General features: G+C 43.8%; 367 protein-coding genes, 10 pseudogenes, 2 riboswitches and 1 other annotated feature. Of the genes and pseudogenes, 333 read left to right on the top strand and 44 right to left on the bottom strand.

The annotated features are described in order from the left end of the window. The 3 genes and pseudogenes from AC787_RS34300 to AC787_RS32090 all read left to right on the top strand — a co-directional run. A pseudogene (locus AC787_RS34300) lies at positions 1-373 on the top strand (N-acetylmuramoyl-L-alanine amidase); the annotation flags it as partial. Positions 374-472: 99 nt separating this feature from the next. Continuing rightward, a complete protein-coding gene (locus tag AC787_RS32095; RefSeq protein ID WP_054029028.1) occupies positions 473-1,162 on the top strand; it encodes a DNA-methyltransferase in 690 nt (229 codons plus the stop codon). A gap of 101 nt (positions 1,163-1,263) precedes the next feature. Further along, a complete protein-coding gene (locus AC787_RS32090; RefSeq protein WP_054029027.1) occupies positions 1,264-2,022 on the top strand; it encodes an exosporium glycoprotein BclB-related protein in 759 nt (252 codons plus the stop codon). Between the two features lie 242 nt (positions 2,023-2,264). On the opposite strand, the pseudogene AC787_RS34995 reads toward AC787_RS32090, so the two are convergent. Beyond that, positions 2,265-2,468, bottom strand: a pseudogene (locus AC787_RS34995) (hypothetical protein). Positions 2,469-2,796: 328 nt separating this feature from the next. On the opposite strand from AC787_RS34995, the gene AC787_RS32085 reads away from it, so the two are divergent. The 4 genes from AC787_RS32085 to coaD all read left to right on the top strand — a co-directional run bounded on the left by AC787_RS32085 (position 2,797) and on the right by coaD (position 5,166). Further along, positions 2,797-3,042 carry a hypothetical protein gene (locus AC787_RS32085; RefSeq protein ID WP_054029026.1) on the top strand — a complete coding sequence of 82 codons (246 nt, stop codon included), beginning with the start codon at positions 2,797-2,799 and terminating at the stop codon, positions 3,040-3,042. A 56-nt stretch (positions 3,043-3,098) separates the two neighbouring features. After that, positions 3,099-3,410: a YolD-like family protein gene (locus tag AC787_RS32080; RefSeq protein WP_082361407.1), complete on the top strand. Its 312-nt coding sequence runs from the start codon at positions 3,099-3,101 to the stop codon at positions 3,408-3,410. Between the two features lie 669 nt (positions 3,411-4,079). Further along, positions 4,080-4,676, top strand: coding sequence for a 16S rRNA (guanine(966)-N(2))-methyltransferase RsmD (gene rsmD, locus AC787_RS32075; protein WP_054029025.1), 597 nt, complete (start codon positions 4,080-4,082; stop codon positions 4,674-4,676). Further along, positions 4,663-5,166: a pantetheine-phosphate adenylyltransferase gene (coaD, locus tag AC787_RS32070; protein ID WP_054029024.1), complete on the top strand. Its 504-nt coding sequence runs from the start codon at positions 4,663-4,665 to the stop codon at positions 5,164-5,166. Before rsmD ends, coaD begins: the two co-directional genes overlap by 14 nt. Before the next feature lie 39 nt (positions 5,167-5,205). Here coaD and AC787_RS32065 read toward each other — a convergent pair whose 3' ends face one another. Beyond that, complete coding sequence (locus AC787_RS32065; protein WP_054029023.1) at positions 5,206-6,435, bottom strand: nucleoside recognition domain-containing protein; 1,230 nt, start codon at positions 6,433-6,435, stop codon at positions 5,206-5,208. 208 nt (positions 6,436-6,643) lie between these two features. On the opposite strand from AC787_RS32065, the gene AC787_RS32060 reads away from it, so the two are divergent. Continuing rightward, positions 6,644-7,699, top strand: coding sequence for a S16 family serine protease (locus AC787_RS32060; RefSeq protein ID WP_152970828.1), 1,056 nt, complete (start codon positions 6,644-6,646; stop codon positions 7,697-7,699). Between the two features lie 11 nt (positions 7,700-7,710). Here AC787_RS32060 and AC787_RS32055 read toward each other — a convergent pair whose 3' ends face one another. Then, complete coding sequence (locus AC787_RS32055) at positions 7,711-8,970, bottom strand: nucleotidyltransferase (RefSeq protein WP_054029021.1); 1,260 nt, start codon at positions 8,968-8,970, stop codon at positions 7,711-7,713. Between the two features lie 161 nt (positions 8,971-9,131). On the opposite strand from AC787_RS32055, the gene AC787_RS32050 reads away from it, so the two are divergent. The 18 genes from AC787_RS32050 to trmD all read left to right on the top strand — a co-directional run bounded on the left by AC787_RS32050 (position 9,132) and on the right by trmD (position 25,911). Next, positions 9,132-9,653 carry a YceD family protein gene (locus tag AC787_RS32050; RefSeq protein ID WP_054029020.1) on the top strand — a complete coding sequence of 174 codons (522 nt, stop codon included), beginning with the start codon at positions 9,132-9,134 and terminating at the stop codon, positions 9,651-9,653. A 38-nt stretch (positions 9,654-9,691) separates the two neighbouring features. Continuing rightward, positions 9,692-9,865 (top strand): 50S ribosomal protein L32, encoded by a 174-nt coding sequence (gene rpmF / locus AC787_RS32045; protein ID WP_006036546.1) that lies wholly within the window; start codon positions 9,692-9,694, stop codon positions 9,863-9,865. Positions 9,866-10,141: 276 nt separating this feature from the next. Further along, on the top strand, positions 10,142-10,738 hold the full coding sequence (gene fapR / locus AC787_RS32040) for a transcription factor FapR (RefSeq protein WP_054029019.1): 597 nt from the start codon (positions 10,142-10,144) through the stop codon (positions 10,736-10,738). Further along, a complete protein-coding gene (plsX, locus tag AC787_RS32035) occupies positions 10,722-11,711 on the top strand; it encodes a phosphate acyltransferase PlsX (RefSeq protein ID WP_054029018.1) in 990 nt (329 codons plus the stop codon). Before fapR ends, plsX begins: the two co-directional genes overlap by 17 nt. 9 nt (positions 11,712-11,720) lie before the next feature. Then, the gene (locus AC787_RS32030; protein ID WP_054029017.1) at positions 11,721-12,707 is read left to right on the top strand and encodes a beta-ketoacyl-ACP synthase III; all 987 of its coding nucleotides are present in this window, start codon (positions 11,721-11,723) and stop codon (positions 12,705-12,707) included. Positions 12,708-12,841: 134 nt separating this feature from the next. After that, the gene (gene fabD, locus AC787_RS32025) at positions 12,842-13,780 is read left to right on the top strand and encodes an ACP S-malonyltransferase (RefSeq protein ID WP_054029016.1); all 939 of its coding nucleotides are present in this window, start codon (positions 12,842-12,844) and stop codon (positions 13,778-13,780) included. Between the two features lie 15 nt (positions 13,781-13,795). Then, entirely contained in the window at positions 13,796-14,545 is a 750-nt protein-coding gene (gene fabG / locus AC787_RS32020) for a 3-oxoacyl-[acyl-carrier-protein] reductase (RefSeq protein WP_054029015.1), read from the top strand. A 91-nt stretch (positions 14,546-14,636) separates the two neighbouring features. Continuing rightward, entirely contained in the window at positions 14,637-14,870 is a 234-nt protein-coding gene (locus tag AC787_RS32015) for an acyl carrier protein (protein WP_053375686.1), read from the top strand. A gap of 290 nt (positions 14,871-15,160) precedes the next feature. Continuing rightward, entirely contained in the window at positions 15,161-16,402 is a 1,242-nt protein-coding gene (gene fabF / locus AC787_RS32010) for a beta-ketoacyl-ACP synthase II (protein ID WP_054029014.1), read from the top strand. Continuing rightward, positions 16,392-17,096 carry a ribonuclease III gene (rnc, locus tag AC787_RS32005; RefSeq protein ID WP_054029013.1) on the top strand — a complete coding sequence of 235 codons (705 nt, stop codon included), beginning with the start codon at positions 16,392-16,394 and terminating at the stop codon, positions 17,094-17,096. The genes fabF and rnc overlap by 11 nt, the downstream gene beginning before the upstream one ends. A 210-nt stretch (positions 17,097-17,306) precedes the next feature. Continuing rightward, positions 17,307-20,882: a chromosome segregation protein SMC gene (gene smc / locus AC787_RS32000; RefSeq protein WP_054029012.1), complete on the top strand. Its 3,576-nt coding sequence runs from the start codon at positions 17,307-17,309 to the stop codon at positions 20,880-20,882. Between the two features lie 42 nt (positions 20,883-20,924). Next, complete coding sequence (gene ftsY, locus AC787_RS31995) at positions 20,925-21,932, top strand: signal recognition particle-docking protein FtsY (RefSeq protein ID WP_054029011.1); 1,008 nt, start codon at positions 20,925-20,927, stop codon at positions 21,930-21,932. Positions 21,933-22,096: 164 nt separating this feature from the next. Beyond that, complete coding sequence (gene ylxM / locus AC787_RS31990; RefSeq protein WP_054029010.1) at positions 22,097-22,459, top strand: YlxM family DNA-binding protein; 363 nt, start codon at positions 22,097-22,099, stop codon at positions 22,457-22,459. Positions 22,460-22,485: 26 nt separating this feature from the next. Next, entirely contained in the window at positions 22,486-23,862 is a 1,377-nt protein-coding gene (gene ffh, locus AC787_RS31985) for a signal recognition particle protein (protein WP_054029009.1), read from the top strand. 33 nt (positions 23,863-23,895) lie between these two features. Then, a complete protein-coding gene (gene rpsP, locus AC787_RS31980) occupies positions 23,896-24,168 on the top strand; it encodes a 30S ribosomal protein S16 (RefSeq protein ID WP_053375694.1) in 273 nt (90 codons plus the stop codon). Positions 24,169-24,193: 25 nt separating this feature from the next. Continuing rightward, a complete protein-coding gene (locus AC787_RS31975; RefSeq protein WP_054029008.1) occupies positions 24,194-24,424 on the top strand; it encodes a KH domain-containing protein in 231 nt (76 codons plus the stop codon). Positions 24,425-24,630: 206 nt separating this feature from the next. Further along, positions 24,631-25,155 (top strand): ribosome maturation factor RimM, encoded by a 525-nt coding sequence (gene rimM, locus AC787_RS31970; protein WP_054029007.1) that lies wholly within the window; start codon positions 24,631-24,633, stop codon positions 25,153-25,155. Positions 25,156-25,158: 3 nt separating this feature from the next. Beyond that, positions 25,159-25,911 (top strand): tRNA (guanosine(37)-N1)-methyltransferase TrmD, encoded by a 753-nt coding sequence (gene trmD / locus AC787_RS31965; RefSeq protein ID WP_054029006.1) that lies wholly within the window; start codon positions 25,159-25,161, stop codon positions 25,909-25,911. A 68-nt stretch (positions 25,912-25,979) separates the two neighbouring features. On the opposite strand, the gene AC787_RS31960 is transcribed toward trmD, so the two are convergent. Further along, positions 25,980-27,398 carry a CAP-associated domain-containing protein gene (locus AC787_RS31960; RefSeq protein ID WP_054029005.1) on the bottom strand — a complete coding sequence of 473 codons (1,419 nt, stop codon included), beginning with the start codon at positions 27,396-27,398 and terminating at the stop codon, positions 25,980-25,982. 203 nt (positions 27,399-27,601) lie between these two features. On the opposite strand from AC787_RS31960, the gene rplS reads away from it, so the two are divergent. From rplS to AC787_RS31925, 7 genes are all read left to right on the top strand, one after another. Beyond that, positions 27,602-27,943: a 50S ribosomal protein L19 gene (gene rplS, locus AC787_RS31955; protein WP_053375699.1), complete on the top strand. Its 342-nt coding sequence runs from the start codon at positions 27,602-27,604 to the stop codon at positions 27,941-27,943. A 175-nt stretch (positions 27,944-28,118) separates the two neighbouring features. Continuing rightward, entirely contained in the window at positions 28,119-28,742 is a 624-nt protein-coding gene (gene lepB / locus AC787_RS31950) for a signal peptidase I (RefSeq protein ID WP_054029067.1), read from the top strand. A gap of 9 nt (positions 28,743-28,751) precedes the next feature. Beyond that, a complete protein-coding gene (ylqF, locus tag AC787_RS31945) occupies positions 28,752-29,618 on the top strand; it encodes a ribosome biogenesis GTPase YlqF (protein WP_054029004.1) in 867 nt (288 codons plus the stop codon). Between the two features lie 21 nt (positions 29,619-29,639). After that, a complete protein-coding gene (locus AC787_RS31940; protein WP_054029003.1) occupies positions 29,640-30,254 on the top strand; it encodes a ribonuclease HII in 615 nt (204 codons plus the stop codon). Between the two features lie 249 nt (positions 30,255-30,503). After that, a complete protein-coding gene (locus tag AC787_RS31935) occupies positions 30,504-32,345 on the top strand; it encodes a hypothetical protein (protein ID WP_054029002.1) in 1,842 nt (613 codons plus the stop codon). Beyond that, entirely contained in the window at positions 32,342-32,650 is a 309-nt protein-coding gene (locus tag AC787_RS31930; RefSeq protein WP_054029001.1) for an EscU/YscU/HrcU family type III secretion system export apparatus switch protein, read from the top strand. Before AC787_RS31935 ends, AC787_RS31930 begins: the two co-directional genes overlap by 4 nt. Further along, on the top strand, positions 32,643-33,047 hold the full coding sequence (locus AC787_RS31925; protein ID WP_054029000.1) for a YraN family protein: 405 nt from the start codon (positions 32,643-32,645) through the stop codon (positions 33,045-33,047). The genes AC787_RS31930 and AC787_RS31925 overlap by 8 nt, the downstream gene beginning before the upstream one ends. A 61-nt stretch (positions 33,048-33,108) precedes the next feature. On the opposite strand, the gene AC787_RS31920 is transcribed toward AC787_RS31925, so the two are convergent. Next, complete coding sequence (locus tag AC787_RS31920; RefSeq protein ID WP_054029066.1) at positions 33,109-34,677, bottom strand: YifB family Mg chelatase-like AAA ATPase; 1,569 nt, start codon at positions 34,675-34,677, stop codon at positions 33,109-33,111. Positions 34,678-35,027: 350 nt separating this feature from the next. Here AC787_RS31920 and sucC point away from each other — a divergent pair, with 350 nt between their 5' ends. From sucC to pduL, 97 genes are all read left to right on the top strand, one after another. Continuing rightward, positions 35,028-36,188, top strand: a complete 1,161-nt coding sequence (sucC, locus tag AC787_RS31915; RefSeq protein WP_054028999.1) for an ADP-forming succinate--CoA ligase subunit beta — start codon at positions 35,028-35,030, stop codon at positions 36,186-36,188. Positions 36,189-36,247: 59 nt separating this feature from the next. After that, positions 36,248-37,180 (top strand): succinate--CoA ligase subunit alpha, encoded by a 933-nt coding sequence (gene sucD, locus AC787_RS31910; RefSeq protein WP_053375706.1) that lies wholly within the window; start codon positions 36,248-36,250, stop codon positions 37,178-37,180. A 177-nt stretch (positions 37,181-37,357) separates the two neighbouring features. Further along, positions 37,358-38,491, top strand: coding sequence for a DNA-processing protein DprA (dprA, locus tag AC787_RS31905; protein WP_054028998.1), 1,134 nt, complete (start codon positions 37,358-37,360; stop codon positions 38,489-38,491). A gap of 28 nt (positions 38,492-38,519) precedes the next feature. Beyond that, positions 38,520-40,628, top strand: a complete 2,109-nt coding sequence (gene topA / locus AC787_RS31900; protein WP_054028997.1) for a type I DNA topoisomerase — start codon at positions 38,520-38,522, stop codon at positions 40,626-40,628. 661 nt (positions 40,629-41,289) lie between these two features. Continuing rightward, on the top strand, positions 41,290-42,609 hold the full coding sequence (trmFO, locus tag AC787_RS31895; RefSeq protein ID WP_054028996.1) for an FADH(2)-oxidizing methylenetetrahydrofolate--tRNA-(uracil(54)-C(5))-methyltransferase TrmFO: 1,320 nt from the start codon (positions 41,290-41,292) through the stop codon (positions 42,607-42,609). A 59-nt stretch (positions 42,610-42,668) separates the two neighbouring features. Next, positions 42,669-43,214 carry an ATP-dependent protease subunit HslV gene (gene hslV / locus AC787_RS31890; protein WP_054028995.1) on the top strand — a complete coding sequence of 182 codons (546 nt, stop codon included), beginning with the start codon at positions 42,669-42,671 and terminating at the stop codon, positions 43,212-43,214. Positions 43,215-43,292: 78 nt separating this feature from the next. Further along, positions 43,293-44,693, top strand: a complete 1,401-nt coding sequence (gene hslU, locus AC787_RS31885) for an ATP-dependent protease ATPase subunit HslU (RefSeq protein WP_054028994.1) — start codon at positions 43,293-43,295, stop codon at positions 44,691-44,693. A gap of 27 nt (positions 44,694-44,720) precedes the next feature. Further along, a complete protein-coding gene (gene codY / locus AC787_RS31880; protein ID WP_054028993.1) occupies positions 44,721-45,491 on the top strand; it encodes a GTP-sensing pleiotropic transcriptional regulator CodY in 771 nt (256 codons plus the stop codon). A gap of 216 nt (positions 45,492-45,707) precedes the next feature. Then, positions 45,708-46,121, top strand: coding sequence for a flagellar basal body rod protein FlgB (flgB, locus tag AC787_RS31875; RefSeq protein WP_054028992.1), 414 nt, complete (start codon positions 45,708-45,710; stop codon positions 46,119-46,121). Positions 46,122-46,123: 2 nt separating this feature from the next. Beyond that, entirely contained in the window at positions 46,124-46,573 is a 450-nt protein-coding gene (flgC, locus tag AC787_RS31870) for a flagellar basal body rod protein FlgC (protein WP_054028991.1), read from the top strand. 35 nt (positions 46,574-46,608) lie between these two features. Continuing rightward, positions 46,609-46,917, top strand: coding sequence for a flagellar hook-basal body complex protein FliE (gene fliE, locus AC787_RS31865; RefSeq protein WP_321166200.1), 309 nt, complete (start codon positions 46,609-46,611; stop codon positions 46,915-46,917). A gap of 42 nt (positions 46,918-46,959) precedes the next feature. Further along, a complete protein-coding gene (fliF, locus tag AC787_RS31860; protein WP_054028989.1) occupies positions 46,960-48,531 on the top strand; it encodes a flagellar basal-body MS-ring/collar protein FliF in 1,572 nt (523 codons plus the stop codon). Positions 48,532-48,542: 11 nt separating this feature from the next. Beyond that, the gene (gene fliG, locus AC787_RS31855) at positions 48,543-49,556 is read left to right on the top strand and encodes a flagellar motor switch protein FliG (RefSeq protein WP_054029065.1); all 1,014 of its coding nucleotides are present in this window, start codon (positions 48,543-48,545) and stop codon (positions 49,554-49,556) included. Beyond that, entirely contained in the window at positions 49,549-50,388 is an 840-nt protein-coding gene (locus tag AC787_RS31850) for a FliH/SctL family protein (protein WP_054028988.1), read from the top strand. The genes fliG and AC787_RS31850 overlap by 8 nt, the downstream gene beginning before the upstream one ends. Beyond that, positions 50,375-51,700, top strand: coding sequence for a flagellar protein export ATPase FliI (fliI, locus tag AC787_RS31845; RefSeq protein ID WP_054028987.1), 1,326 nt, complete (start codon positions 50,375-50,377; stop codon positions 51,698-51,700). Before AC787_RS31850 ends, fliI begins: the two co-directional genes overlap by 14 nt. A gap of 8 nt (positions 51,701-51,708) precedes the next feature. After that, positions 51,709-52,155 carry a flagellar export protein FliJ gene (gene fliJ / locus AC787_RS31840; protein WP_054028986.1) on the top strand — a complete coding sequence of 149 codons (447 nt, stop codon included), beginning with the start codon at positions 51,709-51,711 and terminating at the stop codon, positions 52,153-52,155. Positions 52,156-52,192: 37 nt separating this feature from the next. Further along, on the top strand, positions 52,193-53,098 hold the full coding sequence (locus AC787_RS31835) for a magnesium transporter MgtE N-terminal domain-containing protein (RefSeq protein ID WP_054028985.1): 906 nt from the start codon (positions 52,193-52,195) through the stop codon (positions 53,096-53,098). Positions 53,099-53,144: 46 nt separating this feature from the next. Next, the gene (locus AC787_RS31830) at positions 53,145-54,515 is read left to right on the top strand and encodes a flagellar hook-length control protein FliK (RefSeq protein ID WP_054028984.1); all 1,371 of its coding nucleotides are present in this window, start codon (positions 53,145-53,147) and stop codon (positions 54,513-54,515) included. A gap of 41 nt (positions 54,516-54,556) precedes the next feature. Then, positions 54,557-55,081, top strand: coding sequence for a flagellar hook capping FlgD N-terminal domain-containing protein (locus AC787_RS31825; protein WP_063847743.1), 525 nt, complete (start codon positions 54,557-54,559; stop codon positions 55,079-55,081). Continuing rightward, positions 55,081-55,458 (top strand): TIGR02530 family flagellar biosynthesis protein, encoded by a 378-nt coding sequence (locus AC787_RS31820; protein WP_054028983.1) that lies wholly within the window; start codon positions 55,081-55,083, stop codon positions 55,456-55,458. Before AC787_RS31825 ends, AC787_RS31820 begins: the two co-directional genes overlap by 1 nt. A gap of 116 nt (positions 55,459-55,574) precedes the next feature. After that, on the top strand, positions 55,575-56,393 hold the full coding sequence (flgG, locus tag AC787_RS31815) for a flagellar basal body rod protein FlgG (RefSeq protein WP_054028982.1): 819 nt from the start codon (positions 55,575-55,577) through the stop codon (positions 56,391-56,393). 55 nt (positions 56,394-56,448) lie between these two features. Further along, positions 56,449-56,676: a flagellar FlbD family protein gene (locus AC787_RS31810; protein ID WP_054028981.1), complete on the top strand. Its 228-nt coding sequence runs from the start codon at positions 56,449-56,451 to the stop codon at positions 56,674-56,676. Then, positions 56,673-57,137: a flagellar basal body-associated FliL family protein gene (locus AC787_RS31805; protein WP_054028980.1), complete on the top strand. Its 465-nt coding sequence runs from the start codon at positions 56,673-56,675 to the stop codon at positions 57,135-57,137. Before AC787_RS31810 ends, AC787_RS31805 begins: the two co-directional genes overlap by 4 nt. Positions 57,138-57,174: 37 nt before the next feature. Beyond that, the gene (gene fliM / locus AC787_RS31800) at positions 57,175-58,176 is read left to right on the top strand and encodes a flagellar motor switch protein FliM (RefSeq protein ID WP_054028979.1); all 1,002 of its coding nucleotides are present in this window, start codon (positions 57,175-57,177) and stop codon (positions 58,174-58,176) included. After that, a complete protein-coding gene (fliY, locus tag AC787_RS31795; RefSeq protein ID WP_054028978.1) occupies positions 58,166-59,431 on the top strand; it encodes a flagellar motor switch phosphatase FliY in 1,266 nt (421 codons plus the stop codon). Before fliM ends, fliY begins: the two co-directional genes overlap by 11 nt. A gap of 22 nt (positions 59,432-59,453) precedes the next feature. After that, on the top strand, positions 59,454-59,816 hold the full coding sequence (locus AC787_RS31790; RefSeq protein ID WP_054028977.1) for a response regulator: 363 nt from the start codon (positions 59,454-59,456) through the stop codon (positions 59,814-59,816). A gap of 57 nt (positions 59,817-59,873) precedes the next feature. Continuing rightward, positions 59,874-60,473, top strand: coding sequence for a flagellar biosynthetic protein FliO (locus AC787_RS31785; RefSeq protein WP_054028976.1), 600 nt, complete (start codon positions 59,874-59,876; stop codon positions 60,471-60,473). Positions 60,474-60,510: 37 nt separating this feature from the next. Next, entirely contained in the window at positions 60,511-61,218 is a 708-nt protein-coding gene (gene fliP, locus AC787_RS31780; protein ID WP_414731013.1) for a flagellar type III secretion system pore protein FliP, read from the top strand. A gap of 22 nt (positions 61,219-61,240) precedes the next feature. Next, the gene (fliQ, locus tag AC787_RS31775) at positions 61,241-61,510 is read left to right on the top strand and encodes a flagellar biosynthesis protein FliQ (protein ID WP_054028974.1); all 270 of its coding nucleotides are present in this window, start codon (positions 61,241-61,243) and stop codon (positions 61,508-61,510) included. A gap of 11 nt (positions 61,511-61,521) precedes the next feature. After that, positions 61,522-62,319 carry a flagellar biosynthetic protein FliR gene (gene fliR, locus AC787_RS31770; RefSeq protein WP_054028973.1) on the top strand — a complete coding sequence of 266 codons (798 nt, stop codon included), beginning with the start codon at positions 61,522-61,524 and terminating at the stop codon, positions 62,317-62,319. Between the two features lie 13 nt (positions 62,320-62,332). After that, positions 62,333-63,427 (top strand): flagellar biosynthesis protein FlhB, encoded by a 1,095-nt coding sequence (gene flhB, locus AC787_RS31765; protein ID WP_054028972.1) that lies wholly within the window; start codon positions 62,333-62,335, stop codon positions 63,425-63,427. Positions 63,428-63,449: 22 nt separating this feature from the next. Next, positions 63,450-65,480: a flagellar biosynthesis protein FlhA gene (gene flhA, locus AC787_RS31760; RefSeq protein ID WP_054028971.1), complete on the top strand. Its 2,031-nt coding sequence runs from the start codon at positions 63,450-63,452 to the stop codon at positions 65,478-65,480. Beyond that, a complete protein-coding gene (gene flhF, locus AC787_RS31755) occupies positions 65,477-66,679 on the top strand; it encodes a flagellar biosynthesis protein FlhF (RefSeq protein ID WP_054028970.1) in 1,203 nt (400 codons plus the stop codon). The genes flhA and flhF overlap by 4 nt, the downstream gene beginning before the upstream one ends. Then, complete coding sequence (locus tag AC787_RS31750) at positions 66,676-67,545, top strand: MinD/ParA family protein (RefSeq protein WP_054028969.1); 870 nt, start codon at positions 66,676-66,678, stop codon at positions 67,543-67,545. The genes flhF and AC787_RS31750 overlap by 4 nt, the downstream gene beginning before the upstream one ends. A gap of 26 nt (positions 67,546-67,571) precedes the next feature. Next, a complete protein-coding gene (locus AC787_RS31745; protein ID WP_054028968.1) occupies positions 67,572-68,927 on the top strand; it encodes a protein-glutamate methylesterase/protein-glutamine glutaminase in 1,356 nt (451 codons plus the stop codon). A gap of 44 nt (positions 68,928-68,971) precedes the next feature. Next, positions 68,972-71,059 (top strand): chemotaxis protein CheA, encoded by a 2,088-nt coding sequence (locus AC787_RS31740; protein ID WP_054028967.1) that lies wholly within the window; start codon positions 68,972-68,974, stop codon positions 71,057-71,059. A 13-nt stretch (positions 71,060-71,072) separates the two neighbouring features. Further along, on the top strand, positions 71,073-71,534 hold the full coding sequence (locus AC787_RS31735; protein ID WP_054028966.1) for a chemotaxis protein CheW: 462 nt from the start codon (positions 71,073-71,075) through the stop codon (positions 71,532-71,534). Positions 71,535-71,537: 3 nt separating this feature from the next. After that, the gene (locus AC787_RS31730; protein WP_054028965.1) at positions 71,538-72,158 is read left to right on the top strand and encodes a chemotaxis protein CheC; all 621 of its coding nucleotides are present in this window, start codon (positions 71,538-71,540) and stop codon (positions 72,156-72,158) included. Continuing rightward, a complete protein-coding gene (locus AC787_RS31725; RefSeq protein ID WP_054028964.1) occupies positions 72,155-72,649 on the top strand; it encodes a chemotaxis protein CheD in 495 nt (164 codons plus the stop codon). Before AC787_RS31730 ends, AC787_RS31725 begins: the two co-directional genes overlap by 4 nt. 1 nt (position 72,650) lies before the next feature. Beyond that, entirely contained in the window at positions 72,651-73,088 is a 438-nt protein-coding gene (locus AC787_RS31720) for a hypothetical protein (protein ID WP_054028963.1), read from the top strand. Positions 73,089-73,092: 4 nt separating this feature from the next. After that, entirely contained in the window at positions 73,093-73,878 is a 786-nt protein-coding gene (locus AC787_RS31715; protein ID WP_054028962.1) for a FliA/WhiG family RNA polymerase sigma factor, read from the top strand. Between the two features lie 15 nt (positions 73,879-73,893). Continuing rightward, entirely contained in the window at positions 73,894-75,300 is a 1,407-nt protein-coding gene (locus tag AC787_RS31710; RefSeq protein ID WP_054028961.1) for a DUF342 domain-containing protein, read from the top strand. A gap of 39 nt (positions 75,301-75,339) precedes the next feature. After that, positions 75,340-75,666 carry a hypothetical protein gene (locus AC787_RS31705; RefSeq protein ID WP_054028960.1) on the top strand — a complete coding sequence of 109 codons (327 nt, stop codon included), beginning with the start codon at positions 75,340-75,342 and terminating at the stop codon, positions 75,664-75,666. Positions 75,667-75,701: 35 nt separating this feature from the next. Then, a complete protein-coding gene (locus tag AC787_RS31700) occupies positions 75,702-76,268 on the top strand; it encodes a DUF6115 domain-containing protein (protein ID WP_054028959.1) in 567 nt (188 codons plus the stop codon). Then, the gene (locus tag AC787_RS31695; RefSeq protein ID WP_054028958.1) at positions 76,261-76,845 is read left to right on the top strand and encodes a hypothetical protein; all 585 of its coding nucleotides are present in this window, start codon (positions 76,261-76,263) and stop codon (positions 76,843-76,845) included. Before AC787_RS31700 ends, AC787_RS31695 begins: the two co-directional genes overlap by 8 nt. Positions 76,846-77,024: 179 nt before the next feature. After that, positions 77,025-77,723 carry a 30S ribosomal protein S2 gene (gene rpsB, locus AC787_RS31690; protein WP_054028957.1) on the top strand — a complete coding sequence of 233 codons (699 nt, stop codon included), beginning with the start codon at positions 77,025-77,027 and terminating at the stop codon, positions 77,721-77,723. 144 nt (positions 77,724-77,867) lie between these two features. Then, complete coding sequence (tsf, locus tag AC787_RS31685; RefSeq protein ID WP_054028956.1) at positions 77,868-78,518, top strand: translation elongation factor Ts; 651 nt, start codon at positions 77,868-77,870, stop codon at positions 78,516-78,518. 103 nt (positions 78,519-78,621) lie between these two features. Then, on the top strand, positions 78,622-79,350 hold the full coding sequence (pyrH, locus tag AC787_RS31680; RefSeq protein WP_053377774.1) for a UMP kinase: 729 nt from the start codon (positions 78,622-78,624) through the stop codon (positions 79,348-79,350). After that, entirely contained in the window at positions 79,350-79,904 is a 555-nt protein-coding gene (frr, locus tag AC787_RS31675) for a ribosome recycling factor (RefSeq protein ID WP_054028955.1), read from the top strand. Before pyrH ends, frr begins: the two co-directional genes overlap by 1 nt. A gap of 61 nt (positions 79,905-79,965) precedes the next feature. Continuing rightward, positions 79,966-80,730 (top strand): isoprenyl transferase, encoded by a 765-nt coding sequence (locus AC787_RS31670; protein WP_054028954.1) that lies wholly within the window; start codon positions 79,966-79,968, stop codon positions 80,728-80,730. A gap of 27 nt (positions 80,731-80,757) precedes the next feature. After that, positions 80,758-81,552 (top strand): phosphatidate cytidylyltransferase, encoded by a 795-nt coding sequence (locus tag AC787_RS31665; protein ID WP_054028953.1) that lies wholly within the window; start codon positions 80,758-80,760, stop codon positions 81,550-81,552. Between the two features lie 16 nt (positions 81,553-81,568). Beyond that, positions 81,569-82,708 carry a 1-deoxy-D-xylulose-5-phosphate reductoisomerase gene (locus AC787_RS31660; RefSeq protein WP_054028952.1) on the top strand — a complete coding sequence of 380 codons (1,140 nt, stop codon included), beginning with the start codon at positions 81,569-81,571 and terminating at the stop codon, positions 82,706-82,708. An 88-nt stretch (positions 82,709-82,796) separates the two neighbouring features. Continuing rightward, entirely contained in the window at positions 82,797-84,071 is a 1,275-nt protein-coding gene (gene rseP / locus AC787_RS31655) for an RIP metalloprotease RseP (RefSeq protein ID WP_054028951.1), read from the top strand. A gap of 10 nt (positions 84,072-84,081) precedes the next feature. Beyond that, a complete protein-coding gene (gene proS / locus AC787_RS31650; RefSeq protein WP_054028950.1) occupies positions 84,082-85,530 on the top strand; it encodes a proline--tRNA ligase in 1,449 nt (482 codons plus the stop codon). Positions 85,531-85,573: 43 nt separating this feature from the next. Then, entirely contained in the window at positions 85,574-89,881 is a 4,308-nt protein-coding gene (locus AC787_RS31645) for a PolC-type DNA polymerase III (protein ID WP_054028949.1), read from the top strand. Between the two features lie 169 nt (positions 89,882-90,050). After that, complete coding sequence (gene rimP / locus AC787_RS31640; RefSeq protein WP_054028948.1) at positions 90,051-90,512, top strand: ribosome maturation factor RimP; 462 nt, start codon at positions 90,051-90,053, stop codon at positions 90,510-90,512. A gap of 38 nt (positions 90,513-90,550) precedes the next feature. Continuing rightward, positions 90,551-91,648, top strand: coding sequence for a transcription termination factor NusA (nusA, locus tag AC787_RS31635; RefSeq protein WP_054028947.1), 1,098 nt, complete (start codon positions 90,551-90,553; stop codon positions 91,646-91,648). Between the two features lie 53 nt (positions 91,649-91,701). Next, positions 91,702-92,016 carry an RNase P modulator RnpM gene (gene rnpM / locus AC787_RS31630; protein WP_054028946.1) on the top strand — a complete coding sequence of 105 codons (315 nt, stop codon included), beginning with the start codon at positions 91,702-91,704 and terminating at the stop codon, positions 92,014-92,016. Further along, complete coding sequence (locus AC787_RS31625; protein WP_054028945.1) at positions 92,003-92,335, top strand: L7Ae/L30e/S12e/Gadd45 family ribosomal protein; 333 nt, start codon at positions 92,003-92,005, stop codon at positions 92,333-92,335. The genes rnpM and AC787_RS31625 overlap by 14 nt, the downstream gene beginning before the upstream one ends. Then, positions 92,325-94,958, top strand: a complete 2,634-nt coding sequence (gene infB, locus AC787_RS31620) for a translation initiation factor IF-2 (RefSeq protein ID WP_054028944.1) — start codon at positions 92,325-92,327, stop codon at positions 94,956-94,958. The genes AC787_RS31625 and infB overlap by 11 nt, the downstream gene beginning before the upstream one ends. 7 nt (positions 94,959-94,965) lie before the next feature. Further along, entirely contained in the window at positions 94,966-95,322 is a 357-nt protein-coding gene (rbfA, locus tag AC787_RS31615) for a 30S ribosome-binding factor RbfA (RefSeq protein WP_054028943.1), read from the top strand. Further along, positions 95,319-96,308 carry a DHH family phosphoesterase gene (locus tag AC787_RS31610; RefSeq protein WP_054028942.1) on the top strand — a complete coding sequence of 330 codons (990 nt, stop codon included), beginning with the start codon at positions 95,319-95,321 and terminating at the stop codon, positions 96,306-96,308. Before rbfA ends, AC787_RS31610 begins: the two co-directional genes overlap by 4 nt. A 3-nt stretch (positions 96,309-96,311) precedes the next feature. Then, positions 96,312-97,226: a tRNA pseudouridine(55) synthase TruB gene (gene truB / locus AC787_RS31605; RefSeq protein WP_054028941.1), complete on the top strand. Its 915-nt coding sequence runs from the start codon at positions 96,312-96,314 to the stop codon at positions 97,224-97,226. A 44-nt stretch (positions 97,227-97,270) separates the two neighbouring features. Beyond that, positions 97,271-98,218 (top strand): bifunctional riboflavin kinase/FAD synthetase, encoded by a 948-nt coding sequence (locus tag AC787_RS31600; RefSeq protein WP_054028940.1) that lies wholly within the window; start codon positions 97,271-97,273, stop codon positions 98,216-98,218. Between the two features lie 209 nt (positions 98,219-98,427). Beyond that, positions 98,428-98,697 carry a 30S ribosomal protein S15 gene (rpsO, locus tag AC787_RS31595; RefSeq protein WP_053375765.1) on the top strand — a complete coding sequence of 90 codons (270 nt, stop codon included), beginning with the start codon at positions 98,428-98,430 and terminating at the stop codon, positions 98,695-98,697. A gap of 152 nt (positions 98,698-98,849) precedes the next feature. After that, positions 98,850-100,949: a polyribonucleotide nucleotidyltransferase gene (gene pnp, locus AC787_RS31590; RefSeq protein WP_082361373.1), complete on the top strand. Its 2,100-nt coding sequence runs from the start codon at positions 98,850-98,852 to the stop codon at positions 100,947-100,949. 203 nt (positions 100,950-101,152) lie between these two features. Then, positions 101,153-102,154, top strand: a complete 1,002-nt coding sequence (locus AC787_RS31585; protein ID WP_152970827.1) for a polysaccharide deacetylase family protein — start codon at positions 101,153-101,155, stop codon at positions 102,152-102,154. Between the two features lie 126 nt (positions 102,155-102,280). Then, positions 102,281-103,549, top strand: coding sequence for a M16 family metallopeptidase (locus AC787_RS31580; protein WP_054028938.1), 1,269 nt, complete (start codon positions 102,281-102,283; stop codon positions 103,547-103,549). Beyond that, the gene (gene dut, locus AC787_RS31575; RefSeq protein WP_054028937.1) at positions 103,530-103,973 is read left to right on the top strand and encodes a dUTP diphosphatase; all 444 of its coding nucleotides are present in this window, start codon (positions 103,530-103,532) and stop codon (positions 103,971-103,973) included. Before AC787_RS31580 ends, dut begins: the two co-directional genes overlap by 20 nt. Before the next feature lie 130 nt (positions 103,974-104,103). Continuing rightward, entirely contained in the window at positions 104,104-105,003 is a 900-nt protein-coding gene (dpsA, locus tag AC787_RS31570; protein WP_054028936.1) for a dipicolinate synthase subunit DpsA, read from the top strand. Beyond that, complete coding sequence (locus tag AC787_RS31565; RefSeq protein WP_054028935.1) at positions 105,000-105,587, top strand: dipicolinate synthase subunit B; 588 nt, start codon at positions 105,000-105,002, stop codon at positions 105,585-105,587. The genes dpsA and AC787_RS31565 overlap by 4 nt, the downstream gene beginning before the upstream one ends. A gap of 30 nt (positions 105,588-105,617) precedes the next feature. Continuing rightward, the gene (locus AC787_RS31560) at positions 105,618-106,652 is read left to right on the top strand and encodes an aspartate-semialdehyde dehydrogenase (protein WP_054028934.1); all 1,035 of its coding nucleotides are present in this window, start codon (positions 105,618-105,620) and stop codon (positions 106,650-106,652) included. 60 nt (positions 106,653-106,712) lie between these two features. Beyond that, complete coding sequence (dapG, locus tag AC787_RS31555) at positions 106,713-107,927, top strand: aspartate kinase (RefSeq protein ID WP_054028933.1); 1,215 nt, start codon at positions 106,713-106,715, stop codon at positions 107,925-107,927. A gap of 27 nt (positions 107,928-107,954) precedes the next feature. Then, a complete protein-coding gene (dapA, locus tag AC787_RS31550) occupies positions 107,955-108,830 on the top strand; it encodes a 4-hydroxy-tetrahydrodipicolinate synthase (protein WP_054028932.1) in 876 nt (291 codons plus the stop codon). Positions 108,831-109,303: 473 nt separating this feature from the next. Continuing rightward, positions 109,304-110,983: a ribonuclease J gene (locus tag AC787_RS31545; protein ID WP_054028931.1), complete on the top strand. Its 1,680-nt coding sequence runs from the start codon at positions 109,304-109,306 to the stop codon at positions 110,981-110,983. 278 nt (positions 110,984-111,261) lie between these two features. After that, the gene (locus tag AC787_RS31540) at positions 111,262-111,990 is read left to right on the top strand and encodes a ClpP family protease (RefSeq protein ID WP_054029063.1); all 729 of its coding nucleotides are present in this window, start codon (positions 111,262-111,264) and stop codon (positions 111,988-111,990) included. Then, entirely contained in the window at positions 111,990-112,202 is a 213-nt protein-coding gene (locus AC787_RS31535; RefSeq protein ID WP_054028930.1) for a YlzJ-like family protein, read from the top strand. The genes AC787_RS31540 and AC787_RS31535 overlap by 1 nt, the downstream gene beginning before the upstream one ends. A gap of 81 nt (positions 112,203-112,283) precedes the next feature. Continuing rightward, entirely contained in the window at positions 112,284-114,962 is a 2,679-nt protein-coding gene (locus AC787_RS31530) for a DNA translocase FtsK (protein WP_054028929.1), read from the top strand. Between the two features lie 118 nt (positions 114,963-115,080). Beyond that, on the top strand, positions 115,081-115,848 hold the full coding sequence (gene sleB / locus AC787_RS31525) for a spore cortex-lytic enzyme (RefSeq protein ID WP_054028928.1): 768 nt from the start codon (positions 115,081-115,083) through the stop codon (positions 115,846-115,848). Between the two features lie 195 nt (positions 115,849-116,043). Continuing rightward, the gene (yfmF, locus tag AC787_RS31520; protein ID WP_082361400.1) at positions 116,044-117,270 is read left to right on the top strand and encodes an EF-P 5-aminopentanol modification-associated protein YfmF; all 1,227 of its coding nucleotides are present in this window, start codon (positions 116,044-116,046) and stop codon (positions 117,268-117,270) included. 3 nt (positions 117,271-117,273) lie between these two features. Beyond that, entirely contained in the window at positions 117,274-118,560 is a 1,287-nt protein-coding gene (gene yfmH, locus AC787_RS31515) for an EF-P 5-aminopentanol modification-associated protein YfmH (RefSeq protein WP_054028927.1), read from the top strand. Beyond that, on the top strand, positions 118,557-119,303 hold the full coding sequence (gene ymfI, locus AC787_RS31510) for an elongation factor P 5-aminopentanone reductase (protein ID WP_054028926.1): 747 nt from the start codon (positions 118,557-118,559) through the stop codon (positions 119,301-119,303). Before yfmH ends, ymfI begins: the two co-directional genes overlap by 4 nt. 108 nt (positions 119,304-119,411) lie before the next feature. Continuing rightward, positions 119,412-119,663, top strand: coding sequence for a DUF3243 domain-containing protein (locus AC787_RS31505; protein ID WP_054028925.1), 252 nt, complete (start codon positions 119,412-119,414; stop codon positions 119,661-119,663). 189 nt (positions 119,664-119,852) lie between these two features. Then, positions 119,853-120,620: a DUF3388 domain-containing protein gene (locus AC787_RS31500; RefSeq protein ID WP_200930801.1), complete on the top strand. Its 768-nt coding sequence runs from the start codon at positions 119,853-119,855 to the stop codon at positions 120,618-120,620. Between the two features lie 18 nt (positions 120,621-120,638). Beyond that, positions 120,639-121,607 (top strand): helix-turn-helix domain-containing protein, encoded by a 969-nt coding sequence (locus AC787_RS31495; RefSeq protein WP_054028924.1) that lies wholly within the window; start codon positions 120,639-120,641, stop codon positions 121,605-121,607. A gap of 28 nt (positions 121,608-121,635) precedes the next feature. After that, positions 121,636-122,130 (top strand): YajQ family cyclic di-GMP-binding protein, encoded by a 495-nt coding sequence (locus AC787_RS31490; RefSeq protein WP_054028923.1) that lies wholly within the window; start codon positions 121,636-121,638, stop codon positions 122,128-122,130. A 296-nt stretch (positions 122,131-122,426) separates the two neighbouring features. Continuing rightward, positions 122,427-123,002, top strand: coding sequence for a CDP-diacylglycerol--glycerol-3-phosphate 3-phosphatidyltransferase (gene pgsA / locus AC787_RS31485; RefSeq protein WP_054028922.1), 576 nt, complete (start codon positions 122,427-122,429; stop codon positions 123,000-123,002). A 91-nt stretch (positions 123,003-123,093) separates the two neighbouring features. Further along, entirely contained in the window at positions 123,094-124,344 is a 1,251-nt protein-coding gene (locus tag AC787_RS31480; protein WP_054028921.1) for a competence/damage-inducible protein A, read from the top strand. A gap of 258 nt (positions 124,345-124,602) precedes the next feature. Then, positions 124,603-125,652 carry a recombinase RecA gene (recA, locus tag AC787_RS31475; RefSeq protein ID WP_054028920.1) on the top strand — a complete coding sequence of 350 codons (1,050 nt, stop codon included), beginning with the start codon at positions 124,603-124,605 and terminating at the stop codon, positions 125,650-125,652. Between the two features lie 79 nt (positions 125,653-125,731). Then, positions 125,732-126,436, top strand: a complete 705-nt coding sequence (locus tag AC787_RS31470; protein WP_235561182.1) for a regulatory protein RecX — start codon at positions 125,732-125,734, stop codon at positions 126,434-126,436. A gap of 181 nt (positions 126,437-126,617) precedes the next feature. Next, complete coding sequence (gene rny, locus AC787_RS31465) at positions 126,618-128,162, top strand: ribonuclease Y (RefSeq protein ID WP_054028919.1); 1,545 nt, start codon at positions 126,618-126,620, stop codon at positions 128,160-128,162. Between the two features lie 89 nt (positions 128,163-128,251). After that, positions 128,252-129,046 carry a TIGR00282 family metallophosphoesterase gene (locus AC787_RS31460; RefSeq protein ID WP_054028918.1) on the top strand — a complete coding sequence of 265 codons (795 nt, stop codon included), beginning with the start codon at positions 128,252-128,254 and terminating at the stop codon, positions 129,044-129,046. Between the two features lie 136 nt (positions 129,047-129,182). After that, the gene (locus AC787_RS31455) at positions 129,183-129,443 is read left to right on the top strand and encodes a stage V sporulation protein S (protein WP_006036664.1); all 261 of its coding nucleotides are present in this window, start codon (positions 129,183-129,185) and stop codon (positions 129,441-129,443) included. Positions 129,444-129,556: 113 nt separating this feature from the next. After that, complete coding sequence (locus tag AC787_RS31450) at positions 129,557-130,498, top strand: dipeptidase (protein ID WP_054028917.1); 942 nt, start codon at positions 129,557-129,559, stop codon at positions 130,496-130,498. A gap of 183 nt (positions 130,499-130,681) precedes the next feature. After that, positions 130,682-132,439: a 2-oxoacid:acceptor oxidoreductase subunit alpha gene (locus tag AC787_RS31445; protein ID WP_054028916.1), complete on the top strand. Its 1,758-nt coding sequence runs from the start codon at positions 130,682-130,684 to the stop codon at positions 132,437-132,439. Then, complete coding sequence (locus AC787_RS31440) at positions 132,417-133,283, top strand: 2-oxoacid:ferredoxin oxidoreductase subunit beta (RefSeq protein ID WP_054028915.1); 867 nt, start codon at positions 132,417-132,419, stop codon at positions 133,281-133,283. The genes AC787_RS31445 and AC787_RS31440 overlap by 23 nt, the downstream gene beginning before the upstream one ends. Positions 133,284-133,372: 89 nt before the next feature. Continuing rightward, positions 133,373-133,948 (top strand): phosphate propanoyltransferase, encoded by a 576-nt coding sequence (pduL, locus tag AC787_RS31435; protein ID WP_054028914.1) that lies wholly within the window; start codon positions 133,373-133,375, stop codon positions 133,946-133,948. 72 nt (positions 133,949-134,020) lie between these two features. Here the strand turns inward: pduL and AC787_RS31430 are convergent, their stop codons facing one another. After that, on the bottom strand, positions 134,021-135,514 hold the full coding sequence (locus AC787_RS31430; RefSeq protein WP_054028913.1) for an MDR family MFS transporter: 1,494 nt from the start codon (positions 135,512-135,514) through the stop codon (positions 134,021-134,023). 186 nt (positions 135,515-135,700) lie between these two features. Here AC787_RS31430 and AC787_RS31425 point away from each other — a divergent pair, with 186 nt between their 5' ends. From AC787_RS31425 to AC787_RS31400, 5 genes are all read left to right on the top strand, one after another. Beyond that, positions 135,701-136,309, top strand: coding sequence for a TetR/AcrR family transcriptional regulator (locus AC787_RS31425; protein ID WP_054028912.1), 609 nt, complete (start codon positions 135,701-135,703; stop codon positions 136,307-136,309). Positions 136,310-136,784: 475 nt separating this feature from the next. Continuing rightward, positions 136,785-138,377, top strand: a complete 1,593-nt coding sequence (gene miaB / locus AC787_RS31415; RefSeq protein WP_054028910.1) for a tRNA (N6-isopentenyl adenosine(37)-C2)-methylthiotransferase MiaB — start codon at positions 136,785-136,787, stop codon at positions 138,375-138,377. Positions 138,378-138,400: 23 nt separating this feature from the next. Beyond that, on the top strand, positions 138,401-138,895 hold the full coding sequence (locus tag AC787_RS31410; protein ID WP_054028909.1) for a RicAFT regulatory complex protein RicA family protein: 495 nt from the start codon (positions 138,401-138,403) through the stop codon (positions 138,893-138,895). 156 nt (positions 138,896-139,051) lie between these two features. Then, positions 139,052-139,567, top strand: coding sequence for a sigma-70 family RNA polymerase sigma factor (locus AC787_RS31405; RefSeq protein ID WP_235561181.1), 516 nt, complete (start codon positions 139,052-139,054; stop codon positions 139,565-139,567). Then, the gene (locus AC787_RS31400; protein WP_054028908.1) at positions 139,551-140,639 is read left to right on the top strand and encodes an anti-sigma factor C-terminal domain-containing protein; all 1,089 of its coding nucleotides are present in this window, start codon (positions 139,551-139,553) and stop codon (positions 140,637-140,639) included. Before AC787_RS31405 ends, AC787_RS31400 begins: the two co-directional genes overlap by 17 nt. A 104-nt stretch (positions 140,640-140,743) precedes the next feature. Here AC787_RS31400 and AC787_RS31395 read toward each other — a convergent pair whose 3' ends face one another. Beyond that, entirely contained in the window at positions 140,744-141,358 is a 615-nt protein-coding gene (locus tag AC787_RS31395) for a biotin transporter BioY (protein WP_054028907.1), read from the bottom strand. Between the two features lie 122 nt (positions 141,359-141,480). On the opposite strand from AC787_RS31395, the gene AC787_RS31390 reads away from it, so the two are divergent. Both AC787_RS31390 and AC787_RS31385 read left to right on the top strand, forming a co-directional pair. Next, positions 141,481-142,332: an ATP-binding cassette domain-containing protein gene (locus tag AC787_RS31390; protein ID WP_054028906.1), complete on the top strand. Its 852-nt coding sequence runs from the start codon at positions 141,481-141,483 to the stop codon at positions 142,330-142,332. Then, positions 142,322-144,085, top strand: a complete 1,764-nt coding sequence (locus AC787_RS31385; RefSeq protein ID WP_054028905.1) for an ATP-binding cassette domain-containing protein — start codon at positions 142,322-142,324, stop codon at positions 144,083-144,085. Before AC787_RS31390 ends, AC787_RS31385 begins: the two co-directional genes overlap by 11 nt. Here the strand turns inward: AC787_RS31385 and AC787_RS31380 are convergent. Together AC787_RS31380 and AC787_RS31375 are read right to left on the bottom strand one after the other, a co-directional pair. Then, positions 144,065-144,658, bottom strand: coding sequence for a hypothetical protein (locus tag AC787_RS31380; RefSeq protein ID WP_054028904.1), 594 nt, complete (start codon positions 144,656-144,658; stop codon positions 144,065-144,067). The genes AC787_RS31385 and AC787_RS31380 overlap by 21 nt on opposite strands. Further along, positions 144,655-145,866 carry an MFS transporter gene (locus tag AC787_RS31375; RefSeq protein WP_054028903.1) on the bottom strand — a complete coding sequence of 404 codons (1,212 nt, stop codon included), beginning with the start codon at positions 145,864-145,866 and terminating at the stop codon, positions 144,655-144,657. Before AC787_RS31375 ends, AC787_RS31380 begins: the two co-directional genes overlap by 4 nt. A gap of 165 nt (positions 145,867-146,031) precedes the next feature. On the opposite strand from AC787_RS31375, the gene lepB (AC787_RS31370) reads away from it, so the two are divergent. The 8 genes from lepB (AC787_RS31370) (at position 146,032) to AC787_RS31340 (ending at position 158,139) form a co-directional block, all read left to right on the top strand. Next, complete coding sequence (gene lepB / locus AC787_RS31370) at positions 146,032-146,574, top strand: signal peptidase I (RefSeq protein WP_054028902.1); 543 nt, start codon at positions 146,032-146,034, stop codon at positions 146,572-146,574. A 163-nt stretch (positions 146,575-146,737) separates the two neighbouring features. Continuing rightward, complete coding sequence (locus AC787_RS31365; RefSeq protein ID WP_063847742.1) at positions 146,738-148,216, top strand: sensor histidine kinase; 1,479 nt, start codon at positions 146,738-146,740, stop codon at positions 148,214-148,216. Continuing rightward, positions 148,194-148,883, top strand: coding sequence for a response regulator transcription factor (locus tag AC787_RS31360; RefSeq protein WP_054028901.1), 690 nt, complete (start codon positions 148,194-148,196; stop codon positions 148,881-148,883). Before AC787_RS31365 ends, AC787_RS31360 begins: the two co-directional genes overlap by 23 nt. Before the next feature lie 24 nt (positions 148,884-148,907). Beyond that, a complete protein-coding gene (locus tag AC787_RS31355; RefSeq protein WP_054028900.1) occupies positions 148,908-151,937 on the top strand; it encodes an efflux RND transporter permease subunit in 3,030 nt (1,009 codons plus the stop codon). Between the two features lie 257 nt (positions 151,938-152,194). Next, positions 152,195-152,446 carry a heterocycloanthracin/sonorensin family bacteriocin gene (locus tag AC787_RS33550; protein ID WP_082361367.1) on the top strand — a complete coding sequence of 84 codons (252 nt, stop codon included), beginning with the start codon at positions 152,195-152,197 and terminating at the stop codon, positions 152,444-152,446. A 178-nt stretch (positions 152,447-152,624) separates the two neighbouring features. Next, a complete protein-coding gene (locus tag AC787_RS31350) occupies positions 152,625-154,565 on the top strand; it encodes a putative thiazole-containing bacteriocin maturation protein (protein WP_054029058.1) in 1,941 nt (646 codons plus the stop codon). Next, complete coding sequence (locus AC787_RS31345; protein ID WP_054028899.1) at positions 154,562-156,502, top strand: TOMM precursor leader peptide-binding protein; 1,941 nt, start codon at positions 154,562-154,564, stop codon at positions 156,500-156,502. Before AC787_RS31350 ends, AC787_RS31345 begins: the two co-directional genes overlap by 4 nt. Before the next feature lie 56 nt (positions 156,503-156,558). Then, entirely contained in the window at positions 156,559-158,139 is a 1,581-nt protein-coding gene (locus tag AC787_RS31340) for a SagB family peptide dehydrogenase (RefSeq protein WP_054028898.1), read from the top strand. A gap of 68 nt (positions 158,140-158,207) precedes the next feature. Here AC787_RS31340 and AC787_RS31335 read toward each other — a convergent pair whose 3' ends face one another. After that, positions 158,208-158,720: a hypothetical protein gene (locus AC787_RS31335; RefSeq protein WP_054028897.1), complete on the bottom strand. Its 513-nt coding sequence runs from the start codon at positions 158,718-158,720 to the stop codon at positions 158,208-158,210. Between the two features lie 160 nt (positions 158,721-158,880). Between AC787_RS31335 and AC787_RS31330 the strand changes: the two genes are divergently transcribed. From AC787_RS31330 to AC787_RS31270, 13 genes are all read left to right on the top strand, one after another. Then, a complete protein-coding gene (locus AC787_RS31330) occupies positions 158,881-159,222 on the top strand; it encodes a DUF3889 domain-containing protein (RefSeq protein WP_054028896.1) in 342 nt (113 codons plus the stop codon). Between the two features lie 82 nt (positions 159,223-159,304). Beyond that, positions 159,305-159,616 (top strand): YbjQ family protein, encoded by a 312-nt coding sequence (locus AC787_RS31325; RefSeq protein ID WP_054028895.1) that lies wholly within the window; start codon positions 159,305-159,307, stop codon positions 159,614-159,616. A 186-nt stretch (positions 159,617-159,802) separates the two neighbouring features. Continuing rightward, positions 159,803-162,166, top strand: a complete 2,364-nt coding sequence (locus tag AC787_RS31320; protein ID WP_054028894.1) for a DUF4350 domain-containing protein — start codon at positions 159,803-159,805, stop codon at positions 162,164-162,166. Between the two features lie 89 nt (positions 162,167-162,255). Next, entirely contained in the window at positions 162,256-163,188 is a 933-nt protein-coding gene (locus AC787_RS31315; protein WP_054029057.1) for an ATP-binding cassette domain-containing protein, read from the top strand. Then, positions 163,185-164,090 carry an ABC transporter permease gene (locus tag AC787_RS31310; protein WP_063847741.1) on the top strand — a complete coding sequence of 302 codons (906 nt, stop codon included), beginning with the start codon at positions 163,185-163,187 and terminating at the stop codon, positions 164,088-164,090. Before AC787_RS31315 ends, AC787_RS31310 begins: the two co-directional genes overlap by 4 nt. 153 nt (positions 164,091-164,243) lie before the next feature. After that, a complete protein-coding gene (locus AC787_RS31305; protein ID WP_054028893.1) occupies positions 164,244-164,516 on the top strand; it encodes a hypothetical protein in 273 nt (90 codons plus the stop codon). A 29-nt stretch (positions 164,517-164,545) separates the two neighbouring features. After that, positions 164,546-165,622, top strand: coding sequence for a CHAP domain-containing protein (locus AC787_RS31300; RefSeq protein ID WP_054028892.1), 1,077 nt, complete (start codon positions 164,546-164,548; stop codon positions 165,620-165,622). Between the two features lie 106 nt (positions 165,623-165,728). Beyond that, positions 165,729-166,040: a rhodanese-like domain-containing protein gene (locus AC787_RS31295; protein WP_054028891.1), complete on the top strand. Its 312-nt coding sequence runs from the start codon at positions 165,729-165,731 to the stop codon at positions 166,038-166,040. A gap of 187 nt (positions 166,041-166,227) precedes the next feature. Then, complete coding sequence (locus tag AC787_RS31290) at positions 166,228-167,154, top strand: aminoglycoside phosphotransferase family protein (RefSeq protein WP_054028890.1); 927 nt, start codon at positions 166,228-166,230, stop codon at positions 167,152-167,154. 196 nt (positions 167,155-167,350) lie between these two features. Continuing rightward, a complete protein-coding gene (gene map / locus AC787_RS31285) occupies positions 167,351-168,097 on the top strand; it encodes a type I methionyl aminopeptidase (protein WP_054028889.1) in 747 nt (248 codons plus the stop codon). A gap of 27 nt (positions 168,098-168,124) precedes the next feature. Further along, on the top strand, positions 168,125-168,736 hold the full coding sequence (locus AC787_RS31280; protein WP_152970825.1) for a GNAT family N-acetyltransferase: 612 nt from the start codon (positions 168,125-168,127) through the stop codon (positions 168,734-168,736). A 56-nt stretch (positions 168,737-168,792) separates the two neighbouring features. Next, positions 168,793-169,197: a hypothetical protein gene (locus AC787_RS31275; protein ID WP_054028887.1), complete on the top strand. Its 405-nt coding sequence runs from the start codon at positions 168,793-168,795 to the stop codon at positions 169,195-169,197. Positions 169,198-169,452: 255 nt separating this feature from the next. Beyond that, positions 169,453-173,883, top strand: a complete 4,431-nt coding sequence (locus AC787_RS31270) for an endo-1,4-beta-xylanase (RefSeq protein ID WP_054028886.1) — start codon at positions 169,453-169,455, stop codon at positions 173,881-173,883. Between the two features lie 116 nt (positions 173,884-173,999). Here the strand turns inward: AC787_RS31270 and AC787_RS31265 are convergent, their stop codons facing one another. Further along, on the bottom strand, positions 174,000-174,365 hold the full coding sequence (locus AC787_RS31265; protein ID WP_054028885.1) for a VOC family protein: 366 nt from the start codon (positions 174,363-174,365) through the stop codon (positions 174,000-174,002). A 134-nt stretch (positions 174,366-174,499) separates the two neighbouring features. Next, positions 174,500-174,732: a binding site (T-box leader), on the top strand. Positions 174,733-174,779: 47 nt separating this feature from the next. Between AC787_RS31265 and AC787_RS31260 the strand changes: the two genes are divergently transcribed. The 3 genes from AC787_RS31260 to AC787_RS31250 all read left to right on the top strand — a co-directional run bounded on the left by AC787_RS31260 (position 174,780) and on the right by AC787_RS31250 (position 179,707). Further along, a complete protein-coding gene (locus AC787_RS31260; RefSeq protein WP_054028884.1) occupies positions 174,780-176,651 on the top strand; it encodes an arginine--tRNA ligase in 1,872 nt (623 codons plus the stop codon). A 66-nt stretch (positions 176,652-176,717) separates the two neighbouring features. Beyond that, on the top strand, positions 176,718-179,024 hold the full coding sequence (locus AC787_RS31255; protein ID WP_054028883.1) for a heavy metal translocating P-type ATPase: 2,307 nt from the start codon (positions 176,718-176,720) through the stop codon (positions 179,022-179,024). After that, positions 179,021-179,707 carry a sulfite exporter TauE/SafE family protein gene (locus AC787_RS31250; protein WP_054028882.1) on the top strand — a complete coding sequence of 229 codons (687 nt, stop codon included), beginning with the start codon at positions 179,021-179,023 and terminating at the stop codon, positions 179,705-179,707. Before AC787_RS31255 ends, AC787_RS31250 begins: the two co-directional genes overlap by 4 nt. A 4-nt stretch (positions 179,708-179,711) precedes the next feature. Here the strand turns inward: AC787_RS31250 and AC787_RS31245 are convergent, their stop codons facing one another. Then, entirely contained in the window at positions 179,712-180,155 is a 444-nt protein-coding gene (locus AC787_RS31245) for a FixH family protein (RefSeq protein ID WP_054028881.1), read from the bottom strand. Positions 180,156-180,614: 459 nt separating this feature from the next. Between AC787_RS31245 and AC787_RS31240 the strand changes: the two genes are divergently transcribed. From AC787_RS31240 to AC787_RS31110, 29 genes are all read left to right on the top strand, one after another. After that, complete coding sequence (locus tag AC787_RS31240) at positions 180,615-181,607, top strand: ABC transporter substrate-binding protein (protein WP_054028880.1); 993 nt, start codon at positions 180,615-180,617, stop codon at positions 181,605-181,607. Positions 181,608-181,609: 2 nt separating this feature from the next. Further along, the gene (locus AC787_RS31235; RefSeq protein ID WP_054028879.1) at positions 181,610-182,647 is read left to right on the top strand and encodes a FecCD family ABC transporter permease; all 1,038 of its coding nucleotides are present in this window, start codon (positions 181,610-181,612) and stop codon (positions 182,645-182,647) included. Beyond that, positions 182,644-183,423, top strand: coding sequence for a heme ABC transporter ATP-binding protein (locus AC787_RS31230; RefSeq protein ID WP_054028878.1), 780 nt, complete (start codon positions 182,644-182,646; stop codon positions 183,421-183,423). The genes AC787_RS31235 and AC787_RS31230 overlap by 4 nt, the downstream gene beginning before the upstream one ends. Before the next feature lie 134 nt (positions 183,424-183,557). Further along, entirely contained in the window at positions 183,558-184,628 is a 1,071-nt protein-coding gene (gene cobT, locus AC787_RS31225; protein WP_082361362.1) for a nicotinate-nucleotide--dimethylbenzimidazole phosphoribosyltransferase, read from the top strand. A 10-nt stretch (positions 184,629-184,638) separates the two neighbouring features. Further along, positions 184,639-185,229, top strand: coding sequence for a bifunctional adenosylcobinamide kinase/adenosylcobinamide-phosphate guanylyltransferase (gene cobU, locus AC787_RS31220; RefSeq protein ID WP_054028877.1), 591 nt, complete (start codon positions 184,639-184,641; stop codon positions 185,227-185,229). Beyond that, positions 185,226-186,206 (top strand): adenosylcobinamide-phosphate synthase CbiB, encoded by a 981-nt coding sequence (gene cbiB, locus AC787_RS31215; RefSeq protein WP_054028876.1) that lies wholly within the window; start codon positions 185,226-185,228, stop codon positions 186,204-186,206. The genes cobU and cbiB overlap by 4 nt, the downstream gene beginning before the upstream one ends. Next, entirely contained in the window at positions 186,188-187,000 is an 813-nt protein-coding gene (gene cobS / locus AC787_RS31210; protein WP_054028875.1) for an adenosylcobinamide-GDP ribazoletransferase, read from the top strand. The genes cbiB and cobS overlap by 19 nt, the downstream gene beginning before the upstream one ends. Positions 187,001-187,020: 20 nt before the next feature. Further along, a complete protein-coding gene (gene cobD, locus AC787_RS31205) occupies positions 187,021-188,121 on the top strand; it encodes a threonine-phosphate decarboxylase CobD (RefSeq protein WP_054028874.1) in 1,101 nt (366 codons plus the stop codon). An 85-nt stretch (positions 188,122-188,206) separates the two neighbouring features. After that, on the top strand, positions 188,207-188,917 hold the full coding sequence (locus AC787_RS31200; protein ID WP_054028873.1) for an adenosylcobinamide amidohydrolase: 711 nt from the start codon (positions 188,207-188,209) through the stop codon (positions 188,915-188,917). Between the two features lie 44 nt (positions 188,918-188,961). Next, entirely contained in the window at positions 188,962-189,111 is a 150-nt protein-coding gene (locus tag AC787_RS34295) for a hypothetical protein (RefSeq protein WP_161807600.1), read from the top strand. 57 nt (positions 189,112-189,168) lie between these two features. After that, complete coding sequence (locus AC787_RS34290) at positions 189,169-189,312, top strand: hypothetical protein (protein ID WP_161807599.1); 144 nt, start codon at positions 189,169-189,171, stop codon at positions 189,310-189,312. A gap of 147 nt (positions 189,313-189,459) precedes the next feature. Further along, positions 189,460-190,410, top strand: coding sequence for a magnesium/cobalt transporter CorA (gene corA, locus AC787_RS31195; RefSeq protein ID WP_054028872.1), 951 nt, complete (start codon positions 189,460-189,462; stop codon positions 190,408-190,410). 25 nt (positions 190,411-190,435) lie between these two features. Continuing rightward, positions 190,436-191,260: a hypothetical protein gene (locus AC787_RS31190; protein ID WP_054028871.1), complete on the top strand. Its 825-nt coding sequence runs from the start codon at positions 190,436-190,438 to the stop codon at positions 191,258-191,260. Positions 191,261-191,287: 27 nt separating this feature from the next. Next, on the top strand, positions 191,288-193,816 hold the full coding sequence (gene hrpB / locus AC787_RS31185) for an ATP-dependent helicase HrpB (protein ID WP_054028870.1): 2,529 nt from the start codon (positions 191,288-191,290) through the stop codon (positions 193,814-193,816). Positions 193,817-193,882: 66 nt separating this feature from the next. After that, entirely contained in the window at positions 193,883-194,173 is a 291-nt protein-coding gene (locus AC787_RS31180; protein WP_200930800.1) for a DUF1294 domain-containing protein, read from the top strand. Positions 194,174-194,252: 79 nt separating this feature from the next. Then, the gene (locus tag AC787_RS31175; RefSeq protein ID WP_054028869.1) at positions 194,253-196,334 is read left to right on the top strand and encodes a HelD family protein; all 2,082 of its coding nucleotides are present in this window, start codon (positions 194,253-194,255) and stop codon (positions 196,332-196,334) included. A 48-nt stretch (positions 196,335-196,382) separates the two neighbouring features. Continuing rightward, entirely contained in the window at positions 196,383-197,045 is a 663-nt protein-coding gene (modB, locus tag AC787_RS31170) for a molybdate ABC transporter permease subunit (protein WP_054028868.1), read from the top strand. A 59-nt stretch (positions 197,046-197,104) separates the two neighbouring features. Further along, positions 197,105-197,956 carry an EcsC family protein gene (locus AC787_RS31165; RefSeq protein WP_054028867.1) on the top strand — a complete coding sequence of 284 codons (852 nt, stop codon included), beginning with the start codon at positions 197,105-197,107 and terminating at the stop codon, positions 197,954-197,956. Next, positions 197,956-199,050: a nitric oxide synthase oxygenase gene (locus tag AC787_RS31160; protein WP_414731012.1), complete on the top strand. Its 1,095-nt coding sequence runs from the start codon at positions 197,956-197,958 to the stop codon at positions 199,048-199,050. Before AC787_RS31165 ends, AC787_RS31160 begins: the two co-directional genes overlap by 1 nt. A gap of 530 nt (positions 199,051-199,580) precedes the next feature. Continuing rightward, complete coding sequence (locus AC787_RS31155; RefSeq protein WP_054028866.1) at positions 199,581-200,042, top strand: DUF6843 domain-containing protein; 462 nt, start codon at positions 199,581-199,583, stop codon at positions 200,040-200,042. Positions 200,043-200,139: 97 nt separating this feature from the next. Then, positions 200,140-200,601 (top strand): GNAT family N-acetyltransferase, encoded by a 462-nt coding sequence (locus AC787_RS31150; RefSeq protein ID WP_054029052.1) that lies wholly within the window; start codon positions 200,140-200,142, stop codon positions 200,599-200,601. A 417-nt stretch (positions 200,602-201,018) separates the two neighbouring features. Continuing rightward, the gene (locus AC787_RS31145) at positions 201,019-201,552 is read left to right on the top strand and encodes a shikimate kinase (RefSeq protein ID WP_235561180.1); all 534 of its coding nucleotides are present in this window, start codon (positions 201,019-201,021) and stop codon (positions 201,550-201,552) included. 154 nt (positions 201,553-201,706) lie between these two features. Next, complete coding sequence (locus AC787_RS31140; RefSeq protein WP_054028865.1) at positions 201,707-202,855, top strand: DUF3900 domain-containing protein; 1,149 nt, start codon at positions 201,707-201,709, stop codon at positions 202,853-202,855. Between the two features lie 46 nt (positions 202,856-202,901). Then, positions 202,902-203,261 (top strand): Lin0512 family protein, encoded by a 360-nt coding sequence (locus tag AC787_RS31135; RefSeq protein ID WP_054028864.1) that lies wholly within the window; start codon positions 202,902-202,904, stop codon positions 203,259-203,261. Between the two features lie 30 nt (positions 203,262-203,291). Then, a complete protein-coding gene (locus tag AC787_RS31130; RefSeq protein WP_054028863.1) occupies positions 203,292-204,605 on the top strand; it encodes a hemolysin family protein in 1,314 nt (437 codons plus the stop codon). 51 nt (positions 204,606-204,656) lie between these two features. Continuing rightward, on the top strand, positions 204,657-205,445 hold the full coding sequence (locus AC787_RS31125) for an undecaprenyl-diphosphate phosphatase (RefSeq protein WP_054028862.1): 789 nt from the start codon (positions 204,657-204,659) through the stop codon (positions 205,443-205,445). Between the two features lie 339 nt (positions 205,446-205,784). Beyond that, positions 205,785-207,647, top strand: a complete 1,863-nt coding sequence (locus AC787_RS31120) for an assimilatory sulfite reductase (NADPH) flavoprotein subunit (RefSeq protein WP_054028861.1) — start codon at positions 205,785-205,787, stop codon at positions 207,645-207,647. A 56-nt stretch (positions 207,648-207,703) separates the two neighbouring features. Then, complete coding sequence (gene cysI / locus AC787_RS31115) at positions 207,704-209,428, top strand: assimilatory sulfite reductase (NADPH) hemoprotein subunit (RefSeq protein WP_054028860.1); 1,725 nt, start codon at positions 207,704-207,706, stop codon at positions 209,426-209,428. A gap of 150 nt (positions 209,429-209,578) precedes the next feature. After that, the gene (locus tag AC787_RS31110) at positions 209,579-210,106 is read left to right on the top strand and encodes a GNAT family N-acetyltransferase (RefSeq protein WP_054028859.1); all 528 of its coding nucleotides are present in this window, start codon (positions 209,579-209,581) and stop codon (positions 210,104-210,106) included. 34 nt (positions 210,107-210,140) lie between these two features. Here the strand turns inward: AC787_RS31110 and AC787_RS31105 are convergent, their stop codons facing one another. The 4 genes from AC787_RS31105 to AC787_RS31090 all read right to left on the bottom strand — a co-directional run bounded on the left by AC787_RS31105 (position 210,141) and on the right by AC787_RS31090 (position 212,839). Next, on the bottom strand, positions 210,141-210,500 hold the full coding sequence (locus AC787_RS31105; RefSeq protein ID WP_321166197.1) for a VOC family protein: 360 nt from the start codon (positions 210,498-210,500) through the stop codon (positions 210,141-210,143). Positions 210,501-210,733: 233 nt separating this feature from the next. After that, the gene (arsC, locus tag AC787_RS31100; protein ID WP_054028858.1) at positions 210,734-211,156 is read right to left on the bottom strand and encodes an arsenate reductase (thioredoxin); all 423 of its coding nucleotides are present in this window, start codon (positions 211,154-211,156) and stop codon (positions 210,734-210,736) included. Positions 211,157-211,181: 25 nt separating this feature from the next. Continuing rightward, a complete protein-coding gene (locus AC787_RS31095; protein ID WP_054028857.1) occupies positions 211,182-212,474 on the bottom strand; it encodes an arsenic transporter in 1,293 nt (430 codons plus the stop codon). Positions 212,475-212,524: 50 nt separating this feature from the next. After that, positions 212,525-212,839 carry an ArsR/SmtB family transcription factor gene (locus tag AC787_RS31090; RefSeq protein ID WP_054029049.1) on the bottom strand — a complete coding sequence of 105 codons (315 nt, stop codon included), beginning with the start codon at positions 212,837-212,839 and terminating at the stop codon, positions 212,525-212,527. Positions 212,840-213,024: 185 nt separating this feature from the next. Between AC787_RS31090 and AC787_RS31085 the strand changes: the two genes are divergently transcribed. From AC787_RS31085 to AC787_RS31020, 15 genes and pseudogenes are all read left to right on the top strand, one after another. After that, entirely contained in the window at positions 213,025-213,471 is a 447-nt protein-coding gene (locus tag AC787_RS31085; RefSeq protein WP_054028856.1) for a MarR family winged helix-turn-helix transcriptional regulator, read from the top strand. A gap of 154 nt (positions 213,472-213,625) precedes the next feature. Then, entirely contained in the window at positions 213,626-215,026 is a 1,401-nt protein-coding gene (locus AC787_RS31080) for an NAD(P)-binding domain-containing protein (protein ID WP_054028855.1), read from the top strand. A 146-nt stretch (positions 215,027-215,172) separates the two neighbouring features. Beyond that, positions 215,173-215,934, top strand: coding sequence for an SDR family oxidoreductase (locus tag AC787_RS31075; RefSeq protein ID WP_054028854.1), 762 nt, complete (start codon positions 215,173-215,175; stop codon positions 215,932-215,934). A 273-nt stretch (positions 215,935-216,207) separates the two neighbouring features. Beyond that, complete coding sequence (locus AC787_RS31070; RefSeq protein WP_054028853.1) at positions 216,208-216,786, top strand: TetR/AcrR family transcriptional regulator; 579 nt, start codon at positions 216,208-216,210, stop codon at positions 216,784-216,786. A gap of 78 nt (positions 216,787-216,864) precedes the next feature. Then, a pseudogene (locus AC787_RS35500) lies at positions 216,865-217,032 on the top strand (hypothetical protein); the annotation flags it as partial. Between the two features lie 518 nt (positions 217,033-217,550). Next, positions 217,551-219,050, top strand: a complete 1,500-nt coding sequence (locus AC787_RS31065) for a malate:quinone oxidoreductase (protein WP_054028852.1) — start codon at positions 217,551-217,553, stop codon at positions 219,048-219,050. A gap of 362 nt (positions 219,051-219,412) precedes the next feature. Continuing rightward, positions 219,413-220,537: an NAD(P)/FAD-dependent oxidoreductase gene (locus AC787_RS31060; RefSeq protein ID WP_054029048.1), complete on the top strand. Its 1,125-nt coding sequence runs from the start codon at positions 219,413-219,415 to the stop codon at positions 220,535-220,537. A gap of 117 nt (positions 220,538-220,654) precedes the next feature. Next, positions 220,655-222,259, top strand: coding sequence for a plastocyanin/azurin family copper-binding protein (locus AC787_RS31055; RefSeq protein ID WP_054028851.1), 1,605 nt, complete (start codon positions 220,655-220,657; stop codon positions 222,257-222,259). 10 nt (positions 222,260-222,269) lie between these two features. Continuing rightward, positions 222,270-222,935 carry a plastocyanin/azurin family copper-binding protein gene (locus AC787_RS33540; RefSeq protein WP_082361357.1) on the top strand — a complete coding sequence of 222 codons (666 nt, stop codon included), beginning with the start codon at positions 222,270-222,272 and terminating at the stop codon, positions 222,933-222,935. A 95-nt stretch (positions 222,936-223,030) separates the two neighbouring features. Next, positions 223,031-223,600 carry an RNA polymerase sigma factor gene (locus tag AC787_RS31045; protein WP_054028849.1) on the top strand — a complete coding sequence of 190 codons (570 nt, stop codon included), beginning with the start codon at positions 223,031-223,033 and terminating at the stop codon, positions 223,598-223,600. Further along, positions 223,601-224,362: an anti-sigma factor gene (locus AC787_RS31040; protein ID WP_054028848.1), complete on the top strand. Its 762-nt coding sequence runs from the start codon at positions 223,601-223,603 to the stop codon at positions 224,360-224,362. It begins immediately after the preceding gene. Between the two features lie 172 nt (positions 224,363-224,534). Beyond that, positions 224,535-224,834, top strand: coding sequence for a heme biosynthesis protein HemY (locus tag AC787_RS31035; protein ID WP_054028847.1), 300 nt, complete (start codon positions 224,535-224,537; stop codon positions 224,832-224,834). Positions 224,835-225,111: 277 nt separating this feature from the next. Next, the gene (locus AC787_RS31030) at positions 225,112-226,161 is read left to right on the top strand and encodes a helix-turn-helix transcriptional regulator (protein ID WP_054028846.1); all 1,050 of its coding nucleotides are present in this window, start codon (positions 225,112-225,114) and stop codon (positions 226,159-226,161) included. 199 nt (positions 226,162-226,360) lie between these two features. Next, on the top strand, positions 226,361-227,155 hold the full coding sequence (locus AC787_RS31025; RefSeq protein WP_054028845.1) for an SDR family NAD(P)-dependent oxidoreductase: 795 nt from the start codon (positions 226,361-226,363) through the stop codon (positions 227,153-227,155). 237 nt (positions 227,156-227,392) lie between these two features. Further along, the gene (locus AC787_RS31020) at positions 227,393-228,736 is read left to right on the top strand and encodes an MATE family efflux transporter (RefSeq protein ID WP_054028844.1); all 1,344 of its coding nucleotides are present in this window, start codon (positions 227,393-227,395) and stop codon (positions 228,734-228,736) included. A 114-nt stretch (positions 228,737-228,850) separates the two neighbouring features. Here AC787_RS31020 and AC787_RS31015 read toward each other — a convergent pair whose 3' ends face one another. Further along, positions 228,851-229,039 (bottom strand): hypothetical protein, encoded by a 189-nt coding sequence (locus tag AC787_RS31015; RefSeq protein WP_054028843.1) that lies wholly within the window; start codon positions 229,037-229,039, stop codon positions 228,851-228,853. A 48-nt stretch (positions 229,040-229,087) separates the two neighbouring features. Next, the gene (locus AC787_RS35245) at positions 229,088-229,726 is read right to left on the bottom strand and encodes a cell wall hydrolase (RefSeq protein WP_054028842.1); all 639 of its coding nucleotides are present in this window, start codon (positions 229,724-229,726) and stop codon (positions 229,088-229,090) included. A gap of 216 nt (positions 229,727-229,942) precedes the next feature. On the opposite strand from AC787_RS35245, the gene AC787_RS31005 reads away from it, so the two are divergent. From AC787_RS31005 to AC787_RS30990, 3 genes are all read left to right on the top strand, one after another. Next, complete coding sequence (locus AC787_RS31005; RefSeq protein WP_054028841.1) at positions 229,943-230,170, top strand: hypothetical protein; 228 nt, start codon at positions 229,943-229,945, stop codon at positions 230,168-230,170. Positions 230,171-230,608: 438 nt separating this feature from the next. Next, positions 230,609-230,992, top strand: a complete 384-nt coding sequence (locus tag AC787_RS31000; protein WP_054028840.1) for a YciI family protein — start codon at positions 230,609-230,611, stop codon at positions 230,990-230,992. A 579-nt stretch (positions 230,993-231,571) separates the two neighbouring features. Beyond that, positions 231,572-232,381 (top strand): serine/threonine protein kinase, encoded by an 810-nt coding sequence (locus AC787_RS30990; protein WP_082361355.1) that lies wholly within the window; start codon positions 231,572-231,574, stop codon positions 232,379-232,381. A 1,148-nt stretch (positions 232,382-233,529) separates the two neighbouring features. Here AC787_RS30990 and AC787_RS30975 read toward each other — a convergent pair. Beyond that, entirely contained in the window at positions 233,530-234,678 is a 1,149-nt protein-coding gene (locus tag AC787_RS30975) for a sensor histidine kinase (RefSeq protein WP_054028836.1), read from the bottom strand. Continuing rightward, positions 234,671-235,360, bottom strand: coding sequence for a response regulator transcription factor (locus AC787_RS30970; RefSeq protein WP_054028835.1), 690 nt, complete (start codon positions 235,358-235,360; stop codon positions 234,671-234,673). Before AC787_RS30970 ends, AC787_RS30975 begins: the two co-directional genes overlap by 8 nt. A gap of 205 nt (positions 235,361-235,565) precedes the next feature. On the opposite strand from AC787_RS30970, the gene AC787_RS30965 reads away from it, so the two are divergent. The 3 genes from AC787_RS30965 to AC787_RS30955 all read left to right on the top strand — a co-directional run bounded on the left by AC787_RS30965 (position 235,566) and on the right by AC787_RS30955 (position 240,535). Next, a complete protein-coding gene (locus AC787_RS30965) occupies positions 235,566-237,509 on the top strand; it encodes an ABC transporter ATP-binding protein/permease (protein WP_054028834.1) in 1,944 nt (647 codons plus the stop codon). Beyond that, the gene (locus AC787_RS30960; RefSeq protein ID WP_054028833.1) at positions 237,509-239,305 is read left to right on the top strand and encodes an ATP-binding cassette domain-containing protein; all 1,797 of its coding nucleotides are present in this window, start codon (positions 237,509-237,511) and stop codon (positions 239,303-239,305) included. Before AC787_RS30965 ends, AC787_RS30960 begins: the two co-directional genes overlap by 1 nt. A 375-nt stretch (positions 239,306-239,680) precedes the next feature. Further along, entirely contained in the window at positions 239,681-240,535 is an 855-nt protein-coding gene (locus AC787_RS30955; protein ID WP_235561179.1) for a helix-turn-helix transcriptional regulator, read from the top strand. A 16-nt stretch (positions 240,536-240,551) separates the two neighbouring features. Here AC787_RS30955 and AC787_RS30950 read toward each other — a convergent pair whose 3' ends face one another. Further along, positions 240,552-241,466, bottom strand: coding sequence for a phytanoyl-CoA dioxygenase family protein (locus AC787_RS30950; protein WP_054028832.1), 915 nt, complete (start codon positions 241,464-241,466; stop codon positions 240,552-240,554). 347 nt (positions 241,467-241,813) lie between these two features. On the opposite strand from AC787_RS30950, the gene AC787_RS30945 reads away from it, so the two are divergent. The 6 genes from AC787_RS30945 to AC787_RS30920 all read left to right on the top strand — a co-directional run bounded on the left by AC787_RS30945 (position 241,814) and on the right by AC787_RS30920 (position 248,103). Continuing rightward, entirely contained in the window at positions 241,814-243,595 is a 1,782-nt protein-coding gene (locus AC787_RS30945) for an AraC family transcriptional regulator (protein WP_054028831.1), read from the top strand. A 225-nt stretch (positions 243,596-243,820) separates the two neighbouring features. Further along, the gene (locus AC787_RS30940) at positions 243,821-244,819 is read left to right on the top strand and encodes an ABC transporter substrate-binding protein (protein ID WP_054028830.1); all 999 of its coding nucleotides are present in this window, start codon (positions 243,821-243,823) and stop codon (positions 244,817-244,819) included. Positions 244,820-244,855: 36 nt separating this feature from the next. Next, positions 244,856-245,623 (top strand): ferric iron reductase, encoded by a 768-nt coding sequence (locus AC787_RS30935; protein ID WP_054028829.1) that lies wholly within the window; start codon positions 244,856-244,858, stop codon positions 245,621-245,623. Positions 245,624-245,863: 240 nt separating this feature from the next. Then, a complete protein-coding gene (locus AC787_RS30930; protein ID WP_054028828.1) occupies positions 245,864-246,205 on the top strand; it encodes a YobA family protein in 342 nt (113 codons plus the stop codon). Between the two features lie 300 nt (positions 246,206-246,505). Next, positions 246,506-247,252 carry a PEP-utilizing enzyme gene (locus tag AC787_RS30925; RefSeq protein WP_054028827.1) on the top strand — a complete coding sequence of 249 codons (747 nt, stop codon included), beginning with the start codon at positions 246,506-246,508 and terminating at the stop codon, positions 247,250-247,252. Then, positions 247,249-248,103 carry a PEP/pyruvate-binding domain-containing protein gene (locus tag AC787_RS30920; protein WP_054028826.1) on the top strand — a complete coding sequence of 285 codons (855 nt, stop codon included), beginning with the start codon at positions 247,249-247,251 and terminating at the stop codon, positions 248,101-248,103. Before AC787_RS30925 ends, AC787_RS30920 begins: the two co-directional genes overlap by 4 nt. A 369-nt stretch (positions 248,104-248,472) precedes the next feature. Here AC787_RS30920 and AC787_RS30910 read toward each other — a convergent pair whose 3' ends face one another. Further along, positions 248,473-248,685, bottom strand: a complete 213-nt coding sequence (locus AC787_RS30910) for an alpha/beta-type small acid-soluble spore protein (RefSeq protein ID WP_054028824.1) — start codon at positions 248,683-248,685, stop codon at positions 248,473-248,475. 168 nt (positions 248,686-248,853) lie between these two features. On the opposite strand from AC787_RS30910, the gene AC787_RS34285 reads away from it, so the two are divergent. The 5 genes from AC787_RS34285 to AC787_RS30890 all read left to right on the top strand — a co-directional run bounded on the left by AC787_RS34285 (position 248,854) and on the right by AC787_RS30890 (position 251,481). Next, positions 248,854-249,000, top strand: coding sequence for a hypothetical protein (locus AC787_RS34285; RefSeq protein ID WP_161807598.1), 147 nt, complete (start codon positions 248,854-248,856; stop codon positions 248,998-249,000). A 281-nt stretch (positions 249,001-249,281) separates the two neighbouring features. After that, positions 249,282-249,653, top strand: coding sequence for an iron chaperone (locus AC787_RS30905; protein ID WP_054028823.1), 372 nt, complete (start codon positions 249,282-249,284; stop codon positions 249,651-249,653). 79 nt (positions 249,654-249,732) lie between these two features. Continuing rightward, complete coding sequence (locus AC787_RS30900; protein ID WP_054028822.1) at positions 249,733-250,269, top strand: RDD family protein; 537 nt, start codon at positions 249,733-249,735, stop codon at positions 250,267-250,269. Positions 250,270-250,462: 193 nt separating this feature from the next. After that, the gene (locus tag AC787_RS30895) at positions 250,463-250,834 is read left to right on the top strand and encodes a VOC family protein (RefSeq protein WP_054028821.1); all 372 of its coding nucleotides are present in this window, start codon (positions 250,463-250,465) and stop codon (positions 250,832-250,834) included. Between the two features lie 65 nt (positions 250,835-250,899). Beyond that, positions 250,900-251,481: a GNAT family N-acetyltransferase gene (locus AC787_RS30890; protein ID WP_054028820.1), complete on the top strand. Its 582-nt coding sequence runs from the start codon at positions 250,900-250,902 to the stop codon at positions 251,479-251,481. A 160-nt stretch (positions 251,482-251,641) separates the two neighbouring features. Here AC787_RS30890 and AC787_RS30885 read toward each other — a convergent pair whose 3' ends face one another. Beyond that, complete coding sequence (locus tag AC787_RS30885) at positions 251,642-252,475, bottom strand: phytanoyl-CoA dioxygenase family protein (protein ID WP_054028819.1); 834 nt, start codon at positions 252,473-252,475, stop codon at positions 251,642-251,644. 115 nt (positions 252,476-252,590) lie between these two features. Here AC787_RS30885 and AC787_RS30880 point away from each other — a divergent pair, with 115 nt between their 5' ends. The 15 genes from AC787_RS30880 (at position 252,591) to AC787_RS30805 (ending at position 267,262) form a co-directional block, all read left to right on the top strand. Then, positions 252,591-253,454: an AraC family transcriptional regulator gene (locus tag AC787_RS30880; RefSeq protein WP_054028818.1), complete on the top strand. Its 864-nt coding sequence runs from the start codon at positions 252,591-252,593 to the stop codon at positions 253,452-253,454. Positions 253,455-254,060: 606 nt separating this feature from the next. Further along, the gene (locus AC787_RS30875) at positions 254,061-255,017 is read left to right on the top strand and encodes a hypothetical protein (protein WP_054028817.1); all 957 of its coding nucleotides are present in this window, start codon (positions 254,061-254,063) and stop codon (positions 255,015-255,017) included. A gap of 202 nt (positions 255,018-255,219) precedes the next feature. Next, positions 255,220-255,690, top strand: a complete 471-nt coding sequence (locus AC787_RS30870; RefSeq protein WP_054028816.1) for a hypothetical protein — start codon at positions 255,220-255,222, stop codon at positions 255,688-255,690. Between the two features lie 225 nt (positions 255,691-255,915). Beyond that, complete coding sequence (locus AC787_RS30865; RefSeq protein ID WP_054028815.1) at positions 255,916-256,863, top strand: helix-turn-helix transcriptional regulator; 948 nt, start codon at positions 255,916-255,918, stop codon at positions 256,861-256,863. A gap of 65 nt (positions 256,864-256,928) precedes the next feature. Next, positions 256,929-257,474 (top strand): DinB family protein, encoded by a 546-nt coding sequence (locus AC787_RS30860; protein WP_054029045.1) that lies wholly within the window; start codon positions 256,929-256,931, stop codon positions 257,472-257,474. A gap of 38 nt (positions 257,475-257,512) precedes the next feature. Further along, positions 257,513-257,947, top strand: coding sequence for an EVE domain-containing protein (locus AC787_RS30855; RefSeq protein ID WP_200930799.1), 435 nt, complete (start codon positions 257,513-257,515; stop codon positions 257,945-257,947). A gap of 302 nt (positions 257,948-258,249) precedes the next feature. Next, positions 258,250-258,678 (top strand): SRPBCC family protein, encoded by a 429-nt coding sequence (locus AC787_RS30850; protein ID WP_054028813.1) that lies wholly within the window; start codon positions 258,250-258,252, stop codon positions 258,676-258,678. 975 nt (positions 258,679-259,653) lie between these two features. Beyond that, on the top strand, positions 259,654-260,157 hold the full coding sequence (locus AC787_RS30840) for a ClbS/DfsB family four-helix bundle protein (RefSeq protein ID WP_054028811.1): 504 nt from the start codon (positions 259,654-259,656) through the stop codon (positions 260,155-260,157). Positions 260,158-260,487: 330 nt separating this feature from the next. Next, the gene (locus tag AC787_RS30835) at positions 260,488-261,228 is read left to right on the top strand and encodes a class I SAM-dependent methyltransferase (protein WP_152970824.1); all 741 of its coding nucleotides are present in this window, start codon (positions 260,488-260,490) and stop codon (positions 261,226-261,228) included. A 246-nt stretch (positions 261,229-261,474) separates the two neighbouring features. Further along, the gene (locus AC787_RS30830) at positions 261,475-262,011 is read left to right on the top strand and encodes an AAA family ATPase (RefSeq protein ID WP_054028809.1); all 537 of its coding nucleotides are present in this window, start codon (positions 261,475-261,477) and stop codon (positions 262,009-262,011) included. A 187-nt stretch (positions 262,012-262,198) separates the two neighbouring features. Then, entirely contained in the window at positions 262,199-263,350 is a 1,152-nt protein-coding gene (locus AC787_RS30825) for an enolase C-terminal domain-like protein (RefSeq protein WP_054028808.1), read from the top strand. Positions 263,351-263,538: 188 nt separating this feature from the next. Beyond that, a complete protein-coding gene (locus AC787_RS30820) occupies positions 263,539-263,970 on the top strand; it encodes a hypothetical protein (protein WP_054028807.1) in 432 nt (143 codons plus the stop codon). 394 nt (positions 263,971-264,364) lie between these two features. Then, positions 264,365-265,519, top strand: a complete 1,155-nt coding sequence (locus AC787_RS30815; protein ID WP_054028806.1) for a CapA family protein — start codon at positions 264,365-264,367, stop codon at positions 265,517-265,519. Between the two features lie 142 nt (positions 265,520-265,661). After that, positions 265,662-266,651, top strand: a complete 990-nt coding sequence (locus AC787_RS30810) for an aldo/keto reductase (RefSeq protein ID WP_054028805.1) — start codon at positions 265,662-265,664, stop codon at positions 266,649-266,651. A 263-nt stretch (positions 266,652-266,914) separates the two neighbouring features. After that, positions 266,915-267,262, top strand: a complete 348-nt coding sequence (locus AC787_RS30805; RefSeq protein WP_054028804.1) for a VOC family protein — start codon at positions 266,915-266,917, stop codon at positions 267,260-267,262. Between the two features lie 111 nt (positions 267,263-267,373). On the opposite strand, the gene AC787_RS30800 is transcribed toward AC787_RS30805, so the two are convergent. Further along, positions 267,374-267,754, bottom strand: a complete 381-nt coding sequence (locus AC787_RS30800) for a hypothetical protein (RefSeq protein WP_054028803.1) — start codon at positions 267,752-267,754, stop codon at positions 267,374-267,376. A 453-nt stretch (positions 267,755-268,207) separates the two neighbouring features. Here AC787_RS30800 and AC787_RS30795 point away from each other — a divergent pair, with 453 nt between their 5' ends. The 4 genes from AC787_RS30795 (at position 268,208) to AC787_RS30780 (ending at position 270,892) form a co-directional block, all read left to right on the top strand. Then, positions 268,208-269,077: an AraC family transcriptional regulator gene (locus AC787_RS30795; RefSeq protein ID WP_054028802.1), complete on the top strand. Its 870-nt coding sequence runs from the start codon at positions 268,208-268,210 to the stop codon at positions 269,075-269,077. A gap of 156 nt (positions 269,078-269,233) precedes the next feature. After that, positions 269,234-269,494 carry a hypothetical protein gene (locus tag AC787_RS30790; protein ID WP_054028801.1) on the top strand — a complete coding sequence of 87 codons (261 nt, stop codon included), beginning with the start codon at positions 269,234-269,236 and terminating at the stop codon, positions 269,492-269,494. 79 nt (positions 269,495-269,573) lie between these two features. Further along, on the top strand, positions 269,574-269,795 hold the full coding sequence (locus tag AC787_RS30785; protein WP_054028800.1) for a hypothetical protein: 222 nt from the start codon (positions 269,574-269,576) through the stop codon (positions 269,793-269,795). A 323-nt stretch (positions 269,796-270,118) separates the two neighbouring features. Next, positions 270,119-270,892, top strand: coding sequence for a helix-turn-helix domain-containing protein (locus AC787_RS30780; protein WP_200930803.1), 774 nt, complete (start codon positions 270,119-270,121; stop codon positions 270,890-270,892). A gap of 538 nt (positions 270,893-271,430) precedes the next feature. Here AC787_RS30780 and AC787_RS30775 read toward each other — a convergent pair. Continuing rightward, complete coding sequence (locus tag AC787_RS30775) at positions 271,431-272,324, bottom strand: endonuclease/exonuclease/phosphatase family protein (protein WP_054028798.1); 894 nt, start codon at positions 272,322-272,324, stop codon at positions 271,431-271,433. A gap of 245 nt (positions 272,325-272,569) precedes the next feature. Here AC787_RS30775 and AC787_RS30770 point away from each other — a divergent pair, with 245 nt between their 5' ends. From AC787_RS30770 to AC787_RS30740, 8 genes are all read left to right on the top strand, one after another. Then, a complete protein-coding gene (locus AC787_RS30770; RefSeq protein WP_054028797.1) occupies positions 272,570-274,861 on the top strand; it encodes a PQQ-binding-like beta-propeller repeat protein in 2,292 nt (763 codons plus the stop codon). A 346-nt stretch (positions 274,862-275,207) separates the two neighbouring features. Beyond that, positions 275,208-275,864: a DUF3885 domain-containing protein gene (locus AC787_RS30765; RefSeq protein WP_054028796.1), complete on the top strand. Its 657-nt coding sequence runs from the start codon at positions 275,208-275,210 to the stop codon at positions 275,862-275,864. A 546-nt stretch (positions 275,865-276,410) separates the two neighbouring features. Beyond that, positions 276,411-276,701, top strand: coding sequence for an RNA polymerase alpha subunit C-terminal domain-containing protein (locus AC787_RS30760; RefSeq protein ID WP_054028795.1), 291 nt, complete (start codon positions 276,411-276,413; stop codon positions 276,699-276,701). 155 nt (positions 276,702-276,856) lie between these two features. Continuing rightward, positions 276,857-277,000 (top strand): hypothetical protein, encoded by a 144-nt coding sequence (locus AC787_RS34280; RefSeq protein ID WP_161807597.1) that lies wholly within the window; start codon positions 276,857-276,859, stop codon positions 276,998-277,000. Positions 277,001-277,066: 66 nt separating this feature from the next. Continuing rightward, complete coding sequence (locus tag AC787_RS30755) at positions 277,067-277,579, top strand: DUF3189 family protein (protein ID WP_054029044.1); 513 nt, start codon at positions 277,067-277,069, stop codon at positions 277,577-277,579. Between the two features lie 1,188 nt (positions 277,580-278,767). Beyond that, positions 278,768-279,289, top strand: coding sequence for a DinB family protein (locus tag AC787_RS30750; RefSeq protein ID WP_054028794.1), 522 nt, complete (start codon positions 278,768-278,770; stop codon positions 279,287-279,289). 154 nt (positions 279,290-279,443) lie between these two features. Beyond that, positions 279,444-279,947: a DinB family protein gene (locus AC787_RS30745; RefSeq protein WP_054028793.1), complete on the top strand. Its 504-nt coding sequence runs from the start codon at positions 279,444-279,446 to the stop codon at positions 279,945-279,947. A gap of 529 nt (positions 279,948-280,476) precedes the next feature. Further along, a riboswitch (cyclic di-AMP (ydaO/yuaA leader) is annotated at positions 280,477-280,659 on the top strand. A 144-nt stretch (positions 280,660-280,803) separates the two neighbouring features. Continuing rightward, the gene (locus AC787_RS30740) at positions 280,804-282,627 is read left to right on the top strand and encodes an APC family permease (RefSeq protein WP_054028792.1); all 1,824 of its coding nucleotides are present in this window, start codon (positions 280,804-280,806) and stop codon (positions 282,625-282,627) included. 168 nt (positions 282,628-282,795) lie between these two features. Here the strand turns inward: AC787_RS30740 and AC787_RS30735 are convergent. Further along, positions 282,796-282,981: pseudogene (locus tag AC787_RS30735) on the bottom strand (aldo/keto reductase); the annotation flags it as partial. 157 nt (positions 282,982-283,138) lie between these two features. Here AC787_RS30735 and AC787_RS30730 point away from each other — a divergent pair. The 5 genes from AC787_RS30730 (at position 283,139) to AC787_RS30710 (ending at position 288,579) form a co-directional block, all read left to right on the top strand. Continuing rightward, complete coding sequence (locus AC787_RS30730; protein ID WP_054028790.1) at positions 283,139-283,414, top strand: AraC family transcriptional regulator N-terminal domain-containing protein; 276 nt, start codon at positions 283,139-283,141, stop codon at positions 283,412-283,414. Between the two features lie 269 nt (positions 283,415-283,683). Continuing rightward, a complete protein-coding gene (locus AC787_RS30725) occupies positions 283,684-285,468 on the top strand; it encodes an ABC transporter ATP-binding protein (RefSeq protein WP_054028789.1) in 1,785 nt (594 codons plus the stop codon). Continuing rightward, positions 285,461-287,167, top strand: coding sequence for an ABC transporter ATP-binding protein (locus AC787_RS30720; protein ID WP_054028788.1), 1,707 nt, complete (start codon positions 285,461-285,463; stop codon positions 287,165-287,167). Before AC787_RS30725 ends, AC787_RS30720 begins: the two co-directional genes overlap by 8 nt. Positions 287,168-287,196: 29 nt before the next feature. Continuing rightward, entirely contained in the window at positions 287,197-287,739 is a 543-nt protein-coding gene (locus tag AC787_RS30715) for a DUF402 domain-containing protein (RefSeq protein WP_054028787.1), read from the top strand. 27 nt (positions 287,740-287,766) lie between these two features. After that, positions 287,767-288,579: a class I SAM-dependent methyltransferase gene (locus AC787_RS30710; protein ID WP_054028786.1), complete on the top strand. Its 813-nt coding sequence runs from the start codon at positions 287,767-287,769 to the stop codon at positions 288,577-288,579. Between the two features lie 75 nt (positions 288,580-288,654). Here the strand turns inward: AC787_RS30710 and AC787_RS30705 are convergent, their stop codons facing one another. Next, positions 288,655-289,335, bottom strand: coding sequence for an SDR family NAD(P)-dependent oxidoreductase (locus AC787_RS30705; RefSeq protein WP_054028785.1), 681 nt, complete (start codon positions 289,333-289,335; stop codon positions 288,655-288,657). A 157-nt stretch (positions 289,336-289,492) separates the two neighbouring features. Between AC787_RS30705 and AC787_RS30700 the strand changes: the two genes are divergently transcribed. From AC787_RS30700 to AC787_RS35495, 12 genes are all read left to right on the top strand, one after another. Next, complete coding sequence (locus tag AC787_RS30700) at positions 289,493-290,071, top strand: TetR family transcriptional regulator (RefSeq protein WP_054028784.1); 579 nt, start codon at positions 289,493-289,495, stop codon at positions 290,069-290,071. A 422-nt stretch (positions 290,072-290,493) separates the two neighbouring features. After that, positions 290,494-291,198 carry a GntR family transcriptional regulator gene (locus tag AC787_RS30695; protein WP_054028783.1) on the top strand — a complete coding sequence of 235 codons (705 nt, stop codon included), beginning with the start codon at positions 290,494-290,496 and terminating at the stop codon, positions 291,196-291,198. A gap of 738 nt (positions 291,199-291,936) precedes the next feature. Then, positions 291,937-292,689, top strand: coding sequence for a C40 family peptidase (locus tag AC787_RS30690; protein ID WP_054028782.1), 753 nt, complete (start codon positions 291,937-291,939; stop codon positions 292,687-292,689). A gap of 594 nt (positions 292,690-293,283) precedes the next feature. Continuing rightward, positions 293,284-293,715, top strand: coding sequence for a DoxX family protein (locus tag AC787_RS30685; RefSeq protein WP_054028781.1), 432 nt, complete (start codon positions 293,284-293,286; stop codon positions 293,713-293,715). Positions 293,716-293,777: 62 nt separating this feature from the next. Continuing rightward, positions 293,778-294,107: an ArsR/SmtB family transcription factor gene (locus AC787_RS30680; protein ID WP_054028780.1), complete on the top strand. Its 330-nt coding sequence runs from the start codon at positions 293,778-293,780 to the stop codon at positions 294,105-294,107. Further along, the gene (locus tag AC787_RS30675; RefSeq protein WP_054028779.1) at positions 294,104-294,520 is read left to right on the top strand and encodes an SRPBCC family protein; all 417 of its coding nucleotides are present in this window, start codon (positions 294,104-294,106) and stop codon (positions 294,518-294,520) included. The genes AC787_RS30680 and AC787_RS30675 overlap by 4 nt, the downstream gene beginning before the upstream one ends. Positions 294,521-294,541: 21 nt before the next feature. Further along, on the top strand, positions 294,542-294,907 hold the full coding sequence (locus AC787_RS30670) for a DoxX family protein (protein WP_054028778.1): 366 nt from the start codon (positions 294,542-294,544) through the stop codon (positions 294,905-294,907). A 121-nt stretch (positions 294,908-295,028) separates the two neighbouring features. Next, positions 295,029-295,622, top strand: coding sequence for a YdeI/OmpD-associated family protein (locus AC787_RS30665; protein WP_054028777.1), 594 nt, complete (start codon positions 295,029-295,031; stop codon positions 295,620-295,622). A 285-nt stretch (positions 295,623-295,907) separates the two neighbouring features. Further along, positions 295,908-296,243: a DUF1801 domain-containing protein gene (locus AC787_RS30660; protein WP_054028776.1), complete on the top strand. Its 336-nt coding sequence runs from the start codon at positions 295,908-295,910 to the stop codon at positions 296,241-296,243. Positions 296,244-296,396: 153 nt separating this feature from the next. Further along, entirely contained in the window at positions 296,397-296,897 is a 501-nt protein-coding gene (locus AC787_RS30655; RefSeq protein WP_054028775.1) for an SRPBCC family protein, read from the top strand. A 274-nt stretch (positions 296,898-297,171) separates the two neighbouring features. Then, positions 297,172-297,882, top strand: a complete 711-nt coding sequence (locus AC787_RS30650) for a class I SAM-dependent methyltransferase (RefSeq protein ID WP_054028774.1) — start codon at positions 297,172-297,174, stop codon at positions 297,880-297,882. Between the two features lie 512 nt (positions 297,883-298,394). Further along, positions 298,395-298,477: riboswitch (cyclic di-GMP riboswitch) on the top strand. Continuing rightward, on the top strand, positions 298,473-298,655 hold the full coding sequence (locus AC787_RS35495; RefSeq protein WP_152970823.1) for a DNA-binding anti-repressor SinI: 183 nt from the start codon (positions 298,473-298,475) through the stop codon (positions 298,653-298,655). (Overlaps the previous riboswitch by 5 nt.) 14 nt (positions 298,656-298,669) lie before the next feature. On the opposite strand, the gene AC787_RS30645 is transcribed toward AC787_RS35495, so the two are convergent. Next, positions 298,670-299,005, bottom strand: a complete 336-nt coding sequence (locus tag AC787_RS30645; protein ID WP_054028773.1) for a helix-turn-helix domain-containing protein — start codon at positions 299,003-299,005, stop codon at positions 298,670-298,672. 493 nt (positions 299,006-299,498) lie between these two features. Between AC787_RS30645 and AC787_RS30640 the strand changes: the two genes are divergently transcribed. Next, positions 299,499-299,771, top strand: coding sequence for a hypothetical protein (locus tag AC787_RS30640; protein ID WP_054028772.1), 273 nt, complete (start codon positions 299,499-299,501; stop codon positions 299,769-299,771). Between the two features lie 120 nt (positions 299,772-299,891). Further along, positions 299,892-300,389 carry a hypothetical protein gene (locus AC787_RS30635; protein ID WP_054028771.1) on the top strand — a complete coding sequence of 166 codons (498 nt, stop codon included), beginning with the start codon at positions 299,892-299,894 and terminating at the stop codon, positions 300,387-300,389. 14 nt (positions 300,390-300,403) lie between these two features. On the opposite strand, the pseudogene AC787_RS34980 reads toward AC787_RS30635, so the two are convergent. Then, positions 300,404-301,006, bottom strand: a pseudogene (locus AC787_RS34980) (IS110 family transposase); the annotation flags it as partial. Between AC787_RS34980 and AC787_RS33530 the strand changes: the two are divergent. Beyond that, positions 301,003-301,197: pseudogene (locus AC787_RS33530) on the top strand (allophanate hydrolase); the annotation flags it as partial. The pseudogenes AC787_RS34980 and AC787_RS33530 overlap by 4 nt on opposite strands. Before the next feature lie 81 nt (positions 301,198-301,278). On the opposite strand, the gene AC787_RS30630 reads toward AC787_RS33530, so the two are convergent. Beyond that, positions 301,279-302,334, bottom strand: a complete 1,056-nt coding sequence (locus tag AC787_RS30630; RefSeq protein WP_054028770.1) for a LacI family DNA-binding transcriptional regulator — start codon at positions 302,332-302,334, stop codon at positions 301,279-301,281. A 357-nt stretch (positions 302,335-302,691) separates the two neighbouring features. Here AC787_RS30630 and AC787_RS30625 point away from each other — a divergent pair, with 357 nt between their 5' ends. The 4 genes from AC787_RS30625 to AC787_RS30610 all read left to right on the top strand — a co-directional run bounded on the left by AC787_RS30625 (position 302,692) and on the right by AC787_RS30610 (position 307,063). Continuing rightward, positions 302,692-304,287, top strand: coding sequence for an extracellular solute-binding protein (locus AC787_RS30625; RefSeq protein ID WP_152970822.1), 1,596 nt, complete (start codon positions 302,692-302,694; stop codon positions 304,285-304,287). Between the two features lie 126 nt (positions 304,288-304,413). Then, positions 304,414-305,370: an ABC transporter permease gene (locus AC787_RS30620; RefSeq protein ID WP_235561178.1), complete on the top strand. Its 957-nt coding sequence runs from the start codon at positions 304,414-304,416 to the stop codon at positions 305,368-305,370. 12 nt (positions 305,371-305,382) lie between these two features. After that, positions 305,383-306,261 (top strand): carbohydrate ABC transporter permease, encoded by an 879-nt coding sequence (locus tag AC787_RS30615; protein ID WP_063847739.1) that lies wholly within the window; start codon positions 305,383-305,385, stop codon positions 306,259-306,261. Between the two features lie 19 nt (positions 306,262-306,280). Then, a complete protein-coding gene (locus tag AC787_RS30610) occupies positions 306,281-307,063 on the top strand; it encodes a phytanoyl-CoA dioxygenase family protein (protein WP_054028769.1) in 783 nt (260 codons plus the stop codon). A 66-nt stretch (positions 307,064-307,129) separates the two neighbouring features. Here AC787_RS30610 and AC787_RS30605 read toward each other — a convergent pair whose 3' ends face one another. Together AC787_RS30605 and AC787_RS30600 are read right to left on the bottom strand one after the other, a co-directional pair. Continuing rightward, the gene (locus tag AC787_RS30605) at positions 307,130-308,251 is read right to left on the bottom strand and encodes a glycoside hydrolase family 172 protein (protein WP_054028768.1); all 1,122 of its coding nucleotides are present in this window, start codon (positions 308,249-308,251) and stop codon (positions 307,130-307,132) included. Further along, complete coding sequence (locus tag AC787_RS30600; RefSeq protein WP_054028767.1) at positions 308,235-309,617, bottom strand: hypothetical protein; 1,383 nt, start codon at positions 309,615-309,617, stop codon at positions 308,235-308,237. The genes AC787_RS30605 and AC787_RS30600 overlap by 17 nt, the downstream gene beginning before the upstream one ends. Before the next feature lie 174 nt (positions 309,618-309,791). Here AC787_RS30600 and AC787_RS30595 point away from each other — a divergent pair, with 174 nt between their 5' ends. Further along, positions 309,792-310,670 (top strand): helix-turn-helix domain-containing protein, encoded by an 879-nt coding sequence (locus tag AC787_RS30595; RefSeq protein WP_054028766.1) that lies wholly within the window; start codon positions 309,792-309,794, stop codon positions 310,668-310,670. 13 nt (positions 310,671-310,683) lie between these two features. Here AC787_RS30595 and AC787_RS33955 read toward each other — a convergent pair whose 3' ends face one another. Next, positions 310,684-311,505 (bottom strand): helix-turn-helix domain-containing protein, encoded by an 822-nt coding sequence (locus tag AC787_RS33955; RefSeq protein WP_054028765.1) that lies wholly within the window; start codon positions 311,503-311,505, stop codon positions 310,684-310,686. 190 nt (positions 311,506-311,695) lie between these two features. Here AC787_RS33955 and AC787_RS30585 point away from each other — a divergent pair, with 190 nt between their 5' ends. Both AC787_RS30585 and AC787_RS30580 read left to right on the top strand, forming a co-directional pair. Continuing rightward, positions 311,696-312,526: a phytanoyl-CoA dioxygenase family protein gene (locus AC787_RS30585; RefSeq protein WP_054028764.1), complete on the top strand. Its 831-nt coding sequence runs from the start codon at positions 311,696-311,698 to the stop codon at positions 312,524-312,526. A 12-nt stretch (positions 312,527-312,538) separates the two neighbouring features. Further along, the gene (locus AC787_RS30580) at positions 312,539-313,663 is read left to right on the top strand and encodes a dienelactone hydrolase family protein (protein WP_082361346.1); all 1,125 of its coding nucleotides are present in this window, start codon (positions 312,539-312,541) and stop codon (positions 313,661-313,663) included. Positions 313,664-314,733: 1,070 nt separating this feature from the next. Here the strand turns inward: AC787_RS30580 and AC787_RS33950 are convergent. Then, complete coding sequence (locus AC787_RS33950) at positions 314,734-314,913, bottom strand: hypothetical protein (protein WP_152970820.1); 180 nt, start codon at positions 314,911-314,913, stop codon at positions 314,734-314,736. A 204-nt stretch (positions 314,914-315,117) separates the two neighbouring features. On the opposite strand from AC787_RS33950, the gene AC787_RS30570 reads away from it, so the two are divergent. From AC787_RS30570 to AC787_RS30525, 10 genes are all read left to right on the top strand, one after another. Continuing rightward, positions 315,118-315,615 (top strand): AAA family ATPase, encoded by a 498-nt coding sequence (locus AC787_RS30570; protein WP_054028761.1) that lies wholly within the window; start codon positions 315,118-315,120, stop codon positions 315,613-315,615. Positions 315,616-316,105: 490 nt separating this feature from the next. Continuing rightward, the gene (locus tag AC787_RS30560) at positions 316,106-316,726 is read left to right on the top strand and encodes a hypothetical protein (protein ID WP_054028759.1); all 621 of its coding nucleotides are present in this window, start codon (positions 316,106-316,108) and stop codon (positions 316,724-316,726) included. Between the two features lie 1,020 nt (positions 316,727-317,746). Then, entirely contained in the window at positions 317,747-317,857 is a 111-nt protein-coding gene (locus tag AC787_RS34970) for a DUF6254 family protein (RefSeq protein ID WP_235561177.1), read from the top strand. A gap of 173 nt (positions 317,858-318,030) precedes the next feature. Further along, complete coding sequence (locus AC787_RS30550; protein ID WP_054028757.1) at positions 318,031-318,660, top strand: class I SAM-dependent methyltransferase; 630 nt, start codon at positions 318,031-318,033, stop codon at positions 318,658-318,660. A 484-nt stretch (positions 318,661-319,144) separates the two neighbouring features. Further along, positions 319,145-321,757: a phosphoenolpyruvate synthase gene (gene ppsA, locus AC787_RS30545; RefSeq protein ID WP_054028756.1), complete on the top strand. Its 2,613-nt coding sequence runs from the start codon at positions 319,145-319,147 to the stop codon at positions 321,755-321,757. A 792-nt stretch (positions 321,758-322,549) separates the two neighbouring features. Next, positions 322,550-322,882, top strand: a complete 333-nt coding sequence (locus AC787_RS30540) for a hypothetical protein (RefSeq protein WP_054028755.1) — start codon at positions 322,550-322,552, stop codon at positions 322,880-322,882. Between the two features lie 155 nt (positions 322,883-323,037). Beyond that, positions 323,038-323,304 carry an SUMF1/EgtB/PvdO family nonheme iron enzyme gene (locus tag AC787_RS35490; RefSeq protein ID WP_082361344.1) on the top strand — a complete coding sequence of 89 codons (267 nt, stop codon included), beginning with the start codon at positions 323,038-323,040 and terminating at the stop codon, positions 323,302-323,304. A 19-nt stretch (positions 323,305-323,323) separates the two neighbouring features. Beyond that, positions 323,324-324,211: a LysR family transcriptional regulator gene (locus AC787_RS30535; protein ID WP_054028754.1), complete on the top strand. Its 888-nt coding sequence runs from the start codon at positions 323,324-323,326 to the stop codon at positions 324,209-324,211. A 108-nt stretch (positions 324,212-324,319) separates the two neighbouring features. Then, positions 324,320-324,979, top strand: coding sequence for a type 1 glutamine amidotransferase domain-containing protein (locus tag AC787_RS30530; RefSeq protein WP_054028753.1), 660 nt, complete (start codon positions 324,320-324,322; stop codon positions 324,977-324,979). A gap of 36 nt (positions 324,980-325,015) precedes the next feature. After that, complete coding sequence (locus AC787_RS30525) at positions 325,016-325,915, top strand: NAD-dependent epimerase/dehydratase family protein (RefSeq protein WP_054028752.1); 900 nt, start codon at positions 325,016-325,018, stop codon at positions 325,913-325,915. A gap of 385 nt (positions 325,916-326,300) precedes the next feature. Here AC787_RS30525 and AC787_RS30520 read toward each other — a convergent pair whose 3' ends face one another. Together AC787_RS30520 and AC787_RS30515 are read right to left on the bottom strand one after the other, a co-directional pair. Beyond that, the gene (locus AC787_RS30520; protein WP_054028751.1) at positions 326,301-327,362 is read right to left on the bottom strand and encodes an NAD(P)-dependent alcohol dehydrogenase; all 1,062 of its coding nucleotides are present in this window, start codon (positions 327,360-327,362) and stop codon (positions 326,301-326,303) included. A gap of 153 nt (positions 327,363-327,515) precedes the next feature. Then, positions 327,516-327,899, bottom strand: a complete 384-nt coding sequence (locus AC787_RS30515) for a MerR family transcriptional regulator (protein WP_054028750.1) — start codon at positions 327,897-327,899, stop codon at positions 327,516-327,518. Between the two features lie 221 nt (positions 327,900-328,120). Here AC787_RS30515 and AC787_RS30510 point away from each other — a divergent pair, with 221 nt between their 5' ends. Continuing rightward, positions 328,121-329,299, top strand: coding sequence for an MFS transporter (locus tag AC787_RS30510; protein WP_054028749.1), 1,179 nt, complete (start codon positions 328,121-328,123; stop codon positions 329,297-329,299). A 7-nt stretch (positions 329,300-329,306) separates the two neighbouring features. Continuing rightward, complete coding sequence (locus AC787_RS34275) at positions 329,307-329,831, top strand: cyclophilin-like fold protein (protein ID WP_054028748.1); 525 nt, start codon at positions 329,307-329,309, stop codon at positions 329,829-329,831. A 180-nt stretch (positions 329,832-330,011) separates the two neighbouring features. Here the strand turns inward: AC787_RS34275 and spoVB are convergent, their stop codons facing one another. Next, positions 330,012-331,562: a stage V sporulation protein B gene (spoVB, locus tag AC787_RS30500; RefSeq protein WP_054028747.1), complete on the bottom strand. Its 1,551-nt coding sequence runs from the start codon at positions 331,560-331,562 to the stop codon at positions 330,012-330,014. A gap of 437 nt (positions 331,563-331,999) precedes the next feature. Here spoVB and AC787_RS30495 point away from each other — a divergent pair, with 437 nt between their 5' ends. From AC787_RS30495 to AC787_RS30475, 5 genes are all read left to right on the top strand, one after another. Beyond that, a complete protein-coding gene (locus AC787_RS30495; RefSeq protein ID WP_054028746.1) occupies positions 332,000-333,085 on the top strand; it encodes a peptidylprolyl isomerase in 1,086 nt (361 codons plus the stop codon). Between the two features lie 126 nt (positions 333,086-333,211). Beyond that, positions 333,212-336,880 carry an S-layer homology domain-containing protein gene (locus AC787_RS30490; RefSeq protein ID WP_235561176.1) on the top strand — a complete coding sequence of 1,223 codons (3,669 nt, stop codon included), beginning with the start codon at positions 333,212-333,214 and terminating at the stop codon, positions 336,878-336,880. Positions 336,881-337,086: 206 nt separating this feature from the next. Next, positions 337,087-338,583 carry a cellulase family glycosylhydrolase gene (locus AC787_RS30485; RefSeq protein ID WP_054028745.1) on the top strand — a complete coding sequence of 499 codons (1,497 nt, stop codon included), beginning with the start codon at positions 337,087-337,089 and terminating at the stop codon, positions 338,581-338,583. Between the two features lie 399 nt (positions 338,584-338,982). Continuing rightward, a complete protein-coding gene (locus tag AC787_RS30480) occupies positions 338,983-339,312 on the top strand; it encodes a PadR family transcriptional regulator (protein ID WP_054028744.1) in 330 nt (109 codons plus the stop codon). 14 nt (positions 339,313-339,326) lie between these two features. Next, positions 339,327-340,193 carry a pentapeptide repeat-containing protein gene (locus AC787_RS30475; protein WP_054028743.1) on the top strand — a complete coding sequence of 289 codons (867 nt, stop codon included), beginning with the start codon at positions 339,327-339,329 and terminating at the stop codon, positions 340,191-340,193. 291 nt (positions 340,194-340,484) lie between these two features. Here the strand turns inward: AC787_RS30475 and AC787_RS30470 are convergent, their stop codons facing one another. After that, positions 340,485-341,102, bottom strand: a complete 618-nt coding sequence (locus AC787_RS30470; protein WP_054028742.1) for an NAD(P)H-dependent oxidoreductase — start codon at positions 341,100-341,102, stop codon at positions 340,485-340,487. 186 nt (positions 341,103-341,288) lie between these two features. On the opposite strand from AC787_RS30470, the gene AC787_RS30465 reads away from it, so the two are divergent. After that, positions 341,289-341,969 (top strand): winged helix DNA-binding protein, encoded by a 681-nt coding sequence (locus AC787_RS30465; RefSeq protein ID WP_054028741.1) that lies wholly within the window; start codon positions 341,289-341,291, stop codon positions 341,967-341,969. 1,068 nt (positions 341,970-343,037) lie between these two features. After that, entirely contained in the window at positions 343,038-345,215 is a 2,178-nt protein-coding gene (gene glgP / locus AC787_RS30460) for an alpha-glucan family phosphorylase (protein WP_235561175.1), read from the top strand. A 1,044-nt stretch (positions 345,216-346,259) separates the two neighbouring features. Here the strand turns inward: glgP and AC787_RS30455 are convergent. Further along, a complete protein-coding gene (locus tag AC787_RS30455) occupies positions 346,260-346,445 on the bottom strand; it encodes a hypothetical protein (RefSeq protein WP_152970818.1) in 186 nt (61 codons plus the stop codon). A 136-nt stretch (positions 346,446-346,581) separates the two neighbouring features. Between AC787_RS30455 and AC787_RS35485 the strand changes: the two genes are divergently transcribed. The 16 genes from AC787_RS35485 to AC787_RS33475 all read left to right on the top strand — a co-directional run bounded on the left by AC787_RS35485 (position 346,582) and on the right by AC787_RS33475 (position 364,389). Continuing rightward, complete coding sequence (locus tag AC787_RS35485) at positions 346,582-346,752, top strand: S-layer homology domain-containing protein (protein WP_161807593.1); 171 nt, start codon at positions 346,582-346,584, stop codon at positions 346,750-346,752. After that, positions 346,728-347,459 (top strand): metallophosphoesterase family protein, encoded by a 732-nt coding sequence (locus AC787_RS30450; RefSeq protein WP_235561174.1) that lies wholly within the window; start codon positions 346,728-346,730, stop codon positions 347,457-347,459. Before AC787_RS35485 ends, AC787_RS30450 begins: the two co-directional genes overlap by 25 nt. Before the next feature lie 282 nt (positions 347,460-347,741). Next, positions 347,742-348,923 carry a polysaccharide lyase 6 family protein gene (locus AC787_RS30445; RefSeq protein ID WP_054028737.1) on the top strand — a complete coding sequence of 394 codons (1,182 nt, stop codon included), beginning with the start codon at positions 347,742-347,744 and terminating at the stop codon, positions 348,921-348,923. A gap of 21 nt (positions 348,924-348,944) precedes the next feature. Further along, positions 348,945-351,299, top strand: coding sequence for an AraC family transcriptional regulator (locus AC787_RS30440; RefSeq protein WP_054028736.1), 2,355 nt, complete (start codon positions 348,945-348,947; stop codon positions 351,297-351,299). A gap of 172 nt (positions 351,300-351,471) precedes the next feature. Next, on the top strand, positions 351,472-353,142 hold the full coding sequence (locus AC787_RS30435) for an extracellular solute-binding protein (protein WP_054028735.1): 1,671 nt from the start codon (positions 351,472-351,474) through the stop codon (positions 353,140-353,142). Positions 353,143-353,246: 104 nt separating this feature from the next. Beyond that, positions 353,247-354,200, top strand: coding sequence for an ABC transporter permease (locus AC787_RS30430; RefSeq protein ID WP_082361336.1), 954 nt, complete (start codon positions 353,247-353,249; stop codon positions 354,198-354,200). Positions 354,201-354,212: 12 nt separating this feature from the next. Then, positions 354,213-355,088 (top strand): carbohydrate ABC transporter permease, encoded by an 876-nt coding sequence (locus AC787_RS30425; protein ID WP_054028734.1) that lies wholly within the window; start codon positions 354,213-354,215, stop codon positions 355,086-355,088. 21 nt (positions 355,089-355,109) lie between these two features. Then, positions 355,110-356,240: a glycoside hydrolase family 88 protein gene (locus tag AC787_RS30420; RefSeq protein ID WP_054028733.1), complete on the top strand. Its 1,131-nt coding sequence runs from the start codon at positions 355,110-355,112 to the stop codon at positions 356,238-356,240. A gap of 142 nt (positions 356,241-356,382) precedes the next feature. After that, complete coding sequence (locus AC787_RS30415; RefSeq protein ID WP_200930797.1) at positions 356,383-358,677, top strand: chondroitinase-B domain-containing protein; 2,295 nt, start codon at positions 356,383-356,385, stop codon at positions 358,675-358,677. A gap of 9 nt (positions 358,678-358,686) precedes the next feature. After that, positions 358,687-358,848 carry a hypothetical protein gene (locus tag AC787_RS34265; RefSeq protein ID WP_161807592.1) on the top strand — a complete coding sequence of 54 codons (162 nt, stop codon included), beginning with the start codon at positions 358,687-358,689 and terminating at the stop codon, positions 358,846-358,848. A 37-nt stretch (positions 358,849-358,885) separates the two neighbouring features. Next, complete coding sequence (locus tag AC787_RS30410) at positions 358,886-359,854, top strand: glycoside hydrolase family protein (protein ID WP_235561173.1); 969 nt, start codon at positions 358,886-358,888, stop codon at positions 359,852-359,854. Positions 359,855-360,201: 347 nt separating this feature from the next. Next, a complete protein-coding gene (locus AC787_RS30400; RefSeq protein WP_054028731.1) occupies positions 360,202-360,588 on the top strand; it encodes a cupin domain-containing protein in 387 nt (128 codons plus the stop codon). A 151-nt stretch (positions 360,589-360,739) separates the two neighbouring features. Next, positions 360,740-361,726: a Gfo/Idh/MocA family protein gene (locus AC787_RS30395; protein ID WP_054028730.1), complete on the top strand. Its 987-nt coding sequence runs from the start codon at positions 360,740-360,742 to the stop codon at positions 361,724-361,726. 317 nt (positions 361,727-362,043) lie between these two features. Next, positions 362,044-362,643, top strand: coding sequence for a TetR/AcrR family transcriptional regulator (locus AC787_RS30385; protein ID WP_054028728.1), 600 nt, complete (start codon positions 362,044-362,046; stop codon positions 362,641-362,643). A gap of 33 nt (positions 362,644-362,676) precedes the next feature. After that, positions 362,677-363,807, top strand: coding sequence for a cytochrome P450 (locus AC787_RS30380; protein ID WP_152970817.1), 1,131 nt, complete (start codon positions 362,677-362,679; stop codon positions 363,805-363,807). Between the two features lie 225 nt (positions 363,808-364,032). Next, positions 364,033-364,389: a GNAT family N-acetyltransferase gene (locus tag AC787_RS33475; protein ID WP_235561172.1), complete on the top strand. Its 357-nt coding sequence runs from the start codon at positions 364,033-364,035 to the stop codon at positions 364,387-364,389. Positions 364,390-364,519: 130 nt separating this feature from the next. Here the strand turns inward: AC787_RS33475 and AC787_RS30370 are convergent, their stop codons facing one another. After that, on the bottom strand, positions 364,520-364,714 hold the full coding sequence (locus AC787_RS30370; protein ID WP_054028726.1) for a hypothetical protein: 195 nt from the start codon (positions 364,712-364,714) through the stop codon (positions 364,520-364,522). 330 nt (positions 364,715-365,044) lie between these two features. Between AC787_RS30370 and AC787_RS30365 the strand changes: the two genes are divergently transcribed. The 9 genes and pseudogenes from AC787_RS30365 (at position 365,045) to map (AC787_RS30325) (ending at position 370,324) form a co-directional block, all read left to right on the top strand. Further along, positions 365,045-365,536 carry a GyrI-like domain-containing protein gene (locus AC787_RS30365; RefSeq protein ID WP_054028725.1) on the top strand — a complete coding sequence of 164 codons (492 nt, stop codon included), beginning with the start codon at positions 365,045-365,047 and terminating at the stop codon, positions 365,534-365,536. Between the two features lie 301 nt (positions 365,537-365,837). Continuing rightward, positions 365,838-366,143, top strand: coding sequence for a PadR family transcriptional regulator (locus AC787_RS30360; protein ID WP_321166202.1), 306 nt, complete (start codon positions 365,838-365,840; stop codon positions 366,141-366,143). Then, positions 366,143-366,490, top strand: a complete 348-nt coding sequence (locus tag AC787_RS30355; protein ID WP_054028723.1) for a DUF1048 domain-containing protein — start codon at positions 366,143-366,145, stop codon at positions 366,488-366,490. Before AC787_RS30360 ends, AC787_RS30355 begins: the two co-directional genes overlap by 1 nt. 9 nt (positions 366,491-366,499) lie before the next feature. Then, positions 366,500-366,814: a DUF1048 domain-containing protein gene (locus tag AC787_RS30350; RefSeq protein WP_054028722.1), complete on the top strand. Its 315-nt coding sequence runs from the start codon at positions 366,500-366,502 to the stop codon at positions 366,812-366,814. Between the two features lie 51 nt (positions 366,815-366,865). Beyond that, positions 366,866-367,335, top strand: a pseudogene (locus tag AC787_RS30345) (ATP-binding cassette domain-containing protein); the annotation flags it as partial. Then, a pseudogene (locus AC787_RS30340) lies at positions 367,331-367,815 on the top strand (ABC transporter permease); the annotation flags it as partial. The pseudogenes AC787_RS30345 and AC787_RS30340, both read left to right, overlap by 5 nt. Positions 367,816-368,010: 195 nt before the next feature. After that, positions 368,011-368,460 (top strand): DUF1854 domain-containing protein, encoded by a 450-nt coding sequence (locus AC787_RS30335; RefSeq protein ID WP_152970816.1) that lies wholly within the window; start codon positions 368,011-368,013, stop codon positions 368,458-368,460. Between the two features lie 284 nt (positions 368,461-368,744). Next, on the top strand, positions 368,745-369,347 hold the full coding sequence (locus AC787_RS30330; RefSeq protein ID WP_054028720.1) for a TetR/AcrR family transcriptional regulator: 603 nt from the start codon (positions 368,745-368,747) through the stop codon (positions 369,345-369,347). Positions 369,348-369,583: 236 nt separating this feature from the next. After that, a complete protein-coding gene (gene map / locus AC787_RS30325) occupies positions 369,584-370,324 on the top strand; it encodes a type I methionyl aminopeptidase (RefSeq protein WP_054028719.1) in 741 nt (246 codons plus the stop codon). A gap of 355 nt (positions 370,325-370,679) precedes the next feature. On the opposite strand, the gene AC787_RS34585 is transcribed toward map (AC787_RS30325), so the two are convergent. Then, on the bottom strand, positions 370,680-371,240 hold the full coding sequence (locus tag AC787_RS34585) for a hypothetical protein (protein WP_054028717.1): 561 nt from the start codon (positions 371,238-371,240) through the stop codon (positions 370,680-370,682). Between the two features lie 367 nt (positions 371,241-371,607). Then, positions 371,608-373,452: a PAS domain-containing sensor histidine kinase gene (locus tag AC787_RS30310; RefSeq protein WP_054028716.1), complete on the bottom strand. Its 1,845-nt coding sequence runs from the start codon at positions 373,450-373,452 to the stop codon at positions 371,608-371,610. Positions 373,453-373,972: 520 nt separating this feature from the next. Here AC787_RS30310 and AC787_RS30305 point away from each other — a divergent pair. From AC787_RS30305 to AC787_RS33930, 6 genes and pseudogenes are all read left to right on the top strand, one after another. Then, positions 373,973-374,320, top strand: a complete 348-nt coding sequence (locus AC787_RS30305) for a hypothetical protein (protein WP_054028715.1) — start codon at positions 373,973-373,975, stop codon at positions 374,318-374,320. A 159-nt stretch (positions 374,321-374,479) separates the two neighbouring features. Next, positions 374,480-374,950 carry a pentapeptide repeat-containing protein gene (locus AC787_RS30300; protein ID WP_054028714.1) on the top strand — a complete coding sequence of 157 codons (471 nt, stop codon included), beginning with the start codon at positions 374,480-374,482 and terminating at the stop codon, positions 374,948-374,950. 190 nt (positions 374,951-375,140) lie between these two features. Next, positions 375,141-375,749 (top strand): annotated as a pseudogene (locus AC787_RS30295) (chloramphenicol phosphotransferase CPT family protein). Positions 375,750-375,968: 219 nt separating this feature from the next. Next, the gene (locus AC787_RS30290) at positions 375,969-376,253 is read left to right on the top strand and encodes a hypothetical protein (RefSeq protein ID WP_054028713.1); all 285 of its coding nucleotides are present in this window, start codon (positions 375,969-375,971) and stop codon (positions 376,251-376,253) included. Between the two features lie 246 nt (positions 376,254-376,499). After that, entirely contained in the window at positions 376,500-376,985 is a 486-nt protein-coding gene (locus tag AC787_RS30285) for a DinB family protein (protein ID WP_054029037.1), read from the top strand. 80 nt (positions 376,986-377,065) lie between these two features. Further along, positions 377,066-377,161, top strand: a pseudogene (locus AC787_RS33930) (DNA-binding response regulator); the annotation flags it as partial. Positions 377,162-377,170: 9 nt separating this feature from the next. On the opposite strand, the gene AC787_RS30280 reads toward AC787_RS33930, so the two are convergent. Together AC787_RS30280 and AC787_RS30275 are read right to left on the bottom strand one after the other, a co-directional pair. Further along, positions 377,171-377,536: a nuclear transport factor 2 family protein gene (locus AC787_RS30280; protein WP_082361324.1), complete on the bottom strand. Its 366-nt coding sequence runs from the start codon at positions 377,534-377,536 to the stop codon at positions 377,171-377,173. A 178-nt stretch (positions 377,537-377,714) separates the two neighbouring features. After that, positions 377,715-378,566, bottom strand: a complete 852-nt coding sequence (locus tag AC787_RS30275; RefSeq protein ID WP_054028712.1) for an aldo/keto reductase — start codon at positions 378,564-378,566, stop codon at positions 377,715-377,717. 303 nt (positions 378,567-378,869) lie between these two features. Between AC787_RS30275 and AC787_RS30270 the strand changes: the two genes are divergently transcribed. The 7 genes from AC787_RS30270 (at position 378,870) to AC787_RS30240 (ending at position 384,223) form a co-directional block, all read left to right on the top strand. After that, the gene (locus tag AC787_RS30270) at positions 378,870-379,823 is read left to right on the top strand and encodes an AraC family transcriptional regulator (RefSeq protein ID WP_054028711.1); all 954 of its coding nucleotides are present in this window, start codon (positions 378,870-378,872) and stop codon (positions 379,821-379,823) included. A 206-nt stretch (positions 379,824-380,029) separates the two neighbouring features. Further along, positions 380,030-381,226: a sugar efflux transporter gene (locus AC787_RS30265; RefSeq protein WP_054028710.1), complete on the top strand. Its 1,197-nt coding sequence runs from the start codon at positions 380,030-380,032 to the stop codon at positions 381,224-381,226. Between the two features lie 585 nt (positions 381,227-381,811). Beyond that, on the top strand, positions 381,812-382,069 hold the full coding sequence (locus AC787_RS30260) for an MFS transporter (protein ID WP_054028709.1): 258 nt from the start codon (positions 381,812-381,814) through the stop codon (positions 382,067-382,069). 43 nt (positions 382,070-382,112) lie between these two features. Next, on the top strand, positions 382,113-382,520 hold the full coding sequence (locus AC787_RS30255; RefSeq protein ID WP_054028708.1) for a cupin domain-containing protein: 408 nt from the start codon (positions 382,113-382,115) through the stop codon (positions 382,518-382,520). Positions 382,521-382,567: 47 nt separating this feature from the next. Then, positions 382,568-383,008 carry a cytochrome P460 family protein gene (locus AC787_RS30250; RefSeq protein ID WP_054028707.1) on the top strand — a complete coding sequence of 147 codons (441 nt, stop codon included), beginning with the start codon at positions 382,568-382,570 and terminating at the stop codon, positions 383,006-383,008. A gap of 126 nt (positions 383,009-383,134) precedes the next feature. Next, the gene (locus AC787_RS30245; RefSeq protein ID WP_054028706.1) at positions 383,135-383,599 is read left to right on the top strand and encodes a hypothetical protein; all 465 of its coding nucleotides are present in this window, start codon (positions 383,135-383,137) and stop codon (positions 383,597-383,599) included. A 135-nt stretch (positions 383,600-383,734) separates the two neighbouring features. After that, positions 383,735-384,223 (top strand): NUDIX domain-containing protein, encoded by a 489-nt coding sequence (locus tag AC787_RS30240; protein WP_054028705.1) that lies wholly within the window; start codon positions 383,735-383,737, stop codon positions 384,221-384,223. Positions 384,224-384,464 lie beyond the last annotated feature (241 nt).

The raw sequence follows: 384,464 nt of genomic DNA, 5'->3' as shown, positions 1-384,464 counted from the left end.
CTGGGGTGTGGATAAGCTGCGCCGTCACTATGATTGGAGCGGTAAGGTGTGCCCGCGTTTGATGCACAACAATGGTAGCTGGAGCGGATGGATTGCATTTAAAAACATGGTTACCGCTAAGCTGCAACCTAAAAATGAGGAGGATCAACCAATGACAGCATCAGAAAAAAAAGCTTTTGAGGATTTGCAGAAGACGGTCAAAGAACAGGGCGAGAAAATTACAGAGTTACAGAAGCGTGTACCGGCTCCAGCTTGGTTTGGTAAAGAGTTCAAAGACATGGATCTAGGGAGCCTTATCCATAATCCAAACTTTTCGGAGGAGGACTGGCGCACCCTGGCCGTTGCATTCAGAGCTCAAAAGAAAACTTCATAATGCCAAGCGATAGGGAATTTTAAATGACTAGTCATCAGCCGTTTGGCTGGTGATTTTTTTTACCCATAAAAAGAACATACGTTCGATAGGAGAAGAGATATGATTTATAATATGGATTGTGTGGAAGGTTCGAAGAAACATATAAAGGATGAGAGCATCGATTTGATCATAACTGACCCGCCATATAATTTGGGTTTCGGAGGAACGTCTATGACCAAATCGAAAAAGCCTAGATTTTCAATCATCGCAAATGATAAATTGTCAGATCGCAACTATCAAAGGTTTACTTTTCAATGGCTACGTGAGGCTAATCGAATCTTAAAACCAGGGCATCATATTTACGTTTTTATTGATTGGCGGATGTACCCTAGAATGGTATTGTGGATGAGGCGTTGTGGGTTCGTTATTAAAAATTGTATTGTTTGGGATAAAATGCGTATGGGCATGGGCCATCAATATCGTTTCCGTCACGAGTTTATTATATTTGCTGTAAAGGGAGAAGGTAAGGCAAGAAGGATTCCTACACGTTCAACAACGGACATTTGGAGTATTCCAAGAATTCCTGGAAATAAAACTGTTCATCCAACTGAAAAACCAGCTTTGCTGATGAAGGATATTATTCTAAATAGCAGTTTTGAAGGAGAAACAATTGCAGATTTTTTTGTGGGTTCAGGACCAGTTCCTCTGGCTGCTAAGAAATTGAATCGTAATGTTATCGGATTTGAACTTGATAGAACCTATTTTGACATCACAAATAATAGATTGATCCAAGAAGATACTGAATTCTAGTAAAAATGGTTCATAATCTATGGAACCATCTACTAATCATCCAATCAATTACTAGAGTGGCTTCATAATATATATTACAAATATTATGGAGGTGTATTTTTTTGGGGAATTCATCTTGTAAAAAGCGTATTGTTAAAAAACCACTCAATTCTTGCAGCGCTGTTATCGTCAATAATCAAATCTTCAATGGAAGAACAGGAGGAAACGGTAGCCGTGGTCCTGTTGGACCAGCCGGTCCGATGGGACCTAGAGGTCTGACAGGTCTGAGAGGTCTGAGAGGTCTGACAGGTCTGAGAGGTCTGAGAGGCTTGAGAGGTTTGAGGGGACTAACAGGCCTGCCTGGTGAAGCGGCAGGCGCCTCAATATTAGCTTACTCATCAGGAATAACTCCGGTCGCTTTAGCATCGCTAGCAACTGGCCTAATCGATACAGTTAGTCTTGTTGGTTTTGGCAGTAATACAGCCAGCATTGGTCTTGTTGGCCTTAATATTACTGTATTAGCTGCTTCTGGCTTTGCATTCTCAGTGCCACGAGACGGTACCATCACTTCTTTTTCTGCAGTTTTTAGCAATTTATTGACTACTAATATTTTAACTGGTTCTGCAACGGTTTCAGCTCAATTGTATAGAGCATCTACGGCTAACAACACCTTTTCTCCTATCCCAGGCGCGATTGTAACATTACCGAGTATAAGCGGATTACTTGCCGTTGGTGCAGTAGTAAGCGGAATTTCCTCTCCTTTAGCAATAAATGTATTTGAAGAAGATCGTCTGTTGATGGTATTCTCCGTGACATCGACCGGCTTCGGAGCAATAGTTTCCGCAACAGGTTTTGTTAATGCTGGCGTATCAATCACTTAAGTATTTTCGTAAAACTCCCTAGCTACTAATACAAACGGCAGGTCAAGGATTGCTCCTTGCTCTGCCGTTTTCCCTTTCAGGACATACGAAACCTACCGCTACAACTACATTTGAAACCACAGCTTGTACAATATCCAAGATTATTATAGTTCCTTTTAATTCCACATTTCGTTCAACTATCCTGCCCGTTAGCTTAATGAAGTCCAATCCAACTTCTATTTTCCCAAGCGATGGGATTTTGATTATTTAAAGAGCTTTTTGATTAATTTAAAAATATCAAAGGTAGTTTGATTGTACACTTTGTTATATACAGCTTTCTTCGGATTTCGCACCCAACCCCATCCTCGCGGCATCTTCACACCTAGACGGTGCACGACCTGCTATTTGACACTAGTCCTAGCAGCTATCCTCTTTTTAAGACTTGGCATCCGCATTCCGAATTTCAAGGTATCAGCCCCTCACATTGTTACTCCTATATTAATGGTTAATGCCTAATCATGGAAGAGATAATGGAGTTTTACTTTTTTGTTGTAAGAGAACGTATGTTTGTATTAAAATAAGAACAGACATTCGTATCGGGGTGAGGGGCATGATTGAAAACTTTATTGGCCATACAGTACAGATTATCTATAATGATCGAAATCGCAATATTTCCATTCGTGAAATCCTGGTCAGATCAGTGCGAGATGGTCGTGTTAAGGCTTATTGTTTTACAGCCAATGCCCCTCGCATATTTACCATAGAAAACATTATTGATGGAGTTGATAAAGCTACATGCTTGATGATACCGCTCGTAAGGTATTAACGGTGCTCTTTAACGTTTATCGCTACAATCCGTCTAATATCGATATCTTATATATCAGTCAGCGTTCGCTGCGTACAGAGGATCAGGTGAAGGATGCAATAAATGAGCTAGTCAAAGAGGGTTTTGTGTTTTGGGATCGTAAAGAAAATACGTTTAAAGTGCTGTACAGTCGAGAAGAAGCTAAACCGGTTGTATGGGGCAGATGGAATTTATGAAGAAGGTAAATCGTCTAGATCCAGAGAGCAATAAAATGTGGTCAAGTAGCCGTATGATGTTGCCTGAGCATGTTGTAGCGATAATTAAGCAACGAAATGAATTGGAAGATTTGGACATGGCAAAAGCAAAAGGACCGAAAAGACCAACTAAGGATGAATTTGAGATGGAGGAACTGGGTGAGCGTCTGGTCGAAGCTCAACAAGGGGAATTGCAAATAAATCTTGTTGTTTGGAATTGGGATCAACCTGTGATTGGAAAAATAACAAAGATGGACTCGCGAACAAAGTCGGTTCATGTAGAAAATCATGGGAATATGATTAAAGTTCCGTTTATGGATATAATGAAGGTACAGTCAGCAGATAGTTAATAGAAAAAACTTTTGAGCCCTTATAAAAAATAAGGGCTTTTCTTATTGTCACTTACATAAACCTAATGTGTAAAATAAGTGCAAAAAAAAATCAAAACCTATCGTGTTCTATCGTATTCTCACGATCTGCAAAACAAAAGAAAACCCGCTAAATCCTTGTTGACCAAGGCTTTAGCGGGTTTATGTAAATCATTAAAATGATCTAGGTAATTCTTAATGGCGTCCCGGAAGAGAATCTAACTGTTAGAATAGGATAATTGAATAGATTGAGCAAAATTCTAATTTTTTTGTTTTTTTTAATTTGGGCGACAAATGGGCGACAACTATTAAAATGAGCAAAATTAATTGATTGAAAACCCTTGCTACATAAGGATTTACACAAAAAATCGGGCGCCCCTTTCGGGGCGCCCTTTTCATGGGAGAGGAGAAACCGGACGAAGAGCTTATGGGGAAACGTAAGTCTTCTCCGCGGTTGTCTACGACATCTTGCGACGCCGATAAATGTATTTTGTCCTGATTACGGGTAAATATACATGTTAAGGAGGGAAAAATTATCGTACGGCATATAAGCGCCCGCGAACACCTCATTTTTCGACATGCAACTGCTTTATTATGAACGGGATTCTATGGTACGATAGGCGGGAATGAGATAGAAGGGGGCAATTGCAAGTGAGAGTCATTGCGGGCGAGGCCAAGGGCCGCACACTTAAGGCTGTGCCTGGTATGAATACGAGACCGACGACGGATAAGGTAAAGGAAGCTATTTTTAGCATGATCGGACCTTACTTTGACGGAGGAATAGCGCTGGACCTGTTCGCAGGTACAGGTGGATTGGGTATCGAGGCTTGGAGCAGAGGGATAGAACGTACTGTATTTGTTGATCGGGAAAGAATAAGCATTGATACGATCCGTCAAAATGTTGAAACGGCCAAGATGGGAAGCGCTGCTGAAGTTTATAAAAATGATGCGGAGCGCGCATTGAAAGCGCTAGCGAAGCGGGAGCAAAAGTTCCGGCTTGTTTTTCTTGATCCGCCTTACAAAATGATTACGATGGATAGTCTAATGACGCAGCTTGCCCAAAATCAGATGCTTGAACCGGATGCGATTATCGTAGTCGAGCACGATGCAGCCCACCTTTACCCAGAGAAGCTGGAATATTTTGACCAACTGAAGCATGCGAAATACGGTGATATTGCCGTTTCCATATATCAATATTACAGCGAAGACAGTCATCAAGACGGGAGTGAATCCGATGTTAACGAATAAACAAGAGCGCGTAGCTGTATATCCGGGCACTTTTGACCCTGTCACTTATGGGCATTTGGATATTATTCGCAGATCTGCAAAGCAATTTGATCGGCTAATTGTAGCCGTGTTGAACAATTCGAGCAAAAATCCATTGTTCAGTGTAGAGGAGCGCAAGGCGCTGCTTACAGAAGTTACACGCGATATTCCAAATGTGGAAATCGATAGCTTCCGAGACTTGCTCGTCCGTTTTATGAAAACAAGGCAAGCTAATGTCATTATCCGAGGTATTCGTTCGGTAACTGATTTTGAATATGAGCTGCAGCTCGCTTCAACCAATCATTTGCTAGATGATGAAATTGATACGATGTTTATGATGACGAATCCGAAGTATTCGTACTTAAGCTCAAGCATCGTAAAAGAGATCGCACAATTCCATGGCGCAGTGCATGAACTGGTACCGCCTGTTGTAGAGAAACAACTAAGAGAGAAATATAAGTCGAAAAGTTAAATGAATGATTGAAAAAGCCATCGTTTATCTTATTTTGAATTATATTGATTTACCTGTTCTCCGGAAGGGCAGAAGAATGATGGACACAAGCAGACCGAGAACTGCAAGCAGGATGCAAGCTGATAGGGAAAACTGCCATAAGAATGGGAAATCATTGGCTTTTATGACAGCCGCGAAAGCATACTCCGGAGAGAATGGTTCGGCAGGCGCTAAAGTTGGCGTTGCCCCATGGGCGAGGACAGCACGCAGTATTGAGGTGAGCGGCTTCCAGAGGAGCATCATGAATAGGCAGGCATGCAGCGCATGAGCGATTCTCCATATTGCGAATGGGAGCAGCTTAAGGTCTGTCCCCGTAATGTAGTATCCAGCTTGTAAAATGCCGCTGAATCCGCTCCATGCAAGCACTGTTGCAATAGCGGCGGCATTTCCGAGCATACCGGCTCCAGGAGCGTCCCAGACGGCTGCTGCATAAGCGCCTAAGTGACCTTCAAAAAAGGCTTGACTGATAAAGTTTAACCCAGCTTTAGCAAGCAAAGGAGAGAGCAGCGGTTCTGATAATTTAGCGAGAACGGCTGCAAATATCATGAAGCCGCCGATCATCATTAGTTTCTGAACGCTGGCAGAAACGGAATCGCCAAGCGCTTTGCCGAAGCTGCGGCCATCTTGCTCTCTTCCTAGTTGAAATGCATCTGCAGCACGTTGAACGATGCTGCTCCCACGCTCTGAGTCATTAGCTGGAGCTGAATGGTTCTGATCGGACTGCTCTTTACGACTGAACAGCGTCATGATAAACATGACCCACAGCGCTGACATCCATACAACTGTTGCAATTATTGCACCTACAATGGGCTTATGCAGAAAGCCTGCACCGATAACAACGAACATAAATAATGGGTTCGGCATATGAGCGAGAGCTAGCAGCCGCTGGCCTTGTTTTTTTGAAACGAGGTTTCTTTTGCGTAAAGAAGCTGCTGCCTCTGCGCCTGCAGGATAACCTCCCATCCATCCGAGTACAATAGCGAGCGCTGCTTCACCTGGCAGTTTGAACAATCGGCTCATCAGAGGCTGGAGCAGCGATCCTATGGCATGTGCGAGGCCGAAGGCCGCAATAAGCTCAAACAATACGAGAAACGGCAGTAAGCCGGGAAATACAATATTCCACCATACGGTGAGTCCTTGAAGCGAGGATTGAAAGGCAGCATCCGGCTGAAGAATGATGGCAACGACAAGCAAAACGGACAGGAACGCTAACAAAACTGTTTTAGCCAATGCTTCTCCACTCCTTTATTCGGCTGGGAAAATATGAATGATGCGTCACGCATGAACGCAGGATTATGACATCTTGAGGTGGACAATCTTATACGTTAAATAGTACGCGTATAAAGCCTTGGATAGACCAGTTGCAGCCGCTTGTCAGTCGTAGATGGGTTCATGCTTTAATTGAGGGGTAAAAAGGAAGTTTGAACGGGGTGTGCGCTTGCAAAATCAACGATCAGATTTTCGTAGAATTGCAATGATCGCTGTGTCAACAGCAGCTTTAATGTGGGTGTTGTTATATGCTCCAACGCCTTATGTTGTATATGAGCCGGGAATTGCTGTACCTGTTAAGCCAATGGTAACGATTGAAAATGGAGACTCTTTAGGTAAAGGCGACTTTTTGCTGACAGCTGTGAAAATGACGGAGCCTAATTTTTTGCAAACCATCCTGACGATGTGGAATTCAAACATGGATGTTCATCTCAAACGAGATGTGCTGCAAGGATTTACGAAAGAGCAGTATGCCGAAAGACTTAGTATCATTATGCAGGGCTCGCAAAATAATGCGATTGAAGCAGCTTATCATTACGCTGGATTGCCCTATACGAACAAACTAAATGGCTTTGTCATTTCTAAAGTTAATCCCAGTGATCATGCTGTTTCCAGTTCATTCCAAGCAGGAGACAAGCTTCATGGTATTCATGGCGAAAAGCTGCCCAGCAGCATGTCAGATTTGCTTGAGGCACTGATTGGGTATAATAAGCAGCAAAACGTTTTATTTGATGTTGAGCGCAAAGGAAAAAAAATGCAGGTGGCTTACTCATCAGATACATTTAAGTCTATCACGACAAACGAGCAGCTTTTGAGTGCACTAGGCATAGTAAGCTTAAGCGAACAACGCAGCTTGGACCCAGCGGATCACAATAACCGCATCAACATAAAAGCTGGCGATATTGGGGGTCCATCGGCCGGTCTTGTTTTTGCGCTGCAATCTTTGGATCTGCTAACGAATGGTGATTTATCGGGAGGTCATCGCATTGCAGCGACAGGCACGATTACAGTTGGCGGACAGGTTGGAGCAATTGGCGGCATAAAACAAAAAGTAGTCATCGCAAGCGAGGAAGACGCGGAGCTTTTTCTAGTCCCTTCGGACAATTTTGAGGAAGCTGAGGCGAAAGCAAAAGAGCTTAACGCCTCAATGAAGATAGTCAGCGTAAGTACGCTGCAGGAAGCTGTAGATGAAATAAAAGTTTATCTCGCTGGGAATGAAAGGTAACAATTGTAGGATTATTTGGAAAAGGTATCAATCGTTACGGGTTTTTCGGTGAAATCACGAAATAACGATTGAACGGCATTTGTGCCCGGCACACCTAGTGAATAGACACTGCTCGCTTGAGTGTCAAGCTCCAAATAGCGGAAGGGCTTCGGCGATCTTGCCGCACTTAGCAGCACAGGCAGTTTGGCACAATTTCGCATGCGCCGTAATAAAAGCTTGCCTTTTTCCGTAAAACCAAGCACTCTTATATATTCAACACCTGAAGAAAGCTTGTCCGGTGTGAAATCAGATTTTTGATGTCCAAGCAGAATAGCAAGAAGTGAACGCTGCAGCTTCGTTCTCGTATAGCGCTTCGTTTTTAAAGCTTCTAGAAGGTCGTCGAATTGGCGTGACGGCAGCTTGGGAAGGGCATTCAGAATTCGATGCTCCAACCCCTCTGTAATCTCGTGGAAGTTCGATAGTTCGTTCGGCGAGTGGGTTACAATCGCGTGAAGCAAAGCATTCGTAAAAGGCGCCCAGCTTATCGGGCAACGACCGTCTGTCCATTCTTGCTGCAAGATTCGCGTTGTGGATTCTGGTACATAAGCCCGCGCTTCTTCAAGAGAACGTTGTTCGAGCAGCAGCTTACGGATTGCGGTCGCGCTTGCGATTTGGCTGTCGGTTGCGGTTTCCTGATTATATTGCGCCTTCTCACGCGTGATAGTGTGAGGCTCCATTTTGCCATTTATCCGTTTCAGAGCAAGCAGGTAATGGAGTGCTAATGTATGATTAGGGAGCGCGAATGGAAAATTAGCGGCAGAGGAATATCCCTGATCCGTTAAGTATGTGGTAATAGCGCTGCTGTATGCGTTAGGATAACTAATTCCCGTTTGAAGCAGCTGCTTCAGTAAGGTTTTAAAGGCTAGCGGCTCGTCTGTGACGACCTCTGCTGCTTGGAGCAGCGGCTCAAGCTCTCCGTTTTCAGTTCCGAAGCAGAAGCTGTCAACGACTCCTGTCGCCTCTAACAGGGACACCGCGCCATAGGCGAACCACTCTGCGGCCTGCGTCGCGTAAGCGACTGGCAGCTCAATCACAAGATCGCAGCCGCCTTCGAGCGCCATACGCGTTCTAGCCCATTTATCCAGCAGGGCTGGTTCTCCGCGTTGTAGGAAATGGCCGCTCATGACGGCAACGACGGCGTCAGCTTGCGTTATTTTACGCGATTGTTGCAAATGATACAAATGTCCGTTGTGAAACGGATTGTACTCGACAATGAGCCCGACTGTGCGCATTCGCTTGATCCTCTCTCTGTTAAATGTTGGTCGTTTCACTATAGCATAGAGAGGGAGCACAATCACGGTCTGCATCAAGTCTTATTGAAAAACCGTGTGAAAATGTTGACAAAACAGTAGTCTGATAGATATAATAATCTTTGTTTGTTTGGGGTGATCTGATGCAGTTTCATATTCAAGAAACAATGTCCAAAGGGTTGAAAACAACAATCGACGAACAGCTCGATGTTAGTGACCTTTTTAAAGGACGCCAAGATGTTTATCGTACGGGACCTCTCCATGTATCGCTTCAGGTAACTGGGCACGAAGAGTTTATCGAAGTGGATGGCAAGCTTGCCATCGATCTCGAGCTTGCCTGCTCACGCTGCCTTGAACCGGTAAAGGATCATACGGTTATTCGATTCTCTGAAGTATTCAAGCGGGCTACGTCTGACGAAGACCGTGATGAGGATATGGAAGAGGAAGAGAGTGATTTCATTGAAGTAAATGCGGACAGACTGGACTTGAAGCCTTATGTGGAAGAAGCACTTCAACTGTTCATGCCTTTTGCGCCGCTTTGCAGCAATGATTGTAAAGGTCTCTGTCAGACTTGCGGACAGAACTTAAATGAGCACAAATGCAGCTGCTCCACGGAGAAGGTTGATATCCGTTTTGCAGCGCTAAAGGATCTATTTAAGGAATAAGAGTAGTGCTGATTGAAATTTTGAAGGAGGTGTTAAATATGGCAGTACCTCAGCGTAGAACATCCAAGACTCGCCGTGATAAACGTCGTACGCATTTCAAACTTGCAGTACCGGGCATGGTGAAATGTGAGCAATGCGGCGAGCTGAAATTGGCTCACCACGTATGCAAAGTTTGTGGATATTACAAAACAAAAGAGATCATTTCCCAATAAGAAATGATGTCTGGGATAGCACTTCATCCAAGTGATGAGGTGCTATTTTTTTTGCTCATTGTGAATCGTATGAACATCAGGAATGAATGGAAAAGCAGTTATATTTTTATGTCGCATTGCGCTCGAGCGTATTTTTTTATATACTTTATTAGTACCAGGTGATAATATCAAGCAACATACATATACTAATCGAACTGATGCCATAAGGCAGCGGAACGTATAAAAGAATGTCTATCATTCACTATTTGGTAAAAGGTGGTGCCGAACATCGAACGAATGCCCAAACGGCAGCGGCATCAGCAGCTTGCCCGACACATTGATGAAAATCCTTTTATAACGGATCGGGAACTGACAAGGTTGCTCAAAGTAAGCATCCAAACGATACGCCTTGACCGGATGGAGCTTGGTATACCAGAGCTTAGAGAACGCTTGAAGCTGATGGCAGAACGTTCCTACGACTCCGTTCGATCGCTCGCATTGCATGAGGTGATTGGTGATATTGTCGATTTGGAATTGGACAAGAGCGGTATCTCCGTATTCGAGATTCGTGAAGAACATGTATTCTCCAGAACGGGCATTGCACGCGGTCATCACGTATTTGCACAAGCAAATTCACTTGCCGTTGCTATTATAGATGATGAAATTGCGCTTACTGTAACAGCAGACATCAGATTCATTCGACCAGTTAAGCTTGGGGAGAAATGTATTGCTAAGGCTTATGTTCGTTCCATCTCGGGCGAGCGAAGCAAGGCGAAGGTTGAGCTGTTTACTTATGTCGGAGATGAAATGGTATTCCAGGGTAACTTTGTTATTTATCGGTCCGCAGGAGACACAGATGCTGAAGGAGGAGACGTACGTGCGGATCGCTATTGATGCTATGGGGGGAGACAACGCCCCTGGCTTGATTGTGCAAGGAGCGCTTGATGCTGCGGCGCAGTGGCCTGATACAGAGCTGCTGCTCGTTGGTGAAACGTCTGTTATAGAACCGCTCATGAAAGGGCAAAAGCCCGCTAATATAACTATTTGCCATGCGGACGAGGTAATCGGTCCAGATGATGAGCCTGTTAAAGCGGTGCGCCGCAAAAAAGGAGCGTCCATGGTCGTTGCCGGACAGCTTGTTCGCGAGAAGCAAGCAGACGCTATGCTGTCTGCCGGAAATACTGGCGCTTTGATGGCGACCGGACTTCTTGTAGTCGGTCGAATGGATGGAATTGAACGACCCGCGCTCGCTCCTATGATGCCTACGATGGATGACATCGGCATTCTTACGCTTGATTTGGGAGCAAATATGGATGCGAAGCCGGAGCATTTGCTTCAATATGCAATTATGGGCAGCATTTACAGAGCTAAGGTGCACGGACTGGAGAAGCCAAGAGTTGGCCTTCTGAACGTCGGAACCGAGGCGATGAAAGGAAATGAGATGGCTAAAGCGGCTTACACATTGCTTGAGCAAGCTCCTGTCAATTTTATCGGCAACGTTGAAGCAAGAGACGTTCTAAATCGAAATTGCGATGTGCTCGTTTGCGATGGTTTTGCCGGCAATATTATGTTGAAAGCGATGGAGGGCGCGGCGGGTACGATATTCACTTCGCTTAAAGACGCTTTTGGACAATCATTATTGACGAAGCTTGCCGCTGCTATTATGCTTCCTAAGCTGCGCACGCTCAAGAAAAGAATGGACTATAAGGAACATGGCGGCGCACCTTTGCTTGGTTTAAATGGCCTCGTTGTGAAATGTCATGGCTCCTCGGATGCTCTCGCCGTGAAAAATGCGGTTAGGCAGGCTCGAAGCGCTATTCAAGGACAATTGATTGAAACCATTGCAACAGAAATAAACGGGAAGTGAGTGTGCGAAATGGGTTTACATCCTGTAGGGATTATTGGTACGGGTAAATACGTGCCAGAACGTATTTTAACAAACAAAGAACTAGAAGCGATGGTAGAAACGAATGATGAATGGATTGTTACTCGGACAGGCATTAAGGAACGCCGCCTTGCATCAGCCGAAGAAGCAACATCCGATCTTGCGCTGCATGCATCACGCGATGCCATTGCCGCTGCTGGTCTTACGGCAGAAGATATCGATCTCATTATCGTTGCTACTATAACGCCTGATATGTTTTTCCCTTCGACTGCGTGCTTGCTTCAGGATAAGCTGGGAGCGAAGAAAGCAGCTGCGTTCGATTTGTCTGCTGCTTGCTCCGGATTTATATATGGACTGGCTACAGGATCAAGTATGATCGCAAGCGGATTGTACAAGCATGTACTTGTCGTAGGCGCTGAGACGCTTTCCCGCATTACTGATTACACGGACCGCAATACATGCATTTTGTTCGGAGACGGTGCAGGGGCAGTTGTGCTTGGACCAGTCGAAGAAGGCCGTGGCTTCCAATCGTTTGTGCTTGGCGCAGACGGAAGCGGTGGAGACTTGCTGAAAGTTAATGGAGGCGGATCACGCGTACCAGCATCGGAAGAAAGTATCCAATCCAAGCAGCATTTCATTCATATGGCTGGCAATGATGTATTCAAGTTTGCAGTTAGGATTATGGGCAGCGTGGCTGAAGAGGCCTTGCAGAAGGCTGGCCTAGTCAAGGAAGATGTTGATCTCCTTATTCCGCATCAAGCGAATATTCGTATTATCCAGTCCGCTTTAAACAGACTTAGCCTGCCCGATGATAAGGCGATGATTAATTTGGATAAATACGGTAATATGTCATCGGCATCGATTCCAGTTGCACTAGCTGAAGCAGTTGAGCAGGGCCGAGTGAGTGAAGGTGACCGCCTTGTGCTTGTAGGTTTCGGCGGCGGTTTGACATGGGGTGCTTCGGTTCTTGTGTGGTAGTATGAGCATAACAGATTTTTGAAATAATAAGACGTTATAAGTTTTCCTCTTATGACGAGCTTACATATCACCGCGAAACGAGCTTTGCTGCCTGATGCAGTTCGAGCCGTATACGCGTGTAAGGGGGAAACGTTATGAGTAAAACAGCATTTGTTTTTCCAGGACAAGGCGCGCAGGCTGTCGGAATGGGAAAGGACGCATTTGATGCGTTTGATCGTTCCCGCGCGATTTTTGAAAAAGCGGATGAGGCTCTGGGCTTCTCTTTAAGCCAGATTATATTTGAGGGACCTGAAGAGACGCTTAAGCAAACGGCGAATACACAGCCAGCACTGCTTACCGTTAGCGTAGCGCTGCTGGAAGCGCTAGAAGGCTGCGGCTTGAAGCCGGATTATGTTGCTGGACACAGTCTTGGGGAATACAGCGCGCTTGTCGCTGCTGGAGTCCTTTCCTTTGAGGATGCTGTTCGTACAGTTCGTGCTCGCGGCCAGTTTATGGAGCAAGCCGTTCCAAGCGGTCAAGGTGCAATGGCAGCAGTGCTTGGCGCTGAACGCGATACACTCGCAGCGCTTTGTGCAGCAATTACAGCTGAAGGCTCGGCTGTCGAGCTTGCAAATGTGAATTGTCCAGGTCAAATTGTTGTGTCAGGAACGGCAGAAGGTGTTCATGCTGTTGTCCAGCGCGGCAAGGAAGAGGCTGGCGCCAAGCGCGTTATTCCTCTTGAAGTAAGTGGTCCATTCCATTCATCCTTAATGAAGCCTGCAGCTGTAAATCTTCAAGCATCGTTAGCTAACATTGCGATGAAGGATGCGAATGTTCCTGTTGTGGCGAATGTCACTGCAAATGCGGTAACATCGGCAGATGAGATACGCGGTCTGCTCGTAGAGCAGGTGTATTCACCTGTTCTTTGGGAAGATAGCGTACGCTATCTAATCGAGCAGGGCGTTGATACGTTTGTGGAAATCGGGTCGGGAACGGTGCTTGCCGGCCTGATCAAAAAAATCGACAAAAATATACGCGTCATTTCGATAAACAGCATCTCAGCGCTTGAAGCGCTGCAGGTGAATGAACAATAGGATGGAGGGGATTCGATGTTTGCTAGCTTGGAAGGGAAGAAAGCACTCGTAACAGGTGCATCGCGGGGCATTGGCAGATCGATTGCTATTGCCCTCGCCGAGGCAGGCGCGGATGTTGCCATTAACTACTCAGGCAGCGAAGCGGCGGCAGCTGAAACGGCGCAAGCTGTAGAAGCGCTCGGTAGACGCGCTATTGTAATCAAAGCTAATGTTGGCAAGGTAGATGAATTTGACGCGATGGTCAAGGAAGTCATCGAGCAATTCGGAGCGGTTGACATATTAGTGAATAATGCGGGAATTACAAGAGATAATTTAATCATGCGTATGAAGGAAGACGAGTTTGACCAAGTCATTGAAACCAACTTAAAAGGCGTTTTCAATGGCATTAAAGCGGTCACTCGTTCTATGATGAAACAACGCTCCGGCCGAATCATCAATATTTCTTCTGTTGTTGGTGTGCTCGGAAACCCTGGGCAGGCTAACTATGTTGCAGCCAAAGCTGGTGTTATTGGCCTTACTAAGGCTAGTGCCCGCGAGCTTGCGTCCCGCGGCATTACAGTTAACTGTGTTGCCCCAGGGTTTATTCAAACCGAAATGACGGACAAGCTTCCGGAAGAAATGCGTCAATCATTGGCTGGCCAGATTCCGCTTGCCCGTCTCGGTGATCCGAGCGACATCGCAAACGCAGTCCGTTTTCTTGCTTCGGATGCCTCAGCCTATATGACTGGACAGACGATTCATGTGGACGGCGGCATGTATATGTAACACCAAATAATTCAGCAATAATGAATTAAAACGGTTACGTATGGCATTTTATCTTTAATTCTCGTATAATACCATGGAGGAGGTGAACCGGATGTCCGAAGTAGTAGATCGCGTAAAACGTATCGTCATCGACCGACTAGGCGTAGACGAAGCGGAAGTTACACTTGAAGCTTCATTTAAAGATGACCTCGGCGCTGACTCTCTTGATGTCGTTGAATTGGTCATGGAGCTAGAAGACGAGTTTGATATGGAAATTTCTGATGAAGATGCTGAGACAATCACCACTGTGGGAGAAGTAGTTAAATACATACAATCTCATACGTAAGATGGACAAGTCCCGTTTTTAATAAACGGGACTTCTCTCCATCTAGGCAGTTTCAAGAATTACAATTATGAAAGCAGGATAGCTTTTATATAGACAAGCGTGAATGGCTTTATGTGCATCTCATTTATACCTCCTTATATTTCAAGCGTAAAGGCTATCACCGTTTATGAACGGCTAAGCTTGTATTTACGGAGAAATATAAGCAGGGTATACGCAATATAGCAACGTTGACCGATTATCAAGATGACGCAGCTTGCGCATCAAATTTGCTGGACATAGAGGTGAATCGAATGAAACAAAGAGTTGTTGTTACGGGTATGGGGGTTATTACCTCACTCGGTTCCGATTTGGAAGAATTCTGGGGTAACTTGCTGGATGGAAAATCAGGTGTATCGGTTGTTGAAGCTTTCGATTTCTCTGAATATCCGACGCGCATTGCCGCAGAAGTTAAAAATTTCAATCCCGAAGATTACGGTTTAGATAAAAAAGAAGCACGCAGAATGGATCGTTTCGTACAATTTGCTGCAGTAGCTAGTCAATTGGCGGTTAAAGATGCAGATTTGCAAATCGGTACAAATGCAGACCCTGAACGTGTAGGCGTTATGGTCGGTTCTGGTATCGGTGGACTTGGCACTTGGGAAGATCAGCACAATATTTTGCTGGAGAAAGGCCCTAAGCGCGTCAGCCCATTCTTTATTCCAATGATGATCGCAAACATGGCTTCTGGACAGGTTTCCATGCTTACAGGTGCGAAAGGTCCTAACAGTACGGCAGTTACCGCATGTGCCACGGGCACTCATTCCATAGGCGATTCATTCAAATTGATTCAACGCGGTGACGCTGACGTTATGATTGCTGGCGGTGCGGAAGCGACAATTAGACCGACTGGCATGGCAGGTTTCTGCTCGATGCGTGCGATGTCCGTACGCAATGAAGAGCCTGAAAAAGCAAGTCGTCCGTTCGATGTAGACCGTGATGGTTTCGTAATGGGCGAAGGTGCTGGCGTGCTCGTACTGGAATCGCTTGAGCATGCGCAAGCACGCGGGGCAAAAATTTATGCAGAGGTTATTGGTTACGGAATGAGCGGTGACGCTCACCACATGACTGAGCCAGATCCAGATGGTGCAGCTCGCTGCATGGTGAAAGCATTCAAGGATGCTGGAATTGATCCGTCTGAGATCGACTACATCAATGCGCACGGCACATCAACACCTGTCGGTGATCGCTCGGAGACGAAAGCGATCAAAAAAGCGCTCGGCGACCATGCCTATAAAGTTGCTGTCAGCTCGACGAAATCAATGACGGGTCATTTGCTTGGTGCGGCTGGCGGCGTAGAAGCCGTTATTCTCGGCTTGACGATCAAAAGCGGAATCATCGCTCCAACTATTAATTTAGATAATCAAGATCCTGAATGCGATCTTGATTATGTGCCAAATAAACCGCGTGAAGCGAATGTAAGGATTGCATTGTCCAACTCATTCGGCTTCGGTGGTCATAATGCATCGATCGTGATGAAAGTTTATGAAGCGTGATTCCTTCTATGAGCTGCAGCAGCGGCTGCAGCTCAGTTTTAAGCGGACAAAGCTGCTGAGACAAGCTTTCACTCATACTTCTTATGTAAATGAACACAAGCGCGGGTCAGCTCAGGATAATGAGCGGTTGGAATTTTTGGGAGATGCGGTGCTTCAATTACTTGTTTCCGAGTATTTGTTTGCAACGTATCCGCAGCGTCCTGAGGGCGAGCTCACGAGAATGCGTGCATCAATCGTCTGCGAGCCATCCTTAGCCCAATTTGCTGAACGCTTAGAGCTCGGTTCGCATGTGCTTCTCGGACGAGGTGAAGAGCAGCTAGGCGGTCGGCAAAGGCAAGCTCTTCTAGCTGATTTGTTCGAGTCGTTTGTCGGTGCCATTTTCCTTGACGCAGGAATTGAGGAAACAAGAGCTTTTCTCAATGAGCATATGTTTCCTTTTGTTGAGTCAAACGACTATGGTCTGCTCGTTAAAGATTCCAAGTCGAAGCTTCAGGAACGATCGCAGCATCACGGACTTGGTGCGGTTGAATACCGTATCATTGAGGAACGTGGACCTGCGCATGACCGTGAATTTGTCGTTGAAGTATATCTCGGTGAAGAGCGCTTTGGCGTTGGCAGCGGGAGGACGAAGAAGGAAGCGGAGCAACGTGCTGCAGCTGAAGCATGGCGTACGCTATCGCAGGAACAAGTCTAATCAGCGTAGAGAGTTTCCGGAAGGTCATGAGACCTGCTGGACGCTCTCTTTTTTTATGAACGTTTATTATCTGATCCTGATGAAATGGGAGAGCGGCTTAAGCAGCTGAAATAAGGTGATAAACGCAGCATTTGGTTGCTTTTAGTAGCGCAAATGGTTATCAAGGCCCATAAGTTGTGGTACAATGAGGGGTGAGGTGAAAACCAAGACATGTTTCTGAAACGGATAGAATTATCAGGCTTTAAGTCTTTCGCTGATCGGACCGAAATGGAGTTTGTGACCGGGATTACTGCGGTTGTAGGACCGAACGGCAGCGGTAAAAGCAACATCTCGGACGGCATACGCTGGGTGCTCGGCGAGCAAAGCGCGAAGAGCCTCCGCGGCGGCAAGATGGAAGATATTATTTTTGCTGGAAGCGATGCTCGGAAAGCTGTCAACTACAGCGAGGTATCGCTTACTCTTGATAACTCCGATGGGGCATTGCCACTCGAGTATAACGAGGTAACTGTGACACGGCGTGTACATCGCAGCGGCGATAGCGAATATTTAATAAACAAGCAGCCATGCAGGCTAAAAGATATTACCGAGCTATTCATGGATACCGGTATCGGTAAAGAAGCATATTCCATTATTGGACAAGGCCGAATTGAAGAAATTTTAAGCACGCGCTCTGAGGATCGTCGCGGAATATTTGAAGAAGCCTCCGGCATCGTCAAATACAAGTCTCGTAAGCGCGAGGCGCAGAGGAAGCTTGATGAGACCGAACAGAATCTGCTTCGCATTCATGATCTTGTGACGGAGCTTGAGGATCAGGTTGGACCACTTCGCAAGCAGTCGGAGAAAGCGATTCACTTCAAAGCGCTCAAGGAACAGCTGAAAACGAAGGAAATCTCAATGTACGTACATAACATTGAACAGATTCACGGTTCATGGACGGAAGCAAACGGCAAGCTTGAACGTTTGCAGCAGGAGCAGCTTCAGCTTTCAACGGTTGTCAGCAAGCATGATGCACATTTGGAGAAGGATCGTCAGCAGCTGAGGGAGCTTGAGCTTGAGCTTGATCAGCTTCATGAATCGATGCTGCAAATTAGCGAGGATTTTGAGAAATGTGAAGGATACGGCGAGGTTCTGAAGGAACGCAAGCGCAATCTGGAGCAAAATAAGCGTCAGCTTGAAGAGTCAATAGCTGCACAGGACGCTCGCATTGTCACAATGACGCAGGAAGAAGCGGAATTTCGGAGCCGCGCAGCAGCGTTGCAGCTGCAGCTAGCTGATTTGCGTGCGAAAATATCCGATGAAGAAGCGCGTCTTGTTGGCGTTGCAGGCGGTGCAGTTGTTGATGCGGAAGAATCACTCAAAAGCGAGCTGTTAGAGGTACTGAGCTCAATGGCGCAGCATCGCAATGAAATTCGTTATGCCTCGCAGCAGCAAGAAACATTGCAGCGGCGTATGGAGCGAATTAGCGAGGATGAGACCAAATGGCAGGAGCAGCAAGCGAGATTGGACGAGAGACGCTCTGCACTTGCAACTGCGCTTGAATCTACACTTGCACGGCTAGAGCAGGCAAGAAACAAAACGCATACCGAATCTGAACAAACAAAAAAAATCTCTCAAAGTTTGGAAGAGGTCACTTTAGCCATTCGAAAGTGGGAGCAGAAGCTCGACAGCCATGTTTCCAGACGTGACACAATGAAAGAAATGCAGGATGCGTTAGATGGCTTTATGCAGGGCGTTAAGGAAGTTCTCAAAGCTTCGAGACGCGGCAATAGCGGTATCAGCGGTGTTCATGGCGCCGTAGCGGAGCTTGTTCGTGTTCCTGAACGTATTGAGACTGCCGTCGAGACAGCGCTAGGCGGCGCCTTGCAGCATGTTGTCATGGAGGATGAGAAAACGGCTCGCGCAGCAATCGCGTTCTTGAAGCAGCGTCAGCTTGGACGGGCTACCTTCCTTCCGCTCGACGTCATACGCGGCAGACAAGTTCCAGAGCATGACAAGCGTATAGCAGAATCCATCGAGGGATTTGTAGGCGTTGCTGCTGATTTGGTAAGCTCGGATGAACGTTACTCGGCGATTGTGAACAGTTTGCTTGGCAATGTTTTGCTTGCCGAAACGCTTGAACAAGCCAACCGAATTGCTTCAAAATGTCAATATCGTTATCGCGTCGTTACGCTTGAGGGTGATATTGTCAATGCTGGCGGATCAATGACGGGGGGCAGCTTGCAGAAGAAGGGCGCTAGCCTGCTTGGTCGTCAACGTCAAATTGACGGGCTCGATCAAGAAATTGCAGATGCTCGCAAGATGGTGGAACAGCTTCGCAATAAGCTTAGCGATTTGCGCAAAGAACATTCTATTCGCACTCATAATATTGAGGAACTGCGTGCAGAAGGCGAGAAAAGCCGCATTGAAGAGCAGCAGATTAGAGCTGAGCTGCAGCAGCTTCACAACGAGGCGAAGCATTTGGACGAGCAGCGTCAGCTGTATTCAGCCGATCGGAATACACATTTATCCGAGCAGAAGGATGTTCAGGCAACAGCCAAAGCTGCAGAGCTTCGGTTAGAGCAGCTGGTTGTGGATGAAGCGAGGCTGCAGGAAGCGATTCGTATGGCGGAAGAGCGGCGTAAAGCAAGCGAATTTGCGAAGGAAGAACTGCAGGGTCAGCTTACCGATATTAAGATCGCTGCAGCGAAGACAGATCAGGAGAAGCTTTCCTTCGAGGATCAATCGGCACGTGTGCGTGCGGATATTGGTCGAGCCAAGCAGGAGCTTGGTAGTCTGCGTTCCTTGTTCGTTCAGCAAGAGGAAGAAATGGTAAGACATGCAGATGAAACGGTTCAGCAAATTGAGCAGCTTAATCACCTCCGCTTGAAGAAACAAGAGTGCTCAGAGCAAACCGATTTGAAGCGATCGGCGCGTGCTAAGCGTATTGCCGAGCTCGATTTGGGCGAGAGTGAAACGAAGGAGCAGCGCGGTCAACTCAGACAGGTTGAAGAGCAGATGAGGCAGACCGAAATTGCGGCTAACCGTCTTGATGTTGAGCTTGATAATCTGCTTCGTAAGCTTAGTGAGGAATATGAGCTTAGCTATGAGCTTGCTAAGGAGCAGTATCCAGTGCCTGAGGACGTTATCGGTACGCAAAATGAGGTTAGAGATGTTAAACGTCAAATAACCGCGCTCGGCGAAGTGAACTTAGGTGCAATCGAGGAGTATGAGCGAGTTAGCGAACGTTTTGAGTTTTTGTCAGAGCAGAAGGATGATTTGATCGACGCAAAAACGACGTTGTACCAGGTCATTCGTGAAATGGACGATGAGATGTCAAAACGATTCAAAGCAACGTTTGAAGCGATACGCAGCCATTTTGTGATCGTATTCGCGAAGCTGTTTGGCGGAGGCCGGGCTGATCTAGTGCTCGTTGAGCCGGATCGCGTGCTCGATACAGGTATTGATATCGTTGCGCAGCCACCAGGCAAGAAACTGCAAAATCTACAGCTGCTGTCTGGTGGAGAAAGAGCTTTGACGGCAATCGCTTTGTTATTTGCGATTTTGCAGGTGAAGCCTGTTCCGTTCTGTGTGCTTGATGAGGTTGAGGCTGCGCTCGATGAGGCAAACGTATCGCGCTTTGCTCAATATTTACGTGAGTTTTCTGAGCTTACCCAGTTTATCGTCGTTACTCATCGCAAAGGTACGATGGAGGAAGCGGATGTGCTATATGGTGTTACGATGGAGGAAGGCGGCGTATCGAAGCTCGTTTCTGTGCGCTTAGAGGATGAAGAGCCGGTATCCGCATAAATTATAGAAAAACCGGCAATGTGAGGATAGGGAGTTGAAACGATGAGTTTTTTTAAGAAGCTGAAGGAAAGCATCGCGACAAAAACAGAAGCGGTGACGAATATTTTCAAAGAAGGCTTATCGAAGACGCGTACGGCTTTTGTTGAGAAGGTCGAGGAACTTATTACGCGCCGCAAAAAAATCGATGAGCAGTTTTATGAAGAGCTAGAGGAGATTTTAATTGGCGCCGATGTCGGCGTGAATACCGTTATGCAGCTTATTGATGATCTGCGCGTCGAAGTGAAAAAACGGAAGATTGAGGATGCAACTGATTTGCAGCCTATCCTATCTGAGAAGCTGATTCAGCTTATGAAGGGTGACGATCATTCTGGCTTGCGCATGGCGCCAAGCGGCATAACTGTTATATTGTTTGTTGGCGTTAATGGAGTAGGCAAGACGACGACAATTGGCAAGCTTGCTCATAAATTTAAGAGTGAAGGCAAAAGTGTGCTTATGGCAGCCGGCGATACTTTCCGCGCAGGCGCTATCGAGCAGCTTGAGGTGTGGGGACAGCGTGTTGGCGTCGATGTAATCAAGCAGCAATCTGGGGCAGACCCAGCTGCTGTCATGTTCGATGCGGTGCAAGCTGCAAAGCAACGTGGCGTAGACGTTCTTTTATGCGATACGGCTGGCAGGCTGCAAAACAAAACGAATTTGATGGAAGAGCTCAACAAGATTTTTCGCGTTATTCAACGCGAGCTTCCAGATGCGCCTCATGAGGTTCTGCTTGTGCTTGATGCAACGACAGGCCAAAATGCGCTAAGTCAAGCGAAGTTGTTTGGCGAGAAAAGCGGCGTTACCGGTCTAGTGTTGACAAAGCTTGATGGCACGGCTAAAGGTGGAATCGTTATCGCCATACGCAATGAACTAAGCTTGCCTGTTAAACTCGTAGGTCTAGGTGAGAAAATGGGCGATTTGCAGCAGTTTGATTCAGAGCAATTTATTCATGCTTTGTTTGCGGGATTAATCCAACGCGAGGATGATCAGGGCGGAGAAAAAACGGCGGAATAGACTGCAAAAAACGATGGTTAAGAGCATTGAAAAAAGCTCGTAAAGGTGACAAGGGAAAATACTTGACAGTAGCCTATAGTGTCATGTATTATAAAAGACGTTGCAGGTGTAAAGGTATTTACCTTGTCGGCAACACAAGCATAATAACAGGAGGGGCTGAGGGGATGAAAGCAAATGAACCAGATGCCTTGTCCAAAACAACCCGAATAAACTTGTTGTTCGACTTTTACGAGCCGCTCTTGACAGAGAAGCAGCGGACGTTTCTCAAATATTATTTCCACGACGACTTCTCCCTTGGGGAAATTGCCGGCGAGTTCGGTATTAGCAGACAAGCGGTATACGAACACATCAAGCGCGCAGAACAAGTGCTTGAGAGCTATGAGGGCAAGTTAGGCTTGCTTGTAAGACATGAATCTCTTCAACAATTAACTGTGCAGCTTGTAAACAGCGTTAACGGGCTTTCCATTGCAGAGCAGGATAGGCAGGCGCTCATGAGTGTCATTGCACAATTTAAATTAGCCGAATAAAACATGAAGAATGGAGGTGACGGTACATGGCAGCATTTGAGAGCTTATCGAGTCGGCTTCAAAATGTGTTCAGCAAGCTGAGGGGCAAAGGCAAGGTTTCCGAGGATGATGTTAGCGAAGCAATGCGCGAAGTACGCTTGGCGCTTCTAGAGGCAGATGTTAACTTTAAAGTTGTGAAGGACTTTATTGCGAAGGTGAAGGAACGGGCTATCGGCTTGGATGTATCCAAGAGTTTCACGCCCGGCATGGTCGTCATCGATATCGTAAATAAAGAGCTGACCGAGCTGATGGGCGGCACGCAGAGCAAGCTGGTAAAGGCTAATAAGCCTCCGACAGTCATTATGATGGCGGGCTTGCAAGGTGCTGGTAAGACGACAACTTCAGGCAAGCTGGCAAAATTGCTTCAGAAGAGCAACAATAAGCCGCTTCTTATCGCTTGTGATATTTATCGTCCAGCTGCGATTAAGCAGCTCCAAGTGCTTGGTGAACAAATCAATGCGCCGGTCTTCTCCTTGGGTGATCAGACATCGCCTGTAGAGATTGCGCGTGCTGGACTACAGCATGCCAAAGAGAACGGCAATGACTATATCATCATTGACACCGCCGGTCGTTTACATATCGACGAAGAACTGATGGAAGAGCTTAAGCAAATTCATCAGGTTACGAAGCCGGATGAAGTTCTCCTCGTTGTAGATGCAATGACAGGACAAGATGCTGTAAACGTTGCGCAGAGCTTCCATGAACAGCTCGCTTTAACGGGTGTTGTACTGACTAAGCTGGATGGCGATACTCGCGGTGGCGCGGCGCTTTCGGTTAAAGCAGTTACAGGTTGTCCGATTAAATTCGCAGCAATGGGTGAGAAGATCGACTCCTTGGAGCCGTTCCATCCTGAGCGTATGGCTTCACGGATTCTCGGCATGGGCGACATGTTATCTCTGATCGAGAAAGCACAGTCGAACATCGATGCGGATAAAGCGAAGGAAATGGAACGTAAAATGCGCACTGCAGAGTTTACGTTCGACGATTTCCTTGAGCAGATGGAGCAGGTTCGCAATCTCGGACCGCTTGATCAAATTATGGATATGCTGCCCGGCATGAACAAGATGAAGGGCATGAAGGATATGAAGGTCGATGAGAAACAAATCGGCCGCGTCGAAGCTATTGTCCGCTCCATGACGAAAGAGGAGAAGCAAAAGCCAGAACTGCTTAATCACAGTCGCCGCAAGCGTGTAGCTGCTGGCAGCGGCACGACGATCGTGGAGGTTAACCGCCTCATCAAGCAGTTTGACGATATGAAAAAAATGATGAAGCAATTCTCATCGATGATGGGGCCGAAAGGACCAAAAGGCGGCAAAAAAGGCCTGAAAGGTATGCTCGGCAAAAATATGAAGTTCCCGTTTTAATAGCTGTTTACTCTTTGAAGGAGGTGAATTTTTATGGCAGTACGTATTCGTTTGAAAAGAATTGGTGCTCACAAAGCTCCTTTCTACCGCGTAGTAGTATCGGATTCCCGTTCGCCGCGTGATGGTCGTTTTATCGAAGAAATCGGTACTTATAACCCGGTTGCACAACCGGCTCAAGTTAAGATTGATGAAGAGAAAGCGCTAAAATGGTTGCAAACTGGAGCGCAAGCTTCTGATACAGTTCGTGACTTGCTTTCCAAAGCTGGTGTTCTTAAAAAGTTCCATGAGCTTAAGCAACAGAAATAACTGTTGAACAGCGGAGGGCCTTGAGATGAAAGAATTGATTCTTGTCATAGCGAAGGCATTGGTTGATCATCCTGATCAGGTGCTAATCAATGTGAAGGATGATGACCGTGGCACGATATACGAGCTTTCGGTTCACCCCGAGGATATCGGTAAAATCATCGGTAAACAGGGACGCATAGCGAAAGCGATTCGCACGGTAGTGACTTCTGCTTCCGTGAAATCGCAAAAGCGTGTTATCGTCGACATTATGTCATGATCACGCGGAGGCTTTTCATGAGTTCATTGAACTCATGGAAGGCCTCTTTTTTGATTTTTTAATTTGAAGATTCATGTTTTGGGATCACCACTAAGGCATTTTGCCCCGACATGCAATGGAGCAGCTAGCATTACCGTTCTTCAACATGGAACGTAGCCGTTTTTGCATGTATAATAAGGTTATACACATATGAAGGGCTGGTTGTAATGAACGAAAAATGGTTTACAGTTGGTAAAGTAGTTAATACGCACGGTATCCGGGGAGAATTGAAAATACTTTCACAAACGGATTTTGCAGATGTTCGATTCGCAGCTGGGAACAAGCTTCTTATGGTAAATGAGGAAAGCGGAGCATCGCTTGAAGTAAAAGTGATCAGCTCGCGCGCGAACAAAAACGTATACATATTGAAGCTGGAAGGCTTCACTGACATTAATGTAGTTGAGAAATATAAAGGCTGGGTACTAAAAATCTCTTCTGACCAGCAGCTCGAGCTGGAAGAAGGAGAATACTATTATCACGAAATTATAGGCTGCCGCGTTGTGACAGAGGAAGGCGAGGAGCTGGGCACGATATCGGAAATATTAAGTCCAGGCGCGAATGATGTATGGGTTGTGGATCGTCCAAAGGGCTCTGGAAAACAGCTGTTATTGCCTGTAATCGATGATGTATTAGTCAACGTCGATACAAAAGAGAAAATCGTAACGGTCCATTTGATGGAAGGATTGATTTAACCGATGAAAATAGATGTGCTGACGCTGTTTCCTGAAATGTTCGATGGCGTGTTCAATTCGAGCATTCTAGGAAAAGCGAAAGAGAAGGGGATCGTATCCCCTCAAGCAATCAACTTCCGTGCCTATTCAGGGAATAAGCATAACACGGTTGACGATTATCCATACGGCGGCGGCGGCGGTATGGTATTGAAGCCTGATCCGGTATTTGCTGCTGTTGAGGATTTAAAGGTGGATGACAATATAAAGCCGCGTGTTATCCTTCTTTGCCCGCAAGGAGCACAGTTTACACAGAAGAAGGCTGAAGAGCTTGCAAAGGAACAGCATTTGGTTCTTATTTGCGGACATTATGAAGGCTATGACGAGCGTATACGCGAGCATCTCGTGACGGACGAGCTTTCGATTGGTGATTACGTACTAACGGGTGGAGAAATACCAGCGATGGTACTCATAGATAGCGTTGTTAGATTGCTGCCAGGCGTACTTGGCAATGAAACTTCTGCGGTCACCGATTCTTATAGCACAGGTTTGCTCGAGCATCCGCATTACACACGCCCGGCTTCGTTCCGTGGCTGGGATGTTCCGGAAGTCCTTATATCCGGACATCATGCAAATATTGAGGTATGGCGTCGCGAGCAGTCGCTGCTGCGGACGCTGCAGCGCCGTCCTGACCTTCTGAGGAGCGCTCCTCTCACAGACAAGGAGCGTAAGTGGGTAGCTGCTCAATTGAAGCAGGAGCCGCATAAGACAAGCAGATAGAACGACCCTAGCTAATAAACAAAGCCGCAACGACATTCGTTGCGGCTTTGTTTATTAGAAGAGATCGATTATGGCGTATAAAAATTTTGGGTATAATATACTTTATAGGTTCCTCCTAAGGCAACACCAGTACCTAGGCGCTCAAGCTTGCTGTTTAGCAGTACTTCCCGGTGCCCTTCTTTGGAATTGACCCAGCCATAGTGAGCAAAGATGCTGTTTGTATATCCGGCTGCTATGTTTTCAGCAGCGGAATGGTATTTAACGCCTTTTGCCTTCATGCGGTCAAAGGGAGACGAGCCGTCTGGATTGTTATGGTCAAAAAATTGGCGTGTACTCATATCGTTGCTATGGCTGTGTGCTGAGGCAGCAGCGAGCTTGTCCCATTGGAGCAGAGGAATCCTCCGAACAGCGCGTTCCGCGTTCGTTAGATCGAAGAGCTGCTGTTCATATGCAGCTGCAAGTTTGGATGTATTAACTGACTTTAACGCCGTGGACTTGGAAATGGCTTGATCCATTTGCATCATGCCAGCAATTTTGTTTCCGCCTAATCTGTCAATAAAGAGAACGGTATGTACGTTTTTTGTGGTGTAAGCGTAGAAGTCGTCTTTTGCCTCAGCTTTGCTCACACTGTCAATCATCTTTTTAGCATTTTCAATCGTTTGACCGACTTGGATGCCTGATTTCATTGCCCAGCTATCTTTTGCATTGGAGAAAAGGGCGATTACAAGGTCGTTTTGGATGCCGAACATCATGTAATTGGTATAGCTGCTATTATAGATGTGCCAAGAGAAGCCATACTCGCTTGGATCGATCCTTGACGGTTTTCCGAGCGTTTGTTGAAGTGTTTGGAGGGTATCGTTTAGTGTTATTTCATGAAGTCGATCACTTGTTTTTGGAATTTTCACTTTGGATAAAGCATTGGAATGAAGTTTCAGGTTATAGAAAAACGTCAGCGCCTCCGCGCGAGTAAGCTTACCATCTGGGATGAAGCCGCTAACGGTGGCAGAGGTTCGGCCGTTCGATATTTTTTCATCAAGCAGCCATTGGATAGCGCTTTGCTCTGTAAATGCTTTGCCATTGGCAGCAGAAGCAAGCAGTAGAGCAGCTTGTCCACGCCGGAATTCGACATTTTGCGATGAGCTGTTGATTGGCCAACCGAGATTATTCGCATAATCGTAATAAGGCTTGGACCAATTATTGGTGCTGGATGATGATTCAGTAACTAATCCATAGGCTCTCAGGAGCATAGCGAGAAATTCAGCTTCATTAACGACCTTGTTAGGTTTGAAGGAGTTATCCCCATAACCTTGAGCTAATTTCTGATCGATTGCCCATGAGATATAGGAGCTAGCCCAGTGCCCATTGGTATCTTTAAAAGTCAAAGGTTCGGCAGAGGTTTGTAATGGTGCTGAGATGGCTAATAATAATAGTACAGCAGTGATTCCCCCTTTGGTTTTACTTAAAAAAGATGGTTTATTATGGTACAAATTTATCACCTCTTCATGTCGGTGTTTGTCATCATTTAGTATACATGATTTAGGAATAAAAAAATCGTGTTGTATTATTGGGCTGGCTATGGTAAAATTTCTAATGTTGTTCGTAAAGTCGGACGGTCCGCTATCAGCGATGAACCGATTCAGAGGAATCCGGTGAGCTTATAAGAACGTCTATGGTGGAAGGAGTGAATCAAATGAATCTTTTGCAAACAATTGCGCAAGAAAATCTGCGCCAAGGTCTACCGAACTTTCGTCCAGGTGACACGCTAAAAGTTCATGTAAAAGTTATCGAGGGAACTCGTGAGCGTATCCAATTGTTCGAAGGCGTTGTAATCAAACGTCGCGGCGGTGGAATCAGCGAAACTTTTACAGTGCGTAAAATTTCCTACGGTGTTGGTGTGGAAAGAACTTTCCCGCTTAACTCGCCTAAAATCGAAAAAATCGAAGTGGCTCGCCGTGGTAAAGTACGTCGCGCGAAATTGTACTACCTACGTAGTCTTCGCGGAAAAGCTGCTCGTATTAAAGAAATTCGTTAAGAACAAACGACAAGAGGGGCTTGCGCAAACAAGCTCCTTTTCGTTTTTTCTCTAAGGTCATTTACATATTACAGCATATGGGAAGAAGGCGGACTGAGTGGACTCACAGCAGCGAAATGACGGGCTGGATAATGGCAATGATCATGAATTGAAAAATACACAGGAACATGCGGACATTGAGCAGAATTTACCAAACCGTGCAGCAGCCCATGCATCCGGCTCAGGAAAACAGGGTGGAGCTTATAAAGAAGTCGTAGAATGGATCAAGGCTCTAGTCATTGCGGTCGTTCTCGTATTTCTTATTCGTCAATTTTTGTTTTCACCATTCATCGTCGACGGACCTTCCATGAAGCCTAATTTCGAGACCGGCGAACGATTAATAGTAAATAAGATTTTGTATACGATACGCGAGCCGAAATTTGGAGAGGTCGTTGTGTTCGATGTCCCAGAGCAAGGCCGTAAATTTATAAAACGAGTGATTGGCGTACCGGGTGATAAAATTCGACTCGAAGGCGACGACCTCTATATTAATGATAAAAAAATAGACGAGCCTTATTTAAAAGAAGCTATTGAGGCAGCACATGCCGAAGGCAAGCTATACAATGAAAAAGGAATTAATTCCGATGTGTCTGAAATTACAGTACCAGAGGACACAATCTTTGCACTTGGCGACAATCGCAGCGACAGCACAGATAGCAGGGTTATCGGATTTGTATCGGATAAAGAGGTTGTTGGACGCGCTGATATTATTTTTTGGCCGCTGAACAAACTAGAGTTTATAAAGCACTGGACTAAATGAGGTGAGTAAATGACCATTCAATGGTTTCCGGGTCATATGACGCGGGCGAAACGGCAAATACAAGACAAGCTCAAACTAATCGATCTTGCCATCGAACTATTGGATGCACGGGTTCCGCTTTCTAGCCGTAATCCGATGATTGAGGAAATTTTGAACGGAAAGCCAAGATTGATTGTATTGAACAAATCTGACTTGGCCGATCCAAAAACAACAGAGCAATGGATGGCTTATTTCCGTAATGAAGGCCATGAATCGATCGCAATTGATTCCTCTACAGGCACGAAGGTAAATGAGGTTCCACTCAAAGCAAAGCAAATTTTGCATGAGAAAATTGCACGTCAAATTGCAAAAGGAATAAATCCGCGTGCGATTCGCGGGCTTATTGTAGGTATACCGAATGTCGGGAAATCCACGTTGATCAACAAGCTCGCTGGACGCGCTATTGCTTTAACCGGTGATCGCCCAGGCGTTACAAAGGGGCAACAATGGATTAAGATTGGAACTGAAATGGAATTGCTCGATACGCCGGGCATATTGTGGCCAAAGTTTGAGGATGAGCTCGTCGGATACAGGCTTGCAATGACAGGTGCAATTAGAGAGCAAATTTTGAACGTTGACGATATCGCATTTTTTGCGATGCGTGAGCTAGTAGATCGTTACTGGCCTAACATGAAAGAACGTTATGAGTTGGATACGCCTCCTAAGGATGTTTCTGATTCAGATGAGATCGTGCGTGTGATGGAAGATATCGGACGTCGAAGAGGTTGTCTAGTGAGTGGTGGACACGTCGATCTGGAGAAGACATCCGGAATCATTTTGCGTGATTTGCGCTCAGGCAAGCTAGGAAGAATTACGCTCGAAGCGCCACCTTATTGATGTGAAACGGGGGAACGTAACGTGCTGCAATATGAACAGTCGTTATGGCAAGAAGGATATAAAGCGATTGCTGGTGTGGATGAGGTAGGCCGCGGATGCTTGTTCGGAGACGTCGTTGCAGCTGCAGTTATTTTACCGCCAGGACTAGTAATCGAGGGAGTAAACGACTCAAAGAAGCTTTCCGAGAAAAAGCGTGACCAGCTATATGATATTATTTTGCAGGAATGTGTCGCTTGGTCGGCTGCTCGTGTTGATGCTGAAACCGTTGATCGAATCAATATTAAGCAGGCAGCTAGGCTTGCAATGAAAATTGCAGTGGAATCCTTGCAGATTCCTTCCGACTACTTACTTATTGATGCGGAGAAGGTCGATGTCAGTCTGCCACAGCTCTCGATCATTAAAGGCGATGCTACAAGCCAATCTATTGCCGCTGCGTCTATCGTAGCAAAGGTGACGCGCGATAGGCTATGCATGACAGAATGGGAACAGGAATACCCTGCTTATGGAATTGCTATACACAAAGGATATGCGACTAAGCTGCATCGGGAGCGATTGCTTGCGAATGGGCCAAGCCCATTGCATCGCAGGTCTTTTCTGGGCAATTTGTTTACTGAGGAGCAGCTGCAACTCTTCTAGTTATTCCTTACAAAAGAAGCTATATGACGCTCGATTGATTGTGCGAGGCAAAGGATGCCTAGTGTAATTATCGGGCGTTATTTTGTTTTATGGCTATTTTTTGGAATGAATGGCTACAAGCTTTGCTCATTATGACCGATATAAGGCTTATAGGTTCAATGAAGTCGTATATGCTTATGTATGGAGCTCGCTTACGCGCATAGAGCAAACGCATAGAATGGCGCTGGAGCAACGGAGGCGATTTAACAAATGAATATAAGTCAAATGATGCGAAGCTTCTTGGGAGAGGCTTCTAGTGCGGATACAAGAGCTGTAGAACTCAAAGTTGGACAAGTGGTACGAGGTGTGATCCTGCAGGTCATGGAAAATAACGAGGCACTTGTTCAAATTAATGGTGTTCAGGTCCGAGCAAAGCTGGAGCTGCCGCTTCAAGTGGGTCAATCCGCAATGCTGCAGGTACAGCCACAATCCAGCGGAGCTCTTGTTACGCTAAAGCAAGTAGAGCCAGGGCAAGTGGGATTGCCGGATGATACATTCAAGGAATGGGCTAAGCAGCTAGCATTGCCTGAGCAGAAATGGGCTGCTCAGCTCGTAAAGGATTTGCGGAAAGAAGGCGTTATTCTGAACCGCGAGGTTGCTCAGGCATTCCAGCAAGCTGCCGCTGCCATGCCAGCAGGTGCAGATGCGGAGCAGTGGATGCAGTCCGCCGCTGCAACGTTTAAGCGAGGTTTGCCTATGACAGGTGCTACAGTAGGTGCGATGCAGCAAGTGATGTTCGGACGCAGTGCGCACGAGCTGTTAGAAACCTTGCAACAGCAAATTACTTCGTTCACAAACGTTTCGGATGAAGGAACGGTTGAAACAAAGGCTGCAACTCAAGCAGCTATGCGTGTGCAAGCGCTATTGACGGAAGGTTTGGAGCTGCTTCGTGGAGCGACTGCTGAGCTTGAAACCTCACGATCAGGAGAAGCTGCTTTAAAGGAAATGACGACTGCTAAGCCATTGAACGCACAAATAGCCAAAACGGATTTGCCGCAGGCGAATGCAGTAAACATCTCTATGCCAGAGGACGATGGTCCTGAACAACAAGCTAACCCTCAAGCGATAAGAGCGGCAGCCAGTCCGCCAAGTCAGCCCAATTGGCTTGGACAGATGATGAAATGGATGGGCGTCGATCATGAGCTTCAGCTAGCCAAAGTATTTACGGCGGATACTGGGACGGGACAATCAGCGCCGTCTTCACAGTCTGCAGCAGCAGATCATGCAAATGCTGCAAAGCCAGCGGCAGCAGTGCCCCAACCTTCAAGCCAAATGCAGCAAAGTCCACTCGTTGATGCAAGCACCAAGGACGCAGCTCAGACGATTATACCCGCAAAAGCTGCTGAGGTTGAAGCTGCTGAACCCCAGCAAGTAAGGCTTCCGGACCATAAGAATATTGTTGAACGTGCGGCATTAGCTGTTCTTTCTACTGTTGCAGATAACATGCCAATGACGGATTCTTCTCCGCCTGCTCAGCAGGAATCATTGAAAAGCGCATTGCTAGCTCTTGTTTCATCAGATCATACCCCTCCAGCTATCAAGGAGACAGCGCAGCAGCTCGTTCAACAAATAACGGGACAGCAGCTTTTGCTCACTCCTGAACGCAACAGCTCGGTGCTGACGCATGTGACAATGTTTATTCCAATCAATAACGCAGACGGAAAACAAACCGCCTCTGTTCATATTCAGACAAGAAGAGGGCGAAAAGGCGAGCTGGACTCTTCCAATTGCAGACTGCTGTTTAATCTATCGATGAATACGCTGGGTGATACGATGGTTGATGTAAATGTCATGGACAAAATTGTTAGTTTGAATTTGTGGAATGATCATCCCGCCATTTCAACGCTTGCTGAAGGTTCTCGTAATGAAATTGCGACCAGCCTGCAGCAAGCAGGTTATCAGCTGCTTTCACTACGTACGACGCCGCTGCCTAAAGCAGGAGAATCAAAGCTGGTAGAAGCGTCAGCAGCAGCAGCAGTTAAGAGCCAACAAATGACCGATATAAGCTCTTTTGCTTCAAATCGCTACAAAGGAGTCGATTATCGCATATGAGCAGCGATCAGGGAACTAATCCGCCACGAGCAAAAGTCAGGAAAGCTGTCGCTTTAAAATACGAGCCAGGTGAGCGAACGGCTCCGGTAATGGTTGCTAAAGGGAAAGGTCATTTGGCGGATCTCATCCTTGAGAAAGCGAAGGAAAATGGCATTCCTGTTCAAGAAGACTCCTCGTTAGTAGAAGTGCTCTCCAAGCTTGATGTCGATCAGGAAATTCCGAATGAGCTGTATACACTAGTCGCGGAGATTTTGAGTTTCGTCTATCGTTCTGATCGTAAAGCGAGGGATATGATTGATGGTTGAGGCTGATGGCAGAGCGGAGCGGATACGTAAACGCGATACAAGGAAGGCTACAGGTGAGCAGGGCGAGGAAGCTGCCTGTTTGTATCTAATAGAAGCGAAATATTGTATTCTGAGCAGGAATTGGCGCTGCCGCACTGGAGAAATTGATATTATTGCCGAACAGTCTGATAGACTCGTATTTATTGAAGTGCGTACGAGAAAAGATGGCGGTAGATTCGGCACAGCCGCAGAGTCGGTGGATCATCGTAAGCAGCAAAAGGTAAGGGACGCAGCTCAAGTATATTTGCGCAGTGTTGGGCGTTCAGGTGCATCCGTTCGATTCGATGTTATTGCGATATTGATAAGCCGAATGGATGAAACCATCACTTCCTTCAAGCATTATGAGGGAGCATTCTAGCAAAAAAATGAAATGGGCTTTCTCTGGCAGGTTGTAACCAGCAGAGAAAGCCTATTTTTTATTATGGAAGCGGTTTGTCCAGCCCGCGATATTGAATGGCTTCTGCGATATGCGCTGTATCAACCGTATCGCTCGCTTCAAGATCGGCTATAGTGCGAGCAAGCTTCAGCATGCGGTCATATGCCCGCATGCTGATACCAAGTGCTTCAAAAGCGTTTTCCAGCAGACTGACGGCTTCAGGCTTTATATTTACAGATCTCCGAAGGGCAGCACCTGTTTGTGCTCCTATGTTTTTAAGACCGATATTTGCAGTGCGATCTTGTTGAAAGGCATATGAACCCAGCACCAACTGCCTCATTTGAGCGGTATTAAGTGATGGACCAGTTAAAGCCTGGTCTAAAGAAATGGGCCGTGGCACTTCAAGCTGCAAATCTATTCGGTCAAGCAAAGGGCCTGATATCTTGGATCGATAACGGCTAATGAGAGTTGCACTGCAAGTGCAGCGCTTATCCCCTTGTTCATGCCCATAGTAACCGCATGGACATGGATTGAAGGATGCAGCGAGCATAATGCTTGCAGGAAACTGAAACACCGCTTTGGAGCGGGATATCGTGACGATTCGATCCTCAAGCGGCTGTCGCATAACTTCCAGCACTTGCCTTGGAAACTCAGGCAGTTCATCAAGAAAGAGGATACCGCGATGAGCGAGTGTTACCTCTCCAGGCTTCGGGATCGAGCCGCCTCCGATCAGCCCGCCGGCTGATATCGTATGGTGCGGAGCACGGAAGGGTGGATGTGTAATGAGGCCGTGGGAGCTATCCAGCAGTTTGCCAGCCACACTGTAAATTTTCGTAACCTCAAGTGCTTCTTGTTCGTTCAATAAAGGCAATATCCCCGGTAGACGCCGAATCATCATAGTTTTACCTGTACCTGGAGGCCCACTGAGTAAAATATTGTGTTTTCCGGCTGCAGCTATGAGCATTGCTCGCTTGGCTTGATGTTGGCCAATAACATCTCCATAATCACCGATTTCATCTTGTTTATCCATATACGCTTTGTTTTGGCTTTGACTGAAAGTGGTATCTTTCCTTTGATCGACACGGATATCATTCCAGTCTGTTTGTTTCTTTTTGAGTAAATCCAGCTCGTTCAAGTGGCTTAATGCAAACAATTCCATATCAGAAATCCAGACTGCCTCCTTAACATTGGCGACCGGCAGCAAGACACGCTTAAAGCCAAGTCGTTTGGCTTGCTCAATCATGGCCAGTACACCGGCAACCGGACGGACATTGCCATTTAGTGAGAGCTCACCTAGAAGCAGCGTGCTCTCAAAGGGGACAGCGCTAATTTGACCGCTTGCAGTTAAGATTCCCGCCGCAATGGCCAAATCAAAGGATGTGCCTTCTTTGCGCAAGTCGGCAGGAGCTAGATTAACTGTAATTCTATCCATAGGAAAAGTAAAACCACTGTTTTTAAGAGCCGCTCTTACTCGTTCAACCGATTCACGGACTGCAGGATCAGGGAGTCCGACAACGTTGATTTGCGGCAAACCACTGGAAATATCAACCTCTACCGAAATGCTTTTTCCATCAACCCCATATACACTTGCGCTCTGAATTAAACTAAACACGACAAAAAGCACCCCCATATGTGTGAATGAAGGTGCTTCCTTACGATTCCGTTCCATCGTTATGAATTTGCCAATATCATAGTTTAGTTGTCTTCTTATTGTCAATAAATAAAAAGTTTCGGGTATGAATTTTAGGATTGGGTCATACTAAATGGCGTGGTATTTTCCCTTATGAAACGAGCATTCCAGCTGGTTTTATTGCTTTAATCTCAATTTGAGATGAAACCCATATCAAAAAAGCCGTATTAATTATGTGTGAAAGTAAGGTAACTGTCGGGGAAAGGTGCTACAATAATAGAGGTTTGTGTACATATGACTGATTTCAGTCTGTGAAATGGAGGATTTCAACAATGAATATCCATGAATATCAAGGGAAAGCGGTCCTTAAACAGTATGGTGTCGTCGTACCTGAAGGTAGAGTAGCCTTCACTGTAGACGAAGCTGTTGAAGCGGCTAAATCGCTCGGAACAAAGGTTGTTGTCGTGAAAGCGCAAATTCACGCTGGCGGCCGTGGTAAAGCGGGCGGAGTTAAAGTAGCAAAAAATCTTGATGAGGTGCGCGCTTATGCTAGTGAGATTCTAGGCAAAGTGCTCGTTACACATCAAACAGGTCCAGAAGGCAAAGAAGTCAAACGTCTTCTGATCGAAGAAGGCTGTGACATTAAGAAAGAATATTATATCGGCGTAGTATTAGACCGCGGTACGGGTCGTGTCGTTATGATGGCTTCGGAAGAGGGCGGCACTGAGATTGAAGAAGTTGCTGAGCACTCCCCGGAGAAAATTATTAAGGAGATCGTTGATCCAGCTGTTGGCTTGCAAGCGTTCCAAGCGCGCAAACTAGCTTATGCAATCAACATTCCTAATGAGCTTGTTAACAAAGCAGTTAAGTTCATGATTTCTCTATACACAGCTTTTGTAGAGAAAGATGCATCCATTGCAGAAATCAATCCGCTTGTTGTAACTGGCGACGGACAAGTTATTGCTCTTGATGCGAAACTGAACTTCGACTCTAACGCTCTTTATCGTCACAAAGATATCGTTGAGCTTCGCGATTTGGAAGAAGAAGACGCGAAAGAAATTGAAGCGTCCAAATACGACCTTAGCTACATCGCTCTTGACGGCAACATCGGTTGCTTGGTCAACGGTGCAGGCCTTGCGATGGCGACAATGGATATTATCAAATATTACGGCGGCGACCCTGCTAACTTCCTTGACGTAGGGGGCGGTGCTACAGCTGAGAAAGTAACTGAAGCGTTCAAAATCATTTTGTCTGATGAGAAAGTTAAAGGTATTTTCGTTAACATTTTCGGTGGCATTATGCGTTGTGACGTTATTGCTAATGGTGTTGTCGAAGCTGCGAAGCAAGTCGGTCTTGACCGTCCGCTCGTTGTTCGTCTAGAAGGTACTAACGTAGACCTCGGCAAAAACATTTTGAAAGAATCGGGATTGAACATCGTGGCTGCGGATTCCATGGCGGACGGCGCGCAGAAGATTGTCGCTCTCGTGAAATAAGATAACTTGCTGTGTGGCTATAGCCGCATACGAATTCATTCAGGGGATGTGAGTTAAGAGTGAGCATTTTGGTTAATAAAGATACAAAAGTCATTACCCAAGGTATTACAGGAGCAACTGGCTTGTTCCATACCAAAGGCGGATTGGAATACGGTACGCAAATGGTCGGCGGCGTAACACCTGGCAAAGGTGGCACGAACGTTGATATTACACTTGATAACGGCACGCTCGTATCATTGCCTGTTTTCAACACGGTTGCTCAAGCTAAAGCTGCTACTGGCGCTAATGCTTCAGTTATCTATGTACCACCTGCATTTGCTGCAGATGCAATCATGGAAGCTGTTGACGCTGAGCTTGATCTTGTTATCTGTATTACAGAAGGCATTCCCGTGCTTGATATGGTAAAAGTTAAGCGTTACATGGACGGCAGCAAAACCGTTCTTATCGGACCAAACTGCCCAGGCGTTATTACGCCGGATGAATGTAAAATTGGTATTATGCCTGGTTACATTCATACCGCTGGACATGTTGGCGTAATTTCTCGCTCCGGAACTTTGACTTATGAAGCGGTTCATCAATTGACGACTCGTGGAATTGGTCAATCTTCTGCAGTAGGAATCGGCGGCGACCCGGTTAAAGGCTCTGAGTTTATCGATATCTTGAATCTTTTCAATGAAGATCCAGATACCTACGCAGTAATCATGATTGGTGAAATCGGCGGTACGGCAGAGGAAGAAGCTGCTGAGTGGATTAAAGCCAACATGAAAAAACCAGTTGTCGGCTTCATCGGCGGCGCAACAGCGCCTCCAGGCAAACGGATGGGACATGCTGGCGCAATCATTTCTGGCGGTAAAGGAACAGCTGCTGAAAAAATAGCAACGCTTGAAGCTTGCGGCATTAAAGTAGCTCCAACACCATCCGAAATGGGTTCAACGCTCGTAAGTGTTCTTGAAGAGCAAGGCCTTCTTGAAAAATGTATTACACGCAAATAATTGTATAGTTTGATCTAAGGTAAGCAACCTTTCAACGACCCGAAAACGGGAGTTGGAAGGTTGCTTTTTTTATTGCGGATTGCCATTATTTTATCGGCTGACTTGCATTCTTATGCTATGTACCGCACAATAGATAAGTATGCAGGCCAGCCCGAGTTGAGAAGGGGCTTGGTTTAGATGACTAAAAATCTAGATATTCGTAGACAAATGGTTATTGCCTTTCACGAAATTCCTGGTATTGGATGGCATGCTATTCAAAAAGCCGTTCAACATCAATTTTGGAATAAACGAACATGGAGCATAGAGGATTTACTTGCTATAGGCCTTCATCGAGGCCAAGCAAAAGCAGCGGCAGAGCGTTATGCTGAGCAGCCATGGATTTTGACAGAAGATCCGTCGGAAGCAATTGCCGCAGTCAATGCAATCGCATTGACACCATATGATTCCGCATATCCGAAAATTTTAAGAGAAATTGCACAGCCGCCTTGGGTCTTATATGCTAGAGGTCGACTGGAGCTGCTGCAGCGCCCCGCAATAGCGGTGGTGGGTACGAGAGTGCCGAGCGCATACGGCAGACAATCTGCAACTACACTTGCACAGGAGCTATCCTCTGCGGGTTTAACGGTGGTAAGTGGCTTAGCAAAAGGCGTCGATAGCAAAGCCCATGAAGCAGCACTGTATGGAGCGGGAGGAACGATTGCTGTTCTGCCTACACCTATTGATAAGTGTTATCCGTCTGAGAATCAATCATTATTTCATAAAATTTCCGAACATGGCTTGCTCGTATCAGAAACCCCGATCGGTACTCCGCTGCACCCGGGACAATTTCCTCAGCGCAACCGCATTATTGCGGCATTGTCGGTAGGAACGGTCATTGTGGAGGGGGCAACAAAAAGCGGTTCTCTGATTACAGCACAGCATGCAATGGACATGTCTCGGGAGTTGTTTGCTATACCCGGTCCAAACTCATCGCCAAAAAGCGACGGGCCAAATGGACTCATCAAGCGCGGAGAAGCAAAGCTTATCAGCAGCGTTGACGATATTATTGATGAATTGAATTGGCTGCCGGAAGCACTTAAAGCTTACAAGGAAGCAGATAATACGAGCAAGTCCAAACAGGAATCAAATGGTGCTGAGCTAACGCCAGAAGAGAATAAATTAATCGGTTTTTTGCGAGATCAGCCATTATCTATCAATGAGTTGCACGAGCTCTCAGCCTTCCCGTTTGGACATTTGAACGCACTTCTGCTAAATTTATGTATAAAACGCAAAATTGAATTGCAGCACGGGTCAATATATATTGCTTTATAGCTTGCAATGGAGAGAGGAGGCGCCTTACATGGCAGATTCTTTAGTTATCGTCGAATCACCCGCAAAAGCCAAAACGATAGGAAAATATCTTGGCAGTAAATATATCGTTAAAGCTTCTATGGGACATATTCGCGATTTGCCCAAAAGCCAGATCGGCGTCGAGGTTGAAAATGATTTTAATCCTAAATACATAACAATCCGTGGCAAAGGCAGCATTCTCAAGGAATTGAAGGATGCCAGCAAAAAAGTAAAACATGTCTTTCTAGCAGCCGATCCGGATCGCGAAGGTGAAGCGATTGCTTGGCATTTGGCGCATTATTTGGAGCTTGATGAGACCGATACTTGCCGCGTTGTATTTAATGAAATTACGAAGCAGGCCGTGAAGGATGCTTTTAAGACGCCGCGCAAAATTAATATGGATTTAGTTAACGCTCAGCAGGCAAGACGGATTTTGGATCGATTAGTTGGTTACAAGATCAGTCCGCTTCTGTGGAAGAAAGTGAAAAAGGGCTTGTCAGCGGGCAGGGTTCAATCGGTTGCGGTTAAGCTCATTATCGATCGTGAAAATGAAATCGATGCATTCATTCCTGAGGAATACTGGTCCATTACCGCGAAACTGGCTCATGCTGGAATTCCATTTGATGCGAAATATCATTCCATAAATGGAGAAAAACGCGAGTTAGGCAAGGAAGCGGACGTTCAGGAAGTTCTTCAAGCGATGAAGGGCAGCAAGCTCACCGTCTCTGACGTGAGAGAGAAGGAACGTTTGCGCAATCCTGCGCCACCATTTATTACAAGCTCACTTCAGCAGGAAGCGGCAAGGAAGCTAGGTTTCCGCGCGTCTAAGACGATGTCTGTTGCACAGCAGCTGTATGAAGGTGTTGAGCTTGGAAAAGAAGGCACAGTCGGTTTAATTACCTATATGAGAACCGATTCCACGCGTATATCGCCTATCGCACAGGAAGAAGCGAAGGAATTCATTACTGAAAAGTATGGCGAGGCTTTTGTGCCTGAACAACCACGTATTTATACAAAGAAAAACAGCAATGCTCAAGACGCGCATGAAGCGATTCGTCCAACGTCCATTTTGAGAGACCCCGAATCAATGAAACCGTTCTTGAGTCGTGATCAGCTGAGGCTGTATAAGCTCGTATGGGAACGTTTCGTTTCAAGTCAAATGCAATCAGCTGTGCTCGACACGATGACAGTTGACTTGCAGGCAGGCGATACGATTTTTAGAGCTACGGGCTCAAAAGTGAAATTTGCCGGTTTTATGAAGGTATATGTGGAAGGCAATGATGATGGCACGGTTGAAGAGCATAAGTTTTTACCGCCGCTAGCTGCTGGTGATGTCATTCAATCAGAATCAATTGATCCAAAACAGCATTTCACTCAGCCGCCGCCAAGGTTTACTGAAGCACGGCTGGTAAAGACGCTTGAAGAGCTCGGAATAGGACGTCCAAGTACGTATGCGCCTACACTGGAAACGATTCAGAAGCGTGGATACATTGCTATGGAAGAGAAAAAATTTATGCCGACTGAGCTTGGCGACCTGGTCATTCAGCTCATGGAGGAGTTTTTTCCGGAAATTCTGGATGCTGAATTTACAGCAAACATGGAAGGAAACCTCGACCATGTGGAAGAAGGCACTGAGGATTGGGTAAAAGTGCTAGCTAATTTTTACGAATCCTTTGAGAAAAGACTAGAAGTTGCCGAAGATGAAATGAAGGAAATAGAAATTCAAGATGAAGTGTCTGATGAGATTTGTGAGAAGTGCGGACGCCACTTAGTCTACAAGATGGGTCGATTCGGCAAGTTTCTTGCGTGCTCGGGCTTTCCGGATTGCCGCAATACGAAACCGATCGTCAAAGATATCGGCGTGACATGTCCGAAATGCGCTGAAGGCAAAATCATCGAGCGTCGGAGTAAAAAAGGACGTATATTCTATGGCTGTGATCAATATCCTGGCTGTGATTATGTGTCGTGGGACAAACCGACGAATAAGCCTTGCCCGCAATGTGGGGAGTCTAAGCTAGTTGAGAAGCGCAATCGTAGTGGAGCAAAGCTGCTCTGCCCAACATGCGACTATTCAGAAGAGGTTTTGGATGAAGACGAGCAGGGTACGGATATGGAATAAAGAAACATCACATTTGGCTTATGATGAATGGCGCTATATAAAACAAGGCTAACTGCAAATGTATGACAACGCTGTCCCCGTCCTCCCTCGAAACAGGGAGGACACCGTTGTAATCGGACAGTTCGTTCACAATAACCCTCCTAAACCTCGGGAGGGTTTAACGATCGTTGATTTGAAACGTCGAAGTATCATGTATTTAACGCGACAACTGTGACGAATATCCTTGTTAAACAAACTTGGTTTGTGAAAAAAAACATTTTAAGCTTCGTAAAGGCACCCTGCACAAATTGCAAGATGAAACGGACAATTGTTCGGAGTTGATGGATTGCATTGCGGAAATGCAGTTTATACGGCTTTAAATGAGGAATCTGGAGCAGGGTCGATATGACACCGCAAAACGAGCAAGTTTTTTAATATATTTATGGAGCTAGAAATGCTGTAGGAATAATCTGCTTTCAATTAAGCCAATATTCAAAGAACTTAACTATTCAATAGAGTCCGCACGTTAACGAAGCTTGTTGCGACCCTCATAACATTAAAGCTGCTATAGCATTTTTTAACGTTCGAGTTGTTCAAATGACTAGCTGTAACTACTCATTGGGAGTTAATAACTTATAAATACGAATAAACTGAATTATATCTTGAAAGGATTGAATATATTTTGTCACAACCACAAAAAGTAACCGTCATTGGAGCAGGTCTAGCAGGCAGCGAGGCAGCATGGCAAATCGCATCACAAGGAGTACCTGTCGTTTTATATGAAATGCGTCCAGTCACAAAAACACCTGCTCATCATACAAATCAATTCGCAGAACTTGTTTGCAGCAATAGCTTGCGTTCCAACGGTCTGGCAAATGCTGTTGGCGTATTAAAGGAAGAAATGCGCCGACTAGACTCGCTTATTTTGAGCTGTGCCGATCAGCACGCTGTACCGGCAGGAGGAGCGCTGGCGGTTGACCGCGATGGTTTTTCTGGTGAAGTTACTCGTAGACTTCATGAGCATCCGCTAGTGGAAGTGCGGAATGAAGAAGTAACAGAGATTCCTAAAGACGGAATTGTTGTTATTGCTACAGGTCCGCTAACGGCACCAGGCTTATCTTCACAGATTCAAGAGCTGCTTGGCGAGGAGTATTTTTATTTCTATGATGCTGCGGCACCAATCGTCGAAAAAGATTCCATTGATATGAGCAAGGTTTATCTAGCATCTCGTTATGATAAAGGTGAAGCTGCTTATTTGAACTGCCCGATGACAGAAGAAGAGTTTGAAATTTTCCACGAAGCACTGACAACGGCCGAGAAAGCAGAAGTAAAGGATTTTGAAAAGGAAGTTTACTTTGAAGGCTGTATGCCGATTGAGATTATGGCGAGCAGAGGTAAACAAACGGTCTTGTTTGGACCAATGAAGCCGGTTGGACTTATTAATCCACATACGGGCGAGCTGCCACATGCTGTAATCCAACTTCGTCAGGATAACGCGGCAGGAACGCTATATAATTTGGTTGGTTTTCAGACACATCTGAAATGGGGAGAGCAAAAACGCGTCTTCTCATTAATACCAGGCCTAGAAAATGCAGAGTTTGTGCGTTTCGGTGTTATGCATCGCAACACGTTTATCAATTCACCACGATTGCTTAAGCCAACCTATCAGCTTAACAACCGTGAGACGTTATTTTTTGCAGGCCAAATGACCGGTGTTGAAGGTTATGTGGAATCTGCTGCTTCTGGTTTGATTGCCGGCATCAACGCTGCAAGACTAGCTCGAGATCTTGAGCCGCTCGTTTTGCCTGAGCAAACAACGCTTGGCAGTATGGCTCATTATATTACAACAGCTGATTTCAAGCATTTTCAACCGATGAATGCTAATTTCGGTTTATTTCCACCGCTTGAGAAGAAGATCCGCAGCAAAAAAGAAAAGAACGAGATGATCGCGAATCGCGCTCTGGAAGGTATTGAGCAATTTAAAAAGGAACATTTGCAATAATGTTTCGTAATGAAGGCATGGCAATTTAATTTATTTTGGAACCTTGAGGAGGCAAAGCAATGGAAATGCAATTTCACGCAACTACGATTTGCGCAGTTCGTCATGAGGGTAAAGGTGCAATTGCCGGGGATGGTCAGGTCACTTTTGGGAATAGCATGGTCATGAAAAACTCTGCGAAAAAAGTAAGAAGGCTCTACCGCGGTCAAGTCGTCGCAGGTTTTGCAGGATCAGTTGCAGATGCCATTACTTTGTTCGAAAAGTTTGAGGCTAAGCTGGAGGAGCATCACGGCAACTTACAACGCTCTGCTGTTGAGCTTGCTAAGGAATGGCGCTCCGACCGCGTCTTGCGCAGATTGGAAGCAATGATGCTCGTTATGGACAAATCAGGCTTGCTGCTTATATCAGGCAATGGTGAGATCATAGAACCGGATGACGGTATTTTGGCAATTGGCTCAGGCGGCAGCTTCGCTTTATCGGCTGCTAGAGCGCTACAACGTCATGCACCTCAAATGGAAGCAAAAGATATCGCGCGTTCATCGCTAGAAATAGCAGCAGAAATTTGTGTGTTCACGAATCATAATATTATTGTTGAAGAGATCGAATAAATCGAGTAACACTATTTTGGATAGACGGCCAAACTTCGGAAAGTCATAGCGAAGAATAGAAATCGGAGGGATTTTATAATGGGAAATGATGCACTGACGCCACGTCAGATCGTAGCGGAGCTAGATAAGTATATCGTTGGACAAAAACCGGCGAAACGTTCAGTAGCAATTGCGCTTCGCAATCGTTACCGGAGAAGTTTGCTCGATGAAACGCTGCGCGATGAAATCGTTCCGAAAAATATTTTGATGATCGGACCTACCGGAGTAGGTAAAACGGAAATCGCACGCCGCTTGGCAAAGTTGGTAAAAGCACCTTTTGTTAAACTAGAAGCGACGAAATTTACTGAGGTCGGCTATGTTGGCCGAGATGTTGAATCCATGGTCCGAGATCTAGTGGAAACGGCTATTCGCATGGTGAAAACAGAAAAAACGGAAAAAGTGAAAGACAGAGCAGAAAAGCTTGCTAACGATCGGATTGTTTCTTTGCTCGCGCCGTCGACAACAAAAGCTAAATCGCAAAAAAATCCTTTTGAGATGCTGTTTGGCAATCAACAGCAGTCAGAGGAACAAAAGGAAGAGCCGGAAGTAGAAAATGCGCTCTTTCAAAAACGCTCGCAAATTAAAGAGCAGCTCGCCTCTGGAAAACTGGAAAATGAAATCATTGAAATTGAGGTAGAGGACTCCTCACCTAACATGATGGATATGCTGTCGGGCCAAGGACCAGAAGGTATGGGCATGAATATGCAAGAGCTGTTTGGTCAATTAATGCCTAAGAAGCCTAAGAAGCGAAAGCTGCCTGTCAAGGAAGCACGCAAGGTTTTGACACAGGAGGAAGCTAATAAAATAATCGACATGGATGATGTCATTACCGAATCGATTACAAGGGCTGAGCAATCCGGCATTATTTTCATAGATGAAATTGACAAAATTGCGAGCCCGTCACGTGGATCAGGACCAGATGTTTCCAGGGAAGGCGTTCAACGTGATATTTTGCCAATCGTTGAAGGCTCTACTGTAATGACAAAGTATGGCCCAGTTAAAACGGATTATGTGTTGTTTATTGCTGCTGGCGCATTTCATGTTGCCAAACCTTCTGATTTGATACCTGAGCTTCAAGGTCGTTTCCCAATCCGGGTAGAGCTAACCAGTCTTAGCTTGGACGATTTTGTAAGTATTTTGAAAGAACCAAAAAATGCTTTAACAAAGCAGTATTCCGCTCTGCTTGAGACTGAAGGCATTCAGATCGAATTTACGGATGAAGCGATTCGTGAGTTGGCATCCATAGCAGCAGACGTTAACCGCAATACCGAAAATATTGGTGCACGGCGCTTGCATACGATTTTGGAGAAGCTGCTGGAGGATCTATCTTTTGAAGCGCCTGAGCTGTCGCTCGAAAAAATGACGATTACGCCGGAATACGTTCGAGAAAAACTCGGAAGCATTGCGCAAAATCGTGATTTGAGTCAATATATATTGTAGTTGTTATGAGTTTTGGGAGGCATTAGAATGACTTTACTAACAAAGACTAGAACGCTGAACCGGTTGTTACAACGTGCGGCTGGTAAGGCGCTGAGTTTCAGGGAAATGGCAGAAGTACTATGCACAACAATTCAAACCAATGTGTTCGTCGTCAGCCGGAGAGGGAAAATACTTGGCTGCTCCGCTGTAGACGCGTTTGATCATGATTTTATGCGAACGTTATCTGCTGATGAGCTTCGTTTCCCACAAGAGAGTAACGTTCGTTTTCTCGATATGCAGGAATCTATGACGAATGTGAAGCCTGATTCGGGAATTTATGAAACATTTCCGCGTTTAGGTGATCAAGAAATTATGACCGTTGTACCTATTATTGGCGGAGGAGATCGTCTAGGAACGTTGGTACTGACCCGTTTGTCGGGTACTTTCGATGATGATGATCTTATTTTAGCAGAATATGGATCAACGATTGTAGGCATGGAAATTTTACGCGAGCGCACTGATGAAATCGAGCAGGAGGTTCGCAGCCGTGCAGTCGTTGCAGTTGCGGTCGGCTCATTGTCGTTTAGCGAATTAGAGGCAGTTGAGCATATTTTCGAGGAACTGGATGGCAAGGAAGGTTTGCTTGTCGCATCAAAAATCGCTGACCGAGTGGGTATTACACGTTCAGTTATTGTAAATGCACTAAGGAAGTTGGAGAGTGCTGGCGTCATTGAAACAAGGTCCTTAGGTATGAAAGGCACATACATTAAAATATTAAATCACCAATTATTGCAAGAATTAGACAAAATAAAGAGATGATTATAGGACGTTTAGACCATTTTTGCCCTATCTGATTTTAAAGATAGGGCTTTTTTCTTATTGTAATAAATTAGGAAATTGTTGAATATTATCTTGTCGGCAAAAATCGACACATGAATCTCATTTTTTTAATATTTGCTGTCGAACAAAGAAGGAATGAGCGGTAATCTGTTGAATACGTTAAGAAGATCCCCTATGTGAAAGTGGTGAAACTACGTGAATTTGTTGAATGGCGCAGCATTTGGAAGAATGGAAGGTGCGCTTCAAGCAGCTGAAATGCGGCAACGCGTCATTTCTAACAATGTGGCAAACAGCGATACGCCGCATTTCAAACGATCAGAGGTTTTGTTTGAGGAATTATTAGAGCAATCAATGGGAAATAAGCAAGGGCAATTGATCGGCAAACGAACGGATCAAAAGCATATTGCTATTGGAGCAGCTTCTTCTAATGTACCTATACCCAAACTTATTACCGATGAAACAACTTCGATGAACAACAATGAAAATAATGTTGATGTTGATCGTGAAATGTCTTTGCTAGCCAAAAACCAACTAAGCTATAACTTTTATGTTCAACAAATCAATCATGAAGTAAGAATGATGCGCACAGCGATTGAAGGGAGAGCTTAACGATGAAATTGTCCACAGGGTTTGATATCAGTGCTTCGGCTCTATCAGCACAAAGACTGCGGATGGATGTCATTTCTTCTAATATAGCGAATGCAGAAACGACGCGAGGCAGTTTTGTGAATGGACAATTCCAGCCATACAAACGAAAGATGGTTGTTATAGAACCACTGCAGCAGTCCTTTTCGAATGTACTCTCTCAGCAAATGAATGACAACCCCGCAGTTCAAGGAGTTAAAGTTACGAAAATCAAAGAGGATCACTCACCGAACAAGCTCATTTATAATCCAACGCATCCTGATGCTGATGCAAACGGCTATGTAAATATGCCAAATGTGGATGTTACGAAGGAAATGGTGGATATGATTGCAGCGACACGTTCATATGAAGCGAACGTAACAGCGCTAAATGCTACTAAATCAATGTTTGTTAAGGCACTAGAAATAGGAAAGTAAATGATTGGAAAAACAAGTGAAGCATTGGGGGAGTAATGATGATACAAGCGATGTCGCTTAGTCCGGTTCAGCCAACCAAACTCATTGAAACTAAATCGTTTCAAGAAGCGACTCCGGCGCAATTGACACAATCATTTGGTCAATTTCTACAAACGGCAATTGATAATGTAAGCGATCAGGAAAAGAACGTTCATAAGCTTAACGACAAATACTTAGTAGGTCAGGTTGATGTTTCAAAGGTTTTAATTGCTTCTGAGCAGGCGCAACTGAGTTTGCAGCTTACCTCACAAGTCCGCAACAAAATGGTCGAGGCATATCAAGAAATGATGCGGATGCAAATTTAACCATCATAATGAACTAGCATAGTATTTGGGTGAGGTGAAAGTGTGAACGAGAGAATCGCCCAGTTTCGAGGTAGGCTTGCACAATTATGGAGCCAGACGGGCAGAAAACAAAAAATTTGGTTGGGGGCATCTATTAGTGGACTATTGTTAGCAATTATTTTGTTAACGATTGTATTTACCAGAACGGAATACGAAATTGCTTTTCAAGGTTTGGATACAACTGACGCCGCTGCTATTATGACATACTTAGACGGAAGCGGAATTCCCTACCAACTCAGCAATAATGGGAAAAGCATTTCAGTACCGAGCACAGATGCAGCACGAATAAAAGTTGATGTAGGTTCTCAAGGATTAGTTCAAAACGGTTCGATCGGCTTTGAAGCATTTAATGCAAGCTCAAGCCAGTTTGGAACAACCGAAAATGAATTCAATGTAAAATATTTAAACGCTTTGAATGGTGAAGTTCAACAATTGCTGAATGCCATGCAAGGTGTAGATAGCTCGAAGGTTTTGGTGAACTTGCCAAAAGAAAGTGTATTTCTTTCAGCAGAAGACGCGGAGCAAGCATCGGCATCGATTATGATGAAGTTCATGTCAGGATATCGTCCAAGTCAGAAGGAAATCGACGGCTATTACAACTTGGTGAAAACAGCGGTTCCGGATTTGGCAATCAAGGATATTACAATCTCAAGTCCACAAGGCGAATTAACCTATTCTGAAGCTGCTGGCGGAATAGCTAACAATTCAGATGCAGTGGAGTCGCAATTCATTATCCAACGGAAATATGAGACAGAGCTTAAGAAAAATATTCAGCAGTTTCTAGGACCTATCGTAGGTGCTGATAATTTAGTCATTCAGGTTTCAAGCAGCATGAACTTCGATAAGAAGACATCGCAAGAATCTGTTGTGAAGCCATTAGAAAATAACAATAATAATGGCATTATCATTAGTGAAGAGATTAAAAACAGTACTTCGACTGGTAACTCTGGAGAAGCGGGCGGAGTAGCAGGAACTGGAGAAACTGATGTGCCAGGTTATGAAGCAGCTTCGACAGGCAGCAATTCTTCAGAAACAAACTCGTCCATTCGGAATTATGATGTTACTCGAATCAATAGCAATATCGAATCTGGGCCGTTTGTATTAAAAGATCTTTCTATTAGTATAGGCATCGAACAGTCGCAAATGAATGATGAAGCAAGTAGAACTGCCATTATGACATATTTGACTGCGTTAGTGCGCGCACAGCTAGCAGATTCTGGTCAAGATGTAAGTAATGACGAATTAATCGAGAAAAAAGTTGCACTTATTGCTAGAACATTCTCCGGAAGCAGTTCTGCTAAAGAAGCAAACCTCCTATCAACGCCTTGGATTATCGGAATTGGTGTTGCTGCACTTGCCATTATTGGCGGACTAATCTTTATGCTAGCTCGCAGACGCAAGAAGGTTGCCGAAGAAGAAATCGAATTGGCAGCTCCAGCTAATGTGGAATATCCAACTCTTGATTTGGAAAGTGTCAACAACGACAGTCAGGCTAGGAAAAATCTTGAAACACTTGCCAAACGAAAACCGGATGAGTTTGTTAACCTTCTTCGCACATGGCTCGTGGATGAATAGAGGTGGTTCATGTGGCAAAATCAATGCAAGGATTATCAGGTCGACAGAAAGCTGCCATTTTACTCATAACGCTTGGACCTGATGTATCATCACAAATATTCAAGCATTTACGGGATGAAGAAATTGAACAGCTAACACTTGAAATCGCAAATGTTCGTAAAGTTGACAGTCTTGATCGTGAAACGATTTTAAGCGAATTCCATCAAATCTGTATGGCTCAAGAGTACATCACGCAAGGCGGCATTTCTTACGCAAAAGACATTTTGGAGAAAGCACTTGGTGAACAGAAGGCTCTTGAGGTTATTAACCGATTGACGGCAACACTGCAAGTAAGACCATTTGACTTTGCTAGAAAAGCCGAGCCTACTCAAATTTTGAATTTTATTCAAAATGAGAACGCTCAGACAATTGCTTTAGTATTATCTTATTTGCAATCTGAGCAATCATCCCATATCCTTTCTTCGCTGCCGCAAGAGAAACAAGCGGAAGTTGCAAGGCGGATTGCTTTGATGGATAGCACATCGCCAGAAGTTATTTCGCAAGTAGAAAGAGTGCTAGAGCAAAAGCTATCCGCAACTGTTACGCAGGATTACACGAATGCCGGCGGTATCGATTCGATCGTTCAAATATTGAATGGTGTCGATCGCGGAACAGAGCGTACCATTCTCGATGCGCTTGAAATTCAAGATCCAGAGCTTGCAGAAGAAATCAAAAAACGGATGTTCGTATTCGAGGATATTGTCAATATCGACAATCGCTCGATTCAACGGATCATACGCGATATCGAGAATTCGGATCTTCAACTTGCGCTTAAAGTTGCAAGTGAAGAGGTTAGAGAAGCTATCTTCCGCAATATGTCGAAGCGTATGGCTGAAACATTCAAAGAAGAAATGGAATTTATGGGACCAGTGCGGCTTCGTGATGTTGAAGAAGCGCAGACTCGTATTGTTGCTACCATTCGCAGATTAGAAGAGTCAGGTGAAATCATCATCGCCCGCGGTGGAGGAGACGATATCATTGTCTAATTTGATCAAATCCTCGAGTGTGATTACTCTTGATCAATTGAAGCAGCTGGAATGGCTGCATCAACGGAATCTTGAAATCAATGAAGCGATTGGTCAGGAAGAGGATACTGAACCTGTTCCGGATGAAGAAACGATAACTTTGCGAGACCAAATATTGAATGATGCTCAGCTTTATGCAGAAGAGAGACTGCGCGATGCAGCAGAAGAAAGTGAAAAGCTTCTTGCTGAAACACAGCAGCAAATCGATGTATGGTGGCTCGAAAAACGTACAGAAGATGAAGCAGAATCAGAAGCATCCAGGCAATCAGGTTATGATCTTGGTTATGCCGAAGGAGCTGCGCATTCCGAAAAGGAAATGCGTGAGATCTGGGAGCAAAAGCTGGCTGAAGCTTCGGATGTGCTAAAAACTGCATTTCAAATGAGAGAACAAATCATTCAGGAAGCAGAACCGTTTCTTGTTGAACTAAGCTGTGAGATTGCCGAAAAAATTATTGGGCAGCAGCTAACGCTAGCTCCTGAAATGGCGATCGAGCTGATTCGCAAATCATTGTCAAGACGCAGAGAACAAGGTGTTATTACACTATGTGTCGCACCTAGTCAGCTTGCATTTGTACAAGCCGCAAGGGAAGAACTTCACTTTGCTATCGATTCGCAAGCAGAATTGCAAATTTTGCCTGATTCCACAGTGAAGGACAATGGTTGTGTCATTCGCTCATCGTTTGGCAGCATAGACGCTCGAATTGACACACAGCTTGCTGAGATCAAAAAAGAATTAATACATCTTGCTCATCACAGCGGCGAAGAACGGGGTCATGCCTATGATAGTGAATAATCTGGATGTACTTAAGTATATTGAGCATTTGCAGCCGCTTGATCCCGTACGGGTTAATGGCAAAGTCACTCAGGTCATCGGCCTAACGGTAGAATCAGAAGGACCGGATGCAAGTATAGGTGACGTTTGCTTTATTTATCCATCCAAAGGTGCTAAGCCTATAAAAGCCGAAGTTGTTGGATTTCGTGATAATAAAGTCATCTTGATGCCACTTGGCGACCTTCAGTCTATTAGTCCAGGCTGTGATGTCGTAGGTACGGGTAAACCTTTGACGGTTCAAGTCGGATCAGAGCTGCTTGGCAAAGTGCTTGATGGGCTCGGAAATCCACTAGATGGGTCATTTTTGCCTAGACGCATGCCACATTATTCTACTTATAATGAACCTAGTAATCCGCTTAAACGTCCGCGTGTCGTTGAACCGCTCGGTATTGGTGTAAGAGCGATCGACGGACTTCTTACTGTCGGTCGTGGTCAGCGGGTAGGCATATTTGCTGGCTCTGGTGTTGGCAAGAGCACACTGCTAGGGATGATTGCGCGCAATACATCAGCAGATGTCAACGTAATCGCCTTGATCGGCGAGCGTGGACGTGAGGTGCTCGAATTTATCGAAAAGGATCTTGGCCCAGAAGGCTTATCGCGTTCGGTAGTTATTGTGGCAACTTCGGATCAGCCTGCACTCATTCGTATGAAAGGCGCATTAATTGCGACTTCCATCGCTGAATATTTTCGCGATCGCGGTCTAGACGTGATGTTGATGATGGATTCCGTTACAAGGTATGCGATGGCTCTACGTGAAGTAGGCCTAGCTATTGGAGAACCGCCGGCTACGAGAGGTTATACGCCTTCCGTTTTCGCAGCATTGCCAAAGCTTTTGGAACGTGCAGGGACAGGACCGACAGGCTCGATCACCGCTTTTTACACCGTTCTAGTTGATGGTGACGATATGAATGAACCCATCGCGGATGCTGTCCGCGGAATATTGGACGGACATATCGTGTTAAGTCGTCATTTAGCTCACAAAGGTCATTTTCCTGCCATCGATGTTTTAGCTTCTGTCAGCCGTGTCATGAAGGAAATTGTAACGGAAGAGCAACAGGATGCGGCGAATGAACTTAAAAAAATGTTAGCTACATATAAAGATTCGGAAGACCTTATCAATATAGGGGCGTACCAACGAGGAACAAATGTAGAAATTGATATGGCACTTGAATTTATTGAACCGATTCAAAGCTACACAAAGCAAAAAACCAATGAAAAGGTGAGCTTAGAGGAAGCTCAAAGTCGTTTAATTACTGACTTCTACAGGAGTTGAATCACGAGATGGCATCGTTTCGTTATACTTTTCAAAAGGTTATTGATTTAAAGTCTAGTGAAAAAACACAGGCGGAATGGATTCTTTCATCGGCTATCGGTGCTCTAGCGGCGGAGGAACTGTCGTTAGAGCAGCTGCGTGCGAAGCAACAAGAATGGGAATATAAGCTGCATGAATCTTCTCGGACTGCTGTTCCCTTATCGGAGCTTCAAGTCATTCAGCAATATTTGGACTATTTAGTAACTTGTATAACAAGCAAATTGAAAGATGTGTTGCAAGCACAGAAGGCGGTTGAGCAAAGCAGACTTAAACTTTCAGACAAAATGAAAGATGAGAAAGTGTGGCTTAAAGCAAAAGATCATGCGCGTGATCGGTTCCAGTATGCGATGCAAATAAAAGAGCAGAACGAACTAGATGAGATGGCAAGCGTCCGTTTCATGATACCAACCCCATAAAGTGATGAGTGACACCGGCTAGAGGGAGTGAGTGGAATTGGCGGGTACGGATAATGAAAAGCAAGGCTATAGCACCCTAGAGAGAATTATGTTTTTGATGACACCGATCTTATTTGCAATCGTATTGCTCGGCGTCTTGTATACCTTGTTCAATATTGATTTTCGCAATAAAATGCTGGAAGCCGGCAACTCAGTTCCATTCTTAAAAGACGTGCTTCCCGAGCCAAAGGTTACAGGCGGTCCTGGAAATGATGAAGCTTTGAAGACAGCGAACATGTCAGCCAAAATTGCAGATTTGCAAACACAGCTTACTGCAATTGAAAGTGAATTGGCAGCTGCGAATCAAACAAAGGCAACGCTTGAGCAAGAGGTTAAGGACTTAGAAAGTGATAATACTCAGCTAAAAGGCGTTAACGACGAACAATTACTCGAGGATGAGCAGTATCAAGCGAAAATTCAAGAACTCGCAAGTATGTTTTCAAAAATAACGCCAAGTAAAGCTGCTCCAATCTTGCAAAGTATGAGTTTAGAAGAGATGGTACTCGTATTTGCAAACATGCGGCCAGACGATCGAGTACGCATTATGGAGAAAATGAATCCACAGACGGCTGCTGACGCAGCTATGAAGTTGAAGGATAACGTGCAAGCAAAGGATTTGCAAATTGCCGCGCTTCAAGCCAGACTCGACTCGCAGAAGTCGCCAACAACAAAACCTGCATCATCCGTTCTTGATCAGGAGCAATTAAGTGCAACGTTTACAGCTATGAATGCAAAGAGCGCTGCGGAACTACTGATCAAAATGGTAGATGTAAGTCCAAGCAAAGTTCTTCGTATTTTAAATGCAGTGGACAATCAAACAAGATCGTCTATTATAGCTGAAATGTCTGGAATAAATGAAACAACGACAGCACAAATCGTATCCAAATTAATGTCAGGAAGTTAATGACTGACCTTTTGTTTTCCCTCTAATTAGAAAGGAGGTGAGAAAAATGGAGATGAATATTTCACAAGTTGCTGTAGCTCAGCCGCAAGCACAAGCAGCACAAGCTGGACAAGCAAGCAACAGCACAAATGGAGCCGCTTTTCAGAAAACATTAGTGCAGCAAATGAATGGCGAAGCTGCTAACAACAGCAGTCAGGCACCAGGCACACCATTGGTTGCAAACGTTTCTAAGGAAGCTCCGAATGGGGTGGATGGAGCTGCAGTTGCACCAACGTTATCGGAACTCATGTCAATCATTGATGGTTTGATCGAGCAGCTGGATACAACGAATGGAGAAGAAGGGAAAACACCGCTTGAAGACAATGAACAGCTTCAGCAGTTAGAAGCCGTATTGGATCAAATGAATGCTTTACTTGCTCTTCTTGGAATTCCAGTGCCCGTCATTCAACAATCGATTAGCCAGCTTACAGGCGAAGAGGGAAGTCCTTCTACTCCGCTAGAGGTGCAAAATGCAGTAAACATGAAGTCAAACCTGCAAGATACGTTGCTGCAATTACAAGTGATGCTTCAGCAGGGAACAACAAAGCTGATTGGGCAACAAGAGCCAACCGTTTTGGTAGCACAGCAGCTTCAAGCGTTAACAGCGATTTTGGAAGGCGAGCCGGTGGATACGACTAAGACTCATACGAAATCGACCGCTTTTACTCAACAACTGTTTACAGCTCAAAATGCACAACAGGCTGACGTTAGTACATTTTTGCAAAGACTATCCCAGCAAACGGCTCATCCTGCACTATTAGCAACGGCAGTTCAGGGTATGGAGCAAGCAATTGCAACTGAAGCATCGGACTCTACTATCGAATTGATTCCGCAAATGCAGCTTGGAACAAACAATTCGGATGTTATGCGGACATTCACGTCTCTCGTTGCTAATGCAGGAGCGGCAACCTCATTCGTTGTTGCTGATGAATTTGCCAAATCGATGACGGGCATGATTGTACAGAAATTTGATCTAACGACAATGAATGGTGTTTCAGAAGCTAAACTGATGCTTTTCCCTGAGCATTTAGGTCAAGTTGACGTAAGAATAACGATGCAGAATGGACTTCTGACCGCTATCTTCCAAACGGATACTGCAATGGCTAAGGATATGTTAGATAACCAAATGGCTCAACTAAGATCCGCTCTTCAAGCACAAGGTCTTATGGTAGACAAGCTTGAGGTTTCGCAAGGTCAATCAGCTGCGCAGCTATTTCAGCAGCAGCACGGACAAGGAAGCAATCAGCAGCAAGCATCTAACCGGCATATGAATAATGGTGAAGATAGCGTAAGCGAGGCTCAATTTGAAACCGAAATGATTGAACAAGCATCTATCCAGGGTCTTGGATTTGGCAGAGGCATAAACGTTAAAGCGTAGTGGAGCAAGCAGAGGGTTAGAGAGATCGGAGGTGATCGGAAATGGCAGATAGCATTTCTACTCGCGTAGTTTGGCCGAATTACAGCAAAGAAAATGTACAAGCCGCAGCTAACAAAAAAACGGATACGCTTGGAAAAGATCAATTTCTAAGTATTCTAGTCACGCAGCTTCGTAACCAGGATCCCATGCAGCCGCTTCAAGATAAAGAGTTTATCGCTCAGATGGCACAATTCACTTCTGTAGAGCAGCTTATGAATATGTCCACCGAACTATCTTTAATGCGCCAGAACATTGGTTCAGCATCTAGCTTGATCGGTAAAACGATTGAATGGAATGAATATGATGATGCTGGTGAAATCAAAACCGTTAAAGGCGTAGTTGATTCCATTATTTCGAAGGAAGGCCTCCTCTATGCAAGAGTAGGCGGAGCTGAGGTGGCTCTTGATTACGTCACATCTATCTCAGAATCAAATGGTGAGACAACGTCTCCAGAGGATCCTACGGGTGAAGACGAAGACAAGAATCCTCCTGATTCAGCTGGTGCTGAGGAAGGGGCTGATAAATAATGAATGAAGGCATGAAAATCGGTCATATTTTTCCGGTTAAGTCGACACCTTTGCAGCCTAATAAGACAGTTGCGAACCGTTCAGCTCAGCCTTCGGAATTTCAAGAGATTCTTAATGGCAAGGTTCTAAAGTTTAGTCATCATGCTGAGGTGAGAATGCAGCAGCGAGGCATAAACTTACAACCAGAGTCATTAACCAAAATAATGAACGCGGTTGAAGAGGCTGCATCCAAAGGCGCTCAGGATTCATTAATTGTTTTTCGAGATATTGCAATGATTGTGAATGTCCCAAGCCGTACAGTGGTTACCGCAATGGATGGCGGACAAATGCGAAACAACGTATTTACGCAAATAGATAGCGCTATTATATTATCGTAAGGCTGGACCTATCAGGGAGCCTCAAGTTGTGGATCGATTGAAGCAGCTTATGATAGTGCTAACATACATTTAAAGCCCATAAGATTTTAAACCATTCCCTAGGAGGAATTACAAAAATGCTAAGATCGATGTATTCGGGCGTGTCCGGTATGCGCGGCTTTCAAACAAAGCTTGACGTTATTGGTAACAATATTGCGAACGTGAACACCGTTGGTTTTAAAGCAGGCCGTGTGATGTTCAAAGATATTTTAAGCCAGACGGTTGCGGGCGTTACCGCACCTGAGGATGGCGTGCGTGGCGGTGTTAACGCAAAGCAAATCGGACTCGGCGTATCTATCGGTTCTATCGATACGGTACATACCGCAGGAAGTGCAATGACAACGAACCAACCTACAGACCTTCGTATTGACGGAGACGGTTTCTTTGTAGTAAGAGCGAATGAAGACTCCGAAATGCTTCTAACGCGTGCGGGTAACTTTACGCTTGATTCGAATAGACAACTTGTAACCGGAGACGGCTACTTTGTACTAAGCGTCGATCAAGAGCCAATCGTGCTTGATGAAGCGATTACGGCGTTTTCTATCGGTCAAGATGGAACGATCATGGGTGTAACGGCGGATGGTACGGAAGCAGTTGCACAGCTCGGTGTTGCCAAAGTTGTAAATCCTAGTGGTCTTGAGAAGCTAGGCGGCAATATGTACCGTGTAACAGCTAATGCTAATCCGGATGCTTCTATTGAGGATTTCATGACGTTCGCGACTGATCCAGAATTCGGAACTGGCGCAATTATTTCTGGTCAGCTAGAAATGTCTAACGTGGACTTAACTGCTGAATTTACAGAAATGATCGTTGCACAACGTGGTTTCCAAGCAAATTCACGTATCATTACGACTTCTGATGAAATTTTGCAAGAGGTAGTTAATCTAAAAAGATAGGTAAGTCATAACGAGCGGGAGGCTTAACGCCTCCCAAGGTGTGAGGGGGTAACTGATGATTACCGTAACGCGGTTGAACGGAACAAAGGTCACAATAAATGCACTATTAATTGAAATGATTGAAGAATCAGCGGATACGGTTATTACGCTTACGACTGGCAAGAAGCTGGTTGTAAAAGAAAAAACAACGGAACTGTTGCAGCTAAATGGGCAGTATCTTCGTACAATTGGCCTTATTGCGGCGGCCCAAAAGAGTGAGCAAACGGAGGGTCCCTCGTCATGAAGAAAATGATACCTTGGTTAATAACTATTTTGCTATCTATAACATTAATCGCAATCGTTTCAATCATCTTGTTCAAATCGTTTTTCACTGACCCTAAGGAGCAGGCGACGGAGACAAAAACCATTGAGGTTAAAGCCTTATCGGCTGATGAGCGTGTAGAAGTAACTTCTGAATTAAAGGACTTTAGAAGAAACTTGAAAGATCCTGAATATGTTGTCATTTTGAGCTTTGCTTTCCAGCTTGATAAGAAGAAAACAAAAGAAGATTTTGATAAACTGCTTGAGATTGAAGTTCGACCTATTATTAACCGTGTTGTTGCTGATATGACAGCAGAAGAGCTGCAGGGTTCTCAAGGTGAAGATGCGCTTGAGTCGAAGCTGCTCAACTTAATTACTCCCATTATTCCAAAAGGGAAATTGATTAAGGTAGAAATCACAAGCTTTACGCTTGCTGAAGTTTAACTGACTACGCAGACATTCCTCGAAGGAGGTGAGATATTTGGTTGATGTTTTATCGCAAAATGAAATTGATGCGCTACTAGCTGCCTTGGATTCCGGTGAAATGGATGCAGAGGATTTAAAAAAGGAAGAAACGACGCGAAAAGTCAGTGTGTATAATTTCAAACGCGCCGTACGTTTTTCGAAGGATCATATTAGAAGTTTGACTCGGATTCATGAAAACTTCGCACGGTATTTGACAACCTATTTCTCAGCGCAACTTCGCACATTTGTTCAAATTAATGTCGTGCAGGTCGAGCAATTGCCTTACGATGAATTTATTCGTTCGATACCGAAGATGACGATATTGAACATTTTTGAAGCGGAGCCACTGGAAGGTCGAATGGTGCTGGAGGTTCATCCGAACGTAGCGTACGCCATGCTTGATCGAATGTTAGGCGGACAAGGCATAGCGCCATCCAAAATCAACAACTTAACTGAAATTGAAACAATCATCATGGAGAAAATTTTCAGTCGAACGTTTGAAGGCTTACAGGAAGCTTGGAAAACAGTAATCGATATTTCTCCTAGGCTGGAAGCATTGGAAACGAATCCGCAGTTCATGCAGATTGTATCGCCAAATGAGACGATAGCGCTCATTTCATTCAGTACCAAAATTGGTGATACGACAGGTATGATTAACCTTTGTATTCCACATGTCGTAATTGAACCGATCATGTCCAGGTTATCCGTACATCATTGGTTTGTCTCGCAGAAGAAAGCTCGCGCACCAGAAGAGGTTGAAATCCTGGAGCAACGAGTAAATAAAGCAAAGCTTCCTATTGTTGCTGAGCTTGGTGAATCATCACTTACAATCCAAGAGTTTTTAGGACTGAATATAGGCGATGTTATTTCATTGAATAAGTCAGTCAATGATGGTCTCAACATTAAAGTTGGAGACAAGCTTAAATTCATTGGCAGTGCAGGCTCCGTTAAGGACCGGTTAGCTGTTCAAGTAGATGAGATTGTCACTGAAGGAGTGGAAGAAGATTATGACGAGTAAGGACTATTTGTCACAAGAGGAAATTGATGCATTGCTACGTCAATCCTCCAGTGAGCAGGAACCGGAGCAGCTCTCTGAGGTCGGAACACAACTTTCAGACTTTTTATCCGATATGGAACAGTCTGCCCTGGGTGAGATTGGTAATATAACATTTGGCAGTGCAGCAACAGCGTTGTCTACATTGCTTGGCAAGAAAGTAGACATTACTACACCACAGGTCACTATTGTAAGAAAAGATGAGCTTGCAGACATTTTCCCTAAACCGCATGTTGCAGTTAGCGTTCAATACGTTGACGGATTTCAAGGTATTAATTCACTGGTCATAAAAACAAAAGATGCCCAAATCATTGCTGATTTAATGCTTGGCGGCGAAGGAACCAACATCGCTGTAGAAGAGCTTAATGAAATTCATATTAGCGCTGTTCAAGAAGCGATGAATCAAATGATGGGTTCATCAGCTACATCGATGTCGACGATCTTTAATCGCTTTGTCAATATTTCGCCACCTGGCATTGATATCTTAGACGTTAATAACGGTGATGGAATGGAGCATTTGCCTCCAGTTGATATGTTCATAAAAATATCATTCCGGTTGACGATTGGTGATCTCATCGATTCCACGATCATGCAGCTTCTACCAATTCCGTTTGCGAAACAAATGGTTGATATATTGATGGGCGTTGTGGACGATCAACCATCTCAGCCTGCTGTTACAGCACCGCAAACGGCTACAGCAGCGCCTGTAGCTCAACAAGCAATGGCAATGCAAGAAACGGCCGCAACAGCTCATATGAACGCTGTGCCGCCGCAAATGAATATGGCTTCACAGGCGCAGCAGATGCCTTCTATGCAGTATCAAACACCTGCAGCTGGCTACGACATGTCGATGCAGCCGCCGGGGCCTCATACATATGGTCATGCTGCTAACCGAAATGTTAATGTACAGCCTGTGCAATTTGCTAATTTTGGCAATGCGCCACTTATTCAACCAGATGAAACAAACCTCAATTTACTGCTCGACATACCGCTTAAAGTCACGGTAGAATTAGGAAGGACCCAGAAGCAGATAAAGGATATTTTGGAGCTGTCGCAAGGTTCTATTATTGAGCTGGACAAGCTAGCTGGCGAACCTGTCGACATCCTAGTGAATAACAAGTTGATCGCAAAAGGCGAGGTTGTTGTCATAGATGAAAACTTTGGTGTTCGTGTAACGGATATCGTAAGCCAATGGGACCGCATTCAAAAATTACAATAGCATCCTAGGAGGATAAAAAAAGATGGCAAACCGCATTCTTATCGTAGACGACGCAGCTTTCATGCGCATGATGATTCGTGATATTTTATCAAAGAACGGCTACGAAGTCGTCGGTGAAGCTCAAGACGGCGCTCAAGCAGTTGAGAAGTACAAGGAATTGAAACCTGATTTGACAACGATGGATATTACGATGCCTGAGATGGACGGAATTTCCGCATTGAAAGAAATTAAAAAAATTGATGGCAATGCTAAAGTAATTATGTGTTCGGCAATGGGTCAGCAAGCAATGGTTATTGATGCGATTCAAGCAGGCGCAAAGGACTTCATCGTCAAACCGTTCCAAGCTGATCGTGTAATTGAAGCGATCAAGAAAACTCTCGGATAACGGTTAGACATTATGTTTAACATAGCTTCGCGCATTTCAATGGTGTCTGCTCTTGGGATGGCGATTTGGCCACGATTTGCGGCTGCTGCTGCACAGGACGGCAGCAGCGCAAACGATGAAGGACAAATGATGTTTACCGGAACAAATGATCTAGCGGGCAACATGATTTGGGTTATCGTATCGCTTGCCATCGTTATCGTATTAATTATTTTAGTCATTAAATGGCTGTCTCAGCGCAATCGTATGTGGGGAACGAACCGATCGCTTCGTTCACTCGGCGGTATTGCGCTAGGACAAAATAACTCGCTACAAGTCGTCGAGATTGCAGGTCGGATCTATATCGTTGGCGTCGGTGAGAACATAACCCTAATTGATAAGCTTGATGATCCTGAACAAGCGAGTGCTGTCATTTCAGCATTGGAACGCGTGCAGGAATCAGCATGGTCAAAGGATCTAATCTCTCAAATACTTAAGAAGTTCAAAGATCGCAACAATCACAATGAGTCTGATCCAACGAATGAGCAATGGAACAAGACTTCTTCCTTTCAAGATTTGTTACAAAATAAGCTTAGTCAGCAAGCTGACCGCAAGCAGCAATTGGAATCGTTATTGCATGAATCTAAAACAAATGAACGGTTGATGGATGATGAAAAATAAATGGTGGATATCAATCGTTGCTGTTCAACTGCTTGCGATGTTGTTACATAATCAAGCATTTGCCGAGCCGTTACCCGACGTATCCATCAATATTGGCGACGGAAGCGGTGACACGCCCGATACTAGCGCATTATCCATTCTTCTATTAATTACAGTTTTGAGTGTCGCACCAGCCATAATGGTTCTGATGACAAGCTTTACTCGGATCGTTATCGTTCTAGGCTTTGTAAGAACATCGCTTGGAACGCAGCAAATGCCGCCCAATCAAGTCTTGATTGGACTGGCTATGTTCTTAACCTTTTTTATCATGGCTCCTACGTTCTCGCAAGTAAATGATGTGGCACTGCAACCCTATTTAAAAGGTCAAATCTCTCAAACAGAAGCCTTTCAGGAAGCTTCTGTGCCGATGAAGAAGTTTATGTTCTCTCATACGAGAGAAAAGGACTTAATGCTCTTTATGAATTATACAAAAACAGAGAAGCCAGCTTCATTTGAAGAGATTCCGATCACCGTATTGATACCAGCATACGCAATAAGCGAGCTGAAAACAGCCTTTATAATGGGATTTATGATTTTCATTCCGTTTCTCGTCATCGATATGATTGTCGCAAGCACATTGATGGCAATGGGGATGATGATGCTTCCTCCTGTTATGATTTCCTTGCCGTTTAAGATACTGCTATTTGTATTAGTAGATGGATGGTATTTGATCGTAAAATCTTTGTTGTTAAGCTTCAACACGTGATACTAGCAGGGAGGGACGTTTGATGAGTACTGATTTCATAATCGGGTTGGCCAGTCAGGCCGTATTCGTTGTTTTGAAAGCCAGTGCACCAATGCTCGTTCTTGCTTTGGTCGTAGGGTTACTAGTCAGCATATTTCAAGCAACAACACAGATTCAGGAGCAGACGCTAGCTTTTGTTCCGAAAATTGTAGCGGTTTTCGTGTCCATCATCATTTTTGGCCCATGGATTCTAAATACGGTTATCGACTTCACTTACAATCTGCTGAACAATCTTCATAATTACATCGGTTAGGTTGTGAGTCTATGAACGCGATCGTACAGGGTTTCCCTATTTTTTTGTTAATCTTTTGTCGAATAACTGCGTTTTTCGTCGTAGCGCCTGTTTTTTCCTCACGAGGTGTACCAAATGTTTTTAAAATTGGGCTCGGATTTTTTATCTCGTTCATCGTTTTCTTAACGTACGGCATGAAGCAGACGATTGTACCGGATGCAGAATATATTCTAGTGCTGGTTCGAGAGATATTGGTCGGCGTACTTATGGGATATGTAGTCTATTTATTTTTTACGGTCGTTCAAACCGCTGGAGCCTTAATGGACTTGCAGGTCGGTTTTGCAATGGCAAATATCGTAGATCCCCATACAGGTACGTCAGCCCCGTTGCTTGGCAATTTTAAATACATGATGATCTTAGTTGTTTTTCTAATGATGAATGGTCATCATTTTTTGTTAACAGGCCTTATGGACAGTTACGAATGGATGCCTTTGTCCAATGAGTTGTTTAGCCGAATAATGAGTGGCAGCATCACTGATTTTTTAACGAGGACATTTGCAAATACGTTTTTGCTGGCTATTCAAGTATCAGCGCCGCTCGTAGTAGCCATGTTCCTGACGGATGTTGGTTTAGGTTTCTTGACCAAAACCGCTCCGCAGTTCAATGTTTTTGTAATCGGAATTCCATTAAAGCTAATTATAGGCATGATTTTGCTAGTCTTGTTAATGCCAAGTCTTGCTGGCATATTCGAAAGATTGTTTTCCATCATGTTTGACGCTTTGGAGCAGTTATTCGGTATCGTGCAAGGACCGCCGCCTGAAGTGAAATAGGAGGATGCTTCCCATGCGAAATTACCGTCTAGAGCTTGATTTACAGCTCTTCAGTCAAGAGAAGACTGAGGAAGCGACTCCGAAGAAAAAGGACGAAGCAAGAAAAAAGGGTCAAATTGCGAGATCGGCTGACTTACCGGGTTCATTAATATTAATTTTTGTTTTTATGTGCTTCATTATGATGGGCGATTATTTCAAGAAACATATCATGATGCTTTTCGGAAATTTATTTGAAGACTGGCTGTTGATGGATCTAACGACCGGAAACGTGTTGTCGCTTTTCAATGATGTGACGATAGAGATGATGCTAATCTTACTGCCTATCTTTGCTGTAACCGTTTTGGTTGGTGTCCTCGGCAACGTTGTACAGTACGGTTTTTTGTTAACCGGTGATCCTCTAAAAATGAAATTAAGCAAATTGAACCCGATTAACGGCTTTAAACAAATTTTTTCCGCTAAAACAGTAGTAGAATTTTTGAAAAGTGTTTTAAAACTACTTATTGTAGCAGTGCTCGTTTATATGACCATTTCAAAAGAATGGAATCGCATATTAGTTCTTGCTAGCTTGCCGATCCAACAAATATTTAGTTTCACCGCTGGTTTAACGATAAAACTAGGCATTGAAATTGGCGTGGTTCTCACTGTACTCGCACTAGCTGATTTTTTCTATCAACGCTATGAGCATAACAAAAGCTTGAAAATGTCTAAGCAGGACATTAAGGATGAATACAAAAAATCTGAGGGTGACCCGATTATTAAGAGTCGCATTCGTGAGCGTCAGCGCAAAATGGCCATGCAGCGCATGATGCAAGAAGTTCCTAAAGCGGATGTCATCATTACCAACCCTACACACTTTGCGATCGCATTGAAATATGATGCAACCAAAATGGAAGCGCCAAGGATCATTGCCAAAGGAATGGATCATGTAGCGCTTCGTATTAGAGAGATAGCTAAAGAAAACGGTGTTGTGACAATGGAAAATAAGCCGCTGGCCAGAGCGCTTTATGAACGAGCAGAGATTGGAGATGTTATTCCGCCAGACTTGTTCCAAGCTGTGGCAGAGGTGCTCGCATATGTATATAAGATGAAAGGCCGAGTAAAATCATAACACTACGGGAGGTGGAGGCGTCATGAAAGCAAAGGACTTTGTAATACTATTTGGCGTAATTGGAATTGTACTCATGATGATAATCCCGATCCCAGTCCTACTATTAGATATACTCATTATTTTAAACATTTCGATAGCATTGATGATTTTACTTATTGCAATGAATACGAGGGAAGCGCTTGATTTCTCAATATTTCCGGCAATCCTATTGATTACTACCTTATTCCGTCTAGCGTTAAACGTTTCTACAACTAGAAATATTTTGTCGCATGCGGAAGCAGGAGAAGTTGTTGCTACATTTGGCAGCTGGGTTGGCGGAGGACAAATTGCAATTGGGTTTATCGTCTTCCTCATACTCGTAGTCGTGCAGTTCATCGTCATTACGAAAGGTTCGGAACGGGTTGCAGAGGTCGCAGCTAGATTTACGCTCGACGCGATGCCAGGTAAACAAATGAGTATTGATGCAGACTTGAATGCTGGTTTGATTAATGAACATCAAGCGAAAGCTCGTCGTTCAAAAATCGAACGTGAAGCGGACTTCTACGGGGCAATGGACGGTGCCAGCAAGTTTGTAAAAGGTGATGCGATTGCTTCGATTATCATTCTAGTCATCAACTTGGTAGGCGGTTTCATTATTGGTATGGCCATTCACGATTTGAGCTTTGGTGAGTCACTTTCGACTTTCTCAATCCTTACGATTGGTGACGGTCTCGTCAGTCAAATACCTGCGCTACTTATTTCCACGGCTGCAGGCCTTATCGTAACAAGAGCAGCATCAGATGGGAATTTGGCAGAGGATGTAACAGCCCAGCTATTCAAATATCCGAAGCTACTATTTATAGCCGCTGGAACAATCGCTTTGCTAGGCCTTACACCAATCGGTCCATTAAGGACATGGCCATTCGCCATTATGCTGGCCTTCGGCGGCTGGTATATGCAGAAAGCCATACATAAGCAACAAGAGCAAGAGGACATGCTTGTTGAAGAGCAGCAAATTGAAGAGGTTCGTAGTCCAGAGAGTGTAATTAGCCTCTTACAGGTCGATCCAATTGAATTTGAGTTTGGTTATGGCCTTATCCCGCTTGCGGATACGCAGCAGGGTGGAGATTTGCTTGATCGAATCATTATGATACGTAGGCAATGCGCTCTGGAACTTGGGCTCGTTGTACCGGTCATCCGGATTCGGGATAACATTCAGCTTAAACCAAACGAGTATGTCATTAAAATTAAAGGAAACACAGTCGCTCGCGGCGATTTGCTGCTTAATCATTATTTAGCGATGAGTCCAGGATTTGAGGACGATTCGGTCGTCGGTATTGAAACGACAGAGCCAGCCTTCGGATTGCCTGCTATTTGGATTGACGAGCAGATGAAGGAACGTGCGGAACTTTCCGGCTATACGGTTGTTGATCCACCATCTGTTGTTGCCACTCACTTAACAGAAATTATTAAACGTCATGCGCATGAGCTAATTGGACGCCAAGAAACGAAACAGCTCGTAGAAAATGTAAAAGAATCATATCCTGCACTTATCGATGAGCTCATACCGTCCATTCTTACCATTGGTGACGTACAAAAAGTTTTGGCGAAGCTGCTGAGAGAAAAAGTATCTATACGAGACCTTGTCACCATATTTGAAGCACTAGCGGATCACGGAAACTATACAAAAGATCCTGATATATTGACTGAGTATGTGCGGCAGTCGCTATCAAGGCAAATTACACAGCAATTCTCATCAGGTAGTGATACGTTGCGAGTGATTACAGTAGGACCACAGCTTGAGAAAAAAATTGCGGAATCAGTACAACAGTCGGATCAAGGCAGCTATATTGCACTGGATCCTGTTTCCACTCAGCAGATTTACCAGAAGCTTAACGAACATGTAAATCGCCAAATACAAGCAGGCCAACAGCCTGTTGTACTCGCATCGCCTACCATTCGGATGTATTTGAGGCAAATTGTCGAGAGAACGATGCAGGATGTGCCAGTTCTGTCTTACAGTGAGCTTGAACCAAATATTGAAGTTCAGAGCGTCGGGGTGGTGAATCTATGAGAGTAAAACGATATGTTGTCAGTGCATTGCCAGAAGCAGTTTCTCTTATTCGAAGCGAGCTCGGGAAAGATGCCGTCATATTGAATACGAAGGAAATCAAGGTAGGCGGCTTTATGGGGATGTTTCGTAAAAAAAAGATGGAGGTTATTGCCGCTATCGAATCGAATCAAGCGAGCCCTCCAGCCAAACCTCAGCGAAATCCGAATCCTCAAGTAGATGCGGTCGTTGAGCAAATTTTGCAAACGGCTCAGCGAACAGTAACTGCTGTAATGGAGCCGCCTGTGGTGCTTGCAGCAGAACCTCAGAAGGAAAAATTAGAACGAGAACAGTATATTATCGATGAGATTCGAGATTTAAGAGAGTATATGCTCAAGCTATCAAAACAACAAAGTAGTCTATCGGCTATGTCCGAGCACTTGGTTGTATTGAGAGAACATCTCATAGAACAAGAAATGGAACCGCAGTGGATTGAGCGTTTAATCCAAACGATTTCAGATAAGCAAGCAGAAGAGAAGATTGATTACTCAAAAGAGCAAGTATGGGAGCATGCGGCTGAGCTGCTAGAAGAATGGCTGCAGCCGTATAGCGGAAGCAGTATTAGCAGCCAAGTGAGAGTTGTTCATTTTGTTGGTCCGACCGGAGTTGGCAAGACGACGACCATTGCGAAGCTGGCAGCTGAACAAACGATTAAACATGGAAGAAAAGTTGGATTTATTACTTCAGATACTTACCGGATAGCAGCGGTGGATCAGCTAAGAACCTATGCTAACATTTTGAACGTGCCGCTTGAGGTCGTATTTTCGCAAATGGATTTGCCGCGTGCCTTCAAGCAGCTTGAAGAGCGGGAGCTCATTTATATGGATACCGCTGGACGAAACTTCCGAAGCGAGCTTCATGTATCAGAGGTTAACAGTTTGCTTCAGACTACCGAGCCTAATGAAACGGTATTAGTGCTCAGCATGACTGGCAAGACGAAGGATATGTCTGCGGTAGCGAATCATTTTTGCAAATATGGCGTTCGAAAAGTATTGTTTACAAAACTAGATGAAACATCGGTTTACGGAGCTATTTTTAACCTCATTATGAATTTCGAATTGCTTCCTACCTATATGGCGAGTGGACAAACGGTTCCTGACGATATAGAGAAGTTTCAAGTGGACTCATATGTTCGGCAGCTGCTCGGGAGTAACAGCTTATGATGGACCAAGCTGAAGCATTACGTAATCTAGTCAAGCAGCAGGAGCTTCAAGTTGATGGTCGAACGACTCGCGTGGTTACAGTTACCAGTGGCAAGGGTGGAGTTGGTAAATCAAATTTCAGCTTGAATTTTGCACTGGCGCTTCAACGATTGGGTAAAAAAGTGCTCGTATTTGATGCAGATATCGGTATGGCTAACATTGACGTGCTAATGGGTGTTTCATCAACCTATAATTTGTATCATCTGCTAAAGCAGGAAAAAACGATTTGGGAAATCGTGCAGGAAGGACCGGAGGGACTTAACTTTATTGCTGGTGGTTCCGGTTTTAGAGATTTGATGGATTTGTCTACAGAGCAGCTCGACCGTTTTGCTGATGAGATCAGTAAGCTGCACGGCAGATATGATGTTATCTTGTTTGATACTGGGGCTGGCCTTTCGAAGGAAACCATAAAATTTATAACTGCGGCTCAAGAGACGATTGTTGTGACGACACCTGAACCAACTTCAATTACAGATGCTTATGCATTAATTAAGATGGTTAAATCAATGGAGGTGGACGTTCACTTCAAACTAATCGTCAATCGAGCAGCCGATTTCCGCGAAGGTAAGCAAACTGCTGAAAAAATCAGTATGGTCGCACAGAGGTTTCTTCAATCTGATTTGCCTCATCTGGGTATTTTGCCTGATGACCCAAATGTGTCAAAAGCGGTGAAGCGTCAAGTGCCATTTACTGTAGCTTATCCTGGAAGCGAAGCATCCATTGCGATTGATCGGATCGCAAAGCAATTTCTTGAAATACCACAAAATACTGCAATTAACGGCGGTGTCAAAGGATTTCTGCATAAAATGTTCAGACTCTCAAGATAATCCTTTGGAAGTGAGGAGGAAAAGGTATGGTTCCTTATCGCGTGCTAGTTGTTGATGATTCCGGATTTATGAGAAAAATCATAAGTGATTTAATCGTTCAAGATTCGCAGTTTACGATTGTAGCTACTGCTAAAAACGGTCAAGAAGCGATTGAAGCGGTACGTGAATGGAAACCGGATGTGGTTACTTTAGATCTGGAAATGCCGATAATGAACGGAATAGATGCATTGCAAATCATAATGAAGGATCATCCAACTCCTGTAATTATGCTCTCGGGTATAAGCGAAGACAATACTAGAGAAACGATTAAAGCACTACAATTCGGTGCATTCGACTTTATTAGAAAGCCATCAGGTACTGTCTCTAATGATATTCGACAAGTTGGAGAGATTCTGTTAGAAAAACTTCGTATTGCTGTATTGACGAAGCGTTATCAGCCCGTTATTACGATTAGCGAGAAGCCGGAAACAATACCAGACGATAGAAGCTTGACGAAAATAAGTAAAGAAATGGTTCCGAACCATATCTTACAACATGAAGAGCTGCCATTTGAACCACTGCCTACTCCAATCCAAGATCTGAATAAAGTTACCTTCAGGAGTGTGGAAGATAGACTAGGGCAACAACCAGCAGCACCCCCTTTACATAAAAAACGTAAAAGCAATATGCAAGATGAAGCAATGCCTAACGATGCGAAATCTACGATTGCACCTCGCAAATCTGTCGATAGAGCACCGCAGGCTGAATTAAAATCCCATTTCAATGAACCACCATCAACAAAAAAAGTAAGACCAGCCAGCGCAGCTTTCAAACATATTGTAGCCATTGGTACTTCAACTGGCGGTCCGAGAGCATTGCATGAGGTAATAACATCTTTGCCGGCGGATTTTCCTGCTCCGGTGCTTATCGTACAGCATATGCCTCCAAAATTTACGAAGTCGTTAGCTCAACGTCTTGACAGCTTTAGTGATATTCATGTCGTTGAGGCAGAGCAGGGGGAGAAAGTTGTTGCTGGCGTTGCCTATATTGCACCGGGCGGCTATCATATGGAGCTTGTCAAAGATGCTTCGAATTATTCGATTGCACTTACTGAGCAGCCACAGCGCAATGGACATCGACCTTCAGTCGATGTGTTGTTTGAATCCTTGGCTGAATATCGCGAACTGAGACGTCATGCTGTTATTATGACAGGAATGGGCAGCGATGGAGCAAAGGGGATGAAGCTCCTGTCCGAATGCGGGATCGAATCAACCATTGCAGAAGCAGAAGAAACCTGTGTCGTTTATGGAATGCCGAGGTCGGCAGTTGAAGCTGGATGTGTAAGCAAAGTATTGCCACTGCAGCATATTGCATCACATCTGATGCAAGCAGTGCTCAAATAGATAGGATAAAATGTCTTCACTATACTAACAGGAGGTGCTAGGAAATGGATATGAATGCCTATTTATCGATGTTTATCGATGAATCTAATGATCACCTGCAATCCTTGAATGAGAATTTGCTTCGTCTGGAAAGCGAGCCTGAGGAACTTAGTATCGTACAAAATATTTTCCGTTCAGCGCATACGCTCAAAGGAATGTCAGCTACCATGGGTTTTGAAGATTTGGCGGCTCTGACGCATGAAATGGAAAATGTGCTCGACCTTGTTCGCAACAGCAAGCTGAAAATGGACAGCTTTATTTTTGATACGTTGTTTAAAGGGTTAGATGCTCTTGAAGCAATGGTTCAAGATATTGTGGGCGGCGGTACAGGGAAAGCTGATGTTACTTCGATCGTAGTATCGCTGCAAGTCATTTTGAAAAGCGATTATAGTGCGAGCAAAGCGATGGAGGTTCCTACTGTAGCTGCAAATGCTTCAGGTGCTTCTGCATCAAGCACATCAGGGGAGATGTTGCTTGACGAGTTTCAATCCTCCATATTGCTTCAATCGATTGAAACAGGGCACAACGTATTTCACATTCAAATAGCTATTCGTGAAAATTGCTTGCTTAAAGCAGTTCGCGCTTATATGGTGTTTGATTTGCTTGAGCGTAATGGTGAAGTTATTAAATCGGACCCATCGGTTCAGGACATTGAACAAGAGAAATTCAATTTCACGTTTACCGTTTTTACAATTTCACGTTTGCAGCAGGAAGACATGCAAGCACAGCTTCTTAATATTTCAGAAATTGAATCCGCGGTTGTAACTACCTTGGACGCAGAATCTCTTTCTGTACTTAGCCATTCGAATGCTGCTGCCGCAGTAGAGGTTGTCGAGGTTGCTGAGAATGCTGCACCGCAAGTAGTTAAGACAGATACGCCTGTTGAAGCGGTCAAAGGACAAGCACCATCAGCACCAGCAGCAACGAACACACCTGCCAACGTATCGCGGACCATTCGTGTTGATATCGAGAGACTTGATACACTTATGAACTTGTTTAGCGAATTGCTGATTGACCGCGTTAGGCTTGAACAGCTCTCTAGCGAAATTAAACGCAGTGATTTGACTGAAACAGTCGAGCATATGACGCGTGTTAGCTCGGATCTGCAAAGCATTGTACTTAAACTGCGCATGGTACCTGTTGATTCTGTATTCAATCGTTTCCCTCGTATGATTAGAGATTTGGCTAAATCGCTAGACAAAAAAATTGATCTCGTCATTACAGGTGCAGATACGGAGCTTGACCGTACTGTTATTGACGAAATCGGAGATCCGCTTGTACATTTATTGCGCAACTCCGTCGATCATGGAATCGAAACGGTAGAAGAAAGAATTGCCGCTGGCAAGCCAGAAACCGGTACGATCTTCTTGCGCGCATACCATAGCGGAAATCATGTCTTTATTGAAGTGGAAGAGGACGGCCGTGGTATTCACCATGAGCGAGTACTAAAAACAGCAATTAAAAATGGCGTTGTTACTGCTGAGGAAGCGAAGCTGCTGACGCCAGAAGAAATCAACATGCTAATTTTTGCGGCTGGCTTCAGTACCGCAGATAAAATTTCGGACATATCCGGACGTGGTGTTGGTCTTGACGTTGTTCGATCCAAAATAACTTCTTTAGGTGGAAATGTAACGATAGATTCTGCATTTGGTAGAGGAACAAAGTTTTCCGTTCAATTGCCGCTTACTCTCTCGATTATTTCCGCAATGCTTATAAAACTAGGTTCAGAGAAATATGCAATCCCCTTATCTTCAATCGTTGAAACAGGCATCATCCGCAAGGAACAAATTCTTCAGGTTCATGGCAACAAAATGATTGAATTTAGAAATACCATCATTCCTCTAGTATCGCTTAGCAAAGTACTTGATTCACCTGATTTTAATGAGAATGACGAGCTCGAAACCGAAATTGTAGTCGTTCGCAAAGGTGAGAAGTGGGCTGCTGTTATGGTCGATGAATTTATTGGTCAAAGTGAAATCGTTCTAAAAACGCTGGGCAAATATTTAACCAACATTAAGGCGATTTCAGGCGCAACGATTCTTGGCGATGGTTACGTCGCATTGATTATCGATCCGAATGCACTTATCAAATAAGGAGGTTTTTACGATGGGAGAAGAATTAAAGGTTATCGTGTTTGCGCTTGGCAACGAAGAGTATGGAATTGAAGTAGATAAGGTCCGCACGATTGAAAGATTGTCTCCAATTACACGCGTCCCAAAAACAGCAACTTTTATCAAAGGGGTCATTAATCTTCGCGGCATCGTTGTTCCTGTCATAGACCTAAGAGGAAGATTCAACCTTACTGAAACGGCAACTACAGAGAACTCGAGAATTATTGTTGTATCGGTAGCTGACATTGAGGTTGGATTTATCGTTGACTCGGCAAATGATGTCATTGATATTGATACGGATACGATTGATTTGCCGCCTGAAATTGTGGGAGGCATTAAAGCGAAATACTTAAGAGGCATTGCAAAGCTTGGTGAAGGTCGACTTCTCATCATGCTGAATTTGTCCGAAGTGCTTAACAAGAGCGAAATTATTCAACTTGAACAGCTTGAGGTATAACTTGTGAACATTTTTAGCCGCTTTGAAGCATTTGAACTAGATGTATTGAAAGAAGTCGGCAATATTGGAGCAGGCAACGCTGCTACTGCATTATCGCGTTTGTTAGATAAACCAGTTGATATGGCGGTACCAAAGGTAAGCTTGCTTCCATTTGAAGAAGTTGCAGAACGTGTAGGCGGTTCCGAAAAAATCGTTATTGCTGTTTTTCTTCGAGTGGAAGGAGAAGCACCCGGCAATATGTTTTTCATCATTGAGGAAGACTCGGCAAGGCGATTGTTGCGTCAACTGCTGTCTTTAAATATCGAAGAGCAGGAAGGTTATTCTGAAATGGAGCTGTCTGCACTTTGTGAGATTGGCAACATTTTGGCAGGCTCTTATTTATCTTCATTAGCTGATTTCACTCAACTGGCAATGGCCCCATCCGTTCCCGCAATAGCAGTAGATATGGCAGGAGCCGTGCTTAGTTATGGTTTGATGCAGTATGGAGAGATGGGAGACTCGGCCCTACTTATTGAAACGACCTTTTTAGAGGATTGTCAGTCACTTGAAGGACATTTTTTCCTCATTCCAGACCCAGAGTCGTTTGAGAAAATTTTTAGGGCTTTGGGAGTCGTTAGCGAATGATACAACAAAATTTGGTCAAAGTCGGCATGGCAGATTTAAATATTGCAATGGATGGAGCGATACTCAAAACGACCGGCTTAGGTTCTTGTGTTGGACTTACCTTGTATGATCCAATACGAAAAATAGCTGGTATGGCACATGTCATGCTGCCATCTTCAGACATTGCTCGAGAGACCAAAATGAACCTAGCTAAATATGCAGATACCGCCATACCCGAGCTGCTTGATCGGATGATAGCAGCCGGCGCATACATTGAGCGAATGAAAGCTAAGATGGCTGGCGGAGCTCAAATGTTTGCTATGTCAGGACATAGCGATTCCTTGAGAATTGGTCCACGCAATGTCGAGTCTTGTACTGAAATGCTTAGGAGATTAAAGATACCAATAATATCGCAAGATACAGGCGGAAGCTTTGGTAGAACGATCGAGTTTGATAGCGCTAGTGGGATGCTATCCATAAGAAGTGTGCAATTTGGAACAAAGGAGATTTAAAATGTTCGGAACATGGCGATGGAATGTCGTATTTGGAGTATTCGGCACCGTGCTTACGGTAGCTTTCTCGATCGGTAATAATCCGATTTCTGTTATGCTGCTTAGAAGTATGTATGCTTTCATCGCTTTTTTTGTTCTTGCGTATGGAGTACGGGCAATATTGGCATACATCCTTCAACCACCTGCCCTTATAAACGCGGAATTTGAAGATGAAGAAGGAAAAGGTAGTCAGCTAGATTTAAAGACACCTGACGAATCAGAAGATATAAATCAATTGTTGAAATCGCAGATTCAAGAAGGTGCTAGCAAACCGTCAATTGAAACTCAGAAAAATGATGTTAGCGGTTTTCGTCCGTTAAATCCTCCTCAATTGTTAACTACAAAAAATACACAGCCTGAAGAATTGGTTAAAGCCGTTCGTCACCTGACAGGAGAGTGAGTCGATGATTGAGCAGAAGACCCCTCATTTGACAAACTTGCAGATGTGGCAAGCCTGGAGAGAACAAGGCGATTTGGAAGCAAAAAAGACGTTGATTGAGCAATATTTACCACTGGTTGATTATGTGACGAATCGAATGGCAATTGGACTCCCGAAAAACGTCATTAGAGATGACCTCGCAAGCAATGGCGTAATGGGTCTTATTGATGCCATCGAGAAATTTGATTACGGCCGCGGCTTGCAATTTGAGACCTATGCATCATGGCGAATTCGTGGTGCTATTATTGATGGTTTGAGACAGGGGGACTGGGTCCCTCGTTCTGTGCGAGAGAAAGCTAAAAGAGTGGAAGAGGCATATCAGCATTTGGAACAGCAATATTTACGTTCTGTAACGGATGCCGAAATTAGCCGCTATCTCGATGTAACGGAAAAAGAATTTATTAATATGCTTCAAGATATTGCGGTAACAACGGTCTGTTCATTGGAAGATCCGATTCGAGAAGAGGAATCGGAGACAAGAATGTCTTTGCTAGTGGACGATAAGGCAAAAAATCCGGATCATAAGGTTCATGAGTTTTATTTGAAAGAATCGTTGGTTAAAGGGATTGAAAGACTTACGGAAAAGGAACGAACAGTCGTTTCGCTCTTCTATTACGAGGAACTATCATTAAGTGAAATTGCTGAAGTAATGTCACTATCACCGTCGAGAATATCCCAGCTCCATTCAAAAGCGATTTTGAGGCTGCGAGGAGCATTGGCTAAGCATAAAGATCAACTCATGCAACATTAAAAAGGGGGGAGTTACGTGGAAAATCTTCAATTAGAATCATACCTACGCATCCAGACATCTGCTGATAATTTGTCTGCATTCTTAACATTTAGCAGGATCTCGGACGAATTCGAATGTAACGGCGATGAGCTAGAGCGATTCTTGCATAGTAAGGGAATCGTTTTTGGCCTTCGTAAAGAAGTTCTGAGTCAGATTGGCACTAATCCTCTCGCCTATTTTAAAGAACAAACACTTGTTGCTCAAGGGGAACCTCCAAGTCCTGGAAAAGACGGATATGTCAAGCTTGTTTATGATATGAATAAAAACAGCAATGCGCCTGCTGAGCTCGAAGATGGTAAGGTCGATTTTAAAGAAGTCGTACAGTTAAAAAACGTCAAGCGCGGACAATTGATTGCGGAGCGTTTTGATCCTACGCCAGGGCCTTCCGGCAGGACGGTGACAGGAGAAGAAATCCTGCCTAAGCTTGGCAAGCATGTCAGATTTAAAGTAGGCAAAAATGTCGTTTTGAACAACGAACAGACAGCTATGTATTCGGCCATGGACGGTTTGATTTCGCTTACTGAAAAAGAAAAAATTAATGTATTTCCAGTTTACGAGGTAAATGGCGATGTTGATTACAGTGTCGGAAATATTGATTTTGTCGGTACAGTAGTCATAAGAGGGAATGTTCTAAGCGGTTTCAGAGTCAAGGCTTCGGGTGATATACGTGTCATTGGCGGTGTCGAAGGAGCTGAAATCGAATCAGAAGGATCCGTTGAAATTACAGGCGGGATTTTAGGGAGCAACAAAGGTTTCGTAAAAGCAGGGCGTAACGTTCGAAGCTCGTTTATACAAGAAGCCAATGTTATTGCTGGTGAAGAGGTGCTAGTGTCACAGAGCATCATGCATTCACATGTAAAAGCAGGGAAAAATGTGATCTGCTCAGGAGCAAAGGGTTTAATTGTAGGGGGCCTCGTACAAGCGGGGGATCTTGTTAGTGCTCGAACGATTGGAAACTCGATGTCAACAGCGACTACTATTGAAGTAGGCGTAAATCCTGAATATCGATCAGAGCTGCAAGAGCTAAGAACGAGACTAAAGCAAAACATGGATAATTTAGATAAAACGGATAAAGCGCTTGTTATTTTGAATCAATTAGCTGTGACTGGGAAGTTGACACCAGATAAGCTGGCATTGCGCGTGAAGCTAACTGGATCAAAACGTCAAACCATACTCGAGAACGAAGAGACGAAAAACCGTATTCTTGAGATCGAAAAAACGCTGGAAAATACAGATCGTTCCAAGATCGATGTTAGTAATATTGTATTTGGTGGAACAAAAATTGTAATTGGCAGGTACACCAGGTTTGTGAAGGATTCATCACAGCGTGTGACCTTCCGTTATTCTGAGGGGGATATCGTCTTAGTCCCATATACGAAATAACGCTCGAAAATGACGATTGGCGCAAAGGGGTGAACAGATATGACGTTCAAATCCATTGATTTGCAGATGTCTGTACCACGAACGCAAGAATTCAGCGGCATGCATGGACAAGCTATGCATAAACCTGTAGCGGATCAAAACACATTAGCTAATCAGTCTACAAAGCAAACAGAGCTTTTGAGAGGGAAAAATACAGCTATTGAGCAATCAAACGGGCTTCATATCCGCAGTGACCAAGAAGGTCAACAAGGAAATGCCTATCAGAATGCGAAACGAAAGCGTACGGAGTCATCTTCAGAAGTTGATAAACAGGAAGCGACTCCTACACATCCGTATAAAGGCCATAGACTGGATATTAAGTTATAAAGTGAAGGCATCATAAGAAAGGCAGGCTATGAACGATGCAGCCATACTTGCAATATATCGTATTACTAGGAGCGGTTGTTATTGTCGGTGCCTTTGTAATGCCTCGTAAGAAGCAGGATACAGCTCTACCGCCACAAACGATGCAAAACATGGAAACCGCACTGGAGCAGTTTATGGAAAACATGGAGAAGGACAATGAAGATCTTGTGCTCCTTGTTCGAAATGCTCAGCAAGAATCCAAATCAGATGCGGAGCGTAAGGAGCAACGAATTGTGGAGCTCGAGCGTAAATGCGAACAACTTACTGAGCAGTTGCAAAAAACGCTTTCCCAATCTGCCACCTTGGTGCGTCCAATTGAAACGTCATTACCTGCTGCCTCATTAGATATGAACATGCAGCTTACAACGGATGCTGCAATTGTCGCACCTATAATAGAAGAAACTGTTCGGAAGAACACGATTCAGGACAGATATAAAGAGCTGTTTATGCTGTATGAGCAAGGAAAATCGATTGAAGCAATATCCAAAAAACTAGGTATGAATAAAGGTGAGGTACAGCTTATTATTCAGCTCGCTAAGCAGGAGGATTCTGTCCATGCTTAAAAAACGAGTTTTTCTCATGGGGTTAGGTGCTGGTATTATTATTGGCGCTTTGTTATTTCAGCTGATGTTGTCTGGCGAGGAAAGCAGGCAAAGACTTAATGACCTAGGAAAAGAATCAGAACAGAAACTTTACACGCAATTGGAAGTTGATGCTTTGTTAAAGGCCAATCAAGACTCGTTGCAGCTTAATCAGGAGACCAAAACGGATAAAGAATCACAGGATCCTAAGCCCGCAGCTAAAGCTGATCCAGTTAAGGAACAGACGAGCGAAGCGTTGGTTGATAAGGCTGCGCCTACTGCTGTACCTGCTAAGGAGCAGCCTGCGGCAAAACATGTAATCAGGATTGAAGCAGGCTCTGGGCTCACCAAAACAGCTGAACTGCTGGCTTCAAATCATATCATTCAAGATAAAACAGCCTTTATATCTAAAATGAAGAAGTCAAAGAAGCTGGTTCGCGCCGGTTATTTTTTGTTTCAAGAGGAAATAACGGTTGATGAAGCGATTCTGGTCGTAACAAGCCAGCCGTTAACAAAAGAGGAAGTAAATCTTTTAACGGCTAGCAAAAAAGTGAGCTAATCTATCTTTTCTTAAACGATTGTTGCATGCGATGTGTATTTATGGTATATTAATTCACGGTGTTAAAAACGCACGCAGGTCAATTTTGTCAAACGGTGCTTCCGCCCGGCGGAAGTTTTGGCGAAAGATGCGACTAGCGGAGGAGCACTAAAAAAACCATTATAGGAGGTGTTGGAGAAATGGCGGTTATTTCCATGAAACAGCTACTAGAAGCTGGGGTACACTTCGGTCATCAGACTCGTCGTTGGAACCCGAAGATGGATCGTTATATCTTCACAGAAAGAAACGGGATTTACATTATTGATTTGCAAAAAACGGTTAAGAAAGTTGACGAAGCGTACAACTTTGTTAAATCGATCGCTGCAGACGGCGGCACTATGCTGTTCGTAGGTACGAAAAAACAAGCTCAAGATTCCGTAAAAGAAGAAGCAGAACGTTGCGGCAACTTCTACATCAACCAACGTTGGTTGGGCGGAACTTTGACTAACTTCCAAACGATTCAAAAACGTATTGATCGTTTGAAACAACTTGAAAAATGGGCTGAGGATGGCACTTTCGAGGTTCTACCTAAGAAAGAAGTTATCATTCTTAACAAAGAAAAAGACCGTTTGGAAAAATTCCTTGGCGGTATTAAAGGAATGAAAGGTTTGCCAAGCGCGTTGTTCATTATCGATCCACGCAAAGAGCGTATTGCTGTTGCAGAAGCTCGTAAACTTGGTATCCCAATCGTTGGTATCGTTGATACGAACTGTGATCCAGACGAAATTGACTACGTAATCCCAGGTAACGATGATGCAATTCGTGCCGTTAAGTTGTTGACTTCGAAAATGGCTGACGCAATCGTTGAAGCTAACCAAGGCGAACAAACAACGGCTTAATTTAAAGGCTTTAATTAGTCAACAAAGGGTGGTCAGATGGTGATAAACCTCTCACTGCCCTTTTTTTGAATGTAAATCACCAAAACCAATATTAATTATTTACGAAGCTACATAGACTTCGTGAAACCTATAGGAGGGCTTACAATGGCAGTTAGTGCTAGCGCGGTAAAAGAGCTACGGGAAAGAACTGGAGCAGGAATGCTTGATTGCAAGAAAGCTTTGGACGAAACAAACAATGACGTTGAAAAAGCAATCGCAGTACTTCGTGAAAAAGGTTTGGCGGCTGCAGCTAATAAAGCTGGTCGTATTGCAACTGAAGGTGTAGTTGAATCATATATTCACGCAGGCGGCCGTATTGGCGTTATCGTTGAAGTAAACTGCGAAACAGATTTCGTTGCAAAAACGGATCAATTCCGTGAGTTTGCAAGAGACGTTGCTATGCAAATCGCAGCAGCTAACCCTAAATTTGTTAGCCGCGAAGAGGTTTCTTCCGAAGAGCTTGAAAAAGAGCGTGAAATTTTGAAAGCTCAAGCGCTTAACGAAGGCAAACCTGAAAAAATCGTTGAAAAAATGGTTGAAGGCCGTATCTCGAAATACTACGAAGAGTTCTGTCTTCTTGAGCAATCGTTCATCAAGGATCCAGACAAAACGATTTCTACATTGCTAAATGAAAAAATCAGCAAAATTGGTGAAAACATTTCCATCCGTCGCTTTGTTCGTTACGAGCTTGGTGAAGGTCTAGAGAAAAAAGTTGACAATTTCGTTGAAGAAGTTATGGCTCAAGTAAAACATTAATCCGAACGCACAGGCGGGGCGGGGCGTCCGCCCCGCCTGCTTGTATAATTAGAACATATTTGAAGGACCTCATTTACTGAGGTGCATGATGGAGGTATTAACGTTGGAGCATCCTGTGTATAAACGTATCGTTTTGAAAGTTAGCGGTGAATCATTGTCTGGTCAGGAAGGTTATGGCATTGAAGCAACGGTCATTTCTTCGATTGCTGATCAGGTAAAGGAAGTCGTAGCACTTGGCATAGAAGTAGCTATTGTTGTCGGTGGCGGTAACATTTGGCGTGGAATTGCAGGTTCTGCAAAAGGCATAGACCGTGCAACAGCTGATTACATGGGAATGCTGGCTACTCTTATGAATTCACTTGCACTTCAAGATGCACTGGAACAAATCGATGTACCTACTCGCGTACAAACATCGATCGCGATGCAACAAATCGCTGAACCGTACATCAGACGTCGTGCTATCCGTCATTTGGAAAAGGGGCGCGTCGTAATCTTTGCTGCAGGCACTGGTAATCCGTTTTTCTCAACAGATACGACAGCAGCACTTCGTGCGGCTGAGATCGAAGCAGAAGTAATTTTAATGGCGAAAAACAAAGTGGATGGCGTATATTCTGCTGATCCATTTAAAGATAGCACAGCTGAGAAATTTGAGGAGCTTACATACCTCGACATGCTTAACCGTAATCTAGGCGTAATGGATTCAACCGCAGCATCACTTTGCATGGACAATAATATTCCTCTTATCGTATTTGCGATTACAGAGAAAGGGAATATTAAACGCGTCGTGCTGGGTGAAAAAATCGGAACGATAGTGAGAGGAAGTGCGAAATAATGCCACAAGAGCTGAAAAAAAACGCAGAAGAACGTATGGATAAAGCGATTTCGGCGCTAAAACGTGATTTGTCTTCTTTGCGCGCTGGCAAAGCAAATTCATCTTTGCTGGATCGTATTCAAGTTGAATATTACGGCTCAATGACGCCTGTCAATCAACTAGCTAACATCAGTACGCCTGATTCCCGTACATTGTTCATTCAACCATGGGACAAATCGTCGATGTCAGCAATCGAGAAAGCGATTATGAAATCAGATCTTGGACTGACGCCTTCCAATGACGGAGCATCGATCCGCCTTTCTATCCCGCCGCTTACAGAAGAGCGTCGTGCAGAGCTAGTCAAGACTTCGAAAAAGCTTGGTGAAGAAGCTAAGGTAGCTATTCGCAATATTCGTCGTGATGCTAATGACAGTGTAAAAAAACTTGAGAAATCAACGATTTCTGAAGATGAGTCACGTGGTCACCAAGAGGATATTCAGAAAGCAACAGATAAATTTATTGCTGAAGTAGATAAAGTGCTTGTTGCCAAAGAAAAAGAAATTATGGAAGTATAATAATCTCTGGGCCCCTCCGATAGGTGGGGTTTGGTTTTGATTTCGGTTGGGAGGAAGTAAGATGATCGAGCGACTTTGGGCCAAATTAGGCAAATCGTCCTTACAGCCGACTGATTCTGTGGCCTCAGAAAATGTGCCTGAGCATGTTGCAATTATTATGGATGGGAATGGCCGCTGGGCTAAAGATCGTGGATTGCCACGAATGGCGGGTCATCATTCCGGCATGAAAGCGGTCAAACGTATTACAATGGCAGCGGATCGGTTAGGCGTCAAATATTTGACGTTATATGCGTTTTCTACGGAAAACTGGAAGCGACCTAAAGCTGAAGTGGATTTTCTGATGAAGCTTCCACAGCAATTTCTTGAAATTGAATTAGAAGAATTGATAGCCAACAACGTACAGGTTCGCATGATGGGACATAAAGAGGATTTGCCTTCATTTACGATCAGTGCAGTTGAAGAAGCCATTATAAAGACCGCTAACAATACAGGGCTTGTTCTAAACTTTGCCTTAAACTATGGAAGCCGTAAGGAAATGCTTGAAGCTGTGAAAAGCATCGCATCAGAGGTTCAGCAAGGAGATCTTGCAATTGATGATATCGATGATAAAGTTATGGCTGATCGTTTGCTTACGAGTGGATTGCCCGATCCAGATTTACTCATTCGTACAAGCGGAGAATTGCGTTTAAGTAATTTTATGATGTGGCAGCTTGCTTATAGTGAATTATGGTTTACGGATGTGTATTGGCCTGAATTTACGGAAGCGCATTTTCAAGAAGCGATTATGGAGTATCAGCGCCGTGCGCGTCGATATGGTGGATTGTAGCTTCAAGTGACGGAGTGTGACTTTTCATTGAGACAACGAATGATTACTGGAATTGTAGCAGGTGCAGGCTTCATCGGTTTAACAATAGCAGGTGGATGGTTATATACGACTCTCCTCGTATTGCTAGCCATTATCGGTTTTACTGAATATGCGCGCATGAATGGTGTAGCATGGTCGCATCCGTCAACTTTGCTCGGATATGCGGGTGTGCTACTGTTTGTGCTTCCATGGTCTGCATGGGGAATAGTTATTCCATCCGTACTGACTATTGTTTGGATGCTGGCTTTCTTGCTGCTTGCCCTAACCGTGATAACAAAAAACAAAACGACAATTGATGGCGCCGCACTTATGTTGCTAGGCGCTTTATATGTAGGTTACGGCTTTTCAGCAATGGGCGAAGTTCGTCAAATTGAGGAGCATGGTCTATTGTGGACGTTTTTGTCCTTTGGGTGCATTTGGGCGTCGGATATCGGTGCTTATTTTACAGGAAAAGCCATCGGAAAAACAAAGCTTTGGCCTTCAATCAGCCCGAACAAAACCATTGAAGGCGCCTTGGGCGGCGTTTTGTTGTCCTTAATCGTATCAGCAGTTTTCGCATTGACGATACCGGATTTTATTGAGTTGCCAAAGGCATTGCTAATCGGTTTAATTGCCGCAGTAGCTGGTCAATTCGGAGATTTGATTCAATCTGCGTATAAGCGTGTGAGAGATATAAAGGATACCGGTAATCTTTTGCCAGGTCATGGCGGTGTGCTTGATCGATGCGATAGCTGGCTTATCGTATTCCCGCTGCTGGTGCTTACCGGGCTGCTGCCCGTATAAGTCAGGAGGATTTTGTGTGAAAAAAATAAGTATATTAGGTTCGACAGGTTCAGTCGGTACACAGACGTTGGACGTTATTGCCCATGATCCTGATCGTTATCAGGTTGTCGGTTTATCCGCAGGTGCGAATGTCGATTTGATTATAGAGCAAGCGAAACAATTCAAGCCAGCCATCGTTAGCTTGGCTTCAAAGGCGGATGCTGAAGCCGCTCGTCCCCATATGCCGCTTGGAACAAAGGTAGTCTATGGTGAAGAGGGGCTTGTTGAAGTAGCCGCTGGAACGGACGCTGATGTCGTTGTGACGGCGATCATGGGTAGCAGAGGGCTGCCAGCAACTTTGGCGGCGATTGATGAAGGCAAAATGATTGGCTTGGCCAACAAAGAAACGCTCGTTACTGCAGGTCATATCGTGATGGAACGCGCGAGACAACGCGGTGTATCAATCCTGCCTATAGACAGTGAGCATTCCGCGATATTTCAATGCTTAAACGGAGAAGATCGCAAGTCTATCAATCAAATTACTTTAACGGCCTCGGGTGGCTCCTTTCGTGATCGGACAAGAGAGCAGCTTGAGGGTGTAACGGTTGCTGAGGCGCTTAATCATCCCAATTGGTCGATGGGTGCCAAAATTACGATTGATTCAGCAACAATGGTTAACAAAGGGCTCGAAGTTATTGAGGCAAGATGGCTGTTCGATGTTACATACGATCAAATAGATGTCATTATTCATCCGGAAAGCATCATTCATTCTTATGTGGAGTTTACCGATCACAGCATAATCGCGCAGCTTGGAATGCCGGATATGCGAGTACCGATTCAATATGCGTTGTCATATCCTGAGCGGAATGTAACGCCAACAAACAGACTGAACCTAGCACAAATCGGGAAGCTGCATTTTCGCGAGATGGATTTTGAAAGATATCCATGTCTGAGGTTAGCATTCGAATGCGGCAAGCTTGGTCAATCGGCGCCTGCAGTGTTCAATGCTGCAAACGAGGTTGCTGTGGCTCGCTTTTTGAAAGGTGAAATTACGTTTCTTGATATTGAACGGATATTGGAAACGGTCGTTGGCAGGCACGAAGCATCTGATATCAATGATTTGCAGATGATCGCAGAAGTTGACGCTTGGGCAAGGCGGCTGGCACAATCCGTATAATAACGGTTAAATTCCGGTTCTCTTGTATCGGACGGGAGAATAATGATAATCTATGTACAGGCCGTAACGAACAGGAGGCTTCAGCTTAATGCACATGATTCAGGTTGTTTTCTTGACCATACTCGTTTTTTTCGTTATCGTAACGATCCATGAATGGGGTCATTACTATTTCGCAAAACGCGCAGGCATACTGGTTCGAGAATTTGCAATTGGCTTCGGGCCGAAGCTTTTTTCGGTAAAACGTGGCGAGACGAGATATACGCTAAGATTAATACCTGCCGGCGGTTTCGTTCGAATGGCGGGAGAAGATCCAGAAATCGTTGATGTTCAACCCGGCCAAACGATCGCGGTCCGTCTGAAAGACAATAAAGTGACTAGACTTTATTTGGATCGTCTTGATGACCGGAGCGGTGTTATTCGCGGTGAGATCGTTGCGATCGATCTTGAACGCAAGCTTTCTGTTACATTAGACGTCGAAGGGGAAAACGAGAACTTCTCGGTGCACCCTGCAGCTTTAATGATATCAAAAGGCAAGGAGACACAAATCGCACCGCTTGACAGACAGTTTGGCAGTAAAACAGTAGCGCAGCGTGCGCTTGCTATTTTTGCGGGTCCAATGATGAACTTCGTGCTCGCTTTTGTATTGTTTGCCACCTACATTCAACTTGCAGGTGTTCCTGTTGAGTCGCCTGATAAGCTGCTCGTCAATGAAATATCAGAAGGCATGCCTGCTGATAAAGTGGATTTGAAAAAAGGAGATGTCATCGACGCAGTTAATGGAGTCAAAATCGGAGCTGATTTTGATAAAATGATCGCGATTATTGGTAAATCTCCGAATGTTCCTGTTAAAATGGATATCATCCGTGACGGCAAGGCACAGCAAGTCGTTATCACGCCTGAACCAAACAAAGAAGGCGTGGGTAAGGTTGGGATCAGCGCTGCATTGCCAACGCGTCCGGCTACTTTCTCTGAAACGTTTACAGGTGCAGGCAAGCTTATGAAAAACATGACGGTAAGCATTTTTGAAGGATTCAAGAAGCTTATTTTCGGTGAGTTTAAGCTTGATGATCTTGGCGGACCTGTACGAACAGCAGAAGTAACGAGCCAGATTGCTCAGCAAGGCATAGCCCAGCTTACATCGTGGACGGCACTACTCAGCTTGTATTTAGGAATATTTAATTTACTGCCGATTCCAGCACTTGATGGCAGTCGCCTCATTTTCCTCGGAATTGAAGCGATTAGACGTCGGCCAATTGATCCAAACCGTGAGAGCATGGTACATTTTGTCGGTTTCGCGCTCATCATGTTATTAATGCTCGTAGTAACTTATAATGATATTTTACGATTGGTAAAAGGGGAGTAAATAGTCGCTCATGTCTAAAGATAAACAGTTCGTTACAGAAATCACGCCTCAAAGTGAAGATTTCTCCAGATGGTATATTGATGTTATTAAAAAAGCAGAGCTTATGGATTATTCACCAGTAAGGGGCTGTATCGTGTTTCGCCCCGAAGGTTATGAGCTTTGGGAAAATATTCAACGTGATCTTGATCGCCGCTTCAAAGAAACGGGACATCGTAACGCGTATTTTCCGCTCTTTATCCCAGAGAGCTTTTTTCAAAAAGAAAAGGAGCATGTTGAAGGTTTCAATCCAGAGCTGCCTTGGGTAACCGAAGCAGCCGGTGAGAAGCTGGAAGAGCGCCTTGCTATTCGTCCAACATCGGAAACGATGTTTGGTCACATGTATTCGAAATGGATTCAATCGTATCGCGATTTGCCTTTGCTTATTAACCAATGGGCGAATGTTGTCCGCTGGGAGAAACGCACAATGCCCTTCTTGCGTACGAGTGAGTTTTTGTGGCAAGAAGGTCATACTGCGCATGAAACAGAAGAGGAAGCGCGTCAAGAGACGATGCAGATGCTTGATGTTTACACGCAGTTCGTTGAAGAGTTCCTTGCAATTCCTGTAATCAAAGGCGAAAAAACGCCTTCTGAGCGGTTTGCGGGAGCGGTTGATACGTATTCGATCGAAGCGATGATGAAAGACGGGAAGGCTGTTCAAGCCGGAACATCCCATTATCTAGGTACGAAGTTTGCGGTAGCATTTGATATTAAATTCCTTGATCGTGAAAACACATTACAATTCGCGCATACGACTTCTTGGGGCGTTAGTACAAGACTAATCGGTGCACTTATTATGGTTCATGGTGATGATCGTGGTCTGGTGCTGCCACCTAAAGTTGCACCAACGCAAGTTGTTATGATTCCAATCGGCCCTGCAAAAATGCGTGAGCAGGTTGTTGGCCGTGTTGATGAGCTTTATGCAGAGCTTAAGAAAGCCGGTGTTCGCGTGCGCGTGGACGATCGTGCTGACGTCAGCCCAGGCTGGAAATTTAACGAATATGAGATGCGCGGTGTTCCACTTCGTCTTGAGCTTGGACCACGTGATATGGAAAATGGACAAGTTGTGCTTGTTTCCAGAGTTACAGGAGAGAAGCGTATCGTGCAGCAAACTAATCTCATAGCTGAAATAGAAGCAATGCTGGAAGAAACGCATCATGAGATGTTCAATCGCGCGAAGCAGTTCCGTATCGACAACTCACGTTCAGTTGAAACGCTTGATGAAATGAAAAGCTTTCTGGAAGAACAGCGCGGCTTCGTAGAAGCAGGCTGGTGCGGCTCTGCTGCTTGCGAGAAGCAGGTTAAGGAAGAAACTGGAGCAACAAGCCGTAATATCCCTTTTAATCCGACATCACATAAAGAAACATGTCTCGTTTGTGGCGATCCATCACAACATACAGTCGTATTTGCAAGAGCTTATTAAGGACTGAAGCTAGTTCGGTTCGGATCTTAAGGAGTGGAGTTTTATGAGCCAAACCGCAAAAAAACGGCAGAGTTTCGAAATGCTTTTACAGCATATTCAGCTGCCGCAAGAACTTATACAAACCTATTTTCAAGATGGATATATAGATCAAGTCATTGTAAGCAACAGCAATCAAGAATGGACGTTTTGCATCTGCAAAACGTCCATGGTGCCTTTACAGGCCTATAATGGGCTTTGTCAGGCGGCTCGGATGAAGTTTGAGTCAATCGCAGCGGTCAGCTTTTTATTGATCTATGATCCAGTAGTAGAAACGGAATCCATCGTGCTGCAATACTGGGGTTTGTTCATGGAGTGGGCTCAGCGCGAGATCGCTTCCGTAAATGGATGGCTGCAGAAATCATCGATCAGCGTAGAAGGGGATGTGCTGACCCTTTCTCTGCTTGACAATACAGGTTTAGAGCTTGCTCGCAAGAAACGTCTAGATGATGAAATTGTTCGTTTCTTTAATGAGAATTTTCAGCGTGCTTGCAAAGTGAAAATGATTGTCAGCGAATCAAGACAAGAGATTTTGGATGAATTCTCGCTTCGAATGGTACAGGAAGAGCGTGAATATGTGCAGGAGCTGATGGCGAGTGCGCAATCCGAGTCTGAGCTCGTAGATGAGAGTGAAATCAGGCTTGCTGTTGGTTATGATATTCGGGAAGAACCTGTTCCTTTGATGAACATCATCGAAGAAGAGAAAAAAATCACAGTACAAGGCGCTGTATTTGGTCTTGAAGTGAAAGAGCTTCGTAACGGAAGCACATTGTTTACGTTCAACGTGACCGACTTCTCCGATTCAATTGCGATGAAGATGTTCGCGAAGACGAAGGACGATGTGAAAATTTTAAACCAGCTTGCCAATGGTAAATGGGTTAAAGCGCGCGGCCGAATCGAATATGACCGCTTTATGCAGGAACCAGAGCTGGTGATGATGCCGAATGATTTGCATGAGGTCAGAACACCTGCCGATCGCATGGATAAAGCGGAAGAAAAACGAGTGGAATTTCATCTCCATACAACGATGAGCGCTATGGATGCGGTAACGCCGGTAGATGTCTATATTAAAACAGCTGCCAAATGGGGACATAAGGCGATAGCAGTAACCGATCATAGTAATGTTCAATGTTACCCGGATGCGAATAAGTCGGCCAAAAAACATGGTATTAAAGTGCTTTTTGGTGTTGAAGCTAATATTGTGAACGATGCAGTGCCAATGGTACTGGAATCGAGACCGGAGCCTCTTGCTACAGCAACTTATATTGTATTTGATATAGAGACGACAGGGTTATCTGTAATCAATAACAAAATTATTGAGCTTGCTGGCGTTAAAATGCAAGATGGCAAAGAAATTGATCGTTTCTCTACCCTTATTGATCCGCATGAGAAAATCCCTTACCACATTACGCAGTTGACTAACATCAATGACGATATGGTAAAAGGGCAGCCAGATATTGAGCCTAAACTTAGGGAATTCATTGAATTTATCGGTGATGATGTTCTCGTAGCCCACAATGCAAGGTTCGATATTGGCTTCATCCAGGCAAACTGTAAAGCTTTCGGTATGCCGGAAGTGAAAAATCCAGTGCTCGATACGCTGGAACTAGCTCGATTTATTTTTCCAACTCTCAAAAACCATCGTTTGAATACGTTAGCAGATAAATATAAGGTTAGTCTCGACAATCATCACCGTGCTGTAGATGACTCCCTTGCTCTTGGCGGCGTGTTGTATGGCTTGATTGCAGATGCGGCTGAGCGAAATATTACGAATCTACATCAGCTAAATGATTATGTAGGTATTGATTTATCCAATTCGCGGCCATTCCACAGCAATGTTTATGCACTTAACGCAGTGGGGAAGAAAAACTTGTTTAAGCTTATTTCCATCTCACATACAGAGCATTTCAAACGGGTAGCAACGATTCCAAAAACGAAGCTTGTTGCGCACCGTGAAGGTTTGCTCGTTATATCCGGCTGTGAAAAAGGGGAATTCTTCGAAACCGTTCTGAACAAGTCGTATGAAGAAGCGCTGGAGGTTGCACGTTTTTACGATGTCCTTGAAATTCAGCCGATTGATTTCTACATGCACTTAGTAGATAAGGGGTTAGTCGGCAGCCGAGCGGAGATTGAGCAGGCGCATCGCCGGATCTGTCAAATTGGGGATGAGCTGGGCAAGCCGGTTATTGCTACTGGCAACGTTCATTATCTGAATCCGCGCGACAAAATGTATCGTGACATTACGATTCACGGAATCACCGGCTTTAGTCCGCTTAAGAGCATTCGCAAACCCGATGCTCATTTCCGTACGACGGAAGAAATGTTGGAGGAGTTTGCGTTCTTAGGGGAAGCAAGAGCTCGCGAGGTCGTGATTACGAATACTGTGGAGCTTGCTGATCGATTTGAGCCGTATGACATGTTCCCGACGGGACTGTTCGCTCCCATTATTGAAGGAGCCGACGAGGAGATTCGCAACACTTGTTATGATACGGCGAAGTCTATGTATGGGGAAGATCTTCCTCAGGTCGTTATCGACAGGCTAGAAAAAGAACTTATTCCTATTATCAAATTTAAGTTTTCCGCCAACTACTTGATTTCGGAGAAGCTTGTAAAGAAATCCAACGCGGATGGATATTTGGTCGGCTCAAGGGGATCGGTTGGTTCCTCAGTCGTAGCAACATTTCTAGGTATTTCTGAGGTTAATCCGCTGCCTGCTCATTATTTGTGCAAAAATTCGGATTGTAGGCACAGCGAATGGTTTTTGGACGGCAGCATTCCGAGCGGCTTCGACTTACCGGATAAATTATGTCCGAATTGCGAGAAGCCGATGAAAGGTGAAGGACAGGATATTCCGTTCGAAACCTTCCTTGGATTCAAAGGCGATAAAGTTCCCGATATCGATTTGAACTTCTCAGGGGACTATCAACCGATTGCACATAACTATACGAAAATATTGTTTAGCGAGAAGTGTGTGTTCCGTGCTGGAACGATTGGTACGGTTGCAGAGAAAACGGCCTATGGTTTCACTAAGAAGTATGAGGAAGAGCATGGTAAGAAATGGCGCGGTGCTGAACTGGCGAGACTAGCGAGCGGCTGTACCGGCGTAAAACGAAGCACGGGACAGCATCCAGGGGGTATCGTCGTTGTTCCCGATTATATCGATGTTGAAGATATAACGCCTGTCCAATTTCCAGCAGACGATGTGAATGCAGAATGGAAGACGACCCATTTTGACTATCACGCGTTTGATGAAAACTTGCTTAAGCTCGATATTCTGGGACACGATGATCCGACTATGATGCGGATGCTACAGGATTTGACTGGTGTTGATCCAACGTCAATTCCAATGAACGATCCTAAAGTAATGAGCATGTTCAACTCGACAAAAGCACTTGACGTTCCAGGCGAGCAGATTCGATCTTCGGTAGCCACTTATGGGGTGCCGGAAATGGGAACGAAATTCGTTCGTCAAATGCTTCAAGAGACACAGCCTTCTTCGTTTGCGGATTTGCTGCAAATTTCCGGACTGTCTCATGGAACGGGAGTTTGGCTGGGAAATGCACAAGAGTTGATTAAGAACGGCACTTGCAATATCAAAACGGTAATCGGCTGTCGGGATGACATCATGTTGTTCTTGATATATAAAGCTGGAATGGATGCAGGACTTGCATTCAAGATTACAGAAAGCGTGCGTAAAGGTAAAGGTCTGACGCCAGAGTGGATCGAAGAGATGAAGCGATGCAAGGTGCCGCAGTGGTACATTGATTCTTGCCTCCGCATCGAGTACATGTTCCCGAAAGCTCATGCTGCAGCCTATGTAATCTCGGCAGTTCGCACTGCATATTTCAAGCTTTATTATCCAATAGAGTATTATGCTACTTACTTTACGGTAAGGGCAGACGATTTTGATTTGGAGCTGCTATGCCAAGGGTATGATGCGATTTTACGTAAGTTGATCGAGATCGAGGCTAAAGGGTTTAATGCACTCCCTAAAGAGAAAAACATGGTGTCACAGCTTGAAATGTCACTGGAAATGACAGCTCGCGGCTTCTCTTTTAAGCCGATTGATCTGTATCGTTCCGATGCGACGAAATTTCTTGTAGACGGGGATTCGCTTATTCCGCCATTTGCTGCAATTGCGGGGATAGGCGATAACGCGGCACGCAACATAGCAGCTTCAAGAGACGATGGCGAGTACTTGTCGATCGAGGATTTCCAAATGAAATCGAAGGCGACAAAAACGATTATTGAGGTTCTTGGCAACATGGGCTGCTTCCGTGGATTGCCTGAATCCAATCAGCTTTCACTGTTCTAGAAGCGGCTTGGATAGAAAAGATTTCTTGTCACTATAGTGCGGTTATGTTATAATTTTTCTGGCAATGATGATTATAAAGACTTTGATGCAGAAGAGTGGGGAAACCCACTCTTTACGTTTTGTAAACGGCAAAATGGCATAGTGCGTATAAACAGGAGGTCAACTGAATTTGAGTACATCCAAAATCAAAGCCGCTGTCCAGGAAATGGTTTTACCATACCTCAGCAGCAATGGATTTGAACTGGTTGATATTGAGTATGTAAAAGAAGGAAGCAATTATTTCCTTCGTATTTTCGTAGATAAAGAAGGCGGCATCGACATCGATGACTGTGGTCGTATCAGCGAATTCATAAGTGAGCAATTGGACAAAAATGATCCAGTTACAGACGTTTATTTTTTAGAGGTATCTTCCCCAGGAGCAGAAAGACCGCTTAGGAATGAAGAGGAAGTACGTAAAGCAATCGGTAAGCACGTTTACATAACGACATATGAACCGATTAGCGGCGCTAAAGAATTTGAGGGGCTGCTACTTTCATTTGATGGAGAAAATGCGGTCGTTCGTACAGCCAAAAAGGAGTATACCATTCCTTATGCTAAGGTGGCTGGCGCAAGGCTCGCTATCGTGTTCTAAATATTCGTTTATATATTGAAAGGGGGAAATCCAGTCCAATGAGTATGGATTTTATTGAAGCACTACAAGAAATAGAACGAGACAAGGGGATTACCAAGGATGTGCTCCTTGAAGCCATTGAGGCAGCACTTATCTCCAGCTACAAAAGAAATTTTAATACCGCTCAAAATGTGCGCGTCGATATTAATCGTCATACTGGCGTTATTAAAGTATACGCCCGGAAGACCGTTGTCGATGAAGTGCTAGATCCACGTCTGGAAATTACAGTGGAGGCATCACGAGAAATCAATCCTCACTATCAGCTTGACGATATTGCGGATATTGAAGTTACGCCGCGTGATTTTGGACGTATCGCTGCTCAAACAGCGAAGCAGGTTGTTACGCAACGTATTCGTGAAGCAGAGCGTGGACTGATATATAACGCTTTTATCGATAAAGAGGAAGATATCGTTAACGGTATCGTTCAACGTCAAGATGTTCGTAATTTATTTGTGGATCTGGGCAAGGTTGAGGCGGTATTGCCTTTGACAGAGCTTATGCCTACTGATAAGTTTAAGCATGGTGACCGCGTGAAGTCTTATATCACGAAAGTTGAAAATACGACTAAAGGTCCTCAAATCATTTTATCTCGTACGCATCCTGGCCTTTTAAAACGGTTGTTCGAGCTTGAAGTGCCTGAGATCTATGACGGAGTAGTAGAAATTCGGTCGGTAGCTCGCGAAGCAGGCTTCCGTTCCAAAATTGCGGTTCATTCCCGTAACTCCGAGGTTGATCCAGTCGGTTCATGTGTTGGTCAAAAAGGACTGCGCGTTCAGACGATCGTAAACGAGCTTAAAGGTGAGAAAATCGATATCGTTCGTTGGTCTGAAAGCGTGGATGAATATGTTGCGAATGCATTAAGCCCTTCAAAGGTGCTTGAGGTTATCGTATTCGAACAAGAAAAAATGGCCAGAGTTATCGTGCCTGATTATCAACTATCGCTCGCGATCGGTATTAAAGGACAGAATGCAAGGCTTGCTGCTAAGCTGACTGGCTGGAAAATCGATATTAAGAGCGAGACGCAAGCGGAGCAGGAGTATGGACGTCCGAAATCGATGACAACTGTCATGCATCAGGATTCGGTATCCATTGACTAATCTGCTTTTATAACAGGTAAGCGTCAATTCAGCTGGCAGAGGAGGGGTGTACAATGAGACCGAGAAAAGTACCGCTTCGCAAATGCGTCGCTTGTCAGGAGATGATGCCGAAGAAGGAACTCATTCGGATTGTGCGGACACCGGCCGAAGAGGTGCAGATTGACCTGAAAGGCAAACAAGCTGGCCGCGGTGCATATTTGTGCGGTAAAGTCAGTTGCTTTAAATTAGCGAAGAAATCCAAGGCGCTTGATCGAGCACTGAAGCAGCATGTTGGTGAACACATTTACGATCAGCTTGAACAGGATTTTGTAGCGGTAGAGGAACAGTTTATTGCAAGTAAGGAGCTGATAAGCGATGAAGCAGAATAAGAGCTTATCACAGCTTGGCATGGCAATGCGTGCCGGAAAGCTGATTACAGGCGATGAAATTGTCCTTAAAGCTGTAAGAAATAAACAAGTGCATCTCGTTATTCTTGCAGGAGATGCTTCAGACAATACGAAAAAAAAATTTCGTGACAAATGCAACACCTACGGAATACAACTCGCCGAAGCATTCGACCGTGAGCAACTAGGAAAGGCGATTGGTAAGCCAGAACGGGTTGTAATAGCGGTAACCGATGCACAATTCGGAAAAATGATTGCGAGTCATCTGAGCCATAATACGGAGGTGGATCATATTGGACAATAAACAAGACAGCAAGGACAATAAAGATAAGCTGCGCGTTTACGAGTATGCCAAGTCACTTAATATGAGCAGCAAAGAAATCATAACGATTCTAAAACGACTGGATTTGCCTGTCAACAACCATATGAGTGTGATGGAAAATGAGATGGTAAACAAGGTCGAAGGTTTTTTTCGCAATATTAAACAAAATGCCGCCGCTAAGCGTGCACAGGAAACAACGAATGTAACGGTTTCTTCTGCACAACCTACTGCTAACAAGCCGCAATCGCAGCAGCCACAGCAGCAGGAACGGAAGCCGCAGCCAGTACAAGAAAATAAAAATACGAATCAAGACAGACAGGGGCCTATGAATTCTATTAATACGAAACCACAAACAACCCAACAGCAGTCGGAACAAAGACCAGCAGGACAACAAACAAATCGTCCAGCATCACAATCAAGCAACAACCGTCCATCACAAGGCAGCGCAAGTTCCAGTCGTCCAAGCCAAGGACAAGGCGGACAAGGTAATCGCCCAGCGGGTTCAAACGCGGGTTCAAGCCGTCCTGGACAAGGTCAAGGCGGTCAAAGCAGTCGTCCAGCATCATCTGGACCAAGTCGCCCATCGCAAGGTGGACAAAGCAACACAGGCAGCCGTCCAAGCGCTCCGCGTTCAGACGCAAGCAGCCGTCCAGCTTCATCCGGCCAAAGTCGTTTCGACTCTAAGCCAGCACAAGGGCAAGCTCGCGGAAATGACAACAGAAACGCAAGACCAGGCCAAAAGAGATTTGAAGACGGTAAACCAGGCGGCTTCAGAGGCAACAATGGCCGTGGTGGTCAAAAAGGTCGCGGCGGCAAGTTCCAACAACAACCGCCACGCGAGAAAATTGACAATACACCAAAGAAAATTATTGTACGCGGTACAATGACCGTTGGCGAATTGGCAAAATTGCTGCATAAGGATGCATCAGAAGTTATTAAAAAACTGATTTTCCTAGGCGTAATGGCTACCATCAACCAAGAAATCGATATGGATGCGATTCATTTGATCGCAACAGACTACGGCGTAGAGGTTGAAGTGAAAATTCCTGTTGAGGAAGATTCCTTTGAAACCGTGGAAGAGTCAGACGAAGATGAAGATTTGGTGTCACGTCCACCGGTTGTTACCATTATGGGTCACGTTGACCACGGTAAAACAACATTGCTTGATGCCATTCGCAAAACGAATGTAACAGGCGGAGAAGCCGGCGGAATCACGCAGCACATCGGTGCTTACCAAGTCGAAATTAACCATAAAAAAATTACGTTCCTCGATACACCTGGTCACGAAGCGTTTACGCTAATGCGTGCTCGCGGTGCGCAGGTTACGGACATTACAATTATCGTTGTAGCAGCTGATGACGGCATCATGCCGCAAACAGTTGAAGCCATCAACCATGCCAAAGCAGCTGGCGTTCCTATTATCGTAGCGGTTAACAAAATCGATAAGCCAGAAGCGAATACCGAGAAAATTAAACAAGAAATGACAGAATATGAACTAGTTCCGGAAGAGTGGGGCGGCGACACTATTTTCGTCGAAGTTTCCGCTAAACAAAGAATTGGTCTTGAAGGCCTTCTTGAAATGATTTTGCTCGTTGCTGAGATGAATGATTATAAAGCTAACCCGAACAAACGCGCTCGCGCTACTGTTATTGAAGCAGAGCTTGATAAAGGTAAAGGTCCTGTTGCACGTATTCTCGTTCAACACGGTACTTTGAAAATCGGAGATGCTTTCGTTGCAGGTAACTGCTTCGGTCGTATTAGAGCAATGGTTAACGATAAAGGCCGTCGCTTAAAAGAAGCAGGTCCTTCTACTCCAGTGGAAATTACTGGTCTAACAGAAGTTCCACTAGCTGGTGATCCGTTCATGGTATTTGAAGATGAGCGTAAAGCCCGTGATATTGCTGACCGTCGTTCCATTAAACAACGTCAATCGGATATGGGTGCGAATACACGCGTAACGCTTGATGATCTGTATAACCATATCAAAGATGGTGAAATTAAAGATCTGAACGTTATCATCAAATCCGACGTTCAAGGTTCTTCCGAAGCATTAAAAGGCTCGCTCGCAAAAATTGAAATCGAAGGCGTTCGCGTAAAAATCATCCATAGCGGTGTTGGCGCGATTACAGAATCGGATATCATTTTGGCGTCAGCTTCCAATGCTATCGTAATCGGATTTAACGTTCGTCCTGATCCACAAGCAGAAGCAACGATTGCACAAGAAAAAGTTGATGTGCGCATGCACCGCGTTATCTACAACGTAATCGATGAGATTGAGCAAGCAATGAAGGGTATGCTTGACCCAATCTTCAAAGAGGTTGTTATTGGTCACGCTGAAGTTCGTAACGTATTTAAAGTTACTAAAGTTGGCGCAATAGCAGGTTGTATGATTACTGACGGTAAAATTTCTCGTAACGCTGAAGCGCGTCTGGTTCGTGGCGGTATCGTTGTCTTCACTGGCAAGATCGAGTCCTTGAAACGTTTCAAAGACGACGCTAAAGAAGTTGCAGCAGGTTATGAGTGCGGTATTACGCTTGATCGTTTCAACGATGTTCGTGAAGGCGATACGATCGAAGCATTTGTCATGGAATCAGTAGAGAGGTGAGTAAAGCATGGCAAAAATCCGGGTAGGACGGGTCGGCGAACAGATTAAAAAAGAGCTGAGCCAAATTATACAGACAGAGCTGAAAGATCCAAGAATTGGTTTCATTACTGTAACTGGTGTTGAAACATCGAGCGATCTTTCACAAGCAAAAGTGTATTTAAGCGTACTTGGCAGCGAAGAACAGAAGGAAGCGACGCTTAAGGCACTAGCGAGCGGAACCGGATTTATTCGCACAGAGCTTGGCAAGCGCATGCGTTTGCGTCATACACCAGTATTGCTGTTCAAGTTTGACAGCAGTATTGAATATGGCAGCCGCATCGAGGCATTGCTTGAAAACATCAATAACGGGAATTCAGCTCGATGATGGAGCAAAGCAGCTATTCGAGGCAGTTGGATGAAGCGCTGGCGTTCATGAAAAATTACGATGATTTTCTAGTCGTATCACATGTACAGCCTGACGGTGACGCTATTAGTTCTACTGTTGTCGTAGGCTGGATGCTCGAGAAGCTAGGGAAGTCGGCAGTGATGATTAATGAAAGCGATCTGCCGTCTAGACTTAGTTTCTTACATCAATTTGATTCAATTATCAATTATAAACGCGATATAACGCAGCAAAAATTCGATGCCATTATTTCGGTCGATTGTGCTGATTTCAAACGAATTGGAGAGGTAGCGAGCAGCTTTGCACCAGATGCAAAGCTGCTTAATATCGATCATCATCCGACAAACAATGGATTTGGCGCTGTTAATGTTATTCGAGCGGAAGCTGCGGCTACAGTTGAAATATTGTATGATTTAATCGAGAGAGCAAAAATCGAATTTGATTTAAATTGCGCAACAGCTATCTACACCGGTTTGTTAACCGACACAGGCGGGTTTCGTTATTCAAACACGAGTCCACGTGTCATGGAGATTGCCTCGCATTTGCTCGCTATAGGCGTGTCCGGCAATGAACTGGCTGATCATCTTCTTGAGAAGATGACCATGGCTAAGCTCAAGCTTCTCCAACTTGCACTTAATCGCCTCACATTTACAGATAACTTGGAGATCGGCTGGGTCTATATTGGCAAAGATGATTTGCACAATACAGGCGCTGTTCCTGAAGATCTAGAAGGAATCGTAAATTATGCGCTTAATGTGGATGGGGTTGAAGTCGGCATTCTATTTAAAGAAACAGAAGACGGTGCTGTCAAAGCAAGCATGCGTTCAGCAGGCAAAGCCAATGTAGCCGCAATTGCGCAAGCATTTGGCGGTGGTGGTCATGTGCGTGCAGCAGGTTGCCGTATTGAAGGTTCTTTAACGACCTCGATTGAAGAGTTAGTGGAAGCAGTCAGAAAGGCGTTGATTTAAACGATGGACGGCATTTTGGCAGTTTGGAAGCCTGAAGGCTGGACTTCTCATGATGTGGTTGCAAAAGTACGCCGAGTGCTAAAGATGAAGCGGATTGGACATACAGGAACGCTTGATCCTATGGTGACGGGTGTATTGCCGCTATGTCTTGGGCGTGCAACAAGAGTAGTCGAATATGTGCAAGAGCGGCCGAAGTCATATGAAGCTGTATTGCAGCTTGGAATTGCAACAGATACGGAGGACTTAACCGGCACTGTTACCGAGCGTCAATCGTCAATATCTGTTACAGAAGATGAAGTTCGCCGTGCGCTGTCGCAGTTTTTGGGCGAGATCGATCAAGTTCCACCGATGTATTCCGCTGTCAAAGTTGACGGCAAACGATTGTACGAGTTAGCAAGAGAAGGAAAGACTGTTGAGCGGAAATCAAGAAAAGTAACCATTCATCAAATTGATCTCATTGACGCACAACTTGATCTGGAACAGCCTCGTATTTCGTTTTCTGTCGTTTGTTCAAAAGGTACATATATCCGCACATTATGTGTGGACATTGGTAAAGCGCTGGGCGTTCCTGCCACAATGGCTCACTTGACAAGAACGATGTCAGGCGGCATTACTAAGGAAAGTTGCTTAACGTTAGAGCAAATTGAGCAATTGCAGCAAGCCGGTGAGTTAAGCGGACATTTAATAGCTGCAGATGAAGCTATTACACATTTGGATCGTGTAACCATCCCAGAATCGTTTGGAAGGCTCGCACTGCTGGGACAGAAAGTTAGTCTTAGCCATGCAGTCGATCATACAGCATTGATTTTAGATGGACAACTTATACGGCTTTATAATGATCAAAGCTCGTTTCTAGGTATTTTTCAGATTGACTTGAATTCAAATGTTTTCAAGCCGATTAAAGTATTTTCAGCTTAGCTTATCGTTGTAGAAAGTTAATAGGAAATGCAGGTGCTTCAGCGTTGGAAATTATTCCATTAAGTTTTCCTTTAAACGGTTTGTCCACGTTGTCGCTGGACAAGCCGCTTTCCATAGCAATCGGTCATTTTGACGGGGTTCATCGTGGACACCAAAATGTGATTCGTCAAGCTGTAAATGCAGCGAAGGAATCCGATATGCTATCAGCGGTTTTGACATTTGATCCTCATCCGAAGGAAGTTCTCGGTCAAGGTGAGCAATATTATCGTTGCCTTACGCCTTTTGATGCTAAGACAGCGTTATTTGCGGAGCTTGGTGTAGATCTTGTATTCATTATGAAGTTTGATCTTGAGTTTGCTTCAGTATCTCCTGAGCGCTTCGTGAATGAGGTTCTGCGCACACTCCGTGCCAAGCAGGTAGTTGTAGGCTTCGATTTCAACTTTGGCCACAAAGGTTCAGGAAATGCTGAATCTTTGAAGCAGCTGGCAGAGCCCGACATATCTGTTCATATCATTGAGCCTTTGATCGAGAACGGGGTAAAAGTAAGCAGTACTTATATCCGCGAAGCGCTGGAGCAAGGTGATCTTGAACTGGCAGAACGTTTGCTCGGCAGGCCATACGAAGTTGAAGGCATAGTCGTTCACGGGGACAAAAGAGGTCGGACAATCGGCTTCCCGACAGCCAACTTGCAATTTAATGCACCATATATCGCGCCAAAGCTTGGCGTTTATGCGGTAATGGCATGGATTGGTGATACCGCATACCCAGGTGTGTTGAATTATGGTTTAAAACCAACCTTTAACAAAGAAGAGCTTAAGCCGGTGATGGAGGCTCATTTGTTTGACTTCAACAACGATATATACGGTGAACAGATGCGTTTGCAATTACTATCGTTTATACGTTCAGAGAAAAAATTCAATTCGATAGCTGAACTTGTTGAGCAGATTGGATCTGACTCTGAGCAAGCAAAGGCCATTCATGGTTACAATTAACTAGTTGCATATATGGTGTGGGAAACGATGTTGAGCTTTCTTTGGATATGCTTCTCGACATTCACTCATCTTGTGTGTTATACTATACAACGTTGTAAGTAGTCATACATTTTGTGTGATGTACTCACAAACTTAACCTTAGCTTGGATGTCCGATCTCACCGACGGCTTCGAGGCTAATGGCGATTATCAAGAAGGAGGTGAATTGGGATGGCAATTACACAAGTACGTAAAAACGAACTGATTGAGACGCATAAGACACATGCAACTGATACCGGTTCTCCGGAGGTTCAAGTGGCTATCCTGACTGAAAACATCGTTAACTTGACTCAACATTTGCGGGAGCACAAGAAAGATCATCATTCCCGTCGTGGTTTGCTCAAGATGGTAGGTCAGCGCCGTAAGCTGCTTGCATACCTTAAAAACAATGATGTTAGACGTTACAGCGCATTGATCGAAAAACTCGGCCTACGCCGCTAAAACATGCGTAAAGAAAAGCAACCTGGTTGTCCAGCCGTCCGGGAATAACGGATGAGCGGATTCGGGTTGCTTTTTGTAATAGGGAAACACTCGGAATAAACTGCCAATAAGCAGTGAAATAGACAAATCGAATAATTATTAGGAGGGATAAAATGGTACAACGAATTGAGATGTTAGTAGGCGGAAGACCGCTATCCATTGAAACCGGCCGCCTTGCGAAACAAGCGAATGCAGCAGTCACTGTACAGTATGGTGATACTGTCGTATTATGTACGGTTACAGCATCAGCAGGTCCAAAGGATCTTGATTTCTTCCCACTGACAGTAAACTATGAAGAACGTTTGTATGCTGTTGGTAAAATTCCTGGTGGATTCATTAAACGTGAAGGCCGTCCAAGCGAGAAGGCGATTTTGTCCAGCCGACTTACGGACAGGCCTATTCGTCCGTTATTCCCGGAAGGTTTCCGGAATGACGTTCAAGTGATGAACATTGTAATGAGCGTTGATCAAGATTGTTCGCCAGAAATCGCGGCTATGATCGGTACTTCTGCTGCACTTTCGATATCTGACGTTCCATTTGATGGTCCAATTGGCGGAGTAAACGTTGGTCGTGTTAACGGTCAATTCATTATTAATCCGACAGTGGAACAAAGTCTGGAAACGGATATTTTTGTAGTTGTAGCTGGTACTAAAGATGCGATTATGATGGTTGAAGCAGAAGCAAACGAAGTTTCTGAAGCAGTAATGCTCGAAGCGATTATGTTTGGTCACGATGAAATTAAAAAAATCGTTGCCAAAATAGAAGAGTTGCAAGCTGTAGCCGGCAAACCGAAAATGGAAGTAAAGCTACATACTGTAAATGAACAAGTTAATGCTGATGTTCGCGCTTATGCCTCTGCTGGATTGGTTAAAGCGATTAAGGTTGAAGAAAAGCATGCTCGTCAAGATGCAATTGATGAAGTTAACAGCGCAGCTGTAGCTCACTTTGAGGAGCAATATATCGATACACCAGAACTTCTCTCCGATGTTAAGGAAGTGCTGTACGACATCGTGAAGGAAGAAGTACGTCGTCTAATTTCTCATGATAAAGTTCGTCCTGATGGCCGTTCGCTTGATGAAATTCGTCCAATTGATTGTGACGTGGCTATTTTGCCTCGTACACACGGAACTGGGCTGTTTACACGTGGACAAACACAAGCACTAAGCATTTGTACGCTTGGCGCAATGGGCGACGTTCAAATTTTGGACGGTATTTCCCCTGAAGAAACAAAACGTTTTATGCATCATTACAACTTCCCACCGTTCAGCGTTGGTGAAGCTCGTCCACTACGTCCGCCAGGTCGTCGTGAAATTGGGCATGGTGCTCTAGGTGAGCGTGCGCTTTCCAAAGTCATTCCTTCTGAAGCCGATTTCCCATACACGATACGCCTTGTTTCGGAAGTATTGGAATCAAACGGTTCTTCTTCACAAGCAAGTATTTGCGCAAGCACACTTGCTATGATGGATGCAGGGGTACCAATCAAAGCACCAGTAGCTGGTATTGCAATGGGTCTCATTAAAGATGGCGACCACTTTGCTATCCTTTCGGATATTCAAGGGATGGAAGATCATCTCGGCGATATGGACTTCAAGGTTGCAGGTACTGCTGAAGGCGTTACAGCTATTCAAATGGATATCAAAATTGCCGGCATCAACCGTGCTATTTTGGAGCAATCACTTGAACAAGCTCGTCAAGGCCGTATTTTCATACTAGGTAAAATGCTAGAAAGTTTGCCGACAACTCGTCCAAACTTATCGAAGTATGCACCGAAAATTTTGACGCTTCGCATTAACCCGGACAAAATCCGTGATGTTATTGGCGCAGGCGGAAAAATCATCAACAAAATCATTGAAGAAACTGGCGTGAAAATCGATATCGAGCAAGACGGAATGGTATTTATCGCTTCTTCTAACGAAGAAATGAACCAAAAAGCTAAATCGATTATCGAAGGCATCGTTAAAGAAGTGGTTGTTGGTGAAATTTATATGGGTACAGTTAAACGTGTTGAGAAGTTCGGTGCGTTTGTTGAGATATTGCCGAATAAAGATGGGCTTGTCCATATTTCTCAATTGTCGAATGAACGTGTTGCAAAAACGGAGGATGTCGTTAATATTGGCGACCAAATCAAAGTTAAAGTAACCGAGATTGATGGGCAAGGCCGTATTAACTTGTCTGCAAAAATTTTGATGACACCAGAAGTATCGCCACAGTAGGCTTTTAATACATTGGCGGTCATATGAATAGAGAAGAAAAGAGACAGATTTGATCTGGCTCTTTTTGTTTTTTTAAAGGGACCAACTCATTACCTTCAGGCCTAGCATTTGCATATTCTCGTCCTACTTTTCATACATATGAATTAACATGCTGAAAAAAGGTCAAGCTTAGGAGGCGTGCGAGGACTTATATGGGAGTGGGAATGATGATGGTTAGAAAAGCAGCTGTAATTGCGGCAAGCATGCTTGTGGTGCTTGCTTTCGTCAGTATCAATGACGACATATCGCAATTTCTCTCCTCTTTAAAATATGACAACAATAAAACGGTTTATGCGGAATATTCTTATTCGCAATCCGAGCGGCAGAGATTGTTGTCGATGATCTCAGCCGAAGCTGAGAAACGTAACATAGCACCTGTAGACGCTCGAATTGACCGCGTTTGGAGAGCTATTCCTGGTTATAACGGCTTGGAAGTCGATATAGATAAAACGCTCGATGCTGCTTTACTAGCACCGCCTTCCCAAACCATTCCTTATGTATATAAAGAAGTAGAACCAAAAATCATGCTTACTGATCTTGGTCCACATCCTATCTTTCGCGGCAATCCCAATAAGAAGATGATATCCCTCATGATTAATGTGGCTTGGGGCAATGAGTACATAGATTCCATTTTAAAAACACTTAAACAAGAAAAAGTGAAAGCTACCTTTTTCCTTGATGGCAGTTGGCTGAGCAAAAACGCTGACATAGCAAAGCAAATACAAGCTGAAGGACATGAAATGTCTAATCATGCGTATACTCATCCTGATATGAGTGCGTTAAGCAGGGAAGAGCAGTATAACCAAATATCCAAAACCGAATCGTTATTAAAATCGAGTTTGAACGTAAACAACAAATGGTTTGCACCACCATCTGGTTCTTTTAATCAAGCTACAGTGCAAATTGCAGAGGAACAGGGTTTGAAAACGGTGCTCTGGACCATTGATACGATTGATTGGCAAAAGCCGCCAGCTGAAACCATTGTGCGCAAAATTTCAGCGAAAATAGAGCCAGGAGCATTAATACTGATGCATCCAACGGTATCAACGAGGGATGCGCTGCCCAGCATAATCGCTACAGCAAAATCAAAGGGTTACGCTATTGGAACGGTCAGTGAAACGCTTTCTACCAAGCGGTTGCCCTTAGATGTTGAGGGCGCGGACTGATTCTGCTATAGTAAAAACATTCATGTTTAGAGTCACGTATATATATGATGTCAGTTTTGTAAGGCAAATGAAGAAACGATTGTTAACGATGATATTTTGCCGATCAAAACATGAGGAGGGCTACTGATGAACAAATACACACTTAGCAATGGTTTACGTGTTGTCGTTGAATACATACCGACCGTAAGATCTGTATCGTTTGGGATTTGGGTCAAAACGGGTTCACGCAACGAGACGCCTGAAAACAATGGGATTTCGCATTTCATTGAACACATGTTGTTCAAAGGCACAGAGAGCCGTACGTCAAAGGATATCGCGGATTTATTTGACGGTATTGGCGGAAATGTCAATGCGTTTACCTCAAAGGAATATACGTGTTATTTTGCCAAAGTGCTTGATGAGCATTTGCCGCTTGCCGTAGACGCTCTTTCTGATATGTTTTTTAATTCTCAGATGGATCCGGTTGAACTAGCGAAGGAGAAAAATGTTATTCTCGAGGAAATTTCCATGTATGAAGATACTCCGGACGATAAGGTGCATGACGAAGCTTCTCGCGCAGCTTTTGGTGAGCACCCATTGGCCTACTCCATTCTGGGGCTTGAGGATCGTTTGACTGCAATGACTTCTGATACACTTCGCGGGTATATGAATGATAATTATACACTTGAGAATGTTGTGATCAGCGTTGCGGGCAATGTGGAAGAGAAAAGCTTGCTCGCTTTGTTGGAAAAATATTTTGGGAACTTTACGAATAGTAAACCAGCGAAGTCCATCCTTAATCCGCCGTCATTTCATGGCGATTATTTGTTTTACAAGAAAAAAACTGAGCAAAACCATTTGTGTATCACTTTCCCAGGTTGCTCGATAACTGATCCGAATTTGTACGCCATGATTCTTCTTAACAATGCAATAGGGGGCGGTATGAGCTCCAGGCTGTTCCAAGAAATAAGAGAGAAGCGCGGACTTGCATATTCCGTCTATTCGTATCACACTTCCTATGCGGACACAGGCTTGTTTACTTTATATGCAGGAACTGCGCCTAAACAAACGAAGGAAGTGCTCGATTTGACGATGGAGCAAATGAACGAGCTTTCCGTGAAAGGTCTAGGCGAGGATGAGCTGCACCGTGGCAAGGAGCAGTTGAAAGGAAGCTTGATTTTGAGCTTAGAGAGTACGAGCAGCAGAATGAATCGATTAGGCAAAAATGAGCTGATGCTTGGCCAACATTATACGCTTGATGAGCTATTGAAGCGTATCGATTCGGTGCAGATGTCAGATGTAATTGATGTTACAAAACGTATGTTATCTGTTCCTTTCTCCGTTGCTATGGTCGGAACAAATGATAAGGCAGCAGCAGAGCTCAGGAGGGATCAATTTGTATCAAGTTCAGTTTAAACGTTTAGAAGGAAATGAAGATATTGCAATTCCAAAAAAAATGTCCGAATGGGCAGCAGGTTTTGATCTGCAAGCTTCTGTAGGAGAGCCAGTAGTATTGCAGCCGGGAGAACGCAAGCTTATTCCTACCGGGTTTGCAATGGCAATGCCTGGGGAGCTGGAGGCGCAAATTAGACCGCGCAGCGGTCTTGCATACAAACATGGCATCACTTGTTTGAACTCACCAGGTACTATCGATGCGGACTACAGAGGTGAGGTGAAGGTGCTCCTAGTTAATTTGGGAGATCAGCCGTTTACGATTACGCGCGGGGAGAGAATCGCTCAAATGGTTTTCCAACTGGTACCGGCGGTGACGATTATAGAAGCTGAGGAATTGTCTGACACTGTACGTGGTGCCGGCGGGTTTGGACATACAGGCGTATAAGTGACATGAATCCATAAATGATAATCAAGAAGATCGGGCATATGCCCGATCTTTTTTTTTCTTTTTCACCCCGCTCTGGGCGCAAGCATAAGATGATCTAGAGCTATTAGCAAGAAAGGAGTGAAGCTTAATGCTAACAGGCGTTCAAGTGCTGCTGCTTGGTGGTGATGCTAGGCAGCTAGAGGTTATCCGCAAGCTGACTGAGCTTGATGCATCTGTCACAGTCTCGGGTTTTGACGGCTTGCATTCGTCACTTGATGGAGCAGTGCAGGCGGAGTTTGAGGAACAGCTTTTTGAATCCGTCGATGCGTTGTTATTGCCTGCAGTAGGCACTGATGATCAAGGTATTATCCAGAGTGTTTTCAGTGATCGACAAATGCAGCTGTCTGACAGCCATTTTGCAAAGCTGCCAAAACATTGCACGGTATATACGGGAATGGCAAAACCTTATTTGCGTCAGCTATGCGAGCAGCATTCACTATCGCTCATTGAGCTTTTTGACCGTGATGATGTTGCGATATACAATTCAATTCCGACAGCAGAAGGCGCATTAATGATGGCGATTCAAAATACGGATATTACCATTCATGGGTCTTCCTCAATGGTGCTTGGATTCGGTAGAACAGGTTTTACTATGGCGCGTACTCTTCAAGGTTTGGGGTCTAAAGTGAAGGTTGGTGTACGTCGTTCAGAGCATTTTGCAAGAGCGGCAGAGATGGGCTTTGAGCCTTTCTACATCAGTGGTTTATTGCAGCATGTAAGCAATATTGACTTGCTTTTTAATACAATTCCGACTATGATAGTCACAGCACAAATTATCGCTAATTTACCTTCGCGAGCCGTAATTATTGACCTCGCATCGAAGCCTGGCGGCACAGATTTCCGCTTCGCGGAGAAGCGCGGTATTAAAGCGTTGCTCGCACCCGGACTACCCGGAATCGTCGCACCGAAAACAGCTGGACGTATCATAGCGGATTGCTTATCTCAGTTGATTTTGGAAGATACGATTAAGCGGGGGAATGGGATATGAATTGGTCTGGAATTACTGTGGGTTATGCGTTGTCAGGCTCACACTGTACGTTTGCTGAAGTTATGCCAGAAATTAAGCGGTTCGTCGATGCGGGTGCCAATGTGGTGCCGATCGTTTCGAATACAATTATGACTACGGACACTAGATTCGGAAAGTCCGAGGATTGGCAATCACAGTTAAAAGCGATTACTGGAAATGAACTTATTTCTACCATTGTGCAGGCAGAGCCACTCGGGCCTTCTAAGCTGCTGGACGTTCTCGTCATAGCGCCTTGCACAGGAAATACGACTAGCCGGCTAGCAAATGCGATAACGGACAGTGCAGTACTTATGGCTGCTAAGGCGCAAATGCGCAATGGTCGTCCGCTAGTTCTTGCTATCTCAACAAATGATGGACTCGGTTTGAATGCTGCTAACATAGCGAAGCTATTAGTGGCTAAACATATTTATTTTGTACCGTTCGGCCAAGATAACCCCGTGCAGAAGCCTAATTCGCTTGTTGCCAGAATGGATTTAGTCTTGGAAGCATGCGAAGCTGCCCTCTCAGGCAAACAGCTGCAGCCTCTGCTTGTCGAACGGCATTAAGACACACGGTAAGAGGGGAGACGACAACAGATGTCGAATCAGAAATTGTTTAACGTTGCTGTAGTAGGAGCAACAGGCGCAGTAGGAGAACAAATACTAAAATTACTTGCATCCAGAAACTTCCCGATTCAAGAGCTTAAGCTATTATCGTCTGCTCGTTCAGCAGGAACAAAAATTACATTCAAAGATCAGGAATTTACGGTTGAAGAAGCAAAGCCGGAAAGTTTTAAAGGGATCGACATCGCTTTGTTCAGTGCAGGCGGCGATGTAACGAAAGCATTGGCTCCGCATGCAGTTGAACACGGTGCAGTATGTATTGATAATACAAATGCATACCGCATGGACGAAAACACACCGCTTGTCGTTCCTGAAGTTAATATCGAGAAGGTTAGCGAGCATAAGGGCATAATCGCTAATCCGAATTGCTCGACCATTCAAATGGTAGTAGCTCTTAAACCGCTACAAGACCGTTTTGGCATTTCACGTATTATCGTCTCCACATACCAAGCTGTTTCTGGAGCTGGAAATCTTGCTATTGACGAGATGCTTCGCCAAACTAAGGCTTCACTTAATGGGGAAGATGTAAACCCAGCTATACTTCCTGTAGGCTCATTGCCGGTGAAACATCAGATAGCTTTTAATGCAATCCCGCAAATTGATAAATTCCAAGACAATGGTTATACGCTCGAGGAAATGAAAATGGTTCGCGAAACGAAAAAAATTATGGGTGACGAGTCTATTCAGGTTACAGCTACATGTGTACGTATTCCTGTCGTTTACGGTCACTCGGAATCCCTATATGTTGAGCTCAAAAACGACTACGATTTGGAAGAGGTTAAGCAGCTGCTGGCAGATGCACCGGGCGTAACGCTCGTTGATGATCCTGCTAATCAGCAATACCCGCTTGCGACAGATGCTGCCGGTAAGCCGGATGTATTTGTTGGGCGCTTGAGACGCGATCTTGGGTCTGACCGCGGACTTAATATGTGGATCGTCTCCGATAACTTGCTCAAAGGAGCAGCATGGAATGCTGTTCAAATCGCAGAACATATCGCAAGAGGTTAATATATTAAGTAGAGGGTAACAGCTTGCTTCTTCCCTGGATCGATCATGGAGGATCATAATATGCGCATCCTGATTCAAAAATTCGGGGGCACCTCTCTTTCTACCGATCATGCCAGAGAACACGTAATTAGTCATATTACCAGAGAACGCAGTAATGGCTTTGCTGTAGTCGTAGTCGTATCTGCCATGGGCCGGAAGGGTGATCCTTACGCCACGGATACCTTGCTTCAGGTTATACGTGATAACGGTGACAGGCTGCCAGCGCGTGAGCGAGATATGCTGCTAGGCTGCGGAGAAATTATTTCCGCAGCCGCTTTATGCAGCTTACTCATTGCGAGCGGCATTTCTTCCGTTGTTCTAACCGGAGGACAGGCGGGCATGATTACTGACGAGCAGTATGGGCAAGCCCGAATCAAAGAGATTCGGCCTGATAAGGTGCTTCATCATTTACGTGCAGGAACAGTTGTTATCGTAACAGGTTTTCAAGGCAGTTCAGCATCAGGAGATACAACTACACTCGGCCGCGGAGGAAGCGATACTTCAGCTACAGCACTAGGTGCTGCGCTCCGTGCTGAAATGGTTGATATTTATACGGATGTAAACGGAATTTTAACGGCTGATCCTAGATTAGTCGAGGAGGCTAAACCTTTACTTGTCGTAAGCTATGCTGAGATTTGCAACATGGCAAGGCAAGGAGCAAAGGTGATTCATCCTCGCGCTGTTGAGATTGCTCAGCAGGCTCGTATACCTCTCAGGGTCCGTTCTACCTTCTCAAGTGAAACGGGTACATTAGTTACCGATTCTGCCGAATTAAAGGCAGAACTGGCGGTTAAGGATCGTCACGTTACAGGAATTGCCCATGCAGCTGGTATTACTCAAATATCAGTGAAAGCTATTGAAGGCCGTAATGATGTGCAGCTGCAGGTGTTCCAATCGATGGCCAAACATCATATTAGTGTTGATTTTATTAATGTAACGCCTAGCGGCGCAGTTTATACAGTATTTGATCATGATGCTAAACGTGCAGTTGATGTACTGAAGGAAGGCGGTTTCTCACCTTCAGCTATAAATGGCTGTGCTAAAGTATCCGTCATTGGCGGTGGTATGAATGGAGTTCCGGGCGTAATGGCGCGTATCGTGGAAGCGCTGACGGAACAAGGAATTTCCATCATGCAATCGGCAGATTCTAATACAACGATTTGGGTGCTCGTTCGAGAAGCGGATATGGTAGAGGCGCTTCGTTCTCTTCACGCAAAGTTCGAGCTTCATCGATAGAGAGCAACACTTTTGGGAGGAATTCAGATGGAATTTGGAAGACTAATTACCGCAATGGTAACCCCTTTTGATGCAGACGGTCATATTGATTGGCAGACGACAGGTCGATTGATTGATTATTTAATTGAGGAGCAGCAAAGCGATAGTCTTGTCGTTTCTGGCACTACTGGCGAATCGCCGACGCTGTCCGATGAAGAGAAGCTTGAACTATTCCGATTTGCAGTCAAGCATGCGAATGGTCGTTGCAAAATTATTGCTGGTACGGGCAGTAACAACACAGCTCATTCCATCCATCTGACAAAAGACGCGGAAGCGGCTGGCGTTGATGGCATCTTACTTGTCGCTCCATATTACAACCGTCCTAGTCAAGAAGGTCTATACCAGCATTTTAAGGCAATAGCGGAAGCTACGAATTTGCCTATTATTTTGTATAACGTGGAAGGTCGGACGGGTGTTAATATCTCTGTCGAAACGACACTTCGGTTGGCACAAATCGACAATGTTGTGGCAACTAAGGATTGTGCATCCACAGATCAATTAACCCAAATTATTAGCGGTGCTCCCGAAGGATTTAAAGTATATAGTGGAGACGACAGTGCTACACTTCCGGCTTTAGCTATTGGGGCTTATGGAATAATTAGTGTTGCAGCCCATGTCGTTGGTGCGCAAATGAAACAATTAATCGAAGCTTATGTGAATGGAAACGTTCAAGAAGCTGCTCGAATTAATGGTCAGTTGCATCCAATTTTCAGAGGGTTATTCTATTGTCCTCATCCTGTACCTAATCCTGTTGCGGTAAAATTCGCATTAGGCTTAAAAGGTTTTCCTGTAGGCGGGGTAAGACTTCCACTTGTTACTGTAACCGAGGCGGAAGCCGCATTCTTACGCAATTTACTGGTGTAAATACACGTTATCGTTGATTGCAGCCGGTGCATCCAGCATCGGTTTTATTTTTTTGGGAAGCATATTGCATAATAGCAATATCGTGTTTCACTTGTATTCCAGCTTTTTCTTCATGTATAATGATTTCAAGTGACTGGGTGCGGCAAATATTTGGAAATGAAATTAACGTCAGAGCGGCATCTGACGATAACAACGAATAGGTATAGGATGTTCGGCATTAAACACCTATGGATCCGTACAAAATAAATATTGCTTTTCCATATTACGACAATACTTACGAGGCCATTCTAGCTTCGCAATAATAATTAGATGCTTACGGAGCAGGTTGCTTCGAAATATTTAAGAAAATGCTTACAAAGCTATTTTGCTTCGTAAATTTAACCAAATGATTACGAAGCGAATTTCGCTTCGCAAAATTTAACAGATGATTACGAAGCGATTTTTGCTTCGCAAAATTTTAAGGAGGAAAACACTTGTCTAAGAAGAACAACCAGGATAAACTGCTCATTTTTGCACTAGGCGGAGTTGGCGAGATCGGGAAAAATATGTACGTCATCCAATATAACAATGACATCGTTGTAGTTGACTCAGGACTTAAGTTTCCAGAAGAAGATATGCTCGGAATCGACATTGTAATCCCAGACATCTCTTACTTAACAGAAAATCGCGACAAAGTTCGCGGAATTATTATTACGCATGGTCATGAGGATCATATTGGCGGATTGCCGTATGTACTGAAAAGCCTAAATGTGCCATTATATGCAACAAAACTAACACTCGGACTAATCGAAGGTAAATTGAAGGAAGCTGGCTTGCTTGGAGAAACGAAACGTATTCTTATCAATGCAGATAGCGAAATTCAATTAGGCACAATTCGTGCATCCTTCTTCAGAACGAACCACAGTATTCCAGATTCCGTCGGTGTCAGCTTGGATACACCAGAGGGTACTGTAGTTCATACAGGTGACTTCAAATTCGATCATACACCAGTAAATGAGCAATTTGCTGACTTGCAGCGTATCGCTGAAATTGGTAAACGTGGCGTTTTGGCACTATTGTCAGACAGCACGAACGCGGAACGTCCAGGATACACACCTTCAGAAGCACAAGTTGGCGACAATCTTGAGGATATTTTCCGCAAATCACTGCAACGCGTTGTTGTTGCAACTTTTGCTTCGAATGTTCATCGGATTCAACAAATCATTAATGCTGCTATCGCAACTAAACGCAAAATTGCGGTAGTTGGCCGCAGTATGGTTAACGTTGTTGGCATCGCTTCTGATCTGGGTTACTTGAATATTCCAGAAGGCATGATTATTGAGCCAGAGGAAGTAAATAAATTAGCTGCTGATCGTGTTGTTATTTTGTGTACAGGCAGTCAAGGCGAGCCAATGTCGGCTCTTACTCGCATGGCACGTTCGACACATCGCAAAGTTGATATTTTACCGGGAGATACCGTTATTATTGCGGCAACTCCAATCCCAGGCAATGAGAGATATGTTGGTCGTACCGTTGATGAATTATTCCGCCTTGGTGCAAATGTTATTTACGGTAATGGTTCCGTTTCAGGCGTTCACGTATCTGGTCACGGCAGCCAAGAAGAATTAAAACTTATGCTTAACTTGATTAAGCCAAAATACTTCATTCCTATCCACGGTGAATACCGGATGCTTCGTCAGCATGCGAAGTTAGGTGAAGCAATCGGAATTGAACGTGAGAACATCTTCGTTATTGATAATGGAGATACGGTCGAGTTCCAAAACGGCAATGGTCGCAAAGGCTCGAAAGTACAAGCTGGTAATGTGTTGATTGATGGTTTGGGCGTAGGTGATGTTGGTAACATCGTATTGCGTGACCGCAAGCTTTTATCGCAAGATGGCATTTTGGTCGTCGTTGTTACCTTAAGCAAGCAAGATGGAGCGATTTTGTCCGGTCCGGATATTATTTCTCGCGGTTTTGTTTATGTACGTGAATCCGAAGGCCTTCTTGATGAAGCAAATCGCATCGTGACTTCAACACTTACACGTTTGATGAATGATAAAGTAAATGAATGGGCATCACTTAAAACGAATGTGAAGGACGCTCTAGGACGTTTCTTGTACGAGCAAACTCGTCGTCGCCCAATGATTTTGCCAATCATTATGGAAGTTTAACAACTCAAATTTTCAATGAAGAGAATCGCTTGTCCATTCCGCAATTGCCGCGGCGGACACAAGCGATTCTTTTTTTAGAAATATAAGAAAGTTTATCATTTTTTCATACTTATCTTATATTTCACTATCTAAGCTGCTTTAGCGTCTAAAGGACGTCGAAGGCGTTTTTGCTTGGTTTGTCAGATCATGACTGAATTTTGTATAAATTCCTCGTCAGACCTCATACTATGACGAGCATTATCATAAGAGGGGGATTTTATATGACTGAGCAGACAAAAATGCAATTCACTTCGGAGCAGCCTGAACCAAATTCGGATAATAAAAAGATGAATGCTGTTGTCGAAACGATCCAGCAGCTTGGCCAAACAGCAACGCCAGCATTAACAGAATCAAATATTTTTTGTATGACCATCATTGGGCAAGTAGAAGGACATCTCGTCCTGCCTCCGCAAAATAAAACGACCAAGTATGAGCATCTTATTCCACAACTAATAGCAGCTGAACAAAATCATAAAATTGAAGGTGTGTTTATCGTTCTGAATACAGTAGGCGGCGATGTAGAAGCGGGACTCGCAATAGCTGAAATGATTTCATCACTCAGCAAGCCAACCGTAACGCTCGTGCTTGGCGGAGGACATTCCATAGGTGTGCCGATTGCCGTAGCTGGAGACATGTCATTTATCGCGGCAACAGCAACGATGACGATTCATCCAATTAGGTTAAACGGATTAGTAATCGGCGTACCTCAAACCTTTGAATACTTGGATAAAATGCAGGAGCGCGTCGTTCGTTTTGTAACATCACACTCGAACGTGACAGAAGAGACATTTAAAGAGCTCATGTTCAAGACAGGTGAGCTTACTCGTGATATTGGTACTACCGTTATTGGCTCTGATGCAGTTAAGCATGGTCTTATCGATGCCGTTGGCGGCTTGGGAGAGGCGTTAAAGGAATTAAATCGAAGAATAGAGGCATCCAAGATCGGAAAAGTTGAGGTGAACAGCTAATGACGCTTTATACGAATATGCCTCTTGAAGTTGTGTTGGAGGGCTTTAATGACGATATGGAACAATCGCATGAGGTATGGTCAAATGGCGTAAAGATGCAAGTCACGCCAATTGCACCGGGCATGGGTAAAATTATTCGATTATTAGATTGCAGTCTCGACGACTATTTGAATCCAAATTTAATGCCGGGTACGATTGTGAATTATAAATAATGAACAAACAAATGTTCGTGCAAATGTCTCATAGGAACATTTGCCCACCTATGGTATAATCTTTTACCAGAGGTGACGGATTTGGCAAAGAAAAAGAGACGAAAAAAATCAATTGGCACAAACTTAAAATACGAAGTATATGGCATTTTGCTCATAACGATTTCCATTATTGCTCTCTCTGGAGAGGCGGCTGTCGGGCGCTCGTTATCCAAGCTATTTGGGCTTGTGCTCGGCAAGTTTTATTTTGTGTTAGCTCTAATAGGTATTGTTATTGGACTAGCTGTAATGATTAAGCGCGCTTGGCCCAAAGGATGGACCAATAAACGCACCGGTTTGTTTATTATGGTGCTTGCATTTACGTTAATGAGTTCCATTTCTGAAATTGATCAAAAGCTGAATCCAACGGTTGACTTAACCGGTACGATGATTTTTAAGCAGTTAAGCAGTGATTTGCAATTATCTCTAATAAGCGTGCCTGCCGAAAATGATTTGCCGATTAGGGACAAAGAAATAAGCGGTGGATTTGTTGGCGCTATTCAATATTCATTATTTTTCTCTTTATTTGGTTATTACGGCGCGAAGCTCATTATGTTTGTCATGTTCGCGATTTCAATCATGCTTATGACGGGCAAGTCATATGTGGAATTAGGCAGATTGGTAACGACCCGTGGCAATCGTATGTTCAAATTGCTCGCAGCCAAATGGGAGAAGAGATCATCTCAGCGTGCAGCTGCGGCTGCTCATGCCAGTGCAAGTGTTGGGCAAGCTGATTTGGATGATGATGATGAAACCATTGACGATGATCATGAAAGCTATGTCGTTTCTCCGCCTAAAAAGAAGAGAAGATCCTTGTTTTTCTCTTGGAGACAGGATCATGAAGAAGACGATACCAGTCATTCCGACCAGGCGCAGGACGAATGGGTATTCGAACCTAGCGGAACGGATACGCTTGCAAGCGCTAAACCCGCCTGGCAAAATGATATCGAACCTCCTTGGGAGAAATCTGGCGCAGATTTACATACAGAAATAAGTCAAGATATACAGGAGCAGGACAGCACACTTCCATGGGAGAATGCTGGTTCTGGTGTAGTTATCGATCATGAGCCAATTGAACCAACTGATGTTGAAGAATGGAACCAAACCTATCCTGTTCAGGAACTGGCAGGCTCTGAGCAGCTTGCTGATTCTCTGGACGAGGATGACGATGAGAATGTAGAATTTTTGGAACCTGAAATAACGACAGCTGACGACATTCATTCATCAGAAGCGCTTGTTTACGAGGGGAATACGGAACATCCTGTTCCAAAACGTCCAATTGCAGAAGAAAACGTAACAAAACCGTACTTGCTTCCGCCTTTTTCATTGCTTACAAAACCAAATTTAATGAGTAAGAATGCAGATGCATCCGACATGTACGACTCCAGAAGAAAGCTGGAGGCAACACTTGAAAGCTTTGGCGTGCGTGCAAAAGTGCTGGATGTTGTTCGAGGTCCTGCTGTAACACGTTATGAAGTTCAGCCGGCTACGGGCGTTAAGGTCAGTCGTATTGTAGGACTTACAGATGATATCGCTCTTGCGCTAGCAGCTAAGGATATCCGGATGGAGGCTCCGATTCCAGGTAAATCGGCAATCGGGATAGAAGTGCCGAACATGGAGGTTTCCGTCGTAACGATGCGTGAGGTTATGGAGACCACTGCGTTTCAAAATGCCGCATCTAAGTTGTCTATTGCTTTTGGCCGCGACATTTCTGGTCAGACGATCGTTGGCAACTTAGCAAAAATGCCCCATTTGCTCGTAGCAGGAGCAACCGGTTCAGGGAAATCTGTCTGTATTAATGGCATTATTACGAGTATTTTGTATAAGGCTTCACCAGATGAAGTTAAATTTCTTATGATTGACCCGAAAATGGTTGAATTGAACGTATACAATGGTATTCCACATTTGCTGGCACCCGTGGTTACGAATCCAAAGCGCGCATCGCTTGCTTTAAAGAAAATTGTTGTTGAAATGGAAAGCCGTTACGAGCTTTTCTCTAAATCTGCAACTCGCAACATTGAAGGCTATAACAATTTAATGGCCGATAATCCAGCAGCAGTTCTCCCATACATCGTTGTTATTGTGGATGAGCTTGCCGATTTAATGATGGTTGCTGCAAATGATGTAGAGGATTCAATCGCAAGGCTTGCTCAAATGGCACGTGCCGCAGGTATCCATCTAATCATTGCGACGCAGCGTCCATCAGTCGATGTTATTACGGGCGTTATTAAAGCGAACATTCCGTCTCGTATTGCTTTTGGTGTATCATCTCAGGTCGACTCGCGGACTATTCTTGATATGGTTGGAGCAGAAAAGCTTCTTGGTCGCGGTGATATGCTTTTCTTGCCTGTAGGGATGTCGAAGCCGATAAGGGTTCAAGGGGCTTTTTTATCGGATCAGGAAGTCGAATCGTTAGTTAACTACGCACGCGGTCAAGCTGAAGCGCAGTATAAAGAGGATCTTGTACCGGAAGTTGAAGAGGAATCAACCGACGGCAATGAAATGCTGGACGAGCTTTATGATCAAGCCGTTCAAGTTATTTTGGAAGCGAAGCAGGCATCGGTTTCCTTGCTGCAGCGTCGAATGAGAATCGGCTATACTAGAGCGGCAAGACTAATCGACCAAATGGAGGCACGCTCTATTGTTGGTCCTTATGAAGGAAGCAAGCCGCGGGAAGTACTTATTACAATGGATCAATTTCAAGCTGGCAGAGCTAGTTCGTAATTTCCGATGTTTGCAGAAAACGGAATGAAGTGCATAGAAGTGGGATCAACTTCTCATACTAAAGTTAGGTAACGCTACCTTAAGCGAACTAACTTGCAAGAGAAAGGCAGATCCCATCATGAGAAATCGTTTGATTTTGGTGACCTCGATTATCGTGCTGTTGTTGTTCGGTTCCTTTTCGTTACTGAGCGGAAAGCATGACGGAGTAAAGGAAACGTTCAGCAACGCCACCTTAACGGTAGGTTCAACTGGACAGGACGTAAAAGAACTGCAAGGACGGCTAAAGCATCTTGGTTATTTCAAAGGTGACATAGACGGGAAATTCGGAACGGCGACAAAAAATGCGGTTACTTGGTTTCAATGGAAGTTTGGACTTAAATCCGACGGTGTTGTTGGTTCCAAAACAAAACTCAAGCTTTGGGAAGCTACAAAAAAGTGGACGCCGACAGCAGCAGCTCCATCAGGCGGTAAAGAAAATGCAACTTCTTCAGGCGACAAGACAACCATTGGAGGTTCCAATCGATTAGGCTTGTCAGAAAATGACATACAGATCATGGCTAATGCTGTATATGGTGAAGCGCGCGGTGAGCCGTACGAAGGCCAAATTGCGGTTGCAGCGGTTATCATTAACCGTATGAAATCTCAAAGCTTTCCGAACACGATTTATGGTGTTATCTTTCAACCTGGAGCCTTCACCGCTGTTGCTGACGGTCAAATATGGTTAACTCCCAACGCCAAAGCACGCGAGGCGGTTATGGATGCGATTAATGGTCAAGATCCTTCTGGCGGTTGTCTCTACTATTTCAATCCAGAAACAGCGACGTCAAAATGGATTTGGACAAGAACGCAAATTAAAACGATCGGCAAGCATATATTCTGTATGTAACTATAAGACATTCTCGAAAGGAAGCAGCCGTTACTGCCTTGTGCAGCAGTGGTTGCTTCTTCCATTTCCTATAGGTTAGAATGGTATAGTGATTTGTTTAATGGAATAGATTTACTCTATAACGCTAAGGTGAAAGGAGCAAACCGAGTGTCCATATTTGAAAGAGGGCAGCTGCAGCGCATACGTCTGCATGTGATGCCCACAAAACGATTCAAAACGTTTGCCATTTCTTTATTTGCGGGACTTTCACTTGAAGAAGCAACAGTAACACCGGTTGCTCTTATTCCGTTTGTACTGAGAAGAGGTACGGCGAATTTACCAGAGACTATTACTTTCCGTGAGAAGCTTGACGATTTATATGGAGCAGGCTTTGGGTTCGATGTATATAAAAGAGGCGATTCGCAGATCGTTCAATTTCGAATGGATGTTATTAATGATGAATTTGTTTCATCCAATACTTCACTTCTCGCAGAATCGCTGCAATTTCTGGGTGATGTCATAACGGATCCGCTCATAGATCAGAACGGTTTCCATCAAAAGTACGTCGATGCAGAAAAAACAACGCTCAAAAAACGATTAGAGGCAATCGTAAATGATAAAATACGATATGCTGCTGAACGCTGCTTAGAAGAAATGTGCGCGGATGAGCCTTATCGTCTGCATCCATTAGGCAAGCTTGCCGAAATCGATGCCATTACTTCTACTTCATTGTATGAGTCCTATCTGCAATGGCTGGATAACGCTGCGCTCGATTTGTATGTCGTTGGAGATACGACGCTTGAGGAAGTGACGAAGCTCGTTGCAAACGCCTTTAAGCAGAAGGATGGTTCGCCGTCGGCATATTCTACACCAAACGTTCATCACCCTGTTAAGGAAGTGAAACAGGTAACGGAGCGGATGGAAGTTAGTCAAGGCAAGCTTAATTTAGGACTTCGTACTGGAGTTGGGTATGTCGATGACGCTTATCCTGCCGCATTAATGTACAACGGTATTTTGGGAGGATATCCTCATTCGAAGCTTTTCTTGAACGTACGTGAGAAAGAAAGTTTGGCTTATTATGCTGCGTCACGTCTTGATGGACATAAAGGGTTATGCACGATTCAATCGGGAATTGAGTTTGCTAACTACGAACGAGCGGTTGTCATCATTAAGGAACAGCTTGAAAGTATGCGTCAAGGAAATCTCTCGGAGCTCGAGCTGAATCAAACCAAAGCGATGATTTCCAATCATCTTCGTGAGCTTCAAGATTCTGCGTATGAGATGATCGCTTATGATTTTAACGGCGTTCTCACTGGTAAGGATCGAAGTGCAGAACAGCTGCTTGAGCAGGTTCAAGCGGTAACTGCTGAGGATATCGTTAAGGTTGCAGAGCAAGTACAGCTAGATACGATTTACTTTTTGCGCGATCGAAAGGAGGCATAAAAGGTGCAGACCCTTAACTATCCAAACGTACAGGAAACCTTGTATCGTGAAGTGCTTGATAATGGGCTTGAAGTTATCGTGCTTCCGAAGGAAGGCTTTCATAAAACCTACGCGACGTTTTCTACGAAATACGGCTCAGTTGATAACCGTTTTTCAGTTGGAAATCAACCACCAGTAAAGGTGCCGGACGGTATTGCACATTTCTTGGAGCATAAAATGTTTGAAGAGCCAACAGGCGACATTTTTGCAGTATTTGCCTCTCAAGGAGCATCCGCTAACGCGTTTACGAGCTTTGACAGAACGGTATACTTGTTTTCGGCAACGGAGCAAATTAACGCAAACTTAGAGACGCTAATCAATTTTGTTCAAAACCCTTATTTTACGGATACAAATGTTGAGAAGGAAAAAGGGATCATTGAGCAAGAAATCAATATGTATCGCGACAATCCGGACTGGAGAGTTTATTTTGGCTTGATTGATGCGCTTTATCATGAGCATCCTGTTCATATTGATATCGCTGGCACAGTCGAATCCATTAGACAAATCGATAAGGAAACCCTTTATCGCTGCTATGAAACGTTCTATCACCCATCGAATATGTTGTTGTTCGTTGTTGGCGGTGTAAAGGCAGAGGAAGTATTCCAGCTTGTTCGCGACAATCAAAATAGCAAATCGTTTAAACCTCAAGGAGCGATTGAGCGTTATTTCGAGACTGAGCCGGAAAGCGTGAAAATTACGCGAAAAGTAACGGAGCTGCCCGTATCATTGCCTAAATGCATGCTGGGATTCAAAGAAAAGAAGACCGGTCTCACAGGTGAAGCGCTCCTTCGTCAAGAAGTAACGACAAAGTTGATGCTGGACGCTTTGATTGGACCAAGCTCCAAGCTTTATCAGCAGCTATATGAGAATGATCTGATCTCTGATTCCTTTGGAAGCGAGTATAATTCGAGTACTGGTTATGCTTTCTCAGTTATCGGCGGCGATACGCCAAATCCGGATGAGCTTATTAAGCAAATACGCACAGCTGTGGAAGGCATTTTAGAAAGCGGCATAGAACCTACAGCTTTTGAGAGATCCAAACGCAAAAAAATCGGTGGATATTTACGCATGCTCAACTCCCCAGAAGCCATTGCCGGTGAATTTACCAGATATCGGTTCCGTGACAGCGATATGTTCGACGTCCTTGATTTTTATGAGAAGTGTACGCTTGAACAAGTAAATGAACGGCTTCGTGAGCATTTTGATTTCGATCAGCTTGCAATATCGATTGTAGAACAACCTTCGAAATGAAGACGCTCCAACAAATGACGGTTCTTATTACGGGGGGAAGCCGCGGTATCGGGGCAGCTATAGCTAAACGATTTGCTGCGGAAGGCGTTAATATCGTCATTCATTATTTACAGTCTCATGAAACGGCAAATGAAACAGCTCGGACGTGTATGGCTCTTGGCGCGAATGTACTAACGATATCTGCTGATCTGCGTTCAAAGGAGCAGTTGGAGCGTATGCGGGAGAAGCTGGAGAGCCATAACATGCTTCCGGATATTTTGGTTAACAATGGCGGTATATCTCATTACGGTATGCTAATGGATGTGACGGAGGAAGAATGGGATGATGTGATGGCAGTCAACCTAAAGGGAATGTTCCTATGCTCACAGCTATTTATGCCGAATATGATTGCGCAGCGCTACGGTCGAATCATTAATGTTTCATCTATTTGGGGGATGTCGGGTGCTTCATGCGAAGTTTTGTATTCGACCACCAAGGGTGGCATGAACGCCTTTACTAAGGCGCTGGCTAAGGAGCTGGCGCCGACAGGCGTTACTGTCAACGCGGTTGCACCAGGTGCAGTTGAGACCGAAATGATGGATGGGTTTGATGCGGAGGAGAAGGCCGCTATCCAACAGGAAATTCCAGTTGGACGTTTCGGCTCCACTGATGAAATCGCATCGCTGGTATATTTTCTTGCATTACCGGAATCATCGTATATTACGGGTCAAGTTATTAGTCCAAATGGCGGATGGCATACGTAATTGAAGACTGCTGATTCTCTGGACAAGCTTGTTGCATAATTAGAGCGGTGTTTACGCATGATATGACTGTTGGTGATTCTTTTCTATACCTTTAGGAGGCGAAGAAACATGTCAACCGTACTTTCTAATTTTGCAACATGGAAGCATTTTTTGGCAGACCGTGTATCGCAAGCCAAAAAGATTGGCATGACGGAAGAAACGATTTCAAGCTTAGCTTACGAAATCGGCACCTTTCTCGAGGAGAAGGTCGATCCGAAAAATGAGGAACAACGTGTATTGAAGGAGCTATGGGACGCAGGCGATGAAGCAGAACGCAAAACACTTGCTTGCTTGATGGTCAAGCTCGTCCAACAATCGTAGCAGCAATCGTACGCAGTCGTCATCTTCCTTAACAGAAGCAGAAGCAGAAAAGCCTCCTACAGGAGGCTTTTCTGCAATGTTTCTTTTTGGGTTGCAGGATTGTGACGAAACTTGTAGAATTATGTTTCATGATGTATATTTTCTTCACTTACATACTTCTACAAGAACAGGTTTAGGACGGTGACAACATTGGAATCGAAACAATGGTACATGGAATACAAAATACATAAAAACCGACCAGGACTACTCGGAGATATCGCCTCTTTGCTTGGTATGCTAGAGGTTAATATTATGACAATCAATGGTGTGGAAGATAGAACAAGGGGCATGCTACTTCAAACCGACGACGATGAGAAGATTGAATTGCTTGGCAAAATGCTTCAAAAAGTAGATAATATTACTGTAAACAAACTGAGAACGCCTACAATTGTAGATATTTTAGCGGTTCGTCATGGACGCTACATCGAGCGTGATTCTGATGATCGCAAGACGTTCCGTTTTACACGTGATGAGCTTGGCATTTTGGTCGATTTTTTGGGTGAAGTGTTTAAGCGTGACGGTAATCAGGTTATAGGAGTAAGAGGGATGCCGCGAGTTGGGAAGACGGAATCCATCATTGCGGGCAGCGTATGCTCGAACAAGCGATGGTCCTTTGTATCCTCCACCCTATTGCGCCAAACGGTTAGAAGTCAAATGTCCGAAGACGAAATGCAGCCAAATACTATTTTTATTATCGATGGTATCGTCAGCACAATTCGTTCAAATGAAAGGCACTACAGTTTATTGCAAGAAATTATGGCTATGCCATCGACTAAAGTGATTGAGCATCCGGACATCTTTATTAAGGAATCCAATTACGATTATAGCCATTTTGATATCATTGTTGAATTACGCAATAACCCAGATGAAGAAATTTCATACGAGACTTTCACAACTAACTATACTGACGATTTCTAATCGGAAGGAGGCCGTCTCATGTCTGACTTAGGAGAATTGCTTCGCAAGGCGAGAGACCAACGAGGATTAACGCTTGACGATATTCAAGAAACGACAAAAATTAGAAAACGGTATTTGGAAGCGATTGAGAGTGGAGACCACACGGTTTTACCCGGTCCTTTTTATGTACGAGCATTTGTGAAAAATTACTCAGAAGCTGTTGGACTTGATCCGGACGAAGTGCTTCGTTTGTATCAGCATGAGGTGCCTGCAGCGCCGGTAGAGCAAATAGCTGATCCGATCGTCGTAAGATCGCCACGGCGTGTTCAATCACAGTCGTCAGAAAGACTTGGGAAAATCGGCTTTAATGTGATGATGTGGTCGTTTCTTATTTTGATTGTTGTTGTCATTTGGGTATATGTAATTAATAAAGACCCTGATGGGGCTAAACATGCCGACAATAATACGGATATCACGGATGTTTCCCAGCCTCCAGCTACAAACAATGATGGAACCGCAGTTGGAAATGAAAATACGCCAACCGACGTTCCTGTTTCCCCTACGCCAACACAAGCACCTACTACTGTTACTTTCGGCAGTAAAGTAGGTAAAGCGGATCAATATGAAATTGGACCTAAAGGCGTTGCTCACAAGGTGGAAGTTAAAATAAGCGGCGGCAGAAGTTGGTTAGAGGTACGTTCAGACAGCAATAAGGGCGAGAAGCTGTACTCAGCGAATGCTGAGGATGGAAGTGTCGAAACATTTGATCTCACGGGTCCGCTTTATATTAATGTAGGCAGATCTGATTTAACGGAGATTACAGTCGATGGCGTTATCGTTCCAGACGGCGACAGAGCAGGTTCCAAGAAACTGCTGCTTCATCCTGTAGTTGATGAAAATTCTACAACGGATGGAAGCACTGGTACTGGTTCTGAATCTGGTACTAACACAGGTACAGGTACTAACACAAGTACAGGAAATGAAACAGATCAAACGAAAACGGAATAATGATTACCGTAACAAAGGAGAGATTTAATTGGCTTCAGAAAATGCTTTTGATATTGTATCCAAGGTGGATATGCAGGAATTAGCGAATGCAATTAAGCAAGCGGAGCGGGAAATTGAAACACGCTTTGATTTTAAAGGCAGCAAGAGCTCTATCGCGCTTGATAAGGAAGATCTTGTTGTCGCGTCTGAGGATGAGTATAAGCTGAAAAACGTGCTAGACATTCTTTTGTCCAAAATGGTAAAGCGCGGGGTTCCCATTAAAAATATGGATTACGGTAAGATCGAGGGCGCGTCCGGCAATACTGTCCGCCAACGGATTAAGCTAAGACAGGGCATTGAGCAGGATGTTTCCAAAAAAATTAATATTCTAATACGTGATTCAAAGCTGAAGGTAAAGAGCTTGATACAAGGCGATCAACTACGTGTTTCCGGGAAAAGCCTAGATGATTTGCAAGCAGTGATGAAGCTGCTTAGGGAAGCGGATTTGCCTGTTGAGCTTCAATTTACCAATTATCGTTCGTAATAAAAAGGCTTCGTTTCATCGAAATTCGAGAAACGGGGCTTTTCGTTTTGGTAAAGCCATAGATGCAAAATGAGGCTTTAGCCGCTTTTGACACGTGTAATGGCATGTATTATACTTGTTTATACAGCTTTACAGATAGATCTGGGGGATACATAGATGAGAGAGAATACACATGCGGTCACTCAAAGTTGCTTAACAAATGTTTCGCAGCTGGGACAAAAATCTGATTTTTCTTACAAACAAAGGGTTCGCGTAACGCACACCTATGAGTTAGATCGATCTGAGGAGGGAATTGCGTGAATCTGGCGAACCGCATTACACTAGCCAGAATATTTTTGGTGCCGGTAATTATGTTTTTTCTGCTTATTAAAGTGGATTTGGGGTCGTTCAGCATTTCAGACTTCTCCATCACATACAATCAAATTACAGCGGCACTCATTTTTATTGTGGCGGCAAGCACAGACGGTCTAGACGGTTATATTGCTCGGAAAAACAAAATTGTAACAAACCTTGGCAAGCTGCTCGACCCTTTGGCGGACAAGCTTCTCGTTGCAGCAGTTCTAATTTCACTTGTTGAAATGGACAAACTGAACGCGCTGATTGCGATCGTTATCATTAGCAGAGAGTTTGCTGTTACTGGTCTTCGTCAAATCGCACTGTTAGAAGGCTCCGTTATGGCTGCGAGTACTTGGGGGAAATGGAAGACAGCGATCCAAATTACGATGATTATCGCTCTTCTCATTAATAACTTCCCATTCAATTTCATTGATTTTCCATTCGATGTGATCGCAAGCTGGGTAGCTGCTGCTATTACGGTATATTCAGGCATTGATTATTTTTTGAAGAACAAACATCTGATTCCGGTAGAATAATGTTAAAGCATCTTTCCGTCAAAAGGGGAGATGCTTTTGCTTATATGCTTATAATCACTCATACATCTGAATATGAAGGAGAACTTGAATAATGAAAGCAGAAATCATTGCGGTCGGCACAGAGCTGCTGCTCGGACAAATTGTAAATACGAATGCACAATATTTGTCGCAGAAGCTTGCAGAATTAGGTGTAGACGTCTACTTTCAGACTGTCGTAGGGGACAACTCCGCTCGCCTTAAGCAAGCAATCGAGATTGGAAGAAGCCGTGCGGATTTGCTTGTTTTTACTGGTGGACTTGGTCCGACACAAGATGATCTTACAAAAGATGTATTAGCTGATTATTTGAAACGCGATTTGACTATTCATGAGCCATCAATGGCGGCAATTGAGCAAATGTTCAGCTCGCGAGGCATTCATATGGTGGAGAGCAATCGTCGTCAGGCATTGATGATCGAAGGTGGAGTACCTCTTGAAAATACAACGGGCTTAGCTGTTGGCAATGGCTTGTCCGTAGACGGTACACTTTATTTGCTGCTGCCGGGACCGCCGCGCGAAATGAAGCCGATGATGGACAATGCCGGCCAGCAGTGGCTGCGTTCTATGCTAGGGGAGGCCAAGCCGCTTTATTCCCGAATATTAAAGTTTGCTGGAATTGGGGAATCCAACCTTGAAGCTAAGCTGCTGGACCTTATTGACGGGCAGCTTGACCCAACCATCGCCCCGTATGCGAAGGAAGGCGAGGTATCGATACGCGTATCCACCAAAGCGAGCTCTTTAATTGAAGCGGATCAAAAAATCGATAAAAGCGTCCAGAAGATCAAGGAGCGAGTCGGCGAATATTTGTATGCAGAGCAGGATATTCCCCTTGAGGAGGAAGTTGTGCACCTGCTAAGAGCCTCAAGACGAAAGCTGGCGAGCGCGGAAAGCTGCAGTGGGGGTTTGTTTGCCGAGCTTATTACAAACGTTCCTGGGAGCAGTGGAGAGTTTGTAGGAGGGGTTGTCACCTACACCAATATAATGAAGCATCATTTGCTCAGCATTCCGATGACTCAGCTTGAAGGAGAAGGGGCACCAGGAGCTATTAGTGATTCGACTGCCGCTTTAATGGCAGAGCGCGTTCGAGAGCTCGCGGATGCAGATTTTGGCGTCTCTCTGACAGGTGTTGCCGGACCAGCAGAATCCGAAGGCAAGCCAGTAGGGCTTGTATACGTAGGGATTGCTGAACGAGGTAAACCAACTGTCGTTCATACACTTAATTTGAGCGGCGGTAGAGGCATGATAAGGCTGCGAGCAGTGAAGTCTGCTTTTTATCGCCTGTGGCTGGCGCTGCAAGCACAATAATTCAGCTGGCAAGGAGTAGCGAATGCCAGCTTGGAATATGGCTGATTGATATAAATAATGTTTGTCAATTGTCTATCAGACCGTTATAATGGAGGATAGTTATCGGAAGAACCGTGGCGAAGAATACTTTGCTGCGGTTTTTTTATGTCCATTTAAGGGGGCGAAGCTAAAAGGCGAATGTATGTTCGAAAAAATGCTTGTCAACCTGCTAGAAAAAAGGTATCATAAAATTATAAATAAACGAAGGATGTGAGTTTCTTGTCGGATCGTCGCGCTGCACTAGAAATGGCTTTGCGTCAAATTGAGAAACAATTTGGTAAAGGCTCCATCATGAAATTGGGAGAATCCACACACATGCAGGTTGAGACCGTACCTAGCGGTTCACTTGCTCTAGATATTGCATTAGGAATAGGCGGCTTGCCGCGCGGACGTGTTATCGAAATATATGGACCGGAATCTTCCGGTAAAACGACAGTAGCGCTGCACGCGATTGCTGAGGTTCAGAAAATTGGTGGACAAGCTGCGTTTATCGATGCGGAGCATGCGCTTGATCCGCTTTATGCAAGCAAGCTTGGCGTAAATATTGATGAGCTATTGCTTTCGCAGCCTGACACGGGTGAGCAAGCTTTGGAAATCGCCGAAGCACTTGTAAGAAGCGGCGCCGTTGATATTATCGTTATTGACTCCGTTGCAGCACTAGTACCGAAAGCTGAAATTGAAGGCGACATGGGTGATTCTCACGTAGGTCTTCAAGCTCGTTTGATGTCTCAGGCTTTGAGAAAGCTATCGGGAGCAATCAGTAAATCCAAAACAATTGCAATCTTTATCAACCAATTGCGTGAGAAAGTAGGCGTCATGTTCGGTAACCCTGAGACAACGCCAGGCGGACGCGCTTTGAAATTCTACTCGAGCGTGCGTCTTGACGTACGTCGTATTGAGACACTGAAACAAGGCAATGACATGATTGGTAACCGTACTCGTATTAAGGTTGTTAAGAACAAGGTTGCTCCACCGTTCAAACAAGCAGAGGTGGACATCATGTACGGCGAAGGTATTTCCAGAGAAGGTACGCTTGTCGATATCGGTGTTGAGATGGATATCGTTCAGAAGAGCGGTGCATGGTTCTCTTACAATGGCGAGCGTCTGGGTCAAGGCCGTGAGAATGCGAAGCAATATTTGAAAGATCACAAGGATGTTGCTGAAGTCATTGAAAAGCAGATTCGCGATGCGAGCAACTTGTCAGCAGCAGCAACTCAGGCTAATTTCAAACCTGATGAAGACGATGAAGAGTTCGAAGATCTAGAATAAATTGACCGGTAATTATACGTGTTGATGCTTCGCCGTCCCGTTAGGGACGGCGAAGCTGTGTTTAGAGAGGATGTACGGTATGACCCAAAGCCATTCAAGAACAGAAGAAGAATGGATGATACTATCCGTTAAACAAGATAAAAAGGAACGGAAGTTATACCATCTCTTTGCTGAGTCAGATAAACCGATCCTGTCCGTACATGAAGATATATTGATCCGTTATCGACTGACAAAGGGACAACTTGTAACAGAAACTCAGACCGATGAAATACGAATGGAAGATGAACGTTACCGTGCGTATGTAATGGCTATCGCTTATTTGGGAGCAAGACCGCGAACGAGAAAGCAGATTGAGCAATATTTAAATCGTAAGTTTTTTGAATCAGACAATATTCAATATGCCCTTGACCGTTTAGAAAGGGAGCATATTGTGGATGATGAACAATACGCGCGCCAATTTGCGGTTAGCCGACTCAAAAACAGCTTAAAGGGTCGACGCTTTATCAAGCAGGAGCTTCAGCAGCGAGGCGTGTCGAAAATAGCCGCAGAAGAAGCAATTGGCTCATTAGACCAGAAAGTAGAATTAGCGTCTGCAAAGAAGGCTGCGGAGAAGAAATGGCGATCCTTAAAAGGCGAAACATTTGAGCGAAAACGTAAGCTTATGGGCTATTTAATGCGTAGAGGGTTTCCTGGAGATATCGTGAAAGAAGTGATAAAGTCGATCGATCTGGATGGGGAAGATGAATCATTCGAGGAAGATGATGGGCTTTTGCTTGACAATTGATTTTACGAAAAGATAAAATGAGGTTGTATTCCTTCATTATTGAATCAATTTTCCTTCCAAAAGTTGATTCAATACGATTATTTTCGTCAAATTAGTAAATGTTTAAACGGTTTGAAGCCGGTTGAAAACCTAATATCATCCCAAGCAGTGCCTTGGTGTATGCAGCAAGGAGGTGAACAAGATGCTAAATGAGGTCATTTGGATCTTGATCTGTCTCTTTGTTGGCGCAATTTTCTTTGGGATTGGTTATTTTATTCGAAAGTCGATTGCCGAGGCCAAAATTTCAAGTGCTGAGCAAGCTGCTATTGTAATCGTAGAAAATGCGAAAAAAGAAGCGGAAGCCCAGAAGAAAGAAACCGTGCTAGAGGCAAAAGATGAAGTCCACAAACTTCGTTCCGAAGCCGAGAGAGACATTCGTGAACGTCGCAACGAGGCTCAACGTCAGGAAAGACGTTTGCTCCAAAAAGAGGAGTCGCTGGATAAAAAGTTAGAAGCGCTAGAACGCAAAGAAGAAACTGTAGCCAACAAAGAAAAACGGATCGAAGAAACACAAGAGCAGATCGACTCCATTTACAAGCAACAGCTTAGTGAATTGGAACGTATATCGAGTCTGACAACGGAAGATGCGAAATCGATCATTTTATCCAATGTTGAACAGGAAGTACGACATGAGACAGCACAGATGATTAAAGAGATCGAGCAGCAAGCGAAAGAAGAGGCCGATAAGAAAGCCCGTGATATTATATCACTTGCTATTCAGCGCTGTGCGGCAGATCATGTGGCTGAGACGACGGTTTCCGTCGTAACGTTGCCTAATGAAGAGATGAAAGGCCGCATTATTGGGCGTGAAGGCCGTAATATCCGTGCTTTGGAAACATTGACTGGTATCGATCTTATTATCGACGATACACCGGAAGCGGTCATTTTATCTGGTTTCGACCCGATAAGACGCGAAATTGCCCGCACTTCTTTGGAGAAGCTTGTAGCTGACGGTCGTATCCATCCTGCCCGCATTGAAGAAATGGTTGAAAAATCTCGTAAAGAAGTGGATGAGCGAATCCGTGAATACGGTGAGCAAGCTACTTTCGAGGTTGGCGTTCATAGCTTGCATCCGGATTTAATCAAGATTTTAGGTCGATTGAAGTATCGGACAAGTTATGGTCAAAACGTGTTGAAGCACTCGATGGAGGTAGCTTACTTAACTGGTTTGATGGCAGCAGAGCTTGGCCAAGATGTTACGCTCGCAAGGCGTGCAGGCTTGCTGCATGATATCGGTAAAGCGCTAGACCACGAAGTTGAAGGCTCACACGTTGAGATCGGTGTTGAACTCGCTAAGAAATACAAGGAGCATCCTGTCGTTATTAACAGTATTGCCTCCCACCACGGTGATACGGAAGCAACTTCCGTTATCGCAATGCTCGTAGGCGCAGCAGATGCATTGTCCGCTGCACGCCCTGGAGCTCGTCGTGAAACGCTTGAAACGTATATCAAACGACTGGAGAAGCTTGAAGACATTTCCGAATCGTTTGAAGGCGTTGAAAAATCGTACGCGATCCAAGCTGGCCGCGAAGTGCGCGTCATGGTACAGCCAGAGAAAATCGATGATACGGAAGCATTCCGACTTGCTCGTGATATTACGAAAAAAATCGAGAGCGAACTTGATTATCCGGGACATATTAAAGTTACGGTTATCCGAGAAACACGCGCGGTTGAATATGCGAAGTAAGTCAACAAAAAAATATGAGCTTTTCAGAAAAGTGGCTGCTAGTTAGCCACTTTTCTGTTTGCAGGCGTACAAAAAAGGAAGTGTAATCAATGAATGTATTATTTATCGGCGATATCGTAGGCAATGTAGGGAGAAGCGCTTTAAAGCGGGTTCTGCCAGCTCTTAAAAGTAAATATAACCCTCATATTATTATTGCGAATGGCGAAAATGCGGCTGCTGGTCGAGGGATTACAGCAACAATTGCTAAGGAATTTTTCGAATGGGGAATCCATGGCATAACGATGGGCAACCATACGTGGGATAATAAAGATATTTTTGAATGGATTGATGACGAGCCTCGCCTAGTTCGCCCAGCGAATTATGCGGAAGGCGCGCCTGGCCAAGGCATGGCGTTTATCAAAGCTGGCGGAAAGCAACTTGCAATTATTAATTTGCAAGGTCGTACATTTTTACCGCCGATCGATTGTCCATTCCGCAAGGCTGATGAACTGATCGAAGAGGCGAAGGAGCAAACAAATAATATCCTCGTTGACTTTCATGCGGAAGCGACCTCAGAGAAGATCGCGATGGGATGGCATTTAGATGGCAGAGCTTCAATCGTGCTTGGCACGCATACACATGTACAAACAAATGATGATACGATCCTGCCAGGGGGCACTGCTTACATAACCGATGTAGGCATGGTTGGTCCTAAAGAAGGTGTACTCGGAATGGAAAGAACCGCAGTTTTGCATAAATTTATTACGCAGCTTCCCGTCCGTTTTGTAGTGGATGAAGGAAAGTGGCATTTGCATGCTATCTCCGTGCAGATTGACGATGCGACTGGACAAGCCCGGAAAATTGAGAAGATCCGTCTTACGGAAGATGAATGGCTTCTAATGTAATTTATTAATCTATCGAAAGTTCTGATAATTCAGAACAGTTCGAGAATATAGGAAATAAAAGCAGGAATTTTTTAAACTCCCTCGAATACTATTTAAAAGTGGAATCCATCCAACAGTCCAAGGGGAGGTTCTTTTTATGGATGTATTAAAAGTTTCAGCAAAGTCCAATCCAAATTCCGTTGCAGGTGCGCTAGCTGGCGTTCTTCGTGAACGTGGTGGTGCGGAGCTGCAAGCCATTGGTGCTGGTGCGTTAAATCAAGCGATCAAAGCAGTAGCGATTGCGCGTGGATTTGTCGCTCCCAGCGGGGTGGATTTAATTTGTATACCAGCTTTTACCGACATTGTTATCGATGGGGAGGATCGAACAGCAATCAAATTGATTGTTGAACCTCGGTAGCAAGTCCAAGCGGCGTTAACTCATAAGCCAATTGGATAAAAAACAATTGCTCGCCTGTTTACGTCGTAGACAGGTTTTTTTGCTGCGAATCTGACAAATGGTGAGGTGCGTCTATGAAAGTGGTCGATTTTCATTGTGATGTGCTCTGCAAACTGTTGATTGATGAAAATTTATATTTTCAAGGCAGTAAGCCTGGCATATTAGATGTTACATACGAACGTCTTAAGGCTGCAGGAACGGTTTTGCAAACTTTTGCGATCTATATTCCACAATCAATGAATGGACGATTAGAACCTATTTTGGAGAGCGTAGATCGATTTCACCAAATGGTATTAAGCTGCGAGGACATGGTTTGGGTGAGGACAGCTCAGGATCTGGATTCTTGCATCTCGGATGGGAAAATCGGGGCGTTATTGTCGCTTGAAGGCGTTGATGGTCTTCAAGGGCAAATGTCTTTGCTCCGGATCATGCATCAATTAGGCATACGTGCTGCCGGAATGACATGGAATCATGCCAATTGGGCTGCAGACGGCGCAATGGAGCTGCGCGGCGGAGGCTTGACCACAAAAGGAAGATTGCTAGTAGAAGAATGCAATAAATTGGATATACTAATAGATGTATCGCATTTGTCGGAGCGGGCGTTCTGGGATGTTGCTGAGCTTTCTCAGAGACCTATCCTAGCATCTCACTCTAATGCAAGAGCGATCTGTGAACACCCACGTAATTTGAGGGATGACCAAATTGAAAAAATCATTGCGATGCAAGGTGTAATTGGCGTTACTTTCGTGCCTTGGTTTGTATCGAACGCTGAAATAGTAGTCATTGATGATTTATTGCGTCATATTGAGCATATTTGTGAGCTGGGCGGGGAAACGCATATTATGCTCGGCTCTGATTTTGACGGAATTGACAGTTATATGAAACAATTAACGCATCCTGGCGAGCTAATAAATCTTCAAGAGGCACTTCTCAAAAGATATTCGGAGCACCAAACGGAACAGTTTATGTCTGGCAACGCGCTTCGTTTTCTTCGAAAAAATCTCCCATTTGCTTAAAATGAATTCGATCTATTTGCGGTATGGGATTGATCGAAACAAACTATGCTTCTTTTAAGCGTTTACATCTTGATTTTTATGTATACGCGCTTTAAACTTGTTGTGACTGTTATGATTTATACTATATAATTACTTGATGAAATAGAATATTTGCACGATGTAGACAAAGAGGAGTTGGGCATTTTGATTAGTCAATTGTCTTGGAAGATCGGGGGACAACAAGGAGAAGGCGTCGAGAGTACGGACAGGATCTTTTCCACGGCGCTTAACCGGTTAGGCTATTATTTATATGGATATCGTCATTTCTCCTCGCGAATCAAAGGTGGGCATACGAATAACAAAATTCGTATAAGCACGAAACCGATTCGCGCTATTTCGGATGATTTGGATATTTTGGTTGCGTTCGACCAAGAAAGCATTGATTTGAATGCTAAGGAACTACGCCTTGGCGGAGTTATCGTTGCAGATGCAAAGTTTAACCCAACTATACCTGAAGGTATTGATGCAAGACTTTTTGCTGTTCCTATTACGAAGATGGCTGAGGAGCTCGGCACATCTTTGATGAAAAATATGGTTGCCTCAGGAGCGTCTTGGGCACTTCTAGGACTTCCGCTTGAAGTATTTAATAAAGCGGTAGAAGAAGAGTTTGGACGCAAAGGCGCAGCTGTTGTTGAGAAAAATATTGAAGCGGTGAAAAGCGGCGCAGAATTTGTGCTAGAGCAGGCGGGCGGACCGCTTGATGAATTTAAGCTTGATGAGGCAGACGGGCAGCAAAAGCTGTTCATGATCGGCAATGAGGCGATTGGTCTTGGCTCTCTGGCAGCTGGTTGCCGCTTGATGGCGGCTTACCCGATCACGCCAGCTTCCGAGATTATGGAATATTTGATTAAGAAACTTCCGAAATTTGGAGGTACAGTAGTGCAAACGGAAGATGAAATTGCTGCAGTAACGATGGCTATTGGCGCTAACTATGCCGGCGTTCGCACAATGACAGCTTCTGCGGGCCCTGGACTCTCCCTAATGATGGAAGCCATTGGTCTTGCAGGCATGACAGAAACGCCGCTCGTAATCGTGAATACACAGCGTGGCGGTCCGTCGACTGGTCTACCTACGAAGCAAGAACAATCGGACTTGAACGCAATGGTTTACGGTACGCACGGAGAAATTCCAAAAATCGTAATTGCACCAGCATCGATTGAAGACTGCTTCTACGATACGATCGAATCATTTAATTTGGCTGAGGAATATCAAGTACCGGTCATTTTAATGACAGATTTGCAGTTGTCGCTCGGCAAACAATCTTGTGATCAGCTTGATTACAACAAAATAGAAATCAAACGCGGCAAGTTGGTCGAAAACGTGCCTGCACTTGAAGGCCATGATTTGTTTAAACGTTATGAGCTCACGGAAGATGGCGTCTCCCCTCGTGTATTGCCAGGCGAGAAGGGCGGCCTGCATCATGTGACAGGTGTAGAGCATGATGAGACGGGCCGTCCATCTGAGAATGCATTGAACCGTCAGAACATGATGGATAAACGTTTGAATAAGCTGAATGATATGTATATTCGTGAAGCTATCCGTGTAGACGCGCCACATGATACGCCTGATTTGCTTATTATCGGGATGGGTTCAACTGGCGGCACGATTGATGAGGCAAGAAGATTGCTCTCTCTAGATGGTGTGAAAACAAACCATATAACAGTTCGCCAAATTCATCCGTTCCCAACTAAACCTCTGCTTCCTTACTTGCAAAATGCGAAAAAAGTAATTGTCATCGAAAATAATGCAACCGGACAGCTAGCAGGACAAATTAAAATGCATGCTGGTTTTGCAGAAAAAATCGATAGCTTGCTTAAATACGACGGTAACCCATTTTTACCTTCCGACGTTCACAAAGCATGTAAGGAGTTGAGTTTAGATGGCAACGTTCAAAGAGTTTAGAAATAATGTAAAACCTAACTGGTGCCCAGGCTGTGGAGACTTTTCTATTCAAGCAGCGATTCAGCGCGCTGCAGCTAACGTGGGGCTAGAGCCTGAAAACTTAGCTGTTATATCTGGTATTGGATGTTCAGGTCGGATCTCTGGTTATATTAACGCTTACGGCTTCCATGGTATTCATGGTCGCGTGCTGCCTATCGCACAAGGTGTAAAGCTTGCTAATCGTGAACTTACCGTTATCGCTTCAGGCGGAGATGGAGACGGCTTCGCAATCGGTATGGGTCACACTGTCCATGCCATTCGTCGTAACCTGAACGTGACTTACATCGTAATGGATAACCAAATTTACGGCTTAACCAAAGGCCAAACTTCACCGCGCAGCGCAGAGGGCTTCAAAACGAAATCGACGCCAGAAGGCTCGATTGAGTCAACGCTTTCTCCGCTTGAAATCGCACTGTCTTCTGGTGCAACATTTATTGCTCAATCATTTTCCAGTGACTTGAAGCAGTTGACGAAATTAATTGAAGAGGGAATTAACCACGAAGGTTTCTCCTTGATTAACGTATTCAGCCCATGTGTTACATTTAACAAAATTAATACGTACGACTGGTTTAAGGAAAATATCGTGAATCTAGAACAATTCCCGGACTACGATCCAACTAACCGTGTACAGGCAATGAACAAAATCATGGAAACAAACGGAATGCTCACAGGACTTATCTATCAAAATAAAACGCGAAAAGCCTATGAAGATTTGATTACAGGCTTCAAGCCTGAGGCTTTAGCTAAGCAAAATATCAAAATCACCCCAGAAGAATTCGATAAGCTTGTTGCCGAATTTAAATAAGTGGTATGATAAGCATGCGCCTTTATGGCCGTATGCTTTTTCTTTCTACTCTGTGGAGAACAACAAATTTAGATCAGGAGTGTGACAACATGATACATAGAGGAGTACTTATCGGCGTATCTGCAAGACATATTCATTTATCACAGGAGCATGTTGAGATATTATTTGGGACGGGCTACGCTTTAACTGAAATGAAGCCATTGTCTCAGCCAGGACAATACGCAGCGAATGAAACGGTAGCGGTTGTTGGGCCCAAAGGAACATTTGCTAAAGTAAGAATTCTTGGACCTACTCGGAAAGAGACTCAGCTCGAAGTGTCGCGTACAGACGCATTTGCGTTAGGTGTTAATCCGCCAGTTCGGGAATCAGGAGATACAAAAGGTTCTGCGGGCATTAAGCTTCAAGGACCTGCTGGAGAGGTTACAATCGAAGAGGGCGTAATTGTAGCGGCTCGTCATATCCATTTCCATACAAGCGATGCTGAGCGATATGGCATCTCGGACAAGCAGTCGCTGCGGGTTCGTTTCGCTGGCGAGCGCGGTGTCGTATTTGAAAATGTTGTCGCGCGTGTGTCAGAGCAATTTGCACTCGATATGCATATCGATACAGATGAAGCAAATGCAGCAGGCGTAAAAAATGGAGATATGGCTGAAATCATAGATTAGACAATATAAAAACAGCTTCCTGATCGTCTCAGACGACCTGGAAGCTGTTTTTTTTGCTTGGAAGAACTTTAATTAATGTCCCATCATCATGGATACTTCAGGCTTATCCTCTGGACTTGTGCCATGCTCTTGCTTCGGTCTGCGAAGCAGGAATGCAGTGAGGGCGCCTACGATTGAAATCGAAGCCAGGATGAAGAACGTATCTCCATAGGAGGAGTACACTACATTTGGTCCTGGGGCAGTTACACTGTAATGCTCCACTCTACTAGCGAGAATCGTCGACAAACCAGCGATTGCGAAGGAGGTCATGACCTGCTGTGCAGCTGCGGTTAGCGAGGTTACACGGCTTACGAGCTCCTTAGGAGCGGACTGCATAATATGTGTGTTAAGCGGCATCATCGACAAACCCATACCTGCGCCGAGCATAGCAATCGGAATCATAAGTGTGAGAAGAGTCGTGTCCGCAGAAAGTTGGCTTAGAATGAAGCCTGCAATCGTCACGATAGATAAACCGGCAATAACAATAGGACGAGCTCCGAAACGGTCAAACAGCTTGCCGCCAATAGGCATGAAAATACCTGCTGCTAGAGCTTGCGGTAGCAAAATAAGTCCTGTGTCAAAAGCGGAGTAACCTTTTGCGATTTGCAAGAAAATCGGAATCAAGAATAAAGTTCCGAATAATGCGATTTGAACAATCCACTGCAAGATGATGCCGCGTGTGAAATTGCTTGATTTAAAGACGCGAAGCTCAAGCAATGGTTCTTTGCGCTTCAGTTCAATGATGATGAAAATAATAAGCGAAATACCGCCTACAATCATACCGATCAAAGCTTCAGGAGAGGTCCAGCCGCTGCCTGCGCCGCCTTCTCCGCCTCCAGCTGAGCTTACGCCGTAAGCTAGACTGGCAAACGCAAGAGGGGCGAAAATCATACCTAAAAAGTCTAGGGAAGGAACGTGTTTGCGCTCAATCTTAGGTAAAGTGCGAAGTCCAACGATAACTGCAACGACACCAATCGGAAGATTGATAATAAATATCCAGTGCCACGATACATAATCAACGAGCCAGCCTGCCACTACAGGGCCAAGAGCTGGAGCTAGCAGCATTGGAATACCGATCATACCCATAACTGCTCCTTGTTTGCCAGGAGGGCTAAGCCTAAAGGTAAAGGCCATTGCGATTGGAGCAACCATACCGCCGCCGAGACCTTGAATGATACGGAATACGATTAGCTGTTCAGCTGTAGTAGCTAGTGCACAAAGACCGGAACCAATCGTAAACATAATGATTGAAAACAAGAAGACCTGTTTGGCGCCGAAACGATCGGACATCCATCCAGCAAGCGGTATAACAGCAGCCTGTGCAAGTGCGTATCCGGTAATGGTCCACTGAACAAGAGACATCGAGCTTTTGAAGTCTGCCATTAATCCCGGCATGGCGACATTCATTGCTGTACCGTCCAAAATAACCATAAACATACCGACAATGATGGCGATTAGCGGTGCGATAATATTACGCATTGACATCGGATCACCGACAGGTGCTGCTTTTTTTGAAGCTGAAGCCATTTTATTTCCTCCTATCCGTATATGTGGGTCTATTCTATCTATTGTTGACCTGTGTGTGGCAGCAGGCTACAATGAAAGATGACCGCATCTATGAGCGGACAATTGTCCGCACTACTGAATAATAAAGACGAATGGGGCAAATGTCAATCGTTTCATTTGTAAACGCGGAAAAAGGAGATAGGCACGATGACTGCACCTGAAAATGGCAGAACGAAACAAGCGCTCAGCAAAGCGATTTTGCATACGGCTAATCACTTGTTTACGGAGCATGGGGTAGAATCGGTCAGTATGCACCAAATCGCCAAATCGGTCGGTATTGGACAAGGCACCCTATACCGGAGGTATTCAAATAAAGGCGATTTGTGCATGGATATGATGAAAGAGAACTTTGAAATTTTCATCAATGAGATCGACGGGTATTTGGCAGAAGCGGCTATGCTGTCCGTACATGAGCGATTGAGCGAAGTAATGCGCAAAATTATTGAGTTTATCGATAAGGAATCGAAATGGCTTGGCGTGATGCAATCCTTTAACAAAATCGAACATGAACATCATAAGGGTGATTTTTTTCAATCTCCGCCTTATCTTTATTTGCATAATGTGCTGCGCAGCTTATTAAAAGAAGCAATGGAGAAAGAGCAGATTGAGCCCCTTGACCCGTGTTATGCTGCTCATTCGTTTATATCGATACAATCCCCACACACGTTTAGACAATTGCGGTATGTGATGGGCTACTCTTGTGAGGAAATTCAGGACCGTTTTTGTAAGACCTTTATTGACCCATTATTTCGATAGTTGATTAGCCTATAAAAAGGAGGACAGCGAATTCGCTGTCCTCTTTTTTTAGCTTATGTATGAAACTATGGCTGATGCGCATGACCTCTACATTGCACTTTGTACAATAGAATCCTTCTTTGAAGTTGGAACACAAAGCTACGTTGTAGTTAATACAGCAGAAAGCTCTCTTTTCGACTGGATTGTCTTACTATTGAGGAATTCTAGTGTATTTCTGCAATACAGCCCTGCTTTTCGAGTGTCATGTCAGGTTTCTATTGTAGTTTCTGCAACGCAGGGGGAAAAGCTTCTAATCTACTATTCACATTACGGTATTATCTATAGCGATTGGAGTACTCATAATTTGTACGGCGAGCTTTTTTGATTTGCTTGTGATGGATTAGGCGAGGCCGTTATGATATAATTTCTAATTGATATGTTCAAATGAATAAAAATAATTATTTATGGAAATTGCAGATAAAGGAAGTGAATCCCTATGACGAAGGAGACCAAAAGCACACCAGACTTAAAATCTGGCACGGGTGTTAAGGACTACTCCAAGTATTTCGATTTTTCGGATGCGAAGATTTTACGTGAAGAAGATGGCATGACTACGGTTCGCATTAAAGGTCGGAATATACAAATCAACTCTGCTCCCAATCACAAGGATGAGAAGAAGCGGGGCAAAGAGGATATCGAAGTGCATTATGACTTTGCGATTCCTGCTGAGCTTCGATCGATGGGCATAGGCAAGTTTTATTTAATCCAAACGTATGGCTGCCAAATGAACGAGCATGACACAGAAGTAATGAAGGGCATGTTCGAAGAAATGGGTTATACGGCTACAGAGGATCGAAATCTTGCTGATGTCATCTTGCTTAATACATGTGCCATTCGTGAGAATGCCGAAGATAAAGTATTTGGCGAGCTTGGGCATCTGAAAGCACTGAAGACGGAAAAGCCGGATTTGCTGCTAGGTGTTTGCGGCTGCATGTCGCAGGAGGAGTCGGTTGTCGGACGTATTTTGCAAAAGCATTCTTTTGTAGATATGATCTTTGGTACGCATAACATTCATAGACTTCCCTATTTGCTGCAAAATGCTTATTTCAGTAAAGAGCTGGTCGTTGAGGTATGGTCCAAGGAAGGCGATATTATCGAAAATATGCCTAAGAAACGCGAAGGAATGCGTGCTTGGGTTAATATTATGTACGGCTGCGATAAGTTTTGTACGTATTGCATCGTACCATATACGCGCGGCAAGGAGCGCAGCAGACGTCCTGAGGATGTAATTGCTGAAGTACGCGAATTGGCTAGACGAGGCTTTAAGGAAATAACATTGCTTGGACAGAATGTTAACGCTTATGGCAAGGACTTTGAGGACATCAGCTATCGTTTTGGCGATCTGATGCATGATATGTCCAAAATTGATATTCCACGTATCCGGTTTATGACGAGCCATCCGCGTGATTTTGACGATCATTTGATTGAGGTGCTCGGAACAGGCGGCAATCTAGTCGAGCATATTCATTTGCCAGTACAGTCCGGCAGTACCGAAATATTGAAACGAATGAGCCGTAAGTATACGCGCGAGATGTATCTGGAGCTGGTTGCGAAAATTAAAAAAGCGATTCCAAACGCGATGCTGACTTCGGATATTATCGTTGGTTTCCCTGGCGAGACAGACGAGCAGTTCGAAGATACGATGACGCTTGTGAAAGAAGTCGGCTTTGATTCAGCTTATACTTTCCTTTATTCACCACGTGAGGGTACGCCTGCAGCTAGTATGGAAGATAATGTTCCGCTAGAGGTGAAGAAGGCTCGTCTACAGCGTCTAAATGCACAGCTTGCTGTAAATGCGAGAGAAAAGAATGAACAGCTTCGAGGTCAAATTGTCGAGGTGCTCATTGAAGGTGAAAGCAAAAATAATGCTAATGTCCTTTCGGGTCGGACGCGCACGAATAAATTAGTTCATTTGGTAGGCCCTAAGGAATGGGTTGGCCAGTTTATTATGGCGAAGGTAACCGAAGCTCAAACTTGGTATATCAAAGCCGAAAGTATAGAACAGGATGCACAAGAAGCCGTTAGCTAACGGTAAAACAGGAGAGATGACAAATGGCAGAGCAGCATACAGCAGATAATCAAGCAGCGCAATGTGACCATGATCATGAGCATGGAGAAGGCTGTGGAATACCGAGTTTCCATACGCGTGATCTCATCGTTCGCGAAGATATTTCGCAAAAAGCAAAAGAATTAGCGAATCTAATCTTTACTTCAGAGGAAGTACAGCACTACCGCCGCGCAGAACTGCAAATAAACGGCAATGAGCGCATACAGCAGCTTATTACGAAAATTAAGAAAAAACAAAAGGAAGTTGTTGCATTCGAAACAACTTTCAAAAACGCAGACATGGTTAAAAAAATCGAAGGCGAAATGGAAGAGCTGCAGGACGAGCTTGATGGCATTCCAATCGTATCCGAGTTTCAACAAAGTCAAAGCGACATCAATTATTTACTTCAGCTCGTTATTTCTATCATTCGTGATACGGTATCCGAGAAAATCAACGTTGAGAATGCGTCGGAGCCAGCACCTGAAGAGTGCAGTGACTAAATAAAGACAAGCGTTATAAGCCGTATGTTATGCAGCTCTTTTTGGAGCGCAGCGCATACGGCTTTATTATTTTATACATATGAAATGTAACTTTTTCCAATCTCATACGTGTATAGGGCAACAAGCTGCTGGAATACAGTTCGGCGAAGGTGGGAGGTGGCAGAGCCGAATAATATAGATGAGCTGTATATGCTTTATATGAAGGATGTATATCGTTATTTAATGTTCCTCTGCCAAGACAGCTATACAGCTGAAGATATCGTCCAAGAAACGTTCTATCGTGCGTATTTATATTTGGACAGCTATAAGGGCGAAAAGGTAAAACCTTGGCTATTCCGAGTTGCTCATCATGCTCTTATCGATTATAAACGTAAGGAAAATCGAGCTAAGCCGCGAGACTCAGCTTTTTTTGGAGCAATTGCTGATCACGTGACACCAGAAATACTAATGATTAGGGCAGAGCAGCTAAGTGAGGTTGGGCAAGCGGTTGCGATGTTGCCTGACAAGCATAAGCAAGCGTGGTTGCTGCATGACTACCATGAGCTATCCTATCAAGAAGCAGCGGATATCATGGGAATCGGGTTGTCGTATTACAAGGTACTGTTGTTTCGGGCGAGGCAAACGCTTCGTCAGCAGCTAGCAGAGGAGGTCGAGCATGAAGGATCACTTTAAACAGCAATTACAGGATTATGAGGATGGCAAGTTATCTGCGGAGGAGCGGGCAGCGTTAGAGCAAGAAATAGCAAAACTAGAGGCATATCAGGAGTATTTGGATGAGGCGTTGCAGGACGGCAGTCCTCAGCCAAAGCCAGAAGCAGGGCAAAGAATGCAGCTTAATCCCAAAAGAGTAAAGCAGCTAATGAAGAAGGGTAAGCGGCGAGTGGGTTACTGGAGCGTGGGAACGGTATTTGGGCTGCTCTTGCTTTTGTCGATGTTAAATTCCGTGTTCACCTCGTTATTTTATCAAACAGGCGAACCGATGCGTCATGACATTTATAGTGATGTCATAAGGTCAGCGGTTGCAGTAACCAGACCAAATATCGAGGTGTCGTTAACGAGTAAACCAGAAAATATTTTAGGTTACAAATTTTATGGCGATACACACAAACAGATTGGCAGCCAAAATGAAATTATAGGGACCTATTCGCAAACGTTACGGTTTAATCAGAGGATAGGCTCTGTAATCGATACGTATAGAGTGAAGCAAAATCAATTGAACGTATTTTTCTATTTGCCGGAAGCAACTGATCCAGATACCAGCAGCTCAGAATGGTCAAGGTTAGAGAAGCTCCCCGAGGGGACGGTTGCTGAGATGTATGTGTCGCTGGATCAGTACTATAAGCCGGATCAAATAGAGAGTCTGTTAGGCGGAATTCAGATGAAGTTGCTCTGGAATGCAGTAGATACTGGTCATCTTGAATTTGGAATCGATACGCCTATTGTCATGGAACCGATTGGTTATCCAGAATCTCCCTTGTATCATCATGAGAACAATCAATTAACTACTGATGGTATTATCGATACGTTTGAGCTTTTACTTAAATATAAATCAATCACACGATCTATCGTATCCACAAAAAAGATAAGCGAAGCATTAGCGTATGTCCAAGAAGAAGGCATTCGTATTTATGGCGTTGTAATTACGGGACCAACAAAGGAACTACTTAAATTACGCGAAGCTCCATTCGTCAAACATGTTAAGCTGGGCGAGGTGCGTTTGTGGAATTGGACGGAGGGGCAATAAACGAGGCATTTCAAATCTTTTGGGATTAAAATCAAAAACCGCTACATTCCGATTCAAGATGCATAGTCGGATATAGCGGTTTTTTGTTTGCACAGAAATGAGGTTTACACGTTAAATGTCGTTTTCTCTTCGCTGCTTCTTGCGGTTGACGAGCGTATGTGGACAATGTAAGGTGTTAAAGAGGTGGCTAGAATGGCGCCTGCCAATGATTTTAACGCATCACCGATGATGAACGGATAGAAGCCGATTGTCATTGCTTTCTGAAAGGTAAAATCCAGAGAGTTCATGAGCCAAGGTATGCCTGGAATGTATGTGGTGATGGAGCTAAATAGCTCGAAAATGATGAAAAAAACGATAAAAGCAAATGCTTTATTTCCTTTGGAGCTATCGCTGCGAAGAAATCCGCCAACCGCTAGGCTAACTAATAGCGCACAGAACGGGAAGGCAAATATAAAGCCGCCAGTAGGTCCTGTAAGATGTGGGATTCCGCCTTGACCGCTGAATAAAGGTAAGCCGATAGCGGCAAGCAAAATGACGATGAATATGCTGAGGAAGGCGTTGCGCGGTGTCAGAAAGAGACCCGCTAATCCAACAGCTAAGGTTTGAAGGGTAATTGGGACGAATGAGCCTCCGAACTTAATCGTCAAAGAGCTCATGACGATAAATAAAGCTGCGAATAAAGCAATAAAGACGAGTGAGCGAATATTACTGGTTTGCATAATGTTGATGGTCTCCTTTATGTACTTGCGATTATATTGTTAACCATTTATATTTAATATAGGTTAACAAATCGAATTGTAGCATAGCTTATCGTTTTCGGGAAGAGGTTGGGTGAAATTTTTTGAAACAGAGCAATCAAGTGGAATTGAAGCATATTACCGTTACGCCACCTACGCTTGGTGAAGTTCAAAAACGGGAAGCTATAATAAAAGATGTATCTCTTGTTATACATGAAGGGGAATGGATTTCACTGCTTGGCTGCAATGGAAGCGGGAAAAGTACAGTTGCAAAAGTGGCAGCTGGTTTTCGCGTAGCGGGTATTAGCGGACAGGTGCTAAGAAATAGTAAGACCGCTGCAAAGGGGAAACCAATCCCGATTGTCATGCAGCAGCCAGAGGCAGCGATGATTGGAGCAACGCCGTTAGAGGATATTGTTGTTATGCTTGAGCAAAATGAGCAAGAGGCTGCCAATATTCGATTTGAAGCGGAGTACGCGCTGCAAAGAGTAGGCATGGGTGAGAGGGTGCATCAACCGATTTTAACCTTATCTGGCGGACAGAAGCAGCTCGTTGCGATAGCTGGTTGCTTGGCATTGAAAGCTCCGATGCTTGTGCTTGATGAGGTAACCGCGATGCTGGACCCTGAAGCAGCAAGCACTGTTCTAGCACAAGCAAGAAGTCTACATCAATCAGGCATTACGGTCATGTGGATTACGCAGAAGCTGGAGGAGTTGCAAGAGGGTGATCGAATCATTGCAATGGATGCCGGCTCTATCGTATATGATGGCGGAGTAGAAGCATGGTTTGCAAGAACTGCTGCAGGAGCAAAGGATAGTTTTTGTGAGCAGCTTGGTTTGGAGGCGCCTTATTGTGCACAGGTCGCTTGGGAGCTGGAGGAGCAAGGTGTGAAGCTTCTGCCTTTTCCGTTTACTGCAAAAATGTTGGCAGAGGCGGTGAAGCGATATGCACGCTGATTGGAAGTTAAATGGTGTATGTGTTACTGCGGAGAACGCCAATGATAAACAACTGCTGAAAGATGTACATATGACCTTCAAAGCAGGGGAAATTACACTCTTAATCGGACGAAATGGTGCTGGGAAGTCAACGCTGCTCGAGACGATGGCTGGCATACGAACGATTCAAAGCGGAGTGATTGCGCTAGGGGAAGACCACCTATGGATAGAGAAAACACGGCGCCGCAGCCGGCTAAATCCAGAAGTTGTGAATAGGCTAGGCATTTCCATGCAAAGCGCTGAATCACAGTGGTTTGCATCTTCCGTTCGGGAGGAAATGTTTTATTCTCTTAAGCCATATGGACTGGATTCTGTAAGTACAGAGGAGAGAATTGCAGATGCGCTTGCAAAGGTAGGACTGCCAGCGGAGCTGCTGGAGCGTGATCCATGGACGCTCAGCGGTGGTCAGCAGCGACGGCTGTCACTCGCCTGCTTGCTGGCGTGTGAGCCGGATTGGCTGCTGCTGGATGAGCCGACGGCGGGGCTCGACGCCGGCGGTATCCGCCGCTTGTGCGCGGTGCTTGAAGCGCACAGGGCGGCGGGGCGCGGAGCTGTCGTGGCAACGCACGACCTCGACGCGCTGCTGCCGCTGGCGGACGCGGTCGCCGTGGTAAGCGGCGGCACGGTCCGCGCAGCGGCAAAGGAGGCGGCGATTGCGCATGCCGCCTCTGCGCCGCAGGCGCTGCGCGCGCTGGATGCGCTGCGCGAGGAGGCGGCTATGCCGCTGGAACAGCTCATCCAGCACATGGATGAGGCGCCGTGGCCAACGCCGAAAGAGCTTGCTTCGGCGCTTGTATTGGAGTTAGCGAGTCGAGCAAACGAGAAAACTGCTCCACTGGCTGACGAGAATAGCTTAGCTGAAATCAGCTCAGGTACGATTCATAGCAAGCCAAGCATACAGCGAGCAGTAGAACAAGAACAAACAGCGGAAGTGAGGACAGAGGCATCTCAGAAAGGAGCCGCCAAAGAATCTGTGCTGCTGCGCTCAGATTCTTTTGACCCTCGAGCGATTGTTCTCGTATATTTATTTCTTTCTGCAAGCATCTTTGCACAAAAAACAGCACTAGAGCTAACGTTCGCTACATTGTTAACGGTTCTGCTGTTAATCCCTTTTCGTACACTCATTTGGCCATGGCGAAGAGTCATTCGCGCGTATGTCATCATGATTATCATTTTTTGTGTAATAGCTGGTATCGGCGTTTCACCGCTTTCCTTTGATTTGAACAAGGTTTGGCCGATAGCGATTAGACTGGGCAAGCTTTTACTGATTATGATTTTAGGTTTGCCAATGCTTAAGCTGATGACGCCGTTAAGACTGCAGCGGTCGATCGAGCAAACGCTTGGCTCTCTAGAGAGGCTTAAGGTGCCGATCCATTCATTTGCAATCATCATTACACTTATTTTTCGGTTTATTCCATTGCTAACAGGAGAGTGGGAGAGGTTTGCGAAGCTGGCTCATGCGAGAGGGAAGGCGGTCACGCCTCTAAAAACGGTACCGATCAAAAGGCTGCTTCCGATTCTTATTCCCTATGTACGTTCGATTCTTCGTCTAGCGGAGCAAATGGCGGATGCACTTGAAGCACGTGGCTTTGGTTATTCGAAGCGAAAGCCAACCTACAGCTTTCGGCTTCGCTTCGGACGAGCAGATGCACGTCTAATGAGCATTGCAGCAGCAACTGGCATACTACTTTATTTAGCGGCTATGTTGTTCTAAGAGCGGGAGAACCTGCGAAATCCAAAGTCCTTCATCATCAGCAAGCAGCGTTTGCCATCCGTGCAAAGCTGCTTGTTTCGTATTTTTATGATGATCATCAACAAATAAAACATAGCATTCAGACGGTAAATGTTCAGTTACTTTATCAAAAATAGCCGGATGAGGTTTTTGTAAAGCTGACTCGCTGGAGATCGTAATACTTTTCAAATAAGGTTTGATGGGCGTAATAATAGGCTCAACCCATGCAGGTAAATGATTGCTCAACACATGAATATCCGCGACAGCACTCCATCTACTCATTTCATCAAGGGCAGGCAGCGGCTGCAGGCATCTATCGATGTAGCTTCTGGCTTGCGTAATATCTAGGGATGGCGTGTACGCAACAACCCAATTCCAAAACTGCTCTTCCGTCATTTGCCCTGTCCATAAACGTTCGCTTATTTGCTGCTTATATTCTGAGTACAGTGCTTCTTCAGAAAGGATCGCTTCAGCGGCTAGCAGCTGCCATAAGAGCGGGGACAGGTTCGTCGCGAGCACGCCACCGATATCAAGTACGAGCTGTGGCTTTATCATCCGCTCACCTCCTCTGCACGTTCCATGCGAGTTGTTACCTTAGCTTTCCGATCTGACTTCGCCCACACGACTACAAGTGCAAATGCCAAAGCACCAAGCAGTGAGCCAAATAGGAATCCGCCGTTTAAGCCCCAGCTCTCATTTAACCATCCAGCTAGGAAAGGACCTGAGAACATTCCAATGGCATATAAGGCTTGATACAATCCCATTGCTGTGGCGCGGCCAGGAAGCTCTACATCACGAATAGCAAGTCCAAGCAAAAGCGGCATATGTAAGCCTTGTGCAAAACCATTGATGGCTTGCGTTGCGACAAGTACGCCAAAAGAATCAGCAAACACCATTGCGCCTGTGCAGATCATACTCAGAATAAAGCCAGCGCCAATCGTACCCCAGTAACCAAATTTTGGAGTAAACCACCTCGCAGTAACGAGTGAGGCAAAGGCATGAGGGAGCATGAAAGCAAATACGAGCAAGGTGAGTTTCAAACCGTCTGCACCCATTTCTTGTGCTTTAAGCGGTGTAAAACCGAACATCGTAATAAAAAGAATCCCATGAGCAAGGATCGAAAGCAAAGAAACCTGCAGTAATGTTTTTGTTCGGACAACATTTTTAATCATGGCAAACGACATTCCCGGCTGTTCTTTCTGCTCCGAACGAGGTTCTTTAATCATAAAAGCAAGCAATAGACCAAGGACAGCGATGACAGCGCCTACTATAAAGGGAGCATTTGCGCTAAAGCCATCAGTAAGCCATCCGCTAAACAGCATACCAATCATTTGTCCGGATACCGTCATCACGCTAATATTGCCCATCGCACGACCTGTCTGCCCAGCTCCAAAATAGCTGGCGTAAAGTACGGTGAATGCCACCCAAGTAGATGCGCAAACACCTGCCATAAGTCTGCCAGCAAGCGGCCAAACCCATGAATCGGGAATGAGGAATAGCAAGCAGCTAATGCCAGCTGTCAGCATGCCTAGAAGGATGAACGGCTTGCGCTTGCCGAAACGATCTGATAGAATGCCGAGCGGGAATCTCACGAACATTTGTACGAAGCCATAGCTTCCAAGCACGATACCGATAAAAGGTAAGGATAGTCCGCGATCACTAAGGTAAGGTGAGAGCGTAGGGACGTATACATACATTGATGTCCAATATAAAATGGTTATAGTAGTAAAAAGCAATCTTTGTGCTCCAGAGATTTGATTCATTGTAGTGGAAGCCCCCCTCGCTATCACTTTATCGTATGTCTGGTTCGGTTGTCACTTCCTATTTTCAGCGCTTAAATGAAAACTTTCTACATTTAAAAACGTATTAAGCAGAGAATTATTATTACTTTTACCAGAAACAACCAATAATTGATGAGGTGAATGTTCATGCAAACAGAAAAACGTCAAGCAAAAAGATGGATGAAAGAAGTAAGGGAATGGGTCGTCTCCCTTGGCATTGCCGTTGTTGTGGCGCTATTATTTCAGAACTATGTTTATGCGCAATCGGAAGTACATAATGTATCTATGCAAAATACGCTAGTTGCGGGACAACGATTAATCGAAGATAAATGGTCATACCGGCTTCATGAACCGCGTCACGGTGATATTGTTATTATTAGCGGACCTGAAAGTGAATTGCGTTTAATTAAGCGTGTCGTAGGCTTGCCTGGCGACGTAATCGACATAAAAAACGGGGAAGTATATTTAAACGGTGAAAAAATCGAAGAGCAATACGTTAAAGGACAGACAGTCGCAGGCAGTGTTTCCTTACCTTTTAAGGTTAAAGAAGGGCAGCTGTTTGTAATGGGGGATAATCGCGAGCATAGTATGGATAGCCGAGAACTTGGTCCGATTGCTAGATCAAGCATCGAAGGCAAAGCTGTATTTCGGATATGGCCACTGCCGAAGTTTGGAACATTAAGCGAATAAATTATTTATGACATTAAATAAAAACGACGTTAATTAAATGTCCGAAAAACAATCAAACGTAATACTTTTGTAAGAAATGGTTACAAATTCGTTTAGAAATAGCCGTTATGATTAACCATAGAGTCAAAGACAACAAAAAAGCATCAGCGAGGCGTGAACAGAAGTGTCCATTCGAGTGAAGCTGTATATGTCCTACTTGGCGATGATTTTTGTACCGATCATATTAATGAGTGCTTTTATGATATTTATTTTTTATGCTCGTGGAGTCGAGGATGTTCGTCAATATTATGAAAATGAAAACAGAGAGCCTTATCTCCAAGCATTAGTATATGGCGAATTATCTTATGTACTTCGCAATGATTCCGGCGAACTTGAGAAGAAGGAATACGTAGCCGAGATTCAGGAGCGACTGGGCAAGTTATGGGCGGGACTTCTGATTTCAAGGGATGGAAAAATCACTTCCGTCGCGCCGTTCTTGGAGCAGACAGCTGTCCATGCAAATTGGCAGCAATTATTGGATCAGCCGCCTCCGAAAGTTGCGTTTAATTCTTTCCGATTCGAAACGAGTACAGTCGATTTTACTTATCCTGATGGAGGAGAGGGACGCGCAGTACTTTTCCGGCGAAATGATACGGTGCCTATTTATTGGAGACCTGTCGGCACAGTGTTCAGCTTAGCTTTTATTGGCTTAACAAGCTTGCTGCTTACTTACTTTGTATCTAGAAGCATCATTCGTCCCATTAAGAAACTGGAAGCGGCAGCACTTCAAATTAAGGACGGTGATCTGTCACACAAGGTTGAGGCTACGACGAAAGGTGAGATCGGTCAGCTTAGCATCGCATTTGAGGATATGAGGGTAAGATTGAAGCAGTCGATCGATCAAAGCCTTCAGTATGAAGAAAATCGTAAAATGCTGCTCTCCCACATCTCGCATGATTTGAAAACACCGATATCTGCGATAAAAGGTTACGTTGAAGGCATCATGGATGGAATTGCCAACACGGATGAAAAGCGGAAGCGTTACATGGAGACAATCTATCGTAAAGCTACAGACATGGATCAATTAATTGACGAGCTGTTTCTATTCTCGAAGCTTGATCTTCAAACAGTAGCATTTGATTTTAAAGTGATGGATATTAAACGTTACTTGGAGTATTTTTTGGATGAGCAGCGGTTTGATCTAGAGAAATCAGGTGTAGGATTGCAGTACATTGAGCAAGTTTCAGAGCCGATCCTGATCGCAGCTGATCCTGACAAGCTAAGCCGAGTTTTAACTAATATACTGAACAATTGCGTCAAGTATATGGGACAGTCTTCTGGACTCGAAAAACATAACATTGTTGTTCGAGTAACTGAATTGGAGGAGCACGCTCTGATTGAAATTGAAGATTCAGGTCCTGGTATTGAGAAGGATGACTTGCCTTTTATCTTCGATCGTTTCTATCGAGCAGAGCAATCACGCAACTTAGAGACAGGTGGCAGCGGACTCGGTCTTGCAATCGTCAAACAAATTATTGAAGGGCATGGCGGTACGGTGTGGGCGGAAAATGCAGAGCATGGCGGTGCCCTGTTCTGTCTGAAGTTGCCTAAGTCTGTATCCGTCAAAACGGTGGGTGGTCATGAAGAGCATACTAATTATTGAAGATGAGAAAGCCATTGCCGAGCTGGAACGTGATTATTTGGAAAGTTACGGTTTTAACGTTCACATTGAAGGGAGAGGTGATATCGGGCTAGAGAAGGCATTGGAAGGAAAGTTTGACCTTATTATATTGGATGTGATGCTGCCCAAAATTGACGGCTTCGAAATTTGTCGACAGATTAGACAAACGATCAACATTCCAGTGCTGATGGTAACTGCGAAAAAAGAAGATATTGATAAAATACGAGGACTAGGCCTTGGTGCTGACGATTATATGACCAAGCCCTTTAGTCCGAGTGAGCTAGTAGCAAGAGTGAAGGCGCATTTGGCTCGTTATGAGCGATTGACAGGAGACAAAGGGGAACGAGGCGAGCATATTCGCATTCGTGGTTTGTTTATCGATAAGCCTTCGCGCAGAGTGATGATCCATGAGCAGGAAGCGATGTTGACTTCAAAGGAATACGAGCTGCTGCTGCTTCTAGCTTCACACCCCAATCGCGTTTTTGAGAAAGAAGAGTTGTTTGAACGTATTTGGGGGCTTGATTCCAACGGGGACGCAGCTACGGTCACGGTTCATATTCGGAGGCTGCGCGAGAAAATTGAGCATGATCCATCCAAACCTCAATATATAGAGACGATTTGGGGTGTGGGCTACCGCTTTAAAGTATAGATAGAAGATGAGGAGTGGAAGAGATTGAAGAGCATCATCCGGTTTTCACTTAATAACAAATTTGCTTTGTGGATTTTGACGTTACTTGTGTTGTTTGCGGGGCTTTATTCAGGAATGAATATGAAAATGGAAACATTGCCCGACATTACAGTACCCATCGTAAGCGTCACAACCGTTTTACCAGGTGCTGCACCTGAAGAGGTTATGGAAAAAATTACGGAACCGATTGAGCAGCGGACTCGCAATCTTAAAGGTGTTAAAGTCATCAGCTCAACATCCTATGAGAATGCTTCATCTGTCGTAATTGAGTATTCGTATGAGACGGATATGGATAAAGCGGAAGCAGAAGTTAAAAATATTCTTTCTGAGCTAAAGCTTCCATCTGGAGCACAAGATCCTGCGGTATCCCGTATCAGCTTGAATGCATTCCCTGTACTCTCGATGAGTATCTCTAACGATAAGATGAATTTAGAGCAACTTACGAAGGAAGTTGAAGATAATGTTTTGCCGCGCTTTCAGGGTATTGAAGGTGTAGCGAGCATTCAAGTCTCAGGACAAAACGTTAAGGAAGGCGAACTATCCTTCAAAACGGATAAGCTAAAGCAAATCGGCTTAACCGAAGAGATGGTGAAAGGCATCATCCAAGCCTCGGCTATATCGGTACCGCTAGGTATTTATGAATTTGGCGAGTCAGAGAAGGCACTAGTCGTTGATGGAAACATAACGACAGAGAATGATTTGAAAAACTTAATCATCGTGCCAGGCGTAAAGCTTAGCGATGTTGCCGATCTTAGCATAATTGGCAAAGCGGAGTCGATTTCTCGCACGAACGGTAAAGATGCTATTGGCTTTAACGTAGTAAAGGCGGCTGATTCCAATACGGTTGACGTCGTTAACAATGTTAAAGCAGAAATAAAAGAACTTGAAGGTAAAAATGATGGTTTATCTATTGTAACGACACTTGATCAAGGCAAGCCGATCGAAGATTCCGTTCACACGATGTTAAGCAAGGCGGTAATCGGCGCATTGTTCGCTGTCATTATCATTATGATTTTCTTGCGTGATATTCGTTCCACGATTATTGCTGTCGTTTCGATTCCGTTGTCCATCTTGATTGCTCTCCTTATTTTGAGCCAAATGGATATTACATTGAACATTATGACGCTTGGTGCGATGACCGTCGCGATTGGACGGGTAATCGATGACTCCATTGTCGTTATCGAGAACGTATATCGACGAATGGCACTTCCTACAGAGAAGATGAAGGGCAAGGAGTTAATTCTTGATGCAACGAAGGAAATGTTCGTACCGATTTTGGCATCCACAATCGTAACGATTGCCGTATTCCTACCGCTAGGACTTGTTTCTGGCATGATTGGTGAAATTTTTCTTCCGTTTGCTTTAACGATTGTATTTGCGCTTTTAGCATCTCTATTAGTTGCCATTACGGTCGTACCAATGCTGGCACATATGATGTTCCGCAAAGGTATGAAAGCTGGTAAGGTGCATCACGATAAGCCGGGCCGCTTAGCTGAATGGTACAAGGGAGTCCTTCGCTGGTCACTTGACCATAAATTAGTTACATTTGGTTTAGCTACACTTCTTCTCATCGGAAGTTTGTTCTTGCTCCCTGTAATTGGAACCAGCTTTATTGCTGGCGACGAGCAGAAAATGATGATTGTTTCCTATAACCCTGCGCCTGGTGAAACACGTGAACAGGTTGAGAAAATGGCTCTTGAAGCAGAGAAGAAATTGCTGGATCGTGAAGGCATTACAGTCGTGCAATATGCGGTTGGCGGTCAAAATCCATTTAGTCCTGGAGCATCAAAGCAAGCATTGTTTAACCTCAGCTATGATGAGGATTATGCTGATTTTACAGCTGAGAAAGAAAAAGTTGTGCCTCTGCTGCAGGAATTAGGCGGCAAAGGTGAGTGGAAGCAGCAAGATTTCACAGGCGGTGGACTTGGCGGATCGGGCGTATCCATGCTCGTTTATGGTCCGGATATGAGTGCGGTTCAACCTATTGTGGATGATCTTATGAAGAAGCTTGCAGACCATAAGGATTTGAAAAATATTGATTCCAGCTTATCGGAAACATATGAGCAATACCGTCTTGTAGCTAATCAAGAGAAGCTTAGTCAAAACGGATTGACAGCAGGGCAAATTGCGATGGCTCTTAGTCCGGTACGTGAGCGTCCAGTTCTAACAACAGTCGAAGTGGATGGCGAGCAATTTAACGTATATGTGAAGGTTGATACAAAAACCTATGCGAATAAATCAGATCTCGAAAACGTGAAATTGACTTCTCAGCTAGGTACAGAAGTTGCTCTGAAAGATGTAGTGACAATCGAAGAGGGCCAGTCGCCTAATACGATAACTAGGCGCGATGGTCGTATGTATGCTGAGGTTTCAGCAGATGTAACCGCATCTGACATCGGTAAGGTTTCGGCTGAACTTCAGAAGATGATTGATGAGACTGATCTTCCAGCTGGTGTTGATATTGATATGGGCGGCGTAACAGAGCAGATTAATGAATCGTTTATGCAGCTCGGCCTAGCGATGCTAGCAGCGATCGCAGTTGTTTATCTTGTGCTTGTCATCACATTTGGCGGTGCATTAACACCTTTCGCGATCTTGTTCTCACTGCCGTTCACGATTATTGGAGCACTAGTGGCTTTGTTAATTGCAGGAGAAACGCTTAGCGTAACCGCAATGATCGGAGCGCTCATGCTCATTGGTATTGTCGTTACGAATGCGATCGTTCTTGTAGACCGTGTTATTCAGAAGGAGAAAGAAGGACTTTCCATCCGCGAATCATTAATTGAAGCAGCGGGTACACGTCTTCGTCCGATTCTGATGACGGCTATTGCAACGGTTGGTGCATTGCTCCCGCTTGCATTTGGATTCGAATCTGGCGGTTTGATTTCCAAAGGGATGGCTGTTACTGTAATTGGCGGTTTAACGAGCTCAACACTGCTCACGCTTATTATAGTACCAATCGTATACGAGTTCTTGAACCGTAAGCGCAAACCACGCATTGCTGAAGAAGTATAACTTGAAGTTGCTTTGCAGAAATAATAAAGAGGCTGTGGGCAAGGTCATTGACCTTGTAGCAGCCTCTTTTTTTTGGTTTTTCATTTTACATTTCGAGCTTCTAGGGGAATGGATTAGTAACACTAGCGGAGCTTTTTTCATACGTATATGTCATGAATGATTATCGGCATATGACCAGTTTGGGTTGTTCTCATTTTCATTTCCTATTTTGTGAGTGCCGATAATAATCACATGAACATATAACGGAGGCTACTGAGATGAATGAATTTAAGAACGATCTTCAAAATCTGAACATGGATGCATTTAAATCGAGCGGCATGACGCCGAATGCGGGGCAAGGTCAAGTGGATCCTAACAATGCTCGTCTATGCATCGGCTTTTGCATCGGCTTTTGTATCGGATTTTGTTCATGCGGAGGTTGTGGTGGATGCGGCGGTTGTGCTAGATGTGGAGGTTGTGCACGCTGCGGAGGCTGTGCAAGATGTGCTGGCTGTGCCCGTTGCCGTTAAAATGTACATGTAAATAGAAGGCTTAAGACACCTCTGTAAACGCTATTGGCGATGCAGAGGTGTCTTTCTATGCTTGTGCTGGTATGACGGACAAATAGCCTTACATACCATTATAGAGGATCTCATGTTACAAAAAGTCAGAATTCATTATAAGGAGGAATGAAATTTGGATCCTTCTATGCGCCTTAAAGTGAGGGGAGATACTTTTTTTCTCCCCAGCTCGGACGGAAGTGTCTATTTCCGAAACAATATCGGTTCATTTCGAATGGAAGGTAGTACGATTGATCAATGGATTGAGAAATTAATTCCGGTATTTAATGGTGAGCATACGATGCATGATTTAACGGATGGATTGCCAGATCAATACCGCGATCATGTTTATGAGATTGCAAAAGTACTGTATGCGAACGGATATGTTCAAGATGTGAGTCAGGATCGACCGCATCAACTGCAAGAGAGTATTGTTAAGAAATTTGATGCTCAAATTGAATTTTTGGACAGCTTTGACGGGTCAGGGGCGTACCGTTTTCAGTTGTATCGTCAATCCAGCGTGCTTGTTGTTGGCTCTGGCACTTTTTTGGTATCACTTGTTAAATCATTATTTGAGTCTGGATTGCCACAATTCCACTTGCTAAGTTTAAACTCGGAAACAACAAATGAAAAACGGATTTTGGAGCTAGAACAGCATTACCGACAGTTCGATTCAGAGGTCAAGGTGGACGAGATCAACTTGCCGAAACATGGAGGAATAGACTGGTCTTCGATTGTGCAGCCATATGATGCGGTACTATTTGTATCGGATCAGGATGGCGAGCATGAGCTGAAATCGCTTAATGAAATGTGTCGACAAAAAAACAAAGTGCTGATGGCGGCTATAACCTTAGGGCAGGCAGGTCTAGCAGTTCCTCTCTCGTATTTGAATTCGGAGGGTGATTGGGAATCAGCATGGCGCAGAGTCCATCATTCCGCCATTTATAAAGACACAAATGATCATGGCGCTTCATCCATTGCGGAATCGCTGCTCGCTAACGTAATCGTCTTTGAATGGTTAAAAACTGCAGCGGGCGTAACAAAACTCGAGAAAAATAATAAACTGTTTCTGCTAAATTTAGAGACGCTGGAAGGGAAGTGGCATTCGTTCCTCCCCCATCCATTAGTTAGTGGTAAACGTATTATTGAGATCGTAGAAGATTTTAAAATTCAGGCAGGAGAGGACTTAGGGAAACGAGATTCAAGCGGATTGCTTCCTTTCTTCAGCCAGTTAACATCAACGGAAACAGGTATCTTCCATATTTGGGATGAAGGGGAGTTGCGGCAGCTTCCACTTTCGCAATGCCGTGTTCAGTCAGTCGATCCGCTTTCAGATGGCCATGCTCTTCTGCTTCCTGAAATGGTATGTAATGGTCTCAAGCATGAAGAGGCACGTAGGGAAGCAGGTCTAGCTGGCATCGAAGCTTATATGTCGCGTATGGCGAATTTGCATATAAACCAGTCATACGAACAAAGCGGCGTATCTGAATCTTCAACATCCCACGAGATGATAAGTGTAGGAGCTGGTGAGACAATCGAGGAGGGCGTTTGCCGCGCTCTGCAAAAGTATTTAGTGGATGCACGAATGAGGTTATACGAAGCTTACACCCCATCCATCACAATGGTGAAGCTTAGTCATGTAGAGGATGAACGATGCCGTTACTATATAAGCGCCTTAACAACGATGCAAGGAGCACCAACATTTGGACTCGGTGAGGAGGTATTAGGCTTTCCCGTTGTGTGGTTAAAAGCAAACAATCGCTGGTATGATGCCGTTGATCTCAATATAACAAGGTCACTTCGGAGAGTACTATTGACTGCTTTGCTTGATATTCAAAACAAAGATGCTCATTTTGCGGTGGATTTGCCTCAAGTGTCTTCTATAAATCTAAAAGAAACCGAAATAGACCCTATTTCGATACCAGCTTGTAATCCATTCGAACACCACGAGGTTTTGCAGTCTGCTTTGCAGCATTTGAATAGCATCCACAAGCGTCTACTCGTATTTAACATAACTTCAGAACCTTTTTTGAAAGAGGAGTTAGCGGGAGTATTCGGCATCTCGCTTAGAGAGGAGGATGAAGAGTGAACGCTATTGTAGCGGTTGTTGGAGAAGGGCAGCTCGTGGACTACGTAAGCGATATATTGTCTGTTAGTTGTCAACTTATTAGGGTGAACGATATGACGTCCGAGGTTCCGGAAACGGCTGAGCTTGCTCTCGTGCTTAGTGATGGCTATGATTCCTCCTCTCATCTAATGGCGGAGGAAATATTCAAGCAATTGGGTAAACCGTGGCTGCGCGGGTTCGTATCATTTGGTGAGGGTGTGATTGGTCCGCTTGTCGTTCCTGGGAAAGCGGGCTGTTCGCAATGCGCTGATTTACGGCGCTTAATGGCTGGTAATGATCGAAAGGAAATGTGGGAGCTGCAGCATTTGTTCATGCATGGCGAAGTTTTTCCGGATATTTGGTCTTCTCAGAGCGGACTTCTGCATTTGGCTTATCTGATTGCAGATGAAGTCCAGAACTTCCTAATAAGCAATACAGTCCATCTTGAAAATCGTATCAAGTTGATTCATTTGCAAACGCTGAACAGCTCAAATCATTTTTATTTGCCAGATCCTCTTTGTACGGTATGTGGAGAAATGCCTGCTGATACTGCCATAGCTTCACGAATTAAGCTGCAGCCAAGCCCGAAAATCAGTGAAACCAGCTACCGCACTCGTTCGATGGGAGAGCTAAAAGCTGTACTTTCCAATGATTATCTAGACAATCGTACCGGTTTTTTGAATGGAAAAATGATCGACCTCATGTCGCCATTTGCTGACTCAAGCATCAATTTACCGATGTTCTCGGGAGATGAAGGCTGCGCAGGGCGTACACACTCTTTTGAAGACAGTGAAATGACTGCCATTTTGGAAGGGTTGGAACGTTATTGCGGCATATCGCCTAGGGGAAAGAAAACAGCGGTTCACGATAGTTATGATCATTTAACAGAGATAGCGCTTGATCCCATTCGGGTAGGTGTACACGCTAAAACGCAGTATGAGCGACCTGATTTTCCGTTTCAGCCATTCGATCCGAGCAGGAAAATAGATTGGGTATGGGGTTATTCATTCTTGCAGGAGAGGCCTATTCTCGTTCCAGAGCTGCTCGCTTACTACAGCTCCGGCTGCGGCCACGGCTTTGTATACGAAACCTCGAATGGCTGCGCTTTGGGAGGAAGCTTGGAGGAAGCTATCTTTTACGGCATATTGGAGGTTGTGGAACGGGATTCATTTCTTATGACCTGGTATGCGCAGCTGCCGCTTGTTCCAATAGATCCTTATTCCTCCGGCGATCTTGAAATGAACTTAATGGTTGAGCGATTACGCGATGTTACCCATTACGATGTGTATTTGTTCGATTCGACTATGGAGCACGGCATTCCAAGTGTGTGGGTACTTGCCAAAAACAGAAAGGATCATGGCGTAAATATGATTTGCGCCGCGGGGGCACATCCTGATCCTGTGAGGGCGGCAAAAGGTGCAATTCATGAGATTGCGGGCATGCTGTTAGCTTTTAACGAAAAATTAGAGGAGAACCGCGAGCAGTATGAACAAATGCTGCACGATCCTTTTTTAGTACGACAAATGGAAGATCACTCCATGCTGTACAGCTTGAAGGAAGCAGAAGAACGAATGAATTTTCTGCTCCAAAATGGCCGTCCGATCCTCACCTTTAAAGAGTCGTTCAAACCAAAGGCGCGGCATGCAGATTTAACGGATGAATTAAACGTATTTCTCCAAATTTTCCGTGAGCTTAATTTAGAGGTGATCGTTGTTGATCAAACGACGCCAGAAACGCTGAGAAACGGACTTCATTGTGTAAAGGTGCTCATACCCGGCATGCTTCCCATGACATTCGGCCAACACCTTGTCCGCTTGAATGGCCTAGAGAGGGTGCTGAGAATACCAGCACAATTGGGCTACACAAAGGAGCATCTTAAGCATGAACAGCTTAATCCTTATCCGCATCCGTTTCCATAATCACTTTCTGCTATTTTAAGATAGTTTTCTTGTGCTGGGACTTAGGAGGAAGAGAAATGAGTCTGAAGGCATTTTTGCACCAATTGCAATACGACCCAGACAAAACCAAGCCGAAAGATGTCGAAATTGATTGGGATAACGCTCCTCTACCGTATAAACTATATCGTCATCTTCCTGTATTTCCACTCGCTTCGGATGTTCCGCTTACGCTAACGGGCAAAAGAGATCAAGCGATGCCAACGCTTCGGGATATAGGCCATTTTCTGTGGTACACATTCGGGCTGGCACAGCTTAGTCATGCTGTTATCGAACAAAATACAGGGGAGGAATGGGAAAGCTTATTGCAGCTTTGCAGAAGGTTTGTTCCTTCAGGTGGTGGGCTGTATCCTAGCGAAATGTATCTTTATCTGAAGTTGGATGATTTACCTAACGGGATTTATCATTATGATGCGGCTCATCATCGATTGATTTTGCTGCGGGAGGGTCAATTCGATCGTTACTTAGGCAATGCTCTCGGTAACCGTTGCGATTTATCAAGCTGCTTCGGAGCTGTTTTTGTATCTACTTTTTTTTGGAAAAATTTTTATAAATACAATAATTTTTCATATCGTTTGCAGGGATTAGATGCAGGTTTGTTAATTGGTCAACTGCTTGAGGTAGCGAAGCGTTTTGACTTTGAAGCGGGTGTTTACTTTCAGTTTCTTGACCGTGCCATCAACCATTTGCTTGGGCTGCCAGACTCAGAGGAAAGTGTATATGCTGTGATTCCCCTTACGATAGATTCCAATATGGAATGGTTCCATAATGATACTAGCACCAAAAACCTGATGTCATTAGCAGAATTATGCAGTGATCTACCTATCATAGAGCACGAACACTATATGCGTTCAAAAAACGTATTGAACTATCCGATGCTGATTAAGCTCAATGAAGCATCCATCATGGATTCCGCATTAGCATTTAAACAGCTGGGAAGGGAAGAAAAGACGGTTAATCAAAGCGATGGTCATGTTTTACCTCAAGTAAATAGGCTGACATATGATTTAGCATCGGTATGCAGGCAACGTTATTCACCAGAGAATGAATTTATATTGCAAGCGGTGAGTCAAATGGATTTGGCGGCACTATTGCAAGAGATCATGATTTCATATAAGTATAGAAATGATTTGGATGGTTCGATGCAGAGTCCAATATCTCGCGTAAAGTTATATGGCTGCTTTTATGGTGTTCATGGGATACGAGATGGAGCATATCACTATGATGCAAAGGCTCATGTATTGCAGCTTGTCCGTGAAGGCGATCAAAGGCCATGGCTTCAGTATGGCATGTCTTTGGATAACGTGAATTTATTCCAGGTACCGCTTAGCTTTCATGTGGCCGCCGATCTGGAACATCTTCACACCGAGCTTGGTTATCGTGGCTATCGTATTCAACAAATGGAAGCGGGAATGCTGGTTCAGCGTTTGCTGCTCGCAGCTTGCGCAATAGGAATGGAAGGACGACCGCTGCTTGGGTTCGACGTTAGTTCCATGAATGAGCTTTATGGATTAACTCCAATCGGACAAACGAGTCTGATTCAAATTCCAATCGGCCCATGTCGGGCACGTTCACGGCTCGAAGGCAGTTTATCGCAATAATTGAATGTAAGATAAAGGGCAGATTGAATGGTATTACCATTCAATCTGCCCTTTTGTGTTTTTCTTTTTTAACCGTAAGGCTTTTCTACTGCAGCCTTCTGCAGCTGCTCACCAGCTGGCTGGCATGTAACCGGAAAGCAGACATGATGCGGGTGATGATGCATCATAGGATGGAACCAAGCATGATGATAGTCTAATGTCATATGCTCCCACCCATCATGATAATGATGGTGATCGTAGTGCATATGCTCATCCCACATTTCATCCATCATATGATGATCGTGATGCATGTGATGGAAATCATCCATCATGGGGTGAAAGTGATGCATGTGGTGGAAATCCTCCATCATCGGATGAAAGTCATCCATCATGTGATGGGGGTGATGCATGTGGTGGAAGTCGTGCATGTGAGGATAGTGATGCATTTGGCTTAAATCAACACAGCAATGATATTGGGGGGGAGCAGTCTCTGCATTTGCAGTTTGCGGCCCCAAATTTGCCTGATTCGGGCTAGTTTGCATTTGTTGGAAATACTCGGGCATAACAGCCGATTGTGGCATATAAGATTGATTGCGTATCATGGTGTGCCTCCTTTTTATCATACTCTACAATATGCTTTGAACGAATAAAGGGCACTTATCCCTATAAAATGGGCTAAAACCTTCACCATTTAAGAATAGTACACAGCGAAGAGGGTGACGCTAGTACCATTACAATCAATGAAATAGGTGGTTCGTGTAAATGATAATTAATATTGTAATTAAGGCTGTATTTGCTCTGCTCAGCTTCACACATTCGGACGTCATTGTGTTGGAAACTGCTGCCTTGCACGCGGAGCCATCCTACGCAAAGTGGGGAAAGTTGGCCATGCAGGAAACGTCAAAAGCTTACAGTGATGCTTCTATCGTCAACTACAAATATGAAGGAAGAAAAAAGCTTCCGAATGGAGAGTCAGAGGAGTCCTTCGTTCTGCTGTTAAATAAAGATGCCAAACAAATTGCTATTCGTGTTACCATTAAAGTGAGTACGGATACGGATAAACTCATTAACGTAAATTTGAAGGAACTGAATGATGGCATTTAATTGAAACATGAAGTAGAGTTGCTCGTATTATAAGCAAATGTTTTAATTAATAGCTTCTTAAAGAAGCAGGAGGAGCATAACAATGCTAATTTCAACAACACCAACAATAGAAGGACGCCCCATTCAAGATTATCTAGGAGTCGTTACGGGAGAAGCAATTATGGGCGCAAACGTTGTTCGTGACTTCTTTGCATCGATTACTGACATCGTTGGAGGTCGCTCTGGTGCATATGAGAGCAAGCTGAAGGAAGCTCGCGACGTAGCCATTGGAGAGATGAAAAATCAAGCTTCTTCACTTGGAGCAAATGCTATCGTTGCAATTGACATCGATTATGAGGTAGTGCGCGAAGGAATGCTGATGGTAGCTGTTAGTGGAACGGCAGTGCGTCTATAAGTAAATTTACCATAGAACTGGAAAACGATGAAACTTTGAACACCGTAAGCGCAGCTTATAGGATCGAGTTTTGTCGTTTTTTTGTGTTTTTTATGTTTGTTTGGAAAATAATGCAACAATCCATTTGTAAAATCCGTTAAAATAAGGATGTATATAATTGGAATATCAAGTAAAGAGAGGGATCAAATGGTGAACCGTTTTATTAACTTTAGAAATCGAACAATCGCGTATGCGGTTATTATCAGTATGATAGCAGCTTTTTTAGGCATATCTGGCAGCGTGCAGGCAGCATCATTGGAGAATGGAATTGCTTTGGAAACGAGTGTCGGCTTTCAAGGCTATATGAAGCAAAATGAGTGGTATCCGGCAAGGCTTACACTGACCAACCGTACCTCTGAGGATTTGAAGGGGGATGTTGTAGTTACCATAACTGGAGCAAATGACTTGGTCATTCCTGTCGAGCTGCCACAAGGTACAGCCATACAACTAACAGCTTCAATCCCAGGTGAGGTTCTGAATAAGAACAATAGTAAAATTCAATTTTATAAGGACTCATACAAATCAGGAAAAATTATTCCAATTATCGGCAACGATTACATAGACGTAAGGACGGCAAGCAGTTATACCATTGGTGTTATTTCTCGCGATCCGGATACTTTGAACTTTATGCCATCATTAAATCAACGTGGCTATGAGATAACGGTTATACCGATTGATGAAAAGGAATTACCGAATGATCCTGTTTTGCTCAAAACACTAAATACTATTGTTATTAATGATATGGCTACAGCAGGCTGGACGGAGCCTCAAATTGAAGCCATCACGAATTGGGTACAGCAAGGCGGAACACTCGTGTTATCTGGAGGAGCGGGCTATAGCAAAACCGCAGAAGCCTTTCATGAAATTTCACCGCTCGAAGCGTCTGGCACGTCGACGATATCTAGCGCGGCTTCAATTGCCAGCTTCGGAGGTACGCCACTTACATTAGAAAAACCTTTGGTCATCTCGACAGGGCGCATAATCGATGGCAAAACAGACGTGGCTGAGAATAATTTGCCGCTAGTCGTGTCTCGTAATTATGGATTTGGCAGCGTTATTTATATCGCCTTTGATCCTTCACTTGAGCCCATGTCTACTTGGGCAGGAAGTGCGATGCTTTGGGCGAAGCTGCTGAAAAACAATTTGACGCCGCTGCAGCCAGGCATGATGAACAGCTCGAATAGCATGTTATGGAATATTGAAAGTATTGTTGATGAATTCCCTTCGATTAAACCACCCAACTTCATGCTCCTTTTGTGGATGTTTGTCGGCTACATGATCATAGTTGCACCAGTGCTGTATATCATATTAGCCAAAACAGATCGTAGAGAATGGTCATGGTGGCTTATTCCAGCTTTTTCTGTCGTTACCGGAGTTGCAATCTTTTTCTTTGGCGCTGATGATAAGCGAAACTTATCAGCTCATACGATTGAGATCATTGAACTCACAGGGCAAGGTGACGCTGTTCGATCAGGTGCAACGGCGGTGTTTATACCAAGTGGAGGTACGGTGACCGCTGAATTTGATAAAAAAGAAAATTTAATTTTTTATTCCAATTATAACCAGAACGGAAACCCAGCTACCGATGGTAAAACACAATTGATTTCAGAAAATAACACGACTACAGCGGTGTGGCGATCCGTTCCTTATTGGTCAACACGTAAGGTATGGATGGAAAAGCAGACAATGAATAGCGATACGGGGCAGTTAACGCTTGCGTACAAACAGAGCCGCCATTCGATTGAGGTTAGTGCTACCAATAATACGACGACTGATCTTACGAATGTATCCTTGCTCATCAATGGTCAAGCTCAGCTCATTGGTGACTTGAAGCGAGGCGAGAGCGGGCAAACGACGATAACAAAAAAGACGAACAATCAGTCTGGTTATTATCCTTATGGACAGATGATGTTTCCGTATCCATCAAACCGAGGTAAAGATGATTATAATCGCGAGCGTCAGCTTGTCGACAGATATGTCAACCGGGGCAATGGGGGCATTATTCCACCAGACCCTTTATTGATTGGCTTTAGCACGGATCATGAGCAGAAGTACAAGGTGAACGGTGAAACCATTCGGACGGATAATTTGAAGCTTTGGGTTCAGAAAGTTGACACTGCGTTTATTGATGGAAATCGTGTCATCGTACCAGCAGGATTAATTAATCCGATTATTACAGAAAATGCTACAAGTCATTTGGAAAACTACGGTAATGGAAATTATTCAATAGGCGAGGGTGAGCTTACCTTTGAGTATTTACTCCCAAATGATCATGCGGCCGTATACGACCATCTAGAAATTCTTTTCAACAGTGGTACAAAAACTACAAATCTTGCACTGACGGTCTGGAACGAAAAAACAGGCAGTTGGACAGATACGAACAGTGCCGCAGCAGCGCCAAATGAGTATTTAATTAATAATCAAATGGTTCGGATGAAGTTTTCGGTCATTGGTTCTGTGGAAACGAGCTTGCCGCAGATTGCTTTAGAAGGAGAGATACGGACAAAATGAACAAAAATAACGATATAGAAATCATTAATGTTGAATTGGCTAATTCGGCTCCATTAGTTCAACCATCAAATGAGCAGTTTGAAGTGCCAATGATTGAAATCAAGCAGCTTTCCAAAACATTCGGAACATTTCAAGCTCTTAAGTCGATCGATTTAACGATTCAAAAAGGAACAGTTTTTGGATTTGTTGGACCAAATGGAGCGGGGAAATCAACAACGATGTCTATTCTAGCCACGTTAATGATACCCACTTCTGGAATCGCCAAAGTAGACGGATTTGACGTAACGATACATCCTCATGAAGTGCGAAAGCGAATTGGATATATGCCAGATTTTTTTGGTGTGTACGACCAATTCAAAACGATAGAATATTTGCATTTCTACGGAGCTAGCTATGGAATACCGAAGGCGGAGCGGGAACAGCTGATTCCGCAATTGCTGGAGCTTGTTAATTTAAGTGATAAAAAAGATGCTTATGTAGATTCGCTCTCTCGGGGGATGAAGCAGCGGCTTTGCCTCGCGCGCTGCCTCGTTCATGATCCAGAGCTGCTTATTCTAGACGAGCCTGCTTCAGGCCTTGATCCGCGTGCACGGATTGAGATGCGCGAAATTTTGCGAGAGCTTAAGTCCATGGGCAAAACGATTATTATTTCGTCGCATATTTTGCCTGAGCTCGCGGAAATGGTAGATGAAATCGGCGTCATTGAGCATGGTGAAATGATTGCGATTGGAAATGTCACAGATATTCAAAATAGATTACGGGTAAAACGATTACTGCATGTGAGATTGCAAGGTCGAGAATCAGAAGCGGAACACTTCTTACGTGAACGTCCTTATGTCAACCGGATTTTAAGAGATGAACGAGGGATTCAGATTCATTTTGGCGGTCAGGATGCGGAGCAATCACGGCTGCTTCATGAGCTTGTAGAAGCTGGATTTCAACTTATTTCCTTCAGCGAAGCTCAAACGAATCTCGAGGACGTGTTTTTGGAAATTACGAAGGGAGGCGACGGACTCGAATGAAGGAGCAATCAGCGGCAAGGTCAGACCGAATAAGCTGGCGTAATCAGCTTATTAACCCTGTATTGAACAAAGAGTTCAAACTAAGAATGAGGACTCCGCGTGCGATGTGGACGTTGTTCTCTTATTTATTTGCAATTGGCTTACTGGCATTAAGCGCGATTTATTTATCAGAAGTGACTTCTGGACGCGGACAGTCGTTTAATCCAGAGCAAAGCAAGATTTTGTTTTATTTTATGAGTATGGCGCAGCTTGGTTTGATCGCTTTCATGGCCCCAGGTCTTACTTCCGGTGTCATCAGTGGAGAGCGAGAGAAGCAGACGCTTAATTTGCTGCTTACGACACAGCAAAGCTCGGCAACGATCATTCTAAGCAAGCTAGTGTCTTCTCTGAGTTTCATGGTGCTCATCGTTATCAGTACGATTCCTGTATACAGCATGATTTTTTTATATGGCGGCATCTCACCAAAACAGCTTTTTCTTGTCTTTTTATTTTATTTGTTCATTATGTTTGTACTTGGTGCATTCGGTATATCGTTCTCGACGCTGTTCAAGCGAACGATGATATCTGTGATTGTGACGTACGGTCTAACCTTGTTTTTGTTTGGCGGAACGGCTCTATTTTATATAGTGCTCATTGGCGTGGTGGAACAATTGCCGGTATCAACTACAAATTCGTACGGCTGGATCGGTCATGTCATTGCTTGGAATCCAGCAGCTGCCTTATACAGCATTCTAGATCCATCTATCTCAGATCAAGCTTTTTCCGTAAATACGAGCAGACAGTCAATGAACAATGCACCACTTGCTTTATGGCAGGAGTTCGTCATTGTGTATTCGCTTCTCTCAATCCTTGCTTTATGGCTAGGTATCCGTCGACTACGTCCTCGTATAAAAAGGAAATAATGATTGCGGAGTGGAGTATGAATGTATAAATGAAGATATTGAAGTAGAGTATTACTTTGCTAAGTCATGCTTACGAAGTAAGTTTTGCTTCGCAAAACTCCTCTGGGTTAAATGCTGCAGTTGAACGGACTGTAACAAATATGTCCTTGGAGGATGATCAAGCGTTTATATTCCGAGCGAATGTCAATCGGAACTATACGGATTTATCGCAAGGCAGGCAAACGAGGCTCTGAGCTGAATATGAGCAACTCTATTGCAGGTGATTCTAGTACTCAAGCGCCAACAAGAGAGTTTGAACAGGTTAGAAATGACGATCTTAACGGTTCAAGCGATTTGAAGAGGAATAATGTGAATCAGCAGGCTGAAGCGGAGAGCGGAGCTACGATCAATCGACTGCTTGCAGCGAAAAATAGAAATAAGCGGTAGCATGTTATTCAAGTGAAGGAGGAGCCCAGTTGAACACTGTTAAAAAAGAGAATCGAATGGAAAGCATTCGTTTTTTTGTTCAAGAATTGATTTCATCGATGAATAATGAGGTAGAGAAACAGGAAGCATCCATTCATTTGTTCGGCGTTTCTAGCTTGGCTTCCTTGCTAGCGATGAGAAGAGGACAGGATTCTGAACTCGCATCAATCGCAGGATTGCTTCACCGTTTTTATGAATACAAAACCGGAATTTGCGAATTTTCAGGACTTAACAGCGCAGAATCAGTCCGACCTTTTATTAGGGATTTGGATCTGTTTACGAATGAAGAGCAGAATACGATTCTTAGAGCGATCTTTTATCACGAAGACAGGAGCAGCATCCAAGGACCTTTTGAAGAGATTTTAAAGGATGCCTACGTATTGCAATTGTATCTTCACAAACCAGACATTTATTTCGATCAGGATGGGAAGAGCAGACTTGAATATGTGTTAAAGGAGTTAATGATTACCTCCAAAAGTATAAGAGAGGAAAAAAGCAAGAACAGAGAATGGATGCATGATCGTTTAGATACACGGGAGCTTCTTGCCGAAATCGCGGAGACGCTTGCACGTGAAGATATCATTGGTGTGCCTGGCGATGAACGGTATAGGGAAATTTGCCGTTATTGGCCAGACTCAGCTATTTATAAAGTGCTGAAAAATAGCTGGTGTGCTGCATTTGTTTATCATTGCTGCAGATTAGCTGGCCTTCATCTTCCTATTCGTTACCCAAACGGTGTTTGCCGTTTCGCTGGTGTAGCTGCTTGGCTAGAATGGGCACAGCTGCCTGAAACCGGATTTTTACATAAGGACGGACATGATGGATTTACACCTCAGCGAGGTGATATTGTCATTTACGATAAGCTGCTCTCTGATGATCCACATGATCATATTGGAATTATTTTAAGCTGTGAGGATACACAGGTATTAGTAGCAGAGGGTAATCGAGACAATCAGAATTACTCCGATGTTTTCTACAGGGAGAGACATCGCTTTATTCTAGGTTATATTCGGATAAATGATGGCTACCAATATGAATGGAACGGCGAATATATTCCAATTACTTAATGATATTAATAATTAGGGAGGGCCTGACAAGATAGACATGGGCTGACCTTAGCGTTACAATGCTTTTAAATGAAAATTTAATGCAATGCTTGAAGGGATGGGTAACATGTACTCAGAGATTACGACAGCCGAGTTAGAGAGCCAGTTGAAAGAAGGCAAAACCTTAAATCTAGTTGATGTGCGTGAACCTGAAGAATGGCAAGAAGGCCATATTAAAGAAGCACGCAGCATTCCGCTATCGACGCTTCAAGAGCGGATTGATGAATTTCAGCAAGGGGAACAAGAGATCATTCTCATTTGCCGCAGCGGCGGTCGTAGTGGTAAAGCCTGCGATTTCCTGGAATCCCAAGGTTATAAAGTTGTAAACGTTGCTGGCGGCATGCTTCAATGGCAAGGCGAAGTAGCCATCGGCGAATAATAAATTAGTAACGATTATCAACATCGTTTGCCTAAAAAAAGCCCATTGAGGGCTTTTTTTATTTGTACATCGGAATGCAATATCAGAACCTCCGAGGTAAGAGTAACAAATGAGTATAACAATTGTTTCTCTTGCAGCCTTCATTGTAATCCAGCTATATTTAATCAAAATAATGGGGGGCGTTACTATGTCACATGTTAAACCGAGCTTATCAGTTAATGAAGTTTATACTGTATTGCAGCGTCATTTCGGAAGAAATGTAAGCGATGTCACAGCAGGTGAAGGTGGTAATTTCAGCAGTGTCTTTTTCTTTGAATTGGACAATGAACCGTATGTTGTACGCTTCAATGCGTCTAAGGAATCTTTTCAGCAAGAGCAGATGATTTCAAAGCTGCTTTCTTCGCAAGAGGTGCCTTATCCAAAAATTTGTGGAATGGGTGATGAGGGGCATTTCAGTTATTGTATTTCAGAGCGAAAGCTAGGAATTGTACTGGCGGACCTGGATGATGAGCAGAAGATTGCTGTTGTGCCGGATCTGGTTCATGTCATTTCCAAGATGAATCAGGTTCAATTAGGACAGACAACGGGATCTGGGCCGGTCGTTGAAGGCAGAAATGGACAATATGCTGCGTGGGAGCAATTTGTAGCAGCATTTTATGCAGAGAATCAGGAGGGAACCTTTTGGGAAAACTGGCATGAGCTATATCACATGACATGTTTGGAACGAGATGTCTTTGAAGAGATTTATGCAAGGCTTATCGCGTTTTGCCAGTATAACGCACCACATAGACATTTTGTTCACAATGATTGTCATGAGTGGAATATTATTTCTGATGGTCATAGCATTACTGGAATTATTGATGCCGGGTTTTTGTATGGTGACTTCATGATCGATATAGCGACGATTGAACATGCAATCCCTGGTATAGACTTGAAAGAAGCATTCCGTGTTCATTATGAGCAAATAGGCAAACCGATAGAAAACTTTAAGGAGAGGCTTACAGGAGCTCGATATTTTAAAGGTTTAGACGGTCTTCGTTTTTTTGCGAAAATGGGCTGGGATCATGCCTACATTGAGCTCCGCGATAAATTGCTTTCTCTCCCAAAATGGTAAATCATTAAAACGCCTTTCTACACACACAGGGTCATTTGCACATATAATGCAGTGACGCATCTTATAAAATACTGACGGTTTTTGTGCGGTTTGGATATATTTTTTTGACCATTTGAGGTATCCTTAGAATCACATTGTTTTTTAGAAAAATACTTCAGGCATCATCGTCAATGAAGTAAAGGATTGGGTGATTGAAATGATTGTAATCAAGACGAGTGAAGAAATAGCAAAGATGAAAAAAGCAGGGGACGTTTTAGCTGCTTGTCATCGAGAGCTTCGAACGTTTATTCGTGCAGGCATAACGACGTTAGAGATTGATAAATTTGTCGAAACCTTTTTGCAAAATAATGGAGCTACTCCCGAACAAAAAGGTTATCACGGCTACCCTTTTGCGACTTGCGCCTCGATTAATGATGTGATATGTCATGGTTTTCCAAGTGAGAGGGCCTTAGTCGATGGAGACATCGTAACGATTGATATGGTGGTCAACTTAGATGGATGGTTAGCGGATTCTGCCTGGTCTTACGCAGTAGGAAATGTATCTGAAACTTCGCAAAAGCTGCTTGATGTTACAAAGGAATCACTTTATAAAGGAATTGAGCAGGCTGTAGTCGGAAACAGAATCGGAGATATTTCTCATGCGATTCAATCTTTCGCAGAAGCACAAGGCTTCTCCGTTGTAAGAGATTTTATTGGTCATGGAATAGGGCAGAAAATGCATGAGGAGCCTCAGGTGCCTCATTATGGACCTGCGAATAGAGGTACGCGATTAAAGGCTGGGATGGTCTTAACTATAGAGCCGATGCTCAATACAGGGAAGTACCACAGTAAAATAGATGAAGACGGATGGACGGCTCGTACGGTTGATGGAGGTTTGTCTGCACAATACGAGCATACGCTCGCGATTACAGATGAAGGACCGATTATTTTAACTGAGCAATAGGTTTCTTCAACGAACAGACTGCCGTCAATGACGGCAGTCATTTTTATAAACAATTTTGCAACGATAAGTTACTTTTTTGAAAAAAAGATCGTCTTATTACATATAGGCAGGAGTGAGCAACAAGTGGAAATTAGAACAGAAGAAGTGAATGATTTCGCAGATGTTTTTCAACTAAATTATTTGGCTTTTGACAACAGAGAAAATGAATCGAAATTGGTTGAGAAAATTAGAGTTTCGGAATCGTTTGTACCCGAGTTGTCTATTGTAGCTAAAGAAAATGATCAAGTTATTGGACATGCTTTATTTAGTAAAGCTCAGGTTGTGGATGGAGAAAACAAACATGATGTTATCGTTCTTGCTCCAATTGCAGTGCTGCCAAGTCAACAGAAGAAAGGATTAGGCGGTCTATTGATCCAAGAGGGATTAAAAAGAAGCGCGGAGCTGGGTTATGATTATGTTTTTTTAATCGGGCATCCAACGTATTACCCTAAATTCGGATTTAAACCAGCAAGATCATTAGGATTCGAGCTAAAACAATTTGATGTGCCTGACGAAGTCTTTATGGTATATGAATTAGCGCAAGGAAACCGAAAAAAAGTGCAAGGTGAACTGATTTATCCGGAGTCATTTTTCGGATAAACGTAGCGATTCAATCGGTTTTTTTACACGATCCCTTGAAGAAAGTAGGAGCCATTTTGAGCAAGAATAAGGGATATATGTTATTGGGTGTATTCGCTTTGATGCTTGTCATTTTTTTATTCAACTGGCTTAGAACAAATACAGACAATTTCGGGATGCTTCAGAGCTTTTCTGTGACTATTCATAATCAATCGGACTATGATATCGTTTCGGTTGAAACAGGAATCATTTCAAGCTTAGAAGTGCATAGCTATTCAAAAGAAATTAAAGCTGGCGATACGGTTCGAATAAAACCGCAATTAAATTTAGCAGGTGAAGGTGCCGTATATTTGAAATATACGGATTCTAGAGGAATGACGAAGGAAACCGTTGCATGCGGCTATACAGAATCACTCTCTGGCAGCACGAGGTTAACCATTGATAATGATGGGGTAGCTGAGAATGAACAAAAGTGCTTGTAAAACCTGAAGCACTGCTCGGTATTGTTAAGACCCTCTTCTCTTAATTTTGAGAAGTGGGTCTTTTTGTGTGCCAAAATGCTCAGCTGAATAAAGGGTTATTGTCTCGTATTAACAAGATTTTTTTTGTAAAAGTATTAAATATAACTATTATTTTTAGAGTACAATCTATATTTCTTAAGGTATTTTATTCCTTTCCGCTTTGATAAAATTTTAGTGTAAGCGCTATCACGCTTAAATTAGTTAAGGGGGATGGATATGCGAAGTAAGTTAAGCCTGTTATTAGCATTTATATTACTATTCGGCTTGCTAATGCCGATAGGAAGGTTCGGGTCTACAGCGCAAGCTGCTGCATCAACAGTGCTTCAAAACGGATTTGAAGATGGCTCAATTGGAAGCTGGAAACCGTTTAATTGCAGCGGGGGCACTGCGCAGACGGTCGTTTCTACTGAGCAAGCAGCAGCGGGATCAAATGCGTTGAAATTATCTGGACGAGGCAGTGTGAGCTGTAGTCCAAGCATAGAGCTCAATGCTGTGCTTCAAGAAGGGCATATCTATGATATTTCGTTTAAAGCAAAACTCGGATCAGGTTCTGATCAAGCACATGTGACGATGAGAATGACCAATCAAACCAATAACTTCGATTGGATTATCGGGAATCAAAACATTGACGATCAAAGCTGGACAACCTTCTCGAAAAAATCGTATACGAGACCTTCTGGTACAACCTCGATGACGATGTATCTTGAGACAGCTTCGTCGGCTGCTGATGTGTTTATTGACGATGTCCTGATCGTGGATAATACGCCACAGGGCAGCTCAGGAGGATCAGGGACATCCCCGATTGGACCTTTGGAATTCGGCTATAACTTTGATGGAGGTACAGCGGAAGGCTGGGGGCCACGGGGAGATGGCGTTGCTGTAGCTTTATCACAAGAACAGCAAAAGTCAGGTCAGTACAGCTTGAAAACGACAGGCCGTTCCAAGGATTGGCACGGGCCAACCGTTAGTGTGTTCGACAAAATGACGAAAGATGCAAAATATGAGGTTACGGCTTCAATCAAGATGACTGAAACACCTTCAGCTTCTCGAACGATAAAGTTATCCGCTGAACAGGACGCTAGTGGATCAAAGAGTTGGGTAAGCATTGCTTCAGCAGCTGTAGCAACGTCAGATTGGGTACAGCTGAAAGGGACTTTCAGTTATCATTCGAATTTAACAGATATTAGCTTCTATATTGAAAGTTCGGATGTAAATGATTCCTTTTATATTGACGATATTAATATCTTAATGACGGAACCTCCGAAGACATCCCCTCCCGTTCAAACAGACCTTGCTAAACTGAAGGATGTTTATAAAGATTATTTCAAGATGGGTGCAGCATTGGAGCCTAACCAGCTCGAAGGAAAAAGCAGAGAGCTTCTAGATATGCATTTCAGCTCAGTCGTAGCAGAAAATGCGATGAAGCCAGGTTCAATCAATTCGACAAAGGGAACGTACAATTTCGAAAGTGCAGACAGACTTGCTAAGTTCGCAAGAGATAACAAAGTGAATATGCGCTTCCATACCCTAGTATGGCATCAGCAAACAGCCGACTGGATGTTCAATGATGATAATGGGACTATTTTGAGTCCGACTCCAGAAAACAAAGTACTTGTTCTCAATCGGCTTAAAGATTATTTAAGCGTTGTGGTACCAAGATATGCTGACGTTGCCACGGATTGGGATGTTGTGAATGAAGTCATTGATGAAGGCAGACCAAATGGTATGCGTAACAGTTTATGGTATCAATTAACAGGCGAGGATTTCATTAAGGTTGCATTTACTGAAACGCGTAGACTGCTCGATGAAATGTATGCGCAGGATCCAGTGAAATACGCAATTGCTAAGAGCTCGAAGCTCGTTATCAATGATTACGGAACAAATAATCCGCAAAAAGCAAATTTCTTGTTGAGCCTTCTAACGAGATTAAAAGCAGAAGGTGTGCCGATTGATGCTGTTGGCCACCAGACACATATCAACATTAGCGGACCGTCTATTCAACAAATTTCTAATTCAATTAAGATGTTCGGAGAGGCCGGATTCGATAACCAATTAACAGAATTTGATGTCTCGGTTTACACGAACAACACGGATGCGTATCAAGTTGTACCTCAGGATCTGATCGTTAAACAAGGATATCGTTTCAAAGAATTATTTGATGAATTGAAGAAGTTGGACAATATGGGCAGAACAGTTGCAAACCCAGAAGGATGGATAAGCAATGTCACATTCTGGGGAATCGCGGATGACCACACATGGCTTCATAATCGTCCTGTTACTCGTCAAGACGCGCCATTTGCCTTCGATAAAAACTTCCAAGCGAAGCCAGCTTTTTGGGGTATGGTTGATCCTTCTAAGCTGACTGCAGTCAAGAAAGCTGCAAATGCTGCCAATGGAAGTCCAAATCAAGGCAACATTAATGATCTCATTTGGAATACAGTTCCAGCCATTCCACTAGAGAAAAGCGGTGTGTTGGAAGCCGCTATGAAAATTTTGTGGGACGAAAACAATTTGTATGTCAAAGCGATGGTGACTGACCCATCGAAACTAGCTGGCGATAAAGTCGAATTGTTCGTTAAGAGTGGCACTCAAATGAATAAAGTACAGGTTGAAAGAGGAACGGCTGATGCTGTAGAAACAAATAAAGGATATTCCATTACTGCTGTTATTCCGTTAAGCGGCAGCACAATGGGCAGCAATGTGCCTTTCGATATTCGTGTCACTGATTCTGGAGCAGACGACGGTACAGAGCATGGGAAAAATGGCAGTATCATTTCATGGAGTGATTTAGGCAACAATCAAGATGAGAATAGCAGCGGATTCGGCGATTTGACGCTAATAGCGGCAACAAAGATATCGACTGCGAATTACGGTACACCTATTCTCGACGGTGAAATGGATGAAAAGTGGGCGAGTGCCAGCAAGCTTACTACGGCTGTGAAGGTAGAAGGCGGCGAAGGCTCTAAGGCTGAATTTTATTCGATGTGGGATGATGAGCATCTTTATGTTTATGCAGTGGTAACCGACAAGAAATTGTCTGATGCAAGCGTAAATCCATGGGAACACGATTCCATTGAAATTTTCGTAGATCAAAACAATGGAAAAACAAGTTCTTATGAGGGAGATGACGGACAGTACCGGATTAATTACAAAAACGTTCATACCGTTGGGGGTCATGCATCTCACGACAACTACACTTCGGTAACGAAGACGGTGTATGGGACGGGTGATCTAGCTACCGGTTACATTGTAGAAGCAGCAATCAACTTAGATAAGATTACGCCTAGCAACGGGACGACAATTGGCTTTGATCTTCAAGTCAATAATGATGATAACGGTACAGGTAAAAGAGATAGCGTATGGATGTGGAACGATCCAACAGGCAAGTCATATGAGAACACATCCCGATTTGGTGTGATTGCATTAAATGGCAAGCCTGAGAGCGGCGGAGACACGGGTACTGGAGGCAGCGGCAACACAGGAAACATTCCTGCAACCAAGCCTAGTGAGATTAATGCAACTGTAGATACAAACGGAAATGCGAAAGCTTCGATCAGTGCCTCCGATTTGAAAAATGCAATTGCGGAAGCGAAAGCAGGGTTGTTGAAATTCCAAGTAAAAGGTGTGGATATGGCGAAGCAGGTCGCTATTACAATTCCTGCTCAGCAAGTTCAAGCTGCGAAAGAGGCAGGTATCAAAACCATCGAATTCAATGCTGGACTTGCTGCGATTCAATTGCCGATTTCGTTGTTCGAAGCAGCTGATCCTACAGTAAATATTGAATTCATTGTCAGTAAAATCGCTGCAGAGACATTGTCTAACGGGGTTCGTGAGCAGATTGGATCGAATGCGGTTTATGATTTCAGTTTAAGCATTGGCGGTAAAATCATGAGCCAGTTTGGTAATGGTCAATCCGTAGATGTATCTGTGCCTTATGCGTTGAAGTCTGGCGAGAATATAAATCAAATCGTCATCTTCTATATTCATGAGAACGGGAAGCTTGAAGTAATCAAGAGCAGCAAATACGATGCTGTTACAGGAATGGCCCAGTTCAATACGACTCATTTTAGTAAATATGCTGCTGTTTCAGTGGATGTGAGCTTTAAAGATATAGCCTCCATCACATGGGCGAAGGACAGTATTGTCGGGCTTGCAGCTCGTGGTATCGTTAGCGGTGTAACTGCTCAAGCCTTTGAACCAAATCGTTCGGTGACGAGAGCTGAGTTTATCCATATGCTGATTCAAACGTTAAACCTGGAGCAAGCAGGCGCGAGCAGCTCATTCCGCGATGTGAAGAAAGGCACTTGGTATTACAATTCAGTTGCTTCAGCTCAGCAATTAGGGATTGTTACTGGCTTGACGGATGGCACATTCAGCATTAATGATAAGATTAGCCGTCAGGATATGGCAGCAATGGCTTATAGAGCATTGCAGAAGACTGACATAACGTTAGAGCAAGTGAACGATAAAGTTGATTTCAACGATGCAGCAGCAATTGCGGCATATGCGAAAGAAGCTGTAGCCATGCTGCAAACAGCAGGTACAATTAATGGCATGGGTAACGGCAGCTTCTTACCGCTTGATACAGCAAGCCGTGCACAAGCAGCAGTCATTTTATATGAACTGTTACAAAAGTCTATGAACTAATTTCTATTTATTTGTAACAACTATTTAATAAAAGAGCCGATAAGATGTATGTTGGAATATGAGCACTAAACCCCTCCGGGCTGGCTCATAGGCAACTCTTCTTAACGGCTCTTGGTTTATTTTCCGACTAATACAAATACATTGCTATCAGGGGCTTCGAATACAGCAACATGACCAGATTCAGTTGCAAAGGGTGTTCTAATCCATTGGATTTCTTCGTTTTTGCTTAATTCGGAATGTGCTTCACGGACATCTTCAACGAGGATTTCAACTTCAGTAAATTTATTTTCGGGGTGATTACTCAGTACAAGCTCAGAGCTGTCTTTCATCGGGAATTTTAGACCAATGATTTTCCAAGCGAAGCCATCCTCTAGAATGCGTACTATTTTCCAATTTTCTGTTAAACCCATTGAAGTGTAAAAGGAAAGAGACTTCTCAATATCGACGGTATGAATACAAACGCACTCTAATTTCTTAAACATAAGGTGCAACTCCTTCTAATAAAAATAGGAACATGTGTTCTAATTCGGATTCTACTATATTCCAAATTGAAAAGCAACTTGACACCGCTATTCACATCCTGTATAAATACTTCTAAGCATATTATTTGGAAATAACAACATTAGCGATTGGGACAGTAGTCTAAGACCGATAGTTGCAGCGAGCCGGGTCAGTGGAAGCCGGTACGGATGTCTTAGATGAAGCGGGCCCATGAAATGGTTTGCCGAACCGAACGTACAGTAGTAGGCAAATCCGGTCATAGACCGTTACGAAAACGAGGGGTCAAGCTGTAATCAGGCTTGGCACTTAGAGTGGTACCACGGGATCTTTATGGCTCTCGTCTCTTATTTTAGAGACGGGGGCCTTTTTTATTTTTAATCAAAGGAGGAGTTACAATGATTCATGAGCTAATTATTGGGGCAATTGAAGAAATTACGAAAGACATGCTGGAAGAGGGACATACAGAGCGACCTGAAAATCTTAAAATTGCGGTCGAGCATCCCGTTAACTTAGCGCATGGCGATTATAGCAGCAATATTGCCATGCAGCTTGCAAAACTTTTAAAACGTGCACCTTCTTTGATTGCAGGCGACTTCAAACAAAAACTATTGGTGCATCCGAGTCTTTCCTCATCCATTAAAACAATTGAAATTGCTTCTCCCGGTTTTCTTAACTTTCATATGAATTGGTCATGGTGGGCAGCGAATACGGATCAGCTTGCTTCGCAGAAAATGACTGTTAACAAAAAAGTACTTGTTGAGCATACATCCATCAATCCAAATAAATCAGCGCATATTGGTCATTTACGTAATTCCTGCGTTGGCGATACGATTGCGCGAATGCTCAGAAGAACGGGGCATCAGGTAGAGGTGCATAACTACATTGATGATCTCGGCAACCAATTAGCCGATACGGTAGTAGGCATTTTACAGACGAAGTCGGTGCTGCCTTATGAGCGTTTTGGAGATTTTTGCTGGGATACGTATTCAAGCATTAATAGAGCTTATAAAGAGCAGCCTGAATTGCTTGAACAACGTACGAAGGTTCTTACCGAGCTGGAGGAAGGCCATTCGAACGTGGCATGGATGGGCTTACTGGTTGCAGAACGAATTGTACGCGAGCACGTAGAGGAAATGAAGCAATTTGGAATTACGTATGATGTTCTGGTGTGGGAGAGCAATATTGTGCGTGAAGGCTTTTGGGCTCGCGCGTTTGAGCTGCTGCAGTCGACAGGAATTTTCCGCAAGGAGACCGAAGGAAAGCTGAAGGGCTGTTATGTACTGAAGCATCCTGATGATAAAGGGAAAGCAGAGGAGCAATCCGAGTTCCATGCGGATAAGGTGCTCGTTCGTTCGAATGGTATTTTGACATATACAGCCAAAGACATTGCTTACCACCTCTGGAAGTTTGGATTGCTCGAAAACGATTTCCGTTACCAAAAATTTTCAGATCGTCTATGGTCAACACATACGAGCGGTGTAAGGAAAAAAATCGGTCATGCTGATATGGTCATTAATGTTATTGATCAGAGACAAGAGTATCCACAGGCAATGGTTAAACAAGCTTTGCTTGCTTTAGGCTTTCAAGAACAAGCAGAGCAGCTTAAGCATGTCAGCTACGGAGTTGTTGCTCTAAGTCCGAATACGGCAAAAGGTCTGGGTATCGATACGACAGATGGCAAGCATGCTTACGCAATGTCAGGGAGACAAGGAATCGGCATAAAAATAGCGGATTTCTTGGTGAGAATGGAACAAATCATTGATGTGAAACGATCCCGTAAAGGCGGCTTGGCAAGTCGTACAATTGCAGCAGCATCGATTCGTTATTACTTGCTTCGTTTTCATTTGCAGACAGAGGTTGTATTTGATCTTGATCAAGCAACAGAGATTTCCGGCAATACTGGCGTTTATCTGATGTATACGTATGCGCGCTCCAGCAGTATTTTGAAGAGGGCAGGCGTATCTGAATTCAACCCGCAAGCTCTAGCTGAGAGTAGCGAGCTTGAGATCCAAGAGCATTCATTGCTGAGACAATTAGCTTATTGGCCTGAGACGCTGCAAACGGCTGTTAAGGAGCTGTCACCTAACCAGCTTTGCACGTATGTATATGAGCTTTCCGCGTTGTTCAATCATTTCTACGCAACCTGTCCGATTCTAAAGGCTGAGGGCTCAGCGAGAAGCTTGCGTATATGGCTCACCGAGCGTTATAAGCAAACGATGCAGGATGCGCTTCATATTTTGGGAATTCCTGCGCCGAATAGAATGTAACCAGATGTTCCAATCATGCAATTGGCTTGCCCGTCATATAGTTTAACGCAGAGGTACAGGCATTAAATGGCGATGAATGAAGGGCGGGTGCATCAATTGGAGCAGGCAAATGATAATCAGGGAGTAGATAGCGACCTTACGATAGATTTTGCGGTTCAAGGTATGAGCTGCTCAGCTTGCGCGGCTAGAATTGAGAAAGCTGTCAGCAAAATGGATGGCGTTCAGATGGCGGCAGTCAGCTTTCCGCTTCGGACCGCTTGGGTCCAGTTTAAGCCTGAGCGGCTTGGAGCTAAGCAAATTGCTGAGCGCGTTAAGCAATTAGGCTTTGAGGCGCTGCTTAATGAGACCGCTAAGGAAGGATTGTTTAAGGAGCATCGAGTATTGAAGCTCCGGCTAATAGCATCAGCATCGCTTACGTTGCCGTTATTAACGGGCATGATGCAGCATCTGCCGTTATTAAGGCCGATGCTGGATTATTTGCCAGCTTGGCTGACTCTCCCATGGCTGCAGCTCATTCTTGCTACGATTATTCAATTTGCAGTAGGCTTGCCTTTTTATTTTGGTGCGTATCATGCTGTTCGCGAGCGAAGCGCCAATATGGATGTGTTAGTTGTCATAGGAACAACAGCCGCCTATTTATACAGTCATTATGTCGTTTTTCAGAACGGTTTATTTCGTCCTCTCACCGAGGCGGCTGCTCATGCACCGCCCTTGTATTTTGAAACTTCTGCTGTCGTGATTACTGCTGTGCTGTTAGGCAAGTACATAGAGGTATCCGCTTCGCTGCGGGCGCAGCGCGGTTCGGACGGCTTTGGCAAGCTGCAAAGTCAGACGGCTGCTGTTGAACGAGCAGGTGAAGTGATCCGTATTCAGACGGAATTCGTAAGAGCCGGCGATATTGTTATCGTACAGGCAGGAGAAACGATTCCTGTTGATGGCATTGTTTGCGGCGGACACTCAGCGACGAATGAATCGTTGCTCACAGGTGAGAGTCTGCCGATTGTGAAGCGAGAAGGCGATCAAGTGTGGGCTGGGACTTGGAATGAAAGCTCGCAGCTTCGCATTCGAACGAAGGCAGCAGGACATGATACGATGCTGAATCGGATACAAGAGCTTGTCCGTCAAGCACAGCGGTCGAAATCAGCCATTCAGCGAAATGTAGATGCGGCTGCAAGCTGGTTTGTTCCGGTTATGCTTCTCTTCGCAATAGCAACGGTTGTCATGTGGGGATTATTTCTTGAACCGGGGAATTGGAGCCGAGCATTCATCTGTGGCATTGCTGTTTTATTAGCGGCCTGCCCATGTGCACTTGGTCTAGCTGCACCGATCTCGCTTGTCATCGCTGCGAGCAGACTCGCTAAGCAAGGCATTATTACGAAGGAAGCGGGTGCGCTTGAACGTTTAGCAAGTATTCAAACGATCATTTTTGATAAAACAGGTACTTTAACGGAAGGCAAGCCGCATATTAGCGCTTCACTTACAATAAAAGGAAGCCGGAATGCATTGTTGAGACTGGCAGCTGCCGCAGAAGCGGAAGCCACTCATCCACTTTCAAGAGCTATCGAGAAGGAAGCTAGCAGGCTAGGGCTTATTATTCCAGCTTCCAGTCATCATGTATTTACGCCAGGCGGAGGCGTTGAAGCTATCATTGAGGAGCAACGCTTCGCTATCGGGAACGCTCGATTTGCAGCAGAACGTCAATGGACGCTGAGCGGCGATGTCACTGCATTTGCAAAGCAGCGTGAGGATTTAGGTGAAACGGTTCTGTATTTAGCAATTGAGGATCAAGTTGCGGGTGCAATTGCCTTTAGCGATAAGATTAAGGATAACGCCAGAGAAACGATAAAAGAGCTTAAAAATTTAGGTGTTTCTGCTGTTTTAGCAACAGGCGATCACAAGGCACCGGCACTTGCTGCAGCCAAAGCGGTTGGCATTTCGAATATACATGCTTCCATGATGCCAGAGGGCAAGCTGGCATTGGTGGAGCAGTTAAAGCGGCGAGGCAAACGAGTGGCTATGGCAGGGGATGGCTGGAATGACGCACCGGCACTAGCCGCTGCGGATGTTGGTTTAGCGATGGGGGAAGGCACGGACGCAGCGCTTAGCGCAGGTCATATGACTTTGCTTTTCTCACGGTTGCATGCCATTCCCGAAGCTATTCGAATTAGCCGATTAACGATTCGGAATGTGCGTCAAAATCTAACGTTTGCTTTCCTATACAATGTCATTGTCATTCCTTTCGCTGCTTTTGGACTGCTTGAACCTTGGATGGCTGGAACGGCTATGGCGCTAAGCTCAGTATCGGTCGTAGGTAACGCGCTTCGGCTATCCGGCCAGCTGCATAGCCACAGCCGAGTTGGTGCAAACAGATGACGTTGACTTGGCAGCTGATTGGCTTCATTATATTAACCGGCTTGTTCAGCGCACCTCATTGTATTGGTATGTGCGGAGGGATCGTGTCAACCGTTTCATTAAATTCCTCAGCGACAGTTAAGAAATCAATGCTTCTATATAATACAGGACGCGTCTTCTCCTATTCCTTGCTAGGGGCTGTGATGGGAACGGTGGGTTCTTTTGTCGATGTGGCAGGTAAATTTGCAGGTGTTCAAGGATTGGCTTCCATTATCGGCGGCTGTTTCTTACTACTGTGGCTTTGGCGAAGATTTCAGCTGCCGCTAATGCAAAGATTGTCTAGCTTCCTCCACAAAAGATTGGTAGGCGGAGCCCATCGTTCTTCGAAGCAGGAAACGATCCATTTGCTCGCCACGGGAATAGCGTTCGGATTTTTGCCTTGCGGCTTAACCTATGCGATGCAGATGACGGCAGCTTCCACCGGCTCAGGAATTGAAGGAGCTGCTGTCATGGCTTTGTTTGGTTTATCGACCTTCCCAGCTTTAGCAGCCGCCGCCTCAATTGCTGCCTTCGCCAATAAAAAATGGCGGCGATTTATGCGCAAAGCAAGCGTAGTGACGGCAGTTGCCGTTGGTGTCATTTCGATTTTGCGAGGGCTTGCGGTGAATGGCGTAATCCCGTCGATTAATCCATGGCTTTGGTAGTTTGCTAATGAACCGCTCGCAGCATTCTATTGATGGTATACGTATGATCACCCGTCTTAAGTGTTAAAGTCGCTTTCCATGTACCAGCCATCAGCGGCACGCCTTCGCCTGTATAGGTCCCTGGAGCAGCTTCCGTCATTTTAAATTCATAATCGCCGCATACCATATCCAGCATTTCAAGCTTGACTGACATCTCAGCACCTAGCAATGGGGCACCGGAGAGATCAGTTAGCTCGATTTTAAAGAGATTGTTGTGAAGCACCTTGGCTGGATAAGCGTCGATGGACCACGTAGCTTCACCATTGTCGAAACGATGCTCCGTTATAGGTGGCGATAATTCATCGCCTTTGCGGAGCCAAGTGAAAACTACGCCAACGACAACGGCCAAAACCAATAAAAGGAGGGAGAATTTTATCAGATTAAAATTCGGTTTTTGTTCTGTTTTCATATTTAGGAAAGTACCTCCTTGCGAATTGTGATTTCATTTAATAACGAATCTGTTGTCCGTTAGAATCCAATTTGACATTTATTATCGTAAATAGTGTCATCTAGGTCCGTTAGGGTCAAGCTTAAGCGTGCTAAGCATAAATTAGGATGAAGAACGTCATGAAAATAGACCCATTACGTTACCTATGCGGCAAATGAGTGTAGCAGAACGTTCATCATCGGCAGGATAATGGTATGGATGTCATTAGACAAATTTATCAAGACGTTGTATAGTAACAACGGATCATTTCATAGATGATGAATGAGCATAGTTGCAGGATATCTTTGCTTGCATGATAGGATGATTGTTGGAGAAGCTATTCGCTTAGCCTAATTAGAAGAAGCGTATACTAGCATTTCTGGCATAAGGTCAGGGATGCTATTTTTTTATACGATAAACGAACAGGAGGAGTAAGGGAAAATGAATGGATTGATTAAGAGCAAAATGAAAATGCTGATAGGCGTGTTATTAGTAGCGATGCTCGTGTTCACTGGAGCATGCGGAGCGAATAAGGACACTGTTAATGAGCCTAACGAAACAACGAATAATGCTGGTCAGACTGCTACTAATGAGCCATCTACAGCTAATAAATCGACGGTTTATCCGTTAACCTTAAAGGATGACACGGGTACGGAAATTACGTTCGAGCAAGAACCAACTAAAATTGTTTCGCTTGCTCCTAGTGAAACGGAAGCCATTTATGCAATCGGCTCTGGTGACCTAGTTGTTGGTGTTGACGAGTCGAGTAACTTCCCAGAGGAGGCTGCTGCCAAGACTAAGGTTGGAGATATGACAACCAATATTGAAGCTGTTGCGGCTCTTAATCCCGATCTCGTGCTCGCGTCTACGTCTATGAATGGTGATGCAATCACCAAGCTTCGAGAGTTGAAAATTCCGGTATACGCAACAGACCCACTCACGTATGATGCAGTTATTGCCAAAATCGAAAATTTAGGTCATATTATGAATAAACAATCCGAAGCGGCAAAGGTTGCAGACCACATGCTTTCGGTGAAGCAACAAGTATCGGATGCAGTTAAGGATGCAGAAAAGAAGAAAGTATATTTAGAGTTTTCTCCGGGCTGGACGGTTGGATCTGGTACATTCCTTGATGAACTGCTGGCACTTGCAGGTGGCATGAATGTTGCAGGAGCTAACCCAGGCTGGTATGAGGTAAGTGCAGAAGCTATTGTCACTCAGAATCCCGAGTTTATTATCTACCCTGCTTTGAAGGAGGACCCGAATCCGATTGTTGCTGGCATTGAAAGTCGTCCAGGCTGGAATGTCATTGACGCGGTGAAAAATAAGCAAATGCATGCCGTTACAGAGGACCCTCTTGTTCGTGTCGGGCCGAGACTTGCTGATGGTTTGCTGGAGCTTGCGAAAGTCATTCACCCGGATCTCGTAAAATAATTATGACCTATAAATTAGTTTGGTATGGAGGAGCAGCTATGCTCCTTCTTGCTGTTTCTATCGTTGTAAGTTTATCCATTGGCTCGGCTGGTATTTCCATTCGAGACGTATGGGGTATTTTGCTTCATCAGTTGCCGTGGCTTGCTAATAACGCAGTTCCTTATACGCCTACTGAAATAGCAATAGTCACGCAAGTACGTCTGTCGCGTATTTTGCTTGCCGTCCTCGTTGGAGCATGCCTTGCGCTTGCAGGTACCGGCTTTCAAGGGGTGCTTCGAAATCCGCTTGCTGATCCTTATACTTTAGGAGTCTCTTCGGGGAGCTCAGTAGGTGCATCATTTATTATCTTATTCGGATTACAGTCGGCGCTTGGCATGTGGACGATACCGTTAGTTGCCTTCGTTACAGGGACAATTACGCTGCTTGGTGTTTTTTGGCTCTCTCGCAACAAGGGCATTATACATATTGAAACGCTGATTCTATCAGGAGTTATCATCCAGTCTTTTCTTGGCGCTTTCGTATCATTCATGGTATCCATGTCGGAGGGGGTCGTGAATCAAATATTGTTCTGGTTAATGGGCTCGCTTGCGATGCGCAGCTGGGATCATGTGTATATGCTTATTCCTTTTCTTGCGATAGGATTCCCTCTTCTGCTCGCATACGGGCAATCGCTCAATTTATTTGTGCTGGGGGAACGGCATGCAGCGCATCTAGGCATACATGTCGAGAAAACGAAGCTAATCGTCTTAATCAGCTCGACACTACTAACAGCAGCAGCTGTCTCTGTTTCAGGTGTGATCGGTTTCGTTGGACTCGTGGTGCCCCATCTCATTCGGTTGCTAGTTGGTCCGGACTATCGCTTAATTACCCCTTTATCAGCTATCGGTGGAGGTATATTCATCTTATGGGCTGATACGCTTGCACGTATGGCGCTGACGCCCAAGGAAATACCGCTTGGTGTTGTTACTGCTCTGCTTGGAGCGCCTTTTTTTGCATACTTGCTGCATAGGCGGAAGCTGAAGCAAGGAGGAGCGTTATGATTGAGGTGCGCAGCATCGTTCAGACGGTGCAAGGAAGGACAGTGCTGAGTAAGCTGTCCTGCTCGTTTCAAAAGGGGCGGATGTACGGTATTCTTGGACCAAATGGTGTCGGAAAATCAACGCTGCTGCACGTATTGTCTGGTGTTGAACAGCCAGTGCAAGGTGAAGTTATATTTGAGGGACACAATATTGCCTCTTACCCAAGAAAGCAAATCGCTCAAAAGATGGCGGTTTTACAGCAAAGCGGCTTGCCCCAAGTAGGGTTTTCGGTGCGAGAGGTGGTCAGTATGGGAAGATTCCCTTTCCAAAATTGGCTTGGCAGTGATAGACATGATTCAGAGGAAATTATTGATAAAGCGATTAACGCCATGGGACTTGAAGAGCTATCGCATCGCAAAATGGATCAACTTAGTGGCGGAGAACGTCAACGTGTTGCACTGGCAAAGGTTATGGCGCAGGAGCCTTCCATTATTTTGCTGGATGAGCCGACGACTTATTTGGACATTGGCTTTCAGATTCAGCTGTTGGATACGGTGCGTGCTTGGCAACGGGAGCGTGAATTGACTGTTATTGCTGTGCTGCACGATCTTAATTTGGCTTCGCTTTATTGTGATGAGCTTGTTGTTCTTCATGAAGGTAAAGTTGCAGCTGCTGGCACCCCACAGACTGTAATGACTCCCTCTATCATCAAGCAGGTGTATCAGGCGGTGACGACTGTGATCGCTCATCCCGTTACGGGAGCTCCACAAATTTTGCTCCAGCCGAATTTGAAATGATAAACGCTCAAGCAAAAACGCCTTCGGCGTCCTGTGAACGCTGAAGTAGTTTTGACTGAGAAATATAAGCCCTTAATAAACAATTAAACTTATAAACTCTTATATTTAAAAATAAGCTTGAAGGAGTTTTGAAATTGAAAAATGCATTAGACATTCAGCTTGCAGAGTCGATTAATCGAATTAAACCATTTAATGAAGAGGTCGCGGCATTAGCTATGCAGCATACCGATTCATTGACCAAACCGCCAGGAAGCCTCGGCAAGCTTGAAGCTATTGCAAGGCAGCTTGCTGGTATTTCAGGTGAGTTATGGCCAGATTTGTCGCATAAAGCTGTCATTGTCATGGCTGGAGATCATGGTGTGTGCGATGAAGGAGTTAGCGCGTTTCCTCAAGCCGTAACGCCTCAGATGGTGCTAAATTTCCTAAGCGGAGGAGCAGCTGTCAATGTGCTCGCTAGGCAAGCCGGTGCAGATGTTGTTTGTGTGGATATTGGCGTGAATGCGGATTTGGAGCATGAGCGACTAGTAAGCCGTAAAGTGGTGCGGGGAACGGCTAATATGGCCAAGCAGCCAGCTATGACTCGTGAAGAGGCTGTTCAAGCTATTTTAGTTGGCATTGAGGTCGTCAATGAGCAGGTGCAGCACGGCTGCCGCTTATTTGCAACAGGCGAGATGGGCATTGGCAATACGACGGCTAGTGCGGCATTAACGACTGTATTGACAGGTCTATCCCCAGAAGAATCAGTAGGCCGGGGAACTGGCATTAATGATGAAAGCTGGTTAAACAAAGTAGAGGTTGTCAAACGCGCGATTGCTGTCAACGAATTGGACCAGGCGGATGCTGATCCAATCGATGTGCTTGCAAGGGTTGGCGGTGCAGAAATTGCAGGTCTTGTCGGCGTCATTATTGGTGCTGCGGCGAACGGCTGTCCAGTCATCATCGACGGTTATATTTCATCTGCCGCTGCGCTTGTCGCATCGCGAATAGCAGAGCAGACGCTTCCCTTTATGATTGCTTCCCACCTCTCACAAGAGCAAGGCCATTTGAAGCTGCTTGAATCTATTGGCTTGCTTCCAATAATGCAGCTGGAGATGCGGTTGGGCGAAGGTACTGGTGCTGTATTATGTTTCCATTTTATTGACGCTGCGCTCCATCTCATGAAAGAGATGGCAACGTTTGAGAGTGCAGGCGTATCCAAAGGTTAGGTGAGCGAACATGGCTATTCTGGTAACGGGTGGAGCAAGAAGCGGGAAGAGCGGATTCGCGGAGCAGTATGCGATGAGGGTTGCAGCCCGTGGATTTTATATTGCGACCTGTCAACCGTATGATGCAGAGATGAGCGAGCGTATCGGCAAACATCGCAAGGATCGTGAAGATTCAGGCTTTCGTTGGGAGACTATCGAAGACCCATTTAAAGCAGCAAGTGAGCTGAACAGATTGAAAGAGCAAATGGATAGAGAAATCCAAAACGGACAACAGCCAGCTGTCGTATTGCTCGACTGTTTAACTTTATGGCTTACGAATTGGCTAATGCGAATGGAACAAGAGTCGTATGAAGATACGAGGCTGAAAATAGAGCAACAAAAACTACTTGAAGCTATAAAAAGCTATCCATATCCGTTAATCATCGTAACCAATGAGGTAGGCGGCGGTATTGTTCCGGCGTATCCTTTGGGTAGGCTTTTTCGTGACGAGGCGGGGAGGTTCAATCAGCAGGTTGCTGCAATATGCGAGCGGGTTTTTCTCGTGACGGCAGGCATTCCTGTTGAGTTGAAGTCGCAAGCTTTTAGCTGGGATCAATTATGATGATTTATTCGATGAAGGAGCTTCTGCTCCTTTCAGCTGCAGCGATTGCGATGGATTGGATCGTTGGTGATCCGAAATGGCCAACCCATCCCGTCATATGGATAGGACGGCTCATTCGATTGCTGGAACGTAAGCTTGCCCCAGAGCGATTCAAGGAACGGCCGGCTGCTGTAAGAGGTTTGGGCGTTGTGCTGACCTTAGTCACGCTCGTTGCGAGCTGCGGCACAATGTGGCTGCTTGTTTGGGCGGCAGATGCCATACATACTTGGTTAGGCTATGCGGTAAGCGCATGGTTTATTTCTACAACGTTAGCGGTAAAGGGGCTGAAGGAAGCAGCTCTGCTCGTTTACCAGCCATTAGTGTCTGGCAATCTGGAAGAAGCGCGTAAATATGTTGGTTATATTGTTGGCCGAGATACAGCGGAGCTGGATGAGCGGGAGGCTTCACGTGCTGCTATTGAGACTGTTGCTGAAAATACGGTAGACGCGCTTGTGTCTCCGCTGTTGTTCGCATTAATTGGAGGCGCACCGCTTGCTATGCTGTATCGCGCAGCGAATACGCTAGATTCCATGGTCGGTTATCGCAATGAAAAATATAAATATTTTGGTTGGTGCTCGGCTCGGACTGATGATGTATTGAATTATATTCCTGCAAGATTAACAGGCGTAATGCTTACGTTATCAACGCTTTTTGATCGGAGAATGAAGGCGAAGCAGGCGTGGCTTGCCATTCGTACGTTCGCACATCTTCATCCAAGTCCAAACAGCGGCATACCCGAATCAGCAGTTGCAGGCGCATTAGGCATCGAACTTGGCGGTATGAATTCGTACTTTGGCGTTACGAGTGAACGCGCTAGAATGGGATGGCCTACTCGCCCGCTAGAACCAAATGATATCGTACTAAGCGTGCGATTACTGTATAGTGTTAGTTTTATATTATTTGCGGGGGTGATTGCCGTATGGTTCGTCGTGAATTAAAGCTGCACTTCCAAGCACTCATTGCTGCTTTTCAATTTCTGACTCGTTTTCCGGTTCCCATCACCGTTCCGTTCCAAGGGGCTGTTCTCTCGCGAAGTGTCGTCTATTTCCCTGTAGCTGGAGCCCTTATAGGTGTCTGTCTCTTTGCATGTACTTGGCTGCTAGCCTTGTTTGTCCCTGCTTGGCCGAGTGCTGTTCTGATCCTTGCAATATGGACTGCATTAAGCGGGGGGCTGCATCTGGACGGATGGATGGATACAGCAGACGGCGTGCTGAGCCACCGCTCTCGCGAGCGTATGCTCGAGATTATGAAGGATAGCCGGGTAGGTGCGATGGGTGTGCTTGCCGCAGTATTGCTCCTGCTTCTCAAAGCATCGTTATTAGCTGAGCTGTTAAACGGGGGTCATTTGGAGCTTTATGGACCACTACTGGTCATCGCGCCGATTTGGAGCCGAGCTTGGATGAGCGCAGCTATTGCAGGCTGGCCGAATGCCCGTCAGGGCGAAGGGATTGCTGTATTATTTAATGAGGTCAAATGGCCGCAGGCGACGGGTTCTATTTTGATTGCGGCAATCATTTCAGTCATTATTTTTTGGATCGCTGGCATCGATTCAAACGTAGCATTAATAATGCTGCTTGCTATAGTCATGTTAACGATTTGTTGCGGCGGTTTACTCGCAGCATGGTTAAATCGGAAGCTTGGCGGATTAACAGGGGATACATATGGGGCGATGAACGAAGCGATTGAAGCAGCACTGCTGTTTGCAGCGGTCATTTGGTTACACGTGCAATAGAAAAGGAGTTGTTTTTTTAGATGTTGGAAAGATATGGTCATGGCGGTGATTTGCGGACCGCGGAAGAAGCGTTCGATATACCTGCGCATCAATTTGTTGATTTCAGCTCGAATATGAATCCGCTAGGAGCACCTTTAAGCGTCAAGCAAGTGCTTCATGCGTATGCGGATATTATAGAACAATACCCTGATCCAGCAGTTCGCGGTCTGAGAAAAAAGCTTGCAGATCTTCATAATATTGATGCCCAATCCATTGTCGTAGGAAATGGAGCGGCAGAATTGATTGATCTCATTGTCCGTACGCTCCAACCAAAGTTAACGACGCTTGCTATTCCATGCTTTGATGAATATGGTGATGCCATTCGAAAAATGGGTGGGGCTATTTATGAAATCAAGCTCCCCGTACATAATCAATTCAAATTAGGTTTAGATTCGGAGCATTTATGCGAAGCGGCTTCCACAGGCTCATTATTCATGCTCGGTTCACCGAACAATCCAACCGGTCAGCTTGTAGATCCTGAGCTTATTCGTACGCTCTTGAGTAAAGGAGCTTATGTCGTTGTTGATGAGGCGTTTATGGATTTTGTTCCGGAGGAATCAAGGTACAGCCTCATTCAAGAAGCGACAAGGCATGAACGGTTGTTCGTCATCCGCTCAATGACGAAATTTTATGCGATACCGGGCATTCGGCTTGGATATATCGTTGGCATGCCTAGAACGATAAGCGGCTTAAGACGTTTGCAAATACCGTGGAGCGTGAATTCTTTAGCGCAGTTGATTGGGGAGGCGGTGCTGGATGAGACGGATTATGCAGAGCGTACGCTTGCTTGGCTGGAGCAGGAAAGACCTTGGTTAATTGCTGAACTTGAGGCGATCGGATTCGAGGTTAACCCGAGCGCAGCCAATTATTTGCTCATTCGCATTCCGAAAGATGCGGGAATGAGTGCCAGCATGCTACAGCTTGAGATGGGCAAGCAAGGTGTGCTTATTCGTGATGCATCGCGATTTTCGGGGCTTGATCATACTTATATTCGGGTTGCCATTAAACTTCGGCAGCAAAATGAACAGCTGATCGCAGCTTTTAAGCACTGCTTGAAATGGAACAGGAACCAAGGTGAATGATGAAATTAAGCGTAATGCAAGCAACCTATAATTTACAATTCCAGCTCGTTTATGAGCTGCCGAGTGAGCCAAAGGAGGGAGCGCGATGACACAGCCCTTTCGCAAAGGTCAGCATTATCAATCACAGTTATGGAGCGGAGTAAGCTTGCAGCTGCTTGAGGATCGCATTGAAGCAAGCAGTCAAGATCTCTTATTTGCACTTAGCAGCGCTGTTCATCCGGGCGGCTTTTCTTATACGAACTGTATTGTTAATTGGAAAGTACCGCTCACATATCAATGTGAAGATCCTGTTCTTGACATCATTAATCAATGCAAGGTATGGGGCTGCGAACCAGAAGCTACTGTAGGTTTATTAACGGCAGCGAAGCTGACGCATGCATCAATAACCGAGTTTGAAGGTGATCGATTTAAGCTGCTCTGCTGTACGACTGTCGGAACACGAAATGCGGCGAGAGCAGGTATGCCGCGCAGCACCTTTTCTGCTTATTCCCCTGGAACGATCAATATTGTTATTTTAATAGATGGACAAATGATGGAATCAGCAATGGTTAACGCGGTCATTACGGCAACGGAAGCCAAAACAGCCGCATTGCAGCAGTTAGGTATTGTAGAGATGGAGACAGGTCACCCAGCTACTGGAACGACAACAGATGCGATTGTCATTGCGGTTAGTCAAGCAGCGAGCTGGAATGCTGTACACGCGTATGCTGGTGCAGCAACGACAATAGGGTGCGCCATTGGCGAAGCGGTCTACGAGACCGTGCTAGAAGCAACACGAACACAGCATGAGGACTAATCATTTTTTGCTTCGCTAATACTTCTATTAGGAGGTGCGGCAAATTGGAACTTTTGATAAGGAAAGCGACGATTGATGATCTTAAGCTTCTTTCTCAAATGAACAAAGTGTTAGCCTCCAATCCGCGCGGGCAGCAATTTTGGACGAAGTGTGGTTTCGAGCCCTATTATACGAACATGCAGCTAAAAAAATGAAGCAGCGAACTGCTTTGACTTATGCCGACTACGCTAGGCCTAGGAGACAAGATAACAATGGGAATGTTGATTGAGATTGTCTTTGAGTTTATTGCAGATTTATTTATCGCTGATGGAAACGGGAAATGGGAGAAGGTCAAACAGAAAAAGTACGAGCGGCAGCTGCGAAAATGGGCAAGGGAATACGAAACGCCATTTTGAGGAGCTGCTCATCAGTAAATATAATAGAAGAAGCGGAATAAAATAGCGGAGTTTCCATTACAGCCGTTGCGAAATCGTGTAAAATGATGAAGTTGAACAATCGGTCGAGAGTCCGATCACGTGCCGCTTAGAATGGAGGAACATCCTTTGATCAAGATTATTGGTTATACGAAACAAAAACAGTGGTTAACCGATTTAACGATAGAAGATCTTAACTCGCCAGAGCTTGATTGGTATTGGGTTGATTTTAATAATCCGAAGGAAGACGAGTGCAGACTGCTCGATACCTTTTTTCATTTTCATCCACTCGCTATCGAGGATTGCTACCATTTATTGCAGCGGCCCAAAATTGATCATTACGACGATATTCATTTTTTTGTGCTGCATGAAATCGAGCGGAAGACGTTGACCGTAAATGAAATCAATATGTTCATCGGTCCTAAGTTTATTGTTACGTTTCACTATGAGCGTTCACCTGAGATTGAAGAAGCGCGGGCAAAGCTTTTATCGAGTACGAAGATCGGTGAGGAAGGCCAGCTATATGCGGCATATCTTGTAATGGACAAGCTGGTCGATCAATATTTCCCTGCCGTTCATGAGCTGGAGGACCAGCTGCTGGATATGGAAATCGGAAGTGGTGACGAGCAAAGCCAGACAGCTATGAGTGATATTTTCAACATTCGGTCTCGCTTGCTGCGATTGCGTAAAACGATTGTGCCAATGCGTGATTTATTGTATCGTCTAACGAATTCGGACCGTATCGATGGGCTAAAGCCTTATTTGGCCTTTTATCATGACATATACGATCATTTGCTCAAACTGACTGAAATGATGGATTCAAGTAGAGAGATGACGGCTGATCTTCGTGACAGCTTCATTTCGTTCAATTCCAATCGCATGAATTCGATTATGAAGACTCTTACTGTCATTACGACGATCTTCATGCCGCTCACGTTTTTAGCAGGAATTTATGGAATGAACTTTGAGAATATGCCTGAGCTTACGTGGACTTGGGGCTATTTTGCTGTCATAACGATTATGCTCGTCATAGGACTTGGAATGTTTGCTTGGTTCCGGAGCAAGGGTTGGTTTAAATGAATGAAATTAAGGAGCTTGGACAGCAATGGAAATGAAAGAACCTGCTCGGATGAGCAAAAAGCGGATGTTCACAATAGTCGGCATTATGGCTGGAATCATGCTTGTATTAATCATTATGCTTTATTTGATGATTATTGCACTCGGAAATCGTAATGCAGTTAATATCTCGAAGTCGGAGCAAGCGCTGCATTATTCTTATTATTCACAAACATCAACGAGCGGGGTGAAGCTTCACATACTCCAGACCAAGCCTGCTTATGTCACGTTGGAAACGATCAATACGAATGTTGCGCTAACAGGGAAGGTCGGTATTAACGGTGGATTCTTTTATGGCAATCAGCTGTTAAGCATCGGAGTCGTGAATAGTATTCCAGTCAACAAGGAAATTGGCAATTTCGGAACTGGAAGCGAGAATGTAAAATATGCGCGAGGTACGCTTGTTTGGGATGGCGCTTCTGATTCATTAAGCGTTCAAGTTGCAAGCAAAGCGTCTGAGATTAAAGTTAAGGATCATACCCGTTTCTGGGCGCAAGGCGGAATTAGCATGAGTTTAACCGATGATGCGCATTGGATCGAGCAATCGGTTAAGGAGAATGCGCCGTTCCCAGATGACAATCGTTTGCGTTCGGCAGCGGTGTATGATCAAGCAGGATCGTTATATTTAATCGTCAGTGAAACGAAGAACTCGCTTGCCGTATTTAGAGAAGCAATTATTTCAAGCATTGGCATTGGGAAGCTGGTTGACGGTATATTTCTAGATGGTGACGGTTCTTCCCAGCTGTTTAGCAGCAAGGCTATCTTGCCGGGAGACAACAGACCTGTTGTACAAATGCTTCGGATCGTAAAATGAGTAGAGATTAGATAAGGAGCAATCAGCATGAATCAACAGCAATTGCCGATTGATCAGGTATTGCCAGAGCTGCTAAGGTGCTTGAACATCGGTATGAATGCGGTACTGATCGCGGAGCCGGGAGCAGGGAAAACGACACGTGTTCCGCTTGCGCTGCTTGATCAGCCGTGGCTGGGAGACAAAAAAATAATAATGCTGGAGCCGCGTAGGCTGGCCGCTCGCTCAGCAGCACAGTTTATGGCGAAATCACTTGGCGAGCAAGCCGGTGAAACGGTTGGTTATCGGGTCAGATTAGATTCTCGCGTCAGTACACGAACGCGTATTGAAGTGGTGACGGAGGGCGTATTAACGCGCATGCTGCAGGAGGACCCAGCGCTAGAGCAGGTCGGGGCAGTATTGTTCGATGAGTTCCATGAACGTCATTTGCATGGTGATCTTGGCTTAACGCTTTGCTTGCAGTCGCAGCTATTGCTGCGCGAAGATTTACGTCTCGTTATTATGTCAGCAACGCTTGATGCAGAACCGATTGCTGAGCTGCTTGATGATGCCCCAATCATTAGCAGTAAAGGACGTGTATTCCCTGTTGTGACACATTATATGCAAGCAAAACTTACGGGACCGATAGAGCCTCACATGGCGCGGATGATCATAGAAGCGCTCCGTTCGCATGATGGAGATGTATTAGCGTTTTTGCCAGGTGTTGCAGAGATACGCCGCACAGCCAGGTGGTTAATGGAGAGCGGCGTATCTTCGTTTGCTCGAGTAGAGGAATTGCATGGCAGCTTGCCGCTCGAGAAACAAGACTCAGCTGTTGCTCCATGTGCTGATGGCGAACGCAAGGTTGTACTTGCGACTTCAATCGCGGAATCGAGCCTGACAGTTGAAGGCATAAAGGTTGTGGTAGACAGTGGCCTGATGCGAGTCCCTCGGTTTTCTCCGAGAACGGGCATGACTAGGTTAGAAACATTGCCTGTGTCAACCGCTTCTGCGGATCAACGCCGAGGAAGAGCAGGACGTTTGGCTCCAGGTGTTTGTTACCGGTTGTGGACAGAGCAGGAGCATGCATATTTGCCGCAACAGAGTGCACCCGAGCTGCTTGAGGCAGATCTTGCTGCCCTTGCCCTTGAGCTGGCAATCTGGGGAATAAGGGATCCGCTTGAGCTTGATTGGTTGACGCCGCCGCCGACAGCTGCATATGAGCAAGCTCTAGCTTTGCTGAGACAGCTTAACGCAATAGATGGGGATGGGACACCTACAGCCGCGGGAGTGAAAATGGCACAGTTTGGTTTGCATCCGCGGCTAGGAGCCATGGTTTTGCAAGCTTCGGTGCAAGGCTCTACTCGACTTGCTTGTGATGCAGCAGCTTTGTTAAGCGAACGTGATTTGCTTCCGCAGGAGCGTAATGTAGATTTGCAGCTCCGATTGGATCTACTTAATCAGCTGTCAGGAAGAGACCGCCAAACGCCACTTGGCACCAGCTCTGAACATCCAAGCAGTGGTGCAGCACGCCGAATTATTGCACAAGCGGACCAATGGGAGCGGCAATTGCCAGTGAGGGCAGCTGCTAAAGCAGCACTTCAGCATAATATGTCCATTCCGATTGGCGTCTTGCTTGCATTTGCTTATCCGGATCGTATCGCTCAAAGGCGCAGCGATGGTCGTTACTTGTTAGCTAACGGAAGAGGGGCAGTGCTGCCTGAGCTGCAGCCGCTATCACGTTCACCGTTTCTTGCTGCTTGCGAGCTAGATGATACGGGCTCCGAAAGCCGGATACGACTAGCCGCTGAACTGCAGCCGTACGACATTGAACACTATCTAAGTGACTATATAACATCTGAAGAAGTTGTAGAATGGGATGTTTCTGCTCAAGCTGTTCGTGCAAGGAAACGTATGCGACTTGGCAGCATTGTGATGAAGGAAACCATTCTTCAGAAACCGGATGAACAATTAGTAGCTGATACTTTGATTTCTGCCATTCAAGAAGCAGGTTTTGCCATGCTGCCAATGAGCAAGCAAGCGCAGCAGCTGAAAGCAAGGATGAAGCTTATGGCGCTTGCAGGTGATGATTGGCCTGATGCTTCCGATGAAGCTCTGCTTGGCACACTTGAAGAGTGGTTGAAGCCGCATATATTCGGGATGAAGAGCCGTGCTGATTTACAGAAGCTCTCCATGCTGCAGCTGCTAGAGGGCAAGCTTAGCTGGAAGCAAAAGCAGGAGCTTGATGAGCAGGTACCAACCCATATCGTTGTGCCAAGCGGTTCACGCATCCCGATAGACTACAGCGATCCGGAGTCGCCCGTGCTCCCTGTCCGTTTACAGGAGCTATTCGGCTTACAGGACACACCACGTTTAGCAAGGGGCAGATTGCTTGTGACACTTCATCTTTTATCCCCTTCGCAGCGACCCGTTCAAGTCACGCGTGATTTGCGAAGTTTTTGGGAAAATGCTTATTTCGAAGTGAAGAAGGATTTGAAGGGTCGTTATCCGAAACATTATTGGCCGGACGATCCTTACACGGCTATGCCGACGAATCGAGCAAAGCCGAGAAACACATAATGGTCTCGGCTACTCCTGCTTTACCACGGATAATCTCCCTATTCTGAGAGGATGTGTGCCAAAGAAATGACCATTTATTTATTCATTATTTATTTACTGTTCATTAATATTTACACGTTTGCGCTTATGGGCTTTGATAAGAAAAGCGCCAAAAAGCAGCGCCGTCGTATTCCAGAGAAACGTTTGTTTTTACTTAGTGCTATTGGTGGTGCGGGCGGGACATGGCTCGCTATGAAAAAATGGCGTCATAAGACGAAGCATCGCTCATTTACTGTAGGTATTCCTTTTCTATTTGGACTAAACATATTGCTCATTCTTGGAGCTGCCAAGCTTATTGGAATGGCCATAAACTCTTGATTGCTTTGAGAAGCCTTCCTATGGTATATTGGGGCTTCTCTTTTTTTCTAGCACAACACAAACTTAGGAGGTAACTGACATGACCGTTCAAAGTGCCTATCAAGATGAGCAGGATCGATTAACGGAGTCGCTGAACGATATTGTGACTCAGCTTCAAGCAATCGGTCCACGCTACAAAGGCGATGATTTCACAGAGCAAATGCTCGATTTACAGCAAGAGGAACGCAGACTTAGACTTGAAATCTCGAAGCGTGAGCCGTATTTCGGCCGCATTGATTTTCAAGAGTTGCCAGCGGGAGAGACGAAGCCGCTATATATTGGCAAAGCCGGTGTGGCGAAGCAAGGCAGTAACGAGCTGCTTGTTATCGATTGGCGTGCGCCAGCAGCAAGCGTATTTTATTCCTTCACAGGTGGAGAAGCACCAGCTTCCTATGATTCGCCCGATGGAGAAATTGAAGGTAATGTGCATTTAAAGAGGAACTTCATGATCCGCCAGGGAGAGCTGATCCGACTGGTTGATAGTTATGTGCGAGGCCAAGAAGAGGGCTCGGTAACGGATGAATTTCTTTTGTATCGCTTAGGTGAGAACAAGGATAATAAGCTGCGCGATATCGTCTCTACGATTCAAGGCGAGCAAGACCGTATTATTCGTGCTGATCGCAACAAAGCGTTGTTCATTCAAGGCGTCGCGGGAAGCGGTAAAACAACCGTAGCGCTGCACCGACTTGCTTTCTTGCTTTATCAATACGCAGATCGGATGCGAGCGGAGCGCATGATTATTTTTGCCCCCAACCGAATGTTCCTTGATTACATATCCGGTGTATTGCCAGAGCTTGGCGTGGGTGATATTCAGCAAACGACGTTCAGCGATTGGTCTTTAGAGCTATTAGAGAAAACAGTAACCGTAAGCGATCCTTCTGATACGATGGCTTATTGGTTTGAAGAACGTCGAACGGCTTCGGAAGTGGAGAATGCTTCAGGCCGATTCAAAGGCAATCTTGCTTTTAAAGCAATTATTGACGAGCGGATAGCTAACTTTGAGCAGCGAATTGTACCATTGACACCGTTTGTGCCAGTGGATGGGCTTGAGCTATCCCCGGAACAAATCCGCGAATGGTATGATACAGACTACGGCGAAGAAACGCTTATGAAGAAGCGGGATCGATTGGTTAGCCGCATTCGTCGCTGGATGGAGTCCGAGCTGAAAATGAAGCGGGTCGTGGATAAGAAAATAAGAGCGAAGGCGCTCACGAAGTTTAATAGTTATACCAAAAAAATTCCATCCTACACCTCATTACAGCTATATGCTTCGTTATTTAGCGGGAAACAGCTTGAAAGCCGTATTCCTAAGGTTATCGCTGCTGCAACCGCGGAACGGTTGAAAAAAGAAATGGCAGCTGCAGAAGATTTGGCGCCGCTTAGCTATATCCAGCTTCAGTTATTTGGATTGCCAAAGCAGTTTTTCGATCATATCGTCATTGACGAAGCGCAGGATTATTCTCCCTTCCAGCTGGAAGTGCTGCGGCTATGCCAAAGAACGGCATCGATGACAGTGCTAGGCGATTTACAACAAGGAATTCATGCCTACGCAGGCGTACAAAGCTGGACAGAGCTTACAACTCTGTTTAATGAAGAGCAGATTGACTTTTACGAGCTCAATCGAAGCTATCGTTCTACGATGGAAATTATTGAATTTGCCAACAAAATATTAGGAAGCATGATCGGTGAAGTCAAGCCTGCGGTGCCAGTTTTCCGTAGCGGAGATGCCGTTCTTGCAGTGCCTGTTGAAAGCGATAATTGGCTAGCTTCTATTGAAGCTACAATTCGTGAATGGCAAGCAAAGGCTGAATACGAAACGATTTCCGTCATTGGCCGCACTGCGATTGAATGCGAAGACATTTATCGTTATTTGATTAAGCAAGGTTTGGACGCATCGTTAGTGCAAAGCAAGCAGCCTGCATATGGCGGCGGGCTGTCTGTAGTACCTGTCTATTTGTCTAAAGGTTTGGAGTTCGATGCAGTTCTAGTGGCAGATGCGAGCGAGGAAGCTTATTCTGAGCTTGATGCTAAGCTTTTGTACGTCGGATGTACACGTGCACTGCATAAGCTTAAGCTGTTTTATCGCGGGAAGCTTACTTTGCTGCTGGGCGACGAAGCCTAATTTCGATATAATAGGCAGCAACATAACGTCTATCCGGAGGCTTCTTATATGAACTGGGACGAATGGCTGCCGCCAGTATGGCTCTCTTTAAAAGTATCGATTATAGCAAGCATTATCGTTGCCATTATTGGAATGCTCGTTGCACGGTTCATGTCACGGCATTCTTTTAAAGGCAAAAGTGTTATTGAAACTTTCTTCATGCTGCCGTTGGTTCTCCCCCCAACCGTTGTTGGATTCATTCTCCTAATTATGCTGGGACGAGAGAGCTGGATCGGCAAAGCATACGAGTGGTTATTTGCCCAACCTATCGTTTTCTCATGGATCGCCGCGATTATCGCGACGGTCATTGTTGCGTTTCCGCTCGTATACCAGACGATGAAGGTTGGTTTTCTTTCCGTTGATCGTCATCTTGAGGATGCTGCACGCTCAGCAGGAGGAAGTGAACTGCAGGTGCTTCGTTATATCACTTTGCCGCTGGCTAAGCGATCACTGACAACGGCATACCTGTTAGGTTTTGCTAGAAGCATTGGCGAGTTTGGCGCAACCTTGATGATTGCAGGTAATATTCCAGGTCGCACACAGACGGTTCCTACTGCTATTTATATCGCCGTTGAGACAGGTGAAATGGGAATGGCGTGGGCTTGGACGATCGCCATTGTTGCGTTCTCCTTCATCATGCTGCTGTTTACGGGACGTAAATTAGAACAATAATGTGAAAGACGAATCCGAATCCAGCTTGCCTGCGTATTACATGCGGAGAAGGAGTGTGCATGAAGATGACAACCGTCATGGATACGCAACAAAATTTAAAATCCGCTTTACTTGAAATAGAGAAATGGGAACGAGAGCAGAAGGATTTATGGTTCTGGGAGAAGCTTGGGCGTCTGCCCTTTATGCTGCTTGACAAAATAACTCCGAAGTTTATTCAAGAAAAACTTGGACTTGCGGTTGATGAGATCGGTAGCTATATTCAAAATGGCGGAAAATATTTGATTTCGGAGCGTTCAGTCATTGAGCGCTTGCATCAAAATGCTGCCCGAGGCGAGGTGCTTCTGGCAGCGGATCAGGAAGAGACGACCATTAATGATGTGGCCGATATTCCATTATCCATCATGAACATAACGGCTGAGCAACTGGCTTCCAGCCGCTCGAAAATGGCGACGCTGCAAGGGGCAACGACGGGAATCGGCGGCATTTTTACATTAGCGATCGATATTCCAGCTGTGCTTGGTCTATCGCTGAAGATCATTCAAGAAATTGCGATTAGCTACGGATTTGATCCGAAGAACAAGGAAGAACGTGTATTTGCCGTTAAAGTGATGCAATTTGCTTCTTCGGATATCGTAGGAAAAAAGGCGATTCTTGAGGAGCTTAGCGCCTATGAGCAGGCGAACCGGAGCAATCAAATGTTGTCGCAGCTGCAGGGCTGGCGTGAAGTGGTAGCTGTTTATCGGGACAATTTTGGCTGGAAAAAGCTATTTCAAATGATACCGGTGGCGGGTATGTTATTCGGAGCTTTTATAAATCGGGGTATGCTGAATGATGTTGCGGAGGCAGCAACGATGCTATATAGAAAACGCAGAGTAATGATAAAGCTGAGGGAAAATGAGGCGAAAGTATAATGACGACTAACACCATGAGAAATAACATAGCCGATCAAGCGATTGTTTTCCTAGGTGAAGCCTATTATGAGCTTGGAAAGAGCGAAGAAGAAGCGAAACAACGAATAGATGAAGTACAAAGGCAAATTGACGAGACTGGTTTTTATACCCATACGTATGAAGAGCTTAAGCATGGAGCAAAGATGGCGTGGCGGAATAATAACCGCTGTATCGGTCGTTTGTTTTGGCAGACGCTTGAAGTATTCGACGCACGCGATGTAGAGGATGAGCATGACGCCGCCAACCGGATATTCCAGCATATGAGCTATGCAACAAATGACGGCCGGATTAAGCCCGCAATTACAATTTTCCCTGCCAGTCATGCGCCAAACAGCTTAAGAATATGGAATCATCAGCTCGTTCGTTATGCAGGGTATCGCGATGGTGAAGCTATTACTGGTGACCCTGCTTCGGTCTCCTTTACGGACGCATGTGAGAAGCTAGGATGGAAGGGCGAAGGAACAAGGTTTGATGTGCTTCCGCTAGTTATCGCGCAGGTAGGGCAATCGCCTAAGTGGTTTGCGCTCCCAAAGGAGAACGTACTTGAGGTGCCTTTAACGCATCCTGAAAATCAGGAGTTCGGGCAACTCGAACTGCAGTGGTACGCGGTTCCGTTTATATCTGATATGGAGCTCGAAATCGGTGGAATCACTTATAAGGCTGCGCCATTTAACGGCTGGTATATGGGAACAGAAATCGGAGCGAGAAACCTATCGGACACCAGCCGCTATAATCAGCTGCCGAATGTAGCGAAGCTTTTTCAATTTGACATGTCGACGAATACTTCATTATGGAAGGATCGTGCTTTAACGGAGCTAAATATAGCCGTGCTCCATTCATTCAAGAAGCAGGGCGTCAGCATCGTTGACCATCATACGGCTTCGGAGCAGTTTCTACGTTTTGAGAAGCAAGAGCAGGAGCAGGGGAGAGCAGTAACCGGACGGTGGTCTTGGCTAATTCCACCCATGTCTCCCGCTACAACAGGCATATGGCATCGTAGCTTTGACGATTCGGAACGTACGCCCGCTTATCGGGCGCAAGCTGTACCATACTAAACAAATAACATGTTAATTTTAGTAAAATATATAGAGGATAGTTAGTTTATTAAATGAGCTAATCTCCTCTATTTTTTATTTCATAGAAGCGGAGGTAGAGCCGAAGGATCTGCAAGTGTTAATTTATGTAGAAACTGCAATGGGAGCATGCTGGAACGTAGAAGACGGTTCAACCCGTGAGGAATATTCAAGTCTTATCAAAAATGTTGCTTTCACAGAATCCATTTTGAATAGAACATAATTCAATACAGAAGGCTTCTCAATAACGTATTGGGAACGTAGATGAATAGCAAACATTGTTGAGAAGGCACTACGGTAGCCTTCTCTTTTTATTTCTGTCTTTAAGCTTAAAACAACACACGCACAAGAATCAATAACTTAACCTACTTATCCGTTTACATAATATCTATAAGTAGAAGTCCTAGCAGGCGGCAAGTTCTACAAAAGTTAGAACTGCTTAGCTGATGGGATTTCTGTTATCTTTGAAGCAATTAATAACAGTGATATTTTTTTTATTAGGGAGTGATTATATGAAAAGATCTCTTGGCATATTAACTGCGACAATAGCTGTTTGTCTTGTTATTGGGGCAGGCGTTAAATTTTTTTATATAACGGATAAACCAACCCATAAATTTATTTTTCCTAGCAATTATTCGGGTTTGGTAGAAGTCATATTTGAACAACCAAATGCCCCCGCATTAAAGCAAGAGGGAAATTATATTGTATATGAGGTTCATGCTTCCGGAAAAATAAAAACATCTAGCAAAAACGTTTCAGGCCCTATGGTTTTTTACTATTCTGAAACTAATGGACAACTATCAAAAATGCCCACAAATGTACCAATGATACATGGATTAGGAACTTCATCTGGAGCTTTTGGGGAATCAAGTGAAACAGCAGTGAAGATACCTGAAAGACTTACTTTCTTTGTTGGAACAAAAGAGCAATGGGAAAAACACATTGAACATGCCGTTACTAACGGGACACTATAGCTTGATAACGGGCAGTTTAATGCAATAATTTTTCAATATAGCAGGATTAATAAAACCCCTGATGGAAGATATATACATGAAAAAAAGGGAGGCAATTATGTCAATTGTACGCTTGGCTATATTAGATGACATCAATGAACTTGTTCGAATGCGTTGGGAGTTTTCGGAAGAGGAGAATAGCGATATAACACTTAACTACGAGGAGTTTCATCAAACTTGTAGTGAATTCTTAGTTAAGGCAATTAAAAGCGGAAACTGGTATATCTGGGTTGCAGAAGATTCGGGAATTATAGTGTCACATATGTATCTTCAATTAATTCATAAAATACCGAGACCTGGTAAATCCCCAGACCCCTATTACGGATATGTGACCAATGTATATACTCGACCTGCTTTTAGAAATCAGGGGATCGGTAGTGAAATTCATATGGCCATGGAGCATTGGTCAAAAGAAAACAAAGTCGAGTTTCTTATTGTTTGGCCGAGCAGCGATAGTGTGAAGTTTTACTCAAGAAATGGCTTTTTTCGATGCGAGGAAGCTATGGAAAAGCATTTTTGATCTCAAGTGTGTAAATAAGAAATGCATCTGAACTAACAGACGGCTTAACTAACGAGAATCGAGAGCTTAATAACAACACAGAAGGCTGCCTACGTATCTTACACGATCATGATGGTGAGTCTTGCTGGCTAGGCAATGTTATTGTGTCCTCCGATTATCGAGGGAAAAGCATGGCTTTCAACCATTCGATATCTCTACGAAAGTTAAGTCATCAGGTGAATATATTGCTGGTATACACATGGAAAAGACCCTATAAATAAAACTAACCACCTATGAAATTTTGATCTTCGTTTACATCGATCAACTGTAGTTCGAAAATACAGCAAAACAGGGCTGCTGGCATGAAACGGCAGCCTCGTTGTGTTAACAGGCAGGTTATCTCGAATAAATTAATGGCAAAAATGGAGGCAATACAAAGTGAGTAAAAATATGAATATCGTTCTTATAGGTATGTCTGGAGCTGGTAAAAGTACTTTAGGTGTATTGCTTGCCAAAGCTTTAGGAATGGATTTTGTGGATACAGATATTGTTATACAAAAACATGAAGGTAGGTTGTTACAAGATATCATTGATCATGAGGGTATTGAAAAATTTATGGAAGTCGAAGAAAAAATAGTGTCTGAATTACAACTGGAAAATTGTATTATATCTACAGGTGGAAGTGTTATATATTCAGAAAAAGCTATGAATGTTCTAAAACAGGGTGGACAGATTATTTATTTACATGTCCCATATGAAGAAATTAAAAAGAGACTAATAAACATAACAACCAGAGGCATTGTAATAAAGAAAGGCAATAGTCTTAAGGACGTATACGAGGAAAGAGTTCCTCTATACATTAAGTATAGTGATAAAACTCTTGATTGCTCAAATAAGGATATAGAACATTGTGTTAGTGAAATTATAGAGACAATACAAAAAAGTCATTACGATAATTCAACTAATGGGTAATTTGTGTATCACAAGCTGATGATTCTCCATCCCTAGTACCTTACCATAACTATAACTCTGTCAATCAAGGTAGGTTCTCTCATCTGATGTCGCGAATGTGCGAGATATGCTATTCTAAGTAGATGACATCAGCTTGCTTGGAGGAATTATTAAAGTGGATTTTAATATGCAATATTTATCATTTTTCGTTATTCATACCGATGGAGAAGAGAGTGCCACGTCATCAGGCAAACGGTTTAAGCATTATCAGACATTAGAAGAGGACACGTATGAAGATAGTGAAATTCAAAGGTTTTTGGATGATGAGTTTAAACGAATCGTCAAAAGAAAAGTAGAGCGCAATCCCAATTCAGCAGGCGCACCAACGAAGATTGGGCGGTTTATGGTTGAGCCTGGATATGAACTTGGCAGCAATCAGAACTACAATCTGTTTCAGCGGTTGCGTGACGCGGATTCCAAGGAACGGTTTATCGGCATAGCTGATGAGCTCGTTCGGATTTACATGGATACGAGTGCGGTAAGGGGCGGTGCTTTTATCATTGCGCTATCCAAGCTTAATACGTATTTCGATGAGCCGTTTTTATTTTTGCTAAAATGTGATTTTGAGCCCAAAATTGCTCGTATATCTGATGAAAAAAGTCTAATTTCACAGGTTGAGATGGCGATTTCTGCTCGGAGCATCAAATCGATTCAGTATCCGCATATGCCGGAGGAAGGCATGCTTGAGCATTGGGAGCTGAAAATTCATCAAGCATCTCATGCTCGTTATTTTGAAGATTTCTTAAAATATGTTTCCTATGAAAAACCTTTGCCTGAGGTTATGGGTGAGCAAGTTGTAGAAATGGTGCATCAATATATAGCTGATAAATGGCAGGAGGATGAAAGCTCTGAACGCCGCGAGGAAGAGAATGCGGTTGAGGTTTGGGCGGCAAGCGAGAAGCGCGATCTTCAGGAATGGTGGACGCCGGAGCAGGTAGAGGTTGCAGCAGCAGCATTAGTCGAGCAGAAGCCTGATTTGCCTTTTACGTTTAAGCTAGGCGGCGTTACGGTGAAAGGGTTGCTCGCCGACTTTGGCGACAGCATACATTTTGCGAAGCATAACGGTCGTTACGTTGTCGTTATTGAAGGGGATTCCTTCCAATTCGATAAAGGCATGTCGCCGGTAGAGCTTGTCCAGCCTCTTGATTTGGTTGATGTAATGCCTCGTATCGGAAGCAAGCAGCCTTCTGAGGATGCCGATTCAGGATACAGCTACACCCCTGCAGGTGAAGGTACAGGTAATAATGATGATGTACCATGGTAAGAATGAAACAGGTATGAAATTTCACTTTGAAGGAGAGGATATTTAAGTGGACAACTTATTTTTTATAGAAATAGGCATGGGATGCGATCTACACGGTCAAAATATTACAAAGGCATCGGTGCGCGCAGTACAAAACGCGATACACCATAACTCGATGCCGGGACTGCGATCTGTGCTGCCAGGAGGAACGCTCGATAACATGAAAGTGCGGGTACGGCTTGCGCTTCCTTGTGATCATGAGCTTCTTGATGTTGAGCAGGTGAAAGCAGTGCTGCCATACGGTCAAGTGACTGTAGAAGTGATGGACGGCGGCATGCTGACGACTAGCGGTGTAGTGTTACCGGACAAAGATGATAAAAACGATTTAATATACATCGTTAATGCATCGGTTGAGGTCGGCTACTAGTAGCATCTCCATTGCAAAAGGGAGAAGACGATGGTTTTAAAGCTTACTCTATTCGTATTATTGCTTGTATGTACTGCTTTTTTTGTCGCAACTGAATTTGCTATTATCCGAATGCGATCTAGCCGAGTCAATCAGATGGTAGCAGAGGGCCTGAAAAATGCTAGAGCTGTTGAGCAGGTAACGAGCAAGCTCGACGGTTATTTGTCTGCTTGCCAGCTCGGCATTACGATTACAGCGCTAGGACTTGGTTGGTTAGGCGAGCCCACCATTGAACTTATTTTACACCCTTTATTCGATCGGATTCATATCGAGGGTGAACTGAGCTCTGTGCTTTCGTTTGTCATTTCCTTTTTGATTGTGACGTATATGCATGTGGTGTTAGGAGAGCTTGCTCCCAAAACGTTAGCCATCATTAAATCGGAAGAAGTAAGTCAGTGGACAGCCCCAATCATCATTGTTTTTTATAAGGTGATGTACCCGTTTATTTGGCTTCTTAACGGATCTGCGAACTCTTTGGTGAGATTACTCGGTTTGAAGCCAGCAAGTGAGCATGAAGCTCATTCCGAGGAAGAAATCCGCATCATTTTGTCGGAAAGCTATGAGAGCGGGAAGATTAATAAGAGCGAGTATGGCTATGTGAACCGGATATTTGCCTTTGATGAGCGGCTTGCTAGAGAAATTATGGTGCCTCGGACGGACATGGCCTGTTTGTATGTGGATCATACTCGGGCTGAGAATCTAGAAATTATTATTAAGGAGCAATATACACGATTCCCAGTTGCCAAAGGAAGCAAAGACAACATTATTGGGATTTTAAATACAAAGCAATTTTTTCTGCGCTATGAAGCTAACCGAGATATCGATATAACATCGCTTCTCCAGCCAGTTATGTCGGTTCCTGAGGTCATGCCGATCAATAAGCTGCTTCGCAAAATGCAGCAGGAACGCGTTCAAATTGCTATTCTATTGGACGAGTATGGAGGAACGGCGGGGCTTATCACCATTGAAGACATCATAGAAGAAATCGTCGGGGAGATCCGTGATGAGTTCGATGAGGATGAAGTAAAGGAAATTGAATTCATAGAGCAGCAGCGTTATTTGGTTAATGGTAAAGCGTTAATCAGCGATTGGAACGAGATTGCGGGGACTGATCTCGAAAGTGAAGAGGTGGATTCCGTTGGAGGATGGCTCTTTAATCAGAAGCCCGAACTTCCCATTGGAGAGCCGTGGACATATGGAAATATGACCTTCATTATTCGCGAACGTGACGACAATCGAATCCGAAAAATCGAAATTCATACGGATTTGATCGAAAATGAAATGGGAACCTACGGACATGCATAGGCTTGTATAGAACAAGTAATATTCAGTCTATTTTTAGGGGGAGATTGGGCGTTGGGCGATCTAATTAATGCGATCATTATGGGTATCGTAGAAGGCCTTACCGAGTTTTTACCTGTTTCATCGACAGGCCACTTGATTTTAACAGCTGAGCTGCTAAATTTCACGGGTGACCGAGCGAAAACCTTTGAGGTGGTCATTCAGTTTGGCGCAGTGCTGGCTGTACTTGTGCTGTACCGAAATCGATTTGCAAGTTTGCTTAATTTCAAGATAGGCAAAAATTCGGGGTTGAATGCTCTTCATATTATTATTGCTATGACACCGGCAGGAGCTTGTGCTGTACTGCTGCATTCTTTCATTAAGGGCGAGTTATTCGTTGCAGAAAAGGTGCTGATTGGTCTTGTCGCTGGAGGAATACTGATGATCATCGCCGATCGTGTACGAAAGAAGCCGAGTGCAGAGGAACTGGATGACATCACCTATAAACAGGCCTTTGCCGTTGGATGCTTTCAGGTGCTTGCCTTGTGGCCGGGCTTCTCTCGTTCAGGCTCGACGATATCTGGCGGTATGTTGTTTGGCGTAAGTCAGAAAGCAGCAGCAGAGTTTACATTTCTAGTATCGGTACCGATTATGGCTGGCGCGAGTGGCATTGACCTTATTAAAAGTCGGGAGTTTCTCACCATGTCGGACTTGCCCCTATTTTTAATCGGTCTTATAGCTGCATTTGTCGTGGGCATGATTGCCGTCGTTACGTTCATTAACATGATGAAAAAAATTAGGCTTTCATGGTTTGCTTATTATCGCTTCGCGCTCGCAGCACTTTTTTATTTTATCATTTTATAAATCTAGGCAGCACTGATTTTCGACAATATTGTCGAGAATGATTTTCAACTACATATAATGAAGAGAAAATAGGGTTGGATGATCTATCATTAATTTATATCCAAACGATCATTTTTTCTAATAAATTCGAGAAAATCAGGGCAAATTGCCCTGATTTCTTTGTTTTGTGGGTGAATAATGGTCTTTTGCTAAAAAATAGCATTTTATGGGTGGGAAATCATCGTTGATGGATTTGTCTTATTATGTTAGGTTAATTATTATTGAGTACTTCTGAAGCACTAATTTTTATCAGACTAATAAAACTAATGATGATTTTATGTTTATGAGAGGTGGATATTGTTGCAACTTCAGGTAACGAACAGTCCTTTTAATCAAGAGCAAGTTGACCTTCTGAATCGCCTTTTGCCATCACTAACGGAGTCTCAGCAAATTTGGCTTACAGGCTTTTTGTTTGCTCGTCAAGCATCTGCAGGTCCATTAACTATTAGTGCAGATGTGCAAGCTGTTTCCGAAGGAACAGCTGTAGCAGAGATCATTTCCACTATCAGTCAGCCAGCCGTTTCCCATGAAGTTACTGTACTGTTTGGCTCCCAAACTGGCAATTGCCAGCGGGTTGCAACCAGCTTATCACGTAAGCTCGAAGAACAGGGTCTGCAAGTAACACTTGCTCCAATGAACAAGTTTAAGACGAACAATTTGAAAAAAGTCGAAAACCTGTTTTTGGTTGTCAGCACACATGGTGAAGGTGAGCCGCCGGATAATGCAAAGAGCTTCCATGAATTCCTTTACAGCAAGCGAGCTCCGCAACTAGAAAACGTAAGCTTTTCTGTCTTGTCGCTTGGCGATACCTCGTATGAGTTTTTCTGTCAAACGGGTAAAGACTTTGATCAACGCCTTGAAGAGCTTGGCGCAAAGCGTCTTACTCCGCGTGTGGATTGTGATCTCGATTACGATGAGGCTGTTGCTGGCTGGTCAGCGCAGGTTATCAGCTCATTAAATGATCGTTTGAATGCTGCATCGGGTGTGACCGCAGTTGCCTCGCAAGCTAGCAGTGAAATAACATCAGAACAATCCGCGTATTCGCGTACGAATCCTTTTAAGGCTGAAGTTCTAGCGAATATTAATTTGAATGGCCGCGGCTCTGATCGGGAAACACGTCATTTAGAGCTGTCTCTTGAAGGCTCTAATTTACAATATGAACCAGGGGATAGCCTTGGTATATATCCGGAAAACCATCCAGATCTAGTAGATGCGATCATTAAGCAAATGAACTGGAATTCGGAAGAAATCGTGCCTATCAACAAGAGCGGTGAGCAGGGCTCATTGCGTGAAGCACTACTTAAGCATTATGAGATTACGGCATTAACGAAACCTTTGTTAACGCAAGCTGCAGAGCTGACTTCGAACACAGCTTTGCGTGAGCTGCTAGCTGCGGGACAGGAGCAAGCGCTTAGAAGCTACATCAACGGACGGGATCTGCTTGATTTATTGCAGGATTTCGAGCCTTGGCAAGGAACGGCGAAACAATTTGTTGCTATTTTGCGTAAGTTGCCAGCAAGACTTTATTCCATTGCCAGCAGTTTCAAAGCGAATGAGGATGAGGTTCATCTTACAGTAAGAGCTGTTCGTTATGAAGCTTATGGTCGGGATCGTTATGGGGTATGTTCCGTACATTGTGCAGAGCGCGTACAACCAGGCGATAGCCTTCCGATCTATATCCAACAAAATCCGAATTTTAAGCTGCCTGTTGATTCGGATATTCCGGTAATTATGATTGGACCAGGAACAGGCGTTGCTCCGTTCCGTGCATTCCTTGAAGAGCGCGAGGAGCTTGGCGCAGAAGGGAAATCGTGGTTGTTTTATGGAGATCGCCATTTTGTTACTGATTTCTTATATCAGACCGATTGGCAGAGAATGCTTAAGGACGGCGTCCTGACGAAGCTTGATGTTGCTTTCTCCCGTGATACGGATGAGAAGGTATATGTTCAGCATCGTTTGGAGCAGAAGAGCCGTGAATTATTCGAATGGCTTCAAGCCGGCGCTTATGTTTATATTTGCGGTGATGAGAAGCATATGGCACATGATGTGCATACGGCCTTGTTAACCGTCATTGAGCAAGAGGGCGGATTAAGCGCTGATCAAGCGGTAGCTTATTTGAATGATATGCAGGATCAACAACGTTACCAACGTGACGTGTACTAATAAATAGTTAAAAAACAACAAGAGTACTTGAATGATTGCGAGAGGAGACAGCAACAATGGCGAAAGAACAGTTGGTTAAACCTATCGGTGGACCGCCAAGCGAGGTTGAGCATATAAAAAGCGAAAGCAACTATTTGCGCGGCGCATTGGTAGAAACGATGAGCAATCCGATTACAGGCGGTTTGCCTGAGGACGACAATCGGTTGTTGAAGTTTCATGGGAGCTATATGCAGGACGACAGGGATTTGCGTAACGAACGTGAAAAGCAGAAGCTGGAGCCCGCATTTCAATTCATGATCCGGGTAGTTCTGCCTAGTGGTGTAGCGACATCTGAACAATGGCTTGCAATGGATGGACTAGCGCACAAGCATGGTAACGGAACATTGCGGCTCACGACTCGCCAAACCTTTCAAATGCATGGCATTTTGAAATGGAATTTGAAGCCAACGCTTCAAAAAATCAATAGCGAGCTGATGACGACACTAGCAGCATGCGGTGATGTTAATCGGAACGTTATGTGTAGTCCAAATCCTTTTCAATCCAACCATCATGAGGAAGTAAGCTACTGGGCACGTCGAGTCAATGACCATTTGGCACCGCGTACACGCGCTTATCATGAAATTTGGTTGGACGGGGAGAAAGTAATAGATGGTCAACAAGATGGTGCAGAGGTAGAGCCTATCTATGGACCCGTTTATTTGCCGCGTAAGTTCAAAATTGGATTTGCAATTCCGCCATTTAATGATGTAGATGTATTCTCTCAAGATATCGGCTACATTGCGATTGTGGAAGATGGCAAGCTGAAAGGCTTTAACATTTCCGTTGGCGGCGGTATGGGAATGTCACACGGAGATACAACGACTTATCCGCAACTTGGTAAAGTTATAGGCTTCTGTCCGCCTGAGCGAATTGTCGAGTTGGCTGAGAAGACTGTTATGATTCAACGTGATTATGGTAACCGCTCGGTTCGCAAAAACGCTCGGTTTAAGTATACAATTGACCGTCATGGTATCGATTGGTTCAAAACCGAGCTTCAAAATCGACTTGGTTGGCAGCTTGAAGGCGTCCGTCCTTATCAATTCCAAAATAACGGAGACCGTTATGGGTGGTTGAAGGGAAGCAATGGCAAATGGAATTTGACTTTGTTAATCCAAAGTGGACGTATTGAGGATCAAGAAGGCAACCCGCAGATGACGGGTTTGCGTGAAATCGCCAAAGTTCATACAGGCGACTTCCGTATTACTCCGAATCAGAATCTTATTATCGGTAATGTAAGCAGTCAGAAAAAAAGAAAAATTACAGAGTTGGCTGAGCAATACGGACTTACCGATGGTTCACAGCATTCTGCTCTGCGCAGAAGCTCATTATCTTGTGTTTCATTGCCGACTTGCGGTCTTGCTATGGCGGAAGCAGAACGTTACCTTCCTACCCTTATTGATAAGCTTGAGCCGATTATTAATGAAGCAGGTTTGCGTGACCAGGAGATTAACATTAGGATGACGGGCTGCCCGAACGGCTGCGCAAGACCAGCGCTCGGTGAAATCTCGTTTATTGGCAAGGCACTCGGCAAATACAATATGTATATGGGCGCGGGCTACGCAGGTGATAGACTAAATAAGCTTTACCGTGAGAACATCGATGAAACCGAAATTCTCGATACTTTAAAACCGATCATTAACCAGTATGCGAAGGAACGGGAAACGGGTGAACATTTCGGAGATTTTGTTATCCGTGCAGGTTATGTTAAAGCCGTTCATGATGGTATGGAATTTCATAACTGATTTTGCTAATCATTAAGCAAAAGAAGACTAGGGCGTTATGCCCTAGTCTTCTTTTTTATGGAGAGCGTAAATTCATGGTTTAATAAATGAGATTGACCCGACTCTGTTAATGTGTTAATTTGGTAAAAATCATTAGAGCGGAGCGTGCTTATGGAGAAATCAGCGATATTAATAAAACCATCTATCGAATACCGCGATGCGTATGTATCCTTTTATGAGGATTGGTTAAAAAGCGGAGAAGACATGGTGCCATGGGTAATTGAAAGAGAACCGGCAGATTTTAATGCCTTTATTGATTTTTTATATTCTGAAGATAGCGAATCCAAAATAACGAATAGGGATCATGTTCCACACTCCACCTATTGGCTCCGAAATGAGGACAACATAATTGTGGGTGCGGTTAATATCCGGCATCGATTAAATGAAAAACTTCTCAATCAAGGCGGTCATATCGGTTATGGCATTCGCCCATCTGAGAGAAGAAAAGGGTATGCGAATAATATATTATCAGCTGCTCTGGAAATTACAAAAGAATGGGGTCTGCAAAAAGTTCTAGTGGTTTGTGATAAAGGGAATATCGGCTCAGAAAAAACAATTGTAAAAAATGGTGGCATTCTTGAATCGGAATACATAGAGGAAAATGGCAATACGATTAGAAGATTTTGGATTGAACTATGAATAAGCAATGAAAGAAATCATGACTAACTATTTCTTAGCATTTACAAACCATCAGCATGTTTCCGTCGGGATCTTTAATACTGAAAAAGTGACCATGTTCAATTTCTGATATAATCTCTACATCCTTATCTTGCATAAACTGAAAAGCTGCTTGGATGTCATCGGTATTAAAATGAAACATTGGTGTCCTTGCATGAGAGTCTTTCGTATAGATTTTACTGTCTAAAACAATGTTTTGACCGTTGTTATCCAGAGGGATACAGCATAAATGACCTGAAATAATATCATAGGTAGGCTCCAATTCGAGAATGGAGCAATACCATGCGCGAGCTTTTTCGATATCGCTTACGGCAACAAAGATCGCTCCCACTTTATTCATAATAATCCCCATCATCAAACACTCTCCTTTAATTTTACATTAATTCTATCATGCTTTATAGGTTCGTTTCACTTCATTTTTTACTGCCTAATCATTAAAAAGAGGCTATCCCGAATGTGATATGCTCCCCGAATAGTAGACAGGTGAAATAATAACAAACCTGCTGCTGTGAGGGGAGCATTTTCATGTCTAAAGTTGAATATTGTGCATCGTATACTGTCTACTTGACGGGGTGCAGTTCAGATATCTTATTGTCCTTCATTCACAAACTTCTCGATTCGAGCCTTGATTGCATCACGAACGTTTCGGAATTGATCCATGATTTCTTTTTCCGTGCCTGTTGCCTTTGCAGGATCTTCGAAGCCCCAATGCCATTTGACTACATTCAGATTTGAGATAATAGGGCAGTGCTCATCAGCATGTCCACAAAGCGTAATAACATAATGAGCTTGATTCAATATTTCTTGATCGATAACATTAGAAGTATTCTCGCTAATATCAATTCCAGCTTCTTGCATCACTTGAACCGCTCTTGGGTTCAAACCGTGGGCTTCGAGGCCAGCACTTTTTACAACATATTGTTCACTACCGAGGGAATGAAGGAAACCGTCCGCCATTTGACTCCGACATGAGTTACCCGTGCACAAAAAATAAACCAATTTCTTTTCCATATTGCATATCTCCTTTGAAATCCGTTTAGTGGATGATGTTAAGCCATAAGTAAAGGCCAACTAAAGTTATAAACAGCACTGGAAGCGTGAGTATAATTCCAATTTTAAAATAATACCCCCATGTAATATTCACGCCTTTCTTAGACAGAACATGCAGCCATAATAAGGTAGCTAATGATCCAATTGGCGTAATTTTTGGACCTAGATCAGAACCAATCACATTTGCATAAATAAGCGCCTCTCGTAATACACCATTTGTGTTTGTTCCCTCGATAGCCAGAGCATCAATCATAACCGTAGGCATATTGTTCATAATGGAAGAGAGGATGGCAGCAATGAATCCTGTACCGATTGTAGCAACAAATAATCCTTGTTCAGCTGTCCATTGAAACACTTTGCCGAGCTGGTCCGTGAGACCAACATTTCGAAGTCCGTAAACAACGACATACATGCCGATGGAAAAGACGACAACCGACCAAGGCGCTCCTTTAATGACAGCACTAGTATGGATAGCAGGACTTTTGCGAGCAGCCAAAATAAAGACGAAAGCTGCTAGACCAGCAACAATCGATACAGGAACATGGACAAACTCACTAACTAAGTAGGCAATAAATAATACGGCTAAAACAATCCAAGATAGCTTAAACATGCGCATATCTTTTATCGCATCACGAGGCTGTTTTAGCTGGTTAAGATCATAGTTTTTTGGAATGCTTCTCCTGAAAAGCAAATATAGAACGAGCAAACTTGCTCCTACTGAGAAAAAATTCGGAATAATCATCCGACTGGTATACTCAGCAAAACCAATTCCAAAGAAGTCAGAAGAAACAATATTAACCAAGTTACTGACCACAAGCGGTAGAGAAGCCGTATCGGAAATAAATCCACTTGCCATAATAAATGGCAGGATCATACGATCATCGAATTTTAAAGCTCTAACTATAGCAAGAACAATCGGCGTAAGAATGAGTGCAGCACCATCATTTGCGAAAAATGCAGCGACAGCAGCACCGAGCAATACAACAAAAGTAAACATGAGGTAACCATTGCCTTTTGCAAAACGTGCCATATGGAGTGCTGACCATTCGAAGAATCCAATCTCATCTAAGATGAGCGAGATCAGGATGACAGCCACAAACGCGATTGTTGCGTTCCAGACCATGCCGGTTACATCCCATACGTCATTAAAATCCACAATACCAAAGAGCAGGGCAAGTATTGCTCCACCAGCAGCCGAATAGCCGATATTTAAACCTTTAGGCTGCCAAATAACGAAAATCAAAGTAATAAGAAAAATAAGGGATGCGATAACTAACATGATTCCTCCTGAAACCTTTGTTCATGACAACTACTCTGGAAGCATGGCCCTTAATTGCAGCAGTTCGGGCTCAGCTTTTTTAAATCTTCTCTCATGGATGGGAGCTCGTCTAAGATGTCATGTAAATATGGTTTATCTTCGATATTTAAAGAATAATATATCCATTGTGCACGCCTTGTCTCATTAACTAAACCGCCAACTTTTAATTTTCTCAAGTGCTGGCTTACATTAGGTTGAGTTGTTTCAAGTATCGCAACGATATCACAAACACACATTTCTTGCTCCTTAAGAAGAGCGAGGATAGTAAGACGAGTCTTGTCTGACAATAGCTTCAATGTCTCGGCAAGATTGTCTAACGGTTGCATCATTTAATCACTCCTTTAGGCATCGTCTTGTAATAATAGATCGTTCAAATCTTTCAATATTTATTATACACAGCTGATTGTATAAGTAAACAATTATATAAGTGTTTGCGAATATAAAGACAAACTAATAAATAACTTGCAAATTACAAGTAAATGATATATAAATGGAACAGGGGGAATGAATAATGAACAACCCACGTGAACTACTACAAATGCTAGCAAGGCAGTTTGGACTGTTGAACAAAAACTGCTGCCAGATCAGTGGACTGGATATATCACTCATTCATAGTCATATCCTTTATGAAGTTGATCGCCAGAACATGTCTTCCATGCAAAAGGTAGCAGAGACACTCGGTGTGGATATTACGACCTTTAGCCGACAGGTTCAATCCTTAATAAAGATGAAGTTAGTGAAGAAAACAGCTTCTCCGGAAGATGGGAGAGTGTTTCTACTATCACTGACAACAGAAGGGAATTTTGTGGCGGGCTCAATTGAAACTATGATGAACGATTATTTAGATGAAGTCTTTTCATTTATGAATGAGTTTGAGAAAGAAACTGTCATCCGTTCTCTACATTTACTGAACACAAGCATGCAAAAATCAAAAATGTGCTGCACACCTATGGGGTAATGAGATTACTCCATATCTTTTCGACTAATACTTGCAAAATGCAACTAATGTTTGTTGATTGAGAAGATATTATATGTGAGAAATACGAAGCAATTGTTAAGAGAGCAGACCAAGCAGATCTTACTGCGGAATATCATTGGAGGAAAAAATAGCTATGAAAAACATTGAACTCAAACAATCCGTATCTTGTTGTGCCTCATCTTCCAGTAATCAAGAGGTTACAATGCAACAACCAAATATAAAATTGAATAAACTACCTGTAGCAATCATTGGGGCAGGCCCGATAGGCTTAGCCGCAGCAGCGAATTTAGTGGAGCACGGCGAGAATTTCATCCTATTTGAATCCGGCTCACAAGTTGGAAACAATATTTCGGATTGGGGACATGTCCGCTTGTTTTCACCATGGCAATACAATGTAGATAAAGCAGCTGCAAAATTGTTAACCAAAAGTGGATGGAGCGCTCCTTCTCCCGAAGAACTGCCTACGGGTCAAGAATTGTTAGAGAATTACTTGCTACCATTATCTGATCTTCCTGAGATTAGTTCGCAACTCAACCTAAATACCAAAGTAATAGGCATAGGCAGAAAAGATACAGATAAAATGAAGTCAGAACTTAGGGAGATCCACCCGTTCGTGATCTATGCAGAAGTAGATGGCACGACGCAACGATATGAAGCCAAAGCAGTAATTGATGCTTCTGGGACATGGGGAAACTCGAATCCCCTTTATGCAAATGGTGTCTGGACCAATGAAGAACGATCACTAAACAATAATATTTATTATGGGATCCCCAATATTCACGGGAGAGACAAGGAAAGATATATAGGGAAAAGCATCGCAGTGGTCGGCGGTGGTCACTCCGCTATAAATACATTATTAGATCTTGCTCAGCTAAAAGAGACTGATCCGACTATGAAGATTATTTGGATCATGAGGAAGCACAAAGTAGAGGACGCATATGGTGGAGAAGCCAATGATCAACTTGAAGCAAGGGGAGAATTAGGAAGCCGCATTCACCAATTGGTCAATACCAATCAATTGCAGGTGGTTACTCCATTTAAAATCCAAAAGTTAAGCCGTTCAAATGGGAAAATGACGATTAGCGGTAAACACAAAGAGGAGAGCATGGATTTGCACGGAATTGATGAAATTATTGTAAATACTGGTAGTCGGCCAGATTTTTCTTTCTTGCGAGAACTACGACTTAACATTGATCAAGATACAGAAAGTATAGATACTCTTGCTCCGCTTATCGACCCTAATATCCATAGCTGTGGTACAGTTCGTCCTCACGGAGAAAGAGAACTGCGACATTCAGAAAAGGACTTTTACATTGTTGGGATGAAGAGTTATGGTCGTGCTCCAACATTCCTTATGGCTACTGGTTATGAACAAGTAAGGTCTGTTGCAGCTTATCTTTCGGGTGATTATGATGCTGCTTTGAAAGTTGAGCTGGATTTACCAGAAACAGGTGTATGTAGTATTAATAATTCGCCAACGAAAAAAGATGAAAGCTGCTGTTCAACAATACCAAGAGCAAATGACGATGCCTGATAATCAGTGTTTTTTATATAGAAAGTAGTTTGGAACATCATAAGGAGTGGTACCCCCGACCCGCTCCTTATTCATTGACAAAGTCTCGAAAGTATCCCTATAATTTAATTGAACAACTGTTCAATAAATATTTGGAGGGATATGTTATGCGTTTGAAAGGTAGAGTAGCCGTCGTTACGGGTGCGGCATCGGGCATGGGTAAAGCGATTGCAGAGTTATACGCGAGAGAAGGGGCTAGTGTTGTCGTCTCGGATTTGAACATCGAAGGCGCGAAAGCCGTTGCAGCCGGAATTCAAACAAATGGCGGCAAAGCAATAGCAGTAAAAACAAACGTTGCTGACCTCAATGATATTAATGCGATGATCGATACGGCTGTAAACGAATATGGAACGCTCGATATTTTGGTTAACAATGCCGGTATTATGGATAACATGGCGCCTGCAGGCGATGTGGATGATGAAAAATGGAATCTTATTTTCGATATCAATACAAAAGGCGTTATGCGTGCGACACGCAAAGCGATTCCGATCTTCCTGGAGAAAGGAAAAGGAGTTATTATCAATACAGCCTCGACAGGCGGTTTCAGCGGCGCGCATGCGGGCGTTGCTTATACAGCTTCCAAACATGCGGTAATCGGCATCACCAAAAATACGGGCTTCATGTACGCACAGAAAGGCATTCGCTGCAATGCGATTGCACCTGGCGCAACGATTACAAACATCGTTTCGACGATTAATAACGTGAATGAGTTTGGCGCTTCACGAACGAAGGTGACCCAAGGCGTTATTCCGCGCGTCGGACAAGCTGAAGAAATTGCACAAGTGGCACTATTCCTAGCATCCGATGAATCGAGCTTTGTGAACGGCGCGGTTATAGCCGCGGACGCTGGTTGGACGGCAGGTTTCTAAATTGACGATCAGCTCGATAGAGGATGGAGTGCATTTATTTCCATAAGCTGATCGAAAGCACTTAACCCATTCTTGATTTGACTCAAAAGGCTACAGGCAGCTCGGCTGCTTGCAGTCTTTTTTCCATTGCTAATGACACAATTGCCATAAAGTATACAATTCGCAGATAACATTATATAATACACTTCAGATTGAAGTTATTGAACAAACGAGGATCAAATCGTTCATTAAGCGACTCATAGCAATTGTTTAACATTGAGGTGAAAAGAAGATATGAATGAAAATGATTTAAGGGTCATTAAGACAAAAAAAGCATTACATCAATCGCTCTTAGCTCTATTAAAAACAAGAACACTTGAATCCATCTCCGTGTCCATCCTATGCCGCGAGGCTGCCGTGAGTAGAGGCACCTTTTATTTGCATTATGTAGACATCAGGGCATTGTTTGATGAGCATCTGCATTATTTGCTGAAAGATTTGGAAGATTCGTATTACGAGCCATACCGGCATGTTTCACAATTAATCCCGAGCCATCTCGATCCTACGACCATTCGTATCTTCCATCATGTGAAGAAATACCAATTGTTCTATGAGATTGTGTTTGATAAGAAATCGTCATTGTCCTACTATTATTCGTTGTTAGATAAAATAAAAAGCTTAATGCAGAATAGCTCTTCGGTTTACTATTTGGGCAATAGAGATCTTTCTTTACTAGTCGCTTATCAGTCTAATGCCATTATGGGCTTGCTCATTCAATGGAGCGAAGACGGATTTGCTCACAGCCCGGAATATATGAACGAACAGCTCACCTATTTCTTAAGAATGCAGGATAAGGAGTCATTCCCTGAGTAGTAGTTAATTGGAGCAAAAAATCAAATAGGAACTTTCGGTTCTCAGAAGCCTGAAATATCAGGCTTCTTTTTGTTTTTTAGTGCCACACGTGCTCAGCAGCGTGTACTCGCCACTTATACGGTTTGCCCTCCCCATATGCGGGAATTGGAGTCAATGCTTGAAGAGGGTACCTATATACAGAGTGTTCTGAGACAACGTATCACAATGCTGGACCTGCTTGAAAAATACGAAGCATGTGAACTGCAGCTGTTTTTGTGCAAAGTGCTTTTCTTTTTTTGTACACGAAACGTTTCTAATGGTGGGATTTACGCTTATAGTTGGATAAAATATTTGAATCCGATTAAAGAAATCTGCCTACGCAAGGCCAGTAATCGATTTGGATTTTAAAATTACTTTATCTGAACAAATAATTTCTGAATTTTATTTTTTCATGATACGATAAAGAGGTACTAACGCTCATCTTCAGAGGAGTTAGAATAATGTATCCAAAATGTAAAACCGCTGTTATGAGGAAAGGTAGCGGCAAACCAAAACCTTAATCCTTGCAAAAAGCGGGGTTAAGACCTTGGATTTAGCTTTTAAATAGCTTATAATTATCAGATCATAGTAGATAACTTAATCTACAAATAATTTTAATACACTTTGATATGGTTTTATTTGAAACAGAAAAGGTGTGTGACTAGGTCGCACGTTGGCTTAGTGTGACGCCTTAGCAAGAGCGTCAACTTCATTTCTGTAAATTTTAGGGTATAAGGATGGTAATAATGAGCAGCGGAGAAACTAAAACAGACGTCATCCTAATTGGGGCCGGAATCATGAGTGCCACTTTAGGGACACTACTGAAAGAGTTAGTACCAGAATGGAAAATTACAGTGTTTGAAAAGCTCGAAAATGCAGGTGAGGAAAGCTCTAACGAATGGAATAATGCAGGAACAGGACATGCGGCATTGTGCGAGCTTAACTACACTGTCGAAAAACCAAACGGATCTATCGATATTAGCAAAGCTGTCGAAATTAATGAACAGTTTCAGCTTTCAATGCAGTTTTGGTCTTATCTTGTAAACAGCAAGTTGATACGTAATCCGCAGGACTTTATCATGCCATTGCCTCATATGAGTATGGTACAAGGGGAACAAAATGTATCGTTTTTAAAGAAACGTTTTGAAGCGATGTCAAATAATCCTCTATTTCAAGGGATGGATTTTTCTGATGACCCTGGAAAACTGAAGGAATGGATTCCGCTTATTATACAAGATCGTCAATCGAATGAACCTATAGCGGCAACCAAAATCGACTCTGGAACTGATGTCAATTTTGGTGCTTTAACGCGCAATTTGTTTGACCACTTAAAGAGTAAAAACGTAGATATCAAATACAAACATAGCGTTAATAATATTAAACGTACGAGTGACGGCTCGTGGGAATTGAAAGTACGAAACGCCAGCGGTAATGTCGAACGCCATACTGCAAAATTCGTCTTTATCGGAGGCGGAGGCGGAAGCCTGCATTTACTGCAAAAATCCGGTATTCCTGAAGGAAAACATATTGGTGGATTCCCGGTAAGCGGGATATTTATGGTGTGTAATAATCCTGATGTGATAGCGCAGCATCATGCAAAAGTATACGGCAAAGCTAAGGTTGGAGCTCCTCCAATGTCTGTTCCGCATCTTGACACAAGATTTATCGACAATAAAAAATCGTTGCTATTTGGTCCGTTTGCCGGCTTCTCACCAAAGTTTTTAAAAACCGGTTCAATGTTTGATTTAGTAACTTCCGTAAAACCGGATAATCTCGTAACGATGTTGTCGGCAGGTGCAAAAAACATGTCATTGACAAAATACCTGATCGAACAAGTTATGTTATCGAAAGAAAAGCGCATGGAAGAGTTGCGAGAATTTATCCCTAACGCCAGAATTGAGGACTGGGATTTAGAAGTAGCGGGCCAGCGTGTGCAAGTTATCAAAGATACTGTAGCTGGCGGCAAAGGTACACTTCAATTTGGTACGGAAGTTATTAGTGCCGCTGATGGCTCGATTGCAGCATTACTAGGTGCTTCTCCAGGTGCTTCAACTGCTGTTCACGTAATGCTTGAGGTATTTAAAAAATGCTTCCCGCAACATATGAAAGAGTGGGAACCGAAAATTAAAGAAATGATTCCTTCATATGGCGTGTCACTAATGGAAAATCCAGAGCTTCTGCACGAAATTCATACTTCAACAGCAGAGGCGCTTGGTCTAAGCGAAAAAGAGCTAGTCACTAGTTAATTCTTTGCATTTAGAAACAAAGGTTTTAAAAAATACAATATCATTAAAAATAAAACACAGAATCTTTAATCTATCTATAGATTAAAGGTTCTTTTTTTAAAAAATTCGAAGTTAGAGCTGCTATGTTGAACATTAAAAACCGTATCATAAGAAAAATCCGTTCCTTACAACTGAATCCTGCAAATACTATTTACCTTGCAAAGTATTTAGAATCTGACATTTAATTTATCTAATAGGATATATTCATTGGAGATCGATCCGATTATTGATGGAACACTTCAAATGCCGCGTCATACGCGGCATTTTCTATTGATAGGGATCTCGTTATAATGGGAAGAGGGATTACAGAAAGGAATGAAATCATCATGAAAATAATTGTTATTGGGGCGGGAATTGCTGGAGCATCAACCGCATACCAATTGGCTAAGCAGGGAGCAGATGTCCTCATCATCGATCGGAAAGATGAAGGACAGGCTACGGATGCAGCTGCCGGCATTATTTGTCCTTGGCTGTCGCAGAGGCGCAATAAGGCATGGTATCGGCTTGCGAAAGCGGGGGCGCGTTACTACCCTGTGCTAATTGAAGAGCTTGAAAGCGAAGGGGAAACCGAAACCGGCTATGCCAGGGTCGGGGCCCTTAGCATACATATGGATCAGGAGAAGATTGACAAAATGGAAGAGCGAGCTTACAAACGTATGGAAGATGCGACAGAAATCGGTGAGATTACCCGGCTTGATGAACATAGGACCCGTGAGCTCTTTCCGCTGCTCATGGAAGGATATTCTTCCATTCATATTAGCGGAGCCGCTCGTGTCGATGGTCGGGCGCTGCGTGATGCTTTGCTTCGAGCTGCACAACGGAACGGTGCTGAGCTTATATACGGAGATGCTAAGCTTGAATTTCAATCCAACCGTGTAACGGGCGTAACGGTTGGGGCAAATCGCTATCCAGCTAATATGGTTATCGTTTGTGCGGGAGCTTGGGCGGGATCGTTGCTACAACCTTTGGGCATTGATTTTAAGATAAGTTATCAGAAAGCGCAAATCATGCACTTGCAGGTTCCAGACGCTAAACAAAATACAGGAAACTGGCCGGTCGTTATGCCGCCTACCGATCAATATCTGCTTGCATTTGAAAAGCAGAAAATCGTGATAGGGGCGACTCATGAAAATAATATTGAAGGCTACGATACAAGGATCACGCCAGGCGGAATGCACGAAATTTTAAGCAAATGTCTTACATTGGCACCTGATCTGGCTGATAGCACGTTCCAGGAAGTAAGGGTGGGCTTTCGTCCCTATACAGCCGATTTTCTTCCGGTCATAGGCGCACTTCCAGATTGGGAAGGACTTCTTGCGGTAAACGGTCTTGGGGCCTCTGGATTGACGATGGGTCCTTATATCGGAGTCCAATTGGCTAAGTTAGCACTAGGAATGGAATTAGATATCGATCTAACCGATTATAACATTCGAAAAGCCATTAGCTGACCTGTTGGTAACAAAAGTGTTTTGCTCGCCTGCAAAAAAATATTTATTTTAAATCAAACCTATCATTCCTCCGCAGCGTTATCTCTACATGTAAAGATCATAAAGGAGGAATTATTAATGCTTACACGATTAAAGAAACTGTTTTTGATTACTGCAATGAGTACGACAATCATTGCCGCTCCACTTGGTTCCGCGTCTGCAGAAGAAATGTCGTCCGCGATCAAGTCCGATGCTGATACGGCATTTGAACTTGGGCTGCTAATTGGAGACGGCACGGGCGTGGATACTGCCTATTTGAGTAAAGCGTCAACGCGCTTGCAAGCTGCTATCATCTCGCTCCGCCTTAACGGAGAACTGAAGGAAGCGCTAGCATTTACAGGCAAATCTAATTTTTCCGACGCTGCACAGGTTGGCACAGCCAATCAATCCGTTCTGGCCTACTTGAAAAGCAAACCGGAGATAGGCTGGCAAGGAGCAGGTAACAATCGTTTTGAACCAAACGCAGCGATCAGCTCCCAGCAATTTTACAAGGTAATATTAGAGAACCTCGGTTATAAATCCGGATCAGACTTTACATACCAACAATCGGAAACATTTGCAGCTTCGCATGGCTTGAAAGAGATTGCTGGCAAGTCGTCGCTGCTGAATGCACATCTAGCAACATCTCTTGTCGAAGCGCTGTCTGCCAATACGAAGGACGGCATGCCGTTCTTTGATACGCTGCAAACGAGCGGAGTCATTGCTCCTGAGTCAACATTGCCGCAAGGTGAGCGAATTGGACTTGGGCAAAACGACAAGCTCGGCAAGTATTTTACGGATAAAAACGGGCGTGCGCTTTATTTCTTCACGAAGGACGCGGAGAACGTTAATTCCTGTCAAGGAGATTGCTTGAAGAATTGGCCGATCTATTACGATGCCAATCTTCAAATACCGGCTTGGCTGAATAAAGCTGACTTTGCCGTTATTACTCGCACTGACGGCACGAAGCAGTTAACTTACAAAAACTGGCCGCTCTATTATTTTGTAAAGGATAGCAAGCCTGGCGATGTAACCGGTGAGGGCGTAGGGGGAGTATGGTTTGCGGCGAAGTCGGATTACGCGATTATGCTTGGCACCTCGAAGGAAGCAGGCAACTATTTGACTGACGATTATGGCAGAGCACTTTATTATTTTGACAAGGATACATCTGGAAAAAGCGTTTGCGAAGGCGATTGCCTCGTCAATTGGCCTGCATATTCATCTTCAAGCGTTAGCGTACCATCTACGATTAAAGGAAGCGATATCGGAACGATTACCCGCTCGGATGGAAGCAAGCAAGCTTCATTCAAAGGGTTCCCGCTCTATTATTTTATAAAAGACAAGGCACATGGAGAATTGAATGGTCAGGGCGTCAATAAAGTCTGGTATATTGTTAATCCTGCCAGTTTTAATGGAACGACTGCATCGACAACGCCAACCGCACCGACTGTTAAGACCTACAACATTGATATTAAAGAGTACTCCTTTGGCAAGGAAGCTCTTACCGTGGAAGCAGGCTCCAAGGTCATCTTCACTAACTACGACGAGATGAAGCATAATGCGGTTGCTTTGGATGGATCCTTCGCCACTCCTTTGCTCGCTAAAGGCGATACCTATACGGTAACTTTTGACAAACCAGGTACTTATAATTATTTCTGCGAGCCGCACAAGTCTTTCATGACTGGTCAAATCATCGTAAAGTGAGCGTGAAGACATGCGAAATATAACTTTTGGATGTTTGATGCTAATCCCGCTTCTCCTCTTCTTATCGGGCTGCGGGGCTCAGGTGGCAAACAAGAATGCTGCCCATAATACAATGGATATGACAGCTGCTCCAAAAAGTACTGAAACTTCTGATGAGCATGCAGAAGATGAGGGTGATGGGGCGGGAAATACGACTTCATCTCCTAGTCCAACGGATGCTGTCTCCCCAGCGCAGGAGCCGGTTGAAACGGAAAAGCCGAAGGAGACGGAAAAGCTTGAAGCAACGCAGAAGCCGGCTGCAACGGAGAAAGCGACAGAAGCGACGCCAAAGGCTACTGCGGCTCAGCCTAAGTCTACGCCTAAAACACCGGTCAAAACGGTGGAGCCGATAAAAGACAAAGAACAGCCTTCTGACGCGGTGACCGTTCATACGGTTGAGATTACGAACTTCGCCTTCTCACCGGATAAGCTCGAAATCTCGCAGGGTGATATCGTTACCTTTATCAATAAGGATGAGGTAAAACATTCTGCAACTGCTGATAATGGGCAATTCGATACGGAGCTGCTTGCCCAGGATGAAAGCAAGAAGGTTACCTTCTCAGATGCAGGCGAGTTCGGCTACTATTGTATACCTCATCCTGGTATGAGAGCGTCAATCGTAGTGAAGGAAAAATAATTATCTTTTATAAAAAGATTAGGAGCAGCTGTTTAAGGCTGCTCCTGTTTCTGATAACATAAAAAAAAACAAGCCTGTTGTGGAGGCGCAATGTGATGCTTAATCTTACCGATCAAGAACTCATGCAGCTAATTAGAAACGGTAAAAATAAAGCGCTGTCCGTTCTTTATGACCGGTATGGCGCTTTGGTGTATTCCTTCGCCATCAAGGCGGTTCGGGATGAGCCAACCGCAAGAGATATTTCACAGGCGGTATTTATGCGTCTATGGACTACAGAATCGGAATATGACCCGGATAAGGGGCGTTTTACAAGCTGGCTCCTTACCATTACCCGCAATATAACGATGGATCATATTCGAAAACAAAGAAGGGACGCTTCCGGTCTGGTACAACTAACAGAGGAACGATTTAATGAATTGCCTGATCAATTGAGCCTTTCACCCGAGGAGCATGTTGTTAGGCATTCCTTAAGGGAACAAATTCAGCAGGCATGCAAACATTTATCTACATCACAGAAAACGCTGATCGAGCATTTTTATTGGCAAGGCTTTAGCTTAAGAGAGCTGGCACAGCTGTATGATCAGCCACTCGGAACGGTCAAAAACAGACTTCATCAGACTTTGAAAATATTGCGAAGGCATCTTGCAGCAAAGGGGGATCTTTAAATGAATGACGAAGCATACAGCAGCGATTGCGATTTCATACTCGATTATCTTTCTGATGCTTGCACCGAAGAGCAGAAGGAAGCATTCGAACGTCATTTGACTTATTGTGATTCTTGCAAGCAAGAGCTGGCCGAATTACAAATCGTATGGGAGGAGCTTCCCTTAGATATGGAACGAATTGAACCTCCAAAGGATTTAAAGGAGCAAATTATGTCTGCTGCCAAAGCAGCGCCTAAACACCATAAAGCACGGAGTGAAAGAAAGCTATGGAAGCCAGCAATTGCCGTAGCAGCAGCAGCGCTTATTTTTGTCAGCGGCTCGTTATGGGATAATCCTTTCATTAAAAATGAGGAAACACGATTAGAGTTAATTGAAAATGCTTTATTTGCTCCAGCATCCGAGATTGTACAAATTACGATGCTAAAGGCGGAATCCACTGAGAAGAAGCATGCGTATGGCGTCGCATGCATTGTCGACAATGGAAAGAGCAAGCAGTTTGTAGTCTATGTCTTCGGAGCCGAAGAAACGAAAAACGAGGAAGCATATCAGGTTTGGCTTGTCCGAGAAGGCATTCGAACGAGCGCGGGCACGTTCCGCGTCGACGAGAAGGGAGTAGGGCTGCTCGCGATGGGAATAGAGTCTGATCAATTAATCTATGATAGCATCGGTATCACTCTAGAGCCTGATGAGAATGGCGATCAGCCGCGCGGGACTAAAGCTTTCGGAATGGATACCGGTTCTGATTCGGTAAATACACTATAGCTTTAGAATGAATGAGCTGTCTCACAAGGTTATCGACCTTGAAGGACAGCTTTTTTTATATTTACGCGTAAATTAGTATGGTCCAGAATAATTGTCGATAATTCGAATATCTTGACAAATCTTACTGTAACTAATATCATTACAGTAAATAAGAATGAATCGAGGACAAAACATGAAATGTAAAATCAATCGAAATGCAGCAAATGTCTTAAAAAATATGTTGAGTAGTAAAGAATCGGATGGGAAGATGATTCGTGTTTTTATTACGCAGAATCATGGAGAGCATGCTCATTATGATATAATGCTGGATACACCTACTGAACATGATGAAATCGTAAAAACAGACAAAGACATTGAAATCGTATTAGATAAACGTGAAGCCCTTTTAGATGGGGTTTGGATTCAATTTTTTTATGTGCCTGAAGAAGGTTTTTTCATAACAAACCCTTCTACAGGTTTTCATGACAAATAAGGGTATGAAACAATAACTTAATATTGACATACAGGCAGCCGACTATTGTGGCTGTTTTTTTTGTCAAAAAACTAATGGGCAGATTTGGTTAAATGGACTTATGAGTATTCTTATGTGTATGTAAGATTCGGCGTGATTGGCAAGTGAAATGTCACTTTCTGCTAGTTACAGAGCGAAATGGGAGAGGTACTATAATTGCAGTCTCATCAACGAGGCAGGACACACAATCACAACCAAAACTAATGAATATGTAAGTAGCTAAAGGAGGCCCATAAGTATGAAGTCTCATACTTCTGACCGTATTAAAATCCCACAAGGATTTTGGGCAGGATTACGTCAATTAGGGATTGCCGCCCACGACGTAGCTCGCAAAGCACGACTGCCACTCACCATTATTACTGAACCAGTAGTCACCACCGCCCAATATTTCGCGATCTGGCAGGCCTACTCCGATCTCATTGGTGACACTGCCAAAGGAATCATCAATCTTGCGACCGTCTTTGAAACAGCGAAGTACCCACCGACCGTCTTGGCGACTTACCACGCTCGTGACTACCGCGACGCCCTTAACCGAATGGCTCGGTACAAACAACTTTGTCCCCCCGAAAGCTTACGTATCACCGAGGAGGGCGAGCACTGTACAATCGAACTGGAATGGCTGGATACCGAGCAACCCGGTCCGCCTATGCTGGTTGGTATCACGTTGGCATGTCTTCTAGAGCTTGGGCGCCGGGGCACAGGTAAACCTTTGACGGCGCAGTTGGTCGAATTTTCGCACTCAATGGGCGATGTACTGGCCCTTGAAGCTTACTTCGGCTGCCGTATCCGGATTGGTGCAAAATACAACCGGTTAACGCTTCATCGAAATGATCTGGACCGCCCCTTTGTCTCGTACAACGAAGAGTTGCTGGAGATCCTGACTCCTGCTTTGGACCGATCGTTGGATGAAGAGCAGCGCAGCCGATCAATTACCGAGAAGGTCAAATGGATTATGAAACGTAGCCTCACAGGAGGGCGCCCCGACGTTCAGGCTATTGCGAAGGAGCTCAGTATGAGTGATCGTACATTGCAGCGCCGGCTTGCTGACGAAAACACGAGCTTCAAGCATCTATTGACACAAGCTAGACATGAACAAGCACGAGAGTACTTGGCAGACCCCTCGCTCGATATTAAAGAAGTGGCTTTCTTGATTGGATATGAAGACCAGAACTCTTTTTACCGCGCCTTCCGCCTTTGGGAAGGTAATACACCTTCAAATTGGCGTTCTGAACATTTAAGTACAAACTCGATATCAGAAGGACAGTTAGGCATGCCGACTATTCATTAGTAGAATTATGAGCCTAACCCATTCTAAAGAGAGCTAGTATTTACTGGGTTTTATCATTTGGCGTGTTAAACAAGAACTTTGGCGTAATAGGCTAGTTACTGAACAATCCAAACAAGGTAATATAATCACTATCCGAAAGACAGGAGCGATTTTAAAGGCCAGCTGATCATGACATCGCTTTGAAGAGGAGAAATGTATTATGGATATGGGATTGAATAATAAAACAGCTTTAGTAACAGGTTCAACGAAAGGTATTGGTAAAGCAATTGCCATTGAACTTGCCAAAGAAGGTGTTAATGTACTAATTAATGGACGAAATGATGAAGAGGTAGAACGAAATGTAAAGGAAATTAAGTCAGATTTCCCGGCTACCTCTCCTCAAAATGCTACAGCCGATATTGTGGATATTGGGCAAAGAGAAGCTTTATTTGAAAAATACCCCAATATTGATATTTTAGTTAACAATATGGGTATTTATGAAATGATGCATTATGAGGACGTTGACGATGAAGTATGGGAAAAATACTTCCGTACTAATGTTCTTGCTGCAAATGGATTATCTAAATTTTATTTACCTAAAATGTTGAAAAATGATTATGGCCGTATTATCTTTATTGCGAGTGAAGAAGCAATTATGCCTTCAGGACAAATGCCTCAGTATTGTATGACAAAATCAATGTTATTATCATTGTCAAAAAGCTTATCTAAATTAACAATAGGAACAGAAGTTACAGTCAATTCGATCATGCCAGGACCAACACTCTCTGAAAATGTGCATCAAATAATTGAAGGTATGTACCCTAATGAAGATATGACTTTTTCGGAAAAAGAGAAAGAATTTATGACTACAAACCTACCACAATCTGAAATACAGCGATTTATCAAGCCTATTGAAATAGGTAGACTAACTACATTTGTATGTAGTCCTTATGCATCCGCATTTAAAGGTTCTCCAATCCGTATGGATGGGGGAATGATACCGACTATTTTTTAACATTTTTTCAATTTCGAATATTGTATATAGGTTTTACAAATGTATAACAATAGGATGCTCCAATACTATAGTATTGGAGCATCCTATTGTTTAATATATCTACGAGGGATACTTGATAGGATGAAGAAGAGTCGACACTCGAACATGGATGTCCCTGTTGAATATTAAAAAAGGAAGTGCTCCTTCAATGTCGAATGAAAGGGTATACATTCTGCTGAAAAGAGGCTAACAACACGTATGCTGCAAAATTGGAAAAAAATATTACTTCTAGCCATTCCGTCACTAGTGTCCTTCGCCACCGCTACCGTGACGGGAACGATCAATCTGATTCTGGTAGGTGATCTCGGATTCCTGATTATCGCCATCGTCGGCGTCTCCAACATTATTATGTATAACGCTTTTGCAATTTTCTCCGGAATCGGACATACGGTGAACTATCTGGTTGCCCAAAATTATGGTTCGAACGATATGCAGAAAGGGATCCAACGGACGTATCTCGCATTTTATTTATGTCTGATCTTTGCGGTGCTGACCGCCGTCGTGGGCTTGTTGCTCTCCGATGATATCCTGCGGTTGACGGGAGGCTCAGCGGATCTCGTCAGAGAAGGCACTGATTATCTTGAACTCCGTTTCTTTGCGATGTCCTTCGGGATCATCAACTTTGTGTTCCACGGATTTCTGCGCGGGATCGGGGCGACCCGGCTGTCTATGGTCATCGCGCTGATCAGCAATCTAATCATAATCTTTCTTACATACACGCTTACATTCGGGAATTGGGGTTTTCCTGAACTCGGTCTGACCGGAGCAGGAGCAGCGGTGCTGGTCGGTGAAGCGGTTCAACTGCTGGTGTGTGTGATCGTCTTTTATTTCGTACTGCATAAGCCGTTCAACACAAGGCAACTTGTGAAGTTTAACTGGCCGGAAATGAAGCTGCTGCTGCAGGAAAGCGGCAAGCTGGGTGCGCAGGAGTTCTCGCTCAGCCTATCGATGTTCATCTTCACCGCCTTTGTAGCCCGGCTGGGCGATACGGCGCTGGCAGCGAACGAGGTAGCACTCAGCGTCATGGCGTTCGGCTTCATGCCGGCATTCGCCTTCGGTGCAACCGCTACGATTCTGGTCGGCCAATATGTCGGTCAGGGCAAGGCTCACCTCGGAAGGAGAGCCGGGACGGATACGGCGATCCTGGGATCAATTTTTCTGATCATACTCGGTACGGTAGAGACATTCCTGGCCGGACCGATTGCGCGGTTATATTCCTCCGATCCAGCCGTCTATGAAGTGGCGGCGTTTCTGATTATGATCTCGGCGTATCTACAAATTTTCGACGGACTGCTGAATTTTTACGCGGGCGGATTACGGGGGCTCGGGGATACGACATTTTTGCTCAAAATATCGCTGGCCGCCAGCTGGCTGCTGTTCGTGCCGCTTGCCTATATCTTCATCAATGTGTTGGAGTGGGGAAGTGTGGGCGCATGGCTGGCATTATATACGTTCCTTATGGTCATGGGGGTGTCGATCATGCTCCGGTTTTACCGGACAGATTGGTCCGCGGTCAAGCTGAAAGAAGCATCACATGGTTAATGATTCGAAATAGTACCTGCGTTGTTACGCTACCGGGAAAGAGCGTTATAAAGATAAAAAGAGCAAGCGCTGCGTCAGCGTTTGCTCTTTTTAATGAAATAGTCCGATATTCAATTAAAGAATTTCATCAATGGATCGGTTTTTTATGATATTAATAACAAAAAATCCTAAATCATCATAACTCATTGTATTTAATTTTTCTTTGAAATCCTTTGGAATAGCCTCTTTTTCAAAAATTCCTTTGATAATATCAATGACCAATTCAACTCTAGCCTGATGTCGGTCCTTAGTGTCAATGCTCATTCATTTATTCTCCTGTTCTAGATAAATGTCCTTCTCACTTGGCTATACCTATAGCGTAAATTGATGATTGCCGATTTTCTTGGTAGCTGTACGCGTCTTGAACCAAGTCGATTTAGAGATTACCGGATTAAAGTAGAACAATGCATTGCCGGTGGGATCCATCCCTTTTACAGCAGCTTTAGCCGCCTTGAATGCCGTTTGATTGGGGATAAGCCAGTACTGTCCGTCTTTTACGGCTGAGAAAGCATTTGGCTCCATAATGACTTCTTTCACTGTTTTCGGAAACTTTGAAGACTGGAGGCGATTCATTACGACCGCACCGACCGCCACCTGACCTTTATAATCTTCCCCTCTGGCCTCGGCATAGATGACACGTGCTAGCATGGAAAGCTCTTTTTTGTTGACCGACAATTTTTTGAGTTTCGCCCATGTTTTCGGACCTACAACGCCGTCACTCTGGAGCCCATTATTTTTTTGAAAACGTTGAACCGCGTTGCGGGTGCCCTTACCAAAATTTTTATCTATGGGCAAATTGTAATAACCGGTCGTCTGAAGCCGAAACTGCAGATCCGGAATGTTCTGTCCCTCGCTGCCGAATTTCAAGACAGGAGAAGCATCTACTTTGTGATTTGCTGCAGTTGCGGTAGCGAGTACGAGTACAGCGAATAGAGCTAGAAATTTCTTCATGATGATTAAATCCCTCCGTGTGCGAATAATTGGTAAATTATCGAATGGCTTAGAGCGTTTATTCTAGCACAGCTTGAATAGGATAATCTTGTTAAGATTTTCTCATATACGTCCCCCCTGAAAGAATGGAAATGCATCGAATTATTATTATATTAACGATATGTAACTACTAAAAAATAATTTAAAATCGCAGATCACGGATAGTAGGAGTGTACAATGCAGGGTGATATTGAATTAGCAATGGAAAAAATAGAGCAGCTTAATTTTCGTAATCAAAGAGCTATGATGGAATTAGTAAAAAGAAGTCTAAAATTAAATGATGATGAATTTACTAAAGAATTGCTTGTAGCTTACGCTCATCAAAACCCCATACATATTTTAGAGGTATCCGTTGCTCTACAATATGAAGAAATCATTAAGGCGCTTCCAGATAAATTTGCTTAGTCACGGAACAGATTGTCTAATAAGCTGCTCATTTAGTTTTGTCCACTATAGTGTAAGGTGAATAGAACGAGTCAATAAAGTTGATTGATTATGACAACGGGTAACGATAGTTTAATACAAACAGATTAAAAACCTCTCATTAGAAGCAAACCTAGATTTATTAGGACTAATAGGAGGTTTTATTTTGAATATAGATGAATAGTGGAGACTGAAAACAGCCGATAAGCAGATTCAGGGGTTTAGTCCAAACACACTAAAAGCATACGCATTACAGCTAAAGATGCTAGTTTCGGAATTTGTGATCTTGATATTTCTGAAGTTATTCTTCAGTTGCTTTCAGTTTCTGGGAAAAATAAGTTATAGCCGTGTCGATTTTGTTAACTACCGTTCGTCGTATGAATAGAGGCACAATTCATCACATCTTAAGGAGGATGAAAAATGAAGTTTCTGTGTTTGGGATACTTAGATCATGAGAAAATGGATGCCCGTCCGGAGAAGGAGATCAATGCAGTGATGAGTTTATGTCAGCCTCACCTAGAAGAATTCTATAAAAGCGGCCAAGTAATTATGGATGCTGGCCTGGCCTTAGAATCAAAATGCTTGCGCCATGAGAATGGGAAGGTGACGATTACGGACGGTCCCTTTACTGAGACTAAGGAGATGATAGGCAGCGTATTCCTCATAGAAGCACAGGACATGGAAGATGCCATAAGGGTAGCTTCTCTTCATCCGACTACGCAAGTGGGGGCGGGTCAGCAGTTTGGCTGGCGCCTAGAGATCCGACCGATTCATTACTTTGAAAAGAAAGAACAGCAGGAGTAGTCTCTGATTCTCTCCACCTGACTCATCATGATGGAGCTCTCAATATCGTTCGCTAACGGGCAGGATAACGCAACTTACCGTGCGATTTTTACATCTATGCAATCTGAATTGAACAAATGGAACACCATAGTTCAAATACTTTAAGGCTGCCGCACGGCAGCCTTTTCTTAACGAATGGGAAGGATAGTTATAACTTGAATCATGTGGTAAAATATGGTTCGAGGACGAATTTTATGGGTTCACGGTTGATGCATTTAATAGTTGGTGAGATAGTCGCTTCTAGCCTCGATGTTATAAAAAACAAAAGAGATTTTTTAATTGGTTCCATTGCGCCTGATGCTGCTTTCTCGTTCGAAAGGAAAGTTATTACTCATTATTTCGAAGGAGATGTAGACAAGAGAACTAGGCGGGTAAACTATCAAAGATATATTGATACATACTTATCAGATAGTAAAGATGATTAATATTGAACTAACAGGCAGAATAGCTTAATTAAATGATACAATTTCAAAAAAATAATTGTACATCCTGACCAAGAGTGGACAATAATTATAAAGGTAATCACTCTAAGGAGGCTGCATGGAACTGTTCGAGTATTTGAAAGGGGTATACGAAGCTTGGATCGACTTTCCCAAAGGAGAGGGCACCAACATCACTAACAAATACCGAATACAACGATTCCTTGGCATTGGCAGCTACGGGTTAACCTATATATGTCTAGATGTGGATTCCGGCCAAGAGGTAGTTCTGAAGCAAGCCAAGCCAAGCAAGGGGAAGGTCGGTCGAGATTTGTTGTACCGGGAGATTGATGTTCTGGGGCAGCTGCGACATCCTTCGATTCAGAGATGCTTGGCGTCGTTCGAATATAAAGACCAGTTATATATGGTAACCGAGCACGTGAAAGGGCAGACGGTGGAGGATTTGATTTTCGAGCGAGGTGTGGTGTTTTCTGAAAAAGAAGCTCTTTGTTTCGTTCGCAGATTGATGGAGATTTTAAGCTATGTCCATGAACAAGGATTCGTTCATCTCGATATCCGGATACCGAACGTCATATTGAATGGAGATCAGATCCACCTCATTGATTTCGGCTTGGCCTGTCGCTTTGGGGAGCCGATTCGCACGAAACTCGGATCGGATGACGAGACAACGCTAAGTAGAACCGCGGGGGCTCCAAACGATCTATATGCTGTTGGCCATTTTATTCTTTTTATGCTGTATTCCGGTTATGATTCGTGTACTTTTGAAGTTGAATTAAATTCAGGATGGCAGGACGAACTGACTGTATCACCGATGACCAAGCATATGCTTCGCAAGCTTCTCCAGATCGATCCTCCTTATATGGATACAAAACAGTTTGTGCGGGATTTGGACCATTGGTTGAATCGATGAGTATAAAAAAAAGCCGCTATACGCGGCTTTTTTGATTAGCTAGAGCTTTTATATTTATTTTTGTAGTAGCCGTGGCCTTGGTTTTTGTGTCCGTAACCTTGGTCGGACGAATTCTTGTGACCGTAATGTTGCTTCCGACCGCTGGAGCTGTAGCGATGACGTCCTTGCTTGGAATGTTGGACGGACCCTAATATTTTTTGGAGAAAACGCTTGAGCATTTCTTCATTCCTCCTTTGGCTTTAGTTTTTACTACGGATAACAGGTCATGAGGTTTCCAATTTACTCTTCTGGGCTTGTTGCGCTAACGGGTAACGTTAAACAAACAAGGAGCAATTTGCTACGGCAGCTGCTCCATTTTTTTATTATGCTAACGAACAGGATAGTTCAATCACTTACGCGAATAGCCTTATATTAGGGACTCGAAATTATTGAACTCTAAAAAAGTAGGTGAACTTAATTCTTGAGAAGATGTCTGCTACAAACTTAATGGATTCATTATTTGATCTTTTCATATTTATTAGGGCTGATCCGATAAACCCTTTACTTTTTCAACTTTTACTTAAGTATCAAAGCTGGTTACATGAGGAAACAAAAATTAATGATCGTTCAATTAAGAAGTTATTAAATGAATTGAATTTAGTTGAAGACCATCAATACAAAATGAATATTATCTCAAAACTTAAAAGAATAAGGTTGTACGATAGAGTTCAAAACATAGATCGGGTTTATCAGAGCATTGGTCCGATTAAGTACATATTAGAAAGCTTAATAAATGTGATCGATCAAAAGGATTCAGAAAAAATAAGAATTATGGCAAGTTCAGTCCATAACTACCCATCATTCATTTTAGGTAAGTGCAATTGTAACTCTATAGATTTCTGGAATGATCATATTAGCTACTACAATAGAATTTTTCAAAGTGACTTCATGATAGAATGGAAGTATTTATTTTTTGATTATTACCCGAAGCATGAGCAATAAATGTTGCGCTAACGGGTAACTTAAACGAAATTGACAGAACAAAGGCAGTCAGCCAGAACGTTCTAGCGGACTGCCTTTTGTCATCTAACGGACAGTATTCTTTTAGTGATATTATTTTATTAGTTAAAATGAAATGTATGACTGTGTCACAACGATTAAACGAGTTGCTATATTTTTAAGATTACATTGAAGCAAGAACCCTCTTTTTCATTATCGGTAACAGTAAGCGTACCATTATGCTTTTTTATAATGCTGTCAACAATCGAAAGTCCTAAGCCTGCACCACCCATTTGACGGGAGCGCGATTTGTCAACACGATAAAAAGGCTCAAATATATTCTTTTTATTTTTTTCGGCAATACCGATTCCTGTATCTTTAACTATGATTGAAACCTGTTCTTTACTTAATTTGTGTACATTAACCTCGACCCTACCTCCGTCAATATTGTACTTAATTCCGTTTTCCACAAGGTTGTAAAATGCACGATACAACAAGTCGGTATTTCCAAAAACAATGCTATTATCACAATCTAAGGCCAGCGTAACATTTTTGTCTTTAGCTATGTGAGAAAGCTCTGAAATAATATCCTCAAAAATATCTTTTACGCAAATGCTGCTTTGCTCACCGTTATCGTCCAAATTCATCATATCTAAAAGGTTATCGACGAGTCCTCTCAAGCGATTTGTTTGCTTTTCAATAACGGAAATAAGAGCATCATATTCCTCGTTTGTATGATCCTTTCTCTTCTTAAATACATCAACCTTTGTTTGTAATACAGCAAGAGGTGTCCTAAGCTCGTGAGCGGCACTTGCGGAGAATCTTCCTTGCATCATAAAAGCATTATCCAGCTTATCCGTCATTTCATTAAAAGTTACAGTAAGCTCTGCAATCTCATCCTTTGTAGGCGGCACAGATAATGTTTCAGATAGATTACGCACGTTTATGTTTTTCACTTGACCATTTAACGTATCAAGAGGCTTTAATGCCTTTCCCGAAATATAATAGGTTAAGAAACCCCCGCCAACAATAACTAAAAGCATATAAATCATGCTTTCAATTCTATAATCCGTTCTTGCTTTTTGGGAATCATCAGTTGAAACGGCAGGGGTTAAGCTGCTTGACGGTAATTGAGAGCTTTCATCAACCCGTCCATCTTCGCCGACCTCTTGTGCCGGTAATAATAAAGTTGCATCAATCCTTGTAGCCATTCTATCAGCAGAATAATTAAGTATTAAGGTAAGACCTACACAACAAATAGCTAAAAGTGCAACAGTCATAACAGTAAGTCGCAATCGAATCGACATTTTTTTAAGCATTAAGATCACTGCCCTTTTCTGATAAAAAGTATCCTTCGCCGATTTTCGTTCCAATGGGATCGTGATTTAAAATAGCTTTCAGCTTCTTTCGGAGAGTTGCAATATGAACCCGAATAGCGCCGCTAAAGCTATCCGCACTCTGATCCCAAACATGTTCAATCAGTTCTTCTTGGCTAACCACTCTATCTTTGTTCAGCAAAAAATATTCAAGCAATGAAAATTCTTTTTTTGTAAGTGATATTTCATTTCCATTAACAACTGCAATACGCTTTGACAAATCCACTTGAATGGCTCCGCAGGAATGCATACTGCTTTCTTGCACAAACCTTCGCCTTAACAAATTTCGTATTCTTGCTTCCAACTCGGTAAAATCAAATGGCTTTGCCAAATAATCGTTTGCCCCTATGTCTAAGCCCTGGACTTTGTCACTAACACTACCCCTAGCACTGAGAATAAGTACCTTTAATTCAGGCTTTTCATCTCGTATTTTTGCTAAAACCTCAAGTCCGTCCATTTTCGGGAGGTTTAAATCAAGTACAACTAAGTCGTAATTTACTTCATATAAAAGCTCGTACGCAGTTTCACCATTGTCACAGGTATCAACGGCATAACCATCTATTCTTAGCCCATCTGCAATCGCATCTTGCAAATCAAGCTCGTCTTCTACAATAAGTATCCTCATATGCAAATCACCTCTTTTTTTATATTGTACCGTAAGTATGTGTTAAATCTATGTTAAGCACTTCATTTAAAACAAAAAATCACTTAACAGGGATTTAACATCGTTTGTTTTAAGATGGTTACATCAAGGTTAGGAGGAACAAAAATGGATATTCAAAAACCCTATAAAATGAAAATAAACAACATAGAAGAGAGGAAGTAATCAAATGTTTGAAATTAAAAATATGTCAAAACAATATAATGGCGAATTCGCTTTGATAAATATTTCCTTCACCATGGGAAAAGGATTGAATTTTATAGTCGGCGCTTCGGGTAGCGGTAAAACTACTCTTTTAAAAATCCTCAGCGGTATGGAACAGGATTTTGATGGTGAGGCTTACTATTGCGGTAAGAGCATTAAAGAATTAACCTCCAATGAAAAAAGTTATTACTACAACAATATTTTCGGATTTGTGTGGCAGGATTTTAATTTACTCGAAGAATTAACGGTTTTAGAGAATATCATGTTGCCAATATATTTAAAAAATAATCAAAATCAAAAGAACGCTGAAACGCTTTTAAAAGACCTCAATATCATTGAGCTTGCACATCAAAAAGTGAAATATCTTTCAGGTGGTCAAAAGCAGCGTGTTGCCATCGCAAGAGAGCTTATGAAAAATCCAAAGGTTATTATTGCTGACGAGCCAACAAGTGCCTTGGATGAAAAAACAGCAAAAACAACAATGGATATTCTGAAAGCTATTTCTAAATACAGAACAGTTATAGTTGTAACCCACGATACCAATTTGATTGATAATAAATCTAACATTATACACTTGGATAAGGGAGAATTGATTGCAGCACCACAAGAATTTGTAACTAAAACAGAAAACATTAAATACAATCAAAATCACCGCTTATCTATCAAAAATGCCTTTTCACTTACCAAATCGAATGTAAAAAGTAAATTTGGACGATTTTTAGTATCAACCCTTGCTCTAATGATTTCAGGAATATTATGTCTTACAACTGTAAGCGGGGCAATCGGGGGCAGCAGTCAAGGTGAGTTTGACAAGCTCATTGAAACGTATGGCGAAGGTCTTAAAGATATTAGTTTAGTTGGAAGTTTTATGGATGCGGGAGGAACAGGCGGTAATAAGGAAGAAAAGCCGAACGCTAATGTAACGCAAGATATTGGTGGCTTATATGATAGATATGTAGGCGATGAGCGTATTGACTTTAGTGCTTTTTTACGAGCGTTTGAAGATATTAAAGTTACGCTTAGCGGCAAAGAATATAAAATACAAGGCACAGGCAGTACTCCGTCAATCAATAAGCTGGTAGCAGGAAAAATGCCGACAGGCAAAGAAAACGAGATTGTTGTCCCCGTTCGTTTTGTTGAAACATTGGGAATATCAAACGAGCAAGCTATAGGCAAAGAAATTGATTTTAGCGGCTCTATATACAATTGGGACACTGGTAATCCTATTTCAAAAAACGTAGCCATAACCGCAACGATTGTAGGCGTTGCAGATACTACTGTCTATTATGAATATGAAGGAAAAATGTCAGAGTACTCCGTTGATGACTCTTTCTTCTTCAGCAAAATCGCACTTGATGATATGACAAGACAAGCAGGAATTAAAAAAGACACAATGAATTTTCTTATTCGAGCAAAGACTCCTGCTGATATGATTTCCATTAAAGACGAGCTAAACGAAATAGGTATTGTACCTCTTGGCAGATTTGAACTTGTTGAGGATATTGTTAGATTAAATGAGCAAACAACCGAACAGTCAGGGTCTGCAAGTGTGCTCATAGGAATGTTGTCTGTCGTTATGGTGATTGCCATCTTCCTTATCACAGGTTTTATGAGAAAAAGAGAATTTGCCATTTATAAAGTCAGCGGCTTTAATAATGCTCATTTGAGTCTGCTTAACTTGACGGAAATGATCTCAGGAACCATTACAGCCATTCTGTTAATGCTTGTTACATCACCTCTTATCAATTTGGCTACCAAAGATTTATTCAATACAAATATTCTTAATTCAAAGATGTTGTTTACGGGTGTGCTAATGATTGCTTTAGTCGCTGTTGTGGCTTACTTTTCAACTGCTATTACATTCATAAAAACCAATACAACCACAGCATTGAAGACAGGTGACCGATAATGATTCAGATAAAAAACCTTATAAAAAGATATGATCATTCGCTAATTCTAGATGATACAAGCTTTACTTTTCCAAGCAAAGGACTTATTTGCATTCTAGGTGCATCGGGCTCAGGTAAAAGCACTCTACTTAATATGATTGCAGGCTTTGACAGCCTTTACAGCGGTGATATTACAGTGTGGGGTACTTCAATCAGCAGACTGAACGCAGATGAATTATGTGCATATCGCAGAGAAAATATCGGATTTATCTTTCAAAATTACCATCTCTTAAGCGGATATACCGTACTTGAAAACATTTTGCTTGCTTGTGAGCTAAATACTTCAAGTGAAGAAGAAAACAGAAGAAATGCCAAAGAACTCATAAATAAACTGGGATTAACTGATAAGACTGATGAAAAAATAGAAAATCTTTCGGGCGGTCAAAAGCAAAGAACTGCGATTGCAAGAGCGATAATTAGTAATCCTCGTATTGTGTTGGCTGATGAGCCGACAGGAGCATTAGACCGCAGCAACTCCAATGAAATCATGGAGCTTTTAAAAGAGATTTCGAAGGATCGGTTGGTTATTGTGATTACTCACGATCAACAGGTTTGTAGCTATGCAGATGACGTTATTAATATCGAGAATGGAAAAATTATTGCAAAAAATCTCGATTCTCAAACAGATATTACTACTAATAATAAACTTAGCTTAACTATGGCTAACAAAGGATCTGCGTTCAAGCGAGGGCTTAAGAACTTCAATGTCCATATTTCACGCTATATTGCTGTCAGTCTTGCAATTTCCATAGGCATCCTTGCATTTATGTTATCTTTATCTTCGGATAATATTATGGAAAAATCTATTTCAGATTTTAAGGATAAAAATACAGCCTTTAGCAACGGATATATCAAAGGCGAAGATGATGGAACTGTATATGAGATGCTGAATTCCGATGAACGTATCGAAAATGTTTATTATCAATACAAAATAACGGATGTTACATTAAGGTTAGGTGATAAAACCGAAGTTATGGCAGAAAAATACCCTATGCCAAAGGCTACTGAAAATATGTCATACGGTGTTATGCCAAAAGCAGGTGAAAAGGAAATCACACTTAGTCCGAGCCTTGCTAAAAAGTTTGAAAATAATATCAGTAACTTAATTGGAAAAGATCTTATCTTAAAATATGGTGAAAAAGAATACACGCTTACGATAAGTGGCATTTTTAATGCAGGTTACGATGATTTCTTTGTAAGCTCCGATATTGAACAAGATTTCTATGAAAATATGGATGGTGATAAATCCTATTCAATTAGTTACGATGTAACAGACTTTGAAGATATTGTATCAGTCAGTCAAATGCTTGCTGACAAAAAAATCGATAGTAAAGTTGCAGCCACAGAAGTAGGAGCATTGCAAAGCACATTCAACAGTCTAAACCGTTTGTTCTTGATCGTTTCTATTCTAATTTTAGCAATTGGTTTGTTTATCAGCACAGTACTACTTATCAAACTGCAAAATTCGAGGTACAAGGAATTAGGGCTGCTGTCGGCTTTGGGATTTAATAAAGGAACAATACAAAAAATGATTGTAAGCGAAAATCTGCTTTTATCGACAATGTCGGCTATCTTTAATGCTGTCCTCGTTGGCTGTGTTTATATAATTGGTATGGTCTTCAAATTAGCAATTATTATTACCCCATTACAAATCATAGTATCAATACTTTCCACAGGCGTTGTTGTTATTGTAATTAGCGTAATAGCTAGCCACAAGTTAATCCGTATTGAGCCTGCTGCAGCGTTGAGAAATTAATGCACTATATTTAATTGAGCGCTAAAGGAGCATCGCTAAAAGGTATAGCATAGGTTCATCACGAATAAAAAGATTTAACAGTGATGCGAAAGTAACATAGAGAGCTATTCATCACGCTAACGGGTACGATAGCTAAATAAAACGGAGTTGTTGTGGCGATAGTTGAGAGGCTGAAGGGAGGCTGCCGACATAAAACGGCAGCCTCGTCTCTGGACCGATAATCGGAGTCAAATCCCACTAATCGGCATGCGTAAGATGAACGCCGATTAGCTGGCGCGCATATTAGCCACCAAGTTCTATCAAGAAGGGATCATTTAGCAATGAGTATTTCTCCCACATCTCTAATGAAAACGACAGTATGAAAGGACCTTTGCCGTGGATCATTATCATCTTTCGGATATAAGTCCGGTTGAAACGCTTGGACTGCTAAATCATTATTACTTTCCGCCATATATCACGCTCGCTCACATGTTTCACGCACCCAAAGGCTGGGAAATTAGAAATCGGGAAATGTCGCAGTTTGTTCTGCAATATGTCGTCGACGGCTTCGCTTATTATCCGATCGAAGGGTGCCAATACGAGACAAAGCGGGGAGACCTTCTGTTTCACCGACCGCACGAACGCCACTCCATCCTAACCGTCGATTCCGATCCCTATGTCTGTATTTCGATTGTATTTCACTTCGGCACGCAATCCTTCCCCTTTGACGACTTGTTCCGCGATAATCATCTGCTGGGCAATTATGCGGATCAACCGGTAGAAACATTGCTTTCTCAGATCGTCACGCATTATCGCCAGCCGGGTCTCAATCATCAAATCAGGTGCCAAAGCCTGTTGCTCCAAATTTTTGCTGAAGCTGCGCAATGGGTAGAGACACATGCGAATCAAACGAAAAGCGATGCCCTGCACATGCCAAAACTCGTATTAATGAAAAATTATTTACACGACCATTTTAACCGCGACATTCAAATCAAGGATCTTGAACAGGTGTCCGGCTTAAGCAAGAACTATATCTTGTTCCTATTCCGAAAGCATTTAGGCACATCTCCTATTCAATATCTCGCTTGGATCCGGATCAACAAAGCCAAGGAGCTCGCCATTCACAGCAACTTGTCCATTAGCCAAATTGCAGAAACCGTCGGCTATTCTGACGTACATACCTTCGGACGGATGTTCAAGAAAAAAACCGGGCAGAGTTTATCCCAGTTTTGTTCTAATTTAATTTGCTAATCGACGGATCTAATTCTTATTCAGCTCGCCAGTATTTCTCGTGCGGCACGCGATACGTTTCTGGGCGCTTAGGTTCGGAAACAGCCAGCGCGCCGGAGGGACGGTATTCGTACGGCTTCTCTCCTTGAGCGTATGGCGCCTGCTTCCGGCGTTCGATGCATGCAAGGAGCACTTGTTGTTTGAGCGTCAAATATTCGAGCGTATGCGGCCCGAATTCGACTTCGACTTCCCCGGGCCTAAACTCGTAATAGATCGTGCGGCGCAGCGCATTGCCGTCGCCTTCCGGCGAACCATGGAGCAGTTGGATGTTGTGTAAGATGACATCGCCTGGGTTCATTGGCACGGGTACTGCCCCTTCGAAGTTGAAACCCTGCTGCGAACAACGCAATTGCGATGCTTCGGCATCCCAATGGTTGCTGCCTGGGATGACCCATAGGCAAGATTTTTCGTCTGCGGAATCCAAATAGAAATCAACATTGAATATAGGCCTGGGATCCGTGCAGCCTAACGGTACGGATGCGTCGCGATGCCAAGGAACGCTTGCAGCGTTGTTAGGGACCTTGACGACAAGCGAGTCCCAGGTCGCAATAAAATTATTCCCTTGAAGTTTCTCCACAGTCCTTAAGATAAATGGATGGCCCAAAAGCACCTTGTTGACATCCTGTTTATCGATCACAAACTCCGTGCGCCAATAAACCCGTTCTCCATCATTGCGGATCCTGTATAAGAAATCAGGGTCATTGGCCTCTCCTGCAATCCCTTTCTCCACAAGTTGGAAATTTTGATCCTGCAGCAATTGAAGCTCATCTCCTTGAATGACATTCCGGATGATAAGAAAACCATTGTCGATAAAAAACTGAGCTTGTTCATCCGTAATCACCTCTTGTATACCGGCATCAACTTCTGGAAAATGTAGATTTGACAAACTCATAAAGATTGCCTCCTTGTTAGTTGGAATACCTCCACAATACAGGATCTATTGACAAAAAGATTTAGCCAAAATGAATGTTTTAGTTGCCAAAAGCACTTCTAACTCGCTCTTGACGATCTTATGTAAGTGAACCTATAAGGAATTCATTTCCTTGGGAAGTCCACGACCTTAACACGGTTTTAAAATTAATAGGTGTCCATCAGATCCAAGACTTATTTAGATATGCATTTATCAAGCTGCAAATTCTGTGATTAATCGTGTTAAGATGGAGATATCTCTAAGGGAAAAAGATAGACTTAACTAGATAGAGCCAACTACAGATCCTCTATAGGAGTTGACATCATATTATGATTGTGGAGAATCACCTTATACTTTGGAACCATGCATCGCTGAAAATAATTGATGTGCAGCGAATCAAGCTGTCGATTGGCGAGCATTTGCACATAACCGAGCTCCCGTCGAGCGCTCTATTTTACACGATACGCGGTTGTGCTCGGTTCCTACTGGACGGGGAAGAGCACCTTGTGAAGAGTGGATATGTATGTCACGCCGGTAAAGATACAGTTGTTACGATCATGGACATCACCGACCCTTTAGAATATTATGTGATACATTATAAGGCCTATCTACCGCTTCCGTGCAGCCAAGATCTACTTCAATTGCTGACTAGCACGGAACCGTTTGAGATCCAATATGGTTTTGTGGTCAGTCATGCGGCTCAGCTACTCATATCCTTGTCTCGTATGGAGCAGGAATGGGACCAGCCGGAAGCCTTGGCGAAGCTACAGGTGAAATCGTTATTTTATCAGCTCATATGCGAGCTGATGGGACAACTGCAGAACCAGCGATTGGAGCAGGCTTCACCGGATATCGTGCTGCAGGCTGCCAGATATATGGATGAACACTATACCGAACCGATCACAGCAGATACACTTGCCACGCTATTGAATTGCAGCTCGCGGACAATGCAGCGGATGTTCAACAAGCGGCTGGCTCTTGGGCCAATTGACTACCTAATGCAGATCCGTATAGACAAGGCCAAGGAATTACTATGTCGTACGAATGCAGGGCTCAAGGATATCGCCGAAGCAGTCGGTTATGTGGACAGCTACTATTTCAGCCGATTATTTAAGCGTTACACGGGCGTTTCTCCAAGCACGTATCGAGAATCGATGCATCAAGCCAGAGGTGATGAACCGGAGAATATTGCTGTAATCGCACCTAATCTGGAAACAGGCAGCAGCGCAAAGAAGGTGCCGTCAGATCCACTGGATGCTGTTATCCGTCGCTCACTGCGGACGATCATTCATCTTAAGGGCGAGCTGCTGCTCCAGCGGCAGCCTGAGAAAATTGCTGTTCTGGATCCCCAGTTTATGGACCATATGCTGGCTCTAGGTGAGCAGCCGGCGGGCAGTGTCAAGGTAACCGGAGATCTTAGTAGTTTTCCTGACTTTCTGATCGGCAAGTTGAACGCGGTCCAGCCCTTGGGAACGTTGGATGAACCCGATCTCGAAGCACTGCGTGCTTTGGCGCCCGATCTGATCATTTGCACCGAGTTCCAGAAGAACATTTATGAAAGCCTCACGCATATAGCGCCGACCATCATGCTCGAGCGAAACCGTGATTGGAGAGAAACATTACGAATCATCGGGCGGATTATGGGCAAGAAACTTGAGGCGGAACAGGTCTTACAGCTGTATAAAAACAAAATCAGTGGTCTGAAATCGGCACTGGCTGCCAAGCTAAATGGACAGTCAGTAACGATGATCCGGCCGCAGGATAATATCATTAGGCTGCATACATGCGCTCATCGTACGGCGGCGATTTTATACAGAGATCTGGGGCTGTTTCCTCCGAAGTTAGCGGTTGACCGTAAAAGAACCAGCTCCATAATATCTTTGGAGGGTTTGCCGGAGCTGGATGCAGACCATTATTTCATATTGACCGACAATAAATGTAAAGCTTGGTCGGATGAGATTCAGACCACGACTACATGGAAAAGTCTGCGCGCCGTGCAGCAGCATCATGTTTACCACGCCAAAGCGAGCATTTGGATTGCTTATTACGGCCCTATCGCGATGAATCAAGTGGTCGATCAAGTGGCGGAAGTTTTCTTGGATGCGAAATAACTTGTTTTATCGTAAATTGCAAGGAATAACTAGCGCTTTGATAATCCATTTCTTATACAAACACTGTTGTATCCGGATCCATCGATTCGAGCAACGGTGTTTTTTTGTCGCCATAATCTATTGCTCTTGGCGCAAATATCCATTGAAGATAACAGAGCGAGTCGTTATAGTGTTGTAAGTGACGATGAGTGTCATTCTCAATAAAGGAATGGAGGAATTATACATATGTATCCGAAAATCAAATTAGCATGGACCTTTAGCTTGTTAGTAAGTTTAGTAATGATATTGGGTGCTTGCTCAGACAGCTCCAATCAAGGGAGCAACAACGCCGGTGGAGGAACGACGAATCCACCCCAAGCAACAAATGATGAGTCCGCAAATAAGCCCGTCCTCATAACACCGGTCACCATCAAGCATCTGAAGGGTGAAATGACGCTCGAGAAGGTACCAGAGAAAATTGTTGTGTTGGACGTCCAGTACGCGGATCAAATGCTGGCGCTGGGCTTTCAGCCGGCAGGCAGTGTAGTAGCTGAAACTGACAATGGGCTTCCTCCATATTTGGGTGATAAGATGGGCAATATCCCGTTACTCGGAACGTATGTGGAACCGAATCTGGAAGGAATCATTGCCATAGAACCGGATCTCATCATCGCTACGGAATTCCATGATGATATCTACGAAGATTTACTCAAAATCGCACCGACGATTACACTAGAGCGCAATGAGGATTGGCAGACAGTACTGTTGAAGTTTGGGAAAATTTTGAATAAGCCACAAGAGGCGCAAGCGCTGGTTGATGGTTACAAACAAAAAATAAGCGAACTAAAAACGGCATTAACAGACAAAATGAAGGGCCAAACGGTTGCCTTGATCCGGCCTAGAGATGAAATGATTCGTCTCCAAACGACGTCACATCGAACTTCACAGATTCTATACGACGATCTAGGCCTGACTCCACCGAAAATGGCAGTTAACAGTAAGGATTCAAGTATGATGATTTCTCTTGAAGTTCTCCCAGAACTGGCTGCCGATCATATGTTTCTACTCCAGGACGATACGAATTTGGAGCTAACAACTGAATTTCAGAATACTGCGATTTGGAAAAGTCTGAATGCGGTTAAGGAAAGCAAGATATATGCCGAAAACACGGCGCAGTGGATCGGTTATTATGGACCTATTGCGATCAATTTGGTTGTCGATCAGATCGCTGATGCGCTCAATTAAATCCTTTTGAGCAGAGAGTCCTAGGGGGTTATGTCTATGAACAAGCAGTCACTGATCACGCAGGTGGAATGGGATTACTTGAACTCACAATTTGGCTTGTATGAATATGGCGCAACCCGTTCTGTTAATTCGGTGAGAGCTTCGGACTTGCTTGATGAGGAGAATTGCTCTAATTATTTGGACAGGCTGACAGCGCTACTACAATCCCCATCGAAGATGATCACAGCTTCGCAGTTTTTTAAAAGGTACGCCTTCGTAACCACTGTTCCGCTGTTGTACGCTATGACAGTGTACAACAAGGGACTAGATTTATCTGTTGAAAATTGCTTTCTTGAATCTTCACCGGGTCACTCCTGGTTGGAGCATGTCAGTCTAGCCAATATTGAAGTCGAAATGCCCGAAGCAAGCGAAAGGAATGTTTGGCGCAATACGGTTATTCTAGATCATTTTGCCGGGAATTTAGGGAAATTAATAGCGGTCATGTCTAAAGTGGCCAACGTACCAAAACCGATATTATGGGAAAATGTTGCGGTTCGTGTGTTATCACTATACGAAAAAAGAATCGGGGTAACGGGTGAACAGCAAGAGCAATTCCGAGGCCGAGCAGACTTTCAGTATCTGATTCATCAGGCTCCTGGAGCTTTGTTCGGGGAAAAACAAAACCCGATAAGCCGCTTTTATGGCAAACCGACATTCTCATCTGTTTCTAATACGCCTACGCGGGTTCGCAAAACCTGCTGCTTCTACTATGAGGTCTCCAGTGTTGAAGAATACTGCTCCACCTGCCCGAAGTTGAGGAGCTAAGGGATTACAGTATTTTTCGTCCAAAACAGTTTATGCATAAAAAACAAACGCCGTCCAGTTCTCTGGGCGGCGTTTTGCTTTCTGTCGATCTCTTAATCTTTTTGTTTCAAAGTATTTGAACAGGCAGCCCAAATAAGGCCAGCATGAAACGGCAGTCCCGTTAAATTACATGAAGGATAGTTTAACCGTTCGTAACAAAAATGGAACCAAATTCGTTTAGTTTATGGAGGAGATTTGAAAATGAGGTATTTAAAGATATTGATGATAGTAGTAATGACAATTGCTTTATTGGGATGTGAAGAGAAACTAGCTTCCGAACCCTCTGGTCAAGGATATATATTTGAAGTTAGTGAAGACAGAGTATTGATTTTGGATAATGTTAAAAAGAGTGATTTTGGTAAAGGTTGGAACGATATTTTTGAAGATTATACAGGTAACGCTATTTGGTTAAAAACATCCTCTTCGAAATATAAAGTTGGACAAAAAGTACGTTATTGGGTCGAGGGCGGGGTTGCCGAATCTTTTCCTGAACAGGCTAGCGCTAAAGAAATAGAGATAATTAAAGAACAAGGGCAGTATTGACAAGGTAATATTTGGCAATGTATACTTTGCATGTATTATAAATAGTGTAATCGCGAAGGAGTGATGGGCAATGAAAAACTTTAAACGAAGCGCCAACAACATCATATTAGGTCCTCGCGGTGTTATTTTTAACTAATTCGCTTATATCGAATTAAGCCCTGAGGATATTTCTGTCTCAGGGCTTTATATGTGTGTGGGTCTACTCTGGAGTTTAGAGTGATGCAATGCGCTAAAGCCACTGGTTACTTTGCAGTGGCTTTTTGTTTTGACTTTTTTGGAATCGTAATGACATAGAAGGAGATGGTTATCTTCAACAGAATCAGAATTTGGTATCAGAAAGAGATTGAACAGCTTAAGCCTTTAGTGCGTGATGTATACAAAAAAATTTATAGGTATCAAGTTGAACGGACGTCGCTGTTTGAGTTGCAGATGCGCGAAGCAATCGCTCAGACGACGTCGGTATTGGAAGTTTTTATCGTTCATCTTCCTTCGTATAAAAGAAGCTATATTAAAGTTCTTACCAGGCAGGAGCAACTCACTTCATCCGATTTGATTATGTGCTTTGACAGGGCGATGTACGAACTGCATTTGTATGCAACATTAGGCAAAGAAATCGGAAAATACGCCAATGAAGCGCCTTGGAGCAAGGATCTTCGCGCGCTTTTGAATGAGCGGCAGGAGATTGAACCGGCAGATAACTGTGCTTCTGTAGAAGAATTATTTCTTGCGAGCGGAAAAGTTGCTTGTTCCGGTCATGCCGAAGGGACAGCAGCAGTCATTTTGAGCAAGCATGAGTTCGGGAATGTAAAGCAGGGTGACATTTTAGTAACGACGATGACCACTCCTGATTTCATCGAGGTTGCTTCGCTTATAGGTGGACTTGTCACGGATCGGGGCGGCATCGTTTGCCATGCTGCTATTTTGGCGAGGGAGTTTAACATCCCATGTATTGTCGGCTGCGGAAATGCTACGGAAGCGGTTATAAGCGGTCAAAAAATTCGTATAGATGCGATCTCTGGCATCATTATGGGATGTGAAAATGAATGAAACCGATACATTTATTTGAGGCGACTGAGGTTGATCTATACGGACGTAAAGCGGTGAATTTGAGTAAGGCGCTTCAACAACGTTTGCCGGTCCCAGCAGGGTATGTGCTTTCGGCTTCAGCCGTTCAACAATTTGCGACGGGAGAACTGAATTTGGAGAGCGAAATCCGGACTATGTTAGACTCCTTATGCTCTGTTTCTGTTAGGTCGTCCGCTTGTCAAGAAGATGGTGAACAGTCCAGTTATGCTGGACTGTTTCATTCCTGCTTAAACGTGACGACCGCCGAAGGAATTGAGCGAGCGATTCGATACATTTGGGAGTCTGCGCAATCGAATCGTTTGCGTAGCTATATGAGGCGAGCAGAGGGAACGACTACGGTAGATGAAGACGAGGCTGGAACTGGGGCTGCTATACAAGTAGCGCTCATCGTACAACGAATGATCGCTTCCGACGTGTCGGGAATAATGTTTACACGCAATCCTGTTACGAATGCGGATGAAAGAGTAATAGAGGCAACCTGGGGATTTTGCGAAGCGGTTGCTTCTGGATATGTAACTCCGGATTACTTCAGAATGAACCGGAATGGGGAAATTACGGAAGCGGAGGTTAGCATGAAGGAGGTTGCGGTTCAAGTCGGCCAGTGCGAAGGTACGATTCAACTTAAGCTGACCGACAATGCTGCGCACTCGCTATGTCTGACAGCTGAGCAATGCAAGGAGTTGAACCATCTGGCTGCAAAGTGCGAGCATACTTTTGGTCCGGATATCGATATTGAATGGGCCTTCGCAGACGGTGAGCTTTGGCTGCTCCAATGCCGGCGCATAACCGGACTCAAATTCTCGTCAGGCTGATGATTATTTTATTTTCAGGTGCCATTGAAGTCTTTTTTTGGCACTTTTTTCTTTAATTATCATCGGTGTGACTGGACAGCCATAACCATTGCATAACGAAGGCTTGAATGTTATCTCATCGCATCGAACTGGAAAGTCCAAGTAACGACTTAGCCTCGGTTTTATCTTATTTAAGGTAATTGTTTGGGTTGTTACACTAACGGGGAACTTTAGTTGAACAACAATATGATGCTTTCCGATTGCAAGATCGGCAGCTTTAACACGTTTAGCGGTCAGCGATTTTGATGAACCTGAAAACATTAAAAGAAAATTAAATAAGCCCTCCTCATCTCTTTACGAGATTGAGGAGGGCTATTTGTTAATTTTAAATTAGAATCTTTTTGCCCCTGAGCTAAGGGATTGTTCTGCAATTTGAATTAACGCTCTTGTGATGTTTCCACCAATAGTACCTGCATCACGAGTAGTCATATTCCCATTGTAACCATCTGAAGACCATTGAATTCCAAACTGTTGTGCTACCTCATATTTCATTTGGTCAAGTGCTGCTTGTGCTTGTGGAACGACTAAACTTTTTCTGCTCATGTGTTTTCACTCCTTAACTGGATGTGAAGTTATTTTGTGGATTGTTTTTTCTTTTTATACATTAATTATTGGAAATTTAGTATTTGTTCATTAACATGAACCACCTAGAAGATGAAATCCCAGAAAATAGCGTAGTAGCAGTATATATTGTAGTAGGATAAGAATCTAGTGCCGGCAAGATTAGAACCAAGTGTTTGTGCTCGCTTAATTTTATATGCAATAAAAAATGGTTGGGATTATACAGAAGAAAAGAGAGTAATGAAAATTGAGCAAGGTGATTTTCTTATTAATGAATTAAGATTGAATCATAATTGATTAAGCTAACGGGAGTCGATAGTTGAACGAGACAAGGAGCAGATTTGCCCTGGCAGCTGCTGCTTCATTTTATTAGGCTAACGGGCAGGATAGTTCCAACATGTGTTAATATTAATATCAGAAGACGAGTAAATTAACACGTGGAATCCCAGAAGATTTGAATGAGTTTAGCACATGAGTTTTTTCATGTTAGCTGCGACTTTGAGTTAAGGAGTTTCAACGACAAATGGGTTTGAGGGACTTCTCTGAACGACATAATAATTATTTTAGGAGGGAACAACATGGAAGTTTTTGCAGAATATTTAGCACATATTGATAACCCGCACCATCGGGACCGAACGGAAGAAGTTTTGACTTGGGTAACTAAGAAATTTCCAAATTTAATGCCAAAAATTGCGTGGAATCAGCCCATGTTTACCGATCACGACACATTTATTATTGGCTTTAGCGTAGCCAAACATCATTTGGCTGTTGCCCCTGAAAGGGTAGGGATTAATCATTTTACTGATGACATTGTGCAGGCAGGTTATGATCACACCAAGGAGTTGGTACGTATTCAGTGGGATAGTCCGGTTGATTTCTCATTACTTGAGAAAATGATCGAGTTTAACATTTTGGATAAGGAAGACTGTTCGACTTTTTGGCGGAAATAGAAAAACTAGGAGAAACCTTCTATGCTTATTAAGGACGAAGAATAGCGATATGCTCCTCATTCAGGTCAGGAGGGCTATAGTGGTACAAAGGTATGAAAATCAAAAAACTGTATCTGTTAGCACCCGCTTAATCGCCTTCTTGTGGGATTATGTTATCATTTTGGGTTATCTCTTCCTGCTGTTTGGAGTATCGTTTCTAGTAAAACCGTTACTGATTCCACTGTTTATGGCAAGCCCGTTGTCGGGGGAAATTACAGGGTTTCTGTTGATTACGCTGCCTGTATATCTTTATTTTGCATTAAGTGAGGGGTCGAAATCACAAGCGACATGGGGAAAACAAAAAATGGGGATTGTGGTTACGGACTTGATTGGTCAACCAATCGGAATTGGAAACTCTCTTTTTCGATCTGCTATAAAATTCATTCCATGGGAACTGGCTCATTTTACCATTTGGCATATCGTCATCCCTATTGATTATCCAGACTATTTAATTTATTCATTATTTGCCACGGTGTATGGACTGGTGTTTCTTTACTTGATAAGTCCCTTAATGAACAAGAATAAACAAACTGTTTATGACTTTATTGCAGGGACCGTTATTAAGCATAAGAATTAGGACCCCATCATTCCATTCACAAAAGGAGTTACGCTAACCGATAACAATAGTGCAATAACTTTTGAGGGTCATTGTTTGTGAAATAAAAATTGCTTCCGTGGTTACTATACTGGGAGAAATATGTGTTAATCAAAGTAATGTTGTATACTTTATGCAATAAACCATTTAAAAAATATTTTTTATTGGAGGAAATATGAAACTAGGCGCATTCTCTGTAAGTTTAAGTGTAAAGGACATTCACAAATCAAAATTATTTTACGAAAATCTAGGATTTCAAATCTTAGGAGGCGATATTACTCAAAACTGGCTTATTATGAAAAATGAAAGTTGTATAATTGGTCTATTCCAAGGAATGTTTGAAAAGAATATTCTGACCTTTAATCCAGGATGGAATGAAAATGGCGAAAATCTTAATTCATTTACGGACATTCGAGATCTTCAAACACAGCTTAAAGCAAAAGGAATTAAAATAATATCAGAAGCAGATGAAACAAGCGAAGGTCCTGCAAGTTTTACAATAGAAGATCCTGATGGTAATCCCATTCTTTTAGATCAACACAGATAAAGTAGAGAATGGGTTATCTTGTGAAGGATATTTTTGGATTAGGATGTCGAAAGTGGTGAACACCATTGGAGGTTTTGAAATACCACATCACCGACGAATGGAATGAAGCTCGGTGGAGCACAGTAGAGCGAATCTACGAGCAAGCGTTTCCCCTTGACGGCAAGAAAAGCCGCGATATCGTTCGTCGCATGTTTGAAAAACGTATGTGCCAACTACATACAATTGCCCATGATTCAGAAATTGTTGGGATGGCGTTGACCGGAATCGATCAGAATGCTGGAGCTTTGATAATTGATTATATAGCGGTTCGTAAGGAACTTCGCGGCAGAGGATACGGCCGACTATTGCTTGACCATATCAAGAAATGGACGCGAACAGTTGCGAACTGTAAAGGGATCATCGTCGAAGTGGAATCTGAACCAACCGAGGAAAACAGCCGGCGAATCCATTTCTGGGAAACAAACGGTTTCCATCTCACTGCTTATGTTCAGCAGTACATTTGGGTTCCGGAGCCTTATCAGGCAATGTATTTGAACTTCGAAGAGAGTAATCGGTTGCCGGACGATGGGAAGTTGCTGTTTCGCAGCATTACTCAATTCCATGAAAACGCGTATCGTCGTTCTAATGGAGAACGAGAGCATAAATAAACTACACAACGAGGCTGCCATAGGATCTAATGGCAGCCTCGTTCCGCTAACGGGCAGTTATCCTGAATAAACTGAATCTGGATTTCTGGGAAGACTCTACTTTTGATCCTCATAAATGCAATTAGTTGGGGGCTAGTTGCCCCATCTTACTTGATTTCAGTTACTCTCTTGAGAATAAGAGCGGGAAAAACTCGTTGTCGAATTTCTGTCCGATATACGGACGGGGCCCAAGTAACTTGACGTTGGGATGTCGGTGTTCGCCTTCCTGGTAAGCCGTATTACCTGGCATCAGATGGGCTACGATCGAGAGCCGCGGATCAGCCGTATGATTCGGTCCGCTGCCGTGAAACGTAAGCGCGTGATGGAAGCTTGCTTGTCCGGCTTTCATGATGCAGGGCTCCTCGATCCACTTCCTATTCTCCGTTGCGAATTTATCGCGCAGTATATCCAGATTTTGCTCGAAGAACGTATTGCTGTCTTTGATTAATCCCCACTTGTGCGAACCGAGGATCGTCATCATTCCGCCATTTGTCAAATCCGTATCCTGGAGCGCGATCCACACTGTCATCATATTTGTCGTGTTGGAGCTTCCCCAGTAGCCGTAATCCTGATGCCATCCAACATTTCCGACATTCGACACTTGTCCATTAAGACCGGGCTTATATAATACTTGGTCATGCCACAGACGGATCGAATCTTCTCCCAATAAATCTGCCGTGATTTCACCTAATAATGGGTTGGTCACAATCTCGTGAACGGTATCGTTAATCCACCAGCCGTTATCAAGCTTGCGCAGCTTGGGCGAGTCTTGGGAGTAAGGAATATAATTGTGATATAAAGGCATTCCTTCCTGATCCCAATCACCTGCCCATAGGCGCTCATGCGCCGCGCGGAGCCGGGAGATCTCTTCGTCTGTAAGCAGCTTCGGGCTGATCCAATACCCGTCTCGGTTAAATACATCTTTGTCTTCCTGCGTAACTTTAATGTGATCCATCGTCTGTTGCCTCCTCGATTAGTTTGGAATTCATGGAATTCATCTTGAATTACCCCAATCATAATCGGTTGAAAGCGCGTTGACGTTCGAAAAATTGAAGAGTAATATTTTATACATGAAATTAAATAATGAACAAAACCATTCCATGCGATGGGGAAGAAACGGCGCAGATTTTGGAGTGCCGGAATTGGAGTCGATAGGATTCGACCATTTTAAGAAAGCGTCAACACTTACGGAGCATTATCATGAAAACTGTTATGAATTCGTAATCATTGAGAAAGGAAGGGCCAGCTGGGTCGTAGGCGAAGATATATATGAGACGAGGACAGGGGAAGTGTTCTATACCCTTCCGAATGAGAAGCATCGCGGATCATTCAATGTGATTGAGCCATGCCGATTGTGGTGGATTATTCTCAATATGCAACAACGCGATGAAGACGGAAGATGGCTGGGTTTAAACAGGTCGGAGGAATTGAGCTTGCTTCATCTGTTGCAGAAGGTTCGGCGTGTTACACAGCCGGGGACACAAGTTGTCCGAAGCTTGCGCCGAATGAAGCAGACGATGGAACAAGGCAGCAATCTTCCTGCTTTAAACATTCGGTTGGCGCTACTGGAGTTTCTGTTAAGCCTCACCGATTTACGCGAGCGCAAAGAGCTTTCCCCAGAATTGATTCAAAGCATGGATCTCATCCTGCGCGAAATGACGATAAGGCCAGAATGGAACCCACGGCTGCATGAATTGGCATCGATTGCTAATGTAAGTCCATCATATTTTCATCATATATTTCAAGAACACACGGGACTTACGCCTAAAGGCTACATGGAATACATTAAAATATCGGAAGCGGCGAAACTGTTGAAGGATACGGAGATGTCTGTCACAGAGATCGCATTGCGGCTTGGCTACAGCTCATCACAGCATTTTGCCACCGCTTTCGGAAGAGCGATAGGCCAAACGCCCACGCAGTGGAGGGGGTGAATTTGCTGTCTGCATGTTCGCAACCCTTTTTATAAAAAACGTCTAATAATCAGAACAGATTTGTGGGAGTGGTCTCGATGATCTGATTGCGACCATAAAATACTTTTGAGTTGGGGATACATTAACAGAAATGAGTAGCGACGTAAAAGTTTACAAGATGCTTAAGGCGCTAATGATTCAACAAACGGGACACGATAGTTGAATAATGCATATGGATGAGCAGGCACTGATGTGGCCTGCTCATTTTATTAAACTAACAGGCAGTTTAGTATAATCATAATTATCGGTAACATTATCCAAATAGCGGAACACAGTTTATGTATAATAAAACTTTATCTAATAACTTACGTACACGTGAAATACGCATGGATAAATTGTTATAAACCGGACTAAAGTCTAGAGTCTTCCCCATCCAATATCAGTTCTCTCTTATGAGCGCATAAGATATTATGAAACTAGAAAACAAAATGATGCACTTCAGGATGCAGAAAAAGATGAGAAGAAGCAATTAAGGTTTCGTTATTGATTAGCAACTCGATCCGCATACATGTATTTTCATGCTGGTTTTACAATCGACGAAGTTACAAGAAAGCAGGTGATGACGACATGAAAGTAATGACAGAGCCGCCGGCCTCACGAATAGGGAAGATGCGTAGAATCTGCGGATATGGCGCTGCCATAGCGGTGACGCCATATCTGCTAATAAAAATTGTCTGGACTTTTGGTCTCTTTCTTCCGACCGAGCAAATGGGCGACTCCAGTTGGCGAGCGATCAACGCAGCAACCGCGGTGATCGCTGCGGTGGGTATTCTGCTGGCGATGGCGTTCAGCAGGCCGTGGGGTGAACGGCTGCCAGCGAGGCTGGTTGCTCTGCCCGTATGGATGGGCACCGGTCTGCTCGTCCCCATGCTGTTGTTGGCACCGGTGCTCGGCCCGGCCGCCATGACCCGGGATAAGGAGGCTGGCGCCGCCGACTTCTGGGCATACGAGCAGATCTTCGTCATGATCTCGCTGGCTGGGGTCGGCATTTGCCTGCCACTTGCCTTGGCAGGATACGCCAAGGCGCGGTGGCCCGAGGCGCTGAGCGGTCCGACCGATTACGCGGAGCTGCCGGGACACACCCGACAGCTGCAAGTTTCCTCGGCTAGGCTCGTCGCTGCCGGCTGTATCCTGCTCGGCATCATCAAGGTGTTCTGGGCGGCGGGCGGCACCCTCGGCATCGACCCAGCAATGCTAAATCACCGCGATGTGTGGTGGCACCTCCTGACTTTGAGTACTGGCGTGTGGGCCATCGCGGGGGCGTGGGGCCTGATGGTGATGACCTCCCGCCGTGGGACGCGGAGATTCCTGCCCCCCATGGCGGCGGTATGGATCTCGTCGGGAATGCTGTTCTCTTATAACCTCTTTTCTGCCATTCGCCCCGATTCACAGTACTCCCCGGAGTACCCGCTGGCACGAATCTTGACCACAGAGGCCGGTATCGTCTTGGGTGTGATGATGGGGATGATCACCCTGCTAGTGCTGCATGACCGCCGGCGCGCTCTGCGCGACAAGTCGATTTGAGACGTATTTTATTAAACAAATTTACTACCAGTGATTACGCTAACGGGGAACGATAGCTTAACAATCACTATGACGAGGCTGCCGACATGAATCGGCAGCCTCGTTGAGCTAACGGGCAGGTTAGCGCAGTTATTTATAGAAGAGTGGTATAATTAACAGGGGAACATTATTTAGGTTTGAAATCAAAATGAGGTGTTTTATTTTGTTGCTTCGCGATGGAATTTCTGGATTTTTTAACACGGAAATCGATGAATCATTGGTAGATACTAGCCATTTTAAAAAGCTATCCTATGCTTTAGCAAATCAGGTTGGTGGAAAACTGCTCAATGTTTCTGAACCGCAGGAAACCAATTTTTACTGTGCTGATTTACAAATTAACGGGAAAGAGATTCACATCTTATTAAATGGTATTTACCCATTTATTGCTATCGCTTCAAGAGTTGAATACATGAATGTTTTATTTATAGATGACCAAACACTCTCCAATGGAATTAAAGCTTATTGCACAGAATATCGAGTTTTACAGTTAAGAGAACTTAGTGAACAAATACAGCTAGATGAGCGCAAGAATAAGCTGAGAAATGAGAACACATTGAATGAAAAAGAACTAAAACAATTATTTTATTGGATGCCTAAAACAGTCGGTGAGGTAATCTATAACCATTGGGATTAGACATGCCGTTCGCATTCAACTAACGGGTACTATAGCTCACTAAACATCAGGACGAGGTTGCCGGTTGAAACGGCAGCCTCGTTAAGCTAACGGGAAGGATACCCTAGTGATATACTTTCAGTGGAGGTGCTTGTATTGTTATATGATGACCTCTCTTTTCTCTTGTGAAAAAGCCTCATAATAACAACTCTGGTATAAACAATCTCTTGGAAAAGGGTGCAGTGCATGAACAAAACGGATCGTTTGTTAGCCATAGTGCTTGAGCTACAGCGTAACGAAGTGTTACGAGCCGAGGATTTAGCCGCTACATTTGAAACAAGCGTGAGAACCATCTACAGGGATATTCAGGCTTTGAGTGAAGCTGGCGTATCCGTGATAGGAGCGCCAGGGCAGGGATACTCCTTAATGGAGGGGTATTTCCTGCCGCCAGTCAGTTTCACGGTGGAAGAAGCAGTGACGTTACTCATCGGGACAGATTTTATCGAGCATTGGTTTGATGTTCACTATGGCAGTAAGTCTCGAACTTCAAGAGGGAAGATAGAAGCCATCCTACCGGAACCGATTCGCAGTGAGGCATCCCGGATTCGCAAGAGCTTTCGTTTGCTTGCTTCCGTTGAAGATATAGCACGAATACAAGAGAAGGCATACTTGGAAGCGATTCGTCGAGCGATACTGGAGGAAAGAAAAATAAGATTCCGCTATTCCAAAAGAATTGCCGAGGCTGATGGGAACCGCCAAAGTGTTCGTACGGTTGCTCCTTATGGACTTGTGCTTCATCAAGGGACATGGGTACTCGTTGCACGGTGTGAATTGCGTCAAAACATCCGTCATTTTCGGTTGTCCCGGATGTCGGAGCTTATCGAGCTGGAAGATAGATTTATGTTGCCAGCAGATTTCCTTTTAGATGTATACCAGCCTCCAGACGATCGCGACGTTCGTGTGCGTATCTGGGTCCAACCTGACATTGGCGATAAGGTAAGGGAATCGAACAACTTCTATATAGAAACCATAGAGGATCATACGGAAGGGTTGCTGGTGACCTTACGTGTTCGGCAGCCTGAAGAATTGCTGCATTGGGTACTCGGCTGGGGAGGCGGAGTGGTTGTGCTGGAGCCGGAATCCTTCCGACATCGGGTTAGAAACGAACTGAAAAAAACGTTAAAACGCTACTGACATAATGGTGTCAGTAGCGTTTTTGTATACTTAGAAAAAAAGATGATTAGAGGCGATGATATATGATGATTACAACAAAGTTAGCATTACAACGATTTGAGGTAACTGCGACACATTATATTCATGAACTGGATCAATTCAGTCTGGAGCAGCTGAGGCAAAAGCAAATTGATAACGAGTGGTCAATCGGACAGATGCTTCAACATCTCATTAGCTCGGCACTTTATATGCAGCTTCGTAATATTGATCAATGCCTGATGCCAAGCCAAGATCCCATGGTACCTCGAACGGAAAAAACCGAGGTTGGTGTGGCTATATTTTCTCAAGGAAGCTTCCCGCCCATTCGTATTCATGTTCCGCCTTCCTCACAATATACTCCGGAGCAGCCGGAAAGCAAAGAGCAGCTAATTCAAGGCTTACAAACTGTCATCCAGAGAATGAAGGAGATTGAACCTACCCTTGAAAAAGTATCCAAACAAAATACAGTGTCCCATCCGAGATTCGGTGGACTGTGTGCGGAGGAATGGTTTCTGCTTGTTGAAATGCACTACCGTCATCATCTTCTGCAGCTGGACCGCTTAAAACAAGGATTGGTACGGGAAGCGACATAAACATTTATTAAAAAAGGAAGGGATTTCGAGGTATGCAAATGGATGAAATAAGCGAGCAAAGCCGCTTCTGGATTGGTGTCGTGTCCGCATCCCATGTGAAGTGTGGTGAGTTGAAGGGATTCGCTCAGCTCTGTCACGGCAAGTCAGCACCATTACGTAAGATGCGAGCAGGCGATTGGTTGATCTACTATTCCCCGCGTACAGAAATGACGAAAGGGGCACCACTCCAAGCGTTCACCGCTATCGGGGAAGTGGATGATGATAAAGTCTACGAATATCAGATGTCCGAATCGTTTGTGCCATTCCGCAGAAATATCCGCTATATTTCATGCCGGGAGGTACAGATTAGAGATCTATTAGAAAAGCTTAGCTTCACTCGCGGGAACCGAAATTGGGGGTATTCCTTCCGCTACGGTCATTTTGAGATCGGTCGGGAGGACTTTTTCACAATTGCCAGTGCGATGCTGAAATGAGCAGATAGAAAGTTCTTAAAACTTGCCGTTATAGATAGCGCGGAGAACCTTACCATAAGAAATGGAGCTGTCGTTGAACTAACGGGAGACGATAGTTGAATAATTCACATGGATGTGCAGGCGCCTGAGGTCGCCTGTTCATTTTATTGAGCTAACGGGCAGGATAGTTAAACAACCTTCACTAATGCATTATTTCAAAAATGAGCAATCGAAAAGAAATCACATCAACCGTACCATGGTATAATATTCGTATACAAATAATTACATAAATTAAATCCTTTTAAAGAAGGGGAATGAGCAATATGGCAAATATCGAGCAATTACAGACCGTGAATGTTCCAGCTTCAACGGTATATGAAGCATTAACCACTACAAAAGGACTTTCAGAAATATGGACAAATGAACTAATAGTCAATGATCAGATCGGTTGTATAAATGAGTTCCGATTCGGCGGCAAAGGCTTAACAAAGATGCGAGTTGATGAACTTGTTACCGATAAAAAGATTTTGTGGCAGTGTGTTGATTCAGATCCAGAATGGATAGGTACGACAATTTCTTTTGATATGGAGGAAAAAACCGGGAGGACTTCAATCATTTTTCGTCAGATGAATTGGGAGGAAGTGACCGCATTTTATCGCGTATGTAATTATAACTGGGCTATTTTTTTGTACAGTCTTAAACAGTATTGCGAAGATGGCGAGGGTCTTCCGTATCATAAACGGAAGTTTTAGAACCATTGAAAACACGGATGGGTGGACTAAAGTACATGATCCCGAGAACTGATTTCGGAAGTATTGAGTAAGTACGAAGAAGTTGTCACCCAAGTCTTGACAATCATTCGTTCAACTAACGGAGAACAATAGTTCAATGAAACAGCGACAGTCTAGGACTTTATTTCACGTCTTTGGCTGTCGCTGTTTTAGTTTCTACGATCAGTCTAAAACTTATTTTTTGGAATCTGACGGTTTAACAATACAAAGAGCCTCATGGATTATGGACATCCAGTCTAATACTTTATTTTCTACTGACATTAGGCAACAAAGTTAAACTTGATGATCTGGAGAATTCTGTGAAAAAAGCGATAGAAAAATCAAAGAGTTAATGAGTGATCGGTGATCTGCTAATTTAGAAGGCTACTTGACGTAAATTGTTACGCTAACGGGATACGATAGTGGAATGAAGCAGATAGCAGCGGGAGTCTGCTTTTTTCATTGAAGTAACGGGCAGTATTGTTGAGTAATTAAAGTTTAACCTTTAGACTCGTCATGAGTTATTATGTAAGTATTCTTAGCTATATGGATTGGTTAGCAACCAGTCGGGATGATAATGTTAGTAATAATTGACGGCTATTTTCATCGAGTTCTCCTTTCTGGTGCCAAGTGTAATAAGAAGGATTTAAAGCAAAAGTATCTACAAGCAAAGAGGCTGACCACTGATATTAGAGATTTACCTAATGTATTTCGCAGACTCCATTGTTTCGAGCAAATACCTCTTGATAATGATGTAGAAGCTGATTTCGTAATTGATACCGATACGGATAGGATATACAAACCGATTTATTGAACTAACGGGGAACGATAGTTCGATAATGAAATGACTGCCGAGCAGGTAGCGTAATTACAATTTATAAATATATAGAGAAAAAAGGATACTTATCAGAACAAACATTCTCATGTTAATATATAGTAAAAAAGGAGGGGGTTATCATGTTAGCACAAAATGAAAAAGAAATTTTATTATTGAATAACGACATAAATTTTAAATCATTACTTGAAATAATTGAATCTGTACCCAGCAGAAAAAGGGGTATTTCTATTGAAACTCCGGAAAGAGATAAGAATTTTCGTGATGTAGTAATGCATCTGTATGAATGGCATGCAATGCTTGAGAGATGGTATAGAGAAGGTATGGATGGCGATATTCCATTTATGCCAGCACCTGGTTATAAATGGAGTACAATCAAACTACTTAATATGCAAGTTTGGGAAAAATACCAAGATGTAACGTTAAATCAAGCTATAAAAAAATTGAAGTTAAGCCATGATAGAGTAATAGAACTAATTAAATTACATACCAATGAAGAAATTATGACAAAGAAATACTATAACTGGACAAAAACAAGTAATTTATACAGCTATTTTGCAGCAAACACTTCGAATCATTACATTTGGGCTATTAAAAAATGTGAAGTTATCGCAAAGTCTATATAAAAAAGGTCAACCATATATGGTACTTAATAAGTACAGTGACTATAAGGGATAATGAAGGAACATTATTATTGCAGAAAACAATTTTTTGACACTGTCACATATGGATTACTTATGAAAGACTTTAAATAGTATTTGGAGCAATATGCTTCATGGTCATTAAGCTAACGGGAAACGATAGCTCAGAACAATACTACGGCAGCCGGTCAGAGGATGATCAGCTGCCGTTTTTATTGAAGTAAAGGGCAGTTATCTTCAACTGCTTATGTTAAAATATGGTCATAAATAGTCAAGTCATCGAACGATTAACTCTATTTGGGGGAGGACGTCGACATGGACAAGAATTCTGTTTATAGAACAAACTGCTTCTATTGGGATACAAATGGAAATGACTTCTTAGGAGCAATCGTGCTTCCTTTTTATGGAGCATTTATCTCAGAAGAAAAATGCCAGCTTTTTGGCGATGTCTCAGGGAAAAAGATGCTGGAGATAGGCTGTGGAAACGGTCAATCCTTGCAATATCAGGGGGAACGCAAAGCATCTGAACTATGGGCTGTGGATATATCAAAAAAACAAATCGAAAAGGCAACACAACATTTGAAGGCAAGTGGTCATTCAGCAAAATTGATCTGTTCTCCCATGGAAGAAGAATGTGGCATACCAGTGGATTATTTTGACTTTGTTTATTCAATTTATGCCATAGGCTGGACCACCGACCTTGAGGGTACTTTTTGCCGGATCGCTTCTTACCTGAAAAAAGACGGTGTATTTATTTTCAGTTGGTCTCACCCTATTCACAAATGTGTGGTTGCAGAAAATAATATGCTTGCTTTTAAAAAATGTTATTTCGATGAATCTTGGTATTCAGTATCTCTTGATGAAGGTGCGCTAACATTATCGGACCGTAAACTATCAACCTATGTGAATGCGTTGGCAAAAGCGGGATTTGTAATTGAGCAAATGATTGAGCAATCTGATGATGAAATTATACAATCGTGGGATAATAACAGCGATTTTGCAAAAAAAGCCAAGATGCTTCCTGTAACTTTTGTAGTCAAAGCAAGAAAACTATAGAATTCGATAGCTTAATCATGACTAGGTTTTCACCAGGCTCATTACCCTAACGGGGAACGATAGTTGAATAATGCATATGGATGAGCAGGCACTGATGTGGCCTGCTCATTTTATTAAGCTAACGGGCAGGATAGTTTAAATAATTATAGAATCCTTAATTAATGTGATAGCTCGATTTCAAGTTTCAAAAAAATAACTGAAGGATATAAATAAGCCGGTTAATTATTTGGTCTGGGAGGTTTTTGAATGCAAGAGATAAGCCGGAATAACGTGATTTATCTCCTATCTGGTCCGCTTGGAGTTGGGAAATCAACAGCTTCGAGAGAACTTGCTCGAACTGTTGAACAATGCGTTCTAATTGAGGGTGACAATATACTTCATATGTTTAAGGGAGATTCGCAACCTACATGGGAGGAACGTCTAAGTTTAACATGGAAGAATATTCTTGCTTTAACGAGGAATTTTATTCAACATAATTTAAATGTAATTATAGATTTTGTAGTAGAGGATGAACTTGATTGGATTTGTAATCAGATATCGGATTTAAATGTAAGAGTAAAATATGTCGTACTACGAGCAGATAAGGAAAAATTAGTCGAACGTCTAACGTTAAGGGGAGATATCAATTCCTTAGAACGCTCTCTGTTTTTACTGAACAAAATGGAAATGTCCTCATCAAATAACTCTTATATTTACGACACTACGTTTAAACAACCAGCCGAAATTGTAGAAGAAATCATCAATGACCCTCGTTTTAAGGTTAGTATTGTAGCCAGTTCTTAAGCTAACGGGCAGTTTTAGCGCTTCATGGAAAGGTGCAGGATTGTTTGATCAATTCAATATTCAAGATTACAGACTTCCAATTTTTGAAGAATCTTCTTATCTACTAACATTATAATTCTATAATATGGTATTCTACTTACGAATCAAATCGAGACAAGAAGCCGTCGAGTCGGTTAAGGAGGATCATATGAACATTACGGGTATACAATCTGATTGGAAAGTGGAAAAAATCGAATTCGCCAAATTAACGGGGGAACGAGCCAGAAGTGCGGGGGCCAATGGCAGAATCGGCATTCATGGCAAAAGCTGTACAGTGGATATCGCCAGAATTACGATCGATGGGCAAACGGGTTACGGTAGCTCGATTCATATGACGCCGGAATGGGCCGAAGACATAATAGGTCGCCGATTGGTTGACTTATTCGACGACCGGGGCAGACTGCGCGAAGCGTATCGATTGCAATTGGAATATCCAATGTTCGATTGGTTAGGCAAGAGACAAGGAAAACCAGTTTATGACTTGGTGTCGGGTGCCCACTTGGAAAAGGGAGTCCCATTGGTTGTCCCCTGCTATGATACTTCACTATACTTTGACGATTTGCATCTGGCTGATGAGAGAACCGCGGTCGCGTTAATGCAAGAAGAAGCGATGCAAGGATATGCGAATGGCCATCGTCATTTTAAGATTAAAGTTGGCCGAGGCGGACGCCATATGCCACTCTGGGAAGGAACGAAACGAGATATCGCGATCGTACATGGGATCTCGGAAGTGGCTGGTCCCACAGGCAAGATCATGATTGATGCGAATAATGCATATAATTTGAACTTAACCAAAGAAGTCTTGGCGGCTTTGGCGGATGTTAATCTGTATTGGCTGGAAGAAGCGTTCCATGAGGATGAAGCCTTGTACGAGGACCTGAAGGAATGGCTCCGGCAACGTGGGCAGAACGTGCTTATCGCGGATGGGGAAGGGCTTGCCTCACCGCATCTTATTGAGTGGGCGACTCGCGGTCGTGTCGATGTGCTGCAGTACGATATCATCTGGCCCGGCTTCACGCATTGGCTGGAATTAGGCGAGAAGTTGGATGCGCATGGTTTGCGGTCTGCGCCTCATTGTTATGGCAATGCTTATGGTATTTACGCGTCGGGACATTTGTCAGCAGCGGTACGTAACTTCGAATTTGTGGAATACGACGACATTACAATTGAAGGAATGGATGTATCTGGGTATCGAATCGAAAGCGGAGAGATTTATATACCGACCACGCCGGGTTTCGGCATCGTCTTCGACGATGAACTTGTAACTAACCTTATAAAGCGATCCGGCTGGTCCCGATAATAAGCCAGAGAATATAATGATTTTGGAGTACGGATTTCTATTGTAATGTGGATAAGCGCTTTTGCGATGCAAAAGCGCTTATTTGTGTGGTCACGAGCAGCGGGGATCGCTTGTTGTCTTTGATATATTTTTCCAAGCTTCACCCTAGCAACACGATAATGACTAAGGAGGGTAAATAGGAGGTACTGATGAAAAAAGTATTATCAATGTTCATAGGGTTAACTATGATCATTTCATTATTTGGTTGTGCTAATAGTGATTCGGTTAAAAGTTCAACCCCTATGATCGATAAAGAGTACGTTGAAAAAAAGGCTCAAATAGGTCTTTCCATATCCGAAATTAAAAAAATGTTTGGTGACCAATATGCATCTGGAGCAGCAGATGGAGGGGAAATATGGATGTATGACACTGTAAATGAAGGATTCGAGTATAAGCCCAGATTGGACGCAGTAGCACACGAAGAAATAAAAAACGGAGATGTTAAATACCAGTTATTTATTAACATCATTCAGGAGAAAGCTTATATGTATTCATATTTTTATAAAGGTGAAGACGAAAAAGTATGGGAATATGTACTTAATCCTGATAAAACGATTCTTGAAATACCTGTTAGTAACTAATTATAAACGCTTTCTATCTGAGCATATGAAGTTCGCATTACGTTAACGGGGAAAAATAGCTAAATAAGCTACATCTAGTAAGCATCATCTTTCGATGGTGCTTTTCTTATATTCACAAGATTGTTTAGGAAATCCTTAGTGGGCGCTTTTTATTTGCAATATTTACGGATGCGCAAGTGAGTGTACGAGTCAGGAATGGGATAAAATTCTTGTAAGTAGTAGCCAGCTGCAACTAAATGCTCCAAATAGCCGTTTAAACCGACTAATCAAAATAAATGGAAGCACTAAGAGGCTCGGTTACCCGGGTAATCGACTGGTTTCCTAATAGATGCCGAAGTCGAATGGACCCGCATATAATATCTAGAAAAAATTAGACAATAGAAAGGGAGATTGCATGTCTGATGATATTATCATTGCCGCGGTTGGAGATCTCTTGATGAAGCCGCTGCTTATTCGCTCAATGCGTACCAACGACAAACTAGGTGACAACGGGCCTTATGATTTCGAGCAGGTGTTTGAACCCGTTTCCCAATATCTGCAGGATGCGCATCTGACGATAGGCAATCTCGAGACAACCTTTGCCGGTGGATCGGAAGACGGATACACGAAGACGATTCGGAATCCGAAGAATGGAAATCCGGTCTTCAAATGTCCGGATAACTTCGCCTCGGCTTTGAAGACCCTTGGTTTCAATGTGCTCGCTACGGCAAATAACCATTGCATGGATTATGGCGTTCGCGGGCTCAAACGGACGCTTGAAGTACTTGATAAGAACGGGATTGCCCATGTCGGAACGTACCGGAACAGGAATGAGTCTCGAAAGCTCTATATTCATGTTGTCGGAGGGATTCGTATCGGCATACTCTCGTATACGAGGGACACGAACGGCAATACCGTTCCAAAGGGGCAGCCCGCCGGTGTTAAGAAGATTGTACGCAAGAGCATGAAACAGGATTTGAAACGGTTGCGGAAGATATCGGATTTCATAATAGTCTGCATGCATAACGGATTTGAATATCACCGAAGTCCAGCTGCCCACCAAAAGAAGCTGGTCCGATTCTTGTTTCGTCAGGGAGCTGATGTGGTTCTTGGTGCACATCCGCATGTTCTTCAGCCAGCGGTGTACCGCACTGTGAAAGATATAGACGGACGGACGAGAAAACGGTTCGCGATCTACTCACTGGGTAACTTTATTTCCACGCGGCTACACGGCAAGGATGACGCTTTAACCGGTATTATTGTTCGTATCCGAATTCAGAAAACATCCGACGGCCACGTCCGTCTCGCAGGTATTGAATATATACCGACTTGGGTATGTATCTCGAAGGATGGCAAGCAAAGAAGCTGTCGGGTTCTGCCAATTCATGAAGCACTTCAAAAACCTGAGAGCTATTTCGCCGGGCAGATGGACCGGATGAAACGCAATTATCGTAGAACGCTTCGCATGTATAAAGCGGTCAACCCACTCGAGATCCAAGACTCACGGGCAGAAACGTTCGATCCTCAGCTACCGCAATCTGATACCATGCAAAATGAGGTCGACCAGTAATTTCTGGTGACCTCATAATACGTTCGGGCAGTATAGCTCTAACCACGAAATATGTAGTACAATCGCTTGACTTGGAGTTAACTCTAAGAAGTAAACTATATCTGAAGGAAACAATATCTATTTGAAAGTGAGGAACAATTAAATGGAATATGTGAAACTCGGAAATACAGGCTTGGATGTATCTCGGCTTTGTCTTGGCTGTATGAGCTTTGGTGTATCAGAGCGTTGGACTCATCCTTGGGTACTTGATGAAGAGAGCAGCCGTCCAATTATAAAAAAAGCTCTGGAGCTAGGTATCAATTTTTTTGATACGGCGAATATATATTCAGACGGAACAAGCGAAGAAATTGTTGGTCGAGCTTTAAAGGAGTACGCCAATCGAGATGAAATTGTCCTCGCGACAAAAGTTCATTTCCGTATGCATCAAGGTCCAAATGGTGCTGGACTTTCCCGAAAGGCAATCATGAGTGAAATTGATAAGAGCCTTAAGAGACTGGGAACTGATTATGTAGACCTTTATCAAATCCATCGCTGGGATTACAATACTCCTATTGAAGAAACGATGGAAGCATTGCATGATGTTGTGAAGGCTGGGAAGGCAAGATACATTGGTGCTTCAGCCATGTACGCATGGCAGTTCCTAAAGGGATTACATGTAGCAGAAAAAAATGGGTGGACCCGATTTGTATCCATGCAGAATCATTTAAACCTCATGTACCGTGAAGAAGAGAGAGAGATGCTACCACTCTGTAAGGAAGAAAAAATCGGCGTGATTCCTTATAGCCCGCTCGCATCAGGAAGATTGGCGCGTGATTGGTCGGAAACAACGCATCGTTCCGAAACCGACCAAGCTCAAAAATCTAAATACGATGCGACTGCAAATACTGATCGATTAATTGTAGAGCGGGTTGCAGCAATCGCAGAAAAACGTGGCGTTCCCCGCGCTCAAATTGCACTTGCCTGGTTGTTGCAGAAAGAACCAGTAACAGCTCCGATTTTCGGCGCTACTAAAATGTCCCATCTCGAAGATGCGGTAGCAACACTTTCAATAACATTAACAGAAGAAGAAATTGCGTCGCTGGAAGAGACGTATGTTCCTCATCCGATAGTTGGTCCTATTACGCTGCGATGAGAGTTTGATTTAAGGAAAGACAAGAGACCTTATCCATTTTCACAGGCGCTCTAGATCTGAAATCGGGAAGTGAAATCCACTGGACAAATGGGACATGATAGTTGAATAACTCACATGAATGAGCAGGCGCTGCGGTGACCTGACTAGTAACGTCCTATTACGATAACTGGCAGTATAGTTGAAAAAGGAACTTAAATTTAAATCTCGAATATCTAATGTAATCGGGTAGCTAAAAATTTGATGATAGACAGGAGTTAGATACGATGATAAAAGGTTTCGGAGGAATATTTTGGAGAACTAAGAATCTTGAAGTTATAAAAAAATGGTACAGTGAAGTGTTGAAGATTGAAATAGATAATTGGAATGGGACTGTGATAAAACCCCAATTAGGAAATGAGACTATCTTTTCTTTCTTTACCGAGAATGACAGTTATTTTCCAACAGAACAACAAGTCATGTTAAATTTCCAAGTACATAATCTAGACGAGACTATTAAGCATCTTGAACATATTGGTGTACCTCTTGCAAAGAAAAAAGAGATTAGTGAATTTGGAAAGTTTATTTGGATTGAAGATCCTGAAGGACGACTGGTCGAGCTTTGGGAGAAATAACGAGTTGTAATTCATTTGCTAATGAGTAACGGGAAACAAAGCGGCAGCCCTGGACGGAAAATTAAAGTTTTAGGACTGCCGCACTGATTTCAAGCACGGGCTTGTCTTTGATCAGTCGTGATAAATCATTCTTGTAGGAGTACTTTTGTAATTCGTTTTTTTCACGTAAAGTTCGGCTTGACCGCCACCGTCAGTAAATCCGCTAACATCAAATACATTACTCTTACCAGGGCAGACAGTGCGCTTTCCTATATAGTCATCTGGATCATAAGGATCATATTCCCAAAGCTCATAGTTTACGCAGACTGTATTGTATGAGTCACTTGTTACCTTCCAACTACCTCCCCCAGAATCCCAGCTACTTCCATTCTGGTAAACAGTTTCTTCGCCAATATAATCCCATGTTCCAGCTCCGGCCGATGCAGATGGAACGGCAGCAGACATAGCAAAGGCGCATGTCACTGGCAAAATAAATTTTTTAAACTTGTTCATTGTTTCACCTCCCCCCCACTGAGGATATTTTAAGTCATTTTACAAATTTTTGGAATATTGAATACTCTTGATGAAAGAATTCTAATGAAGGTCCATTGAAAATCTTCACGTTTCTTGTATTCACGAAGCCTCATCACTTAAGGGACGTTGTCCCGGTTGCGAAGCGTTTAGTCGGCTCAAGGGTAGTCTGACTAATTCCGCCCTCTTCGAAAAGCCTCGAGCAGGTCATGGGAGCGTAGTGACGGCAGCTTGAATACCATTGGGATTTAGGGAGACCCAATCCTACGGATTTGCCAGCCAACTTTTAAGAGAAAACAAAGGAGCAAACGGCATTCCTACCAGACTTGTCTTCTGTTCACTGAGCTGAGAAAGACCCTACAGTATTGTGCATTAAATGTCGGGAAGGGAATTACCTTCTCTGCTATGCTTTGAGTAACGAGGGGAGGCGATATCATGGATATGTTGGCGCAACTGAACAAAGCTTTAAGCTATATTGAGGAGAATCTTACTGATCGTGTGGACTATCAGGAGGCAGCGAAAATTGCCTGCTGTTCAGAATATCATTTTACACGGATGTTCTCATTCCTTGCAGGAATTACTCTGTCAGAATACATCCGCCGGAGACGTTTAACTTTGGCAGCACTCGAGCTAAGTCACAGTGACATCAAGATCATTGATGCTGCGATGAAATACGGCTATACCTCGCCGGATTCCTTTACAAGGGCTTTCCAAAACATGCATGGGATTACTCCCTCGGAAGCCCGGATCCATGGACAGTCCCTCAAAGCCTTCCCGCGGATGACGTTTCAACTGACAATTAAAGGAGGAAGTGAAATGAACTACCGAATTGAAGACAAAGAGGCTTTTCGCATCGTGGGGATCAAAAAAAGAGTGCCAATCGTATTTCAAGGGGTGAATCCGGAGATTGCGTCGATGTTTCAAGGACTCACCCCAGAAATGATTGATAAGATTAAGGGCTTTTCGAATGTTCAACCTTCAGGACTAATCAGTGCTTCCACGAATTTCAGTGAAGGGCGGATTGAGGAGAAAGGAGAGCTCGATCATTACATCGGGGCAGCCACAACGAAAGATATAGATGGCTTCGCCCAGCTGGAGGTGCAAGCCTCTACATGGGCTGTATTCACAGCCGTCGGCCCTTTTCCGAGTACTCTTCAAGAGATCTGGGGACGCATTTATTCCGAATGGTTTCCGTCCGCGGAATATGAGCTAAGCGAAGGGCCGGAAATGCTCTGGAATGAGCACAAAGATGTAGCATCGCCACAATTTAAAAGCGAAATATGGATACCCATTATAAAGAAATAAGCAGCGTTTGTTGAAGTAACGGAGAACGATAGTTAAATAATTCCATTGATGAGCAGACGCTACGGTTGTCTGCTCATTTCATTAAGCTAATGACAGTTTAATATGGATACTGTGTATTTAATTAACCAAGAGCCATTTATTAATGGGGTTGCAATAATGAACAAAATAGAATGTGAAATAAGAGGAAGCTCAACAAGAGGAAAGGGAAAAGTTGTTGCTAAAGACTCTTCTGAATTGGACAGTAGGAGATATTTTCTTTTTGTATGCCCTATGTGTGCTGACTTGGGTTGTGGAGCGATTACAGTTTCCATAAGGCGTGAAGGGGAAAATATTATCTGGAGTGACATTAGTCTTGAAGATGGTGAAACAACAAAACCATTGAACGTAGATACTTTTATGTTTAATTGGTTGGAGTAATCAGACTGTATCTTATCTTCTATTAATCAAGTGTAAATAAAAATCCGATTAGTTGTTGAACAAACAAGGAGCAGTTTGCTTGAACTGTAACCCGAAAGATAGACACTTTAAAAAAAGTGCCCGTCTTTCGGGTTTTTGTGTTTTAATAAAAAATAAATCCGAGTTTAAATTACATGCCGTAGAAGCTTACAAGAGTGGCAGAACACCCATGCAGATCTTCGTTGAAGCTGGGTTTGAAATAGCTGTTATCGGTAAAAAAAATCCATATAAATGTTTAGAACGCTGGAAAAAATTTTACTAGTCTTTCGGGGAATAAACGTCTTCGCAGACTGTTACGTTAACGGGTGATGTTAATTTCATAAGACAATCAGATGAGGCTGCCGATAAATTCGGCGGCCTCATTATGAAAGGATAGGATAGTTCAAATTACACGGTAGAATCAATAGTAAGAAAAACTTTTTTTTAAAGATGCCTGAATGAAACTATGGTATTTCCATACACAGCTTAACTAGTACTGGAATTCGGTGTCGCGTTTTGGCAACTCAAGTATCACTTGATAGTCAATCAGGTAAGTAATAGATACACTAATAGTATTCTGATAAAGAGGTGATAATTGTGTTTGATATGTCAAAAGTAGGTCGGAATATTGCTGATTTTAGGAAACGATCTGGGATGTCTCAAATGAGTCTGGCTGACCGACTTAGCATCAGTTACCAAGCAGTGAGTAATTGGGAAAGAGGCGAAACGATGCCTGATATTTCTAAACTTCCTCAACTAGCGCATATTTTTGACGTTAGTATCGATGAGATACTTGATGAAAGTAAGGGAACACAACTGCTGAAAAACCTGCTGAATCATACAACCCAGAATTATTTACAGAATCAAGAGGTATCGCTCAAAGACATTTCTGAAATCGCACCTCTGCTCAGTGCAGAACAAGTTCAAGAGATAATAGAACACGCAGAGGCCAATATGAACATAGGCAATCTAATGTTTGTAGCTCCTTATGTCAGCGAGGAATTCATGAATCAGCTCGTAAAACAGGTTGTTGTAATAGAAAGCATTGGAGCAGCGGAAATGTTGGCAATTGCTCCTTATATAAGCCAGGATATGTTAGATGAATGTGCAACGAAACTATTTCAATTGGGAGGTAACGGAGTTGCTCAACTGGCAGCTATCGCCCCATACCTGAGTCAGGATGTAATAGACGTTTGCTCACAAAAACTTTTTAGTGCGGGAAATGGTGGTGTAGCCGATTTGTTGGCGATCTCCTCATTTATGAGTAAGTCTGCCATTGACGCATGTGCTAAAGAAATTATTGAACGAGAAGGTAAAGGAAAACTTGTTTTTATGGCCTCGATCATGAGCGAGAATGCAATCGACGAGTACGAAAAATGAGTATGTTAGAAGAACACTAAAAAACAGAAATAGCAGCCAGTAATGAATTGCATCCCGTTTGTTATTCGTGTTTAACAAATGGAATGCAGTACACATTAAATCGGCTGCTGTTTTTGTTGAAGTAAAGGGCCAAATACGTAAGAGAAAACTTGGAAGACTTTCTTTCTTTAAGCTAACGGGACACTTTAGTTCAATAAAACAGCGACAGTCTAATACTTTATTTTCTGCTGACAAAAGGGCTGCCATGTGGTAGTCCTTCATTACGCTAACGGCCAGGTTAGCGTGGCGGCTTGTTCGTGATGGAAACTATTTACTTTTGAAAAATCCAGTATATATTGAACTAAAATCGATGTATCTAAAGTGAGTAAGGGCGTAAGCACAAGTGTGTTTACGCCCTTATCTATGTTTAAACATACAACTCAAGTTCAGAATTTAATTATCAATCATTTGCGATTGAATCGATGATGGCCGACTTGTCACAAAGGACATTCACACCGTGCCGCTGCACGGTCGAACGTCCTTTGAATTAGCCGGTATTCTATTTCTTGCCTTCTCCGTTTTGGAAAGGAGCTTTTTTTGTCAGTACAAGATCGGCCATAATCGGCAAGTGATCGGATGCATCGGTATTAATGACTTCAGCAGATTGAATCTTAACCTCGTCGGAAGCGAATAAGTAGTCGATGCGACGGTCCGGTTGCGGAACGGACGGATACGTAAAATCCTCGTTTTGACTGAGTTCGGCAAATACATCGTTGTATTGCGCGGTCATCTTCATCATTTCCCCGCTGTCTGGCGTGGCGTTAAAGTCTCCCGTAAAGATGCTCGTTCCTTCTTTTTGTTTTGCAATTTCGAGGGTTTCCATGATTTGAAGGTCCCTTTGTTCGGCTCTCTTATTATCAAGATGGGTATTGAAGAAACGAACGTGATTCCCTTTGACGTTAATCAGGGTTTCCGATAGACCGCGTTGTTCGGTCGGATTGACCGGATACGGAATATTCGTCAACAAATGATTTTCGGAGGAAAGGATAGGATATTTGCTTAACACGGCCGTTCCGTATTGACGGCGGTATTGTCCTTCATTCAACGGTTCATAGTCCAGATTGGCGGCATACGAATAGTGCATGCCGAGGTAGTCCGCTAACCATTTTGCCTGGTCTTCGAAATCGCTTCGATCTGAGAAATGATTATCCACTTCCTGTAAGCCGATAATATCGGCACCAGATCGTTTAATGACCTCGGCAACTCTTTGCAAATCGAGAACGCCATCTTCTCCTTCTCCATGATGGATGTTGTACGACATGACTTGAACGTTTACTTTTTTTCCTTTTTCGATTACTTGTGCTTCAGCAGCCTCCGCCTTACCGCTAGATAGCAGTAAGGGAATCAATAGCAACGACAAAGCAAGAACAAAATTAAGCGGTTTCTTGAACATTTCTGGTATCCTCCTGACATTCTGTAGGTTCAACTAGAGATGATAGACCCTTTTTGTTATCGCAAGGTATGAATCTTTATAAAATAATGTAAAGGTAGTGAAACGACCATAGAGCCTCGCTCTTTTAAATGGGTTATGTTTACAAATAAAAAACCTGGTCATGAACAAGAATTAATACTTTTCAACTATACTTTTGTATGTTCGCGATCCTATCACAAATCCATAGAAGTTCTAGGAGGCTAATTATGAAACACATTTCGGAGGATTTGGAACGATTGCTCAATCGTCCAATTGACAGGGGCGGATTTTTGAAGGCTGCAGGCGGGGTTGTCGGGTTATCCGTTTTATCCCAATTCACCGGCGGGATGACGTTCGCTTCTGCGGAGGAATCAGATTTCGCCTTCGCAGTTCTCGCCGACTCCCATATTGATCCGAATAGCCCGAAACATAGTGAGAATTTGTCCCGGATCCTCACCGAACTTTCTACCGGACAGAAGCCTGATTTTATCTTGCATGTCGGTGACGTGGTCGAGTCCGGTTTTTCGGAAGAATATCAGGAGTATACACGACTCATTCCTTCGTCATTGAAAGACATGATCCATGCCGTCCCAGGAAACCATGAAGCCCGTTGGGACGAATGGGGCAAAGAGTTTTATACGCAATTATTCGGCGAAGCCAATTATTCGTTTGACCAAGGTGGCGTTCATGTCATTGCCCTTGATCCGACTTCGATGCTGCAGGAGGGGGGGTATTTCAATCCGTCCCAACTGGAATGGTTACGTAAGGATCTCCAAAAAACGGGCAAGAAAACGCCAATCATCGTGTACCTACATTACCCGATCGGCAAAAACTTTTACTTCATCAGCAACCAAGAGGAATTTTTCAAAATAGTGGAGCCGTACAACGTCAGGGCGGTCTTTACCGGGCACATTCATCGCGAAGAGGTATGGAAGCAGAACGGGATTACCCTTATTTCTTTGCCGGGTATCAAAGTCTCGCCGGTCTACCATTGGGTGGAGAAGAAATCTTTCCCTCTGGAGCCGTCCGTACTCGCCGTTTACAACGCGGAATTTACGAGCGGAGCGCTATCTAACAAAAAACTGCTGGTGGAAATTCCGTTATCGGGCGAAAAGCCAGCTGAACATGAGAAACCGAGAGAGGTTCGTGTAAAACGATCGGATTCCAACACTTCCGTTCTTCGAGTGGAGATGAGTCAGCAAGCAAGCGTGGCAAGCGTCCGTTATCAGTTTTGGCCGGATGTTACCTATGCCGGTTCGAATGATGGAAACTGGAAGGAACTGATTCTGGCGGATCTCGGAAGCAAAAGTGGGCTTTGGGAGACGGTTGTCGATACGGCGGGTATCGCGCCCGGCAGTTACCGGATCCAGGTCCGGGTTACGAATAATGTCGGCGAGTTCTGGGATGAGGTTGTCCATATGGACATCCCTGCGCAAGAAGCCGCTTCATCCGGTTCCCGCATCGCGTGGGAATACAAGCTTGACGCTTCCGTTCAGGCTGGGATCGTAATTGCATATGCGAATACGGCGTCGCCACTTGCAATCGTGGGGCAATTGGACGGTACCGTAACGGCGCTCGAAGTATCGGACAAAAAGGCGCATCGTCAGTGGACGTATCGAACCCAAGGCGCAATCATCGGTACGCCGGCGCTGAGTGCGGACGGCAGCCGCGTGTTTATCGGATCGGCGGATCATCGGATCTATGCGCTTGATACAACAAAAGGCAGGCTGTTATGGTCCTATGGCGGCTCACAGCCTGTTCTGGGTAGTCCATTATGGGTCGACTCCTCCCATGACGGCAAAGCAAGCGTGCTCGTTGTTATCGGGCGAACGTTATTGAAACTGGACGCGGCAACTGGAACCGTCCTTTGGATGACGGACATTCATGGATTTTTCGCCGGTCGTCCGGAAATTCTGGATCAAACGGTATTTGTAGGTGCGGGAGACGGCAAAGTGTCCGCGCTGGATATCCATACGGGAGTGCTGTTATGGCAAAAAACGCTGTTCAGCCATTCAAGTCCTTATCGTACTTTATTATACAGCCCGTGGTATTGCAATCCGACTGCTTTGCCGGACAAGCAAACGGTGCTGTTCTCGACGGTATCGAACGCGTACGCTTTGAATGGTGCGACCGGGGCTAACGCTTGGACGCTCAAAGGCGGCTATATGTACGCGGGTTATTCCGTCCTCATACCGGGTCCCGAACCGACGCTTGTGCTGCCGGACGAATGGGGTACTGCGACTGCCGTCAACCCAATTGACGGCAGCATACGGTGGACTGCGAAGACCAAACAACGAATTTTCCACGCGGCGCCTATCTCGTACAACGGGATCGTTTATTTGACTTCTGTCAATGGTCTGTTGACAGGACTCGACGCAGCAACTGGAAATGTGGTTGATGAGCTACAGTTCTCACACCATTACGTGTTTTCTTCTCCGGCGTTATCAGACCAAATGCTGATTGCTGCAGGACACGACGGCATCATTCGCGGAATAAGGCTGAAGAAGCCTATCATCTAATCTTCTTTGGGCATGACCCGTAAATCACCCCACAGAGCTGTAAGCTCTGTGGGGATATGAGGCTATGAAGGCGCAGCTTATGTCCTTGATAAAAAATTTAAAGCCTGGCATCACTCAGTTGACAGTACATCCTTCTATAAGAACGGAAGAATTAAAGCGATTAATAAACTTTTACAACGAAGACTTTAATGTTTAAATAATGAAACATATAGTTGAATAGCAGACATCGATGAGCAGGCGCTGCGGTGGCTTGCTCATTGTATTAAGCTAAGGTATAGAGAATTGCGAAGTTGAAAATCCTTATATACAAGATGTGGAAAGTATTATTGAAGTGGGTGAAACCAAAATGACGACGTTTGATCAATTTATGAGTAACCATTTTCCAAATTTGATTCTCAGGCCACCTTTATTCTACAACTGGAATGTAGGAATTCGATATGAACTTGGAGATTCAAATGCGTATGATTTAGATAAGAATTTCTATATGGAACGAGTATATAAACGAGCTATTGAGTTATTCAAAGCTATCCATGAGATAAATGATGAAATTATTATTGTTACAAATGCTATTTTTGCTTATAACCTAAAAAACAAAGTTAAAAGGGTAAACTTATATCGAAAATACATTAAGAGTAAACACATATTAAGAAATCTAAAGCTTAATGTTATTCCGGATGTCTTTGCTGATGAAGATGAAATACCTGACGAATTAGACAATACTTTTAGATATATGATCAATTGTAAAGTTAATGAGCTAGATTATCTCAATTTAATTAAAGCTATTTGCAACCAAGATGTAGGCATCAAGCCTTCAATTCATCACGATGTTTTCTTTCTCAATATTAGTAGAGGAACAATTTATCATATTTATGATGATCGTGCATGCGATGTGATATCAAATTCAATTTCAGGAATTAAAGATATTTTTCTTAGATACAACGATTGGATTTTAAATTATGATAGGGAATCCATTAATAAAACATTTGATGATGAAGTATTCTAAGGAGGACTAGTAAAATCTGACTTCAGTTAATGAAAGGGAACATAACAAAAATGGAGAAACAGGTAGTTGATAAATTAGAAGCCTACATCGAAGGACAAGTAAGTGTAGATGGTTTTTGTGGAACGATTCTCGTAGAGCAATCAGGTAATCGCAAAAATAACAGTTGAAAATTCAAAATTACATATAACTTATGAACCATGGTACAAATATGAACCTCGACCTATAAAAGCACCTCAAAGTCGTGGTACCAGTCTCTTCAGAACCGTTGGAGCAGCAGGGGAACTAGAGTTTTTTCATGATGAAGTGGGCAGAGTATTGAAAGGACTATTTCATTTATTTAGTAAAACAATGAATCTGACACCAATTAATACTGATCTAGAATTAAACTCCCTCGAAATGATTCAGTTTCCTCACTCAGACTCATGAATTCGCAGGATTTCACCCATTGTTGAAATAGGGATATACATAGACTTTGTCGAGATTATATAACTAATATACAATATAATAAGTTGAAATTGGATACAGAATTTGTTTGGAGGTATTATTTTGACAGTAGAAAAAAGTTTAAGGGTTTGTGGAAAGGGACATAAGTATTACAAAAGCAGTGAGTGTCTAAGTTGTCCTACCTGTGATAAAGAGAATAAGCCTAAACGTGGCTTCCTCTCGAAGCTCAGTTCACCTGCAAGAAATGCATTGGTTCACGAAGGGATTGACACTTTGAAAGGACTATCAAAATACACAGAAAAAGATATTTTGAAAATTCATGGTATTGGACCAGCTTCCTTACCTATTATGAGAACTTTATTAGAAGAAGAAGGTTTATCATTTAAAAAATAATATTAATCATACAATATGTGACGTACTTTATTTCGCGAGAAGTACAATCCAGACCGCGTTTACTTCTACATGCAACGAGCGGAATTAAAAACACAGGGGTTACGTAATTGTCGACGAATAAAACGGAGTATTTACGATTAAACGAGTGAGCGGGAATGGACTGCGTTAGTCGCAAAGAGATAAACGATAATAACTGTGCGATTGACGTTGCGATCGGTGCGCTGGCGGGATTGCAGTCTACGGAGAAGGGCGGTTTAGTCTGCTCAGTCAACGAGACTGCTGCGCAATTGGACCATTAATCAACCGAATAGAAACTGGAATGAATGACCATAATAGCTATAGATAAAAATATAAGGGATGATATCATGATTTATATCTATAATGATTATGGAGGGACTCATACAACAGCTCTGGCAGCCGCCTATCATTTAAAAGAAATTACCCAATCAGAACGAAAACTAACTAAAGAAGAAATATTAAATGTTAACTATTTCAATAAATTAACTAAAGATGATTCGGGAAAAATCATTTTTCACGGGATAGATGAAAATGGAGATTCGGTATATACAATAGGACGGAAATCCTCCAAACTTGTTGTTCCAGCATTAAAAAACTTAAGCTTATTACTACAAAGCAAACATCATTTTAATGAAAAAATAATATTCTCTAATACTTCACCAACAGTGCCGTTCGTCATGTCAATTGGGGGGTTCTTTTCAAGAGGATTAAAAATTGATTTTATAGGTGTACCGTTATTAGCTATAGGTGCAAAACAATGTTGTGATAATATTTTTCGGTTGGTTGAAAATACGAAACTACTAGGGAAGTCCTCAAATGAAGAAACAGTTATAATTTTAGAAAATGAAACCTATAAGTAATAATATTTAATGTTTTATCTATGTGAATAAAGGATCATCCGGATCATACTACGTAACAAAACGCAAAGCCTTCGGAATGACTCCGTGGGCTTTAATTACTATTTAATACTTAAAAAGGGCCTCTTTATGAGGCTCTTTTTGCTTTAGATACCTATTTTCAATTTCTAAAAGTAAAAACACCGCACCCACGAAAGATACGGCGCTCGATAACGTATATTTACGCTTATTGACTCGCGATAATCCGAGGCATGCCAACGGTGAAAACTGCGTAAGCTGCTAAGTGCTTGCTCATCGCTTACCCTTGCGGAACCTCGCGTAGTCTCAATGTTAGCGTGCGCGACTATACGTTGTACAAAAAGCGCTGCGGATAGGCGAGCTTCGAATCGACGCAGGCCTTCTCTGAGTATTCCTTCAGGCAGCGATAACGGTACGACGCGCGGCTTGCGGTTCTTAATCATCCACGCAGGCAAGTTAACGCAGTTTGATTTTAAATCGAAAAACGCTTTTTTTATTCAAAGTCCAAATTAATAAATCTACAGGAATTCTAACGGGAAGGTTAGTCTGGAAGTTACTTCTGTAAGGACTAGCGTTATGTTAAAATCTTGGTAGGTAAATTAAGTAAAAAACTCCAATGAGGTGGAGAAAGTGAGGTTAAGGTTGAAACGGATACCATTTGAACGTCCAACCAAGCATTATGATGAACGAATAATTAAAATTGATGAGCAGATTTGTGTTTAATGCTAGTGTAGTAACTTTCTGTATCGATTGGGACATGACAATTGAATAACCCTCAAATTCTCACAAACACAGCCATTTTTAAAAGCATGTTGGTTAGCAATATGATTGTCGAATGACGAATGGTGGGCGCAGTTCGGGGCATGCATCTTACAACTACATAATATCTCCTCCGATACCAGACGATAGTTCATTAAAACAGTGGCAGTCAATTCTGATGGTTTTGTAATTCGAAAAACCGCGTAGATTCAACACCTCCAGTCTAATACTTTATTTTCCTTGAACATCGGAACACTATAGTGATACAAGAATCAGAATGCCGAAAAACGTGATAAATTACAAAGCAGCTTCTGTGGAGAAGCAACACATTAATATAACACTGACATACAGTTGTCAGGGTTTCCATTTTATAATGAATACATAAGTAAACTACAAAAACCGGAGGTAATTGAAATGACAAATCATAGTTTGAGATTTTACGACTATCATGTATGGGCAAATAAAATAATCTTTAATCGATTAAAGGAGCTTCCGCATCACCTATACAATCAGGAAATTCAAAGCGTGTTTTCTTCAGTGTCGAAGGTCATGGCACATATATACAAGGTTGATTGCGGTTGGCTGGACATCCTGATGGGTAAAAGTATGAATGAAGCTATGGAAGCTTCTGTTCAAATTGAGGCGGATGCAGAAGCTAGAAGCCTTGAGGAACTGGAAGCGATGTATGACGATTTGTCCGTGCGATTCAAAGCATATATTAACGGGCATGCGGATCTAGAGAAAGAGGTTGTCTTGGATAATCCTTATGTTGGAATTTTAAACACCAGATATTCAGAATTCATTATACAAGTTGTGAATCATGGTACGTACCACCGAGGTAATCTGTCTGCAATGCTTCGTCAACTGGGCCACTCCTCTGTTATGACGGAATATGGACTTTTCATGTACCAGGAAGAATCAAACACTAGTATGTAGCCGAAATATGATCAGAAATTATATCGGTTGCCATAACTTGAATGAATGCATCGTGGAGAATGGGTTAGCGGGTACGTTAATTACACATTTACAAATATTGAAATTAAACAATGATATAATGTTGTTATTCCATTACAAAAGGGAGATGTTAGATATGTATAAACACATCGAGGATTTTTCTACAACTTGGCGGTATGAAACGGCAGCAACAATGCGGACGCTGGAGATGCTCACGGACGATTCTCTTGGCCAACAGATAACGAGCGACCATCGAACGCTTGGACGACTTGCATGGCATCTTGTACAGACATTGCACGAAATGCCATCACGGACTGGATTGTCTTTCGAAGGACCGGGCGAAGATATGTCGGTGCCAGCTTCGGCAGCGGAAATTGCGGCGGTCTATAAGCGGACCTCGCAAGCGCTCCTTGATGCTGTACAGACCAGTTGGAAGGATGAGAATCTGCTCATCATGAGCGACATGTACGGCGATCAATGGCCGAACGGCTTGACGCTGGATATCCTCGTAAAGCATGAAATTCATCATCGCGGTCAAATGACGGTCCTGATGCGTCAGGCTGGCCTTCGTGTTCCAGATCTTTACGGCCCGACGAAAGAGCAGTGGGCCGAGTATGGTGCACCGGCTCCGGTAATATAGAATAAGAATATATCCCGCTTTGGCCGTTTGGCTGAAGTGGGATTTTTAAGTATTTTCGATGTCGGACGGTAAGAACATATTGAACCAAACCCGCGTAAATTGCGGGTCTTTTTGTTTTTCTGAAATGAATTCTGGATTGAATCTTGGACAAGTTCATAAACTCATTGCAAATATGACGCCAGAGATGTCCATGATATATACATGTAAAAACCAGAGAGATATCGTAAACAAAACAAAAGGCAATAGATTTAATATGTTCCAGGTTTCAGTCAGACGGTAGAAGAGTTTGGTGTCCCACTATCCGTTAATCACAACGGATATATTGGACCAGGCGACATATAGTTTGTTCAAAATAATGAATTTGAAAGAAAAATGGTAAGAAAATGAGCTTCGGCAAGCATATAGGGTATGTAAGCGCTTTTCATAATATTTTTTATAATAAATGACGGAAACCAGGACGATTGTTCGTTTTACAAAACAAATTAGCAGGCGTAATATACAATTTGCATTCTAAATAAATATTGTCTTCAATTCTTATTTGCTTAATTTCCATCAAGGAAAACGGGGGAACCAATTATGATAGATACCTGAGCGTAAGGTATCCATCTTATGGGGTGAATCCTATTGTAGACTGTACACGTTTACAATCAGGTAGGGCGACTTAACCGTCCGAATCCGACAGCTAACCTCGTAAGCGTTGATTAAGGGAGGGTTGTAACATGTGTTCGAAACACAGGTTCTTACCTGTGTTTTTTGTTTCCAAAAAAAGCAAGCATTAGAGATCGTTTTTTTCATTTCATTTTCAGGATAATTAAAACTACAGGCAATTAAAAACAAAAAATGCGGAGTGAAACTAATGCTTTCTTTGAAAAGATTTTTAATCGGTCGACCTTTAAAATCAAATGAATTAGGAGAGCAGAAACTTAATAAAACGAAAGCTCTTGCCATACTTTCCTCAGATGCCCTATCTTCCGTTGCATATGGTCCTGAGCAAATATTGATCGTTTTAATTACAGTTAGTGCCGCGGCTTTTTGGTATACGATACCGATCGCAATTGGAGTATTAATTTTATTATTAGCACTTATTTTATCTTATAGGCAAATTATCTTTGCATATCCGCATGGCGGAGGCGCATATGTGGTGTCCAAAGAAAACCTAGGCAAGTACCCCGGATTAATAGCTGGAGGTTCCTTGTTGGTTGATTACATTTTAACCGTGGCAGTAAGTGTATCTGCTGGTACTGACGCCATAACTTCCGCTTTTCCTAGATTGCATGAACATACGGTTATCATCGCTGTAATATTTGTCATTTTCATAACAATCCTGAACTTGCGGGGGGTAACCGAATCCGCTTCTGTTTTGGCTTATCCTGTATATTTGTTTGTTTTGGCATTATTCATTCTAATAGGAGCAGGCATATACAACATAATAACCGGTCATGTTTCTCCCGAGTTACACACTTCAATCGGTACACCAGTAGCAGGTATAAGCTTATTTTTGCTTTTAAAAGCATTTGCTTCGGGTAGCTCTGCATTAACAGGAGTCGAGGCCATTTCGAATGCAATCCCTAACTTTAAAAGTCCAGCTCCTAATAACGCTGCTAAAACATTAACGGCGATGGGAATCTTACTTGCATTGTTATTTTCGGGAATCGTATATTTAGCCTATTATTACGGAATTATTCCCAACCTCGAGGTAACCGTAGTTTCACAAATCGCTGAACATACCTTTGGGCGTAATTTTATGTACTTTTTCATTCAAGGAACAACTGCATTGATCCTTATCCTAGCTGCTAACACTGGATATTCAGCTTTCCCTTTGCTTGCTGTAAATCTTGCCAATGATAAATTCATACCAAGAATGTTTACGGTTAGAGGAGATCGGCTAGGCTATTCCAACGGAATTATCATGCTTGGCATTTTATCCATCATCTTAATTATTGTGTTTAAAGGCCAAACGGAACATTTAATCCCGCTGTATGCTGTCGGTGTATTTATTCCTTTCACCCTGTCCCAGACAGGAATGATACTAAAATGGATTCGTCAGAAACCAAAAGGATGGATTTCAAAACTAATTATTAATGCAACTGGAGCTCTTATTAGCTTTATTGTAACGATGATGTTTTTCTTAACGAAATTCACACAAGTTTGGTCCGTCTTAGTATTTTTACCCATTATCATTTATGCCTTTCATCGAATTAGAAAGCATTATGAAGCGGTAGCCGACCAATTGAGAACTACAACTTGTGAGCCAGCTATTCCGATTGCGGGGAATATCATCATTCTTCCTGTGGCTGGTATGACGCATGTGGTGGAGAATTCGTTGAACTATGCCAAATCGCTCTCAGCATACCAGATCATTGCAGTTCATGTTCCTTTTGAGAGAGAAGATGAAGGAGTGTTTGAAGAAAAATGGAAGAAGTGGCAGCCTGACGTGAGGTTAGTAACACTACATTCTCCATATAGAAGCATCATTCAGCCGTTGACTAAATTTATTGATACCGTTCAACGCAAGGCGAGTGAATCAAATTACCAAGTCACGGTTGTTATCCCACAGTTCATTCCAAAGAAAGGTTGGCATAACATCCTGCACAACCAATCTAGTTTACTGATTCGTGCACACTTGCTTTATCGGAGAAATGTGATAATCACTACTGTACCGTACCATTTAAAGAAATGATCGTCTTATTAAGCTAACCGGTAACGATAGCTGAGTAAACGCGAAGAAACGGCAGCCAGATCCATGGCTGCCGTTTTCTCAACTAACGGGTAAATTTGCTTGAAAAATACCTGGATTCAGCAAATAAAATAGGAGCAGATTGCCTACGTAATTATTAGATAATGATGATTAGATATCAAGTTTACGCATACCGATCCATTTCACCATTTCATGATCGTTATGTGAAAAGAACAGACTCTGTTTCGTATCTAACGTAGTAATCGACTCCATATCCTCTTGGCTTAATTGAAAATCAAAGATATTAAAGTTTTCGATAATTCTTTCTTTACGAACAGACTTTGGAATCACAACAACTTGCACGGACCTTTCCTTCACGATACAATTCCTCCATAGCGTGCCAAGAGCCATACACATCGCCAAATGTTTGCCTAATCCTCTCACTACAACTTATGTAACAGTCGAATACGGATTATAATCAAACTTTTAATAATGACGGAACGAGGAGGATCAAATGTCTGGAATAATTACTAAACAGCAGAATGAGCTCGCCAAAATCATTGAACGTTATTCAGAAAAGGACGGCGTTCACTCAACGGCTATTCCATTCTTATTTTTCATGCGTCAGACGAATGCGACCGGACCAAGTCACGGTGTTTACAAACCTTCATTATGTATGGTGGTTCAAGGGGCGAAGGAAGTATGGCTGGCACAGGAGCGCTCTAAATACAGTCCACCGTTAACGGGTAACTATAACTTAACCATCATCAGGACAAGGCTGCCGGTATAAAACGGCAGCCTCGTTGAATTAACGGGCAGGATAGCGCAGCAAACAGGTTGAAATTATTATAAAATTCATCCTGCATCATCCAAGCACAAAGATAAATTAAGTTAACGAGCCGTCGTCGCGGAACAGTTAATGGTATCGTAATTTTGGATTATTTTGTATGATATGAATAAACCAACGGGGTATGTTTTTGCCAAGCACATAGGGATTAGACAGTCCGACAAGAGCGATTTACTTCAAGAAGCTATACAAAATTTATTAGAGGTGAGTAAATGGCTGTAACGCATGTGAAAATACAAAGTCTACATCATAGTTTTACTAAAAAAGTGAAGTTATATTTTTGGATTATCTCGTTTGTAGGTAAATATCGGGCGCCTTTTATAATACTTATCCTAACTGGATTCATTACTTCAGGCGTATTGTTGGCAATTCCGAAGTTTCTTCAATATGTTATTGATTCCATTATTCCTGCTGCGGACTACCGACGGCTGATGGTTCTCATGGCGATACTTACCCCATTTATAGCCCTCATGCTGGTCTCAATGGCTGTACGTAATCTGGTGCAAAGGATTGTGCAAGAAAAATCCGCCAGCGATTTACAAATGTTAATCTTTACACATCTTCGTAAACTTGGATTCTCGTATTATGAGGAGCATCCTATCGGAGAGACACTCTCTATGTTTCAAGCGGAGATTCCAGCAATTCAGAATATATATCGGAGATATCTGCCTGTATTGATCGAGAAAATGGCGCTTCTCATTCTCTCCCTATTCTTAATGCTATCCATTCATGCATCATTGACGCTGCTCGTTATCCCATTCTTCCTCTCTTATTATTTAGTGGGGCCGTATTTTGAAAAAAAACAATCGCAATTCTTAAAAGACGGCAGCCAAAGCCGAACAGAATATAATAAAAAGATTTATGACAGTTTGTCAGGTTTAATGGAGCTCCGCATTCATAGGGCAGAGAAATGGGATTTGAATCGTTTACTGGAGAAATACAACACGAATCGTAAGCTTTGGATGAATGAACTTCTCTATGCTTTGCTGCGGGGAACTGCAAGAAGAATGACGATTAATCTGGGAGCGCTGGCACTCTTTTTGTTTGGCGCCTTTGCGGTAAGAAACGGCACATTAAATGTGGGGGAGTTTGTCGCATTCTTACTTTATTATTTTCACGTCATGGGCGATTTGACCCGGGTTATCACGATGATCACAGAGCAGAGCATGTTATTGATGCAAGGAGAGAAGCTTTATGATCTTGTTCATCAACGACCGCTCGTGGATGAGGACGAACAGGCCATTCGTTTAGAGCATGTTAAAGGGCATATTTCGATTAAAGATGTACATTTTGCGTATAACCAAATGCCGGATCGGGACATACTTCGCGGTTTGACACTCGAGATTCTGCCTGGTCAGCGTGTAGCTTTTGTTGGCAGCAGCGGCGGCGGGAAATCGACAATATTGAAACTTCTTGGCCGTTTCTATGATCCTAAATCCGGTGTTATCCAGTTGGACGGTCATCCGATTAGGGCGTTGCAAATCGACCAATTGAGAAATACGATGGGATTTGTTTTTCAGGAGACCTATTTATTCGGTTCAAGTATTAAAGAGAACATTCTGTTTGGCAATCCTGAGGCATCAGATGAAGAGTTAATCGCCGCGGCAAAGGCAGCGAATGCACATGAATTTATCGTTCAAATGCCTGACGGGTATGAAACCTCAGTGGGGGAGCGGGGCATGAAGCTATCTGGTGGACAGAAGCAACGGATTGCGATCGCACGTATGCTCTTGAAGAATCCACCAGTAATTCTGTTGGATGAAGCTACGTCTGCCTTGGACAACATTAGCGAAAAAGAAGTACAGCTTGCGCTTGATCGGCTGATGGAAGGCAGAACCACCGTTGCAATCGCACATCGTTTAACGACCATTCGTCATTATGATTTGATTGCTGTTGTGAACGAAGGTATGGTTGCAGAGTTGGGAAGTTACGATGATTTATACGCCCGGAAGGGATTATTTTATCAACTGGCGCAAGGAGGAGAACGGCTTGGCTAATTGGAGGTGGTTATCACCTTATCTGCGTTCTATGAAGTGGAGTCTCCTGCTTGCGGTTATTCTTTGTTTGCTGGATATGATCTCCTTGCTAGGCATCACCGGCATTCAAAAATGGTTGATTGATGATGTTCTGATCGGTAAGCAGTATGAGATGTTGGTACCCTACCTTTGCATTTTTGCTGCGCTGATTATTGGCTATAATGCCGTTCACCTGTTTTCTTTTATGTTGAATCGATCCAACGAGTATACTTTACAGAAAAAGCTTACAGTGGATTTGATGGCATTTCTATACAAAATGAAGGCGTCCAAGTACAATAACGATCGTATAGGGAGCATTGCGCAGCGGATTTCCGGAGACATTAATGAAACAGCATGGACTGTTGGCCATTTTATCCCTGGTGGAATTATGAATATTATTCAGGTTTTAATTCTTTCGATCTTGATCGGTTGGGCTAATCCGTCTTTGCTTATAGGTGTGACTGCGGTTAGTGTTTTTCTTGTTTTCTTGGGTAAGCGTACCGGACCTTCGCTTAAATCTGTCAGTAAAGAGATCCAACAAGAAAAAGCGGAAGTTTTGGTTCAAATCGAAGAGGGGATCGCGTCTACAAGAGAGGTTATTGCGTTTAACCGGCACAAATGGGAGATTGCCAAGTATTTACGAAGTTTTGACCGCTATTTCGCAAAAATGATGCAGGAGGGAAAGCTTCAAAACAAGCAGTTGGCCTGGAGTGAGACATGCCGTTGGGGCACAAATCTGCTTGTAATCGGTTATGGGGCGTATCTGGCGATTTCAGGAGAGATATCCATAGGCACATTTGTTATCGTATATCAATTTTCAACGCAATTGATGGAAGCATTAAACCAAGCATTTGGCTTTACCATGAATTTCGCATCCAAAAGCGGTTCCATTGAGCGTTTGGAAGAATATATGACAGATCACGAACCTCAGACTGGAAGTGTTCTTAATGAGGCCATATCGGAGATCCGATTTTGCGATGTGGTTTTCCGGTACACAGATGAGGGAATAACCATACTGGATCAATTGAGCATTGACATTCCGGCAGGTAAAAAGATTGCTTTTGTAGGGGCAAGCGGTGGAGGGAAATCCACAATCGCTCAACTGCTCGAGCGATTTTACGAACCGGTTGAAGGGCAGATCTTGATTAATAATAGGCCCCTTAAAGACCTGTCCATAAGTCGATGGAGAGATCGGGTAAGTCTGGTCTCTCAGGAACCGTACCTTTTTCCAGACACCATTTACAACAATCTTGTTTTGGGCAGAGCAGGTGTATCGGAAGAAGAAGTAATACGGTACTGCAATGCAGTGGAAATACATGAATTTATCGATAGTCTTCCTGATGGTTATCAGACCTTGATCGGTGAACGTGGAATCACGTTATCCGGAGGCCAACGACAGCGGCTTGCTATAGCACGCTCCTTGCTGAGCGAACCGGAAGTGCTTATTTTGGATGAAGCAACTTCGGCCCTGGATTTAGGTACGGAGCGTCGGGTTCAACGAAACCTCGATGCATTACGAGCTGGTAAGACTACTATAATTATCGCGCATAGATTATCAACCGTGGAAAATGCGGACATTATTTATGTGCTGGGTAATGGCAAATTAATAGAAAGCGGCAGTCACATCCAGTTATTACAGAAGGCGAGTGTTTACAAGAGCCTTGTAGCGACGAGAAATTAAAGCATGATGAACGAAAGAGGGAGTTAATAGTGAAGAGAAAATATGGTGATCTATCTCATTGGAGAGGAATACTACAAAAAACTTACAAACAAATGTATATCGAAGAAGTGGATTTCACTGGGCATGTAACACTTGTTATTTTTAATAAAGTGAAGGAACCCATTTCTTTTAAGCTGGCTGATCATGACGATTTTAATATTGTTGCAAATGGATTTATGTGGTTGCAGTATTTTCCAAGCAATGCCCATCATACAATGACGGCAGTTATTAATGAAAAAAGAGAGATCGTTCAATGGTACTTTGACATTACTTTGGCTAATGCTCTGACTAAAGAAGGAGTGCCTTATTTTGATGACCTATTCCTGGATGTGGTAGTGTTGCCAAACAAAGAAATATTTATATTAGATGAAGATGAATTATTAAATGCATTGAATAACGAAATTATATCTGAGGACGATTATAGATTAGCAAAAGCGGAGCTAGATAGATTACATGCAACTTTAACAGCTGGCAACAATGATTTACTAAAGAGATGGGATACTGATTTTAAAACACTGTACTCTGTTATTTAAATTCAAATGGTTTAGGAGAGTGTTTCCATGGCTGATAGCGTTGAAATCGTAAAAAGATTTTATGATGAAACCGTACATTACGAATGGGATCGGTTGGACCGCCATAAAGTGGAGTATGAACTTAGCAAACGCTACATGAACCGTTACATTAAGCCGAACGACAGCGTATTAGACCTTGGAGGCGGTCCAGGGAAATATTCACTCTACCTCTCTGAGCTTGGCTGTGATGTAACACTTGCCGACCTTTCACAAAACAACGTAGATTTTGCGATGAATAAGGCACAAGAACTTGAACTTCCTCTTAATTCCATTTGCATAGATAGCCGTGATTTATCAGCTTTTGAAGATGGATATTTTGACCACGTGTTATGCATGGGTCCGATGTATCATCTAAAAGAAGAGAACGACAGGGTAAAGACGATAAACGAATGTTTGAAAAAACTAAAACCCAATGGAACTCTTTTCGTGGCATTCGTCTCGTCTTTTTCATTCGTTTGGGATTATCTCATCAGCAATCCAGGTATGATTCTCACGGATGAAAGAAAATCAGAACTCAAAATTATTCTTGATGATGTGAGTTTCTCTGGGCATGGATTTACGGATAATTTTTTTATCCGTCCAAAGGATGTACTTCCATTTTTCGAAAAATTTGAACTTGAAAAATTACATTTGGTTAACTGTGAAAGCTTTTTATATTTGCGTGAGCTGGAACTTCTTAAGCAATCACCAGAAGTAATAACAGCTTGGTTGGACTTGGCAGAGCAAGTATGTGAACGTGAGGACCTAATGAGTTTAGCTGAACATTTCATGTATATTGGAAGAAAAAACAATGATAAATGAAATGACCATTTTCAAGCTAACTGGGAAAAACGATAAGACAAACATTATTTCTAACGTTGTCTTATCGCTATTACATTAATTTGGAATTTTACTCGGATCAAACCCTTGAGGGAATATTTCTTCAAATCGCTCTTTTTTCTCGTATAGGTTATACCAAGTATCAGCTATGACATCTGGATCCCCTGCTGTTCCAGCTTTTATCATGGTCCCAATTGATAGATGTCCGACAAATACACCTTTTTCTTTCAACTCATTGTGTAGGTTTGTTGCATAATTACGAATGCCCGACATAACGATTCCGCCATTCCCTACAAAAGGTAAAGGGAACATAGCAGATATACCTGTTGTAAACAGAATTGCACCTGAACCCATCTTTATCATATCCGGCAATACCTCATTGACCGATAGAACGGCAGGCAGCAAATAGCTGTTTATTTGTTCTAATACACTATCAGGTGTTGTTTCCAACACATTTGTGAATGTATCCCACCCTGCATAAGGACTGAATTCTAGTACATCGATAGTACCAAGATCTTTTTTTGCAGCTTGAATGGCATGTTTTAAAGCGGCCAAGTCCGTGAAATCCGCTACATAAGATTGTGCTTCAATATTTAGCTTTTTAAGTTCATTCATTATAATGGATAATTTCTCGGAATTTCGCGAAATAGCCGCCACCCTAAAGCCATTACTTCCGAATTTTTTTGCTAGCGACAAACCTAAGCCAGGACCTGCACCAATGATTGCAACAGTTTTCATTTTTCGTGAACTCCTTATTTGTGATATATTAAAGAAACATGCGTTGCTTTAATGAAAAATATACACCTAATGATTTAGTGCTACAACCAACAATCGATGTACGAATGTTGCTATAGCGACAAAACTGATAAACTGTCGAGTTAAGAGGTGGGGGGAAATGGCGTCAAAAGTTATGAATGTCAGAATAACACAAACGAAGCAGTCATTGATTAACGCCTTTTTTCATTTAGTATCGAAAAAGGATTTTGAAAAAATAACAGTTGCGGATATAACAAAAGGAGCACATGTAAATCGGGCTACATTCTATGCGCACTTCAATGACAAGTACGAATTATTGGACTATATTATGGGAGATTCCGCATCAGCAGCCATCGCAAAACGTACTAATGGCATAGAGATATTCGATCAAGACAGCATACATCAACTCGTTTTAGCGGTATGCGATTTTTATCAACAACCGAATATACAATGCCGCAGTAGCTATATAGGCTTAGTTGTACCACAATTGAAAGAAAAGATCATAAATGAGTTGATAGCATATTTGTCAAAAAGCTTGGATAACATCTATACAGATATCGAGAAGAATATATATGTACCAATTTTTGCACAAGTCATCCACGAAGGTGCATTTCAGTGGGCTTCTGGGAACGTAACTTTTGATAAAGAGGAAGTAGCGTTGAGAATCTCGTTATTATTAAAACGAGGTTATCAATCTTCCGAACTAACATTACGCTAACGGGGATACGGTAGTGGAATGTATGCGGATTTACCCAAAGAATCAGGGTAGTGGATAGTTCCAAGAGGCGTTAGTAAGATGACCATTCATGCCGAGACCCAAAATATGAAACGTTAAAGGCGAAATCCCTAAGGAAGGGATCTCGCCTTTTTTGCATATTGATCTAGACATATTTTATTTGTCTCCTAGACAATTTGATTTCCTCTTCATGAAAATAAGTGGGCGTTTACGGGAAAAAGATCAAATCTGGACTGTTCCGCATCCTGCTTACCGAAATATTGATCTAGACAAATTTACAGGAAGTCCACACCTGATTGATAATGTTTAACATTCGGCTAATTTGGAAATGACATATCCGATTTAGTATGGAATCAAGATGATCTTGTGAGGCGTCAGCTGAAAAGGAGTGATTAGATAGTTAAATGTTGAACCGATATACGGCAATCAGCGAAACACTCGCCAAAGAAATCGAACAAATGTCGTTCTCTAAAGGGGAACAGCTTCCGACCGAGTCGGAACTTTCCCGGCGGTTTCAAGCGAGCCGGGAAACTATACGCAAAGCACTCAAGTGTCTTATAGAATCTGGGCACATTTTCAGCATCCAAGGCTCCGGTTATTTCATCAGAAGCAAAGGGCATATGGAAAGCACCATCAATCGTTTCACAAGTATTACGGAACTGATCCGCAACGCCAATCTGGTCGAAAGCGATCTGGAAGTACAAATCTTTAAACGAAAGCCGAACGAGAATGAGCTTCAATTGCTTGATTTGGACAAGCATGACAGTGTGTTTGTCGTCGATCGGATCCGTGCGGCTAACGGAGAACCGGTCGTTTATTCCCAAAACATTATGCCCGAAAGTGTAGTGGGACCAGATTTCCCGGATAAATTCGATCCTGGTTCGTTGACGGATTGCTTGAAGCACAAATACGGGATCGTAGTCGCCGAAGCGTTAATGGAGATTCGCGCCGTTACCGATGAAGATATGCTGCCTTATCGGCTCAAGCAAAGCAACGCTCCGCTGCTGAAGTTCATTCAAGTCCATTATGATGCCAAAACGGTTCCGATTTTTCTCTCTTATGATTACATGCGCAACGATATGATCCGGTTCTTTGTAAGGAAAACGTAAGGAAAGCGATAACCCAATCAATCAAAGGCGAGCCGGAATGAAAAGGAATGTGTCGCGAAATGCTGCGGACATTTATGCGACGCCGTTTTCTAAGGGTTCATTTTTTCAAAAAAAAAAATGAGGTGATCGATTCCCATGAAGAAACAAAAATTTCTTATGGCTATGATATAATGTTGAAACTAATCGGAACATTATAGTCTAGTTAGTATACACCGGATGAGACGCAGCAAAGCTGGTTTTATCCGGTGTTTTGCATTGTAAATGGAGAATACTGCGGACTACCACGCTTTTGTTCTCCTTTAACTGCAAACCTCTTTCAGTCTCGACATCTCCCATACTTTCATGTCAGACCACTTTCCGCTCCAGGAACAGACACTACATTTTAGTTTCCCTTTAGTAGGGTCCAGTGAATTGTGTATGACGATCATACATTCTTTACTGTGTGTATCAGGAGGGACGCAACAAAAAAATAACCATGTTATTCGAAGTGAATGAAAAGTTAACGCAGATTTTAGCTAGAGCGAAATTACCAATAGAAGAGGCAGCTCATACTAGAGCTGCCTCTTATGCTTATAGGGAAGTCTTATGGTTCTTAAAGATTAAGCAACTCTAATTATTTTTTAATAATAAGGTTCATTCTCCTATTAATGCTAGGTTTTTGTTCTCATAGGAATTATTTAGGTAACTTAATTCCTGCTATATTTGTTACTAACCAAACGAATGGGAGGCAACAAATAAATGCAGCTAGAATTACTGAAAAAGAAGTTTGTTATTGTCGGGATGAGTGCGGTAATCGGGTTTAGTGCCTTAGGGATAGCGCCAACACCTTTTACATCTAAAGTTGAAGCAGCCGTGACCTATGAGACTAAAGTCATAAGCGGGGTAAATCTTAGATCCCAGCCGAGCACCAGCGGAAAGCAGATTCGTATGATCTCCAAAGGTGAGAGTATTAACGTCATCTCCAAGGTCAACAGCTATTGGTTGAAGGTAAGCACTAAAGATAATAAAACCGGGTTCATATCGGCTAATTCGAAATATACGAATTATAATAGCGGTAGCGGTAGTAGCAGCAGTGGCAGCGGCAGTAGTCAAACACCTTCGAGCTCGAAGGCCGATAAGGTCATCAGTCTAGCCCAGAGCTACAAAGGCCGTGTGAGCTACGACTTCGGTACTAGAAATCCAAGCCGTCTTATTTTTGACTGCTCTTCCTTTACGCAATTCATCTTCGACAAGGTTGGGGTAGATTTAAAGTGGGGAACGAAAGTTCAGAAAAGCCAAGGGTCTGCAGTAAGCAAGAGCAATCTTCGCAAAGGCGATCTGGTCTTCTTTGATACGATTGGCAGCAATAACCGCGCTATTAACCATGTTGGCATTTATATGGGCGCTGGGAAGTTTATTCATAATACACCGTCTGTAGATGGTATTGCCATTAACAACTTAAGCTCCGGCTGGTGGTCAAGCCATTACGTCAGTGCGCGTAGAGTTTTGTAGTCGATAGATAATAGAGTAAGATTATACTTAGAACTCCGTCCAGTAGTGGGCGGAGTTTTTTGATCGTTTTGCAGTTGCTGCAGCATTAGACATTGCAACCTTTTAATTTTTCAGATAACTGGTTATTGAACTCGCTTGAAATGTTTCAGTTTCCTCACTCAGACTCTTATTTCGAAGAATCCCCATGCAAATCGATATTTCTGAAATTCTACTTATTGCCACATGCACAAGTTTTTTCTGTATTGCTCTCAAAATCGGCCTATTTTATGAAGTTTGGTAGAGAAGATTCAATTAGCAATGCAAAAACTGTAATACGAATAAAGTTCATCGATGGGCAGTTTCAATAATTCCTCTTGGGTAAAAAAATAAGTCTAGTCAACTGATATTAATCTTTCGATAAGGTTAGTTGAACAAGACACTACAGCAGCTGGTCAAAATGATCAGCTGCAATGTTGAGTTTAAATGCCCTTGACACGACACCGAATGGTGTCCTATAATAAAAGTGTCACCAAATGGTGTCCAATTAGCAGTTAGTCATTTGGAAAGTTTAGAATCTGAATAAGTTTCACTTCAAACAATTATGAGGAGGAACAAATGAGTAAGATTATCGGTGCGGAAATAACCGCGAAAGTAGTAACCCAGCCCCGGGGAAAAATGATTGCTTATTGGTCAGTCACATTACTACTCGCAGCAGCTGTTATGTTAAGTGGTATCGGGCAACTGATGCAATTTGGGGGAAACCTCGAGTTAGTGACGAATCTTGGTTACCCATTATACGTCTTAACCATTCTCGGAATTTGGAAAGTGATTGGAGCCATCGCTCTCGTCGTGCCAGGTTTTCCTCGGCTTAAAGAATGGGTTCACGCTGGTATCTTCTTTTTAATGACTGGTGCGGCTTCATCTCATGCATTTGCTAACGATTATGGTGATTACGGGTTTAATATTATCCTTCCGCTTTCATATGCAGCACTAAATATCGTTTCGTGGGCGTTACGTCCGAAGAGCCGCAAACTAGGGAAGCGGTGAAACTAACGGCCATTCCTTCGTATCACCATGGATTTCTACTATAGAAAATTGGAGGGATTGCAGTGAGCGAGAACAACGAGAAGCGGGATGTGTTTGACGCGATTGCAGATCCAACTAGGCGCCGACTAATTCGTCTCTTAGCAGAGGCGGAGGAGATACCGCTTCATGAATTAACCACACAGTTTCAAATGGGCCGTTCAGCGGTATCCAAGCATTTGACAATCCTCAAAGAGGCCGGACTGGTCCTTGACCGAAAAGTCGGCAGAGAAACGCGATTTAAGCTAAACACTTCTCCACTCAGAGAAATTCAAGATTGGGTGGCTTTCTACAGCAAGTTCTGGAGTACGAATATGTTGCGCTTGAAGCAACTATTAGAGGAGGAAGAAGAATGAGTTTAACATTATCCTTGGATTTTCAATACACGACATCGATCGAGAAGCTTTGGTCCGCCTTAACCGATTCAAGCAAGCTTGCCAAGTGGGTGGCTAACATCCACACCGGTCAGGCGATGGATAATGATTTTGTACCCGTTGTGGGACACCATTTTCAGTTTCGCACTCAACCAACCGAATATTGGAATGGAATTATTGAAGGCGAAGTACTGATCGTGGAGGAACCACACCGCTTGTCCTATACTTGGTCGAGCGGTGAGATGCACACGGTTACCTGGACGCTACAGGATTTAAGGAACGGAAAGGTTAACCTTCATCTCGAACAATCTGGAATTTCAAATTCTCAATTACTGGGTGGAGTTAAGTATGGTTGGAGCAAATGGTGCGGAGAGCTTGAAAAGGTATTTGCCTAATTGCAAAAGGAGGAGAACCTTATGCTTATCCTTTCTATTATTTTACAAAGTTTTCTACTCGTCACAATGACTTTTGCCGGCGGAAACAAGCTGGGAGGCGCGAAAAGTTTTGTTGAAATGTTCGATTCGCTTAAGCTGCCGCAATGGTTCCGGGTTGTTACGGGGCTCGTTCAACTAGCCGGGGCAGTCGGACTTGTCATCGGATACTGGCATCTAGCAGCAGTCTCATGGGCAGGCATTTGGATTGGCATCACGATGCTGGTGGCATGCCTCTTGCATTTGAGAATTAAGCATCCTCCCGTTCAAGCGATGCCGTCCTTAATCATTACTTTGATTGCGTCCGCTCTGGTACTCGTGAATGCATTCGGAGTGCCGCATCCATTATAGATCATAGTAGTATCGGTTAAACAAGAACAAGGGCCGTATGAAGCCCGTGAAAACCGCGGGCTTTTGATTTATCGGACCACAATCGAGCAAGATAATACAAAAAGAAAAAGGGGCTACCATGATGACAAAAGGTGAAAGGAATCCTAAGATTGATCCCTATTTTAACAAGCTAAAGAAGTGGAAGGAAGAATTCGAGCTGTTGAGAGATATCGTTCTTGACTGCGGGATGACCGAGGATTTTAAGTGGATGCATCCTTGTTATACGTTTGAAAATAAAAACATCGTTTTGATTCATGGTTTTAAGGATTACTGCGCGCTTCTGTTTCACAAAGGTGCGTTATTAAAAGATCCCCATGGGATCCTAATCCAACAAACGGAGAATGTTCAGGCAGCGCGTCAGATTCGGTTCACCAATGTTCAAGATATAGATGAAATGCAACTTATCTTGAAATCATATATTGATGAAGCCATTGAAGTTGAGAAAGCCGGTTTGCAGGTGAACTATAAAAAGAATACGGAATATATCATACCTGAAGAATTAGAAAATAAATTCGTTGAAATCCCCGACTTAAAAACGGCTTTTGAAGCATTGACGCCTGGACGGCAAAGAGCATACATTCTGCATTTTTCTTCACCCAAGCAATCCAAAACTCGAGAGTCAAGGGTTGAAAAATATATCGCGCATATCCTCAATGAAAAGGGAATAGATGATTAGTATATTTATCTATGTCGAAGGACTAGAACATACATGGATTAAACTCCGCGCTAATCGCGGAGTTTTTATTTTGCAGATAGCAATTGTCGGAAGTCAAAAACATTGTCCAATTCCCGAATGAGTAAAGCGTAGAGGAAAAGTACAAAGGGTTTTCGCGAGATCACATCATTAAGCTAACGGGCAACTTAGCATGGAAAAATTTATATATTCCTTGACAGGAATATTCCGGAAGTGGTATATTTTCTCCATAAGCAATGAACTATTCAAATAGGAGGCAAAAACAAAGTGAATCAGGAAGTTACGGCCTACATTGAAAATCTGCCAAAATGGCAGGGTGGAATCAGTTCGACCCTACGGGACATGATTCATGGGACGATTCCAGAAGCCGAAGAACGCATTCAGTACAAGAAACCGCATTTTCTGAAAAATGGAACTTATGCAGCGGTTATTTCGCCTTCAAAGGACGCCATTGCGTTCATGATTATGAATGCAAACGGCATTGACTTTCCGAAGGGATTCGAAGGGCCTGCCGAACGGAAGTGGATCAAATTGCGGGAAGGGGACACTCCGGATCTTGCCCTGCTGTCTGGCCTTCTGAAGCAAGCCTCCAGCACACTGTAACAGAAATCATCGGGAGGGGCTAATGAATACGACAACTATTGGCTCGGATCGTTTCGCGGCATGTGGGAAGAACGTTTTGATCGTCTTTCCGATTATTTCATTCATTTGAATTGAAAGAACAGGTTCATCCCTAAATTTCAAGGAGGAAATCTAATGAACAACCCACAAGGACTTTTATTGAAACGTGAGTTTAACGCCCCTCGTGAACTGGTATTTAAGGTGTGGACCGATCCGACGCATTTTGGCAATTGGTGGGGACCCAAGGGTTTCTCTCTTGAAGTTGGAAAGATGGACGTCCGTCCAGGTGGTATATTCCTTGGCTGCCAGAAGTCTCCAGATGGGCAGCACGCCATGTGGGGCAAGTTCGTTTACCAGGAAGTGCAGGCGCCGGAGAAACTGGTATGGGTTCAATCGTTTTCCGATGAAGAAGGGAACACCGTTCGCGCCCCGTTCAATCCGAACTGGCCGCTTGAGATTCTGAATATTCTAACGCTTGAAGAAAACGAGGGAACGACGGTTTTAACGCTGCAGGGCGGACCGCTCAATGCCTCTACTGAGGAACAGGAAGCATTCGACGCGATGGCACCGATGGTTGCACAAGGGTTCGAAGGCACGTTCGAGCAACTTGCCAATTACCTGGCTAGTCAACAGTAAGCAGATACAAATCGGTAAGACGGAAGCCTCGGGGGAATTACTTCGAGGCTTTTTCATTTGCCTCTATCATGCGGCGAGCGTGCTGAACATTACATCAGGCAGACGTAAAGGTGCAAGTCCCCCCGTAACGGGAAGTAAGTATTTGTGGTTCGAGATGGAGGGTGAGTGAATACCGACTTTGCGTAGAGGGCAAACCCCAATGGTATATTAAATACCTATTTATGGTAGTGTTGAATTGACAAGGCTAAGTAAATAAAAGACCGGGGGTATAGTTTTGTCAATTAATCGACTCGACAATATCAGAATGAAAGAAAAGCAATATCATGATGATTGTTATGAAAACCTAATACTTTTTCAGGAAGGTTCATGGTTACAAAGACCTGTAAAAACGATATTAGACTTGTTCGAGATTTTTAATCACAGAACAGATTTACGGATATTGGATCTAGGGTGCGGTGTCGGAAGAAACAGTATTCCATTAGCCCAGAGACTAAAGAAAACAACAGGAAAAGTTGTTTGTGTAGATTTGCTCGAGTCTGCTATCCGGAATCTTGAGAAATATGGCCAACAGTACGACGTCATTAATAGTTTTGAAACGGTTATATCAGACATAAGTAATTTCAACATATTACCTAATTACTATGATTATTTGTTCTCTGTTTCAACATTAGAGCACCTAGATTCCAAGGTTACTTTTGACCAGGTGTTAACAAGAATGATTGAAGGAACAAGGGAACAAGGAGTTCATTGTTTAATTATTAATTCGAACATTAGAGAGACAGTTGTTGAAACTGGTTCACAAATAGATTCTATGTTCGAATTATTATTCGATACAGAATTGTTATTCAAGAATCTCTCGATTTTGTATAAGGATTGGCGAGTATTGAAAAAAACTGTTATACCTTACGAAATTGAAATAATTAGAGATGGTAAGCAAGTGTTATTAAAGAGTGATGTTATAACCTGGGCTGTACAAAAATATTGATTCATTGAACTAACGGGAGACGATAGCTCAATAAGTACGAAGAAACGGCAGCCGGTGAAGTGGTTGTCGTTTTCTCAACTGGTAGGATAATTGAAGAAGGGTAATATCTATTTTTCAAAGTATTAGATACAGCTGTTATAAGTCCAAGAATTTTGAGTATAACCACATACGCTATAAATGAGGGGATGGTGGACAAGATGTTAAGAGCATCTCACATCATTCTCTGCCGTAGCTTAAAGGCGATGTTCCTGCATCGCCCTTTTTTAATTTGAGTAAAATAAAGAAATCAGTCGAAAATATCCATAATTGAAGTCCTCATGTTTGTTCAACGGGCAGGAAAGTTAAAAGAACTATCCCAAGTCAAGCGAATTAGTAAGACAAGTAAAAAAGCATTATGTGTCCTTTACAATCAATTCGACAAAAAATGTAATAATCTATCATTTTTGTGAGACACAAAGCGATAACATGCGTAAAAGAGCTGATTTATAATAGATAGAGAAATCAAATGAAGCAGCAAAAGGGAGACGTTGAAATGCGTTTAGTATCTGGGCACCTTAAACGCAAGGAGTCATTGGTGCAACCGTCCCAGAATGAATGGGGGACATAGGATTATGGGACTTATAAAATCAGAGAATACTCAGGACTTGGATTTGGAATGGGTAGCCCTAATAAAAAGTGCGCGATCAATGGGATTTACGAAAGAAGACGTGCGTAAAGTTTTTCTGTGCCTTCAGGAAAGTGATAAGGATGACACTCAAGAAACGTCTGTTTAATAATAAATAAAACGTTATTCACGCTTGATCTTCCACTTGTTAAATTCCAAAAATTCTTTAAACTGATCCTTGCTGACACCAGAAGCCACAGCCTCTCTTACCAATTCGGACCATTCATGTTCAAGATGATCAACATCAACATTTTGCTCAGACTGGTCGATTTTTAAAAATTCTTCAACTGTAACCTTCAATACATCGCTTACCTTTTCGAGAAACTGAATCGAAGGATTTTGTTGAAGCCCTCGTTCAATGGAGCTTAAATAAGATTTCGCGACACCGGCTCTTTTAGAGAGCTCGGTCAGTGATAAGCCATTTCTCTTGCGTTGCATCTTAATACGTTCTCCGATCATTGCAATCCCTCCGTCCTCACATCATTGTTGACTACTCTCTATTAAACGAACATTAAGAAACCGCTTAACACAATATAAGTGGATGATTCGAAGTAGCAGAAAATATTTCTATGCTATATGATTCGGAGAGACCTGAGTGAATAAGGGTGACACAGTGGTATTTTCATATTTTCTGTCAGAAGAAAGCGTGTTGGTAATTTATTTCAGCAATACAACAAAACATCCGAAGTTTGATAATGTAATTTAAAACTGCACTTCATGATTTATAACTTAAGATTTAAATTAATGTCTTATATGTTTAGATACGCGTTGAACTAACAGGGAACGTTAGCACAATAAGCATACAACGATGAGCAGGCGCTGCAGTGGCCTGCTCATTTTATTAAGCTAACGGGCAGGACTTCAATCACTTCGTGAATACTTCAAGTACAAAGTTCGTAAAATTATTCTTTAATATTTATAAGTTGAATGTTTTTAGAGGAGGTATAACTATATGTTTTTTTTTGAAAGGGTTAGGAAGTTATCAAATGTATGCATTGTAATTTTTGTGTTATTTTTTATTTTGATGATTGTTTCATTTTCAAACAGTAATTTCTATGAAATATTACAGCATAATTTTACGAATGATTTAAGAGGAACAATTTTTACATTAATTAGTTTTATAATTTCAATATTGTCATTAGCTTTAGGAATTACTTTGAAATACATTGTAAAAGATGCAAATGAAGAGATAAAACTACTTGAAGATCGTACAAAAAAAATCTAGCGGAGCGGATTTAGTCCTAGTTTTTCATTAAGATAACAGGCAGTTTAGCGCAACAATAAATACCATTTCCTGTTTATAATTACGATTGCATAAACCAATGTGAGGGAGGTGTTAGTTTGAATGAAAAGACTCTTAAATATTGTATTAATAACATATTTGATAATTAGTTTTAGTGTACAAAGCCCTAATAAGGTTTTCGCATGTAGTTGTGGTCATTCAAGCATTGAACAAAAATTCGAGGGATCTGGCGTCATATTCACAGGTACGTTGGTTAGCAAAGATAAAGAAGGCGGGAATATTTTTAATGTAGAGAAGGCCTGGAAAGGCAATCTCACGGATGGTTATGTATATAGTGGTTTCAATGGTATGTGTGGGACTGAATTTGAAGTAGGAAATACATATTTAGTTTATACAAACAATGTTAAAGGCAAAGAAATGGCCAGTCTATGTAGCGGCAATAAACTGATTAATGAGGCGAGCAAAGATATTCAAGCCCTAGACCGATTATATGAACCCGAATGGAAAGATAAATATATATTGATATTACTCTTTGCATTTGCATTCGCAGTAGTAATCTCAATAATATTATGGAGAGCTAAATTACGGTTTAAAAAATAACGTTTACTAATCTAACGGGTAACTATAGCAGCTTCAGAGATAATCGTTGCTGCGATTTTTTCTCCGATGCCGGGGATGGAGTGGATAACCTTATATTCCTCAACTTCATTAGCGAGAGCATCTATTTTATTTTTCGAGGGTTAATAGATGCTCTTTATAATGGAGCAGCATACTAATGTACATATTCATACTAAACAAATAACTCTGAAAGGGTGCTTTGCGAAACGAATTTCGAAGTGCCGCTGCCATAAGGTTGTGGGCCTTCTCCTTAGCCCATCTTTCAGAACGACGTGCACATAACACCGCAATCCTCTCCGTTAATCTGGCTTCACCAGCACTCAAACAGCCTCAGATGTGGGGAATTCCAACAGCAGAGACACTGCAGCTTACAAAGCCCCAAATACGCCAATAAACTCCGGGAGCACCTGATCTAATACTACTTGGAATTGAAGTTTGATCTGAACAAACTGATCCGTTACTGATTCATGCTGTCTTGTCAGATTGCGGAGGTTTAATAATTGCACCCCTCTAGTCCTATGATGTTCGAAATCCTCCTTATAAAAGAATTCGCATAAGGCATAGGCGTCAATGGCATCGGTTTTTACTTTGCGCAAGCTCAATCGCGCTGGAGATATGGGAGATGACGCTTGCTTCTATCGGCTCATTCGCAGCCTTAATTCCATCACCGCTCGGCATCGGAAAAGTCGAGCTCGAAGATGGCTCCGTTGATCCTGGTTTTATCTGCGAGGGATATGCGGCAATCGAAGCCGAAGACATTATAACCTCGGGCGGATGGCGTAATTTATAATGAATATCCAGTTTTTTGCAGATTTCCTCAGTACGGGTGTAGTCCAGCTATTTTGCTCGTTACAGCCCCATCGATCTGCACTCAGGGCTGCTTCGGGGCGGCTGTAGTTTCACCGTATATAGGTTTCGTGGAAATGTGAATGATTTCATGAGGACGGTCTCGATGCTGCATTCTCCATAATAATTGGTCGATTGCACGTGCGCCAATCATTCTTCCTTGAACCTCTACTGTGGTAAGGTTTCTAAATATAGGCGCAGTATTCGAGAAAAATTTAGAATGGTCAAAACCAGTAACGGATACATCGCCGGGAACCTGCAGCCCGATACTTTGCAAGTAATTGATGACATGCCAAGCAACGATATCGTTCATACATATAAAAGCTGTCGGGTATTGCTTGAAATCTTTCAAGGCTGAGATTAACAGTTCGTTGTTCGTGTGATTAGTTGGATCAGAATCGATAATACAATACTCAAAATTAACAGGCAAAGAAGCATGATCCATTGACCTTTTGAATCCGAGCCATCTGTCCATAAAGGATTTGCATCTGTGGATGTTCCCTATAAAACCAATTTCGCGGTGGCCAAGCTTAATTAAGTGATGTGTCAACTCACAAACACTTTGATCACTTTCCATCAGTACTATATCGTACATCAGCTCATGGGTCTGTATTTCAGAATGACTATCAATTAGAACCAACGGGATCTTCAAATCGGCGAGGGCCAGTGAATAGGCTTTATTTGGAAAACCGGTGAGGATAATCCCGTCAATATTTCCGTTTAGAAGCGTTTGCGGCAGCGTTAGTTGAGGCAAATCATCTAATTGGACAAAATTAAAAACCATATTATATTCGGATTGTCGGAGGCTCTCTTCTGCACCTTTCATTACGTCACCCCAGTAGCCCTCATGGAAAACATCGATATACGATAGAAATGCGATATTTTTCATGTTTTTTGGTTCGGGTTTTGTGTCAGGGGGATTTAATTTGTATTTTTTATAACCTAGGCTTCTAGCTTTATCCACGATGATCTTTATTGTTTCTTCCGAAATGCTCGGATGGTTGTTTAATGCTTTGGATACAGTGTTACGCGATAAACCAAGCATGTTGGCAATATCAGTAGTTGTATAATTTTTCTTCATACATTTCCCCCCCGCGGATTTTCTGATTACAATTACATTTTACAGAAGAAAATGAAAAAAGCATGATATAAGTAAAGTAAACAATTTTAAAGGGACTACGTATTAATATATCATTAATATATCAATATTGTACTTACAATCATTAATCATTCCATAAACAAATTATTTCAACAAAGACAATAGCTTTTGGTTTATATAAACAAATGTGACAAAAATTTGTTTGGAATGTATTAACAAAAGGGCTGTTTTAAACTAGAATGAAAATCACATAAACGCAAGCGTTTTCATTATGTCGAGGAAGGAGTACGGATGTATCCAATTGCGTTTATTGAAGATAACCATGAGGGGGGAATTAGCATGTTAAAAAGGAAAACGATAATCCTATTGTTTACTTTTATTGTAATCTTTGTGTCGGCTTGTTCAAGTACGGACAATAATACAGCCAATAAGCCAGCTGTTGAGGATGAGAAGGACACATCCACTCCAATAACGATTAGCATGGATTTAATGGGTGGAGCGAAAACACCGGATTCTTGGACAGAAAAAGCGCTTGAAGAAAATTTGAGCCAAAGTTTAGGCAGGCCTGTAGATATCAAAAACATATTCCTTCCGGATTGGTCGGAAATAAACACGAAGGTTAATTTGCTAATGAGCGATAAAAAAACGATGCCTGATATTTTATGGCATACGGAGATGACAAAGGAGTACAAAAACTGGATTCAAGCTGGAGTGATTTGGGATCTGACCCCCTCCTTGCAAAAGCACGGACAAAACATTATTAATTATTATTCAAAAGATACCTTGTTTTATCATTGGGACGAGAGTGGGAAATTATACCGGATTCCAGGCGATGTTTCTGAAGCGGCATCTATGACTACTATTCTCCGAAAGGATTGGATGGAAAAGCTGAATTTAGATACACCTGCAACATTGGATGAGTACATCGAGGTATTGCGTGCCTTTACGAAAGAGGATCCGGATGGAAATAATAAAGATGATACTTATGGCCTTTCTGGTGACCACCATTACCGATCTCTTGCACCCTTTTTCTATTCACATGGTGTAGATGTCGACCAATTCATTAAGCAGCCTGATGGAACAATCAAATACGGTGCAACGATGCCGGAAGTCAAACAAGTACTTCAGATCCTTAGGGATTTGTATAAAGAAGGAATTATTGATCCCCGGATAGCTGGTCAAATTACCGATGCCAAAACAGATGAGATCTTTAATTCCGGGAAGGTTGGTTCCTTCTATCGGTGGGTTGCCTATTTCAATTCGAATGGCCAGCTGCCATTCAAAACACTCAACCCGGACGGGGAGCTTATGTCCATAGATCCTGTTAAAGGCCCAGACGGGTTTAGCTCAGACATACCTGATTCAGGTATTGGTTGGAGTTTCCTGGCGGTCACCACACATCAGGAAGACCCGGATGCTGCAGTACAAGTGTTGAATCAAATGGCTTCCGAGGAGACGTTTAAATTGATTTCCTTCGGAAAAGAAGGAGAACACTACACGGTTGAGAACGATCAATTCAAATCCTTGATCACACCGGAAGAAGGCAATCAAATGGGACTTAATAATTACCAATGGTACATCTCGCGTAAAGATTCTGCCAATATCGTAAACGAACCTGAGGTAACAGCCTTATTTAAGGCAAAAGAGGAAACAGCAAAGCCGATGAAGGACAAAATTGTGTTCTTCAAATCGTTGAGCCGGCCAGCTTGGACCCAATATGCTGCAGATATTAATAAACTTCGGGACGAAACATTCTGGGGGATTATAACCGGCAAGAAAGATATCAGCGCATTTGATGACTTTGTCAACAATTACGCTAAACTAGGCGGTGATAAAATAGACGAGGAAGCGGTCACTCTCTATAAATCTCAAGCTGATGAATATACTAAATTCGAAGCATGGTACGATGAGAATATCGAACCATTTAAAAGCTAATTATTAAAGGAAGCATGCTGAGGCAGCTCCTATCGGTTGAAATGTATGTACAGGAAACGTTTGCTTTATTTCTCTTCATGTGTTGTTTTCTGTTAGGAGACAGTAACTATGAATGGATGTGAACACATGAAAGTTGAGACTACATTTGCTAGCAAGCAAATGTCGAGACATCATCAAGGCATAAGATTAGCGAAGAATCTCATTCGCGATAAATATCTTTATCTGCTGCTCGCACCCGGCTTGATATATCTGCTTATTTTTCGTTATTTGCCCATGTACGGCATTATCATTGCTTTTAAGGATTATAATATTCTGCTTGGTATGGATGCGAGTCCATGGGTAGGGTTCGAACAGTTTACACGGCTGTTTCGTTCGCCGGATTTCGTGGAGATCTTAAGAAATACGATTCTAATCAGCCTTTATAAGTTATTTTTCGGGTTTTCTGTGCCCATTATTCTTTCTCTTTTGTTGAATGAATTGAAAAATGGTTTATTTAAACGATTTACGCAATCGATTATTTACTTGCCGCACTTCGTTTCTTGGGTCATTCTCTCTGGGATTGTTATGGCCTTCCTGAATCCTGTTGATGGGACAGTGAATTTCGCCATTAAACAATTCGGTGGACAGCCGATCGATTTTCTAATCGATACGAATTATTTTCGTTCCATACTTGTCTCTTCCAGCGTCTTCAAAGAAGCTGGCTGGGGAACCATCATTTATTTAGCCGCGATTTCCGGTGTTAACGCTGATCTGTACGAGGCTTCTCGTGTGGATGGGGCAGGTAAATTGAAGCAAGCGTGGCATGTTACTCTTCCTTCAATTCGTCCGGTGATCATCATTATGATGGTCTTAAGCCTAGCTAACATTTTGGAAGCCGATTTCCAACAAGTTTATCTGTTATATAATCCTCTTGTTTACAGCGTAGCAGATATTATTGATACTTACGTTTACCGGGTAGGCATCCAAGAGGCCAACTATAGTTTGGGTGCTGCTGCAGGCGTTTTTAAATCTGCGGTTGCCATGTTGTTTATAGTATCGGCGAATAGAATTGTTAAAAAATTCGGTCAAGACGGACTCTGGTAGGAGGCTTCGAATATGATTGGGATGTCGAAAGGAGAGAGACTTTTTCAATTCTTCAATGTCGGCTTCATGATCGTACTTATCATTCTTATGATCTACCCGTTTTGGTATATTTTTATGAGCTCATTGAGTGATTATAAACTGGCTGCAGGAGGCGGATTCTTTTTACTGCCGGCAGGATTTTCGTTAGATGCTTACAAAGCGGTGCTCCAAAACGTCTCCATTCTTTCCGGATTTAAAGTCACGATCATTACTACATTGGCAGGTGTTATCCTGGGTACATTCTTCACAGCTACCACAGCCTATGCGATTTCAAAGAAAAGGCTGCGTGGACGAATGCTTTTCTCGTTTTTGATTTTGTTCACCATGTTATTCAATGGCGGTATGGTTCCGGCCTATATGCTGATTAAGCAAATGGGGATGATCGACACCTATGGGGCGTTAATTCTTCCTAATCTGATTAATGCTTGGAATATCTTTGTCATGGTAAGCTTTTTTAGAGGAATGTCGGAGGAAATGGAAGAAGCGGCCAAAATAGACGGTGCGAACGATTTGACCGTTTTCTTCAGAATCATACTTCCTTTATCAAAAGCAGTTCTGGCAACGATCGGATTATTTATTGCCGTCATGTATTGGAACGATTATTTTTCCACGGTTTTATATATTTATGATAAGAATATGTGGCAACTGCAAATGGTATTGCGAGACTTGATCACTAATACGTCTATGGCGATGAAGAATACGGGATTACAAATCGGGTTTCAGGCAAACGTTTCTGAATTTACCGTTAGAATGGCCACCATCATTGTAGCTACGACACCCATATTGGTTGTATATCCATTCTTGCAGAAGCATTTTGTTAAAGGTGTCATGATTGGTTCCCTTAAAGGTTAATATGAAGGAGGACTCATAGATGCACGGATTTATAACAAAAGAGCAATGGAAGAGCTTTGAAGAAGAAGGATATCTGAAACTGGGGAAAGTGTTGACGGATCAAGAATTGTCCGGGCTTTCAAAGAGGATTGATGATATTATGACAGGCAAAGCTGAAATAGATTATGAGCGCATTATGATGCAGCGTGAAGCAGGGGAAGGGCATGATCGGTCAGACCAGACACTTGGCTTTAAAGGACCAACATTAAACTATCGGAAAATTGAAAACTTAGAGTACGATTCATTGTTTTTATCGTTTATACAGAAACCGCAATTTCAAAATATATGCAATAGCATATACGGCAAGGACTCCATTTCCTGTTTTCGTGCCATGTTCATGAATAAGCCTGCCCATCATGGAGCCTTGTTGGCCTACCACCAAGATAGGTGGAGTCACCTGACTGTTGACCCTTTGGTAACCATATGGACGGCGCTCGATCAATCAACAATGGAGAATGGATGCCTTAAAATCTTTCCGAGAACACACAAACACTTAATTAACCCAGAAGATGGTTCGGGCTTCCTTAACCCGGAACAAACGGTGCAGCTGCTCGAGCAGATGAAGCCTGTATATGTTGAAGTGGAGGCAGGAGAATCCGTTCTTCTTCATAACTGGACCGTCCATGGTTCTGATGGGAATACGAGTGACAAGCCACGACGAGCCTTCAGCGTATGTTACATGGATGCAAATACTACTGCTTCTGATGGGAAGACATTTTCGGTTGTATTTGGCCCCGGTGCTCTCCAACCGGAACAACTATAAATAAAATGCAGGAAGCCGCCGGCCAAGAGTAGGCCGGCGGCTTCCTTGCAATTGCCTACCAAGTTTCTAAGTTTCATTCCCCCACAACGTCTTGCCGGCTCCTCGCGCGTTTCTCCATTCATGACGCCACCTGTGCACGTCAACCGGCCCGATTTCCGGCATATTGCCGCGCAGCGCCTTGCTCCGCATGATTGGGAATACTTTGTGAGGATCCATCTGATACCAATAAGCCACGGAACAAATATCCAGCGTCAATGCGTTATCGTGGCCGTGCTCGATGCTTGCGCGGAGCGATCTCTCAAAATAGATCGGATCCTCCAGAAAGAAGCGGTAGCAGTGAGTTCTGCCCATCCAGCCAAGCTTGCTGGCAGGTATTTTGGCAATGCCAAAGTAGGGATGGGAATAAAGCTCATTCGGACACCACGAGGTGTTGAAGAAGTCCTCCGTTCCGGTCCCATGCAGCGAACCGGGCCATGCCTCGTCATCAATGAGCCACATGTCATCTCCTTCCCCGTACCACATGGGTCCAGGGTTATCGACATAGTAGTTAACCCCGACGAAGTGACCCTTCCCGGCAATGTCCGCAAACAGGTAATTGCGTTCATCCGTACGATTGGAGCCCTGCGGACCGACGATGCCCCATTCCGTCTCCCCTTCCTCCGGATGCGATTCCGTCAACTCCTTATTCCAGAATGCGTGGAACCGGCCCATCGTATCCGGCACGGCAGCATGTTCTTCATAATCGACATAATAATAGAATCGTTCGATCAACTGCTCCGATTGATTTTCCAGCGTGATGGATGCGCCATTGCCGAATGGCATCGGAAAATAGCAGTTTAATGCTTTTCCCTGTGCTGGAGCCGCCGCGAGCGGCAATGACGTAAAGTTATATTCCTCTCCCCACCCTTGCCCGAAAAAATCACCAAGGGGGGCTTCGACACTTGGGTGTTCCTCCTGGTCCCAGTACATCCGTATGACCGCATTACGCCGAATGAACGGATCTGCTGCCATAAGCGTGATCCAAATGTGCTTGATAATCCCCGCTCCCGGAATTAGGGCCAACTGAGCAGTTTCTCCTGGTTGAATGACGATCCAATCGCCGTTTCCTCCGTTTCTGTCATAGCTGGAAACACGCTTCGATTTGATGCCATCCTTGATCTCATATATACCGCTAAGTGGCCCGCGCATGATTCGTTCCCTCCGTTTTGTTAATTTTCTGCTGCTTGCGAATGTCCGCTATGAACCTGTCCCACCATTGTTCATGGCCGGACAACGAAGCGCGTTTGCTGGTTGCGTCCGCCCATTTTTTCCATAAAGGATCCACTTGGGTCTTTAACACTTCCATACTGCCGATTTCCGGAACCAGCCACTTTCGGCCAATTTGCGTGTGCAGTACTTCATCGGCCCAATCATAATCCTGAAACAGAGCTGCAAGCTCATGATCCGATCGCTGTGCAATCTCGAACTCCCAGCCTTTTCCGGTATTCTTGTTCATGAGCCCCTGTTCGATAGCCCATAAGATCAGATGGGCTTCGATCGGCTCCAGTTCCATATTCAGCGATACTGACGAATTCATATCGATCGGATATTTATAGAAGTGGACGCCATGTGCATTCAGGCCGACCTCGCCCATCATCGCATGCCGTGCTTCATCCCACAGCTGTCTGGACATGTCGACATAATATTCACACGGTTTTCCCTTAGCGGTGTATAGTATGGGTCCCATCCACTCGGGGACATCCATCTCGCGAAGCCTCTTGTAGAGCAAGGCATACGTACGCTCATCAATACTAAGGCTCTCGTCTCTATAATAACTGTCGATTTCGGCCGATTTGTTGTACGGATCGATAAAGCGGGTATCCCGCTGCGGCATCGGATCAATAGCATATGGCGTCCCGTCGGACCTCCGGTCGAATGGACATGCAGCCTCTGATGTTGGCATGTCGCCAAATATACCGCCGGCTTGTGTCTGAAGCCATTCTAGCCGGCCCCTCCATTCGGCCAACATATCCGCATCGTTCCCGTCCTGTGTCAATGCGGCAAGGGCTTTTTCTCCCCATGCTTGCATTTGTTTCTCTTCATGAAGGATGGCAAGCAATATGCGGCATGTAGGGTAATCAATCAATGGATTCGTCTCCGCCAGATGCTTCTCAAGCGATCGGATCATCTCAGGTTTAATGACGGCGTGAATGCCGCTTAACAGTTCTCTTGTATCCGCAGCACGAATCAGTTCGTCCATCAGTTGTTCCAATGCGGGATCCGTTACTTTATCCATGTTCAGAGGCGGCTCTCTCATCTCAGACACTCTCTTGCGCAGCGATGCGGCATGCTCTGCTTCCAGGTACAAGTGCAGACTGAACGCGCATTTGACTTCCCATTCGGGCGTCCGGGCCAGATGGGCCGCATAAATCTTGTTCATTCTGCTCTTCACGAAGTAGTATCGTTTCAGCAGATTCACATTGAAATCTACAGAATACCCCGGCTTACATGCGTCCTCATAGTTGCAAATGCCGGCAAGGGGCGGAATCCCCAAATTGTCTATTACGATTCTCATGGTTGGGTAGCCTCCAATATACAATCTATTAATTTCATCTAGATCATATAGCGATAGGAAGGAATTGTCTTTGCTTAAACATATCGATTTTTTATCCAAACCGATTATTGTAAGGCTGAATGATTCATCTTATGATAGCCTTAGAGCAGGAAGCAACAAGGGGAGTGGATCTTCATGAATTTCCAGAGCGCTATATTGAAAACGCCGATCGTACCCTATGTTCGGGAAGCAGATCACGCCGTGCGCAAACCATGGTTTATCCCGGAAAGGCGATTGCTTGACTATTTGCTTGTTTATATACAGGAAGGGGAATGTCTATTTGAAGTGGAGGGGATAAACGTGGAGCTACATAGAGGCGATTTCTGCCTCATCCAGCCAAACTGCTATCATACGCTCCGGGGGATTACGGACACGGTCACGCCATACGCTCACATGGACTTCTTCTTCTCGCCGCGCAGAGAGGACAGCTTCCCAAGTCCAGTGGGGCTGATTGATCTTGACGCCTACAAGGATTTGATCCAGCCTTGCCTGAACGACTTCAATGATATTTATATCCCAGTGAAGTTCAAACCTACCGAGCCGATTCGTTTTCGCGACATACTGTTTAACATGATCGGAATATGGCAGAACCCGAGTGCCTATAACAGCTTGGAGGTGCAGCACTTGGGCACAGAGCTGGTTATGATGCTGCTCCAGGATTTTTATCCTACGTACCGGAAGCCGCATGCCGCACCAAATGTGTTTAGCTGGATGACCTCTTATTTGTCGCTCCATATATCGGAACCCTTAACCGTGGAGAAAATGGCCGCACGCGCTCAATTGTCGCCTTCACGGTTTTCCGCGCTGTTCCGGGAGCATTTCCACACCTCTCCACATCAGTATTTGCTGCAGTTCCGGATCGGTCATGCTGTTCATCTGCTGAGCAGAACCGGCTTGTCGATGACCGAGATTGCCGATTATTGCGGTTTTGCCAACGTGCATCACTTCTCCAGGGTATTCAAAAAGGTAACGGGTCGCACGCCTGGATCGACACGGAGCAATGAGTCTTCTTGAGGCAATGGGGATTCTATTCAGGCGGTAAGAAGGACGTGCCGAAGTGGCTTTGCGCGGGACGACCCTTGTAGCGGAACTGAGAAGGCGGAACGCCGTTGTGGGTCTTGAACATCTTGCTGAAATGGTATATATCCGTAAACCCGAGGGCATAGGAAACCTCCGTAATATTCATGGCAGTCTCGGCCAGCAGGAACCGGGCCCGCTCCATGCGGACACGCATAATGTATTCCCGAAGGGGATAACCCGTGTATTTCAGGAACAGCTGGCTTAAATAGCGGGGCGAGACATTCACTTCGTTGGCCAGTCGGGCTACGGTTACCTCCTTCCCGTAGTGATCGCGAAGCTCATCGATGACTTTATGGATCAGCTGCTTATGCATGTAAGAGACCGAAGACTGAGCCATGCTGGCTTCTTGTCGGTGCATATGGAGCACGACAAGCTTGATCAACAGATCAAATTCTTCTGATCGTCGTTCTTCTTCCCTGAGCTGTAGATCGACGATGCGCTGTAGACAGGTCCCTGGCATGACAGTATCCTCGAACTGAACGTGCCGGCTAGGAGGTGTGAAATCCTGTCCGTTCTTTACGGTGAAGTGAACGAAAATAACGGTTAAACGGTGATCCGGATCCTGAACGGCACTCACCGCGTCTCCCGGCCGGATCAGGAAACAGGAGCCTTTGCTAATTGGGAATGTCTCGCTGTTAATGGTCATTTTACCCTTGCCTTCCATGGCGTACCATAAATCGTAATCGGGCAGGGGGCCCATAGGTGACCAGTTCCACCCCGGCTCGCATCGCGCTTTTCCAACATTGCCGCTGTACACAAATGTGATCAACCATAACCGCTCCTTTAGACTGGTATAGTAGAAATTAAAGCATAAGGGCTTGCGGATTTCAAGATATCTCATGAGGGGCGTGAGTATATTCTTACAAAAAATTAGCGGGTCCTTCCATTTGAAGAAACGGGAAAAACGGTTATTATAACAATATAAATTAAGAATACGGTTAAGAAAGGGGAAGGTGAATATGAGTATAAACATACAAGAGAATGACGAAATCAACAAAAGGATGTACCGCTATGATAATGTCCATCGGCCATTATCATCCAAGTCTGATTTTGCGGATGACACCATCCGGCAATACCGGGAGCAGGGATTCTTTGCGGTCGAGCAAATCCTGACGGCCGAAGACGTCGCGAAGTGTATTGATTCGGTGATTGAAATTATTAATGATCACAATACGGAAGCGAAAATCCAGTTCGTCAAACCGCAGAGCGAGCTGCGTACACCCGAGGAACGGGAGCTGGCTGTACGCAAACTGTACAACTTCACGGAAGTCAACGCGACGCTCCACGCAATAGCATACCATCCGGTGATTCTGTCGATTGTTGAAAGGTTACTGGGCGGGGAAGCGAAGCTTGTGCAGAATCAGGCACTGCTGAAACCGCCCTTTGGAGGCGCTGAGAAACCGTGGCATCAGGATATGGCCTACCACGCCTTAACGCTTGATCAGCCAGTAGTGGGTGTATGGATCGCTTTAGACGAAGCAGGTTTGGACAATGGCTGCATGCATGTCATTCCCCGCTCCCATATGGATGGCGGAATTCCACATTATGCGATCCGCGATTGGCAGATCTGTGATGCTAATGTCCCTGTCGACAAAGACACGGCTATTCCGCTTCAGCCAGGGGGAGCCTTGTTCTTCCACGGTTTAATCTTTCATGGCACGCCGAACAATCTGTCTTCGAAACGCCGCCGGGCACTGCAATTTCATTATGCTCCGAAGCCGGCCTCCAAGATGTCAGCCGGGGAATATAAACGCATGTTCACCAACGAGATGACCTCAGCAGAATGCTAATTTGATCGTTGAATGATAAGGAGCGGATGTAGCATGCGGACTAATAGCCGTACAATTCCCACGGAAACCTTCTACACGTCTACGGAGTACTTATCGCGTATGTTCGACAAGAAGGCCCGGAAGCTGAGGTTTCAGGGAAAGAGCATCGAGGAATTTCAAGCTTGGAAGCAAGAGACGGCTGTCAAATTGAAGGAAATCATCGGCTTGGATCAGATGGAGAGCAGTAGCTTGGAGCCGAGGATGCTCGAGACCGAACAGATGAACGGCTACCGCAGGGAGAAATGGCTCATTCAGACCGAACCTGACGTGTGGATGCCCTTCTATATTCTCATTCCGGACGGGATCTCCGCTGGTGAATCGAGGCCTGTCATGATTGCTCCACACGGTCATGGCAGTGCAGGCAAATATTCGCCGGCTTCCCGAACCGATATTCCCGCAGTCGCGGAAGCCGTGGATATCTACAATTACGGCTACGGAGTGCGATTCGTAGAGGAGGGCTATATCGTCTTCTGCCCGGACGCCAGAGGTTTTGGCGAACGCAGAGAATGGATGCTCCAGGGCGAAGAGGAGAAAGCTTTCCTGAACAGCACGTGCGTTGCATTGAACAATATCGCCATCAGTCTCGGGCGCTCGTTGACCGGTATGTGGACGTGGGATCTCATCCGTCTTATTGATTATATCGTGACCCGGACCGATTGTACGCCCGGAAAGATCGGCTGCGCGGGCTTGTCAGGAGGCGGGCTGCAGACCTTGTGGCTGGCCGTGATGGATGAGCGGGTACAGTGCGCGGTGGTCAGCGGTTACTTTTACGGCTACAAGGATTCGCTTCTCCAATATTCCTACCACTGCGGCTGCAACTACGTGCCGTCATTATGGACCCATGTGGACATGGGAGACTTGGGAGCGTTGATCGCCCCAAGGCCAATGTTAATAGAAAGCGGTAACAAGGATGAGCTTAACGGCGATCGCGGGATGCGGAACGTAACCGAACAGCTCGACATTACCCGCGAAGCATATTCGGTGTGGGGACAAGAGGATCGACTGCAGCATTTTGTTTTTGATGGTGGTCATCGGTGGGATGGCAAAGAAACTTATTCGTTCGTTGACCGATGGTTGAAATATGGTAGTCTGTCTTGATAGAGGTGTGATTATTGAAATGCTAAGCTATGAGCAGAAAGAATTTATGTTGGAGAACGGTTATATCAAGGTGCAAGGTGTAATTCCCAATATTTTGATAGATCAAGCGATGCGCGGCATGCGGCTCTTTTAGTACGAGTTATACCCTCAGATACACGACATAATTGTTATGGTTTACCATTTGGTTTTGGAGGGAGGCTAGTAAGCTGCAAACAACGGTAGCCTCGTTGAACTAACGGATAACGTTAGTTCAATAATAATGCAGAGGTAGGACTTTATTTTCACGTCCAAGGCTGCCGTTTGTTTTTTTAACAGGTCAGTCTAATACTTAATTTCCAAAATCCGCCATTTCTACAACAAGAGTTGTTGCTCGTATAAAAAAGACGTCCTTAAACGGAACGCCTCCTCCTAGAAAGATGATATTCTGATTTTCTCAACAAATAGGACTTATGCCTTTCACACAAACAGGAGTTGAACATATTTAGATAATAATTAACCCAACAATCATGCCATGTATATCGAATATTTCCCATGATATTCATGCTTTCCCCTCCCAAGATTATTCATCTCTGGCTGGCTACGAACTCACATGTACATATATCCTTAGAATGTATTTGCAAATTTAAGTCTTTTTTACAGGCAGCGATTTTGAACGTCATTACTGCAATTATTGTTCAAGGAAAATAAAGTCCTTGACTGATTCAACAATAGTGAGAGACAAAATTCAACGTAAGGTTCATTCAGGACAATCATATAATAAAGGGATACCAAACACTGACCTCATTGAGGAAAAAGGAAATGTTTTTAAAAGATTATAGATAAAGTTCAACTAAATTCATTGTACTAACGGGAAACGATAGTTGAAAATCAACACATCAGCAGCCGGCCAAAACGATCGGCTGTCTTTTTGTTGAGCTAACGGGCAGGTTAGTTTAATTATAATCATCTTTTTACTTGTTAACTATGAGCACAAAGAATAGCTTTTTTATAGAAACGAAGCATGAATCGTGATGGTGATTACTTATCGACCAGATAAAAGGGGATACGTTAGTTGAACATTAATCAAAGTGCTATCGAGTGTCTCGAATGAAATGAATATGATGAAGCCTTAAGGCTTTTCCAAAAAGCCGTAGAAGAATCGCCATCGATACATAATCGGTCAGCAAGCTGCTAAAAGAAACGCCGATATAGCTCGCGTCTCCGCTCTCCACGTAGCTGAGCATATATTTGAGTGGTTGATGCTTTTTCATGACCCAGCATGCCTTGGATGAAATCCAAAGGCGCTCCGTTATCCAGCAGTTGACAAAGATAGGTGTGGCGAAAACGATGCGGGTATACATTAAGCAGCGGTTACTCAACTAAAGGGCAGGCTAGTTATAATTGTTTACTACCTTCTATATCATTCGAGAAATGATATAATTGTAAAATATAAGTAGATTTTGGGGTGTGAAAATATGGGGAATAAGTTGCCATTGTTTATTGTAACAGGTGCAAGCGGGTCAGGGAAAACATATGTCATTAAAGAACTACGAGGAATAATGCCAGATTTTGATGTTTTCGACCCTGATAACCTTGTTGAATTTATTGGACATGATTGGGAGAAAAATCGAAATATTTGGCTTCGTGTTGCACGAAATGTCGCTCAAAGTGGACGCATGACTATCATATGCGGCACTATGATGCCTTGGGATATTGAAAAATGTGTAGACTATCCTTATTTTAAACATGTTTATTACCTGAACCTACATTGTAATGAAGAAACTCGTGAGAAACGTTTACGTGAAAGAAATTGGTCAGATGAAATGATTCAAGACCACAAAGACTTTGCAGAGAAACTGCTTGAAATTGCAGATAAAGAGTATAATCCACCAATGCCTACTATTGATACAACGGAAACGGATGTAAGTATTGTTGCATCACATATAAATGAGTGGGTTCGGCGATATGTTTGAACTAACGGGCAGATTTATTTAATTATTTTCCAATTATCTGGTTAATGAGATACAATTAAAATAAAGAATCCGGGGGAGGTAGTCAAAGTGAAACTTATCAAAAATTTTGCTATCGTAGTAGTTAGTCTTATTGGTGATCTATGGCTCGGGTTGGGCATAAAGAGTAAGATTTATGATGATCACACAACTACGAAAACTAAGCCTGGATATTTCATCTTTATAACAGTGGCTGCGCTCCTAGCTCTCTCAACAGTTGTATTACTTGCAGCCAGAATATATTGATATGCGAATATAGACAACGCTAACGGAACGATAGTTGAATAACATAATGATGAGCAGGCACTGCTGTGGCCTGCTTATTTTATTTGGATAACGGGCAGGATAGTTTAATTAATTCACGAATATGTAAAATATTGTGGTGTTTGCGAAGTTCGTAAATACGATGTTAGGTGAAATCGGTCAAGAACTTCTAATTCAAGGAGGGATTCTCATGAGCATTAACATTGGAGTAGTGAGGGAAGACGTACGGAGACTGAATAAAGAATTCTATTCCTTGAAAGACAAGGATATCAACTTTTATAAGATACCCCACATGAAGTATTTGGTTGCTTCGGGAGTAAATGATCGTGATATTTATCGAATGTATGATTATAAGGAAATTTGGACAATTGGACGTTTTATAAATCGGTTTAAATATTACACAAAAAGAGAAATCAATAAAAATTTTAGTAGAATGCCTATTGAGATTGAATGGGGGAGAAAGACGGAAACTGGAACGGAATTTAAAGTAATGATGTGGGTACCAGACTATATTGATGAAGATCTATTTACCATAACTATGGCTGACTTAAAGAACAGACATGACCTTAATGAAGTAAATCTATCATTGAATACTCTCCCTAATCGATTATGCGCTCAACTATTACATAAAGGGAACTATTCTAATGTTGAAGCCTCAAAACAGATACTAGTTGAAGATCTGCGTAAAGATGGATACCTAATGAAAGGGAATCCTCAAGAAATTTTTATGAATCATCCTCATTGCAATCCTCCGGAAAGACTCAATATCCTACTAAGACAAGAGATTATTGCAGGTAGATCAGAGAAGTGACCGACATCGCCTATCCGAGCGGACACATCTGCCATCGTTCTGATTCGTTCTTCATTACGCTAACGGGGAACTTTAGTTAAATAACATATGGATGAGCAGGCGCTGCGGTGGCCTGCTCATTTTATTGAGCTAACGGAGAGATTAATGCAACAACTGCTCGTGATGATCGTCTAAATCGTTTGTAGGAACGTATCCAACCTATCGAATGGGTAGTCTTGGTGGTGCGGAGTTTTTACTACTCATCGCTGGATTTATTATTTCGGTCTTTGGTTTTATCTATAAAGAAAAAAATGAGTGATCTTGCTAATACGCTAACGGGACACTATAGCGTAACATTCACCAGAACGAGGCTGCAGACATTGAACGGAAGTCTCGTTGAGCTAACTGGCAGTAAAGTGGAATTATTCAAAAGGGTAAACGTAAGATATGAATATTGATATTTGTCGAATGGGTATTGATCAATAATATGGGAAATTAAAGGGGTGGTAATTTGGAAGTTTTATTAGGATTTTATGCAATTTTATTTTCGATTGTCTTCTTATTTGTATTAATTTTTGGACTTAGACAATGCAGGAAAAATCATTTTATTGCAGGCTTTTATTTCTTTCTTATTATCTTAATACTGAAGATCTATGATTTTATTGCACCTTTTATAACCACGCGACTCATTGATTCTTATGATGTGAACCGTACTACATTACCGCTAGGAATGACATTTGGAGAGATGATCACATTACTTAATTTCATCCCTAGGACTATAGAAGTTATTGCTTTTATCATTCTGGTTGTTGGACTGTATCGCATATGGAAATCTAAGACTTTAAAATCGCTGTGAGATCAGGTTCGAGTGTCCAAAGCAAGTCGGCAGCTCCAACGTCTTTTGGACTGTAAAGGAGGGACAGTGATTTCCTTCAACTTTACCAGCAACCAAAACGAAATAATTTCATGAATAAACAGAGACGAGGAATGACAGTATAAGGAAGTGGTATATATCTCAATTTCCTAAGGAGGATATCTGATATGGCTCACCAGAAGAGAAGGAAAGAAGCTGCCTGGAAGTCACGAAAGCAAGAACAGCATCCCCATGGTAAAGTCAAATCGCTCAAGGAACTATCCAGCGAATTGGATTAGGAGTATACTACTTGTAAGAAAAGGACTGTCGGCGAAATTTACCGGCAGTCTTCTTTCTTGTAATATTCTTCCCTTGCCGGAGAATCCTAATTTATTGGAGTTTAAGCTTTTAAACATTACTTGAATTTAACATTAGCGTCCCAATTAATATAAGACATAAAGGAGACAGAGATATGACGGAATTCTGGGAATCAAGTTTTATAGAAAAACAAACGATGTGGGGATTTGAACCTACAGACTCCGCAATCGTGACAAAGGACTTTTTCCTTGAAAGGAATGTTAAGGACATACTGGTACCAGGTATCGGATATGGCAGAAATGCAAAGGTTTTTATTGACAATGGAATTAATGTAACAGGTATTGAAGTTTCAAAAACAGCGATTGATTTGGCGAGGCAAAACGGGATTGATATTAGTATTTTTCATGGTTCAGTAACTGACATGCCTTTTGATAACAAACTCTATGACGGTATATTTTGCTATGCACTTATACACTTATTGAATGATCATGAGAGAAATAAGTTTATTAAAGATTGCTATAATCAGTTAAAGCCAAATGGATATATGATTTTTACAACGGTTTCAAAAAAGGCTCCAATGTTTGGAAAGGGCAAACAATTGGATAAAGACTATTACGAGATCATGGAAGGCGTGAAGATGTTTTTTTATGATTCTGACTCCATAAAACAAGAATTTGAACAATATGGACTGGTAGAGTTTTCAGAAATTGACGAGCCAAATAAGAACATGAAAAACAAACCTCCAATAAATTTTCTAATTGTAAAATGTAAGAAAAAACTATAAAGATAATCATATATTTTCAACGTGATTCTAAAATCCAGCCTTATAGAAAAAAGCATCCCACTGAGTATGAAAAAATAGTCATTTTACTAACGGGGAACTATAGCATAACCATAAAACCAGGACGAGGCTGCTGGCATAATAGGCAGCTTGGTTGAGCTAACGGGCTGGTTAGCTTAATAAGAACCCGACGCAACTTCAGGATTTCCATAAGGCTGAATAGGACCGATAGGGAACTATGCAGTGACGGAGTTCGGCTCGAATCATGGTTTTTGATGTGATTAATGATAGCGGAAAATCAAAAAAGAACCTGATTAGATGTATCAGGTTCTTTAATATTGCATATAAACAGACACGATGATATAATCGGGTTACGACTTTTACGCGTTTAATGGACATAATTATTTCATCTTACAACCTAATTGTATCATGCCGGTAAGCTCTTGTCAAATGTTTTTCTCAATTTAATGGTTAGGAGAGATGTTGAATGAGTTCTTTGGTTCTCGGTTTTCAGGAAATGGAAAAAACGCAGCTTTTGCTCGTTGGCGGAAAAGGGTTAAATTTAGGGGAATTATCAAAAATTGAAGGAATACAAGTACCAGAAGGATTTTGTGTTACAACCGTGGGATATCACAAAGTCATCGAACAAAACGAAAAGTATCATGCGTTGTTGGATCGATTAACCATGCTAAAAGTGGTAGATCGAGATCAAATTGGTGAAATCAGCAGGAAGATTCGACAAATCATTATGGAAGTAGAAATACCTTCCGATGTTGTGAATGCAGTTACTCACTATCTCTCCCAGTTTGGCGAGGAACATGCTTATGCCGTGCGTTCTAGCGCGACTGCTGAAGATTTACCGCATGCCTCTTTTGCTGGTCAACAAGACACCTATTTAAATATCATCGGTAAAGAAGCAATCTTTCAGCATATCAGCAAATGTTGGGCTTCTTTATTTACGGAACGCGCGGTCATCTACCGTATACAAAATGGATTTGACCACAGTCAAGTTTATTTATCCGTAATCGTGCAAAGGATGGTTTTCCCACAGGCTTCAGGGATTTTATTTACCGCTGATCCAGTTACATCCAACCGAAAGCTGCTATCAATTGATGCCAGTTTTGGACTTGGAGAAGCGTTGGTCTCTGGCTTGGTATCTGCCGATTGTTATAGAGTACAGGATGGGGAAATTGTCGATAAGAGGATAGCAACCAAAAAAATAGCTATCTACGGACGAAAAGAAGGCGGAACAGAGACAAAGCAGATCGATCCTGATCAGCAAAAGACTCAAACACTTACTGAACAACAAATTCTACAACTGGCACGCATCGGAAGACAGATCGAAGCTTATTTTGGTTATCCGCAAGATATCGAATGGTGTCTGGTTGATGATACATTTTATATTGTCCAGAGTCGGCCAATTACGACTTTATACCCGATCCCTGAAGCGAATGATCAAGAAAATCACGTCTATGTATCTGTTGGTCATCAACAAATGATGACTGACCCGATAAAACCATTGGGATTGTCTTTTTACCTGTTAATAACTCCTGCACCCATGCGTAAAGCCGGTGGAAGGTTGTTTGTTGATGTTACAAATATGCTGGCTTCACCTGTCAGCAGAGAAACTTTCTTAAATACCCTGGGAAAATCCGATCCGCTCACAACAGACGCAATTATGACCCTAATAGAGCGGAATTTTATAAAATCGTTACCAGATGATAGAAAAGAATTGAGTCCCGGTAATAGCAGTAAAGGTAGGTCGTCTGCAGGTTTTCAAGCACAAATCGAAAACGATCCGGCAATCGTTTCTGATTTGATTAAGAACAGTCAAACATCGATAGAAGAATTAAAACAAAACATCCAAACGAAATCAGGAGCAGATTTATTAGATTTTATTCTGGAAGATCTCCAGGAACTAAAGAAGATCTTATTTGACCCACAAAGCTCAAAGGTTTTTATGACTGCTATGAATGCTTCGTCATGGATCAATGAAAAAATGTACGAGTGGTTAGGTGAAAAAAACGCAGCAGATACGCTTTCTCAATCTGTACCAAACAACATTACTTCGGAAATGGGTCTGGCGCTATTGGATGTCGCAGATGTGATTCGTCCTTATCCGGAAATAATTGATTATTTACAACTTGTAAAAGATGATAATTTTTTGGATGAACTGGTTAAGTTCGATGGTGGACAGGAAACTCAAGACGTTATCTATGCTTATCTCAACAAATACGGAATGCGATGTGCCGGTGAAATCGATATCTCGAGAACTCGTTGGAGTGAAAAACCAATTACACTTGTCCCCATAATTCTCAGTAATATTAAAAACTTTGAGCCCCATGCTGGCAATCGGAAATTTGAGCAAGGGCGACAGGAAGCTTTAGAAAAAGAACAAGAGTTATTAGATCGATTGAAGCAATTACCGGATGGTGTACAAAAAGCTGAAGAGACAAAACGAGTGATCAGTTTAATCCGGAATTTCATCGGTTATCGTGAATATCCAAAATACGGCATGATTAATCGCTACTTCGTTTATAAGCAGGCTTTATTGAAAGAAGCCGAACAACTCATACAAGCTAGCGTTATTCATGAAAAAGAAGATATATACTATCTCACTTTTGAAGAACTTCACGAAGTCGTACGCTCAAATAAACTGGATTATCAGATCATCAGTAAACGAAAAGACGATTACAAATTTTTTGAAAAACTAACTCCCCCACGTGTAATAACGTCTGATGGTGAAATCATTACGGGTGAGTACAAACGAGAAAATCTTCCAGACAAAGCTATTGTAGGTCTACCTGTTTCTACCGGAGTTATAGAGGGACGAGCACGTGTCATCTTAAACATGGAAGATGCTGATCTGGAAGATGGAGATATATTAGTCACCGCCTTTACTGACCCTGGCTGGACATCATTGTTTGTATCCATTAAAGGCCTGGTCACCGAAGTTGGCGGACTGATGACCCATGGAGCCGTTATCGCACGTGAATATGGCTTGCCAGCAGTTGTCGGAGTGGAGAATGCTACCAAGCTGATAAAAGATGGGCAGCGAATTCGCGTGCATGGAACAGATGGGTATATCGAAATATTGTAATACAATATTTCTTGGGATTAATATCTAAAATAGAGAAATAAAAGAGGAAAGCGGCATAGATGTGGTTGTTTCTTACTTGATTGGAGTGTATTCAAATACAGGAATTCATAAATGGCATGACGGTGTAACTGATGTTCCAACCAAAGTAATGTTAGACTTTATGTGCAAAGTTGTGGGTGGAGAATGGTGTACCTCTGAGGAAACATCTGAAAGTCGCTGGTTTGGAAAGGATACAGTGCTCGATATGGTCACAGCTCCCGCCATACGTACTCGCTAACCTAATTTTGAAGTAAAACTGAAACGGACTATACAATTTTTTTAACAAGACGTTGGACTAACGGATAGTTATCTAGGATCATCAGTTCAAATCAATAATTATCAATGTAACTATAGTGGAGGAGCTGCATCTGTACAGCTCCTCTTTTCTTTGTTGAAGTAACGGGAAATACATTTAAAAAAATGTAATTAATGGTATTATTATAGTCGCAAGTGGGAATTATTTTGATCAGTCAGTTACGGGGGATGAGATGAAGCTGAGACGTTGGACATGAGGAGAAGTCATCACATCTTTAGTTTCTGCTGGCTTAACAGTTAAAGCTCTACATGAAGAGTCAGGGAATATTTAAATATGGATATTTAATGATATGCCAGTAGGAATAGAGGATAAAGTTCCTGGGATTTATGCCGTAATTTGCTAACGGGCAGATTTGCGTGGAAAGTCGTCAGCTTTTGATTTTAGCATCATAAAGTATTCATAAGGCCTATGGAACGTTTTTGAAGTACGATTACATTTTGAAGAAAGGTGATACAAAAGGTGATCTAATCTACAAAGGGATAGTCTTGGCTTTTATAATCATTCAAAGTATATATATTCTAATTACACAACCAGATAAATTTAAACCATGGATATCAGTATTTTATATTTTTATAGGTATCATAATGACAATAATGGCTGTTATTTTTTATTTTGATGCTAATAAACCTAAAATAGGACCAGTAGGAAATGGTCCCAATCATGATTTAATTTTGACTAATTTTCTCGTCATGATATTTACGGGTGGAAGCTTAATAATTATCGGTATTATCGGCGTTCACATTAAAAGAAAGCTGAAGAACAAGAAATAATATGAACAGCTGCCTCGCTTTTTGCGACTAAATGAGTGCTTATAAAAACTGACTTAATTGGAGGTTTAAAAGTTTGAATACTCATATTAATCCAAAAGACGGAGCAACCCTTATTTGGGTACCATCCGGAACATTCATGATGGGAAGTAAGAGGAATGGCGAGACAAGTACGAGAATGGTGTATGGATTGGTATGATCCGGATTATTATAATCAAAGCCAACGAAAGAAGCCGCGAGGGACAGAAAAGCATGGAAGTCGACCTGGTTACGCACCTTGCAGAATATTGAGAGGTGGGTCTTGGTCTAGTCCAGCTTATACAAGCAGAGGATCTCAACGTTTGTTCTATCCACCGGATAGGCGTGATTCTAACGACCATGGTTTTAGACCAGTGATAAATTTTCGGTGTAGACATTTTACATGATAAAGGTGGAACATACAGTATGGTTGATTTTGAATGGTATAGAAGCTTTTGCACGATATATAAGCATCAATCAGTTTCCGAAGCCGCAAAAACCCGCATGATGACGCAGCCGGCCATGAGTCAGCACTTAGCCGCCTTGGAGGCGGAGGTGGGTGAAACTTTATTTGTTCGATCGACTAGGAAAATCGCCCCGACAGAGCGGGGAAAGGAGTTATATTCTCAGCTCGCTCCGCTTATTGAATCGTTAGAGAATACAACAATGAACTTTAAATCGGCTTCTTTGCCTACGTTGAGCGTAATCAAGCTTGGAGCGGCGCATGAGTTTTTTAGCGAAATAATACTGCCACAACTTCCTAAATACAATACTTGCACCGTTTCGCATTTCGGAACCGCCGAGCAATTGCTGGAACTGCTGAAGGAAGACAAGCTTGACCTCATTATTATGTCCAAAAGATTCCAAACTCCCGGTGTCGAGTATTTGAAATTGATGGATGAGGAGTTTGTTATCGTAGCTCCAAGCGAATATGAAATCCTTGAATTAGATAACCTGAAGCTTGAAGAGCAATGGCTCTCAGAACAGAAATGGATCAGCTATGGCTTGGAATTGCCGATAATAAGAAGAATTTGGAGAGAGCATTTTAAGAAGCGTCCTCAGATTAGACCTATTCATGTCATTCCTAATTTACATATGATCCTGAAGGCAGTTGAGATAGGTGCAGGCTTAAGTGTCATACCTACATACCTCTTGCAAAATTCGTTAAGAGAAGGCAAAACAAAAGTTGTTTTTAAGCATTTAAAAGTAAAAAACGAGTTATATATCGCGTATCAGTTAAAGAATAAGCATTTGCCTCTGATTAATGAGATCATGTCTGTCATAAAGGAAAATAAGAAGGATCAGCTCGAGTGATTTATAAATATTTTTATTAATTATCCGTTATTTCTTAATTTGTTTTATGTATGTTCTAATGCGTACAATAAAGAAGCAGCAAAATAAAAAATAACGGAGGCTGGTACCATGTCAAAAAAAGTGTTGATCGTCGTCACGAACCATTCAGAAATTCATGAAGGCAAACAGACCGGCGTATGGCTTTCAGAGTTCGCCGAAGCATATATGGAGTTTACGGCTCAAGGATATAAGGTAACGGTCGCAAGTCCGCTTGGAGGAAATGGCCCGATTGATCCTGGCAGTGTTGATGCTGACACACAGCAAGAGATTTTGGATGCAAAGAAATATTTGGAAAACACCATAAAGCTGGATGAAGTTTCCCCTGAAGGGTTCGATGCTATTTTCTTGCCTGGCGGTCATGGAACGATGTACGATCTACCGCATGACGAAAACCTGAAGAGGCTGGTACGTGATTTTTTTGAACAAAATAAAATCGTAGCCGCTGTTTGCCACGGTCCTGCCGGATTGGTTGGTGTAACATTGTCGAATGGACAACCGCTTGTATCGGGAAAAAGAGTCAACGCGTTTACAGATCGGGAGGAAGCACAAACGACGCTGGACACGCATCTGCCTTTCTTGCTCGAGAGCAAGCTTCGCGATCTTGGGGCGATATTTGTGTCAGCGCCGGACTGGTCTACTCATTACGAGGTGGACGGCAACTTGATTACCGGCCAGAATCCGCAGTCTACGCTTGCTGTAACTAAAGCCGTTATTGAAAAGCTATCCTAATTAAAGTCATACAACATTGCTGAGGAGGGAAAATTTATGAAAGTGTTTGTTACAGGAGCTTCAGGCTATATTGGCGGATCGGTGGCTAAAGCTTTGCTTGATGCAGGGCATACAGTCTACGGTCTGGTTCGCAATCCCGATAAGATGGAAGCATTAAGAGAAATGGGTTTAGAGCCTATACTCGGCACGTTGGAAGATACGGACACTCTAACGAAGTATGCCAAGCTCAGCGACGCGGTCATTCACACGGCCGATTCGGATCATTTGTTGGCAGTCGAGACTTTTATAGCTGCTTTGCGTGGAAGTGGGAAACCATTTTTGCATACATCGGGTTCAAGTGTGGTTGGGGATGATGCCCGCGGCGATACGGCGAGCGAACATATTTTTGACGAGGAAACGCCATTTGTACCTATGGATATTAGGGAAAACCGCGTTGCGATCAACAACCTCGTGCGCAATGCTGGGATTGAGGATTGGGTGAGAGGCATCGTGATTGTCCCGTCGATGATTTATGGTGATGCACTAGCGTTACCAGTGGAAAGCGATCAATTGCCGCAAATTATTCGCAAGTCGCGAGAGTTACAGGCAGGCGTTCACGTAGGTAAAGGCGTAAATCGCTGGTCCAATGTTCACATTAAGGATTTGGTCCAGTTGTATGTATTGGCACTTGAAAAAGCACCGTCCGCATCGTATTTCTTTGCCGAAAATGGGGAGGAATCTTACGGGGACATCGCCAAGTCGGTCAGTGAGGCGTTAGGCTTTGGAGGCAAGACCATAAGCTGGCCTGCAGACGAAGCGATTGCAGAGCTTGGAGATTGGGCGCGTTTTGCCATCGCCTCGAACAGCCGTGTGCGTGCCGCTCATGCAAGAAATTTACTCGGTTGGGCTCCGAAGGAAGAGTCGCTGCTTAGCTGGATAAAAAATAATTTGCAATAGTAAACCAGCAGAATATGTCCTTATAACTGGAAAATCTCCCATTAATCAGAGCACTTTCATCCCAATGAGGACAAAAGCAAAGGATTAATGGGAGAGAATCCTTCCCTGGTTATTGGATCTACAGCTGGGATCTGCAAGGAACTGCAGTTCATTTCTTGTAAGAAGGAGCAAAAGTATCAATAACGGCCGCTCTGACGAACATGTTTCAAAATGATTTTTTCAGACAAGCTTGTCATACAATTGAGGAACCTACATCTTGTGACAAGAACATATGCATTTAAAAAGCCGCTAATTGCGGATTTTTTTCATTTTATAGATATATGTTCTTGTCAAAAGCTAGTGATGGGGAGATCCAGTTCAAGATGGTAGAAAGTATCTCTGCGAGTTATAAAGTAGAGATGTCAATAACAAACCGATACCGCACGTCGCTTTTGAGGACACGCTCATACGATTCTTCGACTTGGTCTGCGCTTATCACTTCAATCATAGGGGAAATGCCGTGTTCAGCTGCGAAATCGAGCATTTCCTGGGTTTCACGAATTCCACCAACGAGTGAACCTGCAATGCTGCGACGACCCATAATTAATGAAAATACATGATACTTGTCTGGTTCAGCTGGTGCGCCAACATTTACAAGTGTCCCATCAATGCGAAGTAGTGATAAATACGCATCAACATCCAGATTTGCAGACACGGTGTTTAAGATCAGATCAAAACGACCAGCTAATTCTGTAAATGTAGCGGAATCACTTGTCGCGAAGTAATGATCTGCGCCAAATTTCAATGCTTCCTCTTTCTTATGATTAGAGCGACTCAATACTGTTACTTCAGCACCCATCGCATGAGCAAATTGGATCGCTACGTGGCCAAGACCTCCCATTCCCACAACGGCAACCTTCTTGCCTAGGCCAGTGTTCCAGTGTTTTAAAGGAGAGAATGTGGTAATGCCTGCACATAATAGTGGGCTTGCCACATCCATATTCAGACCGTCTGGGATACGGACAACGAACCCTTCCGTTACAACGATTTTTTGGCTGTATCCTCCGTATGTTGGATTACCATCGTAGTCTAGACCGTTATATGTGTTGACAACACCTTTCGTACAATATTGCTCCTCACCACTGAGGCAGTATTCGCATTCTCCGCAGGAATCAACAAAGCAGCCAACGCCAACACGGTCACCAACGACAAATTTGGTCACTTCTGTTCCTACTGCTTCTACGACACCGGCTATTTCATGACCCGGAACCATTGGGAAGATTCCACCGCCCCATTCACCGAATGCACTGTGAATATCAGAATGGCAAATGCCACTGAACTTAATATCTATTAAGATATCGTGTGGCCGTAATTCTCTCCGCTGAATAGTGATCTTTTCAAATGGTGCTTTTGCACTTGGGACACTTAGAACACGTGTCGTAGAAATGTTGTTATGATTATTGCACATAATAAATAATACAACCCTTTCTTTTGTAAAATAATAAGTTGAAGATGTAACTCACATCAACTTATTTCTTAATGGATTTAAAGTCTACAAGAATAGGTTAATCCTTAATGTTGACTTTAAGGCAAGGGCTTTTTGAAAATTATTAACAAGTTCTTATTTTAGATTTTCTTTGAGGTACTTATTTTCTAATTCATCGTAGTATTGTATTTTCAAATCAATTTTTTTAAAAGCGTTATCCAAATCTCTTTGTTTTTCCATCATTTTCTCTTTATGTTTTTCAAATATCTGTTTGCGTTGCGAGGCTGTGCTGTCTCCTACTTTTGTTAATTCCACTATTGCACGTAACTCTGAAAGAGGTATGTCAGTTTTCCGTAAACATACAATAAGCTCTAACCATAATAAATCTGCTTCGTTAAAAATTCGATTTCCATTTTCATCTCGTTTTATAAAAGGTAAAAGACCTTCTTGTTCATAATATCGGAGTGTATGTGCAGGCAAACCTATCTTATCTGCTGCTTCTTTTATATGAATTTCCATTGTATCCTCCATAAATCTTTATCATTATTTTGCTCTTATTACTGAGATCAATCCCTTAGGTTTTATTATAGACCTTAAAGTCTACTTTAAGGCAACAACTCGTTTTCATCTACATTTTGGGAATTTAGGAATATCTCTTGACTTAAAGTTGACTTTAAGGGTTATTGTTGCTTTGCATTAGAAAATAATGAAGAAGTAAGGAAGGTCGGAGACGGATTTTTATGGATAAACAAATTAATTTGCTTATATTTATATTGGCGGTAGGGGTTTTCGGTATTTTGAATACTGAAATGGGTGTTATTGGTATATTGCCTTTGATTGCTGATTACTATGAAGTCAGTGTATCAAAAGCTGGATTATTCGTGAGTCTTTTTGCACTTGTGGTTGCAATATCTGCTCCAAGTATGCCGCTATTGTTTTCTGGTATAAATCGCAAAAAAGTAATGTTAATTGTACTCGGTGTATTCGTTCTGGGAAACATTGTCTCGATATTTGCAACTAACTTTACCATTGCATTAATTGCTCGTGTGATTCCAGCTTTTTTTCATCCCATTTATTGTTCAATGGCATTTACAGTAGCAGCTAACTCAGTTAGCAATGAAGAAGCACCAAAAGCTGTTTCTAAAATAATGCTGGGGGTATCTGCAGGTATGGTACTTGGTGTGCCAATCACTAGTTTTATTGCTAGTGAATCTTCGTTTGATATGGCCATGTTATTCTTTGCTTTCATTAATGCTATAACACTCGTTGCTACATTACTATTAGTACCTTCTATGCCTGTTAAGGAAAGACTTTCTTACGGATCACAATTAAGCGTATTAAAAAATTCAATTACTTGGCTTTCCATTGCCGCTGTTATTTTTATAAATTCATCAATATTTGGGGTTTATAGTTACCTTGCTGAGTATCTTGAAATCATTACTAATATTTCTGGGAAAACGATTAGTTTAATGTTAATCGTATATGGTGGGGCAAATGTTATTGGAAACATTTTAGCAGGGAAGTTACTTACTAAAAATGCCAATAATATTGTAGCGATTTTTACTTTCGCATTAGGAGCAGTTTACATCGTATTATTCTCATTTGGACAACTTACAGCACCTATGGCTATCATTACTTTGGTTTGGGGAATATTAGCTGGTATTGGAGGTAATATCGCTCAATTTTGGATCACGTCCGCAGCTCCCATAGCTCCTGATTTCGCTAATGGATTATTTTTATCATCCGCTAATATAGGAACAACAGTTGGTACAGCTTTAGGTGGACTATTTATATCAGCATTCGGTACTCAATACATCGTAGTAGGGGGATTACTATCGTTGATGCTGAGTGCGGTGTGTATTTTGCTAAGAAACAACATATTTAGTCCTAGGAAACAACTTTCTATAGAAGAAATTTAATTAGTTTATGCATGATAGTTCTACAACCGCTGAAAGTGAACCGATTGCTAACAACTTAAGTAATGAACATTCAGGCGTACCTGATAGACAATACCAGGAGAGCAATCCATATTCTATAGTTCAGAACAATCAAAATTCCGCAGTTGAGAATGATAGTGTAGAAGGTGCCAGGATAAAATTGATTTTGGACAATGAGGAAATCATTGTGAATATGTATGACAATCCAACAAGCAGGGATTTTATGGGCAGACTCCCAGTGACACTATCATTTAAAGAATATGGTGGTTTCGAAAAATTGAGTGTTTTAGAAGAAGGATTATCTAGGGAAGATGCGCCTTCTGGCAGCGATCCTACAGTTGGGGATTTCGCTTATTATGCCCCTTGGAAAGATGTAAATATATATTATAATGATTGGAGTTATTCACCTGGATTGACTCTATTAAGAAAAATTGATTCCGGCAAGGAAGAGCTCGCGGGAAAGCTTGTAAATATGAGTGATGATTTCACAATAACAATTGAAAGAATGGAATAGATTATTGTCGGGTGACAAGAACATAATATCATTGGATGCCGCATTTAATGCGGCATTTTTTTATGTTATCAAGTTCTTGTCAAATTGCATTAGGGATGGTATCGGTGATTTTTTGAAACGGCAAATTGATTTCAAAACGTGTTGTGTTAATCGTTAGTGAAGCAAGAAAACAAAAATTATTTACCATGGAATCGAAAACCTCTGGAGCTTACTTTTCCAATTCAACGTACCCGTCAATACGAGTGTAATGAAATAGATGAGTAAGGACGAGACAATTGAAACGATTACGCTCCATAACAGCGGTAGGCCTTGGACGGTAAGATAGTCATAGGTCCAGTGCCCGCATATCGCCATCAGCATCATACAGATTCCAACCTTGATATAAGGACGAATACTCCAGTAAAATCCGATCGAGCCTGAGATCGAAAAGAAGTTTAACAGGGTTTGCATGACAATTCCGATGCCGATGCCGTACGCGATGCCGATAATGCCGAATTGGCTGCCGAACACGAAGATCGAGACAACTTTGAAAATCGTTGCTGCCACGTAGTTCCACAGTGTTGCTTTCGCTCGGCCGAGACCGAGCAGGATCGCGTGAAACGGTGCGTCGAAATAATGCAAAAAAAACAACGGTGCCAATATTTTGAGTAGCAATCCTGCTTCTGGTGCGTTGTATACAAGCGTTGTAATTGGAGTTGCCCACTCGAATAGGATGACGGTCGCCGGCGCGCCGATCAGAAGTCCCAAGTTTAACGCCTGATTCATCCTCTCATGCATAAGCAGACTGTTCTTGTTAGCCGCTGCCTCGCCAATCGCAGGAATGAGAGCGGTGGACAAGGACTGCGTAATAAAGCTTGGCATGAACAGCAGTGGAAACACATAGCCGGCCAGCAGGCCGAATTGCTTCGTGGCTAACACTGTGCCGATGCCGGCTAGCGCCAGGCTGGATGTAATGAGAAGTGGTTGGAAGGTGCTGTATAACGAATGAATAACGCCGTGCCCGGTCGTCGGCAGACCGATCTGTAGCAGCTCTCCGAGTGTGCTTCTTCCTTGCTTTATGTGGCTCACCCATGTCTCGCCCAGCATCTTCGATTCGCCGTACATTTTGTAGCTTGCCACCAGAAATAAGAGGCTGATCGCTTCGCTGACGACTGATGCAGCCATTGCGCCCGCAGCCGCATACGCGATGCCAAAAGGCAGCAATAGGTGTACCAATGCAAGGACACAGGCGATTTGCACCGTATGCTCGAGCACATCGGAGGTGGCGATGGTTTTCATCTGCTGCATTCCGCGGAAGTATCCTTTTAACACTGCGGAAACAGCGACAATCGGCGCGATCGGTGTAATCGCGAGCATCGCATAATAGGCGCGTTGATCGCTCAGCAGGATGGATGCGATCCATTCGGAAGCTAGTAGTGAAATGAACGTAAGCGCTATGCTCAAGATGCTGGTGACGGCTAGCGACACGTGCAGGATACGCCTCACTTTCAATCGTTCGCCTCGGGCGTGGGCTTCCGCGACCAGCTTTGAAATTGCCACTGGCAATCCAAGCTCCGTAATCGTAATGACGAGAGGGACGAGCGGATGCGCCATCATCAATAGGCCGATTCCCTCCGCGCCCAGTACACGCGCAATATACATGCCGCTGATAAAGCCGAGAATGCGGTTGATGAAAGCAGCGACAGACAAGACTAGTGTTCCTCTCATGAACGATTGCCCGTGTTGCACCATAGCTTGTTTCCTCCTGTTTATCTAATACTTAAATATGTATTCAACATTTGGAAAAGCATGCGAACGAGCTGGTGTTAGACTTTCAGACGCCATGCTCCTCCAACATAAGAATAAGAAAAAAGTTAAATGTAAACAGCCCCCGTCTTGAGTGAACAAGATGGGGGCTTTTTGAAAATATAAGAAAGCATATGTTTTCACTATACAGAGCTTATATTTCATGCGAAACAGTGGCGTCCTTAGCTAAGGACGCCGAAAGGCGTTTCTGCTTGGGTGCGGCGAACAGTTTAAATGAAGTAAATATAATGAAAGCAAAGTAAAAAGATTGAAATTGCAAGCGCTTTCTTTTTGGGATTACAATATTTGTATGGGAAACCCCGGTTTGGGGTTTCATTAGCCTGTTACTTCGCAAATCAAGAAGGATGTGATGAGGATTGAGGATGAACGCGGCGACAAATAATTTTGGAAATAGGAGAAGGCGGATTATAGCAGTCATTTTGATTCTGATTTTCGTTCCGGCTGCCATGATCATGAGCCGGATCATTACCAAACATGATAATGCCGACAATTATATCGCTCTAGTAAACGGATTTTCAATAAGCGCAAAAGAATTTGATAACGCCATCAAAGCCAACAAAGCCCAAATCATCGATTATTTCTACAATAAATACGCCGCCGAACAGACGCCTGAATTCTGGATGACTTCATTCGAGGGTGAAATCCCAGCGGAATCTATCAATAAAAAGGCGCTGGATGACAGTGTTCGGATAAAAATTCGGCAACTGATTGCTCAAGAACAGGGCGTGTTGCCGGACATCAGCTATGATGTATTTTTACGGCAATTAGACGAGGAAAACAAGAGAAGGCAAAGTGCAGTCGATAACAATGAGATCATATACGGTCCTATCCAATATGGCGAGGAAGCATATTTCGAATATGTGCTTAGTCAAACGACCCGATCAGTCAAAAGTCAGTTCATGCAGGATGAATGGAAGCCGGATGACCAAACATTAAAACGCTTTTACGACATGCAAAAACAACAATTGTACCTGTCGCAAGGATCGGTAAAAGTAAAGCTAATCTCGTTATCGTTTCTAGATTCCAATCAAGCCGTTGACTTAGCACTCAAAGAGGAAGCCAAGAACAAGATGGAACAGGCGATGGCCATGGCGGCTTCCGGGACCGATTTCGAGAAAATCGCGAAGGCATTCAGCGTCAATATGATGGACAAGGACTTTAACTCGAGCAACGTCAGGAGCAATTCCAGAAGTCCTGTCGCACAGGCAGCTGAAAAGCTTTCGATCGATGAAACTAGCGGCATCATAGAAGAGAACGGACGTTATTATATGATGAAATGCATGGAAAACCAAATAGAGGGATCAGGTTTCCAGGATTTCGACAGTATCCAAGAACAAGTTCGGAAAGATTACGCCGACTATCAATATGAGAAATATGTCATGAAGCGAGTTTCGGAAGCGCAAATCGTGTTGAACGAGACAGCGTATCGCGCCTATCGAAATATGTAAAAGGAAGTTCTATCCATATTGATGTTAACACTTCAATAGGGCCCTATTGAAGCCTGACATAAATCGAAGGAAAGGATGAAAATAATGAATTTGATCAAGCAGATATCAAGGAGGATCATAGCAATCATGTGTATCATGGCCTTGCTTAGCGGCATAGTCATCGCATCGCCGCCTGTCGCCAATGCAGCTGCAACGACCTACTACATCGATAATATCGAAGGGGATGACGGTAATAACGGGACAAGTCCCGGCAGCGCCTGGAAATCGCTCGACAAAGTCAATGCCACGACATTTACGCCCGGCGACAACATTTTATTCAAAGCGGGAGGAATCTGGAACGGCAGACTTTGGCCCAAAGGTTCGGGGGCAAGTGGAAGCCCTATCATCATTGACCAGTACGGCACAGGCAGCAAACCTCTGATCGCCGGCATTACTTCCGAATTGGAAGCGGTATTCTTGAAAAATCAAGAGTACTGGGAAATCAACAATTTGGAAGTCACGAACCGATCATCGTTGCCTTTCGACCGTGATTGGGAGAATCCTCGCGGTCAACGTCGAGGTGTTTACATTTTGAACGAAGAAGCTGGTATTTTACGCCACATCCAAGTGAAAAATTTAACGATCCATGATGTCGACGGCTCTTACACGACACGCTCCGGAGGAATTATTTTCGATTCCGTCGGGTCGGTCACTCCCAGCGCGTTCGAAGGCATTCTCATTGATGGCAATACGCTGACGGATGTGGATGCTTACGGTATTTACATCGGTTCCAATTGTATTCTTCGATTTGGAATGAACGATTTATGGCCCTGGGTACAGAAGCCATACGGACCGTGGACACCTTCTACCAATGTAATCATTTCCAATAACTCAGTCGTCAGAGCAGCAACAGGCGGGATTGCGTGGAACGTAACCGATGGCGCCATTGTTGAACATAACACGGTTCAACAAGCTACCTATCTGGCCACCAACGCTTCGATATGGTGGGCTTATGCAGACAATAACCTCGTTCAATTCAACGAATCTTTCGAGAGTGTTAACGGAGCGGAAGACGGCCATGGGTTCGACGTGGATGCAGGAAACCTCGGTTCGATCGTCCAGTATAACTACAGTCATGATAATGCAGGCGGCTTCATGCTATTCGTGAATGACACTTACTACACGACCAATACGATAGTCAGGTATAACATTAGTCAAAACGATCGGAAAAGCATCTTCCGATACAGCGGATCGATTAATAACGTGACGAATCACAACAACACGATTTATGTCGGGACCGCATCCGGTAATCCGGTCATGAGCGATTATTTCACGAAAGCTTCGGGTGCCCCGATCAACATTAAGAACTATAACAACGCTTATTATAGCGTAGGAGATCAAGGATGGGATCTGACGGGACAAGCATTCGATTACAACGCCTATTTCGGCGGAAACACGCTGGTGCGGGATGACGCCCATAAGGTAACCGGAGATCCGAAATTCGCAAGTCTCGGAAGCGGCGGCAACGGCATGAATACAGTTGGAGGATACCAATTGCAACCGGACTCCCCGTTAATCGGAGCGGGCATTCGCATCACCGATAACGGAGAACGGGATTATTACGGCAATCCGTTATATAACGGAGCTCCCGACATCGGCGCCCACGAATATGCAGGCGACGTACCTCCGGCAGGCAATATGCCGGATCCTATCGTCATAACGCCGGTGCACATGCCAAGCACGCCAACCGACAATTTGGCTCCGCTTGCGACCGTGAGTTCGACGTTCATGACGGACTCGGCTATTCAAAATATTAACGATAAGTATTACGAAACCTCGTGGTTGAGCGAGATGTCACCCGCTTTTCCCAACTATATAACGCTCGATTTTGGCTCTACCCAGGTGACGGCCAACATTTTGAAACTTAACGCATCATTCGGACAAAGTCAGGGCATTACGGATTTTGATCTCGAATATTTCAATGGATCGGCATGGGCTCCCATTCAATCGGGTATCCAGGTTGCATGGAATTCCAATACCAGCGCAGATGAGATCCAATCGGTGAAATTCCCTACTGCAATGTTCAATAAAATCAGGTTGAAGGTAAACGGCGGAAACCTGCAACGAGGTAATATTGCGCTGAACGAGCTGGAGTTGTACTTCGAAGCAACGGATATCGCAAGCACAACGTTTCCTACGGGGGGAGGGGAGATTGCCAACATTATCGATAATAACGTCTCGTCAACGTGGGGCAGCTCTGCCGACATTACTCTCCCGGGCTATATCACCTTAGACTACGGGAACAACCCGGTTAAGGTCAACAAGATCACTTTAGTTACGCATTTCGGTATCGGCCAAGGCATCACCAATGTCGATGTGCAATATTTCGATGGCACCGGATGGGTAACAGCATTATCCAATGCGTCGATTGTTTGGAAGCTAAACGATAGTACCAAAGAACATCAGTCCATTGAGCTTCCAACCATTACAGCAAGCAAAATCCGACTGAAGATCAATGAAGCGAACCGAGAGTGGGGGAATATTGCGCTTAATGAACTGATTCTGGAGAATAATGTGGTCGTCGAACCGGAACCGACTCCGACACCAACTCCGACACCAACTCCGACACCAACCCCGATGCCACCGCAAACGCCAGTACCAACAACGATACCAGCTCCGACAGGAGATACGGGTAAAGTGGTAGTAGATTCGGAGCAGCTGAAAGGGAATGGATCTGAAGACATCGTGATTCGAACGGATAAGGCGCTTAAGGAGCTGGTGCTGCCGGGCCATGCGTCAAAGCTGGTCGGAAGCTCCGACTTGGTTATACAAGCGAGCAATATGAGCATGACCCTTCCTCATGAGTGGCTGCAAGAGGTGGCAACCGTCTTGCCGGATGACCAAGCCCAGCTCAAAAAGAGCACGATCTCCCTTTTTGCCGAACGAATGGAACAAAGCAAAGCTAACGCGCTGCTGATGGCCGTCGGCCGTCAAGCAGACGCAGATCTAGGTTTGGCAAGCGAGATGCTGGAGTTCAGCCTCATTGTGACGGATCCAGACGGACGGAAGACGACGATCAGCCGCTTCGATCAACCGCTTGTCGTCACGCTTAAGGCGAACCCGCAAACCGATCGGCGACTCGCAGGCATTTATTTCGTGTCCGATAGCGGTTCATTGGAATATATCGGCGGTGAGTGGAAGGACGGCTGGCTGACAGCGAAAATCTCTCATTTCAGCAAATACGCCGTACTGGAATATCGCAAAACTTACCAGGACGTTGCGGCCGGCCACTGGGCTAACGACGCTATAACGGTGCTGTCGGCGAGGCATGTGGCAGAAGGTGTGTCGGCAACGAGATATGCGCCGGAGAGGGATATAACCCGCGCCGAATTCGCAGCCATGCTGGTACGGGCGTTACGTTTGGATGGGAAAGCAGAATCCGAATTTTCGGATGTGAAGGCCAACGCTTGGTACGCAACTGAAGTAGCGCTGGCGGCGAAAGCCGGATTAATAACCGGTAAGGGAGACGGCAAGTTTGAGCCGAATGCCGCCGTTACGCGCCAAGAGATGGCCGCGATGATCGTTCGCGGTTATGCGTATGCTGCCGGCACGGAAGTCGCGGACTTGGGCCCTGCGCCGTTCAACGATACGGCTTCCGCACCAGATTGGGCGCGAGAGGCGATTGCCGCAGCTCACAGCTTAGGTTTGATGCAGGGTTACCCCGCCAACCTCTTTAAGCCGGATGATCATGGCACGCGAGCGCAGAGTGCCAAGCTGCTTCATAACCTGCTGACCCTTACGGAGAAGTCCGAATAATCCAAGAGGCGAGGCGATTGACCCATACTTTTCTTAGGTGGGACCAATCGTCTCTTCTCATATTCTAAAAATAAGGAGGCGGTTACCGTCCATTGATAATATTGCACTCAACGAACTAAACGTTTGGACGAATAATTAAAAGAATATAGCACGATTGAGGCCGAATGTTCCAAATTCGGCCTCAATCCATGCAGGAGGGTCCAATAATGGGAAAAATCTTCGTATTAGGTGACCGATTCACCGATGAGCATCACAGGCATATCATTCTTCACGGCATTAACATGGTCTGCAAAGAGAAGAAATTGAATTATATCGGGGAATATGTTGAGAACGACTTTCTAAGATTGAAGCAGTGGGGCTTTAATCTCATCCGATTCGGCGTCATATGGGATGGAGTGGAGCCGGAACCGGGTGTGTATGATGATTCCTATTTGGATAAGCTCCGAGAGCAGATCCGGATGGCTCGGAATAACGGTCTGTACGTGCTTCTTGACATGCATCAGGACCTGTATAGCGCGGCATACGGCGATGGGGCCCCGTCCTGGGCTACGATATCCGAAGGAGAGGCTTACGTTTCGACGGAACCCTGGAGCGATGCTTATCTGTTTGATCGCGCCGTGCAGACGGCCTTTGACCATTTCTGGAACAACACGACCGGACCGGGCGGCGTCGGCATCCAGGACCGATATGCCCAGGCGTGGAGACATGTCGCCCGGCGTCTAGGGAATGAGCCTAATGTGATTGGCTACGATATCATGAATGAGCCGTTCATCGGATCGGACGTAAGTGCCATCATCGATAGCATGCTCCATGCTTATGGCGAGGCATTGGCTGATCTGAACGGTGAGTCCGCACCCGACATTTCGGACCTTGCAGAAATCTGGACGGATCCGAGTCGAAAGTTCGAGGTGCTGAAGCTGCTGGAGCAGCCGCAAGTTCTCGAATCCATGATGCTGGCCATTGCTCCCGCTCAGCATCGGTTTGAAAAGAATGAGTTGATGCACATGTTCAACCGGGTAGCGAAGTCGTTACGCGAGGTTGATCCCGACGGCATGCTATTTCTGGAGACCAACTACTTCTCCAACCAAGGCGTGCCGAGTGGCATTGAACCAATCCGGGAAGAAAGCGGGAGAAGAGATCCTCACCAGGTTTACGCCCCTCATGGATATGACTTGGTCACTGACACGCCACATACCCATATGGCCAGCGAAGAACGGGTCGGCTTTATATTCGATAGCCATGAAACGACGCGCAAACGCCTGAATATGCCCATGCTGATCGGTGAATGGGGAGCTTATTACGCCTCGCTTGACTCGGAGAAACCTTCCCTGTTTATTAAAAGCAAGTTCGAGAAACTGCTCTGCAGCGACGCCTATTGGTCTTACTTCGGTGCAGAGACCGGGAGCTACTCGTCGTTCCGCGGCGTATGCCGCGGATATCCGCAAGCGACGGCTGGGATAATCCGCTCCTATAGGGATGATCATGAGACCAGTACGTTCATGATGGAATGGGAGGAAGCATCCGGCGCGACTCGGCCTACCACGATTTATTTGCCGGATATGAGCGGTCTTACCCCTGAAGCGATCGAGTTGGAGCCTAAGGGACTTGGATACTCATTAGAGCGGATGGAAAGCGGCAGTGCTGGATATGTCCATATTCCTCCCGCTGAAGAAGGTTTCAGACGAATAGTAATTCGTTATTAAGAGTTTCCAATACTCCCGCCCCATGGTATCCATCATGATGCCAAAGGGCGTATTTTTTTTGTCCCCATATCAGGTAAAAGCGGCACTACGAATACGCCGAGCGAAGAGTACGAGATTATCTATTCGAAATGGCGAATCACACCCAAACCTTCTTTCTAGATGGTGGGAGAGAGCAACTTCTTTATTGAAATGGAGAAGTAACCTTACGCTGATTGAGACAATCAGGGGATTCACCCCTGAATGACGCGCCATTCCAATGGTTCCCTCGATTCTGCTCTATAGAATTAAGCGATCAAGGATGCTCCCGAATTCGAAAATAATAAAAATTAGTGATTTGATTAAATGAGTACCTTGACAGTCACAGTAGTATGTCGTATTATACAGTTGCGGGGTGATTAAATGAGCGAGAACAAAATTACATCCGACCTGCTGCGCGGACATACCGATACGATGATATTGCGACTCTTATCCGAAGAAGATCGCTATGGGTACGAAATTGTCAAGTTAATTGCGGAGCGCTCGGGCGGTGAATATGAACTAAAGGAAGCAACCATGTACTCCAGTGTTCGGCGACTTGAGGTGGAAGGTGATATCGAGTGGTATTGGGGTGACGAATCGCAAGGCGGCCGGCGCAAGTATTTTAGAATAACCGAGAAGGGCAGGGAGTCTTACTCCCGCAACAAAAACAACTGGGAGTACGCAAAGCGCGTCCTTGAAAATTTATTATAAGGAGAGTGGTTGTTTTGAATCAGAAATTGACCAACTATCTGAACGGAGTTTTTGCACCATACGATGGGGTAAAAAGCGTCGAGGAATTGAAAACGGATCTGCACTCCGATCTGCAGGAGCGGTACCGTGAACTCAAAGAAGAGGGCAAGGACGATAAAACAGCTTTCGAGATGACCATCGATAGCATTGGTGACATCGAGCAAACGGTACAAGAGGTTGCTAACCTCTCCCGCTCGCTGGAGCGGCAGGTGGTAACAAACTTTAGCGCAAGCAATCTACCTAGTAGTGACTTTGCTGGTGTTATTGCGCATAAAGGAAAATTTGCAGCGAGTGCGTTACGGGGCTCCGACTTTACGGGTGCTGACTTGACGGGCAGCACCTTTGCGAGCAGCGATGTGCGTGAAGCCATTTTTGACAAAGCAAATCTGACTGACTGCAACCTATCTGCCATTGACCTTACGGATTCAAGCTTCCATAAGTCCATCCTTGTACGTACCAACATCAGCAAGTCGGGTCTGGACGGAGCAAAATTTCTAGACGTAAAATTGACGGATGTGAAGCTGAACACGACAGACCTTAGAAAAACAATCTTTGAAAGATGTATCTTTAACGGAGTGGACTTCATATATTCGGATCTGCGTGGGCAACGATTTGACGGGCAGACCTTCATAGGCGTCAAGTTTGACAAGTCGGCGCTGAACGAAGTTTCGTTTAAAGGCGCGATACTCAAAAATGTTTCGTTCATTTCTGGCTTTACTTTGTCCAAGAAATATTACCGTGCTATCAAAACCATCTGCTTTGACGACGCGATGATGGATAAGTTGACCTATGCCGCCCTTAAAGGCATGGATGCCGATTTGTCAAAAGTTACGGTTATATAAGGAAGGGAAAATATACAAAACAAGTCGATTCAAGTGAAGGCTACGTAACAATCCACGTGGGGTGGTGTCATTTTTCATTATCAACCTATGAAGAAGGATAGGATGCATGTTCTTGTCCTCCGACAGCAGTTGAAGGGAAATGAAAAAATAATCGATCATATTAAATCTAATGATTGTGACACAAGCCATAGAAAGTAATGTCGGGTGAAAAGAACATTATCTCATGAAAAGTCGCTTATATAGCGGCCTTTTTTCATTTTGGTGTAGAATTCTATTTCATCAAAACAACCGTCAATAGTTTTTGAAAATCCGCTCTGTTTTGTCCAGAGTGTTGTGGCGTTGCTCGAGTGTTCGATTTTCCATGCCGGAGTAGTTATGCCACTTCAGCTTATGGATGCCCATCTTCCTGAAGGTGCCACGGAATACCATCTTGACGATCGGGTTCCCGAGGATCCAGCGGTAGACGAAGGTCGGCGTGGCCATGACCGTCAGCAAGGTTACACCATTCAAGCGAGGCAACAAGCACTTGAAGGGCCGTCCCGGCTTCGTTTCGGCATATACGACGCCCTTCACGAACACTTTGTCGAGAAAACCCTTCATGAGCGCCGGCATTCCTTCCCACCAGACGGGGAAAATAAATACGATATGATCCGCGGCCATGAGCCGCTGCTGATAGTCGGCCACGAGCGGGTCGCGAGTGCGCTTCTGTCGCCAATCGGCCAGATCCGAGGCGGACATGACGGGATTGAAGCCGTCCGCGTGCAGATCGATTAGATCGACGCTGTGATGGTTCGAGAGTAGACCTTTGGTCACGGCGGCTAATAACGCGGCGGAGTAGCTTCTTCGATGTGGGACGTTCTCGGAAGCCGTGGCACCGTATGGATGGTCGAACACAATTACGAAATTCATGGTGGAGCACCCCTTTTTCGTAGTCATTATTTTGTTAACCGGAATCAATAATGAATCCTATGAAACAATAGTATGTTTTTGTTTATTAGTTGTCAATAATGTTTCTTTAGAATATTTAATTCAAGCCGATTGCTTGCTATACTGTAACAAACAAAACGTCAGGAAGAACAGAAAGGGGAACGAACGATGTCCATTAAAAGGACGAACTCGAATGTCGAACAAGCACTCTTGATCACGGAGATGATGAATCAAATCGGCGCTTTGCAGAATCGATTCCAGACAGAAGGAGAGGACGAGGAGAGGTGTTGGATGACGGCGCGTACCTCGGACGACCGCGTCATCGATTTTCTGAAAGAAGCGACCGTCCTTATGCTGCACATCGTGCACGCGATCGGGGAGTCGGAGCTGGTGAACGGCATTACGATCTCCAAGCGTTTCGGCATCCCGAGGGGCAGCGTATCCAAGATTACGCGGCGGTTGTTGGAGCAAGGAATCGTTCAAGGAGAATCGCTCCCCGACAATAAGAAGGAAGTCTTGTTCCGGTTAACCTCTGTCGGTCAAAAGGTCTTCGATCTGCACAACGAGCTGCACGTCCATATCGAAGGCAACGTTCGCGAATTTCTAAGCCGTTACGATATCGAACAAATGCAATTTCTCGTACAATGCATGAAGGATACAGTAGTTACGTCATGGGTTCGGTTTGATGAGGCCGAAGACTTGCAGGAAGATAATTCGGAGACGGAGGCATCGCGGAACTTCCGCGATGCCGGAGAAGTAAGTGAGATTCTGGCCATGCTGCGGCGATTGGACCCAAATAAGCTTCGAAAGGCAAAAGAGCTGATCCGCATCGCTTTCCTCGAGGATTGAGGGAACCGAATCGCAAAAAACCATCGTTTGCGTTAGCCGATGCTTGTTTTTTATCGCGTTTTCGAACAACGATATGGAAATTGCTAAGAAAAGATTTGTCCTGTCGGGGGACAATAACATATAGCGTATGTGAGTTTATGAAACCGTCGCCATTGTTTGGCGATGGTTTTTTAGGTTTAACAGTAAAGAAAGGAATGGATAAAGTTATTATCATTTATGACTTCAAGTTCTTGTCAATCGACATTAGAGAACCAGTGGTATCATGGCTTAGTGTTACACACCATAAATGGACACCCATTTCTTAGAGTATGGGAAGTCCATTTTTTTGTGTTTGAAATAGAAAAATAATGGTGGGAGTAAGGCAGCTTATATTCATGAATTATGTCCGTAAGGAGTAAACAGCAAATATCTTCTTATCGTCTTTAATGCAAACAAAGAACCCATTATACCTCTAACTAAGTTTTAACACGATATCATTCATCGAATGGGAGAGAGCTCAGTTTTGGCTTACTTATGCATAAGAACTATATATTTCGGTTAACGCCAAAGGGAAGAGAAGAACCAGAAAATTGCTACATGCCAGAAGAAGTATTTAAGTTTATGACCGAGATCATCAAGTCGCTCAAGGAATCGTATCAATCAGATAAAAATCCGACATTTTAACGACTTTACGATAAACGTCAATCTGAGGTTCTTATTGCATGGTATTGCTATACAAACTGTAGAAGTGAACCAAGTTATCGTTAAAGTACATTTACACATTCATGCTTATCGCTACCCATGCTGTTCAGAACGAAAGGATCCCAATCGATATTGTAAAGATACTTCTCCATCAAAGATATGTTGAGGTTATAGCATACTATGCTGTCCCAATAGCTCAACAATTGTCAAACTCAGTCAGTGATCTGTATGAAATATGGGTTTCTTATATACCCGGCTTGCCGGGGTTTATCACTTCGCGGCTCCCACTTGCTATAGGCACGTGTACTGCAAACCGGCATATAGTATAGAGGCATCAAGTCAGGCGCTTACAAGATGAAGCGCAATTTTTAGCGAAAATGAGGTGGGATGATGTCAAACGGTGGTGTAGCGTATTTCTCGGCGGAATTTGGACTTGACGAATCTTTACCGATTTACTCGGGTGGCCTTGGCATATTGGCAGGCGATCATATCAAGGCGGCCTCAGACATGAATGTTCAGCTTACGGGCGTTGGCATATTTTACGGTAAGGGTTACTTCCAGCAGCACATTGATGAGGGCGGCTCGCAGCAGCATCTGTATCAAAAAATCGATCCAGAGGCGAGCTGCTACCCAGTTCGTCTCGTGCGGGATGCCGAAGGGCGGCCTCTCGTCGTCGACGTGATGGTGGGCGGCAGGCAGGTGTATGTGAAAGCGTGGTCCGTTCAGTTGGGCTCGGTCACGCTGTACCTGCTCAATACCGACGTTGAATCCAATAGCGATGCGGACCGCCGCTTGACCGACACACTCTATCCAAGCGAACAAGGCGTTCGCATAAGCCAGGAGATGATCCTCGGCATCGGCGGAGCGAGACTGCTTGCAACGCTGGGCATCCAGCCGGACGTCTGGCATATGAACGAAGGGCACCCAGCGTTCCTGACGCTCGAACGCATCCGCATGTTATCCGCCGAAGGAGTGCTGTTCGAGACGGCACTCGAAGCGGTCAAGGCGAGCACCGTATTCACGACGCACACACCGGTTCCGGCCGGGCATGACGTCTTCTCCATCGACATAATGGACCGTTATTTCGGCGAGTATTACTGGCAGCTCGGGACGGACAGGGAGCGGGTGCTGTCGCTCGGCCGAATGGGCGATACGTTCAACATGACACGGCTTGCCGTCAGCACATCGTCGAAGGTGAACGGGGTGAGCAAGCTGCACGGCGAGGTGACCCAGGACATGTTCCACCGGTGGATGCCGCATATTCCGAGACAGGACATTCCAGTCGATTCAGTCACGAACGGCATCCATATCGGGACGTGGCTAGCCACCGGCATGAAGGAGCTGTTCGACCGGCACCTCCCGCCCGACTGGGCCGTCCGCACTGCGGAACCGGACGTATGGGCTGCTGTTCGGGATATCCCACACATAGAGCTGTGGGAGGAGCATCAGCGGGCGAAAGCTGAGATGGTCCGGGAGTTGGGCCTGCCGCTTGCCTCATCCGGTGAAGGACCGTTGATCATCGGCTTCGCCAGGCGGTTTGCGACGTATAAGCGGGCACTGCTCATCTTCCGCGACCTAGAGAGGCTCGCGCACATTTTAGGCGATCCGCAGCGCCCCGTTTGCCTAGTTTTTGCCGGAAAAGCGCATCCCGCGGACGGACCGGGACAGGACCTTATCCGCAGAATAGTGGAGCTCTCCCGGGAGGAAAGGTTCAAGGGCTCGGTTTACATTGTGGAGAACTATGCGATGGATAAGGCGAAGAAGCTGGTCCAAGGTGTCGACGTTTGGCTCAACACGCCCGTGAAGCCGATGGAAGCGAGCGGTACGAGTGGGCAAAAGGCGGCTATGAACGGCGTACTCAACTGCAGCGTAATGGACGGCTGGTGGGCGGAAGGCTACAACGGGCGGAACGGCTGGGCCATCGAAGGGGAGACGGACGGCGACTTCGAGTACCAGGCGCAGCAGGACAGCGAAGCGCTTTACCGGCTGCTCGAGGAAGAGATTATTCCGCTGTTCTACAAGCGGAGTGATCGCGCGGTCCCGACGGAATGGGTCAACCTGATGAAAGAGTCGATCTGCTCAATCGCGCCCGTCTTCAACACCCACAGAATGGTAAGCGATTATTGGCACAAGTTGTATGTCCCCACGACCGTAAGGGGGAAGCGATTCGCCGCTGACAACTTCGAGATCGCATCAAGGGTTGCCATCTACAAGCAATTCATCCGTGACAACTGGTCCGTCGTGAGCGTCAGGAAAGCGGACATTCTGGCCGACCACAGCAGCAGGATCGGGCTGAACAAGACGGCTTTCCGTGCCGAAATTCAACTTGGCGCCATCTGGCACAAGGACGTCCGCGTGGAGGCGGTCGGCTCCGACGGCCGTCATGGCATCTGGAAGGTGAAGCTAGAGCCGGTACAGCAGCAGGGCAAGGGACTGTACGTCTACGAGGGTTCTTCACCCGACATCCCAATCAACATCTGGAAGGCTAACGTGAACGTGCGGGTCACGCCGATCAGCCCAGATTTCACGACCGATTTCGAGATGGAGCTGGCTGCTTGGGGATAACGGAAAAACGGCATATAAGACGGCGGAGCCTTGAAGGACACCGTCGTCTTGCATTCCCGTAAATGTCGTCAAGGTTTTTTCTCTGATTAAAGACATATGTACAACATACACTGAAATATTAATGGTTAAGTTTCGTTGACGAACCTATGATTCTACTGCAATGGACTCACGAATCTTGAGATCATCGGAATGAGGATGTAACGCATTCCGACCCAAAAAGGATATTTAATTATAAATGATGTCTGGAATGCAAGTCCTGTTTCGATACAAGCGTCGATAGAAACCGTTTCAAATCTAGATGGTTTTAACAAAAAAATATTGGATTTAGGAGATATGTTGGAATTGGGGTATCAAGAAAATGAAAAGAAGAACTTATTTCTGAATGTCGCCGCATATAAAAAAAAGATGATGTCATATTTATTAAGGGATCACGTGGTCTGAAATTAGAAGAAGTGTGTAGTAATTCGCTAAAGGAATAATATCAGAAGCCGAATTCAAATCAAGTTTCATTTTTAAACGGAAAACGTGAGACATAAATTGTCTCGCGTTTTTTGTGTGGACAGCATAGGGTGAACGAACTTATTTTTTAGTGATGGGAAAAATATCCCTATGGTAGGCAACGGTGACTGCGGAGCCGATTGCGATCATGTCGTAGATACAGCACTCAATGCTCTCAAAACAAAAGCATCAACAACATGATCTTTTTCATTAGGTGAAGTAAACAGAACGACATCCGGCATTTTCTTATCAATTCTTTCTTTTGCATGTTCCTTACTTGCCACATGAGAGAATCAAACAGGAAACGGTTGAGCCCAGTCGCCTAATAATATTGAAAACACTCCTATTTTATTAGCCGATAAAGACCCTGATATAATCCATACATACCGATCCCATGAGTGACTTTTTTAAGATTTGATGTCCATTCCAGAAATTGCAGATAGGAAGTCGGAATATTTGAGGGCAGTTTTAGCTTTTGACGATTTATCAAAGTTCTATCATTTTATATAAAGGAGGAAGAGTGCGCTCGACATAATGAGAGAACACTTAAATCCGAAATGCCGGAGTGGGTTCGCGGCGGGAGACGAGGGGAGTAAAGTTGACTTTAACTGAGTTGTTCGGAACGAAAGCAGCAGGCCGAAGCCGCACATCCCGTACACCATCGCTATGAAGCGTCCCGTTGTAAGCATAGGAGGAGGCTGGATCCGCTTCCGACGCCAATCCCGGCTCCATCGCTGACAGCGGCGCCGGCTCCGAGCGAGTCGCCAAAGCCAAGTCAGACGACGGAGCCGCCTCATCTTTCGGATTTCCCGGACACCGGGAATCACTGGGGCCGGGAAGTCATTGCCCAAGCGGTCGAACGGGCATCGTGAGCGGCTATCCGGATGACAGCTTCCGTCCCGATATGCCATTAACCCGCATGCAATTTGCAATTATGCTAGGGCTCGACCGTTTCATGCCAGGTGATACAGCTACGCGGGCGGAAGCGGTGACGCTACTGCTGAGAATGTTGAAATGTTGGGAGTTGAACCGATCATGAAAGCTTTAATTATTTCGGATATTCACAGCAACGTCAATACGCTGGAATCGATCCGCAAGGCAGAACCCGACTGTGACCTGATTTATTGCGCGGGAGATCTCGTAGACTATGGGCCTTTCCCGCGGGAAGTTATCGAATGGGTGTATAAGAACGATGCGATTTGCGTTCGCGGCAACCACGACGACATTATTATCGACCTGTACCGAAACGGCAATGGTGGTCATGATGTGGCGGAGGATGCGATCAAGTGGGCGCATTACAATGCAAGGATGCTCGGCGAAGCGGAAATTTCCTTCCTCGAAAGCATACCGGTCTACCGCACATTCGAGATGGACGGCTATAGCTATACGATGCAGCATCTGTACGACAACTATTTGACGATTGACAGCTTGCCCAAGTACGACGCCTTCTGGGCGGAACGTAACGGCAGGACAACCGGGGCCGGAGGAGATCGCCGCATTATTTTCGGACATACACATCGCAGAAGCATTCATTATTTGAGTGATGCCAGTTTGTGGCTGAATCCGGGAAGCGTGTCCTACCGACGTCGCGACGATCCGTCGAAAGAAGCGCATTACTTCACGATTACCGATGGCAAAATAGCGATGAAAAGCCTTGTCTATGACCGCACGCCCCTGCTCGAAGCGGCACAAAAGTTGCTGTTGAAGGAAGAAGAGATGAAGGTTGCGTACTTCTTTTTCGGATAAGCGGGTAGGAGAGCAGGCAAAGCAATGGGGACGTATCCACGATCTGTTGACGGGATACGTCCTTTCTCATGTTTTGTCAACCGGCAGGTTACGATTTACAGGCTGCAAGGCGATAATTCCCGCTCATTTTGCACCTCAGTTTACATTTTTATGATTGCTTCATTTTTTTACACTATGGCATGGGAAACGTATCTTTCATAATAAAGGTTGTGAAGTTGCGGATATGATCGTGCAGAAGTTGCAGAATCATATCCGCCTATTCTATAGGAAGCAGGTGGGAAGATGACTACTAATTATCTGGTATCAAGTAGCGACGAGTTGGCGGCAGCCATTGGCCGGGCAGAGCCTGGTTCCACGATCTTGTTGGCTGACGGCGTTTACGATCGGAATGAAGACTATATCATTGAAGGCAAAGTGGGATCGGACACCGCCATATTAAGCATTCGCGCTCTAAATAAAGGAAAAGCGACGATATCCGGCGAATCAAGTATACGAATCTTGAACTCAGCTTATGTAGAGGTATGGGGGCTGCATTTCCAGGTCGAGCAGCGCGAATCTATCATTCTGGACGGTTCGCGGCATGTGAGGATTGCGCGGAATAGATTTGAGCCGCGACAGGTTGGGACGGCGTATAGCCTGCTGTCTGTGGTGGGAAGCGGCAGCGGCTGGAACCGGATCGAACGCAACGAGTTCGGGCCAAAGGCCGACCTTGGTCCGCTCGTCATTTTTGATGGCGACGGAGAACAAATTTCGCAGCATGATGTTATCGAATATAATTATTTTCATCATATAGGCCCACGAGTCGTCAATGGGCTTGAAGCGATCCGGCTTGGCTTGTCCGGCATCTCTCTCTCGAACGGCTATATTACGATTCAACACAATCTGTTTGAATTTTGCGACGGAGAGCCCGAGATTATTTCGGTAAAAAGCTGTTATAATACAATTCGGTACAACACATTCCTAAACTCCGCCGGCCAAGTGACTGCGCGGCACGGACATGGAAACCGATTTCATCATAATGTGTTTATCGGCGATGGCGTGAAGGAAGAGATGGGCGGGTTTCGCATTTACGGCAACGACCACCACATTTTTGATAATTATATGGAAAACTTGACGTTGGATGCGCTGCTCATTGACGGCGGCAACTACGATGGAGGGCCGGACGGCTATCCCGAGGCGCCGACGCAGGAGGAACTGAGGAAACATTGGCGCGTCTATCGCGCCAATGTAGTGAATAATACGATTGTCAATTGTCGTCACGGCATTACGCTCGGCAAGCGGATTCCTTATGCGCCGGAGCAATGTGTAATCGCTTACAACCTTGTATGCGGCAAGGAACAGCCGGCCATCTATGAATACCGGCCGTCTCCGGCGGTTTGTATCAACAATCAGAAAGCGGATGTCGCGGATATTCGTTGTCCGGTCATTCTGACAAGAACCGACGTCGGTCCCGAATCCGACTAAAGCTAACATGGAGGAGAACCTATGGCCCAAACTCGAAACCGGTGGACAATCTATCTGAAGCAGCTCCGGCACAAAAATCGCAGCGTATTCCTGACCTGGATGCTTTCCTACGTCTCGGTGCTGCTCGTGCCCATTCTGATCAGCGGCGTTATATACGGCGCGACGCTGAACGTTGTAAAAGACGAAATTAACCGCGCCAACCAATCCATTCTTGTTCAGATGGAGCAAGCCATAGATAGCCAGTTCAAAGGAATCGAGAGCCTAAGCCTAGAGGTGAGCCTCAACAGACGAATCGCATCATTTATTTCGGCCGATGCCATTCTGTCTGATTCAGATCACTACGAAATATACCAAATCGCCAATGATTTGCGCGTATACGAAATCGCTAACGATTTTCTTGAAGGCATTTATATTTACTACAAAAATAGCGATACGGTTATCGCCCGCAACAACCGTATGAACACCGAAGCGTTATACGACCATATCCGCCTTGAAGAGCATATGCCGTTCCAGTCGTTTCGAGAATATTTTGACCAATGGTACATTAAAGGCTACCACTCGGTTGTGGTGTCTGAAGAGAATGAGTGGAGTCCTACGGTCATGTATGCCCAAAATGTGACGTCACCGATCATGAATCAGCCGGGAGCTGTCTTGCTGTTTATGATTGACCGCAGCAAGTTGCTGGAGCAAGCGTCGGCGCCTGAGGAAGGCACAATCCTTATTCTGGATGAAGACAACCGGTTCATTGCGTCTATGGGCGAGTCGCTGGCGGAATCTGCTGTACAATACGGCGATATGCCGGAAGAATCGGGGCAACTGGAGATCGAGACTGCCGGTCGCCGGCTTGTTGCATCCTACACAACCTCATCCATTACGGGATGGAAATATGTGATGACGCTGCCGGCGGACGTATATCACCAGAAGATGAACGTGGTAGAGCAATTGACGATCGCCAGCATCTTGCTTTGCCTCATTGTTGGCGGTGGCGTGACGTATTGGCTGCTCAAGCGGAACTATCTGCCGATCCATGCGCTGATTCAGAGCTTGTCGTTCAAGGCTGGTGTTACATTCGATCGCGGCTCTAATGAATATTCCTTTCTGGAGCAGGCGCTGAGCAGCACCTTCCATGAGAAGGAGGAGCTTCATAACAAGCTGAATCAGCATAATAATACTCTCAGATCGCATTTCCTGCAGCGGTTGCTGAAGGGGCAACTCGACAGCCATATCCCGTTGCACGAATCGTTCTCAGCCTATGACCTACGCTTCCCGCTGGGCGGATTTTCTGTTATCTTGCTGCGCATCGAGCATTTCGGCAAGTTCCATCGGAAGGATGAGGATCAGGTTCATAACAAGCGGTTGCTGCACTTCCTGATCGCCAACGTGGTTGAGGAGGTCGCGCGAAAGTCCGTCAACGCCTATGCGGTAGAGCTGGACCAGGAGTTACTCGCCTGCATCGTCAACCATCAGCTTGCATCGCCGGCGGAGCAGCGGGGGGAGCTGGAGCGCATCGCGGAAGAAACGATGTCGTTCATCGCAAGTCATGCCGATGTCCAGTTGACCGCTGCCATCAGCGCGCAGCAGGAGGGCGAGTATGGAATCTTCCAGGCGTTTCAGGAAGCGGTCGAGGCGATGGAATACCGTATCATTGCAGGCAGCGGGGGCATTATTCATTATGCGGACCTGAGCGGCAACGACAACCAGGGGGCTGCTCCTGGTGGTTATTTTTATCCGCTCAAGGCCGAGCAGCAATTGATCGTTATGGTACGCGAAGGCCAGCTCGATAAGGCGAAAACGTTCGTCGGGGAGATTATTCAGAAAAATGTTACGACGGAGCCGTATCCTTTTCATACAGCAAAATGTCTCATGTTCGATCTGATGGCTACGCTGCAAAAAGTAATCGGAGAAATCCGCATCGCGGGTAAGCCGGATATGCCTGACGGAGTGCGCGCCATCGAACGCCTGATGCAATGCCAGACGGTAGGGGAGATGCGCAGCCAGCTTTACGATATGATGGAGCTTCTGTGCGGTTACGTTAATAATAACCGCGAATACTGCAGCAATCCGCTAATCGATAAGGTCATGAAATATGTCAACGAGTATTACCAGGACGAGAACCTAAACATTTCAATGATCGGGGAAGCCTTCTCCATGACGCCGTCGTATGTTTCCAAACTGTTCAAGGATCTTGCCGGCGAATCTCTGCTCGACTATATTAACAAGACGCGGCTGGTACAGGCCAAATTGCTGCTTACCGGAGGGAAATATACGGTCAGCGAAATATCGCTGATGGTCGGTTACAACGATGTGAATACCTTCCACCGCATATTCAAAAAATTTGAAGGAATAACGCCCGGGCGCTACAGGGAAGTCCAGTAGCTCTTGGGCTTTTTTTCAAGAAAAAGCGGTTAACTTGCGGTTTTGCTACCCTCATTTTTGAGAAATTGCGGTATATTTTAGGTTTTGACAATGGCTTGTGGCACTGGATTAGCGTTACGATGAAAGCGTATTCAAATCAACGTATTCGAGACGAAAAGAACGGAGGGGCAAAATGGTAAAAAATCGCAACGGCAAGAAGCGCAAATGGCTGCAGCTCACACTGGGGATTGCAATGGTACTTTCATTGTCTTTAACCGCATGCACCAGTAATGGGGGCTCCGGTAACAAGGTCAAGACAGAGCCGACTCAAAGCCCCGTCAGCAATACGGGCGGCAATGACGAAAACAAAGGCAACGAGGGAGCGAATAAGCCGGTTTATCCACTGGATACCAAAGATACGTTCTCGTACTGGGCTCCAATCAACGGAAACCTGATTACATTTACAACGAATCTGGCGGAAGCGCCAATCGGGAAGGCGATTGCAGAAGCTACCGGCGTGAAAGTAACCTACATCCACCCGACCGACGGTCAAGCAGAAGAGCAGTTTAATTTGTTGCTGGCTTCCAGCAAGCTGCCGGATGTGCTGGAGTACGACTGGAGCATCTATCCAGGTGGACCGGAGAAGGCGATTGCAGACGGGGTTATCGTACCGCTCAACGATTTGATCGACCAATATGCGCCTAACCTGAAGAAGCTGCTGGAATCTAATCCGGATCTGGATAAAATGGTGAAAACCGACAGCGGCCAATATTACGCCTTCCCTATGGTGCGCAATTCGGAAGGCGTAGTCTTCCGCGGACCAATGCTGCGCAAAGACTGGCTGGATGAGCTGGGACTGCAATTGCCTGTAACGGTAGATGATTGGCATAAGGTCCTTACGGCATTCAAAGAGAAAAAAGGCGCCGTAGCACCGCTGACGGCATTATACGCGAACAAAATGAATTTACAGGACGCGTTTTTCGGCGCATACAAAACGTCGCACGGCTTCTATATTGACGACCAGGGCAAAGTGAAATACGGTCCGATAGATCCGCAATACAAAGATGTTTTGACGTTGTTTCGCCAGTGGTATTCCGAAGGGCTGATTGATAAAGACTTCCCGATCGTAGAGCGCAACACGCTGGATAAGCGGTTTCTGAACGGCGAGTCCGGTGCGACTGTTTTCTTGCTGGGCGGCGGTATGGGCAAATGGCTGGAATCCGGAAAAGCCCAAAATCCGGCTTTTGATCTCGCAGCGGCTCCTTATCCGGTATTGAAAGCAGGCGAAAAACCGTTTACCGGACAGCGCGATTTCAAATATAACCCGAAAGCAAGCGCGGCCGTGACGACGTCGGCGAAAGACCTGGAGACGATCGTAAAATGGCTGGACTTCGCATATAGCGAGCAAGGAACCTTGATTTACAACTTCGGCGTTGAAGGCGAAAGCTACACGATGGACAACGGTGTTCCGAAATTTACCGATATGATCGTAAAAAACGATAAGTACACTTCACAGCAGATGCTGGCGCAATATACGGTTCCGAACGGTCCGTTTCCGATGCATGAGCAAAAAACGACCAATACGTTCCCGCAACAGGACGAGGCGGTTCAGATTTGGTCGGATACCGATGCGGAGAAACATATTTTGCCCGCGTTCATTACGCCTACTGTAGATGAGAGCAAGAAGGTAGCGCAGACAATGACCGCAATCAACACGTATTTAGAAGAAATGTTCATCAAATTTTTAATGGGCAATGAGCCGATCGATAAATTCGACAGCTTCGTGAAGCAGCTGGAAGATATGGGAATTCGCGATGTAATCGACATCTATCAAGGCGCCTTGGATCGCTACAACAAAAGATAACTCCATGTATCGTCTTGCGGCAGGCTGCAGGTCGCCGTGGGGGCAGGGGAGTGGTGCAACCATCCCCTGCTGATGATGCTGCATGTGGATAGGAGGAGTAGGAGATGGCTCAGTTGAAGCTGGAACGCAGCAAAGTCGCGCATGCCGGGCGTCTTCCGCTTAATATCGCGAAAGACATAGTTAAAAACAAGTATTTGTACATCATGCTTACTCCTGTTTTGGCATATTTCATTATTTTTCAATATTTCCCGATGTACGGTGCGATTATTGCGTTCAAGGATTTTAACCCCCGGCTTGGAATTGGGGGCAGCGAGTGGGCAGGACTGGAGCATTTCAAAGACTTTTTTGGCGGAATGTATTTTTGGCGGGTGTTTAAAAACACTCTGATGATTAGTTTGTACGATCTCGTTTTCGGTTTTCCCGCTCCACTTATTCTCGCCTTGTTGCTAAATGAGGTGAAAAATGCGCTGTTCAAGCGTTCGGTTCAGACGATCACTTATTTGCCGCATTTTATTTCGCTTGTCATTATTTGCGGCATGATTAAGGATTTTACGAGCAGTGAGGGCGTCATCAACGATATTATCGCATTTTTCGGCGGCGAGCGGATTACGATGCTGCTGGAACCGTCTTATTTTCGGACGATCTTCGTTTCATCGAATATATGGCAGCATGTAGGCTGGGGTACAATTATTTATTTGGCCGCGCTGTCTGCGATCGATCCCGAGCAATATGAAGCTTGCAAGATCGACGGAGGTGGACGTTGGAAGCAGATGCTTCATGTTACACTACCCGGGCTGCTGCCCGTCTTCGTTATATTGCTCATCCTGGACATTGGCCGAATAATGAGCGTCGGCTTCGAGAAAGTTATTCTGCTGTACAACCCGACCACTTATGTGATGGCGGATGTCATTTCCTCGTATGTGTACCGGGTCGGGCTTCAAGATTTTCAATTCAGTTTCAGCTCCGCTGTCGGATTGTTCAACTCCGTGATTAACTTCGCGCTTGTTATCGGCTCCAACTGGATAAGCCGGAAGTTGAACAATACGGGTTTGTGGTAGAGGAGGGTTCGCATGCGAGTAAGCTTGGGTGAACATCTATTCCGGGTTTGCAATACGCTGTTTTTGTCCGCGCTCATGATTGCAACAATGTACCCAATTTTATACGTGGCATTTGCTTCATTCAGCGAACCGGCGCTGATGATGGCGCATAAGGGCATTCTATGGAAGCCGCTGGGCTTCTCGCTTGAAACATACGGGGCGGTATTCAGCAACCCGATGATCCTGCTCGGCTACCGCAACACGTTATTTATTGTCATTGTAGGCGTGGCTCTCAATTTGCTGCTCACTTCCTTTGCCGCATACGCCTTGTCCAGAAAAACGTTGCAATATCGTAAGCAGCTTACGTTGTTTATCGTGTTTACCATGTTTTTCAGCGGTGGATTAATTCCGTTCTACTTGCTGGTCAGAGGGCTGGGCATTACGGACACGCTGTGGGCGCTGATCCTGCCTACCGCAATAAGCGCTTTTAACCTCATTATTATGCGGACATCGTTCGAGGCGGTGCCGGATGCGCTGGAAGAGTCGGCCAAGATCGATGGCGCCAACGACTTTGTCATTCTGTTCCGCATCTTCCTGCCGCTATGCAAGCCCGTGCTTGCCGTGGTAGGCCTGTATTACGGAGTAAGCCACTGGAACTCGTGGTTTAACGCCATGATCTTCCTTCAGGATCGATCGCTGTATCCGTTGCAGTTGATCCTGCGAGAAATATTGATAATCGGCGAGGCGAACTCCATGGCGGAGGGAGCATCCCAGGATGAGATCATCATATTGGGCGAGACATTGAAATACGCCACGATTATGGTAGCGACCCTTCCGATTTTTCTGGTCTACCCGTTATTGCAAAAATATTTCGTGAAAGGCGCCTTGATCGGTGCCATCAAAGGTTAGGATAAGGAGTGGATTTTTGAGATGAGCAATGAAAATGTGAAGCTGAAACCATCCGAGCTGTCGGCTTGGTGGGATAAAGTGAAGATTAAAGTTGATCATATGATCGAAGCGGGCTGGGCAGAAGCGCCGCATGTTTCGGCAGCGGGCAAATATGACCAGATCAAAGTGGATCAGTGGATTTCGGGCTTCTGGCCGGGCATTCTATGGATTCTGTACGATATGACCGGCGAGCGTCGTTATCGGGAGGAGGCAGAGCCTTGGGACGAACGCATGGAGCAATGTTACTTGCGGGACAACCATTTCCACCACGATGTTGGCTTTCAGTTCCTGCCGACATCAGTTATCCGCTACAAGCTGACCGGCGACCAGGACGCACGGCGGCGCGGGCTGTTCGCCGCCAACTATCTGGCAGGGCGGTACAACCCGGTCGGACAGTTCATCAGGGCCTGGCCACGCAACCAGACGGGTTGGTCGATCATCGATTCGATGATGAATTTGCCGCTTCTGTTCTGGGCGAGCGAAGAAAGCGATGATCCGCGCTTCAAGCATATTGCGGTCGCCCATGCAGATATGGTGCTTCGCTCGTTTATCCGCGACGACGGCTCGGTGCATCATATCGTTATCTTCGATCCAGAGACGGGCGAAGTGGAGCGTTATGACGGAGGACAGGGTTTCGCGCCGCAATCGTCTTGGTCTAGGGGCCAAGCTTGGGCGCTCTATGGAATGAGCTGCGCATACCGCTATACGGGCGAAGCGCGTTACTTGAATGCGGCGAAGCGGGTGGCGCATTATTTCATCAGCGCGTTGGCGGAAGACGATGTGCCGCATTGGGATTTCCGTGCGGCGGCCGACTTGACGGACGAGCCGCGAGACACCTCGGCGGCGAGCTGCGCGGCATCCGGGCTGATCGATATCGCGTCGCAGGTGGCTCCTGAGGAAGCCGCTTTATACCTGCGCGCGGCCACGCGCATTCTGCGCTCGTTGTCGAACAACTACAGTACGCTCGACCAGCCGGAGTATGAAGGCATCCTGCTCGGCGCAACCGGGCATAAGCCAGTCAATACCAACATCAACGTATCGCTGATTTACGGCGATTACTATTATATTGAAGCTTTGGCGAAGAGCAAAGGCTGGAGCCAGCACATTTTTTGAGCGGGATCAAAGGCCGTAATCACGAAGCCGGGAGGACAGGAAGCACCTCCCGGCTTCCGTATTCTTGAGAGGAGGTGCGGGCGGAACGAAGGGAATGATTCAATAACCATCAATTCATAACGGAAAGGATGAAGAATGAATTATGGGAACCAAAAGTATGACGTGCATTATTTTGCTCTGTATGCTAGTTGCGTTAATGCCAGGTGCGGTGAGGGCGGCCGATGCGAAGTTCACAATTGGCAGCTCCGACGTGACGGCGAGTGGACATGACGGCAATGTACCGGCTAACACGGTGGACGGCGATTTCGCCACACGTTGGTCGGCAAATGGTGATGGGCAATGGATTCAGTACGATTTGGGCGTAAACCGCAAAGTGTCTTCCATCAAAATTGCTTTTCTGAATGGGGCAAGCCGCACTTCTACTTTTGATATTTTGACGTCTACGGACGGTTCCGCCTTCACGACCGTCAGCAGCGGAGTTGTGAGCAGCCTTGTGGAAGGCCTGCAAAATTTCGATTTTCCGGATGTCGATCCTGCCCGCTATGTGCGGGTAGTTGGGCACGGCAATTCCTCCAACCTGTGGAACAGCTATACCGAAGTTGAACTGTATGGCACCGCGAGCGGCCCTTCGCCGGACGCAAGCAAGCTGGCGGTTACCGTGCCGCAGCTTATGGCCAGCGGAGATGACGGCAATATCGTCGCGCATACAATCGACGGCGATCTCGGCACGCGCTGGTCGGTGAATGGCGACGGGGAGTGGGTCCAATACGGCCTTGGATCGAGCAATCGGGTGGAATACGTGAAGATCGCCTTCACCAACGGGGCGGAGCGAACTTCCAGCTTTGATATTCAGACTTCCTATGATGGCTACAACTTCAGCACGGCGCTTTCGGGAGCGGTCAGCAGTCTGAGCAACAGCTTGCAGACGTTTGATTTTGCCGATGTTGCCCCCGTCCGCTACGTTCGTATTGTTGGCCACGGCAACTCGGTGAACGCCTGGAACAGCTTTGCAGAGGTCGAAATTTACGGCAGCGATTCAAGCGGCAGCGGTAGCGAAGGGACGGTCGTCGAAGTTAGCACTTCCACGCAGTTGGCTGCCGAGCTTGCAACCGCTACGGCGGGTAAAACGATTGTGCTGGCAAACGGCACATATTCTCGTACAAGCCCGTTTGCTGTTCAGAACAAAAACGGCACCGCCAACGCGCCAATCGTCATTAAAGCGAAAAACCGCGGCCAGGCTATCATCTCGGGAGCGTCGGGCTTCCGCGTCGAGAACTCCTCGCATGTGGTGCTGGACGGATTAAAGTTTACGAACACAAGCAATGGTGCAGTGGTGCTCGAAGGCTCGCGCCATGTGCGGTTGACCCGTAATACATTTGCGCTGCCAAGCTCGGGCGGCGGCCTGATGTGGCTGCAAGTGCGGGGTACGAACAGCCATCATAACCGCATCGACCGGAACGACTTCGGACTGAAGAGCGACACCGAACCGCTGATCGCTTACGAAGGACAGGACGGCTCAGGGCAAATTTCGCAATACGATATTATCGAATACAACTATTTCCATGATGTGGGCCCATGGGTAGCTAACGGCAAAGAGACGATCCGTCTCGGCTTGTCAGGTCTAACGCTCTCCCACGGCTATAATACGATACAATACAATGTTTTTCAGAATTGCGATGGCGAGCCGGAAATCGTATCGGTCAAGAGCAGCAGCAATACGGTGCGCTTCAATACATTCCTCACGTCCAAGGGCAGCCTAACGCTGCGGCACGGCCATAACAACAGCGTATACGGCAACTTCTTCCTCGGGGACGGCGTGGAGTCGGATCAGGAAGGCATCCGGATGTTCGGCAATGATCATAAGATTTATAACAACTACTTTGAGAATTTGACAGGCGAAGCAATCTACTTGCCTAACGGCGACTTCGACGGCGGTACTGAAGGATCCCCTCCAAGCCCGACGGTCGAACAATTGCGCAAACAATGGAAAGTTTACCGGGCGCTTATCGTGAGCAATACGATTGTAAACAGTACAACCGGCATCGTCATCGGATCGGGCAAAGCGTATGCTCCGCAGGATTCCGTCGTGGCGAACAATATCGTGCGCAACAGCACCGGCACGCTTTATTACGAGGCGGCGACAACGAATACGCTGTTCCAAGGCAACATCGGGTATGGCAGCACCATTAGCAACATATCGCGCAGCTCGGGGCAGATCCGAAATATTAATCCGCTGCTGACTACGGTGAGCGGCATCCAGAAGCTGTCCGCGAGCAGCCCGGCGATTGACGCCGCTGTAGGAACATACGCGTTCGTGCAGGCGGATATGGACGGCCAAATGCGAGCGACAACGGATGTGGGGGCGGACGAATATTCCGGCGCGCCTCTGCTGAATCGCCCGCTAGCGGCCGGAGATGTGGGGCTGAATACGCCTTAGGGGCGATATATGCGCAAGCATGCCGGCGGTCAGTCCGCCGGCATGGCTACGTCGATGCATAGCTGTATGGAGCAGACCGGTTATTCACTTCATTTGGAAGGATGGGAGACCATGGTTCGCAGTAATGATGGAGCAGCGGGAAAAAGCGAGGTGACGGTACATGCATACTAGCACAATGCTGCCGGCTCCGCGTAGCGGCGGCTTCCGTATGGAAGGTTATTGGGTATGGTGCGGTTCCGTCGTGCAGGGCGAGGACGGCAAATTCCATATGTTTGCCTCGCGCTGGCCGAAGACACTGCCGATGCACCCCGGCTGGATGACGGCTTCGGAGATTGTCAGGGCGGACTCGGATACGCCCGAGGGACCGTACCGGTTCCGCGAGGTGGCGCTTCCGGCGAGGGGAGCGGAATATTGGGACGGACGCAGCACGCACAACCCCCATATCGTCAAGCACAACAACAAATATTTGCTTTATTATACGGGCTCGACCCATCCGCTGGGTGATCCTGAGCCGCCCGGGGATTTCGGGTTAACCGATTCGCAATGCATCGTGGCGCGGGCGAACAAACGGGTAGGCCTGGCTATCGCGGACAGCGTATTGGGCCCGTGGCGCAGAGCGGACGAACCGATATTGCCAACACGTCCCGGCCGATTCGACAGCTTTCTGACCTCCAATCCGGCTCCGTGTGTCCGGGAGGACGGTTCCGTGCTGCTGATCTACAAGGCACGTCGCTACGAAGGCAACCTGCATGGCGGCATGTCTATTGGCGTCGCGTATGCGGATCACTACGAGGGACCGTACCGGGTGCTAAGCAACGAGCCGGTATTTCCTCCGGAGTCCTTCCATATCGAAGACCCGTTCATCTGGCAAACAGCCGAAGGATACAATTTGATCGCCAAAGATATGGAAGGGCATTTATGCGGAGAAAAATACGGCGGCATCTACGCCGGATCGCCGGACGGACTGAAATGGAGCTTGCATGGGCAGCCGCAAAGCTATTCCCGGACGGTACGCTATGATGACGGCACGGTGCAGACGCTGGGCAATCTGGAACGGCCGTTCCTTCTGTTCCAGAACGGCAAGCCGACTCATTTGTTCGCGGCTGTCTCGGACGGCAGCGACGGTTTTATGGACGCTTCCGATACATGGAACATGGTTATACCTTTAAAGAAATAATACACGAGATCAGGATTTTGCCACTTACCGGGACGAGACGATCGTTGCTACCAAAGCCGGCTATCGGATGTGGCCGGGGCCTTACGGCGAGCGAGGGTCGCTCAAGCTGCAGGAGCTTGCCCTGCAGCGAGGACAACGTCTGGCGCAAATGGAGGTGGCCTGGGTGCTGCGGCAGGGCGCGTCGACTCCGCGCTGATCGGCGCGAGCAAGGCGGAGCAGATTGGCGATATTGCGAAGTTTCTGAGCCATGCCTATTTCACGGACGAGGAGCTCAGGGCAATCGAGCGGATTTGGGAGGCGGCCCAGGATATCAGCGGGAAGGCAGCAATGGAAGGAGAATGCGGCGAATGATTAGGCTTTCGTTGAATGAATTGCGGACAGAGGAAAACGGACATTTTCTGAATGGCTTGCTGCCGGGGAATTATCTTTATTCGGGAGGGCTCGCCTTCGCCGCGTCAGGTGAACGGAGCCATACGAACGATGGTCCCGGCGGCAAGGATTGCCATGTACATGCCGACAGGGAGGCGTTTGTCATTTTGCAGGGGCGCGGCGTGATGGAAGTCGATGGGGAGAAGCATGAGGTCCGGATGGGAGACATCATCATCAATGAACCTGGCGAGGATCACCACCTCTGCTCGAGCGAGACGGAGCCCATTGTGACGTTGTGGTGCCATGCCGGTTCCGAACGCAACCCCAACCAGCACGAGATGTCCAAGCGGAAGGACACTCGATAACCGTTGGTTTGACCGAGCAAGGCTCGAATCGGAACACGACTTGAAACCTGCCGCAATTGCAGCCCCTGTGTTCCCTTGTAGTAGGGAGGCGGGGGCTGCATGCGTGCGGGCGGGTAGAGCGGCAGAGCGCTGAAAAGGAGGATGGACAAACATGAAAGCTATTTTGGTAGGGCTAGGGGAAGCGGGATTTGGCTGGTATAAGCGATTACGCAGTAAGGGGCTTCTGCTGGCCGTAGTCGAAAGGGACCCGGCACGAAAAGAGAAGCTCGGAGACGATCCCGTACCTTTCTATACGTCGCTGGAGGAGGCGCTGAGTGGAGAGCGGCCGGATTTTGTTGTCAATGTCACTCCCCCTGCCGCGCACACGGCGGTGAACAACGCGGCATTCGACTGGGGGCTGCCGGTGCTTTGCGAGAAGCCGATTTGGTTCAACTATGCGGAATCGCTGGAAATCGTGGCAAGGGCGGAACGCGAGGGAATTCCGTTTATGATTGCAGAGAACTATCGGCATTTCCCATACATCCGCAAGCTGAAGGCATTGCTGGAAGAGGACGTGATCGGGGGAATTTCGTCGGTCGATATTGCATTTCGGCGATATCATCGGGTGAAGCGCGATTACGCGGTATCGGTGCTTGACGATATTGGCGTCCACCATTTGGATTTGCTGCGTTATTTGACGGGACGCGAAGGCGTCGCTGTCCAGGCGGGCATGTTCAATCCATCCGGCGGATGGCGGGAGGAGGGCGCCGTGCTTCAGACTATGGCGATTATCGAGCTGGAGGGGGGCATACCGGTCCATTATTCCGCGACAATCGCGTCCAGAGGACCGATGACCCCGTGGTGCGGAGTTTGGCGTATTGAAGGAACGAAGGGAGCCATATTGCTCGATAATGGCAGCATTGCCGTACATTTGGACGATGGGTACAGGACGGTCACGGAATATAGCGATATGCCGCAGAGCGACTCCTTGGACGAATTTCTTGCCTCTCTCGCAGAGGGTAGGGAAGCGGAGACAAGCGCCAGCGACTACTTGCAAACGCAAGCGCTTGTCCACTATACGAATATGGCTGCCAAGAGCGGAACGAGGACGACAATAGAGCTTCGGGCAAAGGAGGGTATGCGCCATGCCGAACGATAATGGTCCCGACGTATACCAAACCCCTGACGCAGCGATGGGGTGGGAGGAGGTCGCGTCTGGCGTATGACGGCTCTGCATCGGCAGCCCGGAGAAAGATTATCATATATTTTCATCACTATTCAAAAACATAGGCGTCAGCGTATTTTCACCACGAGTTCTGAATCAATTGTTACGGTAGCAAGTATATCCCGACCAGATAAAAATCAATGTGGAGACCTGCATCCATTAAGATTGACAATTATTTTACCAAGTGTTACCATAAACGTATTAGTTGTACTGACTAGTCAGTTTATTATGATGAGGAGAGACATTTCGCATTGAGCAAAACGAAAATCATGTCAGCAGCGATAGACGTTTTCTCGGAGAATGGATACCACCGAGCAAGTATGGACGATATCGCGCTTAGAGCAAAGGTCGCCAAAGGGACGCTGTATTATCATTTTCCAGGAAAAGCGCAGTTGTTTAAGACGATCGTGATGGATGGGCTGCAGGTTATTACCGATCGAATACGGAACGAGCTGCTAACTGGTCTTTCGTTGGAAGAGCAAATTAGGCGAATCATCCGGCACAATCTCGACTTGTTTCTGGAGTCCAGCGGATTCGCACATATCGTGTTCAACGAATTGTCCAACGGAATCGATCAGGAAGTACTGGAGGAATTGAATGAACTGAAGCTCGGCTATATTCATTTTATAGCAGGCGTGCTGGAAGGAAGCCGAGAAGAGGGGGTAATGCGCAATGTCAATTGCAGCTTGGCCGCTGCGGGGATGGTCGGTTTGCTCAACGGTTCCTGCGATTACTTTCTAACCTATGGCAGTAGTATGAACCGCGACGATCTTGAACATTTTCTCTACAAGATTATTACGACCGGGTTGTTCTTGACCCCCGGCGGCAAGTCGGATGGTATGTTGAACTGATTTCATTCTAAGCGGAAAGCGGCGATGCGGCGTATGAATTGGAAAACTGACAGCGAACTGATACCTTTGACTTGGTTTAAAGAAATGCGAAACTCTTCCCCTGTGGCGTTCAATTCGGAGCATAATACTTGGAACGTGTACAAGTACGACGATGTAAAGAAGATATTTGCCGATCATGAGCATTATTCTTCGAAAGGGATGGAAAGCGCCCAGGAGCCTATCAACTCGAGCATTCTAAGGCAAGATCCACCCAAACACCGACAGCTGCGCATGCTCGTTTCGCAAGCTTTCACGCCTCGGGCTATCGAAGCGCTGGTGCCGAAGATTGAATCGATCACGCAGCGATTGTGTGATCAAGCGGAAGAGAAGGGAAGGATGGATGCCCTTCTCGATTATGCTAGCCCGCTGCCGATCATCGTCATTGTCGAAATGCTGGGCATTCCGTCAGTGGATCTCGACCGGTTCAAGGAATGGTCGGATTCGCTGGTTGGGAATGACGGCGAACGATATCTCCAATGCCAGAAAGAAATGAGCGACTATTTTTCCGAAATCATGAATCGTAGACGGCACGAACCGCAGGACGATCTCATCAGCAATCTCGTTCATGCGAAGGTGGAAGGCGAGCAATTAAGTGATTTGGAGATCATCGGATTTTGCATTCTGCTGCTGGTTGCGGGGAACGAAACGACGACCAATCTCATAACGTCAGCCTTACTGTGCCTGGATAGCGACAGAGACGCAAGGGAGAGGCTCATCGAAGAACCTTCCATGATTCCGCAAGCCATCGAAGAGGTGCTTCGCTATTGCTCTCCCGTTCAAACGATGATTCGAACGGTTAAGAAGACGACTGTTCTGCGCGGCCAAACGCTATCGCCCGGACAAATGGTCAACATCTGGATCGGGTCGGCCAACCATGACGGAGACCATTTTGATACACCGGAAAGATTCGATATCCGTCGCAATCCGAATCCGCATCTGGCATTGGGACACGGCATCCACTTCTGCTTGGGCGCTCAGCTTGCCCGCTTGGAGAGCAAGATCGCCATTCAAACACTTCTTAGCAGGTTTCCTGACTATGCAAGAGATCGTTCGCACACACTGGAGCGGATGGACAGCTGGATGATGTTCGGGGTCAAACGTTTGCCGCTGGTTCTGGTGAAATAACCTTACTTTAACAGGCGCTTTTTACATGTTCAATGCCGATCAGAAGTCGTATAAGAGGAAGCAGCCTTAACGGGGAGAGGCTCTGGTGCTGGTGATGATTTTAAAAACGTGCCGTAGTTCTGGAAAGAAAAGATCTACCCATCAATGAATTTGATTAGCTGCGCTGTTAAATCGTTTGGTTACCGTGTCACGGTTGACTATGAGCTCCGGAATTCCTCATAGACTTTGAATATGAACGATTTTACTGCATTAGACATTACTGATAAACTCATTTTTCCTCATTACGATAGAGAAGATTTGTTTAAGGATCATGCTGGTAGAACTAGAGAAGAAAGAATAAGGGAGTTTGAAACCCTTGAAAACCCTAAATATCATGGAAGAGGTATAGGCAGTCGACTGATAAACCATGCCGAAAAAGTTAAAGGCAGCAATCTCCAAGTTGATGTGAATGAGCAAAATGAAGGAGCATACACATTCTATAAACGGTTTGGTTTTGTACAGACAGGACGATCGGAACTAGACAGATCTGGACGACTTTTTCCTCTACTGCATCTAATATTAAAAAGTTACGTTAACGGGTAACTATAGTTGAACAAACAAGGAGCAGTTTGCTACGCGGCAGATGCTCCCTTTCTTTGTTTAAGCTAACGGGCAGGTTAACTTGAAAAGAAAACGAAAGAGGCTGCTCCGCTTAGGAACAGCCTCAAATAAATTATTTTTTAAATATCTTCAAAATATCCAGTGCTTTGTTATAAACAAATCTTTCCCATCTCGCTAATAAACTATTTCCATTATCCCCGTTCGTGATTTGAGTAGCATGACGTTTATGAAACTCTGCTACTCGTTGATTATGTTTATTATGAAATGTGTTGAAACGTTGGTGGCGAAGGTTTGTTTTTGCGTTCATCGTTTATCCCTTCTTTCCATTTTTTATAATTATATCATGCATGATAATTCATCCACAATAAGTTCATCGTATACTAACGGGTAACGATAGTTGAATAGCAAACAACGATGAGTAGGCACTGCGGAAGCCTGCTCATTGGTTACATGTTGAATAAGAGCTAAGCTTACCACAGTTTGATGTAAGGTCATTAAGCTAACGGGACACGATAGTTCAACTTCGAAGGGTTGCCGCGCGGCGCCCCTTCGCTTTGCATAGCGAACAAATGTACGTCATAATATACATGCTATTATTGCTAAAACTGGTTGTGTGAAGAAACAGGAGGTTCGACATATGGAAGCAAAAGTTTTAGAGAAGCCGTCAATAAAATTAATTGGCTTATCCACAAATGTTACCCTTTATGATGTGCAACAAAACAGGACGACACTTAAGTTAGCGGCAAACTTTTTACAGAGAAGATCGGAAATTAAGAATTGTATAAACGAAAGAGAAGTATTTGGGCTTTCAACGGATCCTGAGGATTATAATCCTGAAACTGTCCCATTCGAATTTTTCGTTGGAATTGAAGTTTCCTCAGATGAGGACATTCCAGAAGAAATGATGTTTAGAGAGATTCCAGCAAATACGTATGTCTTATTTACATTCAAAGGTCCGTTTGAAAATGCAGGTGCTGTGCACGCTTACTTATATTCCACGTGGTTAAAACAAAGTGGATATGAACTTTCTGGTCTCTATAATATTGAAATTTACGATGAACGAAATTATGGTCCTGAGTCAGAGGAATCGATTACGGATATTATTTTTCCCGTTCGAAAGAAACAATAAAAATGAAGACACATCATGTTGCGCTAACTCGCAACGAAAGTTCAACCCCGAAGGGCTGCCATATGGCAGCCCTTCGCTACGCTATTCTAGCTAATAGATTGTCAATATTTAAAACTTAATGGATAAAGCCCGTGACCTCATAATACGAACGGGCAGGAGAGTTGAAAACGTAAAATCCGAGTCAGAGCAAACGATATTGACAAATCAACTACTACGTGTTACTTTATAGCTGTAGTGAGTATAACTAAGTACCGGAGATACAAAATAGCAAGGGGTGATTGTGCTGGAAAACCTAACGGAAATGCTCAAAGGGGTGCTTGAGGGCTGTGTCCTTGAAATTATAAGCCGCAAAGAAACCTACGGCTACGAAATCACGCGGCGGCTGAACGCCCTCGGCTTCACAGATGTTGTGGAGGGAACGGTGTACACTATCCTGATCCGGCTTGAAAAAAACAAGTTGGTGGAGATCACCAAGAAGCCCTCCGAGATGGGACCGCCGCGCAAGTTTTTCGTGCTCAACGACGCGGGACGCAAGGAACTACGGAAGTTTTGGGAAAAATGGGAGTTCGTATCATCAAAAATTAACGAGTTAAAGGAGGGAAAATAATGAACTTTTGGGAAAAAATCACCGGCAGCGACATGACTAAAGAATTGAAAACTTTTGAATCGCGAGCCAAAAAACTGCCGGCTGATTATCAAGCGGCATGGGAAAAAATTAATGCCAATCTTTGGCCGCACTCAGATTTCACCGGTCGCAACCTCATGCCAATTCTTGACGGTGTGCTTGGCCTACTCGAAGAAACGGCGTCGGACGGTCAGAGTGTCCAAGAGGTTTTTGGTGACGATATCAAAGGCTTCTGTTCAGCGCTGGCCGGCGAAGAAGGGGCAAAGTCTTTTCGCGACAAGTGGCGCGAGCAACTCAACAATAATATCGCGAAAAAATTAGGTAAATAGGAGGATAAAATGAGAATACAAGATATCATCGAAGGCAAAAAAGAGTGGCGAGCGCACATGGCGCGTGTCAAAGCGCTTCCGCAAGATTATCAATTTGTTTATAAAGAGATTCAAAAATATCTATTTAAAGTCGGCCCTGTTGAGCTAACCGACGGGACGGGTTTGCTATCGGGGATTATCGATCTTTTTGAAGAAGGCGCGGCCTTGGGGAAAGGCGTGCTCGAAGTGACGGGCAGTGACGTAGCGGCTTTCTGCGACGATTTAATCAAAGATTCAAAAACTTACGCTGACATCTATCAAGAATCTGTTGACCAAAAAAGGTAACAAGGCCATGAAAAGGTTACGGATAAAACGAAGTAAAAGGGGGATATCGGGGTGGAAAAAGCAATAGAAGAGAAAGGTCTGCGAAAGTCTTTCAAGGACACAGAAGTCCTAAAGGCGTCGAATTTGAAGTGAAGCGAGGTGAGATACTCGCCCTGCTCGGTTCCAATGGCGTGGGCAAGACAACCGCGGTCAAAATCCTCACTACGCTGCTCAAACCAGACAGCGGATCCGTTACAGTAAATGGATTCGACTTTACTTCCAACCCCGACCATGTGCGGCAGGCGATCAGTCTGACCGGGCAATTCACCGCCGTGGATGAAGTTTTGACCGGACGGGAAAATCTGATCATGATTGCAAAGCTGAGATACCTTAAAAATCCGCGTCTGGTTGCAGACGACATGCTTAAGCGCTTTGGTCTGACAGAGGCTGCCGTCCGCAAGGCGTCTACTTATTCAGGTGGTATGCGCCGCAGGCTCGACATCTCTTTGAGTCTCGTGGGAAAACCGCAGATCGTTTTCCTTACGCCTATTTTTGGATAAGCAACCGGGCATAATTGAGCGGTTCCACTCCATGCCGATTTCGCATTCCGCCGTGCTATGGGGGCATGTGCTGACCTCGGTAGTATCTAACGTCATTTCTGTTATCGTCATCATTCTCGTAGCGCTCATTATGGGCTTTCGCTCGTCGTCAGGGGGCTGCCTTGACTTGCCGAAGCCGGTATACTCGTGCTGTTTACGCTGACTTTATCTTGGGTCGCGGCTATTGCTGGACTGTCCGCAAAATCGGTGGAAGGCGCAAGCGCGTTTTCCTATCCACTTATCTTCCTGCCGTATATCAGCTCGGCGTTAGTGCCGACCGATTCGATGCCGACTGTCATTCGCGTCTTTGCTGAAAACCAGCCGGTGGGCAATGATATATGGGTCGCTCTTGCGTGGTGCTTAGGGATACTGATTGTCGCATATCTATTTGCGGTGCGTGCATACAAACGGAAAGCAGCTTAATGTTTTAAATGGTTGTCGATCTACGCAATGAGGCAGAGCAATGTTCTGCTGCCGGAGTAGACTTGTAGTGGATCAAGGTCTACATTTGTCGTTCATCTATCCTAATTTCCCCTCCTACTAACTTCTCTTAATCCAAATTTATAATGTAAATTAAGACTAGAATTGTATACCGATATTGGCCATAGTTTATTTCTCATGTCTTTATCTTCTGACGGTATTTTGCATTTGGAGCAGGAAGGTAAGGGTTTTGCCCGTGTAACACTAATTCGCAGTTTTCCGTATACAATGCCCGACAGGTTCATCTCGGTTCGCACGGCGGAAGGGCGTGAAATTGCAATAATACAGGATGTGAAGCTTCTCGCGGAAGATAGCTTTCAGGCGGTACGAGAAGAGCTTGACCGAAATTATATGATTCCTGTCATTACACAAATCCTGACCGTTAGAAAAAGAGGCAGCGAGTGGCATTTGCAGGTCGATACGAATTATGGCCCGGCAGAATTGGTGATGGATAACCTCCATGAAAATATCCAACCCGTAACGGAAAGCCGCTGGATGGTAACGGACAATGAAGGACGCCGCTTCGAGCTGTCCGATCCGGAGCAGATGGATGTCCGAAGCCGTGAATATTGGAAAAAGCTAATCTGATTAACGGTATGTAAAAGTCAGGAGGTATTCGTTTGGAATACACAGGGTCATCCGCTTATGACAACACTGATTTTTTTGTTAACTACTTATCGAGAAGAAACCGTTCACACACTGTCAATACCTATCAAATGAAAGCATGACTCGCCATTTTTCCCGACTCTTTTTCTTTGCTGGATAAAGCTTTATCCGAAAAAACAGGCGAATCGAAGTACTTGATCCATAATTCTAAATGATGTATATTAATTTTACATTGACATTACAGCAGGTCTAAAAAAGGAGGAGCCATGTCACCACGTACCAAAGAACAGAATGATGCGATCCGGGAGATGCGGATGAACCAAATTATGCAAGCGGCTGCGGAAGTATATTTGGAGAAGGGCATTCAATTGGAAATACGCGATGTTGCGGTCAAGGCAGAGCTCGGCTACGGAACCGTGTATCATTACTACAAAAATAAGCACATGCTTATGGAAGATTTACTGTGGGATGCCCTGAATCGAACGGAGTCGGCAGTACTGCCCGCTTTGACGGGGGACGGCGGCGGTTTGATTAAAGCTGAGTCGTTCTCCAGGCTGCTCCTGCGGAAGTGCATCCAGGATCCTTGCGTATTTATTTTGCTTAAAACGGTTGCGGATAATTTTCATCACTTCCCGGGAAACCGGTTCATCAAGCTGTTTGCCGATTTTCAGGAACGGATCTATTTGCCGTTTGTGGAAATGATTCGTGAAGGAATCGGTTCCAAATCACCGGAGAAAACAGCTAATCAGATATTTGGCTCGCTTGTTGGCTGCACAGCATTGAACATCCACCACAATATGCAGAACGAGATGGATGTGGAAGGGATCATCGATATGATTTTTTCAGGCATACAGTCAAAGGAGAGATGAATGGAATGGTTATCCTGAAATCGAGAGCAGAAATTGAAGAAATGAGAAAAACCGGCTGAATTGTCGCTGCTTTTCATCAAGCATCTCGGTATCGAAAAAGCTGTCGTCGGAAACCGGATCGGCGATGTGATGCACGCGGTTAAAAAGTGAGATGGATAAAGTGGAAGTCGACATTGGCGAAGTCGTGTCCCTTTTCTGCTATTAAAAATAATGTATAGTTATGGAGATAGAAAAAAATGATTGCAAAAACAGAAGAAGATTTTAATGGTTTGAAGGAAATTGGCAAAATTGTTGCCTTCATTAGAGATGAATTGGTACAAAAAACAATTCCTGGCATAACGACCAAAGAACTCGATGATATAGCCGGAGAACTTTTAGAAAAAGCAGGTGCAGTTTCAGCTCCAAAAGGTGAATATGATTTTCCTGGCTATACTTGCATTAGTCTTAATGAAGAAGTGGCACATGGTGTTCCGGGTCATCGGGTTATTCATGAAGGGGATCTAGTAAATATTGATGTATCTGCTTCAAAGAACGGTTATTTCGCAGATACAGGAATCTCATTTGTAGTAAGAGAAGGAGAAGAAGAATTAACGAAATTATGCGACGTTGCCAAAAAGGCATTTGAAGCAGGTCTTAAGAGAGCAAAACCCGGTTCCAAAAAAAGTGGAATCGGAAGAGCAGTATTCGAAACAGCGAGACAGCATGGATTCACTGTTATCAAAAACCTTACAGGACATGGTGTTGGACGTAGCATACACGAAGCACCTAACCATATTTATAATTATAATGATACATGGGATGATGAATTATTAAAGGAAGGAATGGTTATCGCATTCGAACCATTTATCTCAACCTTTGAAGAAGAAGTATTCCAAAAAGAAGACGGTTGGACCTATGCTACAGAAAAAAGCTATGTAGCTCAATTGGAACATACGATTATCCTTACTAAAAATGGTCCGATTATTGTCACACTTTAATTCAAGCATACAGGAAAAAAATATATTTATATTCATTTTGAGGTATTCAGCGGTTTTGGGCCATTCAGTATCTGACGCAGAACTTTTTGGAACTGGAAGAAGAAAACGTTATTCTACATTCTTAAACATCTCAAGATTTCTGCCTAAATTGCCGATTACCCGTCCTGCTGCAGGTGAGACAAGAAAAAGAGATGCCATCGACGGCAAAGGCCGGTCGATCGCACGCGAAAAAGACGAATATATGAGACCTTGCTCCATTTGGTTCAAGGTTTTTCATGTATTCGTCTCAAGCGCACAATCTAGGAATAGAAGTATTCAGCTTCAAAACTTTCTCTTGCAAAGCTTTAAGCTCCTATCAATTTAGCGAGCCGGACGTGATGCCGTTAATGATATATTTTTGCATGAAAATGTAGAACAGAATGAGTGGTGCAACCGCCAGGAGCATCATCGGGAAGAAATTCGTCCAGTCGGTCGAGAATTGCCCAATGTTGCGGAATACTTCTAAGAGCAATACACCCTTCGAACGAGATTGCAAGAACAACAATGGCGTCATGAAATCATTCCACACAGCAAGTGTATTCAAAATAGCTACAGTGGCCATTACCGGCGTAAGCAACGCGAACACAATCTGCCAGAATGTTCTCCAACCCCACAGCCATACGGAGACAATGATGACCGAATAAAGTGCGAGATGAGGATCTCCGAGAAAATTGAAGCGTTCAAAGCCAAGAGCGACTACAAGCTGATTAATCAAGCCAAAGTCGGAGGGTGAGTACATAAAATTCCAGAGAAAACCGATAACCAATACGCTGAACACCGCAGGAAGGAAGAACACAGCTCGCAGCAGATTTTTTGTTTTTAATTTTTTATTGAGAAACACCGCTAATGGAATGGCTAGTACATTCTGTCCAAGCATCGCGAGTACCGCATAGATTAAAGTGGACAGTGGGAGATATTTTGTTTTTGTATGCCCTATGTGTGCTGACTTGGGTTGTGGAGCGATTACAGTTTCCATAAGGCGTGAAGGGGAAAATATTATCTGGAGTAACTTTAGTCTTGAAGTGATTAATTGGTTGGAGTACTCAGACAGTATCTTATCTTCTATTATTCAAGAGTAAATAATAATCCGTTTAGTTGTTGAACTAACGGGTAACTATAGCTTAATAACCCAATCCAAACGAAAAGATAGGCAGTTCCATTGTAGGTTTTCCATTTAAGAAGTTTAAGAGATCATACGACCGAAAAATACCCCGTGGGGGAGGCATAGTCTTTTCGTATGGTCATTAAAACCTGTTTGTTAGGAACGGTAATGTGATTTTTATCGTGGTTCCTTTCCCGAGTTCGCTTTGAATGTCCAAGTGTCCACGATGAGCTTCAATGATCTTGAAACAAACCATCAAGCCTAGACCAGTACCTTTTTCTTTTGTCGTGAAAAATGGTTTTCCAAGATTAGCAATGTGTTCGTTATGGATGCCTGAGCCTTCATCACTCAACACAATTTGCAAAAATGATGTATCCTTGGCTATGACTTTCAAACTAATTGTTCCCCCAGACGGCATTGCTTCGATTGAGTTTTTGATCAGATTTATAAAAACCTGCTTTAGATGATTGGGCTCACAAAAGACCCGAGAGTCCAACGTATTCAGGCAGAAAACTACTTGAACATTATATAAATTAGCCTGAGGTTGCATCATAAATATGATATTTTCAATCAGTTCTTTTAGATCCGTTTCCACAAACTTATCCGCATGGGGCTTGGCCATACTCATAAATTCATTTACGATCTGATTAATTCGATCAATTTCCACTAGCATAATATCGACGTAAGCTGTTCCTTTCGATTTTAAAAGCTGTAAAAACCCTTTTAAAGTTGTTAATGGGTTGCGTATCTCATGGGCTATTCCAGCAGCTAATTCTCCCACAATTGAAAGCTTTTCCGCTCTTCGAATAAGATCTTCAGATTTTTTGCGTTCTGACATATCTCTAATTACGGTTTGAATGACAGGAGCACCTACATGTTTATCTATATAGATAGAAGATACCTCGACGTCAAGAACTGTCCCATCTAATCGCTGCAATTCAAGACTTGTAAACTCCATAAAGCCATCAGTTTCAATAACTCGATTTAATCTTTGCTTAAGCGTTTCATGGTAACTGGGACTTGAAAATTCGAAGATTGATCGGCCAATTAGTTCATCTGTTGTTTTGACGTTAAATAATTTTAACGCGGCATCATTGACGAAAGTAACGATGGCGTTCCTGTGCAGCACAATAGGCTCAGGAGATAGCTTCAGCACACGACTATATTCGAGCTCTCTTTGAGCAAGCTCAAATACTGCTTTTTTTCTTTCTGTAATGTCCCGAAATAATAGCTGTACCGATCTATTTCCAAGAAAAGGAAACGGTACGGCCTTAACTTCTATATGGACTATTTCACCATCCATCTTTATGAGCCTTTTATCCAGAATCGAAGAGGGCTGATTTGAAGTGAGTAACTGGTTTATCTCGCAAAGCAATATGTCTAAATCATCTGGATGAAAGAAGCGAATTGCGTTTTCACCAATCAGTTCTTCCGGTTTTGAAGCACCTATAAGGATCACGGCTGCAGGATTTACAAAAGTAATGATATTGTCCTGAAAAATCATAATCGGCTCTGGAGAGTTTTCGACTAATAAACGATAACGTTCCTCGCTTTCTTTTAACTGCGCTTCTGCCATTTTCTTTTCGGTAATATCCCTCTCGACGCCGACGAATGCAACAACCTCTCCGGAATCATCCCTCATTGCAGAAATGGTTACATTTGCATAAAAAGAACTTCCATCTTTTCTAAGCTTTATAACTTCATGTCCATTGTATTCTTCCCCTTGGATAATTCGCTCATATAATTCAAATACCTGTGCCTTACAATTCTCCGGCGTCATCGGCAAAATTTCACCAATTATTTCGTTTTCAGACCACCCATGAAGTTCCTCGAATTTCTTGTTAATACCTAGTATCCTTCCATCTCTATCAACAATAACAACACCATCAGAGGTAATATTCAGAAAAGATAAAATTAGTCTGGACTTATTTAATGAAGAGAAAAAATTTTTAATATATATCACCTGTTTCAATAGTGTAAAAAGCAATTTTCCATCTATTTTTGCATCATAGCTCAAATTAAAAATAAAATAAATGGCTGATCTGTTGGTCGAGGTTATTTTTTAATAAAAAAGTGATTAATCGATGCATATTCGACAGATTTTATTTCAATTTTATTTTGAAATACATCCTGTTTCCTGATGGCGTACTTAAACTAGCAAAGAGCATTCCCCAATAACATGCAGTCAGCGTGTAAAGTTGCCCATTTGTTCAACGCGTTCTCGCAATTATTATTCTTCATTAAGTCTTCGCCTTGTAGTGCCTGCTCAATGAATTATGATAATGACTGCCCCTGATGAAGGAGAACAAGAACATGTATCGATAGCCGCAATTACCGTACCGGCCCCATTACTTTACTAGCTGGAAAGGAACGTATGATAAAATGATGGCATCAACGTCATTAAACTGACGAGGCACTATAGCGTAACAATTAACAGAAGGAGACTACCAACATGGAACGGCAGCCTCATTAGCTAACGGCCAGTATAATAACATAGAGGTGATCGAATGATGGATAAAGAATTACGACAATGGGCTGTTAAAAATGATATTGAAAAAACAACCATTGCTGGTTTTTGGTTTTGCTTTAATAATTACATACAAGAAGACCCAGGGGAGTTTAGACAAGTATTTGGTGATGATTTTGATGCTAAGCTACTAACAATAGATATGAAAAGCGTAGCATTATTCATAGACACGTGGGATGAAACGAAAGTGTACGAAGGCTACTCATATGATTTCGATTATATCGTATCCTATATACCGATTGTATATAAGAATAAAAAACTAGGTATTTATAAAATGCTGTATACATTAGAAGGTCAATCTTTTGACGACTTCTTTGTTCTTGATTAAACAGTTAAGCTGTTAAGCTAACAGGACACGATAGTTGAACAAACAAGGAGCAGTTTGTTTTAAGCTAACGGGCAGGTTAGTTTAATGGATAATGAAGGAAATATTATGGTGCACGTTGAAGTATAGAGAGCAATTCATTTTAATAAGGGGGATAACCAGATGAGCTTAAAGGTGGAACCGTTGGATTTGCAAAGGGCAGATATTTCAGGGTCTAAGTGGCAGGAGGTCAGAGCTGAGGAGCTTGATATCGATAATGTCAGCTTGGCAAAGACAAAAATTAATAACGTAAACATGAGTGATATGTCTTTGAATGATGTTAATATGGGTGGAATTAAAATCTCGAACGCAAACTTATCGGGTTTAGGTATTCAGCATGCTAACTTTAGCCACGCTGTTATTGACCATGTCCATCTTTTTGGAACAGAATTTCATAATGTAATTCTTCCTCAAGAAGGAGACGGAAACTACAATCCCGAGGGACAATATAAACCAGTAAGTTTTCATAATTGTAACCTGTCAAACGGACAGTTTAATAATTGTGATTTAACAAATGTTGAAATAAATGCATGTGACATTTCAGGATTAAAAATAAATGGTATCTTAATTGCTGATTTACTCCATAACAAATAAACAACAAAGAGCGGCAGCTTCGGCACCTGTTTTGATTTGACTCCGCTAAATAACGAAGTTTGGTTACGCTAACGGGCAGGATTGTTCAATAACTTCGCGAATACTTCAAAATTGATAATTTTCGTGAAGTTCGTAAATACACTGTTAGCTGAAAGATACGCAATAATAAAATTATGAAAGGCGGATTCTATTGAAGCCAGGGATTATAGTTCTTCTTAATGGAACTTCAAGTTCTGGAAAGACAAGCATATCTAATGAATTATTAACTCAAATTGATATCCCATTTCAACATTTATCATTTGATAATTTTATTAATGGGCTATTTCATAGTTATAAAGATTACATTAACAGTACCTATCCGAGTATTGAAACATATGGTGCAGAGGATGGACAATTAGTAAATCAAATTCTTACAAATCCGTTGATTTCATTATACTACTCGACAATATAACTATTTTCAGCGATGGGAAACAACGTAGTTGTAGATTCTGTTATAGGTAATGACAAATGGTTCGATACTTGTATTGAATTATTATCGGATCACCCTGTCATATTCGTAGTAGTTAAATGTTCAAAGAAAGAACTTGCTAGAAGAGAACAACTTAGAGGAGACAGGAAGGTTGGTTTAGCAAGTTCACAATACGATAACGTGTATTGCTTTAATGAATATGATCTTGAATTCAATACTGAAATAATGAGATCGAGTGAGTGTGCCAATGAGATATTAAATTTTATAAGATCTAATAAAGAATACACTGCTTTTAAGAAGTTGATTAAGGGGAAAAGTGTAAGTAAGTAGTTCAAGAAGGCGTATCCATCAGCTAACACCATATTCACGCTTCGGGCCATTCGGCTCTCGGTCCTGTTAAGCTAACGAGGAACGTTAGCTCAATAAAACAACGAAATTCAAGGACTTTATTTTCTCTTCCAAGGCTGCCGCTGTTTTTATTGTTGGGGCCAGTCTAATACTTTATTTTCTTTCTACAGCATTAAAGTCCTTGATAAGAAGGGCTTATTTTTGATCGCAACATCTTTAACTTCCTCAAAATCGCTGGATGACACGCGGCTGGTTATTTCGAATGCCGGCTGGGAGCACGTGAAATCAGACATCTACATGGTACATGATTACGAATGCAGGGAAGAAATATTGAAGAGCAGATATGACGAAGGAGCAGTCGGTCAAGAGCGATCCGCAAGGAAGGAAAATTATCGTGCCGGGCTACTCTTACAACAGCGAGCCGGTCCAGCTCTCGGAATATGGAGGTATTTCAAGCTGAACGCAGGCGAGAGGCCAGTGTTATAAAACAGGAAGGGTAATCTCTCTAAATATCCCCTCAATGAAACAGTGAAAGAAGCGTTTATGATCGGATGAACCGCGCACTGTCGGCCTAAGGGGATTTTTTTGATGCGCAAAAAATCATTCCGTAATGTTAAAGGTTCGTTATACGTGTTTTCTACGTAGATCCTTGTTTCCCGATGTAGTAAGCTATTAGTTATTAGATGGCGTTTTAGAGGTCTGGGCTGGTCATAAAAAAAGGAGGAATACATGTTGCATATTATGTTTCGTTACAATTGGCTGGTCAGGGAACAATGGTACCGGTGGTGCGAGGACATACCGGAGGAAGAATTGCTTCGCATCCGAACAGGCGGCGTCGGCGGGATTTTGCACACGCTCTTCCATATTGCCGACGTGGAATGGAGCTGGATACGCGCGCTTCAAGGGAAACCGGATTTCCAGGAAAGCTTTGAGAATTACGCAACGCTTGAGAAAGTGCGCAAACTGGACGAAGCATTCAAAGCGGAAGTCGAGCAATTTGTGAATGCTTGGGACGGCAGTATGGAGAACCGTCCGTTCTACGACCCGCAACAAGACGGAAGAGTGGCGGTCGACACGTGGGGCGAGGTCATTCGCCATGTGATCGCCCACGAGATCCACCATATCGGTCAATTGTCGGTCTGGGCGCGAGAAGCAGGGAAAAAACCCGTTTCCGCTAATCTTATCGGTAAAGGGCTAATGGACGTATCGGAGAGTTAATCGCGAAAGACGGCGATGGAAGCGGTTGAGCTCATTCATGCTATAATAATGTTCCATAGTCATAAATTAAGGAGCACAGCATGAACATACTTATTGCAGATGACGATCCCGACATGCTCAAAATTGTGGAAGCTTATTTTAACAAAGAAGGCTTTCGCGTATTCCCTGCGCAAAACAATATACCATTATTGTGTTAACAGCTTTGTGAAAGACAATGATGCTAGTTTCCATTGTTCCTCCTGAAGCACATATATCTCTGTAACCACAAATGGATTCGTCACTTCATTTCCCCCAACAACAGCTATCAGGCGTACCTTATTTAGAAGAATAGCAGTTGTGCCAATTAGCCGAACAGATGTTTCTTGAATTTCTACATTCTTATAAATAATAGAACCGTTATTAATTACATCAATTTCTTCGTTTTTAGAAAATGTTGCCCCCATGTGGACGAATACGGCTTTTTCGTGAAAAAGATTACTTAAATTATCTAGTTGTTTCTCCATCATCCATTCCCATTTACTCTTTGAAAGGTCAATAATTACTTGTTCCATATTGTTTCACTCCTTTTTGCTTGTGGCGATCTCTAGAATTTCTTCGTATAACGCATGCTAAGAGAAAAAGGGCAGATGTCAATGCATCCGCCCAAGGAGTCAAATGTAGTTCATGGCTTTCAAGCGACGCCGAAACTCGCACCGGGAACTGTTTTATTGTAATTGTATTTCCGATGAATTAGATTTCGAGTTTTCGTGTACCAAGCCATTTCACCATTTCTGGATCGCGATGAGAAAAGAAGAGACTTTGTTTCATATCTAATGTGGCAATTGACTCTATGTCCTGCTGGCTTAATTCAAAATCAAAGATGTTGAAGTTTTCAGTAATTCTATCTTTACGAACCGATTTTGGAATCGCAACGATTTCTCTTTGTGTTAACCAACGTAGAACCACCTGAGCAACGGATTTGTTATATTTTTCAGCTATGGATACCAATAGCTCATTTTGGAACAAGTTATTTTTCCCTTCAGCAAAAGGTGCCCAGGATTCGATCTGTACATTGTTCTCTTTCAAGAATTTGGAATTTTCAATTTGCTGGTTGAACGGGTGCGTTTCAACCTGGTTTACAGCAGGAACGACATCATTATGAACAATTAAATCAATCAGACGATCCTCATGGAAGTTACTAACGCCGATTGCACGGATCTTTCCTTCACGATACAATTCTTCCATAGCGCGCCAGGAACCGTACACATCGCCATATGGCTGATGAATTAAGTACAAATCCAAATAATCCAATTGCAATCTTTTCAAAGATTTTTCAAATGCTTTTTTGGTGCGCTCATAACCGGTATCCTGAACCCAAAGCTTTGTCGTAATAAATAATTCTTCTCTTGCCACGTTACTACGCTTGATCGCTCTACCCACTGCTTCTTCATTCATATAGGAAGCAGCTGTATCAATAAGCCTATAGCCTGCCGAAATGGCGTCGTAAACGCTTTGCTCACATTCATTTAGATCAGCCATTTGAAAAACACCAAAACCGATAATTGGCATTTCAACGCCATTGTTCAACTTTACTTTTTGCATTTTCAATCCTCCAGTAGAATTTTAACATGGTCATCTTAATACAGCTCAAATCCAATTATTTATTTTTTTTCATTTTAATGAGAATTATTCAAAGTGATTTCTTCCTCCTTGAAAAGCAAATTTGTATAACTCAAAAACGCCTGGATTTAACGTTACGAATTAGCTCGTGATACTATTATGCGTGCGTGGGCAAAAAACGGATATTCAATTCGTCTCAAATGATTGCCTAATCCTCTCAATTCCATTTCTTATTTGCATACTAATGGCGTATAATAAAACAAAATAAAGCATTAAGGAGGGCTTATGTTCGAAGAAACTAAATCACGTCAGGATAAGCTTACAAGTCTGATTAGCAGTCATTGTAAACAGGCAGGAGTAATGCAGACAGAGATCCCATCTTTGTTCTTAATTCGTTCGGATAAGGCGGATGAAAGAGCATATCGAGTATTCAGTCCCTCTTTTTGTTTTGTTACCCAAGGGTTGAAAGAGCTATTACTAGCTGATGAGCGTTTAGAATATGGCCCCTCAAATTACTTAATCACCTCCATGAACCTTCCGGTTATCGGGCAAGTTATTAAGGCTTCACCTGATGTTCCATATTTGAGCTTGAAACTTGAATTAACTCAGAATGAAATATTAGAGGTAATGAAAGAGGCTCAATTAAACCCCCATCCAAGAGACAATGGTTCACGTGCCATGGTTGTTGGGCAAATCGAATTAACGATTTTGGATGCTGTCCTTCGTTTGGTTCAATTGCTCGACTCTCCTCTAGATATTCCGTATCTTGTTCCAATTCATAAGAAAGAGATCATTTACAGACTTCTGCTAGGGCAATATGGTTCGACTCTGGCACAAATTGCAATCGAAGGAAGCAACACCTATCGCATCAGGGAAGCAATCGATCAAATTATCCAACAGTATGATCAGCCTTTGAAAATTGAAGAACTTGCTGATGTCGCGAGTATGAGCGTCTCTTCGTTCCATCGACATTTTAAAGAAATCACGGCTATGAGCCCGCTTCAATTTCAAAAACAGTTGCGGCTGCAAGAAGCCAGGAGCCTATTATTAAGGGAGTCGGCGGATGCTACCGAGGTTGCGTATCGGGTTGGCTATGAAAGTGCATCCCAGTTTAGTCGCGAATATTCTCGAATGTTTGGTTTTCCTCCTAAGACGGACATAAAGCGACTCAAGGAAACCTATGAGCAAAAAGCGGAAAATGCTGATCAAAACCTGGTTGGGGTATCCAATTTGAATTAATAGCATTCGTTTTAAAACAACTATAAAAAATATGGAAAGGCAGCTGGTCTCAATCCAGCTGCCTTTTTTGTTGTACATCACTTTTGAATTGTCTATTGAGTAAACCATTAGAGAGAATTAGGCAATCATTTGAGACAATCGAGATAACGGTCTGCCAATCGTCTCATGCATAATGAGGATACACTACTGCACTTAAGGAGACTAAAATGTACATACGTCTAAAAAAATTATTAGCAATTGAGGGATATCGTCTATTTATCATCTGTGTGTTAATGGTCGGCATAGGAATTTCAATTACTTTGCCTTATCTAGCTCTTTATTGTATAGAGGAATTGGGAATGAGTGCAGGAGCCTTTGGCTTGTTCACAGCCGTAAGTTCATTATGTGGCGTGATGGCGAACACGTATATTGGTAAACATTCGGATCGTAAATGGGACCGTAAACTAATTATTATTGTAGCCACGATTTCATCAGCGTTAGCTTATTCATCCTATGTCGTATTTGATAACTATTTCGCTTTGCTTATTATCGTTAGTTTTTTTAGTGGTTTGGGGGCTGCCGCCATGCCTCAAATTTACGCCTATGCTCAGGAATCAGCTAATGAAAGCAACTCCGATGACAAGACGTTTGCGATGTCTACATTGCGAACACTTGTTTCGCTCGGGTTCCTGATTGGCCCTTTAATGGGTACCATTATTTTAGGGGTTGTTGGCTATAGGGGACTCTTTCTAGGGACATCTACCATTTTTCTAGCCATTTCATCTCTTGTACTCCTATATCTGCCTAGTAGAAGTACAGTTCAAAAAAAGAGATCTGGTACCGCAAATAAGTCTTCAATAAGCCGTAAACAAATTTGGTATCCGTTGATAGCCTTCATCTTTCTGTTTGCGGTTAATGCCATAAACGGGATTATCACGCCACTGTTTATTGTAAAAGAGCTTCATGGCACACATACAGATATAGGATTGGTTGTGAGTATTTGTGCTGGATTGGAGATTCCCATTATGTTTGCGCTAGGCGCTATGGGAAGAAGGTTATCCAATCACTTCTTAATGATTAGCGCCTGCTTAATTGCGATCCTCTACAATATTATACTCAGTGTTTCTACGGATACCTGGCAACTTATCGCAGCACAGCTTCTGCAGGCCGTGGTCGTTGCAATAGTTATGGGCAACGGACTAAGCTATTTCACGGAGCTGCTTCCAAACTCACCAGGGATGTCCTCGACGATCTATTACAATGGGTCCATAATTGGTAGGTTATTAGGAAACTTAGGTGGCGGTATTATTGCTCAGTTTGCAGGGTTACGTGACGTTTATTGGGTATGTATTGTAATTGCATGCATCTCTTTCTTTATTTTATGGCGTATTAGACCTCAAAGAAGTATTGAAGCTGACACTTGAAAGTGATTGGTCAGAAATCACACATCACTCAGAAACTGACCAAATTCAAAAGTCCAAAAATGATCGAACTATGGAGGCTGAAGACCCACCTTACAAAATAGTATGGTGGTTTTGTTGTTGAGTCATATTATTAAATTTGAAAGGGGGAATATTGTATTCTGATACACTCAATATTTAAGACGATTGATTGATCATTCATTGTTACCAGGGCAATTCCGGCCTACGAAGGGGGGGCGCTGTTCCGTTGAGCTAGAGATTTTCCTTTTTAAAGCAGCCAAGGATTGCAATTACTCTTAGCGTTACATTCTTCATGTTTATTGGCTTTTCACTGGTCGATACTTATATTGCTCCGTACTTGACAGCCGTTATGCCAACAATGGAGACAAGTATAAGTTTCGTTCTCTTGATACTGAGGATAAGGAGCTAAATTGGTTCCAGACTTGGTGGCTTCTTGGCAGATCGGATTGGCATAATGCGCACTCTCTTAATCTCCATGGCCACTCAAGCCCTAGCTATTGTTGTGGTGCCAGTAGTATCAAACTGGATAGCGCCAATCATTGCGTTGCTTATGCTAAGGGAGATCGCATGCTGGACATTCGGTCCTGCACAAACCTCGTGTCACTTGCACCGCAATCCTCCTGGATTGTGCTTAGTCTGAACAGCACTTTCGTGCAACTCGGGTTTGCTTCCGGTGCAGACTTTGGGGGAATTACTGTTGGAAACTTTTCAATTACGGCGGTAACATGGATCAGCGCGACTTCGGCAATGTTAGCTGCAATCATCGCGATATTGTCATCGCCTTTTCCATTGAGCAAATATCCTATGTACCTATTATTGAAATAATATTTGACCAACTACCCAAGTTGGAAAATTGGAGGAATTAAAAATGGCAAAACATGAAGAAGTAAAAAATGGAGTTATTTTCCCCATGGGCGAAAAAAATGAAGCAAACGCACAATTTTTTGTGGGACAAAGTTACCTTAAAACATTGGTTGCTGATCCCAAAGTGAATGTTAGTGTTGGGAATGTAACCTTTGAACCAGGATGTAGAAATAATTGGCATATTCATCGTGAGGGATTTCAGCTTTTATTAGTAACAGGTGGCGAAGGTTGGTTCCAAGAAGAAGGAAAAGCTGCTCAATTCTTAAGAGCAGGTGATGTTATCGTTATCCATGATGGTGTAAAACACTGGCATGGTGCTAAAAAAGACAGCTGGTTTGAACACATTGCAATCACTGCTGGTAAGCCAGAATGGTTAGAACCCGTTTCAGATGAGGAATATAATCAGTTGTAAAATTTAACAATCATTACGCAAAAAAGGCAGCCGAATCGGCTGCCTTTTTGCTTTCTTTAGTTAGATGTCTCCTCAATGTACTTCCGGAGAATTATACTGATGATTTAATCTACACGACTATAGACCGTGGAAATGCTCATGAGAAACTTAATGCAAGTCCAGAAACAATTGAAGCGGTACAGAACGGCGTGCCGATGCCCGATGGCACTGTATTAACTCTTGAAATTTATAGAGATGAAGTATTTTCCGATATATTTGTAATGGAAAAGCGCTCTGACTGGGGCGACCAACCAACAGAGAAGCAAAATGGCGATTGGCGTTTTCAAGCTTACAATGTAGATCGATCATTAAATACCAAAAGGGATGTAGCAAGTTGCATTTCTTGTCATGCATCTCAGGAACGGGATGACTATATCTATACGTTAGATGAGATGAAGACTTTTCAGATCAAGGATATTTTTCACAATAAAATTAAGACTCGACCTTAGTTCTGCTGGGCATTAAGCTCTAACGGGCAGGATAGTTGAATAATCAATCGAAAAATATTAATGGTAATTTTCCTGTTTCATTTGCTATAATTCCATAAAATGGTCATTAGAATGGAGTTGGTTTTAATGAATATTATGTTTGTATGTACCGATAATTTTACTCGAAGCGTAATAGCTGAATTTTGTATGAAGGATTTTCTCCGTAGTATTAATAAGACTTCAATTAAGGTTGCTTCCGCTGGGATAAGAGCAAATAGTGATATTAGCATGTATTCCAATATTCACTTTAATATAATGAATGAATTGAATATAGACACCATTGACTTCAAAAGAACGCTTTTTGATGAAAATCACTTTAATGAGTACGATATAATTATTGCAATGAGTGAACTTCATAGAGATTATATTAAAGAGAAGTTCAATCGTGAAATCCCATTATTCAATGAAGTATATAACGGTCAAAAAACAGCAGTGAATATAGGTGCTCCCGATAGTGAAGATTTTGTGGAACAAATGAAAAAATTGGTTCATTTCTTTTATGAAGCAGCGCCCCGTATCATACATAATCTAGAACAGAAGGCTATTCTTTAATGAGTGGTTTCTATTTCATCAAAAATGACATAATTAAGCTGGCGAAGTCAACGAGTACATTACGCTAACGGGCAGTTTAACGAAGAGACAAATTGCTGAAAAAACGTCTAATAAGTTAGTTTAGGAGGGGATATTTTGGTTAGGAATACGGCTAAAGCAATTATTGAATATGATAATAAGGTACTCTTTATTAAGAAAAAGATTGATAATATAGGTATTTATTACACATTACCAGGTGGGGGGCAAGAATCAGGCGAGACAATGGAAGATACTATTCTACGCGAATGTACTGAAGAATTGAATATTAATACGACTATTAAAAAATTTATTTGTGTTAGAGAATATATTTCTAACAATCACGAGTATTCTTTTTTAGTTAAACAAGTGCATGCGATTGAATTCATCTTTCTTTGTTCATTTGGTACCGAAGAAAAGCTTAGTCATTTACAGAATGATGTTGCACAAATTGGATTTGAATGGATAGATATTTCAATGATAATTGAGGCTTTACAGCAAAACAAAGAAAAGAATGTTCTGAAGTTCCCTCAAACACTTAGAGATTTTTTATTTGAATATTACATAGCCCATAGTATAAAACCATATTCAATATTTAAATTAATTTAATACAGAAATCTGTTCAACTAACGGATAACTATAGCTCAATAAATACGACGAGATGGTAGCCTGATATTGAAGTTAATTGCGAAAGTAAAGAACTGACGCTGAAAAGTTATTGAAGTAATGGGACACTATAGCTTAACAATCACCAATTCGAGGCTGCCGGCATGCAACGGCAGCCTCGTTGAACTATCGGGCAGTTTAACTCAATAAAGCAGGGTATAATGAGACGATATCGAACTTATTG

This window comes from Bacillus sp. FJAT-28004 (assembly GCF_001280845.1).
Lineage (GTDB): Bacteria > Bacillota > Bacilli > Paenibacillales > Paenibacillaceae > Pristimantibacillus.
Note: the sequence above shows the minus strand (reverse complement) of the source record. Positions and strands in the feature narration are given on the sequence as shown.

Excerpts from the sequence above, each read along its gene's own strand:
- AC787_RS32095 (WP_054029028.1), top strand. The coding sequence starts at position 473 with ATGATTTATAATATGGATTGTGTGGAAGGTTCGAAGAAACATATAAAG.
- AC787_RS32085 (WP_054029026.1), top strand. The coding sequence starts at position 2,797 with ATGCTTGATGATACCGCTCGTAAGGTATTAACGGTGCTCTTTAACGTT.
- AC787_RS32080 (WP_082361407.1), top strand. The coding sequence starts at position 3,099 with ATGTTGCCTGAGCATGTTGTAGCGATAATTAAGCAACGAAATGAATTG.
- coaD (WP_054029024.1), top strand. The coding sequence starts at position 4,663 with ATGTTAACGAATAAACAAGAGCGCGTAGCTGTATATCCGGGCACTTTT.
- AC787_RS32055 (WP_054029021.1), bottom strand. The coding sequence starts at position 8,970 with ATGCGCACAGTCGGGCTCATTGTCGAGTACAATCCGTTTCACAACGGA.
- AC787_RS32050 (WP_054029020.1), top strand. The coding sequence starts at position 9,132 with ATGCAGTTTCATATTCAAGAAACAATGTCCAAAGGGTTGAAAACAACA.
- rpmF (WP_006036546.1), top strand. The coding sequence starts at position 9,692 with ATGGCAGTACCTCAGCGTAGAACATCCAAGACTCGCCGTGATAAACGT.
- fapR (WP_054029019.1), top strand. The coding sequence starts at position 10,142 with ATGCCCAAACGGCAGCGGCATCAGCAGCTTGCCCGACACATTGATGAA.
- AC787_RS32030 (WP_054029017.1), top strand. The coding sequence starts at position 11,721 with ATGGGTTTACATCCTGTAGGGATTATTGGTACGGGTAAATACGTGCCA.
- fabD (WP_054029016.1), top strand. The coding sequence starts at position 12,842 with ATGAGTAAAACAGCATTTGTTTTTCCAGGACAAGGCGCGCAGGCTGTC.
- fabG (WP_054029015.1), top strand. The coding sequence starts at position 13,796 with ATGTTTGCTAGCTTGGAAGGGAAGAAAGCACTCGTAACAGGTGCATCG.
- AC787_RS32015 (WP_053375686.1), top strand. The coding sequence starts at position 14,637 with ATGTCCGAAGTAGTAGATCGCGTAAAACGTATCGTCATCGACCGACTA.
- fabF (WP_054029014.1), top strand. The coding sequence starts at position 15,161 with ATGAAACAAAGAGTTGTTGTTACGGGTATGGGGGTTATTACCTCACTC.
- rnc (WP_054029013.1), top strand. The coding sequence starts at position 16,392 with ATGAAGCGTGATTCCTTCTATGAGCTGCAGCAGCGGCTGCAGCTCAGT.
- smc (WP_054029012.1), top strand. The coding sequence starts at position 17,307 with ATGTTTCTGAAACGGATAGAATTATCAGGCTTTAAGTCTTTCGCTGAT.
- ftsY (WP_054029011.1), top strand. The coding sequence starts at position 20,925 with ATGAGTTTTTTTAAGAAGCTGAAGGAAAGCATCGCGACAAAAACAGAA.
- ylxM (WP_054029010.1), top strand. The coding sequence starts at position 22,097 with ATGAAAGCAAATGAACCAGATGCCTTGTCCAAAACAACCCGAATAAAC.
- ffh (WP_054029009.1), top strand. The coding sequence starts at position 22,486 with ATGGCAGCATTTGAGAGCTTATCGAGTCGGCTTCAAAATGTGTTCAGC.
- rpsP (WP_053375694.1), top strand. The coding sequence starts at position 23,896 with ATGGCAGTACGTATTCGTTTGAAAAGAATTGGTGCTCACAAAGCTCCT.
- AC787_RS31975 (WP_054029008.1), top strand. The coding sequence starts at position 24,194 with ATGAAAGAATTGATTCTTGTCATAGCGAAGGCATTGGTTGATCATCCT.
- rimM (WP_054029007.1), top strand. The coding sequence starts at position 24,631 with ATGAACGAAAAATGGTTTACAGTTGGTAAAGTAGTTAATACGCACGGT.
- trmD (WP_054029006.1), top strand. The coding sequence starts at position 25,159 with ATGAAAATAGATGTGCTGACGCTGTTTCCTGAAATGTTCGATGGCGTG.
- rplS (WP_053375699.1), top strand. The coding sequence starts at position 27,602 with ATGAATCTTTTGCAAACAATTGCGCAAGAAAATCTGCGCCAAGGTCTA.
- ylqF (WP_054029004.1), top strand. The coding sequence starts at position 28,752 with ATGACCATTCAATGGTTTCCGGGTCATATGACGCGGGCGAAACGGCAA.
- AC787_RS31935 (WP_054029002.1), top strand. The coding sequence starts at position 30,504 with ATGAATATAAGTCAAATGATGCGAAGCTTCTTGGGAGAGGCTTCTAGT.
- AC787_RS31930 (WP_054029001.1), top strand. The coding sequence starts at position 32,342 with ATGAGCAGCGATCAGGGAACTAATCCGCCACGAGCAAAAGTCAGGAAA.
- AC787_RS31925 (WP_054029000.1), top strand. The coding sequence starts at position 32,643 with ATGGTTGAGGCTGATGGCAGAGCGGAGCGGATACGTAAACGCGATACA.
- sucC (WP_054028999.1), top strand. The coding sequence starts at position 35,028 with ATGAATATCCATGAATATCAAGGGAAAGCGGTCCTTAAACAGTATGGT.
- dprA (WP_054028998.1), top strand. The coding sequence starts at position 37,358 with ATGACTAAAAATCTAGATATTCGTAGACAAATGGTTATTGCCTTTCAC.
- topA (WP_054028997.1), top strand. The coding sequence starts at position 38,520 with ATGGCAGATTCTTTAGTTATCGTCGAATCACCCGCAAAAGCCAAAACG.
- hslV (WP_054028995.1), top strand. The coding sequence starts at position 42,669 with ATGGAAATGCAATTTCACGCAACTACGATTTGCGCAGTTCGTCATGAG.
- hslU (WP_054028994.1), top strand. The coding sequence starts at position 43,293 with ATGGGAAATGATGCACTGACGCCACGTCAGATCGTAGCGGAGCTAGAT.
- codY (WP_054028993.1), top strand. The coding sequence starts at position 44,721 with ATGACTTTACTAACAAAGACTAGAACGCTGAACCGGTTGTTACAACGT.
- flgC (WP_054028991.1), top strand. The coding sequence starts at position 46,124 with ATGAAATTGTCCACAGGGTTTGATATCAGTGCTTCGGCTCTATCAGCA.
- fliE (WP_321166200.1), top strand. The coding sequence starts at position 46,609 with ATGATGATACAAGCGATGTCGCTTAGTCCGGTTCAGCCAACCAAACTC.
- fliI (WP_054028987.1), top strand. The coding sequence starts at position 50,375 with ATGATAGTGAATAATCTGGATGTACTTAAGTATATTGAGCATTTGCAG.
- fliJ (WP_054028986.1), top strand. The coding sequence starts at position 51,709 with ATGGCATCGTTTCGTTATACTTTTCAAAAGGTTATTGATTTAAAGTCT.
- AC787_RS31830 (WP_054028984.1), top strand. The coding sequence starts at position 53,145 with ATGGAGATGAATATTTCACAAGTTGCTGTAGCTCAGCCGCAAGCACAA.
- AC787_RS31825 (WP_063847743.1), top strand. The coding sequence starts at position 54,557 with ATGGCAGATAGCATTTCTACTCGCGTAGTTTGGCCGAATTACAGCAAA.
- AC787_RS31820 (WP_054028983.1), top strand. The coding sequence starts at position 55,081 with ATGAATGAAGGCATGAAAATCGGTCATATTTTTCCGGTTAAGTCGACA.
- flgG (WP_054028982.1), top strand. The coding sequence starts at position 55,575 with ATGCTAAGATCGATGTATTCGGGCGTGTCCGGTATGCGCGGCTTTCAA.
- AC787_RS31810 (WP_054028981.1), top strand. The coding sequence starts at position 56,449 with ATGATTACCGTAACGCGGTTGAACGGAACAAAGGTCACAATAAATGCA.
- AC787_RS31805 (WP_054028980.1), top strand. The coding sequence starts at position 56,673 with ATGAAGAAAATGATACCTTGGTTAATAACTATTTTGCTATCTATAACA.
- fliY (WP_054028978.1), top strand. The coding sequence starts at position 58,166 with ATGACGAGTAAGGACTATTTGTCACAAGAGGAAATTGATGCATTGCTA.
- AC787_RS31790 (WP_054028977.1), top strand. The coding sequence starts at position 59,454 with ATGGCAAACCGCATTCTTATCGTAGACGACGCAGCTTTCATGCGCATG.
- AC787_RS31785 (WP_054028976.1), top strand. The coding sequence starts at position 59,874 with ATGGCGATTTGGCCACGATTTGCGGCTGCTGCTGCACAGGACGGCAGC.
- fliP (WP_414731013.1), top strand. The coding sequence starts at position 60,511 with ATGTTGTTACATAATCAAGCATTTGCCGAGCCGTTACCCGACGTATCC.
- fliQ (WP_054028974.1), top strand. The coding sequence starts at position 61,241 with ATGAGTACTGATTTCATAATCGGGTTGGCCAGTCAGGCCGTATTCGTT.
- fliR (WP_054028973.1), top strand. The coding sequence starts at position 61,522 with ATGAACGCGATCGTACAGGGTTTCCCTATTTTTTTGTTAATCTTTTGT.
- flhB (WP_054028972.1), top strand. The coding sequence starts at position 62,333 with ATGCGAAATTACCGTCTAGAGCTTGATTTACAGCTCTTCAGTCAAGAG.
- flhA (WP_054028971.1), top strand. The coding sequence starts at position 63,450 with ATGAAAGCAAAGGACTTTGTAATACTATTTGGCGTAATTGGAATTGTA.
- flhF (WP_054028970.1), top strand. The coding sequence starts at position 65,477 with ATGAGAGTAAAACGATATGTTGTCAGTGCATTGCCAGAAGCAGTTTCT.
- AC787_RS31750 (WP_054028969.1), top strand. The coding sequence starts at position 66,676 with ATGATGGACCAAGCTGAAGCATTACGTAATCTAGTCAAGCAGCAGGAG.
- AC787_RS31745 (WP_054028968.1), top strand. The coding sequence starts at position 67,572 with ATGGTTCCTTATCGCGTGCTAGTTGTTGATGATTCCGGATTTATGAGA.
- AC787_RS31740 (WP_054028967.1), top strand. The coding sequence starts at position 68,972 with ATGGATATGAATGCCTATTTATCGATGTTTATCGATGAATCTAATGAT.
- AC787_RS31735 (WP_054028966.1), top strand. The coding sequence starts at position 71,073 with ATGGGAGAAGAATTAAAGGTTATCGTGTTTGCGCTTGGCAACGAAGAG.
- AC787_RS31725 (WP_054028964.1), top strand. The coding sequence starts at position 72,155 with ATGATACAACAAAATTTGGTCAAAGTCGGCATGGCAGATTTAAATATT.
- AC787_RS31720 (WP_054028963.1), top strand. The coding sequence starts at position 72,651 with ATGTTCGGAACATGGCGATGGAATGTCGTATTTGGAGTATTCGGCACC.
- AC787_RS31715 (WP_054028962.1), top strand. The coding sequence starts at position 73,093 with ATGATTGAGCAGAAGACCCCTCATTTGACAAACTTGCAGATGTGGCAA.
- AC787_RS31705 (WP_054028960.1), top strand. The coding sequence starts at position 75,340 with ATGACGTTCAAATCCATTGATTTGCAGATGTCTGTACCACGAACGCAA.
- AC787_RS31700 (WP_054028959.1), top strand. The coding sequence starts at position 75,702 with ATGCAGCCATACTTGCAATATATCGTATTACTAGGAGCGGTTGTTATT.
- AC787_RS31695 (WP_054028958.1), top strand. The coding sequence starts at position 76,261 with ATGCTTAAAAAACGAGTTTTTCTCATGGGGTTAGGTGCTGGTATTATT.
- rpsB (WP_054028957.1), top strand. The coding sequence starts at position 77,025 with ATGGCGGTTATTTCCATGAAACAGCTACTAGAAGCTGGGGTACACTTC.
- tsf (WP_054028956.1), top strand. The coding sequence starts at position 77,868 with ATGGCAGTTAGTGCTAGCGCGGTAAAAGAGCTACGGGAAAGAACTGGA.
- frr (WP_054028955.1), top strand. The coding sequence starts at position 79,350 with ATGCCACAAGAGCTGAAAAAAAACGCAGAAGAACGTATGGATAAAGCG.
- AC787_RS31670 (WP_054028954.1), top strand. The coding sequence starts at position 79,966 with ATGATCGAGCGACTTTGGGCCAAATTAGGCAAATCGTCCTTACAGCCG.
- rseP (WP_054028951.1), top strand. The coding sequence starts at position 82,797 with ATGCACATGATTCAGGTTGTTTTCTTGACCATACTCGTTTTTTTCGTT.
- proS (WP_054028950.1), top strand. The coding sequence starts at position 84,082 with ATGTCTAAAGATAAACAGTTCGTTACAGAAATCACGCCTCAAAGTGAA.
- AC787_RS31645 (WP_054028949.1), top strand. The coding sequence starts at position 85,574 with ATGAGCCAAACCGCAAAAAAACGGCAGAGTTTCGAAATGCTTTTACAG.
- nusA (WP_054028947.1), top strand. The coding sequence starts at position 90,551 with ATGAGTATGGATTTTATTGAAGCACTACAAGAAATAGAACGAGACAAG.
- rnpM (WP_054028946.1), top strand. The coding sequence starts at position 91,702 with ATGAGACCGAGAAAAGTACCGCTTCGCAAATGCGTCGCTTGTCAGGAG.
- AC787_RS31625 (WP_054028945.1), top strand. The coding sequence starts at position 92,003 with ATGAAGCAGAATAAGAGCTTATCACAGCTTGGCATGGCAATGCGTGCC.
- rbfA (WP_054028943.1), top strand. The coding sequence starts at position 94,966 with ATGGCAAAAATCCGGGTAGGACGGGTCGGCGAACAGATTAAAAAAGAG.
- AC787_RS31610 (WP_054028942.1), top strand. The coding sequence starts at position 95,319 with ATGATGGAGCAAAGCAGCTATTCGAGGCAGTTGGATGAAGCGCTGGCG.
- truB (WP_054028941.1), top strand. The coding sequence starts at position 96,312 with ATGGACGGCATTTTGGCAGTTTGGAAGCCTGAAGGCTGGACTTCTCAT.
- rpsO (WP_053375765.1), top strand. The coding sequence starts at position 98,428 with ATGGCAATTACACAAGTACGTAAAAACGAACTGATTGAGACGCATAAG.
- pnp (WP_082361373.1), top strand. The coding sequence starts at position 98,850 with ATGGTACAACGAATTGAGATGTTAGTAGGCGGAAGACCGCTATCCATT.
- AC787_RS31585 (WP_152970827.1), top strand. The coding sequence starts at position 101,153 with ATGATGATGGTTAGAAAAGCAGCTGTAATTGCGGCAAGCATGCTTGTG.
- AC787_RS31580 (WP_054028938.1), top strand. The coding sequence starts at position 102,281 with ATGAACAAATACACACTTAGCAATGGTTTACGTGTTGTCGTTGAATAC.
- dpsA (WP_054028936.1), top strand. The coding sequence starts at position 104,104 with ATGCTAACAGGCGTTCAAGTGCTGCTGCTTGGTGGTGATGCTAGGCAG.
- AC787_RS31565 (WP_054028935.1), top strand. The coding sequence starts at position 105,000 with ATGAATTGGTCTGGAATTACTGTGGGTTATGCGTTGTCAGGCTCACAC.
- AC787_RS31560 (WP_054028934.1), top strand. The coding sequence starts at position 105,618 with ATGTCGAATCAGAAATTGTTTAACGTTGCTGTAGTAGGAGCAACAGGC.
- dapG (WP_054028933.1), top strand. The coding sequence starts at position 106,713 with ATGCGCATCCTGATTCAAAAATTCGGGGGCACCTCTCTTTCTACCGAT.
- dapA (WP_054028932.1), top strand. The coding sequence starts at position 107,955 with ATGGAATTTGGAAGACTAATTACCGCAATGGTAACCCCTTTTGATGCA.
- AC787_RS31540 (WP_054029063.1), top strand. The coding sequence starts at position 111,262 with ATGCAATTCACTTCGGAGCAGCCTGAACCAAATTCGGATAATAAAAAG.
- AC787_RS31535 (WP_054028930.1), top strand. The coding sequence starts at position 111,990 with ATGACGCTTTATACGAATATGCCTCTTGAAGTTGTGTTGGAGGGCTTT.
- sleB (WP_054028928.1), top strand. The coding sequence starts at position 115,081 with ATGAGAAATCGTTTGATTTTGGTGACCTCGATTATCGTGCTGTTGTTG.
- yfmF (WP_082361400.1), top strand. The coding sequence starts at position 116,044 with ATGCCCACAAAACGATTCAAAACGTTTGCCATTTCTTTATTTGCGGGA.
- ymfI (WP_054028926.1), top strand. The coding sequence starts at position 118,557 with ATGAAGACGCTCCAACAAATGACGGTTCTTATTACGGGGGGAAGCCGC.
- AC787_RS31505 (WP_054028925.1), top strand. The coding sequence starts at position 119,412 with ATGTCAACCGTACTTTCTAATTTTGCAACATGGAAGCATTTTTTGGCA.
- AC787_RS31495 (WP_054028924.1), top strand. The coding sequence starts at position 120,639 with ATGTCTGACTTAGGAGAATTGCTTCGCAAGGCGAGAGACCAACGAGGA.
- AC787_RS31480 (WP_054028921.1), top strand. The coding sequence starts at position 123,094 with ATGAAAGCAGAAATCATTGCGGTCGGCACAGAGCTGCTGCTCGGACAA.
- AC787_RS31470 (WP_235561182.1), top strand. The coding sequence starts at position 125,732 with ATGACCCAAAGCCATTCAAGAACAGAAGAAGAATGGATGATACTATCC.
- rny (WP_054028919.1), top strand. The coding sequence starts at position 126,618 with ATGCTAAATGAGGTCATTTGGATCTTGATCTGTCTCTTTGTTGGCGCA.
- AC787_RS31460 (WP_054028918.1), top strand. The coding sequence starts at position 128,252 with ATGAATGTATTATTTATCGGCGATATCGTAGGCAATGTAGGGAGAAGC.
- AC787_RS31455 (WP_006036664.1), top strand. The coding sequence starts at position 129,183 with ATGGATGTATTAAAAGTTTCAGCAAAGTCCAATCCAAATTCCGTTGCA.
- AC787_RS31450 (WP_054028917.1), top strand. The coding sequence starts at position 129,557 with ATGAAAGTGGTCGATTTTCATTGTGATGTGCTCTGCAAACTGTTGATT.
- AC787_RS31440 (WP_054028915.1), top strand. The coding sequence starts at position 132,417 with ATGGCAACGTTCAAAGAGTTTAGAAATAATGTAAAACCTAACTGGTGC.
- pduL (WP_054028914.1), top strand. The coding sequence starts at position 133,373 with ATGATACATAGAGGAGTACTTATCGGCGTATCTGCAAGACATATTCAT.
- AC787_RS31430 (WP_054028913.1), bottom strand. The coding sequence starts at position 135,514 with ATGGCTTCAGCTTCAAAAAAAGCAGCACCTGTCGGTGATCCGATGTCA.
- AC787_RS31425 (WP_054028912.1), top strand. The coding sequence starts at position 135,701 with ATGACTGCACCTGAAAATGGCAGAACGAAACAAGCGCTCAGCAAAGCG.
- miaB (WP_054028910.1), top strand. The coding sequence starts at position 136,785 with ATGACGAAGGAGACCAAAAGCACACCAGACTTAAAATCTGGCACGGGT.
- AC787_RS31410 (WP_054028909.1), top strand. The coding sequence starts at position 138,401 with ATGGCAGAGCAGCATACAGCAGATAATCAAGCAGCGCAATGTGACCAT.
- AC787_RS31400 (WP_054028908.1), top strand. The coding sequence starts at position 139,551 with ATGAAGGATCACTTTAAACAGCAATTACAGGATTATGAGGATGGCAAG.
- AC787_RS31395 (WP_054028907.1), bottom strand. The coding sequence starts at position 141,358 with ATGCAAACCAGTAATATTCGCTCACTCGTCTTTATTGCTTTATTCGCA.
- AC787_RS31385 (WP_054028905.1), top strand. The coding sequence starts at position 142,322 with ATGCACGCTGATTGGAAGTTAAATGGTGTATGTGTTACTGCGGAGAAC.
- AC787_RS31380 (WP_054028904.1), bottom strand. The coding sequence starts at position 144,658 with ATGATAAAGCCACAGCTCGTACTTGATATCGGTGGCGTGCTCGCGACG.
- AC787_RS31375 (WP_054028903.1), bottom strand. The coding sequence starts at position 145,866 with ATGAATCAAATCTCTGGAGCACAAAGATTGCTTTTTACTACTATAACC.
- lepB (WP_054028902.1), top strand. The coding sequence starts at position 146,032 with ATGCAAACAGAAAAACGTCAAGCAAAAAGATGGATGAAAGAAGTAAGG.
- AC787_RS31360 (WP_054028901.1), top strand. The coding sequence starts at position 148,194 with ATGAAGAGCATACTAATTATTGAAGATGAGAAAGCCATTGCCGAGCTG.
- AC787_RS33550 (WP_082361367.1), top strand. The coding sequence starts at position 152,195 with ATGAATGAATTTAAGAACGATCTTCAAAATCTGAACATGGATGCATTT.
- AC787_RS31350 (WP_054029058.1), top strand. The coding sequence starts at position 152,625 with ATGCGCCTTAAAGTGAGGGGAGATACTTTTTTTCTCCCCAGCTCGGAC.
- AC787_RS31340 (WP_054028898.1), top strand. The coding sequence starts at position 156,559 with ATGAGTCTGAAGGCATTTTTGCACCAATTGCAATACGACCCAGACAAA.
- AC787_RS31335 (WP_054028897.1), bottom strand. The coding sequence starts at position 158,720 with ATGATACGCAATCAATCTTATATGCCACAATCGGCTGTTATGCCCGAG.
- AC787_RS31330 (WP_054028896.1), top strand. The coding sequence starts at position 158,881 with ATGATAATTAATATTGTAATTAAGGCTGTATTTGCTCTGCTCAGCTTC.
- AC787_RS31325 (WP_054028895.1), top strand. The coding sequence starts at position 159,305 with ATGCTAATTTCAACAACACCAACAATAGAAGGACGCCCCATTCAAGAT.
- AC787_RS31320 (WP_054028894.1), top strand. The coding sequence starts at position 159,803 with ATGGTGAACCGTTTTATTAACTTTAGAAATCGAACAATCGCGTATGCG.
- AC787_RS31315 (WP_054029057.1), top strand. The coding sequence starts at position 162,256 with ATGATTGAAATCAAGCAGCTTTCCAAAACATTCGGAACATTTCAAGCT.
- AC787_RS31310 (WP_063847741.1), top strand. The coding sequence starts at position 163,185 with ATGAAGGAGCAATCAGCGGCAAGGTCAGACCGAATAAGCTGGCGTAAT.
- AC787_RS31305 (WP_054028893.1), top strand. The coding sequence starts at position 164,244 with ATGATCAAGCGTTTATATTCCGAGCGAATGTCAATCGGAACTATACGG.
- AC787_RS31295 (WP_054028891.1), top strand. The coding sequence starts at position 165,729 with ATGTACTCAGAGATTACGACAGCCGAGTTAGAGAGCCAGTTGAAAGAA.
- AC787_RS31290 (WP_054028890.1), top strand. The coding sequence starts at position 166,228 with ATGTCACATGTTAAACCGAGCTTATCAGTTAATGAAGTTTATACTGTA.
- map (WP_054028889.1), top strand. The coding sequence starts at position 167,351 with ATGATTGTAATCAAGACGAGTGAAGAAATAGCAAAGATGAAAAAAGCA.
- AC787_RS31280 (WP_152970825.1), top strand. The coding sequence starts at position 168,125 with ATGACGGCAGTCATTTTTATAAACAATTTTGCAACGATAAGTTACTTT.
- AC787_RS31270 (WP_054028886.1), top strand. The coding sequence starts at position 169,453 with ATGCGAAGTAAGTTAAGCCTGTTATTAGCATTTATATTACTATTCGGC.
- AC787_RS31265 (WP_054028885.1), bottom strand. The coding sequence starts at position 174,365 with ATGTTTAAGAAATTAGAGTGCGTTTGTATTCATACCGTCGATATTGAG.
- AC787_RS31260 (WP_054028884.1), top strand. The coding sequence starts at position 174,780 with ATGATTCATGAGCTAATTATTGGGGCAATTGAAGAAATTACGAAAGAC.
- AC787_RS31255 (WP_054028883.1), top strand. The coding sequence starts at position 176,718 with ATGGCGATGAATGAAGGGCGGGTGCATCAATTGGAGCAGGCAAATGAT.
- AC787_RS31250 (WP_054028882.1), top strand. The coding sequence starts at position 179,021 with ATGACGTTGACTTGGCAGCTGATTGGCTTCATTATATTAACCGGCTTG.
- AC787_RS31245 (WP_054028881.1), bottom strand. The coding sequence starts at position 180,155 with ATGAAAACAGAACAAAAACCGAATTTTAATCTGATAAAATTCTCCCTC.
- AC787_RS31240 (WP_054028880.1), top strand. The coding sequence starts at position 180,615 with ATGAATGGATTGATTAAGAGCAAAATGAAAATGCTGATAGGCGTGTTA.
- AC787_RS31235 (WP_054028879.1), top strand. The coding sequence starts at position 181,610 with ATGACCTATAAATTAGTTTGGTATGGAGGAGCAGCTATGCTCCTTCTT.
- AC787_RS31230 (WP_054028878.1), top strand. The coding sequence starts at position 182,644 with ATGATTGAGGTGCGCAGCATCGTTCAGACGGTGCAAGGAAGGACAGTG.
- cobU (WP_054028877.1), top strand. The coding sequence starts at position 184,639 with ATGGCTATTCTGGTAACGGGTGGAGCAAGAAGCGGGAAGAGCGGATTC.
- cbiB (WP_054028876.1), top strand. The coding sequence starts at position 185,226 with ATGATGATTTATTCGATGAAGGAGCTTCTGCTCCTTTCAGCTGCAGCG.
- cobS (WP_054028875.1), top strand. The coding sequence starts at position 186,188 with ATGGTTCGTCGTGAATTAAAGCTGCACTTCCAAGCACTCATTGCTGCT.
- cobD (WP_054028874.1), top strand. The coding sequence starts at position 187,021 with ATGTTGGAAAGATATGGTCATGGCGGTGATTTGCGGACCGCGGAAGAA.
- AC787_RS31200 (WP_054028873.1), top strand. The coding sequence starts at position 188,207 with ATGACACAGCCCTTTCGCAAAGGTCAGCATTATCAATCACAGTTATGG.
- AC787_RS34290 (WP_161807599.1), top strand. The coding sequence starts at position 189,169 with ATGGGAATGTTGATTGAGATTGTCTTTGAGTTTATTGCAGATTTATTT.
- AC787_RS31190 (WP_054028871.1), top strand. The coding sequence starts at position 190,436 with ATGGAAATGAAAGAACCTGCTCGGATGAGCAAAAAGCGGATGTTCACA.
- hrpB (WP_054028870.1), top strand. The coding sequence starts at position 191,288 with ATGAATCAACAGCAATTGCCGATTGATCAGGTATTGCCAGAGCTGCTA.
- AC787_RS31180 (WP_200930800.1), top strand. The coding sequence starts at position 193,883 with ATGACCATTTATTTATTCATTATTTATTTACTGTTCATTAATATTTAC.
- AC787_RS31175 (WP_054028869.1), top strand. The coding sequence starts at position 194,253 with ATGACCGTTCAAAGTGCCTATCAAGATGAGCAGGATCGATTAACGGAG.
- modB (WP_054028868.1), top strand. The coding sequence starts at position 196,383 with ATGAACTGGGACGAATGGCTGCCGCCAGTATGGCTCTCTTTAAAAGTA.
- AC787_RS31165 (WP_054028867.1), top strand. The coding sequence starts at position 197,105 with ATGAAGATGACAACCGTCATGGATACGCAACAAAATTTAAAATCCGCT.
- AC787_RS31160 (WP_414731012.1), top strand. The coding sequence starts at position 197,956 with ATGACGACTAACACCATGAGAAATAACATAGCCGATCAAGCGATTGTT.
- AC787_RS31155 (WP_054028866.1), top strand. The coding sequence starts at position 199,581 with ATGAAAAGATCTCTTGGCATATTAACTGCGACAATAGCTGTTTGTCTT.
- AC787_RS31150 (WP_054029052.1), top strand. The coding sequence starts at position 200,140 with ATGTCAATTGTACGCTTGGCTATATTAGATGACATCAATGAACTTGTT.
- AC787_RS31130 (WP_054028863.1), top strand. The coding sequence starts at position 203,292 with ATGGTTTTAAAGCTTACTCTATTCGTATTATTGCTTGTATGTACTGCT.
- cysI (WP_054028860.1), top strand. The coding sequence starts at position 207,704 with ATGGCGAAAGAACAGTTGGTTAAACCTATCGGTGGACCGCCAAGCGAG.
- AC787_RS31110 (WP_054028859.1), top strand. The coding sequence starts at position 209,579 with ATGGAGAAATCAGCGATATTAATAAAACCATCTATCGAATACCGCGAT.
- AC787_RS31105 (WP_321166197.1), bottom strand. The coding sequence starts at position 210,500 with ATGATGGGGATTATTATGAATAAAGTGGGAGCGATCTTTGTTGCCGTA.
- arsC (WP_054028858.1), bottom strand. The coding sequence starts at position 211,156 with ATGGAAAAGAAATTGGTTTATTTTTTGTGCACGGGTAACTCATGTCGG.
- AC787_RS31095 (WP_054028857.1), bottom strand. The coding sequence starts at position 212,474 with ATGTTAGTTATCGCATCCCTTATTTTTCTTATTACTTTGATTTTCGTT.
- AC787_RS31090 (WP_054029049.1), bottom strand. The coding sequence starts at position 212,839 with ATGCAACCGTTAGACAATCTTGCCGAGACATTGAAGCTATTGTCAGAC.
- AC787_RS31085 (WP_054028856.1), top strand. The coding sequence starts at position 213,025 with ATGAACAACCCACGTGAACTACTACAAATGCTAGCAAGGCAGTTTGGA.
- AC787_RS31080 (WP_054028855.1), top strand. The coding sequence starts at position 213,626 with ATGAAAAACATTGAACTCAAACAATCCGTATCTTGTTGTGCCTCATCT.
- AC787_RS31075 (WP_054028854.1), top strand. The coding sequence starts at position 215,173 with ATGCGTTTGAAAGGTAGAGTAGCCGTCGTTACGGGTGCGGCATCGGGC.
- AC787_RS31070 (WP_054028853.1), top strand. The coding sequence starts at position 216,208 with ATGAATGAAAATGATTTAAGGGTCATTAAGACAAAAAAAGCATTACAT.
- AC787_RS31065 (WP_054028852.1), top strand. The coding sequence starts at position 217,551 with ATGAGCAGCGGAGAAACTAAAACAGACGTCATCCTAATTGGGGCCGGA.
- AC787_RS31055 (WP_054028851.1), top strand. The coding sequence starts at position 220,655 with ATGCTTACACGATTAAAGAAACTGTTTTTGATTACTGCAATGAGTACG.
- AC787_RS33540 (WP_082361357.1), top strand. The coding sequence starts at position 222,270 with ATGCGAAATATAACTTTTGGATGTTTGATGCTAATCCCGCTTCTCCTC.
- AC787_RS31045 (WP_054028849.1), top strand. The coding sequence starts at position 223,031 with ATGCTTAATCTTACCGATCAAGAACTCATGCAGCTAATTAGAAACGGT.
- AC787_RS31040 (WP_054028848.1), top strand. The coding sequence starts at position 223,601 with ATGAATGACGAAGCATACAGCAGCGATTGCGATTTCATACTCGATTAT.
- AC787_RS31035 (WP_054028847.1), top strand. The coding sequence starts at position 224,535 with ATGAAATGTAAAATCAATCGAAATGCAGCAAATGTCTTAAAAAATATG.
- AC787_RS31030 (WP_054028846.1), top strand. The coding sequence starts at position 225,112 with ATGAAGTCTCATACTTCTGACCGTATTAAAATCCCACAAGGATTTTGG.
- AC787_RS31025 (WP_054028845.1), top strand. The coding sequence starts at position 226,361 with ATGGATATGGGATTGAATAATAAAACAGCTTTAGTAACAGGTTCAACG.
- AC787_RS31020 (WP_054028844.1), top strand. The coding sequence starts at position 227,393 with ATGCTGCAAAATTGGAAAAAAATATTACTTCTAGCCATTCCGTCACTA.
- AC787_RS31015 (WP_054028843.1), bottom strand. The coding sequence starts at position 229,039 with ATGAGCATTGACACTAAGGACCGACATCAGGCTAGAGTTGAATTGGTC.
- AC787_RS35245 (WP_054028842.1), bottom strand. The coding sequence starts at position 229,726 with ATGAAGAAATTTCTAGCTCTATTCGCTGTACTCGTACTCGCTACCGCA.
- AC787_RS31005 (WP_054028841.1), top strand. The coding sequence starts at position 229,943 with ATGCAGGGTGATATTGAATTAGCAATGGAAAAAATAGAGCAGCTTAAT.
- AC787_RS31000 (WP_054028840.1), top strand. The coding sequence starts at position 230,609 with ATGAAGTTTCTGTGTTTGGGATACTTAGATCATGAGAAAATGGATGCC.
- AC787_RS30990 (WP_082361355.1), top strand. The coding sequence starts at position 231,572 with ATGGAACTGTTCGAGTATTTGAAAGGGGTATACGAAGCTTGGATCGAC.
- AC787_RS30975 (WP_054028836.1), bottom strand. The coding sequence starts at position 234,678 with ATGCTTAAAAAAATGTCGATTCGATTGCGACTTACTGTTATGACTGTT.
- AC787_RS30970 (WP_054028835.1), bottom strand. The coding sequence starts at position 235,360 with ATGAGGATACTTATTGTAGAAGACGAGCTTGATTTGCAAGATGCGATT.
- AC787_RS30965 (WP_054028834.1), top strand. The coding sequence starts at position 235,566 with ATGTTTGAAATTAAAAATATGTCAAAACAATATAATGGCGAATTCGCT.
- AC787_RS30960 (WP_054028833.1), top strand. The coding sequence starts at position 237,509 with ATGATTCAGATAAAAAACCTTATAAAAAGATATGATCATTCGCTAATT.
- AC787_RS30950 (WP_054028832.1), bottom strand. The coding sequence starts at position 241,466 with ATGAGTTTGTCAAATCTACATTTTCCAGAAGTTGATGCCGGTATACAA.
- AC787_RS30945 (WP_054028831.1), top strand. The coding sequence starts at position 241,814 with ATGATTGTGGAGAATCACCTTATACTTTGGAACCATGCATCGCTGAAA.
- AC787_RS30940 (WP_054028830.1), top strand. The coding sequence starts at position 243,821 with ATGTATCCGAAAATCAAATTAGCATGGACCTTTAGCTTGTTAGTAAGT.
- AC787_RS30935 (WP_054028829.1), top strand. The coding sequence starts at position 244,856 with ATGAACAAGCAGTCACTGATCACGCAGGTGGAATGGGATTACTTGAAC.
- AC787_RS30930 (WP_054028828.1), top strand. The coding sequence starts at position 245,864 with ATGAGGTATTTAAAGATATTGATGATAGTAGTAATGACAATTGCTTTA.
- AC787_RS30925 (WP_054028827.1), top strand. The coding sequence starts at position 246,506 with ATGGTTATCTTCAACAGAATCAGAATTTGGTATCAGAAAGAGATTGAA.
- AC787_RS30920 (WP_054028826.1), top strand. The coding sequence starts at position 247,249 with ATGAAACCGATACATTTATTTGAGGCGACTGAGGTTGATCTATACGGA.
- AC787_RS30910 (WP_054028824.1), bottom strand. The coding sequence starts at position 248,685 with ATGAGCAGAAAAAGTTTAGTCGTTCCACAAGCACAAGCAGCACTTGAC.
- AC787_RS30905 (WP_054028823.1), top strand. The coding sequence starts at position 249,282 with ATGGAAGTTTTTGCAGAATATTTAGCACATATTGATAACCCGCACCAT.
- AC787_RS30895 (WP_054028821.1), top strand. The coding sequence starts at position 250,463 with ATGAAACTAGGCGCATTCTCTGTAAGTTTAAGTGTAAAGGACATTCAC.
- AC787_RS30885 (WP_054028819.1), bottom strand. The coding sequence starts at position 252,475 with ATGGATCACATTAAAGTTACGCAGGAAGACAAAGATGTATTTAACCGA.
- AC787_RS30880 (WP_054028818.1), top strand. The coding sequence starts at position 252,591 with ATGAAATTAAATAATGAACAAAACCATTCCATGCGATGGGGAAGAAAC.
- AC787_RS30875 (WP_054028817.1), top strand. The coding sequence starts at position 254,061 with ATGAAAGTAATGACAGAGCCGCCGGCCTCACGAATAGGGAAGATGCGT.
- AC787_RS30865 (WP_054028815.1), top strand. The coding sequence starts at position 255,916 with ATGAACAAAACGGATCGTTTGTTAGCCATAGTGCTTGAGCTACAGCGT.
- AC787_RS30860 (WP_054029045.1), top strand. The coding sequence starts at position 256,929 with ATGATTACAACAAAGTTAGCATTACAACGATTTGAGGTAACTGCGACA.
- AC787_RS30855 (WP_200930799.1), top strand. The coding sequence starts at position 257,513 with ATGGATGAAATAAGCGAGCAAAGCCGCTTCTGGATTGGTGTCGTGTCC.
- AC787_RS30850 (WP_054028813.1), top strand. The coding sequence starts at position 258,250 with ATGGCAAATATCGAGCAATTACAGACCGTGAATGTTCCAGCTTCAACG.
- AC787_RS30840 (WP_054028811.1), top strand. The coding sequence starts at position 259,654 with ATGTTAGCACAAAATGAAAAAGAAATTTTATTATTGAATAACGACATA.
- AC787_RS30835 (WP_152970824.1), top strand. The coding sequence starts at position 260,488 with ATGGACAAGAATTCTGTTTATAGAACAAACTGCTTCTATTGGGATACA.
- AC787_RS30830 (WP_054028809.1), top strand. The coding sequence starts at position 261,475 with ATGCAAGAGATAAGCCGGAATAACGTGATTTATCTCCTATCTGGTCCG.
- AC787_RS30825 (WP_054028808.1), top strand. The coding sequence starts at position 262,199 with ATGAACATTACGGGTATACAATCTGATTGGAAAGTGGAAAAAATCGAA.
- AC787_RS30820 (WP_054028807.1), top strand. The coding sequence starts at position 263,539 with ATGAAAAAAGTATTATCAATGTTCATAGGGTTAACTATGATCATTTCA.
- AC787_RS30815 (WP_054028806.1), top strand. The coding sequence starts at position 264,365 with ATGTCTGATGATATTATCATTGCCGCGGTTGGAGATCTCTTGATGAAG.
- AC787_RS30810 (WP_054028805.1), top strand. The coding sequence starts at position 265,662 with ATGGAATATGTGAAACTCGGAAATACAGGCTTGGATGTATCTCGGCTT.
- AC787_RS30805 (WP_054028804.1), top strand. The coding sequence starts at position 266,915 with ATGATAAAAGGTTTCGGAGGAATATTTTGGAGAACTAAGAATCTTGAA.
- AC787_RS30800 (WP_054028803.1), bottom strand. The coding sequence starts at position 267,754 with ATGAACAAGTTTAAAAAATTTATTTTGCCAGTGACATGCGCCTTTGCT.
- AC787_RS30795 (WP_054028802.1), top strand. The coding sequence starts at position 268,208 with ATGGATATGTTGGCGCAACTGAACAAAGCTTTAAGCTATATTGAGGAG.
- AC787_RS30790 (WP_054028801.1), top strand. The coding sequence starts at position 269,234 with ATGAACAAAATAGAATGTGAAATAAGAGGAAGCTCAACAAGAGGAAAG.
- AC787_RS30780 (WP_200930803.1), top strand. The coding sequence starts at position 270,119 with ATGTCAAAAGTAGGTCGGAATATTGCTGATTTTAGGAAACGATCTGGG.
- AC787_RS30775 (WP_054028798.1), bottom strand. The coding sequence starts at position 272,324 with ATGTTCAAGAAACCGCTTAATTTTGTTCTTGCTTTGTCGTTGCTATTG.
- AC787_RS30770 (WP_054028797.1), top strand. The coding sequence starts at position 272,570 with ATGAAACACATTTCGGAGGATTTGGAACGATTGCTCAATCGTCCAATT.
- AC787_RS30765 (WP_054028796.1), top strand. The coding sequence starts at position 275,208 with ATGACGACGTTTGATCAATTTATGAGTAACCATTTTCCAAATTTGATT.
- AC787_RS34280 (WP_161807597.1), top strand. The coding sequence starts at position 276,857 with ATGGACTGCGTTAGTCGCAAAGAGATAAACGATAATAACTGTGCGATT.
- AC787_RS30755 (WP_054029044.1), top strand. The coding sequence starts at position 277,067 with ATGATTTATATCTATAATGATTATGGAGGGACTCATACAACAGCTCTG.
- AC787_RS30750 (WP_054028794.1), top strand. The coding sequence starts at position 278,768 with ATGACAAATCATAGTTTGAGATTTTACGACTATCATGTATGGGCAAAT.
- AC787_RS30745 (WP_054028793.1), top strand. The coding sequence starts at position 279,444 with ATGTATAAACACATCGAGGATTTTTCTACAACTTGGCGGTATGAAACG.
- AC787_RS30740 (WP_054028792.1), top strand. The coding sequence starts at position 280,804 with ATGCTTTCTTTGAAAAGATTTTTAATCGGTCGACCTTTAAAATCAAAT.
- AC787_RS30730 (WP_054028790.1), top strand. The coding sequence starts at position 283,139 with ATGTCTGGAATAATTACTAAACAGCAGAATGAGCTCGCCAAAATCATT.
- AC787_RS30725 (WP_054028789.1), top strand. The coding sequence starts at position 283,684 with ATGGCTGTAACGCATGTGAAAATACAAAGTCTACATCATAGTTTTACT.
- AC787_RS30710 (WP_054028786.1), top strand. The coding sequence starts at position 287,767 with ATGGCTGATAGCGTTGAAATCGTAAAAAGATTTTATGATGAAACCGTA.
- AC787_RS30705 (WP_054028785.1), bottom strand. The coding sequence starts at position 289,335 with ATGAAAACTGTTGCAATCATTGGTGCAGGTCCTGGCTTAGGTTTGTCG.
- AC787_RS30700 (WP_054028784.1), top strand. The coding sequence starts at position 289,493 with ATGGCGTCAAAAGTTATGAATGTCAGAATAACACAAACGAAGCAGTCA.
- AC787_RS30695 (WP_054028783.1), top strand. The coding sequence starts at position 290,494 with ATGTTGAACCGATATACGGCAATCAGCGAAACACTCGCCAAAGAAATC.
- AC787_RS30690 (WP_054028782.1), top strand. The coding sequence starts at position 291,937 with ATGCAGCTAGAATTACTGAAAAAGAAGTTTGTTATTGTCGGGATGAGT.
- AC787_RS30685 (WP_054028781.1), top strand. The coding sequence starts at position 293,284 with ATGAGTAAGATTATCGGTGCGGAAATAACCGCGAAAGTAGTAACCCAG.
- AC787_RS30675 (WP_054028779.1), top strand. The coding sequence starts at position 294,104 with ATGAGTTTAACATTATCCTTGGATTTTCAATACACGACATCGATCGAG.
- AC787_RS30670 (WP_054028778.1), top strand. The coding sequence starts at position 294,542 with ATGCTTATCCTTTCTATTATTTTACAAAGTTTTCTACTCGTCACAATG.
- AC787_RS30665 (WP_054028777.1), top strand. The coding sequence starts at position 295,029 with ATGACAAAAGGTGAAAGGAATCCTAAGATTGATCCCTATTTTAACAAG.
- AC787_RS30655 (WP_054028775.1), top strand. The coding sequence starts at position 296,397 with ATGAACAACCCACAAGGACTTTTATTGAAACGTGAGTTTAACGCCCCT.
- AC787_RS35495 (WP_152970823.1), top strand. The coding sequence starts at position 298,473 with ATGAATGGGGGACATAGGATTATGGGACTTATAAAATCAGAGAATACT.
- AC787_RS30645 (WP_054028773.1), bottom strand. The coding sequence starts at position 299,005 with ATGATCGGAGAACGTATTAAGATGCAACGCAAGAGAAATGGCTTATCA.
- AC787_RS30640 (WP_054028772.1), top strand. The coding sequence starts at position 299,499 with ATGTTTTTTTTTGAAAGGGTTAGGAAGTTATCAAATGTATGCATTGTA.
- AC787_RS30635 (WP_054028771.1), top strand. The coding sequence starts at position 299,892 with ATGAAAAGACTCTTAAATATTGTATTAATAACATATTTGATAATTAGT.
- AC787_RS30630 (WP_054028770.1), bottom strand. The coding sequence starts at position 302,334 with ATGAAGAAAAATTATACAACTACTGATATTGCCAACATGCTTGGTTTA.
- AC787_RS30625 (WP_152970822.1), top strand. The coding sequence starts at position 302,692 with ATGTTAAAAAGGAAAACGATAATCCTATTGTTTACTTTTATTGTAATC.
- AC787_RS30620 (WP_235561178.1), top strand. The coding sequence starts at position 304,414 with ATGAAAGTTGAGACTACATTTGCTAGCAAGCAAATGTCGAGACATCAT.
- AC787_RS30615 (WP_063847739.1), top strand. The coding sequence starts at position 305,383 with ATGATTGGGATGTCGAAAGGAGAGAGACTTTTTCAATTCTTCAATGTC.
- AC787_RS30610 (WP_054028769.1), top strand. The coding sequence starts at position 306,281 with ATGCACGGATTTATAACAAAAGAGCAATGGAAGAGCTTTGAAGAAGAA.
- AC787_RS30605 (WP_054028768.1), bottom strand. The coding sequence starts at position 308,251 with ATGCGCGGGCCACTTAGCGGTATATATGAGATCAAGGATGGCATCAAA.
- AC787_RS30600 (WP_054028767.1), bottom strand. The coding sequence starts at position 309,617 with ATGAGAATCGTAATAGACAATTTGGGGATTCCGCCCCTTGCCGGCATT.
- AC787_RS30595 (WP_054028766.1), top strand. The coding sequence starts at position 309,792 with ATGAATTTCCAGAGCGCTATATTGAAAACGCCGATCGTACCCTATGTT.
- AC787_RS30585 (WP_054028764.1), top strand. The coding sequence starts at position 311,696 with ATGAGTATAAACATACAAGAGAATGACGAAATCAACAAAAGGATGTAC.
- AC787_RS30580 (WP_082361346.1), top strand. The coding sequence starts at position 312,539 with ATGATAAGGAGCGGATGTAGCATGCGGACTAATAGCCGTACAATTCCC.
- AC787_RS33950 (WP_152970820.1), bottom strand. The coding sequence starts at position 314,913 with ATGAAAAAGCATCAACCACTCAAATATATGCTCAGCTACGTGGAGAGC.
- AC787_RS30570 (WP_054028761.1), top strand. The coding sequence starts at position 315,118 with ATGGGGAATAAGTTGCCATTGTTTATTGTAACAGGTGCAAGCGGGTCA.
- AC787_RS30560 (WP_054028759.1), top strand. The coding sequence starts at position 316,106 with ATGAGCATTAACATTGGAGTAGTGAGGGAAGACGTACGGAGACTGAAT.
- AC787_RS34970 (WP_235561177.1), top strand. The coding sequence starts at position 317,747 with ATGGCTCACCAGAAGAGAAGGAAAGAAGCTGCCTGGAAGTCACGAAAG.
- AC787_RS30550 (WP_054028757.1), top strand. The coding sequence starts at position 318,031 with ATGACGGAATTCTGGGAATCAAGTTTTATAGAAAAACAAACGATGTGG.
- ppsA (WP_054028756.1), top strand. The coding sequence starts at position 319,145 with ATGAGTTCTTTGGTTCTCGGTTTTCAGGAAATGGAAAAAACGCAGCTT.
- AC787_RS35490 (WP_082361344.1), top strand. The coding sequence starts at position 323,038 with ATGGCGAGACAAGTACGAGAATGGTGTATGGATTGGTATGATCCGGAT.
- AC787_RS30535 (WP_054028754.1), top strand. The coding sequence starts at position 323,324 with ATGGTTGATTTTGAATGGTATAGAAGCTTTTGCACGATATATAAGCAT.
- AC787_RS30530 (WP_054028753.1), top strand. The coding sequence starts at position 324,320 with ATGTCAAAAAAAGTGTTGATCGTCGTCACGAACCATTCAGAAATTCAT.
- AC787_RS30525 (WP_054028752.1), top strand. The coding sequence starts at position 325,016 with ATGAAAGTGTTTGTTACAGGAGCTTCAGGCTATATTGGCGGATCGGTG.
- AC787_RS30520 (WP_054028751.1), bottom strand. The coding sequence starts at position 327,362 with ATGTGCAATAATCATAACAACATTTCTACGACACGTGTTCTAAGTGTC.
- AC787_RS30515 (WP_054028750.1), bottom strand. The coding sequence starts at position 327,899 with ATGGAAATTCATATAAAAGAAGCAGCAGATAAGATAGGTTTGCCTGCA.
- AC787_RS30510 (WP_054028749.1), top strand. The coding sequence starts at position 328,121 with ATGGATAAACAAATTAATTTGCTTATATTTATATTGGCGGTAGGGGTT.
- AC787_RS34275 (WP_054028748.1), top strand. The coding sequence starts at position 329,307 with ATGCATGATAGTTCTACAACCGCTGAAAGTGAACCGATTGCTAACAAC.
- spoVB (WP_054028747.1), bottom strand. The coding sequence starts at position 331,562 with ATGGTGCAACACGGGCAATCGTTCATGAGAGGAACACTAGTCTTGTCT.
- AC787_RS30495 (WP_054028746.1), top strand. The coding sequence starts at position 332,000 with ATGAACGCGGCGACAAATAATTTTGGAAATAGGAGAAGGCGGATTATA.
- AC787_RS30490 (WP_235561176.1), top strand. The coding sequence starts at position 333,212 with ATGTGTATCATGGCCTTGCTTAGCGGCATAGTCATCGCATCGCCGCCT.
- AC787_RS30485 (WP_054028745.1), top strand. The coding sequence starts at position 337,087 with ATGGGAAAAATCTTCGTATTAGGTGACCGATTCACCGATGAGCATCAC.
- AC787_RS30480 (WP_054028744.1), top strand. The coding sequence starts at position 338,983 with ATGAGCGAGAACAAAATTACATCCGACCTGCTGCGCGGACATACCGAT.
- AC787_RS30470 (WP_054028742.1), bottom strand. The coding sequence starts at position 341,102 with ATGAATTTCGTAATTGTGTTCGACCATCCATACGGTGCCACGGCTTCC.
- AC787_RS30465 (WP_054028741.1), top strand. The coding sequence starts at position 341,289 with ATGTCCATTAAAAGGACGAACTCGAATGTCGAACAAGCACTCTTGATC.
- glgP (WP_235561175.1), top strand. The coding sequence starts at position 343,038 with ATGATGTCAAACGGTGGTGTAGCGTATTTCTCGGCGGAATTTGGACTT.
- AC787_RS30455 (WP_152970818.1), bottom strand. The coding sequence starts at position 346,445 with ATGGAGCCGGGATTGGCGTCGGAAGCGGATCCAGCCTCCTCCTATGCT.
- AC787_RS30450 (WP_235561174.1), top strand. The coding sequence starts at position 346,728 with ATGTTGGGAGTTGAACCGATCATGAAAGCTTTAATTATTTCGGATATT.
- AC787_RS30445 (WP_054028737.1), top strand. The coding sequence starts at position 347,742 with ATGACTACTAATTATCTGGTATCAAGTAGCGACGAGTTGGCGGCAGCC.
- AC787_RS30440 (WP_054028736.1), top strand. The coding sequence starts at position 348,945 with ATGGCCCAAACTCGAAACCGGTGGACAATCTATCTGAAGCAGCTCCGG.
- AC787_RS30435 (WP_054028735.1), top strand. The coding sequence starts at position 351,472 with ATGGTAAAAAATCGCAACGGCAAGAAGCGCAAATGGCTGCAGCTCACA.
- AC787_RS30430 (WP_082361336.1), top strand. The coding sequence starts at position 353,247 with ATGGCTCAGTTGAAGCTGGAACGCAGCAAAGTCGCGCATGCCGGGCGT.
- AC787_RS30425 (WP_054028734.1), top strand. The coding sequence starts at position 354,213 with ATGCGAGTAAGCTTGGGTGAACATCTATTCCGGGTTTGCAATACGCTG.
- AC787_RS30420 (WP_054028733.1), top strand. The coding sequence starts at position 355,110 with ATGAGCAATGAAAATGTGAAGCTGAAACCATCCGAGCTGTCGGCTTGG.
- AC787_RS30415 (WP_200930797.1), top strand. The coding sequence starts at position 356,383 with ATGGGAACCAAAAGTATGACGTGCATTATTTTGCTCTGTATGCTAGTT.
- AC787_RS34265 (WP_161807592.1), top strand. The coding sequence starts at position 358,687 with ATGCGCAAGCATGCCGGCGGTCAGTCCGCCGGCATGGCTACGTCGATG.
- AC787_RS30410 (WP_235561173.1), top strand. The coding sequence starts at position 358,886 with ATGGAAGGTTATTGGGTATGGTGCGGTTCCGTCGTGCAGGGCGAGGAC.
- AC787_RS30400 (WP_054028731.1), top strand. The coding sequence starts at position 360,202 with ATGATTAGGCTTTCGTTGAATGAATTGCGGACAGAGGAAAACGGACAT.
- AC787_RS30395 (WP_054028730.1), top strand. The coding sequence starts at position 360,740 with ATGAAAGCTATTTTGGTAGGGCTAGGGGAAGCGGGATTTGGCTGGTAT.
- AC787_RS30380 (WP_152970817.1), top strand. The coding sequence starts at position 362,677 with ATGAATTGGAAAACTGACAGCGAACTGATACCTTTGACTTGGTTTAAA.
- AC787_RS30370 (WP_054028726.1), bottom strand. The coding sequence starts at position 364,714 with ATGAACGCAAAAACAAACCTTCGCCACCAACGTTTCAACACATTTCAT.
- AC787_RS30365 (WP_054028725.1), top strand. The coding sequence starts at position 365,045 with ATGGAAGCAAAAGTTTTAGAGAAGCCGTCAATAAAATTAATTGGCTTA.
- AC787_RS30360 (WP_321166202.1), top strand. The coding sequence starts at position 365,838 with ATGCTCAAAGGGGTGCTTGAGGGCTGTGTCCTTGAAATTATAAGCCGC.
- AC787_RS30355 (WP_054028723.1), top strand. The coding sequence starts at position 366,143 with ATGAACTTTTGGGAAAAAATCACCGGCAGCGACATGACTAAAGAATTG.
- AC787_RS30350 (WP_054028722.1), top strand. The coding sequence starts at position 366,500 with ATGAGAATACAAGATATCATCGAAGGCAAAAAAGAGTGGCGAGCGCAC.
- AC787_RS30335 (WP_152970816.1), top strand. The coding sequence starts at position 368,011 with ATGTCTTTATCTTCTGACGGTATTTTGCATTTGGAGCAGGAAGGTAAG.
- AC787_RS30330 (WP_054028720.1), top strand. The coding sequence starts at position 368,745 with ATGTCACCACGTACCAAAGAACAGAATGATGCGATCCGGGAGATGCGG.
- map (WP_054028719.1), top strand. The coding sequence starts at position 369,584 with ATGATTGCAAAAACAGAAGAAGATTTTAATGGTTTGAAGGAAATTGGC.
- AC787_RS34585 (WP_054028717.1), bottom strand. The coding sequence starts at position 371,240 with ATGCTTGGACAGAATGTACTAGCCATTCCATTAGCGGTGTTTCTCAAT.
- AC787_RS30305 (WP_054028715.1), top strand. The coding sequence starts at position 373,973 with ATGATGGATAAAGAATTACGACAATGGGCTGTTAAAAATGATATTGAA.
- AC787_RS30300 (WP_054028714.1), top strand. The coding sequence starts at position 374,480 with ATGAGCTTAAAGGTGGAACCGTTGGATTTGCAAAGGGCAGATATTTCA.
- AC787_RS30280 (WP_082361324.1), bottom strand. The coding sequence starts at position 377,536 with ATGGAACAAGTAATTATTGACCTTTCAAAGAGTAAATGGGAATGGATG.
- AC787_RS30275 (WP_054028712.1), bottom strand. The coding sequence starts at position 378,566 with ATGCAAAAAGTAAAGTTGAACAATGGCGTTGAAATGCCAATTATCGGT.
- AC787_RS30270 (WP_054028711.1), top strand. The coding sequence starts at position 378,870 with ATGTTCGAAGAAACTAAATCACGTCAGGATAAGCTTACAAGTCTGATT.
- AC787_RS30265 (WP_054028710.1), top strand. The coding sequence starts at position 380,030 with ATGTACATACGTCTAAAAAAATTATTAGCAATTGAGGGATATCGTCTA.
- AC787_RS30260 (WP_054028709.1), top strand. The coding sequence starts at position 381,812 with ATGCTGGACATTCGGTCCTGCACAAACCTCGTGTCACTTGCACCGCAA.
- AC787_RS30255 (WP_054028708.1), top strand. The coding sequence starts at position 382,113 with ATGGCAAAACATGAAGAAGTAAAAAATGGAGTTATTTTCCCCATGGGC.
- AC787_RS30245 (WP_054028706.1), top strand. The coding sequence starts at position 383,135 with ATGAATATTATGTTTGTATGTACCGATAATTTTACTCGAAGCGTAATA.